355 protein-coding genes, 2 tRNA genes, 3 rRNA genes and 4 pseudogenes (2 of these 364 cut by a window edge) are annotated in these 461,373 nt (G+C 73.5%); 165 read left to right on the forward strand and 199 right to left on the reverse strand.

Translation table 11 applies throughout. From position 1 onward, the window contains the following. The 6 genes from FRAEUI1C_RS22930 to FRAEUI1C_RS22955 all read left to right on the forward strand — a co-directional run. Nucleotides 1-375, forward strand: partial view of an amidohydrolase family protein gene (locus FRAEUI1C_RS22930; protein ID WP_013425736.1) — the final stretch only. The gene continues 903 nt to the left of window position 1, outside the view; 375 of the gene's 1,278 nt are visible here — the last part of the coding sequence; its start codon lies beyond the left edge, outside the window; the stop codon is at nucleotides 373-375. A 3-nt stretch (nucleotides 376-378) separates the two neighbouring features. Next, on the forward strand, nucleotides 379-1,137 hold the full coding sequence (locus tag FRAEUI1C_RS22935) for an ABC transporter ATP-binding protein (RefSeq protein WP_013425737.1): 759 nt from the start codon (nucleotides 379-381) through the stop codon (nucleotides 1,135-1,137). Nucleotides 1,138-1,142: 5 nt separating this feature from the next. Beyond that, nucleotides 1,143-2,072 (forward strand): ABC transporter permease, encoded by a 930-nt coding sequence (locus tag FRAEUI1C_RS22940; RefSeq protein WP_013425738.1) that lies wholly within the window; start codon nucleotides 1,143-1,145, stop codon nucleotides 2,070-2,072. 121 nt (nucleotides 2,073-2,193) lie between these two features. Further along, nucleotides 2,194-3,423, forward strand: coding sequence for a hypothetical protein (locus tag FRAEUI1C_RS22945; protein ID WP_013425739.1), 1,230 nt, complete (start codon nucleotides 2,194-2,196; stop codon nucleotides 3,421-3,423). Nucleotides 3,424-3,548: 125 nt separating this feature from the next. Next, nucleotides 3,549-4,913 carry an FAD-binding oxidoreductase gene (locus FRAEUI1C_RS22950; protein ID WP_013425740.1) on the forward strand — a complete coding sequence of 455 codons (1,365 nt, stop codon included), beginning with the start codon at nucleotides 3,549-3,551 and terminating at the stop codon, nucleotides 4,911-4,913. A gap of 80 nt (nucleotides 4,914-4,993) precedes the next feature. After that, nucleotides 4,994-6,298 carry a serpin family protein gene (locus tag FRAEUI1C_RS22955; RefSeq protein WP_013425741.1) on the forward strand — a complete coding sequence of 435 codons (1,305 nt, stop codon included), beginning with the start codon at nucleotides 4,994-4,996 and terminating at the stop codon, nucleotides 6,296-6,298. A 62-nt stretch (nucleotides 6,299-6,360) separates the two neighbouring features. Here FRAEUI1C_RS22955 and FRAEUI1C_RS22960 read toward each other — a convergent pair whose 3' ends face one another. After that, nucleotides 6,361-6,750: an NUDIX hydrolase gene (locus FRAEUI1C_RS22960; RefSeq protein WP_232425090.1), complete on the reverse strand. Its 390-nt coding sequence runs from the start codon at nucleotides 6,748-6,750 to the stop codon at nucleotides 6,361-6,363. Between the two features lie 67 nt (nucleotides 6,751-6,817). Continuing rightward, nucleotides 6,818-7,567: a GntR family transcriptional regulator gene (locus tag FRAEUI1C_RS22965; RefSeq protein ID WP_013425743.1), complete on the reverse strand. Its 750-nt coding sequence runs from the start codon at nucleotides 7,565-7,567 to the stop codon at nucleotides 6,818-6,820. Nucleotides 7,568-7,998: 431 nt separating this feature from the next. On the opposite strand from FRAEUI1C_RS22965, the gene FRAEUI1C_RS22970 reads away from it, so the two are divergent. Genes FRAEUI1C_RS22970 through FRAEUI1C_RS22980 form a run of 3 tightly spaced genes read left to right on the forward strand, consistent with a single transcriptional unit; the run spans nucleotide 7,999 to nucleotide 9,805 of the window. Further along, the gene (locus tag FRAEUI1C_RS22970; protein WP_232425091.1) at nucleotides 7,999-9,057 is read left to right on the forward strand and encodes an adenosylhomocysteinase; all 1,059 of its coding nucleotides are present in this window, start codon (nucleotides 7,999-8,001) and stop codon (nucleotides 9,055-9,057) included. Next, entirely contained in the window at nucleotides 9,054-9,617 is a 564-nt protein-coding gene (locus FRAEUI1C_RS22975) for an NUDIX hydrolase (RefSeq protein WP_013425745.1), read from the forward strand. The genes FRAEUI1C_RS22970 and FRAEUI1C_RS22975 overlap by 4 nt, the downstream gene beginning before the upstream one ends. Further along, nucleotides 9,614-9,805 carry a hypothetical protein gene (locus FRAEUI1C_RS22980; RefSeq protein WP_013425746.1) on the forward strand — a complete coding sequence of 64 codons (192 nt, stop codon included), beginning with the start codon at nucleotides 9,614-9,616 and terminating at the stop codon, nucleotides 9,803-9,805. The genes FRAEUI1C_RS22975 and FRAEUI1C_RS22980 overlap by 4 nt, the downstream gene beginning before the upstream one ends. A gap of 22 nt (nucleotides 9,806-9,827) precedes the next feature. On the opposite strand, the gene FRAEUI1C_RS22985 is transcribed toward FRAEUI1C_RS22980, so the two are convergent. From FRAEUI1C_RS22985 to fabG (FRAEUI1C_RS23015), 7 genes are all read right to left on the reverse strand, one after another. Then, nucleotides 9,828-11,441 carry a phytoene desaturase family protein gene (locus tag FRAEUI1C_RS22985; protein WP_013425747.1) on the reverse strand — a complete coding sequence of 538 codons (1,614 nt, stop codon included), beginning with the start codon at nucleotides 11,439-11,441 and terminating at the stop codon, nucleotides 9,828-9,830. Beyond that, the gene (locus tag FRAEUI1C_RS22990; protein ID WP_013425748.1) at nucleotides 11,438-12,211 is read right to left on the reverse strand and encodes a creatininase family protein; all 774 of its coding nucleotides are present in this window, start codon (nucleotides 12,209-12,211) and stop codon (nucleotides 11,438-11,440) included. The genes FRAEUI1C_RS22985 and FRAEUI1C_RS22990 overlap by 4 nt, the downstream gene beginning before the upstream one ends. 196 nt (nucleotides 12,212-12,407) lie before the next feature. Next, complete coding sequence (locus FRAEUI1C_RS22995; RefSeq protein WP_013425749.1) at nucleotides 12,408-12,806, reverse strand: TIGR03618 family F420-dependent PPOX class oxidoreductase; 399 nt, start codon at nucleotides 12,804-12,806, stop codon at nucleotides 12,408-12,410. A 92-nt stretch (nucleotides 12,807-12,898) separates the two neighbouring features. Further along, on the reverse strand, nucleotides 12,899-13,381 hold the full coding sequence (locus tag FRAEUI1C_RS23000; protein ID WP_013425750.1) for a hypothetical protein: 483 nt from the start codon (nucleotides 13,379-13,381) through the stop codon (nucleotides 12,899-12,901). 56 nt (nucleotides 13,382-13,437) lie between these two features. Beyond that, nucleotides 13,438-16,872, reverse strand: coding sequence for an NAD-glutamate dehydrogenase domain-containing protein (locus FRAEUI1C_RS23005; protein WP_013425751.1), 3,435 nt, complete (start codon nucleotides 16,870-16,872; stop codon nucleotides 13,438-13,440). 126 nt (nucleotides 16,873-16,998) lie between these two features. Continuing rightward, nucleotides 16,999-18,411, reverse strand: coding sequence for a 4-aminobutyrate--2-oxoglutarate transaminase (gene gabT, locus FRAEUI1C_RS23010; RefSeq protein ID WP_013425752.1), 1,413 nt, complete (start codon nucleotides 18,409-18,411; stop codon nucleotides 16,999-17,001). A 23-nt stretch (nucleotides 18,412-18,434) separates the two neighbouring features. Continuing rightward, nucleotides 18,435-19,187 (reverse strand): 3-oxoacyl-ACP reductase FabG, encoded by a 753-nt coding sequence (gene fabG / locus FRAEUI1C_RS23015; RefSeq protein WP_013425753.1) that lies wholly within the window; start codon nucleotides 19,185-19,187, stop codon nucleotides 18,435-18,437. Nucleotides 19,188-19,512: 325 nt separating this feature from the next. On the opposite strand from fabG (FRAEUI1C_RS23015), the gene FRAEUI1C_RS23020 reads away from it, so the two are divergent. From FRAEUI1C_RS23020 to FRAEUI1C_RS36590, 5 genes are all read left to right on the forward strand, one after another. Beyond that, nucleotides 19,513-19,914, forward strand: coding sequence for a hypothetical protein (locus FRAEUI1C_RS23020; protein WP_013425754.1), 402 nt, complete (start codon nucleotides 19,513-19,515; stop codon nucleotides 19,912-19,914). A 78-nt stretch (nucleotides 19,915-19,992) separates the two neighbouring features. Further along, nucleotides 19,993-21,975: a S8 family serine peptidase gene (locus FRAEUI1C_RS23025; protein WP_157735021.1), complete on the forward strand. Its 1,983-nt coding sequence runs from the start codon at nucleotides 19,993-19,995 to the stop codon at nucleotides 21,973-21,975. Between the two features lie 51 nt (nucleotides 21,976-22,026). Then, entirely contained in the window at nucleotides 22,027-22,308 is a 282-nt protein-coding gene (locus FRAEUI1C_RS23030; RefSeq protein ID WP_013425756.1) for a hypothetical protein, read from the forward strand. After that, nucleotides 22,305-22,772 carry a hypothetical protein gene (locus FRAEUI1C_RS23035; protein ID WP_013425757.1) on the forward strand — a complete coding sequence of 156 codons (468 nt, stop codon included), beginning with the start codon at nucleotides 22,305-22,307 and terminating at the stop codon, nucleotides 22,770-22,772. The genes FRAEUI1C_RS23030 and FRAEUI1C_RS23035 overlap by 4 nt, the downstream gene beginning before the upstream one ends. A 54-nt stretch (nucleotides 22,773-22,826) precedes the next feature. Then, a complete protein-coding gene (locus FRAEUI1C_RS36590; RefSeq protein WP_013425758.1) occupies nucleotides 22,827-25,514 on the forward strand; it encodes an ATP-binding protein in 2,688 nt (895 codons plus the stop codon). Between the two features lie 6 nt (nucleotides 25,515-25,520). Here the strand turns inward: FRAEUI1C_RS36590 and FRAEUI1C_RS23045 are convergent, their stop codons facing one another. The 7 genes from FRAEUI1C_RS23045 to FRAEUI1C_RS23070 form a co-directional block, all read right to left on the reverse strand. Beyond that, complete coding sequence (locus FRAEUI1C_RS23045) at nucleotides 25,521-26,075, reverse strand: hypothetical protein (RefSeq protein ID WP_013425759.1); 555 nt, start codon at nucleotides 26,073-26,075, stop codon at nucleotides 25,521-25,523. Nucleotides 26,076-26,164: 89 nt separating this feature from the next. Next, on the reverse strand, nucleotides 26,165-28,489 hold the full coding sequence (locus FRAEUI1C_RS23050) for an FdhF/YdeP family oxidoreductase (protein WP_013425760.1): 2,325 nt from the start codon (nucleotides 28,487-28,489) through the stop codon (nucleotides 26,165-26,167). Nucleotides 28,490-28,579: 90 nt separating this feature from the next. Then, complete coding sequence (locus tag FRAEUI1C_RS23055) at nucleotides 28,580-29,425, reverse strand: GNAT family N-acetyltransferase (protein ID WP_083819621.1); 846 nt, start codon at nucleotides 29,423-29,425, stop codon at nucleotides 28,580-28,582. Nucleotides 29,426-29,815: 390 nt separating this feature from the next. Beyond that, entirely contained in the window at nucleotides 29,816-30,331 is a 516-nt protein-coding gene (locus FRAEUI1C_RS23060) for a nuclear transport factor 2 family protein (protein WP_013425762.1), read from the reverse strand. A gap of 163 nt (nucleotides 30,332-30,494) precedes the next feature. Beyond that, entirely contained in the window at nucleotides 30,495-30,677 is a 183-nt protein-coding gene (locus tag FRAEUI1C_RS41245) for a hypothetical protein (protein WP_232425092.1), read from the reverse strand. Between the two features lie 123 nt (nucleotides 30,678-30,800). After that, nucleotides 30,801-31,679: a serine hydrolase domain-containing protein gene (locus tag FRAEUI1C_RS23065; protein ID WP_232425093.1), complete on the reverse strand. Its 879-nt coding sequence runs from the start codon at nucleotides 31,677-31,679 to the stop codon at nucleotides 30,801-30,803. 156 nt (nucleotides 31,680-31,835) lie between these two features. Continuing rightward, nucleotides 31,836-32,060 (reverse strand): hypothetical protein, encoded by a 225-nt coding sequence (locus tag FRAEUI1C_RS23070; protein ID WP_041259614.1) that lies wholly within the window; start codon nucleotides 32,058-32,060, stop codon nucleotides 31,836-31,838. A 151-nt stretch (nucleotides 32,061-32,211) separates the two neighbouring features. On the opposite strand from FRAEUI1C_RS23070, the gene FRAEUI1C_RS41250 reads away from it, so the two are divergent. Continuing rightward, the gene (locus tag FRAEUI1C_RS41250; protein WP_013425764.1) at nucleotides 32,212-33,135 is read left to right on the forward strand and encodes a hypothetical protein; all 924 of its coding nucleotides are present in this window, start codon (nucleotides 32,212-32,214) and stop codon (nucleotides 33,133-33,135) included. 53 nt (nucleotides 33,136-33,188) lie between these two features. Beyond that, a complete protein-coding gene (locus tag FRAEUI1C_RS23080) occupies nucleotides 33,189-33,434 on the forward strand; it encodes a DUF2630 family protein (RefSeq protein ID WP_013425765.1) in 246 nt (81 codons plus the stop codon). A gap of 9 nt (nucleotides 33,435-33,443) precedes the next feature. Here the strand turns inward: FRAEUI1C_RS23080 and FRAEUI1C_RS23085 are convergent, their stop codons facing one another. After that, complete coding sequence (locus tag FRAEUI1C_RS23085) at nucleotides 33,444-35,021, reverse strand: sensor histidine kinase (RefSeq protein ID WP_013425766.1); 1,578 nt, start codon at nucleotides 35,019-35,021, stop codon at nucleotides 33,444-33,446. Continuing rightward, nucleotides 35,014-35,829 (reverse strand): response regulator transcription factor, encoded by an 816-nt coding sequence (locus tag FRAEUI1C_RS23090; protein WP_232425094.1) that lies wholly within the window; start codon nucleotides 35,827-35,829, stop codon nucleotides 35,014-35,016. The genes FRAEUI1C_RS23085 and FRAEUI1C_RS23090 overlap by 8 nt, the downstream gene beginning before the upstream one ends. A 122-nt stretch (nucleotides 35,830-35,951) precedes the next feature. Between FRAEUI1C_RS23090 and FRAEUI1C_RS23095 the strand changes: the two genes are divergently transcribed. Continuing rightward, on the forward strand, nucleotides 35,952-37,295 hold the full coding sequence (locus FRAEUI1C_RS23095) for a DUF1800 domain-containing protein (RefSeq protein ID WP_232425095.1): 1,344 nt from the start codon (nucleotides 35,952-35,954) through the stop codon (nucleotides 37,293-37,295). 19 nt (nucleotides 37,296-37,314) lie between these two features. After that, nucleotides 37,315-38,649: a DUF1501 domain-containing protein gene (locus FRAEUI1C_RS23100; protein WP_013425769.1), complete on the forward strand. Its 1,335-nt coding sequence runs from the start codon at nucleotides 37,315-37,317 to the stop codon at nucleotides 38,647-38,649. Between the two features lie 25 nt (nucleotides 38,650-38,674). Here the strand turns inward: FRAEUI1C_RS23100 and FRAEUI1C_RS23105 are convergent, their stop codons facing one another. Together FRAEUI1C_RS23105 and FRAEUI1C_RS23110 are read right to left on the reverse strand one after the other, a co-directional pair. Further along, a complete protein-coding gene (locus tag FRAEUI1C_RS23105; RefSeq protein WP_041259615.1) occupies nucleotides 38,675-40,591 on the reverse strand; it encodes a DUF4139 domain-containing protein in 1,917 nt (638 codons plus the stop codon). A 344-nt stretch (nucleotides 40,592-40,935) separates the two neighbouring features. After that, entirely contained in the window at nucleotides 40,936-42,063 is a 1,128-nt protein-coding gene (locus FRAEUI1C_RS23110; protein ID WP_013425771.1) for a CE1 family esterase, read from the reverse strand. A gap of 300 nt (nucleotides 42,064-42,363) precedes the next feature. Here FRAEUI1C_RS23110 and FRAEUI1C_RS23115 point away from each other — a divergent pair, with 300 nt between their 5' ends. Continuing rightward, entirely contained in the window at nucleotides 42,364-42,879 is a 516-nt protein-coding gene (locus FRAEUI1C_RS23115) for a VOC family protein (RefSeq protein WP_013425772.1), read from the forward strand. A 201-nt stretch (nucleotides 42,880-43,080) separates the two neighbouring features. Beyond that, on the forward strand, nucleotides 43,081-43,623 hold the full coding sequence (locus FRAEUI1C_RS23120; RefSeq protein WP_013425773.1) for a GNAT family N-acetyltransferase: 543 nt from the start codon (nucleotides 43,081-43,083) through the stop codon (nucleotides 43,621-43,623). On the opposite strand, the gene trxA is transcribed toward FRAEUI1C_RS23120, so the two are convergent. Both trxA and FRAEUI1C_RS23130 read right to left on the reverse strand, forming a co-directional pair. Next, complete coding sequence (gene trxA, locus FRAEUI1C_RS23125; RefSeq protein ID WP_013425774.1) at nucleotides 43,620-43,985, reverse strand: thioredoxin; 366 nt, start codon at nucleotides 43,983-43,985, stop codon at nucleotides 43,620-43,622. The genes FRAEUI1C_RS23120 and trxA overlap by 4 nt on opposite strands. Before the next feature lie 44 nt (nucleotides 43,986-44,029). Then, nucleotides 44,030-44,509, reverse strand: coding sequence for a MerR family transcriptional regulator (locus tag FRAEUI1C_RS23130; RefSeq protein WP_013425775.1), 480 nt, complete (start codon nucleotides 44,507-44,509; stop codon nucleotides 44,030-44,032). A gap of 123 nt (nucleotides 44,510-44,632) precedes the next feature. On the opposite strand from FRAEUI1C_RS23130, the gene FRAEUI1C_RS23135 reads away from it, so the two are divergent. Together FRAEUI1C_RS23135 and FRAEUI1C_RS36595 are read left to right on the forward strand one after the other, a co-directional pair. Further along, nucleotides 44,633-45,472, forward strand: coding sequence for a mycofactocin-coupled SDR family oxidoreductase (locus FRAEUI1C_RS23135; RefSeq protein WP_013425776.1), 840 nt, complete (start codon nucleotides 44,633-44,635; stop codon nucleotides 45,470-45,472). 9 nt (nucleotides 45,473-45,481) lie between these two features. Then, complete coding sequence (locus FRAEUI1C_RS36595) at nucleotides 45,482-45,973, forward strand: WapI family immunity protein (RefSeq protein WP_013425777.1); 492 nt, start codon at nucleotides 45,482-45,484, stop codon at nucleotides 45,971-45,973. Between the two features lie 196 nt (nucleotides 45,974-46,169). Here the strand turns inward: FRAEUI1C_RS36595 and FRAEUI1C_RS23145 are convergent, their stop codons facing one another. After that, on the reverse strand, nucleotides 46,170-47,054 hold the full coding sequence (locus FRAEUI1C_RS23145; protein WP_013425778.1) for an LLM class flavin-dependent oxidoreductase: 885 nt from the start codon (nucleotides 47,052-47,054) through the stop codon (nucleotides 46,170-46,172). A 155-nt stretch (nucleotides 47,055-47,209) separates the two neighbouring features. On the opposite strand from FRAEUI1C_RS23145, the gene FRAEUI1C_RS23150 reads away from it, so the two are divergent. Beyond that, a complete protein-coding gene (locus FRAEUI1C_RS23150) occupies nucleotides 47,210-48,379 on the forward strand; it encodes an epoxide hydrolase family protein (RefSeq protein WP_013425779.1) in 1,170 nt (389 codons plus the stop codon). Between the two features lie 109 nt (nucleotides 48,380-48,488). Here the strand turns inward: FRAEUI1C_RS23150 and FRAEUI1C_RS23155 are convergent, their stop codons facing one another. Continuing rightward, entirely contained in the window at nucleotides 48,489-49,400 is a 912-nt protein-coding gene (locus FRAEUI1C_RS23155; RefSeq protein WP_013425780.1) for a PAC2 family protein, read from the reverse strand. Nucleotides 49,401-49,794: 394 nt separating this feature from the next. On the opposite strand from FRAEUI1C_RS23155, the gene FRAEUI1C_RS23160 reads away from it, so the two are divergent. Both FRAEUI1C_RS23160 and FRAEUI1C_RS23165 read left to right on the forward strand, forming a co-directional pair. After that, a complete protein-coding gene (locus tag FRAEUI1C_RS23160; RefSeq protein ID WP_013425781.1) occupies nucleotides 49,795-50,490 on the forward strand; it encodes a TetR/AcrR family transcriptional regulator in 696 nt (231 codons plus the stop codon). Nucleotides 50,491-50,675: 185 nt separating this feature from the next. Further along, nucleotides 50,676-51,491, forward strand: coding sequence for a DUF4232 domain-containing protein (locus FRAEUI1C_RS23165; protein ID WP_013425782.1), 816 nt, complete (start codon nucleotides 50,676-50,678; stop codon nucleotides 51,489-51,491). 15 nt (nucleotides 51,492-51,506) lie between these two features. Here the strand turns inward: FRAEUI1C_RS23165 and mftR are convergent, their stop codons facing one another. Continuing rightward, nucleotides 51,507-52,130 (reverse strand): mycofactocin system transcriptional regulator MftR, encoded by a 624-nt coding sequence (gene mftR / locus FRAEUI1C_RS23170; protein ID WP_041261284.1) that lies wholly within the window; start codon nucleotides 52,128-52,130, stop codon nucleotides 51,507-51,509. 208 nt (nucleotides 52,131-52,338) lie between these two features. On the opposite strand from mftR, the gene FRAEUI1C_RS23175 reads away from it, so the two are divergent. The 8 genes from FRAEUI1C_RS23175 to cas6 all read left to right on the forward strand — a co-directional run bounded on the left by FRAEUI1C_RS23175 (nucleotide 52,339) and on the right by cas6 (nucleotide 62,286). Beyond that, nucleotides 52,339-54,390: a mycofactocin system FadH/OYE family oxidoreductase 1 gene (locus FRAEUI1C_RS23175; protein ID WP_013425784.1), complete on the forward strand. Its 2,052-nt coding sequence runs from the start codon at nucleotides 52,339-52,341 to the stop codon at nucleotides 54,388-54,390. Then, nucleotides 54,387-56,378 (forward strand): mycofactocin system FadH/OYE family oxidoreductase 2, encoded by a 1,992-nt coding sequence (locus FRAEUI1C_RS23180; RefSeq protein WP_013425785.1) that lies wholly within the window; start codon nucleotides 54,387-54,389, stop codon nucleotides 56,376-56,378. The genes FRAEUI1C_RS23175 and FRAEUI1C_RS23180 overlap by 4 nt, the downstream gene beginning before the upstream one ends. Before the next feature lie 226 nt (nucleotides 56,379-56,604). Further along, a complete protein-coding gene (locus FRAEUI1C_RS36600; protein ID WP_013425786.1) occupies nucleotides 56,605-57,786 on the forward strand; it encodes a mycofactocin-associated electron transfer flavoprotein alpha subunit in 1,182 nt (393 codons plus the stop codon). Between the two features lie 7 nt (nucleotides 57,787-57,793). Further along, nucleotides 57,794-59,110, forward strand: coding sequence for an FAD-dependent oxidoreductase (locus FRAEUI1C_RS23190; RefSeq protein ID WP_232425096.1), 1,317 nt, complete (start codon nucleotides 57,794-57,796; stop codon nucleotides 59,108-59,110). Further along, a complete protein-coding gene (locus FRAEUI1C_RS23195) occupies nucleotides 59,107-59,541 on the forward strand; it encodes a ferredoxin family protein (protein WP_013425788.1) in 435 nt (144 codons plus the stop codon). Before FRAEUI1C_RS23190 ends, FRAEUI1C_RS23195 begins: the two co-directional genes overlap by 4 nt. 4 nt (nucleotides 59,542-59,545) lie before the next feature. Beyond that, nucleotides 59,546-60,607: a mycofactocin-associated electron transfer flavoprotein beta subunit gene (locus FRAEUI1C_RS23200; protein ID WP_013425789.1), complete on the forward strand. Its 1,062-nt coding sequence runs from the start codon at nucleotides 59,546-59,548 to the stop codon at nucleotides 60,605-60,607. A 179-nt stretch (nucleotides 60,608-60,786) separates the two neighbouring features. Further along, the gene (locus FRAEUI1C_RS23205) at nucleotides 60,787-61,182 is read left to right on the forward strand and encodes a DUF2267 domain-containing protein (protein ID WP_013425790.1); all 396 of its coding nucleotides are present in this window, start codon (nucleotides 60,787-60,789) and stop codon (nucleotides 61,180-61,182) included. A gap of 276 nt (nucleotides 61,183-61,458) precedes the next feature. After that, nucleotides 61,459-62,286, forward strand: coding sequence for a CRISPR system precrRNA processing endoribonuclease RAMP protein Cas6 (cas6, locus tag FRAEUI1C_RS23210; protein WP_013425791.1), 828 nt, complete (start codon nucleotides 61,459-61,461; stop codon nucleotides 62,284-62,286). A gap of 12 nt (nucleotides 62,287-62,298) precedes the next feature. Here the strand turns inward: cas6 and FRAEUI1C_RS41700 are convergent, their stop codons facing one another. Then, nucleotides 62,299-65,331 (reverse strand): helix-turn-helix transcriptional regulator, encoded by a 3,033-nt coding sequence (locus tag FRAEUI1C_RS41700; RefSeq protein ID WP_041259616.1) that lies wholly within the window; start codon nucleotides 65,329-65,331, stop codon nucleotides 62,299-62,301. Between the two features lie 73 nt (nucleotides 65,332-65,404). Beyond that, nucleotides 65,405-65,629 carry a hypothetical protein gene (locus FRAEUI1C_RS23220; RefSeq protein WP_157735023.1) on the reverse strand — a complete coding sequence of 75 codons (225 nt, stop codon included), beginning with the start codon at nucleotides 65,627-65,629 and terminating at the stop codon, nucleotides 65,405-65,407. A 523-nt stretch (nucleotides 65,630-66,152) separates the two neighbouring features. Between FRAEUI1C_RS23220 and FRAEUI1C_RS23225 the strand changes: the two genes are divergently transcribed. The 3 genes from FRAEUI1C_RS23225 to FRAEUI1C_RS23235 are packed head-to-tail and all read left to right on the forward strand — an operon-like array spanning nucleotide 66,153 to nucleotide 68,857. Next, nucleotides 66,153-67,106 (forward strand): ABC transporter ATP-binding protein, encoded by a 954-nt coding sequence (locus FRAEUI1C_RS23225; protein WP_013425794.1) that lies wholly within the window; start codon nucleotides 66,153-66,155, stop codon nucleotides 67,104-67,106. Further along, a complete protein-coding gene (locus tag FRAEUI1C_RS23230; RefSeq protein ID WP_013425795.1) occupies nucleotides 67,103-67,942 on the forward strand; it encodes an ABC-2 transporter permease in 840 nt (279 codons plus the stop codon). Before FRAEUI1C_RS23225 ends, FRAEUI1C_RS23230 begins: the two co-directional genes overlap by 4 nt. Nucleotides 67,943-67,996: 54 nt before the next feature. Beyond that, entirely contained in the window at nucleotides 67,997-68,857 is an 861-nt protein-coding gene (locus FRAEUI1C_RS23235) for an ABC-2 transporter permease family protein (protein WP_013425796.1), read from the forward strand. 102 nt (nucleotides 68,858-68,959) lie between these two features. On the opposite strand, the pseudogene FRAEUI1C_RS38580 reads toward FRAEUI1C_RS23235, so the two are convergent. Continuing rightward, nucleotides 68,960-69,757, reverse strand: a pseudogene (locus FRAEUI1C_RS38580) (DMT family transporter); the annotation flags it as partial. Between the two features lie 245 nt (nucleotides 69,758-70,002). Between FRAEUI1C_RS38580 and FRAEUI1C_RS23245 the strand changes: the two are divergent. Further along, nucleotides 70,003-71,070 carry a DUF2889 domain-containing protein gene (locus FRAEUI1C_RS23245; protein ID WP_013425797.1) on the forward strand — a complete coding sequence of 356 codons (1,068 nt, stop codon included), beginning with the start codon at nucleotides 70,003-70,005 and terminating at the stop codon, nucleotides 71,068-71,070. Between the two features lie 35 nt (nucleotides 71,071-71,105). Here the strand turns inward: FRAEUI1C_RS23245 and FRAEUI1C_RS23250 are convergent, their stop codons facing one another. The 4 genes from FRAEUI1C_RS23250 to FRAEUI1C_RS23265 form a co-directional block, all read right to left on the reverse strand. Continuing rightward, nucleotides 71,106-72,062 (reverse strand): D-alanine--D-alanine ligase family protein, encoded by a 957-nt coding sequence (locus FRAEUI1C_RS23250; RefSeq protein ID WP_013425798.1) that lies wholly within the window; start codon nucleotides 72,060-72,062, stop codon nucleotides 71,106-71,108. A gap of 11 nt (nucleotides 72,063-72,073) precedes the next feature. Next, nucleotides 72,074-73,285 (reverse strand): aminotransferase-like domain-containing protein, encoded by a 1,212-nt coding sequence (locus FRAEUI1C_RS23255; RefSeq protein WP_041261289.1) that lies wholly within the window; start codon nucleotides 73,283-73,285, stop codon nucleotides 72,074-72,076. Nucleotides 73,286-73,495: 210 nt separating this feature from the next. Beyond that, nucleotides 73,496-74,260, reverse strand: a complete 765-nt coding sequence (locus tag FRAEUI1C_RS23260) for an SDR family NAD(P)-dependent oxidoreductase (RefSeq protein ID WP_013425800.1) — start codon at nucleotides 74,258-74,260, stop codon at nucleotides 73,496-73,498. A gap of 9 nt (nucleotides 74,261-74,269) precedes the next feature. Continuing rightward, on the reverse strand, nucleotides 74,270-74,962 hold the full coding sequence (locus FRAEUI1C_RS23265) for a hypothetical protein (RefSeq protein ID WP_013425801.1): 693 nt from the start codon (nucleotides 74,960-74,962) through the stop codon (nucleotides 74,270-74,272). 77 nt (nucleotides 74,963-75,039) lie between these two features. Here FRAEUI1C_RS23265 and FRAEUI1C_RS23270 point away from each other — a divergent pair, with 77 nt between their 5' ends. Beyond that, on the forward strand, nucleotides 75,040-75,555 hold the full coding sequence (locus FRAEUI1C_RS23270; protein WP_041259618.1) for a MarR family winged helix-turn-helix transcriptional regulator: 516 nt from the start codon (nucleotides 75,040-75,042) through the stop codon (nucleotides 75,553-75,555). Nucleotides 75,556-75,579: 24 nt separating this feature from the next. Here the strand turns inward: FRAEUI1C_RS23270 and FRAEUI1C_RS23275 are convergent, their stop codons facing one another. Beyond that, nucleotides 75,580-76,509, reverse strand: a complete 930-nt coding sequence (locus tag FRAEUI1C_RS23275) for a proline dehydrogenase family protein (RefSeq protein ID WP_013425803.1) — start codon at nucleotides 76,507-76,509, stop codon at nucleotides 75,580-75,582. 162 nt (nucleotides 76,510-76,671) lie between these two features. Here FRAEUI1C_RS23275 and FRAEUI1C_RS23280 point away from each other — a divergent pair, with 162 nt between their 5' ends. Next, on the forward strand, nucleotides 76,672-77,184 hold the full coding sequence (locus FRAEUI1C_RS23280) for a hypothetical protein (RefSeq protein WP_157735024.1): 513 nt from the start codon (nucleotides 76,672-76,674) through the stop codon (nucleotides 77,182-77,184). Here the strand turns inward: FRAEUI1C_RS23280 and metX are convergent. Both metX and FRAEUI1C_RS23290 read right to left on the reverse strand, forming a co-directional pair. After that, entirely contained in the window at nucleotides 77,181-78,290 is a 1,110-nt protein-coding gene (gene metX / locus FRAEUI1C_RS23285; RefSeq protein ID WP_013425805.1) for a homoserine O-acetyltransferase MetX, read from the reverse strand. The genes FRAEUI1C_RS23280 and metX overlap by 4 nt on opposite strands. Before the next feature lie 75 nt (nucleotides 78,291-78,365). Then, nucleotides 78,366-79,658: a bifunctional o-acetylhomoserine/o-acetylserine sulfhydrylase gene (locus FRAEUI1C_RS23290; RefSeq protein WP_013425806.1), complete on the reverse strand. Its 1,293-nt coding sequence runs from the start codon at nucleotides 79,656-79,658 to the stop codon at nucleotides 78,366-78,368. Between the two features lie 154 nt (nucleotides 79,659-79,812). On the opposite strand from FRAEUI1C_RS23290, the gene FRAEUI1C_RS23295 reads away from it, so the two are divergent. The 10 genes from FRAEUI1C_RS23295 (at nucleotide 79,813) to FRAEUI1C_RS23340 (ending at nucleotide 91,346) form a co-directional block, all read left to right on the forward strand. Further along, nucleotides 79,813-80,769, forward strand: coding sequence for a MurR/RpiR family transcriptional regulator (locus FRAEUI1C_RS23295; RefSeq protein ID WP_013425807.1), 957 nt, complete (start codon nucleotides 79,813-79,815; stop codon nucleotides 80,767-80,769). 178 nt (nucleotides 80,770-80,947) lie between these two features. Continuing rightward, complete coding sequence (locus tag FRAEUI1C_RS23300) at nucleotides 80,948-82,120, forward strand: ABC transporter ATP-binding protein (RefSeq protein ID WP_013425808.1); 1,173 nt, start codon at nucleotides 80,948-80,950, stop codon at nucleotides 82,118-82,120. Between the two features lie 190 nt (nucleotides 82,121-82,310). Next, nucleotides 82,311-83,696, forward strand: coding sequence for an ABC transporter substrate-binding protein (locus FRAEUI1C_RS23305; RefSeq protein WP_013425809.1), 1,386 nt, complete (start codon nucleotides 82,311-82,313; stop codon nucleotides 83,694-83,696). Between the two features lie 79 nt (nucleotides 83,697-83,775). Continuing rightward, complete coding sequence (locus FRAEUI1C_RS23310; protein ID WP_013425810.1) at nucleotides 83,776-84,741, forward strand: tyrosine-protein phosphatase; 966 nt, start codon at nucleotides 83,776-83,778, stop codon at nucleotides 84,739-84,741. 32 nt (nucleotides 84,742-84,773) lie between these two features. Continuing rightward, the gene (locus FRAEUI1C_RS23315) at nucleotides 84,774-85,679 is read left to right on the forward strand and encodes a metallophosphoesterase (protein ID WP_013425811.1); all 906 of its coding nucleotides are present in this window, start codon (nucleotides 84,774-84,776) and stop codon (nucleotides 85,677-85,679) included. A gap of 7 nt (nucleotides 85,680-85,686) precedes the next feature. After that, nucleotides 85,687-86,664, forward strand: coding sequence for a carbohydrate ABC transporter permease (locus tag FRAEUI1C_RS23320; RefSeq protein ID WP_013425812.1), 978 nt, complete (start codon nucleotides 85,687-85,689; stop codon nucleotides 86,662-86,664). Between the two features lie 10 nt (nucleotides 86,665-86,674). Next, entirely contained in the window at nucleotides 86,675-87,532 is an 858-nt protein-coding gene (locus FRAEUI1C_RS23325) for a carbohydrate ABC transporter permease (RefSeq protein ID WP_013425813.1), read from the forward strand. A 131-nt stretch (nucleotides 87,533-87,663) separates the two neighbouring features. Beyond that, a complete protein-coding gene (locus FRAEUI1C_RS23330; protein ID WP_041261293.1) occupies nucleotides 87,664-89,013 on the forward strand; it encodes an ATP-dependent 6-phosphofructokinase in 1,350 nt (449 codons plus the stop codon). A 45-nt stretch (nucleotides 89,014-89,058) separates the two neighbouring features. Beyond that, nucleotides 89,059-89,718 (forward strand): DsbA family oxidoreductase, encoded by a 660-nt coding sequence (locus tag FRAEUI1C_RS23335; protein ID WP_013425815.1) that lies wholly within the window; start codon nucleotides 89,059-89,061, stop codon nucleotides 89,716-89,718. Between the two features lie 335 nt (nucleotides 89,719-90,053). Beyond that, the gene (locus tag FRAEUI1C_RS23340; protein ID WP_232425097.1) at nucleotides 90,054-91,346 is read left to right on the forward strand and encodes an ABC transporter substrate-binding protein; all 1,293 of its coding nucleotides are present in this window, start codon (nucleotides 90,054-90,056) and stop codon (nucleotides 91,344-91,346) included. Between the two features lie 83 nt (nucleotides 91,347-91,429). Here FRAEUI1C_RS23340 and FRAEUI1C_RS23345 read toward each other — a convergent pair whose 3' ends face one another. Beyond that, nucleotides 91,430-92,482, reverse strand: a complete 1,053-nt coding sequence (locus FRAEUI1C_RS23345) for an Lrp/AsnC family transcriptional regulator (RefSeq protein WP_013425817.1) — start codon at nucleotides 92,480-92,482, stop codon at nucleotides 91,430-91,432. 124 nt (nucleotides 92,483-92,606) lie between these two features. Between FRAEUI1C_RS23345 and FRAEUI1C_RS23350 the strand changes: the two genes are divergently transcribed. Beyond that, nucleotides 92,607-94,187 carry an MFS transporter gene (locus FRAEUI1C_RS23350; protein ID WP_013425818.1) on the forward strand — a complete coding sequence of 527 codons (1,581 nt, stop codon included), beginning with the start codon at nucleotides 92,607-92,609 and terminating at the stop codon, nucleotides 94,185-94,187. A 42-nt stretch (nucleotides 94,188-94,229) separates the two neighbouring features. Here FRAEUI1C_RS23350 and FRAEUI1C_RS23355 read toward each other — a convergent pair whose 3' ends face one another. The 4 genes from FRAEUI1C_RS23355 to FRAEUI1C_RS23370 all read right to left on the reverse strand — a co-directional run bounded on the left by FRAEUI1C_RS23355 (nucleotide 94,230) and on the right by FRAEUI1C_RS23370 (nucleotide 98,378). Beyond that, on the reverse strand, nucleotides 94,230-94,994 hold the full coding sequence (locus FRAEUI1C_RS23355; protein WP_041261298.1) for a GntR family transcriptional regulator: 765 nt from the start codon (nucleotides 94,992-94,994) through the stop codon (nucleotides 94,230-94,232). A gap of 134 nt (nucleotides 94,995-95,128) precedes the next feature. Beyond that, nucleotides 95,129-95,908: a 3-oxoacyl-ACP reductase FabG gene (gene fabG, locus FRAEUI1C_RS23360; protein ID WP_013425820.1), complete on the reverse strand. Its 780-nt coding sequence runs from the start codon at nucleotides 95,906-95,908 to the stop codon at nucleotides 95,129-95,131. Next, complete coding sequence (locus tag FRAEUI1C_RS23365; protein ID WP_013425821.1) at nucleotides 95,908-97,005, reverse strand: phosphotransferase enzyme family protein; 1,098 nt, start codon at nucleotides 97,003-97,005, stop codon at nucleotides 95,908-95,910. Before FRAEUI1C_RS23365 ends, fabG (FRAEUI1C_RS23360) begins: the two co-directional genes overlap by 1 nt. Beyond that, a complete protein-coding gene (locus FRAEUI1C_RS23370) occupies nucleotides 97,002-98,378 on the reverse strand; it encodes an aminotransferase class III-fold pyridoxal phosphate-dependent enzyme (RefSeq protein WP_013425822.1) in 1,377 nt (458 codons plus the stop codon). Before FRAEUI1C_RS23370 ends, FRAEUI1C_RS23365 begins: the two co-directional genes overlap by 4 nt. A gap of 194 nt (nucleotides 98,379-98,572) precedes the next feature. Here FRAEUI1C_RS23370 and FRAEUI1C_RS23375 point away from each other — a divergent pair, with 194 nt between their 5' ends. The 4 genes from FRAEUI1C_RS23375 (at nucleotide 98,573) to FRAEUI1C_RS23390 (ending at nucleotide 104,034) form a co-directional block, all read left to right on the forward strand. Beyond that, nucleotides 98,573-100,201 (forward strand): APC family permease, encoded by a 1,629-nt coding sequence (locus FRAEUI1C_RS23375; RefSeq protein ID WP_013425823.1) that lies wholly within the window; start codon nucleotides 98,573-98,575, stop codon nucleotides 100,199-100,201. 205 nt (nucleotides 100,202-100,406) lie between these two features. Continuing rightward, nucleotides 100,407-101,858 (forward strand): ethanolamine ammonia-lyase subunit EutB, encoded by a 1,452-nt coding sequence (eutB, locus tag FRAEUI1C_RS23380; RefSeq protein ID WP_013425824.1) that lies wholly within the window; start codon nucleotides 100,407-100,409, stop codon nucleotides 101,856-101,858. Continuing rightward, nucleotides 101,855-102,709 carry an ethanolamine ammonia-lyase subunit EutC gene (eutC, locus tag FRAEUI1C_RS23385; RefSeq protein WP_013425825.1) on the forward strand — a complete coding sequence of 285 codons (855 nt, stop codon included), beginning with the start codon at nucleotides 101,855-101,857 and terminating at the stop codon, nucleotides 102,707-102,709. Before eutB ends, eutC begins: the two co-directional genes overlap by 4 nt. Before the next feature lie 527 nt (nucleotides 102,710-103,236). Beyond that, a complete protein-coding gene (locus tag FRAEUI1C_RS23390) occupies nucleotides 103,237-104,034 on the forward strand; it encodes an SAM-dependent methyltransferase (protein WP_013425826.1) in 798 nt (265 codons plus the stop codon). A gap of 23 nt (nucleotides 104,035-104,057) precedes the next feature. Here FRAEUI1C_RS23390 and FRAEUI1C_RS23395 read toward each other — a convergent pair whose 3' ends face one another. The 4 genes from FRAEUI1C_RS23395 to FRAEUI1C_RS23410 all read right to left on the reverse strand — a co-directional run bounded on the left by FRAEUI1C_RS23395 (nucleotide 104,058) and on the right by FRAEUI1C_RS23410 (nucleotide 110,079). Further along, a complete protein-coding gene (locus FRAEUI1C_RS23395) occupies nucleotides 104,058-108,122 on the reverse strand; it encodes an ABC transporter ATP-binding protein (RefSeq protein WP_013425827.1) in 4,065 nt (1,354 codons plus the stop codon). A 57-nt stretch (nucleotides 108,123-108,179) separates the two neighbouring features. Then, nucleotides 108,180-108,653, reverse strand: a complete 474-nt coding sequence (locus tag FRAEUI1C_RS23400; RefSeq protein WP_013425828.1) for a MarR family winged helix-turn-helix transcriptional regulator — start codon at nucleotides 108,651-108,653, stop codon at nucleotides 108,180-108,182. Nucleotides 108,654-108,841: 188 nt separating this feature from the next. Next, on the reverse strand, nucleotides 108,842-109,048 hold the full coding sequence (locus FRAEUI1C_RS23405; protein ID WP_013425829.1) for an antitoxin: 207 nt from the start codon (nucleotides 109,046-109,048) through the stop codon (nucleotides 108,842-108,844). Nucleotides 109,049-109,191: 143 nt separating this feature from the next. Next, the gene (locus FRAEUI1C_RS23410) at nucleotides 109,192-110,079 is read right to left on the reverse strand and encodes a LysR family transcriptional regulator (RefSeq protein WP_041259619.1); all 888 of its coding nucleotides are present in this window, start codon (nucleotides 110,077-110,079) and stop codon (nucleotides 109,192-109,194) included. Between the two features lie 89 nt (nucleotides 110,080-110,168). Between FRAEUI1C_RS23410 and FRAEUI1C_RS23415 the strand changes: the two genes are divergently transcribed. Together FRAEUI1C_RS23415 and FRAEUI1C_RS23420 are read left to right on the forward strand one after the other, a co-directional pair. Continuing rightward, nucleotides 110,169-110,963, forward strand: coding sequence for a CTP synthase C-terminal region-related (seleno)protein (locus FRAEUI1C_RS23415; RefSeq protein WP_013425831.1), 795 nt, complete (start codon nucleotides 110,169-110,171; stop codon nucleotides 110,961-110,963). Between the two features lie 57 nt (nucleotides 110,964-111,020). Continuing rightward, entirely contained in the window at nucleotides 111,021-112,493 is a 1,473-nt protein-coding gene (locus FRAEUI1C_RS23420; protein WP_013425832.1) for an amidohydrolase family protein, read from the forward strand. A 43-nt stretch (nucleotides 112,494-112,536) separates the two neighbouring features. Here FRAEUI1C_RS23420 and FRAEUI1C_RS23425 read toward each other — a convergent pair whose 3' ends face one another. The 4 genes from FRAEUI1C_RS23425 to FRAEUI1C_RS23440 form a co-directional block, all read right to left on the reverse strand. Next, complete coding sequence (locus FRAEUI1C_RS23425) at nucleotides 112,537-114,027, reverse strand: amidohydrolase family protein (protein ID WP_013425833.1); 1,491 nt, start codon at nucleotides 114,025-114,027, stop codon at nucleotides 112,537-112,539. Between the two features lie 647 nt (nucleotides 114,028-114,674). Beyond that, nucleotides 114,675-114,791 (reverse strand): 5S ribosomal RNA (gene rrf / locus FRAEUI1C_RS23430). A gap of 108 nt (nucleotides 114,792-114,899) precedes the next feature. Beyond that, nucleotides 114,900-118,010 (reverse strand): 23S ribosomal RNA (locus FRAEUI1C_RS23435). A 376-nt stretch (nucleotides 118,011-118,386) separates the two neighbouring features. Further along, nucleotides 118,387-119,892, reverse strand: a 16S ribosomal RNA gene (locus FRAEUI1C_RS23440). The 16S, 23S and 5S rRNA genes sit together here, the layout of an rRNA operon. A gap of 1,137 nt (nucleotides 119,893-121,029) precedes the next feature. Here FRAEUI1C_RS23440 and FRAEUI1C_RS23445 point away from each other — a divergent pair. Further along, on the forward strand, nucleotides 121,030-121,809 hold the full coding sequence (locus tag FRAEUI1C_RS23445; RefSeq protein WP_013425835.1) for a class I SAM-dependent methyltransferase: 780 nt from the start codon (nucleotides 121,030-121,032) through the stop codon (nucleotides 121,807-121,809). 50 nt (nucleotides 121,810-121,859) lie between these two features. On the opposite strand, the gene purU is transcribed toward FRAEUI1C_RS23445, so the two are convergent. Beyond that, the gene (gene purU, locus FRAEUI1C_RS23450; RefSeq protein WP_232425098.1) at nucleotides 121,860-122,804 is read right to left on the reverse strand and encodes a formyltetrahydrofolate deformylase; all 945 of its coding nucleotides are present in this window, start codon (nucleotides 122,802-122,804) and stop codon (nucleotides 121,860-121,862) included. Nucleotides 122,805-122,922: 118 nt separating this feature from the next. Further along, entirely contained in the window at nucleotides 122,923-123,804 is an 882-nt protein-coding gene (locus FRAEUI1C_RS23455; protein WP_232425099.1) for a thioesterase family protein, read from the reverse strand. Between the two features lie 149 nt (nucleotides 123,805-123,953). On the opposite strand from FRAEUI1C_RS23455, the gene FRAEUI1C_RS23460 reads away from it, so the two are divergent. Further along, nucleotides 123,954-124,406, forward strand: coding sequence for a universal stress protein (locus FRAEUI1C_RS23460; protein WP_013425838.1), 453 nt, complete (start codon nucleotides 123,954-123,956; stop codon nucleotides 124,404-124,406). Between the two features lie 203 nt (nucleotides 124,407-124,609). Beyond that, nucleotides 124,610-126,559, forward strand: a complete 1,950-nt coding sequence (locus FRAEUI1C_RS23465) for an Hsp70 family protein (protein WP_013425839.1) — start codon at nucleotides 124,610-124,612, stop codon at nucleotides 126,557-126,559. A 150-nt stretch (nucleotides 126,560-126,709) separates the two neighbouring features. On the opposite strand, the gene FRAEUI1C_RS23470 is transcribed toward FRAEUI1C_RS23465, so the two are convergent. Further along, nucleotides 126,710-127,306 (reverse strand): pyridoxamine 5'-phosphate oxidase family protein, encoded by a 597-nt coding sequence (locus tag FRAEUI1C_RS23470; RefSeq protein WP_013425840.1) that lies wholly within the window; start codon nucleotides 127,304-127,306, stop codon nucleotides 126,710-126,712. A gap of 213 nt (nucleotides 127,307-127,519) precedes the next feature. Between FRAEUI1C_RS23470 and FRAEUI1C_RS23475 the strand changes: the two genes are divergently transcribed. After that, nucleotides 127,520-127,852, forward strand: a complete 333-nt coding sequence (locus FRAEUI1C_RS23475) for a YkvA family protein (RefSeq protein WP_013425841.1) — start codon at nucleotides 127,520-127,522, stop codon at nucleotides 127,850-127,852. Between the two features lie 27 nt (nucleotides 127,853-127,879). Here the strand turns inward: FRAEUI1C_RS23475 and FRAEUI1C_RS41265 are convergent, their stop codons facing one another. The 4 genes from FRAEUI1C_RS41265 to FRAEUI1C_RS23495 all read right to left on the reverse strand — a co-directional run bounded on the left by FRAEUI1C_RS41265 (nucleotide 127,880) and on the right by FRAEUI1C_RS23495 (nucleotide 134,790). Continuing rightward, entirely contained in the window at nucleotides 127,880-130,183 is a 2,304-nt protein-coding gene (locus FRAEUI1C_RS41265; protein WP_013425842.1) for a bifunctional copper resistance protein CopD/cytochrome c oxidase assembly protein, read from the reverse strand. After that, nucleotides 130,173-130,832 (reverse strand): copper resistance CopC family protein, encoded by a 660-nt coding sequence (locus FRAEUI1C_RS36610; RefSeq protein WP_013425843.1) that lies wholly within the window; start codon nucleotides 130,830-130,832, stop codon nucleotides 130,173-130,175. Before FRAEUI1C_RS36610 ends, FRAEUI1C_RS41265 begins: the two co-directional genes overlap by 11 nt. Nucleotides 130,833-131,001: 169 nt before the next feature. Beyond that, nucleotides 131,002-133,086 carry a rhodanese-like domain-containing protein gene (locus FRAEUI1C_RS23490; RefSeq protein WP_013425844.1) on the reverse strand — a complete coding sequence of 695 codons (2,085 nt, stop codon included), beginning with the start codon at nucleotides 133,084-133,086 and terminating at the stop codon, nucleotides 131,002-131,004. 147 nt (nucleotides 133,087-133,233) lie between these two features. Continuing rightward, nucleotides 133,234-134,790 carry a carboxylesterase/lipase family protein gene (locus tag FRAEUI1C_RS23495; RefSeq protein WP_013425845.1) on the reverse strand — a complete coding sequence of 519 codons (1,557 nt, stop codon included), beginning with the start codon at nucleotides 134,788-134,790 and terminating at the stop codon, nucleotides 133,234-133,236. A 136-nt stretch (nucleotides 134,791-134,926) separates the two neighbouring features. On the opposite strand from FRAEUI1C_RS23495, the gene FRAEUI1C_RS36615 reads away from it, so the two are divergent. The 4 genes from FRAEUI1C_RS36615 to FRAEUI1C_RS23520 all read left to right on the forward strand — a co-directional run bounded on the left by FRAEUI1C_RS36615 (nucleotide 134,927) and on the right by FRAEUI1C_RS23520 (nucleotide 139,079). Beyond that, on the forward strand, nucleotides 134,927-135,937 hold the full coding sequence (locus FRAEUI1C_RS36615) for a hypothetical protein (protein WP_013425846.1): 1,011 nt from the start codon (nucleotides 134,927-134,929) through the stop codon (nucleotides 135,935-135,937). After that, nucleotides 135,934-136,749, forward strand: a complete 816-nt coding sequence (locus FRAEUI1C_RS23510; protein ID WP_013425847.1) for a hypothetical protein — start codon at nucleotides 135,934-135,936, stop codon at nucleotides 136,747-136,749. The genes FRAEUI1C_RS36615 and FRAEUI1C_RS23510 overlap by 4 nt, the downstream gene beginning before the upstream one ends. A 118-nt stretch (nucleotides 136,750-136,867) precedes the next feature. Next, nucleotides 136,868-138,409, forward strand: a complete 1,542-nt coding sequence (locus FRAEUI1C_RS23515) for an MFS transporter (RefSeq protein ID WP_013425848.1) — start codon at nucleotides 136,868-136,870, stop codon at nucleotides 138,407-138,409. A 25-nt stretch (nucleotides 138,410-138,434) separates the two neighbouring features. Then, the gene (locus FRAEUI1C_RS23520; protein ID WP_013425849.1) at nucleotides 138,435-139,079 is read left to right on the forward strand and encodes a TetR/AcrR family transcriptional regulator; all 645 of its coding nucleotides are present in this window, start codon (nucleotides 138,435-138,437) and stop codon (nucleotides 139,077-139,079) included. A 21-nt stretch (nucleotides 139,080-139,100) separates the two neighbouring features. Here the strand turns inward: FRAEUI1C_RS23520 and FRAEUI1C_RS23525 are convergent, their stop codons facing one another. Next, entirely contained in the window at nucleotides 139,101-139,475 is a 375-nt protein-coding gene (locus tag FRAEUI1C_RS23525; RefSeq protein ID WP_013425850.1) for a YccF domain-containing protein, read from the reverse strand. A gap of 214 nt (nucleotides 139,476-139,689) precedes the next feature. Between FRAEUI1C_RS23525 and FRAEUI1C_RS39745 the strand changes: the two genes are divergently transcribed. Further along, a complete protein-coding gene (locus FRAEUI1C_RS39745) occupies nucleotides 139,690-140,001 on the forward strand; it encodes a hypothetical protein (RefSeq protein ID WP_013425851.1) in 312 nt (103 codons plus the stop codon). Then, entirely contained in the window at nucleotides 139,998-141,290 is a 1,293-nt protein-coding gene (locus tag FRAEUI1C_RS23535) for an FAD-dependent oxidoreductase (RefSeq protein ID WP_013425852.1), read from the forward strand. The genes FRAEUI1C_RS39745 and FRAEUI1C_RS23535 overlap by 4 nt, the downstream gene beginning before the upstream one ends. A gap of 40 nt (nucleotides 141,291-141,330) precedes the next feature. On the opposite strand, the gene ligD is transcribed toward FRAEUI1C_RS23535, so the two are convergent. Continuing rightward, on the reverse strand, nucleotides 141,331-143,007 hold the full coding sequence (gene ligD / locus FRAEUI1C_RS23540; RefSeq protein WP_013425853.1) for a non-homologous end-joining DNA ligase: 1,677 nt from the start codon (nucleotides 143,005-143,007) through the stop codon (nucleotides 141,331-141,333). Between the two features lie 131 nt (nucleotides 143,008-143,138). On the opposite strand from ligD, the gene FRAEUI1C_RS23545 reads away from it, so the two are divergent. Then, the gene (locus FRAEUI1C_RS23545) at nucleotides 143,139-144,443 is read left to right on the forward strand and encodes a hypothetical protein (RefSeq protein ID WP_368411118.1); all 1,305 of its coding nucleotides are present in this window, start codon (nucleotides 143,139-143,141) and stop codon (nucleotides 144,441-144,443) included. Between the two features lie 36 nt (nucleotides 144,444-144,479). Here FRAEUI1C_RS23545 and FRAEUI1C_RS38585 read toward each other — a convergent pair whose 3' ends face one another. The 17 genes and pseudogenes from FRAEUI1C_RS38585 to FRAEUI1C_RS23630 form a co-directional block, all read right to left on the reverse strand. After that, nucleotides 144,480-145,316: a DUF429 domain-containing protein gene (locus tag FRAEUI1C_RS38585; protein ID WP_013425855.1), complete on the reverse strand. Its 837-nt coding sequence runs from the start codon at nucleotides 145,314-145,316 to the stop codon at nucleotides 144,480-144,482. 169 nt (nucleotides 145,317-145,485) lie between these two features. Further along, nucleotides 145,486-146,529, reverse strand: a complete 1,044-nt coding sequence (locus FRAEUI1C_RS23555; protein ID WP_013425856.1) for a methyltransferase — start codon at nucleotides 146,527-146,529, stop codon at nucleotides 145,486-145,488. Nucleotides 146,530-146,590: 61 nt separating this feature from the next. Further along, nucleotides 146,591-147,739: a glycosyltransferase gene (locus FRAEUI1C_RS23560; RefSeq protein ID WP_013425857.1), complete on the reverse strand. Its 1,149-nt coding sequence runs from the start codon at nucleotides 147,737-147,739 to the stop codon at nucleotides 146,591-146,593. A gap of 50 nt (nucleotides 147,740-147,789) precedes the next feature. Further along, nucleotides 147,790-148,122 (reverse strand): antibiotic biosynthesis monooxygenase family protein, encoded by a 333-nt coding sequence (locus FRAEUI1C_RS23565; protein WP_013425858.1) that lies wholly within the window; start codon nucleotides 148,120-148,122, stop codon nucleotides 147,790-147,792. Next, nucleotides 148,119-148,610, reverse strand: a complete 492-nt coding sequence (locus FRAEUI1C_RS42215; RefSeq protein ID WP_013425859.1) for an antibiotic biosynthesis monooxygenase family protein — start codon at nucleotides 148,608-148,610, stop codon at nucleotides 148,119-148,121. Before FRAEUI1C_RS42215 ends, FRAEUI1C_RS23565 begins: the two co-directional genes overlap by 4 nt. Before the next feature lie 2 nt (nucleotides 148,611-148,612). After that, nucleotides 148,613-149,350 (reverse strand): SDR family NAD(P)-dependent oxidoreductase, encoded by a 738-nt coding sequence (locus FRAEUI1C_RS23575; protein WP_013425860.1) that lies wholly within the window; start codon nucleotides 149,348-149,350, stop codon nucleotides 148,613-148,615. 50 nt (nucleotides 149,351-149,400) lie between these two features. Further along, on the reverse strand, nucleotides 149,401-150,711 hold the full coding sequence (locus tag FRAEUI1C_RS23580; RefSeq protein ID WP_013425861.1) for a beta-ketoacyl synthase N-terminal-like domain-containing protein: 1,311 nt from the start codon (nucleotides 150,709-150,711) through the stop codon (nucleotides 149,401-149,403). 73 nt (nucleotides 150,712-150,784) lie between these two features. Then, nucleotides 150,785-152,089, reverse strand: a complete 1,305-nt coding sequence (locus tag FRAEUI1C_RS23585) for a beta-ketoacyl-[acyl-carrier-protein] synthase family protein (RefSeq protein ID WP_013425862.1) — start codon at nucleotides 152,087-152,089, stop codon at nucleotides 150,785-150,787. Continuing rightward, the gene (locus FRAEUI1C_RS23590) at nucleotides 152,086-152,529 is read right to left on the reverse strand and encodes a cupin domain-containing protein (protein ID WP_013425863.1); all 444 of its coding nucleotides are present in this window, start codon (nucleotides 152,527-152,529) and stop codon (nucleotides 152,086-152,088) included. The genes FRAEUI1C_RS23585 and FRAEUI1C_RS23590 overlap by 4 nt, the downstream gene beginning before the upstream one ends. After that, nucleotides 152,526-153,005: an SRPBCC family protein gene (locus tag FRAEUI1C_RS23595; protein ID WP_013425864.1), complete on the reverse strand. Its 480-nt coding sequence runs from the start codon at nucleotides 153,003-153,005 to the stop codon at nucleotides 152,526-152,528. Before FRAEUI1C_RS23595 ends, FRAEUI1C_RS23590 begins: the two co-directional genes overlap by 4 nt. Before the next feature lie 178 nt (nucleotides 153,006-153,183). Then, nucleotides 153,184-153,429 (reverse strand): acyl carrier protein, encoded by a 246-nt coding sequence (locus tag FRAEUI1C_RS23600; RefSeq protein WP_013425865.1) that lies wholly within the window; start codon nucleotides 153,427-153,429, stop codon nucleotides 153,184-153,186. 440 nt (nucleotides 153,430-153,869) lie between these two features. Next, a complete protein-coding gene (locus tag FRAEUI1C_RS23605; RefSeq protein ID WP_013425866.1) occupies nucleotides 153,870-154,205 on the reverse strand; it encodes a TcmI family type II polyketide cyclase in 336 nt (111 codons plus the stop codon). Nucleotides 154,206-154,595: 390 nt separating this feature from the next. Continuing rightward, nucleotides 154,596-155,789: a LuxR C-terminal-related transcriptional regulator gene (locus tag FRAEUI1C_RS36625; protein ID WP_013425867.1), complete on the reverse strand. Its 1,194-nt coding sequence runs from the start codon at nucleotides 155,787-155,789 to the stop codon at nucleotides 154,596-154,598. A gap of 284 nt (nucleotides 155,790-156,073) precedes the next feature. Continuing rightward, nucleotides 156,074-156,700, reverse strand: coding sequence for a GTP-binding protein (locus FRAEUI1C_RS23615; RefSeq protein ID WP_013425868.1), 627 nt, complete (start codon nucleotides 156,698-156,700; stop codon nucleotides 156,074-156,076). Beyond that, a pseudogene (locus FRAEUI1C_RS23620) lies at nucleotides 156,681-157,053 on the reverse strand (DUF742 domain-containing protein). Before FRAEUI1C_RS23620 ends, FRAEUI1C_RS23615 begins: the two are co-directional and overlap by 20 nt. A gap of 52 nt (nucleotides 157,054-157,105) precedes the next feature. Beyond that, on the reverse strand, nucleotides 157,106-157,525 hold the full coding sequence (locus tag FRAEUI1C_RS23625; RefSeq protein ID WP_013425869.1) for a roadblock/LC7 domain-containing protein: 420 nt from the start codon (nucleotides 157,523-157,525) through the stop codon (nucleotides 157,106-157,108). Continuing rightward, nucleotides 157,525-160,416: a sensor histidine kinase gene (locus tag FRAEUI1C_RS23630; RefSeq protein ID WP_013425870.1), complete on the reverse strand. Its 2,892-nt coding sequence runs from the start codon at nucleotides 160,414-160,416 to the stop codon at nucleotides 157,525-157,527. The genes FRAEUI1C_RS23625 and FRAEUI1C_RS23630 overlap by 1 nt, the downstream gene beginning before the upstream one ends. A gap of 931 nt (nucleotides 160,417-161,347) precedes the next feature. Between FRAEUI1C_RS23630 and FRAEUI1C_RS23635 the strand changes: the two genes are divergently transcribed. The 3 genes from FRAEUI1C_RS23635 to FRAEUI1C_RS23645 all read left to right on the forward strand — a co-directional run bounded on the left by FRAEUI1C_RS23635 (nucleotide 161,348) and on the right by FRAEUI1C_RS23645 (nucleotide 165,424). Next, nucleotides 161,348-162,976 (forward strand): FadD3 family acyl-CoA ligase, encoded by a 1,629-nt coding sequence (locus tag FRAEUI1C_RS23635; protein ID WP_013425871.1) that lies wholly within the window; start codon nucleotides 161,348-161,350, stop codon nucleotides 162,974-162,976. Nucleotides 162,977-163,098: 122 nt separating this feature from the next. Then, nucleotides 163,099-164,694 carry a class I SAM-dependent methyltransferase gene (locus FRAEUI1C_RS40445; protein ID WP_013425872.1) on the forward strand — a complete coding sequence of 532 codons (1,596 nt, stop codon included), beginning with the start codon at nucleotides 163,099-163,101 and terminating at the stop codon, nucleotides 164,692-164,694. A gap of 277 nt (nucleotides 164,695-164,971) precedes the next feature. Further along, on the forward strand, nucleotides 164,972-165,424 hold the full coding sequence (locus FRAEUI1C_RS23645; protein WP_013425873.1) for a VOC family protein: 453 nt from the start codon (nucleotides 164,972-164,974) through the stop codon (nucleotides 165,422-165,424). A gap of 125 nt (nucleotides 165,425-165,549) precedes the next feature. Here the strand turns inward: FRAEUI1C_RS23645 and FRAEUI1C_RS23650 are convergent, their stop codons facing one another. Then, complete coding sequence (locus tag FRAEUI1C_RS23650; RefSeq protein WP_013425874.1) at nucleotides 165,550-168,012, reverse strand: CaiB/BaiF CoA-transferase family protein; 2,463 nt, start codon at nucleotides 168,010-168,012, stop codon at nucleotides 165,550-165,552. Between the two features lie 386 nt (nucleotides 168,013-168,398). Between FRAEUI1C_RS23650 and FRAEUI1C_RS23655 the strand changes: the two genes are divergently transcribed. The 3 genes from FRAEUI1C_RS23655 to FRAEUI1C_RS23665 all read left to right on the forward strand — a co-directional run bounded on the left by FRAEUI1C_RS23655 (nucleotide 168,399) and on the right by FRAEUI1C_RS23665 (nucleotide 171,696). Then, nucleotides 168,399-169,682 carry a sensor histidine kinase gene (locus FRAEUI1C_RS23655; RefSeq protein ID WP_013425875.1) on the forward strand — a complete coding sequence of 428 codons (1,284 nt, stop codon included), beginning with the start codon at nucleotides 168,399-168,401 and terminating at the stop codon, nucleotides 169,680-169,682. Further along, nucleotides 169,670-170,614, forward strand: a complete 945-nt coding sequence (locus tag FRAEUI1C_RS23660) for a DUF4097 family beta strand repeat-containing protein (protein WP_013425876.1) — start codon at nucleotides 169,670-169,672, stop codon at nucleotides 170,612-170,614. The genes FRAEUI1C_RS23655 and FRAEUI1C_RS23660 overlap by 13 nt, the downstream gene beginning before the upstream one ends. 353 nt (nucleotides 170,615-170,967) lie before the next feature. Continuing rightward, on the forward strand, nucleotides 170,968-171,696 hold the full coding sequence (locus FRAEUI1C_RS23665) for a hypothetical protein (protein ID WP_013425877.1): 729 nt from the start codon (nucleotides 170,968-170,970) through the stop codon (nucleotides 171,694-171,696). Nucleotides 171,697-171,708: 12 nt separating this feature from the next. On the opposite strand, the gene FRAEUI1C_RS23670 is transcribed toward FRAEUI1C_RS23665, so the two are convergent. Then, nucleotides 171,709-173,187: a hypothetical protein gene (locus FRAEUI1C_RS23670; RefSeq protein WP_013425878.1), complete on the reverse strand. Its 1,479-nt coding sequence runs from the start codon at nucleotides 173,185-173,187 to the stop codon at nucleotides 171,709-171,711. Nucleotides 173,188-173,328: 141 nt separating this feature from the next. Between FRAEUI1C_RS23670 and fdhD the strand changes: the two genes are divergently transcribed. The 4 genes from fdhD (at nucleotide 173,329) to FRAEUI1C_RS23690 (ending at nucleotide 182,150) form a co-directional block, all read left to right on the forward strand. After that, entirely contained in the window at nucleotides 173,329-174,198 is an 870-nt protein-coding gene (gene fdhD, locus FRAEUI1C_RS23675) for a formate dehydrogenase accessory sulfurtransferase FdhD (protein ID WP_071587962.1), read from the forward strand. Nucleotides 174,199-174,217: 19 nt separating this feature from the next. After that, nucleotides 174,218-174,766 carry an Ntn hydrolase family protein gene (locus FRAEUI1C_RS23680; protein WP_013425880.1) on the forward strand — a complete coding sequence of 183 codons (549 nt, stop codon included), beginning with the start codon at nucleotides 174,218-174,220 and terminating at the stop codon, nucleotides 174,764-174,766. A gap of 228 nt (nucleotides 174,767-174,994) precedes the next feature. Next, nucleotides 174,995-179,719 carry an nSTAND1 domain-containing NTPase gene (locus FRAEUI1C_RS23685; RefSeq protein WP_013425881.1) on the forward strand — a complete coding sequence of 1,575 codons (4,725 nt, stop codon included), beginning with the start codon at nucleotides 174,995-174,997 and terminating at the stop codon, nucleotides 179,717-179,719. Nucleotides 179,720-179,756: 37 nt separating this feature from the next. After that, on the forward strand, nucleotides 179,757-182,150 hold the full coding sequence (locus FRAEUI1C_RS23690) for a serine/threonine-protein kinase (RefSeq protein ID WP_013425882.1): 2,394 nt from the start codon (nucleotides 179,757-179,759) through the stop codon (nucleotides 182,148-182,150). 11 nt (nucleotides 182,151-182,161) lie between these two features. On the opposite strand, the gene FRAEUI1C_RS23695 is transcribed toward FRAEUI1C_RS23690, so the two are convergent. Continuing rightward, complete coding sequence (locus FRAEUI1C_RS23695) at nucleotides 182,162-183,166, reverse strand: aldo/keto reductase (protein ID WP_013425883.1); 1,005 nt, start codon at nucleotides 183,164-183,166, stop codon at nucleotides 182,162-182,164. Nucleotides 183,167-183,341: 175 nt separating this feature from the next. On the opposite strand from FRAEUI1C_RS23695, the gene FRAEUI1C_RS23700 reads away from it, so the two are divergent. From FRAEUI1C_RS23700 to FRAEUI1C_RS23715, 4 genes are all read left to right on the forward strand, one after another. Further along, entirely contained in the window at nucleotides 183,342-183,842 is a 501-nt protein-coding gene (locus FRAEUI1C_RS23700; RefSeq protein WP_232425100.1) for a protein-tyrosine phosphatase family protein, read from the forward strand. Nucleotides 183,843-183,913: 71 nt separating this feature from the next. Continuing rightward, a complete protein-coding gene (locus tag FRAEUI1C_RS23705) occupies nucleotides 183,914-184,816 on the forward strand; it encodes a crotonase/enoyl-CoA hydratase family protein (protein ID WP_232425101.1) in 903 nt (300 codons plus the stop codon). Nucleotides 184,817-184,999: 183 nt separating this feature from the next. Beyond that, a complete protein-coding gene (locus tag FRAEUI1C_RS23710) occupies nucleotides 185,000-185,512 on the forward strand; it encodes a hypothetical protein (RefSeq protein ID WP_013425886.1) in 513 nt (170 codons plus the stop codon). A gap of 40 nt (nucleotides 185,513-185,552) precedes the next feature. Then, nucleotides 185,553-186,737: an amidohydrolase family protein gene (locus FRAEUI1C_RS23715; RefSeq protein ID WP_013425887.1), complete on the forward strand. Its 1,185-nt coding sequence runs from the start codon at nucleotides 185,553-185,555 to the stop codon at nucleotides 186,735-186,737. A 21-nt stretch (nucleotides 186,738-186,758) separates the two neighbouring features. Here the strand turns inward: FRAEUI1C_RS23715 and FRAEUI1C_RS23720 are convergent, their stop codons facing one another. From FRAEUI1C_RS23720 to FRAEUI1C_RS23730, 3 genes are all read right to left on the reverse strand, one after another. Next, entirely contained in the window at nucleotides 186,759-187,184 is a 426-nt protein-coding gene (locus FRAEUI1C_RS23720; protein ID WP_013425888.1) for a GNAT family N-acetyltransferase, read from the reverse strand. 135 nt (nucleotides 187,185-187,319) lie between these two features. Beyond that, nucleotides 187,320-189,101 carry an N-acetylglutaminylglutamine amidotransferase gene (locus FRAEUI1C_RS23725; RefSeq protein WP_013425889.1) on the reverse strand — a complete coding sequence of 594 codons (1,782 nt, stop codon included), beginning with the start codon at nucleotides 189,099-189,101 and terminating at the stop codon, nucleotides 187,320-187,322. A gap of 102 nt (nucleotides 189,102-189,203) precedes the next feature. Beyond that, nucleotides 189,204-191,900, reverse strand: a complete 2,697-nt coding sequence (locus tag FRAEUI1C_RS23730) for a carboxylate--amine ligase/circularly permuted type 2 ATP-grasp protein (RefSeq protein WP_041261318.1) — start codon at nucleotides 191,898-191,900, stop codon at nucleotides 189,204-189,206. Nucleotides 191,901-192,281: 381 nt separating this feature from the next. Between FRAEUI1C_RS23730 and FRAEUI1C_RS23735 the strand changes: the two genes are divergently transcribed. The 4 genes from FRAEUI1C_RS23735 to FRAEUI1C_RS23750 all read left to right on the forward strand — a co-directional run bounded on the left by FRAEUI1C_RS23735 (nucleotide 192,282) and on the right by FRAEUI1C_RS23750 (nucleotide 196,938). Then, a complete protein-coding gene (locus tag FRAEUI1C_RS23735; RefSeq protein WP_013425891.1) occupies nucleotides 192,282-193,475 on the forward strand; it encodes a cation diffusion facilitator family transporter in 1,194 nt (397 codons plus the stop codon). Nucleotides 193,476-193,833: 358 nt separating this feature from the next. Further along, nucleotides 193,834-194,916 (forward strand): PaaI family thioesterase, encoded by a 1,083-nt coding sequence (locus FRAEUI1C_RS23740; protein ID WP_013425892.1) that lies wholly within the window; start codon nucleotides 193,834-193,836, stop codon nucleotides 194,914-194,916. Nucleotides 194,917-195,164: 248 nt separating this feature from the next. Further along, complete coding sequence (locus tag FRAEUI1C_RS23745) at nucleotides 195,165-196,130, forward strand: FadR/GntR family transcriptional regulator (protein ID WP_013425893.1); 966 nt, start codon at nucleotides 195,165-195,167, stop codon at nucleotides 196,128-196,130. Between the two features lie 166 nt (nucleotides 196,131-196,296). Continuing rightward, entirely contained in the window at nucleotides 196,297-196,938 is a 642-nt protein-coding gene (locus tag FRAEUI1C_RS23750) for a hypothetical protein (protein ID WP_013425894.1), read from the forward strand. Nucleotides 196,939-196,950: 12 nt separating this feature from the next. Here the strand turns inward: FRAEUI1C_RS23750 and FRAEUI1C_RS38595 are convergent, their stop codons facing one another. From FRAEUI1C_RS38595 to FRAEUI1C_RS23815, 14 genes are all read right to left on the reverse strand, one after another. Beyond that, on the reverse strand, nucleotides 196,951-197,454 hold the full coding sequence (locus FRAEUI1C_RS38595) for a hypothetical protein (RefSeq protein ID WP_013425895.1): 504 nt from the start codon (nucleotides 197,452-197,454) through the stop codon (nucleotides 196,951-196,953). Nucleotides 197,455-197,730: 276 nt separating this feature from the next. Then, nucleotides 197,731-198,957, reverse strand: a complete 1,227-nt coding sequence (locus FRAEUI1C_RS23760; RefSeq protein ID WP_232425102.1) for an alpha/beta hydrolase family protein — start codon at nucleotides 198,955-198,957, stop codon at nucleotides 197,731-197,733. 86 nt (nucleotides 198,958-199,043) lie between these two features. After that, entirely contained in the window at nucleotides 199,044-199,880 is an 837-nt protein-coding gene (locus FRAEUI1C_RS23765) for an SAM-dependent methyltransferase (protein ID WP_013425897.1), read from the reverse strand. A gap of 80 nt (nucleotides 199,881-199,960) precedes the next feature. Continuing rightward, nucleotides 199,961-200,668, reverse strand: coding sequence for an urea ABC transporter ATP-binding subunit UrtE (gene urtE / locus FRAEUI1C_RS23770; RefSeq protein ID WP_013425898.1), 708 nt, complete (start codon nucleotides 200,666-200,668; stop codon nucleotides 199,961-199,963). A gap of 70 nt (nucleotides 200,669-200,738) precedes the next feature. Beyond that, the gene (gene urtD, locus FRAEUI1C_RS23775; RefSeq protein WP_013425899.1) at nucleotides 200,739-201,599 is read right to left on the reverse strand and encodes an urea ABC transporter ATP-binding protein UrtD; all 861 of its coding nucleotides are present in this window, start codon (nucleotides 201,597-201,599) and stop codon (nucleotides 200,739-200,741) included. After that, entirely contained in the window at nucleotides 201,599-202,846 is a 1,248-nt protein-coding gene (gene urtC, locus FRAEUI1C_RS23780; RefSeq protein ID WP_013425900.1) for an urea ABC transporter permease subunit UrtC, read from the reverse strand. Before urtC ends, urtD begins: the two co-directional genes overlap by 1 nt. Next, nucleotides 202,843-203,721: an urea ABC transporter permease subunit UrtB gene (urtB, locus tag FRAEUI1C_RS23785; protein ID WP_013425901.1), complete on the reverse strand. Its 879-nt coding sequence runs from the start codon at nucleotides 203,719-203,721 to the stop codon at nucleotides 202,843-202,845. Before urtB ends, urtC begins: the two co-directional genes overlap by 4 nt. Before the next feature lie 39 nt (nucleotides 203,722-203,760). Beyond that, nucleotides 203,761-204,945, reverse strand: coding sequence for an urea ABC transporter substrate-binding protein (gene urtA, locus FRAEUI1C_RS23790; protein WP_269724366.1), 1,185 nt, complete (start codon nucleotides 204,943-204,945; stop codon nucleotides 203,761-203,763). 531 nt (nucleotides 204,946-205,476) lie between these two features. Continuing rightward, nucleotides 205,477-210,024 carry a PAS domain-containing protein gene (locus FRAEUI1C_RS23795; RefSeq protein ID WP_232425105.1) on the reverse strand — a complete coding sequence of 1,516 codons (4,548 nt, stop codon included), beginning with the start codon at nucleotides 210,022-210,024 and terminating at the stop codon, nucleotides 205,477-205,479. Nucleotides 210,025-210,228: 204 nt separating this feature from the next. Next, nucleotides 210,229-210,717: a bacterioferritin gene (gene bfr / locus FRAEUI1C_RS23800; protein WP_013425904.1), complete on the reverse strand. Its 489-nt coding sequence runs from the start codon at nucleotides 210,715-210,717 to the stop codon at nucleotides 210,229-210,231. Nucleotides 210,718-210,791: 74 nt separating this feature from the next. Then, nucleotides 210,792-210,989 carry a (2Fe-2S)-binding protein gene (locus FRAEUI1C_RS37695; protein WP_013425905.1) on the reverse strand — a complete coding sequence of 66 codons (198 nt, stop codon included), beginning with the start codon at nucleotides 210,987-210,989 and terminating at the stop codon, nucleotides 210,792-210,794. Nucleotides 210,990-211,377: 388 nt separating this feature from the next. Then, a complete protein-coding gene (locus FRAEUI1C_RS23805) occupies nucleotides 211,378-212,493 on the reverse strand; it encodes an OmpA family protein (RefSeq protein ID WP_013425906.1) in 1,116 nt (371 codons plus the stop codon). A gap of 343 nt (nucleotides 212,494-212,836) precedes the next feature. After that, entirely contained in the window at nucleotides 212,837-213,892 is a 1,056-nt protein-coding gene (locus tag FRAEUI1C_RS23810) for a phosphatase PAP2 family protein (RefSeq protein WP_232425106.1), read from the reverse strand. 244 nt (nucleotides 213,893-214,136) lie between these two features. Beyond that, a complete protein-coding gene (locus tag FRAEUI1C_RS23815) occupies nucleotides 214,137-215,492 on the reverse strand; it encodes a L,D-transpeptidase (RefSeq protein ID WP_013425908.1) in 1,356 nt (451 codons plus the stop codon). Between the two features lie 753 nt (nucleotides 215,493-216,245). Here FRAEUI1C_RS23815 and pucL point away from each other — a divergent pair. Further along, nucleotides 216,246-217,189 (forward strand): annotated as a pseudogene (gene pucL / locus FRAEUI1C_RS23820) (factor-independent urate hydroxylase). A gap of 23 nt (nucleotides 217,190-217,212) precedes the next feature. Here the strand turns inward: pucL and FRAEUI1C_RS23825 are convergent. Then, nucleotides 217,213-218,025, reverse strand: a complete 813-nt coding sequence (locus FRAEUI1C_RS23825; protein ID WP_013425910.1) for an SAM hydrolase/SAM-dependent halogenase family protein — start codon at nucleotides 218,023-218,025, stop codon at nucleotides 217,213-217,215. A 227-nt stretch (nucleotides 218,026-218,252) separates the two neighbouring features. After that, nucleotides 218,253-219,434 (reverse strand): CaiB/BaiF CoA transferase family protein, encoded by a 1,182-nt coding sequence (locus FRAEUI1C_RS23830; RefSeq protein ID WP_083819752.1) that lies wholly within the window; start codon nucleotides 219,432-219,434, stop codon nucleotides 218,253-218,255. Nucleotides 219,435-219,660: 226 nt separating this feature from the next. Here FRAEUI1C_RS23830 and FRAEUI1C_RS23835 point away from each other — a divergent pair, with 226 nt between their 5' ends. Beyond that, nucleotides 219,661-220,173, forward strand: a complete 513-nt coding sequence (locus FRAEUI1C_RS23835; protein ID WP_013425912.1) for a DUF3099 domain-containing protein — start codon at nucleotides 219,661-219,663, stop codon at nucleotides 220,171-220,173. 66 nt (nucleotides 220,174-220,239) lie between these two features. Here FRAEUI1C_RS23835 and FRAEUI1C_RS23840 read toward each other — a convergent pair whose 3' ends face one another. Then, a complete protein-coding gene (locus tag FRAEUI1C_RS23840) occupies nucleotides 220,240-221,022 on the reverse strand; it encodes a maleylpyruvate isomerase N-terminal domain-containing protein (protein ID WP_041259624.1) in 783 nt (260 codons plus the stop codon). Between the two features lie 197 nt (nucleotides 221,023-221,219). Here FRAEUI1C_RS23840 and FRAEUI1C_RS23845 point away from each other — a divergent pair, with 197 nt between their 5' ends. The 3 genes from FRAEUI1C_RS23845 to FRAEUI1C_RS23855 all read left to right on the forward strand — a co-directional run bounded on the left by FRAEUI1C_RS23845 (nucleotide 221,220) and on the right by FRAEUI1C_RS23855 (nucleotide 224,573). Beyond that, the gene (locus tag FRAEUI1C_RS23845) at nucleotides 221,220-222,374 is read left to right on the forward strand and encodes a glycosyltransferase family 4 protein (protein ID WP_198318621.1); all 1,155 of its coding nucleotides are present in this window, start codon (nucleotides 221,220-221,222) and stop codon (nucleotides 222,372-222,374) included. 67 nt (nucleotides 222,375-222,441) lie between these two features. Then, the gene (locus FRAEUI1C_RS23850) at nucleotides 222,442-223,626 is read left to right on the forward strand and encodes a glycosyltransferase (protein WP_013425915.1); all 1,185 of its coding nucleotides are present in this window, start codon (nucleotides 222,442-222,444) and stop codon (nucleotides 223,624-223,626) included. A gap of 158 nt (nucleotides 223,627-223,784) precedes the next feature. Then, the gene (locus FRAEUI1C_RS23855) at nucleotides 223,785-224,573 is read left to right on the forward strand and encodes an Rv1486c family protein (protein ID WP_013425916.1); all 789 of its coding nucleotides are present in this window, start codon (nucleotides 223,785-223,787) and stop codon (nucleotides 224,571-224,573) included. A gap of 64 nt (nucleotides 224,574-224,637) precedes the next feature. Here the strand turns inward: FRAEUI1C_RS23855 and FRAEUI1C_RS23860 are convergent, their stop codons facing one another. The 4 genes from FRAEUI1C_RS23860 to fabG (FRAEUI1C_RS23875) all read right to left on the reverse strand — a co-directional run bounded on the left by FRAEUI1C_RS23860 (nucleotide 224,638) and on the right by fabG (FRAEUI1C_RS23875) (nucleotide 228,849). Further along, complete coding sequence (locus FRAEUI1C_RS23860) at nucleotides 224,638-225,588, reverse strand: hypothetical protein (RefSeq protein ID WP_013425917.1); 951 nt, start codon at nucleotides 225,586-225,588, stop codon at nucleotides 224,638-224,640. Between the two features lie 530 nt (nucleotides 225,589-226,118). Further along, nucleotides 226,119-226,634 (reverse strand): DUF3090 family protein, encoded by a 516-nt coding sequence (locus tag FRAEUI1C_RS23865; protein ID WP_013425918.1) that lies wholly within the window; start codon nucleotides 226,632-226,634, stop codon nucleotides 226,119-226,121. A gap of 301 nt (nucleotides 226,635-226,935) precedes the next feature. Then, nucleotides 226,936-228,099 carry a ferrochelatase gene (locus tag FRAEUI1C_RS23870; protein WP_013425919.1) on the reverse strand — a complete coding sequence of 388 codons (1,164 nt, stop codon included), beginning with the start codon at nucleotides 228,097-228,099 and terminating at the stop codon, nucleotides 226,936-226,938. A 27-nt stretch (nucleotides 228,100-228,126) separates the two neighbouring features. Next, on the reverse strand, nucleotides 228,127-228,849 hold the full coding sequence (fabG, locus tag FRAEUI1C_RS23875) for a 3-oxoacyl-ACP reductase FabG (protein ID WP_041259625.1): 723 nt from the start codon (nucleotides 228,847-228,849) through the stop codon (nucleotides 228,127-228,129). Between the two features lie 268 nt (nucleotides 228,850-229,117). Between fabG (FRAEUI1C_RS23875) and FRAEUI1C_RS23880 the strand changes: the two genes are divergently transcribed. Next, nucleotides 229,118-231,913 (forward strand): hypothetical protein, encoded by a 2,796-nt coding sequence (locus FRAEUI1C_RS23880; RefSeq protein ID WP_013425921.1) that lies wholly within the window; start codon nucleotides 229,118-229,120, stop codon nucleotides 231,911-231,913. An 18-nt stretch (nucleotides 231,914-231,931) separates the two neighbouring features. Here FRAEUI1C_RS23880 and FRAEUI1C_RS23885 read toward each other — a convergent pair whose 3' ends face one another. Together FRAEUI1C_RS23885 and FRAEUI1C_RS23890 are read right to left on the reverse strand one after the other, a co-directional pair. Then, a complete protein-coding gene (locus tag FRAEUI1C_RS23885; RefSeq protein WP_013425922.1) occupies nucleotides 231,932-233,113 on the reverse strand; it encodes a tetratricopeptide repeat protein in 1,182 nt (393 codons plus the stop codon). Between the two features lie 135 nt (nucleotides 233,114-233,248). Further along, nucleotides 233,249-235,081, reverse strand: coding sequence for a glycoside hydrolase family 15 protein (locus tag FRAEUI1C_RS23890; protein ID WP_013425923.1), 1,833 nt, complete (start codon nucleotides 235,079-235,081; stop codon nucleotides 233,249-233,251). Between the two features lie 270 nt (nucleotides 235,082-235,351). On the opposite strand from FRAEUI1C_RS23890, the gene FRAEUI1C_RS23895 reads away from it, so the two are divergent. The 4 genes from FRAEUI1C_RS23895 (at nucleotide 235,352) to fabI (ending at nucleotide 238,568) form a co-directional block, all read left to right on the forward strand. Beyond that, nucleotides 235,352-235,804, forward strand: coding sequence for a hypothetical protein (locus FRAEUI1C_RS23895; RefSeq protein ID WP_232425107.1), 453 nt, complete (start codon nucleotides 235,352-235,354; stop codon nucleotides 235,802-235,804). 85 nt (nucleotides 235,805-235,889) lie between these two features. Further along, nucleotides 235,890-236,372, forward strand: coding sequence for a cation:proton antiporter regulatory subunit (locus tag FRAEUI1C_RS23900; protein ID WP_013425925.1), 483 nt, complete (start codon nucleotides 235,890-235,892; stop codon nucleotides 236,370-236,372). A 48-nt stretch (nucleotides 236,373-236,420) separates the two neighbouring features. Next, nucleotides 236,421-237,647, forward strand: a complete 1,227-nt coding sequence (locus FRAEUI1C_RS23905; RefSeq protein ID WP_013425926.1) for a cation:proton antiporter — start codon at nucleotides 236,421-236,423, stop codon at nucleotides 237,645-237,647. Nucleotides 237,648-237,794: 147 nt separating this feature from the next. After that, nucleotides 237,795-238,568 (forward strand): enoyl-ACP reductase FabI, encoded by a 774-nt coding sequence (gene fabI / locus FRAEUI1C_RS23910; RefSeq protein WP_013425927.1) that lies wholly within the window; start codon nucleotides 237,795-237,797, stop codon nucleotides 238,566-238,568. A 13-nt stretch (nucleotides 238,569-238,581) separates the two neighbouring features. Here the strand turns inward: fabI and FRAEUI1C_RS23915 are convergent, their stop codons facing one another. Beyond that, nucleotides 238,582-239,880, reverse strand: a complete 1,299-nt coding sequence (locus FRAEUI1C_RS23915; protein WP_013425928.1) for a GNAT family N-acetyltransferase — start codon at nucleotides 239,878-239,880, stop codon at nucleotides 238,582-238,584. A 265-nt stretch (nucleotides 239,881-240,145) separates the two neighbouring features. On the opposite strand from FRAEUI1C_RS23915, the gene FRAEUI1C_RS23920 reads away from it, so the two are divergent. Continuing rightward, entirely contained in the window at nucleotides 240,146-241,447 is a 1,302-nt protein-coding gene (locus FRAEUI1C_RS23920; RefSeq protein WP_013425929.1) for an L-2-hydroxyglutarate oxidase, read from the forward strand. 67 nt (nucleotides 241,448-241,514) lie between these two features. On the opposite strand, the gene FRAEUI1C_RS23925 is transcribed toward FRAEUI1C_RS23920, so the two are convergent. Both FRAEUI1C_RS23925 and FRAEUI1C_RS23930 read right to left on the reverse strand, forming a co-directional pair. Continuing rightward, the gene (locus FRAEUI1C_RS23925) at nucleotides 241,515-242,624 is read right to left on the reverse strand and encodes a 2-dehydropantoate 2-reductase (RefSeq protein WP_013425930.1); all 1,110 of its coding nucleotides are present in this window, start codon (nucleotides 242,622-242,624) and stop codon (nucleotides 241,515-241,517) included. 97 nt (nucleotides 242,625-242,721) lie between these two features. Beyond that, nucleotides 242,722-243,687 carry a quinone oxidoreductase family protein gene (locus FRAEUI1C_RS23930; RefSeq protein WP_013425931.1) on the reverse strand — a complete coding sequence of 322 codons (966 nt, stop codon included), beginning with the start codon at nucleotides 243,685-243,687 and terminating at the stop codon, nucleotides 242,722-242,724. Nucleotides 243,688-243,794: 107 nt separating this feature from the next. Here FRAEUI1C_RS23930 and FRAEUI1C_RS23935 point away from each other — a divergent pair, with 107 nt between their 5' ends. Continuing rightward, nucleotides 243,795-245,144: an aminotransferase class V-fold PLP-dependent enzyme gene (locus FRAEUI1C_RS23935; protein ID WP_013425932.1), complete on the forward strand. Its 1,350-nt coding sequence runs from the start codon at nucleotides 243,795-243,797 to the stop codon at nucleotides 245,142-245,144. A gap of 10 nt (nucleotides 245,145-245,154) precedes the next feature. Here the strand turns inward: FRAEUI1C_RS23935 and FRAEUI1C_RS23940 are convergent, their stop codons facing one another. Continuing rightward, the gene (locus tag FRAEUI1C_RS23940; protein WP_041259626.1) at nucleotides 245,155-246,285 is read right to left on the reverse strand and encodes a hypothetical protein; all 1,131 of its coding nucleotides are present in this window, start codon (nucleotides 246,283-246,285) and stop codon (nucleotides 245,155-245,157) included. 324 nt (nucleotides 246,286-246,609) lie between these two features. Here FRAEUI1C_RS23940 and FRAEUI1C_RS23945 point away from each other — a divergent pair, with 324 nt between their 5' ends. Further along, nucleotides 246,610-248,238 carry a M28 family peptidase gene (locus FRAEUI1C_RS23945; RefSeq protein ID WP_013425934.1) on the forward strand — a complete coding sequence of 543 codons (1,629 nt, stop codon included), beginning with the start codon at nucleotides 246,610-246,612 and terminating at the stop codon, nucleotides 248,236-248,238. 43 nt (nucleotides 248,239-248,281) lie between these two features. Here the strand turns inward: FRAEUI1C_RS23945 and FRAEUI1C_RS23950 are convergent, their stop codons facing one another. Continuing rightward, a complete protein-coding gene (locus FRAEUI1C_RS23950) occupies nucleotides 248,282-249,034 on the reverse strand; it encodes an MBL fold metallo-hydrolase (protein ID WP_049806984.1) in 753 nt (250 codons plus the stop codon). A gap of 284 nt (nucleotides 249,035-249,318) precedes the next feature. Here FRAEUI1C_RS23950 and FRAEUI1C_RS36635 point away from each other — a divergent pair, with 284 nt between their 5' ends. The 3 genes from FRAEUI1C_RS36635 to FRAEUI1C_RS23965 all read left to right on the forward strand — a co-directional run bounded on the left by FRAEUI1C_RS36635 (nucleotide 249,319) and on the right by FRAEUI1C_RS23965 (nucleotide 253,544). Beyond that, nucleotides 249,319-251,151 (forward strand): Hsp70 family protein, encoded by a 1,833-nt coding sequence (locus FRAEUI1C_RS36635; RefSeq protein ID WP_083819627.1) that lies wholly within the window; start codon nucleotides 249,319-249,321, stop codon nucleotides 251,149-251,151. Nucleotides 251,152-251,248: 97 nt separating this feature from the next. Continuing rightward, a complete protein-coding gene (locus tag FRAEUI1C_RS23960) occupies nucleotides 251,249-252,580 on the forward strand; it encodes a DUF5685 family protein (protein WP_013425937.1) in 1,332 nt (443 codons plus the stop codon). A 331-nt stretch (nucleotides 252,581-252,911) separates the two neighbouring features. Continuing rightward, entirely contained in the window at nucleotides 252,912-253,544 is a 633-nt protein-coding gene (locus FRAEUI1C_RS23965; protein WP_041261333.1) for a response regulator transcription factor, read from the forward strand. 318 nt (nucleotides 253,545-253,862) lie between these two features. Here FRAEUI1C_RS23965 and FRAEUI1C_RS39100 read toward each other — a convergent pair whose 3' ends face one another. The 3 genes from FRAEUI1C_RS39100 to pyk form a co-directional block, all read right to left on the reverse strand. Then, the gene (locus tag FRAEUI1C_RS39100; protein WP_013425939.1) at nucleotides 253,863-254,792 is read right to left on the reverse strand and encodes a hypothetical protein; all 930 of its coding nucleotides are present in this window, start codon (nucleotides 254,790-254,792) and stop codon (nucleotides 253,863-253,865) included. Between the two features lie 136 nt (nucleotides 254,793-254,928). Then, nucleotides 254,929-256,743, reverse strand: coding sequence for a hypothetical protein (locus FRAEUI1C_RS36645; RefSeq protein WP_013425940.1), 1,815 nt, complete (start codon nucleotides 256,741-256,743; stop codon nucleotides 254,929-254,931). 1,115 nt (nucleotides 256,744-257,858) lie between these two features. Next, entirely contained in the window at nucleotides 257,859-259,274 is a 1,416-nt protein-coding gene (pyk, locus tag FRAEUI1C_RS23985; protein ID WP_013425941.1) for a pyruvate kinase, read from the reverse strand. 353 nt (nucleotides 259,275-259,627) lie between these two features. Here pyk and FRAEUI1C_RS39760 point away from each other — a divergent pair, with 353 nt between their 5' ends. Continuing rightward, entirely contained in the window at nucleotides 259,628-259,780 is a 153-nt protein-coding gene (locus FRAEUI1C_RS39760) for a hypothetical protein (protein WP_013425942.1), read from the forward strand. Nucleotides 259,781-259,887: 107 nt separating this feature from the next. Here the strand turns inward: FRAEUI1C_RS39760 and FRAEUI1C_RS23990 are convergent, their stop codons facing one another. From FRAEUI1C_RS23990 to FRAEUI1C_RS24000, 3 genes are all read right to left on the reverse strand, one after another. After that, a complete protein-coding gene (locus FRAEUI1C_RS23990; protein WP_013425943.1) occupies nucleotides 259,888-261,789 on the reverse strand; it encodes an ABC transporter ATP-binding protein in 1,902 nt (633 codons plus the stop codon). 152 nt (nucleotides 261,790-261,941) lie between these two features. Beyond that, the gene (locus FRAEUI1C_RS23995) at nucleotides 261,942-262,757 is read right to left on the reverse strand and encodes an enoyl-CoA hydratase/isomerase family protein (RefSeq protein WP_013425944.1); all 816 of its coding nucleotides are present in this window, start codon (nucleotides 262,755-262,757) and stop codon (nucleotides 261,942-261,944) included. A 2-nt stretch (nucleotides 262,758-262,759) separates the two neighbouring features. After that, complete coding sequence (locus FRAEUI1C_RS24000) at nucleotides 262,760-263,020, reverse strand: helix-turn-helix domain-containing protein (RefSeq protein WP_013425945.1); 261 nt, start codon at nucleotides 263,018-263,020, stop codon at nucleotides 262,760-262,762. 388 nt (nucleotides 263,021-263,408) lie between these two features. Here FRAEUI1C_RS24000 and FRAEUI1C_RS24005 point away from each other — a divergent pair, with 388 nt between their 5' ends. Then, nucleotides 263,409-264,788 (forward strand): hypothetical protein, encoded by a 1,380-nt coding sequence (locus FRAEUI1C_RS24005; RefSeq protein WP_198318622.1) that lies wholly within the window; start codon nucleotides 263,409-263,411, stop codon nucleotides 264,786-264,788. 37 nt (nucleotides 264,789-264,825) lie between these two features. On the opposite strand, the gene FRAEUI1C_RS24010 is transcribed toward FRAEUI1C_RS24005, so the two are convergent. From FRAEUI1C_RS24010 to FRAEUI1C_RS24030, 5 genes are all read right to left on the reverse strand, one after another. Then, nucleotides 264,826-265,752, reverse strand: a complete 927-nt coding sequence (locus tag FRAEUI1C_RS24010; RefSeq protein WP_013425947.1) for a cation diffusion facilitator family transporter — start codon at nucleotides 265,750-265,752, stop codon at nucleotides 264,826-264,828. A 100-nt stretch (nucleotides 265,753-265,852) separates the two neighbouring features. Beyond that, entirely contained in the window at nucleotides 265,853-267,466 is a 1,614-nt protein-coding gene (locus FRAEUI1C_RS24015) for an ABC-F family ATP-binding cassette domain-containing protein (RefSeq protein WP_013425948.1), read from the reverse strand. Between the two features lie 211 nt (nucleotides 267,467-267,677). Next, the gene (locus tag FRAEUI1C_RS24020) at nucleotides 267,678-268,520 is read right to left on the reverse strand and encodes a transglutaminase family protein (protein ID WP_013425949.1); all 843 of its coding nucleotides are present in this window, start codon (nucleotides 268,518-268,520) and stop codon (nucleotides 267,678-267,680) included. Nucleotides 268,521-268,665: 145 nt separating this feature from the next. Continuing rightward, complete coding sequence (locus FRAEUI1C_RS24025) at nucleotides 268,666-269,610, reverse strand: alpha-E domain-containing protein (RefSeq protein WP_013425950.1); 945 nt, start codon at nucleotides 269,608-269,610, stop codon at nucleotides 268,666-268,668. Then, complete coding sequence (locus FRAEUI1C_RS24030; RefSeq protein WP_198318623.1) at nucleotides 269,604-271,379, reverse strand: circularly permuted type 2 ATP-grasp protein; 1,776 nt, start codon at nucleotides 271,377-271,379, stop codon at nucleotides 269,604-269,606. The genes FRAEUI1C_RS24025 and FRAEUI1C_RS24030 overlap by 7 nt, the downstream gene beginning before the upstream one ends. Nucleotides 271,380-271,595: 216 nt before the next feature. Between FRAEUI1C_RS24030 and rfbB the strand changes: the two genes are divergently transcribed. The 4 genes from rfbB (at nucleotide 271,596) to FRAEUI1C_RS24050 (ending at nucleotide 276,706) form a co-directional block, all read left to right on the forward strand. Next, entirely contained in the window at nucleotides 271,596-272,657 is a 1,062-nt protein-coding gene (gene rfbB / locus FRAEUI1C_RS24035; protein ID WP_232425109.1) for a dTDP-glucose 4,6-dehydratase, read from the forward strand. Nucleotides 272,658-272,835: 178 nt separating this feature from the next. Beyond that, on the forward strand, nucleotides 272,836-274,077 hold the full coding sequence (gene glgC, locus FRAEUI1C_RS24040; protein ID WP_041261339.1) for a glucose-1-phosphate adenylyltransferase: 1,242 nt from the start codon (nucleotides 272,836-272,838) through the stop codon (nucleotides 274,075-274,077). Between the two features lie 317 nt (nucleotides 274,078-274,394). After that, nucleotides 274,395-275,645, forward strand: coding sequence for a glycogen synthase (gene glgA, locus FRAEUI1C_RS24045; RefSeq protein ID WP_013425954.1), 1,251 nt, complete (start codon nucleotides 274,395-274,397; stop codon nucleotides 275,643-275,645). An 863-nt stretch (nucleotides 275,646-276,508) separates the two neighbouring features. Beyond that, nucleotides 276,509-276,706 carry a hypothetical protein gene (locus tag FRAEUI1C_RS24050; protein ID WP_013425955.1) on the forward strand — a complete coding sequence of 66 codons (198 nt, stop codon included), beginning with the start codon at nucleotides 276,509-276,511 and terminating at the stop codon, nucleotides 276,704-276,706. A gap of 52 nt (nucleotides 276,707-276,758) precedes the next feature. On the opposite strand, the gene FRAEUI1C_RS24055 is transcribed toward FRAEUI1C_RS24050, so the two are convergent. Genes FRAEUI1C_RS24055 through FRAEUI1C_RS24090 form a run of 8 tightly spaced genes read right to left on the reverse strand, consistent with a single transcriptional unit; the run spans nucleotide 276,759 to nucleotide 283,480 of the window. Next, nucleotides 276,759-277,232 (reverse strand): metal-sulfur cluster assembly factor, encoded by a 474-nt coding sequence (locus tag FRAEUI1C_RS24055; protein ID WP_013425956.1) that lies wholly within the window; start codon nucleotides 277,230-277,232, stop codon nucleotides 276,759-276,761. Then, nucleotides 277,229-277,726, reverse strand: a complete 498-nt coding sequence (gene sufU / locus FRAEUI1C_RS24060) for a Fe-S cluster assembly sulfur transfer protein SufU (protein WP_013425957.1) — start codon at nucleotides 277,724-277,726, stop codon at nucleotides 277,229-277,231. Before sufU ends, FRAEUI1C_RS24055 begins: the two co-directional genes overlap by 4 nt. Then, complete coding sequence (locus tag FRAEUI1C_RS24065) at nucleotides 277,723-279,039, reverse strand: cysteine desulfurase (protein WP_013425958.1); 1,317 nt, start codon at nucleotides 279,037-279,039, stop codon at nucleotides 277,723-277,725. Before FRAEUI1C_RS24065 ends, sufU begins: the two co-directional genes overlap by 4 nt. Continuing rightward, a complete protein-coding gene (gene sufC, locus FRAEUI1C_RS24070; protein ID WP_013425959.1) occupies nucleotides 279,036-279,803 on the reverse strand; it encodes a Fe-S cluster assembly ATPase SufC in 768 nt (255 codons plus the stop codon). The genes FRAEUI1C_RS24065 and sufC overlap by 4 nt, the downstream gene beginning before the upstream one ends. Nucleotides 279,804-279,814: 11 nt before the next feature. After that, entirely contained in the window at nucleotides 279,815-280,156 is a 342-nt protein-coding gene (locus FRAEUI1C_RS24075; protein WP_013425960.1) for a non-heme iron oxygenase ferredoxin subunit, read from the reverse strand. Beyond that, on the reverse strand, nucleotides 280,153-281,313 hold the full coding sequence (gene sufD / locus FRAEUI1C_RS24080) for a Fe-S cluster assembly protein SufD (protein WP_013425961.1): 1,161 nt from the start codon (nucleotides 281,311-281,313) through the stop codon (nucleotides 280,153-280,155). Before sufD ends, FRAEUI1C_RS24075 begins: the two co-directional genes overlap by 4 nt. Beyond that, a complete protein-coding gene (gene sufB, locus FRAEUI1C_RS24085; RefSeq protein WP_013425962.1) occupies nucleotides 281,313-282,725 on the reverse strand; it encodes a Fe-S cluster assembly protein SufB in 1,413 nt (470 codons plus the stop codon). The genes sufD and sufB overlap by 1 nt, the downstream gene beginning before the upstream one ends. Beyond that, a complete protein-coding gene (locus tag FRAEUI1C_RS24090) occupies nucleotides 282,725-283,480 on the reverse strand; it encodes a helix-turn-helix transcriptional regulator (RefSeq protein WP_157735028.1) in 756 nt (251 codons plus the stop codon). Before FRAEUI1C_RS24090 ends, sufB begins: the two co-directional genes overlap by 1 nt. A 198-nt stretch (nucleotides 283,481-283,678) precedes the next feature. Here FRAEUI1C_RS24090 and glpK point away from each other — a divergent pair, with 198 nt between their 5' ends. The 7 genes from glpK (at nucleotide 283,679) to FRAEUI1C_RS24125 (ending at nucleotide 289,804) form a co-directional block, all read left to right on the forward strand. Further along, nucleotides 283,679-285,184 carry a glycerol kinase GlpK gene (gene glpK / locus FRAEUI1C_RS24095; protein WP_041259629.1) on the forward strand — a complete coding sequence of 502 codons (1,506 nt, stop codon included), beginning with the start codon at nucleotides 283,679-283,681 and terminating at the stop codon, nucleotides 285,182-285,184. Between the two features lie 264 nt (nucleotides 285,185-285,448). Then, nucleotides 285,449-286,051 carry a helix-turn-helix domain-containing protein gene (locus tag FRAEUI1C_RS24100; RefSeq protein WP_013425965.1) on the forward strand — a complete coding sequence of 201 codons (603 nt, stop codon included), beginning with the start codon at nucleotides 285,449-285,451 and terminating at the stop codon, nucleotides 286,049-286,051. 61 nt (nucleotides 286,052-286,112) lie between these two features. Further along, on the forward strand, nucleotides 286,113-287,036 hold the full coding sequence (locus FRAEUI1C_RS24105) for an ABC transporter ATP-binding protein (protein ID WP_013425966.1): 924 nt from the start codon (nucleotides 286,113-286,115) through the stop codon (nucleotides 287,034-287,036). Then, nucleotides 287,033-287,845, forward strand: a complete 813-nt coding sequence (locus tag FRAEUI1C_RS24110) for an ABC transporter permease (RefSeq protein WP_013425967.1) — start codon at nucleotides 287,033-287,035, stop codon at nucleotides 287,843-287,845. The genes FRAEUI1C_RS24105 and FRAEUI1C_RS24110 overlap by 4 nt, the downstream gene beginning before the upstream one ends. Before the next feature lie 118 nt (nucleotides 287,846-287,963). Next, nucleotides 287,964-288,968, forward strand: a complete 1,005-nt coding sequence (locus FRAEUI1C_RS24115; protein WP_013425968.1) for a COX15/CtaA family protein — start codon at nucleotides 287,964-287,966, stop codon at nucleotides 288,966-288,968. Nucleotides 288,969-289,187: 219 nt separating this feature from the next. Beyond that, nucleotides 289,188-289,457 carry a DUF8778 family protein gene (locus tag FRAEUI1C_RS24120; protein ID WP_232425110.1) on the forward strand — a complete coding sequence of 90 codons (270 nt, stop codon included), beginning with the start codon at nucleotides 289,188-289,190 and terminating at the stop codon, nucleotides 289,455-289,457. After that, nucleotides 289,454-289,804 (forward strand): type II toxin-antitoxin system PemK/MazF family toxin, encoded by a 351-nt coding sequence (locus FRAEUI1C_RS24125; RefSeq protein WP_013425970.1) that lies wholly within the window; start codon nucleotides 289,454-289,456, stop codon nucleotides 289,802-289,804. The genes FRAEUI1C_RS24120 and FRAEUI1C_RS24125 overlap by 4 nt, the downstream gene beginning before the upstream one ends. Before the next feature lie 247 nt (nucleotides 289,805-290,051). Here FRAEUI1C_RS24125 and FRAEUI1C_RS24130 read toward each other — a convergent pair whose 3' ends face one another. Next, nucleotides 290,052-290,918 carry a heme o synthase gene (locus FRAEUI1C_RS24130; RefSeq protein WP_041261342.1) on the reverse strand — a complete coding sequence of 289 codons (867 nt, stop codon included), beginning with the start codon at nucleotides 290,916-290,918 and terminating at the stop codon, nucleotides 290,052-290,054. A gap of 828 nt (nucleotides 290,919-291,746) precedes the next feature. Between FRAEUI1C_RS24130 and tal the strand changes: the two genes are divergently transcribed. The 4 genes from tal to pgl all read left to right on the forward strand — a co-directional run bounded on the left by tal (nucleotide 291,747) and on the right by pgl (nucleotide 296,574). After that, nucleotides 291,747-292,850 (forward strand): transaldolase, encoded by a 1,104-nt coding sequence (gene tal / locus FRAEUI1C_RS24135; RefSeq protein WP_013425972.1) that lies wholly within the window; start codon nucleotides 291,747-291,749, stop codon nucleotides 292,848-292,850. Nucleotides 292,851-293,029: 179 nt separating this feature from the next. Next, nucleotides 293,030-294,565, forward strand: a complete 1,536-nt coding sequence (gene zwf, locus FRAEUI1C_RS24140; protein ID WP_013425973.1) for a glucose-6-phosphate dehydrogenase — start codon at nucleotides 293,030-293,032, stop codon at nucleotides 294,563-294,565. 127 nt (nucleotides 294,566-294,692) lie between these two features. Continuing rightward, complete coding sequence (locus FRAEUI1C_RS24145; RefSeq protein WP_013425974.1) at nucleotides 294,693-295,715, forward strand: glucose-6-phosphate dehydrogenase assembly protein OpcA; 1,023 nt, start codon at nucleotides 294,693-294,695, stop codon at nucleotides 295,713-295,715. A gap of 106 nt (nucleotides 295,716-295,821) precedes the next feature. Continuing rightward, nucleotides 295,822-296,574 (forward strand): 6-phosphogluconolactonase, encoded by a 753-nt coding sequence (gene pgl / locus FRAEUI1C_RS24150; RefSeq protein WP_013425975.1) that lies wholly within the window; start codon nucleotides 295,822-295,824, stop codon nucleotides 296,572-296,574. A gap of 10 nt (nucleotides 296,575-296,584) precedes the next feature. On the opposite strand, the gene FRAEUI1C_RS24155 is transcribed toward pgl, so the two are convergent. From FRAEUI1C_RS24155 to uvrC, 16 genes are all read right to left on the reverse strand, one after another. Beyond that, nucleotides 296,585-298,411 carry a serine/threonine-protein kinase gene (locus FRAEUI1C_RS24155; RefSeq protein WP_013425976.1) on the reverse strand — a complete coding sequence of 609 codons (1,827 nt, stop codon included), beginning with the start codon at nucleotides 298,409-298,411 and terminating at the stop codon, nucleotides 296,585-296,587. Nucleotides 298,412-298,636: 225 nt separating this feature from the next. Beyond that, the gene (locus FRAEUI1C_RS24160; protein ID WP_013425977.1) at nucleotides 298,637-298,975 is read right to left on the reverse strand and encodes an RNA polymerase-binding protein RbpA; all 339 of its coding nucleotides are present in this window, start codon (nucleotides 298,973-298,975) and stop codon (nucleotides 298,637-298,639) included. Between the two features lie 284 nt (nucleotides 298,976-299,259). After that, a complete protein-coding gene (locus FRAEUI1C_RS24165; RefSeq protein WP_013425978.1) occupies nucleotides 299,260-300,999 on the reverse strand; it encodes an ABC transporter substrate-binding protein in 1,740 nt (579 codons plus the stop codon). 59 nt (nucleotides 301,000-301,058) lie between these two features. Further along, nucleotides 301,059-301,289 (reverse strand): preprotein translocase subunit SecG, encoded by a 231-nt coding sequence (secG, locus tag FRAEUI1C_RS24170; RefSeq protein ID WP_013425979.1) that lies wholly within the window; start codon nucleotides 301,287-301,289, stop codon nucleotides 301,059-301,061. Then, nucleotides 301,290-302,453 (reverse strand): ABC transporter ATP-binding protein, encoded by a 1,164-nt coding sequence (locus FRAEUI1C_RS24175; RefSeq protein WP_013425980.1) that lies wholly within the window; start codon nucleotides 302,451-302,453, stop codon nucleotides 301,290-301,292. Further along, entirely contained in the window at nucleotides 302,450-303,517 is a 1,068-nt protein-coding gene (locus tag FRAEUI1C_RS24180) for an ABC transporter ATP-binding protein (protein WP_013425981.1), read from the reverse strand. Before FRAEUI1C_RS24180 ends, FRAEUI1C_RS24175 begins: the two co-directional genes overlap by 4 nt. 82 nt (nucleotides 303,518-303,599) lie before the next feature. Beyond that, a complete protein-coding gene (locus FRAEUI1C_RS24185) occupies nucleotides 303,600-304,601 on the reverse strand; it encodes an ABC transporter permease (protein WP_013425982.1) in 1,002 nt (333 codons plus the stop codon). A 160-nt stretch (nucleotides 304,602-304,761) separates the two neighbouring features. Next, a complete protein-coding gene (locus FRAEUI1C_RS24190) occupies nucleotides 304,762-306,525 on the reverse strand; it encodes an ABC transporter substrate-binding protein (protein WP_013425983.1) in 1,764 nt (587 codons plus the stop codon). Between the two features lie 117 nt (nucleotides 306,526-306,642). Then, complete coding sequence (locus FRAEUI1C_RS24195) at nucleotides 306,643-307,626, reverse strand: ABC transporter permease (RefSeq protein WP_013425984.1); 984 nt, start codon at nucleotides 307,624-307,626, stop codon at nucleotides 306,643-306,645. Nucleotides 307,627-308,133: 507 nt separating this feature from the next. Further along, complete coding sequence (tpiA, locus tag FRAEUI1C_RS24200) at nucleotides 308,134-308,976, reverse strand: triose-phosphate isomerase (RefSeq protein WP_013425985.1); 843 nt, start codon at nucleotides 308,974-308,976, stop codon at nucleotides 308,134-308,136. Nucleotides 308,977-308,980: 4 nt separating this feature from the next. Further along, a complete protein-coding gene (locus FRAEUI1C_RS24205) occupies nucleotides 308,981-310,195 on the reverse strand; it encodes a phosphoglycerate kinase (RefSeq protein ID WP_013425986.1) in 1,215 nt (404 codons plus the stop codon). Nucleotides 310,196-310,445: 250 nt separating this feature from the next. Beyond that, nucleotides 310,446-311,456, reverse strand: coding sequence for a type I glyceraldehyde-3-phosphate dehydrogenase (gene gap / locus FRAEUI1C_RS24210; protein ID WP_013425987.1), 1,011 nt, complete (start codon nucleotides 311,454-311,456; stop codon nucleotides 310,446-310,448). 141 nt (nucleotides 311,457-311,597) lie between these two features. Next, on the reverse strand, nucleotides 311,598-312,584 hold the full coding sequence (gene whiA / locus FRAEUI1C_RS24215) for a DNA-binding protein WhiA (RefSeq protein ID WP_013425988.1): 987 nt from the start codon (nucleotides 312,582-312,584) through the stop codon (nucleotides 311,598-311,600). 5 nt (nucleotides 312,585-312,589) lie between these two features. Further along, nucleotides 312,590-313,969: a uridine diphosphate-N-acetylglucosamine-binding protein YvcK gene (locus FRAEUI1C_RS24220; protein WP_013425989.1), complete on the reverse strand. Its 1,380-nt coding sequence runs from the start codon at nucleotides 313,967-313,969 to the stop codon at nucleotides 312,590-312,592. Between the two features lie 5 nt (nucleotides 313,970-313,974). Further along, a complete protein-coding gene (rapZ, locus tag FRAEUI1C_RS24225; RefSeq protein WP_013425990.1) occupies nucleotides 313,975-314,859 on the reverse strand; it encodes an RNase adapter RapZ in 885 nt (294 codons plus the stop codon). Next, nucleotides 314,856-317,363: an excinuclease ABC subunit UvrC gene (gene uvrC, locus FRAEUI1C_RS24230; RefSeq protein WP_013425991.1), complete on the reverse strand. Its 2,508-nt coding sequence runs from the start codon at nucleotides 317,361-317,363 to the stop codon at nucleotides 314,856-314,858. The genes rapZ and uvrC overlap by 4 nt, the downstream gene beginning before the upstream one ends. Nucleotides 317,364-318,202: 839 nt before the next feature. Here uvrC and FRAEUI1C_RS24235 point away from each other — a divergent pair. Both FRAEUI1C_RS24235 and FRAEUI1C_RS24240 read left to right on the forward strand, forming a co-directional pair. Then, nucleotides 318,203-318,616: an SsgA family sporulation/cell division regulator gene (locus FRAEUI1C_RS24235; RefSeq protein WP_013425992.1), complete on the forward strand. Its 414-nt coding sequence runs from the start codon at nucleotides 318,203-318,205 to the stop codon at nucleotides 318,614-318,616. Nucleotides 318,617-318,644: 28 nt separating this feature from the next. Further along, nucleotides 318,645-319,160 (forward strand): NUDIX hydrolase, encoded by a 516-nt coding sequence (locus FRAEUI1C_RS24240; protein ID WP_013425993.1) that lies wholly within the window; start codon nucleotides 318,645-318,647, stop codon nucleotides 319,158-319,160. A 17-nt stretch (nucleotides 319,161-319,177) separates the two neighbouring features. Here the strand turns inward: FRAEUI1C_RS24240 and FRAEUI1C_RS24245 are convergent, their stop codons facing one another. The 4 genes from FRAEUI1C_RS24245 to uvrA all read right to left on the reverse strand — a co-directional run bounded on the left by FRAEUI1C_RS24245 (nucleotide 319,178) and on the right by uvrA (nucleotide 326,770). Beyond that, a complete protein-coding gene (locus tag FRAEUI1C_RS24245) occupies nucleotides 319,178-320,323 on the reverse strand; it encodes an FG-GAP repeat domain-containing protein (RefSeq protein WP_013425994.1) in 1,146 nt (381 codons plus the stop codon). Between the two features lie 31 nt (nucleotides 320,324-320,354). Next, complete coding sequence (locus tag FRAEUI1C_RS24250; RefSeq protein WP_013425995.1) at nucleotides 320,355-320,648, reverse strand: hypothetical protein; 294 nt, start codon at nucleotides 320,646-320,648, stop codon at nucleotides 320,355-320,357. A gap of 98 nt (nucleotides 320,649-320,746) precedes the next feature. Then, nucleotides 320,747-323,806, reverse strand: coding sequence for a helix-turn-helix transcriptional regulator (locus tag FRAEUI1C_RS24255; protein ID WP_013425996.1), 3,060 nt, complete (start codon nucleotides 323,804-323,806; stop codon nucleotides 320,747-320,749). 60 nt (nucleotides 323,807-323,866) lie between these two features. Beyond that, complete coding sequence (gene uvrA / locus FRAEUI1C_RS24260; protein ID WP_013425997.1) at nucleotides 323,867-326,770, reverse strand: excinuclease ABC subunit UvrA; 2,904 nt, start codon at nucleotides 326,768-326,770, stop codon at nucleotides 323,867-323,869. Between the two features lie 666 nt (nucleotides 326,771-327,436). Between uvrA and FRAEUI1C_RS24265 the strand changes: the two genes are divergently transcribed. From FRAEUI1C_RS24265 to FRAEUI1C_RS24275, 3 genes are all read left to right on the forward strand, one after another. Continuing rightward, entirely contained in the window at nucleotides 327,437-328,423 is a 987-nt protein-coding gene (locus FRAEUI1C_RS24265) for a glycosyltransferase family 2 protein (RefSeq protein WP_013425998.1), read from the forward strand. 106 nt (nucleotides 328,424-328,529) lie between these two features. After that, entirely contained in the window at nucleotides 328,530-329,195 is a 666-nt protein-coding gene (locus FRAEUI1C_RS24270) for an MBL fold metallo-hydrolase (RefSeq protein ID WP_013425999.1), read from the forward strand. A 69-nt stretch (nucleotides 329,196-329,264) separates the two neighbouring features. Continuing rightward, nucleotides 329,265-329,804, forward strand: coding sequence for a helix-turn-helix transcriptional regulator (locus FRAEUI1C_RS24275; protein WP_013426000.1), 540 nt, complete (start codon nucleotides 329,265-329,267; stop codon nucleotides 329,802-329,804). Nucleotides 329,805-329,818: 14 nt separating this feature from the next. Here FRAEUI1C_RS24275 and FRAEUI1C_RS24280 read toward each other — a convergent pair whose 3' ends face one another. Continuing rightward, a complete protein-coding gene (locus FRAEUI1C_RS24280) occupies nucleotides 329,819-331,177 on the reverse strand; it encodes a zinc metalloprotease (RefSeq protein WP_013426001.1) in 1,359 nt (452 codons plus the stop codon). A 233-nt stretch (nucleotides 331,178-331,410) separates the two neighbouring features. Between FRAEUI1C_RS24280 and uvrB the strand changes: the two genes are divergently transcribed. Continuing rightward, nucleotides 331,411-333,603, forward strand: a complete 2,193-nt coding sequence (gene uvrB, locus FRAEUI1C_RS24285) for an excinuclease ABC subunit UvrB (protein WP_232425111.1) — start codon at nucleotides 331,411-331,413, stop codon at nucleotides 333,601-333,603. A 45-nt stretch (nucleotides 333,604-333,648) separates the two neighbouring features. Next, nucleotides 333,649-334,185: a Uma2 family endonuclease gene (locus FRAEUI1C_RS24290; RefSeq protein WP_013426003.1), complete on the forward strand. Its 537-nt coding sequence runs from the start codon at nucleotides 333,649-333,651 to the stop codon at nucleotides 334,183-334,185. An 86-nt stretch (nucleotides 334,186-334,271) separates the two neighbouring features. Here FRAEUI1C_RS24290 and FRAEUI1C_RS24295 read toward each other — a convergent pair whose 3' ends face one another. The 3 genes from FRAEUI1C_RS24295 to FRAEUI1C_RS24305 all read right to left on the reverse strand — a co-directional run bounded on the left by FRAEUI1C_RS24295 (nucleotide 334,272) and on the right by FRAEUI1C_RS24305 (nucleotide 336,913). Further along, nucleotides 334,272-335,657, reverse strand: coding sequence for a hypothetical protein (locus FRAEUI1C_RS24295; RefSeq protein WP_013426004.1), 1,386 nt, complete (start codon nucleotides 335,655-335,657; stop codon nucleotides 334,272-334,274). After that, complete coding sequence (locus FRAEUI1C_RS24300) at nucleotides 335,654-336,220, reverse strand: SigE family RNA polymerase sigma factor (RefSeq protein ID WP_013426005.1); 567 nt, start codon at nucleotides 336,218-336,220, stop codon at nucleotides 335,654-335,656. The genes FRAEUI1C_RS24295 and FRAEUI1C_RS24300 overlap by 4 nt, the downstream gene beginning before the upstream one ends. 84 nt (nucleotides 336,221-336,304) lie before the next feature. Then, entirely contained in the window at nucleotides 336,305-336,913 is a 609-nt protein-coding gene (locus FRAEUI1C_RS24305; protein WP_013426006.1) for a hypothetical protein, read from the reverse strand. A 277-nt stretch (nucleotides 336,914-337,190) separates the two neighbouring features. On the opposite strand from FRAEUI1C_RS24305, the gene coaE reads away from it, so the two are divergent. The 7 genes from coaE to FRAEUI1C_RS24340 all read left to right on the forward strand — a co-directional run bounded on the left by coaE (nucleotide 337,191) and on the right by FRAEUI1C_RS24340 (nucleotide 343,673). Continuing rightward, complete coding sequence (coaE, locus tag FRAEUI1C_RS24310) at nucleotides 337,191-337,784, forward strand: dephospho-CoA kinase (protein WP_013426007.1); 594 nt, start codon at nucleotides 337,191-337,193, stop codon at nucleotides 337,782-337,784. 98 nt (nucleotides 337,785-337,882) lie between these two features. After that, nucleotides 337,883-338,185, forward strand: coding sequence for a cupin domain-containing protein (locus tag FRAEUI1C_RS24315; protein ID WP_041259631.1), 303 nt, complete (start codon nucleotides 337,883-337,885; stop codon nucleotides 338,183-338,185). 248 nt (nucleotides 338,186-338,433) lie between these two features. Further along, entirely contained in the window at nucleotides 338,434-339,522 is a 1,089-nt protein-coding gene (locus FRAEUI1C_RS24320) for a M4 family metallopeptidase (RefSeq protein WP_013426009.1), read from the forward strand. A gap of 169 nt (nucleotides 339,523-339,691) precedes the next feature. Further along, nucleotides 339,692-340,009, forward strand: a complete 318-nt coding sequence (locus FRAEUI1C_RS24325) for a protealysin inhibitor emfourin (RefSeq protein ID WP_013426010.1) — start codon at nucleotides 339,692-339,694, stop codon at nucleotides 340,007-340,009. Between the two features lie 268 nt (nucleotides 340,010-340,277). Next, a complete protein-coding gene (locus tag FRAEUI1C_RS24330; RefSeq protein ID WP_013426011.1) occupies nucleotides 340,278-341,492 on the forward strand; it encodes an RtcB family protein in 1,215 nt (404 codons plus the stop codon). A 278-nt stretch (nucleotides 341,493-341,770) separates the two neighbouring features. Next, nucleotides 341,771-342,226: an STAS domain-containing protein gene (locus FRAEUI1C_RS24335; RefSeq protein ID WP_013426012.1), complete on the forward strand. Its 456-nt coding sequence runs from the start codon at nucleotides 341,771-341,773 to the stop codon at nucleotides 342,224-342,226. 52 nt (nucleotides 342,227-342,278) lie between these two features. Then, nucleotides 342,279-343,673 carry a transaminase gene (locus FRAEUI1C_RS24340; RefSeq protein WP_013426013.1) on the forward strand — a complete coding sequence of 465 codons (1,395 nt, stop codon included), beginning with the start codon at nucleotides 342,279-342,281 and terminating at the stop codon, nucleotides 343,671-343,673. Nucleotides 343,674-343,727: 54 nt separating this feature from the next. Here FRAEUI1C_RS24340 and FRAEUI1C_RS24345 read toward each other — a convergent pair whose 3' ends face one another. From FRAEUI1C_RS24345 to FRAEUI1C_RS24365, 4 genes are all read right to left on the reverse strand, one after another. Continuing rightward, a complete protein-coding gene (locus tag FRAEUI1C_RS24345; RefSeq protein WP_013426014.1) occupies nucleotides 343,728-344,087 on the reverse strand; it encodes a GlsB/YeaQ/YmgE family stress response membrane protein in 360 nt (119 codons plus the stop codon). A gap of 387 nt (nucleotides 344,088-344,474) precedes the next feature. Then, the gene (gene rpsA / locus FRAEUI1C_RS24350; protein WP_013426015.1) at nucleotides 344,475-345,956 is read right to left on the reverse strand and encodes a 30S ribosomal protein S1; all 1,482 of its coding nucleotides are present in this window, start codon (nucleotides 345,954-345,956) and stop codon (nucleotides 344,475-344,477) included. A gap of 379 nt (nucleotides 345,957-346,335) precedes the next feature. Further along, nucleotides 346,336-347,949: an acyltransferase family protein gene (locus FRAEUI1C_RS24355; protein ID WP_013426016.1), complete on the reverse strand. Its 1,614-nt coding sequence runs from the start codon at nucleotides 347,947-347,949 to the stop codon at nucleotides 346,336-346,338. Nucleotides 347,950-348,099: 150 nt separating this feature from the next. Then, on the reverse strand, nucleotides 348,100-349,656 hold the full coding sequence (locus FRAEUI1C_RS24365) for a glycosyltransferase family 39 protein (RefSeq protein WP_368411120.1): 1,557 nt from the start codon (nucleotides 349,654-349,656) through the stop codon (nucleotides 348,100-348,102). A 338-nt stretch (nucleotides 349,657-349,994) separates the two neighbouring features. On the opposite strand from FRAEUI1C_RS24365, the gene FRAEUI1C_RS24370 reads away from it, so the two are divergent. From FRAEUI1C_RS24370 to FRAEUI1C_RS24390, 5 genes are all read left to right on the forward strand, one after another. Continuing rightward, nucleotides 349,995-352,703 (forward strand): acyltransferase family protein, encoded by a 2,709-nt coding sequence (locus FRAEUI1C_RS24370; protein ID WP_013426018.1) that lies wholly within the window; start codon nucleotides 349,995-349,997, stop codon nucleotides 352,701-352,703. A 66-nt stretch (nucleotides 352,704-352,769) separates the two neighbouring features. Next, nucleotides 352,770-353,771: a GDP-mannose 4,6-dehydratase gene (locus FRAEUI1C_RS24375; protein ID WP_013426019.1), complete on the forward strand. Its 1,002-nt coding sequence runs from the start codon at nucleotides 352,770-352,772 to the stop codon at nucleotides 353,769-353,771. Nucleotides 353,772-353,983: 212 nt separating this feature from the next. After that, entirely contained in the window at nucleotides 353,984-355,351 is a 1,368-nt protein-coding gene (locus FRAEUI1C_RS24380; RefSeq protein WP_013426020.1) for a polysaccharide biosynthesis protein, read from the forward strand. After that, nucleotides 355,348-356,670, forward strand: a complete 1,323-nt coding sequence (locus FRAEUI1C_RS24385) for a glycosyltransferase family 4 protein (protein WP_013426021.1) — start codon at nucleotides 355,348-355,350, stop codon at nucleotides 356,668-356,670. Before FRAEUI1C_RS24380 ends, FRAEUI1C_RS24385 begins: the two co-directional genes overlap by 4 nt. Beyond that, the gene (locus FRAEUI1C_RS24390; protein ID WP_013426022.1) at nucleotides 356,667-361,577 is read left to right on the forward strand and encodes an alpha-(1->3)-arabinofuranosyltransferase domain-containing protein; all 4,911 of its coding nucleotides are present in this window, start codon (nucleotides 356,667-356,669) and stop codon (nucleotides 361,575-361,577) included. Before FRAEUI1C_RS24385 ends, FRAEUI1C_RS24390 begins: the two co-directional genes overlap by 4 nt. 47 nt (nucleotides 361,578-361,624) lie before the next feature. On the opposite strand, the gene FRAEUI1C_RS24395 is transcribed toward FRAEUI1C_RS24390, so the two are convergent. Both FRAEUI1C_RS24395 and polA read right to left on the reverse strand, forming a co-directional pair. Continuing rightward, on the reverse strand, nucleotides 361,625-364,966 hold the full coding sequence (locus FRAEUI1C_RS24395) for an EAL domain-containing protein (RefSeq protein WP_013426023.1): 3,342 nt from the start codon (nucleotides 364,964-364,966) through the stop codon (nucleotides 361,625-361,627). 458 nt (nucleotides 364,967-365,424) lie between these two features. Continuing rightward, entirely contained in the window at nucleotides 365,425-368,097 is a 2,673-nt protein-coding gene (gene polA / locus FRAEUI1C_RS24400; protein WP_041261356.1) for a DNA polymerase I, read from the reverse strand. 359 nt (nucleotides 368,098-368,456) lie between these two features. On the opposite strand from polA, the gene FRAEUI1C_RS24405 reads away from it, so the two are divergent. After that, nucleotides 368,457-368,933, forward strand: coding sequence for a PaaI family thioesterase (locus FRAEUI1C_RS24405; RefSeq protein WP_013426025.1), 477 nt, complete (start codon nucleotides 368,457-368,459; stop codon nucleotides 368,931-368,933). Between the two features lie 350 nt (nucleotides 368,934-369,283). Here FRAEUI1C_RS24405 and FRAEUI1C_RS38610 read toward each other — a convergent pair whose 3' ends face one another. From FRAEUI1C_RS38610 to FRAEUI1C_RS24435, 6 genes are all read right to left on the reverse strand, one after another. After that, nucleotides 369,284-370,243 (reverse strand): ABC transporter ATP-binding protein, encoded by a 960-nt coding sequence (locus tag FRAEUI1C_RS38610; protein ID WP_095522711.1) that lies wholly within the window; start codon nucleotides 370,241-370,243, stop codon nucleotides 369,284-369,286. A gap of 158 nt (nucleotides 370,244-370,401) precedes the next feature. Then, on the reverse strand, nucleotides 370,402-372,372 hold the full coding sequence (locus tag FRAEUI1C_RS42220; RefSeq protein ID WP_013426027.1) for a branched-chain amino acid ABC transporter permease: 1,971 nt from the start codon (nucleotides 372,370-372,372) through the stop codon (nucleotides 370,402-370,404). Continuing rightward, nucleotides 372,369-373,313, reverse strand: a complete 945-nt coding sequence (locus FRAEUI1C_RS24420) for a branched-chain amino acid ABC transporter permease (protein WP_013426028.1) — start codon at nucleotides 373,311-373,313, stop codon at nucleotides 372,369-372,371. Before FRAEUI1C_RS24420 ends, FRAEUI1C_RS42220 begins: the two co-directional genes overlap by 4 nt. After that, nucleotides 373,310-373,654 (reverse strand): hypothetical protein, encoded by a 345-nt coding sequence (locus tag FRAEUI1C_RS24425; RefSeq protein ID WP_013426029.1) that lies wholly within the window; start codon nucleotides 373,652-373,654, stop codon nucleotides 373,310-373,312. Before FRAEUI1C_RS24425 ends, FRAEUI1C_RS24420 begins: the two co-directional genes overlap by 4 nt. Next, nucleotides 373,651-374,832 carry a branched-chain amino acid ABC transporter substrate-binding protein gene (locus FRAEUI1C_RS24430; RefSeq protein WP_013426030.1) on the reverse strand — a complete coding sequence of 394 codons (1,182 nt, stop codon included), beginning with the start codon at nucleotides 374,830-374,832 and terminating at the stop codon, nucleotides 373,651-373,653. Before FRAEUI1C_RS24430 ends, FRAEUI1C_RS24425 begins: the two co-directional genes overlap by 4 nt. A 417-nt stretch (nucleotides 374,833-375,249) precedes the next feature. Next, nucleotides 375,250-375,325, reverse strand: a tRNA-Leu gene (locus tag FRAEUI1C_RS24435). A 413-nt stretch (nucleotides 375,326-375,738) separates the two neighbouring features. Here FRAEUI1C_RS24435 and FRAEUI1C_RS24440 point away from each other — a divergent pair. The 3 genes from FRAEUI1C_RS24440 to nhaA all read left to right on the forward strand — a co-directional run bounded on the left by FRAEUI1C_RS24440 (nucleotide 375,739) and on the right by nhaA (nucleotide 379,546). Next, complete coding sequence (locus FRAEUI1C_RS24440) at nucleotides 375,739-376,338, forward strand: ANTAR domain-containing response regulator (RefSeq protein WP_013426031.1); 600 nt, start codon at nucleotides 375,739-375,741, stop codon at nucleotides 376,336-376,338. A 67-nt stretch (nucleotides 376,339-376,405) separates the two neighbouring features. After that, the gene (locus FRAEUI1C_RS24445; RefSeq protein WP_013426032.1) at nucleotides 376,406-378,112 is read left to right on the forward strand and encodes a branched-chain amino acid ABC transporter substrate-binding protein; all 1,707 of its coding nucleotides are present in this window, start codon (nucleotides 376,406-376,408) and stop codon (nucleotides 378,110-378,112) included. Between the two features lie 21 nt (nucleotides 378,113-378,133). Further along, the gene (nhaA, locus tag FRAEUI1C_RS24450; protein WP_013426033.1) at nucleotides 378,134-379,546 is read left to right on the forward strand and encodes a Na+/H+ antiporter NhaA; all 1,413 of its coding nucleotides are present in this window, start codon (nucleotides 378,134-378,136) and stop codon (nucleotides 379,544-379,546) included. A gap of 5 nt (nucleotides 379,547-379,551) precedes the next feature. Here the strand turns inward: nhaA and FRAEUI1C_RS37230 are convergent, their stop codons facing one another. Then, nucleotides 379,552-380,640 carry a DsbA family protein gene (locus tag FRAEUI1C_RS37230; RefSeq protein ID WP_063748009.1) on the reverse strand — a complete coding sequence of 363 codons (1,089 nt, stop codon included), beginning with the start codon at nucleotides 380,638-380,640 and terminating at the stop codon, nucleotides 379,552-379,554. 188 nt (nucleotides 380,641-380,828) lie between these two features. Further along, nucleotides 380,829-382,370: an LCP family protein gene (locus tag FRAEUI1C_RS24460; RefSeq protein ID WP_013426035.1), complete on the reverse strand. Its 1,542-nt coding sequence runs from the start codon at nucleotides 382,368-382,370 to the stop codon at nucleotides 380,829-380,831. Between the two features lie 412 nt (nucleotides 382,371-382,782). Here FRAEUI1C_RS24460 and FRAEUI1C_RS36650 point away from each other — a divergent pair, with 412 nt between their 5' ends. Next, the gene (locus FRAEUI1C_RS36650) at nucleotides 382,783-384,312 is read left to right on the forward strand and encodes a PP2C family protein-serine/threonine phosphatase (RefSeq protein ID WP_013426036.1); all 1,530 of its coding nucleotides are present in this window, start codon (nucleotides 382,783-382,785) and stop codon (nucleotides 384,310-384,312) included. 531 nt (nucleotides 384,313-384,843) lie between these two features. Then, nucleotides 384,844-384,999 (forward strand): hypothetical protein, encoded by a 156-nt coding sequence (locus FRAEUI1C_RS39765; RefSeq protein ID WP_013426037.1) that lies wholly within the window; start codon nucleotides 384,844-384,846, stop codon nucleotides 384,997-384,999. Between the two features lie 128 nt (nucleotides 385,000-385,127). Here FRAEUI1C_RS39765 and FRAEUI1C_RS24470 read toward each other — a convergent pair whose 3' ends face one another. Then, complete coding sequence (locus FRAEUI1C_RS24470; protein WP_013426038.1) at nucleotides 385,128-386,126, reverse strand: hypothetical protein; 999 nt, start codon at nucleotides 386,124-386,126, stop codon at nucleotides 385,128-385,130. Between the two features lie 292 nt (nucleotides 386,127-386,418). Between FRAEUI1C_RS24470 and FRAEUI1C_RS24475 the strand changes: the two genes are divergently transcribed. The 3 genes from FRAEUI1C_RS24475 (at nucleotide 386,419) to FRAEUI1C_RS24485 (ending at nucleotide 389,860) form a co-directional block, all read left to right on the forward strand. After that, a complete protein-coding gene (locus tag FRAEUI1C_RS24475) occupies nucleotides 386,419-387,405 on the forward strand; it encodes a hypothetical protein (RefSeq protein WP_198318624.1) in 987 nt (328 codons plus the stop codon). Next, complete coding sequence (locus tag FRAEUI1C_RS24480; protein ID WP_013426040.1) at nucleotides 387,402-388,751, forward strand: hypothetical protein; 1,350 nt, start codon at nucleotides 387,402-387,404, stop codon at nucleotides 388,749-388,751. Before FRAEUI1C_RS24475 ends, FRAEUI1C_RS24480 begins: the two co-directional genes overlap by 4 nt. A gap of 161 nt (nucleotides 388,752-388,912) precedes the next feature. Next, nucleotides 388,913-389,860: an acyl-CoA thioesterase gene (locus FRAEUI1C_RS24485; protein WP_063748011.1), complete on the forward strand. Its 948-nt coding sequence runs from the start codon at nucleotides 388,913-388,915 to the stop codon at nucleotides 389,858-389,860. Nucleotides 389,861-389,908: 48 nt separating this feature from the next. Here the strand turns inward: FRAEUI1C_RS24485 and FRAEUI1C_RS24490 are convergent, their stop codons facing one another. Both FRAEUI1C_RS24490 and FRAEUI1C_RS36655 read right to left on the reverse strand, forming a co-directional pair. After that, on the reverse strand, nucleotides 389,909-391,447 hold the full coding sequence (locus FRAEUI1C_RS24490) for an NAD(P)/FAD-dependent oxidoreductase (protein WP_013426042.1): 1,539 nt from the start codon (nucleotides 391,445-391,447) through the stop codon (nucleotides 389,909-389,911). 782 nt (nucleotides 391,448-392,229) lie between these two features. Next, nucleotides 392,230-394,614 carry a glycosyltransferase gene (locus tag FRAEUI1C_RS36655; RefSeq protein ID WP_013426043.1) on the reverse strand — a complete coding sequence of 795 codons (2,385 nt, stop codon included), beginning with the start codon at nucleotides 394,612-394,614 and terminating at the stop codon, nucleotides 392,230-392,232. 508 nt (nucleotides 394,615-395,122) lie between these two features. On the opposite strand from FRAEUI1C_RS36655, the gene FRAEUI1C_RS24500 reads away from it, so the two are divergent. From FRAEUI1C_RS24500 to meaB, 9 genes are all read left to right on the forward strand, one after another. Next, on the forward strand, nucleotides 395,123-396,652 hold the full coding sequence (locus FRAEUI1C_RS24500) for a hemolysin family protein (RefSeq protein WP_013426044.1): 1,530 nt from the start codon (nucleotides 395,123-395,125) through the stop codon (nucleotides 396,650-396,652). Further along, on the forward strand, nucleotides 396,649-397,734 hold the full coding sequence (locus FRAEUI1C_RS24505) for a hemolysin family protein (protein ID WP_013426045.1): 1,086 nt from the start codon (nucleotides 396,649-396,651) through the stop codon (nucleotides 397,732-397,734). The genes FRAEUI1C_RS24500 and FRAEUI1C_RS24505 overlap by 4 nt, the downstream gene beginning before the upstream one ends. Before the next feature lie 394 nt (nucleotides 397,735-398,128). Next, a complete protein-coding gene (locus FRAEUI1C_RS24510; protein WP_013426046.1) occupies nucleotides 398,129-400,873 on the forward strand; it encodes a WD40 repeat domain-containing serine/threonine protein kinase in 2,745 nt (914 codons plus the stop codon). Nucleotides 400,874-401,036: 163 nt separating this feature from the next. Then, nucleotides 401,037-403,538 carry an Hsp70 family protein gene (locus FRAEUI1C_RS24515; RefSeq protein ID WP_013426047.1) on the forward strand — a complete coding sequence of 834 codons (2,502 nt, stop codon included), beginning with the start codon at nucleotides 401,037-401,039 and terminating at the stop codon, nucleotides 403,536-403,538. An 88-nt stretch (nucleotides 403,539-403,626) separates the two neighbouring features. Further along, nucleotides 403,627-405,108, forward strand: a complete 1,482-nt coding sequence (locus FRAEUI1C_RS24520; protein WP_232425112.1) for a phytoene desaturase family protein — start codon at nucleotides 403,627-403,629, stop codon at nucleotides 405,106-405,108. A gap of 7 nt (nucleotides 405,109-405,115) precedes the next feature. Then, on the forward strand, nucleotides 405,116-405,577 hold the full coding sequence (locus tag FRAEUI1C_RS24525) for a DUF5990 family protein (RefSeq protein WP_013426049.1): 462 nt from the start codon (nucleotides 405,116-405,118) through the stop codon (nucleotides 405,575-405,577). A 102-nt stretch (nucleotides 405,578-405,679) separates the two neighbouring features. Next, entirely contained in the window at nucleotides 405,680-407,635 is a 1,956-nt protein-coding gene (locus tag FRAEUI1C_RS24530) for a methylmalonyl-CoA mutase subunit beta (RefSeq protein ID WP_013426050.1), read from the forward strand. Further along, nucleotides 407,635-409,869, forward strand: a complete 2,235-nt coding sequence (gene scpA / locus FRAEUI1C_RS24535; protein WP_013426051.1) for a methylmalonyl-CoA mutase — start codon at nucleotides 407,635-407,637, stop codon at nucleotides 409,867-409,869. The genes FRAEUI1C_RS24530 and scpA overlap by 1 nt, the downstream gene beginning before the upstream one ends. A gap of 167 nt (nucleotides 409,870-410,036) precedes the next feature. After that, on the forward strand, nucleotides 410,037-410,996 hold the full coding sequence (gene meaB / locus FRAEUI1C_RS24540) for a methylmalonyl Co-A mutase-associated GTPase MeaB (RefSeq protein ID WP_232425546.1): 960 nt from the start codon (nucleotides 410,037-410,039) through the stop codon (nucleotides 410,994-410,996). 4 nt (nucleotides 410,997-411,000) lie between these two features. Here the strand turns inward: meaB and FRAEUI1C_RS24545 are convergent, their stop codons facing one another. After that, on the reverse strand, nucleotides 411,001-412,362 hold the full coding sequence (locus FRAEUI1C_RS24545) for a hypothetical protein (protein WP_013426053.1): 1,362 nt from the start codon (nucleotides 412,360-412,362) through the stop codon (nucleotides 411,001-411,003). A 160-nt stretch (nucleotides 412,363-412,522) separates the two neighbouring features. Here FRAEUI1C_RS24545 and FRAEUI1C_RS24550 point away from each other — a divergent pair, with 160 nt between their 5' ends. Next, nucleotides 412,523-412,843 (forward strand): HNH endonuclease, encoded by a 321-nt coding sequence (locus FRAEUI1C_RS24550; RefSeq protein ID WP_497006512.1) that lies wholly within the window; start codon nucleotides 412,523-412,525, stop codon nucleotides 412,841-412,843. A 2-nt stretch (nucleotides 412,844-412,845) separates the two neighbouring features. Here the strand turns inward: FRAEUI1C_RS24550 and FRAEUI1C_RS24555 are convergent, their stop codons facing one another. The 4 genes and pseudogenes from FRAEUI1C_RS24555 to FRAEUI1C_RS36660 form a co-directional block, all read right to left on the reverse strand. Then, on the reverse strand, nucleotides 412,846-413,619 hold the full coding sequence (locus FRAEUI1C_RS24555; protein ID WP_013426054.1) for a class I SAM-dependent DNA methyltransferase: 774 nt from the start codon (nucleotides 413,617-413,619) through the stop codon (nucleotides 412,846-412,848). Nucleotides 413,620-413,820: 201 nt separating this feature from the next. Further along, nucleotides 413,821-413,907, reverse strand: a pseudogene (locus tag FRAEUI1C_RS41985) (hypothetical protein); the annotation flags it as partial. A gap of 63 nt (nucleotides 413,908-413,970) precedes the next feature. Next, nucleotides 413,971-415,386 carry an HNH endonuclease signature motif containing protein gene (locus tag FRAEUI1C_RS24560; RefSeq protein ID WP_013426055.1) on the reverse strand — a complete coding sequence of 472 codons (1,416 nt, stop codon included), beginning with the start codon at nucleotides 415,384-415,386 and terminating at the stop codon, nucleotides 413,971-413,973. A 1,101-nt stretch (nucleotides 415,387-416,487) separates the two neighbouring features. Next, nucleotides 416,488-417,579, reverse strand: coding sequence for a hypothetical protein (locus FRAEUI1C_RS36660; RefSeq protein WP_013426056.1), 1,092 nt, complete (start codon nucleotides 417,577-417,579; stop codon nucleotides 416,488-416,490). A gap of 76 nt (nucleotides 417,580-417,655) precedes the next feature. On the opposite strand from FRAEUI1C_RS36660, the gene FRAEUI1C_RS24570 reads away from it, so the two are divergent. The 3 genes from FRAEUI1C_RS24570 (at nucleotide 417,656) to FRAEUI1C_RS24580 (ending at nucleotide 420,005) form a co-directional block, all read left to right on the forward strand. Continuing rightward, nucleotides 417,656-418,252, forward strand: a complete 597-nt coding sequence (locus FRAEUI1C_RS24570) for a sulfite oxidase-like oxidoreductase (protein WP_013426057.1) — start codon at nucleotides 417,656-417,658, stop codon at nucleotides 418,250-418,252. A gap of 176 nt (nucleotides 418,253-418,428) precedes the next feature. Beyond that, nucleotides 418,429-419,187 (forward strand): ferredoxin reductase, encoded by a 759-nt coding sequence (locus tag FRAEUI1C_RS24575; protein ID WP_013426058.1) that lies wholly within the window; start codon nucleotides 418,429-418,431, stop codon nucleotides 419,185-419,187. Between the two features lie 146 nt (nucleotides 419,188-419,333). Further along, nucleotides 419,334-420,005, forward strand: a complete 672-nt coding sequence (locus tag FRAEUI1C_RS24580; RefSeq protein WP_013426059.1) for an O-methyltransferase — start codon at nucleotides 419,334-419,336, stop codon at nucleotides 420,003-420,005. Between the two features lie 141 nt (nucleotides 420,006-420,146). Here FRAEUI1C_RS24580 and FRAEUI1C_RS24585 read toward each other — a convergent pair whose 3' ends face one another. The 4 genes from FRAEUI1C_RS24585 to FRAEUI1C_RS24600 form a co-directional block, all read right to left on the reverse strand. Beyond that, a complete protein-coding gene (locus FRAEUI1C_RS24585) occupies nucleotides 420,147-423,221 on the reverse strand; it encodes a glycine--tRNA ligase (protein WP_041261365.1) in 3,075 nt (1,024 codons plus the stop codon). 175 nt (nucleotides 423,222-423,396) lie between these two features. Then, the gene (locus FRAEUI1C_RS24590; protein ID WP_013426061.1) at nucleotides 423,397-424,845 is read right to left on the reverse strand and encodes a caspase, EACC1-associated type; all 1,449 of its coding nucleotides are present in this window, start codon (nucleotides 424,843-424,845) and stop codon (nucleotides 423,397-423,399) included. Further along, on the reverse strand, nucleotides 424,823-425,227 hold the full coding sequence (locus tag FRAEUI1C_RS24595) for an effector-associated constant component EACC1 (RefSeq protein WP_013426062.1): 405 nt from the start codon (nucleotides 425,225-425,227) through the stop codon (nucleotides 424,823-424,825). The genes FRAEUI1C_RS24590 and FRAEUI1C_RS24595 overlap by 23 nt, the downstream gene beginning before the upstream one ends. A gap of 84 nt (nucleotides 425,228-425,311) precedes the next feature. Beyond that, nucleotides 425,312-426,583 carry a sigma-54-dependent transcriptional regulator family protein gene (locus tag FRAEUI1C_RS24600; RefSeq protein ID WP_013426063.1) on the reverse strand — a complete coding sequence of 424 codons (1,272 nt, stop codon included), beginning with the start codon at nucleotides 426,581-426,583 and terminating at the stop codon, nucleotides 425,312-425,314. A gap of 300 nt (nucleotides 426,584-426,883) precedes the next feature. Between FRAEUI1C_RS24600 and adh the strand changes: the two genes are divergently transcribed. Both adh and FRAEUI1C_RS24610 read left to right on the forward strand, forming a co-directional pair. Further along, complete coding sequence (gene adh, locus FRAEUI1C_RS24605; protein WP_013426064.1) at nucleotides 426,884-428,407, forward strand: aldehyde dehydrogenase; 1,524 nt, start codon at nucleotides 426,884-426,886, stop codon at nucleotides 428,405-428,407. Between the two features lie 48 nt (nucleotides 428,408-428,455). Next, complete coding sequence (locus tag FRAEUI1C_RS24610; protein ID WP_013426065.1) at nucleotides 428,456-428,956, forward strand: DUF779 domain-containing protein; 501 nt, start codon at nucleotides 428,456-428,458, stop codon at nucleotides 428,954-428,956. A 160-nt stretch (nucleotides 428,957-429,116) separates the two neighbouring features. Here the strand turns inward: FRAEUI1C_RS24610 and FRAEUI1C_RS24615 are convergent, their stop codons facing one another. The 4 genes from FRAEUI1C_RS24615 to FRAEUI1C_RS24630 form a co-directional block, all read right to left on the reverse strand. After that, nucleotides 429,117-430,061 (reverse strand): sulfite exporter TauE/SafE family protein, encoded by a 945-nt coding sequence (locus FRAEUI1C_RS24615; protein ID WP_013426066.1) that lies wholly within the window; start codon nucleotides 430,059-430,061, stop codon nucleotides 429,117-429,119. Nucleotides 430,062-430,103: 42 nt separating this feature from the next. After that, the gene (locus tag FRAEUI1C_RS24620; protein ID WP_013426067.1) at nucleotides 430,104-431,189 is read right to left on the reverse strand and encodes a lysylphosphatidylglycerol synthase transmembrane domain-containing protein; all 1,086 of its coding nucleotides are present in this window, start codon (nucleotides 431,187-431,189) and stop codon (nucleotides 430,104-430,106) included. Between the two features lie 8 nt (nucleotides 431,190-431,197). After that, the gene (locus tag FRAEUI1C_RS24625; RefSeq protein ID WP_013426068.1) at nucleotides 431,198-432,406 is read right to left on the reverse strand and encodes a glycosyltransferase family 4 protein; all 1,209 of its coding nucleotides are present in this window, start codon (nucleotides 432,404-432,406) and stop codon (nucleotides 431,198-431,200) included. A gap of 290 nt (nucleotides 432,407-432,696) precedes the next feature. Then, the gene (locus tag FRAEUI1C_RS24630) at nucleotides 432,697-435,033 is read right to left on the reverse strand and encodes a phosphoinositide-specific phospholipase C-related protein (RefSeq protein WP_157735029.1); all 2,337 of its coding nucleotides are present in this window, start codon (nucleotides 435,031-435,033) and stop codon (nucleotides 432,697-432,699) included. 151 nt (nucleotides 435,034-435,184) lie between these two features. On the opposite strand from FRAEUI1C_RS24630, the gene FRAEUI1C_RS24635 reads away from it, so the two are divergent. Together FRAEUI1C_RS24635 and FRAEUI1C_RS39775 are read left to right on the forward strand one after the other, a co-directional pair. Beyond that, nucleotides 435,185-435,919, forward strand: coding sequence for a DUF7873 family protein (locus tag FRAEUI1C_RS24635; RefSeq protein ID WP_013426070.1), 735 nt, complete (start codon nucleotides 435,185-435,187; stop codon nucleotides 435,917-435,919). 216 nt (nucleotides 435,920-436,135) lie between these two features. Then, a tRNA-Met gene (locus tag FRAEUI1C_RS39775) sits at nucleotides 436,136-436,265 on the forward strand. Between the two features lie 397 nt (nucleotides 436,266-436,662). Here FRAEUI1C_RS39775 and FRAEUI1C_RS24640 read toward each other — a convergent pair. The 15 genes from FRAEUI1C_RS24640 to FRAEUI1C_RS24710 all read right to left on the reverse strand — a co-directional run bounded on the left by FRAEUI1C_RS24640 (nucleotide 436,663) and on the right by FRAEUI1C_RS24710 (nucleotide 456,655). Continuing rightward, nucleotides 436,663-437,859: a cytochrome P450 gene (locus FRAEUI1C_RS24640; protein ID WP_013426071.1), complete on the reverse strand. Its 1,197-nt coding sequence runs from the start codon at nucleotides 437,857-437,859 to the stop codon at nucleotides 436,663-436,665. Nucleotides 437,860-438,309: 450 nt separating this feature from the next. After that, a complete protein-coding gene (locus tag FRAEUI1C_RS38615; RefSeq protein WP_232425113.1) occupies nucleotides 438,310-439,068 on the reverse strand; it encodes an adenylate kinase family protein in 759 nt (252 codons plus the stop codon). A gap of 455 nt (nucleotides 439,069-439,523) precedes the next feature. Next, nucleotides 439,524-440,966, reverse strand: coding sequence for a glutamate synthase subunit beta (locus FRAEUI1C_RS24650; RefSeq protein ID WP_013426073.1), 1,443 nt, complete (start codon nucleotides 440,964-440,966; stop codon nucleotides 439,524-439,526). Nucleotides 440,967-441,020: 54 nt separating this feature from the next. Further along, nucleotides 441,021-445,580 carry a glutamate synthase large subunit gene (gene gltB, locus FRAEUI1C_RS24655; protein ID WP_013426074.1) on the reverse strand — a complete coding sequence of 1,520 codons (4,560 nt, stop codon included), beginning with the start codon at nucleotides 445,578-445,580 and terminating at the stop codon, nucleotides 441,021-441,023. A gap of 411 nt (nucleotides 445,581-445,991) precedes the next feature. Then, a complete protein-coding gene (locus FRAEUI1C_RS24660) occupies nucleotides 445,992-446,813 on the reverse strand; it encodes a VIT1/CCC1 transporter family protein (protein ID WP_013426075.1) in 822 nt (273 codons plus the stop codon). Then, complete coding sequence (gene lgt, locus FRAEUI1C_RS24665) at nucleotides 446,806-447,813, reverse strand: prolipoprotein diacylglyceryl transferase (protein WP_013426076.1); 1,008 nt, start codon at nucleotides 447,811-447,813, stop codon at nucleotides 446,806-446,808. Before lgt ends, FRAEUI1C_RS24660 begins: the two co-directional genes overlap by 8 nt. 137 nt (nucleotides 447,814-447,950) lie before the next feature. Further along, nucleotides 447,951-448,793 (reverse strand): tryptophan synthase subunit alpha, encoded by an 843-nt coding sequence (trpA, locus tag FRAEUI1C_RS24670; RefSeq protein WP_049806988.1) that lies wholly within the window; start codon nucleotides 448,791-448,793, stop codon nucleotides 447,951-447,953. Between the two features lie 80 nt (nucleotides 448,794-448,873). Then, a complete protein-coding gene (trpB, locus tag FRAEUI1C_RS24675; protein ID WP_013426078.1) occupies nucleotides 448,874-450,166 on the reverse strand; it encodes a tryptophan synthase subunit beta in 1,293 nt (430 codons plus the stop codon). 50 nt (nucleotides 450,167-450,216) lie between these two features. Then, entirely contained in the window at nucleotides 450,217-451,023 is an 807-nt protein-coding gene (gene trpC / locus FRAEUI1C_RS24680) for an indole-3-glycerol phosphate synthase TrpC (RefSeq protein WP_013426079.1), read from the reverse strand. 424 nt (nucleotides 451,024-451,447) lie between these two features. Continuing rightward, entirely contained in the window at nucleotides 451,448-452,122 is a 675-nt protein-coding gene (locus FRAEUI1C_RS24685; RefSeq protein ID WP_013426080.1) for a Trp biosynthesis-associated membrane protein, read from the reverse strand. Nucleotides 452,123-452,151: 29 nt separating this feature from the next. Then, entirely contained in the window at nucleotides 452,152-453,735 is a 1,584-nt protein-coding gene (locus tag FRAEUI1C_RS24690; RefSeq protein WP_013426081.1) for an anthranilate synthase component I, read from the reverse strand. Beyond that, nucleotides 453,722-454,162, reverse strand: coding sequence for a phosphoribosyl-AMP cyclohydrolase (hisI, locus tag FRAEUI1C_RS24695; protein ID WP_013426082.1), 441 nt, complete (start codon nucleotides 454,160-454,162; stop codon nucleotides 453,722-453,724). The genes FRAEUI1C_RS24690 and hisI overlap by 14 nt, the downstream gene beginning before the upstream one ends. Nucleotides 454,163-454,233: 71 nt before the next feature. Beyond that, nucleotides 454,234-454,680, reverse strand: coding sequence for a cupin domain-containing protein (locus FRAEUI1C_RS24700; RefSeq protein WP_013426083.1), 447 nt, complete (start codon nucleotides 454,678-454,680; stop codon nucleotides 454,234-454,236). After that, nucleotides 454,677-455,468, reverse strand: coding sequence for a cysteine hydrolase family protein (locus FRAEUI1C_RS24705; protein ID WP_013426084.1), 792 nt, complete (start codon nucleotides 455,466-455,468; stop codon nucleotides 454,677-454,679). The genes FRAEUI1C_RS24700 and FRAEUI1C_RS24705 overlap by 4 nt, the downstream gene beginning before the upstream one ends. Then, entirely contained in the window at nucleotides 455,465-456,655 is a 1,191-nt protein-coding gene (locus FRAEUI1C_RS24710) for an LLM class flavin-dependent oxidoreductase (RefSeq protein WP_013426085.1), read from the reverse strand. Before FRAEUI1C_RS24710 ends, FRAEUI1C_RS24705 begins: the two co-directional genes overlap by 4 nt. Nucleotides 456,656-457,073: 418 nt before the next feature. Here FRAEUI1C_RS24710 and FRAEUI1C_RS24715 point away from each other — a divergent pair, with 418 nt between their 5' ends. Next, nucleotides 457,074-458,804, forward strand: coding sequence for an amidase (locus tag FRAEUI1C_RS24715; RefSeq protein ID WP_083819630.1), 1,731 nt, complete (start codon nucleotides 457,074-457,076; stop codon nucleotides 458,802-458,804). A gap of 62 nt (nucleotides 458,805-458,866) precedes the next feature. After that, nucleotides 458,867-459,460 carry a helix-turn-helix domain-containing protein gene (locus FRAEUI1C_RS24720; protein WP_041259636.1) on the forward strand — a complete coding sequence of 198 codons (594 nt, stop codon included), beginning with the start codon at nucleotides 458,867-458,869 and terminating at the stop codon, nucleotides 459,458-459,460. A gap of 23 nt (nucleotides 459,461-459,483) precedes the next feature. On the opposite strand, the gene FRAEUI1C_RS24725 is transcribed toward FRAEUI1C_RS24720, so the two are convergent. Both FRAEUI1C_RS24725 and FRAEUI1C_RS24730 read right to left on the reverse strand, forming a co-directional pair. Further along, nucleotides 459,484-461,352: an ABC transporter ATP-binding protein gene (locus tag FRAEUI1C_RS24725; protein ID WP_013426088.1), complete on the reverse strand. Its 1,869-nt coding sequence runs from the start codon at nucleotides 461,350-461,352 to the stop codon at nucleotides 459,484-459,486. Beyond that, nucleotides 461,349-461,373 carry the final stretch of an ABC transporter ATP-binding protein gene (locus FRAEUI1C_RS24730; protein ID WP_013426089.1) on the reverse strand. Its footprint extends 2,030 nt past the window's final position, so only the last 25 of its 2,055 coding nucleotides appear in the window; its start codon lies off the right edge, out of view; the stop codon is at nucleotides 461,349-461,351. The genes FRAEUI1C_RS24725 and FRAEUI1C_RS24730 overlap by 4 nt, the downstream gene beginning before the upstream one ends.

Genomic DNA, 461,373 nt, shown 5'->3' on the forward strand with positions numbered 1-461,373 from the left:
GGCGGTGACAACCTGCGCGACCCGTTCCACCTGGTCGGCCGAGGCGACGCCCTGGAGGTCGCGGCGCTGATGGTCATCGCCGGCCATCTCGACCCGGCCCGCGCGCTGTACACGGTCACCGAGGCGCCCCGCGCGGCGCTGGGCCTGCCGGCGGTCGACCTCTCCCCCGGCGCGCCCGCCGACCTCGTCGCGATTCCGGGGGCCGACGCCCTCGACGCCCTCGGCGCCGCAGGCGTCGCCCGCACCGTCTGGCGGGACGGGCGGATCGTCGCCCACACCGTCGTGCACTCCGAGCTCGCCGTGCCGCCGACGGTCCTGGGCGGGCCGGGGCCGGCACGTTCGCTGGCGAGTGTCTCCTCCGGACCGAAGGCCTAGCCGATGACGATGACGACCGAGCCCCCACCCGCGACCACCGCGGCGCTGCGCTTCGCCGGGGTCAGCAAGAGGTTCAAGGACGGGACGGTCGCGCTCGCGGCAGCCGACCTGACCGTCGCGCCCGGCGAGTTCGTCTCCGTCGTCGGCCCGTCCGGCTGCGGCAAGTCGACCCTGCTGCGCCTGGCCAGCGGCCTGGACGACGTGACCGACGGCACGGTCGACGTCCAGTCGAAGTCCGTCGGCTACGTGTTCCAGGACGCCACCCTGCTGCCCTGGCGCAGCGTGCGGGACAACGTCCGGCTGCTCGCCGAGCTGGAGGGCCTGCCCAAGGCCGAGCGCGAGCAGCGGGTGGCCGCGGCGATCGAGCTCGTCGGGCTCGCCGGCTTCGAGAAGCACCTGCCGCACGAGCTGTCCGGTGGCATGCGGATGCGCACGTCGCTGGCCCGGTCGATGGTGCTCGCCCCGGACGTCTTCCTGTTCGACGAGCCGTTCGGCGCGCTGGACGAGATCACCCGGGAACGACTCAACGACGAGCTCCTGCGGATGTTCACCCAGCAGCGGTTCGCGGCGCTGTTCATCACCCACTCGGTGGCCGAGGCGGTGTTCATGTCCAGCCGGGTGCTGGTGATGACCGCCCGGCCGGGCCGGATCAAGGCCGAGGTCGGCGTCCCGTTCGCCTACCCGCGCGTCCCGGAGATCCGGTACAGCGCCGAGTTCGCCGCGCTCTGCGGCGAGGTCTCCCGCCATCTCAGGGACGAGTGAGGATCATGTCGCTTGACTCCGTGACGCCGGCGGGCCCCGCCGGGCCGGTCGTGACCGCCGCTCCACCGGGGCCCGATGGCCTGCTCGTGCCGCACGCGGCTGACTTCGCCGTGCTCCACGGGCAGGCGGGAGCCTTCCGGCTGCGCGGGGCGGTCGGGTTCGTCAACAGGTTCCTGCTGCCGCTTGTCGTGTTCGCGGTGTTCATCGGCGGCTGGTATCTGGTGACGTGGCTGGCGCTGACCCCGCAGCAGCGTTTCATGCTGCCGTTCCCGCACGAGGTCGTCCGGGTCGGCTTCTTCGACTGGTCGAACCTCAAGGCCATCCTGGAGGCCCTGAAGTACACCTGCATCGTCACGTTCATAGGTCTCGGGATCTCGATCGTGCTGGGTGTGCTCGCGGCGATCCTGATGAACCAGGCGAAGTGGCTGGAGAACGGGCTCTACCCGTGGGCGGTCGTCCTGCAGACGGTGCCGATCCTCGCGCTGACCCCGGTACTCAGCTTCTTCTTCGGGTTCGCGCTGACCAGCCGGACGATCGTCTGCGTCATCATCGCGTTCTTCCCGATCGTGTCGAACACGTTGTTCGGCCTGCAGTCCGTCGACCGCGGCATGCACGAGCTCTTCTCGCTGCACCGGACCGGTCGCCTGACCCGGCTGTGGAAACTGCAGCTGCCCGCCGCGATGCCGGCGATGTTTGCCGGTTTCCGGGTCGCCGCCGGCCTCTCGGTAATCGGCGCGATCGTCGGGGAGTTCTTCTTCAAGCAGGGCAATGCCGGGCTCGGCACCAACCTGTCCGTGTACAGCTCGCGGCTGGAGGGCGAGCGGCTGTGGGCGACGACCATTGTCGCCAGCCTGCTCGGGATAGCTGTCTTCGTGTTCTTCGGCTGGCTCTCCCGCCGCGTCGTCGGCCGGTGGTACCAGCCCAAGCGAGGCTGAACCCCTCGTCTTCTCGCGGCGCGAGCATTCGCGGCGCGAGAACCCGCATCACCGCACCACAGCTCCACGTCCATCAACGCCATCCCAGGCCGCAGCGCCTGAGGACGCAGGGGGAGACTCGTTGACCGTCTCATCTAGGTCCATTAGCGGGATCGCGCGCCTGGGCCGCGGCCGGCTCGTCGCGGCCACGGCGGCCGCCGCCACCGTCGCCCTGGTCGCCGCCGCCTGTGGCGGCAGCACCACCGGCGGCTCGTCCGGCACACCGGCCTCCGCCGCCGCCGGCGGCGCGGTGCCAGCCCAGTACGACCTGAAGGCAGCCGGCTGCCCGAGCACGATCGTGCTCCAGTCCGACTGGAACCCGGAGTCGGAGCACGGCGGCCAGTACCAGCTGCTCGGCCCGAACCCGTCGATCGACACCAAGAAGAAGTCCGTCACCAGCGAGCTGGTGGCCCATGGCGGCGTCGACACCGGGGTGAAGCTGCAGATCCGCGCCGGCGGCCCGGCGATCGGCTTCCAGACCGTCACCTCGCAGCTGTATGCCGACAACAGCATCACGATCGGCTACGTCTCCACCGACGAGCAGATCCAGCTGTCGAAGACCCAGCCGACCGTCGCGCTGCTGGCCGGGCTGGAGAAGAGCCCGCAGATCATCCAGTGGGACCCGGCCTCGCACCCGGACTTCAAGACCATCGCCGACATCGGCAAGACCGACACCAAGGTCCTGTACTTCCAGGGCGCCGCCTACATGGACTACTTCACCGGTGCCGGCATCCTGAAGAAGAGCCAGATCGACGGCTCCTATGACGGCACGCCGACGAACTTCGTCGCCTCCGGCGGCAAGTACGCCGTCCAGGGCTTCGCGACCTCCGAGCCGTACACCTGGTCGCACGAGGTCCGGTCCTGGGACAAGCCGCTGAAGTACCAGCTGGTCGCCGACGCGGGCTTCAACTTCTACCAGCAGGCCATCGGCGTGCGGGCCGACAAGGAAGCCGCGCTCAAGCCCTGCCTGACGAAGCTGATCCCGATCATGCAGCAGGCGATCGTCGACTTCGTGGGCAACCCGGGCGCGACCAACAAGCTCATCGTCGACCTGGTGAACAAGTACAACAACGGCTGGACGTACTCGGACGGCGTCGCGGACTACGCCGTCTCGACGATGAAGTCGCTGGGCATCATCGGCGACGGCGCCACCCCGACCCTCGGTGACTTCGACAGCGCCCGCGTCCAGCAGCTGATCGGCATTCTCACGCCGATCTACGACAAGGAAGGCAAGCCGGCCAAGGCTGGCCTCGTGCCGACCGACCTGTACGACAACTCCTTCCTCGACACGAAGATCGGCCTGACCTCCTAGGTCTGCTCGTCTTCAGGAGAAAGGCCCGGTCCCGGTGGCCGCCCCTGCCAGGGCGGCCACCGGGACCTCCCGTATCGCGCTGGACGGCCGCATCGCCGGACGGCCGCTTCGCTGGAAGGAAGGGAATGGCGGAACCCACGGTCCGCCCCCGCTTCGAACAGGCACGGCTGCCCGAGCCGACGCCGGTCGATCCGGAGGCGCTCAAGAGCCTCGACGCCGAGCTGAGCCGGATCCTCGGCGCGGACGCCGTCGCCCGGGACGACGCCGCGCGGCTGACCGCGTCGGCCGACTGGGCGCACATGAGCCCGGTGCTGGCGCCGATGCTGCCCGGCGGCGTGGCGGACCTCGTCGTCCGCCCGCCGGACGCCGACGGGATCGCGGCCGCGGTCGGCGCGGCGCACCGCCACCGGATCCCGGTGACCGTCCGCGGGCAGGGCACCGGGAACTACGGCCAGGGCATCCCGCTGTTCGGCGGGCTGGTGATCGACACGTCCCGGGCGACGAAGGTGCTCGCCGTCGAGGACGGCTGGATCACCGCCGAGGCCGGCGCGTCGTTCGTCCTGATGGAGAAGGCGGCGCTGGCCACCGGCCAGGAGCTGGCCATCATGCCGTCGACCGTGGGCTCCACGATCGGCGGCTTCATCGCGGGCGGCGCCGGCGGTACCGGCTCGATCGCGAACGGCGCCATCTGGGACGGCTACATCCGCTCGCTGCGGGTCGTGCCGTGCACCGACGACGCCATCCCGGTCGACGTCGGCTACCCGGACAACATCGCCCAGTCACACGCCTACGGCGTCAGCGGGGTCATCTCGACCGCCACCGTCGCCCTGCGCCCGGCGCGGCAGTGGACCGCGCTGTTCACCTCGTTCCCCGCGCTGGACGGCGCCGTGGCCGCCGGCCTGGAGCTGTTCGACCTGGCGCCGACGCCCCGGCTGCTGTCCCTGGACGAGGCGGGCGTCGTAGCCACCTACCGGCCGGCCGACCCGGCGATGCCGGCCGACCGCCTGTCGGTGCGCGGGATCGTCACCGAGGACAGCGTCGACGCGGCGACCGCGATCGTCGAACGCCACGGCGGCCGGGTCGAGGCCGTCCGGCCGAAGGGCCCGGCGCTGGTGACGTCGCTGTCCTACAACCACACCACCTACCGGGTCCGGAAGGTGCGCCCCGAGCTCACCCACCTGCAGTGCTCGGGTCCCGGGCTGACCGGGCGGCGCGCCGAGGTGGCCGAGATCGCCCCCGAGTCGCTGCTGCACCTGGAGGGCTTCTACCAGCCGGACACCGGCCGCCCCGACTGGGCGTCGATGCTGTTCCTGCGCTTCGACGACGTCGACACCCTCTACGACCGGATGGCCCGGCTGGCCGACGTCGAGGTCTACGTCAACGACCCGCACACCTGGATGCTGCACTACAACCTCGACCTCATCCGGGCGGCCGCGGCCCGCTTCGACCCCGACGGCCTGCTCAACCCCGGCAAGCTGCCGGCGGCCTGACTGTCGCCCCTCCCCCAGCCGGGTCGCGTTCCCGACAAGGATCGCGGAACCGGGCCGGTTGGGGCCGCGTCCAACCGGCCATGCTTGCGCGACGTGAGTTCCTGCGAGGCGCGGTCCTGGCCGCGGCCGGTCTCGGGGTGGGCACGCTGGCCACCGGATGCGGATCGAACGGCTCCCCCAGCGGGACGGTGGCGACGGCAGGGGACCGGAGCCGCGCGGCCGCGGACGGCGCCGACCTCCCCGGGGCAGCCGCCGCCGTCAGCGCCTTCAGCGCCGAGCTGTACCGGCGGCTCTCGGCGGCCGCCACGGGCAACCTGATCTGCTCGCCGTACTCGGCGGTCATGGCCCTGGCCATGGCGCGCGCCGGCGCCGTCGGACGCACGGCCACGGAGCTGGACACCGTGCTGCACGCCCCGACGGCCGGTGGCGGCGACCCGCTGGGCCCCGGGTTGAACGCGCTGGCCCTGACGCTGGACGCCCGAGCCGGCGCGCGCAAGGACATGCACGGCGCGAAGGCGACGATCACCCTCGACGTGGCGAACGCGCTCTGGGGCCAGGACGGCGAGAAGTGGGAGGCGCCGTTCCTGACCACCCTGGCCCGGCACTACGGCGCGGGCATGCGGCTCGTCGACTACCGCGCCGACTCGGCCGGCGCCGCGAAGGCGATCAACGCCTGGACCTCGCAGCAGACCAAGGGCCGCATACCCAAGATCGTCGACGGCCTGGACCCGTCCACCCGCCTGGTACTCGCCAACGCGCTCTACCTGCGTGCCCCCTGGAACTCGCCGTTCGGCGACGCCCAGCCCGCCCCGTTCACCCGCCTCGACGGCTCGGTCGTCCAGGCCCAGCTGATGAGCGTCGACGCCTACGACGCGGGTTACGCGACCGGGCCGGACTGGCAGGCGGTCGACGTCCCGTACGCCGGCGGCGAGCTGGCGATGGCGGTGATCCTGCCCGACCAGGGCCGGTTCGAGGCGGTCCGCGCCGCCCTCGACGGGACCGCGCTACGCCGCCTGCTGACCGGCCTGCAGGTGACCGGCGTCCAGCTGGACCTGCCGAAGTGGACGACGCGCACCCGCGTCCGCCTCGACGACGCGCTGGTCGCGCTGGGCATGCCGACCGCGTTCGGCGACAGCGCCGACTTCAGCGGCATGACCACCACCGAGAGGCTGTCCATCGCCTCGGTCCCACAGGAGGCCTTCGTCGCCGTAGACGAGCACGGCACCGAGGCCGCGGCCGCCACCGCCGTCGTCATGGGCGTCTCGGCGATCGTGGCACCGAGGCGCAAACTGACCGTCGACCGCCCCTACCTGTACGTCATCCACGACCGCCCCACCGGAACGCCACTCTTCCTCGGCCACGTAACCGACCCGACCGCCGTCTGAGCCCGCGGGCCGCCGAGCCTCTCGGACCTTTGCACCGCGCGCCTGCCCCGGGCTCGCTCCGCTCAGACGCCAGCGCCATGTTCGAGGTATGTGGGGCCGGCCGAGGAGCGGACAGCGATGGCGGCTAGAACACGCCGGCTGAGGCGGGGCGGCAGGACAGCCGGTATATCGGCGACGGCCGTGAAGCTCCAGCCTGTCAGTTCCTCTGCCTGGAGCGCGATGTCGCGTTGCCAGCTTCGAGCCAGGGTGCCGCCGTCGAAGAGAAAGAGGATCTTGTCACCTTCGTCCGCGGCCGGTGCCCAGTCGACGACGAGGAGTCCGCCGATGGGCGGTTCAATCCCGAGTTCTTCGCGTACTTCGCGGACGCAGGCTGCTCGGGGCGACTCGCCAGGCTCGACATAGCCGCCGGGTACCTCAAAGCCCCGTTTATAGGAGGGGTCGACAAGAAGCACCTGGCCGTCATCGTCGAAGAACAGTACTCCAGCCGCGACCCGGGGTGTCGCGATCGGCGGGGTTGCACTATTCATAGCGGTAGACCACCGGGCTTCGGTCGGAACGGATCGCGCGCCGGGTCGCTTCCAGGATGCGCTGGTCCTGGTTGTAGCAGCGGCGCCAGATCAACAGGACATGGGCGCCCCTCGAAAGACCGAGTCGCGACCGTTCGTCGGAGGTGGCTACGCGTTCGGTGACAGTATCTTCCCAGCGGAGCACGTGGCCGGCGTCTGTCATCCGCGAGTACATCCCGCCCGGACCTGTGCTGAGTTGCCGGAGGATGGGCAGTTCGCCGGTGATCTGCGGAGAAAACCACGTGGTGGCGATCTGGAGCGGCTCGCGCTGACCGTCGACCATCTGCCCCTGTGTGCGGTCGCGTTCCACAACGGTCGTGCCGATCGGCACCGCGAGCCAAGAAGCGATCTCAGCCGTGGCGCCGGTGTCGCGGATGACCGTGTCAGTGAAAGGCTCGGCCCCTGCCTCGACGACGCTGAGCAGAAAGCCTCGCCAGGCGCCCTCCTGCCGTGTGACATCGGAAGCCTGACGAGTCATGCCCGCTGACGGGCCAACGATGGCGCCCCGGCCGGGCACCAACTCGATCAGGTCGCGGTCGGCGAGCATCGCCAACGCGCGCCGCACGGTCGAGATCACAACGCCGTGTTGGGCAGCCAGGTTGGCCCACGACGGCAGCCAGGTGCCTGGCTTGAGGGTGCCATTCTCGATCTGGAGCGCGAGAGCGTCCGCGAGTTGGGTTGCCTTCGCGGGCTGGCGCGGCATGAACGGTAGTCCCTTCTGTAACCCGTGGTCGGGTCCTTGATCGCTCGTCTACAGACTACGGTTCGCCTACCCGCCTGGTGGTCCTGGCACGCCAGCTATGCATCGTAAGGGCTTGACGAGTCCCTACGATCCCCTTACGGTTGCCTAGACGGCAATCGGGATGGCGGACGGTCGGCCAGAGCCTGGCGCGTCACTCGCGGCTAGCCCCTCGCGAAGGGACGATCATGGTCGAAGCACCTGCCCATGCAGCCCAGGAGGCGTGTGCCCCCGCCATGGGCAGGGTGTCTGCCCATGGTTCCGGACTGGTGAGCCGAGAGCCCTTGCAGGGGGCCAACGCGGCGCTGAGTTCGGAGCCAGCGGCGCGGAAACGCATTGAAGGATACTTCCGTTCGGTCGGGCTACATTTCAGCGCAAGACCGGATGTGGCGGCAATGGTCGTGACGCATATGCTGCCGGACCGACCATATTTTCTCGATGGGCTGGCAGGGCTCACCAGCGTGGGAGCGGTGCTGCCGAAGCCGCGATCGTGTGATGCCGCCACAATGGAGGCCATTGCATCGCGGTACCGCTGCGATTCCTTAGATCGGGAGCGGTTCCTTGACCGGAGCCTCGTTCTCGACTATCTAGAGAGTCGCGTTGGCGGCCGAGACGTCGTTCTTCTAGACATTGGCGGCTATTTTGCTCCGACTCTCCGGTATGTGGTGGGCCGGTTCAGCGGCCACATCCTCGGTGTCGTCGAGGATACAGAGAACGGATACCAGAAGTACGTAGCGGCCGGGAAGCCTCCATGCCCGGTGGTGTCCGTGGCTCGCAGCCCTCTCAAGCTGCCGGAAGACTACCTCGTCGGCCAGTCGATTGTCTTTTCGACAGAATCGCTCCTTCGGTTGCACGGCGATATTCTTCACGGTGGCGAGACGTGCGTCATCGGCTATGGGAAGATCGGCCGTAGTGTCGCGAACACCCTGCGGGCAAAGTCTGTCCGGACGACCGTCTACGAGACTGATCCCGTACGAGCTGTGGAGGCGATGTCGCACGGCTTCTCAGTGAGCGGGTCCAAGGCGGCGGCGCTGAGGAGGGCGCACCTAGTGGTCTGCGCGACCGGGCAGCGTGCCCTGGTCGGCGACGACTTCGCTCGGCTGCGGCCAGGTGCGTACGTGGCATCGGTGACGTCGTCGGATGACGAGCTTGATCTTACAAACGTCGTCCTGTCCTATGAAGAAAGAATCCTTGGCCCGCACGTCACTCGCCTGTCGGCCGGTGGGCACTATTTCTACCTTCTGAACCACGGAAATGCCGTGAACTTCGTGCACGGCGCGGCCGTCGGCCCCTTCATCTTTCTGGTACAGGGGGAGATTCTGGCGGCGGTGGCACTGCTCACCTCGGGCCACCTGATCGAACCGGGACTACACCAAGTCAACCGACAGATCCGCGAGACCATCGCGCGGGACTGGCTCAACGCCTTCAACGGCGAAGGAGAGACCGACCAATGAACAGTCTGATCGCCGCATCGGTCCGTAACTACCTCGGGCAGTACCCTGCCGAAGAAACTGCACTCGCGCCGCTACTGGAACTGGCAGAGAAACCCGCGCCCATAGCGTCACGATCCACTACCCCCGGGCATGTCACATGCGGCGCGCTGGTCGTGAATGAAGACGGAAGGATACTCCAGATTCATCACAAGACGCTCAACCGGTGGCTCCTGCCAGGCGGTCACGTGGAGCCCGGTGACGCAACGCCACTTGTGGCGGCCATCCGGGAGCTAGCGGAGGAGACTGGGATCGATGCATCGCAGGTGATACCGATCGGCGGCGGCCCTGTCGACATCGATGCGCATGAGATACCAGCCAATCCCGGGAATGGTGAGCCCATCCACGTGCATTACGACTTCCGTTTCGCCATGAGGATCGCCGTACGCGAAGGTCTGCACCGAGTGGCCCTCCAACTCGACGAGGTAACGGACTACAGGTGGGTCGAACCCAGCGGGCTTGCCGGACGGCTCGCGGCGAAAGTCCCGACGTTCCTGGAAACACAGCACCAGGCCTGGACGTGACGACCGGTGGCGCTGCCGGCATCACGATGCTCGCCGCGCGTCAGGAGGGGCCCTACCGGCTCGTACCCCACGAGTCGGGCCTAGGGCCGGGATTCGAGGTGACCAGCCTCAACCGACTCGCCGGCGAGTTCGAAGAAGACGAGATCATCGACAGGCTGCACCGCGCTTCGCGATCACCCTCGCTGTAAGCGAAGTAGCCGGCTCAGTCTGTCAGTGCCTGCCGAGGATGGTGCGGGCGGTGTTGCGGCCGGAGGCGCCCCAGACGCCGGCGCCGGGGAAGGTGGCGCCGCCGGTGAGGTAGAGGCCGGCTACGGGGGTCTTGTAGCGGGAGAGTTCGCGGCGGCGGCCAAGCAGGGCCGACATCACGCCGTCGGGGAAACTTGGGACGTAGCCGCGGGTCAGGTAGAACTCGCGTTCGTAGTCGGGCGGGGTCATCGCGCGCCAGTCGCGGACCGAGGCCAGCAGCTCGGGGCCGTTCTCGCAGATCGAGGCGTACTGCTCCAGCCAGCCCCAGGGCAGCGCTCGGCCGCCCCAGCCGCCCGCCAGTGCCCAGGGCGTCCAGAGGATCTCCTGGCTCAGCACGTGCGCGCCGGGCCCGGGGCTCATCGTCTGGTCCAGGACCGACGGGAGGTTCAGGAAGAACATCGGCCGCTCGGCGATCAGGCCTCGTTTCAGGCCGGCGGACGCGGCGATCTGCTGGTCGGGGGTGGGGCTGACGATCGTCGTCGGGACGTGGCGCAGGGCCTCGGGCAGCACGTCCTCGGGCAGCGCCGCGACGGCGCGGGGCGTCGGCAGCGCGGTGACGACCGCGTCGAGCTTCGACTCGTAACCGTCCTCGGCCGGGGCGGCGGCCCAGCGGCGGCGCAGCCGGGCGGCGGCGTGCTCGCCGGCGAGCCAGTCGACCAGCAGGGTCCGCGGGTCGGTGGCGTTGACGATGGTGTGCGCGGTGACCCGCCGGCCGTCGGCGAGGCGCACGCCGTGGACCCGGCCACCGTTGGCGTCGAGGCCGGTCACCCGCGCGCCGGTGACGACCCGACCGCCGTGGGCCCGCACGTACCGTTCGAGGGCGGCGGGCACCGCGCCGCTGCCACCGACCGGTCGGCCGACGCCGACAAGGTGGCGGATCGCGAGGCCCAGGGCGCCGAGGCCGGTGCCCGGCGCGTCCGGGCCCAGGCCCCAGACCGCAGGGCCGACGGTGTGGGTCGCCGCGACCACCCAGGAGGGCAGGCCGAACGACGTGAGCACGTCGACCAGGCTGCGGCGTGGCCAGTCGAGCAGCACGTTCGCGCCGCGCAGCCGTTGGCGGGCGACGACGGTGGCGACGATCGACGGCGTGGTCGGCCGGCCGCCCTGTACGGCCAGCACGAGCTTCGCCGCGGGCAGCGCGACGTCCAGGTAGCGCCGGTAGGCGTCGGCCGCGGCCGGGTCGACGCGGGCGAGGCCGTCGACGGTCCGCTCGATCGAGCGCCACTGGATGAAGACGGGCTCGTCGGCCCAGCCGACGCCGATGAGCATCGGGTCGACGTCGAGATAGCGCAGGCCGTGGGCGGCGAGGTCGAGCTCCTCCACGATCCCGCTCGCCCGGATCATCGTGTGGTCGCAGTTGCAGATGTTGACGCGGGCGCCGATCGCGTCGACGGTCGACGCGCACCCGCCGGCCTGCCCGCGGGCCTCCAGGACGACGACCGAGCGCCCGGCCCGGGCCAGGTAGGCCGCGCAGGCAAGCCCGTTGTGCCCGCCGCCGATGACGACGACGTCGGCCCGAGGGGGCAGCGAGTCCGGGACCGGGAGCCGCACGCCCGCGGCCGTGACGTCGGCCGTCACCGACTGGTCTTGGGGTCGAAGCGGGCGATCTCCCGCAGCGACGCGGCCGCGGTCTCGACCATCGCCTCGTAGCGCTGCTTGCCGTGCTCGGCGGTGGCGCCGGTCGGGTCGCCGATCGTGCCGTCGGTGCCGAAGTCGTCGGACAGCCAGCCGAACGACACCGACCGGCCGAAGCCGACCCGCTCGTACGACGCCAGGTGCTCGGGTACGGACCGGGTGCCCAGCTCGAGACGGACCAGCTCGGGACGCAGGTGCATCATGACCGACGTCTCCTCGATGCCGGCATGGATGCCCATGCCCAGCTCGGTGGCCGGCGAGGTCCCGCCCTGGTCCGGTGGCACCGACGGGTGCATCACGAACGTGCGCAGGCCGTGCGCGAGCCGCAGGTCACGGCTGGCGACCTGGAGCAGGGCGCTGTTGCCGCCGTGGCCGTTGAGGAACACCAGCCGCTGGATCGGCGTCGTCGCGAGGCAGCGGCCCAGGTCGTCGAGCATCGCCAGCATCGTCGTCGCGGACAGCCACATCGTGCCAGCCGACCAGGCGTGCTCGTTGGACTTGCTGTAGGCCAGGGTCGGCAGCAGCAGCAGGTCGATCTCGTCGCCGTAGGTCGCCACGACGTCGCGGCCCAGGGTGTCGGCGACGACCAGGTCCGTCGACAGCGGGAGATGTGGGCCGTGCTGCTCCACCGAGCCGACCGGCAGGACCGCGATCGCCCCCGGCGACAGGTCCGCGATCTCGGGAGCCCTCAGGTCGGCAAAGATCCGGGTCATGCTGCCTCCAGCCGCCGAGCGCCACCGCGGCGGATGGAGGCACCCCCGCCCGCCGCCTCACCACAATGTTCGCCTGGCCAATATGTTCGCCTGGCCAACACTGCGCCTGGCCAACACTGTGGCGACCCGACATGACGAGCCCGTCAGCGCCAAATTTCCCGATCGTGAAGTCGCTGGCCGGTCGAGGACGAGCCGGTCAGCCGCTCGGCCGCACTCGGGTAGCCGCGAAGGTGACGACGACCCGCGGTTCGAGGCCGGGGGCGCCGAACTGCTCCAGCGTCCGGCCGTAGGTGGCGAGCAGGCTGGTCAGGAACGTCTTGTCGCTGTCGTCCTCGATCGTGGCCGTCGCGCGGATCTCGATGAACCGGAACGGGTTGTCCGCCGCGAGCGCGAAGACGGTCGCGGTCGGGTTCGCCAGCAGGTTCCGGTACTTCTGCCGGTTCTTCGACAGCGACGTGCGCAGCACGCCGTCCTCGCCGAGCAGGGACCAGACCGCCGACGTCTGGATCGACCCGTCGGGGTTGACCGTACTCAGCATGATCGTGGTGCCCGTGAACAGGTCCCGGTGCGACTCGGGCACCAGAAGGTCCGCCATGTCCGCAATCTCCTCAGCGTCGATCCAAGGCGTGCACCAGTTCGCAACCCAGACCAACTAACCGGGTGTTCCGCCGGACGGCGGTTATGCCCTCAGGGCATCTCCATGGTCTGGGCGACCCGCAACTCGTCGAACGTCCGTGCCAGCTCCGGGCCGAGCCGGGCGCCTAGCCGGCGCAGCAGCTCGTCGACGACGAGGGCACAGGCGATCGGGAGCGCGTCCTGGTCGAGGCTGGGCCGCGGCGCGTCGTCCGGCGGGTGCACGCCCAGCGCGCCGGCGAGCACGATCAGGACCGCGTCCGGGTCGAGTCCGCCCAGCCAGGGGGCCGCCGGCCGGGCCACCTCGCCGAACAGCGTCCGGATGTCGTCCCCGTCCAGCCCGTCCGGGTAGGCCCGTTCGACCAGGCCGAGGGTGAGCCGGTGCAGCACCTCGCGGACCAGCACCTCGTCGTGGCCCCGCAGCCGTTCGCACCCGTCCCGCAGCGCCGCCTCGTCCCGTCCCGTGACGGCCCGCGCAAGGTCGGTCACCGCCCGTTCGATGGCCCGCCCGGCCGGCGGCAGCGCGTCGGAGGTCATCGCGGCCAGCCACTCTGCACCCGGTTCATAGGCCCATAGTGGCCCGGCCGGTCCGGTCAGCGGTCACGCAGGCGGGGGCCGACCCCGGCGGGGTCGAACTGCGCGCGTTCGACCAGGACTCGCAGTTCGTGCAGGGCGACGGTCGCCGCGGCGATGTCGATCGGCCCGGTGCCAACCTGCGGCTGCGTCGCCTCGGCGGCCCGGGTCAGGCGCCGGCGGGGCTCGCCCGACGGCGGCGCGCCGGCCAGCTCGGCGAGGACCGCCCGCAATGGCCCGACGGCGGCGCGGCGGGCGTCGAGCCAGCGGGCCGTGATCGCGCGCGGCCCCTCGGCCAGCCAGTCCGCCGCGTCCTCGGTCGGCGGGTCCGACGGGTCCACCCCCGTCACGGCGTCGGCCCGGGTCGTCGCGATGACCTGCCAGTCGAGAATCGCCCACAGCTCGGTGAGCTGCGCGCGCAGCGCGGCCTTCGCGCCCAGGTTCCAGTGCGGGTCCCCGGCCACGTCGTCGAGGCGGTCGTAGAGGCCGGCGAGACCCAGCCGCTCTCCGAGTGCGGCGTGCACGCCGGCCGCGTCCTCGATCGGCCCGGGCGCGGGCGTCGGCGTGGTGACGAGCAGGTCCAGGGCCGTGCCGAGCTGCCCGAGCCCGACGATGCGGGCTATCAGGTCCTCTCCGGCGCTGACGCCGAAGGACGCGGCCAGGTCCGCGGCGCTGGCCCGCAGCCGCCGGGTGGCCGTCGCGGTGCCCTCCCGGCCGCGGGCGTGGCGCAGCAGCCACTCCGTCGCCAACTCGTGGAAGTCACGGGCAGCCCGCCGGGCCGCCAGTTCCTCGGCGGCCGGCAGGGCCCGGCCGCGCCGGTCGAGGTCGGACCACAGCTCGTCGAGCCCGAACAGCACGACCGCGGCCGCGCACGCCCGGACGGCGTCCGCTGTCGCCACGCCCACCTGCTCCTCCAGGCGGAACACGAAGCCCGGTCCCAGCCGGTTCACCAGCTCGTTCGCCAGGTGGGTCGCGATGATCTCGCGGACCAGCGGGTGGGTGCTGATCCGCCGGGCGAACCGGGACCGCACGGCCGGCGGGAAGTAGCGCTGCGCGACCACGTCGAGCGCCGGCTCGTCGGGCAGCGTCGAGTCGAGCAGCTCCTGGCGGACCAGCGTCTTCGCCTTCGCCTGGAGCACCGCGAGCTCCGGGCGGGTCAGCCCTGCCCCGGCGGCGCGCAGCTCCTCCAGCCGGGCCTCGGAGGGGAGGTGCTCCAGCGACCGGACCAGCCCGGACCGGGCCTCCAGGTTGCGCAGCAGCCGCCGGTGCCGGTCCAGGTAGAAGGACGCGTAGGTGCTCGACAGGCTCACCGCGACCGCCTGCTGCGCGCTGTCGTCGAGCACCGCGGCGGCGACGTCCGCGGTCAGCGACCGCAGCAGCTCGTCGCGGTCGGTCCTGGTCAGCTCGCCGTCGTCCACCGCGCCGGCGAGCAGGATCTTCAGGTTGACCTCGTGGTCCGAGGTGTCCACCCCGGCCGAGTTGTCCAGGAAGTCGGTGTTGATCCGCACCCCGTGGTGGGCGGCCTCGACCCGGCCGGCCTGGGTGACGCCGAGGTTCCCGCCCTCGACCACGACCTTCGCCCGCAGCTCGGCGGCGTCGACGCGGACGGGGTCGTTCGCGTGGTCGGCGGCGTCGTCCTGGCTCTCGGTGCTCGCCTTGACGTAGGTGCCGATGCCGCCGTTGTAGAGCAGGTCGACGGGAGCGCGCAGCAGGGCGCGGATCAGCTCGACCGGCGAGATCCCGCCGTCGTCGCCCGCCGTGGCCGCGGGCAGGCCGAGGACCTCGCGCGCCCGCGCGGACAGCTCGACCCGCCTGGCGTCGCGGCGGAACACGCCGCCGCCGGCCGAGAGGACCTTCGGGTCGTAGTCGGCCCAGGACGAGCCAGGCTGGTCATAGAGCCGCTGGCGCTCGGCGAACGACGCCGCCGGGTCCGGGTCGGGATCGACGAAGACGTGGCGGTGGTCGAACGCGCCCACCAGCCGCATCGAGCGCGAGCGCAGCATCCCGTTGCCGAAGACGTCGCCGGACATGTCGCCGACCCCGACGACGGTGAACGGGTCGCTCTCGGCGTCGACGCCGAGCTCACGCAGGTGCTGGCGGGCCGATTCCCAGGCGCCTCGGGCCGTGATCCCCATCGCCTTGTGGTCGTAGCCGACCGACCCGCCGGAGGCGAACGCGTCCCCCAGCCAGTAGCCGTGCTCGGCGGCGATCTCGTTCGCCAGGTCGGAGAAGGACGCGGTGCCCTTGTCCGCGGCGACGACCAGGTAGGGGTCGGGCTCGTCGTAGACGACGGTCCGCGCCGGGCCGACGGGCTTGCCTGCGACCAGGTTGTCGGTGACGTCGAGCAGCGCCGAGACGAAGGTCCGGTAGGCCGCCCGCACCCGTGCCGGGTCCGGCCGCCCACTACCGGTGGCCTGGCCGGGAAGCGCCTGGGAGTGCAGGACGAACGCGCCCTTGGCCCCGTCGGGCACGATCACCACGTTCTTGGTGACCTGCGCGCGGAACAGGCCATGGACCTCGGTCCGGTAGTCCTCGGGCCGGTCGGAGAACCGCAGGCCGCCGCGGGCGACCCGGCCGCCGCGCAGGTGCACGCCCTCGACCTCGGGTGACGTCACGAAGACCTCGACCCACGGCCGCGGCGGCGCCAGCAGCGCGAGCCGGCTGGAAGCGATCTTCAGCGCCAGCGCGCGACGAGGCGCGCCGTTCTCGTCTCGCTGGTAGAAGCTGGTGCGCACGACGGCGGCGAGCACGTCGCGCAGCCCGCGCAGAATCCGGTCCTCGTCCAGGCTGGCGATGTTCCCGAGCAGGTCGTCGAGCGTGGCCGAGGCCTGTTGGGCCGCCGGCTCTCGGCCGGCCGGATCGCGGTCCGGGTCGAACCGGGCTCGGAAGTACTCCAGCAGGGCCTGCGCGAACGCCGGGTGCGCGAGCACCGTCCGCTCCGCGTAGCCATGGCTGAGCGTGACGCCGGTCTGGTGCAGGAACCGCCAGGCGGCGCGGATGACGGCGACCTCCCGCCAGGGCAGCCCGGCCGTCAGCGCCAGCCTGGTGAAACCGTCCAGCTCCGCCTGCCCCGCCCAGACCGCCACGAACAGCTGCCCGAACGCGTCGAGGGTCCGCCGCGCCGGCCGGTCCGGATCGGCGCCGGCGACGTCGGGCAGCCGCAGCAGGTACTCGTCCCGCTCCTGGGCGGGCCCGCCCAGGCCCGAGACCGCCGGGCGGCCGTGGTCGAGCACCTCCACACCGAGGCGGCCGAACACGTCGACCACCGCGGCCAGCGGCGGGCGCCCGGAGTCCGGTGGCCAGGTCAGCACGCACCGCGTGGTGCCCGCCGCGGCCGTGTCGTCGTCGACGAACCTGACGAGCGGGGCCGCCCCGGCACCGCCGCTCCCGACGGTCCCTGCAAGGACCCCTGTATCGGCCTTCGTGACGGCCTCCGTGGCCACACTGCCACCCATGTTCACAGCTCACCGGCTCCGCGCGTAGTGCTGACGGCCCGACCGCTCCACGCCGCAGGTCGTCCGTATGCCTTCGACCGTAGAACGCCCCGCACCGCTCAGTTCCTCCCCGGGCCTCGCGGCCCGTCAACCGGCGAGGGACTCCAGGGCTGTGACGAGGACGGCGAGGCCGTCGTCCAGCAGTTCGTCGCCGATGGCGAGCGGCGGCAGCAGGCGCAGGACGTTGCCGTCGGTGCCGCAGGTGAGCACGACGACGCCCTCGGCGTGGCAGCGGCGGGCGACCGCGCCGGCCGCGGCGCCGTCGGGCCGGCCGGTGGCGGGGTCGACGATCTCGACGGCGAGCATGGCGCCCCGGCCGCGCACGTCGCCGAGGGCCGGGACCCGCGCGGCGACGGCCCGCAGCCTCGGCAGCACCCGCGCGCCGATGGCACGGGCCCGCTCGACGAGCCCGTCGCGCTCGATGGTCTCGATGGCGCCGAGGGCGGCGGCGCAGGCCAGCGGGTTGCCGCCGTAGGTCCCGCCGAGGCCGCCGGGGTGCGCCGAGTCCATGATCTCGGCCCGGCCGGTCACGGCGGACAGCGGCAGCCCGCCGGCGATGCCCTTGGCGGTGGCGATCAGGTCGGGGACGACGCCCTCGTGCTCGCAGCCGAACATCGCCCCGGTGCGGGCGAACCCGGTCTGCACCTCGTCGGCGACGAAGACCGCGCCGGCCGCCTTCGACCAGGCCGCCAGCGCGGGCAGGAAACCCTCGGCCGGGACGACGAAGCCGCCCTCGCCCTGGATCGGCTCGATGAGGACCGCCGCGACGTTGTGGGCGCCGATCTGGCTCTCGATGACGCGGATCGCCCTGGCCGCCGCCTCGGCCCCGGACAGCCCGTCGCGGTACGGGTACGACAGCGGGACGCGGTAGATCTCCGGGGCGAACGGGCCGAACCCGTTCTTGTAGGGGTGGTTCTTCGCCGTCAGGGCCATCGTCAGGTTGGTGCGGCCGTGGTAGGCGTGGTCGAACACGACGACGGCCTGCCGCCCGGTGTGGATGCGGGCGATCTTGACGGCGTTCTCGACGGCCTCGGCGCCGGAGTTGAACAGCGCGGAGCGCTTCTCGTGGTCGCCGGGCGTGAGCCGGGCCAGCTGCTCACAGACCGCGACGTAGCCCTCATAGGGCGTGATCATGAAGCAGGTGTGGGTGAACGCCTGGACCTGGCGAATCACGTTGTCGACGACGGCCGGGGCGCTGTTGCCGACGGTCGTCACGGCGATACCGGAGCCGAGGTCGATCAGCGCGTTGCCGTCGACGTCGACCAGGATGCCGCCGCCGGCCGCCACGACGAACACCGGGAAGGTGATCGAGACGCCCCGGGCGACCGCGGCCTCCCGGCGGGCCAGCAGCTCCCGGGACCGGGGCCCCGGGAGCTCGGTGACCAGCTGACGCCGCTGTGGCAGGCCCGGCCCGCCGGTCACCGCGCGCGGGCCGGGGGTCTCCCCCGTCGCGGCCAACACTGCGGAGACCGGCGTCGACGGGCCGGCGGTCGTCGTCATTCCTCTACGGTAGGCCGCCCGGCTCAGGCGCGCGGGCCGCCGGCGACGTACAGGACCTGGCCGGTGACGAAGCCGGCGCCCTCGCTGACGAAGAACGACGCCGCGTGGGCGATGTCGGCCGGCTGGCCGACCCGGGCGACCGGGATCTCCTTGGCGCGGCGGGCCTCGTAGTGCTCCCACGTCTCGCCCAGGCGCTCGGCGGTCTTGTGGGTCATCTCGGACTCGATGAGGCCCGGGGCGATCGCGTTCGCGGTCACGCCGAACTTGCCGAGCTCGACCGCGAGGGTCTTGGTGAAGCCCTGCAGGCCGGCCTTGGCCGCGGAGTAGTTGACCTGGCCGCGGTTGCCGAGCGCCGAGGTGCTGGACAGGTTGACCACCCGGCCGAACTTGGCCTCGACCATGTACTTCTGCGTCGCCTTGGTCATCAGGAACGCGCCGCGCAGGTGCACGCCCATGACCTGGTCCCAGTCGGACTCCGACATCTTGAAGATGAGGTTGTCGCGGGTGATGCCGGCGTTGTTGATCAGGACGGTCGGCGGGCCGAGCTCGGCCACCACCTTCGCGACCGCCGCCTCGACGGCCGCCGCGTCGCTCACGTCCGCGCCGACACCGATCGCCTTGCCACCGGCCGCGACGATCTGGTCGACGACCGGCTTGGTGGCCTGCTCCTCGAGGTCGAGCACCGCGACGGCCAGGCCGTCCTGCGCCAGTCGCTGGGCGATGGCCGCGCCCAGGCCACGCGCCGCCCCCGTCACGATCGCCACCCGTTCGGTCATGCTGACGTTCTCCCGTCCTCCGGCCGGCTCACGGCCACTGATGTCCAGATGATGCAGCTCATGCAGATGATGCAGCGGGTCGCGGCCGGTTCCCCCGCGGCCGGCCCGCTACGTGTCGTCGCCGTCATACTGCCGAACCCGCCGGTCCGGGGTCGCCCCGAGACGGCGGATCTCACGTGCCAGCGCGCTTGACGCGGTGGCGACAGGCGCGGCGTCCGCGGCCCCTGGCCGGTTGTGTCAGGTTCCGTAAAGGCCGGCCAGGGTGCCGGAGGGTTGATGTCAGGCGGCCGAGCGGCCGTCCGAGACAGTCCCTGGGAGGGGCCCGATGTCAACCCTGACCGACGAGATCACCACCGAGCAGGCGCACGAGCTGGTCCAGCGCGCGGCCTTCCTCATCCGCAGCCGTCCGTTCGAGGGCTCGGACCCGCTGCAGGCCGCCGGTTGGAAGCGGTCCGTCGAGGAGTTCCTGGAGGACCTGGTCTTCGAGCGCGCGATCGGGCAGGTGGGCGCCACCGCGCCGGCGGGTGCGCCGAAGGCCACCAGCGACGTGAGCGCCTTCCTCCAGGGCCTCGATCACGCCCTCGACGCCCACAAGGACAACCCGGTCGCGATCGCGATCGCGGTCATCGTCGTGACCGTCGTGGGCGGGATGATCATCTCCTACGTCGCCGGCGAGGACGCCGGTACGCCCCCGCCCCCGCCGGTCGTCGTCAACGCCGGCGGATGATCAGGATCTGAGCCGATGCCCGCTCGGCCGGGCGGCGCGAACCGCCTGGCCGCGCGGCCTGCCACCCGCGGGGGAACCATGACCGAGCCGTCGAGGCCGCTGACGGTCACTGTCAACGGCCACACCTTCGATCCCGTCGCCGGGCCACCGGCGCCTGTTCCCGACGACGCCTTCGGGGGGGCCGCCGGGGCCGGCGTACGACTGATCGTCCAGGTGCACCAGCCGTTGCGGCGAGCCGAGCGCGACCGGCTGCGCGACGAGCTCGGCCTGGCGCTGACCGACTATCTGCCCGAGCTGGCCTACGTCGAGTCGATCCCGGCCGCGTCGGTCGCGCGGGTGGCCGCGGACCCGCTGGTCCGCGCGGTGACGCCGTTCGCGCCCGCGTTCCGGCTGTCCACCGGGATCGGCACGCGGACGTTCCGCACCGACGCGGCCCGCGGCCGGACCGGGCCTCGGCTGGAGGCGGTGCTCTTCGGGGACGCGGACCCGGACACGGCGCTCGCCGCGGTGCGCGAGCACGGCGGGGGCGACGCGGTCGTCCTCGACGAACGCGCCCACGGTGGGGCGGTGAAGATCCGTTTCACCATGGCGAGCGACGACCTGGCCGCGCTGGCCACCATCGACGACATCCGCTGGCTGGACGAGGTCGGCGAGGCGAAGCACGACGCGACCGAGACGCCCGCCTTGCCCGGCCCGGCGGCCGTTCCCGTCGAGCTCGCCCGGGGCTGGGCCGCTCCCCTGTGGGACGCGGGACTGCACGGCGAGGGCCAGATCATCGGGATGATGGACAGTCCCGTCGACCTGGGCCACTGCTTCTTCGCCGACGCCGCGAACCCGGTCGGCCCGCTGCACCGCAAGGTCGTCGGGTTCCGGGACGCCGCGGGCGGCCCGCCGGGGCGGCACGGCACGTTCGTCGCCGGGATCGCGGCCGGGGACGATCCGGCGGCGCCCGGCGGGCATCCCGACCGCGGGGTGGCCTGGGCGGCGCGGCTGACCTTTGGCAACGCCGACGACATCGAGAGCACCGGGGTGCTCGGCTACCTCGGCGCGGCCGCGGCCGACGGTGCCCGCGTGCACACGAACAGCTGGCACGACGAGCCGACGCCGCAGTACAACCAGCTCGCCGCCGACCTCGACGCCTTCGCCTGGCACAACGAGGACCACCTCATCCTCGGCTCGTCCGGCAACACGGGCGAGGCGATGGGGCCGCCCGGCACGGCGAAGAACGCCCTGTCGGTGTCCGCCTCCCGGGGTGGCGCCCTGGACGGCTTCGGCGACGGCACGACCGGGCCGAGCGAGGACGGCCGGCACAAGCCGGAGCTCGTCGCGCCCGGCTGCTCGATCAGGTCCGCCGCGGTCGGCTCCGGCTGCGCCGTGAAGCTCGACCGCGTCGTGTTCGGCTCGGCCGGGCCGATCTGCGCGACGAGCTGGGCGACGCCGGCCGTCGCCGGGCTCGCCGCGCTGGCCCGGCAGTACTACGTCGACGGCTACCACCCGAGCGGGACGCCGTCGCCACCCGACGCCCTGGTGCCCTCGGGCGCCCTGCTCAAGGCGACCCTGCTGGCCGGCTGCGTCGACCTCACCAGCCCGGCCACCTACCCGAGCGACACGACGGGCTGGGGGCGGGTCCGGCTGGAGAACGTCCTGGCCCTCCCGGGGTCGGGCCGCCGGCCGCGGGTCTGGGACCGGCGCAACGCCGACGGGATCGCCACCGGGGAAAGCACCGAGCACCCGGTCGACGTGGCCGGGCCGGGCGAGCCGTTGACGATCACGCTGGTCTGGACCGAGCCGCCAGGCGCGGCCGGGGCACCGGTCGCGGCCGTCAACGTCCTGGAGCTGACGGCGCTGCCGCCGGACGGCGGGCCGGCGCTGCGGGCGAACGTGTTCGCGGGCGGCTTCTCCGTCCCCGGGGACGCCACCGACCGGCTGAACAACGTGCGCCGCGTCCTCGTGCGCGCTCCGGCCGCCGGGCGCTGGACCGTCGTCGTCTCCGGGGTCGCCGTCAACGTCGGCGACCCGGGCCAGGGCTACGCGCTCGTCGCCGCCGGCGACCTGAGCTGACCAGCGATCCACCGACGACAACCCACGATCATAAGAAGAAGGAGACTGGACATGAACGAGGCAACCGGGGTCCGGGTCGTCGTGCAGGGCGACCTTCCGGACGAGGTCATGATGAGGATCCGCGTCGGCATCCGCTCCGCCGTGCTGGCCGAGCTGGCTCAGACCGACCTCGCGCCCAGGCAGTTCCCGGTCCCGTTGGAGCCCTTCGAGCTCGACCCCGGCCTGGACCCGTCGCTCGGGCTGCAGATCCCGCAGCTGCTCGGCTGGTGGTTCAAGGAGGGCCCCGACGGCACGATCGACCCCGGGACGCCGATCCTGGCGACCGACCTGTGACCACCGACCCTGCGACCGCCGACCCTGCGACTTCCAACCCCCCGCGGCCGGCGACGTGCCCGAGCAGCTCGTGCGAGCCCGGCCATCTGTTGATCGGCATCGTGCGCCCGGACGGCACGACCGCGGGGGTCTGGCCTCCGCTGCCGATCGACGAGGCGTTCGTCGCCAGCGCGCGGGCCGCCGACCGGGTGCCTGAGGCCCGGCTGCGTTTCGCCGGCCCGTGCGTCACCTCCCAGTGTCACCAGTGGCACGGGGACCGGTGCCGGATCGGGGACCTCGTCGCCGGGCAGCCGCAGGCCGCCGTCGGGCCGGGGGCCGCGGCCGCGCCGCCGCCCTGCGCGATCCGGGCCACCTGCCGCTGGTGGTCGCAGAACGGGGTGGCCGCGTGCCGGTCCTGCCCGAAGGTCGTGCACACCCGCGCGGACCAGCCGGACGGTCGGGTGGCCGACGATCCGCGAGGGTGACGGCGGCAGCGCACCGCGTGATACTGGGATCTCCAGTACTCGGGGGAGAACCGCGTGAGTCCGTTGCCCCAGCCACCGCTTCCGCCGGGGCCGGTCGCCGACCTGTTCGGCGCGCTGCACGAGTTACACCACCGCGCCGGCTGGCCCAGCCTGCGCCGGATCGCCGCCGAGGTCGGCTGCAGCCACACGACCGTCTCGGTCGCGTTCAGCGAGCCGCGACTACCCCGCTGGGGCCTGCTGGAACTCATCGTCGAAGCGCTCGACGGCGACGTGGAGGGTTTCCGGGAGCTCTGGCTCGCCGCGAGCGCGGCGGACACCGACCTCGGACCGACCACCTCCGTGCCAGCCCCGGCGGCCTCGACGGCGTCGGGGCCGGCGCCGGCGGAGCCCGACCAGCGGGAGCGGTTCGCCGCGCCCCGTGAGCTGCCCGCGCCGATCGTCCCGGTCGTCGGCCGCGCCGCGGACCTGGCCCGCCTGGATGACGCGTTCGAGGCCGCCCAGGCCGGCACCGGGCCGGGCGTCGTGCTGATCACCGGGCCGGCGGGGGTGGGCAAGACCTGCCTCGCGGTCGCGTGGAGCCACACGGTCGCGGGCCGGCATCCGGACGGCCAGCTCTACCTGGACCTGCGCGGCTACGACGTGAGCCGGGCCAGGACGCCGGCCGCGGCGGCCGAGTCGGTGCTGCGCCGCCTCGGGGTGGCCGCCGCGGCGGTACCCCGTGAGCTGGCCGACCGCTCCGCCCTGCTGCGCTCGCTGCTGGCCGGCCGGCGCCTGCTCCTCGTCCTCGACAACGCCCACTCGGCCGACCAGGTGGCGCCGCTGCTGCCGGGGGCCGCCTCGTGCTTCGTCGTCGTCACCAGCCGCGACGGCCTCCCGTCGCTGGTCACCCGGGCGGGCGCCCAGCGGATCGGGCTGCGCCGGCTGGACGAGGACGACGCGACGACGTTGCTCGCCCAGCTCATCGGCAAGCCGGCCGCCGCGCGGCCCGACGCGGTAGCCGAGCTGGCGCGCCGGTGCGCGTACCTGCCGCTCGCGCTGCGCGTCGCCGCCGAGGTCGTCACCCGCGACCCGGACTGGGAGCTGGCCGAGCAGGTGGCCCGCTTCGAGGGCCGCGCGGCCCGGCTCGACCTGTTGGACGCCGGCGGCGACGAGCGCACCAGCGTGCGCAGCGTGTTCTCGTGGTCGCGGCGACGGCTCGGCCCGCAGGCCGGCACGTTGTTCGAGCTGCTCGGCTTCAGCCCGTCGCGGGAGCTGGAGACGGCGGCGGCCGCCGCGCTGCTTGGAGCCGGGCCGGCGGCCGGCGCGGCGGCGGTCGACGAGCTGCTGCGCGCGCATCTGGTCGAGCGGCGGGGCGACGCGATCGGGCTGCACGACCTGCTGCGCGACTACGTCGTCGAGCTCGCCGCCCGCCGGCCGGCCGCCGAGCGGCACGCCGCGCGCCAGCGGCTGTTCGACCACCACGTGCGGGCCACCGGGCGCGCAGCGGCGGCGGCTTTCGCCGACGCGGGGTCGGCCGAGGCCAGGACCTGGCTCGACCGGCACCGGCAGTCCCTGCTCGCGGTCGCCCGGTCGGCCGGCCAGGACAGCCCGTCGCACTGCCTGCGGCTGGCCGCCCTGCTGCACCCCTACCTGGAGGTGTCCGGCTACTACGGCGACGCGATCGCCCTGCAGCGCACCGCGATCCAGACCGCCCAGCGGCCCGGGGGCGACCGGGCCGAGCTCGCCGGAGCGCTGCGCCGCCTGGCCGGCGTGCTGCGCAGGTCCGGGGCGCTGGCCGAGTCGCTCGCCGCCGCCGAACGCACGATGGCGCTCTACGAGGAGCTCGACGACCGCGCCGGCATCGCGTCCGCGCTCGACGCGCTGACGGCGGTGCACGTCCGCCAGGGCCGCAACGAGCTGGCCGGCGAGGAGCTGGCGCGCGCGGTCGAGCTGCACCGGGAGCTCGGCGACGGGCCGGGTGAGGCCGCGGCGGCCAACCGGTGGGGCATCGCCCTGATGCAGCTCGGCCGGTTCGCCGACGCCCTCGCCCGCCACGAGCACGCCTACGCGCTGTACCGGACGCTCGGCCAGCGGGTCGCGCTCGGCCGCGTGGCGAACAACGTCGGTGTGGTCAGCCTGCGGCTCGGCCGCTACGAAGCCGCCCACGCGGCACTGAGCGAGGCGCTCACCATCGCCACCGAGGTGGGCAACCGGGCCGGGATGGGCGTCGCGCTGGCCAACCTGGGCGAGGTCGCCGAGCGGCGCGGGCGCTACGCGGACGCCGTCGAGAGCTACCGCCAGGGGATCGAGGTCTGCGCCCAGGTCGGCTACCTCGCCGGGCTCGCCGACGCCCGGCGCGGCCTCGGGGTCGTGCTGGCCCGCCAGGGCGCGCACGCGAAGGCGCTGGAGACCCTGCGCGCGGCGCTGGAGCTCGGCCGCGGCGCCGGCGACGCCGACGTCGAGACCGCCACGCTCAACGACATCGGGCTGGCCGAGCGGCTGGCCGGCGCGGACGGGGCCGCCAGCCACCGCGCCGCGTACGAGGCGGCGGGCGTCACCGGCGACCTGTTCCAGCGGGCCAAGGCGCTCGACGGGCTGGCCTGGGCCGCGCTGGCCGGCACCGACGTCCCGCTCGCCCGAAGCCACTGGCTGGAGGCGCTGGGCCTGTTCGACGGGCTCGGGGTGCCCGAGGCGGCCGACGTCCGGGCCGAGCTGGCGCGGCTGGGCACCGAGGCGCCCAGCACGCTGGCGCCGGTCGAGTAGCGCGGCCTAGTTCGGCCCGCGTTCCGGGTCGACCCACTCGTGCCAGGCCACCGCGGCGAGCAACGCGGCCCGGGGGCCGCCGGCGCCGGGGAGCACCGCGTCCCCGAGCACGCCCGCCAGCGCGACGACGGCTGTCTCGACCACGTTCCAGAACCCCGAAAGGCTCGGGTCGGGCAGTGTGGCCGACACCAGCTCGTACACCGACGGGATCGGCTCGCCCGCCGGGGGCACGGTGAAGGAGCCGGTCCCCACCCCGACCTGGGCGAGGTTCTCCAGCGCTCGGATCCGGGACTGCAGGTCCTCCCGCTGGTCAACCGTGATCACCCCAGCGTCCGTCAGCGCCTCGACGGACCGGACCGCGAGACCGACCACCGCCGCCGGCGGTATCTGGACCAGGACGGGAATCGCGAGCGGCCCCCAGGCCAGAATCACGCCCGGGAGCGGCGCGGCCATGTCGGGCCGGGCGAGAAGCTCGGCGACATCCTTGGGATGGACGTCCTTGGGATGGACGTCCTTGCTGTGCACATCTTTCGAGTGGACGTCCATCGAGTGCGGGCTCATGGTTGCCTCCGGCCGTTGATCCGTCAGGTACCGGATCAGCCTGCGCCCGCCGCGGGCGGGGTTTACAAAACTGGCCAGAACCCGCCGGCTCAGGGCTCGCCGCGCGGTTCGAGGCGGACGACCAGGGACTTCGACGTCGGGGTGTTGGAGCGTTCGGCGGTCGAGTCGAGCGGGACCAGGACGTTGGTCTCCGGGAAGTAGGCGGCGGCGCAGCCGGGCGCGGTGGGGTAGGCGACGACGCGGAAGCCCGGCGCGCGCCGTTCGACGCCGTCGGACCAGATGCTGACCAGGTCGACCTGGGCGCCGTCGGCGAGGCCGCGGCTGGCCAGGTCCTCGGGGTTGACCAGCACCACCCGGCGGGCGTTGCGAATGCCGCGGTAACGGTCGTCGCGGCCGTAGATCGTGGTGTTGTACTGGTCGTGCGAGCGCACCGTCTGCAGCAGCAGGTGGCCGGGCGGGACCCGCAGCACCGTCAGCTCGTTGACCGTGAGCACCGCCCGGCCGGACGGGGTGCGGAACTCGCGGGCGTCGCGCGGCGGGTGGGGCAGCAGGAACCCGCCGGGCTCGGCGATCTTCCGCTCATAGTCGTCGAAGCCAGGGACGACGTTCGCGATGTGGGCCCGGATCCGGCGGTAGTCGCCGGAGAGCCCAGCCCAGTCGACGTCCGGGTGGCCGGCGGTGGCCTGGCCGCGCCGGGACAGCGTCGCCGCCGCGAGGCCGGCGATGATCGAGGCCTCGGACCGCAGCCTCGGGCCGGCGGGCGGGAGCGTGCCCCGGGAGGCGTGCACGGAGCCCATCGAGTCCTCGACGGTGACCACCTGCGGGCCGGCGGCCTGGACGTCACGCTCGGTGCGCCCGAGGGTGGGCAGGATCAGCGCGGCCGCGCCGGTGACGGCGTGCGAGCGGTTGAGCTTGGTCGAGATCTGGACCGTGAGCCGGCAGGACCGGATCGCCGCCTCGGTCACGGCGCTGTCCGGCGTGGCGGAGACGAAGTTCCCGCCGAGGCCGACGAACACCCGCGCCCGCCCGTCGCGCATCGCCCGGATCGCGTCGACGACGTCGTACCCGTGGTGGCGCGGCGGCGCGAAGCCGAACTCGGCGCCCAGCCGGTCGAGGAAGGCGTCGGGCATCTTCTCCCAGATGCCCATCGTCCGGTCACCCTGGACGTTGGAATGCCCGCGCACCGGGCAGACGCCGGCGCCGGGCCGGCCGATGTTGCCCCGCAGCAGCAGGAAGTTGACGACCTCGCGGATGGTCGCGACGGCGTTGGCGTGCTGGGTGAGGCCCATCGCCCAGCAGACGATGATCTTCTCGGCGGCGAGCACCCGGGCGGCCAGCTCGTCGATCTCGGCGGCGGCCAGGCCCGTCGAGGCGGCGACGTCGGCCTCGTCCAGGGCCCGCAGGTGGGCGGCGAACGCGGCGAACCCGGTGGTGTGCGCGGCCAGGAAGTCATGGTCGAGCACCGTGCCCGGGGCCGCGTCCTCGGCGTCCAGCAGCCGGCGCGACAGCGCCTGGAACAGGGCGAGGTCGCCGTTGACCCGGATCCGCAGGAACTGGTCGGCCAGCGCCGTGCCGGCGCCGACGATCCCGGACGGCTTCTGCGGGTTGCGAAACCGCATCAGCGACGCCTCGGGCAGCGGGTTCACGGCGACGACCGACCCGCCGCGCCGCTTGACCTTCTCCAGTGACGTCAGCATCCGCGGGTGGTTGGTGCCCGGGTTCTGGCCGACGACGAGGACAAGGTCGGCGTTCTCCAGGTCCTCCAGGGTCACCGAGCCCTTGCCGATGCCGATCGTCTCGGTCAGCGCGCTGCCGGAGGACTCGTGGCACATGTTCGAGCAGTCCGGGAGATTGTTCGTGCCGTAGGCGCGGACGAACAGCTGGTAGAGGAACGCGGCCTCGTTGCTGGTCCGCCCGGAGGTGTAGAAGACGGCCTCATCGGGGCTGTCCAGGGCGGTCAGCTCGGCGGCGACCAGGTCGAACGCCTCGTCCCAGCCCACCGGCTCGTAGTGGTCGCTCCCGGGCCGGCGCAGCATCGGCTCGACGAGGCGGCCCTGCTGGCCGAGCCAGTAGCCGGACCGGCCGGCCAGGTCGGTCAGGCTGTGCTCGGCGAAGAACTCGGGGGTGACCCGGCGCAGCGTCGCCTCCTCGGCGACGGCCTTGGCGCCGTTCTCGCAGAACTCGGCGTGGGCGCGGTGCCCCGGGTCCGGGTCGGGCCAGGCGCAGCCGGGGCAGTCGAACCCGTCGGCCTGGTTGAGCAGGCGCAGCGTCGTCAGGCTGCGGCGCGCCCCCATCTGGGCCCAGGACTGCGCCAGCGCGTGGGCCACCCCGGGGACGCCGGCCGCCCAGGTCGCGGGCTCGTGCGCCGCCCTGGGGTCGTCCGCCGGGTCTCCGACCGGTGCCTTGCGCGCCACGGCGCACCTCCCCGCCCGGTGCGACGGTCCGGACGCCTCTCGGACGCTACGCGCCGACCCCCGCCACGGGTACCCGCCGGCCGCGGCCGGCTAGCCGCACTCGCCCCTGCGGACGAACGGCTCGTCCTCCTCGTCGTAGTCCGGTCCGTCGTCCGCCGCGGGCCGCTGCTCGGGCAGAGCGGGCGCCTGGACGAACTGGAAGTTGGTGACCGTCCGGGTGACGAAGCCGAGGTGCTCGTAGAGCCGGATGGCGTTGGTGTTCAGCGCGGAGGCGTGCAGGAACGGCGTCTCGCCCCGGCCGCGGATCCCGGCGGCGACCGCGCGCATCAGCCGGGTGGCCAGGCCCTGGCCCCGCAGGGCCGGGTCGGTGCAGACCGCGCTGATCTCGGTGTAGCCGGGCGCCCGCAGCCGCTCCCCCGCCATCGCGACGAGCGCGTCCCCCTCGAAGACGCCGAGGTAGGAGCCCAGCTCGACGGTGCGGGACCGGAACGGCCCCGGCTTGGTGCGCTCCACGAGCTCGATCATCGCGGGCACGTCGGCCGGGCCGAGCGGCCGGGCCGCGGGCTCGGGCGCGTCGGCGAAGTCCGCGGTCGCGACCATCTGGACGAGCCCGATCCGGTCCAGCACGGTCCAGCCGGCGGGCGGTGCGTCCTCGACGAAGAACAACGTCGCGACCCCACCCGGGCCGACGACGGCGGCCAGGTCGTCCCAGGCCCACGCCCCCGGCCCACCGGCCATCGCGGCGAACGGCGCGACCTCGGGCTGGAACTGACCGGCCCGCGCGACCCGCCCGGGTCGGTCGGCGAAGCCCGCCTGCCGGCTGGTCAGCGCCGTCCAGATCACGTTGTCCAGCACGTCGTCGCCGCCGGCCTGGCCGCCCTGCTGGCGCCCGTCGTCGTGCACCCGCGCCCGGGTGGCATCCGTCACCGCGCTCATCCCTCCGTCCGCCAGCCCCGTTGGCCACTCTATGGGGCGGGTTCGGCCGGGCCCAGGGCCCGCGGCCCACGGCCGGCGCCGCGCGGACGATCGCGACGCCGGCCGGTCCTCGCTACCCGGCGTCCCGCCCGGTACCCGCCCTGGAGACGGGCAGCGGGCGCTGGCCCGCGCCCGGCGCCCTGGCGGGCGGCGCGCTGGGCTGCGCGCGTGGCGCCCGCGCGGGCGGCGCGGTCGGCGTCCGCGGCTTCGGCGGGCTCGCCGCCGGGGCCCGGCGAGCGGGTCTGGCTGGTCGCGCCAGCCACGACCGCCACTGGGTCAGCGCAACCATCACCAGGTCGGCCACGTTCCCGGCGAGGGCCGCGCGCCGCCGCCCGGGCTCGCGTCGGCTGCTCACCGATCCGCGAGCTTCTCGTCGGCGCCGACCGCGCGGCTGTCGGGGATCGTGACGGCCGCCTGGTCGACGACGCCGCGCCGGACCAGCTCGTCGACCATCCCGAGCAGCCGGGTGATCCGCAGCCGGCAGATGCGCCACTGCCCGTCGTCGCACTTGCGGTATTCCTCGTGGTAATGGCCGCTTCCGGCGATCTCCAGCATTCCGTCCGCGCCGTCGAACCGCACGTAGTCGTTCATCGCCCAGATTCCGCGCGCCGTGTGCGGCCCGGTTATCTCGATTTCCGGCATGTGGGCGTGGTGAACGGTCAGCCCCGCGCCGATGGCCCGGAAGATGAACTCCATGAACTGCTCACGGGTGTGGAACCGCTCGTCCGGGACGTCCGCGATCCACGCATCGAGATCGGGCGTGAAAACGTCGGCCCACTCGTCCCATTTCTTCTCGTCGACGAGGCGCAGATAACGCGCCTTGAGCTGCTTGAGCGCCTCGATCTCACAGAGGTCCCCGATCTCCACCAGCATCCCCCTATGCCGTTTCGCGGCGCAGTCAGCCAGCCACACGCGCCGCGCGGGTGTGATACGCCGTCCCGAGAAACCAGGCCCGCCATCCGGGGGCCGGCCGGAGCGTACTGCCGCCCTTTCTCGAACGCGACGCGGCCGGTGGACCCGACTCGCGGGGCTATCCGCCGGTGGTCGCGCCCGGCGAGCCGGTGATGGCCTGGGTGACGACGCGGCTGGCCTCGCCGGGACCGAAGGTGGGCGGTTTGGGCGCGGCCTCGGGGATGCCGAGCCTGACGACCACGGTGTCGGTCGCGGGGTCGACCTGGACCACCTGGTTGCCCAGCCCGATCGCCCAGAACATGTCGTCCGGGGCGCCGGCGACGAGCCGGCCCTGCTTCGAGGTCTGGTTCCCGACCTGGGACAGGTCGGTGGCGACCAGCGGGTTGCCGACCAGCCCCTCATGGTTCAGCCACCACAGGTAGCCTTACGCGGCGTTCAGCTGGGTGGACGAGGTCCCGGTCGCGGCGCGCAGCCAGTCGGTGGAGACGATCTGCTTGCCGTGCCAGGTGCCGTGGTCGAGCGCCAGCTGCCCGAACCGGGCCAGGTCGCGGCAGGTGCTGTGCACGCCGGTGAACATCTCGGTGTTGCCCGCGCCGTCGTGGGACATCGACGTGTGGGTCATCCCGAGTGGCGTGAACAGCCGTTGCTGGGCGAACGCCGCCGGGTCCTGGCCGGTCGCGCCCCGGAGCACCTGGTCCAGGGTCTGGATCGCCGAGTTGTTGTAGGCCCAGACCTGGCCGGGCGCCTCGGCCTGGCCGAGGCCGACGGCGAACGCGGTCTTGTCCTTGGCCTTGATGAGCTGGCCGTAGTCGAGGCCGACGCTCCACTGGCGGCCGGAGTCGTTGCTCAGCAGGTCGCGGACCGTGACCGCCGCCGACGGGGTGCCCCGCCAGGCCGGGATCCACGTCGACGCCGGCTGCGTGATCGCCAGGTCGCCGTCATCCTGGGCGATGCCGGTCAGGGTGCTCGTCACCGACTTCGTCGCCGAGAAGACGTCCTGCTCGGTGTTCGCGTTCGTGCCCCGGAAGTACCACTCGCCGGCGATCTTCCCGTCGCGGACCACCAGCAGGCAGTTCGACTTGCCAGTCTCGGCGGTCTTCGCGAGGTCGGCGAGGACGCCCGGATTGAGACCGACGGACGCCGGGTCGACGGTCTCCCAGTCGGCCCCCGGCTGGTGCGGGGCCTGCCCTGGGGTGCCGGAGGCCGGGCTGCCAGAGGCTGGGGGTGGCGTGCTCGCGACCGCGCCGCCCTGGCAGGCGGCGGCGCCGAGCAGCGCTACCAGGGCGACAGCTGCCGCGACCACACCGCGCGGCCGACGGGGTAACGGAGACCTCAACGCACGCACCTCTCGACGGGTGCGCCGATCGTGGCACCCGAAGGTCAGGCGCCGGTAGGAGAAATGTTCAGCGAATGCAAGGGCTCGGGGTGCGGACGGGGCGGCTGACGGGCCGTGCCGGTCCTAGGACGCGTCGGGGCGGGCGCGGCGGGCGTCCTCGGCGCTGGCCGCCGCCGACGTGCCGTCCGGTGCCGGCGGCGCGTCGCCGCCCGTGAGCCGGCTGTGCAGCCGCTCGCGGATCTCGTCCGGGGTGTAGGACCGGCGGGCTCGTTCGGCGCGGGCGACCATCGCGCCCGTCGCCGCGACGCCGACGACTCCGGCCAGTCCGAGCACCTTCCACACGCGCATACCTCAGGCTAAGTCGAATCGGCCGGTCTTGCGGGGGCATGCCGGGACGAGTCCGGGTCCGCGGCCCAAAAGTCCGGCCAGGCGCCGTCGCCTGGCCGGGCCTTCGCCGAGTCGCCCCAGGCATCGCCCAGGTCGGCCTAGTCTGGACGTTATGTGCGCCATGCCCGTCAGCCTGGACGCGGCCGTGGAAGCGAGCCGGACCGGCGACCTGTGGCTGTTCCGGGGCCGTACCGCGGCCGACCGGGCGATCCAGACGCTCACGAACAGTCCCGTCAACCATGTCGGCATGGCCCTCGTCCTCGACGACATGCCACCGATGATCTGGCACGCCGAGCTCGGCCGGTCGCTGCCCGACCGGTGGACCGGCGGCCGCCACCGCGGGGTGCAGCTGCACGACCTGCGGGCCGCCGTCGAGCAGTGGGGCCAGCGGTACGACCAGCGGGCCTGGCTGCGCCAGCTCGAACCGGAGGTGCCCCGGGAGGCGGAGGACGCCGCACTGCGGATCGTCGCGCGGCTCGACGGCACCCCGTTCCCGTCGACCGCCCAGCTCGCCGGCCGGTGGCTGCTGGGCCGGGCGCCGATCCGGCGCCATCAGCCGGGCGCCGACGACGAGGACGCCGACCAGCTCCCGGACGAGGCCGCGGCCGAACCCTGGTTCGCCGCGTTCCCCTGGCAGCTCGGCACCGACGGCGCCAGAGCCGACGATCCCGCGCGGCCGGGCCCCGGGCCGGGTTGGCCGGACGACGCGGTTACCGCCGGGCCGGTGGGCCGGGCCGGTCGCTGGCCGCGGCGGCGCGGCCGGTCACGGCGGGTGCACGCCACCGCGCCGCCGGCCGCCGACCCGCCGGTGACCGGCCCGCCTGACACCGAGATCCTGGGCGCGGCGGGCGGCTCGTCCCTCGAGACCGCCTACTGCGCCGAGGTCGTCGCGATCACCTACCAGGCGATGGGGCTGCTGCCCGCCGGCCGCCGGCCGAACTGGTACGACCCGGGCCGGTTCTGGAGCGGCGACGACCTTCCGCTCACGCCCGGGTTCAGCCTCGGCGCCGAGATCGCCGTCGAGATCCCCGACTGAGTCGCGACGGGCCCGTCTGGCCGGCGGCCGCCGGCGCGTGCTTGGCTGAGGACATGGACGACAAAGCGATATTCACTCAGATCAACGCTCTCGTCGCCGAGGAGCATGACCTGCGCGCCAAGCGGGCGGCGGGCGCGATCGACCCGGACGAGGAGCTGGCCCGCCTCCGTCACGTCGAGGCGTCCCTGGACCAGTGCTGGGACCTGCTGCGCCGGCGGGACGCCCTGCGCGCCGCCGGGCGGGACCCCGTCGAGGCGAAGCCGGCGTCCCTCACCCAGGTCGAGGGCTACGTCCAGTAGCCCCCGCCGTCAGGGAGGCGCGTCCCGGGACGGGCCGACGGCGAGCGCCCGGCGCGGCCCGGTGGCCCGCCGGTGCACCGGGCCTTCGTCGCCGCCGAGCGGGGCGAGCGGCAGCCGGACGCTGAACGCGGCCCCGCCCTCGGCGGCGGCGCCGGCCCGGGCCGAACCACCGAGCCGCGCCGCGAGCCGCCCGACGAGCGCGAGCCCCAGGCCGGTGGAGACGGGGCGCAGGCCTCGGTAGCGCTCGTAGAGCGCCGAGCGGTCGAACGCGACGGCGCAGTCGTCCGCCGTCAGCCCCGGCCCGCCGTCCCGAACCTCCAGCACCCCGACCTCCAGCACCCCGACCAGACCCAGCGGCGACGGCTCTGCCCTGGCGGCGAGCACGATCGGCGCTCCCGTCGGCACGACCCGCAGGGCGTTCTCGGCCAGCCCGTCGAGGATCTGGCGCAGCCGGGCGGCGTCACCGACGACGACGACCGGCCGGCCCGGTGGCGGCCCCTCGACGCGCAGCGGGATGCCCTCGGCCGCGCACCGGCGCCGCCAGACGTCGGCGGCGTCGGCGAGGACCCGGCCCAGGTCGACCGGCGCGAGGTCGACCCGGAAGTCGTCGGCGTCGAGGCGGGCCAGGTCGAGCAGGTCCTGGACCAGCCGGTCCAGCCGCAGCGCCTCGTCGAGGATCACCCGGCCGGCGTGTGGGGCCTCGGGACCTGGGGTGACGCCGTCGGCGAGCGCCTCGGCGAAGCCGCGGATCGCGGTCAGCGGGGTCCGCAGCTCGTGCGAGACCGAGAGCAGGAACTCCCGCTGCCGCGCCTCGCTCGTCGCGAGCGCCGTGGCCAGGCCGGCGAGCGCGTCGGCGACGTCGGCGATCTCCACCGGTCCGCCGGTGGGCAGGGCGAGGGTGACGTCGACGTCGCGCCGACCGCTGGCCAGCCCGTGCGCGGCGCCGGCGAGCGCCCGCAGCGGCCGGGCGAGCCGGCGGGCGAGGACCAGTCCGGCGACCGTCGCCACGGTGAGGGCGACCACGAGCGCGATCAGCAGCCGGCGGCTCTCGGCCACCGTAAGCTCCCGGGCCGCGGAGACGTCCTGGATGAGCAGCAGCGTGTTCCCCCCGGACAGCTGCCGGGTGGAGACGAGGACCCGGCGGCCCGCGACGGTCCGTACCTCGGTGTTCTCGCTGGTGCCGGCCAGCCGGGCCCGGGTGCCCGCCGTCAGCACCGGCACCCGCCGGCCCTCGCCTGGGCCGACGGCGAGCGTCGCCAGGCCGTCGGGGTCGAGCATCAGCAGGCTGATCTGCTGGGCGCCCACCGCCCGGATGACGTCGGCGCGCAGCTCGGGGTCGCGGGCCTGACCGGTCAGCGCGCCCGGCCTGCGGGCCAGGTCGGCGACCAGGTCGGCCTGCCGCCCGAGCGCGCGGCGGGCCTGCGCCTCGCCGACCCGGCCGAGCTGCCCCAGGAAGATGGCCCCGGTGATGATCACGGCCAGCAGCGCCACCGCCGTCGTGACCAGCGCCGTGCGCGACCCGAGCCCACGCCCGCGCCGCGACGAGGCCTTTCGCGGCCGCCGCGAAAGGCGACCCAGGTCAGGCATCGGCGGTGTACCCGACGCCGCGGACGGTCCGGATCGGGGAGACGTCGCCGAGCTTGGCGCGGACCTGGGCGACGTGCACGTCGACGGTGCGGGTCCCGGCCGCGGCGTGGTAGCCCCACACCTGGGAGAGCAGCCGCTCCCGGGTGTAGACCAGCCCCGGGCGGGCCAGCAGCGCGGCGAGCAGGTCGAACTCGGTGGCCGTCAGCGCGACCGGCACCCCGGCGGCGGCCACCTGGCGGCGGTCGAGGTCGAGCTCGACGGCGCCGGCCCGCAGGGTCCGCGTCGCCGGCTGAGCCGCCTGCGGACCGGCGCGGCGCAGTACGGCCCGCAGCCGGGCGACCAGCTCGCGCGGGGAGAACGGCTTGACCAGGTAGTCGTCGGCGCCGAGCTCCAGGCCGAGAATCCGGTCGACCTCGTCGTCGCGCGCGGTCACGAACAGGACCGGCGTCCAGTTCTCCTCGGCGCGCAGCGCGCGCAGCACGTCGCGCCCGTCGAGGCCGGGCAGCCGGACGTCGAGGACGAGCGCGACCGGCGCGAGCTCGCGGGCCGCCGTGAGCCCGGCGGCGCCGTCCTGGCGGACCTCGACGCCGAAGCCCTCCCTGGTCAGGTACAGCCGGATCAGGTCGCTGATGTGCGGCTCGTCCTCGACCACCAGCACAAGCCCGGTCTGCTGGCGCGGCGCCGACCCCGCGACGGGCCCGGCCGGCGCGGTCTGGGCGGACGAGGTGGTCGTCGCCGCCGGTGCCGGCGGTAAGGCGGCCGTCGGCGTGGACGGCGGCTGGCCGGGAGCGGAGGGGTGGGCTGCCACGCGTCCAGTGTGCGGCCGGACCGGCCACCCGCGGAGCCCCGGTCGGTCTCGCGGGCAATCCCTTACCGTCCTCGAACATCGCGGCCACGGGCCGCTGACGGTTCGCTGGAATGGTCTGCACCGTGGCTTCTCGCTCGGACCTCGCGTTCCTCTACCGCCGTGCCGCCTTCGGCGCACGCCCGGCGGAGCTCGACGCCGCGGTCGGCCGTGGCTATGCCGCGACCGTCGACGCCCTGATCGGCGCGACGGCGACGGCGTCGCTCGAGCCGCCGCCGGCGTTCGCCCCGCTGACCCTCCCGAAAAGCGCCGACCCCGCGGCGCGGGCAACCTACGCGAAAATGGTGCGCGACCAGGCGACCACGCTCGCCGGCTGGTGGATGCGGCGCATGGTCGCGACCGACGTGCCCTTCGTCGAGAAGCTGACGTTCTTCTGGCACGGCCATTTCGCCACGTCGATCGTCAAGGTGCGCTCGGCGGCGATGATGCTGGCCCAGAACCAGATCTTCCGCGAGCAGGGCACCGGCCGGTTCGACGCGCTGGCGCTTTCCGCCGCGCACGACCCCGCGATGCTGGTCTGGCTGGACGCGGGCCAGAACCGCAAGGAGCACCCGAACGAGAACTTCGCCCGCGAGCTGATGGAGCTGTTCACCCTCGGGATCGGCAACTACACCGAGACCGACGTCCGCGAGGCCGCGCGGGCGTTCACCGGGTGGCGGGTCGACAAAGCTCGTACCGGTTTCCAGCTCGCCGCCGCGCAGCACGACGACGGGACGAAAACCGTCCTCGGGAAATCGGGCAACCTCAGCGGTGAGGATGTCATCGCCCTGGTGACGCACTCCCCCGCGTCGGCCCGGTGGGTGTGCGGCCGGCTGTTCACCCGGTTCGCCGCCCCGACGGCGCCGACGGCCAACCCGGCGGCCGCCGCCATGCTCGCCGCCTACGGGCCAACGCTCGACGTGGGCGCCGCCGCGCGGGCGATGCTGCTGTCGCCCGCGTTCCTGGCCACCCGCGGCCAGCTCGTCCCGCAGCCGGTCGAGTACGTCGTCGGGGTGCTGCGCGCCCTCGGCCTGCGGGTCGCCCCGGCCGCGGCCGACGGCTCGGGCCGCGCGACGGAGGCCGGCGCCGGCCCGGGGGCGCTGAAGCAGAAGGCGGTCCTCGCGGTCCTCTCCGGGCTCGGCCAGATCCCGTTCGACCCGCCCAGCGTCGGCGGCTGGCCGTCGAACGCGGCCTGGCTGACGACGGCGTCCACCCAGGTCCGCGCCAAGTTCGCGGCCGCGGCAGCGGCGGCGGCGGACCTGTCGGCGATCGCCGACGAGCCGGCCGCCTCCCGCGCCGACGCCGTCGCCCACCTGCTGTCCGTCGACGGCTGGACCGTCCGCACCCGCACGGCCCTCGCGGCGACGGGCGGCAACCCGGCCCGCCTCGTCGCGCTCGCCCTGCTGTCCCCCGAGTACCTGACGGTCTAGGAAAGGTAGGACAAGACCGATGCCGTTCGACCGACGCCGGTTCCTGATCGCCTCGGGCGTGACCGGCGGGCTCGCCGCCGCCGCGGGCGGCGGGGTCCTCACCTACCGGGACCTGCATCACGCGTCCACCGAGCAGCCACTCGCGGGTGGTGGCGTCCTCGTCGTCGTCACTCTCTACGGCGGCAACGACGGGCTGAACATGGTGATCCCGGCCGACGACCCGGCCTACCGGGCAGCCAGGCCCGAGCTCGCCTACTCGGCCGGCGAGGCGCTGCCACTGTCCGACGGCCTGGCGCTGCACCCGGCGCTGACCGGGCTACACGGCCTGTGGAACTCCCACCGGCTCGCGATCGTGCGCGGCGTCGGCTACCCGAAACCCGACCACAGCCACTTCCGGTCGATGGCGATCTGGCAGACCGCCTCCCCCGACACCGTCGCGACGACCGGCTGGCTCGGCCGCTGGCTCGACGCCCAGGCCAAGGCCGACCCGAAGGCCGCCAGCAGCGTCACCGCGCTGCGGGCGATCTCCATCGGGCCGACGCTCGCGCCGCTGGTCGTCGGCGCCTCGACCGCGGCGGCGGCCGTGCCGACCGGGTCGTTCAAGGCACCGGCGGGCGCGCTCGGCCAGGAGCTGAACCTGCTCTACCGCCCGGACCGGGCGGACGGTCCGCTCGCCGCCCGGGTGGCCTCCTCGGGCGCCGACCTGTTCACCGTCGCCGGCGCGCTGGCCCCGGTCCTGGGCACGAAGTCCGACCAGACGCAGGCGCCGACGGGCCAGCTGGACGCCGGCGCGGACCCTGCGGCCGGGCCGACCGCCGCCGCCGGTGCGACCGGTGCGGCCGGGAAGGGTGGCACGGCGGCGAAGGGTGATGCCGGCGAGCTCGGGGCACAGCTCGACGTCGTCGCGGCCTGCATCCGGGCCGGTGTGCCGACCAGGGTCTACTCGGTGAACCTCGGCGGCTTCGACACCCACACCGAGGAGAAGGCCACCCAGGCCAGGCTGCTCGGCCAGCTCGACGCGGCCCTCACCCGCTTCCAGAGCGCCATCGGCACCGACCCGCACGGTGCCGGAGTGACGACCCTCGTCTACTCGGAGTTCGGCCGCCGGGTCGCCGCCAACGCCAACAACGGCACCGACCACGGCACCGCCGCTCCGGTCCTCGTCCTCGGCTCACGCGTCAGGGGCGGCTTCTACGGCGACCAGCCGAGCCTCACCAACCTCGACGACGGCGACCTGAAGGCCTCCACCGACTTCCGCTCCGTCTACGCCACCGTCCTCGAACGCGTCCTGGCCAGCGAGGCCGGTCCCGTGCTCGGCTCCGGCGAGCACTTCCCCCGCCTGACCTTCGTCTGACGACCGAACCGCGCGGACTCTCCCTCTACTCGGCCCATCCGGTGAGGTCGAGGGCGCGGTTGTGCTCCAGGCGGAAGCCGAACTCGATCTTCTTCGTGCCCCCGGCGGCGAGCTCCACGGGCCAGGTCAGCTGGCCGAGCTCCGTGGTCTCGCCGGGGGCCGGGGTCGCGTGGAAGTCCTTGACCGCGACGCCCTCGTGCCGCGACACCGGGATCTGGTCGCGGACCGTCACCCTGGCCGGCCGACCGGTGTGGTTGGTCAGGGTGACCGCGTAGCCGACGTCCGTCCGGCGCAGGCTGCCGACGACCTTGCGGCTGGTCGCCCGGCTGACCAGCTCCCGCTCGACCACGAGCCGGTCATCGACGCCGAGCTGCAGCTCCACCTCGGCGCCCGGCGGGACCGGCTGGTCCAACGCGCTGGTCCCGACGTAGTCGGCACCGTGGAAGATCGCGATCGGGCCGGCGAGCAGGGTGTGCGCCGAGGCGTTCGTGACGCGTGCCCGCAGGTAGGCCTCGGGCGCGAGTTTGGGGACCGTCAGATGGTCCAGCTCGGCGGCGAGTTCCAGGATCGCGAGCGTGCTGCGGTGTGACTGGCCGTCGGCGGGCACCGGCACCGGGCGGGCCGGCCGATAGGTGGCCGCGGTTCCCGAGGTGTCCACGGACGCGACGGCATGCTCCACGGGCGCGGCGCCGGCCGGAGCGGCCGCGAGGCTCGCCGTCCTGACCGAGCCGCCCGCCAGCGTGCCCATCCCGTCCGGGGCGCTCCTGGCCGCGACCATCGGCGGCGGCAGCGGCCTCGGCCTGGCGACGTCGACGTACCAGGGGGTCAGCTCGGGTAGCCCGCTGCTGCGCGCCGGCCGCGCGGTCGACAGCGCCAGGTCGCACACCGGCCAGTCCTCACCGCTGGACTGGGTGACCATCCCGAACCAGGTCAACGTCACGGTCCCGTCGACCAGACGGGCGTCGTACCGCGCCGACCAGGAGGCGTTGAGCGAAAGGTAGGAAACCTCAAGCTCCACGTCGACGCCGGCCGGCCCGGGCCCGGCCGGCCCGCCGGTGGGCAGCTCGTCCCGGACCGGTTGGGACCCGGCTGGCTCGCGACTGGCCGGCTCGGACCCGGCCGGGCCGGGCAGGGCGGAGGTCGGTTCCAGCACCACCGTGACCTGGTAGGTCTGCTCGGGGCGGGCGCGGCCTTGACGTTTTGCCACAGCGGCCTCGGCGGCGCCGATCTCGCGCTGCAGGTCCGCCTGCTCGTCGGCGATCGTCCGCCGGCGCCCGGCGAGCTCAGCGAGCTGACCGCCCAGCGCGGCGCCGATCTCGGCGAGCCGGAGCGCCTCGGCACTCGGGGCGTCCGCGGCCGCAGCGGGCAGGCCCGCGGTCCCGCCCGGCTCGGCGGAGCCGCCCTGGGAGTTCGTTCCCCGAACCTCCGCCGGCCCGCCATGCCAGGATGGCGCTCCCCAGCTCCGAGCGATCGCCGCGGCCCCGTTGCGACCGGCCACGTCCAGGAACTTGCGGAGCGCCTGCTCGGTCTCGGCGGCATCGTCCAGCTCGCGGCCCCTGCGCCGCAGCACGCGCAGCCGCTGCTGCAGCTCGGCGAGCGTCGCGTCCGCCGTAGCCGCCCGGGTCACGAGATCGACCTCGACCCCCAGCACCCGGACCGCCCCGCGCCCGGACACCCGCACAGAGTTGGGGTCGATCTGCTGCGGCAGCCCACCGAGCGTCACCGTGAACTCGGCCGGAGCGACAGACCCCGACGACGCAGACTCGGGCCCGGACTCAGAGGGCGCGGACTCGGGCGGCGCCGACCCGGCTGCTGGCCGCGGGCCAGCCGGGGAGGGCAGCGTCACCACCCCACGCCGGGTCACGCGGGCCTGCCTCGGATAGACGACGACCGCCGTGATCGGAGCGTCCAGGGTAAGCGCCGTCGCTGCTGGATCAGCCATGGCGGTCAGCGTAACGAGGCTGTCCGACAATTCGGCACGACCCACGCGTGACCGTCACGGCCCTGTCCGGCCGCCTCCGACAACGTCCGCAAGCTCCGAACCCTCAACATGATCACCGTTTTGGCCTTCAGCTGGTTGTGACGAGACCCGATTCACGACCACCTCAGGGCGAAATCGGCGATCACTCCGGGCTGACCCTCGCGGCAGGCCAACGCCTCCCCACGGTCCCGGGGCTGTGATCTCCGCGTTCCGCGCAACGGCCGGCCCGCGTTCCGCGGGCCGGCCCGATCGTTTCGCGGAGCAGTCCGATCTCCGGGTGGCGCGTCCACCTAGGCGTTGGAGCGCTACGCCGTCCAGGACGGGCGCCGGGTCGCGGCCGGAAGGCCCGCCAGGCTGGCCGGCCGCGCCGCGTTGCCGACCGCCGACGTGGCGACCGCCGGGGTCGCCGCCGACGTTGCCGGTGTCGACGTGGCGGATACGGAGCTGGGCAGTTCGTGGGCCGAGAAGAAACTCCAGATCTCGGCGGTGGCGTTGATGGCGTCGCTGGGCTCGCCGGCCTTGGGGCGGATCTTCTGACCGCCGGGCCAGGCGTGGACGCCGCCCACGATCGTGTCCAGGACCACGTCGGTGCCAGCGGCGCAGTGACCGTAGGTCGCGCGGATCAGGCTGCCGGAATGCTGTTCGGCCGCAGGGGTCTGGCAACCGTCGTTCTTCACCCAGAATCCCACGGAGTCGGCCACCGACCGGTCGATCCGGTCTTTCTGCGACGGGAACCGTCGGCCCTCGTCGGTGCCCTTGCCCCCGGCATAGGGGACGTTCTCGTCCGCCGTGCCGTGGATGGCGAGCAGTGGCAGCGGACGGGCGGGGGCGCAGCCGTCGAAGTCCAGGGCGCCCGACACGGGGGCGATCGCGGCGATCCGGTCGGCGAGCGCGCAGCCGAGCCGGTAGGTCATCATCGCGCCGTTGGAGAAGCCGGTGAGGTAGATCCGGCGCGGGTCAACGGGATAGTGCGCTTCGAGGTCGTCGAGCATCGCGCCGATGAACGCGACGTCATCAACCTGGTTGTTCAGCGCCGACCCACAGCACCAGCCGGCGTTCCAGGTCAGCAGCCGGCCCGCCTTCTCGCCGGTGCCGTCCGGGCTCGCTACCAGGAAGTGGTCCTGGTCGGCGAGGTCGTAGAAGCCGGTCTGCTTCTCGATGTTGACGTTGTTACCCCCGCCGCCGTGCAGCTGGACGACGAGTGGAAGAGGTGCGGTGCCTGTTCCGGCCGGGACGTGGATCGCGTAGTCACGGGACCGGCCGTCGACCGTCAGCGTGTGGCTGGCCGTTCCCGGCTTCGGTGCGGTCCCGGACGACGGTGGCGCGGCCACGGGCGGCCGCCGCTCCATCGGCCCGCAGGCCGCGGCAGCCACAGCCACCACGGCCACCAGCGCCGTCACGGCCATCAGCCGTGGCATTCCGCCCCGTCGCATCAGCCCGTCCCCTCACCCGATCGCCACCGACCCGAGGGCCGTCCAACCCGAGGGCCGGACGGCCGAGGGGGCCGATCGACCCCCGCGGACAGCACGCTCGCAGAGATCACCCAACGACCCGCAAGGGTCTTGTAAGAACAAGGTCAAGGCCGGGCCCACGAACGAAAGGCCGGGCAGGAGAGCAAGCGGGGCGCATCGTCTAGCCGACACCGAGGCCGGGAACGTGTTGTATCGGCAACTAGTTCTGCCGCACGACGGCGCCGGCCCACCGGCGGGCCGGGACGGACCGAGGAGCAAGTCATGAGCAGTGAGACGACGACCGTGGGCCGCGACCTGCCGGCCCTCGAGGCGGCCCGGGCCGCCCTGCGCGCGACCTACCTGACCCCGGCCGGCGAGCGGGCCCCGTCCTCGGCCCGCGGGCTACACCACGCCGCCCTGATCAGCCAGGACGTCGAGCGGACGATCCGCTTCTACCAGGGAGTGCTGGAGTTCCCGCTCACCGAGCTGATCGAGAACCGCGACTACGCCGGCTCGTCGCACTTCTTCTTCGACATCGGCAACGGGAACCTGATCGCCTTCTTCGACTTCCCGGGCCTCGACCTCGGCCCCTACGCCGAGGTGCTCGGCGGGCTGCACCACGTCGCGATCTCGGTCGCCCCGGACCACTGGCGGCGCCTGGTCGGCAAGCTCGAGGCGGCCGGTGTCGACCACGTGGTCCACTCCGAGGTCTCCGTCTACTTCCGCGACCCCGACGGCGCCCGGCTGGAGCTGATCGCCGACCCGCTCGGCGAGATGTACGGCACGAAGGTGCTCTGACGGCCGGTCCGCGCCCTTGACGCGGCCTCGTCCGGCGGGGCGGGGAGGCCGAGCGGCGCGGGGAGTGCAGCGGATCCGGTCCCCCCGGCGCGGCGCGCGGCACGGCTCGCCGAGGGCCGGCATCGTCAGGGGCTGGCCGGCACGACGGCGTCGGTCCGCCGGTCCCGTGGCCGCCCCGCGGGCTGATCGGGGAGGGGTAGCGTGGCGATCGTGGAGCCGGTGCGAGGCGAGGTCATCACGTTCCTGGAGATGACCAGTCCTGACCAGCTCAAGCCCGGCCGGGTCGCTCCGGAGCTGGTCCTGGTCCCCACCTCGCCGGCCGACGAGGCGCTGACCCGGGCGACGATCGTGCGGGTCGGCGCGCCCTACCAGTGGCCGTCCGTGGTCTGGGGGGACGCCGCCTGGGCGGACTGGTTCGCCGACCCGCGCCGCCAGAGCTTCCTGCTGCGGACCGGTGGCGCCGACGGCGAGGTGGCCGGGGTCGTGGAGACCGAGGCGCACCCGCCGCACGACGTCGAGATCACCTCGTTCGGCCTGGTGCCCGAGTATGTCGGCACCGGGATCGGCGGCCACGCGCTGACGCTCGCGGCCAGGCTCGCCTGGACGCTCGACCACCCGGGCCTCGACGGCGTCCACCGCGTCTGGCTGCACACCTCGACGCTCGACCACCGGCGCGCGCTGGCGAACTACCGCGCCCGCGGCTTCCGCCCGTACCGCACGAAGACCCGCGGCCGCGTCGCCTAGAGGTGCTCGTCGAGGAGCTTGCGCATGGCGGCCCCGGAGCGGGCGCCGACCACGGAGGCGACCGGCTCGCCGCCGCGGAAGATCTTGAACGTCGGCATCGCCAGGACGCCGTAGGTCCGGGCGGTCTGGGGCTGCTCGTCGCAGTTGAGTGACGCGACGACGAGGCGACCGGCGTAGTCCGCCGCGATGCGGTCCAGGACCGGCGCCATCATCCGGCACGGCGGGCACCACTCGGCCCAGAAGTCGACGAGCACGGGGACCTGGCTGTCCAGCACGAGGTCGGCGAAGGACCGGTCGGTGACGGTGACGACCTGCCCGGCGGGGGCGGTGACGACGCCTGCGGGGGAAGGGGTGGACGACATGGCGAAACCTCGTCTCGCGGTAGGGGTCTCGGCGGGAAGCTGGTCTACGCCGAAGACTGGTTCTTTCCGAGGGACAGCGCGCAGGCCGGCGCGGCGTCGGGCACGGGCACCGCGCGGACGTCCTCGGGCGCGAGCCGCGGCTGCGGCCGTGCCCGGCGACCGGCGGGCGAGCGGGCGGCCAGCTCCTCGGCGAGCTGACCGACCAGCCCGGCCCGGATCTCGCCGAGCCGGGCCGTGCACGCGTCGATCTCGGCGATCTTGCGGCGGTAGACGGCGGCGGCGTCCGGGCAGGTGACCCCGCGGTCGTTGCCGGCGCGCAGGCACTCGACGAACGGCCGGGTCTCGGCCAGGGTGAACCCGATCGCCAGCAGCGACCTGATCTCGGCGACCAGCCGCAGGTCGTACTCGTCGAACTCCCGGTACCCGTTGGCCCGGCGCCGGGCGGCGAGCAGGCCCTCCTGCTCGTAGTGCCGCAGTGCCCGCGGGCTGGTCCCGGCCCGCCGCGCCAGCTCCCCGATCCGCATGAGACCGACGCTAAACCCTGCCGTCGACGTCAACGCCAGCCCGAGCCGGGACGGCCTATCGCTCGCGCTTCCCACCAGATCGTGCGACAACATCACGACGGACGGCGAGCGACGGAGGTCGACGTGGCGGGTCGGGTCGAGGGCAAGGTCGCGTTCATCACCGGGGTGGCCCGTGGCCAGGGCCGAGCCCACGCCATACGGCTCGCCGAGGAGGGCGCCGACATCATCGGCGTCGATCTCCTCGGCGAGGTCGACACCGTCGACTACCCGATGGCCACGCCCGACGACCTGGCCGAGACGACGGCCGCCGTGGCGAGGCTGGGCCGGCGGATCGTCACCGCCGTCGCCGACGTCCGCGACGAGGACGCGCTGCGGGCCGCCGTCGACACCGGGGTCGCCGAGCTGGGCCGGCTCGACATCGTCGTCGCGAACGCCGGCATCTCGGGCACGGCGGCCGCCACCGACCAGCTGAGCCTGCGCGCCTGGCAGACGGTGCTCGACATCGACCTGACCGGCTGCTTCCTGACCGCGAAGGTCGCCCTCCCGCACCTGGTCGCCGGCGGCCGCGGCGGCTCGGTCATCCTGACCAGCTCGATGCTGGGGCTGAAGGGCCAGGGCTGGATGGCCGGCTACGTCTCCGCCAAGCACGGCCTCGTCGGCCTGATGCGGTCCCTGGCGAACGAGTTCGCCCACGCGCTGATCCGAGTGAACAGCGTGCACCCCGGCAACGTGCGCACCCCGATGATCGACAACGCGTCACTGCGCGGAATGCTGCGCCCCGACCTCGAGAGCCCGACGATCGACGACGCCGCCGCCGTCCTCGGCGCGCTGCACCTCATGCCGGTCCCACTGATCGAGGCCGTCGACGTCGCCAACGCCGTGCTGTTCCTCGCCTCCGACGAGGCCCGCTACATCACCGGCGTAGCCCTCCCCATCGACGCCGGCGCCACCGCCAAGGGCTGAGCCTGACCGATGTTCCTGATGTCCGCGGACGGGTCCTACATCGACCTACGCATCGACGGCTACCAGTTCCCGGAACACAAAGCGGCCGGCAGGCAGGACTGGGAAGCGAACTGGCTCTTCATCGGGGGCACCGTGGGTGGCGGAGACGGCGAGACGTGGTCCTTCCGCGATCCCTGCCTGACGACCTGGGAGGTTCGCGACCTCGTCCAGTGGCTAAGGGAGGCAGCCGCCGGGCGAGTCGAGCCGAGCGACGGTCTCGTTGAGGACGGTCCGGCCCTCGCGTTCCTGGAACCGTGCCTCGGACTCAGTGTGGCCGAATCCGACGGCGAATCTCGCACCATCCGGGTGCACCTGCAGTGCGAATCGGCGCCGCCCTCACACGGGCTTGATCCGACGGCCCCCAGCTACGGATACAGCATCACCCTCACACTCACGCCAGCCGATCTGCGCACGGCCGCCGTGGCCTGGGAGGTGATGCTTTCGCGCTACCCCGAACGTTGAGCACCTGTGCGGTGGCCATGATCACGGGCCCGCCTCTGATGAGTCCTACCGCAGGTCGTCCGCACCCATCTTCTGGCGACCATGCGGTATGACCAGGCCTTTTGGCCTGGCCACGTCCGCCTTGTCGGGAGTCGCCTTAGCCGTTTCAAGTGATGGGTACGACGGCCAGTAGCCGAGCCTCAGCGGCCGGCCCGGCTCAGCGCAGGTCTTCGATGACCCCGGTGAAGGCCGTCAGGGTGTCGGGCTTGGCGAAGTCCGTGAACCAGGCGTAGACGCGTTCCACGCCGCGGGCGGCCAGCGCGCCGAAGTGCTCGGTCAGCTCGGCGGGCGTGCCGGTGGCCAGGCCGCCCTTGGCGAGCAGGCCGCTGAACCGGCGGTTCGCCGTCGCGGTGATCTTCTCCCGCTCGGCGGCCGTCGCGTTCGGCGGGATGACGGTGACCATCTGCTGGACCGAGACCCGAGCCGTGCCGACCCGGTCGCGCAGCTCGTCGAGCTGGCCGATCTTGTCGACCTGGACGTTCCACCAGTCCGCGTACTCGGCGACCAGCTTCAGGGTGCGCGGGCCGGTGCCGCCGATGGTGATCGGGATCGGCCTGGTCGGCACCGGCAGCGCGGCGGCCTCCGTCAGCGCGAAGTGCTCACCCCGATAGCTGACGGACTCCCCGCTCCACAGCGCCCGCAGGACGGCCAGGGTCTCGGCCAGCCGGTCGACGCGGACCCGGGCCGTCGTGTCGCCGATGCCGTAGCGCGCGAACTCGGCCGGCACCGAGCCCCAGCCGATGCCGAGTTCGAACCGGCCTTCGCTGGCATGGTCGAGCGTCACCGCCTCCTTCGCGAGCATGACCGGATGGCGGAACGTGTCGCAGAGAACCAGGTGGCCGACCGTGAGCCGTTCGGTCTTCGCGGCGATCCAGGCCGCCGTCGTCATCGCCTCGAACATCGGGGTGTCGACCGCCCCGGGCGGTGCGAGGTGATCCATCATCGCGATGCCCGCGAACCCGGCGCCCTCGGCGTTGCGGGCCCGCTCGACGATGTCCGGCATCGCCATTCTCATCTGGGGCAGGTAGAGGTGGAACTCCATTTCGCCTCCGTGGCGCGGCTCGGCCGGGTCGGTGGACCCGAACGGGCGGTGACGGGCCTGGACCGGTCCAAGACGAACAAACCACTGCCCACCCCCCGGCGCCACCGACGAAATCGCAGATCGCGTCCACGGCCGCGATGTGGTGGAGTGTCCGCATGACCGAGCCCGCAGGCGCGGAGATCACGCCGTTCAAGGTGTCTGTCCCCGACGCGGACGTCCTCGACCTGAAACGCCGTTTGACCGCCACCCGGTGGCCCGAGAAGGAGCCGGTCGGCGACTGGACCCAGGGCGTCCCGCTGGCCTGGTTGCGCGACCTCTGCGCCTACTGGGCCGACGGCTACGACTGGCGCCGCTGCGAGGCGCGCCTCAACGCCCACGACCAGTTCGTCACGACGATCGACGGCCTGGACATCCACTTCCTGCACGTGCGCTCGCCCAACCCGGACGCGCTGCCGCTGCTGCTCACGCATGGCTGGCCTGGCTCGGTGGTCGAGTTCCTGGACGTGATCGAGACGCTCACCGACCCGGAGGCGCACGGCGGCGACCAGGCGGACGCCTTCCACCTCGTCATCCCGTCGCTGCCCGGCTACGGCTTCTCGGCCCGTCCGACCGCGCCCGGCTGGGGAGTCGACCGCACTGCCGCCGCGTGGGCGACGTTGATGGCACGGCTCGGCTACGACCGGTACGCCGCCCAGGGTGGCGACTGGGGCTCCGCGGTGACGAGCGCGCTGGCTGCCCACGACAAGGAGCACCTTGTGGGCATCCACCTCAACTTCGTCGTGATCGGCCCGCCGTCCGGCGAGAAGGACTTCACCGAGGAGGAGCTCGCGTCGTTGACGGCCGGCGCCGAGCACCTGCAATGGGGCACCGGCTACTCCACGCAGCAGTCCACGAGGCCGCAGACCCTCGCCTATGGGCTGGTGGACTCACCGGTGGCCCAGTGCGCCTGGATCGCGGAGAAGTTCTGGGCGTGGTGCGACCACGACGGCGATCCCTACACGGCCCTCAGCCGCGACCAGATGCTGGACGACATCTCGCTGTACTGGTTCACCGCCACCGGCGGGTCGTCGGCGCGGATGTACTGGGAGGCGGGCCTGTCCCGGCAGGGCGGCGGCTCCGAGACGTTCCGCCGCGAGGTGGCCGTGCCGTCGGCGCTCTCGCTGTTCCCCGGCGAGATCTTCAAGCCGTCGCGGCGCTGGGTGGAACGCGCCTTCTCGGACCTGCGCTTCTACGAGCGCCCCGACCACGGCGGCCACTTCGCCGCCTTCGAACAACCCGCCATCTTCACCGACCAGCTCCGCCGAGCCTTCCGCACGATGCGTTGAGCCCTTGATCGCCGATTTCGCCCTGGGTGGTCGTGACTGGGACGTTTTCACAACCATCCCAGGGCCCAAACGGCGATCATGGCGCGGCCGGGCTGGCCGGCCGGCTCGGCTACTGGCCGTCCGGCTCGGACTGCTCGGCGAGGAAGCGCTCCAGCTCCTCGCCCAGCTCGTCCGCCGTGGGAAGGTCCTCGGGCTGGACGGTCGGGAGGCCGCCGGACTCCTTGCCGCGCTTGTAGGCGTCGTACTGCTCCTCCAGCGCGTGCACCAGCGACGCCATCTCGCCGCCCTTGGCGAGCTCCAGGTCGACCTCGCCGCGCACCGTCGCCGCCGCCGACTGCAGGCCGTCCAGCGGGAGCATCAGGCCGGTGGTCTTGGAGACCGAGGTCAGCAGGACCTCGGTGGCCGCCGGGAAGTCGGTCTGGTTGAGGTAGTGCGGGACGAGCGCCGCGAGCCCCATCGCGTCCCGGCCCTCCTTGCCGAACTCGAACTCCAGCAGGTGGCCGGCGCTGCCCGGCACCTGGACCTGGCGGACCCACGGCTCGTAGCCGGCGACGAGCTCCTTGCGGGTGCCGTGGACGATCAGCCCGGTCGGCCGGGTGTGCGGCACGGCCATCGGGATCGCGTTCAGGCCGACCGCGAGCCGCAGGTTCAGCCGGCGGGTCAGCTCCCGGATCGCGGTGGAGAACCGCTTCCACATCAGGTCGGGCTCGGGCCCGGCGAGCAGCAGGAACGGCGTGTCGGCCCGGTCGCGCAGGGCGTAGAGGGCGAGCACCGGGTCCTCGTAGTGCTCCCAGTGGTCCTCGACGAAGGTCATCGCCGGGCGCCGGGACCGGTAGTCGAGCAGCAGGTCGATGTCGAACGTCGCGACGACCTCGTGCTCCAGGCTCGTCAGCAGGTGCTCGCTGGCCAGCCGGACCGCGTTCCCGGAGTCCACCACCCCGGTCATCGCCTCGAGCATCACCGGCCGGCCCAGGTCGGGCAGGTCGCCGTGGACCTCGTAGAGCTCACTCGGGTCGAGCATGGCCGAGACCTCCCCTGTGCACCTTCACGGGCCCTGTCCATTTCGGGCCATCGACGGCGCGGCCGCGCCTACTTCGGCCAGGTTCCGGGACGGTGCTGGGTCACCGTCCCTCCATTGTCACGTCGTGGGCCGGTCGCCGTGGCTATCCTGCCGGCTAGATCCTGCCTTGCCGGCAACCTCCCGGCCGACGGTGCCCCACTCACTTGGACCAAGCGGTGGTGGCGTGGATCCATTCCTGGTTTCCTCCCTCCAGCTTCCTCTCCGGTCGCTCGGGTGTACCCGGATCGGCCCAACCCCCACGGCTGATCCGCGGAGCGGCCGCTGGCCGGCTGTCAACGTTGTTGTCTACAGTGACAGTGATCGGGTTGGCGGACGGCGGCGCGGAAGGTGCGGAATGTCGGACGAGCAGGACGGCCTGGACCTCGACGAATCGGGGCCCGGGCGGGTCACCGTCAGCGCGGCGGCCGGCCGGCGGACCCCGCGCGGCACGCTGTCGCGCCAGGTGCTGCTGGACAGCGCCCGCGAGATCGTCGACATCGGCGGGGTGACCGCGCTGTCGATGCGCGCGCTGGGCGCCCGGCTCGGCGTCGACCCGACCGCGATCTACCGCCACTTCCAGAACAAAAACGAGCTGCTCGACGCGCTCGCCGACCTGATGATCCGCGGCGAGGGCGGGCTGCCGGCCACCGGCGACCCGGTCGCCGACCTGCGGGAGAGCCTGCGCCAGCTGCGCCGCCAGCTGCTGCGCTACCCGACGCTGGCCCCGTCGGTGCTGCGCCAGCCGCCGGGCACCGGCTCGTGGTGGGACCGGATGGAGCAGGCCGTCGGCGCGCTGCGGGCGGGCGGCCGGTCCGAGGCCGAGGCGGCGGCGGTCTGGCAGACGCTGCTGTTCTTCGTGGTCGGCCACGCCCTGGTCGAGGCCCGCCACCTCGCGGAGAACCTCGCGACGGACCGGGTCGGCGCGCCGATGCCGACCGTGAACCCGCCGCGCTCCCGGTACCCGGAGCTCGCGGCCGCGGCGCCGTTCCTGCACGCCGACCTCGACGACCAGTTCGAGACGGGCCTCGACAGCATCCTGGGCAGCCGCTGAACGGACCCGACCCGCGTCCATAGCGGGCGAACCGGGCCGATGGGGCGTCGGCGGACATCCACGGCCGGTCGCGCACCCGGACGGGCGGGTCGCGTCGTGTTGGCCGGGAACGGGCCGCGTCGCGCCGAATACTCCCTGGTCAGCGGCCCCGCCCCCGGGCAGCCGCGATGCCCAGGAGGTCGCGGATGTCTCCGTTCGCCGCGCACGCCGGCCGGGCCGCCGACGGCGGCCACGCTCCGGCGGTCCCCCCAGCCGTGTTCCGCCGCGCCACCACCGCCGCCTGCGCCGCCGCGGCGCTGGTGGTGGGTGGGCTGGCCGGCTGCTCGCAACCGGCCCAGGACACGGGCTTCAACATCCAGGGCTCCCCGCCGGCCGCCGCGTCCGGACCGGCGACCACCCGGCCACCCGGTCAGCCGTCGGCGGGCGGCTCGCCCACGGCCCACAGCTCGCCGAGCGCCGACGACCTGGAGATCATGGGCACCCGGTGCACGGGCGCGAAGGTCACCGTGGAGCTGGGAACGCCGGTGGTGATGTCGCCCGCCGACCCCGAGAGCCTCCAGTTCGGCCTCGCCGTGACGTTCACCAACCACTTCTCGCTGACGTGTTCGATCTTCGGCTTCCCGGGCGTGGCGCTGGTGTCGGCCGCCGGCGACACCTACGACCTGCCCCGGCGCACGGACCAGACGGCCGACACCATGTACCTCCCGCCCGGTGGGACGGCCTCGGCCCTGCTGACCTACCTGCAGGTCCCCGCCGCCGCCACGACCGATCCGGCGCCGCTCGCCGACCTCGCGGACGACCCGGAGGCCACCGCCACACCGGCCACCATCACACCGGCCACCATCGCCACGCCGGCCGGCGACGCGTTCACCCCGCGGTACGTCCTGGTCACCCCGCCGGACGACCGCGAGGCGGTTCGGCTGGACTGGCCCGGCGGCCCGATCGTCGACCAGCGGGCCGACCCCGGGTCCGGCACCTCCATCGGCCCCGTCATCCGCTGACCGCCCGGCCCCGGTCTACAGGGTCTCGGCCAGGCCCTCGGTGAGCAGGCGCAGCGCCTGGTCGAGGATCGGCCCGAGGTCGGCGCCGGGGCGGGCGAGCCATTCCTCGTAGCCGGCGACCGCGACCCCGAGAAACGCCCAGGCGACCGCGCGCGGCTCCAGGGCGTCGGTCTGCCGGCCGGTCCGCGCGGCGACGAACTCGGCGACGACGGCGCGCCAGGCGGCGTAGCGCAGCGTCGAGTGCGCCTGGAGCGCCGGCGTGCGCAGGATCAGCGCCATCCGGCGCCGGTGCCAGTCGGCCTCGGCGACCGGGTAGGTGTTGAAGTCCAGGATCGCCCGGCGCAGCGCGGCCAGCACCGGAACCTCGGCCGGGGTCGCGGCCAGCGCGGCGCGCATGGTCTCCAGGTGGGCGTCGAACTCGCCCCAGGCGACGTCGTTCTTGGACGCGTAGTAGCGGAAGAAGGTGCGCCGGCCGATGCCGGCGACGGCCGCGATGTCGTCGACCGTCGTCGCGTCGAACCCGCGCTCCTCGAAGATCAGGAGCGCGTGCCGCTCCAGCTCGGCCGCCGTCGTCACCGGCCGCCGGCCGGCCCGGCCCGTCGAGGACCTGGGCTCCTGCGGGGGCGCGCCGTTGTGCACCACGTCACCGTACTCCCGAAGATCGTTCCTACGGAGCCTGGCGCTCGTGGCGGTATCCCTTTCCTCTGGCACCCGGTGCCAATATGCTTCGCCTCGCTCCTCCTTCTTTGGCACCGAGTGCCATAGAACGCCGGAGCACGGTCGCTCCGCCCGCCGGCGGGCGACCAACCCCATTGCGAGGCGGACGGACACACGGTATGGCCAACGTATGACCGCGATCGACGGTGAGTCCGCCGTGTCGGCGGGCTCCCCCGAGCCCGCTGGCCCGGCGCTCGCCACGCCGCTGCCGCTGCGCGGCCACATCGCGCCGTCACGGGTCCTGTTCGGTCCGCACGAGACGAACCTGGCCCGCCGCCGCGACATCTCCGACCGGCACGTCGCGTACTACGCGCGCCGGGCCGCCGGCGGCGCCGGGGTGATCGTCACCGAGACGGCGTCGGTCACCGCCGATGACTGGCCCTACGAGCGGGCGCCGCTGGCGGCCGACTGCGGGCCCGGCTGGGCAGCGCTGGCCGAGGCTGTGCGGCCGTATGGCACCGTCGTGCTGGCCGGGCTCGGCCACGCGGGCGGCCAGGGGTCGAGCGCGTACTCGCAGGCGGTGCTGTGGGCGCCGTCACCCGTCGCGGACGCGGCCAGCCGGGAGCTTCCCGCCGAGCTGGAGCAGGACGGGATCGACGCCATCGTGGCCGGCTTCGCCGCCGGCGCGTCGCTCGCGGTCGAGGCGGGCCTGGCCGGGGTGGAGATCGACGCCGGCCCGCTCGCGCTGCTGCGCCAGTTCCACTCCGGGCTGACCAACCACCGCGGCGACGGCTACGCCGACCGGCTGCGGCTCACCCGCGAGGTGCTGACGGCGGTCCGGGCCGCGATCGGCCAGGAGAAGGTGCTGGCGCTGCGGCTGAGCTGCGACGAGCTGGCGCCCTGGGCCGGGGTGACGCCCGAACACGCGGCCGAGCAGGTCGACGCGCTGGCCGGCCTCGGCCTGCTCGACCTGCTGGTCGTGGTCCGCGGCGGGCCCTACTCGACGGCCGCCTACCGGCCGACGGCGCACACCGCGCCGACGTTCAACCGCGACCTGTGCGCGGCGATCCGGGCCGCGGCGGCCGGCCGGGTCGCGGTCGCGCTGCAGGGCAGCGTCGTCGACGCCGACGACGCCGAGGCGGCACTGGCGGACGGCGTCGCCGACCTGGTGGAGATGACCCGGGCGCAGATCGCCGACCCGGAGCTGGTCACGAAGGTCCGGGCCGGCGCGGCCGAGCGGGTCCGGCCCTGCCTGCTGTGCAACCAGGCCTGCCGGGTCCGCGACAACCGCAACCCGATCGTGTCCTGCGTCGGCGAGCCGCGCAGCGGCCACGAGACCGAGGACGCGCCGGTCGACGGCACCGACCCTCGGCCGCGCGCGGTGCTGGTCGTCGGTGGCGGCCCCGCAGGGCTGGAGGCGGCCCGGGTGCTCGCCAGCCGAGGCCACACCGTCACGCTGGCCGAGGCGGGCGAGCAACTGGGTGGGACGCTGCGTACCTCGGCTGTCGGGCCGGGCCGGGAGCGGCTGGCGCGCCTCGTCGACTGGCTGGAGGCCGAGTGCGCGCGCCTGGGGGTGACTGTCGAGCTGGGCCGGACGGTGACCGCGGCCGAGCTGGACACCGCCGAGGCCGCCGGCCAGGCCGTCATCCTCGCCACCGGCTCGGTGGCCGCGGACCGGGACTACCCGGCGACGGCGGATGCCTTCGCGCCCCAGGTCGTCGACGCGCTGAGCCTGCTCGCCGCCGGTCCCGACCTGCTGGTCGCCGGGCCGGTCGTCGTGCACGACCCGGTCGGCGGGCCGGTGGCGGTCGGGATCGCCGAGTGGCTGGCCGCGGCCGGCCGGGAGGTCGCCCTCGTGGCGCCCGACCAGGTCGCCGGCACGTTGCTGTCGCTGACCGGCGACCTCGCCCCGGCGAACACCCGGCTCGCGCAGGCCGGCGTGCGCCGCGAGCTGCGCGCGCTCGTCCGCGAGATCGGCGACGGCCACGTCGTGCTGGAGGACGTCTGGACCGGCGCCCGCCGCGAGATCCCGTGCGCGGCCCTCGTCGACTGCGGCCACCGGCTGCCCGACGAGGCGCTCTACCTGGCCCGCCCCGGCACCCCGCGGGCCGGCGACTGCGTCGCCCCGCGCACCGCGCTGGAGGCGGTGCTGGAGGGCCGGCGCCGAGCGCTCGAACTCGCGCGCCGCGCCCCGGCCCGCGTGAGCCCGCTGGCCGGCGCCGGCACGGGAGGGGCCCGATGAGCGCGACCTCGCGGTACCAGTACCTGTTCAGCCCGCTGCGGATCGGGCCCCTGACGGTCCGCAACCGGGTGGTCTTCTCGGCCCACCTGACGAACTACGCCGCCGACGGGCTGCCGACCGAGCAGCACGCCGCCTACTACGCGGCCCGCGCGGCCGGTGGCGCCGGGCTGATCATCACCGAGGAGCACTCGACCCACCCGACCGACTGGCCGTACGAGAAGCTCATCCACGGCTTCAACCCGGCCGTCATCCCCGGCTACCGGCGGATCACCGACGCGGTCCACGCCCACGGCACGCCGATCCTCGCCCAGATCAACCACAACGGCGGCCAGGCGTCGTCGATGTTCTCCCGCCAGCCCGTGTGGGCGCCGAGCCCGGTGCCCGACCCGCTGTTCCGCGAGGTCCCCAAGGCGCTGGAGCCGCACGAGATCCGCGAGGTCGTCGCGGGCTACGGGCAGGTCGCCGAGCACTGCGCGGCCGGCGGGTTCGACGGGATCGAGCTGCAGTGCTCGCACTCGTCGATCGTGCGCGGGTTCCTCTCCCCCGCGACCAACCGGCGGACCGACGAGTACGGCGGCTCGCTGGCCAACCGGGCCAGGCTGCTGCTGGAGATCGTCGACGCGGTGCGCGCCGCGATCGGGCCCGAGCTGGCCCTCGGGGTCCGGATCTGCGGCGACGAGCTGATCGAGGGCGGTACCACCATCGAGGACGCGGTGGCGATCGCGACGATGGTCGAGGCGTCCGGCAAGGTCGACTACATCAACACCTCGATCGGCGTCGCCACCGCGACGCTGTACATGATCGAGGCGAGCATGCAGGTGCCGCCGGGCTACGCGATGTTCATCCCGAGCGCGATCCGGGCCGCGGTGAACCTGCCGGTGGTCGGCGTCGGCCGGTTCAAGGACCCGCTGCAGGCCGACCGGGCGCTCGCCGCCGGCCAGGCCGACCTGATCGGCATCGTGCGCGGCCAGATCGCCGACGCCGACTTCGTCGCGAAGGCCCGCGCCGGGCACGCCACCGAGATCCGCACCTGCCTGTCGTGCAACCAGGAGTGCGTCGGGCGGATGGGCCTGAACCGCTGGCTCGGCTGCATCGAGAACCCGCGCACCGGCCGGGAGGCCGTCCCGCTGCCGGCGCCGCGCCGGCGCGGGCAGCGGGTGTTCGTCGTCGGCGGCGGCCCCGGCGGCCTGCAGGCCGCGGTCAGCGCGGCCCAGCGGGGCCATCACGTCACCCTGTTCGAGCGCTCCGACCGGCTCGGCGGCCAGGTCCAGCTCGCCGCCAGCGTGCCGAGCCGGGCCGAGTTCCTCGACATCGTCCGCAACCTGATCGCCCACGCGCAGCGGGTCGGCGTCGACGTCAAGCTGTCGACCGATGTCGACGCGGACCTGCTGCTCGCCGAGAAGCCGGACGCGGTGATCCTCGCGACCGGGGCGGCGCCGAACCCGCCCTGGTGGGCCGGCGCGGCCGGGTCGGGCCCGGACCACCGGGTCGTCGACGTCCGCGACGTCCTGGAAGGCCGGGCGGCGCCGAGCGGGAAGGTCGTCGTCATCGACGAGCTGGGCTTCCACCAGGCCACCTCGGTCGCCGAGCTGCTCGCCGACCGGGGCTGCCAGGTCGAGGTCATCACCAACGGCATGGTCGTCGGCCAGGACCTGGGCGTCACCCTCGACATGGAGCAGTGGAACGTCAAGGCGGCCGCCCGCGGCGTCACCCAGGCCACCGACCTGGTGCCGATGGGCGCGGCGCCGGCCGAGAACGGCGCGGGCGTCGTGCTGAACCTGCAGCACCACCCGACCGGCACCGACCAGACGCGGGAGGTGGACTGGGTGGTCTGCGCGGTGCACCAGCGCGCCGAGGACGGCCTGTACAGGGCGCTGCGCGCGGCCGGGGCCCTGCCCTTCACCCTCCAGCGGGTCGGCGACTGCCTCTCGCCCCGGCGTGCCCACGCCGCCGTCGTCGAGGGCCAGCGCGCGGCGGTCGCACTGTGAGCGTAGGAGTGAGCGAGTGGAGTGGTCGTCCGAGGTACGAGGACGGCCGCGGAGCGAGTGAGGCGACGGAGCGAACTCGGGGCACTGTGAACCACATGATCATGATCGCCGTTTCCGCCCTCCCGTGGTTTTCTACGGGGCCGGATGACAACCACCAGAGGGCGCAAATGGCGATCAAGCCGTCCTCGGCGGCCGTTTGGCCACCGGATCAGCGCAGGCAGGTGCGATGACCGAGACGATCTCCGCGGCCACCCGGGAGCCGACCGTCCCGCCGACGACGGAACTCGACCCGGCCGCGACGGCGATCACCGGAATCACCGCGCTGGTGGTGGCACGCGGCGGGGCGGTGCCGCCGGGTGGGGCCGAGGCCGCGGCGGAGGCCGGCGGCCGGGTGCTCGTCGTCGGCTCCGGGGCCGCCGAGGCAGCCGAGGCGCTGCACCGGGCGACCGGCGGTGGGCCCGCGACCGAGGTCTGGTGGGCCGACACCGGCCCGGGACTGCGGGCTGGCACTCTGGCGGCCTCGCTCGCCCGGGCGCTCGCGGGTGCCGATCTCGTCGTGCTGCCCGCCTCCGCGGACGGGCGCGACCTCGCGCCGCGGCTGGCCGCAGCCCTCGACGTCCCCCTGCTGGCCGGCGCCGTCGCGGTGCGATCCGGCGCCGACGGCGAGCTGCGGGCCGACCTGTCCCGGATCGACGGGCGGTTGCTGGTCACGGCGACCTGCGTGGCCCCGGCGGTCGCCACGCTGCTCCCCGGCGCGCGGTCCCTGTACGACGGGCCCGTCGCGCCGCCAGCCGGCGCCGCGATCCCGGCCCAGCCGAGTGGCGGGCCCGTCGCCGTCACCCTGGCGGCCCCGCCCGCCGGCCTGGTCGACGTCGAGGTGCTGGAGGTGCTGGAGCCCGACCCGGCGACGATGGACCTCGGCGAGGCGCGCCGGGTGCTCGGCGGCGGCGCCGGGCTGGTCGCCCGGACCGGCGCGCTCGCGGCGGTCGCGCCGGCGGCGGCGTTCGAGCTGCTCGCGGGCGTCGCGGCGGCGCTCGGGGCGTCGGCCGGAGCGACCCGGGTGGTCACCGACGCCGGCTGGATGAGCTACGACCGGCAGATCGGCACCACCGGCGTCACCCTCGACCCGGAGCTGTACCTCGCGTTCGGGGTCTCCGGCGCGAGCCAGCACACCGGCGGCCTGGGCGCGCCCGGCCATGTCGTGTCGATCAACACCGACCCGAGCTGCCCGATGACGTCGATGGCCGACCTCGGCCTCGTCAGCGACGCGGGCGGCCTGCTGGTCGAGCTGGCCCGCCGGCTCGGCGTCCCCCTCCCAGCCGGCCTCGACCCTCCAGCCGGCGCAGACCTCCCAGCCGACGGAGACGCCGCCGTGCCCGAACCGCGTGGGGAGGCCACGAGTGTCTGACGAGCGAGTGTCTGACGACAGGGCGCCCGACGTCGATGTGATCGTCGTCGGCGCCGGGCCGGCCGGCGCGGCGGCGGCACTGACGGCGGCCCGCGCGGGCGCGTCGGTGGTGCTGCTGGAGCGCGGCCCGTTCCCCGGCTCGAAGAACGTCTACGGCGGGGTCATCTACGGCCGGATCCTCGACGAGGTGCTGCCGAACTGGTGGGAGGAGGTGCCGGTCGAGCGCTGGGTGGTCCGCCGCTCGACGATGATCCTCACCGAGACCCAGGCGCTCACCGTCGACTTCCGCACCCAGGCCTGGGCCGGGCCGCCCTACAACGGCATGACCGCCTACCGGGCCGACTTCGACAGCTGGCTGGCCGGCAAGGCGACCGCCGCCGGGGCCCGGCTGGTCACCTCGACGGTCGCGACCGGGCTGCTGCGTGACGCCACCGGCCGGGTCGTCGGCGTGCGCACCGACCGCGCCGACGGCGAGCTGCGGGCCAAGGTCGTCATCGCGGCGGACGGTGTGAACTCCTTCCTGGCCAAGGAGCTCGGCCTGCTGCCGAAGGCCGAGCCGACGCATCTCACGCTGGGCGTCAAGGAGGTCCTGTCGCTGGGGCGCGAGGTGATCGACGAGCGGTTCGGCCTGCGCGGCTCCGAGGGCCTCGACATCGAGATGCTCGGCAACACCCGGGGCATCCCGGGCGGCGGCTTCCTCTACACGAACAGCGACACGGTCGCCATCGGCGCGGTGCTCGCCCTGCCGGGGCTCGCCGCCGCGAAGGTGCGGCCCGAGGAGATCATCGCCGACCTGAAGGGGCACCCGGCGATCGCGCCCTACCTGCGCGGCGCGACGGTGAAGGAGTACGCGGCGCACCTGATCCCCGAGGGCGGCTACGACCACATGCCGGCGCTCGCCGCCGACGGGCTGCTCATCGCCGGCGACGCGGCCGGGATGACGCTGGCCGCCGGGATCTGGCTGGAGGGCGTGAACTTCGCCCTCGGCTCCGGGCTGGTCGCGGGCCGGGTCGCCGCCGAGGCGGCCGCGGCGGGCGACGCGTCGAAGAAGCGGCTCGGCGCCTACCGCGCCGCGCTGGAGAAGCAGTTCGTCCTGGCCGACCACAAGCGGCTGCGCGGGGCGCCGGAGATCATCCTCTCGGAACGGATCCAGCGCCGCTACCCGGGCCTGATGGCCGACCTGGTCGAGAGCCTGTTCACGGTCACGAACCCGCAGCCGAAGCCCGGCGCGCTCGCCCTGCTGCGGCGCGCGGCCAAGCGCAACGGCGTCAGCCTGCGCGAGCTCGCCAGCGACGGCGTGAAGATCGGAAAGGTGTTCCGGTGAGCCGCTTCGGCTTCCGCAAGGCCTCGGCGGCCGGCCTGGCGGCCCCGGACACGACACCCGCGGTCCCGGCACCGGCACCCCTGGCCCCGACGGCCGCGATGCCACCCGCGCCGGCGGCGTCGACCTCGACGGCGGCGGGCGAGCGGTACGGCGAGCTGGCGTTCGACGACCGGATGGCGACGGTCGACTTCCGGGTCGGCGAGCGGGCGCACATCGTCGTCGACTCCGACGTCTGCCGGTCGTGCACCACCCGGGCCTGCGTCACGGCCTGCCCGGCGGACCTGTTCGCGCCGACCTCCGACGGCGGCATCCTGTTCAACTACGAGCAGTGCTTCGAGTGCGGCACCTGCTACCAGGTCTGCAACGGCGAGGGCGCGATCACCTGGACCTATCCCGACGGCGGCCACGGCGTCGTCTTCCGCCAGGGCTGAGGGCATGAGCGTGCACACGAACGGACCGTCCCCCGTCACCCCGGCCTCCAGCAGCCCGGCCCCGCGGGCCGCGCAGCCGGCCCCCGACGACACGCCGCTCGTCGCGGTCTGCCTGCGGGTGGCCGACCTGCGGCCGCGGGTCGACCCGCTGACCGGCGCGCTGACCCAGTCCGCGCACGGGGTGGGGCTCTCGGCGGCCGACGAGGCGGCGCTCGAACGGGCGCTGACCATCGCCGAGGCCTGGTCGGGCCGGGTGCTCGCGCTCGCCGCCGGGCCGCCGATCGTCGACGGGCCGCTGCGCGCCGCCTCGGCGCTCGGCGCGCAGCCGCTACGGGTCGCCTGGCCGCCCGCCGATCCCGCGGCCCACGGCGGCCCGGGGCACGGCCACGACATTCCCGACCAGCGCGACCCCGAGCCGTTCGGCCCGGCGTCCCAGTACCTCGCGGACGTCGCCGGCGACACCCGCGCGCTGGCGGTGGCCCTGGTGGACGCGATCCGCACGGTCGGCGAGCCGGCCCTGGTGCTGTGCGGCGACCACTCCCCCGACCGCGGCACCGGCGCGCTGCCCGCACAGCTCGCCGACGCTCTCGGTGCCGCGCAGGCGCTCGGCCTCGTCGACCTGCGCGTCGAGCCCCAGCAGGTCGGCGAACCCCGGCAGGCCGGTGAGCGCAGGCTGCTTGGTGAGCGCAGGCTCGACGGGGGACGCCGGGAGCGGCTGCGGATCCCGACGCCGGCGGTGTGCTCGGCCGAGGCGGCCGGAGTCCGGCTGCGCCGCGCGTCGCTGCCGGCGCTGCTCGCCACCGGCGACGCCCCGATCCCGGCCGTCGAACCCGCCGGCGACGCGGACCTGGCCGGCGCGGTCCGGGTCGAGTCGGTCCGCGCCTACCGCCCGCGCACCCGGGTGGTCCCGCCGCCGGCCGGCGCGACGCCCCGGGACCGGCTGCTGGCGCTGACCGGCGCGCTCGTCGCCCATGAGCCTCCCATGATCGTCGGCCCGGCCAGCGCGGCCGAGGCCGCCGACGCCCTGCTGGCCTACCTCACCCGCGCCGGCTACCTGACCTCCTGACCGACCGGCCCCTGACCGACCGGCCCCTGACCGACCGGCCCCTGACCGACCGGCCTCTGACCGACCGGCACTGCCGTGGCCTGGGGTTTTGTCCCAGGCCCGACGGGGATGGCCCGGAGTTGTCGGCTCCGGGCCTGGAGACGCGGGGCCAGGTTCTCGACCTGAGAGGCGGCCCCAGCATGAAGCAGGACGAGCTTGTGTCCGCGATCCGCGCGACCGGCGGCTTCACGTCGGCAGGGCAGGCCGAGACGGCGGCCCGAGCCACCCTCACGGTCCTCGGGGAACGGCTCTCTGGCGGCGAGACCCGGGACCTCGCCGCCCAGCTGCCCGCCGCCTTCGCCGAGGCGCTCCCGCCGGTCGGCGCCGGGGAGCGGTTCGACGTGAACGAGTTCTACCGGCGGGTCGCCTCGATCGAGGGTGACTCGTGCACGGCGCCCAGGGCGCGCCGTCACGCCCGCGCGGTCGTGGCCGCTCTGAAGGCCGGCGTCTCCCCGGCGGAGTTCGAGGACGTCGCGGCCCAGCTACCGGCCGACTACGCCGACCTGCTCAGCCGCGAGCCCGTGATCCACTACTGAGCGCGGCCGAACGGTCGTCGTCGGGCCGCCGTAACGGTCCCGTCGTCACGGGTTAAATTTCCGCCTATAGCATTTCTTCGGGGCCGCCAGCCACGCACCGGACGAACAGGCCGGGGGCAAAACGGTCGTTCTCCTTTGAAAATCGGTTTCGATGTCGTGGCACGGTGACCCCAGTCACAGTGTCATCGACGCGGTCGGCTACGCTCCCCGCCTGCGGGGCGACGGATCGTAGAAGACTGGTCGCCGACCGTGCGGGACCGATGGCGGAGGCTTCGGATGCCGTCGATGCTTGTGCTCCGGTTGGCGGGCGCCATTCCGGACGTCGCCCCACGCTGGCTGCTCGGCGCGGCCAGCGCGATCTGCGAGCCGGGCGTCGGCGACGCGCCCACCCAGGCCCGGCCCTTCAGCGTGGGCGCCGTCGTGCCCGTCGTCGAGGATGCCCGGGTGCCCGTGGCGTCCTGGCGGCTGGGCTGGCTGGAGGACGACGCCCCGCCGCCGGGCTGGCCGCCGGCCGAGGTCCGGTTCGGCTCCCAGGCCCGGACCGTGCTCGCCGCCGAGCTGCACCGCCGGTCCTACGCCGCGCTCGCGCAGGGCACCCCGGCCCGTCACGTCCGGCTGACGATGACCACCCCGACCTTCTTCGCCCTGGACGGCCGCGACCTGCCGCTGCCCGACCCGGCACTGATGATCCGCGGCCTGCTGGCCCGGTGGAACGGCTACGCGCCCGGCCCGCTGCGGATCGGCGCCGACGACGCCCGGGCGCTCGTCGACGCGGTCTACCTCGACGGGATGTGGGGCGCGAGCGCCGACGTCGAGCTGGGCCACGGGCTGCGCCAGACCGGTTTCGTCGGCCAGGCCGACCTGCGGCTGCTGGCGGCCACCTCGGACTACATCGCCACGATGTTCACCGCGCTCACCCGGTTCGCGACCTACGCGGGGGTCGGCGCCCGGACCGCCTACGGGTTCGGCGCCGTCGACGTCGACATCGTCGACGTGCCCGTACCGCGGCGCCCGGCGGCCGCGGCCGCCTCCGGCGGTCCGCGACGCGCGGGAACTCTCACCTCGACGCGCCCGCCCCGGCTGGCCACCTCTCCGCTGACCTGACCCGTCCAGGCGTCACCGCGCGTTGCTGGCGGCCCGGTCGAACAGGTGCAGGCGGTGGGCGACCGCGGCCGCCTCGCCGCGGGTCGCGACGCCGAGCTTGCCGAGGATGTTGGAGACGTGCGTGCTCGCCGTCTTGCGGCTGATGAACAGTGCCGAGGCGATCTGCGGGTTCGAGCCGCCCGCGGCGACGAGCCGCAGCACCTCCAGCTCCCGGGCGGTCAGGCCGAGCGGCGGCCCGTCCTCGGCGCACGGCTCGGCGTCGCCGCCGGCCGGCCCGTCGACCGGCTCGCCCGGACCCGACAGCACGACCCGGGCGGCGACGGCGAGCTCGCCGAGTTCCCGGCGCAACAGGTGGGCGCCCAGCTCGTCGGCGATCGCCGCGGCGCCGCGCAGCTCGGCCGCGGCGGCGGCCCGGTCACCGACGGCCAGCAGCGACTCGGCCAGGCCACGCAGCGCGCAGGCGCGCTGATAGGTGACGCCGAGCGCGCCCCAGGCCTTCGCCGCGCTCGCCCAGGCGCCCGGATCCGCGCCGCCCTGCGCCCTGGCCAGCTCGCCGGCGACCATCGCCCGGAAGGCCTCACCGCTGGGGTACCGCTCGAACGGCAGCTCGGCGGCCACCGCCGCGAGCCGCCCGGCGCCGTCGAGGGCCCGGCGCAGGCCCTCGGTGTCCCGCCGGACCCGGGCCACGACCGCGGCCTCGGCGGCCGCCGCCATCCCGGCGGCCAGCAGCGGCGCCACGTAACGGACCACGTCCGGCAGGTCGAAGTGCGCCAGCGTCTCGAGCACCCGGTCGGCCACCGCGCCCGGATCGCCGCGGCGCAGCTCCAGCTCCGCCCACAGCCGGGCCGACGGCAACACGTACTGGCTGTCGACGAACCTCTTCGCCCGCAGGCTGTCGGCCGCGGCCAGCGCCGTCGCGGCCTCGTCGAGCCGGTCCCGGACCAGCGCGACCTCGCCGCGCAGCTCGCTGAGGAACATCGCGTTGATGCCGACCGGCACCAGCTCCGCGAGCTGGGCCAGCATCCGCTCGGCCTCGGTCCAGCGGCCGGAGCCGATCATGGCCTCCACCACGTTGCCAGCGATGATCATGCTGGCCCGTTCCTGACCGAGCCGCCGGGCCAGCCGCAGGCCCTCCTGACCGACGAGGATCGCCTCGTCGAACCGCCAGGCGCCCAGCCAGGTGTCGGACTCGTGGGTGTAGCTCGCGAGGATCAGGTCGTCGGCGCCCAGCTCGACGGCGATCTCCCGGCCGCGCCGTACGTCGATCGGTTCGCCCCAGACCGGGGCCAGGCAGTCGGAACTCAGCAGCGCGGACGCCTCGGCCCGGCGGGCCCCGGTCGCCCGGGCGACCGCGAGCGCCTCGTCCATCGCGGCCTGGCCGGCGGCCCGCCGCGGCACCGACGAGAACGCCTTGCCCAGGGCGACGAGCACCGCGGCGCGTGCCGGCGTCGGCGGGTCCGCCGGCACCAGCCGGACGGCCTCCTGCGCCTCGGACACTCCGTCGGAGCGGCCGAGCTTGCGCTGCAGCCTGCTCTGCTCGGTCAGCACCAGCGCGAGCCGCACCGGGTCACCGAGCCGGCTCGCCTCCACCCGCGCCCTGGCCAGCAGCTCGTCCTCGCGGCGCAGCTCGCCGGCCGTCCTGGCGGCCAGGATCGCGGCCTCCAGAATGGCCAGGCGGTCCTTGCCGGTCAGGGCACCCGGGTCCGCCACCTCGTCCCAGCTCGCGAGCGCCCGCTCGTAGTGGCGCAGCGCCTCCGCGTAGGCGTAGGAGCATTCGGCCGCCTCGGCGGCGTGCAGCAGCGCGGGCAGGGCCCGGACGTGGTCGTGGGCCGAATACCAGTGGAAGGCGACCGTCGCCGCCGCCTGCGCCGGGCCGCCGACCAGGCACGGGTCCGCCTCGACCGCCTGCGCGTAGCGGCGGTGCAGGTGCTTTCCCTCGCCCGGCAGCCCGTCGTCGTGCAGGGCGTCGCGGGTCAGCGCGTGCCGGAACGCGTAGCCGCCGGCGTCCTGGTCGACCAGCAGCACCCCGGCCGCGACGGCGGCCCGCAGCGCCTCCCACACCTGCTCGTCCGACAGGCCGGCGACGGCGGCGAGCAGCCGGTGCGCGACCCGCTGGCCGCCGGCCGCCGCGACCCGCAGCAGGTCGCGGGTCGCGGCCGGCAGCGCGTCGACCCGGGCGAGCAGCGCCTCCCGCAGGGTCGGGGTGATCACGACCCCCAGGCTGCCGTCCTGGGAGGCGGCCACGACCTCCTCGACGAAGAAGGCGTTGCCGTCCGAGCAGGCCAGGACCTCGTCGACCAGGCCGTCCGGCACGGTGGCGCCCAGGATCGCGCCGACCAGCTCCGCGACCTCGCCGCGGCCGAACCGGTGCAGCTCGACCCGTTCGACCCAGCGCGTCCGCTCCCGCCCCGAGGGGGCGGCCCAGCGCAGCCGCTCGGCCTCGGCCAGGAAGTTCCGCAGCGGGTGCCCGGGCCCGACCCCGTCGGCCCGGTAGGTGAGCACCAGCGTCACCCGGGAGCCGCGCACGTTGCGCAGCAGGAACGCGGCGAGCGCCCGGGTCGACTGGTCGGCCCAGTGCAGATCCTCGATCACGAACAGCACCGGCCGGGTCGCGGCGAGCGCCTCCAGCAGACCGAGCACCAGGTCGAACAGGCGCCCGGAGCTGTGCGCGTCCTCGCCGGCCGCGGGCGGCGCGCCGCGGCCGAGCTCCGGCAGCAGCCGGGCCAGCTCGCCGCGCCGGTCGCCGACGAGCCCGACCAGGCCGTCGGGCCCGAGCTGGCGGGCCAGGCCACGCAGCGCCTCGACCACCGGCGCCAGCGGCAGCCCATCGCCCTCCAGCTCGACGCAGCCGCCGGTCAGCACCGTGTGGCCGGCGCCGTCCGCCCGGGCGATCAGCTCCTCGACCAGCCGGGTCTTGCCGACGCCCGCCTCGCCGCCGACGATGACGGCGGCCCCCTCGCCAGCCTCGGCCCGGCGCAGCGCGTCGTCGAGCCGGCCGAGCTCGGCGGCGCGGCCCACGAACACGGGGCTCGCCAGTGGGGTCATGCCCTCCAGTCTGGCCGTCAGGTGTGACAACTCCACTCGTTTTTCCGATCGGCGAAGCCGCGGCAGGCGGAGCTCAGCCCCGGCGCCGGCTCGCCGACCGGCCCCGCCCGGCCCGGTCGGGCGCCGGTTCGTCGGGGTACACGTCGTCGGGATCGAGCGCGAGCGGCCGGCGGGGCGGCGCGTCGTCGGCCGCGCGAGCCTCCCGGGCGGCGCGGGCCGCGGTGGAGGCCCGCCGCAGGTCCTCGGTGTGCTCCCGCCCGGCCGCTTCCATGATCTGCCAGGACCACATGCTGGTCACGTCCTCTCGCGCCACCTGGCGCGTCTCTCGGTGCTGTCGTCGCATAACCCACGATCACCGTCGGATGGGGAGCCCGACATCGGGCAGCTGACCGATTCGCGCCGTCCCGCCTGTCCGATTGGCGACCGGTGCCATCCGAGCCGAAGGCTCGGACGGTCCGAGGTCGGCGGGCTGTCGAGTTCCCGACAGGGGGCGCCCGGCCGGTCCCGGGGCCGCGTGGCGGCCGTCACGGCCCGGCGCCACCCACCGGGGCGCTGACCTGTGGTGACGGCGCGATGACCCGGGCCGCACCGTGACCGGGGGCGCGGCCGGTCTGACCGGTGCCGACGCGGCGTCATCGGATGGCCATGTCATCGTCGGCATGTCGCAACCCGGCGCCGCCGGGGCCGCGGCGATGTGGTCCTAAGGTGGACGGGACGGACAACCGTTCGAACCGCTGGGCCGCTCGAAGTACTGGGCCGTTCGAAGTACTGGGCCGTTCGAACCATGATGCGTTGAGGGGACGGAAGACCGAGGTGGCCGGATGATCGAGGCGCGTGGCCTGACCAAGCGGTACGGCAGCAAGACGGCGGTGGACGACCTCACGATCACCGTCCAGCCCGGCGTCGTCACCGGATTCCTCGGCCCGAACGGTGCGGGCAAGTCCACGACGATGCGGATGGCGATCGGCCTCGACCGGCCGACGAAGGGCACGATCACCGTCAACGGCAAGGCCTACCGCGACTTCGCCGCGCCGCTGTGCGAGGTCGGCGTGCTGCTGGAGGCCAAGGCGGTGCACACCGGCCGGTCGGCCTACAAGCACCTGCTCGCGGTCGCGCAGACGCACGGCATCCCGCGCCGGCGCGTCGACGAGGTGCTCGGCCTCGTCGGGCTCACCGAGGTCGCCGGCAAGCGGGTCGGCGGCTTCTCGCTCGGCATGGGGCAGCGCCTGGGCATCGCGTCGGCGATGCTCGGCGACCCGGGCGTGCTGATCCTCGACGAGCCGGTCAACGGCCTGGACCCCGAGGGCATCCGCTGGATCCGCACCCTGCTGCAGACGCTCGCCGCCGAGGGACGGACGATCTTCGTCTCGTCCCACCTGATGAGTGAGATGGCACTGACCGCCACCCACCTGATCGTTGTCGGGCGCGGCAAGCTGATCGCGAACACCACCGTCGAGGACTTCATCCGGCAGGCCTCCGGCGACCTGGTGCACGTCCGGTCGCCCGAGGCGGCGCGGCTCGGCGAGGTGCTCGCCCGTGACGGCGTCACCGTCACCAGCAGCGGCCTCGACACCCTGGACGTCAACGGCCTGACGGCCCAGCAGATCGGCGAGGCCGCGTTCGCCGCGAGCGTCCCGGTCTTCGAGCTCACCCCGCGTCAGGTCTCGCTCGAGGACGCGTTCATGGACATCACCAAGGACGCCGTCGAGTACACCCACGGCCAGCCGCCGGGGCAGCGCGTCTCGGCCGCCACTTCGACGGGAGCCCACGCGTGACCGCCAGCACCGCCGACGCCGGCCCGGCCACCGCCCGGGGCGCCGGTTTCCACGGGACGGCCAAGGTCACCCTCCCCCGGATCCTGCGGTCCGAGTGGACGAAGCTGACCTCGCTGCGCTCGACCGTGTGGACGCTGCTGGCCGCCATCGTGGTCACGATCGGGTTCGGCCTGCTCATCAGCGCGATCACCGTCGCGGACTTCCACCACTCCGCGAACCCCGACGACCTCAAAGACCCGGTGATGACCAGCCTGGTCGGCGGGTACTTCTCGCAGATCGCCGTCGGCGTGCTGGGCGTGCTGCTGATCACCGGCGAGTACTCGACCGGGATGATCCGCACCTCGCTGGGCGCCATCCCGCACCGGGCGCCGATGCTGGCGGCCAAGGCGATCGTGTTCGGGGTGACGACCTTCGTCGTCTCGCTGGCCGCGATCCTCGTCGCGTTCTTCGGTGGTCAGGCGATCCTGAACCAGATCCACGCCGGCGTCTCGATCGGGGACCCGAGCGTCGTGCGGGTGCTGCTCGGCGGGGCGTTCTTCGTCATGACGATCGGCCTGCTCGGGATCGCGCTCGGCACGTTGATCCGCAGCACCGGCGGCTCGATCGCCGCCCTGCTCGGCCTGATCTTCGTGGTGCCGATCGTGACCAGCTTCCTGCCCGGCCGCTGGGGCGACATCCAGAAGTTCATCCCCAACAACGCGGGCGGCGCGCTCGTGACCATCGGCGATCGCGGCAGCGACCTGCTGTCCCCGCTGGGCGGCTTCATCGTCCTGCTGGTCTGGCTCGCCGTCGGCCTCGGCTCGGCCACCTTCGTGCTGCTGCGGCGCGACGCCTGACGGCTGGCCCGGCCCGCATCCGCACGCGTTCGTCATCCCGCTGGAAGGACAGGCATGACCGCCACGCCTGAGGCGTCCCCCGTCGCGGCGCCGGTCGCGGCCGACCGCGCCCCGGTTGATTTCCACCAGACGGCGCGGGTGACCATCCCGCGGGTGCTGCGGTCCGAGTGGACCAAGCTGACGTCGCTGCGCTCGACGGTCTGGACGCTGCTCGCCGCGTTCGTCGTCACCGTGGGCCTCGGCGACCTGATCTGCTGGGCCGTCGTCGCGCACTGGGACAAGGCCAGCGTGCAGGACAAGCTCACGTTCCAGCCGGTGCTGCAGAGCCTGACCGGGGCCTACTTCTCGCAGATCGCGATCGGTGTGCTCGGCGTGCTGCTGATCACCGGCGAGTATTCGACCGGGATGATCCGCACCTCGCTCGGCTCGGTCCCGCGCCGGCTGCGGGTGCTGTTCGCCAAGGCCGCGGTGTTCGCGGTGACGAGCTTCGTGGTCGCGTTCATCGCCGTGCTCGTCGCGTTCTTCACCGGGCAGGCGATCTTCGCCCACAAGCACATCGGCGTCGGCCTCGACTACCCGGGCGCGGTGCGGGTGCTGTTCGGCGCCGCGTTCTTCGTGACGGCGATCGGCCTGCTCGGCCTCGCGCTGGGGACGCTGCTACGCAGCACCGGCGGCTCGATCGCGAGCCTGCTCGGCCTGATCTTCGTGGTGCCGATCATCACGAACTTCCTGCCTGGCCACTGGTCCCGCATCCACGAGTACATCCCCGACGGCGCCGGCCAGGCCCTGGTGACCATCACCAGGGCGCCCGGCGACGACGTGCTCCCGCCGCTCGCCGGCCTGATCGTGCTGCTGATCTGGCTCGCCGTCGGCCTCGGCGCCGCGGCCTACACGCTGGTCCGCCGCGACGCCTGACCCGGCGAACAGCTCCTCCCCCAGGTGGTGGCTCGGGGGGATGCCGCGGGCGAGGCCCGCGACGCCGAGGGCCACCAGCGTGCCGGCGAGCGCCACGCCGGCCAGCCGGGGAACGCCCGTCGGCGCGGGCACGCCGTAGACGAGGACGGCCAGCACGTAGGACACCACCGGGTTGGTGATGTTCATGCCCGTGATCGCGGCGGCGAACGGCCCGGTCGCGAACGCCGTCTGGCCGGTGACCATGCCGCACAGCATCGAGGTGATCAGCGCGTAGAGGTACCAGCCGCGCAGCAGCGCGGCCGGGCCCGCGTCGACGAGCAGGCCGGCCGAGCGCTTCAGCAGCACCGCGGTCAGGGCGAAGAAGAACCCGGAGGCGACCCCGAGCAGCCCGGCCCGCGCGGCCAGCCGTCGGCCCAGTGAGGCCGAGGTGGCGACGAGCGTGGCCGCCGCCGCGACGAGCACCACGATCATGGCGAGCAGCCGCCGGTCGTCGAGCCGCTCGTCCACCGGCGGCCGGCCGTGCACGACCAGCAGGACGGCGAGCCCCGCGCACACCGCGCCCGCCGCGCACCAGGCGCCGGCCGGCATCGCCCGGCCCGACCGGCGGGTGCCGAGGGACAGGGCGAACAGCAGCTGGGTGACGACCAGCGGCTGCACGATCGACACCGAGCCCAGGTACAGCGCCGAGGCCTCGACGACGAACCCGCAGACGTTGGTTCCCCAGCCGGCCAGCCACCAGGGGTCCCGCACCAGGGCGAGCAGCAGGCCGACGCCCGGGACCGCGCGGGCGAGCGCGGACGAGCCTGGCCCGTCCTGCCGCGTCGCGGCGTGCTGCTGCAGGACGGCGGAGCAGGCGAACAGGAAGGCGGCGACGAGGCTGAGCGCGACGACGATCAACACAGCTGGGGACTCGCACCGGCGGCGGATGCCGCGCCGTCAGCGCCTCGCATGGCGGTCACGATAGGCGGGAAACGTCGCCCCCGGTCATCATTCGGGCGACCCGGACGTGAAGGTCAGCGGGCAGGCTGCCGAACGCGGCCGGGCGCGAGGTTGCTCACCCTTGGCCTCTGGACGTGGACCGCGCCGCATGCTAGAGGCCATGATCGAGGCCGGTGGCTGTCCCGGCCGCCCGATCGGAGCGTTCGATGACCGTCCAGACGCGGCAGGAGGCCACCGCCGGGCCCGACCGTCCGCTGTGGCCGGGCACCGAGGGCCCGACGTCGCGCAGCCCCGCCCGGGTGCCGGGCTCGGTGCGCCGTACGACGAGCATCGACATGCTGCGCCCCGATGGCCCGGACGGCGCGCTGCACCTGGTCGGGCGAGGCCATGACCTGCTCACCGGCCCGGACGGCGGCGCGCGGGTCCTCGACGCCGCCGGCCTGTTCGTCGCCCTCGACTACACGGGTGCCCGCCTGATCCACGAGCTGCGGACCGACCCGGCGCCGCCCGGGCTGGCGGATCTGGTCGGGCGCTCGGCCCTGTCGAAGTTCCGGCCGGCGGCCCGCGCCGCGCTCGGCGACGGGCACCTCGGCTCGGTCCTCGCCCAGCTGCTCGACGATGTTCCGGTGGCGACGATCGTGTCGGCCGCGGCGCTGGCCCGCCTCGGCGTCCACCGGGATGCCAGCTCCGGGGTCCAGCGGACCGCGCGCACCGACATCTGCGCCGGCTGGCAGGCCGACGGCGCGCTGGCCCGCCGCCGCGCGGCCGGCGCCGAGAAGGGCCCGATGCGCGACCGCGGCCCGCTCGCCGGCGACCTGGTCTCGGCCGACGGGCTGGGCTGGCACCCGATGCCGCCGCTGGAGCCGGCCGCGATGCGCCGGGTCCGCCGCCTGGACCTCGTCCCGGTCGCCGCGGCCAGCCCAGCCGCGCGGGCGGCGGTGCCCGCGGGTGCCGCGTTCCTGGCCGACGGGCTGGTCCGGGACAGCTTCCACGACCCGCGAGACGCCGAGGTGGTCGTGCACGAGTTCACGGTGCGCGCGGCCGTCGCCGCCGACGGCACCGTGCTGGACGCGTCCGCCGGGATCGGCGTCGTGCCCGGCCCGCAGTGCCCGCAGGCCCGCCCGAGCGCGGCCCGGATCGTCGGCCGCCGGGCCGGCGAGCTACGCGACGGCGTCGCCCGCGAGTTCGTCGGCATCACCACCTGCACCCACCTCAACGACACGCTGCGCACCCTGGGAGACCTGCCCCGCCTCGTCGCCGCGCTGACCGCCTGACCCAGGGGGCCCGGACCGCCGCGTGCCGTCACCGCTCACCCCGCGGCGCGCCGTGAGGCCAACGCGGCCAGGTCACGGCAGACGACCGCGAGGTCCAGGCCGGCGGCCTTCAGGGCCATCGGCCAGGTGCTGGTGGCGGTCAGGCCCGGGGCGACGTTGACCTCCAGGAACTGGGCGACGCCATCCGCGTCGATGATCAGATCGGTGCGGGACAGATCACGCAGGTCCAGGACACGGTGGGCCGCGACGGCGGCCGCCGCGGCCGCGCGCAGCACGTCCTCGTCCAGACGTGCCGGGATGTGGAAGGTGGTCGCGCCCGGGGTGTAGCGGGCCGCGTAGTCATAGACACCGGTGACCGGCTGGATCTCGACGGCCGGCAGGGTCACCGGTCCGTCGCCGGTGTCGACAACGCCGACGGCGATCTCGACACCGGCGACAGCACGTTCGATCAGCGCGCAGTCGTGGTAGCCGAAACAGGCCATCAGCGCCTCGGCGAGCTGGCCCGCGTCCTCGACGCGGCCGACACCGAACGCCGATCCGCCCGCGCGGGGCTTCACCACCAGCGGCAGGCCGAGCCGGGTCACGACCCGGTCGATCAGGGCCGCGGCGCCGAGGTCGTGAAAGGCCTCCCGAGGCAGGGTCACGGCCGGCGGCGTCGCGATGCCGGCCGCGCTGAGGGCCGCCTTCGCGGTCGCCTTGTCGAACGCGCCTCGGCAGGCGGCCGGCGTAGCGCCCACGTACGGCAGTCCGTACAGGTCGAGCACCTCGCGGATCGTGCCGTCCTCACCCGAGGTGCCGTGCAGGACGGGGATCACGACAGCGGGCGGGTCCGCGTCGAGCGCGGGCAGCGTCGAGCCGTCGACGTCACGCAGCTCGACGTCGACGCCGATGCGGTCCAGCTCGTCACACAGCCTGCGCCCGGAGCGCAAGGAGACCTCCCGCTCGGGCGAGAGGCCCCCGGCGAGGACAAGCACACGGCCCAGGTCGGTCACGATCACGTCCTTCACTGGCTGGAAGGGTCGGTGGCGGGATCGCCGGCGAACGCGCGCCGCAGGCCGATCTCGGCCCGGAGCACCTCGGCGAGCCGCTTCACGCCGTCCTGGATGCGTTCGGGGGGCGGGTAGCAGTAGGAAAGCCGCATCGCGTCGCGGCCCGACCCGTCGGCGTAGAAGCCGGTGCCGGGCACATAGGCGACCCTGGCCGCGATCGCCCTCGGGAGCATCGCCTTCGCGTCCACGCCGTCCGGTAGCGTCAGCCAGACGAAGAACCCGCCCTCGGGCCTGGTCCAGGTCGTGCCAGCCGGCATCGTGTCGGCCAGGGTCTCGAGCATCGCGTCGCGGCGGTCCCGGTACATCTCCCGGAACGTCTTGATCTGCTCCGGCCACGGCTGAGTCGCCAGGTACCGCTCGACCGCGAGCTGGGTGAACATCGAATGCGAGAGGATCGCCGACTCCGCCGCGAGCACAAGCCTCGCGGCCACCGGCTGGGGCGCGAGGGCCCAGCCGACCCGCAGGCCCGGCGCCAGCGTCTTGGAGAACGAACCCAGATAGACGACGTCATCCGGAGCATCCGCCCGCATCGCCCGGACCGGCGCACCCGTGAACGACAGCAGGCCGTATGGGTTGTCCTCCACCACCAGCACCCCGGCGCGCCGGCAGGTCTCCAGGACCTCGGCACGCCGCGGCGCCGTAAGGGTGATTCCCGCCGGGTTCTGGAAGGTGGGAACGGTGTACAGCATCTTCACCCGCGCGCCAGCGGACGCCAGCCTGGTCAGCGTCTCACGCAGCGCGTCAGGCACCAACCCGTCACCATCCATCGGGACGTGCACGACCCGGGCCTGGTAGGCGGCGAACGTGTTGATCGCCGTGACATAGGTCGGCCCCTCGGTCAACACCACGTCGCCTGGATCGATGAACACCCTGGTCAGCAGATCGAGTGCCTGCTGCGAACCAACGGTCACCACCACGTCGTCTGGACGCGCGTCGGTGATGCCCTCCATCCCCATCACGTCACAGATCCGGGCCCGCAGCTCCGGATCACCCTGTGCCGAGCCGTACTGCAACGCGACCGGACCCCGGCTGCGGACCAGATCGGCCACCGTCGACGCGACCGCCTCCAACGGCAGCGCGTCCACCGCGGGCATCCCGCCCGCCAACGACACGATCTCCGGACGGCTCGCGACCGCGAACAACGCGCGTACCTCGGAGGCGACCATCCCGGACGCGCGGGCCGCGTACGAGTCCCACCAGCGGTCCGTCGACCCCGGACCTCCCGCCCGCTGATCCCGGTCCACCCAGCCACCCCACCATCGATGCCAGCAGAAGCCGTCGCCACGCGGTCATTTCGACACCACGCACCGTGCGACAGCCAACCAGCCCGCCGTGACCACGGCCAGCCGATTTCAGCTACCGACGGGGTGAGGTCCCTACCCCGTCACCCGGCCGCCGGCGACGTCGATCGTCACGCCGGTCAGCCACGCCGCCGCGTCGGAGGCGAGGAAGAGGGCCGTCTGGGCGACGTCATCGGTGCTGCCCAGGCGGCGCAGCGGGTGGGCGGCGGCCACCTGTTCCTTGACCTCGGCTGGCATGCGCGCCTCCACCTTCTCGGTGCGGATCGAGGACGGGGCGATGCAGTTGACGCGGATGCCGTGGGGGCCGAGCTCGGTGGCCAGCTGGCGGGTCAGCATCACGAGGCCGGCGTTGGCGACGCCGTACGCGAGGTTGGCCTGGCTGGGCTGGCGGCCGGCGGCGGAGGACATGGTCAGGATGGAGCCCCGGCCGCGTTCGAGCATCCCAGGCAGGAACGCCTGGATGGTCAGGAAGGCCGAGGTCAGGTCCGAGTCGAGGATCTGGCGCCACCGCTCCTCGGAGAGCGCGGCGGAGGGGACCGGGAAGCCCTGGCCGCCCGCGAAGGCGGCCAGCACGTCGACCGGGCCGAGCCGCGCTTCGACCTCGTCGCGCACACCGGCCAGGGCGGCGGAGTCGGTGACGTCGGCGACCTCGCTGATCGCGGTGCCACCCGCGGAGGTGAGGTCGGCGACGACCGAGGCCAGGGCGTCCCGGTCGCGGCCGACGACGCAGACCTTGGCGCCCTGGCGGGCGAACGACCGCGCGGTCCGCGCGCCGATTCCGCGCGAGCCACCGGTGATGACGACGACCTGGCCGGCCAGGTCGGGGTAGCTGCCGGGCATCCGGATCTCCTACGGGTGACGGGACGGGCGGGTGCGCGGGAGCAGAGCGGCGGCCACCACCAGCCAGATCAGGCCGCCGAAGCGGACGACCGGCAACAGGTAGCCGAAGCCGGAGCCCAGCAACGTGAGGCTGGAGACCATGCCGACGGCCGCGAGGAGCAGCCCGGTCCAGGTCGCCGCCCGGGGCAGCAGCCCGGCGAGCAGGCCCGTCACCGAGACTCCGGCGATCAGCAGCGCGAACATCACCGCGTAGCCGGGGCCGCCGGCGAGGAATCCGAGATCGGCCAGCGCCCGGGCGAGCGCCGGGTCGGCGGTGGCCGGGAGCCGTCCGCCGGCCCAGCCGAACAGCGCGCTGAGCGCCAGCGCGCCGGCGGCCAGCACTCCGCCGACCAGAGTGATCGCCGAGCCCGGCGCGGTGATGCCGAGCGCCCGAAGCCGCCGGTAGAGCACCGCGGCCGTGACCGCGAGCGGCACTCCGGAGGCGAACAGCAGGAAGGCGCCGACTTTGATCGTGGTGCCGTGCAGCCCCGCGTAGTGCAGCACTTCCAGGCCGGAGGCGTCGGGGTGCGGGGTAGATCGGTTGGCGACGACGTACGCGATGGTCAGCCCGGTGAAGGCCAGCACGGGAGCCAGCAGCGGCGGACCGGACTGCGGCCGGCGGTTGGCGGTCCCAGTGACGGGTGGGGCGGCAGTGGCAGTCATGACGGCTCCTCGGTCAATCGATATACATCAGATAATGATTCCAACTTGTAACGATGTCAAGGGTGCATAATACCGCCATGGCGACGACTGACGAGGGTTCGCGCCCAGGACCGCAGGGGCCCGGCGCCGCGTTTCTGCTGGCCCAGCTCGGAGCGCACGCGACCGGGTTGTTCGCGCGGCGGGTCGCCGCCCTGGACCTGACTCCCCCGCAGGCGGGGCTACTGCGCCTGCTGGCCGTGAGCCCCGGACGCAGTCAGCGCGAGCTCGCCGACGACCTGGGGATGCCGCCGAGCCGCTTCGTCCCGTTCGCCGACGAGCTGGAGGAGCGCGGGCTGATCGAGCGCCGCAGGAACCCGACCGACCGGCGCCTCTACGCGCTGCACCTCACCGGTCGGGGCACCGAGCTGCTGGCCGAGCTGCGCACGGCGAGCGCGGCCCACGAGCAGCAGCTGGTTCAGGGGCTCGCCGCCGACGAACACCGGCAGCTGACCGCGCTGCTGAACCGGATCGCCGAGCAGCAGGGCCTCACGCCAGGTGTCCACCCCGGCTACCGCTCGCTCCCGAGCGGGAAAGCCAAGAAGCCCCACGCCTGACGGCGTCGGCCACCGCCGCGCCGCTCAGGCCTGGCTGCGCAGGGCGCGCAGGAAGAGGGCGAGGTTGGCGGGGCGCTCGGCCATCCGGCGCAGCAGGTACGGGTACCAGTCGGGCCCGTACGGCAGGTAGACCCGGACCTGGGCGCCGATGCTGGCCAGGCGCAGCTGCTCGTGCGGGCGGATCCCGTGCAGCAGCTGGTATTCGAAGCTGCTGGCCGCGCGGCCGTGCTCCTCGGCCAGCCGCTCCGCGAGCGCCAGCAGGCTCGGGTCGTGGGTCGCCACCATCGGGTAGCCGTCGCCGGCCATCAGGATCCGCAGGCAGCGGGCGTACGCCGCGTCGGCCTCGGGCCGGTGCGTCCAGGCGACGTCGCGCGGCGCGCGGTACGCGCCCTTGCACAGCCGCACCCGGGCACCGGCAACGGCGAACCGCCGGCAGTCGTCCTCGGTCCGGCGCAGGTAGGCCTGCAGCACGGCGCCGGTCGCCGGGTGGTCGCGGCGCAGGTCGGTGAGCAGCCGCAGGGCCGGCTCGATGGTCGTGTGCTCCTCGGCGTCGAGGGTGACGGTCGCGCCGACGACGGCGGCGCGCGCGCAGATCTCCGCCGCGTTGTCGTAGCAGATCTTCCAGCCGCCGCACGGGATGAGCCGGCCGAGCGCCGAGAGCTTGACCGAGACGTCGAGCCCGGCGGCCAGCCCCGCGTCCTCGGCGAGGTCGAGCAGGCCGAGGTAGGCGGTCGTCGCCTCCCGCGCGTCGGTGAGGTCGGCACCCCGTTCGCCGAGCCGGTCGACGGTCGCGAGAATCCCCTCGCCGGCCAGGCCCCGAACGACCTCCAACGCGTCGAGCGGCCGTTCACCGGCGACGAACCGGTCGACGACCCGGCGCGTCACCGGGGTGGCGACCACGAACTCGCGGGCTCGCGCGCTGCGCGAGGCCGCGAGCAGCACCCGACGGATCATCCGACGCCTCCTCTGGCGATACACAGCCAGCTTCGAGCACGTCACCCGCCGCGTCCATTCGACGAAATGATTTCTGTCTGGTTACGTCAAGACCACGTTTCGATGACGACATGCCCATTCGCCGCACCACGACATCCCATAGCGATAACTATATTACGCTCCGTGAATAAGGGGAGAACCACACCGTCCGCCACGCGCCGTCGCCGCCGGACGAGCCGCCGGGTCGCCGAGATCGCGGTGGCCACCGCCGTCGCCGCGTCCTGCGGAGCCACCGTCGGCCCGGCCACTCCGGCCCTCGCCGGCGGATCGCCCGGCCCTTACTGCGCCGGCAGCGCCCGCACCGACATCCCGGCGGACGGCCCGGCCGCGGCCAGCAGGGCCGTCCGGGTCGAGGGCGGCTTCTACGCGCAGACCGGCCTCTACTGGCCGCCGACGACGGCGATCCTGTGCCAGGAGCCCCCGAACACCCACCACCCGCTGTTCCGCGCGGGCCGGGGCGGCTGCGCCAGCGGCACCCTGCCATTCCTGATCCCGAACGACCTAGGCCCCGTCGTCGCGGGATCGCCGCCGCCGTGGGGCACGTTCCTGCCGCCCGGCTGGTACTACCTCGGCAACGACGCCCCGCCCGGCTGGTCCGACCTCTGCTGGGCCGTGACCAAGCCGGCGACCAGCTAGGCCCTCCAGCCGGCCGGCGGGGCCTGACCGTCGAGCGCCGCCGCCACCACGGCCCCGATCTGGTCGTTCTCCAGCAGGAATCCGTCGTGCCCGTACGGCGAGCGGATCACCGTCGGCCCCGCGGCGCCGGCCCAGGCGGCGAGCTGGCGTTGCAGGTAGAGCGGGTAAAGACGGTCCGAGTCGACGCCGGCGATCGTGAGCGCGACCGGGCAGCCGGCCAGCGCGGCGGCGGCCCCGCCCCGCCCCCGGCCGACGTCCTGGGTCATCATCGCCCGGGTCAGCGTCAGGTAGCTGCCCGCGTCGAAGCGGCGGGCGAGCTTGACCGCGTGGTGGTCGAGGTAGGAGGCGACGGCGAACCGGCCGTCGGGCTGGACCCGGTTGGCGAACCGGGCCGCGAGCTCCGCCTCGCTGCGGTAGCTGAGCTGTCCCAGCCGGCGGGCCAGCCCGAGCCCGGCATGGGGACCGTCGCCCGGCGCCGCCCGGTGGTAGTCGCCGCCTCGCCAGCCGGGGTCGAGCGTGATCGCGTCGAGCTGGGCGGCGTAGAGGCCGAGCTGGTCGGCGGTCGCCGTCGCCCCGCAGGCGATGACCACGGCCCGCTCGACCCGCTCCGGGAACGCCACGGCCCATTCCAGCGCCCGCATGCCACCCATCGAGCCGCCGATCACCGCCGCCCAGCGCGCGATCCCGAGATCAGCGCCGAACGCAGCCTCGACCCGAACCTGGTCGGCGATGGTGACCTCCGGCCACCGGCTCCCCCAGGGCGCGCCGTCGGGCGCCGCGGCGGCGGGGCCGGTGGTCCCCTGGCAGCCACCGAGCACGTTGGGGCACACGACGTGGAACCGGTCGGTGTCGATCGGCCGGCCGGGGCCGATCAGCGCGTCCCACCAGCCGGCCGTCGGGTGCCCGGGCCCGGCCGGCCCGGCCGCGTGGCTGTCGCCGGACAGCGCGTGCGCCACCAGCACCGCGTTCGCGATCCGGCCGGTGGCGTCCCGCCGGGCCCGGCCCCACGTCTCGTAGGCGACGGTGACCGCCGGCAGCGTCCCGCCCAGCTCCAGCTCGACGGGACGGTCGAGCACGACGAAGCGCCGGCCGCCGGCCGGGTCCACCCCGGGCCGCCAGGCGGCCGAGGCCGGGATCGCCTCGGCCGGCGCGACCCGCGCATCGTCGACGGTGACCGTGGCTCAGTCCTTGGCCGCGCGGAAACCGGCGTCGAGGTCGGCGAGGATGTCGTCGATGTGCTCGATGCCGACCGAGAGCCGGATCAGGTCCGGGGTGACGCCGGTCGCCGCCTGCTCGGCCTCGGTGAGCTGGGAGTGCGTCGTCGTCGCCGGGTGGATGATCAGTGAGCGGACGTCACCGACGTTGGCCAGGTGGCTGAACAGCTCGACGCCGTCGACGAACTTACGGCCGGCCGGCGCGCCGCCCTGGATGCCGAACGAGAGGATCGAGCCCGCGCCCCGCGGCAGCACCCGCTGGGCCCGGTCGTACCACTGCGACGACGGCAGCCCCGGGTAGTTCACCCAGCTGACCTCGTCGCGCGCCTGCAGCCACTCGGCCACCTTCTGCGCGTTCGCGACGTGCCGCTCGATCCGCAGCGACAGCGTCTCCAGGCCCTGGATCAGCAGGAAGGAGTTGAACGGCGAGATCGCGGCGCCGATGTCGCGCAGCAGCTGGACCCGCGCCTTGGCGATGTACGAGCCGTGGCCGAGGGCGTCCCAGTAGACCAGGCCGTGGTAGCTCGGGTCCGGGGTGGTGAAGTTCGGGAACCGGCCGGAGGCGCCGAAGTCGAACGTGCCGCCGTCGACGATGACGCCGCCGATCGCGGTGCCGTGGCCGCCGATGAACTTCGTCGCGGAGTGGACGACGATGTCGGCGCCGTGCTCCAGCGGCCGGTACAGGTACGGCGTGGTCAGCGTGTTGTCGACGACCACCGGGATGCCGTGGCGGTGCGCGAGCTCGGCGATGCCCTCGGTGTCGAGCACGTCGCCCTTGGGGTTGCCGACGCTCTCGCCGTAGAAGGCCTTCGTGTTCGGCTGGATGGCCGCCTCCCAGGCGGACAGGTCGTCCGGGTCCTCGACGAAGGAGACCGTGATGCCCAGCTTCGGCAGCGTGTAGTGCAGCAGGTTGTAGGTGCCGCCGTAGAGGCTCGCCGACGCGACGAGGTGGTCGCCGCTCTCGGCCAGGTTGAGGATCGCCAGCGTCTCGGCGGCCTGGCCGGAGGAGACCGCGAGCGCGCCCACACCACCTTCGAGCGCGGCGATCCGCTGCTCGAAGACGTCCTGGGTCGGGTTCATGATCCGGGTGTAGATGTTGCCCGGCTCGCCGAGGGCGAACAGCGCCGCCGCGTGGTCGGTGTCCCGGAAGACGTAGCTGGTCGTCTGGTAGATCGGGACCGCGCGGGCGCCCGTGGTCGGGTCCGGCTGGGCACCGGCATGGATCTGGCGGGTCTCGAACGACCAGCTGTCGGCGACCATGTGCTGGGTCCTCTCGGGGTTCCTGACGTGCGGCTTCTCGACCGTACCGACGAACAAAATGACCAACAAGGGCGCCGTCACGTTGCCGACATGGCGTCGCCGCAGTTCGGTAACACTCGCGACGGACGCCTGGCAGGTCAGGTAAGACGTACGCATGGTCAGCTCCGCCGCGCCTCAGCCCGCGGCCCCGACGGCCCAGCCGAGTCCCGGCAGCCTGTTCGCGACCATCCGGGCGACCCTGCCGGCACTGATCCCCAGCGAGCGCCGGGTCGCGGAGGTGTGCCTGCGGCGTGCCGACGAGGTGGCCGACTGGTCGGCGGCGCAGCTCGCGGCGGCCGCCGAGGTGTCCGCGGCGACGGTGGTCCGGGCGTGCCAGTCGATGGGGTTCCGGGGCTTCCAGCAGCTGCGGGTCGCGTTCGCCAGGGAGGCCGGCGCCTACTTCCGCGAGGCGGAGGCCGGCACCGCCGGTACTCGCGCCCCCCTGCGCGAGCCGCGGGCCGGTGACCCGCCGAACCAGATCGTCGACACCGTCTTCGAACTCGGCCGGGCCGTGCTCGCGGACTCGCTGACCGCCCTCGACCGGGACCAGGTCGCGCTGGCCGTCGACCTGCTCGACGGCGCGCGCCGGCTGCTGGTCGTCGGCAACGGCGGCTCGGCCCCGGTCGCGCAGGACGCGGCGCTGCGGTTCCTCTCGGTCGGCCGGTCGGTCGAGGCACCCGCGGACGCGCAGACCCAGCAGCTGGCCGCGGCCGGCCTGTCCGAGGCCGACGCCTGCCTCCTGATCACCGGCAGCGGTGTGAACGAGCTGACGTTCCGGGTCGCCACGATCGCGCGGGAGCGGGGCGCGTCGATCGTCCTGATGACCAGCTACGCCGCCGGCCCGGTCGCCGGGCTCGCCAGCGCCACCCTCGTCGTCGGCGTGGCGCACTGGCCGCTCGGCAGCGACACCATCGGCAGCCGGCTGCCGTCGCTACTCCTGGTGAACGCGCTCCAGCTCGCCGTCGGGCTGCGCCGGGAGGGCGCGCCGGGCACCTCGGCCGAGGAGCAGCGCAAGCTGCTCGGCACGATGATCATCGGCCCGGACGAGCCCGCCACCGCCGACGAGGACTGATCACGGTCAGTACCCGGGTTCGCCCGGCGGGAGGGTTGCCCCAGCCGTCCGCGCGGCTTCGTGGGGAGTATCCGCGCCGTTCATCTGGGTCCCCGATTCTGCCCATGTAACGGAAATTCATGGATCGCCGATCTATGGAATTCCAGTACATGAGGCACGTCACACCGGGGAGACACCTGTGGCAGGGATTCGCATCGAGGGGCTCACGAAGCAGTTCGGCGTGACCCGGGCCGTCGACGAGGTGTCCCTGGACATCGCCGACGGCGACTTCCTCGTCCTGCTGGGCCCCAGCGGCTGCGGCAAGACGACGCTGCTGCGCATGATCGCCGGCCTGATCCAGCCGAGCGGTGGGCGGGTCATGCTCGCCGACCGCGACATCACCTACCTGCCGCCCCGCGACCGCGACGTGGCGATGGTCTTCCAGAGCTACGCCCTGTACCCGCACCTGTCCGTCGAGCGCAACATCGGCTTCCCGCTGCGGGCCGCGCGCCGGCCGAAGGCCGAGATCGCCCGCCGGGTCCGCGAGGTCGCCACCCAGCTCGAGCTCGACGGGCTGCTCGCCCGCCGGCCGCGCGAGCTGTCCGGCGGGCAGCGCCAGCGGGTCGCGCTGGGCCGCGCGCTGGTCCGCGACCCCCGGGCCTTCCTGATGGACGAGCCGCTGTCCAACCTCGACGCGAAGCTGCGCACGGCCACCCGCACCGAGCTCACCGCCCTGCACCGCCGGCTGGGCTCCACCTTCATCTACGTCACCCACGACCAGATCGAGGCCATGACGATGGCGACCAGGGTCGCGCTGCTCGACCGGGGCCGCCTGGAGCAGGTCGGCACGCCGACCGAGGTCTACGACACCCCCGCGTCGGTGTTCGTCGCCGGCTTCCTCGGCTCGCCCCCGATGAACCTGCTGCCCGCGCGGGCCAGCACCCGGGACGGGCGGATCGTCGTCACCGCCGACGGCGCCGACCTCCCGCTGTGGCCCGGGACGACCGACCCGGTCGAGCTCACCCTCGGCCTCCGGCCGGAGCACCTGCGGGTGGTCCCGGCCGGCGCCCCGGCCGGGCCCGGCGAGGCCCGGCTCACCGGGACCGTGACCGGCCTGGAGAACCTCGGCAGCGAGGAGGTCGGCTGGGTGTCGCTCGGCACCGCCGACCCCGGGACCGGTCGGCCGGCAGCCGTCGCCGTGCGCGGGCCGCGCCCGCTCGGCCTGGCCATCGGCACTCCGGTCACCCTGACCACGACGCCCGAGCACGTCCACCTCTTCGGCCGGGAGTCCGGGCGCCGGCTCGCCTGGACGCCCGGCGCCGCGATCCCGAGCCCGTCCCGCCCGGTCGAGCTCACAGCCTCCCCCGCCTGACCGTCTCCCCCGCCTGACCGCCCGGTACCCGAGCACGCCACCCCACGGCCGCCCACACCCGGGCGACGCCGTTCTGAGGCGTGCCCGCCCCATGGCGGGCACGCGGATCCCGCTCTCGCGGACACGCCGTCTCGCGAACACCTCGTCTCGCGAACACAACCTCGTCTCGCGAACACAAAGGAGCCCTGACGTGGCACGTCCACGCCTCGCCCGCGCGGCCGCCGGCCTCGCGCTGCTGTCCTGTCTCGCGGCCGCCTGCGCCACCGGCGGCACGACCACGACCGGCACCGCCGCCGGCGCGACCTCCCGCGCCGGCGCCACCATTCCCGAGCTGACGGCCGACCAGAAGGTCTCGATCACGTTCGAGAGCTACAACCTGGCGAACACCGGCACCTGGAAGCCGGTCATCGAGGGCCTCATCGCGGACTTCGAGAAGCAGTACCCGAACATCACCGTCAAGGCCCAGCCGCCGACGAGCGCGACCGCCGGTGACTTCGTCGGCAGCATCAAGACCGAGGCCCTGGCCGGCAACCCGCCGGACGTCGCCCAGATCACCTTCAACGCGCTCGACTTCGCCGCGACGGCGCTGGCCGCGAAGCCGCTGGACAGCCTCGTCGGCACCGACGCCGTCAAGGCCAACTTCGCCGGCACCCACCCGTTCGCCCCGGCGGCCACCACCCTGGGCGACCTGAACGGGCACACCTACACGATGCCGTACGTGTTCTCCACGCCGGTGCTGTGGATCAACGCCTCGCTGTTCAAGGCCGCCGGGCTCGACCCGACGAAGCCGCCGACCACCTGGGACGAGGTCAGGACCGACGCCCTGGCGATCAAGCAGAAGGCCGGCAAGGACGGCGTCTACCTGGACTGCACCACGAAGGGCGCCGGCGACTGGTGCTTCCAGAGCCTGGTGCGCTCCAACGGCGGCCAGGTCATCTCCGCCGACCGCAAGTCGCTGACCTTCGACCAGCCCGCCGCCGTCGGTGCCGTCTCGATGGCCGCGGACCTGTACAAGTCCGGCGCGACCCCGAACTTCTCCCAGGCCCAGGCCATGGACGCCTTCACCAAGGGTGACCTCGGCATGATGCTGGAGACCTCGGCCCTGCAGGGCGCCTTCATCGCCGGCGCGCAGGCGGGCCACTGGGACCTGACCGCCGCCGCCGAGCCGGGCTTCGGCACCGCCCCCGCCGTCCCGACCAACTCCGGCTCCGGCCTGTCGATCTTCTCCAACGACCCGGCCAAACAGCGCGCCGGCTGGGACCTGATCAAGTTCCTGACCAGCGACCACGCGTACACCGAGATCTCCTCGAAGATCGGCTACCTGCCGCTGCGGACCAGCCTGGTCGACGACCCCGCCTACCTGAAGCCGTGGGCGGACCAGCACCCGCTGATCAAGCCGAACCTCGACCAGCTGACCCGGCTGAAGCCGTGGGTCTCGTTCCCCGGCAACGGCTACCAGCAGATCACCGACCTGATGATGTCCGCGGCCGAGAGCGCCATCTACCAGGGCAAGGACCCGAAGACGACGCTCGCCGACGCCGCCAGGCAGGGCGACAAGCTGTTGCCCGCCTCCTGACCCAGATCGTCCGACGTGCGGCGCGCGCTTGTCGACCGTGCGGCAGCGCGCGCCGCCAGGACTTGAAACCCTGAGGACCATGACACTCGACCTGGAAGACACTCCCGGCCTCGGCACGGCCGGCCTCGACAGTGCCGCCGACGCCGACCGCGTGCTGCGGCTGGCCGGCTCGCTCAACCTGCGGGACGTGGGCGACTACCGGGCCGCCGACGGCCGCCGGGTCCGGCGCCGCACCCTGCTGCGCTCGGCGGCGATGCACGGCCTCGGCGACCAGGCCCGCGCGGTGTTCGCGCAGCTCGGGGTGCGCACCGTCGTCGACCTGCGCGAGGCGCAGGAGGCCGCGCACGAGCCGGACGCGCTCGGCCGGCTGCCGATCACCACCAGGTGGATCCCGATCTTCTCCGACGGCACCGGCACGTCCAGCCTGCCGACCGTCGTCCCGGCGACCTCCGGCGACGCTCCCGCCGCCGGCGACAACGCTCCCGGGTCCGGCGCCGCGGCGGCCGAGGGCGCGCGCACGGCCCAGGCGGCCGGGGCCGGGATGACGCTGGCGTCGATCTACGACTTCATCCTCGACGGCAAGGGCGACCGGCTGACCGCCGCGGTGCTCGCGCTCGCCGAGCCCGGCGCCCTGCCCGCGATCGTGCACTGCTCGGCCGGGAAGGACCGGACCGGGCTGACGATCATGCTGGTGCTTGACCTGCTCGGCGTCCCGGACGAGGTCATCGCCCGCGACTACGCGCTGACGGCCGAGCTGCTCGGCGACGAGGCGCAGGCCGCGATCCGCCGGCTCTCGGCGTCGGCTGCCGGCGGCGACCCGGACAACCTGCCCAGCGACCTGATGAGCTCCCCGCCGGAGCTGATCCTGACGGCGCTCGCGCGGGTCCGGGCCAGCCACGGCTCGGCCCGTGGCTACCTGCTCGCCCACGGCGCCACCGACGAGGCGCTCGACGCGCTGGCCGAGGCCCTGCTGGTGACCGACAGTCCGGCCACGACCGACGGCGACGCCGCGACCGACACCCCGCTCGACCACGACCCAGCCTGACGACCCCGACCGACCACCACCGGGAGCTCTCCGTGCGCTTTCTGACCGACCCCCCGACCCCGACGCACACCGTCATCCAGCTCTCCGACACCCACATCGTGCCCGAGGGCGAGCTGTACCACGGCACGCTCGACACCCTCGCCAACGTCGCTGCCGCGTTCGACCAGATCGAGCAGTCCGGCATCGACGTGGCCGCGCTGGTGCTGTCCGGTGACCTCGCCGACGCCGGCGACCTGGCCTCCTACCGGCGGCTGCGCGCCTACGTGGAGCAGCGGGCCGGCGCGCTCGGCCTGCCGGTGCTGTACATGATGGGCAACCACGACAGCCGCGGCCCGTTCCGGGAGGGCCTGCTCGGCGCCGAGCCGACGACCGAGCCCTACGACTACGTGTTCTGGTCCGGCGACCTGCGGATCATCGCGCTCGACTCGACCGAGCCCGGCGAGGTCCTCGGCGTGCTGTCCGACGAGCAGCTGGCCTGGCTGGCCGCCGAGCTCGCCACCCCCGCGCCGGCCGGCACGATCCTCGCGCTGCACCACCCGCCGGTGCCCTCGCCGATCGGCATGCTCAACACCATGGTCCTGGAGGCGCCGGAGCGCCTCGGCCAGGTGATCGCCGGCACCGACGTGCGGATCGTGCTCGCCGGCCACGCGCACCACGGCTCGGTCGGGATCCTCGGCGGCGTGCCGGTCTGGGTCGCGGGGGCGACCGCCTACGCGGCCCGCGCGCTCGGCCCGGCCGGCGGCTACGCGGGCGTCACCGGGGGCGTGTTCACCCGGATCGACGTCTACGCCGGCCAGGCCGTCGCCACCGTCATCCCGACGACGGTCGGCGACTCCATCTACGAGCTGACCCCCGACATGCTGGCGAAGTACGCCGACGAGCTCGACCCCGACGCCGAGCTGACCCACGAGGACCTCGACAAGCTCACGAAGGCGTAGGCACCCGATGTTCGTCGAGCTCGCCGCCCCGGCGGCGCTCACCGGCGCGGGCCGGACCGTCACCGCTGTCTCCCAGCCGGTGGCGGCCCGGCCCGCGCTCGCCCGGCGGCTGCTCGCAGCGGCCCCGCCCTATCTCTACCTGCTGCCGGCCGTCGCCTGCCTGGTGCTGTGGACGTACAAGCCGCTGGTCGAGGCGGTGCAGCTGTCCTTCTACGACTGGAACCTGCTGCCGACGTCGCCGATGACGTACGTCGGGTTCCACAAGTACGCCGAGGTCTTCACCCAGCCGGGCCTGCGCCGGGCGACGCTGAACACCGTCTACTACATCCTCGGCCTGCTGCCGTTCTCGGTGGCGCTGCCGACGGTCATCGCGCTGGTCACCCGCCGGCTCGGCGGCCGCAGCCGCAACGTGTACCGGGCGATCGTCTTCCTGCCGATGCTGGTGGCGCCGGTCGCGGCCGCCGCCGTGTGGAACTGGCTGCTCGACCCGACCGGCCTGTCGAACCAGGCGCTCGGCTGGTTCGGCGTCGCCCCGCACAACTGGCTGCGCACCGAGGGGACGGCGCTGCCGGCGATCCTGGCGATCACCGCGTGGTCGATGTGCGGCTTCGCGACGCTCGTCGTCTCGGCCGGCCTGACCGGCATCAGCGCCGACTACGGCGAGGCCGCCGCGATCGACGGTGCCACCGGCTGGCAGATCCTGCGCTGGGTGACGCTGCCGCTGCTGCGCTCGACCCTGCTGTTCCTGGTGCTGATGACGGTGTTGCTGTCCGGGCAGTGGACCTTCCCGCTGCTGGACTCGCTCACCCAGGGTGGTCCGGGCGACAGCTCGTCGAACGTCTACTACCTGCTCTGGGAGCTCGGCTTCCGCAACTTCGACGCCGGTCTCGCGTCCGCGGCCGGGATCGTCTTCTTCCTGGTGTTCGGGCTCATCGCGGCCGCGCTCGTCGCGCTCGCCGACCGGTTCAGCTTCCACGACAACTAAGGAGCACCAGATGAGCGTCCAGACGGCCGGGGCCGCCCTCGCCGGGCCGCCGAAGGCGCGGCTGGCCTGGGCCGGCGCGGCCGGGCGGCACGCGGTGATGGTCGTGCTGAGCCTGCTCAGCATCGTCCCGATCTACTGGATGTACGCCGGGTCGCTGCGCCGGCCCGGCGACATCCTCAGCCAGAACCCGCTGCCGTGGCCGCTGTCGCTGCGCAACTACCACTACGTCCTGCACTCGCTGGACGTCCCGGTGCTGCTCGCCAACACCCTCGTGATCGCGGCGGCGTCGACGGTCGGGCAGCTGCTGGTCTGTCTGCTCGCCGCCTACGCGTTCGCGGCCTGGGACTTCCGCGGCAAGAACGTGCTGTTCCTGCTGTTCGTCGTCACCTGGCTCGTCCCGTTCCAGGTCACGATGATCTCCAACTACCTGGTGCTCAACAAGCTGGGCCTGCTCAACAGCCTGGCCGGCGTGGTCGTCCCGACGTTGTGCTCGGCGCTGGCCGTGCTCATGCTGCGCCAGCACATGCAGGCCTTCCCCCGGGAGCTGCTGGACGCGGCGAAGATCGACGGCCGGCGCTCCTGGTCGACGCTGTGGACGGTCGTCGTGCCGAACCTGCGCCCGGTGCTCGCGTCGCTGGCGATCCTGCTGTTCATCAGCGCCTGGAACGAGTACTTCTGGCCGGCGCTGGTGCTGCAGCGGGCGAACTCGGTGATCCAGCTCGGCATCCGCGGCTACCTCACCCAGGAGGGCAACGACTGGGGCGCCATCATGGCCGCCTCCGGGCTGGCCTGTCTGCCGATCTTCGCGCTGTACGTCGTGCTGCAGCGCCAGGTCATCGACGCCTTCGTCCGCTCCGGGCTGCGCTGAGCCGAGCACGGCCCGGCGTCGCCCTTCGGCGCCTGTAGGCTCGCAGAAAGTCCTGGAAGGGCAGGATCTTCGGGACTCTACGCAGGCAGGAACCTCGCAGGCAGGGAGAGGATCAGGGCACGGTGGCTACGCTGGGCGAACCACTGATCGTCGATCATTCGACGCTGGCGGTCCGTAGCCTCGGGCCCAGTCGGGTGACCTCGCCCCTGCTGCCCCTGTTGGGCGAGCGGCCGACCACCGAGCACTACATCGACGAGGCCGACAAGGTCCTGCTCGACGACACGCTGGCGATGGTCTCGTCGCGCAACGTCCCGCTGGCCGAGCTGCCCAGCTTCGAGGCGGCCGGCCCGCGCCGGAAGATCTACTTCGACCCGGCGAAGACCAGGGTCGGCATCGTCACCTGCGGCGGCCTGTGCCCCGGGCTGAACAACGTCATCCGGGGCCTGGTGACCGAGCTCACCACGCACTACGGCGTGACCCGCATCTTCGGCTTCCGCAACGGCTATCAGGGATTCATCGCGCGCTACGGCCACGACGTCGTCGACCTGACGGCGGAGCGGGTCGCGACGATCGGCGAGGACGGCGGCACGATTCTCGGCACGTCCCGGGGCCAGCAGGACCCGGAGGAGATCGTCGACTGCCTGTCCCGCATGAACATCAGCATTCTTTTCGTCATCGGCGGCGACGGGACGCTGCGCGGCGCCGGCGAGATCGCCCGGGTCGCCACCGAGCGGGGCGAGAAGATCGCCGTCGTCGGGATACCGAAGACGATCGACAACGACATTCCGTTCATCGACCAGAGCTTCGGCTTCCAGACCGCGTTCGCGAAGGCGAGCGAGTCGATCGCCGCCGCGCACGCGGAGGCGACGTCCGCGCCCGGCGGGCTCGGGCTCGTCCGGCTGATGGGACGGCATTCCGGCTTCATCGCCTGCTATGCCTCGCTGGCCAAGTCAGACGCCGACGTGGTGCTCATTCCCGAGGTGCCCTTCACGCTCGACGGCGAGAACGGGCTGCTGCGCTACCTGCGCCGCCGGATCGAGGAGACCGGCCACGCGGTGGTGGTCGCCGCCGAAGGCGCCGGCCAGGAGCTCTTCGACGCGCAGAGCAACGGCCTCGGGACCGGCACCGACGCCTCAGGCAACCGGCGGCTGTCGGACGTGGGCCAGTTCCTCAGCGGCCGGATCGTCGACTACTTCACCAGCGCCGGCGTCGAGATCAACCTGAAGTACATCGACCCGAGCTACGTCATCCGCAGCGTGCCGGCCAACCCGTACGACAGCGTCTACTGCATCCGGCTGGCGCACGCCGCCGTGCACGCCGCGATGGCCGGTCGCACCGAGATGGTCGTGGGCCGCTGGCGGCGCCGGTTCATCCACATCCCGATCCCGCTGGCGATCAGCCACCGCAACCAGGTCGACCCGTCGGGTGACCTGTGGATGTCGGTGCTGGAAGCCACCGGCCAGCCGCCCCGCTTTCAGTAGCGCCTTGCTTTCAGCGGCGCACCGCGCAGGAGGACCGAGGAAGCCATGCTGCAGATCGACATCTGGTCGGACGTCGCCTGCCCGTTCTGCTATATCGGGAAGCGGTCCTTCGAGGGTGCCCTGGCGACCTTCGAGCATGCCGACGAGGTCGAGGTCCGCTGGCACAGCTTCGAGCTCGACCCGCACGCGCCCAGCGTCCCGGCGAGCGGCATCTACGACCTGCTCGCGGCGAAGTACGGCGTCACCAGGGAGCAGGCCGTCGCGATGAACGAGCGGGTCGCCACGATGGCCGCGGCCGTCGGCCTGACCCTGGACTTCGACGCGATCAAGCCGACCAGCACGTTCGCCGCGCACCGCGTCCTGCAGTGCGCGGCCACCGAGGACCTGCAGGCCGCGGCCGCCGAGGAGCTGTTCGCCGCCTACTTCACCAAGGGCGCGAACCTCGCCGACCCGGACGAGCTGGCCGACGCCGTGGCCGTCCTCGGCCTGGACCGCGAGCGGCTGCGCGCGGTCGCGGCGGGCGACGAGTTCGCCGGCCAGGTCCGCGCCGACGAGGCGCGCGCCGCCGAGCTGGGCATCACCGGCGTCCCGTACTTCCTGGTCCAGTCCCGGTACGCGGTGTCCGGCGCGCAGCCCCGCGAGACCTTCGAGAAGGCCCTCTCGAAAGCCTGGGACCTGGCCACCGCGGACGCCACCGCCTCCTGAGGCGCCGTCCCGGCTCCCCCGCGGGCGTGAGGTTAGTCACCCAGAGTGGTCGATTTCACGAACCCCCCGGGCCGGCCGCCTCCGGCCGGCGCCGCGACACCGGCTCGGCGGGGCCGTCTCCCTCGCGCACCGCAGCAACCACTCCACCCGCCGCGATATGTATGGCGCATACAGAGTGATTCGTGGCCAACAGTGACACGGCGTTAGCAAAAAGTGGCCTCGCCGACCCCATCGAGGCACCGCCAGCGACCAAACGAGCCGCAATCCCCCGTTCAGACCTGGGCAATCAGCGCGCGATAGCGTGAAACCCAATGATCACGAAAGAATCACGTTCTGTGCCGAACCCCGCTGGGCGAGGCCCCACCGCGCCCGCCGGCCGCCGACGCGGCCGGATCGCCGCGGCCGCGACGGCGGCGGCCGTGCTCGCCACGCTGCCGGCCGCGCTCGCCAGCTGCGGCTCGACCCAGGAACCGGCGACCGCCGCCAGCGGCAGCTGTCCGTCACCGGGCGTGTCCGGCGACACGATCAAGATCGGTCTGATCTACCCGGACACCGGAGGCCAGATCGCCGACAGCTTCCGGGACGTCCGCAGCGCGGTGCAGGCACGCGTCGACGCGCAGAACGCGGCCGGGGGCGTGCACGGCCGGACGGTCCAGATCGTCTGGCGCGACGACCAGTCCGACCCCGGGCTGTTCCGCACGGCGGCGCAGGATCTCGTCGACAACCAGAAGGTCTTCGGCCTCATCGTCGAGTCGATCGCGGCGGGCCCGACCGCGTCCTGGCTGGAGGCCAACGGCATCCCCGCGGCGGGGGTCGCGATCGGCGCCGGCCAGCACCGCAACCTCTTCTCGTTCGGGTCGCTGTTCACCGGCCAGAACGTCAACGTCGACACCTTCGGCCGGTACGTGCGGGCCGGCGGCGGAACCAAGGCCCTCGTCGTCGTCGACCCGTCGCAACCGGCGGCGGCCGGCCTCGTCGGCGTCTTCGGCCCCAGCCTGACCAGTCAGGGCGTGCAGGTCGCCGGCCAGGAGAACTACCCCGCCGGTGCCACCACCCCGGCCCACATCGTCGACGCGCTGCGCCACGCCGGCGCCGACACGCTGATCGGCGTGCTGAAGCCGGCCGACTTCGCCGACATCTACACCGCGGCCAAGACGGCCGGGGTCAAGCTCAAGGTCGCGCTGAGCGCCGCCGGCTACGAGCAGGACCTGCTCGACCAGCGGGGCGCGGCCCTCGCCGGCATGTCGGTGATCGTCGGCTACGCCTCGTTCGAGCAGGCGTCGCCCGCGATGACGGCCTTCCACAGCGCGATGGCGACCTACTCCCCCGAGTTGCAGGACCCGAACTCGGAGGCAGCGCTCTCGGCCTACGTCTCGACCGACGAGATGCTCAAGGGCCTCGACCTCGCCGGCGCCTGCCCGACCCGGGAGGGCTTCATCACCGGCCTGCACAAGGTCACCGACTACTCGGCCGGTGGCCTGATCGCTCCCACCGACCTGAGCAACCCGACAGCCGCGACGACGTGCTTCAACTTCGTGAAGGCCAACGCGACGGGGACCAGGTTCGAGCCGGTGACGCCGCCCGCCGGCAGCTCGGACGGGTTCTGGTGTGGCAAGCCGCTGAGCTAGCCACCGCCGGGGCCACCGGTTTCGGGGCTGGGAGAAACTCTTTTTCTCCCAGCCCCGAACACTTTCCCAGCCCGAACAGCGGGTCAGGCCGGGTCGAGCAGGCGGCCGTCCTCGTCGGCCAGCCCGCCGGCCTGCTTGACGTTGCGCAGCACCGGCGAGATCTCGCACGTCTGCACGCCGTCGAGCGCGCCGATCCGGCTGGTGGTGAAGGTGTACAGCTCGGCGAGGTCGTGGCACAGGACCGTGGCGACCAGGTTGTGCGGCCCGGAGGTGGCCGCCGCGAAACAGACCTCCGGAAGCGCCGCGAGCGTCTTGCCGGTCTCGTGCAGCACGGACGGGGTGACCCGCAGGTAGACGTGGGCGGCGGCGGTGTAGCCGAACCGGCGCAGGGCCAGGTCCATGTCGATGAAGACCGTGTTGGTGGCCAGCAGCGTGGCGAGCCGGCGGGTGATCCGCCCCTCGGTGATCCCGGCGGCGGCGGCGAGCTCGGCGTAGCTCGCCCGCCCGTCCCGGGCGAGCGCCGCGATGATCGCGCGGTCGGTCGGTTCGAGGCGGACCGGCGCGGACACGTCGCGGGCCGCCGGCAGCTCGGAGATGGCGGTGAGCGCGGCGGCCTCCTCGGCCGTCACGCAGCCGCTGAGGCCGTCCCAGTCGTCGGACCGGTCGCCGATGAAGATGTGCAGCACCACGGCGGCGTCGATGTCGAGGACGTGCGCGGTGCGCGGCAGCCGGCGGGTCAGCAGCGTCTCGCGCTGCTCGGCCGACAGCGACCGCATCGAGAAGACCAGCTCGGACCCGGCGGCCGCCAGTGACAGCCAGCGGACGTCGTCCCGGCGGGCGAGCGCGGCGGCGAGCGCCTCGGCGCTGTCGGGCCGGCACCGCACCCGGACCATCCACGGGTGCTGCCCGGCCACCTTGGGGTTGACCGTGGCGAAGATCCGCAGGAAGCCGTCCCGGCGCAGCGCGCGGTAGCGGCGGGCGACGGTCCGCTCGGGGAGGCCGAGGACGGACCCGAGCCGCGCGAAGCTGGCCCGCGGCGCCACCTGCAGGGCCCGTACGACCCGCTGGTCGTCGATGTCCATCACCACAGGGTCGAGGCGCGGCATGACGCTTTCCGGCGTCTGGGTCACCACCATGGACGGAAATCTACATCCTCGCGCCGAGGGCGGGGAATCGTCGGCGGCCGTCGGCAGACTGGTGCGCACCGCCGCGAGACCCGTCGCCGACGACGCCCGCGGCACTCGCCCAGGGGAGTGGTCGATGGAACGCAAGTGGTGGACGCTGGTGGTGGTCTGCGCGGCGACGTTCATGTTGCTGCTGGACATCACGATCGTCGTGGTGGCACTGCCGGACATCCAGCGAGCCCTGAAGACCAGCTTCAGCGACGTGCAGTGGGTCATCGACGCCTACTCGCTGACCCTGGCCGCGCTGCTGCTGACGGCCGGGTCGCTGGCCGACCGGTTCGGCCGGCGCAGGCTGTTCCTGATCGGCCTTGTGGTCTTCACCGCCGGCTCGCTGCTGTGCGCCGTGGCGACGAGCCCGCTCATGCTGATCGCCTCGCGGGCCGCGCAGGGCGTGGGCGGCGCCATCCTGTTCTCGACGTCGCTGGCGCTGCTGGCGATGAACTTCCACGGCAGGGAGCGCGGCGTCGCGTTCGGCGTCTGGGGCGCGGTGACCGGGGTGTCGACCGCGCTCGGGCCCATCCTCGGCGGCCTCATCACCAGCGGCATCAGCTGGCGCGGCATCTTCTGGGTGAACCTGCCGATCGGCGTCGCGGCGGTCGCGGTCACGCTCGTGAAGGTCGACGAGTCGCGGGCCCCGCACGCGCACCGGCCGGACTGGCCCGGCTTCGGCACGCTCACCGCCGGGCTGGTCTCGCTCGTCTACGGGCTGATCAGGGCCAGCGAGACGAGCTGGAGCGACACCGGGGTGATCATCTGCCTCGCGCTGGCCGTGGTGTTCCTCGCGGCGTTCGTCGTCGTCGAGGCGCGGGTGGCACATCCGATGTTCGACCTGTCGCTGCTGCGCATCCCCACCTTCCTCGGTGGATCGGTCGCGGCGTTCGCGATGAACGGCTCGCTGTACGCGATGTTGCTCTACCTGACGATCTACCTGCAGGACGACCTGGGCTACTCGGCGCTGCAGACCGGCCTACGGATTCTGATCCTGTCCAGCGCGGCCACGGTCGTCTCCATCGCATCGGGGCGGGCCTCGGCTTTCCTGCCGGTGCGCTGGCTGATCGGCAGCGGCCTTCTCCTGGTCGGCGCCGGGCTGCTGCTGATGTCGGGGCTGTCCGCGGGGAGCGGCTGGACGCACCTGATCGCGGGGTTCCTCGTCGCCGGGGCCGGCTCCGGCCTGGTGAACCCGCCGCTGGCCTCGACCGCGGTCGGAGTCGTGCACCCGTTCCGGTCGGGCATGGCCTCCGGGGTGAACACCACGTTCCGCCAGGTCGGGATCGCCGTCGGCGTCGCGGCCTACGGCTCGATCTTCACCGCCGTGCTGGCGCACGACCTCAGCCGGCGTCTCGACGGCGTGCCGGGCCTCGCCGGGCAGGGCGACCGGATCTCCGACGCGGTCCACTCCGGGGCGGCGGGCCAGGTCATCGCCACCGCGCCCGCCGCGGTGCGCGGGGACCTGGTCGAGGCGATCCACGCCAGCTTCGCCGGCGCCCTCAACGACCTGTTCGTCACCGCCGGCATCCTCGCGCTCGCCGGTGGCGTGCTCGCCCTGGTGCTCATCCGGGCGAAGGACTTCGCGGCCGTCGCCCAGCAGGGAGGCCAGCCGGCGGGAGGCGGCGGCCAGCCGCCGGTCCGGCCCGAGGCGGCCGCGTCCGCCTCGTGACCCCGGCTCGCTGACGCCGGGCCCGCCCGGGCGGGCCCGGCGTCAGCGGGTGGTGGCGACGGTGGTGCCGGTGGAACGCACGAGGATGCGGATGCGGTCGGCGCGGAACAGGTCGTGGGAGTGCTCGAACGGCTGCCCGTCCTGGTCGCGGGTGGTCCGGTCGAGGGCGAGCAGCGGGGCGCCCACCGCCGAGCGCAGCAGGACGGCCTCCTCGTCACCCGCCAGCACCACCTCGATCTGTTCGAGCGCCTCGCCGGGGCGGATGTCGTACTCCTCGGCGAACAGTTCGTAGAGCGATCCCCCCAGCGGCAGGTTGAACAACCCGGGGAAGCGGCGGGCCGGGAAGCAGGCGTTCTCCAGCGAGATCGGGCCGCCGTCGGCGAGCCGCAGCCGCACGATCCGGGCGACCGGGTCGCCGGGCTCCAGCTCCAGGGCCTTCGCGACGGTCTCGTCGGCCGGCTCCAGCGCCGCGCTGACGACCTGCGAGCCCGCGGTGAAGCCCTGGGTGCGCAGCAGCTCGGGGACGCCGACGATCCTGGTCAGGTCCCGCTCGACCTTGCGCGGCGCGACGAACGTGCCGCCGCCGCGGCCGCGGACCCGCAGGACGACGCCCTCCCGCTCCAGCGACGTGAGCGCCTGGCGCAGGGTCTCCCTGCTCACGCCGAGTGACGCGGCGAGGTCCCGCTCGCCGCCGAGGCGTTCACCGGGACGATGGGCGCCGTCCGTCACCAGGTGGCGCAGCCGTCGGCGCACGTCAGCGGCCGTCGGCCCCAGCGGGGCCCCGGACGGGTCGAAGTCGAGCGCCATCCGTCCAGTCTGACCGACGGTGACGGGCTGCCGGTCCACGTGGGCCGGCCCACCCGGAATATCCGCGAGATCGGCGGCGAGATCGACACGGCCCGGCGGGACGACAGCCGGGGCCGGGGCCGCCGTCGGCGCCGTCAGATCTCGTCCAGCGCGGCCGGGGACTCGGGCAGGATCTGCCCGCCGTCGACGACGATCGACTGGCCGGTGATGTAGGCGGCCTCGTCGGTGGCGAGGAACAGGGCCGCGTTGCCGATGTCCTCGACGTCGCCGAGCCGGCGCATCGGGATGACCGCCTCCGTCGAGCGCAGGTAGTCCTCGCCCTGCTCGCTGAGCCCCTCGGTGAGGATGTTGCCGGGCAGCACGGCGTTGACCGTGATCCGGTGCGGCGCCAGCTCGATCGCCGCGGTCCGCATGTAGCCGAGCATCGCGGCCTTGGACGCGCCGTAGTGGGCCCAGCCCGGGTAGCCGGTGAACGGACCGGTGATCGACGATGTCAGGATCACCCGGCCGTGCCCGGAGGCCTTCAGCGCCGGCAGGAAGGCCTGGACGGTGAGCAGCGCGCCCTTCACGTTGACGCCGAGCACGAGGTCGATGTCGGCCTCGGTCATGGCGTCGAGCGAGGCGGCGGGGAAGATCCCGGCGTTCGCGCAGACGATGTCGCAGCCGCCGTGCCGGCCGAGCACCTCCTCGGCCAGCCGGCCGGTGTCCGCCGCCGACGCGACGTCCCCGGCCACGTAGGACACGGTGCCCCCGGCCTTGCCGAGCTCAGCCGCCGCGGCCTCGGCGACGGCCGGGTCCCGGCCGGTGATCACCACGTTGGCGCCGGCGGCGGCGAACACCCGGGCGATGCCCTTGCCGATCCCCCGGCTGCCGCCGGTCACGACGACGGTCCGGCCCTCGATGGGCGTGAACACTAGGCGATCCCCTCTGGCAGCAGCGTCCCGGACAGGTAGGCCTCCGCGAGCTCCAGGCTCGCCCGCGCGTGCCCGGTGACGTCGTCGACCGCGTCGGCGTGCGGGTGGGTACCCAGCCAGGCGGTGAGCTGCAGCCGTCGGGCCATGAGGAAGGTCGCGACCATGGCCAGCTCGTCGGCGGTGAGCGGGACGTGGCGCCGGTAGGCGGCGAGCCACGCGGCGACGAGGTCGGGCATCACCGGGTGATGCTCGATGAACGACAGCGCGGCGGCCAGGTCGTACAGGTACCAGCCGAAGCCGCAGTCATCGAAGTCGATCACGGTGATGGCGCCGGCGCCATCGACCATGAGGTTCGCCAGCCGCATGTCGGCGTGGATCAGCCCGTAGCGGTCCGGGCCGGCGCCGAAGGCCGCCACCCGGCTCTCCACGACGACGGCGGCCCGGGTCATCAGGTCCCGCTCGGGCGCGGGCGCGCCGTGGCGGGGCGGCAGCGCGTCGCCACCGCCGGCCAGCGCCCAGGCGAGGCCGCTGCGCCAGTCGCCCCAGCGGGCGTGCGGGCCGATGGTCTCGGCCAGGTCCCACTCGAACCGGTCGAAGCCGGCCGGTCGGGCCCAGCGGCGGGCGTGCAGCTGCATCCGGCCGGCGATCTCGCCCAGCGTGCCGAACGCGGCGACGAGGCCGGCGGTGTCCCCCGGTTCGGGCGGGTAGCCGTCGACCCAGTCGAACAGCACCGCCTGCCGGTCGCCGACGCCCGGCGGCGTGAGGGTCGTGACGGCCTCCCCCGCGCGGTTCGGGACCACCGGCGGGGTGAGCACGACCCCCTCGGCACGCAGCGCCGCGACCCAGGCCAGCTCGCCCTCGATCTCGGCCAGCGTGTGGTACCCGGGCCGGTTCAGCCGCAGCGCGTAGCGACGGCCGGTACCCGGGTCGTCGACGCGGTAGGTGGCGTTCTCGGAGAGGTTCAGCAACGCCACCTCGGCGGACCCGAGGTCGTAGGCCGCGAGGATCTCCGGGAGCAGCGCGTCGAGCGCGCGCAGGTCGCCGGTCACGACGTCGGCGGCTCCGGCGCCGCTGGCCGCCGGGCCGGTCGCGGTCACCGGGCACCCGGCCACGGGCGGGCGCCGTCCAGCGGGGCCGGCCGGGCGTCCGCGTCGGAGCGGTCGGGGGCGAGCGCGACACCGGAGCGGGCGTCCGCGGCGGCGAGCCGGATGGCGGTGGCGGTGCGGTCGAGCAGGTCGGCGGCCAGCTCGTCGGTCACCAGCAGGCCTGGCTTGTACTGGAGCACCCGTGGGTCCAGCGCGGAGAACATCGCCCAGACCCCGTGCTCGTAGAGGCGGCGGGAGACGAACCGGGCGCCCTGCGGGTGGTCGAACCGCAGGCCGATGACCAGGCCGTCCTGGCGGATCTCGACCAGCCAGTCGGGGTCGTCCTTGGCGATCTGGGTGAGGCCCTCGGTGAAGGTCGTGATCAGGGTGTCGACCCGCTCCAGGGTGGCGGGGCGCTGGGTGATCTCCAGGGTGCGCAGCCCGACCACGCAGCCGAGATCCGAGCCGCCGCAGGTCGAGATGTGCGCGAAGCCGTCCTCCTCCAGCCAGCCGGCGGCGGCCGGGCCGAGGATGGTCGCCGAGATCGGGTAGATGCCGCCGGACAGCCCCTTGCCCGTCACCAGGATGTCCGGGGTGACGCCGTGCTTGGTGATGCACCACAGCGCACCGGTGCGCCCAAGACCGGACTGCACCTCGTCGGCGATGTAGAGGGTGCCGGCGGCGGCGCACATCTTCGCGACCTCGGCGAGGTAGCCGGGCTCGGGCATCACGAAGCCGGAGGTCGCCGGGATCGTCTCCAGCAGCACGGCGGCGACGTCGTGGCCGGCCAGCGCGGCGGCCATCGCGTCGAGGTCGTTGAACGGGACGCGCAGGAACTCGTCCGGCCGGGTGGCCAGGAACCGCTCGGCGTAGCGCTCGTTGCCGGCCGCGACCGCGAGGCCGGTGTGACCGTGGAACGCGCCGACGGCCGAGATGACCTTGCGGCGGCCGGTGGCGTAGCGGGCGGACTTCAGGGCGAGGTCGACGGCCTCGCCGCCGCCCACGCCGAACACGACCTTGCCGTCGGGGATCGGCCCCGAGGTGACCAGCTCCTCGGCCAGCGCCGCGCGGCCGAGGGCCGCGAAGTGATGGTTGCCGATGTCGAGGTGCTGGAGGGCTGCCGTGAGCGTCGCGACGAGCTCCGGGTTGCGATGCCCCAGGTTGTAGGTGCCGCCGTTGAGGTGCACGTCGACGAGCGTGTTCCCGGCGAGGTCGTGCAGCAGGTAGCCCTCGCGCTCGCCGATCACCAGCGGGGTGCCGGCGTCGGTCCAGAACCTGGTCTTGCCGGGGTTCCAGTAACGCTCGCTCGCCGCGAGCACGTCGGCCTTCGGCGTCGCCAGCAGCCGGTCGACCAGGTCGTCTCTCGGAACATCAGGGATGGCCACGGCACGACCGTAGCGTGGGCCGCGAGTCTGGTCTGGTAAAGGTACGTACCGTTTGTGTTTCGGCCACGTTGTGGCCTGTTTCCGCATGTGAAATGGTCTGACCCCACCTTGTGGCCGGGTAGCCGGAGGGGCCACGATCGCCCGAACACGCGCCAGCCGCCCGAGCGGCGGCGCACAGCGGGAGGTAGCCACAGGTGAGCGTTCAGAGCGAGGCCGCGCCTCCGGTAACGGCCGACACCGCCCAGGTGCAGCGGCTGAGGCCGGGGGCCGTCGGCCTTCTGGGAGTCCTGTTCATGGTGCTGGCGAACGCCGCACCGATCACAGCCATGACCGGCAACCTGCCGATCGTCGTCGGTTACGGCAACGGCACCCACGGACCGGCGTCGTTCCTCGTCGCGACGATCGTGCTGACGATCTTCTCCGTCGGCTACGTCGCGATGGCGAAGCACATCACCGCCACCGGCGCGTTTTACGGCTTCATCTCCCACGGCCTCGGCCAGGCGGTCGGCATGGCGTCCGGCTTCCTGGCGACCATGGCCTACGTCGTGTTCGAGGCGTCGCTGGTCGGCATCTTCGCGTCGTTCGCGAAGACGACGATGGTGACGGTGTTCCACACCGGGTCGATCTCCTGGATCTGGTACGCCCTGATCGCGGTCGCCGTCGCCGCGGCGCTCGGCTACTTCAACGTCTCGATCTCCGGCAAGGTCCTCGGGGTCTTCCTCAGCATCGAGGTCCTGTTGCTGCTGGCGATGAGCTTCGGGGTGCTGTTCACCGGTGGCGGACCGGACGGCCTGATGGCCGGCTCGATCAACCCGGTCGGCGCCTTCCAGGCCGGGCCGAGCAGCAAGGACGTCACGATGGTGGCCGGCCTCGGCCTGTTCTTCGCGTTCTGGTCGTGGGTCGGTTTCGAAACCACCGCCGTCTACGGCGAGGAGTCGAAGAACCCGAAGAAGATCGTCCCCCGGGCGACCCTGATCGCCGTCATCGGCCTCGGTGTGCTGTACACGTTCGTCTCGTGGATGGCGGTCGCCTACGCGGGCAGGACCGGCGCGGTCGACGTCTCCCAGAAGGACGCGTTCTCGCTGTTCTACGCGCCGACCAAGGACATGCTCGGCGGCTTCTTCCTGGACGTCTACAAGGTCATGACCTGCACCGGGTCGTTCGCCTGCGCCCTGGCGTTCCACAACGCCGCCTCCCGGTACCTGTACGCGATCGGCCGTGAGGGCCTGTCCGACGGGCTCGGCAAGACGCTCGGCGCCTCGCACAAGAAGCACGGCTCGCCGCACGTCTCCTCGCTCGTCCAGTCCGTGATCACGCTGGCCATCGTCCTGCTGTTCTTCTGGCTGCAGAAGCCGACCGACTCCGCCCCGGACGTCGCCTACACCCAGCTCTACGGCCTGATGGCGATCCTCGGCACGATGGCGATCCTGATCGTGCAGTCGATCTCGTCGATAGCCGTCGTCGGCTACTTCCATGTCCGCAAGATGCATCCGGAGACGGCCCGCTGGTACCGGACGCTGCTGCCACCGATCCTGGGCGCGGCAGGCATGGTCTACGTCGTCTACCTGCTGTTCCAGAACCTGAAGTTCGCCGCCGGCGCCGCGTCGGGCAGCCCGGTGTTCAAGGCGACGCCGTGGATCGTGATCGGCTTCTTCGTCCTGGGCCTGGCGGTCGCGATCGGCATCCGGCTGGCGAATCCGGCCAAGTACGCGACCATCGGCCGGATCGTGATGGAGGAGAGCCACGAACGGTCGCTCGAGGAGGCCGCCGTGGCCCCCGCGGGCGCCATCCCCGCCCAGCCCACCGGCGAGGCGACCGCCTAGCCCGTTCGGCCGGCCCGGCGCCCGCCCTATCCCGCGGCGGTCGCCGGGCCGGACCGGCAAGCTGGTAGACGGACCGGCCGTGGCGCCGACTGTCGGAGCTTGATCGCCGTTTCGGCCCTCCAGTGGTTGTCAGCCGGTCCCGGCTACGACCATCGGAGGGCCGAAACGACGATCAACACGAGGAGACCTACCGAGGGGAGCGGCCGTGGCGTTCCGGGCGACGGTGCGGGGCACCGGGTACGTCTTTCCCGACCTCGCGGCACTGCTGGCGAGGGCGAACGAGGAGAAGTCCGGCGACCAGCTCGCCGGCCTCGCGGCGAGCACCGCCACCGAGCGGGTCGCGGCGAAGCTCGCGCTCGCGGACGTCCGGCTGGCCGACATCCTCGCCACCCCGCTGATCGAGGACGCCGTCACCGAGCTGATCCTGACGTCGCACGATGCCGCGACCTTCACGGGCTCGGGGCTCGCGAGCCTCACGGTCGGGGAGTTCCGGGAGCTGATCCTCTCCCCCGGGTTCCCGGTGCTCTGGGCCGAGCGCGGGCTCGCGAACGCGGTCACCCCGGAGATGGCCGCGGCCGTCGCGAAACTGATGAGCGACAAGGATCTGATCACCGGGGCGAAACCGCTGCGGACCATCACGCGTTGCCGCAACACCATGGGCGAGGCCGGAGTCCTCGGCGTCCGGGTCCAGCCGAACCACCCGACCGACGACGTGGAGGGCATTCTTCTCTCCGCCCTCGACGGAATTCTCTACGGCTGCGGCGACGCCGTTCTCGGGGTGAACCCGGTCACGGAGTCGGTCGCCGGGGTGGGCGCCGTCCTGCACGGCCTGCAGGGGCTCATCCGCCGGTTGTCCCTGCCGACTCAGACCTGCGTGCTGGCGCACATCACCACCCAGCTCGCGGCACTCGCGGCGGGCGCTCCGGTCGACCTGCTGTTCCAGTCGATCGCCGGGACGGAGGCCGCGAACCGGTCGTTCGGCATCAGCCTGGACATGCTGGCCGAGGGCCGCGCGGCGGTGCTCGGGCATCACCGGGCCCGGCCCGGTGAGTTCATCGGCGAGAACGTCATGTACTTCGAGACCGGCCAGGGCTCGGCGTTGTCGGCGGACGCGCACGGCGGCCTCGACCAGCTGACCGTCGAGGCCCGGGCCCACGGCGTCGCCCGCGTCTACGAGCCGTTCCTGGTGAACTCGGTGGTCGGGTTCATCGGGCCGGAGTACCTCGCCGACGCCCGGCAGATCACCCGGGCCGGCCTGGAGGACCATTTCGTCGGCAAGCTGCTCGGCCTGCCGATGGGGATCGACGTCTGTTACACCAACCACGTCGACGCGGACCAGAACACCAACGACGACCTGCTGGTGCTGCTCGTGGCCGCCGGCTGCAACTTCGTCATGGGTGTTCCGGGGGCGGACGACGTGATGCTCAGCTACCAGTCGACCAGCTATCACGACGCCGCGGGAATGCGCGATCTGTTCGGCCTCTCGCCCACGCCCGAATACGGCGCCTGGCTGGAGGAGCGCGGTCTGCTGCGCGCGGGCCACCTCGCGGACCCCGGTCCCGACGTCGCCGCCGGGCTGTTGGCCGGACTGGACGAGGCGGTCGCGGCGGTCCCCTCGGCCCCGTCCGTGCGCGCCGCGCTGACGAGCGGCCAGTGACCGGCCCGGAGTCCGCCAGCGGGACGACGCCGACGCAGCAGCCAGCCGCGACCAGCGCGCCAACGGGCTCCGGTGGTTCCAGCGGCGATCTGGCCGCCAGCCCGGCAAGGATCGCGCTGGAGCGGCGGGTCCGGGCCGTCACCCCCGCGCGGCTGTTCCTCGGCCGGTCGGGCACGTCCTACCGCACGGCCGACCAGCTCGCGCTGCGCGCCGACCACGCGGCGGCCCAGGACGCGGTCCACGCCGCCCTTGACCTGGAGACCGGCCCGCTGGCGCCCTTGGTCGACAGCCTCGGCCTGTTCGCCGTCGACTCGGCCGCCGCCGACCGCGCCACCTACCTGCGCCGCCCCGATCTGGGCCGCGCCCTGTCCGCCGAGGCGCGTGACGAGGTGGCCCGCCGGTGCCCGCCGGCCGCCGACCTGCAGGTCGTCATCGGCGACGGCCTGTCCGTCGCCGCCGTCGACGCCCAGGTCCCGGCCCTGCTTCCCGCGCTGCTCGACGCCGCCCGCGAGGCCGGCTGGAGCGCCGGCCAGGTCTTCGCCGTCCGCAACGCCCGCGTCGGGCTCCTCAACGAGATCGGCGAGCTGCTCGACCCCGGTGTGGTCGTCCTGCTCATCGGCGAACGCCCCGGCCTCGTCACCGCGCAGAGCCTGAGCGCCTACCTGGCCTGGCGCCCCCGCCCCGGCCACACCGACGCCGACCGCAACCTCATCTCCAACATCCACCCCCGCGGCGTCGACGCCCCCTCCGCGGTCGCCCGCGTCCTCTCCCTGGCGACGGCGATGCGCGCCGCCGGCACCTCAGGCGTCCTCGTCAAGGAAGACCTCGGCCCCGCCGCGCTGGGCAGCTAACGCAGACCGTCGCGGCGGCCCGGCCAGCGTCGCGCACCCTGATCGCTCGCAGGCCAGCCGTGGCCTCTGGGGCCGGGTCCTTTCGTGGGACGGGACGGCTGCCAGTCGACGCCAGGTCGCCCTCGTCCCGAGACCGGCAAGATCGTTGTTTTCGCCCTCGCATGGCTGTAACCGAGGCGGTTTCGTGACCACCTGAGGGCCAAAACGACGATCAAGCACGCGGGCCGACCTCACCGCCGCGCCGGATTCCACCGTCCAGCTCGGCGACCCGCCACGGCCTACGTCGGTGGGTAGCGCCGGGTCGTCCAGGACGTTCCGACGCCGTCGGATCTGGCCGGCGGGTTGAGCGGCGTGGGCGGTGTCGCGGGATGGGTACCGGTTTGAGCGCAGTGGTGTAGGGTCGCCCCACCGCTGAGACTGGGCGTGGCTGGTAGTCAGGGGCAGGCCACCTCAGGAGAGGCGCGACAAGCGACCTGGTCTCTGCCACGGCGAGGTCCGGAAATTCTGCGTTCCCTCGGAGGTCTCGGGTGGCCGAACTGCGCGTCGACGTCGCGCACTCCGCGCGGATATACGACTACGTCCTGGACGGCAAGACGAACTATCCGCCGGACCGCGAAGCCGCCGAGCTTCTCATGGCCGCTTTCCCGAACACCCGGACCGCGGCTCGGCAGAACCGGGCGTTCCTGCATCGGGCCAGCCGCTTCCTCGCCGAGCGGAAGGGCATCGACCAGTTTCTCGACATCGGCACGGGAATCCCGACGTCCCCGAACCTGCACGAGGTCGTCCAGGCGGTCCGGCCGGCGTCGCGCGTCGTCTACGTGGACAACGACCCCATTGTCCTCGCGCATGCGCGCGCCCTGCTGACCAGCTCCGCCGAGGGCCGGACCGCCTATCTCGACGCGGATCTGAACCGGCCGGCCGACATTCTGACGAGCCCGGTGCTGAGCGGCACGCTGGATCTGTCCCGCCCGGTCGCGCTGTCGCTGCTCGCGGTTCTGCATTTCCTGCCCGACGCGGCCCAGCCGGGCGCTCTCATCGAGCGGCTGATGGCGGAACTGCCGACCGGCAGTTACCTGGTGATCAGCCACGCCACCGATGACCGTTCGACCCCGGACGCCACCCAGCGCCTCGTCGACCTCTACGGCAAACAGCAGATATCGATCCAGATGCGCAGCCGCGACGAGGTCGCGGCGCTGGTCCCGGCCGGAATGGAACTCGTCGAGCCGGGAATCACCTTCCTGCACCGCTGGCACCCGGACTCCGAAGCCGACCAGTACGCCGACGACGACGCTCCCCTGTACGGCCTGATCGCCCGGAAACTCTGACCGACGAGAAACTCTGACCGACGTCAGTCGGCCGGCGTGGCCGTCGTCGCGGTGACGAGTTCGAACGCGCGCCACATGGCGGCGTAACGGCCGGCGGCGGCGAGGAGCTCGGCGTGGGTGCCGGTCTCGGCGATGCGGCCGGCGTCGAGGACGACGATCCGGTCGGCGCCGCGGGCGGTCTGCAGGCGGTGGGCGATCAGGATCGTGGTGCGGGCCCGCGAGATCCGCTGCATGGCCGCCGTCACCCGGGCCTCGGTCGCGAGGTCCAGGTTGGAGGTCGCCTCGTCGAGCAGGAGGACGGCCGGGTCGACGAGCTCCGCGCGAGCCAGGGCGATGAGCTGGCGCTGGCCGGCCGACAGCGACCGGCCGCGCTCGGCGACCTCGTGCAGGTAGCCGCCGGACAGGGTCGCGATGAACTCGTGGGCGCCGACGGCCCGGGCCGCCGCCTCGACCTCGGCGTCGGTCGCCTCCGGCCGGCCGTAGGCGATGTTGTCCCGGATGGTGCCGGTGAACAGGAACGCCTCCTGCGGCACGTAGCCGAGCTGCTGGCGGAACGCCGGGAGATCGAGCCCGCGCAGGTCCTGGCCGTCGACCCGGACCGAGCCGGCGTCGGGGTCGTAGAACCGGGCGAGCAGCTTCATGACCGTCGACTTGCCCGCGCCCGTCTCGCCGACCAGCGCGACCGTCTCGCCGGCGCGGACCCGCAGGTCGACGCCGCGCAGCGCCTCCGGCGGCCGGGCCGCCCGGGCGGCCGCGGCGGCGGCCATCGTCCGGGCGTCCTTGCCGGGGGTCCGCGCCTCGGTCCAGCCGCGCTGGCCGAGCCCGGCGGCCACGGCCGCGGACGCCGTCGAGACCGGGCCGGTCGGGTAGGCGAACCGGACGTCGTCGAGGGTCAGCTCGCCGCGCAGCCGGGCAGGGACGATCGCGTCGGGTGCCGGCGGGGTGAGCGTGCGCAGCCGCATCAGCTCGGCGATCCGGCTGACCGACACCCTGGTCTGCTGCCAGGAGTCGAACACCTGGGACAGCTGCTGGATCGGCGAGAAGAACATGTCGATGTAGAGCAGGAACGCGATGAGCCCACCGGCGGTGAGGTTCCCGTGCGCGATGAGGGCCGAGCCGAAGCCGAGCACGATCGCGTCGGCGACCGACGACAGGAACTGGACGAACGGGAAGTAGGTCGCGACGATGCGCTGCGCGGCGACCCGCGAGTCCAGGTATGCCCGGCCGAGGCCGTGGAAGTGTTCGGTGGTGCGGGCCTCGTGCACGAACGCCTGCGCCTCGCGGACCCCGGAGATGGACTCCTGGAAGTCCGCGTTGACGATCGCGATCCGTTCCCGGGACAGGTCATACAGCCTGGCCGCCCTGCTGCGGAAGGGGATGGTCGCGATGACGAGCGGGATCACCACTGTCAGGGTGAGCAGGCCCAGCTCCAGGTTCATCACGACCAGCGCGACGCCGACGCCGACGAAGGTCACCAGCGCGACCAGCGCGGCCAGCAGGCCGGTCTCGATGAGCGCCTCGAACTGGTCGACGTCGGTCGTCATCCGGGTCATGATCCGGCCGGACATCTCACGCTCGTAGTAGTCGAGCGAGAGCCGCTGCAGCTGGGCGAAGACGCGGATGCGCAGCGAGAGCATGATCCGCTCCGCGGCCCGGCCGGTCACGAACGTCTCGCCGATCTGGTCGGCCCAGTCGACCAGCGTCAGCGCCAGGAACAGCACCGAGGCGACCCACACCGCGGCCATCGAGCCCTCGGTGACACCCCGGTCGACGCCGATCTTCACGAGGGTGGGCCCGGCGAGGCCGATGACGGCGTCGACGACGACGAACAGCAGGCCGAACAGCATCGGCCGGCGGAATCGGATCAGCAGCCGGCGCAGGCTGAAGTCGGGGTCGGGCCCGCCCTCGGTGGCGAGGTCGACGGCCGCGACGTCCCCGATCGGCGGCAGCGCGTCGACCCGGGCGAGCAGTTCGGGGGTCGGCGCGAGGTTCAGCCGCCAGGTGCCCCCGGCCGCGCCGCGGGCGGCGCCGCCACCGAGCCCGGCGCCGAGCCCACCGCCGGCGAGCAGCTGGGCCCGTTTGCCCGCGGCGGTCGCGGCGCCGGCCCGGCCGGCGGACTGCTGGGCCTTGGCCGCGTCCCAGGCGTCGGCCGTCGTCGTGATCGCGGCGGTCCCGGAGATCGCCGCGAACGCCTCGACGCTGTCGCCGAGCTGGGCGGCCAGCGCCGGGTCGAGGCCGGAGAGCAGCTCGCGGTAGAGGGAGCTGCGCTCGGACAGCTCGTCGTGGGTGCCCTGGTCGACGACCCGGCCCTGGTCGAGGACCACGACCCGGTCGGCCAGGTGCAGGGTGGACACCCGGTGGGCGACCAGCACCGTGGTCCGCCCCGGCAGCACGTCCCGCAGGGCGTCGTGGATGGTCGCCTCGGTCCGGGCGTCGACGGCGCTGGTCGCGTCGTCGAGCACGAGGATCCGCGGGTCGGCAAGGATCGCCCTGGCCAGCGCGACCCGCTGGCGCTGCCCACCGGACAGCGACAGGCCGCGTTCGCCGACGACGGTGTCGTAGCCGAGCGGGAGGCCGACGATGAAGTCGTGCGCGCCGGCGGCGCGGGCCGCCGCCTCGACCTGCTCCTGGGTCACGCCCTGTTCCTGAGTGACGCCCTGTTCCTGAGTGACGCCGCCGCCGGCCCGGCCGTAGGCGATGTTGGCGCGGACCGTGTCGGAGAACAGGAAGCTCTCCTCGAACGCGAACCCGACCTGGCGGCGCAGCGAGGCGAGCCGCACGTCGCGCAGGTCGTGGCCGTCGAGCGTCACCCGGCCCGCGTCCGGGTCGTGGAACCGGCCCAGGAACGCGGCCACCGTCGACTTGCCGCTGCCGCTCGGCCCGATGATCGCGACCCGCTCGCCGGCGCCGATCCGCAGATCGAAGCCGCGCAGCACCGGCGGGCCGTCGGGGTAGGCGTACTCGACGTTCTCGAAGACGATCTCGCCACGGACCGGGCCGAGCTCCACCGCGTCCGGCCGGTCGGCGATCGAGGCCGGGAGCTCCAGCAGCTGGAAGATCCGTTCGACGCTGGCCCGGGCCTGCTGGCCCATCGTGAGGACACCGGCGAGCTGCCGGGCCGGCGAGGTGAACTGGGCGACGTAGGTCGAGAACGCGAGGAACGTGCCGATCGTGATCGAGCCGCGGACGGCCATCCAGCCGCCGAGGGCGAGGATCGCGACCTGGGCGAGCGCCGGCACCGCCTCCAGCAGCGGCCCGTACCGGGACTTCATCCGGACCGCGCGCATCCGCGAGCCGTAGAGAGTGCCGGTCGCGGCGGCGAGCCGGCGCAGCTCCCGCTCCTCCTGGCCGAACGCCTTCACCACCCGGACGCCGTTGACGTCCTCGTCGACGATCTGCGCGACGTCGCCCTCGCGCTGCTGGGCGTCCCAGCTCGCCGGGAACACCCGGGTCCGCAGCCGGTAGGAGACGGCGACCAGCGCGGGCGCGACGACCAGGCCGACGACGGCGAGGCCGGGCGCCAGGATGAACATGACGATCAGCGAGCCGAGCATCATCAGCAGGTTGCCGGACAGCAGCGGCAGGAACATCAGCAGGCCCTGGACCAGCGCCGAGTCCGAGTTCGCGCGGGCGACCAGCTGGCCGGTGGGCATCCGGCTCAGGTTGTCCTGGTCCATCGTCAGCAGATGGTCGTGCATGGCGTTGCGCAGGTCGTACTGGACGGCGAGGGCCGCCTTGCCGCCGTAGTAGCGCCGCAGGTGGGCGAAGCCGAAGCTGGTGATCGCGACGGCGATCAGGAGCAGCAGCCATGGCCACAGCGGTGCGCTGCGCTGGACGATCACCCCGTCGACGATCTGGCGCGCCACCAGCGGCACGAAGGCCTGGGACCCGCTGCCGAACACCGACCCGACCAGGGCCAGCGCGACGGCGCCCTTGTGCCGCAGCAGGCAGCCCCACAGCCGCCGGATCCAGCCGGGCCCCTGCGGCGCGGCCGGCTCGTCTAACCGGGGCGGTTCGGTGACCGGCGGCCGGGCGGCGGCTGGCCCGGCGGCGGCGAGGTACCGAGCGTCCCCAGGGTTCGTGGTCATCGACACTCCGTAGCTCGGGATTCGGTAGCTCGGGTTCGGCGGCTCGGGTTCGGCAGTTCAGGCTCGCCGTGTGAGTCCCCGAGCGGCGGCGCGGTCGGCGAGGTAGCCGTCGACGGCGCCGTCGAGTGCCCGCAGGGCGTCGAGGACGGCCGCTGGTTCGGGGGTCCGGGCGGCGAGCTCGCCGAGACGGTCGAGCATCGCCCGCTCGGCCGCGTCGAGGACGGCCCGGCCGTCGTCCGTGAGCCGCAGCGCGGCGGCGCGCTGATCGTCGTCGACGGCGGCGCGGGTCAGCAGGCCGCGTTGACGCAGCGACTCGACGGTGGCGCTGATGGTCGGCTTGCCGAGCGCGAGCCGGGCCGCGATCCGCGACGCTCGCTCGTCGCCGGCCGCGACGGAGGCCAGCACCCGGTACTGCGCCAGGCTCAGCTCCCCCGACGCCCGCTCCAGGACCCGTGCCGCGCCAACCAGCGCGCGCACGGCCGCGGCGGGCACGACCGCGGCGGGCGTTTCGACCGGCGCAGGCGTCTCCATGTCCCCGACGTTACCAAATTAGTTCGGGTAACGAACCAGATCGTCACGGGGAAAGCCTGCTGGCACCAGGTGCCGGCCCAACCTGGGCCAGGCCGGGCCGGGTTGGTGCTGGGTTGGTGCTGGGTTGGTGCTGGGCCGCGCCTGCGCGGGGTTCGGCGAAACCCCCGCGCGGCGGGCCACCGGGCCGGTCAGTCGTTCTGGTCGCCCAGCTTCTCGACGAAGTCCTGGGCCTTGTCGACCCCGGTGTCGATGTGGTCGCTGTACTTGCCGCCGGTCTTGTCGTCGACCAGGTCGCCGGCCTTCTCCAGGCCGCCCTTGATCGCGTCAGCGTGGTCGCCGGCCAGGTCCTCGGCCTTGTCCTTGAGATCGCCGAGGTTCTTCAGGTTGTCGAACATGCGTGGGCCTCTCTCCGTACGGCTGCGAACGCGGCACAAGTGAGCCTATGGAAGCCTGGCGGGCCCGATGCCCGATCCAGCGTCTGATCAGCCGGTTCACCGCGTCCCCGCAGGCACGAACGGGCGTGGGCACCCGGCCGTGGTCAGGCCCCGAGCAGGGTGGCGAGGAGCCGGCCCGCGGCACCGGTGTCGGCGGTGACCCCGGCGAGCACCTCGGCCCGGTACTCCAGCCGCGGCTCGGCGACCGGGACGGCGGCGACGTCGGCGCGGCCGGCGACCGCCCAGGCCGGCAGCAGGACGAGGCCGGCGCCGGCCGCGACGAGCGCGGCGAGGCCGGCGAGGTCGGTGCCCGCGTAGACGGCGCAGTGCGGCAGCCGTTCGGCGCCGACGGCGCGACGGACGTCGGCCGCAGAAGCCGCCGCCGCGGGCGCGTCCAGCCAGCGGGCGTCGGCGAGGTCGGCGAGCCGCAGGCCGGGGCGGCGGGCGAACGGATGGTCGGCCGGCAGGATGACGCTGACCGGGTCGACGGCGATCTCCACCGCGCGCAGCGGGCCGACGTCCGGCAGCCGCAACGGGTCGCCGGGCGTGGCGAGGCCGACGGCCAGGCCCAGCTCGCAGGCACCGCGCGCCACGTCGATCGCGACCGCGTCCAGGGCGGCCACGGTGATCGTGACGTCGAGGCGTGGCATCGAGCCCATCGCCGCGCCGAACGCGGCCGCGAGCCGGGGCATGGCGAGCGGGCAGGCGGCGACCCGCAACTGGTCGGGCGGGCCGCCGGCCGCGCGCAGCACGTCGGCGCGGGCGGCGGACGCCCGCAGCAGCAGCGGCTCGGCGTGCTCGAGCAGCCGCGCGCCGGCGGCGGTCGTGGCGACCGGCCGCCGGGTCAGCAGGGCCGCGCCGCCCAGCGACGCCTCCAGCGCGGCGATCTGCTGGGACACGGCGCTCTGGGTGTAGCCGAGCTCCCGAGCGGCCGCCGAGAACGAGCCGGAGCGGGCGACCGCGGTGAAGGTACGAAGCAGCACCAGGTCCACCAGGCCAGTCTCGCCGACATCAGCGCCGCTTATCGAGGGACCAGCGATTATCGTTGGACCTGAACCGGCCGGCTGCCCAGCATCAGGGCATGGCCTCCTCGACCAGCAGCCCCTTCACCCCCGCCGCCACGCCCGTCTCCGCCACCGCCCGGGTCGCGCTCGTCGGAGACCGGTCCGCCGACGTCGCCGCGCACGGGCGGATCCCGGCGATCCTGCGCCAGTTGCGCGACCGCGACGGCCTCGTCCTCGACGCCTACTGGGTGCCGACCCCGGACGCCGCCCAGCCGGGCCTGCTCGACGGCTTCGACGCCGTCTGGCTGCTGCCCGGGAGCCCCTACGTCGACGAGGCCGGGGCGGTCGAGGCCGCCCGGCACGCGCGCACCAACCGGGTGCCGTTCCTTGGCACCTGCGGCGGTTTCCAGCACGCGGTGGTCGAGTTCGCCCGCAACGTCGCCGGGCTCCCGGACGTCGGGCACGCCGAGGTCGACCCGGACGCGGCGGACCACGTCGTCGTGCTGCTGGCCTGCTCGCTGAAGGGGCACGAGGCGGCGGTGCGGATCGAGCGCGGCTCGCTGGCCGAGTGGGTCTTCGGCGTCGAGCGGTCGGTCGAGCGCTACCACTGTTCCTACGGTGTCTCGGCCGAGCATCTGGACCGGCTGCGGGCGGCGGGGCTGCGGTTCAGCGGCGTGGACGAGGCGGGCGACGCGCGGGTGCTGGAGCTGGCCGACCACCCGTTCTTCCTGGCGACGCTGTTCCAGCCGGAGCTGGCCTCCGACCAGCCGCGGGTCCATCCCGTGATCCGGGCCTTCGCGACCGCCGCCATCTCCCAGGCCGCCCGGCTGCGGACCGCGAAGCACGCGGCCCTCTCCGACCTGGTCGCCTGATCGGCCCGGGCCCGGCCGGATAGGTTCCCGAGAGGGCACCCGACGGGCGGGACATCGATGAGTGACGTGATAGGCCAGGCGCGTGGCCGGGCCGGCGAGTTCCTCGTCCGCGGTGCCTTTGTGCTGACGATGGCCGGGCTGCCCGGCCCGGGTTCGCGGGACCGCGCGCCGGGCGTGCGGCTCGACGGCGTGATCGCGGACGGGGCGGTGCACGTCCGGGACGGGGCGATCGCCGCCGTCGGGCCGTTCGCCGAACTGGCCACGGCGCGGCCCGGCGTGCCGGTCCACGGGGACGGGACCGGCGTGGTGCTGCCCGGCCTGGTCAGCACCCACACCCATCTGTCCGAGGCGCTCGCCACCGGGATGGGCAGCGAGCTGTCCCTGTTCGAGTGGGGGGCGGAGATCGTCGGACCGCTCGGTACTGTCCTGACCCGCGCGGACGCGGCCGAGGGCACGGCGCTGCGGGCCGTCGAGATGCTGCTGTCCGGCGTCACGACCGTCAACGACATGTTCTGCCACGCCAACATCGGCTCGCGGGCGAGCCTCGGTGTGGTCGACGGCCTGGTCCGCGCGGGCCTGCGTGGCGTCGTGTCGTACGGAGCCGAGGACACGATGGCACCGGGCGCCGAGAACCCGGAGCGGGCCGCCGAGATCATCGAGGACGTCGTCGCCGAGCAGCGGGAGCTCGCCGCCGCGGCGGCCGGCGCGCCGCTGCTGCAGTTCCGGTACGGCATCGGGACCCTGCTCGGCCAGTCCGACCCGCTGCTGGAGCGGGGCGTCGCGCTGTGCCGGGAGCACGGCTGGGCGGTGCACACCCACCTCGCCGAGGTGCGCGAGGAGGTGACGATGGCCCGGCTGCGCTGGGGCCACCGCACCGTCGAGCACGCGCACCGGCTCGGCTACCTGGAACGACCGCTGATCGCCGGGCACTGCGTGTGGCTGACCGAGGCCGACATCGCGCTGCTCGTGGCGCACGGGGTCGCGGTCGCGCACAACCCGGTGGCGAACATGATCCTCGGCTCCGGGGTCTGCCCGGTGCCTCGGCTGCGGGCCGCCGGCCTCGCGGTCGGCATCGGGACCGACGGGGCCGCGTCCAACGACAGCCAGGACATGCTGCAGGCGGTCAAGGCCGCGGCCCTGCTGCAGAAGGTGCACCATCGGGACGCCCTGGTCATCGACGCCCTCGACGTGCTGGCGATGGCGACGATCGACGGCGCCCGTGCCCTGGGCCTCGACCACCTCGTCGGCAGCCTGGAGCCGGGCAAGCGGGCCGACCTGGTGCTGCTCCAGGACACCGTCGACATCGCCGTGCTGCACGACCCGATCGGCCAGGTCGTCTACGGGGCCTCGCCGCGCTCGGTGCGCGACGTCTGGGTCGACGGACGCCAGGTCGTCGCCGACCACGCCTGTGTCACCGTCGACGAGCGGGCCCAGATCGGGCGGTGCCGTCCGCTGGCGGCCCGGCTCGCCGCCGCGGCCGGGCTCGTCGCGGCCGGCCACGCCACCGCGCCGCCGGCCCGCACCCCCTGACCTGGCCGGTCACGGCGGCCGTAGCCGATCAGGTCACGCGAGCTCATCTGCCTCCCCCCGGCCGGCCCTGGTCGACCAGATCCTCGCCGAACCCCGCCTCGGATGTCCGCCCGAGGCCGTCCGCGAGCAGCCGCGGCCGGGGCCGGAGGAAGGTCTGGCGGCCGGCCTTCCAGCCGGCGAGCGGCTGGACGCACTCGCGCAGCGCCGTGACCGGGTCGGGGGCGTCGAGCAGCACGACGTCCGCGGACGCTCCCACCTCGATCCGGCGGGCGCCGCCGACGATCGCCTCCGCCGCCGCGCTCACCATCCCGAAGACCGACCGCAGGTCGTCGTCGGTCTCCAGCTGGCCGACGATCGCGTACAGGTTCGCCATCCGCAGCAGGTCGGCGTCGCCGAACGGGGTGAACGGGTTCACGACGTTGTTCGTCGCGACCGCCATCGCCAGGCCCGGCACCTGGGTCGCGACCGCCGGGGCGACACCCCGCGGGACGAGCCGTTCGGCGTCCCGGCCGGAGAGGAACAGGTCGGTGGCGGGCAGCACGACCAGCCCGATCCCCGCGTCGGCGAGGCGGCCCGCCACCGCGAGCCGGTCCGCCGGCGCGAGCGCCGACAGTTTCGTGACATGGCCGACCGACGTCCGGCCGCCCCAGCCATGCCGCCGCGTCTCGGCGACGACCAGCGACAGGTGCTCCCAGGACGGGTCCAGGTCGAAGTCGACGTGGAAGTCGACCGGCACGTCGAACTCCACCGCGAGATCGAAGATCGCCCGGACGTGGGCGCCCGGGTCGGCGTCCGTGTACGGGCAGCCACCGACCTCGTCCGCGCCCTGCTCCAGGGCACGGCGCAGCAGGCCGAGCGTCCGCGGAGCCTGGGTCGTACCGTCCTGCGCGAACGCGGACAGCCTCAGGTCGACGGCGTGCGCGTACTCGTCCCGCAACGCCGCCAGCGCCTCGAACGAGCGCAGGCCCGCGTCCGGGTCAACCTCGACGTACGAACGCATCCGGGTGGTGCCGTTGACGATCGCCCGGCGCAGCACCCGCGCCGCGCGGTCGCGGACATCCTCGACGGTGAAGCCACGCTTGGCCGCCCGCACCTGAGCGACGGCCTGGGCGAGGCCGGCGCCGCCGCGACAGCGATCGAGGATGTGCGCCTTGTCGAGGTGGACGTGCGCGTCCACGAACCCGGGGAACGCGAACGCCCCGCCCGCGTCGAACACCGCTGGGCCGTTGGCGTCGGTGGTGCCGGTGCGGGAGTCGGGGGCGGTGCCATTGGCGGTGCCGTCGTCGGGATCGCTGGGATCGGTGGCGGTGCCGCGACCGCCGAGCCGCGGCCGGGTGTACCGGTCGCCCGGGTATCGGGTCGGCTCGATCGCGGCGATGAGGCCGTCACGCAGGATGAGGTCGACCGGCGGGCCGGCCACGCCCGCGCCGCCGGTCCGGGCGGCACCGGAACCTGCCTGAACCGCGAGCCGGACGTCACGGATGACGACCTCCGAAGGCCCCACGTCACGGCCCTGCGTGCCGAGGGTCGTCACGGGCCGTCCGGCTGCTGCGCGGCCTGTCTCCTGCCGCCCGCGCCTCGTTCGGATGCCTGGTCGCCGTGTCGCCCGGGCTCTGGTCGCCGGGTCCTTCTGGTCCCTGGTCGTTGCGTCGCTCCGTGGGCCGGTCGACGCCGTTCCCGGGAGTAGGCCAGCTCGGGCGGATCAGGCTGGCGGGACCCATGCCGGCCACCGTAGGCGAGCCCGATGACGGGCCAGTTTCGGCAGCCGTGCGGGGGCTGTTTCGCCGACCCGCTCTCCAGCGGAGCTACATCCGCACCGCGGCGGCCAGCTCGGCATGGTTCCCGCGGGCGAGCGTGCCACCGATGTCGTGCAGCTTGATCGGCGTTTCCGCCCTCTGGTGGCCACGAAACGAACCCAGTAACAACCACCGGAGGGCCGAAACGCCGATCATGGAGACGAGCCGCCGCGAGGAACGGGCTTCGGGCGCTTCCCGTCGAATCCCGACCAGGCGTCTTGCTCCACGGGGCAGTTTGCTCCACGGGGCAGTCTCTAAGCGCGACGTGCGGGTCCGAGGCCGGGCCTGGCAGGCTTCGCGGGCGGGGTGCCGAGCCGCAAAGAAAAAGAGGGTGGAAATGGGGAACGCCCCCGCACCGGTGGTGTGGGGGCGTTCCCGAAGGGTATTTCGGCGGTGTCCTACTCTCCCACCCGGTCTCCCGGGCAGTACCATCGGCGCTGGGGAACTTAGCTTCCGGGTTCGGAATGGGACCGGGCGTACCCTCCCCGCTAAAACCACCGAAAAACTGTTGAGTTATCGGCACCTCACCCCAACCACACCCCACACGTGGGGGGGTTGGGGGTGGTCTGCCGTTCCTCAGGAACCGCACAGTGGACGCGTAGCATCTTTGTAGGACAAGCCCTCGGCCTATTAGTACCAGTCAGCTCCACACCTCGCAGTGCTTCCACTTCTGGCCTATCAACCCGATCATCTCTCGGGGGCCTTACCAGGTTGACCCTGTGGGAGACCTCATCTCGAAGCGAGCTTCCCGCTTAGATGCTTTCAGCGGTTATCCCTTCCGAACGTAGCCAACCAGCCATGCTCTTGGCAGAACAGCTGGCACACCAGAGGTTCGTCCGTCCCGGTCCTCTCGTACTAGGGACAGCCCTTCTCAAGACTCCTACGCGCGCGGCGGATAGGGACCGAACTGTCTCACGACGTTCTAAACCCAGCTCGCGTACCGCTTTAATGGGCGAACAGCCCAACCCTTGGGACCTACTCCAGCCCCAGGATGCGACGAGCCGACATCGAGGTGCCAAACCTTGCCGTCGATATGGACTCTTGGGCAAGATCAGCCTGTTATCCCCGGGGTACCTTTTATCCGTTGAGCGACGGCGCTTCCACAAGCCACCGCCGGATCACTAGTCCCTGCTTTCGCACCTGCTCGACCCGTCGGTCTCACAGTCAAGCTCCCTTGTGCACTTGCACTCGACACCTGATTGCCAACCAGGCTGAGGGAACCTTTGGGCGCCTCCGTTACTCTTTAGGAGGCAACCGCCCCAGTTAAACTACCCACCTGACACTGTCCCTGACCCGGATCACGGGCCTAGGTTAGACATCCAGCACGACCAGAGTGGTATTTCAACAATGACTCCACAACCACTGGCGTGGCTGCTTCACAGTCTCCCACCTATCCTACACAAGCCGGACCGAACACCAATATCAAGCTGCAGTAAAGGTCCCGGGGTCTTTCCGTCCTGCCGCGCGTAACGAGCATCTTTACTCGTAGTGCAATTTCGCCGAGTCTGTGGTTGAGACAGCAGGAAAGTCGTTACGCCATTCGTGCAGGTCGGAACTTACCCGACAAGGAATTTCGCTACCTTAGGATGGTTATAGTTACCACCGCCGTTTACTGGCGCTTAAGTTCTGAGCTTCGCCCCGAAGAGCTAACCCGTCCCCTTAACGTTCCAGCACCGGGCAGGCGTCACTCCGTATACATCGCCTTACGGCTTCGCACGGAGCTGTGTTTTTAGTAAACAGTCGCTTTCCCCTGGTCTCTGCGGCCCACACCAGCTCCAGAAGCATGTTCTCTCACCGGTGGTGGCCCCCCTTCTCCCGAAGTTACGGGGGCATTTTGCCGAGTTCCTTAACCACAGTTCACTCGATCGCCTCGGTATTCTCTACCTGACCACCTGTGTCGGTTTCGGGTACGGGCGGCCCTGGCACTCGCTAGAGGCTTTTCTCGACAGCATGGGATCATCCACTTCGCCACAATCGGCTCGGCATCACGTCTCAGACCTATGACATGCGGATTTGCCTACACGTCGTCCTACACGCTTACCCCGGGACAACCACCGCCCGGGATGGACTACCCTCCTGCGTCACCCCATCGCTTGCCTACTACCCCCCAAGATCCCAACCACTCCGATCCCCGAAAGGACCATCGCGGGAGGTTAGTACAGGAAGATTCAGCATTGGCGCACCAGCGCCGGTACGGGAATATCAACCCGTTATCCATCGACTACGCCTGTCGGCCTCGCCTTAGGCCCCGACTCACCCTGGGCGGACGAACCTGCCCCAGGAACCCTTGGTCATCCGGCGGACGGGATTCTCACCCGTCATTCGCTACTCATGCCTGCATTCTCACTCGCGTGGCATCCACGACTCGATCACTCGGCCGCTTCACACGCCACACGACGCTCCCCTACCCATCCACACACCTGAACCACCCCACAAGGAGGCAGCTAGGCTACACGTGCGAATGCCGCAGCTTCGGCGGTACGCTTGAGCCCCGCTACATTATCGGCGCGGAATCACTTGACCAGTGAGCTATTACGCACTCTTTAAAGGGTGGCTGCTTCTAAGCCAACCTCCTGGTTGTCTGTGCGACTCCACATCCTTTTCCACTTAGCGTACGCTTAGGGGCCTTAGCTGGCGATCTGGGCTGTATCCCTCTCGACTACGAACCTTATCGCCCGCAGTCTCACTGCCGCGCTTCACGTACCGGCATTCGGAGTTTGGCTGAGTTCAGTAAGCTTGTCGGCCCCCTAGCCCATCCAGTGCTCTACCTCCGGCACGAAACACACGACGCTGCACCTAAATGCATTTCGGGGAGAACCAGCTATCACCGGGTTTGATTGGCCTTTCACCCCTACCCACAGCTCATCCCCCAGTTTTTCAACACTGGTGGGTTCGGTCCTCCACACGGTCTTACCCGCGCTTCAACCTGGCCATGGGTAGATCACCCGGCTTCGGGTCTTAGACATGCGACTCAAACGCCCTATTCGGACTCGCTTTCGCTACGGCTACCCCACAACGGGTTAACCTCGCCACACACCGCAAACTCGCAGGCTCATTCTTCAAAAGGCACGCCGTCACCAGGCCCGAAGACCCAGCTCCGACGGATTGTAGGCACACGGTTTCAGGTACTATTTCACTCCCCTCCCGGGGTACTTTTCACCTTTCCCTCACGGTACTAGTCCGCTATCGGTCACCAGGGAGTATTTAGGCTTAGCGGGTGGTCCCGCCAGATTCACACCGAATTTCACGGGCTCGGTGCTACTTGGGAAAAATTCCGAGAGACAGACTGTTTTCGCCTACAGGGCTGTTACCTTCTGTGGCGGACCATTCGCAAGTCCTTCGACTAACAACCTGTTTTATCACTCTCTGGGAAAGCGGCAGCCTTCCCCGGAAAATCCCACGACCCCTATGCCGCAACGCCTGCCGGCTATCACACGACACAGGTTTAGCCTAGATCCGCTTTCGCTCACCACTACTCGCGGAATCACGGTTGTTTTCTCTTCCTGCGGGTAATGAGATGTTTCACTTCCCCGCGTTCCCTCCAACCACCCTATATATTCAGATGGTGGTGACAGGACTTAGCATCCTGCCGGGTTCCCCCATTCGGAAATCCTCGGATCACAGCTCGGTTGACAGCTCCCCGAGGCATATCGCAGCCTCCCACGTCCTTCATCGGCTCCTGGTGCCAAGGCATCCACCGTGCGCCCTTACTAACTTGGCCACAAAGATGCTCGCGTCCACTGTGCAGTTCTCAAAGAACGGACGACCCCAACCACCAAACCCAGACCCACCCCCACCGGGGCGGTATCACAGAGTGATCGGTCCGTACCGCAGCCAGCCCCCGAACCCTCTCTCACAGAGGGCCGGGGGCTCCATGGCCACCGAAGAAGCTTCCGCTCCCTCAGGACCCAACAGCGCACCACACGACACCACCCACCAGACGACCGGCCCGTTCCACCCCCACCCCCACGGCAAACCGCAGAAACAAGGAGTACTAGCCACCAGCCACCCAGAACAGGCAGCATCTCGAAGTCAGCATTCCACGCCAGTGAGCAACCGTCCGGCATGAACATCCGGAAACGGCATGCGCTCCTTAGAAAGGAGGTGATCCAGCCGCACCTTCCGGTACGGCTACCTTGTTACGACTTCGTCCTAATCGCCGGTCCCACCTTCGACGGCTCCCTCCACAAGGGTTGGGCCACCGGCTTCGGGTGTTACCGACTTTCATGACGTGACGGGCGGTGTGTACAAGGCCCGGGAACGTATTCACCGCAGCAATGCTGATCTGCGATTACTAGCGACTCCGACTTCACGGGGTCGAGTTGCAGACCCCGATCCGAACTGAGACCGGCTTTTTGGGATTCGCTCCACCTCGCGGTATCGCAGCCCATTGTACCGGCCATTGTAGCATGTGTGCAGCCCAGGACGTAAGGGGCATGATGACTTGACGTCATCCCCACCTTCCTCCGAGTTGACCCCGGCAGTCTCCTATGAGTCCCCGGCCGAACCGCTGGCAACATAGGACAAGGGTTGCGCTCGTTGCGGGACTTAACCCAACATCTCACGACACGAGCTGACGACAGCCATGCACCACCTGTGCGGGACCCCGAAGGACCCCCCATCTCTGGAGGATTTCCCCGCATGTCAAGCCCTGGTAAGGTTCTTCGCGTTGCATCGAATTAAGCCACATGCTCCGCCGCTTGTGCGGGCCCCCGTCAATTCCTTTGAGTTTTAGCCTTGCGGCCGTACTCCCCAGGCGGGGCGCTTAATGCGTTAGCTGCGGCACGGAGGCCGTGGAAGGTCCCCCACACCTAGCACCCAACGTTTACGGCGTGGACTACCAGGGTATCTAATCCTGTTCGCTCCCCACGCTTTCGCTCCTTAGCGTCAGTTCCGGCCCAGAGACCCGCCTTCGCCACCGGTGTTCCTCCTGATATCTGCGCATTTCACCGCTACACCAGGAATTCCAGTCTCCCCTACCGGACTCTAGCCTGCCCGTATCGACTGCAGGCCCGGGGTTGAGCCCCGGGTTTTCACAGCCGACGCGACAAGCCGCCTACGAGCTCTTTACGCCCAATAATTCCGGACAACGCTTGCACCCTACGTATTACCGCGGCTGCTGGCACGTAGTTGGCCGGTGCTTCTTCTGCAGGTACCGTCACTTTCGCTTCGTCCCTGCTGAAAGAGGTTTACAACCCGAAGGCCGTCATCCCTCACGCGGCGTCGCTGCGTCAGGCTTTCGCCCATTGCGCAATATTCCCCACTGCTGCCTCCCGTAGGAGTCTGGGCCGTGTCTCAGTCCCAGTGTGGCCGGTCGCCCTCTCAGGCCGGCTACCCGTCGTCGCCTTGGTAGGCCGTCACCCCACCAACAAGCTGATAGGCCGCGGGCCCATCCCAGACCGATAAATCTTTCCACACCACCAGATGCCCGAAGATGTGAATATTCGGCATTAGCCCCGGTTTCCCGGAGTTATTCCAAAGTCTGGGGCAGGTTGCCCACGTGTTACTCACCCGTTCGCCGCTGACCCGAAGGTCCGCTCGACTTGCATGTGTTAAGCACGCCGCCAGCGTTCGTCCTGAGCCAGGATCAAACTCTCCATCGATGCTTGAACTCCCCGATGGGAGATGCCCTGACATAAAAAACGAGATCGTAGAAAATCCCGCCATATGCCAAAGGAATTACAAAACCACCTGCAGACAACACCAACCCAAACCCCCCAAAAGGAGAGCCCAGACCAGCGCCACCCACAGACGGGGTTATATGGCACTGACTTCTATGGCACGCTGTTGAGTTCTCAAGGAGCGGACGCATGAACCGGCTGGACACTCTGTCGGAGTGCTTCACCGGCGCGTTCCGGTTGTTACCGGACTCACGCTACCACTTTGCCGGCCGAGGCCGGCGAGGCGTTTTCGACTTTACCGGAACCGGTTACCCGGGCCGCTGTGTCGATCGCACCTTACGGAGCTTCGCGAGAGGCTGTCAAATCCCGCCGCTGGCTGGATTTGGTGCCGCTCTCGCCGTGTCCGAGAACTTACCAGATGGCCTTTCGCGCTGGTCTTGCGACCCGCGGCGAGCCATTTCCGGATGTGTCCTCGAAGCGAGATCCCGTGTCGGTTCTCTCCGACTTGCGTCGGTGAACCGCCACCTGCTGGACCTGAAGAACCGTACCCCATCCCCTTTTCGCCGGTCTCATCGGGGCCCGATGTCACGGTGCGCCTGCGATGTCGCCAGCCCGGTTGGCCGGGACTGATCCCGGCCGGTGAGGCGAGACGTAACGTTACACCCAGGCAAACCCGGTATGACGGGCGGCTGCTGTGACGGTCCGCACCCGCCCCGGCCGGCGTGGCCCAGCCCCTGCTCCGGGTACCCGCGCCGACTGGTCCGGGGTACGACGGCCGTGCCGGACGCCGACCCACCGCGGGGCCCGGGACGTCGCGGCAGTGCCCTCTCCGGCGGGCGACGGGCGGTGGCCGGGCCCAGAGCCAGGCGGTGGCCGGACGACCGGGCACCGCGGACCCGCCACTCGGGCGGCTGCGGCGTTTCCCGGGTACCCAGGACGGATTGGCGTGAACCGGTCGCCTAGAGTCGGGCCTCCCGGGCTCGTGACCACCGCCGACGAGCGGACCGGCCGGCTCACGCCGTGACGGCGACCTGTCCGGCGCCGTCGACGGCCGCGGCCCGGCGCTACGAGCGGTCAACGCTGACCGGATGGCGACGAGCGAACGGACCAGGATTCCCGATGAGCGACGGCGTGACTTCCTACGTACGCACCAACCGGGCGCGCTGGAACGAGATCTCCGACGACTACCAGCGTTTCAACGCGCCGCGGATACGAGGCCAGGCATTCACCGGCGACGTGGCGTGGGGCCTGTGGGGACTACCCGAGTCGGAGCTGGACATCTTCGGCGAGGTGGCCGGTCTCGACATTCTGGAGATGGGCTGCGGCGGCAGCCAGTGGTCGACGGCGCTCGCTCGCCGCGGCGCGAACGCCGTGGGTCTGGACCTGTCCGAGCGCCAGCTGACCCACAGCCGTGAGCTGCAGCAGGAGACCGGGCTGACCTTCCCGCTCGTCCAGGCGAGCGCCGAGGAGGTCCCCTTCGCGGACCGGTCCTTTCACATCGTCTTCGCCGACCACGGAGCTTTCTCCTTTGCCGACCCGACCCGGGCGATTCCCGAGGCGGCGCGCATTCTGCGGCCGGGTGGGCTGCTGGCGTTCAGCCACATCAGCCCGCTCTACGAGATCACCGTCGCGCAGGGCGGGGACCACGCGAGCCGCGGCCTGGTGCGTGACTACTTCAATCTGCGCCTTTTCACCGACGCCGACGGCCTCGTCAGCGCGAACCTCCCGTACGGCGAGTGGATCCGGCTGTTCCGGTCCTGTGGCCTGCTCGTCGAGGACCTGCTGGAGACGCGGCCGAAGGCGGACCCGAGCCTGACCGGGCGTCAACGCGCCGACAACGAGTGGGCCCGCCGCTGGCCGTCGGAGTGCATCTGGCGGCTGCGCCGGTCCGCCTTCTGACCACCGGGGACCCAACGGCCCGCCGCCGGCTTCTACAGGCCGGCGCCGACTCAGGCGAAGACGATCGTCGTGTTGCTGTGCACGATGACCCGGTCCTCCAGATGCCAGCCGACGGCCCGGGCGAGCACCGCGCGCTCCACATGACGGCCGATCCGGCGTAGATCCGCGACCTGGTGGCGATGGTCCACCCGCTCGATGTCCTGCTCGATGATCGGCCCGGCGTCCAGGTCAGCGGTCACGTAGTGCGCCGTCGCGCCGATGAGCTTCACTCCGCGTCTGGCCGCGGCGCCGTACGGGTCGGCGCCGACGAAGGCCGGCAGGAAGCTGTGGTGGATGTTGATGACCCGGTCCGGGTACGCGGCGAGGAACCGGGGCGTGAGGATCTGCATGTACCGGGCGAGCACGACCAGGTCCACCTCGCCGTCGAGCAACGCCAGAGCCCGGGACTCGGCCTCGTCGCGGGTGGTCGACGTCACCGGCACGTGGTGGAACGGGATACCCCAGTCCGTCGCGGCCGAGCGCAGGTCGTCGTGGTTGGAGACGACCATCCGGACGTCCATCGCCAGCTCGCCCGCATGGGTGCGCCAGAGCAGCTCCTGCAACGCGTGGTCGGCCTTCGACACGAAGATCGCGACCCGGTGCCGGGCGGCCGGAGTGGTCACCCGCCAGCGCATCCCGCCCCCCATCGCGGGCTCGGCGGCGATGGTGGCGAGCCCGTCCTCGATCGCGGCCAGGCCGCTCACGAGCTCCTCCCGGTGGAACTCGATCCGCAGGAAGAAGGTGCCGCCGAACGGGTCGGTCGAGTACTGCTGCAGCTCCGTGATGTTCGCGCCGTGCCGGAAGAGCAGGCCCGAGATGGCCGCGACGATCCCCGGCCGGTCCGGGCAGGTGACGAGCACCCGTCCGACGTCCCGGTACCGCTCGGCATGCGCCGCCACCGCGGCCGCCGGGACCAGAACCCGAGCCGGCCCGCGCGTGCCATCACCGTCGGTCACCGGACGATGATGTCCCGGACCGGCCCGGCGGGCGAGCCCACCACGGGCCGGCGCGTCGAGCCGACAGGCGCCCACGTCGTCCAAGGTCGTCCCGCGACCGGGGGACGACGCCGGTGGGTCAGTGCCCGGGACGCGGCGCGACGAGTAGCGACTGCGCGCCGATCGCGACCGGGCCGGATCGGTCCGAGAGCACCGAGGTCGCCAGTCCGGCGCCACCGGGAGTGATCGTGGTGGTGGCGTCGAGGCAGATCCACTCGCCGGCCGGCTCGCGGTGGATGTGCACCGTCAGCTCCGGGTTGATGAAGTACGTCGACGCGAAGTCCGTCTCACTGGAGATCCCGTTGCCGTTGTCGGCCAGGGCGAGCAGCCGCTGCACCGGGCTGAGCTCCTCGCCGGCGACGAGCGGCACGCGCAGCCGGCCCCACAGCGCGGCCGGGCCGGGGACGGTCATCCGGCCCCGGCCGGCGGACCGCCACTCGATCGCGCTCGGGAAGCCGGGGATCACGCCGGCCGGCGGGATCCGCGCCGGACCCTCAGGGAACGGAGGCGGTGCCGGGTGGCGCGGCGGGACGGCGGCGCCGGTGGCACGCCGGACCCGCCAGGCGGTGCCCCGGGCGACGTCCCGGCCGCCGGCCGTGAGCACCGCCTCGACCAGCTCGACGCTGCGCCCCGGCCTGGTGACCTCGCAGCGCAGGGTCAGCTCGCCCACGGGGACCGGGCCGAGCAGCTCGGTGGTGAACCGGGCGATCACCATCTCCGGCCGCGGGGCGGTGTGCTCGACGGCGCGTACCAGCAGCGCGCTCGGCGGCCCGCCATGCTGGGCGCTCGGGTCCCAGGGGCCGGCGGTGTGGGCGGTCGCGAGCCACCGGCCCCCGCCGAGCTCGACGTAAAGGCTCTCGGCCTGGCCGACCGGCCCGTCGGCCACCCCGTCGGGACTGTCGGCCGGTCCGCCGGGACCCTCGACGGCCTGTTCCACCGTCCGCGCACTGCTTTCGCCCACAAGCCGACCGTACACAGGCCGTTCGGCCCATGGGTCGTGAGGCGAACAGGCCGAGGTCGCGGGATCGCTGGTAGCGGTTTCGGAACCGGCTACGCGGGTTAGCTGGTTCCTGAGGGGACAGCGACGCCCCCGGACCAGGAGGATTGGCCATGAGCACTGGCGGCGAGGCGCGGCGGATTGTCGCCGGGATCGACGGGTCTGCGGGGTCGGTGGAGGCGCTGCGCTGGGCGGCCCGGGAGGCAGAGCTGCGCGGCGCCGACCTGCTGGTGGTGCTGGCGTGGCAGGTGCCGGTCGGCAGCCCCTACGTGCCGACCGTGCCGCTGGACGCGCAGACCCTGGAGGACAGCGCCAAGCAGACGCTCGAGCACGCGCTCAGCGAGGTGTTCGGCGCGAAGCTGCCGGACGGGGTGAGCGCCGAGATCCGTCAGGGGCCGGCGTCGGCCGTGCTGATCGAGGCCGGCAAGGAGGCCGACCTGCTGATCGTCGGCTCACGTGGGCACGGCGGTCTCGTCGGGGCGCTGCTGGGCTCGGTCAGCACGGCGATCGTGCACCACGCGCACTGCCCGGTGCTCGTCGTCCGCGAGCCACCCCGCGAGGGGTGATCGGTTCCGGGCCGGCCTTCCAGCGGCTGTGCCGGCCCGGCATACCCCTGGTGACCTGCGCCGTTTCGCGCCGCGGCAGCTGTGCGGCGGCGCTACCGCTCCGCTACGCCCGCCACGGTCCGGACAATCGCTGTCCCATCGCGTGGTTGGCCGATTACGGTTGCACCGTCCAGAACCGGAGATCGGCCGCGGGGTGATGGCGCATGACGTCGAACGAACAGGCCGGGCAGGGCCCGAGCACGCCGGCCGGGCCGGCGGTCGGCATCGACTTCGGCACGACGAACTCGGCCGTCGGCATCTTCCAGGACGGCCGGGTCCGGCTGGTCCCGAACGCCGAGGGCACGCTGGCCACCCCCAGCGTGGTCGCCTTCACGGCGGACGGGCCGCCCCTGATCGGCGCCGCCGCGGTGCGCCAGGCTGTCACCAACCCCGAGCACACGATCCGGTCCGTGAAGCTCAGGCTGGGCACCGACTGGTCCCACGAGCACGACGGCACCCGCTACTCGGCCGAGGAGATCGCGGCGCTGCTCCTGAAGCGGCTGCACGCGGACGTGCAGGAATACACCGGAAGCGCGATCGGCAGCGCCGTCCTGACGGTTCCGGCCTACTTCAGCCACGTGCAGCGCCGCGCGCTGGAAGAGGCCGCGCGGATGGCCGGCATCGAGGTGGCCCTGATCGTCAGCGAGCCGACCGCCACCGCCATCGCCCACGGCCTGCACCGGGCCCAGGAGGAACGCAGCCTGGTCTTCGACCTCGGCGGCGGCACGTTCGACGTCTCCCTGGTGGAGATCGGCGCCGGCGTGTGCGAGGTGAAGGCCACCGCGGGCGACAACCACCTCGGCGGCGACAACTGGGACCAGGCCCTCGTCGACCATCTCGTCGAGCGGATCCGGGACGACCACGGCGTGGACGTGAGCGGCGACCCGAAGGCGCTCGCCCGGCTGCGGGAGGCGGCCGAGACGGCCAGGATCGACCTGTCGGCCGCGACGACGGCGCACGTCTTCCTGCCCTACCTGGCCGGTGCCGGCGGCGACGCCGTGCACCTGGATCTGACGCTCGGCCGGGACGAGCTCGAGACGATCACCCAGTCGATCCTGGAGCGCTGCCGTGATCCGTTCGAGCGGGTCTTACGCGACGGCGCGATGCGGACCATCGAGATCGACCACGTGATCCTGGTGGGCGGCGCGGCCCGGATGCCGGCGGTCGGCGCCTTCGTCCAGAAACTCGCCGGGCAGCCGCCGCACCGGACCATCTCCGAAGGCGTGGTGACCGGCGCGGCCCTGCAGGCCGCCGGCCTCGTCGGACAGGTCAAGAACCTGCGGCTCCACGACGTCATCCCGGCCTCGGTCGGCGTCGAGCAGGTGGGCGGGCTCTACCTGCCGATCATCGTGCGCAACACCACCATCCCCACCCGTCGCCGCCAGATCCTGACGACGACCGTCGACAACCAGCGCTCCGTGACCGTGCTGGTCGTGGAGTCCGAGGAGGACCGGGCCGGCCGCGACGACGCCCTCGCGCTCGCCCGCCTCGACGTGACCGGCCTGGCGCCCGCACCCGCCTTCGCGCACCGGATCGACGTCCTGTTCGACGTCGACGCCGGCGGCACCCTGCGGGTCACCGCGACCGACCTGGGCACGGGGCGGACCGAGACCAGGGTCATCGACCGGGACAGCGCACGTGAGGCCGGCCGCGCACGCCGGCCGGCCGCGATCGACGGCCGCGACCTGGACGACCTCCCGATCGTCACCAGCAACGTCTCCTACCCGCTGGGCATCGAGATCTCCGGCGGCCGGTTCCACGAGATCATCACCGCGAACCAGTCCGTCCCGGTCCGCGAGTCGGTCCTCGTGACGAACGCCTCGACCGACCAGCGGGCGATCACCGTGCACGTCGTGGAGAACGGCGGCCGGTTCGTGCCCGGCGGCACCTTCCGGCGGGTCCGGCGCTTCGAGCTGACCGGCCTCGCGGCGACGGACCCCCGGACGGCCCGCGTCGAGATCGTCCTCGCCGTCGACCGGCGCCGCCAGCTCACCATCCACGCCCGCGACCTCGCCTCCGGCAGCGACCACACCGAACGCGTCGACCTCGCCCAGACCTTCCAGGACCCGGTCAGCCTCACCGGCTCAGCCCCCGGCCTCCCACTGGTCTTCTAGAGCCGCCGCCGGCGGGGACCGCCGTTCAGGCGTCCCATGATCGCCGTTTTGGCCCTCCCACGGTCGCAAATCCGCGGCGATTACAGCCACGCGAGGGCGAAAACAGCGATCTTGCCAGCCGCGGCGCGGGGCGGGGCGGGCCCAGCCTGGTCAGATGCCGCGCTGGGCGACCGGCAGCGGGGGCAATGGGAGCGGGAGGGCGGGCAGGCCGTCGATGCTCTCGCCGTTGAAGTCCTTGCGCGCGCAGTAGGCGGCGAACTCGTCGTCGCTCTTGCGGCCGAAGTACTCGGCGTGGGTCGAGCGGTCGCCGGCGTATTCCAGGTTCGGCACCTTGTACCCGCAGCTGTCGCTGACCTGCTCCGCGGCCACCACCACGACGGCCCGCACGCTCGGCTGACCGGGATTCGGGAACCGGGCCAGCAGTTCGGGGAACCGCGGGTCGTCCCGGAACACCGGCTCGCCGTGCCCGTGCACCCGCACGATCTTCGGTGGCCCGGAGAACGCGCACAACATCAGGGTGATCCGGCCGTTCTCCCGCAGGTGCGCGATCGTCTCCGCGTGGCTGCCACCGAGATCGAGATAGGCCACCGTGTGCTCGTCGAACACGGCGAACGTGTCCGCCCCGCCCTTGGGCGACAGGTTCACCCGCCCGTCGCCGCTCAGCGGCGCGGTCGCCACGAAGAACACCGGCTGCGCCTCGACGAACGCCCGCAGCCGCCCGTCGATCCCGTCATAGACCTTGCCCATGCCCCGAGTGTCCGCCGACCGGGGCGGCCGGTCACTCGGGTTTGCGCCACAGGAGCCTCGGCGCGGGACCTCCCGGCCCCGGGCGGCGCGGTGTCGGCTACGCGATGTTCGTCGGGGATCGTTTGGGGGGAAAGAGATCCTGGCGGACCGAAGTCCGTCGGGAACGCGTGGCCCGAGCGCTGACTGTCGGGTGGAGCAGGAAGGGATTCGAGCGTGGATCACAGCTTGGGCACCGTGGCACTGGTGATCCTCATCGGGCTCGGTCTTGTCGTGCTCGCGATGGTCGTCAGCGGCGCGTTCGTGCTGGTGAAGTACCGGGTGCCGCTGCGCGGAGTCGTCGCGGCGGTGGGCGCCCTCGCCTATCTGGTCTCCCCCGTCGACGCCATCCCCGAGATCATCTTCGGGCCGTTCGGCTACATCGACGACGGCGGCGTCCTGGTGGCCGTCGCCTTCTACATCTCCAAGCTGGTCGCGGCCCGCCGCGCGGCCGTCTCGGGGCATCCGGGGATCGAGGCGTCGCCCAGCCGCCGCCGGCGCCGCGGCTAGGCCGTTCTCCCGGGTCGGCCGAGGGACTCAGCGGCCGGGTCCGCCTCTGCGGCTGGCGAGGCTGGCGAGGTAGGCGTTGTACTGGTCGAACTCGTCGTCGTCGCCGCTGTCCATCCGGGCGTCCTTCGCGCGGGCCCGCCGTTCGTCGGTGCGGGCCCACTGGAAGACCAGCACGGCGATGACGGCGACGCCGGGCAGCTCGCCGAAGCTCCACGCCATGCCGCCGCCGAGGTGCTGGTCGGTCAGCGGTGAGGCTCCCCAGCTCCGGGTCAGCAGCGAGTAGTACGAGCTGCCGATCACGCTGCCGGACATCATCAGGATGATCCCGAAGAACGTGTGCACGGCCGACGCCGTGAACAGCAGGATGATCCGGGCCGGGTGGCTCGGCCGCTTCGGGCCCGGGTCGACGCCGATCAGGACCCAGAAGAACAGGTAGCCGACGACCAGGAAGTGGACCATCATCGCCAGGTGCGCGAGGTGGTTGCGCAGCACCCAGCCGAACAGCGGCGTCAGGTACAGCACGTAGAGCGACACCGAGTACAGCGCCCAGGCGACCAGCGGGTTGCCGATGAACGCCAGCCAGCGGCTGTTCACCATCCGCAGCAGCCAGGCCCTGGCGCTGCGGGTCGTCCCGGTCACGCCGGTCGGCAGCGCGCGCAGCGCCAGCGTCACGGGCGCGCCCAGGTTCAGCAGGATCGGCGCGAGCATCATCAACAGCAGGTGCTGGACCATGTGGACGCTGAACAGCACCCGGCCGTAGCGGCCCAGGCCGCTGCTCGTCGCGAACGCGATGACGGCCATCCCGCACACCCAGCTCACCGTCCGGCCGATCGGCCAGGGCGCGCCCGCGCGGCGCTGCCGGACCGCGCCGACGAGGTAGAACCAGGTACCGAGCGCGACGATCGTGCCGAAGAGCAGGTCGGGCCTGGCCTCCGTGAAGATCCGGGCGATGCTGATCGCCGGTGGCATCGGGTAGCCGAGGATCGCGACGACCGGGTTGTCCGAGGTGGCGCCGTCGGCGGCGGCCGGCGTCGGCGTGCGAGACAGGCCCGCGCCGAGCGCGATCGCGACCCCCATCAGGGTGACCTCGGCGGCGCCGAGGCGCAGGAAGGGCCGGCGCGCGTCGACCAGGGTGGCCCGATCCACCAGGGCGACCATGTCCCCCGGCGCGGCCGCGTTCCCGGGAGCAGCCGCGTTCCCGGGAGCAGCCGCGTTCCCGGGGGCGGTTCGGCTCGCCGGTGCGGCGGTTCCGGCGGCGAGCCGGCGGATCGTGAACTGGCGGTGGGCGGCGCCGCAGCCCGCGAGCAGCACCAGCGCGACCGTCTTCGCGATCACCAGGTTGCCGTACCGGCTGTCGAACAGGGCGTCGAACGCGACGACCCGCACGTAGGCGTTGACGAGGCCGCTGATCGTGACGACGACCAGGCACAGCCCCGCGATCGCGCTGTACCGGCGGACGGCGGTCAGCAGCTCGGGCCCGGCGAGGGAACGACCGCCGAGCAGCAACGCGGCGAGCCCGCCGACCCAGGCGGACACCGACAGGACGTGCAGGCCGCCGCTGACCGTCGCGAGGTCGTGGCCGCCGGAACCGTGCGCGTGCCCGGTCATCGCGACCGGCAGCAGCGCGAACAGCGCGATCGCCGTCAGCCACGCACAGGTGTCGAGCCTGCGGGCCACCCCGGCGCCGACGGCGATCGCGAACGCGATCGCGGCGACGATGAGCAGCGCCCGCGGCTGCGGCACCGCGTCGATCACGTTGCCGACGTCGTGGGCCGTGAGGGCCGCCGGCAACGGCTTGCCGATCAGGTCGGACACGGTGAAGGCGAACTGGGCCAGCGACGCGACGCACCAGACCCAGGCGGTGACGGACGCCCAGCGCAGCATCCGCCGGCCCGCCGCGCCCGGCTTGCCGCCGGCCGCGGGGAACAGGAACGCGGCGGCCAGCAGCGCGCCGACGGTGCCGACCCCGGCCGCGTCGCACAGCAGCCGGCTGACCGGCAGCCCCCACCCGGTGACCAGCCCCGGATCGGCCCCGGCCAGGTCCGCCGGCAGCCGCTTCGGCGCCGCGCCACCGAACTCCAGGACGATGATCAGAGTCGCCAGCATCGCGACGCCGCCCGCGACCACTCCGGCGACGACGGGCCACCGCCCATCGGAACCGCCGCCCGGCAGGCCCGACGCGGTGCCCTCCTGCCGCGTGGCCTGGTCCGGCACGTCCGGCGCGCCGGTGGTCGGCACCGACCCGGCCGTCGGCGGGACGACCGTCGCCGCGCCGGGCCGCACGCCGTCGACCGGCGTGGACACGACGGTCGACGCGTGGTCAGGCTCCATCGGTGCCCCCCTGCCCGCGGCGGGCCCGAAGGGCGATCACCGCACCGCTGACGACGACGAGCGCGCCGACGCCGACGGCGATACCCACCGCCAGGCCGGCGGACGACCCGCCCTTGTCCTGCGACGTCGCCCCTGTGCCGGGCAACGTGGTCCCGGGCAACGCGGCCCCGCCACTGGCCGGGGCGCCGGGCGCGGGCGGTGTGGCCGCCGCGGCCGTAGGCGACGAACCGGACCCTACGTCACCGGTCGCGGTGAACGTGACCTGCCCTGACACCGGGTGGCCGTCCGCGGAGACGATCCGGTAGGACAGGCGGTAGACCCCGGCGGGACGGTGCTCCGCGAGCCGCTGGGTGACGATCGCCCCGTCCAGGACGGCGTCCCCGACGCCCGCGTTGCTCCCACCCGGCCCCTCGACGGCCACGGCGCCCAGGCCGAGCAGGTGCTGCGCGAACGTCAGCCGGATCTGGTCGGGCGCGGTCGGGACGGTCGAGCCGTCCGCCGGACTGCTCGACAGGAGCCGGGTGTGCGCGGACGCGGGCGCAGCGGCGGCGACCAGCGCGACCAGCGCCAGGCCGAGGCCGGCCAGCCCGGCCCCGACCCGCCGGCCCAGGGCGAGGCCGGGCCGGCTGCCGTCTTTCGGTGCACGCATCGCGCGTCTCCCACCCGCCGCCAGGCACCCCCGGCGCGCGGCGGTCGGGCCGCGACGCCGCCGGTCACGCCCGGGCTCTGCTTCTCCGTGACATGGCTTCTACGTCACGTCGAAGATACTCGGACGGCGAGCCTCGCCCGACGGCCTGGCCGGCCCCGCCCGGCTCCGGTCAGCTCGGGCCGGTGGCGACCGGGCGGGTCGGGTCGGCGGACCACTCGGACCAGGAGCCCGGATAGAGGGCGGCGTCGATACCCGCCACGGCGAGGGCCGCGATCTCGTGGGCGGCGGTGACCCCGGAGCCGCAGTAGACGCCGACGACGCCGGTGCCCTCGCCCACGCCGAGGGCGGCGAAGCGTGCGCGCAGCACCCGCGGTGGCAGGAACCGGCCAGCCTCGTCGAGGTTGGCCGCGGTCGGTGCGCCGCGGGCGCCGGGGATGTGGCCGGCCTTCGGGTCGACCGGCTCGACCTCGCCGCGATAGCGCTCGCCGGCCCGGGCGTCGAGCAGCGTTCCCTCGACGGCGAGCTGGGCGGCCCCGTCGGCGTCGATCGTCGGCAGCGCGCCGCCGCGCAGGGTCACGTCGCCCGCGGGCGGGACGACGTCGCCACGTTCCAGCGGGAATCCGGCCGAGCGCCAGGCGGCCAGCGCGCCGTCGAGCAGCCGCACCTGGGTGACGCCGGCCCAGCGCAGCAGCCACCACGCCCGGGCGGCCGACTGGCCGCCGTTGTCGTCATAGACGACGACCCGGCGCCCGGCTGTCAGCCCCCACCGGCGGGCGGCGGCGGTCAGCGTGACGAGGTCCGGCAAGGGATGGCGACCGCCGGGAACGGCCGCCGGGGCCGCGAGCTCGGTCTCCAGGTCGACGTAGACGGCGCCGGGGAGGTGGCCGCCGAGGTAGTGGTCGCGGCCGTGCGGGTCGCCGAGCGCCCAGCGGACGTCGAGCAGCAGCGGCGGCCCGGCGGCGGAGAGCTCGTCGCGCAGCGCCGCCGCGCCGACGAGTACCTCACTGGCGCGCGCCGGGTCGCCGCCGCCACCTGCCCCGTCGTCGTCCACCCACTCGTCGCCGGTCCCGCCCGCCCTCGTCACGTTCGGGCTGGTCACATCGGGAGCCCGGTCGGCCGAGGCGGAGGGAACGGGTACGGGTACGGGTACGGGTACGGAGGGGACGGGACGGCCGGCGGCGGTGAGCAGGGCGGCCAGGTCGGCCGGGCCCAGACCGGCGGGGACGCCGCCCCGGCGGGCCGCGCCGGCGATCCACCGGGCGACCGCCGTGTTCACCGGGGCGGCCAGCCCGTGCAGGCGGGCGAGCAGCACGATCTCGCCGTTGAGGTAGTCGGACTCGACCGAGCCGCCGCGGGCCAGGCTCTGCCAGGTCGAGCTGCCCAGCCGGTCGTGGCCCGGGACGTCCTCGATCTTCCAGGCGGTCAGGTCGAGGCCGGGCGCGGCGATCGGCTCGGCGGCCTCGAGGCCGGCCGCGGCGAGCACGGCCCGGGCCTCCTCGACGGCGGCGGTCGCCACCGCGTCCCGCAGCGGGCCGGGCGAGGCCGCGGCGTCGAGGTTGTACGCGAGGTTGCCGAGCAGCTTGCCGGCCTTGTACCGGGCGATGTCGTCGACCACGGTGGTCGCGAACGATGCCCGGGCCAGGTCGGCGGCGATCTGGGCCGCGGCGAGGTCGACCGAGTCCGGCCCGGTGGGCTCGGCCGGTGGAACGGCGGACACGGGAGCGGCGGCGCGGCGGTCGGCGCGGCCGAGGACGAGCCCGCCGACCAGCGGCGCACCGCTCGCGACGACCTCCCCGGGCCGCAGGTGCGACGCCGGGAGGACGACCGCGCAGTCGACCACGGCCGCGAACCGCCGCAGGGCCGACCGGGCGCTGTCGATCCCGTTCTGCAGCAGCACGATGGGCAGCGCCTCGGCGGCGGCAGCCGGCGTGCCCGGTGTCGCGCCGGGTCCGGGCCGGGCGCCGGCGACGGGCCGCCACGCCCAGTCGGCGACGACGGCCTCGGTGTCCTGGGCCTTCGTCGCGAGGACCAGCACGTCGCCGGCGCGCAGGTCGAGCTCCTCGGGGCCGGCCACGGCCTCCAGCGGCACCTGGCGCGTCCCGTCCGGCCGCAGGTAGCGCAGCCCGCCGGCCCGCAGCGCGGCCAGGTTCGCGCCCCGGGCCACCACCACGACCGGCAGCCCGACCTCGACGAGCTGGGCCGCCACGGTCGCGCCCACCGCGCCAGCGCCGATGATCACATACCTGGAGCCCACCGCTGGTCCCCTCCCGTCATCGCCGGCCAACTCCGCAGGGAACACCCGCGACGCGCCGGTCATTCGCCCGACCGGCCGGTTTGGGCGCGGCTTGGGCCAAGCCTCACAATGCCGCAACGTTCCGGCAGCGAAGCCCCGAACGGCGGGCTACGGCAGGGGCAGACCGGACCAGGCGGCGTGCCGCGCGCCGCCCGGGCGCTCGACGACCGACGCGGTGGCGCCGAGCAGCAGGGTCGTGCGCAGGTCCGGGTCGTAGCGCGGCCAGGCGGGCAGCCCGCGCGTCGACGGGTCGCCGGAGCGGGCGAAGGCGACCAGGGCGTCCTGCCAGTGGGCGGCGGCGCGGCGGGCCGGGTCCTGGCTCGTCTCGTCCGCCCGGCCCCAGGTCAGCGGCAGGTCGGCGCCGTGCATGGCCGCCCGGCCGGGGGCGGCCGGGTCGAAGCGCAGGGTCCAGACCCGTCCGCCGCCGGTGTGCGCGGCGTCGGCGAGCCGGCTGGCGGGCAGCGCGAACATCGCGTCGGTGAGCAGCGCGGACCGCCCGGCGGCCGGGTCGGCGGCGGCCCTGGTGTAGAGGTCGAGCAGCGCCTGCCAGCGGGCCTCGCCGAGCGTGGCGAGCGCCCGCCGGGCCAGGCCGGCGGGCAGGACGTCGGGCGCGAGTGTCAGGAAAAGCTCGGCCTCGTCGTGGCACCAGGTCACCAGCAGTGGCACGTCCCGCGCCGACCCCGCCGCGACGGCCGCGACCGGTGCGACCGGCAGGACGGCGCCGTCCAGGGACGGCGCGAACGGGTCGAGCCCGACCTCCGCGCCGGGCAGCACCGACTCGGCGAGCAGTTCCTGCGCCGCGCGGACCAGCTCGACGGTGGAGGCCCGCGCGGGCGGACGGTCGAGCAGCTCCAGGTAGCGGCGGCGGACCCGCTCGCTGCCGGCCTCGTCCCGCAGGTGATGGGCGGTCCCGCTCTGCAGGACGGCGCGGTGGAACAGCCCGCGGGCGTCCGGCGCGCCCAGCAGCGCGCCGAGGTACATCGCCCCGGCGGACTCGCCGAACACGGTCACCAGGCCGGGATCACCGCCGAACGCCCCGGCCGCGGCCCGCACCCAGCGCAGCGCCGCGAGCTGGTCGGCCAGGGCGAGGTTGCCGGCGCCGGGCCGCCCGGCGAGGGCGAGGTGGCCCCAGGGGCCGAGCCGGTAGTTGACCGTGACGACGACGACGTCGCCACGGGCGGCCAGCCTGGCGCCGTCGAACGAGCTGCCGGCGCCGCTGACGAAGCCGCCGCCGTGGATCCAGACCAGCACCGGCCGGGGCGGCCCACCGGGCCCGGGTGACCAGACGTTCAGGTACAGGCAGTCCTCGCTGCCGCGTGGTTCCCGGCCACGGCGCGCGGGGGCGCGCAGGCCCGGCTGCCGCAGCTGCGGGCTGGTCGCGCCGAAGGCCGAGCAGTCCCGCTCCCCGGTCCAGGGCTCCGGCGGCTCCGGGGGCTGGAACCGCCGCGCGCCGACGGGAGCGGCCGCATAGGGCAGCCCACGCCACACCCGCACGTCGCCGAGATCGACTCCCCGCGCGACGCCCCACGGCAGCCGGACCGCCGTCTGGTCGCTCGCCGCCCTGGGGCCGCCAGCGGGGCCATGGGCGGGGTCCGGCCCCACGATCGCGCCCGCCGCCGGGCCCCGGTCGGTCGCGGACCGCGCAAAAGGTGGCAGATCGGACACCGGCGAAGCCTCCCTGGCACAATCGGCGACCCCGACGGGCGCCACTCGCCAGTAAAGACCCGCGTCGCGGCGGCGAACGATCAGGACGCGGCCGGCGCCGCGGCCCGAGTCCCGCCCGCCGTATGAAAGGACGTCAGTGGACCCTGCCTGGGAGACGATCGCCGTGATCGCCGCCGCGAGCTACGCGCTCATCGTGCGCGACATCCGCTGGAAGCGCAGGCTGCGCGCGGCCGCCGGACCGCCGGCAGGGCTGAGCGGGTCGGCGTCCAGTGCGTCGCCTGGCACGGCCTCGGCCACGGACGAGACCGGGCGGCGTGCCCGGTTGTTCACCGCGACGACCGCGCTGCTCGGGGTCGTGGCCGGCCTGCTCGGCCACAAGGCGTACGGGGAGCGGCTGATCGAGGCCGAGACCATCAACAACTATTTCTGCAATATCGCGCTGTCGGTGGCCGCCGTCCTGGGCGCGCTGGTCGCCCTCGCCGTGCGGCGGCGGGTCGAAGGCGCCGTACTCGTGTACGTCGCCTGCGTGCTGGTCGGCGGCGCGACCCTCACGTTCGCGATCGAGAACGCCGCGCGCAGCAGCCGGCCGGCCGTCTGGGTTCCGGGCTGCGTGAACGCGTTCGGGCTGGGCCTGCTGGTCCCGGCGGTGCTACTGGCGACCAGGCGGCGCTGGCTGGTCTGGATCGGCGCGCTGCTCGTCCTCGGCGGGTGCGCTCCCGTCGCGCTGGTCAACCTGGCCGAACAGCGCGCGCCGGACAATCCCTTCGGCGCCTGCGTGGGGCCGGCGACCGTCAGGGAGGACGTGCCGGGAGTCCGCGTCACAAGCTGCGAACGACCGGACGGCTCGACCTCCGTCGATCCCATCCCCGGGGCCAGCCTGCCGGTGACGCTGGTGCCCGGCGAGCGGCTGGAGATCTCGCTCTTCGGAGGCCTCACGCTGCTCGCCGGCCTGAGCGGCGGAGCCGACGCCGCGGGCGCCTGGGCGCCGGCTCGGCCGCCGCGCGTTTCGCGGGCGCTGACACCTGGCCCGCCGCAGCGCCCAGGCCAGCCGGCCAGCTCCGACGGCGCGGGCCCGGACGTCATCGAGGCTGACGGCCGGGCGGCCCGGCGCCGCGCCGGCGGCTTCCGGGCGGGGGCCGGCCGATGAAGGGCCTCCCGGCGCCAGGCCGGCCGGCCGGCCCGCCCGCGGCGCTCGACCCGGCCGTGGCCCGGACGGCCGCGGCGGCACCGCGGGGCCGCGGGCGTCGGCCGGTCCCCGGGCCCGCGCCGTGGCCGACCGCGACACGGGCCTCGCTGTTCACCGTCCTGCTGGTGACGCTGGGACTGGCGTGCGGCCTGGTGTGCTGGCTGGGCTTCGAGCAGTGGCTCATCGTCCGGCAGCGCGCCGCCACCCTGCAGGTCCCGCCGCTGGTCCTGCTCGCCGCCGGCCTGCTGGCCGGGCTCGCGCGAGGCCGACGCCTGGCGCGGCCAACGACTCTGATCGCCGTCGGCGGGCTGCTGACCGCGGCCTCGGCGGTCAGCCTCGCTCTGCAGTTCCTCGACGCGCCGAGCCTCACCCCACGCCTGGCCCCGGCCTGCGTGGCGTGTTTCGGCGCCGGGGTGCTGGTGACCGCAGCGGCACGGGCGACAGGCCGAGGCAGCGCGGTCGTCGTCGTCCTGCTGGCGGTCGTCCTCGCACTGGCCCTGGGCCGGCTGCTGCTGGGCCCGGCGGGGCAGCCGCCGCGAGGGCCGTCGGTAGCCGCCGATCCGGCCGGCCGGCCGTACTACACCTGGGAGCGCGCGGGCCTCGTCCCCCTCGTCGAGGAAGTCTCGCCCGACGCCGTGTTGGGTCACCAGCTCGGCGACGCCGCCGGCCCGTGCCGGCTGCTGCTCTGCGGGGTCGTCACCGGCGTGGCCGCCCTCGGCGGGACGGTCGACGCCGTGGCCACCACCCGTTCGCGGCGGCGCGCAACGGAATGAGCGTCACAGCCGGGACACAGCATTGAAGCGGAGGGAGGTTCCGGTTGTCGGTAATATGCGGAGCACGATTCCGCTTCGGCGGGAGCGCCCTCCCCCTTCTCGTCGCGATCGGAGCACCATGTCCGCCGAACCCGGCAGCGGTCCGACCGGCCCTGGCACGGCCCTGGGCAGCCAGCACCACGTGCGCGCGCCGGGGCGCGGGAACCCGACGCTGATCTTCCTCACGCTGGCGCTCGGCGCGGGTGCCTACACGGTGCTGCAGTCGATGGTGCTGCCGGCGCTGCCGACGATCCAGCGCGACGTGCACACCTCGCAGGTGACGGTCACCTGGCTGCTGACGGCGTTCCTGCTGTCCGCGTCGATCGCGACGCCGATCCTCGGCCGGCTCGGCGACCTGTTCGGCAAGCGGCTGATGCTGCTGATCGTCTTCACCGCGCTCAGCGTCGGCTCGCTGCTCGCCGGGGTCTCGAACTCCATCGGCCTGCTGATCATCGCCCGGGTCATCCAGGGCCTCGCCGGCGCGATCTTCCCGTTGTCGTACGGGATCATCCGGGACGAGTTCCCGCCCGCGCGGGTTCCGGCGGCGATCGGCCTGATGTCGGCGATGCTCGGCATCGGCAGCGGCCTGGGCATCGTGCTCTCGGGGCCGATCATCAATGCCTTCTCCTGGCACTGGCTGTTCTGGTTCCCGCTGATGGTCTCGGTGCTGGCACTGGTCGCGACGGTCTTCTTCGTGCCGGAGTCGCCGGTGCGGGCGAGCGGGACGGTGAACATCGGTGCGGCCATCGCGCTGGCGGCCTGGCTGGTCGCACTGCTGCTCGGGCTGTCCCAGGGAACCAGCTGGGGCTGGACCGCGCCGGGCACGCTGGGCCTGTTCGCCGCCGCGGTGGCGACCTTCGCGCTGTGGGCCTGGGTGGAGAACCGCTCGGCGGTGCCGCTGATCGACCTGAAGATGATGCGAATCCCGGCCGTGTGGTGGACCAACGTCGCCGCCCTGCTGCTCGGCGTCGGCATGTACGCGACGTTCATCCTGGTGCCGCCGCTGATGCAGACGCCGCGCCGCATCGGGTACGGCCTGGGCGCCTCGGTCACGCAGTCGGGCCTCTACATGCTGCCGAGCACCGCCGCGATGCTCGTCACCAGCCTCTACATCGGGCGGCTCACCAGCCGGTTCGGCGCCAAGCCGCCGCTGGTCGCCGGCTGTGCGCTGACGGCGGCGTCGTTCGGGCTGCTCATCGTCGCGCACGACCAGCCGTGGAACTTCATCGTCATGACCGCGATTCAGGGCATCGGCATCGGCCTCGCGTTCTCCTCGATGGCCAACCTGATCATCGAGGCGGTGCCGATCGAGGCGACCGGCGCGGCGACCGGTATGAACTCCAACATCCGCACCATCGGCGGCTCCATCGGCAGCGGCGTCGTCGCCAGCCTGCTGGCCTCCGGGGCGTTGCCGAGCGGGTACCCGAAGGAGTCGAGCTACAGCACCAGCATGATCGTCCTGGTCGTCGCGACCGTGGTCGCGGCGGTGGCCGCGGCCCTGGTGCCGGTCGTCCGGTCGCGGTCCGCCGGGTCGGGTCCGGCGCCCGAGGGAATCGTCGCCGAGCCCGCCGCCCCGGGGCAGCTGGCCTCCGGGCAGGTCACCGCGCCGGCAGCCAGCTGAGCGGCAGATCACCTACCCTCGTCTCATGACCACCACCGCGGAGCGGCTGCGCTGCGACGCCGCGCGCAACCGGGAGCGGGTGCTGGCCGCCGCCCTGGAGCTGTACCGGGAGCACGGTCCCGCGTTCACGGTCGAGGAGGTCGCGACCCGGGCCGGCGTCGGGATCGGCACGATCTACCGCCGGTTCCCGACGAAGAGCGCGCTGCTCGACGAGCTGGCCCGGCCGTACTTCGAGCGGCTGCTCACGACCGCGCGGGCCGCCCAGGCGCACCCGGCGCCAGCCGAGCGGCTGGAGACCTTCATCCGCGCGATGGCCGAGCAGCACGCGGTCGACGGCATCCGCTCCGGCCGGCTGTGGGACACGACCGTCGCCCGGCCGCTGCGCGACGAGTACATCCGCGCCGTCGAGGGCATCCTCGCCGACGCGCGGGCCGGTGGCCGGGTCCGCGCCGACGTCAACCCGCACGACGTCGGCGTCATCATCTGGACCGTCAGTGCCCTGATCGACGCGACCGACCGGGCCGTGGCCGAGATCTGGCGCCGCTACCTCGACCTGGTCCTCGACGGCCTGCGCCCGGGCGGCGACCAGCCGCTGACCACCCGGCCGATCACCTCGGCCGACTGGGAGAGCCTCGTCGCCTCCGGCCCGGTCCTGCGCCTCGGCACCTGAGCCAGCCGAGCGTCCCGAACGCTAGGCGGTCTCGACGATCTTCTTGCCGAGCGGCAGCAGCGAGACCGGGATCAGCTTGAAGTTGGCCAGGCCCAGCGGGATCCCGATGATCGTGAGACACAGCGCGACGCCGGTGACCAGGTGGCCGATGGCGAGCCACCAGCCCGCGAGGACGAGCCAGAGGACATTGCCGATCAGGGACGGAGCGCCGGCCGACGGGTCGTCGACCACGGTCCGGCCGAACGGCCAGAGGGCGTAGTTCGCGATCCGCAGCGAGGCGAACCCGAACGGGATCGTCACGATCAGCACGAAGCACACCAGTGCGGCCAGGGCGTACCCGATCGCCATCCACAGCCCGCACAGCACCAGCCAGATGAGGTTCAACAGCAGCCGCATCGACGTCCCCCTCGCACCCGTCCACTCTCCAGTAGACCGCCGGTCCACGCGGAGCCGCCAGTCGACCGGCGGAAAACGCGCACCACCGGCCAACCGCAGTATCCGGCCACGGACCAGGGCATCTCGTCCCGTGTCCGGCAGGCGTCAGCCGGTCAGCCCGCGGACCTGGCGGGTCTGGGCGATACGTCGGCGGCACGGCGGGTAGAGCGTGACCATGAGCCTCTCGTCCGGCTGGCGGCGCCGGCCGCGGTGGACCGCCACCCGGCTCACGACCGAGCCGCCGACGCCGCACCCACAGCGTCGCCCCGACCCTGAGGTGCCGCTGAGCCCGACCCTGCCGCCCGACCCCGTCCCACCGGACCCGCCGCACCACGACCCGCCGCGCCACGACCCGGCGGGCCACGACCCGGCGGGCCAGGACCCGCCACGCGAGGACCCGGCGGGCCGCGGGACGGTGCGCGCGACGGGCGGACGCGGCACCCGCTCGGCGCGGACCCGGTCGCGGCAGACCAGGACAGCCCGGTGACAGCCGGGCCGGGCCGGGACGCCGACGTCTGCGTGGTCGGCGCCGGGCCGGCGGGGCTGCTGCTCGGGCTGCTGCTCGCCCGCTCGGGGGTGCGGGTGACGGTGCTGGAGAAGCACCCCGACTTCCTGCGCGACTTCCGCGGCGACACGGTCCACCCGTCGACGCTCGACGTGCTCGACGCGCTGGGCCTCGCCGACCGGGTCGCCGAGCTGCCGGGCCGGCGGGTCCGCGAGCTGACCGCGTCCTACGCCGACGGCACCTTCCGGGTCGCCGACTTCACCCGGCTGCGGGTGGCCCACCCGTACGTGCTCTTCCTGCCGCAGTGGGACCTGCTGGAGATGCTCGCGGCCGCCGCCGGCGAGTACCCCGGCTTCACGCTGCTGCGCTCCCACGAGGTCACCGACCTGCTGTTCGACGCGGCGGACGGGCCGGCTCGCGGCGTCGTCGCGCGGGCCGAGGACGGCCGGCGGATCGAGGTGCGGGCCCGGCTGGTCGTCGCCGCCGACGGGCGTCGCTCGGCGGTCCGCGAGGCGCTCGTCCGGGCCGGCCGTGGCCTGCCGCTGCGGGAGTTCGGCGCGCCGATGGACGTGCTGTGGTTCCGGGTGCCGCGCTGGCCGGAGGACCCGGAGGGCCTCTCCGCCCGGATCGGCGCCGGCCGGCTGCTCATCATGATCGACCGGGGCCACTACTGGCAGACCGCGTACGTGATCCCCAAGGACGGCCGGGAGGCGATCCGCGCCGCCGGGCTCGACGCGCTGCGGGCCACGGTCATCGAGCTGGCGCCGTGGCTGCGCGGCCGGGTCGGCGCCGTCGCCGACTGGGACGACGTCAGCTTCCTGGAGGTACGGGTCGACCGGCTGCGCCGCTGGCACTCCCCCGGCGTCCTGCTGATCGGCGACGCCGCGCACGCGATGTCGCCGGTCGGCGGCGTCGGCATCAACCTCGCGGTCCAGGACGCCGTGGCCGCCGCCCGGATGCTCGCCGAACCGCTGCGCGCCGGCGCGGGCACGGCTGAGCTGACGCCCGTGCTCGCCCGGTTCCAGCGCCGGCGGATGGTCCCGACCATGGGAACGCAGCTGCTGCAGCGGTGGGCCGCCCGCGGCGTCATCGGCCCGACGCTGCGCGCGGACGTCCCGGTTCGCGCGCCGTCCGCCGTCCGTCTGATGGACCGCCTGCCGTTCCTGCGCGGCCTGCCGGCCCGCCTCGTCGGCGTCGGCCTGCTGCCGGAACGGGTGCCCCCGGCCGCCCGGCCCACGACGGCATCCCAGCGAGTGCCCACGGCTCCGTAGCGGCCGAGGCGAGCCAGGCCCGGCCCGTGGGCGGGGCGCGTCAGGTTGGTTCGGTGTCGCCGTCGACGACCGTCTCGGCGGGGGCGAGATCGTCGCGCAGCCCCTTGAACGACGGATGGCGCAGCCGGTTGTCCGCGGTCCAGTGGGCGTACGCGACCTCGGCGACCAGCTCTGGGCGGACCCAGACGGCGGCGCGGACGTGCGCGTCCGGCACGTCGGCGAAGGGCGGCTCGTCGCGCCGCAGCGGCGCCAGCAGCCGGCCGAGCAGGTCGAGGGTGGCGTCCGAGAAGCCGGTGCCCACGTGCCCGGCGTACCGGAACCTGGGCGCGCCGGGGGGCGCCTCGCCCAGGCCGGGGCGCTCGGCGACGCCGACGAGCAGGGAGCCGACCCGGTCGGCGCGTTTCCCAGCGCCGGGCTCCCAGCCGCCGATGACGACGGACTGCGTGCGAGTGTTCTTCACCTTCACCCAGTCGGAGCCGCGCCGGCCGGGCAGGTACGCCGCCGAACGCCGCTTCGCGATGACGCCCTCCAGGCCGGCCTCGGCGCTGGCCCGCAGCACGTCGGGGCCGTCGCCCGCCAGCGTCTCGGACAGCGTCAGGCCCGGCAGTCTGGCCAGCAGGGCCCGCCGCTCGTCGTAGGACCGGGCGGTCGTCGGGTGCCCGTCGAGGAACAGCAGGTCGAAGACGAGGTAGCTGACCGGGATCCGGCCGGCGAGCCGGCGCGCCGCGGCCGCGTCGGCGACGTGCATCCGGTGGGCCAGCCGGCCGAAGTCGGGTGTGCCGTCCGGGCCGAAGGCGACGATCTCGCCGTCGAGCACGGCCTGGGTCGACCCGAGCGCCAGGCCGACGGCGCGCAGCTCGGGGAACGCGGCCGTCACGTCGCGCCCGGTACGGCTGCGGGCCCGGACCCGTCCGCCGTCGACGAACGCCAGCACCCGCATGCCGTCCCACTTGACCTCGTAGGCCCAGTCGGGACCGGCCGGCAGCTCACGGCTCGCGACGGCCCGCATCGGCGCGAGCGTGGTCGGCATCGGCTCCCGGGTCGGGTCGTCGGGCGGGTCGAGCCGCCGCACCATCCAGTCGTCCGGCCCGTAGGCACGGGCGCCGGTCTGGCGAGCTGTGGTCTGGCGGGCTGTGGTCTGGCGGGCTGTGGTCTGGCGGGCTGTGGTCCGGCCGCCGCCGGCCCGGAACAGCACGTAGCGGCCCTGGACCCGGCTGCCGTGCAGCGTGACCTTGATCTTGTCGGCGGTCCAGCTCTCCAGCTCGTAGCCGCCCCGGTCCCAGATCGTCACCGTGCCGCCGCCGTACTCGCCCTTCGGGATCTCGCCGGCGAACTCGGCGTACTCCAGCGGGTGGTCCTCCGTCTGCCTGGCCAGGTGGTTCGCGGTCCGGTCGACCGGCAGGCCCCTGGGGACCGCCCACGAGACGAGCACGCCGTCCCGCTCCAGCCGGAAGTCCCAGTGCAACGCGCGGGCGTGGTGCTCCTGGATGACGAACGTGTCGCCGCGCCCGGCCTGGTCGTCGCCCGTGTGGTCGACCGGCCCGGCTTCCTGGGAGTCAACGGCGGCGGCGGGACCGGAGGCGGCGGGGTCGGAGGGGGCAGCGGGGTCGGGCCGCGGGTGCCGGGCGGGGTCGGCCTCGGGGACCGGTTCCGGGGTGCGGGCCGCGTCCCGTTTGCCGCGGTAGGCGTCGAGCCCGCGCGGGGCGTCCCCGCTCACGGGGCTCTCCGGATCATGGTCTCCCGGGTCATGCCACATCCCTACCCGATGCGCCGGGCGCCGCCACGCAGGCGACCCAGATCGGCTCGCCCCGTGCTGATCCGGTAGAAAGGCGCAGATCGTCACCGCTGGTGGCCGAGGTGAACGAGGTGGTCATGCCGGACTCCGCCGTCCTGCAGGTGCTTATCGGGCTCGCCCTGGTGTTCGCGGTCTTCAGTGTCGCGGTCTCCAGGATGAACGAGACAGTTCTGGGGTTCCTCAACTACCGCGGCCGCCAGCTGGAGGCCGAGCTGCGCCGGCTCACCTCCGAGAACGTCGAGCGGGACCCGGCCCTGCCCGTCGAGCCGGTCGCCGCACCGGCGGGGGCGGTCAGAGACCTCACCGCCGAGATGCTCGACGGGCCGCTGCGCGGCCTGCGGACCGGCGGGCGCCCGTCCGTCCCGGCCGTCGGGGCGACGGCGCTGGCCTCCGGCTGGTGGCAGCGCGTCCGGCGGGCGCAGCGGCTGAGGCTGCCGGCCTACCTGCCGTCGACGGAGTTCGCCCGCGCGGTGCTGGACCTGGTGGAACCGGCGCCGCGGGCGCTGCTGGCCCGGGTCAGCCCGCAGGACATGGCCAAGGTCTTCGACGCGACGGTGACCGACGAGCAGCGCGCGGCGTACGCGGACGCCTACCGCGCCGCCTACGCGGGCCTCACCCGGGACACGGCCCGCGCGCTGCAGGCCGCCCTGCCGGCCGGCTACGAGAGCGGCCTCGCCGTCACCACGGCGATGATCGCGCTGCTGCCGCTGGCCGGCCCGGCGGACGAACCAGCCGGCGCGACGGTACCGGCCGACGCCTCGACGGCGCCGGCGCCGATGCTCCCGCTGAGCGCGGAGATCGCGCTGCTGCCCGAGTCGTCGCTGAAGACCGCGCTGATCGGGATCGCCGCCCGCGCCGGCGCCGATCGGGACAAGCTGCTCGCCGAGCTGGCGGGGTGGTACGACTCGTCGATGGACCGGCTGTCCGGCTGGTACAAGCGACGGGTCAGCCGGTTCCTGCTGGTCTACGCGCTGGTCCTGACGGTCGTGTTCAACCTCGACACGATCAGCCTGACCCGAGCGCTCTGGCAGGACAGCGCCGTGCGCACCGCGGCCGTCGCCACGGCCGAGTCCCGGGTCTCGGCACCGAACGACCCGTCCACCGCGGGCGGCGAGGGGGCCGTCGAGGCCGTCCGGGACATCGGGGCGCTGCAGATCCCGTTCGGCTGGACCCGGTCGCACGCGGCCTCCGACCCGCGGACGCTGCCGAACGACGCCGGCGGCTGGGCGCTGAAGGTCCTCGGCTGGCTGATCGCCGTCGCCGCGCTCGCCGCCGGGGCACCGTTCTGGTTCGACCTGCTCGGCCGGCTGGTCAACATGCGCTCCACCGGGCCGAAGCCGAAGCCGGCCGACGGCTGACGTCCGCGGCCAACGGTGGGCGGCTCGCCGGGACCGTCAGTACCAGATGCCGATCGGCTCGCCCCGGTCGTCGAGCTGGGTCCCGGTGCCGTCCGGCAGGCAGCGCCCCTGGCCGGTCGCGATCCGGTGCGCGGACCAGGCGACGGCCGCGGCGTCGAGGACGTCGACCGGTGGGACGACGCCGGCCGGGCCGAGGTCGTCGGGCAGCAGGATGCCGGCGGACCGCAGCAGCGCCCGGCGGCGGGCGGCGCCGGCCCAGGTCGTCTTGGCGTGGGTGAGCGGCCGGTGCGCCGGGGCGGGCGCGACGACGTGCTGGCCACCGCCACCGCGCGCGCCGGCCGCCAGCACGTCGCCGGGCCCGACCTCGGCGGTCTCGCCGGCCGCGACGACCATCGCGAGCCACTCGTCGGCCGGGTCGGTGCGCGGGCGCGCCGCCATCGCGGCGAACGCGACCTCCGGGTGGACCTCGTAGAGGCGTCCGGGCATCCGCTCGCGCAGCACGTCGGCCTCCAGCAGCTTGGGCCGCAGGCCCCAGGTCTGCTGGGTGAGGCCGTTGCCGGTCAACGCCCGGCAGCGCGCGTTCGCCGCGGCGAAGTCGGGCAGTGCCCAGACCGCGCGCGGCGGGACGAGGAAGACGCTGGCCCGCCGCGGCCCGAGCACCGCGCGGGCGGCGTGGTCGGCGGCCCGCCAGCCCTCGGAGCGCAGCCCGAGCGGCATGTCGACGCCGATCACCCCGACCGTCGAGGTGTCCACCAGCGTCCGCAGCTCCGTGGCGAAGCTCGCCCGGGAGAACTCCCCGTCCACCAGCTCGATCGCCACCCACCCGCCGGGGCACGCGTCGACGCCGAGCACCCTGACCACACCGTCCGCCATTCTCAGCCCCCGGCCGTCGACACCCGCACCCCGCGCACGAGGCCAGTCTGAGGCGGGCGCCGCGGGCCGGCACACGGCGGCCCGGGAGCCTCGACCGTTCATGCGTCGTGGTCGCCGATTCTGCTCGGTCGGCGACCACGACGCAGGGGAAATCCCGGCCCCGAAGGGCTCAGGGGACGAGGGCCTCCGCGAGGTGCTGGGTCGGGAAGGTGCCGGGGACCGGCTTGATCCCGAGGAACTTCAGCCCGGCCTTCTCGAAGAGGATCTCGAACTCCTTCGTGTTGTGGCGGGCGCCGCCGACGTTGAGCAGCAGGAACAGGTCGACCAGCGTGGTCACCCGCAGCTCCTCGACGCTCGCGTCCATCAGCGCGTCGATGATGACGACCTTGGCGCCGGGCTTCGCGCTCTCCTTGATGTTGAGCAGCGCGCGGTCGGACTGCTGGTTCGGCGCGTCGAGGATGTTCTTGAGGATGTAGAGATCCACATCGACGGGCACCTTGTCGTACAGGTCGCCGTGCACGATGGTCGTCCGGTCGGCCAGCGCGCCGCCGGGCAGCAGCTTCGGGTCGGCGTTCGCGACGACGGTCTCCAGGTCGAACAGCGTGCCGGAGACGTGCGGGAAGCGCTCCATCAGCTCGACGAGCAGCCGGCCCTGGCCGCCGGCGATGTCCGCGACCGAGCCGACGCCGGTCAGGTCGAAGCCGTCCACGATCGGCGCCGCGGACAGCGCGGTGATCGCCGTCATCGCCTTCATGAAGTCGCCCATGCCGGCGGCGCCCTCGGCACCGAGGTAGCTGTAGAAGTCCTTGCCGTAGATGTCCGGGATGACGGCCTTCCCGGTCCTGATCGCGTCGGTGAGCCGGGGCCAGGCCTCCCAGGTCCAGGCCGCGCCCATCCACAGCACCAGGTACTTGATCGGGATCGGCGCGTCCTCGCGCAGGTAGCGGGACAGGTCGTTGTGGGTGTAGCGGCCGGGCTCGACCTCGTCGAACACGCCGTGGACGGTCAGCGCGCGCATCAGCCGGCCGAGCGTGCCCGGCTCCGCCTGGGCGCTCTTGGCCAGCTCGTCGACGGTGACGCTGCCGTCGTCGAAGGAGTCAGGTATCCCTAGTTTGATGGCGGTCTGCACGATCGCCGCGAGGCCGGCGCCGACGGCCAGCTGCTCGATCCGGCGGATGACGTCGATCTTCTCTGCGGGCACGATGGAGGCCACGAGGTAGCCCTCTCTGTGGGTCGGAACGATGGTGGGGTCGGCGAGCGCCTGGCTGGGTCCGTCAGCCCGCCGCGAGCTCGACGAGGGTGGTGACGAGCTGGGCGGGCGCCGGCATCGCGGCGACCTCGGCGGCGACGGCCCGGGCCTTCTCGCCGTAGCCCGGGGAGGCGAGCAGCTCGCCGACCTCCTTGAGCACCGCGTCCACGTCGAGCTGCTCGGGCATGAGCAGCTTCCCGGCGCCGACACCCATGACGGTGAAGGCGTTGGGGAACTGGTCGCCGATCTGCGGGCACACCAGCTGCGGGGTGCCGAAGGCCAGCGAGGTGAGGGTGCAGCCCGCGCCGCCGTGATGGATGATCACGTCGGTGGCGGCGAGCGAGAGGTTCAGCGGCTGCCAGCCGACGGAGAGCACCCCGTCGCCCAGGTCGCCGAGCTTCGTGGCGATCTCCGGGTCGCACCCGATGACGACCTCGGCGCCGAGCTTCGGCACCCCGGTCGCGATGTCGCGCAGCACCCCGACGAAGTCCCGGAACCCGATGTGCGGCACCAGGCTGCCGAAGGTGAGCAGCACCCGCGGCTTCGTCCGGGGCGCGAGCGCCCAGGCCGGCAGCACGCCCGGCCCGTTGTAGGGGACGTACCGGGAGGGCAGCGCGTCGGCGTCCTCGGCGGCCGCGACGCTCGGCGGGCAGACGTTGATGACCGCGTCGGGCTCGGGCAGCCCGTCGAGGCCGAGCTGGGCCAGCTCGCCGGCGACCTCCTCCGCGGTGAAGGGCAGGGTCTGCGGCAGCCAGGTGATCCCGTAGTTGTGCCGCACCCACGGGATGCCGAGCGCGGCCGCGTGCATCGGGGCGCTGAACTCACTCGGCTCGGAGATCACAAGGTCCGGCCGCCAGGCGTCCAGCAGGGCCTTGGTGCCGGCGAAGGAGTTGCCGGCCAGCGTGCCCCAGGCGCGGCCGGCGGCGGCGAGCCGCTCCTCCAGCGTCGTCGGCACGACCGCCGCCTCACCGGAGCTGCGGCTGATGATGACGTCCTTGAGCTCCATCGGCGGGCCGGTGACGGCGGCCGGCAGGCCGGCTCCGGTGACCGCGTCGACGAGGTTCTCCGGCACGCCGACGAGCACCTCGTGCCCGGCCGCGCGGAACGCGTGGGCGAGCGTGACCAGCGGGAACAAGTGGCCGTGCATCGGCACGGCGGAGAAGAGCACCTTCATCGGAAGATTTCCCATCGGCGATTGGGCGGAGGGGCTGGCGGGCGGAGGGGCTAGTGGGCGGCGTCGGCCAGCAGGCCGGACTCGTCGTAGGCCGCGACCTCCTCGTAGATCACCGGCCGGCGGTCCGGGTCCTGCAGCGGCCGCAGCGGTGACGTGGTCGGCTTGTGGCTGGAGCCCTGCTCCCAGGCCGCGAACTCGGCCATGGAGGTCCACTCGGAGACGACGACGAACCGGCTCGGGTCGTGGGCCGCGCGCATCAGCTGGTTGCCGAGCAGGCCGGGCGTGCCGACGAGCTGGGCGCTGATCTCGTGGTAGGCGGCCTCGACGGCCGCCGGGCCGCCGGCCGGCGCGACGGCCCAGATCATCACGCGGACCCGGCTCATCCGGCGACCGCCGCCGGCTCGGCAGGACCGCGACCGGCCGTGACAGTCGCGGCAGAACCGGCCGTGACATTCGCGGCAGAACCGGCCGTGACATTCGCGGCAGAACCGGCCGGGGCGCTCGCCGCGCCGGGCAGGAAGGCCAGCCGGGCGCCGGTGACCATCGAGCCGCTGGCCCGCAGCGGGTGCAGGATCTTGCGGTGCTCCAGGTGACCGGGGGTCTGCTCGAACGCGCGGAACAGCCGCTCGTTCACCCAGTCGCTCATGATGTAGTAGGTGCTCGGCTCGTCCGCCGACCGGACCAGCCACTGGCCGAGGTTCGCCGGGTGGCTGGTGATCTGGTCGCCGATCTCCAGCCAGGTCCGCTCGAACTCGGCCTCCAGGCCCGGGTGGACGTGCATCGTGAGCATCACCCGGAACGGCAGGTCGGCGGCGGGCTGCCCGGCGCCGGTGCCCTCGGTCATCTCGACGTCGTACTCGGTGCGGGCCACGCTCAGATCCCTCCGTCGGCCGCGAAGTTGGCGCCGTTGACGTAGCTGGAGACGTCGCTGGCGAGGAAGAGCACCACGTTGGCGATCTCCTCGGGGTTGCCGAGGCGGCCGAGCGGGATGCGGGTGGTGTACATGGCGCGGACGCCGTCCGGCATGCCGGCCGCGTGGTCGGTCTCCGTGACCCCCGGGGTGACCAGGTTGACCCGGATGCCCTTGGCGCCGAGCTCCTTGCACAGCGACCGGGTCAGGCCGATCAGGCCGGTCTTGGCCGCCGTGTAGTGCGCGCGGTTCGGCACGCCGACGACGCCCGCGCCGGAGCCGACGTTGATGACCGAGCCGGAGTCGCCCAGCAGCGGCAGCGCGCCCTGGGTGACCAGGTGGGTGGCGGTCAGGTTCGTCATGAGGACCGAGCTCCAGTCCTCGAACGACAGCTGGTCGTAGGGGACGTGGTTGATCGTGCCGACGTTGTTCACGACGATGTCGAGGCCGCCGAGGTGTGTCCCGGTGGCCTCGAGCAGTGCCGCGAGGGCCGCCGGGTCCTTGGCGTCGGCGATCATCACCAGGTGGTTGCCGCCGGTCTCCTTCAGCTCGCGGCGCAGGCTGTCCGCCGCCTCGCTCTCCTGGGAGTGGCTGACGACGACGTGGGCGCCGGCGCGGGCCAGGCCGAGGGCGGTCGCGCGGCCGATCCCGCGCGTGCCACCGGTCACCAGCGCACGCTTGCCGGCCAGGTCAGCGAACATCGGGCTCCTCATTTCGGGCGAACGGATCGGAAGGTCGGTGGGCACGTCGCTCACGCCGGCCGGCGCAGGACGAGCACGCTGTTGAAGCCGCCGAAGCCGCGGGCGACGACCATCGCCACCCGGGCGGCGCACGGCCGCGGCTCGCGGACCAGGTCCAGGCCGTAGGCCGGGTCCGGCTCGTCGAGGTTGCCGACGGCGGGCAGCACCCCGTCGCGCAGCGCGAGCAGCGCCGTGGCGGTCGAGAGCGCGGACCCGCCGGCGCACAGCCGGCCGATCAGGCCCTGGGGGGCCGTCACCGGGACCGCGCCGGCGCCGAACACGTCGCGCAGTGCCGCGGCCTCCAGCGCGTCGAGGTCCCGCGAGCCGGCGCCGTCGGCGAAGACGACGTCGACCTCGCCGGCCTCGACGCCGGCGTCCGCGAGGGCCCGGCGCATCGCTACGGCCAGCCAGAGCGGGCTCGGCGCGGCCTGGCTGTGGTGGTAGGCGTCGTGGGTGGCGGCGTAGCCGGCGATCTCGCCGTAGATCTTGGCCGCGCCGCGCTCGGCCGCCGCCGCCGGGTGCTCGACGAGCAGCGTCGCGCCGCCCTCACCGGGCAGGTAGCCGTTCGCCCGGACGTCGAACGGCTTGTAGGCGGCCTGGGCCCGAGCGGCCGTGCTGACCCGCCCGCTGGACAGGTGGCAGGTCAGCGCGTAGGGGGTGAGGCCGGACTCGGCGGCGCCGGCGAGGACGCTGGCGGTGCCGCGCCGGATCGTGCGCCGCGCCGCGGCGAGGCTGTCGACGCCGCCGGTGCCGTCCGCGACGACGACTCCCGACGGGCCCTTGAGCCCGTGGCGGATCGAGGTCTGGCCGGTGGTCGCGGCGTAGAACCAGGCGATCGACTGGTAGACGCTGACCGCGCCGCGGCCCCGGGTGTGCAGCCGGGACAGCTCCCGCTGGCCGAAGTCGTTGCCGCCGGACCCGGCGCCGAAGACGACCGACGTGTCGTAGGCGTCCCGGCTGGACGGGTCGTAGCCGGCGTCGTCGAGCGCCAGCCGGCTGGCCGCCATGCCGAACCAGGTCCAGCGGTCCGTCTGCACGATGAACCGGTTGTCGAGGTAGCGGTTCGGGTCGAAGTCGGGGACCTGCCCGGCGATCCGGGCGGCGTACCCGGAGGCGTCGAACCGGCTGATCGGCGTGATCGCGAGGTCGCCGCGCAGCGTGGCCGCCCAGTGCTCCTCGACGCCGATCCCGCTCGGCGCGACCACCCCGAGGCCGGTGACGACCGGCCTGGTCACCGGCGAGTGCCGCGCCGTCAGGTCGGGTGCCGGCCTGGTCGCTGTAGTCACCCTGGTCGCCGTGGTCACTGTGGTCGCCGTGCTCACTGGGGCTCCGTGGGTGTCATGGGGTCTGGGGGTGCCATGGGGTCGGGGGTTGCCGTGGGGTCTGGCGTGGGTGTCATGCGGCTTTCCGCGGAGCCGTCAGCACGATCGCCGACTGGAAGCCGCCGAAGCCGCTGCCGACCGACAGCGCGACGTCGACCTTGTGGTCCCGGGCGACGTTCGGCACGTAGTCGAGGTCGCATTCGGGGTCGGGTTTCGAGTAGTTCGCCGTCGGCGGGACGACGTCGTGCTCGATGGTCAGCGCGCAGGCGGCGACCTCGATGGAGCCGATCGCGCCGAGCGAGTGCCCGACCATCGACTTCAGCGAGCTGACCGGCACCTGGTAGGCGTGCGCGCCGAGCGAGCGCTTGAAGGCGGCCGTCTCATGCCGGTCGTTCTGCTTGGTGCCGGAGCCGTGCGCGTTGACGTAGTCGACCGCCGACGGGTCGACCCGGGCCTCGTCGAGGGCGAGCCGGATCGCCTCGGCCATCTCCAGCCCGTCGGGGCGCAGGCCCGTCATGTGGAAGGCGTTGGAGCGCGACGCGTACCCGCCGACCTCGGCGTAGATGTGCGCGCCCCGGGCGACGGCCCGCTCGTACTCCTCCAGGACCAGGACCGCGGAGCCCTCGCCCATGACGAAGCCGTCGCGGGTCGCGTCGAACGGCCGCGACGCGTGCTCCGGGTCGTCGTTGCGGGCGGAGGTCGCCCGGATCGCGTCGAAGCAGGCGATCGAGATCGGCGACAGCGGCGCGTCGGAGGCGCCGGCGATCATGATGTCGGCCTCGCCGTCGACGATGAGCTGGTGGGCGTACCCGAGGGCGTCGATGCCCGAGGTGCAGCCGGTCGAGACGACGAACGCGGGCCCGTGGGCGCCGAACCGGGTCGCCACCTCCGTCGCCAGGCAGCTCGGGACCAGCGCGTGGTACAGGAACTGGCTGGCGTAGCGGGGGTCGACCTCCCAGTGCCGGCCACCGTCGGAGACCGCGACGTACTCGTTCTCCAGCCGGGTGGTGGCGCCGACGGCGCTGCCGAGGCTGACCCCGACCACCGGTCCGTCCGGGTCCGGCGCCGCCCCGGTGGCCGGGCCGCCGGTCGGCCCGCCCAGCTCCAGGCCGGCGTCGGCGACCGCCTCGGCGGCCGCGACGAGGGCGAACTGGACGAACCTGTCGTTGCGGGCGATCTCGCGGGGGGTCAGGCCGGCGGCCAGCGGGTCGAAGTCGCACTCGGCCGCGACCTGGGAGCGAAACGGGGTCGGGTCGAAGAAGGACAGCCGCCGGGTCGCGGTCCGCCCCTCGGTGATCAACGACCAGAACTCCTTGCGGCTGGTGCCGCCGGGAGCCACCACGCCGACGCCGGTGACGGCCGTGCGTCTACGGCTCATGTCGTACCGACCGGTGTATGAGGTGCCGCCGCCTGGGCCGGGGAGAGCTCCTCGGTGTCCACGTGGCCCAGGTCGGGCCGGGGCGCGAGCGGGCCGGAGCAGAAGACGAAGAAGGCCGTCTCGGCGCCGTTGTTGACCAGCCGGTGGCGGGTGCCGACGGGGATCAGCACCCCGCTCTCGGCGGGCAGCCAGTGCTCCTCGCCGTTGAACCGGGCGGTGACCTCTCCGCGCACGCAGAAGAGGAACTCCTCCGAGTACGGGTGCCAGTGCTCGGTCACGATCTCGCCGGGGGCGAGCGTCAGCGTGCCCATGAAGCCCGCCTTCGCGCCGACGGTCAGCGGCGAGAGGATCGTGCGGATGTCGCCGCCCCGCCGGCGGTTGGCCGCGACGTCGTGGATGGAGACGATCTTCGGCGCCGCGGGCGCGGCCCCGGCGGTCATCGGGCGGTCCCGGCGGCGAGCGCGGCCGCGGCGGCCAGCTTCTCGACCTTTTCCTTGATGATTGCCTGCTCGCGCGGGGTGTTCGTGTTGATGCGCACCACCATGCCCGCGGTGTCGACCGGCGCGGTGGGCTTCATACGGAAGTCCTGGACCCAGCGCATACGGGTGCCCGTGCCCTCCGCCAGGTAGGTCCACTCGATGTGCATGAACTCGAAGGGGCCGGTCTCGACGCGGTAGGCGCGGACCCGGTGGTTCACCGGGTCGACGGTGCGCTCGGAGACCCAGCTCCACACCTGGCCGTTCTCGTCGGGATGCATCGTCAGGCGGAACTTGAAGGTGTTGTCGCGGGCCTCGAGAATCTCCACCGAGGCGTACTCGGTGAACAGCTGTGGCCAGGTGGCGAGGTCGTTGGTGAGCCTGAAGACGGATTCGAGGTCGGCGTCGATGTAGATCGAGTTGTCGGTGTGCCCGTTCACGGGGGTCTCCTCGGGGGGTTTCGGCGTCTCGGGCGGCGGTGTGGCAGGTGGGTGCGGGCCCGCCCATTCACCCGGTGGGCTCGGCGTTCTCGAGGTGCGTGTTGACGCGACGTCACGAGGCTCTCGACCGTCGGCTGGCCGGCTCGCGGGCGGCCAGCTGGAACGGAGAAAGCCCAGGTCAGGCGGCCAGTTCGGGATTCACGGCGGCGAGGATGTCGGCGAGGGTGTAGCCGGGCGGCGGGTCGGCCGGCAGTTCCACACCGATCGACTCGGCGACCTCCGACTGCAGTTGAAGGTAGGCCAGCGAGTCCAGTCCGATGTCCTCGAACGTGACGTCGAGCGTGGCCGGCAGGTCGTCCTCGGGAAGCCCGGCCCGCGTGACGAGGAATTCAAAGAGGGCGGCGGAGTCCCACTGCTGGGGCATGTTTTTACCTCCGGAGGGTGCGCTTGTCATAGAACTACCACTAACGCGCGGCTTGATGGGCCGGAACCCGCCCCGGATGTCACCGCAGTCACCTTCCTGCCAACCACTCTGACTGCGATCGGGAAATCCGTCGCGGTGGCCCGGCGGAAACTCTCGTCGAAACCTCGATGAAAACGGGGTGGCGACGCGGGGAGGCGGCAATTACAGGATGCCGGACGTCGACCCGACAAATGCCCGTCAACGTCCGGTAAACCGTTACCTCATTGCCACGCGATAGCCCGGGAGGCGGGTACGCGAGGAGAGGCCTTTCTCGGGCGATGGGTGCCCAAGCCTTGGCCAACGGTTCGGCGCGGGCCGAATGGCCACGCGCCGCGTGGGTGATGCGCTACGCCGGGCCCGGTTACCGGCCCCGGCCACAGGGAGGCCCCGCCCGGCCCGGCTCAGCCGGCCGGCGGCGCCGTCCAGGTGTAGAAGCTACGGGCCATCGCGTCGCGCGGGCCCTGCCAGGTCGCGGGGTCGTAGGCGGTGATGTAGCTCTCGAGCTTGGTGTTGACGTCGACGAACAGCGGGTGTTCGCGAACATTCGCCAGCGGCGCATTGATGCTGTTCTCCGCCTCGATGAGGTGGAAGTACAGACCGTGGAAGGCGAACAGCTCCCGACGCGACACCCCGACGAGGTGCGGCAGTTCACCGGCGTCGGACTCACCGAAAATCTGGGCGACTGCTTCCTCGTCCGACGGGTTCATCCGGGCCACGATCAGCGTCCGGTGGCTCACCGCGTACCTCCCGTCGGCGCCTCGCGCCGCACGGACGTGCACGGTTGGGTTCTCGGCACTGTGTCTCTCCTCACAGCATTCATCGGTCGATCCGGCCGAGCCGTGAGAACCGTCCTGCCCCGCTCCGGCGTCGGTGCCGGCGGCCGCGTTGACGCGACGGCGCGTCGACGGCTTTGGATGCGACGGTGGCGGGCGGCGGGTTCCCGGCCGCACCCGTCGGGCGACCGGCACGCCCGGACCACTGTTTCGCACCCACAGGCGGTGCGGTGTCTCGGGAGGAAGTGTGCGGCAAAAAGCCAACGCTCGTGCGCCATTCCAGTCCAACCCACCATGGCAACTAGTTGCGGTGGCATCGTCCTGCCACAATCAACAATTCGAAACACAACAGTGCTACAACCAACCCTTCCGCTGGGCCAGCAGGGCCGCCTGGAACCGGCTGCGCGCGTCGAGCCGGTGCATCAGCTCCGCGACCATCCGGCGGACCGTGCGCACCGAGACCCCCAGCGCCCTGGCCACCGCCTCGTCCTTGAGCCCGTCGGCGAGCAGCGCCAGCAGCAGCAGCTCCGCGGCCGAGAGCGCCTGCTCCGTCGCGTCGTCGGCGGCCGGCTGGTCGGGGCCGGCGGCCTCGACGCACGGCTCGACGGCCCCGGGATCGTCCGCGGCCGCCCGGGCCGACCCGTTGGCCGCGGGGGCCGCTCCGTTGGTGGCCCGCTCGGTGAGCCCGTGGGCCGGGAGGGTCGCGGCCAGCCAGTTGTCGGCCCGGTCGTCGTCCACCACCGGCTCGACCTGCCGCGCCTCGGCCCGGCCGAGGGGGTCGGCGTTCCCCCACATCTGGTCGAACATCGCGCCAGCGAGCAGGGCGACGTCCGGGGTGCGGATCACCAGCGCGCCACCGCCCGGCAGCGACGCGAACCGGACCACGCCGACCCTGCGGTCGACGACCGTGATGTCGAGCGACGGGTCGTCGGCGAGCCGGATCTCGGCGCCGGCCGCGACGATGTCGGCCAGGTGCTCCAGGCGGGGCAGCACCCAGGCGAGCCCGGCCCGCGGCCGGGCCACGACGGTCCGCACCGCGACGCCCCGGCGCAGCGCCTCCAGCTCCAGCGGGAGCAGTTCGGCGGCGATCGCGGACAGCGTCGTGCGGGTGCGGACCGAGAGCACCTCGTGCCGGGCGCCGGCGATCATCGCGGAGAGCTCGACGCGCAGGCCCTCCGTCGTGGTTGGCCGCAACAGGTCAGTCTCGCCACTCGCGAGCATCGAGCGGCTGGCCATGAACTCGGTGACCAGGGTGCCCACCTGGGCGTGCGCCCGGACGAGGTGCTCGTGCTGGCGGATCAGCTGCTCGTGCCGGTCCTGGATGAGCTGCGCCAGTGGCGCCTCGGGGTGGACGGCCAGCAGGTGACCGGGCCGGTTGACGTCCGGCACGAGCAGGGACAGGGTGATCAGCCGGTCGCGAGCGGCCGCGACCAGCGCCGTCGGCTGGCCGAGGCTGTCGCTGACTGCCTGGATGTCGAGGTCCTCGTCGCGCAGCCACAGCCGATAGGCGGCTTGGGTCACGTCGTCCAGGCCCAGCAGATCTAGCACGTGCTCCTCCGACCGGTCACCGACCGCTGGCAAGGCCGACCGGATCACCCGGCGGCCCCCACCGGCCCTGACGCCGCCCCCTTCGACGTCCAAGCCCTGCGCTCGTGGAACAGCTGCGCCTGGCGCGCGCCGGCCCGCTCATCGGGCCGCGCACGGCCGAGGGCGAGCAGGTCGGCGCTCCAGGCGGCTGGCCGGTGCCCCGCGGTGCCGCGGCCGAGGCTCCCACCTCGACCACGCCACCGCGACGGCGCCGGACCCTGCCTCGCTCAGGTGCCCTGCCTCGCTCAGGTGCCCGCGAGGTCGTGCTCCCGGTTCTCCGACGCGACCACGTCCAGCGCGTGCCGCACGAGGGCGACCAGCGTCTGGCGGACGGACTCGCGCCGCCGGGCGTCGCACATCACGACCGGCCGGTTCGACTCGAGGTCGAGGGCCTTGCGCACGTCGGCGACCTCGTACCGCTTGGCGCCGTCGAACTGGTTCAGCGCGATCAGGAACGGGATGTCCCGCTCCTCGAAATAGTCGATCGCGGGGAAGGAGTCCGCCAGCCTGCGGGTGTCGACCAGCACCACGGCGCCGATCGCGCCGAGCACCAGCTCGTCCCACATGAACCAGAAGCGGTCCTGCCCCGGCGTGCCGAACAGGTAGAGGATGACGCTGTCGAGCAGGCTGATCCGGCCGAAGTCCATGGCCACGGTGGTGGTGGTCTTGCCGCCCACGGCCGACGTGTCGTCGATGCCGATGCTGGCGGAGGTCATCGCCGCCTCCGTCGTCAGCGGGGTGATCTCGCTGACGGAGCCCACGAAGGTTGTCTTGCCCACCCCGAACCCACCGGCAATGATGATCTTTACCGGACTCGGGGATGGGGCGCCGTCATTCCTCGGCGCCCTCGCGTTAGAGGGCCTGTAGTCCATCGAGCACCTTCTCGATCAGTGCCTGGTCGGGCCGGTTCGTAGGTCGTGCTGGCCGGTGCACCGTGACGAGTCCCGCGTCGAGCATGTCTCCGACGAGGACTCTGACCACACCGACCGGAATGTTCAGCCGGGCGGAAATCTCCACAATGGACTGCAGCCGCAGGCAGAGCGCCGCGATGGCGCGCTGCTCGGGGTCGAGCGAACTTGCCGCGGCCCGGCCGTGCGACGTCGTCGTAACCAGGGCGACCAGCTCGAGCGAGCCCTTGTTGGGCCTGGTACGTCCCCCCGGTGACCGCATAGGGACGTACGACAGGCCCGGCCTCGTCGTCGAACCACTCCTCGTCTCGCGACACTCCGACTCTCCTGCCTGACAATTCCCGGTTCCTGCCTCGGATGCCTCAGCACTCAGATGGGCAGAGCGGCCTGCATCTCGGCACGCAGCTCCGGCGTGAGGAACTCGCCCACCCGGGTGACCAGGAGGGCCATCTCGTAGGCGATCAGACCGATATCCGCGCCGGGGCTCGACAGGATCGCCATGCAGGCCCCGTCACCGACGGCCGTGACGAACAGGAAGCCCTGCTCCATCTCGACGATGGTCTGCCTGACGCTCCCCCCACCGAAGAAACGCCCCGCGCCGCGGGCCAGGCTGTTGAAGCCCGACGCGACGGCGGCCAGCTGGTCCGCCGTTGCCCGGTCCATTCCCGCCGACGTGGCGAGAAGCAGACCGTCCGAGGAAAGCGCGATCGCGTAGGTGACCTCAGGCACCTTCTTCACGAGGTTGTTGAGCAGCCAGCTCATGTTCTCGGACGGCCCAACCGGGCTCATCAGGTCACCTTCCTCTGATCGTCACCGTCACTGGAACCCTGTCCGTCCGCCAGGCCCCGACCGAAGTTGGACTGGAAGGACGACATCATCGACCGGATCTCCTCCGGAGAACGGGGCCCGGCCACGACCGACGGCGGCCGGACCGGCTGCGGGCCGTCCCGGCGCAGCTCGGGCGCGAGGTTGGCCCGCCGCATCCGGCGCGGCAGGCCGACCTCGGTCGTCGGCGCCGGTGCGGCCTGGGCCGGCCGCGGGCGGGCTGGGCCGCCGGGCGCGTAGCCGGCGGCCGGGGTGACCGGCCCGAACGGTTCGGGCCGCGCCGGTGGGGCGCCGGCGCCCGGCTGCTGGTGACGCGGCGAGGTCCGGCTGGGCAGGTCCACGCCGAACCGCGACTCGGGCGAGCCGCTCAGGGGGTTCTGCGGCGGGGTCACGGGCGCGCTGTAGGCGGTGGTCGGAGAGGAATAGGGCGGCGCGGCGGCCGGGCCAGGGGCCGAGGGACCCAGCAACGGGTCGTCACCGGTGGCCGGGCCGGCGATCTGCCGGCGCGGCCGGTCCGCGATGAACCAGCTCGACCGGACGGTGGCGAACACCGGCAGGTCGTCGAGCAGCGGCTCGTCGTCACCCGGGCGGGGCGGCGTCACCCCGAACATGGCCCGGGGCCCGGTGTCCTCCAGGGCCATCGGCGGGATCGGCGGGGCAGGGTCGGTCATCCGCGGCGGGGCCGGGAGGTCGTCCGGCGACAGGGTGCCCGCCGCGGCCGGCAGCGCGAGCGTCCCCGACGGCGGGCCCGAGCGGGTGCCGAAGCCGGTCGTCGGCGGGTCGATCTCGTCGGCCAGGCCGCCACCCAGCGGGGCGCCCGGCGGCAGGGCCAGCATCGGCGCGCTGAAGTCGAGCGGCTCGGTGTCGGAGGCGACCGGCCGGCCGCCGACCGCGGCGAACTCGCGGGCGTCGTCGTGGCCGGCCGGCGTGCCCGGCACCGCGTCGATCGGGGTGTCGCCGTCGGCCACCCGCAGCAGCGGGCCCGGGATCAGGACGATCGCCATCGTGCCGCCGTACGGCGAGGTCCGCAGCCGGACCTTGATGCTGTGCCGCTCGGCCAGCCGGCCGACGACGAACAGGCCGAGCCGCTCGGAGGTGGTCAGGTCGAACGGCGGCGGGTTCTCCAGCCGGTCGTTGATGGCCTTGAACTCGGACGAGTTCATGCCCAGGCCGCGGTCCTCGATCTCGATCGCGAAGCCGTTCGAGACCTCGTGGCCGGTCACGTGCACCGGGGTGTGCGGCGGGGAGAAGGAGGTGGCGTTCTCGATCAGCTCGGCGAGCATGTGGATCACGTCACCGACGGCGTGGCCGCTGATCGCGCCGCCGCCGACCGGCAGCACCTTGACCCGGGTGTAGTCCTCGACCTCCGCGACGGCGCCGCGGATGACATCCTTGATCGGGACGGGCCGGCGCCAGCCACGGGCTGGCTTGGAGCCCGACAGCACGATGAGGTCCTCGGCGTGCCGGCGCATAAGGGTCGCCAGGTGGTCGAGGCGGAAGAGCTCCTCGAGCTCGTCCGGGTCGGTCTCCTTGCGCTCCAGCGCGTCGATGACCTTCAGCTGGCGGTGGATCAGCGCCTGGCTGCGGCGGGCGAGGTTCAGGAACGTGTCCCCGATGCTCTTGCGCATCGCGGCCTGCTCGACCGCGGTGCGCACGGCGACCTCGTGCACCGTGCCGAACGCCTCGGCGAGCTGGCCGATCTCGTCGCGGGTGGTCGCGGGGACCGGGAAGTGCTCGGCGTCGAGGTCGACGGGCTCGCCCTTGTGCAGCCGCTCGACGACCTCGGGCAGCCGGTGGTTCGCGACCTCGAGCGCGCCTTCGCGCAGCCGGCGCAGCTGGCGGATCATGGGGCTGGCGACCAGCAGCGAGATCAGGACCGACAGCAGCAGGATGAGCGCGACCGCGAGGCTGGAGACCAGCGAGTCCTTGACGGCCTTGCTGGAGATCTGGCCGGACGTGGCGATCAGGTCCTCGGAGACCTGGGTCTCGACGTCGTGCATCTTCGCGATCATCAACTGCGAGGCCGTCGTCCAGTCACCGACGGCGACGTTCGGCGTCTGCCCGCCCTGCTTGGCGGTCAGGATGTCGTCGCGCATCGAGCCGACCCGTTCGATGAGCGAGTTCGGGTTCGTCGGCAGACCGACCGCGTCCGTCAGGTACTGCTGCTGCGCCGGGGTCGCCGCCGCCGAGTACTCGTCCAGCCACGCCTGCTCCTGGCCGACCTCGATCCGGGTCTGGTCCAGCGCGCTGGAGTCGTTGAGGAAGAAGACCCGGTTGATGCCACCGGTCTGCTGGGAGAGCGCTTCCTTGGCCTGGCTGATCGCGACCAGCGCGCCCACGCCGTAGACGATGGACGTGTCCTTGCTGCCCGTCGCGACCACGCCGTCCAGACCGAGCAGCGCCGAGACCAGCGGGTCCCAGTAGGCCACGTCGCCGTTCAGGTCCATCTTCTTCTTGTCGATCGCTTCCCGGTGCGCCTTGAGCTTGCCGAGCATGCCGTCGACGTTGGTCAGCAGGCCACCGAGCGCGCCGCGAGCGCTGCCCGGCAGCTTCGCCTCGCTGATCCGGAAGGCCTTCAGCGTCGCGTCGACCTTGGGGCGGGCCGCGTCCATGACCGCGGGCGGGCCGAGATAGTTGGACGCCGTGCGGGTGTGCGAGCCGAGGCGCTCGTTCTGGATGTCGTTGATCAGGCCGTTCACCTCAACCGAGAACGCGGCCAGCGCCTTGGTCCGCTGCGCTTCCTGCACTCGGTTGACGTTCCCCCGCACCTGTATCGCGCTGAGCACGGCAAGGGCGACCAAGGGGACGATGAGAATTACCACCAGCTTCGTTCGGATGGGCCAGTTCTGGAGCATCCGGTCCTCTCGTCCGACGCCCGCGGTCAGGGCGCCTTGGCTACGGGGGTGGCCTGTAGGGCGAGTGGGCGGGTAAACGGCGGGCCGCACCGTCCGTGTATCCGCGCTCTGGCCCCACCGGGCAGCGCGAGCCGCCGAGGGGACCACGGTTTCCCCTCGGTCCCCCGTCCGCCCCCTTTGCCCGGAAGGTAGAGGGCAACTGTACTGACCCCTCGCATCCATGGGATGACGGGGGATCGGCAAGTGGCCACGGGGCGCACGGCAGTTGTCTCAATCGCATCGGTGAGACAACACCGTAGACCGGCCGTTTTGCCACCGATGACCTGTCGTCACACCGCGTAGCGCCACCACGCCGACCGACCATCCGCCATCGAGTCCACGCCGAGAGACCGCTTCGGCCACGACCAGAACGAAACAGACCCGCAGGTCGAACAACGCGTCGGAATGGCGAGCGGGCAGCTCTTCAGCCCGACATCCCGTTGGGCGATCGCCAAACCCGTCGGGCACAACAGATTCGTTTACGGAGTAATCTGCGTCACGTCGCAACGTCGATTGAGAGGCCCGATGCGCGTCGCGGTAGTGCTTTTTGGCATACGGCGGTAACCATCGGGAAACAGCGCCCTGGCGCCCCCGGCGAGATGGCCAGACGGGGCCGCCGCCCCATCCCGAACTCTCCTCGGGGCGTTTACCGCCAGACCGGATCCCGGCGCCTTTCCGCCGGCCACGCACCCGTCGGCCCCGGTCCCGCCGCCGCCGGGCGTCGCCCACCGGCCGTGGCCCGTCGGCCACCGGGCGCAGGCGGCCCGCGCCGCCCGCCGGCCGCTCCGCCGAAGACAGCGGGCCGCTCCGCCGAAGGCATTGGCCCCAGATTGCATAACGTATATTCTTCTGCCGCCCACCATCGAGCCATCGCGACGAAGCGGAGTGCAGCATGACGACCACCGATCGCACTGGCATCGACGGTTCGGCCACCAACGAGGCGCCCCCGCCGACCATCCCGGCCGTCCTGGACCGAGCCGCCCGCCGCTGGCCGGCCGACGAGGCCCTGGTCGACGGCGCCACCCGCCTCACCTTCGCCCAGCTCGCCGCGGCCGCCGACGAGGCGGCTCGCGCGCTCGTCGCCAGCGGCGTCGAGCCCGGCGACCGGGTCTCGATCTGGGCGCCGAACGGCCACCGCTGGATGGTGGCCGCGCTCGGCATCTACCGGGCCGGCGCGACCCTCGTGCCGGTGAACAGCCGGTTCAAGGCCGGCGAGGCCGCGGGCCTGCTGCGCGCGACCGGCGCGAAGATCCTGTTCACCGTGACCGACTTCCTCGCGACGGACTACGCCGCGGCGATCCACGCCGAGCCGGACCTGCCAGCCCTCGGTGAGGTCGTCGTCCTCGACGGCCCGGCCAGCCCCGCCACCACCCAGTGGGCGGACTTCGTCACCCGCGCCGCCACCGTCCCGGCCGAGGTGACCGCGGCCCGCGCGGCGGCGCTGACCGGCGACGACGTCAGCGACATCATCTTCACCTCCGGCACGACCGGGAAGCCGAAGGGCGCGATGCTCGCCCACGGCCCGTCGACCCGGCTCTACACCTCCTGGGCCGACGTCATCGGCCTCGGCCACGGGGATCGCTACCTGCTCGTCTACCCGTTCTTCCACACCGCCGGGCTGAAGGCCGGCCTGCTCGCGAGCCTGCTGGTCGGCGCGACGCTGGTCCCCTACCCGGTCTTCGACGTGCCAGCCGTGATGCGCCTGGTCGAGACCGAGAAGATCACCATGCTGCCCGGGCCCCCGGCGGTGTACCAGACGATCCTCAACAGCGACCTGACCGGCTACGACCTGTCGAGCTGGCGGCTGGCCGTCACCGGCTCGGCGGCGGTGCCGGTCGAGCTCGTCCGGCGGCTGCGGGCGGACCTGGGCCTGCGGACCGTCGTCACCGGCTACGGGCTCACGGAGACCACCGGGACCGTCGCCATGTGCCGGCACACCGACGACCCCGAGCTGGTCTCCCGCACCTCCGGCCGGGCGCTGGACGGGATCGAGGTCCGCGTCGTCGACGACGCCGGCACCGAGGTGCCCCGCGGCGAGCCCGGCGAGATCATCGTGCGCGGCTTCAACATCATGACGGGCTACCTGGACAACCCGGCCGCGACGGCCGAGACCATCGACGCCGACGGCTGGCTGAAGACCGGCGACATCGGCGTCATGGACGACGGCGGGAACATCGCGATCACCGACCGCAAGAAGGACATGTTCATCGTCGGCGGCTTCAACGCCTACCCGGCGGAGATCGAGAGCATGCTGGCCGAGCACCCGGCCATCGCCCAGGTCGCCGTCGTCGGCGTCCCGGACGAGCGGCTCGGCGAGGTCGGCATGGCCTACGTCATCCCGCGCACCGGCCAGCCGCGGCCGACCCCCGCCGAGATCATCGCGTGGTCGCGCGACCGGATGGCCAACTACAAGGCGCCCCGCTACGTCGAGGTCGTCGACGCGCTGCCGCTGAACGCCACCGGCAAGGTCGTCCGCTACGAGCTGCGCGACCGGGCGGCCGCCACCCTCCGACAGGCCTGACCCACCGGGCAGCGTGACCCGCCCGCCGGCCCGACCCGCCGGGCGGGACCGCCTCGTCCCAGGTGGCGGGACCGCCGTGGCCAGGCAGACGATGAGGTCTGCCGTGCACGGGGGGGGACGAAATGGCGGACCAGACCGGCAGGGATACGACACATACCCGCGCGACCGGGCCGCGCACGTGGCCGGCCAGCGGCCCGGGGCCCTATGGCGTCGACCGGACGGACCTCAGCGACCGCGACCCCTACCAGCGGCCGGACGGTCACCCGACGAGCCCCGAGCCCGAACCCGACGCCGCGTTGCCGGACCCCTACCCGGGCGAGCGGCCCTATCCGGCGGAGCACCCCGCCCGTCGGGAACACCCGCACCGCGCCGAGCACCCACATCTCGCGGACCACCCGCACCTCGCGGACCTGGCCGGGCGGGCGGACCGGGCCGCCGGGCGGGCCTGGTCCTGGTTCGCGAAGCTCGCCGACCAGACCACGACCCACCAGACCACGACCCACCAGACCACGACCCAGGGGCCGGCGCGGCCGTCGGAGCCGGCCGCGCCGCACCGGCCCGGCGGCGGCACGCCGGCCGGGTCCGGCTCCCGGGTCACCGAGCCGCCCGAGGGCGGCCCCGGGCGCTACGTCGACCTCGCCCCTTCGAACGGCATCACCGTCGACCGGGTCGCCCCGCCGGCAGCCGCCCCGCCGGCTCCCGTGGCAACCGCCCTGCCGCCGCCCTCGGCGCCGTCAGCCCCACCAGCCCCCCCAGCCCCACCAGCCCCTCCAACCCCGTCGGCGCCACCCGTCCCACCGGTCCCGCCTGAGGGCCTGGTCACCGGTGCGCCGCCACGCGAGGACACCGACGCCGACGGGGCCACCCCGCGGTCCGTGCGGCCGAAGGTCGGGTACGCGCTGCACGGCGGCGAGGCCGACGCGCACCGGCTGGCGGCCCAGTCGCGGGTGCTGGAGCCGGGGACGGAGGCGTTCCTGACCAGCCTCGGTGTGCGTCCAGGCTGGCGCTGCCTCGACGTCGGCTGCGGCCACGGCCAGGTCAGCATCCTGTTGGCGGGCCGGGTGCGGCCGGGCGGGCAGGTCGTCGGCATCGACGCGAGCCCGGCGTCGCTCGCCGTGGCCCGGCACAACGCGACCCGGGTCGGCGCGCGCATCGCCTGGATGAACGCCGACGCCAGCTGGTTGCCGGTCGCGCGCGGGGGCTTCGACCTGGCCTACAGCCGGCTGCTGCTCGGGCACCTGGCCGAACCCGTGGCGACGCTGCGCGCGATGGCCGCCGCGGTCCGCCCCGGCGGGGTGGTCGCCGTCGAGGACATCTACTTCGGCTATGCCGCCAACGCCGGCTCGGTCCTGGCGAACCCGGCCATCGCCGAGTTCTTCGACCTGATGGCGATGACCATCCGCGTCCACGGCGGCGACCCCATGATCGGGCCCCGGCTGCCGGCGCTGCTCACCGCCGCCGGGCTGGTGGACGTGACGGTGAACGTCAGGCGCTCGCCACTGCCGGGTGACCCGTCCGGGCGGCTGGTCGAGGAGGCGCTGGAGGCCACCCACGGCACGGCCCTGAGCGCCGGGCTCGTCACCGCCGAACGTCTCGACCAGCTCCGCGAGGCGCTGGGCGCGCTGTCGCGGGCCGAGCTCACCGAAGCGACCGGGGCGGCCCGCCTCTACCAGGTGGCCGGCCACCGCCCGGTGCACCGCCACCATCACTCCGACTGAGGGAGCCGCGCCGAGGCGGGCCCTTGCGCGCGCGAAGGACCGCGGTCAACCAGCTACCGGCGCGGATCGGACGCAGACGCCCCAGGCCCGGGCCCGGGGAGGTCCGCCCATTGGCTTGATCTCTGTCCTGGCCCTCGCATGGTCACAAAACCGGTGCGGGTACAGCCACGGGAGGGCGGAAGCAGCGATCTTGGTGGCTCGGGACGGGGTCAGCCCTTCCGGTTGCGGCACTAGGCTGCGGGGACGGGGAACACCCGATTCTGGGAGGCCTGCCCGCATGTCCAGCAGCACCAGCGCGGGCACCGCCGCCGCGCCCCCGTCCGGCGGGGTCACCGGGTTGCACCACATCCAGCTGGCGGTGCCCGCGGGCGTCGAGGACGCCTGCCGAGCGTTCTGGGTCGGCCTGGTCGGGCTGACCGAGGTGCCCAAGCCGGCGCCGATGGCGGCCCGGGGCGGGGCGTGGTTCCGCGGGCCGGGCTTCGAGCTGCACGTCGGCGTCACGGCCGACTTCACGCCCGCGACCAAGGCCCACCCGGCCATCCTGGTCGACGACATCGACGCGTTCGCCGAGCGCCTCACCGCCGCCGGTGTCCCCCTGGACTGGGCCCATGACTTCCCCGGGCACCGGCACTGCTACGTCGCCGACCCGGTCGGCAACCGGATCGAGTTCCTCATGCCCGGCCCGGCAGCCGAGGCCGCCCCAGATCGTCCGCCAACCCGGCAGCGGTAGACCTGACGCCGCCCGTCAGGCCATGATCGCCGTTTGGGCCCTGGAATGGTCACGGAAACGTCCCCGCCACGACCACGCCAGGGCCGAGACCGCGGTCAAGGCCATCGTGGCCGGCGGGATGCCGTCTAGGACCGCCGGGCGGCGGGTGGCGCGGGCGGGCCCCAGGGCTCGCCGGCCGGGACGTCGCGCAGGACGATGCCGGCGACGACCTTGGCGGCGAGCAGGGACTCGATCTCGGCTGGTGGGAAGCCGGCCTCGGCCAGGACCAGCCGGGTGTCGTGGCCGACGAGCACCGTGCGCGCCGGTGGCCGGCCGGCGTCCTGTACCCAGGTCCCGTAGCCGCGGGCGATGTGGAAGCGGCCATAGCGCGGGTCCGCCACGACATGGGTGAAGCGGTTGGCCACCAGGTGCGGGGCCTCGACGTGCTCGTCCTCCAGGGTGACCGGAACCGCAGGGATCCCACGGGCGGCGAGCGCCCCGGCCGTGTCACGCACCGACCGGTGGGCGAGTGCCGCCGCGAGGGCCGCGGCCAGCTCGTCGTCGCCGCCCTCGGCGCCGCCCGGGAGGCCGGCCGGGAGGCCGGCCGCGTCGACCAGCCCGGCGACCTGGGCGGCGGTGATGGCGGCCACCGCGAGCCAGCCGTCGGCGCACTGGTAGTAGCGGTGGCCGGCCGTCGGGCCGGGGAAGTCGGCGCGGCCACGCGGGGCCGGCGGGCGGCCCGCGTAGTCGGTGAACTCTGGCGACTGCAGGAAGGTCGCCGTGTTGGCCAGCGACAGGTAGAGCCGGTCTCCGGCGCCGTCGCGGCCGCGGGCGTAGAGCGCGGCCAGCGCCGACAGCGCGCCGAGCACACCGGTCCCCGTGTCGTTCAGCGGGATCGGGGTCAGCACCGGGTCGTCGTCGCCGCCCTGCGCGTCGGCGAGGCCCGACAGCGCCTGGAACACCGGGTCGAAGCCGGGTGCGTCGGCGTACTCGCCCGCGTGGCCGTAGGCGGAGACCGAGCAGCGCACCAGGCCCGGATTGCCGGCCAGCACCCGCTCGGGGGTGAGCCCGGCCCGTTCCATCCGGCCCGGCCGCATGTTCTCGACGAACAGGTCCGCGCCACGCAGCAGCCGCAGCAGCACGTCCGCCCCGCCGGGGGCGCCGATGTCGAGGGCGACCGACCGCTTGTGCTGGCTCGCGACCAGGACCGACATCGGGAACACCCGGAACGGGTCACCGTCCGGGGGCTCGACCTTGACGACGTCCGCGCCCCAGTCCGCGAGGATCTCCCCGATCAGCGGCCCGGCCAGGTAGGAGGACAGGTCGACGACCCGGATCCCGGACAGTGGCAGCCGTCCCGCCGACGGCGCCTCGTCGGTGGCCGGGCCGTCCTGCCCGGGCTGGGCATCGGGCCACAGCTCACCGCCGGCCGGCAGGTCCTCGGGGACCGGGAAGGCTCCGGGGACGGCCGGGGTCCGGGTGAGATCGACGGGGAACCCGGGCAGGGTGACCGGACCGACCTCCGGGTGCTCACGACGAACGAACGCGTGGTTCGCGGCGACGATGTCGCGGCCGGCCCACTCGGCCCGCCTGGCGATCGGCGCGCACGGGACGTCGTGGGCGGCGAACAGCTCCAGCCACTCGGCCAGCGGCCGGCGGCGGAACTCGGCGACCAGCTCGTCGACGACCAGCTTGCCGCCCTGCTCCCAGACCTGGAGCCGGTTCCAGTCGCCGTCGACCCCGGGCTGGACGAGGACGTCCATCCGGTCCATCGCGTCCAGCGCGCGGATGAAGATCTCCGGGACGAGCGCGGCCAGGTAGAGCCAGCGGCCGTCGGACGTCTGGTAGTTCCGCCAGTAGGGGACGCCCTTCCCGGTGGTCTTGGAGCCGCGCACCACCGGGACGTCGAGGCCGACCTGGGTCATCATCCCGAGCTGCGCCGCGGCAGCGTCGAGGCCGCTCACGGTGACGCCGTGGCCGCGGCCACCGTCCCGGCGGCGCCCGAGCAGCGCGGCGATGGCGGCCGCGGCGCCGAGCGCGCCGTGCAGGTGCGTCGTCGTGGCCGTCACCGGCGCGACGGGACAGTCCCAGGTCGCCGGGTTGCGGGCGGCGACACCGCCGAGCGCGGCGAGCAGCAGCGGGTCCTCGGCGACCTCGGCCCACTCGCCGTGCTCGCCGTAGGGCGGCAGCCAGACCGGGCACAGCCGCGGGTACCCGCTGGCCAGCTCGGCGGCGGTCAGGCCCAGCGCCGCCAGCCGGGCTGGGGTCTGGTCGACCAGCAGCACGTCGGCTCCGCCGGCCAGCCGCGCCGCGTCGGCCGGCCCCATCCGGACGATCCGCTTCCCCCGGTCCCACCAGAGGTCCTCAGGCAGGACCGGCTCTGACCCGCCCGCGTAGGCCGAGGGAGCCAGGGTGGAACCGCCGGCCGTGGGGCCGCCGGCCGTCGCCAGGTCGGCGCGGACGACCTGCGCGCCGAGGTCGGCGAGCAGCATCCCGGCGATCCGGCCCGCCCGCGTCACGGACGCCTCGAGCACCCGCACGCCGGCCAGCGCCGCGGGCCGCTCCCCCGCCGGTAACCCGTCGCCCGGGCCAGCCGCCACCGTCGCCATGCGCCACCGTCCTCGGCTTCGTGCCTGGTACAGGCTCTGTTCGCATCTGCCTGGTACAGGCTCTGTTCGTATCAACGAACGCGACGTCCGGCATCCGAATCCGCCCGGCGGGCGGCACCGCCAGGCCGGCGTGGAAGGCCGGCCGCAGGCCCGCGGGTCGGGTTATCCCCAGTAGGGATTGGTGGGTCTGCGCGATCGTCCCGGCGCGCGAACCGATCTACGGTCGACACAACGTCCCGGGCAACGGGACGCGGCGGCGCACGACGCGCCGCTCGACGGCGAGAACAGCGGGACGCGAACGAGATGACGACGCGATCAGGTCCGCGGCGGGCGAGGGCCCGCCTGGGGACACCCGCCCGGGCAGCCCGGGCCGGCAGGTGGGACCGATGAACGCGCTCGGCACGGCGCTGCGGGCGACGTTCGGGCGCCGCGCCTGGCTGGCGACGATGTTCAGCGCCCAGACGGCGCTGCTGGGGACGTTCAGCTTCGCCCTCGTGCTCACCCTCGTCGTCGCCGGCGCGTCCACCGTCTGGCTCATCCCGATCGGGCTGCCGCTGCTCTGGCTGGCGCTGGCGCTGGCGCACCAGTTCGCCCGGTTCGAGTCCTGGCGGTACGCGGCCTACCTCGGCGAGCGGCTGCCGCTGCGCCCGGTGCCGCCGGCCGCGTCGCCGGATTCCGGCCGGCTGGGCCGGGCCTGGTCGCGGATGTGGGCCCGGCTGCGTACCGGCGGCAGCTGGCTGGAGACCGTCTACGCGCTGTTCGTGCTGCCGCTGGTGGGCTGGGTGGGCGGCTGGGTGGTCGCGACGTTCTGGGGCGGCGCGGTCGCGTTCCTGCTGTTCCCCGCCTACGGGCACCGGCTCGGGGGGCCCGACGAGGTGGTCGGCGTCGACCTCGGCTACGGCGGCGCGGTGGCCGCGCACGTCGTCGCCGGGGTGCTCGCGCTGGTCGCCGCGCCGTGGCTGGCCCGGGGCCTGACCGCGTTGGAGCTCGCCATCGCCCGCCGGATGCTCTGCCCGCGCGACAGCGAGGCGCTGACCCGGCGGGTGGCGGACCTGGAGGCGAGCAGGGCCGGGATGGTCACGGCCGCCGCGGCCGAGCGCCGCCGGATCGAGCGCGACCTGCACGACGGGGCCCAGCAGCGGCTCGTCTCCGTCGCGATGACGCTGGGGCGGGCGCAGGAACGGTTCGCGGCCGACCCCGACGGCGCCCGCGGCCTGCTCGCCGAGGCGCACGCCGAGACCAAGCGTGCCCTCGTCGAGCTGCGGGACCTCGCCCGGGGCCTGCACCCGGCGGTGCTCACCGACCGCGGCCTCGACGGGGCGTTGCCCGGTCTGGCCGCGCGCTGCCCGGTACCCGTCACCCTGGACGTCGCGGTGGCGCCGCGGCCGTCCGCCGAGGTGGAGGCGGTCGCCTACTTCTTTGTCGCCGAGGCTCTGACGAACATCGCCCGCCACGCCGCGGCCGACACGGCCCGCATCGTCGCTCGCCGCGTCGGTGACCGGCTGGAGGTCGAGGTCAGCGACGACGGCACCGGCCGGGCCAGGGAGGCCGGCGGATCCGGCCTGTCCGGCCTGCGGGACCGGGCGCTGGCCGTCGACGGCTCGTTCTCCGTCACCAGCGCCCCCGGAACCGGCACGACCCTACGGCTGGACCTGCCATGCCAGAACTGACCCCGCCCACCGGTCCCGCCTCCGAGGGAGACAGCGCGATGGCCGACCTCTCGACCGCGCCGGCCACCACCGCGACGGCCCTCACCGGGCCAGACGGCGGCGGGTCTGGCGGCGACCAGCCGCCGACGGCCCGTTCGGACGCCGGTCACCCCGGGGCCCGCGTCATCCTGCTCGTCCTGGGAACCGTGCTCGCGCTGGGGTTCGCCGCGTTCGCCGGAAGCCAGGCGATGAACTGGACGACCGGTCGGGACAAGGTCGACCAGCACGCCGTCCTGCCCGCGTCGGTCACCCGGCTGGAGATCAACACATCCAGCGGGAACGTGATCCTGACCGGCGTCGCCAGCGGGCCGGCCGTCGTCGACGCGCACCTGACCAGCACGATCCGCGCGCCCCGGCTGAAGGTCGACGTCTCCGGCGGCACGGCGAAGGTGAGCGCCCACTGCGGCTGGAACTTCACGCTCAGCTGCGGCGCGACCCTGCGGATCACCGTTCCGGCCGGCGTCACCGTGGTGGCCCGCTCGTCGTCCGGCGACATCCGGGCGACCGACCTGCGCGGCCCGGTCGACCTCGCCACGTCCTCCGGCAACGTCATCACCTCCGGTGGCACCGGCACGGCCCGGCTGAGCACCTCGTCCGGCGACGTACGGGCGACCGGGCTCGCCGCCACGTCGGTGTACGCGCACTCGTCGTCGGGCGACGTCTCGCTGCGGCTGACGGCGATCCCCGACGACGTGACGGCGACGACGTCGAGCGGCGACGTACGGGTCGCCGTGCCGGACGGCCCGTCGCCCTACCTGGTGTCGGTGCACACGTCGTCCGGCGACCGGACGGTCGGGGTCCGCACCGACCCGACCGCCCGGCGCCGGATCACGGCGAGAACCAGCTCGGGCAACGCCTCCGTCGTCTACGCTCCCGCCGACCAGCGGCCGTGACCGTCGCCCCGTGCCGTTCCGATGCCGCCGGAGCACCGCGAGCGACGGGCGCCTCCCGGTGGGCCAGGCCGCCGTTCGCGGTGATCGCCGGCCCGGCGGGTGGTCGCCGTTTACGCCCGAATCGCGTTTTAGGGCCGCAGCTGTCGGATACAGGACACCAATGGGGTTCGCCGATCGGCCACTGCGGCGCACTACGATTCCCGTACCGGCGCCGGGTCGGGGGCGATACCGGAACCGGCCGCCGACATTGTGCCCACGGACATTGTGCCCACGCACGGGACGCCTGCTGGCCAGCCCGAAGGATGCGGGAAAGCCCTCCGCCTCCGGTGGCCCTGGAACGTATAGGTGGTCGGATGCCTGACGACCGCGGTTCGCAACACCAGGTAGACCCAGATCAAGCAATCCGCGCGTCGTCACGAGAGGCGCCGCGCCCATCCGACCGGTCGGCCCTGGGCCGCCGGTTCTTCCTCGCCGACCCGCGCGCCCAGACCGGGCCCGGCCGGGTCCGGCTCGCCGAGATCGCGGCCGAGCTCGTCGATCCGGACGCCGCCCGGCGGTGGTACCAGCGGCTCGACCTGGAGGTGCTGGGCGCCATCGCCACGCCGCACGGCCAGCTGACCACGCTGCTGGCCGGTGAGCCGCCCGCGGGTGGCGCCGGCCGGGGCGCCCGCCAGCGGGTCCGGGCCGTGCTGGAGGGGCGCGGTCTCGGCTGGCTGTGCGACGACGACGAGCGTGGCGAGCACGCCGAACGTGCCTGGGACGCGCTCTACGCCGCCCACTACGGGGTCGACGACGCGGTCGGCCAGGTCGAGTGCCTCACCCAGGTGCTCGCGGTGTGCCGGCTCGCGGAGCTCGCCTACTCCAGCGCCGACATCGGCTGGCGGGAGCTGGCCGACGCGGCCTCGGCCCGGCCGATGGTGCCGGCCGAGATCTACCGGCCGCAGCGCGACCGCCGGCAGCGGCCGCCCGACCAGGTCGTCCAGGCCGTCGCGATGCCGGTCGCGCGGACCGAGCTCGACCGGGTCGCCCTGGACGCCGCGCTCGACTCGGCGGCCCTGCGGTCCGGGGCCGAGGAGGCCTGAGCCGCGGTCCCGTCAGGCGGGCAGGACCGCCGCCATGCCCGCGAGCAGGGCGCGCCCGGCCGCCGGGCTGGCGGTGAGGACGCCGTCCGCCGCGGTCTCCACCGGGCCGCGCCGGCCGGTCGCCAGCAGGCAGAAGTCGACGACGTCGAGGCAGACCTCGCCACCGGGCGGCGGCTGGGAGCCGGCGGGGCCGTCGGAGGGCAGGGCCAGCGGTTCCCGGCCGGGGCCGACCAGCCAGCGGCCGACGACCACGGCGCCGCCGGGCCGGCCGGCGGCGGGCTGACCCGTCGGGTCGACCCGGGTCAGGGCCAGCGTGAGCGGTGCCGGATCGCTCCCCGCACCGTCCGGGCCGCCGGGCCAGCGCACCCGCCCGAGCGCGAGCCGGGTCGCGGCCCGCAGCTCGGTGGCGCGCAGCGCGGGTAGCCGCACCCCGGCCGCCGCGGCGATCGCGGAGCCGTCCAGCCAGGTGCCGAGCATCCGGCTGACGAGGTGATCCTCGACGGGCGCGGTCCAGCCGAACGCGTCGACCGGGGTCTTGGCCGCCTCCGGCTCACGCCCGGCCAGCCAGGCGCACAGCCCGCGGGCGCCCTCATGCCAGGTGCGCCACAGCAGCACCGGCGGCCAGAACACCGGGGGCCAGAACACGGCCGGCCAGTACGCGGCCGGCCGGACCGGTGCCGAGCCGCCCACCACCCCGTCGGGCCGGGCACCGCCACCCGTCCCCGCGCCGGCCGGCCCGGCCTGGCGACCGGCCGTGGCGCCGGAGCCGGCCTGGCGGGCCATCGCCGGGACAATCCCCTCGGCCGCCGGATCCGCGCCGGGCTGGGCGAGCGCGCCCGCGACGGGAATCCCGATCGCGGTCGCCAGGGCCGCGTCCAGGCCGGCCAGCCGGGCGACCACCTCGCGCGGGGTGCGGCCGTCATGGCCGGTCGGCCGGTCCCAGTCGAGCACGCTCAGCTCGGCGAGCACCCGGTCGACCGTCGCCGTCCAGGCCGCGAACGGCGCCGCGTAGGGCGGCGTGGCGGCGACCGCGGGGCGGTAGGCGAGCGCGGTGGCGAGCAGCTCGACCCGCGGGTCGGCGGCGTCGTCGTCCGCCGACCGGGTCGGCCCCGTCAGCGGGCCCGGGAGGCGCGGGCGGGGCCGGCGGGCCGGGCCGGGCCCGCGGACCTCGACGCGCTCGGCGCCGCGGGCCGGCTGCTCGGCGACGTACTGGCTGGTCGCGGCGTCCAGCGCGGCGGCGAGCGCGTCGTCACCCGCCGGGTAGCGCAGCGGGTGCTCCCACAGCCGGGCCAGCACGGCCCGCACCGCGGCGGCCCCGTCCGCCTGGGCGTGCCCGGCGGCGACCTCCAGCAGGCGGTCGGAGAACCGGGTGTAGGCGTCGGCGAGCGCGGTCGGGTCGCCCGCCGCGAGCCGGCCGGACAGGTCCGCCACGCCGGCCCCGCCCAGCGCCGGCGGGTCCGCCGGGACCGCCGCGCCTCGGGAGCCGGTCATCGCCACGGGCGCAGTGTCGCACGCGTGGGCGCGCCGATCCCCCAACCTTCATGATCGCGACGACCAGACCACAGCGCCGGCCTGGGGCGCGGACCCGCAGGTCGACGGACGCGCGGATCGACCGGCGCGCACAGTGGAGGCATGGGACGGGCGAGCACGCGGCGGCGGGTGGTGCGGGTGACCGTGGGGGCCGCGCCGGACCAGCGGGTCGACACGGTCGCGGGCGAGGAGCCGCTGGAGCTGCGGCTGGCGGGCAGGTCGCTCGCCGTCACCATGCGCACGCCCGGGGACGACATGGACCTCGCGGTCGGCTTCCTCGTCGGCGAGGGGCTGATCGGCTCCGGCGACGACGTGCGGGCGATGCGGTACTGCGCGGGCACCGATGACGACGGCCGCCAGACGTACAACGTGCTCGATCTGGTGCTTGACCCCGCGGTGCCCGAGCCGGACCTGGCCGCCGCTGCCCGCTCGTTCTACATGACGAGCTCGTGCGGGCTGTGCGGCAAGGCGAGCATCGAGGCGATCCGGCTGCGCTCCCGGTACGCCGTCGCCGACGACCCGCTGCGGATCGAGGCCGCGACGCTGGCCGGCCTGCCCGCGGCGCTGCGCCGGGCGCAGCGGCTGTTCGCGACGACCGGCGGGCTGCACGCCGCCGCGCTCGTGGACGAACAGGGGCGTCTCGAGCTGGTCCGGGAGGACGTCGGCCGGCACAACGCCGTCGACAAGGTCGTCGGCGCCGCCGCCAGGGCCGGGCTGCTGCCGCTGCGCGGGAGGGTGCTGCTGGTCAGCGGCCGGGCGTCGTTCGAGCTGACCCAGAAGGCGCTGCTGGCCGGGATCCCGCTGCTCGCCGCGGTGTCGGCGCCGTCGGCGCTCGCGGTGGACCTCGCGGCCGAGAGCGGGATGACGCTCGTCGGCTTCCTGCGCGGCGACTCGATGAACGTCTACGCCGGCGCCGAGCGGGTCGTCAGCGTGACCAGTCGTCCCGAAATCGGCGCACATCCCGCCAGATGAGCCGATAGAGTCCGCCAACGTGACCTGCATCGTCGGGGTGGAGTACAACGGGCGGGTCGTGATCGGCGGCGACAGCGCCGGCGTCGCCGGGTGGTCGGTGACCGTGCGGGCCGACACGAAGGTCTTCCGCAACGGCGCCTACATCATGGGCTTCACCGACTCGTTCCGGATGGGCCAGCTGCTGCGGTACAGCCTGGTCCCGCCGATGCCGCACACCTGGGACCTGGACCGGTTCATGGCGACCGAGTTCGTCGCCGCGGTGCGCGACTGCCTGCGCGACGGCGGCTACGCCCGCAACGACTCGGGCAACGAGAGCGGCGGCCAGTTCCTCGTCGGCATCCAGGGCCGGCTCTACCGGATCGACTCGGACTTCCAGATCGGCCGCAGCGTCGACGACTACCAGGCGGTCGGCGCCGGCGAGGACTTCGCGCGCGGCTCGCTGCACACCTCCGCCGACCAGCCGCCCGACTACCGGGTCCGCAAGGCGCTGGCCGCCGCGGCGCACCACTCCACCGACGTCCGGGCGCCGTTCCACCTCGTCTGGGACCCGGACCAGCCGGTCGGCTGAGCACGGTCGACGGGCCGTGGCCGCGGGCCGTGTCGGCATCCTGACAAAGGTCCGGTCGGGCCCGAAATCCCCCTAGCCAGGCGCGAAATGCTCGCCAGAATGGGATTTGCGCACTCCGTGACCGGGCCGGCACAGCGGTCCCGCGGAGCCGGGCCCGCCGCGACGGCCCCGCGCGACCACGTCATCAGACGGCCCACAGCTCATCAGACGGCCCACAGGGGGCGCGGGGTGCAGCAGCCGCTCGGTCCGACCGGCCTGCCGGCGGACTCCCAGGCACTGATCATCTGTCCGGGCCGGCCCCCGGAGCCGGGCGCGGCGCAGGTCGTCGCGACCGCCCGGCGCGGCGCCGACGCGTTGCGCCGCGGCCTCATCGGGCCGGGCGCGCTGGCCGAGAGCCGCGTGCAGCTCGTCGACGCGCCCCGCACGGCCGTCGACGTGGCGATGGCGCTCACCCTGGCGGGCACGGTCCCCCGCGACGTCCTGCTGGTGTGCTGGCTCGGCCCGGTGGCGCCGCCGGACGGTGGTGAGCCGCTGCTGGTCGTCGGCACGGGGCCCGACGCCGAGCGGTCCGGGACGCTGCGCTTCGGCCAGCTGCTGGCCCTGACCGCCGCCTCCCCGGCCCGGCGCAGGGTCGTGCTGGTGGACGGGTGGCGCCTCGGTTCCGACTCCGCGGTCACGGCCAGGCCGGACGAGGACCTGGCCGCGGGGTTCGCCGAGGTCGCCGGCCGCTACGGCGACGAGCTGGAGCTGCTGGTCGCGGTCAGCCCCGGCGGACCGGGTTTCGGCGCCGGGCCGCTCCCGCCGGCCGTCGCCTCCGTCGACCAGCTGCTGACGGCTGGCGACCCGGACGGCCCCGAGCAGCTGACCGTCGGCGGGGTGTTCGCGACGGCCCACCGGCGGCTGGCCGCGGCCGGCGTCGTCAGCGCGACCCACCTGGCCGGGCCGGCCGCCGGCGAGACCCCGCTCGCGCGCAACCTCGCCCGGGTCACCAGGACCGACGCGGGGCGGGCCGAGGCGACGGTCCTGCTCGCGGACCCGGCGCCCGCCGGGCCGGTGCCCGCCGCGGCCGAGCTGGCGCCGGTGGCCTCCCCCTACCCGGGCCTCGCCGCGTTCGACGCCGGCTCGGAGCGGTACTTCTTCGGCCGGGCGGAGACCGTCGCCGAGGTGCTCGCCGCGCTGCGGGACCGGCCGGCGGACGCGGGGCCGCTGGTGCTGGTCGGTGCCTCGGGCGCCGGGAAGTCCTCGGTGCTGCGGGCCGGCGTGCTCCCGGCGCTGCGCCGCGGCGAGCTGGGCCGCGCCGTGGCCGCCGGGCCCCAGGTGCTGTTCACCCCGACCGAGCGCCCGCTCGACGAGCTGGCCGCCCGGGTCGCCGAGGCAATCGCCCCACCAGGGCTCGCCGGGGTGATCAGAGACGCCGTGCGGACCGATCCGCGCCGGCTCGCGCAGATCGTCGTCGACCTGGTGGCCCGCGCCGCCGCTCCGTACGACCCGGCCGTGACGACGCCGCCGGGCCCGGCGGACTCGGTGGAACCCACCGCCGAGCCGCCGCGGGCCCGGCTGGTCGTCGCGGTCGACCAGTTCGAGGAGACGTTCACCCTGGCCGGCGACACCCTGGCCGGCGACACCCTGGGCGGCGACACCCTGGGCGGCGACGAGGCGCAGCGGGCCGGCTTCGTCGCGGCGCTGGCCGCGCTCGCGGCTCCGGGACCGGCCGGCGAGCCGGCGCCCGCCGTCGTGCTGCTCGCGGTGCGCGGCGACTTCTACCTGCGCTGCGTCGGCTACCCGGAGCTGGCCCACGCGCTGGCGCGCGGCCAGGTCGTCGTCGGGCCGATGCGCCGCGAGGAGATCCGCGCGGCCGTGGTCCGGCCGGCGACCGCCGTCGGGCTCACCGTCTCCCCCGCGCTCGTCGAGCTGATCCTCGACGACCTGGCGGCCGACGAGGACGCCGGCGACGCCGGTTCCGGGTCGCTGCCGCTGCTCGCGCACGCCCTGCGGGCCACCTGGGAGCGCCGCGCCGCCGGGACGCTGACCGTCGACGCCTACCGCGCGGTCGGCCGGCTCGGCGGCGCGCTCGCCAAGACCGCCGACGACTGGTTCACCGGCCTGGACGCCGCCGGCCAGGAGACAGCGCACGGCCTGCTGCTCGGCCTGGTCCGCGTCGGCGAGGTCGGCGAGGCGACCAGGCGCCCCCGGCCGCGCGCGGCGCTGCTGGCCGAGGTCTCGGCCCCCGGGGCACCCGCCGTGCTGGACGCGCTGATCCGCGGCCGGCTGGTCGAGGCCGACGAGAACCGCGTCCAGCTCACCCACGAGGCGCTGGTCCGGGCCTGGCCGCGGCTGCGGGAGTGGGTCGAGCTGGACCGGGCCGGCGCGCTGGTCCGCCAGCGCCTCGACGACGGCGGCCAGGAGTGGGAGAGCCACGGCCGCGACCCGTCCCTGCTCATCCGCGGCCAACGGCTGACCGGCGCGCGCGACTGGGTCGAGGCTGGCGGCCGGCGCCGGACCCTGGCCAGCCCGGCCGCCGAGTTCTACGACGCCTCCGTCGACCGGGAGCGCGCCGAGGCCGAGCAGGCCCGCCGGCGCACCCGGCGGCTGCGGTCCCTGGTGGCCGCGCTCACCGTGCTCGTCCTGGTCGCGACCGGCACGTCCGTGTTCGCCTTCAACCGCCGCGCCGCCGCGCGGACCGCCGAGAACGCGGCCGTGACCGCGAACGCGACCGCGCTGTCAGCGCACATCGCGGGTGTCGCCGAGACGGTGGCCGCCAACAACTCCGAGGTCGCCGCCCAGCTCGCGATCGCCGCGGACCGGACCGCCGACACGCCGGACGCGAAGACGGCGATCCTCGGCGCGTCGTCGCCGGTGCGGCTGCTGCACGCGCACGACGGCTCGATCGGCACGGTCGCCTGGAGCCCGAACGGCCGGGTGGTCGCCAGCGGGTCGGACGACGGCATGGTCAAGCTCTGGGACGTCACCCACCTGCCGGCCGTCCGCCCGCTCGGCGGCGAGCTGCGCCAGGGCGACGCCAAGAGCACCCACGCCGTGAAGTCGGTGACCTTCGACGACACCGGCCGGCTGCTCGCCGTCGGCACCGCCAACGGCGACGTCAAGATCTACACCGTCACCAACCCGGCGGCCCCAGTGCTGCGCGACACGCTGCCGACCGCGCCCCTCGACGGCGGTGGCGTGTTCGCCCTCGCCTTCGGCGCCCACGGCGACGTGCTGGCCGTCGGCGGCTACGGCGGTTCGGCGGTCCGGCTCTACGACGTCGGCGTGCCGGGCGCGCCCCGCCTGCTCAGCACGCTGAACGGCAGCGCCGAGCAGGTGCGAGCCCTGGCGTTCAACCCGGACGGCACGCTGCTGGTCACCGGCAGCGAGGACGGCTACGCCTACCTCTGGGACGTCACCGACGCGGCCAGCCCGCTCCAGCTGCAGACCCTGGCCACGCCGCCGGCCGCGACGGCGGCGACCTCGGACATCCGTGCCGTCGCCTTCAGCCCGACCGGCCGCGAGCTCGCCGTCGGTACCAGCTACGACGACGTCCTGCGGTTCACCGTCGACGGCAAGGCGGCCACCCCGGCGACGACGCTTGCTGCGAACAACACCCAGGTGTCGTCGCTGGGGTACGTCGACGGCCAGACCCTCGGGGTCGTCGAGGCCGGCGCGGGCGTCGGCCTGTCCCTCTTCCGCCCGGGCGAGTTCAGCTACCTGGTGCCGACGCCGACCAGCAAGAACGACGTCGCGGCCTTCTACACGCTGCCGCAGCCGTCGACGCCGTGGTCGTTCGCGGCCGACCCCCGCGACGACCACTGGATCGTCACCGCGGGCAGCGACGGCGCGCTGCGGTGGGCCCGCTGGAACGACGGGATCGCGGCCGGCGGCGAGGTCCCGCAGTTCCTCTTCCCCCGCTCGAACACCTCGATCGCGCTGGTGACCTCGCTGGACACGCTGGAGATCTACGACTTCGCGCCCGACCCCGGCCACCTGCCCGCTCCCACGCTGCGGACCGCGGCGGATCTCACCGCGGGCAGCGCCTATGCGCCCTTCGCGGGTGACCTCGCGGCACGGTCCGGGCTGCTCGCGGTCGCCGCCTCGGACCGGGTGACGCTCTGGGACGTCTCCGACGCCGCGATCGCCCGCTGGCCCAGCCGCACGCGCAGCGACCCGCCGGCCAAGATCGCGCCGCTGGCCAGCATCCCGCGGACCGCCGGCACCACCACGGACGTCACGCTCAGCCCCGACGGCCGGCGTCTGGCGATCGGCACACCGGGCGGCCTGGAGCTCTGGGACATCACCACGCGGACCGCGCCGAAGCTGATCGGCCGGCAGCCGGCGGCGCACAAGTCGACCGGGCTGGTGCGGGTCGCGTTCAGCCCGGACAGCAGGTGGCTCGCCTCGACGAGCAACGACAAGGTCCTCAAGATCTGGGACGTCGGGCGCGGTCTGGCCGGTGGCCCCACCGGGACGCTGACGCTGCCGGCCGGGCAGAACGCGGTGGCCTTCAGCCCGAAGGGCGCGATCGTCGCGCTCGGCGGCCAGGACAACCGGGTCCGCCTCGTCGACGTGGCCGACCCGGCCAGGCCCCGGGTCGCCGGCACGTCCACCAGCCAGGCGTTCCAGGTGCTCGCCATCATCTTCAGCCCGGACGGCCGGGCGCTGGTGGCCGGCGGCGCCGAGGACATCCGGGTCTGGGACGTGACCAACCCGGCCGACCCGCGTTGGACGCTGTCGCTCCCGGCGATCCGCGGGCTCAACTACCCGTTCACGTTCGCGTCGTTCCTCGGCGGCGGCCGGTACCTCGTGGTCGGGCGCAACTACGCCGTCGCGTCGCTCTACGACCTCGACATCGGCCAGGACCTGAACCGGCTGTGCGCGGGACTCGGGGACGTCATCACCCGGGAGGAATGGGACACCTACCTCAACGGCGTCCCCTACGCTCGCCCGTGCGGCGCCGCGTAGCGCCGCGGGGCGGGGCGCGGGTCGCGACGGGAGCACGGTGGCGTTCGAGCGTGAAGAAGCGCTGTTGCACGGGGTCTACGAGATCACCGAGGTGCTCGGCAGCGGGGCGTTCAGCGTCGTGCTCGGCGGGCGGCACCGGGACATCGGGCAGCTGGTCGCCATCAAGCGCATCGACGGGCGCAACCCGGACCTGCCGGCCGGCGCCCGCGCGGAACTCGCCGGCCGCCTGCGCGCCGAGGCCCGGCTGCTGACGAACCTGCGCCACCCGCATCTGGTCGAGGTCTACAACTTCGAGAGCGACGGCGAGCTGCACCTGCTCGTCATGGAGCGCCTGCACGAGACGCTCGGCGGCTACTTCGGCCGGGCCAGCCGCACGATCTACGACGCCTGCGCCGCCGGGGTCGCCGTCGGCGCGGCCCTCGGGGTGGCGCACGCCCGCGGCGTCGTGCACCGCGACATCAAGCCGCACAACGTGCTCGTCGCGACCGACGGCACCTTCAAGGTCGCCGACTTCGGCATCGCCAAGATCCTCGGCTCCGGCGAGGGGAGGAGCACGAACGTCGCCACCCCGTCCTACGCCCCGCCGGAGCAGCTCGACGGCGGTCAGGTCTCGCCGGCCAGCGACGTCTACGCGCTCGGCGTCACGCTGTACGAGCTGCTCACCGGGGCGCCCCCGTTCCGCGGCGACCTCGCCGAGCTGCGCCGGGCGCACCGGGAGGAACCGCCGCCGCCGCTCACCGGCCGGGTGGCGGCGCCGATCGCGGACGTCGTCCTGCGGGCGCTGCGCAAGGACCCCGCCGAGCGGCAGCGGACCGGCCGGGAGTTCGCGGCCGAGCTGTTCGCCGCGACCGCCGGCCTCTACGGCCCGGACTGGCCAGCCCGCGCGGCCGTCCCGGTCTACACCGACCCACGGCTGCGCTCTCCCGCGACGCCCGACTCGTCAGGACTGTCCCTGCCCGACCACGCTGGCACCGCCACCCGGCCGCTCGACCCGGCGGACCAGCGGACGTCGGCACCGGCGTCTCCGAGCGCGGAACTCGCCGAACCCGAGCGGCGGGCGGACCCGGACGCCGCGACGGCCACGCCGCCCGCCACCCCCGTTCCCCCGCCGAGGCGTGGCGGCTCCGGCACCGACCAGCCGGCCGGCGCGCCGTTCGTGGTCGTGCTCGCCGACGGGCGGCACGGCCCGCTCGGCGCCACCGGGACCCGCTCGCGTACCGGGCCGCGGCTGCCCGGGCGGCGTCGGGCCGCGCCGCTGCCCGTCGTCGTGCCGGGCGCGCACGGCCTCGCGGTCGGGCCGGACGGCGCGGTCTACGTCAGCGTCCCGGCCCGCCACGTCGTGCTGCGGATCGGGCCGGATGCCGGCGCGTGGCCGGTGCTCGGCACCGGCGAGGCGGGCTTCTCCGGCGACACCGGCTCCGCCAGCCGCTCCCGGATCGACACCCCGACCGGCCTCGCCGTCGGCCCGGACGGCGCGCTGTTCGTGGCCGACAGCGGCAACGGCCTGATCCGGCGGGTCGACGTCGGCGCCGACCTGGTCGAGACAGTCGCCGGCGGCGCGGCCAGGGCCCGGCCGGACGGCGCGGAGCCGCGCCGCTGGACCAGCCTCGACCCGGCGGAGCTCGTCCTGCGCGGCCCCCGTGGCCTCACCGTCGATGCCGCCGGGCGCCTCCTGATCGCCGACACCGGCAACCACCGAGTGCTGCGGATCGGCCTTCCCTTGGCCGGCGCCGCACCGGCCGCTGCCGCGCCAGCCAGTGCCCCGCCAGCCAGTGCCCCGCCAGCCAGTGCCCCGCCGGCCGGCGGGCACGCGGGCGGCGGGCGGGCCGCTGGTGGGCCGGCGGCCGATCAGGTCCGCGCCGAGTGGCTGGCCGGCGGCGGGCAGCCCGGCGACTCCGGCGACGGCGGCCCGGCGGCCAGGGCCCGGCTGCTGCGCCCGTCGGCGGTGCTCGCGACGCCGGACGGGCGGGTCCTGATCGCGGACACCGGCAACGGCCGCGTCCGCGCCGTCACCCTCGCCGGACAGCTGCTCACCGTCACCGGCGGCCGGTACCAGGCGCCGGGCGACCCGCTGACCACTTCCTGGGACGGCACCGGACCACGGCTGACGGCACCCGCCTCGCTCGCCGTGACGGCGCGGGGCCAGCTGGTCGTCGCGGACAGCGTGGCCGGCCGGCTGACAGTCCTCGCGCTGGACGGCGCGGCTGGTCAGGCGCCGGCCGGCCGCGCCGGCGGGCCGACCGCCACCCGGCCGAGGCCCGTGCCCGCCGCCGCGGCCCCGTGGCCGTCGTCCTCGGGGCCCCACGCGCTGGCGGTCTGGCCAGCCGGCGACGGAGAAACGATCCTGGCGACCGGCGCGGCGGACGGCCGGATCACGGTGCTGCGCCCGGACGGCACCGTCGGCGCGCTCGCGGCCACCGGCCCCCGCTGAGGGCCCCGCGTTCAGCGCGAGAGCTGCGGGATCCGCTGGGTGGCGATGGCGGCCCAGGCCGACGGGCCGGTGAGCGGGGTGAACCGGGCCGCCGCGTCGGTGAGCGCGGCGAACTGGTCGTCGCTGAGCGCGATCTCGGCGGCCGCGGCGTTGGCTTCGAGCTGGGCCACGCTGGAGGCGCCCGGGATCGCGATCACGCACGGGTTGTGGATCACCCAGGCCAGCGCGATCTGCGCGCAGCTCGCGTCGTGCGCCGCCGCCACCTCGCGCAGCACGTCCAGCAGCGGGGTGACCCTGGCCAGGTTCTCGGTCAGGAACAGCGGGTTGCCGATCCGGACCTTGCCGGCGGGCTGGTTCGTCACGTCGTACCGGCCGGAGAGCAGGCCCTGCGCCAGCGGGCTCCAGGCGATGATCAGCCGGCCGGCCCGCTGGGCGTACGGGATCAGGATCTCGTCCGGGGCCCGGTGCACCAGGCTGTACTCGACCTGGTTGGACAGCACCGGCCCGCCCAGCGCCGTCTCGGCCGCCTGCCAGCGGGTGAGCGAGTAGTTCGAGACGCCGACGTGGTCGATCAGCCCGACCTCGCGCAGCCCGCGCATGCCGCGCATCGCCGGGCCGTCCTTGATGACCGGGTTCGGCTGGTGCATCTGGTAGAGGTCGAGCCGGCGGACCCCGAGGCGCCGGGCGCTGGCGAGGCCGCGCTGCTCGACGACCGAGGCCACCGGGACGACCGGGAGAATCTTCGTCGCGAGGAAGGCGGTCTCGGCGAGCTCCTCGCCGGCGTCCCGCAGCGCGGCGCCGACGATCCGCTCGCTCGCGCCCATCCCGTAGATCTCCGCGGTGTCGATCACGGTGATCCCCAGCTCGAGCGCGCGCCGCAGGATCTGATGCGCCTCGCGACGGGCGTAGTCCGGGCCGTAGCCCCAGTTCCCCGACCCGAACTGCCAGGTTCCCAGCCCGATCTTCGAGATCTTCTTCGAGCTCTTGACCGCGTCAAGCCCTGTCACATACCGCATGGACACAGTCAACACAGCTCCGTGGCCCGACGCTGTCCGACGCGCGACCATGTGCGCGCGAATCGGCGCAACCAGGTCGCCCACCGGGTCGGCGCGGGCACGGATGGCGCTGCGCCCGGCCGGTGCCCGCCGGTCCGGACGAGGACGACAGATGGCCAAATTGCATACTGTGCACGTGAGCGCGCCGCTGAGCGGAGTCATCCGGCTGCCGGACGGCACCCACATCCGGGGGCGGGGCCAGCGGGACGGCCTGCCCGACGGGCCGCACCCGGAGCACGGCCTCTATCTGGGACGGGCGGGCGGGATTCCACGCCGGTCGGCGCGGCCGTCCGGCCAGCCCGAGGACGCGGCGACCGACGGCGAGGCCGAGTGGCCCGCGGTATGGCTCGACTGGCCGGACTTCCGCACCCCGCGCGACCCGCACGCCGCCGCCCAGGCGATCGGCGAGGCCTACCTGCTGGCCCGCGCCGGCCGCCGCGTCGAGGTCGCCTGCCGGGGCGGCACCGGCCGGACCGGCACCGTGCTCGCCTGCATGGCGATCCTCGCCGGTCACCCCGCCGAGGACGCGGTCGCCTGGACGCGTCGCCACTACCGGCCCCGCGCCGTCGAGACCCCCGGCCAGCGCCGCTGGGTCCGGTGGTTCGCCGCGCTCACCGAGGCCGCCCGGCCCGAGTGAGCCCGGCCCTGCCGCGTCCCGGTGATCCCCTTGTGGGCCAGGCCGCCGTCGCCTATCGTCCGACCCAGTCGGTGGAACGTGTTCTAGTTCACTGGGAGGACCCGTTGTTCGAGTCGGTCGCGGAGCCGGTGTCGCCCGCCGGGGCCACCGAGCCGGTGTCGCCCGCTGAGGCGACCGAGCCGCTGGTGCTCGTCGAGGCTGAGGGCGCCGTGCTGACGGTGACGTTGAACCGGCCGGCGAAGCGGAACGCCACCAACGCGGAGGTGCTCTGCCGGCTCTACGACGCCTGGCGCCAGCTCGACGAGGACGACTCGCTGCGGGTCGCGATCCTCACCGGGACGGGCAGCACGTTCTGTGCCGGCATGGACCTGGGCGAGATCATCCGGCTGCGCCAGGGCGTCCGGGACAACGAGTGGATCATCCGCCTGCAGGACGACCCGGGCATCTCGCTGAAGGCCTACCTGAAGCGGTACCGCCCGACGAAGCCGGTGATCCTGGCCGTCGAGGGCTTCGCCAGGGCCGGCGGCACGGAGATCCTGCAGGGCACGGACATCCGGGTCGCCGGCGAGAGCGCCGTGTTCGGGGTGACCGAGGTGCAGCGCGGGCTGTTCCCGATGGCGGGCTCGGCGGTCCGGCTGCGCCGCCAGATCGGCTACGCCGTCGCCGCGGAGATGCTGCTGACCGGCACGGACCTGACCGCGCGGCGCGCCCACGAGCTCGGCCTGATCAACCACGTCGTGCCGGACGGGCAGGCCCTGGCCAAGGCCCGCGAGATCGCCGACCGGATCGCCCGCAACGGCCCGCTGGCGGTGCGCGCCATCCTCGCGACCCTGCGCGAGACGGAGACACTGCCCGAGCCGGACGCCTTCGGCATCGAGGAGCGCCAGGGCGGCGCCGTCATGCGCTCGAAGGACGCCGTGGAGGGCCCGGTCGCCTTCCTGGAGAAGCGCGAACCCGTCTTCACTGGTACCTAGACCTGGAGAGAAGGGGTGCCCGGTCCGGCGACGCCGTCCCGCCGGCTTGATCGCCGTTTTGGCCCTCAGGTGGTCACAAAACCGCCGCGGTTACAGCCACGCGAGGGCGGAAACAGAGATCTTGCCGGTCTCCGGCGAGGGCAGCCTTGTCAGATTCGGCACTAGACCTGGAGGGGTGCCCGGATGCTGAGCGTCTTCTGTTTCGACCGGCTGGCCGTGACGGTCAGGGATCTGTACTTCGTCGATCCGGACCCGGCGCCCGGCCAGGAGGGGCCCGAGCGCGGGGTGCGCGTCGAGCTGCGGCTCGTCGAGGCCCAGCCGTGGCGGGGGTCGATCTACGCCTCGCAGCGGATCGTCGTCGACACGTCGCTGCTGCGCGTCGACCTGCTGGAGTCGGTGGAGCGCGGACCGGGCAGCCGCGACCGGGTGCACCACCACCCGGTGGTGACCGACAACGAGCCCGGCGAACGGGTCTTCGACCGCGCCCTGACCGGCGACCCGGTCTCCTGGCTGCGCGACCGGCTGGCCGACCCGATGGCACTGCTCAGCGCGGCGGGAGTCGCCGACCTGCCCGGCTACCAGGAGTCCGCCGCCGAGCTGACACACTCGCTGCCGCAGGTCGTCGACGCGGTCTCCACCAGCCTCGAACGGGTCCGCGCCGGCGAGCTGGCCCTCACCAGGACCCGGGGCACCTGAACGCGAGCGCTCGAAGTAGAACGCGTTCTACGATCGCGGGGTGGACGAGCTTGGGCACCCGGTGTGGGATGCGGACAACCACTACTACGAGGCCGTCGACGCCTTCACCCGGCATCTGGACCCGAGGGACGGGCCGCGCTGCGTGCAGTGGGCGACGATCAACGGCCGGCAGTACCACGTGCTGGGCGGCCGGGTCAGCCGGGCGGTGTCCAACGCGACGTTCGACCCGATCTCCAGGCCGGGCTGCCTCGCGGCCTACTTCCGGGGCAACCCCGACAAGGCCAACCCGCTCGACCTGATCCGCGACAGCGAGCCGGTCCGGGCCGAGTACCGCGACCCGGCCGCCCGGCTGCGGGTCCTCGACGAGCAGGGGCTGGAGGGCTGCTTCCTGTTCCCGACCCTCGGCATGATCTACGAGGAGCCGCTGCGCCACGACCCGGTGGCGGTGACGACGACGTTCCGGGCGTTCAACCGCTGGCTCGCCGAGGACTGGACCTTCGACTACCGGGGACGGGTCCTCACGGCGCCCTACCTGACGCTCGCCGACGTCGACTGGGCCGTCGAGGAGCTGGACTGGGCCATCGACCACGGCGCCCGGATGATCGTCATGAGGGCCGCGGCGCCGACGACGGCGCTCGGCCAGCGCAGCCCGTTCGACCCGATGTTCGCCCCGTTCTGGGCCCGGCTGAACGAGGCGGGGCTCGCGCTGGTCGTGCACGCCGGTGACAGCGGGGTGTCGTCCGACGGGTACGGCCCGGACAGCCACACCTTCAGCTTCTCGGGCGCCGGCTACGGCCCGACGATCGCCAGCTTCGCGATCGAGGAGGCGGTGCACAACTATCTGCTGACGATGGTGCTGTCCAACCACCTGGCCCGGTACCCGAACCTGCGGGTCGCGTCGGTGGAGAACGGCGCCGAGTTCCTGCCCGACCTGTTCCGCAAGCTGCGCTCGCAGGCGCGCAAGCTGCCCGGCTGGTTCCGCGAGGACCCGGTGGAGATCTTCCGCCGGCACGTCTGGATCAACCCGTTCTGGGAGGACGACCTGGCCTCGGTGGTCGGCTGGGTCGGCGCCGACCGGGTCCTGTTCGGCTCCGACTGGCCGCACATCGAGGGCCTGCCGACGCCGCTGGACTACGTGCCGGAGACGAAGGCGCTCACCCCGGCCGACCGAAGGCTGGTGCTGCGCGAGAACGCCGTCGCGCTCGCCACCCCGCGCCCGGTCTGACCTCCAGCGGCCACCACTCGCTCACAGGCGGCGGGTCAGCCGGAAGGACTTGATCGAGAAGCCGTTGCGGACGTACAGCCGGTGAGCGTCATACCGGTGGGTGCCGGCGTCGAGGTGCACCTGGACGCAGTGGTGGTAGCGGGCCTCGCGCTCCAGCCAGGCCAGCAGCCGGGACGCGTGGCCCTGGCCCCGGGCGGCCGGCACGGTCGACAGGTCGTCGACGACCAGCACCCGGCCGTGGGCCAGCATGTGCTGCAGCCGGAAGCCGGCCGCGGCGACGACCCGGCCCGAGGCCGCGTCCCAGGACCCGACCAGCCGGTAGCCCTGGGGCCGCTGGACCTCGTTGACGAGCCGGACGAACCCGGCCGAGGTCAGGTGCGGGCGCAACTGGCGCATCGCCTCGTACGCCTTCTCGGTCCCGTCCGCTCCCAGCTCCTCGATCTTCACAGTTCGTATTCTGCCAGTTGCAAGGCGTGATGGAGGGATTGGCCCACGCAAGGCCGCCTTGTCGCGACCCGTCCGCTCGGCCCGCGGACTGTGGTCCCGGTGGGCCTTCGGGGACCTGCCAGGCTGGCCGGCCGGTCAGATTCCGTGGGCCTGCAGCCACATCTCCAGCAGGCCGACCTGCCAGAGCGCGTTCGCGCCGAGGTTCGTGCGCTCCTCGTTGGGCGCGGCGAGCGCCGCCGTCACCCAGTCAGGCCGGTAGAGGCCTCGGCCGCGGGCCGCCGGGGCGTGCAGCGCCGCGGCCACCCGGTCGAGGATCGGGCCGGACAGGTGGCGGATCGCCGGCACCGGGAAGTAGCCCTTCGGACGGTCGATCACCTCGTCCGGCAGCAGCGTGCGGCTGATGTCCTTCAGGACGCCCTTGCCGCCGGAGGCGAGCTTGAGCTCCGGCGGGCAGGCGGCCGCGAGCTCGACCAGCTCGTGGTCGAGGAACGGCGTGCGCGCCTCCAGCCCGGCGGCCATCGTCATGTTGTCGACCCGCTTCACCGGGTCGTCGACCAGCATGATCGTGGAGTCGATCCGCAGCGCCGCGTCGACGGTCGTCTCGGCGCCCGGGTACGCGAAGTGCTCGGCGACGAAGTGCCGGCTCGCGTCGGCCTCGATCAGGTGGTCGGGCGAGACGACCGCGGCCAGGTCGGCGTGGGCCCGGTCGGCGAAGACCCGCAGGTAGTTCTCGACGGCCTGGTCTCGGGGCACGGCGGCGAGCGGCCGGTACCAGGAGTAGCCGGCGAACACCTCGTCGGCGCCCTGCCCGGACTGCACCACGGTCACGTCCTTGGCGACCTCCTGGGACAGCAGGTAGAACGCGACGCAGTCGTGGCTGACCATCGGCTCGCTCATCGCGTCGATGGCCGCGTCCACCGCGGGCGCCAGGTCCACGGTCGGCACGAGGATCTGATGATGGTCGGTGCCGAAGTGCTCGGCGACCAGGTCGGAGTAGTGGAACTCGTCGCCCGTCTCCCCGCCGGCCGCGTCGAAGCCCACGCTGAACGTCGCCAGGCCCGTCTGCCCGGCCTGGGCGAGCAGCGCGACGATCATGCTGGAGTCCAGCCCGCCGGACAGCAGCACGCCGACCGGCACGTCGGCGACCATCCGGCGGCGGACCGCGACGCGCAGCTTCTCCGCGACGGCGTCACGCCAGTCGAGCGCCGACCAGTTGGCGTGCTCGGCGCGGCGGGTGAAGTCCGGCCGCCAGTAGACCTTGTCGGTGCTGGTCCCGTCCGGCTCGATCACGCGGACCGTGGCCTGGGGCAGCTTGCGCACCCCGCGCAGGATCGTGCGCGGGGGCGGGACGATCGCGTGGAACGACAGGTAGTGGTGCAGCGCCACCAGGTCGAGCTCGGTGTCCACCCCGCCGCCGGCGAGCAGCGCGGGCAGGGTCGAGGCGAACCGGATCCGGTGGGCGTCGGCGCTGACGTAGAGCGGCTTGATGCCGAGGCGGTCTCGGGCGAGCACCAGCCGGCCGCTGTCGCGCTCGTGGACGGCGATCGCGAACATCCCGGCGAAGTGGTCGACGAAGCCGACCCCCCACCGGTGGTAGGCCTTGAGCACGACCTCGGTGTCCGAGCCGGAGAAGAACCGGTAGCCGGCGGCGGTCAGCTCGTCGCGCAGTTCCTGGTAGTTGTAGACGCACCCGTTGAACACGGCCGTGAGGCCGAGCTCGGGGTCGGTCATCGGCTGCGCGCCGCGCTCGGACAGGTCGATGATCTTCAGCCGGCGGTGGCCGAGCGCCACCGGGCCGGCCGAGAACAGGCCGACGCCGTCCGGGCCGCGCCGTTCCAGCGCCGCCGTCATCCTGGCGACCGCCGCGACGTCAGCCGGCTGGCCGTCCAGCCGTAGCTCCCCGCTCAGCCCACACATGTCCGCTCCCGATCATCGCTCGTCCGGTCGTCGACTGTCGGTCGCGCCGCTTGCCCCTTTGCTCCGTTGTGCCCCGGATCGACCGGGGCATACCGGGCCAGGTCAGCTCCGCAGCAGCCAGGTGTCCTTGCAGCCACCGCCCCGGGACGAGTTCACGACGAGGCTGCCGGCCGGGGCGACCCGGCTGAAGGCCGCCGGCGCGACCACCGTCTGCTCGCCCTGGTACACGAACGCCCGAAGATCGACGGCGCGCGGCTCGAACCGGCCCTCGCCGGCCCCGGCCGCCAGGGCCGCCGGGGACTCGTCGGCCGTGACGTCGTCGACCGACCAGGTCGGATGGGTCGACAGCGCGACCACCTCCTGCCCGATCCAGCGCCGCGGCTCGGCGAGCAGCTGCGCGCGCGCCTCCGTCAGCTCGTGCGCCTGGGCGCGCGGGCCGATCAGGACGCCGGCGCCGCCGTACCCGTCGACCGGCTTGACGACCAGCTCGTCCAGATGGGCCAGCACGTGGTCGAGCTGCGCCGGGTCGCCGCAGACGTAGGTCGGGACGTCGTCCAGCACGGGCTGCTCACCCAGGTAGTACGGGATCAGCCGGTTGACGTAGGCGTAGATCACCTTGTCGTCGGCGACGCCGTTGCCCGGAGCGTTGGCCAGGCTGACGGTCCCGGCGGTGAGCGCGGCGGCCAGTGGGGGGCCGAGCGGCGCGCCGTCGGCACCGAGGGCGGCGTACAGGTCGTCGTCGTCGATCCGCCGGTAGAGCACGTCGACCGGCCGTGGCGCGCCGCCGGCCGGGTCGAGGTAGCGGACGGCGCCGTCGTCGACGACGAGCTGGTGCGGCTCCAGCAGCGGGACGACCATCTGCTCGGCCAGGAACTGGTGCTCGAAGTAGGCGGAGTCCTCCGGCCCGCTGGTCAGCACCGCCACCGCCGGGACGCCGTGGCTGTCGCGGCCGCGGGCCCGGGTGGGCGCCGCGGCCACGAGCGCGGCGTGCAGCAGCGCCGGTACCGCGTCGAGGCCGAGGATCCCCGGCCGGACCGACAGCTCGGGCAGGGCGCCCCGGGTCAGCCAGCGGGCGGCGACCGCGTAGGCGGCACCGGAGGGAATCCGCAGGTTGTCCTCCAGCACGAGCCACCGGCCGTCGCCGCCGCGCACCAGGTCGATGCCGCTGACGGTCGCGCGGATGGCGCCCGCGGGAACGGCGTGCCCCCAGTGCCGCAGGCCCGGCGACGCCGGCACGGCCCAGGCGGGCACGATCCCGTCGGCGAGGGCGTGCCCGTCGGCGTAGACGTCCCGCAGGAAGGCCTCCAGCGCCCGGACCCGCTGGACCAGGCCGGTACCGATCAGCGCCCAGTCGGCGGCGTCGACGATCCGTGGCACCAGGTCCATCGGGAGCGGCCGGGTCTCGTCCTCGCCGGCGACGCGGAAGACCATGCCCTGGGCGGTCTGGGTGGCCCGGCGAGCCGCGGCCCGCTCCGCGAGCGCCGCCGGGCCGATTCGTTCCAGCGTGCGCAGCACCCCCCGGTAGCTCGGGCGGACCAGGCCACGGGCGTCCAGGGCCTCGTCGTAGCCGTCCGGCTGGAAGTCCGGTCGGCCCTGGTATCCGGACAGCAGCGCAGGCGCGACCCGGTCGGCCCGGGCCAGCGCGGTGGAGTCACCGGAGCCCGTGGCGGCGGCCGCCGAGCCGGTCAGGCTCGGCTCGGCCTGGCGCGTGCGGGCGAGCAGCAGGTCGGCGGCGTCCGTCAGCAGGCCGCGGCGCAGGAAGGCCCGGCGGGCCGCGGCGGCGGCGCTGCCACGCTGGATCGCCTGCTCGGCGAGCTCGGTCAGCAGCTCCCAGTCCCCCGCCGTCTCCAGCTGGGGCCGGATCTCGGCGAGCAGCCGGCCCAGCAGGTCCTCGGCCGGCACCGGCCCCGCGCCGCCGCCCGACGGCTCGACGAGGTCACCCTCCAGCCCGGAGCGGGCGGCCCGCCAGGTCGCGGCGCGCAGCAGCTCGGCGCGCGGCAGCTCGACAGGCAGCCCGGCCTCGATCGCGGCGACCGAGTGGCTGACCAGGCCGCGGAACAGGCCAGCGATCAGCACGACCGTGTCCACGTCCGGGCACGCGTCGCAGACACGGAGCTCGACCGTGGGCAGGTGGGCCGACGGCCGGATGTCGAAATACACCATGCCCGGGTCGCTGATCACCCCGGACTTGACCAGGTCGGCGACCAGCTGGTCGTACTCGGCCGCGGTCTGGAACCGGCCGGTCACCCCGGCGGTCGGCCAGCGCTGCCAGACCATCGTGCGCATGCTGGCGTAGCCGCTGTCGGCGCCCAGCCAGAACGGCGAGCTCGCCGACAGGGCCAGGAACAGCGGCAGCCAGGGGCCGACCCGGGCGATGACCGCCATGGCGGTGTCCCGGTCACCGACGTCGACATGCACGTGCGCCCCGCAGATCACCTGCTCCCGGGCCAGGATCTGGTACTCCTCGGTCATCTGCAGGTAGCGCGGGTCGCGGCTGACCTCCAGCCGGTCCGGGTCGACGATCGGGACGGTGCCGGCGGCGACCGGTCCGAGCCCGAGCGGCTCGGCGGCGGCGGCCAGCTCGTGACGCAGGTCGACCAGGTCGGCGCGCAGCGCGGCCAGATCGCGGGTCGGCGCGCTGTTCGTCTCCACGACGGACTTGAGCAACTCGGAGGTGAAACGCCCGGCTGGCAGTGCCTCCAGAATCTCCCCGGCCCGGGGGACCAGCGCCCGGGTGACCAGATCGAGGATGTGGAACTCCTCCTCGACGCCGACGGCCGGAATCGGCGTGTCGCTCATGGTCGCCACGCTACGTCTCCTCGGTTGCGGCGGCATGTGGCGGGTGTGAACCGCCCGCCCGTCAGGCGCTTCGTGCCCACCGGCGGGTCGTCTCACCCGTCGCCGGCCGCACCGGCCGCCCGGGAGCCGCCGCCGTCTGGGCAGGCAGTGGCGCCGGCGGGCGCGTCAGGCCGCCCTGCGCCCCTGCCGAACAACGGCGAGCAGCCCGGGCCGAAGGTCTCTCCGGCGTACTGTGGCGAGCATGCCCGTGAAAACCCCAACGAATGCGCCGGAAATGATTTCGGAAACCGTTTCGGCGCCTATTCCGGTGGGTGTCCCGGAAATCACTCTGAACGCACTGGACGGCCCGAGGAACGGGCCATTCCGCCACCGAGGGCATCGGTGACCGGTCCGACGGACCCCGCGGCCGACGAGCGGCGCGGTCCGCGCCCGCACGCCGGGCACGGCCCGGACCGCGCGTCCAGGACCGCCACCCCGAACGCCTCGCCGGCCGCCTCCCCGGCCGCCTCGCGGCACGAGGGACGGCCCGGCGGCGGCCACCCCGAGCCGGGTGCCGACCACGAGCACGAGCACGAGCACGACGAGCCTGGCCACGATGGTCACCACCATGGCCCAGGCGGGCACAGCCACCGGCCGTCGGCGTCGGCGGACGCCCGGCTGCTGACGGCGGCGCTGGCCCTGATCGGCGGCTTCCTGGTCGCCGAGGTGATCGTCGGCTTCGCCGTCGGCTCGGTCGCGCTGCTGTCGGACGCGGCGCACATGCTCACCGACGCGGGCTCGCTGGCGCTGGCGCTGGTCGCGATGCGCCTGGCCGCGCGCCCGGCGGGCGGCCCGCTGACCTACGGCTGGCGGCGCATCGAGATCCTCTCCGCGCAGGCGAACGGCTTCGCGCTGCTCGCGCTCGCCCTGGTGCTGGCCGTGCAGGCGATCGGCCGCCTCGTGCACCCGACCGGCGTCGCCGGCACGCCGGTGCTGGTCACGGCGCTCGTCGGGGTCGCCGTCAACATCGGGGCGACGACGCTGCTGGCCCGCGCCGACCGGCGCAGCCTGAACGTCGAGGGCGCCTTCCAGCACGTGCTCACCGACCTGTTCGCCTTCCTCGCGACGGCCGCGGCCGGCCTTGTGATCATCCTGACCGGGTTCACCCGGGCCGATCCGCTCGCCGCGCTGGTCGTCGCCGCGATGATGGTCCGCGCCGGGTACGGCCTGATCCGTGACACCGGCCGGGTCTTCATGGAGGCGGCCCCCGTCGGCGTCGACCCCGCGGAGATCGGCCGGGCGCTCGCCGCCCTCGACGAGGTGGCCGACGTGCACGACCTGCACGTCTGGGAGGTCACCTCCGGGATGGCCGCGCTGTCCGCGCACCTGCTGGTCGACCCGGCCGGGGACTGCCACCGGATCCAGGACGCGGCCCGCCAGCTGCTGCGTGAGCGCTGGCGGATCGACCACGTCACCCTGCAGGTCGACCACGCCGAGCCCACCCTGCTGACGATCACCCTCGGCCCCCGCTGGCAGTGCTCCGTCACCCCGACGCCGCCGGGCCACGACGCGGGCGCGGATGCGAGCGAGGAATAGCCGCACATCGCCGACATCGCGGTGCGCGGGGAAACGACGACGCGGGACGACGAGAACGGCCGGATGACGGGAGAACGGGGCCGGTGTCCCGGCACCGGCCCCGTTCTCGGATCCAGTGTCCGTCCGCCCACGGGCGCCGATGCCGGCGGGTCTACCCGGCGCGGCCGGCACACCACGCGCGATCGACACGCGGACATCCGCCCACCACGGGCGGACCGCGCAATTGCGACATTTATGGCTGAACGGTGAGCGTGCGGCGCGACACCGGGAACGACATTCACCCATCCCGGCGTGAGGCACGTCACGTGACCGGGACCATTTAATCGGTAATCAGCTGAAGCCTGCTAGACACAAGCACGTGATCGGGGATGAGGCGGGCATCCTGACCGCCGGCGGCGTGACCGAGGCCCCGGTGGGCACGACGCCCGCCGACGAGGCCGCCCGGACCGGCGTGCCGGTGGGCAGCCCGTTCGCCGACGCCGCCGGCGCCCGCCTGCTCACCGCCGCCGAGGGGCGCGCCACCGCCACGATGACCATTCCGGCCTGGCTCGCCGGCCCGACGCCCGGTGGCGGCCTCGGCACGGCCGCCGTCGCCGCCCTCGCGGAGATCGCGATGGGTGCCGCGGGCAACGCCGGCCTGGCCGCCGACGAGCTGACCCAGACCGCGGCTCTCCAGCTGCACACCCGCGGCCCGGCCGAGGGCTGGCCGGGTCTCGGGGCGGCCGCACCCGCGGTGTCGGTGTTCGCCCCCGCGCCGGCGGCCGCCCGGACCCGCCGGCGCCAGGTCGAGCTGCGCGCCGAGGCGCGGGTGCAGGACACCGAGGCCGACGAGGCAGGCGCGCCGCTGCGGCGGGTGACCGCGACCGTCAGCACTCCCGGGGGCCGCCCGCTGGCGACCGCGTCCGCGATCCGAGCCGTCGTCCGGTCGACGAGCGCGGACCGGGACCGCGCCGAGGATGCCGCCGGGCTGGCCCATCGTGCCGGCCCGACCGGGTGCGGCGAGGCGGACGCGGCGACGCGACAGGCACCCGACGGGCTGGTCCGCCACCGGCCGCCGTCACATCCCCTGCTCGCGGAATTGGCTGCCGACGTCGACCACGACGGCGACCAGGTGACCCTGCGGCTGGCGCCGCCGGCCTGGCTCGCCAACCGACTCGGCCGGGTGCACACGGCCGCCAGCTGCGCGCTCGTGGAGGCGGCGATCGGCACCGTGCTCGCCCGGCGGCTGCCGACCGGCTCCACGGTGCACACCCTGTCGCTCGACCTGACGGTCGTCCGCTCCCTGACGCTGGAGGCGGAGGTCACGGCGGTGGCGACCGTCCGCCACCTCGGGCGGCGACTGGCCGTGGTCGATGTCGAGGTGGGTCAGGCGGCGGCGCCACCGAGCGTGCTCGGCAGGGCGACGGTCTCCCGCACCAGCCACCGTCTGTCGCAGCCGTAGAATCCCTGGTTGAGACGCGGACCGACGGCGGCCGACGGCGCCGGAACCAGTAGTCCGTAGGCAACATACATTTACGGATCGTAATCAGGCATCTTCACAGTGTGTTACATTCTTCGTATCACACCGTGGTATTACGCGACCCGTGACCGAGTGACTACAACTCCCCCTGCAAGACTCACCGCGACATCGCGAGAGCGACCTCGCGGCCTGGGCGGCAGGCCGCCCAGCCACCCACAGGGGGACGAGTCATGGCGTTACTGCAACCGGCCACCAATCTCGACACGGCCCGCCGGAGCGCCCACCCGGTGCGCATGACCAGAGTGGGCGGCCCGATGGGCACGGCGGTGGGCGCGGCCGCGCTGGCCGGCGGAGCGGGTCGCGCCACCCCGCCGTCGTTGCTCGACGACGGGCGCGTCGGGCGCCACGTGCGGGTCCCCAAGACCGCCGAGCTGGTCGCCGCGCACCTGCGCCGCCAGATCGTGCGCGGCGAGCTGGTCGAGGGCGACGCCCTGCCTCCCGAGGCGGTCCTCATGGAGCAGTTCGGCGTCTCCAGACCGACGCTGCGCGAGGCCTTCCGCGTCCTGGAATCCGAGGCGCTGATCTCGGTCCGCCGCGGCGCGCACGGCGGCGCCCGGGTGCACCGGCCGGACGGTCACGTCGCGGCCCGCTACGCCGGGCTCGTGCTGGAGCACCGGCGCACCACGGTCGCCGACGTCCAGCACGCGCGGGCGTCCCTGGAGACGCCGGCGGTTCGGATGCTGGCCGAGGCGCCGGCCGGGCCGGTGCTGAGCCGGCTGCGGGCCGCGCTGAGCGAGTCCGCCGCGGCGATGGACGGCGGCCAGGTGACCGCCACCCCGGCGGCCAGCCAGGACGGCACCGGACCCGACCCGTGGGCGGCGCTGAACGGTTTCCACCACCTGCTCGTCGAGCTGGCCGGAAACCAGACGCTCACGGTGATCGACAACATGCTCCGGCACATCCTGCACACCGCGGCGACCGGCCAGCAGCCGGCGGCGGGCGAGCGTCCCGAGCTGTCGGGCCCCGCCGACGCGGAGGGCCGGGACGAGCTGGGCGCGCACCTGGACGTGCACCGGCGCCTGGTGGAGCTGATCGAGCTGGGCGACCCGGACGCGGCGGAGGCGCTCTGGCGCCGGCACGTGGCCGAGGCCGCCGACGAGCAGTCGGCGGCGTTGCTCGACCTGCTCGGCGGCTGAGGCCCAACCGCCCGGTCACGCCGGGGCGCGGGATCGCGGCAGCAGCCGCGGTCCCGCGCCCCGGACCGGCCCGGACGGCCTCGCGCGCACCGCGCGCACAGGTCGTCGCGCCGATTCGCCCATCCCTGTGGTGCGGGCCCCGTCCCGGGGTCTACCGTGTGGCGCCATGGCGCCTGCGGGTCTTGCCTGGCAGACGCTTCCCGAGCCAGGCGTGCTGGCGCTCGTGGACACCGTGTCCCGACGCGCAGCGGCTCTGGCGCGCCCGGATCCGGCCGACCTGCCCATCACCGAGCTCGTCACCGTCGAGCAGCAGGTGGCCCGCTGGCTGGACCCGGCCACCCGCTCCGACGCGGAGACCGTCCTCGCCGGCCGCCTCGCCGGCGACCCGATGCCCACGCTGCGCTCGGTGTGCTGGCTGATCGCCTCGTGGGCCGTCGTGCTGCACCTGCGGACCGGGGCGGCGCCGTCCGAGGTGCTCGACCGGCTCACCCTCTGCGGCATCTGGCGCGGCCCCCAGGCCCCGGAGACCGAGCGCATCTGGGAGCTGCTGACCGCGCAGGTCCGCACCGGGGCGCTCGCCGCGCTCACCGACGACGTCGGCACGGCCACGGCGTTCCGCGCGGCTGCGCACACCCGGGTCGCGGGCTACGCCGAGTGCCTCCTGCACCACAGCCTCATGCTGATGTCGAGCCTCTGGCTCACCCTGGGCGCCCACGGCCTGGAGCCGCCGGACGTCGCCGCGACGCTCGCCGTCTACACCCACGACGGGTTCGACCGCCCGCAGGGCTCGTTCCGCCCGCTCGGCTGACCGGCCCGGTTGTCAGGCCGAGCGGGTCGGGGACCGAAGGGAACGGCTGACCGCGCGGGTGGCCGGCTGGTGGGCCGCCGCGCGCGGCCCACCCCTGCTGGGGGCCGCCCGGGTGACCGCGTGGGCCGGCTCGTCGTCCAGGTCCGGCTCGGCCAGCCGCGCCTCATGCTCCACGACCTCGGCCGGGCCGGCCGCGCCCGTTCCGTGGCACGCGGGCGCCGCGGGGCTCGCCAGGAGGCCGGCCGCGTCACCGCCACCGTCGACGCCCGTGCCCGGCGCGCCGTCCCAGCTCTCCGGATCGATGTAGATGGCCCTGGTCATCCCGCCGTGGCCGTGGACGGCGAGCAGCGTGTCCATGTTCGGGTAGATCGTGGTCGACTCCAGCCCGGACGCCCACCACAGGACACAGGTGCCGTCCGGCGACTGGGCGCCGTAGGCGACGGCGCCGGTCCCCGACACCCCCGACACGTCCACGTCCCGTTCGAGCTGGAACCTGCGCACCTGCCGCGCGGACATCGGGTGGGATGACCTCCTCGTGGGGCGCGAGCGCCCCCGCGCCACCTGGCCGGGCCGCCGAGCCGCGCAGCCGGCACGGCACCAGCCGTGCGGCCCGCCTGACGACCAGGCACGGGCCAGTCTCAGCCCGGTCGGCATACGGTAACGGGTCCGGGCACGCGCGGTCATTCTTTTCGCGCGCACGGCCACCACCGGGCCCGCCCACCGTGATCGGATCCGCAGGTGGGACCGTCCCAGCCCGGCGAGCCGGGACCACAGCCGCGGCGGCGGCGGCGGTCAGGGCGCCGTGCGGACGGTGACCGGCACCGGCAGGCCGGCGGACGCGGCGGGCGTCAGGAAGCGTCCGTAACGGGTGTCGCCGCGCAGGTAACGCTCGAGGTAGGCGACCGTGTACCAGCGGGCGACCTGTTGTGCCTGGGCCGCCACGACCATCGGCGGCAGGCAGGTCACCAGCGCGCCGAGCTGCAGGCGGACCCGGATCCCCTGGGGCACGAGCCCGTTCGCGGCCAGGTAGGCCTGGTCGCACAGGTCGGTGAACGAGTTGTGCGTCCCCCGCGGGACCCGGACCTCCAGCCGGTCCGGCGCCGAGGTCAGCTCGCCGAACGTCTGGTCCGCGTTGTGCTCGATCGGGGTGAGCGGGTCGACGGTGCCCCCGATCAGCAACGTCGGCACCCGGATCCTGGCGACGACGCCGGCCGGCAGCACCTCGCTCGCCGGCGAGATCGCCACGACGACCCGCACCCTCGGGTCGCCGGGCGCGTGCAGGAACCCGACGGGCGAGACCAGCGCGGTCAGCCCGCCGAAGGAGAACCCGACGACCGCGACCTGGCCGGGGTTCAGCACCGGCCCGAACTCCTGGTCGGGGCACAGCATCCAGTCGATGACCGCGCTGACGTCCAGCGGCCGGTCGCTCGCCTCGCCGATCTGGGACTCGTCCCGGCCGGCGGCGAAGTCGGCCATCGTGTCACCCGGGTGGTCCGGCGCGGCGACGACGTAGCCGTGGCTGGCCAGCACCTCGGCCAGCGACGCGAGCTGCACCCGGTTGCCGGCGCTCCCGTGGGAGAGGACCACCAGCGGGAACCGCCCGCGTTCGACCGGCGCGTCCGCGACCGCCACCCGGGACTGGATCCCGACCCTCGGCGCGATCTCGTAGCTCGCCGGGGTCACCGACCCGCCGGCCGGTCCGGGCAGCCGGTCCTCGGACGGGTACCAGACCGCGGTGGTCAGCGTCCGGTGCCTGAAGTCGTCGACGATCGTCACGGTCTGGTAGCCGACGCCGTGACCGCCGAGCTCGTCCGGCGCGGGCAGGTCCCCGCCCGCGGTGCCAGCGGGGGCCGGCGACGTGGGCGCGGCCAGCGGGACCGCGAGCGCGGCCGGCCCGGCTGCGGGCTCACTGCCGGCCAACGCGAGCGCGGCGACCACGGCCAGCGCCGCGACGGACCCCCCGCGACGGGACGAACCGCCCCGCGCTCGCAGGTCCCCACTACCGGTCGGCGCCCCCACGCTACTGACGGTAGTCGAAATGCCGGCACGTCACGGCCCGACCACCGGGGTCGGTCCCGACCGGCCGCGCCGGAACGGCTGGCGCGCTACGACTTGCGGGCGACGGCGCCGTAGATGATGTTGCCGCCGGCGATCGCCTCCGGGGACGGCGCGAGGTCGTCCGGCCGCCACAGGTGGGTCGGGGTGAGGCCGGGAGCGACGACCTCCAGGCCGTCGAAGAAGCGCAGCGTCGCGGCGTGCGGGCGGGCGACGCAGGTCAGGCCCTGCGCGTGGTAGACGCCGACGGCCGTGTTCACCGGGCCGGGGTCGAAGTCCGCGGTCAGGCAGCTGAGCGTCAGGTAGCTGCCCGACGGCAGCGCGGCCATCAGCTGCCGGACGATGTCGTACGCGCCGTCCTCGTCGTCGACGAAGTGCAGGATCGCCACGAGCGACAGCCCGACGGGCCTGGTCAGGTCGAGCGTCTCCCGCACCTCGGGCGAGGCGAGGATGCGCGCGGGGTCGCGGACGTCCGCGTCGAGATAGGCGGTGCGGCCCTCGGGGGCGCTGGTCAGCAGGGCCCTGGCATGCGCGAGGACGATCGGGTCGTTGTCGGCGTACACGATCCGGGCCTCGGGCGCGACGCCCTGCGCGACCTCGTGCAGGTTCGGCCGGGTCGGGATGCCGGTGCCGATGTCCAGGAACTGCCGGATGCCGGCCTCACGCGCGAGGAACCGGGTCGCGCGAACCAGGAAGGCCCGGTTCTGCACGGCCGACTGCGGCACCGCTGGCAGCACCTCGCGGACCTTCTCGCCGGCCAGCCGGTCGGCCGGGAAATTGTCCTTGCCGCCGAGGTACCAGTCGTACATCCGGGCCGAATGCGCGACGTCGGTGCGCAGGTCCACCGATTGGGCCGGTTCCAGCCTCACCGGCTCCGTCACCGCCACCGACCCCCCACTGTCCGCATCACCCGGTTTCGCAATCATAATGCGGACGAAACGAAGTGGGACGGACCGATCCGGGTGTCTCAGACGGCCAGCAGGCGGACGAGGTCCGCGTTCTGGAGGTCGGCCGCGGTGCCCGCGTGAGCGACGAGCCCCGCGTCGAGGACGATGAAGCTGTCGGCGAGCTTGATCGCCGTGTCGACGTACTGCTCGACCAGCAGGATCGCGAGCCCGACCTCCTTGTGGAGGCGTTCGATGACCTCCTCGATCTCGGCGACGATCGACGGCTGGATGCCCTCGGTGGGCTCGTCGAGGATCAGCATCCGGGGGCCGGTGACCAGCGCGCGGGCCATCGCCAGCATCTGCTGCTGGCCGCCGGAGAGGAACCCGGCGCGGCGGCGCAGGAACGGCTTCAGCCTGGGGAAGACGTCGAGGGCCTCGTCGATCGCGCCCTTCTTGCCCTTCGCGGCCTCCCAGGTGACCTGCAGGTTCTCGTAGACGGAGAGCTGCGGGAACGTCTCGTGGCCCTGCGGGCAGTACCCCATCCCCCGGCGGACGCGCGAGTACGTCGGGACCTTGGTGACGTCCTTGCCGTCAAACTCGATCTTCCCGGCCGACGGGCTGAGCACGCCGAGCAGGGCGTTGAGCAGGGTCGTCTTGCCGACGCCGTTGCGGCCCATCACGCAGACCAGCGAGCCGCGCGGCACCTCCAGGTTGACGCCGAACAGCACCTGCGCCCGGCCATAGCCGACGTCGAGCGACGTCACCCTCAGCATCAGGTCGTCGGTCATGGTGTCGTGGGCTCCGTTCGCTCGTTCGTTCCCGCGGCTTCCGGCCGGCCAGCCGGGCCGGCGCTCCGGCTCATGGCGCCGCCTCCAGCTCCGCGGCCGCCGCCACGGGGCCGCCGGCCTCCTCGGACGCGCGGCCCAGGTAGACCTCCTGGACCCGCCGGTCGGCCTGGACCTCGGCCACGGTGCCCTCCATCAGCACCTTGCCCTCGTGCAGGACGGTGACCAGCCGGGCGAACCGGCGCAGGAACTCCATGTCGTGCTCGATGACGACGACCGTGTGCTCCTTGGCGATCTGCTGGAGCAGCTGGCCGGTGCGCTCCCGCTCGTCCTTGGTCATGCCGGCCACCGGCTCGTCCAGCAGCAGCAGCCGCGGGTCCTGGGCGAGCAGCATGCCGATCTCCAGCCACTGCCGCTGGCCGTGCGAGAGGATGCCGGCCTTGCGACTGGCGAGCTCGGCGAGCTGGGTCGTCTCCAGAACCTGGGCGACCCGGTCGCCGACGCCCTTGCGCCGGCGGAACAGCGCCGGGACGGGCAGGCGGAAGCTGGCCGCCAGGTCGATGTTCTCCAGGACGGTCAGCTCCTCGAACACGGTCGCGGTCTGGAACGTCCGGCCGATGCCGAGCCGGACGATCCGGTGCTCGCGCTGGCCGACCAGCTCCGTGCCGGCGAAGGTCACCGAGCCGCTCGCCGGCTTCGTCAGCCCCGTGATGACGTCGACGAGCGTCGTCTTGCCCGCGCCGTTGGGCCCGATGAGGAACCGCAGCTCGCCGCGGTTCACCGTGAAGTCGATGCCGTCGATCGCGACGAAGCCGTCGAAGACGACCCGCAGCCCGCGGACGGCGAGCAGCGCGTCGCCCGCCGGGGCGTCGGCCGTGGCGGGTGCTGGCGCGTCGGGGGCTGGCGCGTCGGGGGCTGGCGCGTCGGTGGTCATCAGGTCATTCCCTTCGCGCCGGACGTGCTCTGGTCGGGGATCAGCACCGCGCTCGGGTTGGGGGCGACGTCGAGGATGCCGGCCGGCGGGCCGGAGGTCGCGCCCGCGCGGTCCCCCGGCAGCCGCAGGCCGAGCCGCCCGGCGGCCCAGGCCGCGTTGTCCCGGATCGTCCAGAACAGCCCGGAGATGCCGCGCGGCAGGAAGGCGATGACGCCGATGAACAGCGCGCCCTGGAAGTAGGTCCACGCCGACGGGTAGTCGTCGGAGAACGTCGACTTCGCCCAGTTGACGACGATGGCGCCGACGACCGCGCCGACCAGCGAGTACCGGCCGCCGACGGCGACCGCGATGACCAGCTCGATCGACGGGACGATGTCGAGCATGCCGGGGTTGATGATGCCGATGACCGGCACGATCAGCGCGCCGCCCACCGACGCGGTGACCGCGGACATCGCGAAGGCGATCGTCTTGATGACCGTCGGGTCGTAGCCGAGGAAGCGGACCCGGTCCTCGCCGTCCCGGATCGCCAGCAGCAGCCGGCCGAACCGGCTGAGCACCACGAGGCGCAGCAGCAGGAAGATCACCAGCAGGACGCCGGCGGTGATGTAGTACAGCTCGCGGCGGCCGTTGTCGGCGTAGGTGTCGATGCCGAAGAACGAGCTGAAGTTCGTCAGGCCGTTGGTGCCGCCGGTGTAGCCCTGCTGGCCGACGAGCAGGATCACGAACGCGGCGGCCAGGGCCTGGGTGAGGATCGCGAAGTAGGCGCCGCGGACGCGCTGGCGGAAGACCAGCAGGCCGAGCAGCGTGGCGACGACAACCGGCGCGACGATCACCGCGGCCAGCGCGACCACGGGGCTGCGGAACGGCTCCCAGAACGCCGGCAGCTTCTCGACACCGCTCCAGTTCATGAAGTCCGGGACCTTGCCCGGGCCGGCGTCGTGCAGCTTGAGGTACATGCCCATCGCGTAGCCGCCGAGGCCGACGAACAGGCCCTGGCCGAGGGTCAGCATGCCGCCCTGGCCCCAGGCCAGGCCGATGCCGATCCCGATGATCGCGTAGCACAGGTACTTGGTGAACAGCGGCAGCTGGTAGGACGCGCCGAGGAAGAGCGGCGCGAGGGCCGCGACCACCAGCACGACGGCGAACGTGGACAGCCAGCCGGCCCGCGCCGTCAGCAGCTTCGAGCGCAAGCCACCGCCCGGGGCCGGGTCCACGACCGGCGCCGCGGCCTCGGTCGGGGCGCTCATGTGAGCGCCCGCGAGCGCAGCTGGAACAGGCCCTGCGGGCGGGCCTGCAGGAAGGCCACGATCACCACGAAGACGATCACCTTGGCGAGGCTCGAGTTGGTCCAGAACTCCGAGTAGCTGTTGAGCAGACCGAGCGCGAAGGCGGCGATCACCGCCCCGCGCAGCTGGCCGAGGCCGCCGACGACGACCACGAGGAACGCGTCGACGATGTAGCGCTGGCCCAGGGTCGGGCTGATCGTGCCGACCAGGGTCAGGCCGACCCCGGCGACGCCGGCGAGGCCCGAGCCGAGGAAGAAGGTCAGCTGGTCGACCCGGTCGGTGCGGACCGCGCTGCAGGCCGCGAGCTCGCGGTTCTGCATCACGGCCCGCATCCGCCGGCCGGCCGGGGTGCGGCTCATGTAGAGCCAGATCGCCGCCAGGCAGACGATCGCCAGGGCGAAGATGAACACCCGGTTGTAGGGAATCCGGACGCCGCCCCAGTCGGCGCCCCCGATGAGCCAGCCGGGGGCGACGACCTGGACGCCGCGGTTGTCGATCAGGTCCCGAACCAGCTGCTGGAGAATCAGTGAGACCCCCCAGGTGAGCAGCAGCGTGTCCAGTGGTCTCCCGTAGAACCTGCGGATCAGCGTCCGCTCCAGGATCACACCGAACAGGCCCGCCACGACGAACGCCACCGGCAGGGCGGCGAGCACCGCCTCATGCCCGGCCCAGCTCTGCAGCATGTAGGTCGTATAGGCGCCCACCATGATGAACTCGCCATGCGCCATGTTGATGACGCCCATCTGACCGAAGGTGAAGGTCAGACCGAGCGACGACATGAGCAGCACGGCCGCGATACTCAGCCCGATAGGCAGCTGGTTCAGGAACCCGTTCACGTCAACCCAACCATTTCCCTTTGTCGACCCGTCAGGTGCCTAGGAGAGCCCCGCCGCCCACGGGTAGCTCTTCAGGTACGGATCGGGTTTGATCGGGCCGGGCGACGACCAGACGGCCTTGATCTGGCCATCGGTGCCGATGAGACCGATGCGGGCGGTCTTGTAGACGTGCTGGGTGGCACCGTCGATGGTGACGTGGCCTTCCGGCAGGTCGAGAGCGATACCACCGGCGTCGGCGGCGGCCTTTACCTTCGCCACGTCGAAGGACCCGGCCTTCTCGACCGCGGCCTTCCACAGGTAGACGGCGTTGTACGCGGCCTCCATCGGGTCCGACGTCACCTTGTCCGAGCCGTACTTGGCCTTGAACGCGGCGACGAAGTCCTTGTTCGCGGGCGTGTCGGTCGTCTGGTAGTAGTTCCAGGCGACGTACTGGCCGGCCAGGTACTGCGTGCCGATCGCCTTGACCTCTTCCTCGGCGATGGACACGGACATCGTCGGGATCTGGTCCGGGCCGATGCCGGCCGACTTCAGCTGCTTGAAGAAGGCCACGTTCGAGTCGCCGTTGAGCGTGTTGAAGACGAAGTCAGGCTTGGCCTGCTGGATCTTGTTGACGATCGTCGAGACCTCGGTCGCCCCCAGCGGGAGGTACTCCTCGCCGTCGATCGTCATCCCGTTCGCCGCCGCGTAGGCCTTGATCTCCTTGTTGGCGGTACGCGGGAAGACGTAGTCGCTGCCGACCAGGAAGATCTTCTTCTTGCCCTGCTCCTTGATGTAGTCAAGCGCCGGGATGATCTGCTGGTTGGTGGTCGCGCCCGTGTAGAAGATGTACGGGCTCTGCTCGAGGCCCTCGTACTGGACCGGGTACCAGAGCAGCGCCTTGTTCTTCTCGAACACCGGCAGCATGGCCTTGCGGCTGGCCGAGGTCCAGCCACCGAAGACGGTGGCCACCTTGTCCTGCGAGATGAGTTTCTGAGCCTTCTCAGCGAAGGTCGGCCAGTCCGAGGCACCGTCCTCGACAACCGGCTCGATCTTCTTCCCGAGCACGCCGCCCTTGGCGTTGATCTGATCGATCGCGAGCATCTCGGAGTTCTTCACCGTGACTTCGGAGATGGCCATGGTGCCACTCAGCGAGTGCAGCAGGCCAACCTTGACGGTGTCCGACGACGAACCGCCGGACGATCCCCCCGACCCCCCACAGGCCGCGAGCAGAAGAGCAGGCAGCACCGCGAGCGGCGCCAACCTACGCCAGGACTTTCGAAACAATTCCGTGCCCTCCCTAGGACGCTGGTAACGATCAGTCTAGGGAGACCCGTTACCGCGGCAGCCTCGCCGAGTTAAGCGAACGTTAATCCGGCGAGAGCGGTGTTTTCCAGGCCGGTGCCACCGGCGACGCGCCGGGCGAACGACCGCACCCCCGCTGACAAGGAATGCGAGAAGAACACACATACGCTAGGGCAGAAGCCGTCGGCGTGCCTCGCGCAGGGAAGCACGTCATGAGATTGTTACGCTCAGCAGCAGGTGTTTCCGGACCATTTCTCGAACGGCCCCGAAAATCCGGCGGCGACTCCGGACTTCGTTCACCGTGTGTTACGGACTCGTTCACCGGGCCGCGCGGCCGGCGCCTGTCGGGTGGGTCACATCCCTGTCCGGGCAACGGCCTTGGACGGCACGGACCCCCACGACGAGGCCATCGGTCGCCGCCGGGGCCTCAGCCTCACGCCGCGGGCGCGGCGCGCTCCGGCGGGATCGGCCGGGCTACGGCCAGCGGTACAGCCCGTTGGACGGGCCGCCTGCCTCGCCGTTGTTCAGCGTCACGACCTGCGTCTCCGCCGCGTCGCGGACGGGCGGGCGTGGGGCGCCGCTGGCGGGCTCGCCGCCGGCCACCCGGGTCTCGTCCTCGTCCGGGCCCAGGCCGGCGGGATCCACGGCGTCCGCCGACCCGGCCGCCTCGGCCCGAGCCGCGGCCGCGGCGGCGCGGGTGTCGCCCGGCTGCCGCCGGCCCCAGGGCAGCGACCCGCCGCGGCGGGCGGGCCGGCCACCGTCGCCCCGCGCGTCCGGCTGCCGGTGCGCGCCGCGGCCGCCGGCCCGGCCCTCGTCGAGCGGTCGCGGCTCGTCCATGCCGTCGCCAGGGCCAGGGCCAGCGCCAGCGCCAGCGCCAGCGCCAGCGCCAGGAGAACGATCACCGTGGGGCTCGGGTCCGGTCCACTGACGCCTGACCGAACCGACATAGCCGTCGTACGGCCCCGGCCAGGCCGGACCATCGCCGACCGCCGGGCCACGCGCCACGTCGTCGCCGCGACCGCCAGGCTGGGCCGGGCGAACGGGTCCGTCGAGCTCGTCCGTGTCGTCGTCGGACGCGGCGGCCGCGCCACCGAAGCCGCCGAGACCGACGATGCCGCCGATGTCGAGCCCGTTGCGCGGGACGGCCGGGCCACCGTCGGCACCGCTGCCCCGTTCGGAGCCTCTGCCCTGGTCGGCGCCTCTACCCTGGTCGGAGCCTCTGCCCTGGTCGGCCCCGGAGCCGACGCCAGAGCCCAGACCGGCGCCGGAGCCCAGACCGGCGCCGGGCCCGGCCGCGACGACACCGCCGACGGACACGATGTCCCACGGGGCCGGGCCGGCGGCGCCTGGCGTGGTCCACCCGCCGGCCGGCGCGGCGGGCGCCGGGCCGGTGGCCGTCCGTTCGCCGTCCGGCACGGTGCCGCGCGGCCCGAAGAGCGGGTCACGGCCGGCCTGGCCCACCCGGTCGAGCCCGAGCGGGTCGCGGCGCGACGCGTCGTAGCCGCCGTAGCCGCCGCCCTCGTAGCCGTCGCCGCGCTGCGCACCGTGGTAGCCGCCGCGGGCGAAGCCGCCGTACCCGCCGGTGCCGTACCCTCCGCCGGTCAGATCCACCCCGGGCATCCGCAGCCCGCCGCTCGGCGGGCCGCCGAGGGCGAACCCGCCGGTCGGGGGGTAGTCGGGAACCTGGTCACTGGGAGACAGCGGGGGCGGCGGCCCCATCGACGGGTAGGCCGGCGGCGCGGGAGGCACGGTGGCGGGCCCGTCGGTCCAGCCGGTCGGGCCGGCGCCGTCGGCCGGCCGCCCGCGGTTCGCGCCGCCGGCCGGGTCCGCGGGCGGCGGCGCGGGGTGGCCCGGTCCCGGCTGCTCCCAGCCGGGTGAGCCCGTGGACCACGGCGCCGGTGGACCGGCCGTGCCACCGGGGACGAGGTCATCGAACCCTGGGTTCTCCCAGGACACCGAGCCGCGGTGTTCCGCGCGGCGGCGCTCGGCCTCGATCCGGTCGCGCCGGGCCCGGTCCCGCTCGACCCGCTCACGCTCGGCCCGCTCCAGCTCCGCGTGCTCCCGTTCGAGCCGTTCGCGCTCGGCCCGCTCGGCCTCGGCGCGTTCCCGCGCCGCCCACGCGCGCTCGGCCCGCTCGCGCTCCAGCTCCGCCCGCTCACGCTCGATCCGCTCCAGGTCCGCCCGCTCACGCTCGGCGCGCTCACGCTCGGCCCGCTCGCGCTCCGCGCGTTCCAGCTCGGCCCGTTCCAGCTCGGCCCGTTCGTACTCGGCGCGCTCCAGCTCCGCCCGCTCACGCTCGGCCCGTTCACGCTCCGCGCGTTCCAGCTCGGCCCGCTCCAGCTCCGCGCGCTCATAATCGGCACGGTCCAGCGCCGCGCGTTCGAGCTCGGCCCGCTCCAGCTCGGCGCGCTCGGACGCCGCGCGGTCCCGCTCGGCCTGCTCCCAGCCGGCGTGGTCGAACCCGGCCGCCGCCTCGTCAGCCAGCAGCCGCTCGGCCAGCAGCTCGGCGAGCGGGCGCGGCGGCCCGATGTGGAAGCCCTGCGCGTAGTCGACCCCGATGTCGGCCAGGACGCGGGCGAGGGACTCCCGGTCGACGTTCTCGGCGATCGTGTACATGCCGAGGGTGCGGGCGATACGCACCACCGCGTCGACGAGGGCCATGTCCTGCGCGTTCTCGTCCGCCTGCCGGACGAAGTCACCGTCGATCTTGACGCCGCTGAACGGCAGCGTGCGCAGGTGCACCACCGATCCCATCCCGACCCCGAAGTCGTCGAGGATGAACCGGCAGCCGGCCGCGGTGAGCTTCTCGGCCAGCCGGCGGGCCGGCTCGACGCTCACCAGGGTGGACCGCTCCGCGATCTCCAGGCCGAGCCGGGTCGGGTTGACGGCGCTGCCGCGCAACGCGTCGAGAACGAAGTCACCGAAGCCGGGGTCCTCGACCGAGCGCGCGGAGATGTTGACGTGCAGGTACAGCGACCCGTGCGGCCCGTCGGCGGCGAGGGCGGCGACCGCCTGGCCCACGACCCACCGGTCCAGCCGCAGCACCAGCTCGGTCCGCTCGACCGGTTCGAGGAACTCCCGCGGCGACAGCTCCGGCAGCAGCCCGTCCCGCAGCCGCACCAGCAGCTCGTAACCGATGACGCGACGGGCCCCGAGATCGACGAGCGGCAGCGCGTCGACGGCGAGGGTGCCGCTCTCCAGCGCGACCCGGACCCGCTGGGTGACCGACACCCGCCGTTCGGCCTGGGAGTACTGGGCATCGGTGAACAGCCGGGCCCGGTCGCGGCCGGCGTCCTTGGAGTCGTAGAGCGCGAGGTCCGCCTGGGCGAGCGCCGCGGTCTCGTTGTCGACGTGCGCGAGCGGGACCACGCCGATGCTGACCGTGACCCGCAGGGCCAGCTCGTCGACCGGGACCGGCGTCCGCGCGACCGCCTGGCAGACGCGCTCGGCGACCGCGAGGCCGGCGTCGCCGTCACCGTCGCGCAACAGCACCGCGAACTCGTCGCCGCCGAGCCGGCCGAGCACCGCGTCGGGCAGTTCCTCGCGCAGCACCTGGCTCAGGCCCCGCATGACGATGTCGCCGACGGCGTGGCCGCGCAGGTCGTTGATGTCCTTGAAGTGGTCGACGTCGATGATCAGGAGCGAGCCGGACCGGCCGGCGGGGGCCGCGGCGAGGTGGTCGCGCAGCGCCTTGTTGATCGCCCGGCGGTTGAACAGCCCGGTCAGCGCGTCCCGCTCCGCGAGGTGCGCGAGCTCCTGCTGGACGCGGTGCAGGTCGGTGATGTCGCGCGAGGTGCCCAGCACCCGGGCCGGGGTGCCGGCGTCGTCGGTGATGACCTCCCCGAAGCACTCGAAGACCCGCTCGCCCTGGCCGAACCGGTCGCGCAGCCGGTGCAGGTAGGTGAAGGTACCGGGCGTCCGGATCGCGGCCGCGACCGCGGACCGGATCGTGCGCATGTCCAGGGGCGGCAGCAGCTGCTCGATCTGGTCCAGGTCCATCTCGTCGCCGCCGCGGAAGCCCAGCAGCTTCAGCTGGTTGCGGGAGAAGCTGACCGAGCCGGCGATCAGGTCCCACTCCCAGGTGCCCGTGCGGGTGAGCTCCTCGATGCGGTCGAGACGGTCCGGGCCGGACAGCAGCAGCAGCGCGGCCCCGCTCGCGCTCGGGTTCAGCATGACCTGCTGGCCGGCCTCGGCGGCGGCTGGCGCCGAGTCGGGCTCGGCCTCACCGGGCGGCAGGACGGACGGACGCGGGACGACCGGCCGGGCCATCATGACCGTGTCGTCGGTGACCGGCGTGCCCCAGGCCGCCTGGTCCCATTCGGGCGTGCCGCGCCACGCCTCGTCGCCGCCGCCCGCCGGGGCGGCCCAGCCGGCGGCGGTGACCGCGACAGCGGGGTAGGCGTCGGTGACGTCGAAGACCTCGTAGAGCACCAGGCCGTCGGCCCAGCCGTCGCCGGGCGGGGTGAGCCGCTGGCAGCGCAGCCGTAGCCGGCGCTCGGCGCCGTCCGGCCCGATCCACGGAACGTCGACCGGACCAGCGCCGACGACCAGCCCGGACAGCGGCAGCCGCGCCTCGGCGACGGCCCGGCGCGCCAGCGCACGGGACGACTCGGGCAGCGGGTCACCCAGCCGCTCGGCGAACCGGTCGTCGGCCCGGCTGTTGCCCGCCCCGCCCGGGGTCGCGTCCGGGTCTCCCGCGGACACGCTCAGGCCGGTGGCCGCGGCGGCCGGCCGCGGGCCGGGGTTCACGGCGGCCACATCCGGGCCGGCCTTCGCTGCGGCCAGGTCCGGGCTCGGGTCTCCAGCGGCCGGGCCCGGCCCGGGCTCCCCGGCCGACACGCTCAGGCCGGTGTTCTTGGCCGGGTTCGGGCCGGTGCGTTCGCCGTCCGCGACGGCCGGTTCGCGGCCCGCCGGCGCGAGCCCGACGACCCCCGCGAGCGCCGCGTTGACCCAGACGACCCGGCCCTCGGTGTTCACCAGTAGCAGGCCCGCCGAGACGGCGTCGGCCACCAGCCCTGTCACCCCGGCGACCAACGCACCTCCCACGCAGCTGTCGGCCTGGGTCGTGCCGGGCGCCCTGCTGGATCGGCGAAGGCCGATCTGGTGGGTCGCGTCGGCGCTGGCCAGGCCCTCCGCTGCGCAGTCTAGCGGCAGTCGTCCGAGTACATTCCGTTAGGGGTTCCGGACCCTGCGGAACAGGCCGCCTGCCAGGGAGTCTCGCGTCCCCTAGTCGCCCGAGCCGTGCTCGTGGATCTGCTCGGCCAGGTACTGCGGCGCACCGAGCTGGCGGATCAGCTCCAGCTGGGCCTCCAGCCAGTCGATGTGCTCCTCCTCCTCGGAGATCAGCCACTCGAGGAGGGTGGCGGAGCCGAAGTCCGACTTGCTCCGGCTCAGGGTCACGCCCTTGCGCAGGGTCTCGACGTTCTCCAGCTCGCGGGCGTAGTCGAGCTCCAGCATCTCGGGCACGTTCTCGCCGGTGCGCAGCGGGTGCAGCCGCTGCAGGTTGGGGTGGCCGTCGAGGTAAAGAATCCGATGAATGATCTTGTCGGCGTGCTTCATCTCGTCGATCGACTCGTCGCGGTAGTGATGCCCGAGCCCGTGGAATCCCCAGTGCTCCTGGATGCGGTAGTGCAGGAAGTACTGGTTGATCGCGGTGAGCTCGTTCGTCAGCACCGCATTCAGGATCTCGACAACCTCGTCGTCACCACGAACCACCCAGGCCTCCACTCGTCGTCACGCCGCCGCGACGCTCCGCAGTGGTCGTCGCCGGTCGGCCAGGTCCGGAGCCGTCAGGCGGCCCAGGCAGCGCCAGCGACCGGCATCTCACGGAGATGACGGGAGAGCAGGTCCGCGATCTCTTCGCGGCATCCCCCGCAGCCAGTGCCGGCGTCGCAACGCTCACCGACCTCATCGGCGTCGTGCGCACCCGACTCAATGACTTTCCGTAGCGTCCGGTCGGAGACAGCAAAGCACGAGCAGACCAGCATTGCACCCTCACCACGCGGACGGGCCCGGCGATATCTTCGCGACCAGGCAAGTTCATTCGGCGCAGGACTTCCTAGCCACCAACATCGCTTAGCTAAGGCTTCCCTAAGAGCTACAGAATGCCACGTTAGGCTGCCCTAACACAAGGCGGCCTAAGTAGCGGCGCAGCTCACAGTCAGGCCCCGTCGGCATGCCCGGCGGAACGGGTGGCGGGGAAGCCAGTACGGGCCACCGACCGAGGCGCCGCGCCGGCCTCGCCCCAGGACCAGCAAGATCGCTGCTTTCGCCCTCGCCGGGCCGTAACCGCAGCGGTTTTGTGACCATTTGAAGGTCAAAACGACGATCATGCCAACGGGCCGCGGAGACGGCGCCGGCGGCGGACGGCGGGCGTCAGGAGGCGTCGGTGACGATCTCGACGCGGCGGTTGGCGGCTCGGCCGGCCGGGGTCGCGTTGTCGGCCGCTGGGCGGCTCGCGCCGTAGCCGACGGCCCGCAGCCGCCCGGCCGGCACGCCCTGGCTGACGAGGTAGCCGACCGCCGCCTGGGCCCGCCCGAGCGACAGGGCCTCGTTGAGGGACGCGGGCCCGGTGCTGTCGGTGTGACCGGCGACCAGCGCCGGGGCGGTGCCGGCCCGCAGCGCGGCGGCGACGAGGTCGAGCGCGGCCCGGTCGCGGTCGGACAGCACGGCGCTGTCGGACGCGAAGGTCACCGGGTGCCCCGAGGCGGCGGCCGCGAGCGCGGCGGCGTCGCCGCCAGGCCCCTGGGCGCCGCCCGTTCCGGCCGCCCCGGCGTCCGGGGAGCGGGGACCCGGCGCCGCGGCCGTGGCGACGACGAGCCGGTTGTCCAGGTCGATCCTGGTCCCGCCGACGCGGCCCGCGGTGAGCACGGCGGCGCCGAGGCTCGTCCGGCCGCTCTCGTTGGCGACCGTGCCGGTCAGGACGAGGTGGCCGCCGTCCAGGGTGAGGGTGTGCGTCCCCGGCGCCCGGGTCAACGCCGTGACCAGGCCGGCCAGCGCCGGGACAGCCGGCTGCGCGGCGCGCGGGTCGACGGCGATGTCGCTGGTCAGCTGCCCGCCGGTGGCGTCGACGACCGCGTCGAGCAGGGCGGTGCGCCGAGTACGGTCCGGCACGGTCGCCCGCACCGTCAGCCGGCCCTGCTCGACGGTCAGCACGACCGGCTGGGCCGGCCTGGTGGCCACGAGCGCGTCCGAGCCGAGCCGGGCCGAGCTCACCCCGTCCACCCGGGCGGCGCGCAGGGCCGCGTCGGCCGCCGCGACGCTGGCGAAGTCCCCGTGCAGGGTGGCCGCGGTGCCGGCGACCGTCACCACGACCTGGGACGCGCCGGACTGGCGCACCGCCTCGTTCGCCCGCTGGGAGAGGTCCTTCTCGATCGGCCCACGCCGCAGACCAACCGCCAGCAGGGCGAGCACCAACCAGGTCAGCAGCAGCGAGACGGCGAACGCGACCGGTCGGGGACGCTTCAGCTGCGTCACCGCGGACAGGACCATGAACCGACTCCGAGCTGGGAATCCGGATGAGCGAAGACCGGCGGGCGGCGCGCGGCCAGCGGCGACGCGGACGGGCGCGAGGCTCGGAACGCGGGCTCAGCTGGCCGCGGGACCCCCGCGACACGGGCAACTCTCGCACATCGGTACCGACCCGACGCACACGCCACTCCGACACGCCGCAACAAACCTCATCAGCGACGCAATAGCCACGGATCCGGCGTGGCGGACACCCACCGACCGTTCGACGACGGCCTGTCCGGCTCGGTCGTGGCGGGCCGCGATAGAGCGCAGGCCGGGCCGCGCGGGCAGTGCCGGCCGGCACTGCCCGCGGGCTCGGGGTCGCCTAGCTCAGGGTCGCGAATCCCCCGGCCGCGGACCGGGAGGGGTTCGTCGGGCTCGGGACCTGCGACGGGTCGCCGGGAACCGCCGTCGGCGCGGTCGCGGCCAGCGAGTCCGCGGCCACGGCGCCCGCCGCGGCGCCGGACGGCAGCGGCAGGTCAACGGGCGCGGGTGCCAGGTCGTCGGCCGGCGTCGTGGCCAGGCCCTGGCGCGGCGACCCGCGGGTGAGCGCGATCGCGGCCGCCGCCGAGACGGCCAGCACCGTCCAGCCGGCGACGGCGTCCAGGATGTAGTGGTTCGCCGTCGCCATCACCACGAACGCGGTGCAGCACGGGTACAGCACGCCGAGCACCCGCAGCCACAGCCAACGGGCGTGGCGGGCGATCAGCAGCCCGCACCACAACGCCCAGGCGCAGTGCAGCGACGGCATCGCGGCGTACAGGTTGGCGACCTTGTCGAGGCCGTGCGGCGCGGCGCTGGCGCTGGCGCTCCACCAGCCGTAGTTGCTGAACCGGGACATCGTGTCGATGAAGCCGGCGTTCGGCAGCAGCCGCGGCGGCGCCGTCGGGAACAGGAAGAACCCGAGCAGGCACAGGAGCGTGGTGAACACCAGGGTCCAGCGGGCCCGCGAGTAGCTGGCGCCGTGGCGGCGGTGCATCCAGAGGATCACCGTCGGCGTGACGATGAAGTGCAGCGTCGCGTAGTAGTAGCAGCAGATCACCGCCAGCACCGGCACCGTGTCGAGCCAGTGGTTCAGCGACAGCTCGATGTCCAGGTGCATCGCGGACTGCCAGCGCAGCAGGGTCTCACCGGTCCGGGTGGCCTCGGCGACGGAACCCTCGGCGAAACCGCGGGTTCCCGTGTAGCAGTAGTACAGCGCGAGCAGGATCAGGATCTCGACCCACCACACCGGCCGCCGGGTCTTCGGGTCGCGGAACCGCCTGCGCCATCGGTCCCCACGGGTCTCCGTGCCGACCGGCGCGCCCTCACCGCCAGCCACGCCCGCCGCCACCGCGAGGGCCACCGGCGCCGCCGCGGGCTCGGCCGGCGGCGCGGCCACCTGCCCCGTGTCAGCCGGCTGCGCCACGTGGGCGCGCGGCCTCGGGGTACCTGCCCCGTCCTGACCCGTTGCCATCCCTCTACTCAACCCGATACCTCCGACAGATCTCCTACCACCCCCACCGGACGGACCCTGGCCGTCCGAGCCAGAAACGCTGCAAGGGACCGGTTCCGCCGCCCCGAGGCGAGGCCGCGGTACCGATCCCCTGTGACCAAGCGCACGCTGTGGAACTCCCCCGCGAAGGTCAGGTGCCGGGGTGGGTGCCGGTCGCGGCCGGGCTCGCCGGCGCCGCGACCGAACCGGCGCCGACGGCACCGGACGTCGTGGTGGCGGAGGCCGGCAGGGCGCTGCCGGCGACCCAGGTGGACCACGGTATCGACCAGTCGTTGCCGAGTTGCGAGGTGTCCGGCGGCCGGCCGCTGTTGAACACGTTGACGATGTCCCCGACCTGGCTGAAGTTGAAGAACCACTCAGCGTCGGCGGGGGCCGCGTTCACACAGCCGTGCGAGACGTTGACCCGGCCCTGGTCGGCCACCGACCACGGGGCCGCGTGGACGTACTGGCCACCGCTGGTGATCTGCACGTTCCACAGGACGGTCTCGTAGTAGTAGTCCGGGTCACCCTTCGGGATGCCGACCGTCGCCGAGTCCATGATCACGGACTGGGCCTTGTCGATGACGTTGTGCGGCCCGTCCATGGTCAGCAGGGTCTGCTTGCCGCCCTTGCCACCGCTGATCGGCATGGTCTTCACCAGCTCGCCGTTGCGGTAGACCTTCATCGTGTGCGCGGCGATGTCGACCTGGCTGACCTGCGCGGCGCCGATGCTGAAGTCCATCGTCCGGTCCTTGACCCCGAGCAGCCCGTTGCCGGCGTCCAGCCCGGCCAGGTTCGCCTCGACGTGGACCTTGGTGCCGGAGGGGTAGTAGTCCTTCGGCCGCCAGCGGACAACCCGGTCGGTCAGCCAGCTCCAGGAGCCCTCGAGCGCCGGGGTCGTGGTGACGGACAGCCGGCTCTGCACGGCGGCCCGGTCGGTGGTGGCGCCGCTGAAGGTCAGGACGATCGGGGTACCGACCCCGACGACCTGGCCGTCGACCGGGTCCCAGGAGACCTTGAACTGCTTGGCCGGGGTTCCGGTGGTGAAGCCCACGTGGCTGGTCGCCGTCCCGGTGATGCCGGCGGCCGGCGAGGTCGACGCCGTGACCTGGTACTGGCTGCCCGCGAACAGCCCGCCGGTCGAGGTCCAGGTCCTGTGGTCGGCCGAGTACGCGCCCGCCAGGGTGCCGGCATCGGTCTTCTGCGAGGTGCTGGCGGCGCGGGCGACCTGGACGTCGGCGAGCGGCGCGTTGGCGGTGACCACGACCTTGTCGGTCACCGCGACGCCGGTCGCGCCATCGGTCGGGGTCACCTTGACGGCGGCCGCCGGTATCGCGGGCGTGCTCGCCCCGCCACCGCCCGCCTGGGCGGGGCCGCTGCCGCTACCGCAGGCCGCCAGGACGATCGCGAGCAGAGGTATGACCAACGCGACGAGAGACCTGGGAAAACCACCGCGAACGGCGGGCCGGCCAGGCCGATGATTGTGCTCGCTCGCGGAGAAGACCATCGTTCGCCTTCTTCCGATCTCCGGGACTGCCGATAGCACGTCCGCGCGAAAACTCTGAGCCGGACGGTACCCACCGGCTCGGTGTTCGTCGCGGCGAGCAAGCGAAATAGCCCTGTCGCCCGGGCGACCATCACCAATTGACCACGATGCCAATACGGAGAGTCGCGCTCTCCTGGCAATATTCACGAAGCCCTCCCACACCGCGCGACCGACACCTACCGCCGCACGGACCGTTCGTGATCCGACAACCTGCCCACCGCGCGAGCCACCGGCGATTTCCACCGCGCCCCGCGCCGTCGCCGACACATAGCCGCCCGCCCGGAACGCCTAACCCGGCCAGACAGCTCGCATCAACGACAAACGACGGCCACCGCGCGTGCCGGCTCCGCTCCCCCGCGGCGCCGGCCGATAACCGAACCCGCTCCAGCGTGCCCTACGAGAACCACCGGGCGCACCGTCTGCTTCCCACCGGCGACGGGACCGTGAACAACATCCGCCCGCCTCGGGTCTAGCGCGCCACTATGCGATGGAGGCAACCCGGCAATGTCACGAAGAACGCCCCATCTGAACGCGGAGAGTAAGCAGAGGCATGGGCGTCGGCTGACCGTGTGCCGCCGAATCCCGAAACATCCACCGAACAGGGCCGTGACCGGGACCGCGACCGGGCGGGCGAGGATGGCGCGGGGAGCGCGGCCACGCCCTCGGGGCGACGGCGGCCGCGGGGCCCGAAGAGTCGCAGGGACAGGAGGCGTCATGGCGATCGTTCTCGGGCCGAACCAGTTCGGGAAGGCGGAGGTGCGGCTGGTCCATGTGGACCGGTCGACCCCGGTGCACAGGATCACCGACCTCAACGTGTCGACCGCGCTGCGTGGCGACTTCGCCGCGGCGCATCTGACCGGTGACAACGCGCACATCCACACCACGGACGCGCAGAAGAACACCGTCTACGCGTTCGCGCGGGACGGCGTCGGCGAGATCGAGGAGTTCGGGCTGCGGCTGGCCCGGCATTTCACCGGAGCGTTCGGTTGGATTACCGGCAGCCGGATCGAGATCGAACAGTACGGCTGGGACCGCATCCCGGTCGGCGGCGCCGGACATGACCATGCATTCAGCCGGGCCGGCGCCGAACGGCGCACCACGGTCGTCACGGTGGACGGCGACGACGCATACATCGTTTCCGGCCTCGCCGGGCTGGTCGTGCTGAAGTCGACAGGTTCGGAGTTCTGGGGCTACGCGACCGACCGCTATACCACGCTCGCCGAGACCACCGACCGGATCCTCGCCACCGAGGTGACCGCGCGCTGGCGCCTCACCGGCGCGGACCACGACTACGGGAAGCTGTTCACCAGCATTCGGACGATCCTGCTGGAGACCTTCGCCTCGGTACACAGCCTCGCGTTGCAGCAGACGCTCTACAAGATGAGTGAGGAGGTGCTGACGGCACATCCGGAGGTGGCCGAGATCAGGATGTCGATGCCGAACAAGCACCATTTTCTGGTCGACCTGGAACCGTACGGTCTCGACAACCCGAACACCGTCTTCTACGCGGCGGACCGCCCGTACGGGAAGATCGAGGGAACGGTGACCAGGGACGACGCAGACCCGGCCGGCCCGGCGTGGCTCTGACGGCTCCAGGTCTCTGCCGGCTCCGGGGCTCTGCCGGCTCCGGGGCTCTGACGGCTCCGGGGCTCCGCTGAGCCGGGCCGGTCAGCTCGCCCGGTCAGCTGGCCCGCAGGGTCACGACGTCGCCGGGCGCCAGGCCGAGCCGGCTCGCGGCGGCGCCGTCGCGCACCGCGAAGGCCGCCATCCCGGCCGAGTCGACGTAGAGCACCAGTTCGCCCGGCCCGACGGACCCGAACGTCACCCCGACGGGCATCCGCAGCGGCGCGCCCGCGGTCGAGGTCTGGACCTCGGCCCGGCGGCCGGGCACCAGCCCTACGTCGGCGAGCAGGTCGCCGGTCGCGGCCAGCTGGACGTTGCCGAACCGGTCGACGAGCACGACCTCCGCCTCCAGCTCGGCGGCCGGGTCCTCGGCCGCCCGCACCCGGGCGAGCACCGGCGGGAGCTGGACCAGGCCGGCCGGGTCGACCCGCGCGCCGAGTGCCTCGGGGGCCGTGCCGGTGGCCAGCTCCGCCGCGGCGGGCGCGAACACGTCCCGCCCGTGGAAGGTCGCGGGCACCCCCGGCCGGGCCACCAGCGCCACGGCGGCCCGCACCCCGCCGAGCACCGCCGCGGCGGGGGCGAGCAGGCCGTTGTCCGGCCCGACCAGCATCCCGCCCGGCGTGACCAGCACGATGCCGCGCCGGCTGGTGCCGACGCCCGGGTCGACCACGGCCAGATGCACCGGGACCGGCAGGTAGCGCACCGTCTGCGCCAGCACGGCCGCGCCGCGACGCACGTCGCCCGGGTCGATCAGGTGGCTGATGTCCAGGGCCCGCACCCCACGCCGCAGCAGGACCCCGTGACACGCCGCGACGAACCCGTCGGCGAGCCCGTAGTCGGTCAGGAAGCTCACGTGCGGCACAGCGTCCATGCTCTCTCGCCACCCACCAGCCGCCAGCGGGGCCGCGCCGTCCGGCCAGCCGCCGTCCAGCCAACCGCCGTCCGGCCAGCCATCATTCAGCCAAGCATCGTCCAGCCAGGCGTCGCCCAGCCAAGCGCCGCGGCGAGCACCCGCCACGGCTCTTGATCACAAATCCTATGCCCAAACTGGACAGAAACCGGGCAACCCGCCCAGTGGCGGCCGCGTCGCCGGCCCGGTCAGATCGCGCCGTCAGCGCGCAGCCCGGACAGCTCGGCACCGTCGTAGCCGAGCTCGGTGAGGATCTTCTCGGTGTGCTCGCCGAGCCCCGGCACCGGCTCCAGCCGGGGTGGCGCGTCCGGGAACTCGACCACCGGGCGCAGCTGGCGGACGGGCCCGGCCGGCGAGTCGATCTCGACCCAGCGGTCCCGCGCGGCCAGCTGCGGGTGGGTCAGCACGTCGGCCATCTCGTTGACCCGCCCGTAGGCGATCCCGGCCGCGTCGAGGCGGGCCGTCACCTCGGCCGTCGGCAGCGCCCCGACGACGCCGGCGACCAGCGCGTCGGTACGGGCCCGGTTGCGCACCCGTTCCCGGTTGGTCGCGAACTCGGGATCCTCGCCCAGCTCCGGGCGGCGCAGCAGGCCGGCCGCCAGCCGGGCCCACTCCCGGTCGTTCTGCACCCCGATCAGCACGCTGTCGCCGTCGCCGGTGGTGAACGCCTCGTAGGGGGCGATCGACGGGTGGCCGACGCCGGCCCTGGCCGGGGCCCGGCCCGTGTGCTCGGCGAACTGGACGGCGTAGCCGTTCCACTCGGTGATCGCGTCCAGCATCGTCAGGCTGAGCGCCGCGCCCGCGCCGGTCCGCTCCCGGCGCAGCAGCGCCACCAGGACAGCCTGCGCCGCGTAGGTCCCGGCGGCGACGTCGGCCGCGGCGAACCCCGCCTTCGCCATGTGCTCGGGCGTGCCGGTCACCGACACCAGGCCGGACTCGGCCTGGATGAGCATGTCGTAGGCGCGCCGGTCGGCGTAGGGGCCACTCGGGCCGTAGCCGGACAGGTCGACGGCGACCAGGCGGGGGTAGCGCTCCAGCAGCCCGGCCGCGTCGAGGCCGAGCCGGGCCGCGGCGCCGGGAGAGAGGTTCTGCGCGACGACGTCGGCCCCGGCGACCAGCTTCTCGACGGCCGCCCGGCCGGAGGGCACCTTGATGTCGACCGCGAAGGACTCCTTCGACCGGTTCAGCCAGGAGAAGTGCGCCGACATCCGGCCGCGGACCACGTCGTCGTAGGCGCGGGCGAAGTCGCCGGCCCCAGGCCGTTCGATCTTGATCACCCGGGCCCCGTACTCGGCGAGGTGACGGGTCGCGAACGGCAGCGCGACCGCGTGTTCCAGGCTGACGACGGTCATTCCGGCAAGCGGCAGCACGTCCAGCACACTAGGGCGACGGCGACCGATGCGTCGCCCGTTCGCCCGCTCCGGGCTGGACCAGGCGTCCGCGGCGCGGAAGGCGGACAATGGTGGGTTGGCGGCAGTTTGCGGGCGGCCTGTCCGCGAGCCCCCGCCGAGCGGTGCCACCAGCGCGACCGAGGACACGGGCGCGAGCGAGACCGCGAGCCGAGCGACAGGGCGAGCCGAGAGGCAGGGAGCGGGCGTGCGTACTTGGCGGCGGCGACAGCCGGTGCTGATCACCTCAGCGGCCGACCCGCGCCATGTCGACATCCGCCGCCGCGAGGGCCAGTACCTGTTCTGGATGGCCGTGCGCGTGCTGTGCTTCGTGCTCGCGGTGCTGCTCTTTCACGGGTGGGCCAGGTTCGTCGCGATCGCGGCCGCACTGGTCATCCCGTGGGTGGCCGTCGTGGTCGCGAACGGCGGGCCGGCACCCTCGCGGCGCCGCCCGGCCGGCTACGCCGACGCCGCCCAGCCCCTCGGCGGCGGCGCGCGGCCCCTGGAGTCCGGCCGGCATCCCGTCGTCGACGCCGACGACCCGCGGGCGGAACCTGGCCCGGGCCAGCCGCCGGAGCCTCCCGTCGAGGACGACCTCACCGGCCCGTGGCCGCCCGGGGACCGGCCTCCGTTCGCCCCGCCCTACGTTCCCCCGCCGCCGCGGGGCGAGGTCGGCTTCTTCGGCCCCCGCCGACCACCGCGCGCCGACCGCCGCCGATAGGCGACGCCGGCCCCGTTCGGCAGGTCCGGACCCGCGCCCGACGGCGGCCGGCCCTCGGGGGCTGCCTCAGGTGATGCGGGCCAGCTCTCGCCACAGACCGAGCACGGCCGGGTCGCCGTCCACCGTGATTCGCTCGGTCCCGGCCCGGTTCCAGAGGAACAGGTACAGGTCGGCGGCGCGGCCCACCAGGGCGCAGTCCGCCGGCTCGACGGCCCGGACCACGGTCCGGGCGGCCGGTCCGATCCGGATCGTCCAGCCGGCCTCGGCGTCGGCGTCCGTGGCCCGGATCGAGAGGGCGACCGGCTCGGGCGAGACCAGGCCACGGTGACGCAGCGCGTAGAACCCACCGAGCAGCTCGTCGATCCCGTCCGCGGCGAAAGCCGCGGGTACGCCCGCTGGCTCCCCCGCGGCGCCGGCGCCGGCCTGGCCTGACGCGGCCAGCGCCAGCTCGGCGTCCACCCGGTGGACCGCCGTCTCATGGGCCTGCCGGCGGGCCCAGAACTCCAGCGGCGACGGCGCGCCCGGCCACAGCGTCCAGCAGGCCACCGCCGGGTCGGCGTTCGCCAGCGTCTGGACGAGCGCCGCGTGCCCGTCCCTGAACCAGTCGAGCAGCAGCTCTCCGTCCGGCATCACCAGCTCGCCGTCGCCCTCGATCGGCCGCGGCCTGCCGTGGCCGTCCGCTATGTAGGAAGCCGCCCAGCGGTGCACACAGCCGGTGTGCGTCAGCAGGGTACGCACCCGCCAGCCCGGGGCGGACGGGACCTCGGCGTCGAACCCGGCGAGCGCCGCCGCCTCGGCCAGCCGGGCGCCGTCCCGGCGCAGCGACGCGAGGTGCCCGTCGATCCCCATGGCCACGATGTCGCCTTTCCCTGGCACCGCCGTCCGTTTGGGCGACAACTCCGCGACGGACGGACATCGCGGACGTCCTACGGCACGGCTAACAAAGCCAGCCCACCGGACAAGCACTACTTAGCTGTGGCGCAACGTTCATGTTGTGGCCGACTGATGGTATTCGTCTGCGCTACCAGCCCTGTCACCGTGACGTTGTGCGCGTAGCGGTGGTCACCGAATCCTTCCTTCCCCACGTGGACGGGGTGACGAACACGGTCTGCCGCGTCCTGGAGCATTTGAAGGCCGAAGGGCACCAAGCACTGGTGGTAGCGCCGTCCCCCGGTCCGAAGGCGATCCCCGACGCGCCGCGGATCTACGCGGACGCGCCGGTGCTCTGGGCACCGTCGGCCCCGCTGCCCGGCTATCCGCAGTTCCGGTTCGCGACCCCGTGGCCCAGCCTCACCCCGACGCTGCGGGCCTTCGCCCCGGACATCGTGCATCTGGCCGCTCCCGCCGGACTCGGGGCGCAGGCCGCGTACGCGGCCCACCGGCTCGGCGTGCCGAGCGTCGCGGTCTATCAGACCGACCTGGCCGGCTTCGCCCGCCGCTACGGCCTGGCCGCGCTCGACCGCGGCATCTGGCGGTGGCTCGCGACCGTGCACCGGCTCGCCGCCCGGACGCTGGCGCCGTCGTGGGACGCCGTCGACGCGCTGGTCGACGCGGGGGTGCAGCGGGTCGCCCGCTGGCGGCGCGGGGTCGACCTGGAGCGGTTCAACCCCGGGCACCGGGACGAGCAGCTGCGCGGCCGGCTCGCGCCGGCTGGCGAGGTGCTCGTCGGCTACGTGGGGCGGCTGGCGAAGGAGAAGGGCGTCGAGCTGCTCGGCGCCGTCAGCGACCTGCCCGGCACCAGGCTGGTGGTCGTCGGCGACGGGCCGGAGCGGGCCCGCCTGGAGCGGCAGCTGCCCGGTGCCGCGTTCCTCGGCTTCCAGTCCGGGCTGGAGCTCTCCTCGGCGCTCGCGAGCCTCGACGTGTTCGTGCACACCGGCCAGTACGAGACGTTCTGCCAGGCAGCCCAGGAGGCGAAGGCCAGCGGGGTGCCGGTGGTCGGCCCGGCGGCCGGCGGCCTGCTCGACGTCGTCGAGCACGGCCGGACCGGCCTGCACTACCGGCCGGGCGACCCGTCGGCGCTGCGCGCCGAGGTCGGCCGGCTGGTCGGCGACGTCTCCAGCCGGGTCGCGATGGGCGTCGCCGCCCGCGACTCGGTGGCCGACTGCGGCTGGCGCGCGATCGGCGACGAGCTGCTCGGCCACTACCGCGACGTGCTCGGCGCCAACGTCGGTGCCGCCCGCGACGCCGACGCCTGGCGATGAACCCAGAAGTGCATCAGCCCGCCGCGCGGCGCCCGCCGGGCGCGCGGGCCGACGGAAGGTGAGCCCGATGAGGATCGCGCAGGTCGCCAACTTCGTGGCGCCGACGTCTGGCGGCATCCGCACGACGCTGCGGCACCTGGCCGCGGGCTACGTCGCCGCCGGCCACGAGGTCGTCCGGGTGCTGCCGGCCCGGCAGGACGGGGTGCGCCACGTCGACGGGGTCACCACGCTGATGGTCCGGTCCCCGCTGGTACCCGGGACCCCCTACCGCATGATCACCGAGCCGTGGCGGGTCACGGCGATGCTCGACGAGGCGCGCCCGACCCACCTCGAGGTGCACGACCGCACCACGCTGCGCAGGCTGGGCCGCTGGGCCCGGCGCAGCGGGGTGCACTCGCTGGTCGTGTCGCACGAGCGGGTCGACCGGCTGCTCGGCGCGAAGACCCCGGCGTCGCTGCGCGGCGTGCTGCCGGTACGCGCGGCAGCGGACGTCACGAACCGGACGCTGGCCGCCGGCTACGACACGGTGGTGACGACGACCCGCTGGGCCGCCGCCGAGTTCCTGCGCCTCGGGGTGAACAACCTGCGCCAGGTGCCGCTGGGCGTCGACCTGGACCGGTTCGGCACCGAGTGGGCCGACCGGTCGCTGCGCCGGGCGTTCGCCCGCGACTCGGACGTCCTGCTCGTCGCGATCAGCCGGATGGACCCGGAGAAGCGGGTCGACATCGCGATCGACGCGCTCGCCGAGCTGGTCCGCCGCAAGGTGCCGGCCCGGCTGGTGCTGGCCGGCGACGGCAGCGGGCGCAAGGAGCTGGAGCGCCGGGCCGCCGGGCTGCCGGTCGTGTTCCTCGGCTTCGTCGCCGACCGCCAGCGGCTGTCGGCGCTGCTGGCCAGCGCCGACGTCGGCCTGGCCCCCGGGCCGGTGGAGACGTTCGGCCTGGCGGCGCTGGAAGCGATGGCGAGCGCCACGCCGGTGGTGGTGCACCATGGGAGCGCGATGGCCGAGCTGATCGACCCGCGCTGCGGCCGGGTCGCCGCCGGCTGCGGCTACGGCTTCGCCGACGCCATCGAGGAGGTCCTCGCGCTCGACGAGGCCGACCGACGGGTGGCCGCCAGGGCCCGCGCCGAGATGTTCCCCTGGTCCGCCACCGTCGAGGGCTTCCTGTCCGTCCACGGCTTGGCCGTGCCGCCGGCCCAGGCCGCGTTCGCGCTGCCGCCCGCCGACGGGACCGACCTGCCCCGCGCCGCCTGACCGGAGCCGGCCCCGCCCGTCCGGGCGCCGTCTTTGCCGACCGCCAAACGGCCGGCGCGGCCCCGCACGCCGGTTACCTGGACGAATAACCCGCGGTTAGGGCACGTTCTGTTCCGGTCGGGGCCACATCTCGCGCCGGAAGTGCCTACCGTAGGCGCGTGTACCACGCACTGCTGCCCGCGCCCCGGTCTGGACTCCTGACCGGGTGGGGCAACGCCTGGCTCGCCGGGCTCGTCGGCTCCGACGACGTCCTGACGCACATCCACGGGACGCTCGGGCCCGGCCGGCACACGATCGGCGACGAGCCCCTCGTGCTCGGCCTCGGCGCGCTGCGCTCCGCGCGGGCCGAGCGGTTCCGCCTGATCCTGCCGGTGCCGGGCGACGTGTCCGGCCTGCCCGGCCCGCCGGAGGTCAACGCCGACGCGCTCGCGGCCGGTGAGGCGGTGCTGGTCCTCGGCCCCAGCCCGTCGCTGCTGCTGGTGCCCACCGTCGAGGTGCACGGGCCGGCCGTCGAGGGAGCGCTGGAGTCGGTCCACTGGCGGGTCCTGCCGGCCGCCCGGGTGCCGGCGCCACCCGCCCCGGTCCGGGCCGCCGAGTACGAGCTGGCGCAGGCGATCGCGTCGACCACGTCGGCGCTGCTGGACCTGGACATCGCCGCCGCCCGTCCCGAGGTGCTCGCGCTGCTGCGGGACCGGGCCGAGGAGGAGCCCGGACCGGGCCTCGGCCCCGGCTACCCGCCGGTCGCGCACGCCCTGCTGGCCCGGGCCGAACGGCTGCACGCGCTGCTGGACCTCGCCGCCCTCGACGACGGTGCCGCCGTCACCGCAGGCGAGATCGGCCGCCGCAGCGCCGCGCTGCGCGGCCTGTCCGCCGCCGTCCGCCGCGCCTACGAGGCCGCCTACGACGCGTTCGACCCCAACCACGCGACGTCCCCGCCGTCCCGCTGACCGGAGCCGGCTTCGGCCCGCGCGGAGCCAGCCCGCGAGGCGGCGGTGCGCCGCGACCGGGCTCTCAGCGGGCGTGGACGGCGAGCGCCTCCGGGGCTGACGCGCGGACCTGCTCGACGAGGTGGGCCGAACGCGGGTCGTCGGGCCAGCGCGACAGCACGCCCTCGATGAGCTCGCCCGCGAGGAGGCCGAGCCAGGGCAGGCAGCGGCGACTCTCCGCGAGCGCGGCGCCGACCTCGTCGCTGGCCGCGTCCAGGTCGCCGGCGCGGGCGGCGACGACACCGAGCGACACCCGGGCACCCGCGACCCGCATCGGCTTGCGCCGCTCGGGCGCGACCGTCGGGACGTCCCAGCGCGCCAGCACCTCGGCGGCGTAGTGCTCGGTCAGCCGGTCGTCACCGAGCCAGCGGTGACAGTCCAGCCGGAACGAGTCGGTCCGGCTGTCGTCGACGACGAAGAGGTGGTCGGTCTCGCGCTGGAGGGGCAGCAGGTCCAGCGCCGCCTCGCAGCGGCCGAGGGCGGCCTCACTGCGCCGGCGTTCACCGAGCCGGGCCCAGGCCCGCGCCTCCTGCCCGGCCAGCTGGACGGCGGCCGAGGTGCCGGGGGCGACCTGCTGGCCGGCGGCCGCGAGCTCGATCGCGTCCCGCCAGCGTCGCGTGGTGAGCGCGAACCAGGCGCCGAGCTCGTACGCCCAGGCGACGATCTCGGTGTGGCCGGCCTCCCGGCCGAGCCAGGCGGCGGTGCGGCGGCTGCGCTCGGCCTCGTCGGCCAGGTTCAGGTCGTTCTCCACGCAGGCCGTCAGCAGCGACGTCCAGCCGCACACGACCATCAGCTCGCGGCGCTCTGCCTCGACGGACTCCTCGCCGCGCGCGTGGGCCTGGGCGAACAGCCGGTGGCCCCGGTCGCGCAGGACGGCGGGTTCGACGGTGGCGTAGTCGCGGCACAGCTGCGCGGCGGCCTCGTGCAGCTCGTCCGTGCTCTCGCCCGCCGCCCCGTCAAGGGTGGCCCGTCCCATTGCGCCAGCTCTCCAGCCCGCCGGCCGTCCGGCCGCGCGACTCGTCCGCCGCGATCATCGTCTCGCGGAGCGTAGTCACTCTGGTCGCCAGCGCACAGGGCGGGCGGTCCCAGTGGCGCAGGACCTTGTACCGGCGGCGCGCCGAGCGGCACGCCGCCGGCAACCCCCGCCCGGCAGCAAGGTCCCCCCGGTTAAAGACCTTGCATTAGAGAACTTAGTCCCTAAGGCCTGGGGCGACTCAAGCCCTCAACCGGGTGCCGTTAGCGGTGGCATTCTTCCCAACGTTCGGGCGCCCAAAGGTGGGAATACGACGAGGCAACAGGCCAGAAGCCATGGCAGCACGCGGAAACCGACCGAGAATGGGCCGGGCGCCGCCTATCGAGGCGCCGGCGGACCGGAAACCACGCGAGACCACGCCGCCTGGGACCGATGGCCCGGCTTCCCCGATGGCGAACCACCTCGCCGCGCGGATGGGCCCGCCGCGCCGCCTCGTCGGCCGTCTGGCGGGCACTCCAGGGCTTCCGGGTGGGTCAGTTCAGGCGCGGACAGAAGTGGCCGTCCGGGCCGTCGGGACGGCCGCACAGCACGCAGGACGGCCGGCCGGCCGCGACGATGCTGCGCGCCCGCTCGATGAACGCCCGGGTCTGCTGGATCGACAGCCCGACCCGCAGCGAGTCGAGGTCCTCCTCGCTGACCGGCGCTCCGAGCTGGCTCTGCGAGAGGCCGGCGGCCTCGACGAACACCCGCCGGCCGTCCCACGAGACCGTCAGCTGGCCGAGGTGGAAGTCCTCCTCGAACGGCGCCTGCAGCGGCGCGAGGTCGACCTCGACGTCGGCGGCGGCCGGAACGGGGACACCCTGCTGCTGGCCGACCTGGCCGAGCAGCGCGGACAGGCCCTCGGCCAGCGCGGTCACCTCGGCCTTCTCCAGGCCGATGGTCACGAGCTGGCCGGACTGAGCGGCCTGAAGATAGAAGGCGCGCTCGCCCGGCTGCCCGACGGTCCCGACCACGAACCGCTCCGGCGGGTCGAACACGAATCGTTGCATGCCTGCGTACACTCCGTCAGTTCCGGCCACGGGGTCGTTCCCCGAGACGCGTCACGGCCTCCAGAAGGTCGACCGACCTTCCTCGAACAGGGTCTGTTCGGCCGGTATTCCGGCCGGGTCCACGGTATCCAGGCGGATCGCGTGGCACGCCCTGCGACCTAACGCTTGTGCCGCCTCGGCGGGCCGGCCGGACGCTCGAAAGATCCTACGTCCAGTATCCCCGCCCAACGGGCGGACCGCCCGGGCCCGGTCACCGGGGCACCGGGCTCGGCGGGGCGTGGCACTCGTCGCGAGGTCGCGTTCACGCGGGAGGCGGGCCGACGCCGGCGGCCGGCGCGCCGGCCCGGGCGAGGAGGCGGCCGCGGCCTCGGGCGTCGGCCGGGGTGCCCGCCGCGGCCGGCGCCCGGTCCTCGACCGTCGGCGCCGAGCAGCAGTCCGTCGGGCAGACCTCCGGGAACGGCCCGAGACCCGCCCAGGAGCGGCGCGGCCGGTCCGGGTCGCCTCGCTCGGCGAGCAGCTCGGCGACCATCCGGACGAACCGGGGCTCGGCCCCGACCGTCCCGGCCCGCACGGCGCTGATCCCGGCCTTCTCGGCCCGGGCCAGGGCGTCCCGGTCGAGGTCCTGGATGACCTCCATGTGGTCGCTGACGAAACCGACCGGCACGATCACCACCGCCCGGGCGCCGGCGGCCGCCAGCTGCTCGATCCGGTCGCCGACGTCGGGCTCCAGCCAGGGGACGGTGGGCGGCCCGCTGCGGCTGCAGTAGGCGACGTCCCACGGGCGCTCCCGCCCGCCCGGCCCGGCGACGGCCGCGACGATGGCCCGGCTGACGGCGGCCAGCTGGGCCGGGTAGGCGCCGCCGTCGGGCCCGCTCTCCACGGCCTGCCTCCGGGGCACGGAGTGGGCGACGAACAGGAGATGCGCCTCGTCGCGGACCGCGGCGGGCAGCCGCTCGATCCCGGCCGCGACCCGCTCGACCATCGGCTCGACGAACCCCGGGTGGTCGAAGAACACCCGCAGCTTGACCAGCTCGGGTCCGGGGCCGTCGGCCGGCAGCGCGGCGAGGCCGGCGGCCAGGTTCTCCCGGTACTGCCGGCAGGCCGAGTACGTCGCGAACACCGACGGCACGAAGACCGCGGCCCGCCGGACCCCGTCCGCGCGCATCTCGGCCAGGGCCGCGCCGAGGTAGGGCTCCCAGTTCCGGTTGCCCCAGTAGACCGGCAGCGGCGCGAGCTCGGCGCGCAGCGCGGCCAGCAGCTCGCGGCTCTGGTCGTTGATCGGGCTGCGGCCGCCGAGGCGGTGGTAGTGCTCGGCGACCTGGGCGATCCGCGCCTCCGGCACCCCCCGGCCACGGGTGACGTTACGCAGGAAGGGCAGCACGTCGTCCGGCCCGTCCGGTCCGCCGAACGTCAGCAGCAGCAGCGCGTCGATGGCGCCGTTCCCTGACGGCGACGCGGGGCCCACGGCGTCGATGACCGACCGTGACCGGTACTAGTGGCCCATGCCGACGCCGCCGTCGACCGGGAGGACCGCGCCGGTGATGTAGGACGCGCGCTCGGACGCGAGGAACGCGACCGCGGCGGCGACCTCGTCCGGCTCGCCCATCCGCCGGCCCGGGACGCTGGCGATGATCAGTTCGCGCTGGGCGTCGGTGAGGGCGTCGATCATGGCCGTGCGGATCGGGCCCGGCGAGACGACGTTCGACGTGATCCCGCGTGGCGCGAGCTCGCGGGCCAGCGAGCGGGCGAAACCGATGAGACCGGCCTTGGACGCGGCGTAGTTCGACTGCCCGGCGTGCCCGGACATGCCGACGACCGAGGAGATGAACACCAGCCGGCCGTAGCGGCGCCGCAGCATGCCGCGCGCCCCGCGCTTGGCGACCCGGTAGGCGCCGAGCAGGTTCGTGTCGACCACGTCCCGGAACGAGTCCTCGGACATCGTCAGCAGCAGCGTGTCCTTCTCGATTCCCGCGTTGGACACCACGATGTCGACCGGACCGAGCTCGGCCTCGACCTCGGCGAACGCCTTGTCGACGGACTCGACGCTCGTCACGTCCATCCGGACACCGAACAGCCCGTCCGGCGCCTGCCCGCCGCGGCTCGCCACCGCGACCCGCTGGCCGTCCGCGGCCAGTGCCGCGGCGCAGGCGGCACCGATACCCCGGTTGCCCCCGGTCACAAGCGCCACTCGACCCTGACCCGCGTTTTCTGCCATACAGCGGATCGTAGCCGTCCCCGAGCCGTCCGGACCGAAAGCCCGGGCGCCACGATCCGTGGCCGCGCGCCACCCGGGCCCACCCGCCCGGGACATGCCGCCCAGGTCCGCACACCGGCCAGCACGTACGGTTTGCGCGGGCCTGTCGTGGTCGCGGCGGGTCACCCGAGCGGACCCGCGTACCCCGCTCGGCGCGCGACGGCCAAGATTGATGCGGGGCGGCCGCAACGCACCGCCCACCCCGCGCGTCCGGACTGGAGTGGCAGGCGTGGTGTTCAGGCCCGGGATCCGCCACGTCGAGTATCGCCCGCGGGAGTGGTCCTTCGAGCCGCCCGGGCGGGCCGGCCAGCCGGTGGACGAGACCGCGGCCGCCGGCCCGGGCGACGACGTGGCGGCCGGCGACGGGCGGGCCGCGCCGCGCCGCCCGCCGCCGCGGCCGGCCGAGGTCACCGACGAGGCCGCCGACGGCTGGCCCGTCGAGCCCGCGCGGCCGCCCGGGCACCCCGCGCCCTGGCCCGGGCAGGTCGAACCGGGCACCGGACCGGCACCCCAGCCCCCGCCGGCGCCACCCGAGCCCGCTCCGGCTCCGGCCGTGGTCGTGCCCGGCGCGATCGTTCCCGGTCCGCCGGGCGGGATCCTCGACCTCGGGGCGCTCGCCGAGGTCGAGGACCGGCTGCGCCGGCTCGCGACGGCCGGCGTCGACGCCGCCGCCCTCGCCGGCGACCTAGGCCGCGGGTCGGCCGACCGGCGCCACGCGCTGACGACGGCGGGGTCGTCCGTCGCGGCCGTGCTCTGGTTCGACTCGCTGCGCGCCGCGGACCGGGTCAGCGTGACGCCGCACGCGGCGCCGCTGCTGGCCGCCGTCCACGACGTACTGGAGGCGTCACGCCCGGCCGAGCCCGGGACGGCCGACGACGGTGACGGCGTCCGGACCGGCGGCGGGCCGGTGGCACGGCTGCCGGTGCCCGCCGGCCGGTCGGCGCGGGCGTTGCGGGCGACCGGCGCCGGCACCGCCGGACCGAGCGGGACCGTCTGGGGCGCGCTGGCCCGGCGGTTCGCCGGAGCCCGGTTCGACCACGCCCAGGACGGCCGGATCGTCTGCGTCCTCGAATACCCCGAACTGCGGGACGCGGCCGTCTGGGAGGCGGTCACCGACGAGCGGACGCCCTACCTCGGCGAGCTGTTCTGGGTGGTGCTGGTCTCGGGCGCCGCGGTCGGTGCCGAGGCGGCCGGGGCCGAGCGGTCCGGCCTCGGCGGTCCAGCCGGCCCGGACCGGGCCGCGCGGATGTTCGAGGCCGCCGGCTGGCAGGTGCTGACCCTTCGCCACGGCCGGCGGCTGGCCGCGCTGTTCGGGCGCCCCGGCGGGCAGGCGCTGCGCGGTCGCCTCAGCCGGATGGGCCAGGAGGAGTACCACGAGCTGCTGACCACCCATGGGCAGGCGCTGCGCCGCCGGCTCGCCGGGCCGGGCACCGCGGGCGTCGGCATCGCCGGTCTGGTGGACACGCTGACCGACGACGAGATCCACGCGGCGCTGCGCGATCTGGGCGGCCACGACCTGGCGCTGCTGATCGACGCGTTCGACGAGGTGGTCGACGACCGGCCGACCGCGCTGTTCGCCCATGTCCACGACCAGGCGACCCGCGACCCGGCGGCCCACGAGGTCCGCCAGGGCCCGGCCCCGGCCGTCGGGATCACCTCGATCCGCCCGATGGGCCAGGGCACGGCCGGCGGCGGCCCGGTGGTCACGCCGGTGGCCGGCGGATCGGCGCTCCAGCCGCTGGCCGGCGGGCGGCCGGGCCAGGGCGGGCGCGGCGCCCGGCTGGCCGCCCACGTCGCGTCCTACCTGGACCGGGCGGCCCGCGCGGCCCCGCTCCCGCCGCCCGTCCCGACGGACCTGGCAGCCGGTGGCGACGGTCGGGGCCTCGCGTCGACCCAGTCCGCGTTCGGGGACCTGCTGCGCGGCCTGGCCGGCGCCGCGCCGGAGGCCGTCGACGCGATCGTCACGGTCTCGACGAGGGACGCCGACGGCATCGTCGCCGGGTGGCTCGAGCCCGGGGCGGACGCGGGCGCCGCGCTGGCGTCGCCGGCCGGGCGGCGCCATGTCGCCGGGGCGCTCGCCCCGGGCGCGTTCGCTGGGGTCCTGGGGAACCTGGGCGTCGCGTGGAACCGCCAGGGCCTGCCGCTGCTGCCGATCGGCGTCACCGACGAGCTCGCCGCCGGCCGGGTCGTGCCGGCCTGGGCGGCCGGCTGCGCGACCGACGCGCGCTCGGTGCTCGCGGTCACCGACACCGGCCGGTACGCGATGACAGGCGGCGGCGCCGGCCAGCGGCTCACCGGCCCGGCGGTGCCCGCCGTGACCGGCGGCGCCGGCGTGCCCGGGGTGACCCGCTACGAGCCGGCCTTCGCGCAGGACCTGGCATGGTGCCTGCTGGCGGCGCTCGGCAAGCTGGGCCGCGCCGACGGCTCGTCCAGCCTGCTGCGGCTGTCGGCGCGGCCGGTCGACCAGCGGGCGGCGGCCGTGCCCGCCGCCGGGCCGCGCCGTGACGACCGGCGGGCGGACGTGCTGGCCGGCGGCTACCGGCTGCGGTCGGGTGGGCCCGCGCCGCTGCTGACGCTGGTCGGGATGGGCGCGGTCCTCCCGGAGGTGCTGGCCGCGGCGGACGAGCTCGCCGACCGGCTGGGCGGCGGGATCGGGGTGGCCGTCGTGACGTCGGCCGACCTGCTCTTCGACGCGCTGCGCGCCGGGGACGAGCGTTCCCACGACGACGGGCCGGGCACGGGAGCCGCGGACCGTTCCCAGGTGCTGGCGCGGCTGCTCCCGGCGGGCCTGCGCAGCCCGCTGGTGACCGTCGTCGACGGGGACGCCCGTCAGCTCGGCTTCCTGGCCGGCCTCCACGGCGACCGGCTCGCCGCCGTCGGCTCCGGGCCTCCCGGTGAGGGCTCCGGTGCTGACGGCTCCGGTGCTGGCGTTCCCGTCGGGACCGACACCATCGTCGCGGCGGCGCTGCGCCTGCTCGGGGGCGACGCCGACGCACCGACGGGTCTGGACCAGACCGACCGCTGACGGCCGGTACGGGTGGGGTCAGCCGCTGACGTTGGCCTCGCGCAGCGCCAGCGCCTCGCGGCCGGCGGCGGCGGCACCGGCCGCGTCGCCGCCGATCGCGCGCACCCGGGCCACCTGTTCGAGGGCCCAGACCAGGTCGCGCAGGATCTCGGGGCGGTCGCCCACGATCTGGCGGCGGCGGCGCTCGACGTCGAGGGCCTCCTCGAAGCCGTCGGCAGCGACCGGCAGATCACCGAGGGCCTCCTTCGCCCCGGCCACCTTGTCGAGCCCGACCGACAGGTCGCGCAGGACCGTCGGGTGCTCGCCGTACTCGGTCCGCAGCCAGCGCACCAGCTTCAGCGACTCGTCGTAGGACTCGAGGGCTCCGGCGACGTCGCCCTGGTCGTAGCGCATGTTGCCGACCAGGCTCAGCGAGTGGAACAGCGCACGCGGCACGGTCGGGTCGATGTCGGTGCCGCCGGCCGAGGCGGCGTTGAGCGCCCGGCGGGCCGTCGCGACGCCCTCGTTGTAGCGGACGAGCGCGCCAGGGCTGTCGCCCCGCAGCCGCAGCATGTCGCCGACGTCGAGCAGCCCGCGGGAGATGTCGCGCAGCAGCGGGGCGACCTCGCCGTACACGGTGAGCAGCCCGCGGCGCACCTCCAGGGCCTCCGAGTACGCGTCGAGCGCGGCCTTGGTGTCGCCCTGCTGCTGACGCAGGTCCCCGATCTTCTCGAGGGTGTTGGCGAGGCGCTGGCGGGCGGTCGGCGCGGAGGCGCCGTCGGCCAGCAGCCGGTGCGCGAGCGCCAGGCACTCGGTCTGGATGTCCAGCGCGCCGACGAGGTCGCCGAGCGCGGCGCGGGCGGCACCGGCGCGTTCCAGGCTGACCCCGAGCCGGCGCTCGGACTCGGGCGTGCGGTCGGCCGTGGCCAGGTGCCGGTTGATCCGCAGCGCTTCCTCGTAGTTCTCCTGGGCGAGCGGCGCCTGGTCGTGGTCGAGCAGGGCGTCGCCGTACTCGATGAGCGCGGCGGCGAGATGCCCGAGATCGGCGACTCCGCTGGTGGCCGAGGCGACGCGTTCCCTGCTCAGGGAGACCAGCGCCTCCAGGGCGGCCAGCAGCGTGTCCGGCTCACCGCGCTCTCTGGCCAGCTTCGCCAGCCGTTCGAGGTTCTGTGGGGTCAGCTGCTGTCCGGTGGCCGCGACCTGACCTGCGTGGTCGTCCATAACCGGAAGAGTAGTAGCCCCAGGAATCCATCACACGGCCGCTTGGGAGTCCGGTTTGAGTCAGTCACGAGGTTGACCACGCCTGGCGATCCTTGTGTCGCACCTCGTCACGAGCTACCGCCGCTCACAGGCCGCTCAGCCGAAGAAGTGGCCAGGCGGGTAAGCACGGTCGATCCGGGACCGCGGCATGCCGCCCAGCGCGTCGGTCAGTGTCCGCGCGGTGTTGACCAGCGGAACGTGGCTGAACGCCTGCGGGAAGTTGCCGGTCATCCGCCCGAGCCGGGGGTCGTACTCCTCGGCGAGCAGGCCGACGTCGTTGCGCAGTGCCAGCAGCCGCTCGAACAGCTCCTGGGCCTCGCGGACCCGGCCGGACAGCGCGTAGTTGTCCGCTAGCCAGAAGGTGCAGGCCAGGAACGCCCCCTCGCCGGCGGGCAGGCCGTCGACGGCGCCGTCCTCGGCCGTCGGGTAGCGGTTGACGAAGCCGTCCTCCAGCAGCTCCCGCTCGATCGCGCTGACCGTGCCGACGACGCGCGGGTCGGTGGCCGGCAGGAAGCCGACGAGCGGCATGTAGAGTAGCGCGGCGTCCAGCTCGGTGGAGCCGTAGTACTGGGTGAAGGTGCCCCGTTCGGGGTCGAAGCCGCGCTCGCAGACCTCGTGGTGGATCTCGTCCCGAAGCGCGGCCCAGCGCTCCACCGGCCCCGGCAGGCCGGACTCGATGATGCCCTTGACCGCGCGGTCGGCCGCCACCCAGGCCATCACCTTCGAGTGGGTGAAGTGGCGGCGCGGGCCGCGGACCTCCCAGATTCCCTCGTCGGGCTTGCGCCAGCCGGTCTCCAGGAACTCCATCAGCTTGGTCTGCAGGCCCCAGGCGTCGTCCCGGCCGTCGACCTCGGTGGCCATCCTGGCGACGTGCAGCGCGTCGAGGACCTCGCCGTAGACGTCGAGCTGGAACTGGTCGACGGCCGCGTTCCCGACCCGGACCGGGGCCGAGCCCTCGTAGCCGGGCAGCCAGGAGACCTCGTACTCGGGCAGCCGCCGCTCACCGGCCACCCCGTACATGATCTGGACGCGGGACGGGTCACCGCCGACCGCGCGCAGCAGCCACTCCCGCCAGGCCAGCGCCTCGCTGGTGAACCCCGCGTCGAGCAGGGCCAGCAGGGTGATCGTGGCGTCCCGCAGCCAGCAGTAGCGATAGTCCCAGTTGCGCACGCCGCCGATGTGCTCGGGCAGCGAGGTCGTGACGGCGGCCACGATCCCACCGGTCGGGGCGAACGTCAGCGCCTTCAGCGTGATCAGCGAGCGGCGCACGGCGGACTGGTACAGGCCGTCGTAGGTGCAGCCGGCCATCCAGTCGGTCCACCACGCCTCGGTCTCGGCGATCATCTGGCGGACGGCGGGCGGCGGCGGGGTCGGCTGGTGCGACGGGTACCAGCTCAGCGAGAACGGGACGGCCTGCCCGGCGGCGACCTCGAACTCGGCGAACGTCGCCAGGTCGTGGCTCTCCATCGGCGCGGTCGTGCGCAGGGTGACGGCGTCCGGGCCGGCGATCGCGGTCACCGTGTGCTCGTCGCGGCGGCGCACCCACGGCACGATCGAGCCGTAGTCGAACCGGAACCGCGCCTCGCTGCGCATCCGGACCGTGCCGGACAGGCCCTCGACCAGCCGCAGCACGGTGTGGGCGCCGGCCCTGGGCAGCATGGCGTCGGTGATGCGGACCGTGCCGGTGACGGTGGTCATGTCCGTCTCCAGCACCAGGGTGTCGCCCCGGTAGCGGCGGACCACCGACTCGACCGGGTCGACCGGGGCGATCCGCCACCGGCCGGCGTCCTCGTCGCCGAGCAGCGCGGAGAAGCAGGCCGGCGAGTCGAAACGTGGCAGGCACAGCCAGTCGATCGAGCCGTCCCGGGAGACCAGCGCCGCCGAATGCGTGTCGCCGATCAGGGCGTAGTCCTCGATGAGCGATGCCACGGCCACTCCTAGCGGGGATGATGCGGCGTCGCCGCTGGTGCCCGCCCGGCCGGCCGCCAGCCCTGATGGGCGTGGCCGACGCCAGCCGCGAGGGCAGGCGCAACACATTACGAGCCTGTTCGCCGGGCTACGTTGGGGGTACGGCCCGACCGGGTGGTCCCCCTGTGGGCTGGATCGGACCTCTTGACCTGACCGGCTAGCCCAATCGGACGGGGATTCCCCAGAGTGACCGCAAACCCGCCGCCATCGCAACCGGCGACCGCGACGACCGTGGCATCGGAGGCCGACGCCCCGGCCGAGCCGGCCGCCCCGCGCCCCGCCCGGGCGCGGCCGCCCCAGCCCTCCCTCTGGACCCAGGCCTGGCGGTACCTGCGCGACCCGCGCCGGCGGACCTACGTCGTGCTCGGGGCGATCGCGACGCTCGGCCTGGTCGGTTTCGGGATCTACGCGATCGTCGACGGCCCGCCCCCTACCGTCGAAGGAGTCGTCTACTTCACCGGGGACGCCACCAAGGCCCAGAAGGACGCCGTCCGCGAGGCCTGTCCGACCGTCGGCGGGGCGATCCAGGAACCGCCGGACCGCAATGACCTGGACGTCACCCGCGTCTATCCGCTGCGTTACAACCTGACCAAGGCCTCCAGCGCCGACCGGGCCAAACTGTTCCACTGCGTCTCGGGCCGCCCCGGCGTCATCGGCATCAACACCGAGACACAAGGCCAGTAACGGGCCGAGACAAGGGCCAAGAGCGGGCCAGGACACAAGGCCAAGAACGGGCCCGGACCCAGGGCCAGCAAAGAAAGGCGGCGTCGTGCAGATCGAGGAGACCGCGCTGCCCGGGATCGGGTTGCGGCATGAGTTCACGACCCGGGCTGGGCGTCGGGTGGGGGTGGTGTCGCATCACAAGGGCCGCCGCGAGTTGGTGATCTATGACGCGGAGGATCCGGACGCGGTCGCGGACGCGGTGGCGTTGACGGCGGAGGAGGGCGACGTGCTCTCGGAGCTGTTGGGGGCGCCGCACATCGTGGAGAAGCTGGCGAATCTGAACAAGGTGTTCGCGGGTCTGGTCGGGGAGCGGATTCGGATCTCGGCGGATTCTCCGTACGCGGGCCGGTTGTTGGGGGACACCCAGGCCCGGACGCGTACTGGTGCGTCGATCGTGGCGGTCGTGCGTGACCAGGAGGTTCTTGCCTCGCCTCGTCCGGATTTCCGGTTCGCCCCCGACGACGTCGTGGTGGTCGTCGGGACCCCGGAGAACACCGCCGCCGTCGCGGATCTCTTCCGCACGGGCTGACGGCCTGGCGGGGCCATCCGGGCTGACGGGACAGGAGGGGGTGACGGCGTGCATGAAACAGCATCGATCTTCATCGAGCTCGGCGGAGTGCTGTTCTGCCTTGGCATCGTCGGGCACGTCGCCGCTCGAATCGGGATCTCGCCGATCCCGTTCTACCTGCTCGCCGGCCTCGCGTTCGGCCACGGCGGCCTGCTCCCGCTCGGAGCCAGCGAGACCTTCATCGAGACCGGCGCCGAGATCGGCGTCGTCCTGCTCCTGCTCACCCTCGGCCTGGAATACACCGCCGACGAACTGATCCACGGCCTGCGCCGCCAAGCCCCCGCCGGCATCCTGGACCTCGTCCTGAACGCCGCCCCCGGCGTCGCCGCCGCCCTGCTCCTCGGCTGGGGCGGCCGCGCCGCCGTCGTCCTGGGCGGCGTCACCGCGATCTCCTCCTCCGGCATCATCGCCAAGGTCCTCGGCGACCTGGGCCGCCTCGGCAACCGTGAGACGCCGGTGGTGCTCTCGGTCCTCGTGCTGGAGGACCTGGCGATGGCGGTGTACCTGCCGATCCTCACCGCGCTGCTGGCGCACCAGACGGTCGCCCGCGGCTCGCTGACGCTCGCGGTCGCGCTCGGGGCGCTGGTGGGGGTGCTGTACCTGGCGCTGCGGCACAGCGCCAAGGTCACCCTCCTGGTGTTCAACCCCAAGTCCGACCGCAACGACGAGATCCTGCTCCTGCGGGCACTCGGGCTCGCCCTGCTCGTCGCCGGCGTCGCGCAGCGCCTGGAGGTGTCGGCGGCGGTCGGCGCGTTCCTGGTGGGCATCGCGCTGTCCGGGCCGGTCGCGCGGAACGCCAGCGAGGTGCTGACTCCCCTGCGGGATCTGTTCGCCGCTGTGTTCTTCGTCTTCTTCGGACTGCGGACGGACCCGGCGGCGGTCCCGCCCGCGCTGGCCGTGGCGTCGCTGCTCGCGATCGCCGGGATCGCGACGAAGGTCCTGACCGGCTGGTGGGCGGCCCGGCGGGCGGGGATCGCGACCCTCGGCCGGTTCCGGGCCGGGGCCGCGCTGGTCGCCCGCGGCGAGTTCTCGATCGTCATCGCCGGCCTCGCCGTCGCCGCCGGGGTGAACCCGAAACTGGGGCCGCTCGCCGCCAGCTACGTGCTGCTGATGGCCGTCCTCGGCCCGCTCGCCGCCCGGTTCGTCGAGCCCGTCACCCGCGCGGTGCTGCGCCGGCGCCGCCGCAAGCCACCGACCGCGAGCTCGGGCGGCCCACCGGTCCGGGTGGCCCCCTGAGCCCGGTGGCCGGCGGCGAGGCCGCCCGATGAGGCGACACGGCCGGCCCGCGCGGCGCCCGTTGTAGGTAGGCCACAAAGACACGGCGCGCGGATCTGGCACCCCGGCTATGCGGACCTGAGCAGCGCCTTTGGCAGGATGCCATTCATGAGCGGACTTCTCGAGGGCAAGCGGGTCCTCGTCACCGGCGTGCTGACCGACGCGTCGATCGCGTTCAACGTGGCCCGGATCGCGCAGGAGCAGGGCGCCACCGTCGTGCTCACCGGCTTCGGCCGCGGGCTGTCGATCACCAGGCGGATTGCGCGGCGGCTGCCGGTCGAGGCGCCCGTGCTGGAGCTCGACATCACCGTCGAGGAGCACGTCGCGGGCCTGGCGGGCCAGCTGCTGGAGCACGTCGACGGCCTCGACGCGGTGCTGCACGCGATCGCCTTCGCGCCCGAGTCGGTGCTCGGCGGCAAGCCGTTCGTCGAGGGCGCGTGGTCCGAGGTCGGCACCGCGGTCCAGGTGTCGGCCTGGTCGCTGGCCGCGCTGACCAGGGCCGCCCTGCCGCTGTTCGGCGAGAAGGCGAGCGTCGTCGGCCTGGACTTCGACGCCTCGGTCGCCTGGCCGAGCTACGACTGGATGGGCGTCGCCAAGGCCGGCCTCGCGTCGACCGCCCGCTACCTGGCCCGCGACCTCGGCCCGCGCGGCATCCGGGTCAACCTGGTCTCGGCCGGGCCGCTGCGCACGATGGCCGCGAAGTCGATCCCGGACTTCGAGAAGTTCGAGCAGGTCTGGGACGGCCGCGCCCCGCTCGGCTGGGACGTGGCGAACACCGAGCCGGCGGCCCAGGCCTGCGTCGCCCTGATGTCCGACTGGTTCCCCGCCACCACCGGCGAGATCCTGCACGTCGACGGCGGCTTCCACGCCATCGGCGCCTGACCGCGCGGCTGGCTTAGAAGCCGGTGGCCGCGTACGGCAGCGCGGCGGTGGCGAAGAGGGTGTCGGCGGTCGCCACCGCCGCCGGGTCGCGGGACTCCACGCGGCCGGCGCTGGCCAGCTGCCACCAGCGGGTGCCGCCCAGGTAGACGGCGCCCAGCTCGGCGATCCCGGTCCTCAGGTCGGCGGGGGCGCTGGTCGACACCCGGGCCGCGCCCGCCGCGCTGATCTCGTAGACGCCGGAGTTGGCCGGCAACAGCGGGTCGTCGACCTCGACGGTCACCCGGCCCGGTCCCGAGTAGGTCCGGGCCGCGAGCGCCACGGGCACGTCCAGCAGCCGCAGCCAGGTCTCGTCCTCGGCCGAGGTGAGGCGCACCGCCCGCGCGTCCGTCAGCGCGGCCGGCAGCGGGTCGTCGAGTGACATCTCCAGGAACTCGATCCGGTCGACGAAGTCGAGCCCGGTCAGATGGCGCAGCAGCCCGGCCCTGGCCGCCGGGGTGCCGGCGACGAAGTCCGTGACCTGCACGACCCTGTGGCCGTCGACGTGCCAGTCCGGCGTCCGGACCGGCTCGTACAGGGCGAAGCCGTCCTCGGCCCCCGGCTCGCCGTGCACGACGGCGAGCTGCGCGGTGGTCGCTTCCCTGGCCCACCGCAGGCGGCGGTTCCACCAGCCGCGCGACCGGCCGATCGCGCCGGGCTGGTGCGCGGCCTCCTCATGGATCCGGGCGAACAGGTCCCAGCCGTCCAGAGGGTCGACGAGCCGTACCGGGCCGCCGGCCGGCGCCGACGGGCGCCACCGCACCCGGGACCGGGTCACCTCGAGCCTGCCGACCTGGGTGGCGACGCCGTAGCCGAACCGCTCGTAGATCGTCGCCTCGCTGGCGCGCAGCGTCGCGACGACGTCGCCGCGGCCCGCGGCGTCCTCGAGCTGGGCGCGCATCAGCCCAGTGAGCAGCCCGCGGCGGGTGTGGGTCGCGAGCACCCCGACCCCGGTGACCGCGGCGTGCGGCACCCGCCGGCCGCCGGGCACGGTCAGCCAGCTCGCGAAGGAGTCGACGCACCCGACCAGCTCGCCGTCGGCGAAGGCGCCGAAGCGCCGGTCCAGCTCGGCGAACGCGTCGCCGCCCGCCCTCTCGGCGGACTCGGCCGTCGGCAGCGGTCCGAGGAAGAGCATCGCCGCGCGGAACACCCGCCGCGCCGCGTGCCGCTCCTCGGGAGCCAGGGTCCGGATCTCGACCGCCCCGGCCTCGCGCGAGCGGGCCAGGCCGCTCCTCGACTCGTGCGCAGGGCTCGCGGTCGGGGCTGGCTCATCCACGAAAGCGCTCCTTCGGGTTCGTTGACGGCGCGAGCCATCGTCGCCGGTCCCGGTTCGGACGTCACCGGAGTTTCCGGTCACGGGGCCCCGGACGGCCGGACACGTGCCGGCGTGACCGGCGTCGGCCGGGTGTTTCGGCAGGTACGTCGCCGGGGCACCCGCAGAGGACCGGGACGCCACGGCCGATACTGGACGACGGCACGAGCGGCCGGGCAGCTGGTGAGGCCTGCTCGCGGGGGCACATCGAGGCGGGAGGCGGCATCCGGTGGCAGCACGTATCGCGGTGGTCGGCGGGGGGATCCTGGGGCTGGCGGTGGCCAGGCGTCTCGGGCAGGTCGACCCCTCGGCCACGGTCACCGTGTTCGAGAAGGAACACGACATCGCGCGCCACCAGACCGGCCGCAACAGCGGCGTCGTGCACGCGGGCCTCTACTACACGCCGGGCTCGCTGAAGGCGACGCTGTGCCGCCGCGGCGTCGGCCTGCTGCGCGAGTACGTCGACGACCGGAAGATCCGGTTCGAGGAGTGCGGCAAGGTCGTCGTCGCCGTCGATGACACCGAGCTGGACCGGCTCAAGGAGATCGCCCGCAAGGCCGAGGCGAACGGTGTCCCCGGCTGCCGCTGGGTGGACGCGGCCGAGCTGCGCGCGATCGAGCCACACGCCAGGGGCGTCGCGGCGCTGCACTCCCCCACCACCGCGATCGTCGACTACCCGGCGGTGTGCCGGGCGCTGCGCGACGACGTCCTCGACGCGGGTGGCACCGTGCGCACCGGCGCCGAGATCGTCGGGATCGAGGAGAGGACGGACGGGGTCTGGCTGCGGCTGCGTACCCGCGGCACCGCGGCGGCGCCCCCGAACGGCCACCACCCGGACGGCGCGAGCGCAGCGGCGAAGGCCGAGGTCCGCGAGGTGACCGAGCAGGCCGGCCCGTTCGACCTGCTGGTGTCCTGCGCCGGGCTGCAGTCCGACCAGGTCGCCCAGCTCACCGGCGAGGACCCGTCGCCGCGGATCATCCCGTTCCGCGGCGACTACTGGCTGCTGCGGCCGGAGCGGCGTGACCTGGTCAAGGGCCTGATCTACCCGGTGCCCGACCCGAGGTACCCGTTCCTGGGCATCCACCTCACCAAGCGGGTCGACGGCGAGATCCTCGTCGGCCCGAACGCGGTGCTCGCCACCGCCCGGGAGGGCTACACCGTCGGCACCGTGAAGGCGGCCGACCTGCGCCAGACGGTCGCCTGGCCGGGCATGCGCAAGCTCGCGCTGGCGCACTGGAAGACCGGCGCCAAGGAGATGCTGCGCACGGCCAGCAAGCGGGCTTTCGTCGCCGAGGCCCGCCGCTACGTCCCCGAACTGACCGCCGCCGACGTGGTGCGCGGCCCGGCCGGGGTGCGCGCGCAGGCCGTCGCCCGGGACGGGAGCCTCGTCGACGACTTCGTGCTCGCGCACAGCGGGCGCATCCTGCACGTGCGCAACGCGCCCTCCCCTGGCGCCACCGCGTCGCTCGCGATCGCCGAGTACATCGTGGCGAAGCTCGTCCCGCAGGCGCAGGCCGACCCGGCCACCTGAGCGCCGCGCGGCGCGGCCCGGCTGACCAGGCGGCCCACGCCGGCCTTCCGGCCGCCTGAAACGGCCGCTAGCGCGGCGCGTCGACCGCGTCGCTGATCGCGGCGAGAAGCGGCAGCACGGCCGCGCAGGTCGGGGTCGGGACGCCGCGCTCGGCGCCGATGCGGACGACGGCGCCGAGCAGCGCGTCGTGCTCCAGGCGACGGCCGGCCAGCCGGTCGTAGAGCATCGACGTGCCGGCGCCGGGCGGCTGGCCGCGCAGCCGGCGCACCGTGAACTCCGGCAGCCCGTCCGGCACCTCGGCCCCGTCGGCCCGGGCGACCGCGACGACCTCCGCCATGATCGCGAGGGCGAGCTGGGCGATGTCGTCGCGGCGCAGCACCTCCAGGCGGCGGCCGGTCAGCGCGGTCAGGGTGTTCGCGGCGCTGTTGACGCACAGCTTCGTCCAGGCGGCGGTGGCGAAGTCCTCGGTCAGCCGGACCTCCCCCGCGGTGAGCACCCGCTCGGCCAGCCGCTGCGCCAGCAGCACGTCGGGGACCTGCAGGACCCCGCCGGCCCGGTGCCGGATCAGGCCCGGCCCCTCGGCCTCCGCGTTGATGTAGACGACGGCCGGCAGCACCTGCTCGGCGGGCGCGAACGCCGCGACCCGCTCCGCGTGCCGGACCCCGTTCTGCAGCACGACGACGGCCGTGCCGGGCCCGACCGCGGCGGTCAGCCACGGCGCGACCAGCGGGACCTGGTGGGCCTTGGTCGCCAGCAGCACCCAGTCGAAGCCGTAGCCGGGCAGCCGGGCCGGGTCGATGACCACCTCGGCCGGCACCTCGGTCTCGACGTCCCCGCCGTCCGGGCCGGTCGAGACGATCCGCAGCCGGTCGAACGGCCGCCGGGCGCACAGCCACACCTCGGCACCCGCGGCCGCCGCCCTGGCCGCGAAGTAGCCGCCGACGGCGCCGACGCCGATCACGGCGACCCTGGCCGGCGGGGAGCCGGCGCGAGGCCGGTCGGGACGCACCAGGCGCCCGGTCACGAAGTCCATCTCCGGGCCCGGCGGGGCGGCCGTCGCCGACCTGGGCAGTGCCGGCCGGCCGGCAGGCCCGGGCTCCGGCCCCAACGGGAACGGCTCCGGACGGGCCGGCGACACCGAGCCGGACGTCCCGGCGGCCAGGGCGGATTCGGCCATGCCCACGAGAGTGCCCGAACCGGCCCCGCTCGGGCCACCGGGACGGCGGCCGGCCAGCGGTGTTCTGGCCCACTGCGCCCTGGCACGTCCCGATCGGCTACTCCTGGGTGGCCAGCACGACCTTGCCGAAGACCGAACGGTCGCGCAGCCGCCGGATGGCGTCCTCGAAGCGGCCCAGCGGGACGACCTCGTCGACCGGGATCCGCAGCGTCCCGGCGGCCAGTCCGGCGGCGACCGCCTGGATCGCCGTCGCGCGCCGCTCCCGCGTGACGACCAGGCCGGCGTAGCCCAGCAGGCTCAGGCCCTTGCGGTAGAACGTCCGGCCCGGCAGCGGGACGTTCTCGCCGGCGGACACGCCGAGGATGACGATCCGCCCGGAGACGGCGGCGAGTTCGACGGCCGCCGGGGTGAACGCGCCGCCCAGCGGGTCGATGACCAGCGTCGGCTGGAACTCGTCCAGCTCGGCGACCAGCCGCGCCGCGTCCGCGACGACGACCCGGTCGGCGCCGAGCGCGGCGACCGCGTCCGCCTTGGCCGGCGAGCCGACCTGGCCGACGACGGAGGCCCCCGCGAGCTTCGCGAGCTGCACCGCGAGGACCCCGACACCGCCGCCAGCGCCGAGCACCAGCACCTGGTCACCGGTCCGCAGCCCGCCGAGCACGTGCAGCGCGTCGTACGCGGTGACGGCGGCGACCCCGATCGCGCCCGCCTCAGCCGGGTCGACCCCGGCGGGCAGCTCGACGACGGCCCCGCGCGGGGCGACGACCGCGCCGGCCCAGGTGCCGTCCCGGACGAGCCCGGTACCGGCGCCGGTGACGACCACCCGGGTGTCCGTGCCGGCGAGCACGCCCGTCCCCTCGACGCCGAGCGTGCGCGGCAGCCGGGCCAGGTCGCCGACCATCCCGGTGGCCGCGTAGGTGTCGATCGGGTTGACGCCCGCGTAGTCGAGGTCGACGAGCAGCTCGCCGTCGCCCGGGGCTGGCAGCTCGACCTTCTCCACCAGCCGCGGCGGCTCCCCGGCCACCGCCAGCCGCACCGCCCTGGTCACCGCTGCGTCGCTCATCCTCGGGCTCGCCTTCCGCTCCATGCCACCCGGCGCCTGCCGCCGGAGAACCGCGCGCCGGCATGATCCCATTCCCCTCGGCGGCGTCGGTGAGGCACGCTGGCGGCATGGCCGACACAGGGAACCGACAGCCGACCGCTGGCCGCGCCGAGAGCCCCGTCGACCCTGCCGGGGAGGGGCCCGCCGGGGAAGGGCCGGCGGCGCCCGGCCAGCGGCGCCCCACGGCGGCGGCCGAGCCGGCGCTGCCGGGCGACGAGCTGGGCCAGGCGTGGCTGGCCGCGCGCGCGGGCCTCACCGTCACCCATCTGGACACGGCCGCGGCGGGCGTGCCGAGCGGCGCCGTCCGCGCGGCCCAGGCGGCGTACCTGGCCACCGAGGCGTCGGTCGGCTCCTACGTGGCGCAGTATGAGGTCGCCGCCGGCCCGCTGACCGCCGCCCGCGAGACGCTCGCCGGGCTGCTCGACCCGGCGCTGCGGGCGGCCGACGTCGCCTTCCACCACAACGCGACGTCGGGGCTCGCCGCGCTGCTGGCCGCCTGGCCGCTGCCGCCTGGCGGGCGGGTCGGGATCGTGCCCAGCGACTTCCGCTCGAACTGGCTCGCCCTACTGGACCGGGCCGCCCGCGACGGGCTGGAGCTGGTCGACCTGCCGACCCAGCCCGACGGCCGCCTCGACGTCGACCGGCTCGCCCGCGGCGACGGCCCGGCCGCGCTGGACGGCCTCGACCTGGTGATGTTCCCCGAGGTGCCCAGCCAGCGGGGAATCGTCCAGCCGACGGCGGCGGTGGCGGCCCTGTGCCGGGCCGCCGGGGTGCCGCTGCTGCTCGACGTCGCCCAGTCGCTCGGCCAGGTGGACGTGACCGCCGCCGGGGCGACCGGCGGGGTCACCGCCTACGCCGGCACCTCCCGCAAGTGGCTGTGCGGGCCGCGCGGCGTCGGCTTCGTCGCCGTACGGCCGGATTTCGCCGAACGCCTCGGCGTCGCGGCCGCCTCCGGCTACGCGGCGGGCTGGGAGCCCGCTCCGGCCGCGCCCGGGGGCAGCCGGCTCGTGCCCGCCCCCGGCATGGGTCGATTCGACGTGGGCGAGGCCCCGGTCGCCGGCTGGCTGGGCTTCGCCGCCGCGCTGGCCGAGCACGCGGACGCCGGTCCCGGCGCGGTCCGGGCCCGGATCCACGCGCTGGCCGGCGCCGCGCGTCGCCGCCTCGACGGGCTGGCCGGCTGGCGGCTCGGCGAGGACGTCGGCTCCCCCTGCGGCATCGTCGCCCTGCTGCCGCCGGCCGGCGTGGACCCGGCGACGGTCAAGGACCGGCTGGCCCGGGAGGAACGCATCCTGACCACCGCCATCGGACCGGCCCGGGCCCGCGACGCCGTCCCCGTCCTGAGGGTCAGCCCGCCCGTCCACGCCACCCTGGCCGACCTCGACCGCCTGGCCGAGGCCGTGGAGCGGCTCAGCCACTAGCGCCCAGCGGCTACGCCTCGGCCTCGTCCACCGGCCCTGGCTCCTCGGCGGCAGCCTCCGTCGACGCTGCCTCGATTGCCACTGCTTCGATCGGCACCGCGCCCGTCGACACGGCCTCTGTCGGGGCGGTGATCGCCGGGGCGGGCGCGGGATCGGCGGCCCTTGTCCGCGCCGCCACTCGGGTGGCACGGCGGGCCACAAGTGCCTTGAGCCCGCGGTTCGGCAGATCAAGCCAGAACGGCGCGAATTCCGGTGGGAAAACGGCGAGGTATTCCGTCGTGGTGCCCGTGGTGATGGAACTTGAGGTCGAGTACGAAAAGCTGCCGCCGCCGCTGGAGGAGGTCTGGCTGTAGCTCGTCCGGTAGTGAAATCGAAGAAGGCTGCCCAACCCGGATCGCAGATGCTCGGGGGAATGGTCCTCGGTCCAGCTGTCCTCGTGCCAGTAGCTCCCGTCGCCCCAGCCCTGGGTGCGGCGGGACCACCTGTGCTCGTGAATCTGGAGGATTCCGCTGCCGACACCGAAGATGACCGCCCACAGCGACCAGCACACCGCCATCGCGATCACCAGCACCACGATGTTCCAGGCGCGTGCCGCGTGCAGGGCCCGCACCGGAACCCAGAAGGCACCGACCGCCACCCCGTAGACGAGGAACCTCGCGCACACGGCCGCGGCGACGAACACGGCGGCCCGGCGCACCAACCGAGCAAGTGCCTGGCCACGGGGAACCGGGCGCGCGTCGTTCCCGAACCGCAGACCGGCCCAGCCCAGCAGCCGAGCGCACAACACGGCCACGGCCGCGCCGGCCAGCACCAGGTCGAGGCGAAACTCGTCCGGCCTGACCAGGGTGTAGAAGGCGATCGCGGCGCAGAGGAACAGCCGCGCGGCATCGAACGCGACGACCTGGACCGCCCGGCTCACCCGCTCGCGCCGGGCGGGCTCGGCGCGCTGCCAGCGCCACCGCCGCACGGTCCCGGGCCACAGGAAACTCACCGCCAGGGCGCCCCCGATCGCCGGCCCGAGCCACGGCGGAGTGTGCCGGTAGAACTGGCAGTAAAGCAGCATCACAAGCAGTGCTGACGCGCCGACCGGCAGGACCCACGAGCGCAGGGATACGACACTGCCGATCAGTCGAACCGGCATGAGAACCAACGCGCGCCATGGGCTCGGGCGGCGGTAGCGCACGTCCGGCCGCCACGGATCGCGTAATCGCGCCATCACAGCTCAAAGCCAATCACCTTGGCTGAGGTGGACCGGCCGCCTTCTGGCCATTCGGGACCTTTCGCCCGGCTGTCGGCGCCGGGGCCGTCCTCGACCGCGCGCGCCTGCCGCCGCGGAACGCCACCCTGATCGCCGCGACGCGCGAAAGGACCTGCGGCCACGTGGGTCTGGGCCCTCGGTGTGGCATTGTCCGGATCGCGACGCGGACGGGCATCCGGCCGCGCGGTCTCGAAGGGGAGGCGCGCCATGACCGGGCCGCGAGAGGGCTCCGACGACACCGCCGCGGGCCGGCCGGCCGCCGCGGGCGGTTCAGGACCGCGCGGCGGCGGGCGACGGCTCTCCCGGCCGGCTCCGGACCGGCGGGAGTTCCTCGGGACCGCGCTCGGGGCGGCGGTCGTCACCGCGGGCGCGGCGGCCGGCTGCGGGCCGGCCGGTCGCGGGTCGGTGCCGGCCACCACGGCGTCGGCGCGCGCCACGCCGCCGCCGGTCGAGGAGATGATGTCCTGGATCGAGCAGGTCGTCGCGCGCGGCGTACGCCGGCCCGGCTACGCCGCGGACGCCTGGACCGAAGGTTTCGTCGCCCAGAAGTTCCGCGACTTCGGGCTGGTCGACGTGCACACCGAGCCGGTGGCGGTGACCCGCTGGGAGCCGTCGCGGTATGCGCTCACCGCGACGCCGGCCGGCGCGCCGGCCCGTGCGTTGGAGTGCTTCCCGCTGCCCCACGCCGCGCCCGCGACCGGGCTGGAGGCGCAGCTCGCCAGCTTCGACGCGGCCAGGCCCGGCGGGGTCGCCGGCCGGGCGGCGCTGGTCGACGCCCGGCCGCTCGCGCTCCCGCCGGCGGTGCCGGCCGGGCTCGGGAGCGCGCCCAAGGACCTCTCCCGCCGGGTGTACGACCCGGACGGCACCTTCGCCGGCGAGACCCAGGTGCTCCCGCTGGCCGGCACCTCCGACGCCGTGACCGACCCGGCCGCCCAGGCCGGCGCCGTCGCGTTCATCGGCTGCCTGGTCGGCTACCCGGGCGGCGGCCACCGCTACTACTTCCCGTACAGCGGCCGGTCGACGGCGCTGCCTGGGGTCTGGATCGGCGAGGACGACGGGCGCTGGCTGCGCGACCAGCTCGCCCGCGGCCCGGTCCGGATCCGGCTCGACGTCGCGACGGCCACCGCGCCGGCGCGCAGCGACAACGTGGTCGGCGACCTTCCCGGGCCGCCCGGCGACGACGAGCTGGTGCTGGTCGGCTCCCACCACGACGGGCCGTGGGCCTCCGCGGTCGAGGACGGCAGCGGGATCGCGATGGTCCTGGCCCAGGCCAGGTACTGGTCACGGGTCCCGGCGGCCGACCGGCCGCACCGGATGCGCTTCATCCTGCAGGGCGGGCACTTCTTCGGCGGGGCCGGGCTGGTCGACTACGTGGCGAAGCACAGCGCCGAGCTCGCGAAGGTCGTCGTGGAGGTGCACCTGGAGCACGCCGCCCGTGACATCGCCGCCAGCGGCGGGCGCCTCACCGCCACCGGCCGCTGCGTGCCGCGCTGGTTCTTCACCAGCAGGATCCCGGAACTGGAGAGCACGGTCTACGACGCCCTGGTCGCCGAGCGGCTGGGACGCTCGATGCTGCTCGCCCCCGATGCCTTCGGCCCGATGCCGCTGTCCGACGGGGCGCTCTACTACCCGGCCGGCGTGCCCATCGTCCAGTTCCTCTCGGCGCCCTGGTACCTGTTCGACGAGGCGGACACCGTCGACAAGGTCGACCAGGACAGCCTGCTGCCGATCACCCGTGCCGTCATCCGGATCCTGGGCGCGACCCGGACCATGACGGCCGCGGGCCTACGGGCGGCGCGCGTCGCCGGGCCCCCTCCGAGCGGTTCCCCGTCCTGACCCCGCCCCACCACCGGAATCGGGGCCCGGCGCTGACGAGCGGTCAGCCGCCGAAGTACAGCAGCCACTGCTCGCGGGTGCGCGGGCGGTAGACCATGTTCGTCTCGGTCACGTCGGACATGGCGGCGCTGTCCCGTGGCGGCGAGTAGAAGTGGCCGGGGTAGACGACCGGGTCGTCGGGGAGCGCGGCCAGCCGCTGCAGGCTGTCGTACATCTGGGCCGGGCTGCCGCCGGGGAAGTCGGTCCGGCCGCAGCCGTCGAGGAAGAGCGTGTCACCGGCGACGAGCCGGTTGTCGACCAGGAAGCACTGGCTGCCCGGGGTGTGGCCAGGAGTGTGCAGCAGCCGGATCGGGATGGCGCCGACGTCGACGGTGTCGTCGTGGTCGTGCTCGACGAGGTCGGAGGCGGACACCTCGGTGACCCGGCGGACGAACTCGGCCTCGTTCTTGTTGACGTGCACCGGCGCCTGCACCCTGGTGAGCACGTCCCGGATCCCGGCCAGCGAGAAGCCCATCATGGTCCCGCCGACGTGGTCGGGGTGATGGTGGGTGGCCAGCATGCCGACCAGGCGCATCCCGTCGGCGCCGAGGATTCCGAGCAGCTCGTCGGCGGCGTAGGCCGGATCGACGATGACGGCCTCGCCGGTCTCCCGGTCGCCGATCAGGTAGCAGAAGTTGACCATCTGCGCCGCGATCGGGTCGCCGACGGCGAAGTCCCGGCCCGACAACAGCTGGCGGAAGTACAACCGGTCCGATCGGCTTCGCCGGTCGGACGGGGTCCCTGGACGGTCGGCCATACCGCCAGGCTAGGCCAATCCGGCCGGCGGTGGCGCGTCGCCCGCCGGCCGACGGGCGAGATCACCCCCGGCCGCGCGGCGGCCCGCCACACCGCGGCCCGGCCGCCCCGCGCGGGTGGCCCGACGGTCCGCACCGGCCTGCCTGGGAGTCGCCCCGAGGGTCGGGCGATCTTCTACACGGGAACGACATTTCGGCCGTCACCGACTAACATCGCGATCACGGGGGAGCTGGTCCAGCCGTGCCGTGGGGGAACGGCGGCCCAGTCCGGAAAGTCTGTGGGGGCATGACCGGCTGGACGCTAGCTATTGATCTGGGCACGAGCTTCGTGTGCGCCGCGACCTCGGTAGGCGGCAAGGTCGAGATCCTGGAGATCGAGAACACCCGCTACCTGCCGTCGGCCGTCCTGCTCGACCAGGACGGGAACCTGGTGACCGGCCGGGCGGCGGCCAGCCAGGGCGAGGCGTTCCCGGAGCGGCTGGAGCGGCTGCCGAAACGCGCCCTGGTCAGCTCCGATCAGGTGCTGCTGGCGGGCACGGCGGTGCCGACCGTCGACCTCGTCGCCACGCTGCTGGAGCGGGTCGCGCAGGAGGCCACCCGGCGGGTGGGGCTCGGAAGCCCGTCGACGGTCGTCCTCACGCATCCCGCCCGCTGGGGCCAGCCCGAGCGGGACCGGCTGATCGCGGCGGCGGAGAAGGCGGGCCTGAGCGGGCCGCTGCTGCTCGCGGAACCCGTCGCCGCCGCGACCTGGTACGCCCACCAGGCGGACATCCCGGTGGGCGGCACCGTCGCCGTGTTCGACCTGGGTGGCGGCACACTCGACACGGCCGTGCTACGGCGCGCCGCCGGGGGCTTCCTCGTCGCCGGCATGCCCGGTGGCGACGCGCACTTCGGCGGCGAGGACGTCGACGAACACCTTCTGGAGCTGGCGGGCGCGCACGCTCGCGAACAGGACGAGGCCGCCTGGGACCGGATCTGGACCGATCCCGGCCGCGCGGGCCGACGCAACCAGGCGTTGGTCAGGCGCGACCTCGTCGTCGCCAAGGAGTCACTCTCGGCGAGCCCGACCCACCATCTCTATCCGCCCGGCTTCGACGACGGCCTGCGGGTGACCCGGCGCGAGCTGGAGGCGGCCGTCGAGCCCCAGCTGTCGGGCGCCGTCGACGCGCTGCTGACGACGCTGGCCAGCGCCCGGGTCGAGCCCAAGGATCTCGCCGCGCTGTTCCTGACCGGCGGCGCGACCCGGATGCCCCGGGTCAGCGAGATCCTCACCGAGCGCACCGGGCTGCTCCCCCGGGTCACCGGCGACCCGAAGGCCAGCACCGTCCTCGGCGCCCTCTACGCGGTCGATTCTCCGGTCGCCACCGCCCCTCCCGCGCCCAGGCTCCCCGCGGACGGACCGCAGGCGCGTACCGGATCCGCCACCGACGGCGACCGGGCCACAGCCAACGCGCGCCAGACGGTCCGGAACGCCTCGAACACCGTGCTGCGGGACGCGCGCGCCTCGCTGCGGCGATCCACGACACCGCTGCGCCCGGGCCTCACGCGGGCCTCGTCCCTGCTGTCGTCGCTGGTCGCCGCGCGTACGATGCTGCGCCGGCTGCTGGTGCCGTGCGGCCTGGCCCTGGTGATCGCCGCGTTCCTGCTGGGGTCGACGAACGGCGCGGTCCGGTCGTACAACGTGGTCGCCTGCGTCGAGGTCCTGCTGGCCGGCCTGCTGCTTCTCCTCGCGGCCGTGCCGGATCCGGCGAGCTGGCGGGGCCGCGCGGCGCGGCTGGCCGCGCTGCTGATGACCCTGTCGACCACGGGCACGACGATCCGGCATGACGACCACACGCATGCCCTCCACTACGGCAGCGGCTTCGTCCTGCTGACCGCCGCGATCCTCGGCTGTGTCGCGCTGTGGCTGCTCGAACTGCCGTCCCGGGGGTGGCGGTCGCCGGCTCTGACGATCGCCGCGGTGGCGGGCTGGCTACTCGGCGAGATCGAGTTCCCCGAGAACCTGGCCAGGATCCCGGCGATAGTCCTCGTTCTCTCCTGGGTGGTCACCGGCGTGACGAGACTGGCGAAGTACCTGGTCCGCATCACGAGAGACAACGGCGAACCGTCCTCCGGCTGACCCTCGGCACCCCTCCGGGCCACTCCGGCCAGACCGCCGGATAGCGGGAAAAAGACACATCGGTGGCAGGTGCCCGCTGACCTGCGAGAGTGCTGCCGTGTTCGGGATTCTTCGGCCCTGCCGCCACCGGCTGGGCGACGAGCTGACGGCGACGTGGATGTCGCACCTGTGCGGGATGTGCCTGACGTTGCGCGACCGCCATGGGCACTGGGCCCGGGTGGCGACGAACGTCGACGGGCTCCTGCTGTCCGTGCTGGTCGCGGCCCAGACGGGCGAGGCCGCGACCCGCAAGGCCGGTCCGTGCGCGCTGCGCGGCCTGCGGACGGCTCGGGTCGCGTCGGCGGACGACCCCGGCACCCGGCTGGCGGCGGTGGTCTCGTTGGCGGCCGCGGCCACGAACGTCGAGGACCACGTGGCGGACGGCGACGGCGCCTTCGCCCGCCGGCCGGTCGCGGCGGTCGCGGCCCGGTTCGCGGGCGCGGCGGCCCGCGGCAGCGGTGCCAGCGGCGCCGAACTGGGCTTCGACGTCGGCGTGCTCGAACGCGCCGCCGGCCGGCAGAAGGCCGCGGAGACCGCGGCCGGCCCGGGCACGGCGCTGACCGCGGTGACCGCGCCGGCCGAGGAGGCCACCGCGGCGGCGTTCGCGCACACCGCGCTGGTCGCCGGCCAGCCCGGCAACGTCGCGCCGCTCACCGAGATCGGCCGCTACTTCGGTCGGCTCGCCCACCTGCTCGACGCGGTGGCCGACCAGCGCGAGGACGCGGCGCGCGGCGCCTGGAATCCGCTGACGGCGACCGGCGCGACCCGCGCCGACGCACGGGCGCTTTGTGACGACGCGCTGCTCGGTATCCGGCTCGCGCTGCGCGACGTCACCTTCGCGGCAGCCGACGCCGCCGCGCCAGAGCCGCGCCGATCCCGGCGGTCGGGCCGGAAGAAGGCGCGGGCCGGGAACGGCCATTCGTGCACCGTGCGGCATGACCCGGCCGAGCCGGCGGAGTCCCCCCACGCGCGGGCTCACGGCGTGGCGAGCCGCAACCCGCATGCCCGGCTCGCGCATCTGCTCCTGGTCCACGAGCTGGAACGAGCCGTCGACACGACCTTCCGGGCCGCCGAATCCCGGGTCTCGAAACCGGCGCGGACGAGCGGCTCAGGCCAGCCGGGCCCGGGCCCGGGCCAGCCGACCTACCCCGCGCCGGAGGGCCCCGACGGTCCGGATCCCGGCCGGCCGGGACCGGGCGTCACCTTCGGGACCTGCCTCGCCGCGACCGCGATGTGCTGCACCTGCCAGGCGTGCCGCGAGCACACGTCGCCCTACTCGGGCCAGCGCAGGCAGGGCATCTGCTCGAACTGCGGCGACTGCGACTGCGGAGACTGCTGCGACTGTTGTGAGTGCTGCGGCGACTGCGGGGACTGCGACTGCAACTGCTGACCGCCCGATGCGGCCCAGCGCTGAAGCCGGACTGTCCTACGGCCGGGAATTCCAGACGGGCCGGGCCATCGCCGACAGCGTTCGTTGCTCGCACAACTCGCGGGCTACAGCCGCGGGCGCCGATGGGTTGTCCGGCGTGAGCCAGGGTCGGGTCTGCTGAAATGGTGCGGTGCCTCCCCCTGACCCTCCGCTTGTCCCGGATGACGGCCCCGAGCCCGACACCTCCCCCAGTGCCGCCGCGGTGACGCCCGGATCGCCGGAGACCGAAGACCCGACGCCCGAAGGCCCCGAGCCCGACGACGGAAGACCCGCCTCCGTCACCGTCGCGGCGGTGGACGACCACCCGATCGTCCTGGAGGGCCTGGCGACCGCGCTGCGCCAACTGCCCGGTATCGACGTGATCGCGACGGCCTCGTCGGTCAAGGAGCTGCTGGCCGGGCCGGGCCGGGGCGCGGACGTCGTGCTCCTGGACCTCGGCCTGGGCGACGGCAGCAGCCCGCCCGACACGATCCGCCAGCTCATCGACCTGGGCCTGGCTGTGGCCGTCTACAGCGCCACCGCTGACCCGGCGACGGTCCGTGCGGCGATCAGGGCCGGAGCGGCGGCGTTCGTGGCGAAGACCGACCAGCTGGCGGACGTCGCCGAGGCGGTCCGCAGAACCGCCGACGGAAGCGGCTGGATCTCACCGCCGCTGGCCTTCCTGCTGCTGACCGACGACGCCCCGGACCGGCCGGCGCTGTCGCCGCAGGAGACGCAGGCGCTCCAGCTCTACGCCGCCGGGTTGTCGATGAAGGCCGTCGCCAGCCGGATGGGCATCGCCACGGAGACCGCGAAGCAGTACATCGACCGCGTCCGAAAGAAGTACCGCGACGCGGGCCGGGTGGCCGCCAGCAAGATCGACCTGCTGCGCCGGGCCATGGAGGACGGTCTGATCGATCCGTCGGGCGCCGACCCACCGGCCTAGCTCGGCGTCCGGCAGCGCCAACCCGTGGGCAAAGGCGCTGACAAAGGGTCAACGCTCGCGCCACTGAGGCACAACGCGCACTGCCGCGCCACGACGCCAATCCGGCCGGCCAAGCCGTCGGGCCGCGGGCGCGGGGAGGTGCTGGGGCGGATGCCGGCAGGCTCGCGGGCTGCCGGCATCCGCCAGATTGGCGCCAGGAGTACCCCGCGTACCCCGACGCCTACCAGCCGGCGACCCGGACGTCCTCCCCCAAGGATGGTCCCGATCTCCCCAGAACCCGGCTGGCGTCACTGATTCTGCCGGAAGCCGACAGTTCGGTCACGACCCCATAAGTCCTGCGTCCGCGTCCCCCGGGCGGGGGTCAGCCGTCCCGGTGCCCGCGTGGCCGGTCTGCCGGGTCGGGCCGTCCGGCGGCCCGTCGGCGACGGCCGCCATCCCGGGCGCGGCCCACCCGTCGGGCGCGACGGCCGGCCACGGCTGGCCTCCCGCCGGGCCGACGAACTGCCCCGCCTGGCCTACCGGCTGGCTACCCGGCCGGGCGAACAGTGCCGCGGCGAGGGCCAGCAGGCCGCCGCCCAGGACCAGCCACAGACCGGGAGCGATCGTCGTCGTGGCCTCGATGCCCGACCCCGCGAACAGGCCGCCGCCCCGCAGGTAGCCGATGTCGACCAGCGCGACCAGCGCGATCGCGAACCCGGCGACCCCGGTCACCCCGGCGAGCAGCCGGGCGGGATGACCGTGCGGCCGCGCCGCCAGGCCCAGGGCGGCGATGCCGACGACGATCCCCAGCCCGAACGTCAGCCGTCCGTGCTGCGTGGGGTCCATCCCGGACACGGAGAACTCGACCATCCCGAACGCGCGCACGGTCGCCCAGGCCAGCATCGACGCGATCATGGTCAGCACGGCCCCGGCCGCGGCGAGCACGGCCGGCAGCGCCCCGCGGGCCCGGCGGCGCGGCTCCGGCGCCCAGCCGTCGACAGCCGGCGCCTCCAGAGCGACGGCGTCGGGCGGCCAGCCGTCCGGCCAGTAGGCGAAGCCCTGCTCGGCCCCCTCGGCGGCCGCCGAGCCGGGCCGGGCCCACCGCGGATCGGCGGTGGCGGCCGAGGCCGCCCGCCAGGCGGCCCTGGCCGCCGCGACCCGCCGGTCCGTCTCCCAGATCGGGCGGGCGGGTGCCGGACCGGGACGCGTGGGCGCGACCGGCCCCCCGCCGGTACCGGCGGGGTACGGCTCGTCCGGATGCTCGACCACTGGCCGTTGTTACCACGCGCGACCGAGCGAACGCCCGTCGACCACCGCGACTCCCCGTAGCCTCCAGGGGCCGGGTCTCCGCCGGGTCCGGCCGCGGCGACGGCTGCCGGACCCGGCCGGACCGGGCCGGCCGCGGTTAGCGGCTCTGGCCGGCCCGGTGCCCGCCGCCCCGGACCGGGTCGGCCGTGGCGGCACTCTCCGGGCGCCGTGGCGACGTGCTCGTGGCCTGGGCCGCCCCGCCCCGCGCCAGCGCGAGGGCGGCGAGCAGGGCGAGCGCCCCGGCCGCGAGCGAGAGGTACAGCCCGGACTCCGGCCGTACAACGATCTTGTCGGCCGAGATCCCCTGGAAGGTCGCGAGCGTCGGCGGGCCGACCAGCAGGTCCGCGGCGGCGAGGATGACGACGAGCCCGGCCAGAAGCGGGCCAAGCAGGGCGTCGCCCGGCGCGAGGCGCCGCCGCGCCAGCCGGGCCAGGCCCAGCACCGCTAGCGCGAGCCCGAGGACCAGGGTGAGCCGTCCGTCGCCGACGGTCAGTCCGGTGAACGTGCGCCGCTCGTCGCTGGTGGCCAGCGTGCTCCAGCGCATCGTCGCCGCGACCGCGACCACCAGGCCAGAGGCGATCAGCAGGAGGGCCGACAGCGGCCGGCGCTCCGGCCGTCCGCTCGGCCGGGCCGGGACCTCGTGGAACGGCTCCCGCGCGGCCACGGGCCACGACGCCTCGGCCGGGGCAGCCGACCCGTGCCGGGGCTCGACGGCCGACGGCCACCGGCCGTCACCGTCGCCGTCCTCCCCGCCACGGTCGTCCTCGTCCTGGTCGAGGTCGTCCTGTTCGTCCTCGTCGCGGCCGTAGCGACCACGGCCGCCGGCGTCACGGCCAGCCGAGTCGCGGCGGCTGAGATCACGGCCACCGGCGTCACGTTCGTCGGCGGCACGGCGGTCGGCGCCACGGCGGTCGGGGTGACGACTGTCGGGGTGACGACTGTCGGGGTGACGGTGGTCGGCGTCGTCGCGGTCGTCGGCCCGGTCCGCGTCGTCGACGCCGTCCGGGGCCTCGTCGTGGCGGTCCGACGACTCGTGACCGGTTCGACCGGCGGACCGTCGGCCGGCGGCCGGGCCGCTCTCGCCCGCCCGGTCACCGCCCGGCCTGGGCCCCGGCCGGGCGCTGTGGAGGTGCAGCGCCGCGGTGTTCTCCCCCTCCTGGCCGGCCGGCTCGGCCGAGTAGGCCGCCGGCCGGCGGGCCTCGTCCGGCGCGCGGGCCGGCTCGGAGTGGGTGGCCGAGGTGGCCGGATCCCGGCGGGACTGGCTGGGAGGCCGGGGCGAGGCACGTCGCAGCGAGACCCACAGCGTCGGCGGCTCGCCCCCCGGCAGCCCGGACTGGGGCGAGGCCGGTTTCGACGGCGCGGGCGCGGCCGGCGTCCCCGGGCGGGGCGCCACATCCGGGGAGGCGGCCTCGAGCGGTGAGGCCGCGAGGCCCGAGCCGTCTCCGGGGGCCGCGGCGCGGGCCTCGCCCGCGGGGTTGGCCCGGGCGCCAGACCGAGTGCGGCCGGGGTCGGTGCCGCCGTCCGCGTCCGTCTCGCCGCCGGCACGCGCCGCCGGCCGGGCCGGCGCCGCGCCGGCCTTGGTGGGCTTGGCCTGGCCAGCCGCGGGCGCGGGATCGGCGTCAGGCTGACCGGAGCGGGCGAACCAGCCGCCCGCCGGTTCGGCCTCCGGTCCGCCGCCGGGGCGCCTACCCGGCGCTTCCGGGCCGCTCGCCGTCCCCGGCCGCGCGACGGGCGCCGCGCCAGCGGCCGAGCCGCCGCCCGAGCTCGGCGAGGCCGCCGACGCACTACTGGCCGGCGCGGTTCCGGTGCGTGCCGGGGTCGCGGCCGGCGCCGGGCGCCCCGCCGCCGGTGCGCCCGCGGTTCCGGTCGGCTGGCCCGGCCGGGCCGCCGCTGGACGCCCGGTCGCCGACATGCCCGCTCCGCCCACCGTCGAGGCGGGCTGGCCCGGGCGCGCGGTCGGCCCGCCTGGGCCAGCCGCTGGGCGCCCGCCGGATGCCGGCGCGCTGCCGCCTGGCGGGGAGACCTGCTTGCTGCCGCCGGCGAACACGCTCTGGCCGCGCGCCGGGGCGCCCGAACCTGAGCCCGAACCGGGCGGCCGCGCGGACGGCCCCGCCTGCGCGGCCGACCCGGGCGATCCCGAAGACGGAGACGACGCCGAGGAGCCGGCCGACCCTGACGATCCCGACGGCCTGGCCGGGCCCGAAGACCCGGACGGGCCCGACGATCCCGACGGCCTGGCGGGCGACGTACCCCCAGGGGCCGGCGGGCGGGCGGAGGAGAACGCGGTCGGCCCCCGTTGGCCGGCAGGCCCACCCGCGGCCGGACGCGGCGCCGACAAGCCCCCGGGCGCCGCCGGAGAGCCGGACGAGGCGGGTGGCAGGCGCGTGGCGCCGCCGGAGCCCCCGGACGACCCGGCCGGCGGCGGGCCGGCCGGCGGCGATCCCGGCGCACCGCCCGGGTGCCTGACCGGCGCCGGCCCGGCGTTGGCGGGACGAGACGCGCCGGGACGCGCCGTGGCCGGCCCGCCAGCGCCCGGCGCGGGACCGCCCGCTCCCGGCGGTGGCACGGGCGCACTGGCCGGACGGGCCTGTCCAGGGCCGGCGGCCGGTGCCGGCGGCCCGCTCCCGGCGGGGCGGGCGGTTCCGGACGCGCCAGGACGCGGCGAGCCGCCGTCGGTCCCGGATGGCTCGGCGTCGTCCGGGCCCGTCGCCGGTTTGCGCTGTTCGACCATCCACCGCTCCCGACGTCTGAGACCGAGAGCCGGCGAGCCCCGAACCGGGCCGGGCACGCGCGCGGTCGTCCGCGCGTCGGGGGAGGTCCGGCACGGCGTGGGAAACACCGACTGGCCCGGACCCTACCGAGAGCGCGCACGGGCGGCTACGAGCGGCGTCGCCGCCTGCCCCGGAGACGCGGAGAGCTGGGGCCGCCGTGCCTGGGCACGGCGGACCCCAGCTCGGGGCGGCACGGTCTCGGGAAGGGTGGCCCGACCAGCGGCTCAGGACCCTGAGGCTGGCCGGACGGTCAGCGTCAGACGGCCTCGCCGATCCGGTGCACCCGCATGGTGTTGGTCATGCCGGCGACGCCCGGCGGCGTGCCGGCGACGACGACCACGAGCTCGCCCGGGCTGCACCGGCCGATCTGGAGCAGCGCCTCGTCGACCTGGCGGACCATCTCGTCAGTGCTGTTCGCGAACGGGACGACGAACGTCTCGACCCCCCAGAACAGCGCCATCTGGTTGCGCATGTCCGGGATCGGGGTGAACCCGAGGATCGGCACGTACGACCGGTAGCGGGCCAGCCGGCGGGCGGTGTCTCCCGACAGCGTGTGCGCGACCAGGTAGCGGGCGCCGACCGCGGCGCCGACCTCGACCGCGGCCTGGGCGATCGCGCCGCCGAGCGTGCGCGGAGCGGTCCGCAGCGGGTGCACCCGGGACAGGTCGTGCTCGGCGGTCTCGATGATCCGGGCCATCGTGGAGACGGACTCGATCGGGTACTCGCCGACGCTGGTCTCCGCCGACAGCATGATCGCGTCGGCGCCGTCCAGGACGGCGTTGGCGCAGTCGCTGGCCTCGGCCCTGGTCGGCCGGGGGGCGCTGATCATCGACTCGAGCACCTGGGTCGCGACGATGACCGGCTTGGCCCGCTCCCGGGCGGCGCTGACCACCCGCTTCTGGACCAGCGGCACGTCCTCGAGCGGGAGCTCGACGCCCAGGTCGCCGCGGGCCACCATGAGCCCGTCGAACGCCTCGACGATGCCGTCCAGCTCGGCGACCGCCTGCGGCTTCTCGATCTTGGCGATGACCGGGACACGGATCCCGGCCTCGTCCATGATCTTGCGGACCTTCTCCGCGTCGGCGGCCGAGCGGACGAACGACAGGGCGACCATGTCGACGCCCAGTTCCAGGGCGTAGCGCAGGTCCTCCTCGTCCTTGTCCGTGAGGGCCGGGACGGTCAGGGCGGCGCTGGGGATGTTCATGCCCTTGTTGTTGCTGACCGGGCCGCCGATGACGACGGTGGTGTGGACGTCGGTGTCGGTGACCCCGTCGATCGTCAGCACCAGCCGGCCGTCGTCGACCAGGATCCGGTCGCCGGTCTTCACGTCGCCGGGCAGGCCCGGGTAGGTGGTACCGACCTGGTGCTGGTCGCCCGCGACGTCGCGCACGGTGATCGTGAACTGCTCACCGGGGACGAGGGTCACCCCACCTGAGGCGAAGGTCCCCAGCCGGATCTTCGGCCCCTGCAGGTCGGCGAGGATGCCGACCGCGCGGCCGGACTCCGCGCTGGCGTCGCGGACCTTCCGGTACACCGTCGCGTGTTGCTCATGCGTTCCATGGGAGAAGTTGAGGCGTGCGATGTCCATTCCGGCATCGACAAGGGCACGCACGCGCTCGGGGGAGTTGGTAGCCGGACCCAACGTACAGACAATCTTGGCTCTTCGTGGCACGAGTCAAAGCCTAGGAAATGATCGTCCGGGTTTGGACGGCGGGCCATCCCGAAGTGTCGGCGCGTCGCACTTCGACCGCCACCTTCGGTGGACACTGCGCGCGTTACGGACATGCCGTAACCCAGTGCGCCCCAGCGCGTGACGGCGTACGGTCGAGCGACCGGCATCCGCCGGCAGTTCCCTGTCAGATTGGCGACAGCCCCGCGCGGCGACTCGGGGGCCGGCAGCCCACCAGGGAACCCAAAGTCCCAGCACAGCAAGGGAATCCGAGCAACGGCGCCCGGCGGTCCCTGCGCTCGACGACGTGCGGAGGTAGGGATGACGCAGCGACACAGGGTCTCCCGGAGCGCGGTATGACCAACAATCCGGCGATTCACCGCCGGCCCTCGGGTGACGTCGACATTGCCGTTCCGCAGGACGAACCCGAGCAGTCGCGGGACGCGGCCGCGACGGGTTCGAAGAACGGTGCCGGCGATATTTCCGGCCCTCCGACCACAGCGGAATAACGAGACGCGACCGTCCATATATCGCGGCGACAACGCCGGGGCTCGGCGACACAGGCGGAGCTTAGGCCGCTCCCGGTGGATCTTGGCCGACGATCCACCGGAAGCGGCTAGGCCGCCGCGACGCCGGCCGGGGACTCGGCGGCGAACTGGGTCCGGTAGAGCTCGGCGTAGAGGCCGCCCCGGTCGAGCAGGGCGGCGTGCCGGCCCTCCTCGACGACCCGGCCGTCCTCGATGACGAGGATGCGGTCGGCGTCCCGGATCGTGGAGAGCCGGTGGGCGATGACGAGCGCGGTCCGCCCGGTCAACGCGGCGGCGAGCGCGCGCTGCACGGCCGCCTCCGACTCGCTGTCCAGGTGGGCGGTCGCCTCGTCGAGCACGACGACGCTCGGCTCCTTCACCAGCAGCCGGGCGATCGCCAGCCGCTGCTTCTCGCCGCCGGAGAGGCGGTAGCCGCGCTCACCCACGACCGTGTCCAGGCCGTCGGGCAGCGAGCGCACCAGCGCCCCGATCTGGGCGGCGTCGAGCGCGGCCCACATCAGCTCGTCGGTGGCGTCGGCGCGGGCGTAGCCGAGGTTCGCCCTGATCGTGTCGTGGAACATGTGCGCGTCCTGCGTGACGACGCCGACGGTCGCGCGCAGCGAGGCGATCGTGACGTCGCGCACATCCTGGCCGCCGACCCGGACCGTGCCGTCGACCGCGTCGTAGATCCGCGGCACCAGCTGGCTGATCGTCGTCTTGCCGGCGCCCGAGGGGCCGACCAGCGCGACCAGCTCGCCGGGCTCCACCCGGAACGTCACGTCGTGCAGCACCGGCGCCGGGACACGCGGGTCGAGGACGGCGACCGACTCCAGCGACGCCAGTGACACCTCGCTGGCCGCGGGGTAGCGGAACCCGACATGGTCGAACTCGATGCTCGCGCCACCGGCGGGCGGCGCGAGCGCCACGGCGCCGGGCCGGTCGGCGATCGCCGGCTCCAGGTCGAGCACCTCGAAGACCCGCTCGAACGAGACCAGTGCCGTCATCACGTCGACGTGGACGTTGGACAGCTGGGTGAGCGGCCCGTAGAGCCGGGTGAGGTACGCGGTCAGCGCCACGATCGTGCCGACCGCGATGTGGCCCTCGGCGGCGTACCGGCCGCCCAGGCCGTAGACGACCGCGGTCGCCAGCGCCGCGACCAGCGTCATCGACGCGAAGAACACCCGCCCGTACATGGCCTGGGTGACGCCGATGTCGCGGACCCGGCCCGCCTGCCGGCGGAAGGCGGTGGCCTCGCGGGCGGGGTCGCCGTAGAGCTTGGCCAGCTGCGCGCCGGCGACGTTGAACCGCTCGGTCATCGTGGTGTTCATCTCGGCGTTGAGCCCGTAGCTCTCCCGGGTCAGCGACGCGAGCCGCGGCGCCAGCTTCTTGGCCGGGACGACGAACACCGGCACCAGGATCAGCGCGATCAGCGTCACCTGCCAGGACAGCGTGAACATGGCGGCCAGCACGAACCCGACCGTGAGGATGTTCGAGAGCACGGCCGACAGCGTGTTGGTGAACGCCGACTGCGCGCCGAGCACGTCGTTGTTCAGCCGGGTGATCAGCGCTCCGGTCTGGGTCCGGCTGAAGAAGGCCAGCGGCTGGCGCTGCACGTGGTCGAACACCCGGGAGCGCATGTCGAAGATCAGGCCCTCGCCGATCCGCACCGACAGCCAGCGCGACAGCAGCGACAGGCCGGCGTCGACCAGGGCGAGCACCGCGAGGACCCCGGCGAGCACCTCGACGACACCGACCCGGCCACGGGTGATCCCGTCGTCGATGATCGCCTTGTAGATCAGCGGCAGCGTGGTGCCGAGCGCGGCGTCGAGCACCACGACCAGCAGGAACGCGAGCAGCAGCCGCCGGTAGGGCCGAGCGAAGCCGGCGATCCGCCGGATCGTCCCGGGGCGCAGCTTCTGCCGCGTGACCGACCGGTCACGTTGGAAGCTGCTCATCGTCGTCCAGGCGTTCCGACCTGCCGGGGGTGACATCCGCCGCACGTGTCCTCTCGCTGGTTGCCGTACCCGGACTGTAAGGACTGGGACGACGCACAGCATTCCCCGACTTCGGCATTCCCCGAGTTCGGCATTCCCCGGCTTCGGTCCGCGCCAGCCCGGCGCGGTGCCGGCACAGGGCCGGGGGGTCAGCCGGTGGAACGGTCGGCGAGGCAGCGGGCCAGCGCGGCGCGCTCGGCGGCGCGCCGGTCACCGTGCCGCCGGGCCCCGTTCAGCAGGGCCTTCGTCTCGACGGCCGCGGCGCGCGGGGTGGCCAGGACGGCGGCGACCAGGTCGTCCACGGCCCGGTCGAGGTCCGCGGCCGGCACGACCCGCTGAGCGATGCCCGCGGTGAGCGCCTCGGCCGCGGTGAGCCGGCGGCCGGTCAGGCACAGGTCGAGCGCGGTCGGGTAGCCGAGAAGGTCTACGAGGGTTCCGGTGACGCCCAGCCCCGGCACCAGGCCGTGGGCGGCCTCCGGGAGGGCGAGGGTGGCGTCCTCGGCCAGGACGCGCAGGTCGCAGGACAGCGCGAGCTGCAGGCCGGCGCCGCTGGCCGGGCCGGCGACGGCGGCGACGCTGATGAGGTCGGCCCGGTCGGACAGCCAGCCGAACGCGGCCTGCCACCGGGCTACCAGAGGTTCGAGTGCGACGGCCTCATCGGGTGGCCCGTCCGGCGCGTGGCGCTCGGGCCGGGCCGTCTCCTCGGGGGCGGTCTCGGTCGGTAACGACCACGCCTCACCCCGCAGGACGATCACCCTGACCTCGCCGGTCAGGGATCGCGCGATGGCCGTGAGTGCCTCGGACACGACGGTCAGCCCGGCCCCTGTCTCCAGGTGACCGCCCCGCCGGCCGCCGGCGTGTTCGGTGGTGCGACTGCTGTTCCTGAGGGTCACCGTCGCGCGAGCGCCGGTGACGGTGAGTCCAAGACCGGCCGCCGCCATCCAGGCGGCGGCCGGTGCAGGCACGATCAGGCGCTCTTCTTCTTGCTGCCCCGGGTCGCCCCGCCACGGCCCCGCAGGGTCGTTCCGGACTCGGACAGGATCCGGTGCACGAAGCCGTACGACCGGCCCGACGACTCGGCCAGGAGTCGGATGCTCTGCCCGGACTCGTACTTCTTGCGAAGCTCGGCGGCCAGCTTGTCACGCTCGGCGCCGGTGATCCGGGTTCCTTTCCTAAGCTCGGCCAACGTGGCCCCCTCCGTGTCGATGATCTGCGAACCGATCTTCACTCAGCTTCGGGAAACGCGCCACTCGAAGCACATGTGATCCATCACACGCGATCAGTGGCCCCCGGCGTGCCCGTGAGCCCGACGTTCTCCCAGTCCGCCGTCGTTCCAGGCGGTCTGGATCAACGTCACAACGTCAGTCTCCCCAATCACCGGGGTGGTTCCTAACAAGGGACCCGGCGCGTCGCGAGCCAGGCGGGACGCAACCCGGCGTGTCCGCCTCAGGTCGCACGGACCACATCGGGCCGACGGGCGGTGCCGGCCGCCCGAACCGGCGGGTCCGCCCGGCGAGACGCGGGCCACTCCGCGGTCGCTTCGCCGGTGCCGGCCGGGCGGACCAGCCCACCAGTCGTTACCGTGCTGTTGTGATCGCGGCACGGGCGTTCGCCGGATGAGCGCCGCTGACACGGCGTCACCGGCCGCGACACCGACGACGGCCGGGGGCCGGTCGTGGTGGCGGGCGCCGCCACCGGACGGGTCGTCGCCGGCCCGGCCGGTCCGGGCCGGGCGCGACCAGCTCCGCGAGCTGGCGCTCTGGATGGTGCTCGCGGCCGCGCTGGCCGGCGCGACGGCGCTGCTGGTGGCCACCGGGGTGCATTTCGCCCCGGCCGGCCACGGGGGGCGCGGCGGCCTGGCCGCGGGGACTCTGCCGCTGAGCTGGCCGCCGCGGTTGACCCCCCGCACCGCGCTGGCCCCCGCGCTGGCCGTGGGCGTGCTGCTGGCGGCCGCGCTGCTGGCCCGCCGGCCCGGCGACCGGCCGGCGCCGGCGTTCGGGGTGTCGCTGGGCCTGTCGTACCTCGTGACGGTCGCGTGGTGGCTGGCGCTGGGCGCGGCGTCGCGGCCCGGCGAGCGGGTGTCCGCGGCGCTGCTGGCGGCCGGGGATCGCGCCCCCTCGGATCTGCTGCGCACGACGGGCGGCCAGCCTCCGGGGCCGGAGCTGCTGACCTGGGTGCTGGCGCGGGCCGGGCTGCATGGCGGGCTGGCCGTCGGGCTGGCCTTCACGGCCCTCGGCGCGTCGGTCGTGCCGCTTGTCGCGCTGGCGGTGCGATCGCTGTGTCACGAGCCGGCGGCCCGGCGACTGCTGCCGGTGCTGGTGTTCGCGCCGTGGGCGCCGTTCGCCGTGGCCAGCCGGGACGCGGTGACGGCGGCGGTCGCCGCCGCCGCGCTCGCCGTCGGCGTGGTCGGGTGCGAACGGGGCCGCCGGGCGTGGTGGGCCCTGGGCGCGGGCCTTTTGCTGGGCGTGGCCGGCCTGTTCAGCTTCCCCGCGATGTGGCTCGGGGTCGCCGTGGCCGCCGCGTACTTCGTGCGCCGTCGTCCGCTCCTGAACGTGATCACCGGGGTGGGCGCGCTGCTGCCGTTATTCGTGCTGCGGCTGGCGGGCTACTCCTGGCCGGATGGGCTGGCCCGGGCCGGTACCGGCCTGTTCGACCACACGGCCCTGACCTGGCTGGTGCCCGACCTGCTGGCGGTGCTGCTGTGCTGCGGCCCGGTGCTGGTCCGGGCCGCGCGACGGATCGCGATGACACCCGGCTGGCCGTTCCTGGTCGGCGCGGTGGCGTCGGCGCTGTTCGCGCTGCTGGACGGGCTGGCGAGCGGCGGCGTGGTGACGAGCTGGCTGCCGCTGTTCCCCTGGCTGCTGGTCGCCGCGCTGGCGCCCCGGCCGCGGCCGGCCCTGCCCGGCGACACCAGCAGCGCCGGCGCCGTGCCCTACGGCCTGGTCGGCGCCGGAGCGGCGGTGGCCGTCGCCCTCGCCGCCCTGCTCACGGCCTGACCGCGGCCCCAGGACGACGCTGGCCGGCCCCGTGGCCTCAGGCCCGGGAGACGGGCGTGCGCGGGATGTCAGGCTCCAGGTAGACGCGACAGGTCGTGGGAGCGGCCGCCCGCAGCAGGCGTTCGGCCTCGTCGATCGCGGCGGCGACCTCGGCGACGGTCAGCCCGGGGTCCAGGCCGATCTTCGCGGCGACCAGCAGCTCGTCCGGGCCGAGGTGCAGGGTGCGCATGTCCAGCACGGCGGTGACCGACGGCGCGGCCGTGAGCGCGGCCCGGATCGCGGTGACGACGGCCGGCGTCGCGGCCTCGCCGACGAGCATGCCGTAGCTCTCGACCGCCACGACGACGGCGACGACGAGCAGCAGGACCCCGATGGCGAGCGTCCCGCCCGCGTCCCAGAGCGGTTCGTCGAGCAGCGAGGTGAGCCCGACGCCGACGAGCGCGAACACGAGGCCGATGAGCGCCGCGAAGTCCTCCAACAGCACCACGGGAAGCTCGGGCGCCCGGGCGTCCCGGATGAACCGCCACCAGCTCTCTCCGCCCTTGTGGTGGCGGGCCTCCGTGATCGCGGTCCGGAACGAGAACCCCTCCAGCCCGATCGCGAGTACCAGGATCACGATCGCGACCAGCGGCGACTCGAGATGGTGCGGGTGGCGGAGCTTCTCGATGCCCTCGTACACCGAGAACAGCCCACCGACGGTGAACAGCACGATGCCGACGAGGAAGCCGGCGATGTACCTGGACCGGCCGAAGCCGAACGGGTGGTCCTCGTCGGCCGGCCGGACCGACTGGCGCTGGCCGAGCAGCAGCAGCGCCTGGTTGCCCGAGTCGGCGACGGAGTGGATCGACTCCGCGAGCATCGACGACGAACGGGTGAACAGGAACGCGACGAACTTCGCCAGCGCGATCCCGAGGTTCGCCGCCAGCGCCGCCAGCACCGCCTTGGTCCCACCACCCGTGCTCACCCGGAACCGTCTCCCCTCGCCGTCGGACTGCCCCAGAGTCTGCCAACAGGGCAATACGGGCCGAGCGGCGGGTCCATCTACAAGCAAGTAGATGTGACCGTCAGGCCAGCTCGATGAGTTCCAGGAGGTCGGGCGACCAGAGGTCCTCGACGCCGTCGGGGAGCATGAGGACCTTGTCCGGGTTGAGCGCCTCGACGGCTCCCGGGTCGTGGGTGACCAGCACGACCGCGCCGGCGAACGACGCGAGCGCCGCGAGGATCTCCTCGCGCGACGCGGGGTCGAGGTTGTTCGTCGGTTCGTCGAGCAGCAGCACGTTGGCCGACGAGCACACCAGGCCGGCGAGCGCGAGGCGGGTCTTCTCGCCGCCGGACAGCGTCCCGGCCAGCTGGTCGACCGTCTCCCCGCTGAACAGGAACGCGCCGAGGATCCGGCGCAGCTCCACCTCGGAGGTGTCCGGCGCCGCGGAGCGCATGTTGTCCAGCAGCGAGCGGTCGTGGTCGAGGGTCTCGTGCTCCTGTGCGTAGTAGCCGATCCGCAGCCCGTGGCCGGGGTTCACCGTCCCGGTGTCGGCCGCCTCGACGCCGGCGAGGATCCGCAGCAGCGTCGTCTTGCCGGCCCCGTTCAGGCCGAGGATGACGACCCGGGCCCCGCGGTCGATCGCCAGGTCCACGTCGGTGAAGATCTCCAGCGACCCGTAGGACTTCGACAGGCCGTCGGCGGTCAGCGGCGTGCGCCCGCAGGGCGCCGGCGTCGGGAAGCGCAGCTTGGCGACCTTGTCGGCGACCCGGGTCGCGGCGAGGCCAGCGGCCAGCCGGTCGGCCCGCCGGTCCATCTGGTGCGCGGCCCTGGCCTTGGTCGCCTTGGCCCGCATCTTGTCGGCCTGGGTCTTCAGCGCGTCGATCTTCTTCTCGGCGTTGGCCCGCTCGCGCTTGCGCCGCTTCTCGTCCTGGTCGCGCTGGGTCAGGTAGGTCTTCCAGCCGACGTTGTAGACGTCCAGGGCGGCCCGGTTGGCGTCCAGGTGGAAGACCTTGTTGACCGACTTCTCCAGCAGGTCGACGTCGTGGCTGATGACGATCAGGCCGCCGGTGTGGGCGCGCAGGAAGTCGCGCAGCCAGCCGATGGAGTCGGCGTCGAGGTGGTTGGTCGGCTCGTCGAGCAGCAGCGTCGCGTCCGCGTTGCCGGCGCCCGCGAACAGGATCCGGGCGAGCTCGACGCGGCGGCGCTGGCCACCGGACAGCGTGCCGATCTGCTGGGCGAGCACCCGGTCGGGCAGGCCGAGCGATGAGCAGATCCGGGCCGCCTCGGCCTCGGCAGCGTAGCCACCGAGCACGCCGAACCGTTCCTCCAGCCTGCCGTACCGGCGGATGGCCTTGTCCCGGGCGGTGTCGTCGGCGAGCTCGGCCATCTCGACCTGCAGCTTGTCCAGCTCGCGCAGGATCTCGTCGAGGCCGCGGGCGGAGAGCACCCGGTCGCGGGCGGTGTCGGTGAGGTCGCCGCTGCGCGGGTCCTGTGGCAGATAGCCGACGTCGCCGCGGACGTCGATCTTGCCGGCGAACGGCAGGGTCTCGCGGGCGAGCGTCTTGAGCAGCGTGGTCTTCCCCGCGCCGTTACGCCCCACGAGGCCGATCCGGTCGCCGGGCTGGATCCGGAACGACACCGGCTCGACCAGCGTCCGGGCCCCGGCCCGCAGCTCCAGGTCGGCAGCGATGATCATGAAGAAATGGCCTCTCGAGGCAGGTGAAAGCAGGCACGACCGCCACAACGGCCGACCTCGTGGACAGGGCGAGAACGCGGACGCGATGCGTCCGCCTCACTCCAGCTGAACGAGGTGCTCCATCACAGGCCCGAGATCACTCCTCAGTCGGCACGGCCTTCCCAGGGTACGTGCCGGCCCCGGGCGAGATCGTCGCCCGGTCGGGTCCGGCTTATGCGAGGCGGGTCACGTTCACCGTCACGCCCAGCGAGGACGACGTGCCGCCGGAGTAGACGCCGCGCATCGGCGGGACATCGTCGTAGTCACGGCCGCGGGCGACGACGACGTGCCGCTCCCCCGCCGGCACGGCGTTCGTCGGGTCGAAGCCCCACCAGTCGCCGAACCAGCCCTCGACCCAGGCGTGGCTCTGCCCCTCGACGGTCTCGCCGATCGCCGCGTCCGCGAGCGGGTGCAGGTAGCCGGAGACGTAGCGGCCCGGCATGCCGGCCGCCCGCATGAGCACCAGGGCGAGGTGGGCGAAGTCCTGGCAGACACCCTCGCCGCGCTTCCAGGCCTCGGTCGCCGACGTGTGGACGTCGGTCGTCCCCGGCCGGTAGGTGAGCCGCTCGCGCACCCAGTCGCCGACGGCCAGCACGAAGTCCGCCGGGTCGTGGGCCGCGGCCAGCTCGCGGCCGGCCGCGACCAGCTCGGGATGGTCGGGCGTGAAGCGCGCCGGCCGGAGGAACTCGACATACCGGTCACCGACGTCGTCCCCGCGCAGCGCCTCCCAGCTCGGGGGCTCCGGCCGGGCCGGCTCGGCGGCGGTACGGACCAGCGACCGGCCGGTGACGACCAGCTCGGTGTGCGGCCCGTGGAGGTCGAACGCGGTGACCTGGCTGCCCCAGTAGTCCCAGTACCGGTACAGCGTCGCGGCCGGCTCGGTGCGTACCGTCGCCTCCAGCGTCACCTGCCCGCCGCCGGTCTGCGGAATGATCCGCGCCTCGTTGTAGGACGACAGCACCGGCGACGCATACCGATACCCCGTCGAATGCTCGACCCGCATCTGCCAGCTCACGTGTGTCTCCTCGTCAACGCGGGGCTCCGCCACCGGTCAGCCCGCTGGCATGATCGCCGTTTTGGCCCTCTGGTGGTCGTTCGCGGGCGACGGTTACAACCGCGAGAGGGCCGAAACAGCGATCATGACCTTGTCGGGTTCGGCATCAGGCGGGTACCTCGGTTGCCCACTCGCGGGGGACCTCGCGGGCGAAGTAGCGGGCGGTCACGCCGGCGCTGACCTCCGAGCAGGTGGTCTGCAGCGCGCGCAGCAGCTCCGGCATGTCCTCGACCAGCTCGTCGACGCCGCGGAACTCAAGCTCCGTGCGGGCGAGGCCGACCGCGCGGCGGGTGGCGTCGTGGACGGTGGTCCGCCCCCCGCGCCGGCCGCCGTCGAGCTCGGCGAGGATCTGCTCGCCCAGCGCCAGCGACCAGTAGACCGACCGGGGGAACAGCCGGTCGAGCAGCATGAACTCGGCCACCCGGGAGGCGTCGACGGCCCGCCGGTAGGTCCGCAGGTAGGCCTCGTGCGCGCCGCATGAGCGCAGCAGGCTGACCCAGCTCTGCGAGTTCGGGTCGTCGCTGATGCTGGAGGACAGCAGCCGGGCGGTCATGTCGACCCGCTCCAGGCTGCGGCCCAGCGCCAGGAACCGCCAGCCGTCGTCGCGGGCCAGCGTGGCGTCCACCAGGCCGGCGAGCATCGCGGTGCGCTCCCGGATGTACCGGAAGAACACGTGCGGGCCGAGCCGGCGGGCCAGCTGTTCGGTGTGCTCCAGCTCGATCCAGGTGGCGTTGAGGCACTCCCAGACCTCGCTGGAGACGACGACACGGGCGCTGCGGGCGTTCTCCCGGGCCGCGGTGATCGCGCCGACGATGCTGGAGGAGTCGTCCCGGGCGTAGCCGAGCAGCTCGGTGACGACCTGCGAGTCGACCGGGCCGTCGACCAGACCGGTGCCCATCACGGCGAGCAGCTCACGGCCGGCCGACGCCTCGTCCAGCCAGGGATCCTCCAGCACGCGGTGGACGTGCACGTCGAGGATGCGCGAGGTGCTCTCGGCCCGCTCGACGTAGCGGCCGATCCAGAACAGCGACTCGGCGATCCGGCTCAGCATTTTTTGGTTCGCTCCGTCCGGGCACGTCGCTCCGGCCCCTCGCTCGCTTCGCTCCCGAGGGACCTCCGCGCCGTGTCCTCCTCCGCGAACGGGCGCTGCGGCGACCTCGCTGCGGCCCGGCCCACTTCGCTTCGCTCGTGGGACGGGCCTCCGCGAGGCGCGCCTCCGCGCCTCGGGGGTGGGGGCGGTTTCTGTTGCTGTTGGTTCTGTTGTTGTTGTTGCTGTTGTTCGCCGGAGGTGTCGGGGCCTACGTCGGGGCCCTGGGCGACCAGGAACTCGCCGTTCGCCGGGCGGCCGTAGCTGGTGGGGCGCTCGCCGTCGGCCAGTTGGGGGGCGAGTACCCAGGTGTCCTTCGAGCCGCCGCCCTGGCTGGAGTTCACGACGAAGCTGCCGCGGGGTAGCGCGACCCGGGTCAGCCCGCCGGGCAGCACCCAGATCCGGCTGCCGTCGTTCACCGCGAACGGGCGCAGGTCGATGTGCCGGGGCCCGAGCCGGTCGCCTGAGAGCGTCGGCGACGTCGAGAGCCGGACCAGGCGCTGCGCGATCCAGCCGCGTGGGTCGGCGGTCACCTGGCCGCGCAGCGTCGCGAGCTCCTCGTCGGTGGCCTGCGGGCCGATGACGATGCCCTTGCCGCCGGAGCCGTCGACCGGCTTGACCACCAGTTCGTCGAGGTGGTCGAGCACGTAGGCGCGCTGGTCGGGGTCCTCCACCCGGTAGGTGTCGACGTTCGGGAGCACCGGCTCCTCGCCCAGGTAGTACCGGATCAGGTCGGGGACGTAGGTGTACATCAGCTTGTCGTCGGCGACGCCGTTGCCGACCCCGTTGGCGATCGTGACCTCGCCGGCGCGGGCGGCGTTGATCAGCCCGGCGCAGCCGACGACCGACTCGGGCCGGAAGTGCAGCGGGTCGAGCCAGTCGTCGTCGATCCGCCGGTAGATGACGTGGACCGGCTGCTCGCCCTCGGTGGTGCGCATCGTCACCTGGTTGTCGCGGACCTGCAGGTCGCGGCCCTCGACAAGCTCGACGCCCATCTGGCGGGCGAGCAGGGCGTGCTCGAAGTAGGCGGAGTTGTAGATGCCCGGGGTCAGCACGACGACCGTGGGGTCGGCGACCTCGGGCGGCGCGGCGGCCCGCAGCGCGTGCAGCAGGTGGGAGGCGTAGTCGGCGACCGGCCGGACCCGGTGGGTCGCGAACAGCTCCGGGAAGACCCGCGTCATGGCCCGGCGGTTCTCGATGACGTAGCTGACCCCGCTGGGCACCCGGACGTTGTCCTCCAGCACCCGGAACCGGCCCTGCTCGTCCCGGATCAGGTCGATCCCGGAGACGTGGCAGCGCACCCCGTTCGGCGGGTCGATCCCGTGCGCCGCGCGGTGGAAGTGCGAGCTGGACATGACCAGGCGCCGCGGCACGATCCCGTCGTCGAGGATCTCGGCCCGGCCGTAGATGTCGGCGAGGAACGCCTCCAGGGCACGCACCCGCTGGACCACGCCGCGCTCGATCGTGTCCCACTCGGAGCCGGAGAGCAGCCGGGGCACCAGGTCCAGCGGGAACGGCCGTTCCTCGCCGAACAGGATGAACGTGATCCCGGCGTCCCGGAACGCCCGGTCGAGCGCGGCCTTGCGAGCCGCCAGGTCACCACTGCTCAGTGGCTGCAACGCGTCGTAGAGAGCCGCGTAGACCTCGCGCGGGACCCCAGCCGGGTCGAACACCTCGTCCCAAGCGGCGGTGGCCTGCACCTCCGCCGGATATCCCTCGAACAGGTCCGCCACGGCCGAAGCGTAGGGCTCGCATGTTTCCAGGACATAACCAACACCCGTCACCACCCCGGTGACCGATCCCACTCCACCAGCCCATGAGAAAGCCACTGTCAGCACAGCTTCTACCGGTAGAGCGGCGCGTGGTCGGCCGGCCCCCGGGCACCCGGCGAGGTCGCGCCCGTGAGAGGCTGGGCGGCGCCCACGGCCCCTCCCGGGACCTTGACTCTGATGAACCCTGACCTTGAGCGCGAAAGGCCGATGCACGCCATGCCGACGACACTGCTGGTGACCGGGGCCGCCGGGTTCATCGGTTCGAACTTCGTGCGCTACTGGCACGCCGAGCACCCCGGAGACCGGGTCATCGGGCTGGACTCGCTGACGTACGCGGGTCTGCGGGAGAACGTCGCCGACGTGCTGGACGCGTCCGGTGGCCTCGTGACCCTGGTCCACGGGGACATCCGGGACCGGGAGCTGGTCGAGTCGCTGCTGAGCGAGCACAAGGTCGACACGATCGTGAACTTCGCGGCCGAGTCGCACAACAGCCTGGCGATCCTGCGTCCGGGCGACTTCTTCTCCACGAACGTGATGGGTGTCCAGAGCCTGCTGGAGGCGGCCCGCACGGTCGGCGTCGGCCGGTTCCACCAGATCTCCACCTGCGAGGTCTACGGCGACCTGGACCTGGACGACCCGGGCGCTTTCACCGAGGACTCGCCGTACCTGCCGCGCACCCCGTACAACGCGGCGAAGGCCGGCGGTGACCATGCGGTGCGCGCCTACGGCTACACGTATGACGTTCCGGTGACGATCACGAACTGCTCGAACAACTACGGGCCGTACCAGTTCCCGGAGAAGGTCATCCCGCTGTTCGTGACCCGGGCGCTGCAGGGCCAGGAACTGCCCCTGTACGCGTCGACGAAGAACCGGCGTGAGTGGCTGCACGTGATCGACCACTGCCGGGCCATCGAGGCGGTGCTGGAGCGTGGCCGGGTCGGGGAGACCTACCACGTCGGGTCCGGCGTCGAGGCCGACATCGAGACGATCGCCGACACGATCCTCACCGAACTCGGCCTGCCCGACTCGCTGAAGACGATCGTCCCGGACCGCCCGTCGCACGACCGCCGCTACCTGCTCGACTCCAGCAAGCTGCGCACCGAGCTCGACTGGGCCCCCCAGATCGAGTTCACCGACGGCATGCGCTCCACCATCGCCTGGTTCCGCGACAACGAGTCCTGGTGGCGCCCCCTCCTCGGCCGCTCCCCCGTCCAGGAGACGACCGCTTGGCAGAAGTAGGGACCGGGCCGGCCGGTGGGTGGTTCGTCATCCGCCGGCCCGGGGCTGGTCGTCGGCGCGAAAGCCGCCCCTAACCTGCGGGGATGTGTACCGGCGGGGGCTGGGACACTAGGCTTTGCGGTGTGCCGGAATCGCCTGCGTGGACACCGCCTGTGTGGACACCGCCCGGGTGGACGTCGTGAGAGCGGCCGGGCCCCGGGTACTGGGGCTGGTCCTGGCCGGCGGCAAGGGGACGCGGCTGGCGCCGCTGACCGATGACCGGGCCAAACCCGCGGTGCCGTTCGCCGGGCTCTACCGGCTGATCGACTTCGCGCTGTCCAACCTCGTCAACGCGGGGTACCTGCGGATCGCGGTACTCACCCAGTACAAGAGCCACAGCCTCGACCGGCACATCACCACCACGTGGCGGATGAGCACCCTGCTGGGCAACTACATCACCCCGGTGCCGGCGCAGCAGCGCCTCGGCCCGCAGTGGTTCGCCGGCAGCGCGGACGCCATCCACCAGTCGCTCAACCTGATCTACGACGACGCCCCGGACATCGTCGTCGTCTTCGGCGCCGACCACGTCTACCGGATGGACCCCCGGCAGATGGTCGAGCAGCACATCGAGACGGGTGCCGGGGTCACGGTGGCGGCGCTGCGGGTGCCGCGCTCGGAGGCGGTCGGGCTCGGCGTGATCCGCCCGGCCCGCGACGGCCGCACGATCGACGAGTTCCTGGAGAAGCCGGCCGACCCGCCCGGCCTGCCGGACAGCCCGGACGAGACGCTCGCCTCGATGGGCAACTACGTGTTCTCGACGAAGGTGCTCGTCGACGCCCTGCACGCCGACGCCGCCGACCCGGACAGCGTGCACGACATGGGCGCGAGCATCGTCCCGATGCTGGTGGCCCAGGGCGCGGCCGGCGTCTACGACTTCACCGAGAACGAGGTGCCCGGCGCCAAGGAACGCGACCGCGGCTACTGGCGCGACGTCGGGACCATCGATGCCTACTACGACGCCCACATGGACCTGTGCACGCTCGACCCGGTGTTCAACCTGTACAACCCGCACTGGCCGATCCTGACCAGCGTGCCGTCCCTGCCGCCGGCGAAGTTCGTCCGGGACCTGCCCGGCCGGACCGGCATGGCGGTGGACAGCATCGTCAGCAACGGCGTGATCGTCTCGGGTGGGTCGCTGCGCCGCTCGGTGCTCTCCCCCGGCGTCCGGGTGAACTCCTGGGCCCAGGTCGAGAACTCCGTCGTGATGAACAACGCGCTGATCGGCCGCCGGTCCGTCGTCCGCGACGCGATCCTCGACAAGAACGTCATCGTTCCGCCCGGCGCCGAGGTCGGCGTCGACAAGGAGCACGACCGCGCCCGCGGCTACACGGTCAGCCCCGACGGCATCACCGTCGTCGGCAAGGGCATCACCATCGAGTAGCCAGGGCCGCCGCCGCCGGCCGCCCACGGCCACGGCCACGGCCACGGCCACGGCCACGGCCACGGCCACGGGATGATCGCCGTCTTGGCCCTCGTGTGGTTGTTCTCCGGCCCAAATCACGACCACCGGAGGGCCAAAACGGCGATCAACGCCCGATGGTGCCGGGCTGAGAGCGCCTCCGATCGCGGGGAGGCCGGGGCACGGCCGGGCTTTCACGCGACGGCGGCGGAGACGGGCCGAGCGGCCGAGACCGTGGCCGGGCCGCGACGTCAGCAGGATCACCGACTCAGAACGAGCGAACAGCAGAAGGACCGAGGATGCGCGTCGCGTTGCTGACCAGGGAGTACCCGCCGAACGTCTATGGCGGCGCCGGCGTTCACGTCGAGTACCTGGCTCGGGAGCTGGCCCGGCTGGTCGACCTGACCGTCCACGCCGAGGGCGCCCCGAAGGACGCTCCCGGGGACGGGAGCACCGCCGAGCCCGACGGCCCCGGCTCGCCCGCGGTCCGGTGGCACCGACCGTGGCCAGCGCTCGACGGCGCGAACGACGCGTTGCGGACCTTCTCACTGGACCTCGCGATGGCGGCGGCCGCGACCACAGCCGGCGCCCCCACGAGCGCCGGCCTCGGCGACGGCGGCCCGAGCAACAGCAGTCCCGGCGGGGGCGTCGAGCTGGTCCATTCGCACACCTGGTACACGAACCTCGCCGGGCATCTGGCCGCGATGCTCGCCGGGGTGCCGCACGTCATGACATCCCACTCGCTGGAGCCCCACCGCCCGTGGAAGGCGGAGCAGCTCGGCGGTGGCTACCGGCTGTCCTCCTGGGCGGAGAGGACCGCGATCGAGGCGGCGTCCGCGGTCGTGGCCGTAAGCGCCGGCATGAGGACCGACATCCTCGACGCCTACCCGAAGGTCGACCCGGCGAAAGTGCACGTCATCCGCAACGGGATCGACACCGAGGAGTACAGCCCGGACCTCGGCACCGACGTGCTCGAACGGTACGGCGTCGACCCGGGCCGTCCCTCCGTCGTGTTCGTCGGAAGGATCACCCGGCAGAAGGGCGTGCCGGTCCTGCTGCGGGCGGCGGCCGAGCTGGACCCCCGGGCCCAGCTGGTGCTGTGCGCCGGCGCGCCGGACACCCCCGAGCTGCTGGCCGAGGTCACCGAGCTGGTCGACGGCCTGAAGGCCCGTCGCGACGGCGTGACCTGGATCTCCGGCATGCTCCAGAAGCCCGAGGTCATCCAGCTGCTCTCGCACGCCTCCCTGTTCGCCTGCCCGTCGGTGTACGAGCCGCTGGGCATCGTGAACCTTGAGGCGATGGCCTGCGGCGCCGCCGTCGTCGCCTCCCGCGTCGGCGGCATCCCCGAGGTCGTCGACGACGGCGTCACCGGCCTGCTGGTCCCGCCGGACGACCCGTCGGCGCTGGCCGCCGCCATGAACACCGTCCTCGCCGACCCGAAGCGCGCCGCCGCGCTGGGACGGGCCGGCCGCGACCGCGCGGTGACCGAGTTCGGCTGGGCCGCCATCGCCCGCCAGACCGCCGACCTGTACGAGTCCCTTCTCGGCTGACCAGCGCCGCGGACCGGGCATGAACCCCAGCGAGCCAAGAATCTTGTAACTCCGTGTTTGCCCGTCACTACCAGAGGTATCTACACGGAGCCGCTGAGGGCGATGCCGGAGCAGGACGGGGGAAAGACCGTCAGGCACCGGGAAAGTCGTTCCCGGCAGCGAAAAGCCCGGACGAAGTTCTGTCCGGGCTTTTCAGCACTCTGGCGCGGCCTGCCCGCTCCTGGGCGCGGCCCCGGACGCGATCGCGCCGTGCCCGACGCCCACCAACTCCCCTGCGCATCCGGTGATCAAGAATGCCGTGATCACCGGATGCGCAGGCAAAACGGCGTTCGATACCCCAATTTGTCGCCTCTGTCTCTGCGCAGTTCTCGATCAAGGTGCGACAGCTGGGGCGGGCAACCGGATGCTCGGCTCCTGCGCAGGGGAGTTGGCGCCTTGGATTGGGTGGGACGGCGCCGGGGGCTGGGCGCAGTGTGGACAGGCGGTCCGCCGGGCAGCTCCGGCGTTCCACGGGGAGCGGCGGGCGACCCCGGGCCACCCAGCCGACGACCTCGTCCGGGACGCTAAGAAGCCCGGACAGAACCTCGCCCGGGCTTCTTCACCGCTGGGAACGACTTTCCCGTTGCCTGACAGTCTTTCCCGTCCTGCTCCGGCATCGCTCTCAGCGGCATGGACTAGATACCTCCAGTAGCGACGACCAAACCTGCGGTCACCAGATCCTCCGACGCGCGGCGGATCCTGTCGGGTCCGAAAGAGCCCAAAGGCTCCGAGGAGGATATGCCGCACAGTCAGATGCACGTGCATACGGGCGAGCATCTGCGCGGGATATCCGACCAGTGAAGGTCGCTACCTGTGGGGGCAGCATGTCCACCGAACGCTCGGTCCACCGCCTTCGCCTCGCGCTGGGGGTCCTGATCGCGCTTGTCGTCGCGCTGGTGGCCGGCATCCTGGCTCGCGCCAACAACACGACGGTGCCGGGCGCGATCCTCTACGGCCTCGGCGCCTTCGGGGGCGCGACGAGCCTGGCGCTCGCCGTCCTGGAGTCACTGGAACGCCCCTGAGAACGGCGATGGCCCAGCCGGTTCGACTGGGCCATCCGCGAGTGGGGCGCGATCAGACGTTGAAGCCGAGGGCGCGCAGCTGCTCGCGGCCGTCTTCGGTGATCTTGTCGGGGCCCCACGGGGGAAGCCAGACCCAGTTGAGGACGATGTCGGCGACCAGACCGTCGGGGCCGTCGACGAGCGCGCTGCGGGCCTGGTCCTCGATCACGTCGGTGAGCGGGCAGGCCGCGGACGTCAGCGTCATGTCGATCGTCGCCACGTTCGCGTCCGAGACGTCGATGCCGTAGACGAGGCCGAGGTCGACGACGTTGATGCCGAGCTCGGGGTCGACGACATCACGCATCGCCTCCTCGATGTCCTCGATCGCCGCCTTCTCGACCGGCGGCGTGGTGGTCGTCGGCTGGGCGGCCGGAAGGTCGGTCGCCGGAAGGTCGGTGGCCGGCGCCGAGGCCGTCACGCTCTCGGGCAGGGCCGCGTCCTCGCCCAGGCCCGGCTCGATGGTGTCGGTCTGGATGCTGTCGGTCATGCCTGCTTCTCCTGCTCGGGAACGGAAGTGCCGGGCACGGGTGTCGCCACGGGCGCCGGACTGTCCACGACCTGGGAGGTCGCGTCCTTCCAGGCCATCCAGCTCAGCAGCGCGCATTTCACCCGGGCGGGGTATTTCGACACACCGGCGAAGGCGACCGCGTCCTCCAGGACGTCCTCGTCCGGTTCGAGCGTCCCGCGGGACTGCATGAGCGTCAGGAACTCGCGTTCGAGCGCCATCGCGTCCTCGACGCTCTTGCCGATCACCAGCTCGGCCATCACGCTCGCCGAGGCCTGGCTGATCGAACAGCCCTCGCCCTCGTACGAGACGTCCGCGACCTGGTCGTCGACGATCTTCACCCGCAGGGTCACCTCGTCGCCACACGTCGGGTTGACGTGGTGCACCTCGGCGTCGAACGGCTCACGCAGCCCGCGGTGGAGCGGGTGGCGGTAGTGGTCCAGGATGATCTCCTGGTACATGGAGTCCAGCTTCACGCTTCGAAGAACCTCCTTACCCCCGCAAGACCTTCCACCAGCGCGTCGATCTCGCCGGTGGTCGTGTAGAGGGCGAACGACGCCCGCGTGGTCGCGGGGACGCCGTAGCGCAGGCACACCGGGCGGGCGCAGTGGTGGCCGACGCGCACGGCGATGCCCTGCTCGTCGAGGACCTGGCCGACGTCGTGCGGGTGGATCGGCCGCCCGTCCTTGCCGGCCAGCAGGAACGAGATCGCCGCGCCGCGCTCGACGGCCGTCGTCGGGCCGATGATCCGCAGTCCGGGCACCTCGGCGAGCGCGCCCAGGGCGTACGACGTCAGCGCGTGCTCGTGGGCGGCGACGGCGGCCATCCCGCCGGGAAGCCCGGTCAGGTAGTCGACGGCCGCGCCGAGCCCGACCGCCTGGGCGATCATCGGGGTGCCGGCCTCGAAGCGGTGCGGCGGGACGGCGTAGGTCGTCGCCTCCATCGTGACCAGCTCGATCATCTCGCCGCCGCCGAGGAACGGCGGCATGACCTCGAGCAGCTCGTGGCGGCCCCAGAGCACGCCGATGCCGGTCGGCGCGCACATCTTGTGCCCGGTGAACGCGAGGAAGTCGACGCCGAGCGCGGTCACGTCGACCGGCAGGTGCGGGACGGACTGGGAGGCGTCGAGCACGGTCAGCGCGCCGACCTCGCGGGCCCGCGCGACGATCGCCGCGACCGGGTTGACCGTGCCGAGGATGTTCGACTGGTGGACGAACGAGACCACCCTGGTCCGGGGGTTGACGATCTCGTCGAGGTTCGACAGGTCGAGCCGGCCGTCGTCGGTGAGGCCGAGCCAGCGCAGCGTCGCCCCGGTCCGCTGGCACAGCATCTGCCAGGGCACCAGGTTCGAGTGGTGCTCCATCTCGGTGACGACGACCTCGTCGCCGGGGCCGAGCCGGAAGCGCTCGGCCTCCGCGCCGAGCGCCGCCGCGTTGCTGAACGCGTAGGCGACCAGGTTCAGCGCCTCGGTCGAGTTCTTGGTGAAGACGACCTCGTGGCGGTCCGGCGCCCCGATGAAGGCAGCGACCTTGTCCCGGGCGGCCTCGTAGAGCGCGGTCGCCTCCTCGGCGAGCACGTGGATACCGCGGTGCACGTTGGCGTTGTGCAGCTCGTAGTAGTCACGCTCGGCGTCGAGCACCGCGCGCGGCTTCTGCGAGGTGGCCGCGTTGTCCAGGTAGACGAGCGGCCTGTCGCCGTGCAGGACCCGGTCAAGGATCGGGAAGTCCTTGCGGACCAGCTCGATGTCGTAGCTGGCACCGTCGTAGCCGGCGCGGTCAGAGCTGCTCATGCGGCCTCACCGATCTTCACGTACTTGTCGTAGCCGGAGTCCTCCAGCGTCGCCGCGAGCTCCGGGCCGCCCTCGTCCACGATCCGGCCGCCGGCCATGACGTGCACGAACTCGGGCCGCACGTAGCGCAGGATCCGGGTGTAGTGGGTGATCAGCAGCGTCCCGGTCTCGCCGGTCTCGCGGACCGCGTTGATGCCGCCGGAGACGAGCCGCAGCGCGTCGACGTCGAGGCCCGAGTCGGTCTCGTCGAGGATCGCGATCTTCGGCTTGAGCAGCATCATCTGCAGGATCTCGTGGCGCTTCTTCTCGCCGCCGGAGAAGCCCTCGTTGACGCTGCGCTCGGCGAACGCCTGGTCCATCTCCAGGACGCCCATCGTCTCCTTGACCTCCTTGACCCACAGCCGCAGCTTCGGGGCCTCGCCCCGGACCGCGGTCGCGGAGGTGCGCAGGAAGTTGGAGACGGAGACGCCGGGGACCTCGACGGGGTACTGCATGGCCAGGAAGATGCCGGCCCTGGCGCGCGCGTCGACGCTCATCGCGAGGACGTCCACGCCGTCGAGGGTGATCGTCCCCTCGGTCACCTTGTACTTCGGGTGGCCGGCGATCGAGTAGGACAGCGTCGACTTGCCGGAGCCGTTCGGCCCCATGATCGCGTGTGTCTCGCCCTTGCGGACGGTCAGGTCGACGCCCCGCAGGATCTCGCGCGGGCCCTCCCCGTCGGTCTCCACCGAGACGTGCAGGTTGCGGATCTCCAAGGTCGACACCGGTCAGGTCCTCACTTCTGCTCAGCCGCGGCGAGGTCGACGTAGACGTCGCCGCTCTCGATGGTCACGGGGTAGGTCGGCACCGGGTCGATGGCCGGCAGACAGGTCGGCTTGCCGCTCTCCAGGTCGAACTGGGAGCCGTGCAGCCAACACTCGATCTTGCCGTCCTCGACCTCGCCGTCCGAGAGCCGGACGTCCTGGTGCGAGCACTCGTCCCGCAGCGCGTACACGTTTCCGCCGGTCAGCGCGACGCACACCGGCGTCGGCTCGTCCTGCCCCGGCACGTCCAGCTCGACACCCAGCGCCGAGCCTTCTCCCAGCTCCGCCAGTGCGCAGACCCGTTGGAGGGTCATGCACCCACCCCCGCGAGCTCTGCGTCCACGACGGCGGTCACCCGCTCACGCAGCGCCTCGACGCCGATCCGGTCGAGCACCTCGCCGAAGAAGCCGCGCACGACCAGTCGCCGGGCCTCGTCGGCCGGGATGCCCCGGGCCATCAGGTAGAACAGCGCCTCGTCGTCGAACCTGCCGGTCGCGCTGGCGTGGCCGGCGCCAGTGACCTCACCGGTCAGGATCTCCAGGTTCGGCACCGAGTCGGCCCGTGCCCCGTCGGTCAGGACGAGGTTGCGGTTGATCTCGTAGGTGTCGGTGCCGACCGCGCCGGCCCCGATGAGCACGTCGCCGATCCACACCGAGTGCGCGTCCGCGCCCTGCAGCGCGCCCTTGTAGGTGACGCGGCTGCGGCAGTTGCGCTCCTGGTGGGTCACCAGCAGGCGGTGCTCCTGGTGCTGGCCGGCGTCGGTGAAGAACAGGCCGGACAGCTCCGCGTCCCCACCGGGGCCGCGGTAGTCGACGGTCGGGCACAGCCGCACCAGCTGGCCGCCCAGCGTGATGTGAGTGGCACGCAGCCGGGCGTCGCGCCCGAGCGAGAACGCGTGCGCGCCGGCGTGCACCGCGTCGTCGTCCCAGTCCTGCAGCGAGACGAACGTGACGTTCGCGCCGTGGCCGACGTAGACCTCGACGTTGCCCGCGTACCTCGCGGTGCCGGTGTGGTCGAGGACCACGGTGGCCCGGGCGAACGGGCCGACCTCGACCGCCAGGTGGCCGTAACTGACCCCGCCGTCGCCGCGCAGCCGCAGCAGGACCGGCTCGTCGAGCTCGGCCTCGGCCGGGACCGTGACCACGAGCGCCCCGCCGGCCCGGACCGTCGCGAACGCGGCGACCCGGTCGACCGGCGTCAGCACCCGGCCGACCCGCGGGTCGTCGGTGCCGACGTTCTCGACCTCGACGCCGTCCGGCGCCGACACGGTGACGTCGACCTTGCCGTCGGGCTCCTGGCCGGCGATCAGCGCCTTGAGCGGACGCAGCGGGGTGAACCGCCAGGCCTCCTCGCGGCCGGTCGGAGCCGGGTGCGCCTCGGGGTCACGGGAGCGGACCGGAGCGGACGGGGCCGGGACCATCGGCGGGCGCCCCGACCCGTCGACGCGCGCCCGCGCTTCACTCAGGGCCATCAGCCGACCGACCCTTCCATCTGCAGCTCGATCAGGCGGTTGAGCTCCAGGGCGTACTCCATCGGCAGCTCACGGGCGATCGGCTCGACGAAGCCGCGCACGATCATCGCCATCGCCTCGTCCTCGGCCATGCCCCGGCTCATCAGGTAGAAGAGCTGGTCCTCGCCGACCTTGGAGACCGACGCCTCGTGGCCGATCGACGCGTCGTCCTCGCGGACGTCGACGTACGGGTACGTGTCCGACCGGCTGACCGTGTCGACGAGCAGCGCGTCGCACTTCACCGTCGACTTCGACTGGTTGGCGCCCTCGTGGATCTGGACGAGGCCGCGGTAGGAGGTCCGGCCGCCGCCGCGGGCCACCGACTTGGAGATGATCTGCGAGGACGTGCGCGGCGCGGCGTGCACCATCTTGGCGCCCGCGTCCTGGTGCTGGCCAGGGCCGGCGAACGCGATCGAGAGCACCTCGCCGCGGGCGCGCTCACCGAGCAGCCACACCGCCGGGTACTTCATCGTCACCTTGGAGCCGATGTTGCCGTCGATCCACTCCATCGTGCCGCCCTCCTGGCAGGCGGCCCGCTTGGTGACGAGGTTGTAGACGTTGTTCGACCAGTTCTGGATGGTCGTGTACCGGCAGCGCGCGTTCTTCTTGACGACGATCTCGACGACGGCCGAGTGCAGCGAGTCCGACGAGTAGACCGGCGCGGTGCAGCCCTCGACGTAGTGCACGTAGGCACCCTCGTCGACGATGATCAGCGTGCGCTCGAACTGGCCCATGTTCTCGGTGTTGATCCGGAAGTAGGCCTGCAGCGGGATCTCGACGTGCACGCCCTTCGGCACGTAGATGAACGAGCCGCCCGACCAGACGGCGGTGTTCAGCGCGGCGAACTTGTTGTCGCCGACCGGGATCACGGAGCCGAAGTACTCCTTGAAGATCTCCGGGTGCTCGCGCAGGCCGCTGTCGGTGTCGAGGAAGATGACGCCCTGCTCCTCGAGGTCCTCACGGATCTTGTGGTAGACGACCTCGGACTCGTACTGGGCCGCGACACCGGAGATGAGGCGCTGCTTCTCCGCCTCGGGGATGCCGAGCTTGTCGTAGGTGTCCTTGATGTCCGCCGGCAGGTCGTCCCAGCTCTCCGCCTGCTTCTCGGTGGAGCGGACGAAATACTTGATGTTGTCGAAGTGGATGCCGGAGAGGTCGGCACCCCAGGTCGGCATCGGCTTGCGCTCGAAGAGCTTCAGGCCCTTCATCCGCAGGTCGGTCATCCACGACGGCTCGGACTTCTTGGCCGAGATGCCGCGCACGACCGCCTCGGAAAGACCGCGCTCGACATCGTCGGCATACGCGTCGGCGTCAGCCCAGCCGAACTTGTACGAGCCCAGGCCCTCAAGGGCGGTCTCGGCAGAGGTCGTCATTATGTGATCCTCACGGGCACCGTTGTGTTGTCCGCCGGCACCGAGCCCTCGGTGTCGGCGGCGGGCTTGCCAGGAACGTGCGTCGTGCAGACACCGTCGCCGTGCGCGATGGTGGCGAGCCGTTGGACGTGCGTGTGCAGTAACCGCGACAGAGCCGCCGTCTCCGCCTCGCACAGCGCGGGGAACCGCTCGGCCACGTGCTGCACCGGGCAGTGGTGCTGGCAGATCTGGGTCCCGCTGGGCACCTCGGAGACGCTCGCCGTGTAGCCGGCCGCGGTCATCGCGGCGGCCAGGGCCGCCAGGCGCCGTTCCTCGGGCACGCCGTCGACCGCGCCGGCCAGCCGCAGCTCCAGCTCCCGGCCGCGGCTCTCGGCGAACCGGCCGATGGCGTCGGGGCCGCCCACCTCGTCGAGGAAGCGCAGCGCCCCCGCCGCCAGGTCCGAGTAGGCGGTCGGCCCGGCCTCCTCGTGGCCCGCGTCCGTCAGCGCGTAGTGCCGCGCCGGGCGCCCGCGGCCGCGCGGGCCGCGGACGTGCACGGTGGTCGGGGTGAGGATGCCGTCGGCGACCATGGCGTCCAGGTGACGGCGGATCGCGGCCGACGACAGGTCGAGCCGGTGGGCCAGCTCGGCGGCCGTGGAGGGACCCGCCTCCAGCAGGATGCGCACGACCCGGTCCCGGGTGCGGCCGTCGGCGGTCCCGACAGCCGTGCCCGCGGCCGTGCCCGTAAGGGGCCCAGGATCGTGCGCGGATTTCACAACACCAGTGTGCCCTATTTCCCTGGCCCCGTCGAACCCGGCGCCGGGCACCCGCGCCGGTGACACATATCCGACATTCCTGGCCTCGAACGCTCCGTCGCGACCGAGCCGACGCGAACCGGACGACGGCCGGCACCGGCGAGCGGCGGCGCGGAGCGTCCGAATCCCAGACGCCGCAGGGCCCGATAGCATCCGACGATGCCCGAGCCCGTGGTGGTGGCCGTCGACCAGGGAACCACTGGCACGACCGTATGCGTCCTGGACCAGTCCGCGCACGTCGTGGGCCGGGCGCAGACCGAGGTGACCGTCACCTACCCCCGGCCCGGCTGGGTCGAGCAGGACCCGGAGCAGCTGTGGGGCGGGGTCGTGGCCACGGTGTCCGCCGCGCTGAGGGCCGCCGGGCGCGCGCCGGCGGACATCGCCGCCGTCGGCATCACCAACCAGCGCGAGACGACGGTCGTCTGGGACCGGCGCACGGGCCGGCCGGTCGCCCCTGCGATCGTCTGGCAGGACCGGCGCACGTCAGGCGCCTGCGAGCGGCTCGCCGCGGCCGGCCACGGCCCCGAGGTCGCCGAGCGCACCGGGCTGGTGCTGGACCCGTACTTCTCCGGCACGAAGATCGCCTGGCTGCTGGCGGACGACCCCGAGCTGGCCCGGCGCGCCGGGCGGGGCGAGCTGGCGTTCGGCACGGTCGACACGTGGCTGATCTGGCGGCTCACCGGCGGCCGGACCCACGTGACCGATGTCACCAACGCCTCCCGCACCCTGCTGCTCGACCTGGCCGACGCGACCTGGTCCGCGCCGATGGCCGAGCTGCTCGGGGTGCCGATGGAGCTGCTGGCCGAGGTCCGGCCCAGCTCCGAGGTCTACGCCGAGACCGACCCGGCCTCGTTCCTTGGCGTCTCGGTGCCGGTCGCGGCCGCGGTCGGCGACCAGCAGGCCGCGCTGTTCGCGCAGGCCTGCTTCGCGCAGGGCCAGGCGAAGAACACCTACGGGACCGGCTCGTTCGTCCTGCTGAACACCGGCCCGACGCCGCCGCCACCCCGCGAGGACGGCGCGCTGCTGCGCACCGCCGCGTTCCAGCTGGCCGGCGAGCCGGTCCACTACGCGCTGGAGGGGGCGGTCCTCGCCACCGGCTCGGCCGTGCAGTGGCTGCGCGACGGGCTCGGCGTGGTCGGCTCCGCCGCCGAGACGGCGCAGCTCGCGGGGTCGCTGAGCGGCAACGACGGCGTCTACTTCGTCCCGGCGCTCGCCGGGCTCGGCGCGCCGCACTGGGACCCCCGGGCGCGCGGGACCCTGGTCGGGCTGACGCGAGGCACCGGCCGGGCCCATCTGGCCCGCGCCGTGCTGGAGTCCATCGCCTACCGCACCCGGGACATCGTCGAGGCGATGACCGCCGCAGGCACGCCCGTGACCGAGCTGCGCGCGGACGGCGGAGCCGCCGCCAACCCGTGGCTCATGCAGTTCCAGGCGGACGTCCTGGGCATTCCGGTGGACGTGCCGGACAACCTGGAGACGACCGCGCTCGGCTCCGGGTATCTCGCGGGCCTCGCCACCGGCGTCTTCCCCGACCGGGCCGCGCTCGCCGGCCTGCGGCGCACCGCCGCCCGCTACGAGCCGGCCCTCGCCCCGGCTACCCGCGACAGCCTCTACGCCGACTGGCTGCGCGCCCTGGACCGCTCCCGCGACTGGGCCCAGGACTGACCGACAGCCTGGTTCCGTACCGGACGGCCTGGTTCCAGGACTGACCGACGGCCGGTTCCGGCCGGCCCGAAGGGGTAGCGGGCCGGGCCGCCCGCGCCCGCCGCTTTCCGGCCGAGTCAGGCTTTCCGCCCACGAGAGCACTGGCGGACCACGCCGGCGCCTGGACGAATCTCGCCGAACCTACTGTCAGCGGAGCCGATCCCTGACACGCTGTGACGGGGGCCAGCTGGAGCTCCCGCTTCCCCTGACCCTCGGACGGAGATCGTGTCTGACACTGACTACGCCGTCGAGCTCGGCCGTCGCCTGCGCGCGGTCCGCAACCGGCGTGGCATGTCGTTGCTGGATGTACAGGAGATCACCGCCGGCCGCTGGACCGCCGGCACGCTCGGCGCCTACGAGCGGGGCAGCCGCGTCATGCGGGTGCACCGGCTGGTGGAGCTCGCCGAGCTCTATGACGTGCCGGCGACGCTGCTGGTCCCGCCGACGACCGACCGGCGGGACGTCGACAGCCTGCCTCCCCTGGTCATCGACCTGCGCCGGCTGCGCAAGCTGCCACCCACCAGGACCGGGCCGCTGCGGCGCTGGATCGCGATCGTGCAGGTGCTGCGCTCGGACAGCTCGCGCGACGTGCTGCGGCTGCGGCGCTCGGACCTGACGTCGTTGTCGCGGCTGTACTCCACGACACCGGAGCTCCTCTACGAACGCCTCGGCGCGTGGGGCGCGCTCGTCGAGCCCGGCACGGACCCGACCTCCGGCGCCGGTGCCCCTGGTGGCGCACGCCGCCGCCCGCCCGCCGGCCTCGACCGCCGCCGCCTCGGCCCGCCCGCGACCACCTCCGCCCCACCCCGCCTCGGCCCACGCCGCTGACCGAGCCGACGGCGGGCGCCGCGCCCGTTCAGGCCGCCCGCCGGCTACGTAGGATCGGCGGGTGGCGGAGATCCTGGCGGTCGAGGTCGTCGACCTCTCGAAGACGTACGGGCCGACCCGCGCGGTGGACGGGCTCTCCTTCGGTGTCCCGGTGGGAACCGTGACCGCGCTGCTCGGGCCGAACGGGGCCGGCAAGACGACGACCGTGGAGATCTGCGAGGGTTTCCGGCGCGGCGACGGCGGCCTGGTCCGGGTGCTCGGCACCGACCCGGCCGACCAGAAGCTGCGCCCCCGCGTCGGCGTGATGCTCCAGTCCGGCGGCATGTACCCGGGGGCACGCGCCGACGAGATGCTCCGGCTGGTGGCCGCGCACCACGCCCACCCGCTGGACCCGGCCGCGCTGCTGGCCAGGGTCGGCCTGACCGGCTCCGCGGCGCGCACCCCGTTCCGCCGGCTGTCCGGTGGCCAGAAGCAGCTGCTGTCGCTGGCGATGGCCGTCGTCGGGCGACCCGAGCTGGTGTTCCTGGACGAGCCGACGGCCGGGCTGGACGTCCGCGCCCGACATGAGACGTGGGACCTCGTCGAGGAGCTGCGCGCCGCCGGCGTCACCGTGCTGCTCACGACCCACGCGATGGACGAGGCGGAGCGGCTCGCCGACCAGGTCGTCATCGTCAACCGCGGCAAGGTCGTCGCCGCCGGCACGCCGGCGGAGCTGACCCGCGGCGGGGCCGAGGGGGAGCTGCGTTTCCGCGCGCCTGTCGGCCTGGACCTCGACCAATTGCTCGCCGCGCTGCCGACCGGGTCGCAGGCCGCCGAGCGGGCCGGCGGGCACTACGTCGTGCGCGGCACCGTCGACCCGGCCTTCCTGGCCGCCGTGACGGCCTGGTGCGCCGGAAACGGCGTCCTGCCCAACGACCTGCGGGTCGAGCAGCGCAGCCTGGAGGACGTCTTCGTGGATCTCACCGGCTCGGAGCTGGCGAGATGACCGCCACGCCTGACGCGGCCACGGGCCTGGCGCCGCTGGACTTCCGCCCGGCGCCCGGCTCGGCCCGCCGGTCCAGGATGCTCGGGGCGCAGACCCGGATGGAGCTGAGCCTGAACCTGCGGCACGGCGAGTCCGTGCTGCTCACCCTCATCATCCCGATCGGGCTGCTGTTGTTCTTCAGCGCGGTCGACGTGCTGCCCTCCGACGGCCAGAAGTCCGTCGACTTCCTCGTGCCGGGGGTGCTCGCGCTGGCGGTGATGTCGGCGGCCTTCACCGGGCAGGCCATCGCCACCGGGTTCGAGCGCCGGTACGGGGTGCTCAAGCGCCTCGGCGCGACGCCGCTGCCGCGCTGGGTGCTGCTCACCGGCAAGACGCTGGCCGTACTGGCGATCGAGGTCGTCCAGGCCCTGCTGCTGGTCGGCGTCGGGCTGGCGCTCGGCTGGCACCCGCACCTGCCGGGGACGGCCGCCGGCATCGGCTGGCTGGCCGTGCTGCTGGTGCTGGGCACGACGGCGTTCTCCGGCCTCGGGCTGCTGATGGCCGGCACGCTGCGCGCCGAGGCGACGCTGGCGGCGGCCAACGGCGTCTACCTGCTGCTGCTGCTGATCGGCGGGGTGGTGTTCCCGCTGTCGAAGCTGCCGGGCTGGCTGCGGGTCGTCGCCGAGGGGCTGCCGACGGCCGCCCTGTCGAACGGCCTGCGCGACGTGCTCGCCAATGCCGCGGCTCCCGGGGTCGGCCCGGTCCTCGTGCTGGCCTGCTGGGCGGTCGGGTCGGTGGCGCTGGCCGCGCGGACCTTCCGCTGGGAGTAGGTCGGGCACCGGCTCCTGGGCCGACGGACCGTGGGCGGGACCCCACGTACGATGGCCCGGGATGTCGTCTTCTACAAACCGTCGAAGCGACGCGAGAGCTGAGCACCCGGAGGCCCAGGTGGCGCGGATCGAGGCCCCGCCGGCAGAGGCCGAGGCCATGACGGACCGGCCCGGCGAGCCCGTCGTGGCGTCCGGCGTCACGACCCGTTCGTCGCGGCGGCTGCCGACCGTCAGCCCGCGGGCCTTCCAGCTCCTCACTCTCGTCGGCCTGGTGTTCCTCGGGCTGATCGTGGTGACCGGCGGGCTGGTCCGGCTGACCGGCTCGGGGCTGGGGTGCCCTACCTGGCCGCAGTGCGGCGACGGCTCCTGGGTCCCACGAAGCCAGTACGCGACCCACGGCGTCGTCGAGTTCTCCAACCGCATGGTCACCATCGTGATGAGCGTGATCATGCTGGTCACGCCGGTCGCGGCGCTCCGGCTGGCCGACCGGCGGGAACGGCGCGACCTGGTCTGGCTCTCGTTCGGCCTGTGGGCCGGGTTCGTCGCCCAGGTCGTGCTCGGCGGGATCACGGTGCTCACCGACCTGCACCCGGCCACCGTGGCCGCGCACTTCCTGCTGTCGATGGTGCTGCTGGTCAACGGCGCCGTGCTTTACCGCCGGGCCGGGCAGGGCCCTGGGCCGGTCACCGTCGCGGTCCGCCGCGAGCTGCTCTGGCTGGCCCGCGTCACCGTCGTCGCCGCGTTCGCGGTGCTCGTGCTCGGGACGGTCGTCACGGGCACCGGCCCACATGGCGGCGACGCCACCCATGCCCGCCGGTTCGGCTTCGATATCGTCACCGTCGCCCAGCTGCACGCCGACGGCGCGATGCTGCTGACCGGCCTGAGCGTGGCGCTGCTGTTCGCGGTCCGGCTCGGGAAGGCATCCCGCGAGGCCCGCCGCTGGGCCGACGCCCTGGCCGCGACGATCGTCGCCCAGGCCGCGATCGGCTTCACCCAGTACTTCCTCGGCATCCCCGCCGGCCTGGTGGCCCTCCACGTCGCCGGCGCGACCGCCATGTGGATCGCCGCCCTACGCCTCTGGCTGGCCCTGCCCGACCGTCCGGCGCGGGCCGCCGGCGCCTGACCCAGGTCTCGCCCGCGCTCCAACCACCGACACAGCCGTCACCAGAACTGTCAGGTCCGGTAGGCGTCGGCTCGATGGGCGATCGGTCAACACCGGTCACGTTCCACCGGCCGCGGACGCCGCCTTTGTCCCAGACTGTCGCCTCAGGTACTGTCTGACCAGACAGTACCTGAGCGAACATGCCTTGGAGGAGTGATGGTAGGCGTCATAATTGCTGCCGTGGCAGACACGTCGATGCAGGTGAGCTCCGCGGTGCACGACGAGCTGGTCGCGGTCGCCGCACAGGACTTCGGCGGCGCGTCGCTGAGCGAGGCCATCGAGCGCCTCCTCATGGAACACAAGATCGCCAAGATCATGGCCCGCTACGAGGAGCTGCGCGCAGATCCCGAGGAGTGGGCCAGCTACCAGGCGGAACTCCGCGAGTGGGACGCTACGGTCGGAGACGGTCTCGGGGACGCCCGCGAGGAGTACCCGGAGTACAACCCGTGACTCAACCAAATCCGTGGCAGGTCTGGCTCGTCGACCTCGGTCGCCCGGTTGGCCATGAGCAAGGTGGGCTCCGGCCAGCGATTGTGGTGGGATCCCAGACTCATTGCCAGTTCCCCATCGAGATGGCGATCGTGGTTCCGCTGACCTCGCGGGATCGCGGGCTGGATCATCACGTACGTATCGACTCGCCCGAGTCCGGCGTGAAGGAGACGAGCTGGGCGCGAACCGACGATCTCAAGGCCGTGTCCACCGAACGCTTCACACGAACCACCGCGTTTGGGACCGCATCACTCAGCGAGATCGCGGAGCTGCGCCATTGGCTACGCCAGATGGTCGCCTTCTGCTGACTTAGCCATCGCCAGAAGCCAGGTCACCCGGGCGAGGTAGCGACGACTCCCCAGGCGGCTCGGGCGGCGGCGGGTGATCGCCGTTTTGGCCCTCGCGTGGTCGTGGAACAGCAACAACTACAACCACCTGAGGGCTGAAACGGCGATCAAGCCCCGGGGCCGGAGGACGAGACCCGGAGCCGGAGGACGAGCCCTAGGCCGGCGGGTGCGGCCGGGGGCACGACCGCAGCCGAGGGTGGTGGGGCTGTCAGACCAGGGGGCTGACGGCGACGGCGATGAAGAGCAGCGTCAGGTAGGTGATGCTGTAGTGGAAGAGGCGCATCGGGCGGATCTCGGTGCCCTTGGCGATCTGGTGGGTCATCCGGTGGGCCTCGAAGAGGAACCAGGCGCCGGTGACGACCGCCGTGCCGAGGTAGACGTAGCCCGCGTCCGCGACCGGGTAGAGCGCCAGCGACGTCGCCACCATCACGTACGAGTAGATCAGGATCTTGCGCCCGACCTCGCGTAGCGGCGCGACGACCGGCAGCATCGGCACGCCGGCGGCCGCGTAGTCGTCCTTGAACTTGATCGCCAGCGCCCAGAAGTGCGGCGGGGTCCAGAAGAACACGACCCCGAACAGCACGACCGCGCCCCAGCCCACCGTGCCGGTCACGGCGGACCAGCCGATCAGCACCGGGAAGCAGCCGGCGGCGCCGCCGATGACGATGTTCGACGACGTCCGGCGCTTGAGGCCGAGCGTGTAGACGAACACGTAGAACGCGATGGCGCCGTCGGCGAGCAGCGCGGACGGCCAGTTGACCAGCAGGCCGAACAGCAGCGTCGCGACGACACCCAGCACGATGCCGAAGCGCAGCGCCTCGACGGGCGTGACGGTGGCCTTCACCAGCGGGCGGCGCTTGGTGCGAGCCATGATCTCGTCGATGTCGCGGTCGACATAACAGTTGATCGTGTTCGCGCTGCCGGCGGCGAGGGTGCCGGCGACGAGCGTGATCAGGATCAGCCAGAGCGACGGCAGGCCGCGCTTGGCGAGGATCATCACCGGGACGGTCGTGATCAGCAGCAGCTCGATGATGCGCGGCTTGGTCAGCGCGATGTACGCGCGTGTCTTCGCCAGCGCGGCGTCGAGGCGGCCCCCGGCCCCGGCCGGCCCCGCGTCGGCGTGGCCTACGCCAGCCTGGCCGGCGTCGGCCGTGGTGGGTTCGAGGACGCCGCCGGCCCCGGGCACGGAAGCCTCGGGCAGGACGGTCGCGGTGGCCAGGGTCTGGGCGACCGCGACCGCGCCGGGGACGTGATCCGCCTGGCCGCCCGCGGCGGTCAGCTGGCGGGCGCCGGGGACCGTGGCCGCGCGCTGGCGCGGAGCGGTCTGGCGGCGGCGCAGGACTGCCAGGGTGGACAGGGCGACCTCACGTTCAGCCCCCGGGAAGAGGGGCGGCACCGTTGCGCCCGCCGGGGCGGGCCGGGGTTCTACGTCGTGTCGGAGTCTAACCGCCCGTGGCGCGCAGGGGCGCGGCGACCACCGGCGGCGCAACGCGAGGCACCCACCGGAACCCCGGCCGAACCGGGTCTGGTGACCCGATCGGGCCGAAACGGCATGACCGAGGTCGCATTCGTGTTAGGACCGTGCGGCGGTGGCCCGCTGGCCGTGAGACTTCCCCACAGGTCCCGCGGTCGACGGACAGCCGCGTCGCCAGTTGTTCACGTGGCCACCCTGTTCACCTCCGTGACGTGGGTGGGCACACTAGGCCAAGGCAGGTCCGCCCGCGGCGGCCAGCACCAAGGTCGCGCCACCGTGGGATGACCCCATCCATCACCGGGTAGGGAGGCGCTGAGGGCCCGGCCCGCACCCTGCCACCGACGTCCTGGCCCGCGCCTGGCCCTGGACGCCTGGGCTGGTGCCTGGCCGTCGGGCAGTACAGCGTCTCCGCGGAGAGGAAACACGACCATGACCAACCCGCTCTCCGACCTCTCCGCCGCGGGAGTGGCGGTCTGGCTGGACGACATCAGCCGCGACCGGCTGAACTCCGGCAACCTCGCCGAGCTGGCGAGGACGCACAGCGTCGTCGGCGTCACCACGAACCCGACGATCTTCCAGAAGGCGATCACGTCGAGCAAGGCGTACGAGGAGCAGCTGCACGACCTCGCGATCCGCGGCGTCGACGTCGGCGAGGCGATCCGCCTGATCACCACCGCCGACGTCCGGGTCGCCTGTGACGTGCTGCGCCCGGCCTACGACGCCTCCGGCGGCACCGACGGGCGGGTCTCGATCGAGGTCGACCCGCGACTGGCCCACGACACCGACAAGACCCTGGCCGAGGCCCGTTCGCTGTGGTGGATGGTCGACCGGCCGAACCTGTTCATCAAGATCCCGGCGACCCTGGAGGGCCTGCCGGCCATCACCGCCACCCTCGCCGCCGGCATCAGCGTCAACGTCACACTGATCTTCGGCCTGGAGCGGTACGAGGCGGTGATGGACGCCTACATGACCGGCATCGAGCAGGCCCTCGCGAACGGCCGCGACGTCTCCCGGCTGGAGTCGGTCGCCTCCTTCTTCGTCAGCCGGGTCGACTCCGAGGTCGACAAGCGGCTGGAGAAGATCGACACCCCGGCCGCCCAGACGCTCAGGGCCAAGGCCGCCATCGCGAACGCGCGGCTGGCCTACGAGCGCTACGAGAAGGCGTTCGGGACCGAGCGCTGGGCGGCGCTGGCCGCGCGCGGCGCGAAGCCGCAGCGGCCGCTGTGGGCTTCGACGTCGACGAAGGACCCGTCGCTGCCGGACACGCTCTACGTCCACGAGCTGATCGCCCCCGGGACGGTGAACACCATGCCCGAGGCGACCCTGCTGGCCTTCGGTGACCACGGCGAGGTGCCCGGCGAGACGATCCGGCCGAACTACGCCGACGCCCACGGCGTGATGACGGCGCTGGCGAACGTCGGCGTCGACCTGGACGACGTGGTCGAGGTCCTCGAGCAGGAGGGTGTGACGAAGTTCGAGGACTCCTGGAACCAGCTGCTCGACGCGGTCCGCGGGCAGCTCGGAGCACACTGACCGCGCGTCGCCCCGCCGGCCGTCGCGGCCGGCGGGGCGCGGGCGCGAGGATTCCCAGGGACCGGCACCACAGCACGACCGAGGATCACAGCACGACCGAGGATCACGGCACGACCGAGGATCACGGCACGACCGACCAGAACCCGACGACCGACGAGCACAGACAGGGAGAACCGCAGGTGGCGCCCACGGTAGGTGGCAACCCGCTGCGCGATCCGCGAGACCGCCGGCTCCCCCGGCTTCCCGACGCCAGCGCCCTGGTGGTGTTCGGCGTCACCGGAGACCTCTCGCGCAAGAAGCTGATCCCGGCCGTGTACGACCTGGCCAACCGCGGCCTGCTGCCGCCGGGGTTCGTGCTGCTCGGGTTCGCCCGGCGCGACTGGGAGGGTCATGAGCCCTTCATCCAGTTCGCCAGGGAGTGCGCCGAGAAGGGCGCGCGCACGCCGTTCCGGGAGGAGACCTGGGACCGGCTCGCGTCGTCGATCAGGTTCGTGAAGGGCTCGTTCGACGACGACGCCGGGTTCGACCGGCTCGCCGCTGAGCTCGACAGCCTGGAGGCGAGCCACGGCATCCGGGGCAACGCCGCCTTCTACCTGTCGATCCCGCCGTCGGCCTTCCCGGTGGTCCTCAAGCAGATGGAGCGCACCGGCCTCGCCGACGAGAAGGCGGCTGGCGGCTGGCGGCGGGTCGTCGTGGAGAAGCCGTTCGGCCACGACCGGAAGTCGGCCGGTGAGCTGAACTCGCTGGTCGACGACGTGTTCGGTCCGCAGGACGTGTTCCGGATCGACCACTACCTGGGCAAGGAGACCGTCCAGAACCTGTTCGCCCTGCGGTTCGCCAACACGCTGTTCGAGCCGATCTGGAACTCCCAGTTCGTCGACTCGGTGCAGATCACGATGGCCGAGGACGTCGGCATCGGCACCCGCGCCGGCTTCTACGACGAGACCGGCGCCGCCCGCGACGTGCTGCAGAACCACCTGCTGCAGCTGCTGGCGCTGACCGCGATGGAGGAGCCGGTCAGCTTCGGCGCCGACACCATCCGCGCGGAGAAGATCAAGACCCTGCGCGCGGTGTCGCTGCCGACCGACCTGACCAGCTACGCGATCCGGGGCCAGTACGAGCAGGGCTGGCTGGCCGGCGAGCGGGTCAAGGGCTACCTCGACGAGGAGAACATCCCGGCCACGTCGACGACCGAGACCTACGCGGCCGTGCGGCTGGGCATCGAGACCCGGCGCTGGGCCGGCGTCCCGTTCTACCTGCGTACCGGCAAGCGGCTGCCCCGACGGGTGACCGAGATCGCGATCGGCTTCAAGCAGGCCCCGCACCTGCCGTTCGACGCGACCGACACCACCGAGCTGGGCCACAACCAGCTGGTCGTGCGGGTTCAGCCCGACGAGGGCGTGACGCTGAAGTTCGGCTCCAAGGTGCCTGGGACCGCGATGGAGGTCCGTGACGTCGCGATGGAGTTCCTGTTCGGCGAGGCGTTCACCGAGTCGCTGCCGGAGGCCTACGAACGGCTGATCCTGGACGCGCTGCTCGGCGACGCCATGCTCTTCCCGGACAACGCGGAGGTCGAGGAGTCCTGGCGGATCATCGACCCGCTGGAGGAGTTCTGGGCCAGCACGAAGCCGTTCACCTACCGCTCGGGCAGCTGGGGCCCGGCGGCCTCCGACGAGATGCTCGCCCGCGACGGCCGGCGGTGGCGCCGGCCATGACGATCACATTGGTTCGCTCCGTCCGGGCGGCGCGCTCCGGCCCCGTACTCGCTTCGCTCGCACGGGACCTCCGCGCGCCGTCCTCCTCCGCTCACGGGCCCGTTCTCCTCGTTGCAAGGAGCTTGGTGTGACGACGCTTTGGGACACCACTGGCTCGGCGGTCGTCAAGGCGCTGGGTGCGGAGCGGCGGGCCGCCGGCGCGCTGGCGTTCGGGTTGGCGTTGACGCTTGTCGTGGTCGTCGATGAGAAGAACGTCGCCGCGGCGGAGAGCGCCGCGACGGCCGCCGCGGCGGCGCATCCGTGCCGGCTGCTGATCGTGGTGCGCCGCCAGATCGACGCGCCGCACCCGCGGCTGGACGCCGAGGTCTCGATCGGCGGGCGGCTCGGCCCCGGCGAGGCGATCGTCATGCGGATGTACGGCCGGCTGGCGCTGCACGCCGAGTCGGTCGTGCTGCCGCTGCTCGCCTCGGACGCGCCGGTGGTCACGTGGTGGTACGACGAGCCGCCGACCCGGATCGCGTTCGACCCGCTCGGCGTGTTCGCGGACCGCCGGGTCACCGACGTCGCGGCGGCGCCCGACCCGGTGGCCGCGCTGCGGCTGCGGGCGGCCGACTTCGCGCCCGGTGACACCGACCTGGCCTGGACCCGGATCTCCGGCTGGCGCACGCTGCTGGCCGCCGCGTTCGACGGGCGCCAGGACCGGCCCACCGCGGCGAGCATCGAGGCCGACCCGGCCGACCCGAGCGCCCAGCTGTTCGCCGGCTGGCTGCGGGCCCGGCTCGGCGTTCCCGTCGAGGTGGCCGCGAGCGGCTCCCACCGTGGTGTCCACGGCCTGCACGCCGTCCACGTGACCGTCGAGGACGGCGAGATCGCCGTCACCCGCGTCGACACCCGGTCCGGGACGATCACCCGGCCGGGGGTCCCGGAGCGCCGGCTGCCACTGGCGCAGCTCGGCCTCGGCGACCTGCTCGCCGAGGAGCTACGCCGGATCGACGACGACAGCGTCTACGCCGACGCGCTCGCCACCTGGAGCGGCATCCCCGACCTGTCCGGCCGGTCCGGCCACCGCGAGCACGTCTGGCGGGACCCGATGATGGAGACGGCCCCGACGCAGGCCCCGCCCGCGGCACCGGCTCCCAGCGGAAGCTGATGTCGCGACGGATCCGTCGCGCACCAGACACACCCCAGGAAGCGCGCGCCCCACGCCCGCGCACCCCGACGCAGCCGGCGGCGAGGCCGGACCGAGGCGGTTACCGATGGAACTGATCGTCCACCCGGACGCGGGCCTGCTCGCGAAAGCGGCGAGCGCCCGGTTGATCACGACGCTCGTCGACGCGCAGGCGCGGCGCGGCGAGGCGTCGCTGGTGCTGACCGGGGGCGGGATCGGCATCGCGCTGCTGCGCGCGGTGCTCGCCAGTCCCGCGCTGGAGGCCGTCAACTGGTCGAAGGTGGACATCTGGTGGGGTGACGAACGGTTCGTACCCGCCGACTCTCCCGACCGCAACGTGCTGCAGGCCCGGGAGGCGTTGCTCGCGCACGTGCCGGTGGACGAGAAACGGGTGTTCGAGATCGGTGCGCTGGCGTCCGAGGGTGGCGCCGACGGGTACACCGAGCCCGAGCAGGCGGCCGCCGACTACGCCGCGCAGCTCGCGGCCCACGCGCCCGACGGTGCCCTGGTGCCGGCGTTCGACGTGCTGCTGCTCGGCATCGGTCCGGAGGGGCACGTGGCGTCGATCTTCCCGCACTCGCCGGCCGCGCGGGCCACGGAACCGGTGGTCGCCGTCCGCGAGTCCCCGAAGCCGCCGCCGAACCGGGTCTCCCTGACCTACCCGACGATCCAGGCCGCTCGCCAGGTCTGGGTGATCGCGGCGGGTGAGGAGAAGGCCGACGCGGTCGCCGCGGCCGCCGCCGGTGCCGGGCCCCTCGACCTCCCCGCGGCCGCCGCGACCGGCCGGGACCGGACCCTCTGGCTGATCGACCGCGCCGCGGCCTCCCGGGTCAGCGCCTGACGCTCGCCGCTCAGCCTCCGGTGGGCGGCTGGGCGGTCCTGTTCAGCGTGGCCACGCCGAAACTGGTGATCACCGTGGCGTCGTAGAAGTAGCCCAGGGTGCCGTTGGAGTTGAGGGTCAGCAGGAGCCGGAACGCCCCGGTGCACCGCTGGTTGGCCTGGGTGATGACCTCCTGCACCGTGATCGCGGAGACTCCGGCCTCCCGCAGCACCAGGTCGGAGCCGCAGCCCTCGGACGACACGGACCTCCCGACGGTCTCGCCGACCTCGCCGCCCGTGATCCGCAGCGTGACGTCGAAGGTGACGGGATTCTGGGTCACGGTGCCGAACCAGTTGCCGACCATCTCGCCCGGCACCGCGCCGGCCCGGCCCCCCAGCGGCCCGCGGCCGCCGGGAGCGGTGGCGGTCGGGCTCGCGCCACGGGTGGCGACGCGCGCGGACGGCGTCGACCTCGGCGCGCCGTCGAGGTCGGCCCCGGCGGCGACGGCGCCCCAGGCGGCGAGCCCGACCAGCGCGAGCACCACGACGACGGCGAGCGCCGCGAGCGGCGCCGGCAGCAACAGCGACACCGACAGCGGAAACGACCGGCGACGCCGGCCCGGGACGTCGACGCGACCAGGCGACGCCAGCGTGCCCAGGTCCAGCTGCCCCAGATGCACAGGCGCGGCGTCGGGCACTGGCGGGTCAGGAGCGGCGAACCCGGCTGCCTCGGCGTCGCCGGCCCGGGCCCGGCTCGTGCCGTCGGCCGGCTCGGTCGCCTCCGCCTCGACGTCGGCGAACCCGAGCGCGACCGGCTGGCCGGCGGGACCGCGCGGCGGCCGTACGTCGGCGGCGGCGGGTGGCAGGGCCGCGATGCCCGCGCCCAGCGCGCGCTGGGCGCGGGTGAGCAGCGCCGCGACACCGTCGGCGCGCAGCCTGGCGGCGGGCTCCTTGAGGAGCAGACCGGCGATCACCGGCGCGAGCGGGCCCAGGTCGCGGGACGGCTCCGGCTCGTCGAACAGGACGGCCTGCAGCGAGGCGACCACGTCGTCGCGGTGGAAGGGGGCGACGCCGTCGGCGGCGAACAGCAGCGTCGCGCCGAGCGCGAACAGGTCCGCGGTCAGCGTGGTCGGGCCGCCGCGCAGCCGCTCCGGAGCCATGTACGCGGGAGTGCCGCTCGGCAGGCCACCGTCGGGAGGCTGCGTGAGCGTCGGGTCGGTGTCGGCCGCGGCGATGCCGAAGTCGGTGAGCAGCACCCGGCCGTCGTGGGCCAGCAGGATGTTGGACGGCTTCACGTCACGGTGGACGACGCCGAGGGCCTGCGCGGCGACGAGGGCGTCGAGCACCGCCAGCCCGATCCGGGCGACGTCGGCCAGCGGCAGCGGCCCGTCCTCGTCGACCGCCTCCTGCAGGGAGCGGGCCGCGACGGCCTCCATGACGATCCAGGGGGCGCCGTCGTCGACGACGGCATCGTGGACGGTCACGACGTGCGGGTTGGCCCGTAGCCGGGCGGCGTTGCGGGCCTCACGCAGCGCCCTGGACACCCAGGCCCCGGTGGAGTCGGCCCAGCTGTCGTCCTCGTCCGACCCGGGATCGGTGCCCGGCCGGGTGAACGCGAACGGGGGACGGATCTCCTTGACCGCGACGTCCACGTCGAGCACCTCGTCGCGGGCGAGCCAGACGGCGCCCATCGCGCCCACGCCGATCAGGTCGGCGAGCCGGTACCGCCCGGCGATCAGCCGGCCGAACGGGGCCGCCACACCGGCCGTCTCCCGCTCCGACGGCTCGGCCTCACCTGTCGGCTGTGCCACCGACGGCTGGGCCAGCTCGCCGGTGTCGTCCGTGCGCTCGCTCCCCATCTCTGCCCGTCCGCCGATCCGCTCGCACGCAACGCACGGGCCAGAGCCCTCGTCAGGGGGCAGCAGGGAGCCCCCGGTGCCAGGCAGCGCCCGGCACCGGGAGAAGGGTAGTACCGCCGACGACACCCCGACGGGGAGTCACGGAAAAGTTGCCCAAAGCCGTAACACGCCGCCGAGGGCGCGCGGCCGGGCCGAGAAGACGAGGCCGGGCGCCCTGGCGGTCGGTCAGCTGCCGGCGGAGCGGAGCTTGGCGAGGGCCTCGGCGAGAATGGCCTCGCCGTCCTTCTCGTTGCGCCGCTCGCGGACATAGGCGAGGTGGGTCTTGTAGGGCTCGATCTTCGGCGGGGCCGGTGTGTTCTCCCGGTCGCGCCCCGCGGGGTAGCCGCAGCTCGGGCAGTCCCACGTGTCAGGGATAGCGGCGTCCGCGGCGAACGACGGACGCGTCTCGTGCTGGTTCGCGCACCAGAAGGAGATCCGCTGGCGAGCCGCAGTCTCCCCCCGCTCGGCTTCCCCCATGGGTCCTGCCCCGACCCGGCTCCCCCGGATGGCGTTGCCACCTGCCACGGTCCGCGTACTCCTTCGACTCAGTGCCGGTCAGGCCAGCCAGTGCCAGCCAGGTCAGACCTCGGACTCAAACCTCGGACCAGGTATAACCCGGTTCGCTCTGGGGCGAGTGTAGGACGCCGGGCCCACCACGTGACGCACCGGGGCGGGCCGGAGTGGTCGCCCCCTGGGGGACATATCCCCGCCGGCCACCAACTGGCCCCGTCAGACCCCGAAAGCGGCCCTTTCCAGCGGCCCGCGAACCGGCGTGCCAGGCCCTTCCACGGGCCGGCCGGCGCGGTGCGTCAGGCCGGGCCGAGGGCGAGGTCGGTCGGGTCCACCGTGCCCACGGACGGGACCTGGTTGAACGACAGCACCGACGAGCTGTGGAACCTCGGCTCGTAGAGGACGGCGAGCGGGATGACCGCGACGTCGCGCAGCACGGTGCTCTCCAGCACCCCCCAGGCGGCGGCGCGCGAGGCCGGGGTCGGCGCCTGCAGCGCGACCGACATCGTGTCGAGGACTTCCTTGGCGTCGTAGCCGCCGTCGACCGGACGCTGGCCGACCCAGGTCGGGTCGAACAGCGGCTGGAACACGGTTCTGCCGGCGTCGCCGTACCAGAGCGGGGTCACGGTGGTCAGCGCCAGGTCCCAGCTCTGCTGCAGCGGGCTGACGGCCGCCGTGTCGAAGTCCGCCCGCGCCTTGGCGTCGACGACGAGCTTCACCCCGACCTTGGCGAAGGTCTCCACCAGAGCGCCCGCGACGGCCGCGTCGGTGGCCGTGTCCGTGGTGAGCAGCGTCAGCTCGGTCACCGGCCCGTCAGGGGCCTTCGCGAGCCCGTCACCGCAGGTCGTCGCGTCGCCGGCGCCGTCCTGGGTGGGGAACGGGTCCAGCGGCGAGTAGCCGGTCATCGTCGGCTGCAGCAGCTGGGTCGCGGCGCTCGCGAACGGCGGGTCACCCAGCGCCTCGACGACGGCGATCCGGTCGACGCAGGTCGCGAGCGCGTCCCGGACGTCCTGGTCGCTCAGCGCCGCGCCAGCCGGCCCGTGCATCCCGACCGTGAGGAAGAGGTCGGACCCTGTCGTCGGCACGCTCAGCCGCGGGTCAGCGGCCTTGAACAGCGCCGTCGCGCGGTCCAGCGGGACAGCCGAGTCCAGCGTGATGTCCGCCTTGCCGGCCTCGATCTGGGACTGCGCGTCGGCCGCGGCGACGCCACTGGTGATCGTGATGTGGTCCGGCAGGGCCTGGCGGATCCCGTCGATCGCCCGGTTCCACTGCCCGTCCTTCCCGAGCGAGTAGACGCCGTCGGCGCTGCTGGTGACGTGGTACGGGCCGTCGGAGATCAGGTGGTTGAGGTAGTCGGGCGAGTTCGGCTGGTAGTCGTCCGCCTCGACCGGCACCGGCGCGGCCTCCGGCAGCGCGAGGAGGTCGACGAAGTCGGTGTACGGCCGGATCAGGTGGAAGGCGATGTCGGTGTTGCTGACGACCTGGATGCCGGCCGGCGACTGGTTCTCGATGAAGTCCTTGAGCTGTTCGACGGGCTTGGTGAACAGCTCGGTGCAGTAGGCGTTGAACCCGACGATCGTCGCGGCGAAGTAGCCGCGCAGCGGCGACGGGTTCGGCGGCAGGCACAGCCGCTTGAGCCCGCGGGCGACGTCGTTCGCGACGATCCGGCGCGGGGTCGGCGTGTCCCAGCGCGCCGCCGAGCTCAGCCGGACCGTGATGACCAGGCCGTTGGGGCTGCGCTGCGGCGCCGAGACCGCGAGGTCGGGCCGGGCGACCACGGCGCTGTCGACGTCCGCCGACGCGGGGTAGCTGTAGAGCGTGCGGCTCACCAGCCGGGCGAACGCCCGGTCGGCCGTGGTCACGGCCCAGCCGGGGTCGCCGGTGGGCATGGCGTCGGTGACGACCCGCAGGGTGCCGCCGGGTTTGTCGGTCGGCAGGACCGTGGCCACGCCCGCGGGCGTGGTCAAGGCCGTCGCCGCCGGCCCGGCCGAGCCGGCGCAGCCGACGAGAGCGAGCAGCGCGGCCAGTCCGGCCGCCACGGTCGAGGTCAGGAGAACGGCCCGTCGGCCCGCGGGCCGACGGACTCGACGAGGAGCGCTCAACTCTTCAGCAGCAGCCCGAGACCGATGATCGAGATGATCCACACCGCGCCGATGGCGATCGTCAGGCGGTCGAGGTTCTTCTCGACCACCGACGAGCCGCCGAGCGAGGACGAGACGCCACCGCCGAAGAGGGTGGACAGGCCGCCGCCCTTCGCCCGGTGCAACAACACCAGCAACACGAGCAACACGCTCGTGATGATGACCGCGATGGACAGCGCGATCTCCATCTAGACCAGCTCCCGCTCCTCCGGGAAGTGACAGGCGGCCAGGTGGCCCGGCTGGATCTCGACCAGCTCGGGCTCCACGGTCTTGCACACTTCCTCGGCCTTCCAGCAACGTGGGTGAAACCGGCAGCCGCTGGGCGGGTTGAGCGGAGTCGGCGGGTCGCCCCGCAGGAGGATCCGCTCCCGCCGATGCTGCTTGACCGGGTCCGGCACCGGGACGGCCGACAGGAGGGCGTGGGTGTACGGGTGCAAAGGATGCTCGTACATACCGGCCCGGTCGGCCATCTCGACGATCGTGCCAAGGTACATCACAGCGACCCGGTCGCTGATATGGCGCACCACCGACAGGTCGTGGGCGATGAACAGGTAGGTGAGGCCGAGCTCCGACTGGAGATCGCCGAGCAGGTTGACGACCTGGGCGCGCACCGAGACGTCGAGCGCGGAGACCGGCTCGTCGGCGATCACCAGCTTGGGCCCGGTCGCGAGCGCGCGGGCGATCCCGATCCGCTGCCGCTGGCCACCGGAGAACTCGTGCGGGTACCGGTTGAGATGCTCGGGGCTCAGCCCGACGAGCTCCATCAGCTCCCGGACCCGGGCCCGGACGGCGTCACCCGACATCTCCCCGGTGATCTTCAGGGGCGCGGACACGATCGAGCCGACGGTGTGCCGCGGGTTCAGCGACGTGTACGGGTCCTGGAAGATCATCTGGATGTCCCGCCGCAGCGGGCGCATCCTGCGGGCGGACAGGTGGGTGATGTCCCTGCCGTCGACCTCGACCTTGCCGCCGGTGGGCTCCAGCAGCCGGACGATGGCGCGGCCGGCGGTGGTCTTGCCGCTGCCGCTCTCCCCCACCAGGCCGAGCGTCTCACCGCGGCGCAGGCTGAAGCTCAGCCCGTCGACGGCGCGAACCGCGCCGACCTTCCGGGGGATCACGCCGCCCCGGGTGACCGGGAAGTGCACCTTCAGGTCGGTGACCGTTACCAGCACGTCGCCCTCAGGGGGCGCGGTGGCGACGGCTGATGCTGTCGCGGGCCGCTCGTCCGAGACCACGGCGGCCGGCGCCGCCGGGCTGGCGTCCTTCAGGAACGCCCTCCCGCCGTCCGGGGCGGTCCCGTCAGTGGCGCCTGAGCCGGCGGATGCGGGGCCGGTGATGTCGTTGCCGTTCACAGGCTTGGAGCCACCTCCTCACGAAAGATCCGGCTTCGGGTCTCCGGCTCCAGGTGGCAGGCGACCCGGTGGCCGGGCGTGACCGCCTCGAGCGGCGGTCGGATGGTCTGGGAGGCGCCGTTGGTCAGCGCGGCGTACTGGCAGCGCGGGTGGAACGGGCAGCCCGACGGAACGGAGATCAGGCTGGGCGGGTTGCCGCCGATCGTGCGCAACCGGTCGGACCTTGTCCGGTCCAACCGGGTGATCGAGGACAGCAGCCCCCAGGTGTAAGGGTGCTGCGGATCGCTGAAGATCGTCTGAACGGGGCCGTGCTCGATGGCGCTGCCCGCGTACATCACCAGCACGTCGTCACTGATCTCGGCGACCACGCCGAGGTCGTGGGTGATGATGACGATGGCCGATCCGAACTCCTTCTGCAGGTCGCGCAGCAGGTCGAGGATCTGCGCCTGCACCGTCACGTCGAGCGCGGTGGTCGGCTCGTCCGCGATCAGCAGCGACGGGTCGCAGGACAGCGCCATCGCGATCATCGCCCGCTGCCGCATGCCGCCGGAGAACTCGTGCGGGTAGTTGTCGACCCGCCGTTTCGGGTCAGGGATGCCGACCCGGTCGAGCATCTCGATCGCGCGGGTCCTGGCCGCCTTGCGGGACACGTCGTGGTGCACCTGGTACGCCTCGGCGATCTGGTCACCGATCGAGAAGTACGGGTGCATCGCCGAGAGCGGGTCCTGGAAGATCATCGCCATGTCCCGGCCCCGCATCCGGCGGACGCGCTCGGCACTCGCGGTGACCAGGTTCTCGCCGGCGAGAATGATCTCACCGGAGACCGTCGTGCGCTTGCCGCGCTGCAGTCCCATGATCGCCAGGCTCGCGGCGCTCTTCCCGGAGCCGGACTCCCCCACGATCCCCAGCGTCCGGCCGCGTCGCAGATCGAAGGTCAGGCCCGCGACGGCGCGCACCTCGCCGTCGTCGGTGCGGAACGAGACCCGCAGGTCGCGGACCTGCAGATGCGGCGGCTCGGCCACCGCGGTGGCCGCGCCGGCGTCGCCGTCAGGCTGCGTCGTCATCTCAGCTCCCCCATCGGACGGTCATCGCGTCGGACGTGTGTCGCCAGGTGCTTTCCGGACGGTAGGTCACCTCGGACACAGGTCACGTGGGACGCACCCGTGGGTCGAGCACCGCGTAGAGGACATCGACGATGATGTTGGCCAAGACCACGAAGAAGGCCGCGAAGACGGTTACGCCGAGGATGGTCGGCAGGTCCTGGGTGTTGATCGCCTCGATGGACATCTTTCCCAGGCCACGGAACCCGAAAGTGCTTTCGGTCAGCACCGCGCCCCCGAGCAGCGACCCGACGTCCAGGCCGAAGATGGTCAGGATCGGTGTCAGCGCCGCGCGCAGCGCGTGTTTGCCGATGACGTCCCGTTCCGGGAGGCCCTTGGCACGAGCGGTGCGGATGTAGTCCTCACCGAGGACGTCGAGCATGCTCGCCCGGGTGAGCCGGGCGTACATCGCGGCGTACAGGAACGCGAGGACGATCCAGGCCGGAAGCAGGTTCCAGGCCCAGGTGAACGGATTGTCCAGAAAGTTCGCGTAGTGGACGCCCTTGATGATGCGCCACTTGTAGCTGACCAGGTACAGCATCACCAGGCCGGTGAAGTACACCGGCATCGAGACCCCGGCGAGCGCGACGGTCATCGACGCCCGGTCGGCGAACCTGCCCCGGCGCAGCGCGGAGATGACGCCTACCGTGACGCCGCCGAGCAGGAAGAGAACGGCGGCGCCGATGGTCAGCGAGATGGTCACCGGCAGCGCCTGGGTGATCTGCTGCCACACCGGCTGGCTGTTACGGAACGAGTAGCCCAGGCAGGGCGCCGGGCAGTAGGTGACGTCCGGGCCGGAGTCGTAGTGCCGGCCGACGAAGATGCCCTCGAGGAAATGCCAGTACTGCACGACGAGCGGCTGGTCGAGCCCCAGCTTCTTCGTCACCGCGGCGACGACCGCGGGGGTCGGGCTCCGGCCGGCGAAGAGCACCGCGGGGTTCGAGCCGAACACCTTCGGCACCAGGAAGAACAGCAGGAACGTGATGACGCTGACCAGCCAGAGAATCACGATCCCACCGAGCACCCGGCGGATCACGAATCCAACCATTGTGGGTTGTTCTCCGCTTCTGTGTCAGCGACCCTGCCAGCGGCCGGCGGGCGCGGTCGGCTCGGTACGTGTGTGTGGCCGCCGGGTGGGCACGGAACCCACCCGGCGGCCAACGGTGTTACTGGATGTGCGGACCTACGGGTGACAGGACGTCACGGCATCAACGAACCACGCCGAGAGCGGCGAAGTTGATCATGTTGAAGCCGGGGGTGAAGAAGACGTTCGTCACCTTGTTGCTGTAGATGTTCACGGCCTTGTCGTAGAGCAGCGGAACGTAGGCCGCGGACTCGACGACACCCTTGTCGACCTGGGTCCAGGCGGCCTGGTCGACAGCCGGGTCGTCCGAGCCGAGGGCCTTGTCGATGCCGCCGTTGACGGTCGCGCTGTTCAGCGAGGCGTAGTTGCTGTTGCCCTGGGGCAGGATCTTCCGGCCGTCGACGATCGAGCTGAAGAAGCCGTACGGAGCCGGCCAGTCAGCACCCCAACCGGTCAGCGCCAGGCCGTAGCCCTTGGCCTGCACGTTCTTCGGGATACCGAGCACGGAGGAGAAGTACTGCGAGGCGTCGAACTTGTCGATGGTGACGGTGACGCCGATCTTCTTCAGGTCGGACTGGAGCGCCACCGCCTGCGCGACCTCGGCGGGCCGGGTGCGGGACGTCAGAATCGTCGAGAAGCCGTTCGGCTTGCCACAGGCCTTCAGCTCTTCCTTGGCCTTGGCGATGTCACCGGCGTTGTTCGGCGTCGGGAACAGGTCGAACGACTTGTAGTACTGCAGCGTCGGCGGCAGCATCGTGGTCGCCGGCTGGCCAGCGTCCGGGCCACCACGAGCGAGCGACTGGGCCTGCTTGTTGACGGCCCAGGCGACCGCGTTGCGGCAGTGGACGTTGTCGAACGGCTTCACGTCGGTGGTGATGCTCAGGTAGCGCAGGAAGCCGGACAGGTCGACCGTCTTGAAGATGGACGAGTCCGAGTGGACCTTCGCCTGGGTCGCCGACTGAACGCCGGTCTGGTCCAGGAAGACGTCCGCGTCGCCGGCGAGGATCCGGTTGTCGATGTCGGTCGCCTCGAGGCCCATGGTGATGTCGATCTCGTCCGGCAGGGCCTTGTTGACCGTGTCGGTCGACGGGTCCCACTGGTCATTGCGGACCAGCTTCATGGACTTGTTCGGCGTGTACTCGGCAATCTTGTACGGGCCGGACGCGACCGGGTGCGAGGTGTACTTGTCACCGGTGTCCTTCGCCTGCGGCACCGGGGTGGCCGTCGGGGAGGCCATGATGAAGTTCCAGTCCGGGAACTTCTTGTTCAGGTGGAAGATGATCGTCGAGTCGTCCGGCGTCTCGATCGACTTCAGCCCGAGCTTGTTCGGGTCGGTGTCCTTGTACGGGCCCGGGTACGGGTTCGCCTTGTCGTCGAGCTCGTCGATGACGTAGGTCGGACCGCCGTTGATCACGTCAGTCGCGAAGGTGCGCTCGATGCCGTACTTGATGTCCTTGGACGTGATCGGGGTCCCGTCCTCGAACTTGATCCCGGACTTCAGCGTGTAGGTCCACGTCTGGCCGCCGTCGGGCGACTTCGGGACGGACGTCGCCAGGTCACCGGTCAGCTCGGACGAGTTGGCCTTCGGCACGTAGGTCAGCAGCTGACGGGAGATCCAACGCTGCTGGTCCCAGCACGTGGCGTAGTAGGTCCGCTGCGGGTCCCAGAAGTCGCAGTCGCTGCCGGAGAGGGCTCGCAGCGTGCCGCCCTTCTTATCCGACGTGTGGAACGTCTGCGTCGTCGTGGTCGGCAGGCCGAGCGAACCGGCGGCGGCGCTGCTGTTGGACGCCGAGCCTCCCCCACCGCTGCTGCCCCCACAGGCCGCCAGGATCAAGGCGCCGGCGGCCGCGAGCACGCCGGATCTGATCCAGATCGTTCGTTTTCTCATCTGTTCCCCTCTGTATTGCGATGCTGCCCCGGGATGGGCCATGGACGGTCCTGGGTGCCCAGCCCGAGCCCGCGACGTTGAGGGCTCCGGGTAGTGACGGCTTGCGGACCGGGAGAGTCAGCCGCCGCGCGGGTCGAACGCGTCCCGCAGGGCGTCGCCGAGCAGGTTGAAGGCCAGTACGGTCAGGAAGATCGCGACGCCGGGGACGACCATGTACATGGGGTCGACGCGGTAGAAGCCGGACGCGGCCGTCGAGAGCATGTCGCCCCAGGACGCCGTCGGCGGCCGGACGCCGACGCCGAGGTACGACAGGGCCGCCTCGAAAAGGATGTTCGTCGGGATCATCAGCGTGGTGTAGACGAGGATCGGCGCGACGAGGTTCGGCAGCAGCTCGTGCGACATGATCCGAATGGGCCCGGCGCCAGTGCCCCGCGCGGCCGCGATGAAGTCCTTCTCCTTCAGGGACAGCACCTGTCCGCGCACGATCCGTCCGATGTACGGCCAGCTGAAGAATCCGATGATGAAGATCAGGATGCCCAGCCGCAGGGTCCCGCCGCTCAGGCCGAACGCGGAGTCCGGGATGACCGCGACGATCGCGATCGCGAACAGCAGCACCGGGAAAGCAAGCATCAGGTCCATCAGCCGCGCGATCAGCCCGCCGAGCCAGCCGCCGACGTAGCCGGAGACGAGGCCCAGCACGGTGCCGAGCACGACGGACAGCAGGGTCGCGAGCGTGGCGACCAGCAGCGAGACCCGGGCACCGTAGACGACCCGGGCGAGCACGTCCCGGCCGTTGGTCGGCTCGACTCCGAAGAGATGGTGCGCGCTGATCCCGCCGAAGCTGCCGGCCGGCATCGCCGTCGTCAGGTTGAGCGCGGTGTAGTCCGGGTCGTCCGGCGTCACACCGAGGATCGCGCAGATCACCGGCGCCAGGATCGCGACGAGGGCGACCAGGACGACGAAGGCGGCGCTGCCGAGCGCCACCTTGTCCTTGCGGAGCCGAGACCAGGCGATCCGCCAGAGCGAGCGGCCCGCGACCGGCTTGGTGTCCGCCGTTTCGAAGGCCCGCCCGGTGGGCTCCACCTGCAACGGGACCGCCACGAACCACCTCCAGGGCAGGCGAAAACCGCATTTCGCCTGAAGCAAGAACCTGTGGCACGGTAGCGTTCGCGCGGCCGGCTGGATAGCGGATGTTATGAAGTGCTGAGGAAACGTTGCGCGTTTGCCATACGATGACCGTTATGTAACAGATGGGTTACCTGGGCGAGAACGGCAGCCGCCGATCGCGCGCGCCGGGCGGGACAGAGCAGCCCGCTCCCGTAACAATCGGACCGCCTGGTAGCACGCCGATCTGGCCGCCGACGGGCCGCAGAGAGGGCCCTGACCAGCAGTTCCAGCGACTCCGGCGCACCAGCGAGAGGCCCGCCGTTCACATCAACAGAAACACTACAAACCTCAAGGGTATTCACCGGTCCGCGTGCCGCGGCGGACTGGAACGCGGCCGGACGATAAACGACGAAACGCCGCCCAAAGCGGGCAAAGTACCTGGAACGACGAAGGTCCGGGCCACCAGACGCGGCCCGGACCTTCGGGGATTTCTCGGTGCGCTCAGGCCGGCGGGCCGCTGCGCACGATCGCGGTGAACTCCTCCGCCACCAGGCTCGCGCCGCCGACCAGGCCGCCGTCGACGTCCGGCATGGTGAACAGCTCGCCCGCGCTCGACGCCTTGACCGAGCCGCCGTAGAGCACCCGGATGCCGGCCGCGAGCTCCGCGTCGAACAGGCCGGCCAGCCGCTCCCGGAGCGCCGCGCACATGTCCTGGGCGTCCTGGGCCGACGCGGTCCGGCCGGTGCCGATCGCCCAGACCGGCTCGTAGGCGATGACGACCGTCTTCGCCTGCGCCGGCTTCAGGCCGGCCAGCGAGCCCTCAAGCTGGGCCAGGCAGTGCTCGACGTGGTTGCCGGCCACGCGGACGTCCTCGTGCTCGCCGACGCAGACGATCGGCGTCAGGCCACTGCGGTAGGCGGCGGCGACCTTGGCCGCGACCAGCGCGTCGTCCTCGTGGTGGTCGGTCCGCCGCTCGGAGTGGCCGACGATCACGTAGCCGCAGCCGAGCTTGGCCAGCATCGGCCCGGACACGTCGCCCGTGTGCGCGCCGGAGTCGAACGGCGAGAGGTCCTGGGCGCCGTAGCCGATGGCGAGCTTGTCCCCGTCGATCGCGGTCTGCACGCTGCGCAGGTCGATGAACGGCGGGAAGATGACCGTCTCGACGGTCTCCAGCTCGGCCGGCTTCAGGTCATAGGCGATCTTCTGGACGAGGGCGATCGCCTCAAGGTGGTTGAGGTTCATCTTCCAGTTGCCGGCGACCAGCGTCTGGCGGCCGGTGCCCTTGGACTTGCGGGCGACGGCGGGCTGTTTGCCGGTCGCCGGGCCCTGGCGCAGCGGAGTCATCGGGTCAGACCTCCAACGCGGCGATGCCGGGCAGCGACTTGCCCTCGAGGAATTCCAGGCTCGCGCCGCCGCCCGTGGAGATGTGGCTGAACGACGTCTCGGGGATGCCCAGGGTGCGCACCGCCGCGGCCGAGTCACCGCCGCCGACGACCGTGAAGGCCCCGGCGCCGGTCTGGGCCGCGACCGCCTCCGCGACGCCCTTCGTGCCGGCCGCGAACGGCGCCATCTCGAACACGCCCATCGGCCCGTTCCAGAAGATCGTCCCCGCGCCCGCCAGCCGGGCGGCGAACAGCTCCGTCGACGAGGGACCGATGTCCAGGCCAAGCCAGCCGTCCCGGATCCCGGCAGCCGGCACGACGTCGGTGGCGGCGTCGGCCGCGAACCGGTCCGCGATCACCACGTCGGTCGGCAGCACGATCCGGTCGCCGCCCTCGGCGAGCAGGTCCTTGCAGGTGTCGATCATCTCGCTCTCCAGCAGCGAAGCCCCGACGCCGTGGCCCTGCGCGGCCAGGAACGTGAAGCACATACCGCCGCCGACCAGCAGCGCGTCGACCTTCGGCAGCAGCGCGCGGATCACCCCGAGCTTGTCGGAGACCTTCGAGCCGCCGAGCACCACCACGTACGGCCGGCGGGCGTCACCGGCCAGCTTGCGCAGCACCTCCAGCTCGGCGAGCACCAGCCCGCCGGCCGCGTGCGGCAGCCGCTTGGGCACGTCGGCGACGCTGGCGTGCGCCCGGTGCACCGCGCCGAAGGCGTCCCCGACGTAGAACTCCGCGAGGGCCGCGAGGTCGTCGGCGAACGCGGCCCGGACCGCGGCGTCCTTGCTGGTCTCCCCCGGGTGGAAGCGCAGGTTGTCCAGCAGCGCCACCTCGCCGTCGCCGAGCCCGGCCACGACGGCCGCGACCGCGTCACCGGCGATGTCGTTGGAACCCTCGGTGCCGGTGAACGTGACCGGCTGGCCGAGGATCTCGCTCAGCCGGGCCGCCACCGGGGCGAGCGAGTACTTCTCGTCGTACTCGCCCTTGGGCCGGCCGAGGTGCGAGCAGACCACCACCTTGGCGCCCCGCTCGGCCAGGGCCCTGATCGTGGGCGCGCTGGCCAGGACCCGGCCGTCATCGGTGATCCGCGGGCTGTCCCCGGACCGGTCCAGCGGCACGTTGAGATCGCTGCGGACCAGCACCCGGTGCCCCGCGACCTGCAGGTCGTCGATCGTCCTCATGTGTCTCCGTATCTTTGGTTCGCGGCGTCCGGGCGCGAGCCTCCGGCCCCGATCCTCGCTTCGCTCCGGTCGGGACCTCCGGCTCGCCGGGGTTCCTGCCGGATCGCGCCAGCGATCCGGCAGGTCCGCTCCGCCGCGAACGGGCTTCGGGCCGGGGTGGCTTCGGAATCGGAAAGCGGATGGAAAAGGGAAACAGAACACGAGCCGCCCGGTGCCGAGGGGCACCGGGCGGCTCGTCAAGCAGGTCTTCTTAACCCAAGCGGGAGGCGACCAGGGCCGTCAGGTCGACCAGGCGGTTGGAGTAGCCCCACTCGTTGTCGTACCAGCCGACGACCTTGACCTGGGGGCCCCAGGACATGGTCAGCAGCGAGTCGAAGGTGCAGGAGGCGGGGGTGCCGACGATGTCGGAGGAGACGATCGGGTCCTCGGTGTAGACGAGGTAGCCCTTGAGCGGGCCCTCGGCCGCCGCCCGGTAGGCCGCGTTGATCTCTTCCTTGCTGGCCGACGTCTTCAGGTTGACGACCAGGTCGGTGACCGAGCCGTCGAGCACCGGGACGCGCATCGACAGGCCGTCGAGCTTGCCCTTGAGCTGCGGCAGCACCAGCGAGGTGGCCTTCGCGGCGCCCGTGGAGGTCGGGATGATGTTCTGCGCGGCGGCGCGGGCCCGGCGCAGGTCGCTGTGCGGGAAGTCCAGGATGACCTGGTCGTTGGTGTAGGCGTGGATCGTGGTCATGAAGCCACGCTCGATACCGAACGCCTCGTCGAGGACCTTGGCCAGCGGGGCCACGCAGTTCGTCGTGCAGGACGCGTTGGACAGCACGTGCTGCGTCGCCGGGTCGTAGGCGTCGTCGTTCACACCCATGACGACGGTCAGGTCCTCGCCCTTGGCCGGGGCCGAGATGATGACCTTCTTGGCGCCGGCGGCCAGGTGCTTGGCGGCCGAGTCGCGGTCGGTGAAGCGTCCGGTCGACTCGATGACGATGTCGACGCCCAGCTCGCCCCAGGGCAGCTCGGCCGGGTCCCGCTCGGCCAGCACCTTGATCGTGGTGTCGCCCACCTGGATACCGCCGTCGGTGACGCTGACCGTCTCGGCGAGGGTGCCGAGGGTCGTGTCGTACTTCAGCAGGTGGGCCAGCGTCTTGTTGTTGGTGAGGTCGTTGACGGCGACCACCTCGAGCCCTGCCTGCTTGCTCGCCGCCAGCGCCCGCCAGAAGTTCCGGCCGATCCGACCGAAACCGTTGACTCCTACTCGCGTAGCCACGTCCGCGGACTCCCTACCTCATGTGCCGACGTCATCTTCCGTTGCAGGCACAGAGCCTAACGACTTTGGCCGCCCGCAGCCCCCTTCGGCTCGCAACGCGGCCGATTCCGTAGGGTGTCCCAGGCCACACGCGCCGTTGCCTCAGGCGTTCTCCAGGAGTTCCGGGGAGACGCTGGCCTCGGTGTTGGGGATGCCGAGGGAGTTGGCGCGCTTGTCGGCGAGGGCGAGCAGGCGGCGGATCCGGCCGGCGACGGCGTCCTTGGTCAGCGGCGGGTCGGCGAGGGCGCCCAGCTCCTCCAGCGACGCCTGCGCGTGCTGCAGCCGCAGCCGGCCCGCGGCCAGCAGGTGCTCCGGCGCGTCGTCGCCGAGGATCCTCATCGCGGCCTGCACCCGGGCTCCGGCGGCGACGGCCGCCCGCGCCGAGCGGCGCAGGTTCGCGTCGTCGAAGTTCGCCAGCCGGTTGGCGGTCGCCCGGACCTCGCGGCGCATCCGCCGCTCCTCCCAGGCCAGCAGGCTGTCGTGCGCGCCGATCCTGGTCAGCAGCGCGCTGATCGCGTCGCCGTCCCGGATCACCACCCGGTCGACGCCGCGGACGTCGCGGCTCTTGGCCTGGACGCCGAGCCGGCGCGCCGCGCCGACCAGCGCCAGCGCCGCCTCCGGGCCGGGCGACGTCACCTCCAGCGAGCAGGACCGGCCGGGCTCGGTGAGCGAGCCGTGCGCGAGGAACGCGCCCCGCCAGGCCGCCGCCGCGTCGCAGGCCGAGCCGGTCACGACCTGCGGCGGCAGGCCGCGGACCGGCCGGCCGCGCTGGTCGAGCAGGCCGGTCGACCGGGCGAGCTGCTCGCCGTCGCGCTCGACCCGCACGATGTAGCGGACCGAGCGGCGCAGGCCGCCCGCCGCGAGTACCGCGATCGTCGACGGGAAGCTGAAGACCTCGGCGATCTCCCGGCGCAGCCGGCGCGCCGTCGCCCCGGTGTCCAGCTCCGCCTCGACGACGATCCGGCCGCCGACGATGTGCAGGCCGCCGCCGAACCGCAGCAGTGCCGCCATCTCCGCGCGCCGGCAGCAGGGTTTCGCGACCCGCAGCCGGCTGAGCTCGTCTTTCACGGTGGCCGTCATCGCCGCCACGCCGATCACTCCTTGGGATCGCGGGCTGTCACCCGCGGGTCGGGGGGTCCCGGGGTACCCGCTGGACCGGCGCCGGTGCGGCCAGACCGGCGGAGCCGGTCGGGCAGTCCGGTGATCCAGGAGGTCCGCTGCGCGGCCGGGCCAGGCCCGCGGGGGGCCGGTGAGGAATCAGGGGTCAGGGTCGCCCGCGCCGCCGGCACGTCGGCCGTCTCGGCCGGCCCTGTCTCGGCCGGCCCTGTCTCGGCCGGCCCTGTCTCGGCCGGCCCTGTCTCGGCCGGCCCTGTCTCGGCCGGCCCTGTCTCGGCCGGTACTGCCTCGGCCTGGGCGGGCGGGTCCTCGCGGTAGGCCGCGAAGACGCCCTCGAAGGCCGCCGCGAGAAGCGCCGGATCGTGCGTGCCGGGTGCCTCGGGTGCGCGCACCGGCGCCAGGTGCAGCCTGGCGCCCAGCTCCGCGGCGGCCGCCGCGAGCTCCGCCGGGTCCGGGACGGCCGCCGGGTCCGCGAGCACCACGTCGACGGTCAGGCCGGGGGCGTGCCGCGCGAGCACCCGCAGGTGCGCCTCGGGGGTGAAACCCTCGGTCTCCCCCGGCTGCGCGACCAGGTTGAGCACGAGCAGCCGGCGCGCGGCGGCGCCGGTGATCGCCTTGTGCATCTCGGGGACGAGGAGATGCGGAAGCATGCTGGTGTAGAGCGAGCCCGGGCCGAGAATCAGCCAGTCCGCCGCCTCGACGGCGGCGCAGGCCGGCGCGCAGGCCCGCGGCTCGGTCGGCTCGACCCAGACCTCGCAGACCGCGCCCGCGGTGGACGCGACCGCCACCTGGCCGCGGACCAGCCTGGTCGCGGCCGGGTCGGCCGGGTCCAGGCCGGCGACCTCGGCCACGATGTCGATGCCGTCCTCCGACAGCGGCAGCACCCGGCCGTGCACCCCGAGCAGCTGGGCCGCGAGCTCCAGCGCGGCCACCGGGGAGCCGACGTGCTCGGCGAGCGCGGCCAGCACCAGGTTGCCCACGGCGTGCCCGGCCAGCGGGCCGTCCCCCGCGAAGCGGCGCTGGAACAGCTCGGTCCAGGACCGCGACCACGGGTCGGGGCCGGCCAGTGCCGCGAGCGCCATCCGCAGGTCGCCCGGCGGGAGCGCGCCCAGCTCGGCGCGCAGCCGGCCCGACGAGCCACCGTCGTCGCCGACGGTGACGACGGCGGTGAGCCGGTCGGTGAGCCGCCGCAACGCCGCCAGCGAGGCCGCGAGACCGTGCCCGCCGCCGAACGCGACGACGGCCGGGCCGGGACCGGCCGCCCCGGCGGGCACGGAGCCCGGCCATCCGGCCGCGTCGTCCCGACCGGCGGCGGGCTCACGGGCGTCGGGGCGACCGTGGTCGGCGGAGTTTGGCACCGGCGTCACTCCCGGCCCAGGTCACGGTGCACGACCTGGACACCGACGCCGGTCGCGGCCAGCCGGGCGCCGAGCTCCTCGGCGACGGCCACACTGCGGTGCCGCCCACCGGTACAGCCGACGGCCAGCGTCAGGTACCGCTTGCCCTCCCGCAGGTAGCCGTCGCCGACCAGCCGCAGCAGCTCGGCGTACCGGTCGATGAAGTCCTGAGCCCCCGGCTGGTCGAGAACGTAGTCGCGGACCTGTGGGTCACGGCCGGTGAACGGCCGCAGCGCCTCGACCCAGTGCGGGTTGGCCAGGAACCGGCAGTCGGCGACCAGGTCCGCGTCCAGCGGCAGGCCGTAGCGGTAGCCGAACGAGACGACGGTGGCGTTGAGCCGGTTACCGCCCGGCTGGCCGAACGCCGCGTCGATCTTCGAGCGCAGCTCGTGGACGTTGAGGTCGGTGGTGTCGAGCACCAGGTCGGCCTCGCCCCGCAGCTCGGCGAGCTGGGTCCGCTCCCGGCTGATCCCGTCGACGACCCGGTCCGCGCCCTGCAGCGGGTGCGGCCGCCGGACGTGGTCGAACCGGCGGATCAGCGCGTCGTCGCTCGCCTCCAGGAACAGCACCCGCGGCCGCATGCCGCCGGCGTCGAGCGCGTCGATCGCCGCCCGCAGGTCGGCGAAGAACGCCCGGCCACGGACGTCGACGACGACGGCGATCCGGCTCACGCCGCCGCCGGAGCGACGGCCGAGCTCGGCCATCGTCGAGAGCAGCGCGGGGGGCAGGTTGTCGACGACGAACCAGCCGAGGTCCTCCAGGCACTTGGCCGCGGTGCTGCGGCCGGCCCCCGACAGTCCGGTGATGATCGCGAGATCCAGCGTCGAGGCACTGGTCGCGGTGCTGGTCATGGCGTGTTCCCCCTTGTCACCGCGTGTTCTCCATTGACTCTGGAAGCCTCAGTGACTCTGGAGGCCCCGTTGACTCTGGAGGCCCCGTTGACTCTGGAGGCCCCGTCCACCGGGCCGGAACCGGCGGCCGCGTCGGCGGGCGCCGGCGCTCCCGCATCCGGAACCGACGCTCTGCTCCCCGTGGACGTTGCCTTTCCGGCCGATTTCGGCCGCCCGGCCGGAGTCGGGCGCCGCTCGGCGGGACCTCCCGGTGCCGTGGGCGGCGCCGCTCCGGACGGCGTCTCGAGGATCTCGCCGGTCAGTGGGTCGACGGCGGGTGCCGGGGCGCCGGGGGTGCCAGGCCCGCTCGTCGCCAACGCGGCCACGATCGCCGCGGCGGTCCGCGGGCCGATCCCCGGCACGGTCGAGATCTCCTCCGCGCTCGCCGCGCGCAGCTTCGCCACCGAGCCGAACGTCTTCAGCAGCGCCTTGCGCCGGGTCTCGCCGAGGCCGGGGACGCCGTCCAACAGCGACGAGGTCATCGAGGCCGACCGCTTCTGGCGGTGGAAGGTGATCGCGAACCGGTGTGCCTCGTCGCGGACCCGCTGCAGCAGGTAGAGCGCCTCGCTGGTCCGCGGCAGGATCACCGGGTCCGGGTCGTCCGGGAGCCATACCTCCTCCAGCCGCTTGGCCAGTCCGCACAGCGCGACGCCACCGGGCCCCGCGTCGATCCCCAGGTCGGCCAGTGCCCTGGCCGCCGCGGCGACCTGCGGTGGGCCGCCGTCGACGACGACGAGGTTCGGCGGGTAGGCGAACCGGCGCGGCCTGCCGTCGACGACCAGCGGCTCGGGGCCGTCCGTCCCCTCGGCCCCCGCCGCCGCGCCGGCACTGCCGTCCGCGGGCGCGTCCTGGTCGGTGCCGGGTAGCTCCCCGGTGCGGGACAGCTCGGCCAGGTACCGGGAGAACCGGCGGCTGACCGTCTCGTACATGCTCGCTGTGTCGTCCTGCTCGTTCCCGTCCCGGCGCGCGGCGCCCCGGATGGTGAACCGGCGGTACTCGGACTTGCGGGCGACGCCGTCCTCGAAGACCACCATGCTGGCGACGACGTCCTGGCCCTGGGTGTGCGAGACGTCGAAGCACTCGATCCGCAGCGGCGCCTCGGCGAGGCCGAGCGTCTCCTGCAGCTCGGCGAGCGCCAGGCTGCGGGCGGTCAGGTCACTGGCCCGCTTCGTGCGGTGCAGGACGAGTGCCTGCTTGGCGTTGCGCTCGACCGTCTCCATGAGGGTGCGCTTGTCGCCCCGCTGCGGGACCCGCACCTCGACCCGACCGCCGCGGTACCGGGCGAGCAGCTCGCCGACGGCGTCGGCGTCGGTGGGCAGCTCGGGGACGAGCACCTCGCGGGGGATGTCCGCGTGCCGGCCGCCCACGCCACGCACGGCGTCCGGCGCGGCGCCGGCCCGGGAGGGGCGGCCGCGGCGGAGCACGCCGGCGGCGTCCTCGGCGCCGGCCGTCTCGGCCGGCGCCGCCGTCGCCCCGGGACCCGGCCGGGCCGGGCTCAGGTCGCCGAGCTCGATGTCGCCCAGGTCCTTGTCGCCCAGGTACTCCTGGGTGAGGAACTGCTCGACCAGGTCGGCGGTGGTGACGTCGGCGAGCTTGTCGACGACCCAGCCGCGCTGGCCGCGGACCCGGCCGCCGCGCACGTAGAAGACCTGGACGGCCGCTTCCAGCTCGTCCTGCGCGAAGGCCACGACGTCGGCGTCGGTGCCGTCGGCCAGCACGACGGCCTGCTTCTCCATCGCCCGGCGCAGCGCGCCGGCGTCGTCGCGCAGCCGGGCCGCCCGCTCGTAGTCCTGGGCGTCGGCGGCCGCGCGCATCTCGTCTTCCAGCCGGCGCAGGAACCGGCCGGTCTGGCCCGCCATGAAGTCGCAGAAGTCGTCGACGATCTGGCGGTGCTCGTCCGGAGTCACCCGCCCGACGCAGGGCGCGCTGCAGCGGTCGATGTAGCCCAGCAGGCACGGCCGGCCGACCTGGCCGGCGCGCTTGAAGACGCCGGTGGAGCAGGTGCGCGCGGGGAAGACCCGCAGCAGCAGGTCCAGCGTCTCGCGAATCGCCCACGCGTGCGCGTACGGCCCGAAGTAACGCACGCCCTTGCGCTTCGGCCCGCGCATGACCTGGAGCCGGGGGAACTCCTCCTGCAGCGTCACCGCGAGACTCGGATAGCTCTTGTCGTCGCGGTAGCGCACGTTGAAGCGCGGGTCGTACTCCTTGATCCAGGTGTACTCCAGCGCGAGGGCCTCGACCTCGGTGGACACGACGGTCCACTCGACCGAGCTCGCCGTGGTGACCATCGTGCGGGTACGAGGGTGCAGGGCGAAGACGTCGGTGAAGTAGTTGTTGAGGCGGGCGCGCAGGTTCTTGGCCTTGCCGACGTAGAGCACGCGGCCATGGGGGTCCCGGAATCGGTACACGCCCGGGGTCTCGGGAATCGAGCCCGGCGCGGGCCGGTAGGACGCCGGATCAGCCATAGGTCGAGCCTACGGCCGTCAGCGTCACGGTCAGACAGCGCCTGCACGTAACCATTCCATCACGCAGAGCGTCGAGGCTCGTCACGGGGTGCCCCCCGAACCGAGGTACTCCGTGTCCTCACCGTGTCCCCTCGGGCGCCTGAGCGGCCCCGTGAGCCGCCCCCGCCGCGCGACCTGTTACCTGGCTGTCACAGTTGCGCGGAACCCCCGTCCCGGGGCGCGGGCAGATTCCCCAGGCAGGCGGCCCGGCCGGCCGGTCGCGACCGGTGGACGCGCCTCCGAAGACGGCGTCTCCGTGCCTGTTTTTCCCTGTCTGTTAGCGGACCCGCCCGCCCGCGAAGGCCTGTGACCCCTTAACCTTGGACGTAGCGTGCTTGCGCGAGTGCGCATCGCGCGTCCGGTCCGAACCTGCCACCGAACCGTCCGCGAACTCCGCACCACCTGCCACCAGCACCGCCTCGCGAGTCCCCACGACCTGCCACCAGCACCACCAGCGAGTCGGCACCACCAGCACCAGCCGCCACGGCGCCGTGGCCGTCGGCGCCAGGCTTTTCCGCACGACCGCGCCGCACCACGACGGCGTGCCAGGCAACAGAGCCGTTCCACGCTCTCCACCTGTTCACCGCAAGCACAGGCGGCGCACCGGAAGCAGACCGTTTCCACGCGCGCACGCAGCCGTAGCAGAAAGCACATCAGCGCCGGCAGTCGCGGGGTCTTCGACACCCCAACTGGCACCTGGGACCCGACGCTGCGACCCTCGACTCAGCAACTCGGAAACTCAGGAGCTGGGAGACAACGGCGCGCCGGCCTGGGTAGGCACACGAGGGAGGGACCCACCCGTGCAGGGTCTGGACGTCACTACCGAGTTCGTTCTCGACGACGCGTCGACGAGCGGTCGGGTCACCGTCCTCGTTGTCACCTGGCGTGCCTGCGACCCGTTGGCCGTCAGCCTCGCCCTCGTCTCCCGCCCGGACCACCCGGCCCTGCCGCAGGGCAACTGGGTAGCCCCCCGGGACTCGCTGCGCGCCGGCCTGGACGCACCGACCGGCGACGGCGACGTGCGTTTCACCCCCGCTCCCGGCAGCGCCGAGGTCACCCTTGAGCTGACCGACGGTGACCGCCACTCGACCGTCGTCCTGGAGGCCGAGTCCCTGCGCGCGTTCCTGGAGCGGACCGAGCGGCTCGTCCCGGCCGGCCAGGAGCACCCCGAGCGCGAACTCGACGCCGTCCTCGACGACCTGCTCCGCGCCTGACCCGCCCGCGGCGGCGAAGGCGGGTTGGATGACAGACACGACCGCCCAGGATGCGCACGAGGACCGTCGGCCGACGCCTCGCCGGGAGGGCGCCGGGTCCAGGCTCACCTGCCTGGGACCGTCCGCCGCCCCCGCCTTCGAGGCGGTGACCAGCGCTGCGGTGGTCGCGGTGACCGACGACGGCACGCTGCTGCTCGCGGACCTCGCCCGCGGCGTCGACCTGCCCGGCGGCCACGTCCAGCGCGGCGACGGCTCGCCCGAGCAGACCGCCCGCCGGGAGACGTGGGAGGAGGTCAGGGCCGAGCTGGCCGATCTCCTCCTCGTCGAGGTCGTCGAGTCGGACTACTTCGGACCGGACGACCTCACCTACATGCTCATCTACGCGGCCCGGGTACTGAGCCTCCAGCCCTGGACAGGCGGCCACGAGTCAGCCGGGCGTGTCCTGCTGCCTCCCGCCGACTTCCTGGCCCGCTACCAGGGAACGCACCCGGACCTCATGCGCCACCTCGTCACCACCGCCCTCGCCGCGCTGGCGGCCAGCTAGCCGTCGGGGGTGGCGGGTCAGCCGTGCCCGCAGCAGAACGTCGCCCCCATGGGGACCTGGTGATAGACGGCGAAGTAGTCGCTGCGCTGCTCCGGCGGGAGGAAGCCGACGCCCGTCGGGAACGGCGGCGCCAGGGTAACGCTGCGGGCGGTGAAGACCCGGGTGTCCGCCGTGGAATAGACGCCGGTGTACATCACCAGGTCGTCCCGGCCCGGCGCGTAGAACTTTCCGACGCCGAACAGGGCCGAGCCGAGAGCGAGGGTCGTCAGGGGTGCTCCGGGTACGAAACCGGTGCCGTCGCTGAGCATGACCGCGACGTCGGCGGAGCCGTCCGGCAACTGGCGGACGTCAGCGAAGTCGTCGCGCCCGTCGCCGTCGAAGTCGCCCACCAGGTCCGTCCGGTGGTCCGAGGTCGCCGGCTCCAGCCGATAGCGCAGGAAGGGCCCGTCGAAATACCGGACGAGGCCGGTCCGCGACGTCCAATACCACCTGCTCGGCGCCACCCACACGTTGCCGGCGACGTCGAAACCGACGAGGTCGTCCATCCCGTCGCCGTCGACGTCACCCGCCTCGATCGGCGCGCCCGGCACATAGGCGTTCCACTCCGCCGCTGCCCCGAATCCCGCGCCGGTGCTGAGCGCCACCGACGTTCCGCCCCCGAACGACCCGACATAGGCGATGTCGTCGCGGCCGTCACCGTTGAAGTCGCCGACGACGTAGTTGGAGCAGCCAAGGCTGTCGCTCCATCGCTCGGCCACGCCGAAGGTCCGGACCGCCGGCTGAAGCCTCGGCAGCCGGATGTTCAGCGCCACCCAGATCCCGCTGCCACAGGTGAAGGTGACGATGTCGTCCCGGCCGTCACCATTGAAGTCGCCGACGAGCGGTGTCTCCGTGCCGGCCGCGAAGTTGTCATGCCACTTCTCGGCCGGCCCGAACCCGCCGCCACCGTTCAGCGCGACCCACACGTCGGCCTCCGGGCCACGGGTGAAGGTGATCAGGTCGTCGAGCCCGTCACCGTTGAAGTCTCCGCTGCGTCCGGACAGCCACTGGGGCAAGTTGTCAGGTGGTGCGGCTTTCGCCGCGCCACCCGGGATGACGGCCATGGCCGCGGCCAGCAGCAGGACACCCCGGGAGATCAGAGATCGCCGCGGCCAACCACGCATGACGCCCTCCCCACCGCGCCGGCTTCGCCCGTCAGGCGACCGGCTGGCGGACGTAGGAGCGGGCGACGTCGATGCCGATGACCTCCGGCAGACCCGCCGGCTCGGGGCCAAGGGCGCGCGCGAGGGCGGGGCCGAGGGTATTCGCGAAGAACCGGTCGGCGTGCGCCTTGGAATCCCAGAGGGCGACGACGCGAATCCTGCCGTCAGCCGCCGTGCCGGCGTAACGCGCCACGAGCCCGTCGGGCATCGGGTCCTGCTGGGCGAACACCGCGTCGGCCTGCTCAAGGCTGGCGAACGGCGGCACGGCGACGGTCATCCACTGCATTTCTTTTCCTCCACATTCCCGTTCGGTCCTGAAGGCTCCGCGACCGGAGCCGACAACGGGAAGATTAGGAGGGCCAGGCCCGGCCGCCATCCGCCGAACTACTCATCGCGCATACTCACCGCGCGCACGACCCAGGTGGCGATCTGGCTGCGGGCGCTGAAGCCGAGCTTGGTCAGGATGTGCTGGACGTGGTTCTGCGCGGTGCGCTCCGAGATGACGAGCCGGGCGGCGATCTGGCGGTTGGTCAACCCGTCGGCGACCAGCCGGGCGACCTGCTCCTCCCGCGGGCTGAGCACGCGGGCGCGCAGGTCCGAGGCCCGCTCGGCACCGTCGCCGAGCTCGGCGACGAGCGCCGCCGTGCGGTCGAGGTACGCCGTCATGCCGAGGGCTCGCGCGACCCGGTCGGCGTCCCGGGCCGCTGCCGCGGCTCGCTCCCGGTCGCCGGGCGCGGCGCGGGCGCGCAGCGCGGTGGCCAGGTGGTAGCGCGCCTCGGCGGCGAAGCCGGGCGCCGCGGCCCGGTCGGCCCGATCCGCGGCGACGGCCAGGTCGTCAACGGCCGCGTCGAGCCAGCCCTCGCCAGCCCAGGCCCCGCCAGCCCAGGCCCCGTCGAGCAGGCCGAGCGCGAGCGCGCCGCGCCCGAGCGCAAGCTCCGTCGGCCCCAGGTAGGCGACCCCGCCGCCGATCACGTGCTCGCCCCGGAAGGCCGACAGCCGGCGGAGCAGCTCCGCGAGCTCGTCGGGCCGGCCGAGCCCCGCGGTGACCAGGCCGGCGGTCGCCAGCACCGCCGACACGTGCCCGGGGACGACGAAGAACGCCGGCAGCGACCACGAGTCGGGAGGGCCGGCCAGCTGGTAGGCAGCCGCCGCGTCCTCCGGGAACCCCGCGAACACGAACAGGACGGCCCGCGTGAGGGGCGCCATGGTCCGGAACCGGGGCGGGCCGTCGAACGGCTCGCGGGCGAACCGCTCGGCGTCCGCGCTCAGGCCGACGTGGCCCGCGAGCGCGCACAGCATGGCCATGTAGGCGCCGCCGGCCGGTGCCGGCTCGACAGCCCGCATCCGGTCGAACCCCCGCCGGGCGGCGGTCTGTGCCTCGCCGTAGCGCCCCTGGGTCTGGGCGACGCAGGCGGTGGCCCGGTCCAGGTGCCAGGCGCTGACGGGCCCACCCACCCGCTCGACGGCGGCGCGCAGCCCGGTGAGCTCCTCGGCCGCGGCCGAGGCGAGCCCGCTCTCCAGCAGCGCCTCGATCCGCCACAGCTCGCCCCACATCGCGGACCGGGCACCGCCTGTCCGCCTGGCCAGAGCGAGCATCTCGCTCGCGATCTCGAGGCGTTCGGCGCGGCCGGCCGGCCCGGGACAGGCCTCCTGCCGGGCGCGCAGCGCCTCGCCAAGCGCCTGGTCGTCGCCCGACGCGCGGGCCTGCGCGAGCGCCGTGGCACTCAGGTCGTCCAACCGGTCCTGCGCGCCACCGTAGAACGCCAGGTGGGCGCGCTGCGCCAGCAGCCGGGCCCGCAGTGCCGACGCCCGGCGCGCCGCCTCGTCGTCTCCGGCCCCTTCGCCGACCGGCGCCGGGGCGCCGAGGCCGGCGAGCGCCTCCTCGCAGAGCCGGTCGGCGACCGCGTTGACGCCCTGGCCCGGCGCCGCCTCCAGCACCAGTGCCGCTTCGGCGACCAGTTCCGGGCTGCCAGCCGCCCTGCCGGCCTCGGCCGCGCGCGTCGCGGCGTCGACGCAGCCCGCCAGGTCGCCGGCCAGGTACGCGGCCCTGCCGAGCGCGACCAGCAGTCGGCACCGTTCGGCGCCGGCCATCGCGCCCCGGTCGAACGCCAGCGCGGCCCGGTAGAGCCGGACGCCCTCCGCATAGGCGAGCCGGCGCACCGCCTCCTCGGCCGCGCGCGCCGACCAGGCCCGCGCCGCCGAGGCCTCCGCCGGGCCGTGCGGGGCGAGCTGTGCCCAGTGCCGCGCGATGTCGGCGAGATGGTCGGAGAGGTCGTCCGCGAACCGCTCCGCGAGCGCGGACGCGGCCGCGCGGTGCAAAGCGGCCGTCGCCGCGCCCGCGAGCGATGCCTCGACGGCGTCCCTGGTCAGCGCGTGCGTGAACTGGAACTCGCCCGCGCCCAGCCGGTCGAGCAGGCCGTGCCCGACCCCCTCGTCCGCGAACGTCAGGCACGCGTCGACGGGCTCGGCGAGCACCGAGGCGACCAGTCCGATCCCGAAACGCCGCCCGACGATGGCCGCCGCCTGCACCAGCCGCCGGCAGCCGGGGCCGACCCGTTCGAGCCGGGCGGCGACGACATCGAGCACGCTGCGCGGCGGCCGGTCCGGCCGCCAGGTCCCGTCGGCGACTGCCCGCCCGATCTCCCGCACGAACAGGGGGTTCCCGGCCGTGACCCCGAGCACCACCCGCGCCGTCTCGTCGGCACCGGGCGGCCGGTCGCCGCCAGGTTCCCGGTCGCCGGCGGGCTCGACGGGCGGACTGGGCGCGGGCGCGCCAGGCCGCCGAGGGTCGGCCATCCGCCGTAGCTGGTCCCGGACCTCGGCCAGGTCGAACCCACGCAGGTCCAGGCGCGCCGCGGCCGGCGAACGCAGCAGGTCCGGCAGCACCCTGGCCAGCACGTCGGAAGGCTCCCGGTCCCGGAACGCGGCGAAGACGACCAACTCGGCATCGGCGACCTGGTCCGCGAGATGACGAAGTACGAGCAGCGACGGCTCATCGGACCAGTGGATGTCGTCGAGGATGACCGTCAGGCCTCCCCGCGCGGCGACGGTGGCGACCGCGTCGGCCACCCCGTCGAGCACCCGGAACCGATCCTCGGGCGCCGCCTCGCCGTCTGGGCCGGCGGAACCACTGCCAAGCACCGGATCAGGGGCGATGCCGAGCGAACGCAGTACCTGCCGCCACGGCCAGAACGCCGGCGCCCCGGCGGCCTCGGCGCAACGCCCCCAGGCGACCGCGCACCCGCCGGCCAGCGCCATGCCGGCGAACTCCCGCGCCAGCCTCGTCTTCCCGATCCCCGGCTCGCCCGCGCACAGCACCAGCCGGCCGGCCCCGCCCCGCGCCTCGTCCAGCCACCCGCGCAGCGCCGCGACCTCTCGCCCGCGCCCGACCAGACCGTCGGCAGGCAGCACGCCGCCGCGCCGCGGTCCCGCCTCTCCGTCCACCCCGTCAGAATCCCGCGCCGGCCGCCACCCGGAAAGCACCACTCGCCGACCGGTGGCCGGTCAGGCCGCCCCGATGGTGGCGGTGAGGACGGCCGCGTCCGCGTGCGCCGACTTCTCGGCCCGGCCCTCGAAGATCTCGCGCAGGAAGACCCCCGTATGGCTGGCCTGGTTCGCGGCGACGGCCTCCGGCGGCCCCTCGGCGACGACCCGGCCGCCACCGCTGCCGCCCTCGGGCCCCATGTCGATGATCCAGTCGGCGGTCTTGATGACGTCGAGGTTGTGCTCGATGACGAGGATCGTGTTGCCCGCGTCGACCAGGCGCCCGAGCACGCCGAGCAGCTTGCGGATGTCCTCGAAGTGCAGGCCGGTGGTCGGCTCGTCGAGGACGTAGACGGTGCGGCCGGTGGACCGGCGCTGCAGCTCGGAGGCGAGCTTCACCCGCTGGGCCTCCCCGCCGGACAGCGTCGGCGCCGACTGGCCGAGCCGGACGTAGCCGAGCCCTACCTCGTCGAGGGTCCGCAGGTGGCGGGCGATGGCCGGGACGGCGGCGAAGAACTCCGCGGCCTCCTCGATCGGCATGTCGAGGACCTCGGCGATGCTCTTGCCCTTGTAGTGGACCTCCAGCGTCTCCCGGTTGTACCGGGCACCGGCGCAGACCTCGCAGGGCACGTAGACGTCCGGCAGGAAGTTCATCTCGATCTTGATCGTGCCGTCGCCGGAGCAGGCCTCGCAGCGGCCGCCCTTGACGTTGAACGAGAACCGGCCCGGCAGGTAGCCGCGGACCTTCGCCTCGGTGGTCTCGGCGAACAGGCGCCGGATGTGGTCGAACACGCCGGTGTAGGTCGCCGGGTTCGAGCGCGGGGTGCGCCCGATCGGCGACTGGTCGACGCGGACGACCTTGTCCAGGTGGTCGAGGCCGGAGACGGTCCGGTGCCGGCCGGGGACCTCGCGGGCGCCGTTGAGCTTGTTCGCCAGCACCGCGGCCAGGATGTCGTTGACCAGCGTCGACTTGCCCGAGCCGGACACGCCGGTCACCGCGACCAGGCAGCCGAGCGGGAACGACACGGTGACGTCGCGCAGGTTGTGCTCCCGGGCGCCGTGGACCGTGAGCATCTTGCCCTTCGTGACCGGCCGGCGGACCGCGGGCACGGCGATCGAGCGCCGCCCGGACAGGTACGCGCCGGTCAGCGACTCCTCGCTCGCCAGCAGGTCGGACACCGGCCCGGAGACGACGACCCGCCCGCCGTGCTCGCCGGCGCCGGGGCCGATGTCGACGACCCAGTCGGACGCCAGGATCGTGTCCTCGTCGTGCTCGACGACGATCAGCGTGTTGCCCAGGTCGCGCAGCCGGACCAGCGTGCGGATCAGGCGGCGGTTGTCTCGCTGGTGCAGGCCGATCGACGGCTCGTCGAGGACGTACAGCACGCCGACGAGGCCGGAGCCGATCTGGGTCGCCAGCCGGATCCGCTGCGCCTCCCCGCCGGCCAGCGTCCCGGCCGACCGGTCGAGCGAGAGGTAGTCCAGCCCTACGTCGAGCAGGAACGCGAGCCGGGCGTCGATCTCCTTGAGCACCCGGCCGGCGATCGACTGCTCTCGCTCCGTCAGCTCCAGCGTCGCGAGGAACTCGGCGCACTCGCGAATCGACAGGCCCGCGACCTCGGCGATCGAGTGCCCGCCGACGGTGACGGCGAGCGTCTCCGGCTTCAGCCGCGCGCCCCGGCACCCCGGGCAGGGCACGTCACGCATGTAGCCCTCGTAGCGCTCCCGGCTCGTGTCCGACTCGGCCTCGCGCTGCCGGCGCTCCAGGAACGGGATCACGCCCTCGAAGGCCGTGTAGTACGAGCGCTTGCGGCCGTACCGGTTGGTGTAGCCGACGTGGATCTCGGTCTCGCCGCTGCCGTGCAGCACCGCCTTGCGGGCCCGCTCGGGCAGCCCCTCCCACGGGGTGTCCATCTTGAAGTGCAGGTCCTCGGCGAGCGCGCTCAGCAGCCGCTCGAAGTACTCCTTGTTGTGCCCACCCGACCAGGGGCCGATCGCGCCCTCGGCGAGCGACAGCGTCGGGTCGGTGATGACGAGCTCCGGGTCGACCTCCTTGCGGGTGCCCAGGCCCGTGCACTCGGGGCAGGCGCCGTAAGGCGTGTTGAACGAGAACGAGCGCGGCTCCAGCTCCTCGAACGACAGGTCGTCGAACATGCAGGCGAGGTGCTCGGAGTACATCCGCTCGCGGTCCTCGTCCTTGGGGTCCCGGTCGACGAAGTCGACGAGCACCAGGCCGTTGCCCAGGCGCAGCGCGGTCTCGACCGAGTCGGTCAGCCGGCGCTTGGCCGTCTCCTTGATCGCGAGCCGGTCGACGACGACCTCGATCGTGTGCTTCTTCTGCTTCTCCAGCTTCGGCGGGTCGGTGAGCTGGATGACCGTCCCGTCGACCCGGGCCCGGGCGAAACCGGAGGTCTGGAGCTCGCCGAACAGGTCGACGTACTCGCCCTTGCGGCCGCGGATCATCGGCGCGAGCACCTGGAACCGGGTGCCCTCGGGCAGCTCCATCAGGCGGTCGACGATCTGCTGCGGGGTCTGCCTGGAGATCGGCCGGCCGCACTTGGGGCAGTGCGGCCGCCCCGCCCTCGCGAACAGCAGGCGCAGGTAGTCGTAGACCTCGGTGATCGTCCCGACCGTCGAGCGCGGGTTGCGGTTGGTCGACTTCTGGTCGATCGAGACCGCCGGGGACAGGCCCTCGATGAAGTCGACGTCGGGCTTGTCCATCTGGCCCAGGAACTGGCGCGCATAGGCCGAGAGCGACTCGACGTAGCGGCGCTGCCCCTCGGCGAAGATCGTGTCGAACGCCAGGCTGGACTTCCCGGAGCCGGACAGCCCCGTGAAGACGATCAGCCCGTCGCGCGGCAGGTCGAGGTCCACGTCCCGCAGGTTGTGCTCGCGCGCGCCCCGTACGACGAGCCGGTCCGTCATCTGGGTTTCCTCACGTCCTGTCGGTTCCGTATCGCTCCTGGCGCCGCGGTGCGGGCCCGACGGCCAGCTGGGCCTCTGGGTCGTCCCGGCCCCGTCCGCGGGCCGACGTCCGCCGGGACCCCGCGGGCACCGCCCAGACCTCGTCCCCGCCTGACCGTCGCGCGGCACACCCGTGACCGAACAACCCCTGTCCGCGCAGCGGTAGTCCCAGCGTACGGATGGGGTCTGACACTTCTCGGCCGGACGATGCGCCACCCGCTACCACTGGGCTTCGCCGAACGCTCGTTCGATAGTAGCGAGCACCGGCGACCGGTCCCGGCGAGGGGCGGCCCGGGGCCACTGGATGCCACGGCGCCGTCCCGTCACGCCCGGAGCGCGGCGTCCGCCCGGGCCAGAATCCGCCCGCGGCACCGTCCGCCCACCTTCGAGGACGCCCGCCGGCGCGACGCGGAATGACCCCCGGCGATGACCCAGGAAGGCCTTTGTGTTAACCGGCGAATTCCTCGATCATGCATGGCGGAGGGCAACACCTGTTGCGTCGCGACTCGCCGGTTCGCATTACTGGAGAACGTTCGGATCGTCTGGCTACGGTGGCCCGGGACGGCTCGTCAGCCGCCTTTATCCAGATGATGCGCGGGCCGGCCCGCGCCCCGAAGAGCGGACATCATGCACATCCTCCTCGCCGTGGTCGTCTCGCACGGCGGCTCGCCGCACCTGTCCGGGCTCCTCAGCACCCTCGCCGGCCTGGCGGGCTGCCGGGTCGCCCTGGTCGAGAACCAGCCTGGCCACTCGCACCACGACGCGCCCGATGGTGTGCGCGTCTACCAGGGCCACGGCAACATCGGCTACGGCACCGCGGTCAACCTCGCCGTCCGACACACGCTCGACGAGCCTGAACAGGTCCGACGACCGGACTGGGTCCTGGTCGTGAACAGCGACGTGACCATCCCCGATGACACCCGGGAAATGCTGCCGAAACTTCTCGCGCAGGCTCCCGCCGATGTTGATGTGCTCGGATTTGGAGTGTGCACGGATGACGGCGGTCCCGGTCGTTCGACCGCGGTGCTGCCGAACAGAAGGACCAGCGCGTTCACCGCGGTGCGCGGCGAAGCCGCGGCCATTGCGCGCTGGCCGGCGCTGCGCTATCCGGTCGGCGCGTTCTTCGCGATTCGAACCGACATGTTCCTGCGGATCGGCGGGTTCGACCCGACCTTCTGGCTCTACTACGAGGAGACCGACCTGTTCGCCCGGCTGCTCGCCGCCGGCGGCCGGATCGGCTGGTGCGACGGCGCCTGGCCGGTGTGTCACACCGGCGGCGCCACCGCCGGGCGGGCCACCGAGCTGCAGCGCGAGCTGGGCCGCGCGGCCGTGCCGTACGCCCGACGCCACCGCGGCTCCACCGGCCGTGGCTGGCTGCTGGTGCACGCGGCGCAGCTGGTCGTGCTCGTCGCGCGCAAACTGGTCACCGGACGGTGGCCAGACGCCACCCGCGGCGTCCAGATCCTGGTCGGGATGCTCCAGGGGACGCTCTGGCCAGGCTGGGAGCCGGCGGTGCGGTCACGATGGCACGCGGTCCCGGCGCCGACCCGGCGCAGGCTCGCGGCGCTGGACGCCGGGCCGGGACCTGGCGCCGGCTCCGCTTCCCTGGGCTGACCGGCGCGCCGGGCGGCGAAGTCTGCCGGGTGCTGGCACCAAGCCCCGGCCCGGCGGGAAGAATGACGGGGACGAGAACCGGGACCGGTGGGCCGGAGGGCGAACGATGAGCGTGCGCGAGTACACGGGCGACGTCACGGTGGGCGGGCCGGCCGACGTCCGGCAGCTGCCCGGTCTGACGGTCACGAAGGTCGCGGTCGGTCCGTTCGACAACAACTGCTACCTGCTGCGCTGCGCCGCGACCGGCGAGCAGCTGCTGATCGACGCCGCCAACGAGCCCGACACGCTGCTGCGGGTCATCGGCGACGCGGGCCTGGCGACCGTGGTCACGACCCACCGCCACCCGGACCACGTCCAGGCCCTGTCGGACATCGTGGCCGCGACCGGCGCCACGACCGTCGCGCACCCGGACGACGCCCCGGAGATCCCGGTCCCGACGGCGACCCTGCTCGGCGACGGCGAGGAGATCCGCGTCGGCCAGGTCACCCTGCGCGCGATCCACCTGGTCGGCCACACCCCGGGCTCGATCGCGCTGCTCCACGACGCCGACCCGGCCGCGCCCCACCTGTTCACCGGCGACTGCCTGTTCCCCGGCGGCCCCGGCAACACCCGCAACGACGCGGCCGCCTTCACCTCCCTGATGGACGGCCTGGAAGCCAAGGTCTTCGGCCCGCTCCCGGACACGACCTGGATCTACCCCGGCCATGGCAAGGACTCAACCCTGGGTCATGAGCGCCCGCACCTGGCGGAGTGGCGAGCCCGCGGCTGGTAGGTCCGGCCTCCGGCGCGACAAGTCCGCGCTTCCGGCCCTTTCTCGGCGCCGAGGTGGGAACGTGGCGGTATGAGCGCGGCCGGGTCGCGAGCGCGACCGCAGCCACCGGAGGGCCCAGCCGAGCCGCCGGCCAGTGGCCCGTCGGCGGTCGAGTTCACCGAGGACGAGGCGGCGGCCGTCGCGGTAGCCCTGGTCGCGATGCCGGACGGGCCGCTGTCCGACGCCGCGCAGGCCGCGCTGCACAAGGTGCTCAGCGCGCTCGGGCCGGCCGCGCACGAACGGGTCGTCGAGCGGGCGGCCCGGGTGTGGACCCGCCCGAACGGGCTACCCCGGTCGGCGGCGACGCCCGTCATCGAGGACGCGATGCGCGGTGGCGTCGCCGTCACGATCGACTACGTCGACGCCGCCGGGCGGCCGAGCCACCGCCAGGTCGAGCCGCACGCGTTCGCCTACGCCCGGGGCAGCTGGTACCTGCTGGCCTGGAGCCTGGACAAGGACGCGCCGCGCTGGTTCCGCTGGGACCGGATCGGCCACGCGGAGCTGACCGACCTCCCGATCCAGTGGCGCGAGGCCTTCTCCGCCTTCCCCGCCCCGAGCCCCCGCTCCTAGCGCCGCGCCCTGGGTCAGCGGCCCGGGTGGTGGTGGGGGCGGCTGAAACCCGCGACGACCGCGCGGCCGCGGGCCGGCGCGGTCTCGAGGGCGCGGCGGATCTCCAGCGGGCCGACGACGCCGACGACGCGCGGGCCGCCGGCCGGGTCGCGCTGGTCCTCGTCCAACACGAGGACGAAGCCAGCCGCCGGGCGTGCGGCCAGCCGCGGCGCGACGACGGCGAGCGGCTCGTCGGGGCGCGCGGTCGGGACCGCCGACATCGGGATCGTGACCCGGCTGACCCGGGCCAGATCCCGGTCGTCCAACGGCACCGCGGCCAGGGCTCGGGCCAGCGCCACGCCGATCAGGGCGTCGTCGACCTCATGGACCGTGAACACGGGCGCCACGAGCGCCCCCGGCCGGACCACCTCGGCGAGCGCCGCGTCGACGGTCTGCCACGACGGCAGCCTGGGGGGCGGCGGCGCCATGACGTCCCGGATGAACACACCCTCCAGCGCCGTGCCGGCCCGCTGCCGCGCCTGCTCCAGCCGGGAGGACGCGAGTGCCATCCAGCCGAGCAGCACCGCCCACAGGCCGACGAATCCGACCAGGAAGCAGGCAGCGACGCCGGCGGCGAGCAGCACCCAGCCCACGATCACCCCGGTCTGGGCGACCACCGCCGCGGCCCGGCGGGGATCGCCGCCGCGCCGCAGCACGAAGGCGGCGAGGACCCGCCCGCCCGGGGTGCGCGGCGAGGGCAGCAGGTCGACCAGCGTGATCAGCAGGGTGAACGTGCCGACCCACAGCCCGACCCTCGCCGCCAGCGCGAACGTGCCGCCGGGCGCGAAGACGCCGAGCGTGGTCAGCGCGGCGCCGAGGAGCAGGGTGGTGAGCAGCCCGGCGCGGGCGATCGCCGCGTCGGCGCGCGGGTCCAGCCCGTCGGAGCGGGGCTCACCCGGCTGCTGGGCCGGCGGGCCAGGAGCGGTGGCACCGCCGGACGGCTCCGCCGGGTACGGCTCCGCGGCACCGACGCCGGACGCGCCGACCCCCCACACCATCTCGTCGGGGCCCCGCCGGAAGCCACCACCGGGCACCGGGGGCCGGCCGAGCACGAGCCTGCTCCCGAACGCGCCGAGCTGGATCGCGTGCACGTCGACGCCCGCGCGCCGGGCGGCCAGGGCCCGCGCGAGGTCGGCCGCGACCAGGATGCCCACCAACAGCAGGGCACCGAGGAGCCCAGCGCTGAAGTAGGCGGAGCCGGTCCGGTTCGGGACCGTGACCGGGAGGGTCAGCCAGCCGAGCAGGGCGGTGACGATCGCCACCGAGACCGCCAGGCCCGGACGCACGACGATCCTGGGCAGTCGTCGTCCGCTGCCCGCGTCTTGGGTGCCCATGGTCGTCCGGCTCCTCTCGGGGACTCGCTCATCGCGTCCCTGTCCCTATCCCCCAACGACTGTCGTGCCCCTCCCCCTCCCGTCCGAACCGGGATCTTCGGCCGGCGCCCAACCATCGTGACGCCCGTCTCCGACAGGTCCGGCCAGGTTCGGTCGACCGGTCGGGGCCGTGCTGGGAGGCCGCCCGGGCGGCCCGGCGGAAACTGTCGGACGGGTGTGGTGTTCTGGTCCGTATGAGCACGACGTCCGAACGACCCGCAGCTGCACAACCCGGAGCGCTGACGCCCGTCACGGTCAAGCCGAGCATCGCCAACCGACCCACCGTGAACAACGAGCGCTCCGCCACGCCGTTCAAGGTCGTCTCCGACTACCAGCCGTCAGGTGACCAGCCGGCCGCGATCAAGGAGCTGGCGCGGCGGATCCGGGCGGGCGAGAAGGACCTCGTGCTGCTGGGCGCGACCGGGACGGGCAAGTCCGCGACGACGGCGTGGCTCATCGAGGAACTGCAGCGCCCGACGCTGGTCATGGCGCCGAACAAGACGCTGGCCGCCCAGCTCGCCAACGAGTTCCGTGAGCTGCTGCCGCACAACGCCGTCGAGTACTTCGTCTCGTACTACGACTACTACCAGCCTGAGGCGTACATCGCCCAGACGGACACCTACATCGAGAAGGACTCCTCGATCAACGAGGAGGTGGAGCGGCTGCGGCACTCGGCGACGATGAGCCTGCTCACCCGCCGGGACGTGATCGTGGTCGCCAGCGTCAGCTGCATCTACGGCCTCGGCACGCCGCAGGAGTACATCGACCGGATGGTCAAGATCTCCGTCGGCGAGGAGATCGACCGGGACCTGCTGCTGCGCCGCCTGGTGGACGTCCAGTACACCCGCAACGACCTGGCCTTCGACCGCGGCACGTTCCGGGTCCGCGGCGACACGGTCGAGGTGTTCCCGGTCTACGAGGAGCTCGCCGTCCGGATCGAGCTGTTCGGCGACGAGATCGAGCGGATCAGCTACCTGCACCCGCTGACCGGCGAGATCGTCCGGGAGGTCGACCAGGTCTTCATCTTCCCGGCCAGCCACTACGTCGCCGGCCCGGAGCGGATGGAACGGGCGATCACGGGCATCGAGGAGGAGCTGGCCACCCGGCTGGAGCAGCTGGAGGGGCAGGGCAAGCTGCTGGAGGCCCAGCGGCTGCGGATGCGGACCACCTACGACATCGAGATGATGCGCCAGGTCGGCTTCTGCTCGGGCATCGAGAACTACTCGCGCCACATCGACGGCCGCGCCGCCGGCACCGCGCCGCACACCCTGCTCGACTACTTCCCCGACGACTTCCTGATGGTCATCGACGAGTCGCACAACACGGTGCCGCAGATCGGCGGCATGTACGAGGGCGACATGTCCCGCAAGCGCAACCTCGTCGACCACGGCTTCCGGCTGCCGTCCGCGACCGACAACCGGCCCCTGCGCTGGGAGGAGTTCCTGGAGCGGGTCGGCCAGACGGTCTACCTGTCGGCGACCCCCGGGCCGTACGAGCTGGGGAAGGCCGACGGCATCGTCGAGCAGATCATCCGGCCGACCGGCCTGATCGACCCGGAGATCGTGCTGAAGCCGACGAAGGGCCAGATCGACGACCTGATCCACGAGATCCGGCTGCGCGCCGAGCGGGACGAACGGGTCCTCGTCACGACCCTGACCAAGAAGATGTCCGAGGACCTGACCGACTACCTGCTGGAGCTGGGGATCCGGGTCCGCTATCTGCACAGCGAGGTCGACACGCTGCGCCGGGTCGAGCTGCTCACCGAGCTGCGCCGCGGCGACTACGACGTCCTCGTCGGCATCAACCTGCTGCGGGAGGGCCTCGACCTGCCGGAGGTCTCGCTGGTGTCGATCCTGGACGCGGACAAGGAGGGCTTCCTGCGCTCCGAGCGGTCCCTGATCCAGACGATCGGCCGCGCGGCCCGTAACGTCGCCGGCCAGGTCCACATGTACGCCGACAAGATCACCCCGTCGATGCGGACCGCGATCGACGAGACCAACCGCCGGCGCGCGCTGCAGGTCGCCTACAACGAGAAGCACGGCCTCGACCCGCAGCCGCTACGCAAGAAGGTCATGGACATCCTCGACGACATGGTCCGGGAGAACGCCGACGGCGAGATGTACGGCGGTGGCCGGGCCCAGTCCCGCGGCAAGGCCCCAGTTCCCGGGATGAAGTCCCGCGGCGGCAAGCAGGACGCCGTGGGCCGTTACGCCGCGGAGCTGGCCGGGATGCCCCGCCACGACCTGGCCAACCTCATCCGCCAGCTCGACGACCAGATGCACGAGGCCGCCAAGGAGCTCCAGTTCGAGCTGGCCGCCCGCCTCCGCGACGAGATCGCCGAACTCAAGAAGGAGCTACGCGGCATGACCGCCGCCGGCGTCGAATGACCCGGCCTGGTGGCCGCCGACCACGGGAGCAGGGACAATCAGCTCATGAGCATGATCAGCGTTCCCGCTGACATCACCCTCGGCGATGTGGCGGCCATGGGCCAGGCCGATGAGCTGCACCGCTACGAGCTGAGTGATGAGGGAGAGCTGCGGGTCATGATGACGCCGACGCCGGAGCACTCCCGGATCGTCATGCGGCTGACAGCCTGGTTCCTGCGCAACGGCTTCGACGAGGAGCGGCTGCGCACCGATCTGGGCATCTACACCGGTGGCGGACGGCAGCCCGATCTGACGGTGTGGGCGGACACGGCGCCCGACGTCGGCGTCGCGTCGGTCTACGTCCCGGTCGACGGGCTGCAGGTCGTCATCGAGGTGGTCTCGCGCGGGTCGCGCCAGAACGATCTGGTCGACAAGGTCGGCGAGTACGCCCGCGCCGGGATCGGGCGGTACTGGACGGTCGAGCAGGGGGGCACCCAGCCGGTGACATTCCGGACCCTGGGCACTGGCGGTTACTCGTCGGCGGGGCCGCGTCCGCTGGACTGGGTCCTGAAACGGCAGCCGACGGACTTCGGGGTCAACTGACCCCGCCTCGGGCGGGTCGTCGCCGTCGATACGACGCCGGCCCTCGGCCTGGCCGGGAGGCAGGCCAGGCCGAGGGCGGACGCGGTCTAGCTGATCTTGATGCTCGCCAGGAGGGCGTCGGTAACGGTGGGGTTGCCGCCGTAGTCGAGGACGCGGAACGGGATGCGGGGCAAGTACCAGCTGCGCGGGTAGAACGTGTAGCCGTCGTCGGCGCAGTGAGCGACCCACATGTCGTAGGTGGCGGTCTGGCCGGCCAAGGTCCGGGGACCCTGCTGGATCGGCGCCCGAACATCGGTCCGGGTATCGCCCGGGGCTCCGGACACGACGGGGTCGCTGCCGTCACTGTTCGCGTTCGGCGGTCGCCGCGGGCAGCCAACGGGCCCGGCGTCGGCGCTCCAGCCGTCGTCCTGATGAGCCTGGAAGGGCTGCCCCGCTCGGCCGGTGACCGTGCCCACCTCGATGAGGATGCCGGAGCAGCTGGCATCGGAGCGGTCGGCGAAGGCCGTGCCCGGAACCAGACAGGCCCACCGGCCGTGCGGGGCCAGCGTGCCGCCGGGCAGTCTGAGGACGGCCCACAGAACCGTCCAGCCCTTGGGCGGGATCAGCGAGACGCCACCGTCGAAGAACATCCGCCGGGACTCGTCGGAACCGACCTTGATCGTGGCGAGCAGCTGGGCGTCCGCGTCCGGGTGACCGATGGGGTCGAGCACCTGGAACGGGACGTCGGGGAGATACCAGCTGCGCGGGTAGAACGTGAACCCGTTGTCGCAGTGGGCGGCCCACTTGTCGTAGGCGCCGGTGTACCCGTTCACCGTCCAGGCGCCCTGCTCGACCAGCGAGGGGCCACCCGGCGACTCGGGGTCCCCGCTGGTGGGCGCGGCTCCTGGCCAGATCTCGTTGACGGCGCCATTCGTCCCGTCGGCCGGCGGAGTCGGGCAGGGCGCCTGACCCGACCCCTGGTACCAGCCCCAGGGCTGGTGTGCCTGGAACGGCGCGCCCTCCTGGCCGACCACGCTGCCGGACTGCAGCTCGATGCCACCGTCGCAGGGCAGGCCGGCGTACTGCGAGACCGGCGGCACCAGGCAGACCTGCATGTCGCCGGAGTCTCCGGAGGCGCTGACCGTCCAGCCCTTCGGCGGGATCAGGGACACCCCGCCGAACAGGTGCACGCGTCCGTCCCGCGGGGGCGGCGCGGGCGGGGTGGTCGTCGGTGGGGCGCTCGGTGGCGTCGCCGTGCTGGTCTTGGCCGGGACGATCGTGGTGGGGCCCGTGTCGTCGCCCAGGCCGAGCCCGAACACCACCGCGACGGCGCCGGCGGCGACGGCCGCCAGGCCGGCGACCAGGACCGTCCGGCGCTGCCGGCGGCGGTGCAGCCCGGCCCTCGTCCGCACCTCCTCGGCTCGGAACGGGTTGTCGGGCATGTCGGTGGCCGCGGCCCGCAGCAGCCTGGCGAGGTCGTTCGTCTCGTTCATCGGGCCTCTCCGGTCCGGCCGTAGGCGTCCTGGGAGCTGCGCGGCCCACGCCGCGCCACGCCGTCCGGCGGCGGTCCGTCGGCCGGATCGGCCATGAGGAGACGCAGGCGGTCCAGCCCGCGGGAGGTGAGGCTCTTGACGGTCCCGACCGTGCAGCCAAGCTGCCGCGCGGTCTCCGCCTCGCTGAGGTCCTCGTAGTGGCGCAGCACGACCGCCGCCCGCTGCCGGGCCGGCAGCCGCCGCAGCGCCCCGACCAGCCGGGCCCGCTCGTCGGCCGTGTCTGTCGGCGCCATGCCCTCGCGGCTGGGCTGGTCGGGGATCGCCGCGACCGGCCGCTCGCCGGACGAACGCCGCCGCCACCAGGAGCACGACAGGTTGACCATGGTGCGCCGGGTGTACGCCTCCCAGCCGGCCGGCTCGACCTTGCCGCGACGCAGCCAGACCGCGAGCAGCGCGCTCTGGACGAGGTCCTCGGCCCGCCCGGCGTCGCCGGTCAACAGATAGGCGGTCCGCCCGAGCGCTGGGCCCCGATCGCGCACGAACCCGATGAAGTCGTCATCCACGTGGGCGTCCTTCTGCTTGCCCGGCCGAGTGTGGCCGGTGAGTGCAGTAGGGACGCGACGGCGGCGGCGAAACGTTCGAGGGTGTCAAGAACCCGACAGCCCCGCCCGGCCGGGCTCGGCCCGTCGGCGTCGGTGGCGGGCGACGAGCGCCCGCGCGGCCAGCCGCAGCAGGCCGGCGGCGAACAGCAGGAGGAGTGCCAGGCCGAGGTGGCCGTCGAGCCAGGTGACGAGCGTGCGGCCCCACGGCGACACGGCCCGGGCCGCCAGCAGGTAGACGGACGTCTGGATGGCCATGCCCGCGGTCACGAAGCTCAGGAACCGCCGCCAGGAAGCGCCGCTGCCGCCCAGGGCTGCGTCCACCGCCGGGTTGGCGTTCACCAGGCAGACGTAGAGCAGGACGCGCTCGGTGGACCGGCGCGACAGCGCGTCGACGAGGCGCCGCCCGCCCGGGCGCAGCTCCAGCAGCGAGCGCAGGTCGTTGCGGGCGATCCCGAAGTAGGCGACCCGCACGAGCGCCCGCAGCGGCACCGCGATCAGGAGCGCGGGCAGGAAGGGCACCGATCCGCCGACGAGGAGCATGACCGACCAGGTCGGCCGCAACGCGATGAGCAGCAGCGGGGCGCTCGGGGCCAGCCGGGGCAGCAACGCCAGCCCGAGGGCGCCCCCGCCGTACAGCGCGGCGAGCAGCAGCACCGGCCAGATCCGCGGGACCCAACCAACCCACCGTCGCGACGCCAGGCTCGGCTCAGCCAGCCCCGATCCACGAGGGCCCGGCTCAGGCAGGCCCGGTCCAGGCGGGCTCGGCTCAGGAGAGCCCGGTCCGGGCGGGTGCGGCCCCACCGGCTCGGGCGCCGTCCCCGGCCTCGTGCCCACCATTCGTCCAGGATGCCTGGGTCCGCCGCCGGCGACCGGACCGACCCAACAGGCGCGCCGGCGCGCGAGGTGCGGCAGACTCGGCGTCGTGGTGCGGGTGGGACTTACCGGTGGGATCGGGTCAGGGAAGAGTGCCGTGTCGAGCCGGCTGGCCGAGCACGGCGCCATCGTCATCGACGCGGACAAGCTCGCCAGGGAGGTGGTCGCGCCGGGCACCCCCGGGCTCGCGGCGGTGGCCGAGGCCTTCGGCCCGGGCATCCTGCGCCCGGACGGCAGCCTGGACCGCGAGCAGCTCGGGAAGATCGTGTTCGCCGACCCGGTGGCCCGGCGGCGGCTGGAGGGCATCACCCATCCGCTGATCCGGGACGAGACCGCCCGGCAGTTCAGCGCCCCACCCGCGGGCGCGGTCGTCGTCCATGACATCCCGCTGCTGGTCGAGGCCGGGATGGCCAAGGGCTACGACGCCGTGGTCGTCGTCGAGGCGCCCCGAGCGCTTCGGCTGGAACGGCTGGCGGCCCGCGGGCTCCCGCGCGACCAGGCCGAGGCCCGGATGGCCAACCAGGCCTCCGACGAGGACCGGCGCGCCGTCGCCGACGTCCTGCTCGACAACTCCGGATCGCTGGCCGAGCTGCACGCCCAGGTGGACGCGCTCTGGCGGGACCTCGTCGCCCGCGGGGACGCCGCCGGCTAGCGACCGGCCACGGCCGGTACGGCACCGCCTACCGCACGCACGGCCGGCCGGTCGCTGCCGCGCCGATGATTCCCGCCGCCCTGGCCTGTCTCACAGAGGTGGACACGCCAGACGCGCAGGAGCTGTCCCTCCTCGGCACCCGGCTGCCGCCGCACCTGCGGCTGCGCACGGTCGTCCTGCCGGCCGGCGACGCCGTCGCGTTCCAGCGGGCCGACTGGGTCGACACGCTCGTCGTCGTGGAGCTCGGCGAGCTCGACATCGAGTGCGACGACGGCACCCATGTGACGTTCCGGACGGGCGCGGTCCTCGTCCTCGACCTGCCGGAACCGCGGTGGCTACGCAACCCGGGTGACGGTCCGCTAGTCCTGTCCGCGCTGTCCCGCCGCCGGCCGCCGGGCTGAGCCGCGCCGCTCGCCCACCGGCGGCGGCTCGACACGCCGACGGCGGGTTTCGGCTGTCCGCACTCCGACCGCGACACAACTGGACAACGCATGGCCGACACGGAAAGGTCGGTCACGTTGTGCATCAGCCCATCGGGCCGGTGTCCGGTCGCGCCGACGTGGCTGGCCCCGGCCCACCTTGCCGCCTCAGGCCACCGGGCGCGCGAGCGGAACGCGCGCACGCCCGTCGGCCGTGTTGGGAGCCGACCGTGAACCCCCAGTCCCCGCGTACCCCAGTCCGGCACTGCGCCGTCCCGCCGAACCTGCTGGAGCGGATCATCCGCAACGGCACCGACGAGCAGCGCGACTGGGCACTGCAGACCCTCGCGCTGGACAACACGCAGCGCACCGTCCGCGTGCACAACGCGCTCGTGACCGAGTTCTGGGGCGGGCGACGCCCCCGGCCCACGCCGGCGCCGAAGCCGACCCCGACGACCAGCGGGCTGCGCCGCACGATCGACGACGAGAAGGGCAGTGAGAACCTGCCCGGCGTCACCGTGCGTACCGAGGGCCAGGCGCCGACCGCCGACGTCGAGGTCAACGAGGCCTACGACGGGCTCGGCGCGACGTACACCTTCTACTCCGAGGTGCTGTCGCGGAACTCGGTCGACGACCACGGCCTGCCGCTGATCGCGTCGGTCCACTACGGCGACCACTACGACAACGCCTTCTGGAACGGCGACCAGATGGTCTTCGGCGACGGCGACGGCGAGCTGTTCAACCGGTTCACCGTCTCCCTCGACGTGATCGGCCACGAGCTGACCCACGGCGTCACGCAGTACACCGCCGGGCTCGCCTACCTGAACCAGGCCGGGGCGCTCAACGAGTCGGTCAGCGACGTCTTCGGCTCGCTCGTCAAGCAGTACAAGCTCGGGCAGAAGGCGTCGGACGCCGACTGGCTGATCGGCGCGGGCCTGCTGGCCCCCGGCGTGCAGGGTGTGGCGCTGCGGTCGATGAAGGCGCCCGGCACGGCGTTCGACGACCCGACGCTGGGCACCGACGACCAGCCGGGCACCATGTCCGGCTACGTGCACACCGCCTCGGACAACGGTGGCGTGCACACCAACTCCGGCATTCCCAACCACGCGTTCTACCTCGCCGCCATCGCGCTCGGCGGGCACGCCTGGGAGCAGGCCGGCAAGATCTGGTACGCCACGCTGACCTCGGGGCGGGTGAAGGCGAACTCCACCTTCGCCCAGTTCGCCACGCTGACGGTCTCCGAGGCCAGGACGCTCTTCGGCAAGACCGAGGCGCAGGCCGTGCAGGACGCCTGGAAGCAGGTCGGCATCAAGGTGTGACGCGCGGCTGCCGCGGCCGTGCGGTCCGGGTTCCCGGACCGCACGGCCGGCACGCACCTGGTGACCGGCTCTCGATCGGCGGGACATCGGACAGGTCGGGCGCAATCGCCAGGACCTTGGTATGGCCGGCTGGATCGGGGGACAATGGATTCATGAGGGACAGCCGGTCATGAGTGGTGACGCACGGGTCAGGGTCGTGCTGGAACGGTCCGGCGGTTTCGCCGGCCGCACGATCCGGCGCGGGCTGGACACCGCCGCCCTGCCTGCCGGCGACGCCGACGCGCTGCGCGCGCTGGTGGCCGGCCTGCCGGTGGCGCCGTCGACCGGGCCCGAGGCCGCGACCGGCCCGGACCGGTTCACCTACGCCGTCGAGGTCGACGCCGGGAACCGCCACGACGTGCACCATTTCGCCGAGCCCGTCCCCGAGGCCGCGAAACCGCTGATCCAGCTGCTCTCCGCCGCCCCGCTGCTCCCCGCTCGGCGCTGAGGACCGCTTGGCGCTGACGCAGCCCCGGCGCTGGAGCCGCAGGGTGACCTCGCCGTGACGGACCGCGGCAGGGTAATACCGTGGACCACCGGTTCGCCCGCGACCGAGGCCGCGCCGGCCGGAAAATAGTTTGTTCGAATCCCGGATCTGCCCGATTCTGGTCGAGCCCCGCGGCATTTGCCCGGAGGATTACCGGCGAATCACGAGCCGATACGCCGGCGGTCCTCGGCTGTCCCGCCGCTCCCACCTGAAGGAGGCGTTTTCCGTCATGATGCCGCTGGCACGTCTCAGTGGGGCGCAGGCCCCGATCTGGATGTGGACCCAGCCGGAGAACGTTGAGAGCGCCGCACTCGACCAGCTGCGCGCGATTGCGAACCTTCCTTACATTCATCACCACGTGACCGTGATGCCCGACGTTCATCTCGGCAAGGGCGCCACCGTCGGTTCCGTCGTGGCGATGCGGGACGCTGTCTCGCCGGCCGCGGTCGGCGTCGACATCGGCTGTGGCATGGCGGCGCTGCGCACCAGCCTCACCGCGAACGACCTGCCGGACGACCTGGGCCCGGTCCGCTCGGCGATCGAGGAGGCGATCCCGGTCGGGCACCGCGGCCACACCGAGATCTCGACCCGGGTCCGCCGCAACGACGACCTGTGGGACGCCTTCGACCTGCTGCATCCGGCGGTGAAGGGCCGGCTGGCCCGCGCCATGGCGCAGCTGGGCACCCTCGGCTCGGGTAACCACTTCATCGAGCTGTGCCTGGACGCCGACGACGCGGTCTGGATGATGCTGCACTCCGGCTCGCGCAACATCGGCAAGGAGCTGGCCGACGTCCACATCGGGGTCGCGAAGAGCCTGGCGCACAACGTCGGGCTGCCCGACCGGGACCTGGCCGTGTTCCTCGCCGGAACGCCGGAGATGGCCGCCTACCGCCATGACCTGCACTGGGCCCAGGACTACGCGCGGCGCAACCGGGAGACCATGCTGGCCCTGTACGCCCAGACGCTGCGCCGGTTCTTCCCGGCGCTGCGGGTCCCGTGCCCACCGGCGGAGGGCCCGCACGCCGGCGACGCCGCCTACGCCAGCGTGAACTGCCACCACAACTACGTCGCCGAGGAGCATCACTACGGCGCCGACGTGCTGGTGACCCGCAAGGGCGCGATCTCGGCGCGGTCCGGCGAGTACGGCATCATTCCCGGCTCCATGGGGACGGGCTCGTACCTCGTCCGCGGCCGCGGCAACCCGGCCGCGTTCACGTCGGCCCCGCACGGGGCCGGCCGGCGGATGAGCCGGAACAAGGCGCGCAGGACGTTCACCGTCGACGACCTGATGGCCCAGACCGCCGGCGTCGAGTGCCGCACCGACCCGGGGGTGCTCGACGAGATCCCCGCGGCCTACAAGGACATCGATGAGGTCATCGGCTATAGCGACAGCCTTGTAGAAGTTGTGGCCCGGCTGCGCGCGGTTCTCTGCGTGAAGGGCTGACAACCCGCGCCGCTCGGCCGACCATGAGGTAAAGCGTCCACGACAATTCGGTTACCGATAATCACCGTTTGGGTCATCCCGCTGGTTGGCCGGCACCCCCGTGCCGGCCAACCAGGCGCGTGAGCCGCCGTTGCTGGACAAGACCACGGCCACAGTCACGACCATGGTCGTTTGACGGAGGACCTAACCCGATTTCGGATCTAACGGTGGTTCCAGACCGTTAGAACCGTTGGATAGGCGGTCCCGGCTTCCGGCGCTTAGCGGAGGGAATGACGCCCATGCCCGATGTCAGGGTGGAATCGGAGCACGACGACCTCGCGGACCCCGCGGGGGACCAGACGGATCACGACCGGCCCGACGAGGCGCTCCCGGGCTTCGACGCGGAGCGGCTGGAGATCCAGACAGGCGCGATGCGCGTGGCGGCGACCTTCGAGCCGCCCATCCTGTCGATCGACGGCGACATCGACGCCTCGGTGCTGCCCGCGCTCGTCGGCACGCTCGCGAAGGTCGCCCACCACGGGCGCGGCGACGTCCGAGTCGACCTCGGCCGGCTGCGCCGCGTGGACGTCGGCGGCCTGCGCGCGCTGGTGGCGTCCGCGGGCAACCTGCACCGCGACGGCCGTGGGCTCGTGCTGCACGCCGTCGCGCCCTGGCTGCTCGGCCTGCTGATCGTGACAGGCTGGGACGACGCGCCCGGCCTGCGCCTGGTAGCAGGGCCCGTGCCGACTGGCTGATCCTGGCGAACTCGGCTCGGCCGCGACCACGTCCTCCGTAGACTGACCGCTCATGGCGGGGGTTGACCGGGACAGGCTGGCACGGCTGCTGGACGCCGAGACGGCGCGGTTCGTCACCGCGCACCCGCAGGCCGGGAAGGCGTTCGAGCGGGCCCGCGGCTCCCAGCTCTCCGGCGTCCCGATGAACTGGATGACCCGCTGGCCCGGCAGCTACCCCGTGGTCGTCGCGGCCGCCGCCGGCAGCCGGCTCACCGACGTCGACGGGCACGGCTATGTCGACTTCTGCCTCGGCGACACCGGCGCGATGGCTGGGCACTGCCCGGCTCCGACGGTCGCCGCCGTCACCGCCCAGGCGGCGTCGGCGATCACCACCATGCTGCCGTCGGCCGACGCACCGGCTGTCTCCGAGCTGTTGCGCGACCGGTTCGGCCTGCCACTGTGGCAGTTCACCCTCACCGCCACGGACGCCAACCGGTTCGTGCTGCGGCTCGCCCGGGAGATCACCGGCCGGCCGAAGGTGCTGGTCTTCGACCACTGCTACCACGGCACCGTCGACGAGACCGCCGTGACGCTCGACGACCAGGGCGGCGTCGTCGCCCGGCCCGGCAGCCTCGGGCCGCAGGTCGACCCCGCGCGGACCACCCGGGTGGTCCAGTTCAACGACCTGGCCGCGCTGGAGCACGAGCTCGCGCATGGTGACGTCGCCTGCGTCCTCGCCGAACCGGCGTTGACGAACATCGGCATCGTGCTGCCCGACGAGGGTTTCCACGCCTCCCTGCGGGCCCTGTGCGACGAGCACGGAACGCTGCTGGTCATCGACGAGACGCACACGATCTGCGCCGGCCCCGGCGGGTACACGGCGGCCCATGGGCTTCGGCCGGATTTCCTCACCATCGGGAAGCCCATCGCGGGCGGTATTCCGATCGGTGCGTATGGAATGACGGCGGACGTGGCGGCGAAGGTGCTCGAGCACGACATTCCGCGGCTCACCGACGTCAACGGCATCGGGGGCACTCTCGCGGCGAACCCGGTGTCCTTCGCCGCCGCGCGGGCCACGCTGGCCGAGGTGCTCACCCCGGCCGCGTTCGACCGGATGATCAGCCTCGCCGAACGGTTCGAGGCCGGGACAGCCGGGGCGTTCGCCGACATCGGCCTCGGCTGGCAGACCGTGCGGCTGGGCTGCCGAGTCGAGTACATGTCCCCCGTCCGCGACACCGGCACGGCCGCGGGGACCGCGGCCGGCTGGCGGGCCGCGCGGACCGGCGCCGAGGCCTCGGCGGCGTTCGACGAGCAGCTGGACGCCTACCTGCACCTGGCCCTGTTGAACCGGGGCGTGCTGATGACCCCGTTCCACATGATGGCGCTGATGTCCCCGGCGACCACCGAGGCCGACGTCGACGCCCACACCACGGCCCTGCGGGACGCCCTCGACGCGCTGGCCGGCTAGCAGCCCGCGCCGGCCGGGACGGGCCCCGGCCGGCGCGCGACGTCTACCGGCTGACTAGCGCATGTCCATGTGCGAGCGGTCGCGGTCGCGGCTGTACTTCTGGCCACGGCCGGAGCCGGAGAACATGTGCGGCCCGGTGCCTCCGCCGCCACCACCGCGCCGGCCACGCATCACCAACGGCCCCACGAGGGCGACCAGGCCGCAGGCGACGCCGATCTGCAGAATGTGGCGGATCCAGTCGATTCCGCCCGTGTGCCGCACCCCGATGGCTCCGGCGATGGCGTTTCCGATAAGCGCGCCCAGAATACCCAGGCAGACGGTCGCCCACAGGGGGACCGACCCTCGACGCATCAGCGCACGGGCAATCAGACCAATGATCGCCCCGCCGATCACGATCCACAGGATTTGGAACACCGCAGCCTCCGACGTGCTCGACGGTAAGGCTGGGAAAATACCCTCGCCCACCCTGGAGAAACGCCGGCCCAGATCCCAGGAAAGAGATTCAGCGCAATCTACCCCGTTTACGACCCCTGGCCGGCCTTTCGCCTAATCCGCACTGATGCCGGCGTCCGGCGAGCTGGCTTGATCGTCGTTTTGGCCCTCGTATGGTTGCAAAACCGCTGTGGTTACAGCCACGCGAGGGCGAAAACAGCGATCTTGCGGGTCCCAGGACGAGGCCAACCTCGTCAGCCGAGGCACCAGCCCGGATCGCCCGGCCCCGCAACGCGGAATCGCCCCGCCGGCATTGGCCGGCGGGGCGATCAGCGTGTCTAGCTCAGAGGGCCAGGCCCCCGGGCCGGACTAGCCGCGACCGAACTGCTCGCGCAGGCGGCGCAGGGCCTCCTCGTCGATCGCCGAGGCGGCCGGCTGCTGGGACTCCGAGGAGTACGACGACGGCGCGACCGCGGCGGCCTCGGCCTCGCGGGCGGCGCGGATCTGCGCCTGGTGCGCCTCGAAGCGGGCCTGGGCCTCGGCGTACTGCCGCTCCCACTCGGCCTGCTGGGTCTCGAAGCCGGGCAGCCACTCGCCGGTCTCGGAGTCGAAGCCCTCCGGGTAGACGTAGTTGCCGGCCTCGTCGTACTTGGCTTCCATGCCGTACTGGCTCGGGTCGAAGGTCTCGCCGTCGCCGGCCAGCGCCGCGGCCTCGTTCGCCTGCTTCAGCGAGAGGCTGATCCGGCGCCGGTCGAGGTCGATGTCGATGACCTTGACCAGGATCTCGTCGCCGACGTTGACGACCTGCTCCGGGATCTCCACGTGGCGCTCGGCCAGCTCGGAGATGTGGACCAGGCCCTCGATCCCCTCGTCCACCCGGACGAAGGCGCCGAACGGCACGAGCTTGGTGACGCGCCCCGGGACGACCTGGCCGATGGCGTGCGTCCGGGCGAACTGGCGCCACGGGTCTTCCTGCGTCGCCTTCAGCGACAGCGAGACCCGCTCGCGGTCCAGGTCGACGTCGAGAACCTCGACGGTGACCTCCTGGCCGACCTCGACCACCTCGGACGGGTGGTCGATGTGCTTCCAGGACAGCTCGGACACGTGCACCAGGCCGTCGACCCCACCGAGGTCGACGAAGGCGCCGAAGTTGACGATGGAGCTGACGACACCCTTGCGGATCTGCCCCTTGGCCAGCTGCGAGAGGAACTCGGAGCGGACCTCGCTCTGCGTCTGCTCCAGCCACGCCCGGCGGGACAGAACCACGTTGTTGCGGTTCTTGTCCAGCTCGATGATCTTGGCTTCGAGCTCACGGCCGACGTAGGGCTGGAGGTCGCGGACACGGCGCATCTCGACCAGCGACGCGGGCAGGAAGCCACGCAGGCCGATGTCGAGGATCAGACCGCCCTTGACGACCTCGATGACGGTGCCCGTGACGACGCCGTCCTCTTCCTTGAGCTTCTCGATCGTGCCCCAGGCGCGCTCGTACTGGGCGCGCTTCTTGGACAGGATCAGCCGACCCTCCTTGTCCTCCTTCTGGAGGACGAGAGCCTCGACGTGGTCACCAACCGCGACGACCTCGTGCGGGTCCACGTCGTGCTTGATCGACAGCTCGCGGGACGGGATGACACCCTCGGTCTTGTAACCGATGTCCAGCAGCACCTCGTCGCGATCCACCTTGACGATGGTGCCGTCGACGATGTCACCGTCGTTGAAAAACTTGATCGTCTTGTCGACGGCGGCGAGGAAGTCCTCGGCCGAGCCGATGTCGTTGACCGCGACCTGTGGTGTGGTCGGGCTTTGCGGGCTGGTCACGGTCTCCACGGGTCGAACGTCGGTGGTGCTCGTCAAGGGGTCGGCTCCGACTAGGGGTTGACGTCAGCGCGAGAGCCGGGTCGAACCGCCGGGACGGAGGGACAGAAGACGCGCTACAACGACTTTGCGCTGACAACGACACTGTCAGAACCGATAACGACTGCTCGAGTGGATCCGCTCGGTCTGAGACCCACAGACCCTCGTGCCGACCCCAGTCTAGGGAAGCCTCTCCGGCGAGGTCAACGGGAGGCCGTGGGCAGGCTCACGCGTGCCGCGCCCCACGCCCCCGAGCGGAGCGGCCGAGGCGCCGGCCGAACGGCCCATCCGGCCCTCTGACCTGGCCACCCGACCCGTACCGACCGCCCGGTGTCGCCTCGGCCGGGTCGCCGAGCCAGCCGCCTGATGTGGCGCCGGCCTAGCCGCCCTCGCGCGTCATCTTATCCGGGGTGTCCGTCTCCGCGAGCACCGGGACGGTTGTCTGGTCGAACAGGCCCACGGAGGGGCCAGTGGCCGCGACGCCCGCCCACGGCGTGGTGCCGTCGGCCGGTCCCGCCAGGGGATTCGCCCCCGATCCGGCCGCGTGGCGCGCCCCGGACGGCCCGGTCGTGGGGGCCGCGGTCGGCCCGACCGGCTGGGCCGGCACGGCATGGTCGGGCTCGGGCTCCGGCTCGCGCGGGCGGGCCAGCCGGGCGAGACGGGTGGCCGCCACGGTGAGCGGCCGGCGCCGGGCGCGGTTCTTCCACTGCCGCGCCCAGCCCCGCGCCAGGTTCTGGCACGGACGCTCGACCAGGTAGTAGGTCAGGGTCGACAACAGCACCGTGACGACGAACACCACGGAGAACAACGGCACGAAGCCGACCTGCCAGAGCTTCCAGCCGCTGCGCTCCATCACCACGTCGATGACGGTCTGGTGCCACAGGTAGATGCCGTAGGAGATCGAGCCGAGGAACGTCATCACCCGGCTGGCGAGGAACCGGCGCACGATCCCGCGCCGCTGCGGCCCGAACACCGCGGGCAGCAGCAGGAAGAACCCGAAGAGCCCGTAGAAGAGGTGCTTGCCGAGGTCGGTCCGCACGGTCGCCTGGTAGATCGGCCAGCGCGGCAGCCCGATCTTGTTGCTCGCGATCCAGTAGCAGACGGCCGCGAGCAGCCAGCAGACCGTCCCCGAGCCCGGCAGCGTCGACCAGCGCGGGTGGCGCCCCTGCCGGCCGTACCAGGCGGAGACCACGGCCAGGAACATCCCGAGCGAGAACAGGTCCCACCAGACCGGCAGCCACGCCGGCCAGCCGGCGGTCCAGCCGTGCGCGTGGCCGATCATCCGCCAGTGCACCAGCGTGCCGACCAGGTAGAGCGCCGCGACGCCGGTCAGCTCCCGCAGCAGCTGGATCCGCGGCGAGCGCACCCGCCGGCCCAGCAGCCAGGCGAAGAGCGGGACGAACAGGTAGAAGGCGACCTCGACGTCGAGCGTCCAGGCCTGGGTCAGGCCCTGCAGGGCCCACGCCGGCTGGTAGCCCTGCAGGAACAGCAGGCACTCGGCGAGGCCCTTGACGTTGGCGACGATCATCTTGTCGGTGATGACGACCAGGCTGATCACGAAGACCAGCCAGTAGAGCGGGACGATCCGCATGAACCGGCGAATCCAGAACCCGCCCGCGTCCGGGATGTCCTGGCCGCCGCCCTGGTCGGCCAGCGCGAAGTGGCGGGCGACGGACGGCCGGTAGAGCAGGAAGCCGGAGATCAGGAAGAAGACCGCGACGCCGATCTCGGCCCTGGCGACGTACGGGCCGAACCTCGTCTGCAGCGTCAGCGTGGTCATGAAGCCGGTATGCACGATCAGCACGAGGATCGCGGCGATGGCGCGCAGGCCGTCGAAGCCGGGGAAGACCGTGGTGTCCCGGCGCGCGGGGACGCTCGGCTGGGCGGGGGCGGCCGGACCGGTCGTCGCTCCGACGACCGTGGTGCTCCCGTCGACCGCGATGGTCGTCGGGTCGTCGGAACGGGCCAGCTGGCGGATGCCCAGGCCGCTCACGGCGCGAGTCGCGGGAAGCTGCGGACCGACACGGTCGGTAAGGTACCAGGACTGTTCCGGCCCGCGCGCGGACGCCGGATCAGTCACGGCGCAGCGCCGTCGCCAGACGCATCGTGACCCGGCCGCCACCCACGCCGCCGGAGCCGACGGTCAGGGCGGACCGCCACCGTCGGCCGCGGGGCCGAGCCCGGTCGGCGTCGTCGGCGGGCCGCTGCCGGCCCCGACCGTGGGGCCCGGCGGGCCGGCACGCAGCGGCACCGTCAGCTCGCCGGGATGTGGCGGCGCCACCGTCTCCCCACTCGGGGCGAGCTCCGGCCGGGCGAGCGGAATCACCGGCCGCCGCGGGCCGCTGTGCCGGCCGCGCGGGACGAACCGGCCGCGGATCGCGGTGAACGCGACGGCGGCGAGCAGCACGACCGCCGGCTCGGCCACGGCCCGGAACCTGCTGGTCCCGTAGACCATCGTCGACGCCACCGTCAGCGCGCCCGGCAGCGCCACGAGTGGCAGCAGCAGCGCCCGGCGCCGGCGCAGGACCACCGCGCCGGCGGCGCTCGCCGCCATCAGCACCCACAGCGAGCCGAGGCCGACCTGGCTGACGCGGATCGGCCGCTGCTCGATCGTGTCGAGCCGGATCTGCTGGAACGGGTGGAACAGGCCCCAGGTCCGGCCGATCCGGGCCAGCGCCACCTTGGGCAGCTCGCGCTCGTGCTTGCCGAGGTAGCTGTAGGCCACCTTCCGGTAGAAGACGTCCCGGTCGGAGCGCTCGGTGGGTGGGTTCGGGATCGCCAGGACACAGTCGAAGTCCCAGAAGCCGAGCGCGGGCCCGGAGTAGGTCTCGTCACAGGTCGTGACCGCCAGCGTGGTGCCGAGCCCGGTGGAGAGGTACTCGGGCTGGTGGAACCTGGCCAGGTTGTAGATCGCCCAGGGCGCGATCGTCAGCACGCAGGCGGCGCCGGCGGTCACCAGCAGCGCGACGGCTCGCCGCCACGACGCCAGCCGGCCGCCCGCCTGCGCCCGCGGCCGGGCCAGCAGGATCAGCGGGGTGACGAGGAACAGCGTGAGCAGGAGCAGCTCCGCCCTGGCGAGCGCGGCCGCCGCGGCGGCGACGCCGAGCAGCGCGGCGTCCAGGTAGCCGCGGCGCTCCCAGTACCGGTAGGCCAGCCACAGCAGCACCGAGCAGGCCAGGATCCCGGTCGTCTCCGACATCACCAGCGGGTCGTTGATCCACATCCCCGGGTAGACCGCGGCGATCGCCCCCGCGACCAGGCCGGCGACCGGCCCGGCGGCCCGGCGGCCGGTCAGCGCCACGAAGAAGACCGCCAGGGTGCCGAGCAGGCACTCGAAGATCTGGTGCTCCAGGAACGTGGTCAGGCCGACCAGCGACGGCAGTGCCAGCAGCGCGCTCGTCAGCGGCGGATGCTGCGCGTCCGCCACGTACCGGTGGTTGATTTTCAGCTCGTACGGGTCCGGCCAGCCGTGCCCGCGGGCGAAGAGGTTCGCCGCCTGGTGGTAGTACAGCGGATCGCCGATGACTTGGGCGGGGTGCAGGTAGGCGAACAGGTACCACAGGCGTACACCGAGGCCGACAGCCAGGATCAGCGCGAGCAGCAGCCACCAGCGCCGGGTTGGCCGGGCCGGGCCCGGCCGCGCCGGGTCGCCGACGTCGGACATGCCCCCCAATGCTGGCACGACAGCGGCTTCGCTCACGGCGGGACGGTACCAAGCGCGGTCCCACCCCCCGAGAGCGATGGGTGTGATGATTAGGCTTCTTGTGCGGGCCCCGCGAGCCGGCATCCGCCTGTCGGCGGTGCCCTGGACTCGGGCGAGCAACTCGCCAGGGACTACCGCATACTTCGCAGAGCGGTCACCGGACACCGGGCCGCCCGTCATCACTGGCGGACGAGCGGGAGGAGGCCCGGCTGAGCCGCAAAGACGCTGACACGGTCCGGATCTCCGACGCGACCCGGTTCCGCGCGCCCGCCCCGAACCGCCCCGGCCGCTCCGACGACGAGTCCGAGGGCGGCCGCGACGAGCGGCTGGACCCCGTGGACGGGCACCCCGGCGGCCGGGACGGCGAGGCCGAAGGCGAGGACCGGTTCGCCGGCCGCGCGACTGGCCCGGCCCGCGACGAGGGCGACCCGGCCGGGCCCGACCGGCGCGGCTCGGCTGGCCTGCGCGACCGCGCCGACGGCACCGGCCCCGGCCGGGCGGCCCGCGGCCCCGGCGACCGCGCGCGCCCCGGGTACGGCCCGGCGGCCCGCACCGGTCGCGACCAGCAGGAGGAACGCGCGCGCGAGGACCGTCCCGGCCGGCGGGCGCCAGGCTGGGACGGGGAGGAGCGGCGCGACCCGCGCCGCGACGCCATCGCCCGGCCAGGCGGCGGGCGCCGCGACGACGAGTGGCCACCCGCCCGCCGTCCCGACGGCGACCGGCGACCGGTGCGCTGGTCGGACGAGCCCGAGGGCGACGACGGATTCTCGCCGCCCACGACCCCGGTGCCCCGGGGCCCCCGCTCGCGTACCGGGCCGAGCGACCGGTCCGAGGTGATCGCTCGCCGGCCGGACCCGACGTTCACCCGGCGGCCGGTCGCCGCGCTACCGCCCGGTCGCGCGGCCGTTCCGCCCGCCCGCGGCGAGGCCGCGGCCGAGGCCCGGACCGGCGGCCTGGCGCTGCTCGACCCGAAGACGGCCCCCCCGGCCAGTTACGCGATCGGGCCAGGGGACGCGGACACCACCGGCACGTTCCTCGCGCCGATCGTGCACTCCCCCGGCCTCGACGGACTGCGCGCCCTCGCGGTTCTCGCGGTGATCGCCTACCACGCCGGTATTCCGTGGGTGCGCGGCGGCCTGCTGGGCGTCGACACGTTCTTCGTGCTGTCCGGGTTCCTGATCACCGGACTGCTGGTGGCCGAGTACCGGGCGACCCGGCGCATCGACCTGAAGGACTTCTGGATCCGCCGGTTCCGACGGCTGCTGCCGGCGGTGCTGCTGCTGGTGCTCGCCGTGGCCGCGTACGCCCGCTGGCTGGCGGCGCCGAGCGACGTCCCCAAGATCCGCCTGGACATCCTGGCGACGCTGTTCTACGTGGCGAACTGGCGGTTCGCCCTGTCCGGCCAGAGCTACTTCGACCATTTCTCGGCGCCGTCGCCGCTGCTGCACACCTGGTCGCTGGCGGTCGAGGAGCAGTTCTACGTCCTCTGGCCGCTGATCGTCTTCCTGCTGATGCGCCACAGCGCCCGCACCGCGGACAAGTGGAAGCAGCAACGGCGCAAGGCCCAGTCGGCGGCGCTGTCGGTGGCGGTGCTGGGCGCCGAGGCGAGCTCGCTGATCGGCCTGGCCCTGCTGCTCGCCGGCGTCGACGCGTCGAAGATCTACTACGGCACCGAGGTACGCGTCCAGGCGCTGCTGACCGGCGCTGCGCTCGCCGTCTGGCGGGCGCAGCGCAAGGCCGGGTTCACCCCGCGGGGCAAGAAGGTCCTCGGCCACGCCGGCGGGTTGGCGCTGCTGGCCATGATCGCGCTGTGGGGGACGATCGACGGGCAGGCCCGCGGCCTGTACGCGGGCGGCTTCCTCGGCGTCGCCGTCATCGTGGGCGTGCTGGTCGCGGCGATCGTCGAGGTGCCGAACTCGCTGGTCGCGAAGGTGCTCTCGATCAAGCCGCTGACCTACATCGGCAAGATCTCCTACGGCCTCTACCTGTGGCACTGGCCGATCCTGCAGGTGCTCACCGCGTCGCGGACCGGGCTGCACGGGCCGGTCCTGCTGGCCGCCCGGATGGGGGCGACGGCCGCCTGCACGCTGCTGTCGTTCTACCTGCTCGAGAACCCGATCCGGCGCCGCCAGATCCGCTTCCCCAAGCCCAGGCTGACAGTGCCGGCGATCGTCACGGCCGTGGTGGCCGTCGCGGTGCTGGCGACCAGCACGACGGCGTCCACCGCCCGCAGCCCCGGCGACCTGGACAAGCTCGCGGCCCAGGTCGAGGGCAGCAACGGCACGGTCCCGACGGGCGCGGCGGGCGCCACCGACGAGCCCCCGCTGAAGATGCTGGTCGCCGGCGACTCACTGGCCACGACGCTGGTCGGCAGCCAGTTCACCACCGTCGCGGCGTCGATGAACGTGCAGGTCGCCGACGCGTCGATGCTCGGCTGCGGGGTCGCCCGGCTGCCGACCCGCAAGCTCAACGGCATCGCCGGGCCGACGACGACCGGCTGCGACCAGTGGCCGGCCCGCTTCACCACCCGGGTCAACCAGATCAACCCGGACGTCGCGGTGCTCCTCGTCGGCCGCTGGGAGGTCACCGACCAGCTGCTGAACGGGGTGTGGACGCACGTCGGCGAGCCGAAGTTCGACACCTACCTGGCCGGGCAGCTCGATCTGGCGATCACCACGCTGTCCGCGCGGGGCGCCAAGGTGGTCCTGTTCACCACCCCGGCGGTCGCGGCCCGCGAGGGACCGGACGGGACGCAGTTCCCGGAGACCAAGTCCGAACGAGTGGCGCAGTTCAACAAGCTGTTGCGGGAGGCCGCCGGCCGTCATCCAGGGATCGCGAGCATCGCGGATCTCAACGCGGTACTCACGCCGGGCAACCAGTTCACGGACCACATCAACGGGATCCTCACCCGGGACGACGGCGTGCACATTACCGCCGCGGGTGGACGCATCGTGGGCCAGGCGTTGCTGCCGGCGATTGTTAAGCTGGTTGGTCCGACACGCACGGATCGTACTCCCGTGGTGACAGCCACATCCCCCGGCTGACCTGCATGCTTTACCGAGCGCTAATCTCACGACCGGCGGCATGCCGACTCAGACAGGAGAGTGATCGTGCCTCGCGCGCTCATCACGGGGATCACCGGTCAGGACGGCCTGTACCTGGGCGAGCTGCTCACGACGAAGGGTTATGAGGTCTTTGGCCTGGTCCGAGGCCAGTCGAACCCGAAGGTCGCCACGGTCGAGCGGATCATTCCCGGTGTCGAGCTGCTCGAGGGCGACCTGACCGACCTGTCCTCACTGATCAGCGCGGTGGAGATCTCCCAGCCCGACGAGGTGTACAACCTCGGCGCCATCTCGTTCGTCGGACTCTCCTGGAAACAGGCCGAGCTGACCGGCGAGACGACGGGGATGGGTGTGTTGCGAATCCTCGAGGCGCTGCGGATCACGGCCGGCGCCGATGTCTCCCGGATGCGGTTCTACCAGGCCTCTTCGTCCGAGATGTTCGGGAAGGTCCGGGAGACGCCGCAACGCGAGACCACACCCTTTCACCCGCGTTCGCCCTATGGCGTCGCAAAGTGTTTCGGGCATTACCTGACGGTCAACTACCGCGAGTCGTACGGGATGTTCGCCTGCTCCGGCATGCTGTTCAACCATGAGTCGCCGCGGCGCGGAATCGAGTTCGTCACCAGGAAGGTCACCAAGGGCGTCGCCCGGATCGCGCTGGGCCTGCAGGACTCGATCACCCTGGGAAACCTCGAGTCCCGCCGGGACTGGGGCTTCGCCGGTGACTACGTCGAGGCGATGTGGCGGATGCTGCAGCAGGACTCCCCCGACGACTACGTGGTCGCCACCGGTGAGACCCACTCGATCCGCGAGCTGTTGGACGCGTCCTTCGCCCGGGTCGGGATCGCCGACTGGACGCCGTACGTCAAGCAGGACCCGCGCTTCTTCCGGCCGGCCGAGGTCGACCTCCTGGTCGGCGACCCGTCGAAGGCGATGGGCCAGCTGGGCTGGAAGCCCACCGTCACCTTCACGGACCTGGTCGACATGATGGTCGACGCGGATCTCGCGGTGGAGCGGGAGACCGCGGGGCAGGCGCTGACGGTTCGGTGACCGGTCCACCGCTGCGGCCCGGCGGGCGAGCCGCGCGCCGGGCCGACCGCCTTCCGCCGTCGGCCCGTGACCCGTCGACGGCCTACCGCGCGCCGCTCACCCGAGCTCGCCCCGCCGCGGTCGGTTCCGCCCATGCCCCTGCGAACGCCGCCGCGGACGTCCCCGTGACTGCCTCCGGGGCGCGAACGACCACGCTGCGTAACAGTAGCAGCATGCCACGGCGACAGGGTGCCACCGACGACGTGCCGCCGGCGTCCCGGCTGCGTGGCGCGCTGCGCGGCGCGACCCCGCTGGCGCTGGCCGGGATGCTGGCGAACGTCGCGAACCTCGGCGTCACCCTCGTGATCGCCCGGGCGATGAGCACCCGTTCGTACGGGGCCACCGCCGTGCTCTTCGCGCTTTTCATGGTCGTGTCCATGCCGGGCAGCGCGCTGCTCGTCGGGGTGGTCCGCAGGGTCACGACCTGGACCAGGACCGGCCGGGCCGACCTCGTCGTCGGCTGGGCGGCGCGGGTGCGTTCGGCCGGTCTGCGGACGGTGGTCGTCGTCGCCCTGCTCGCGCTCGCGGTGCGCGGGCCGCTCGCCCACGAGCTCTCGCTGCCCGGACCGGGCGGGGTCGCGCAGACGCTGACCGCCGGCGCGGCCTGGTGCCTGCTGTGCGTCGACCGGGGCCTGCTGCAGGCCACTCGCCGCTACCGGGAGCTGGCCTCGAACCTGCTGGTCGACGCCGCGGTCAAGGGGGCCGCGACGGTGGGTCTCGTGCTCGCGGGGCTGGGCCAGGCCGGCGCGGCGACCGCCGTGCTGTGTGGCGTGCTGGCCGCCCTCGTCCACGCCCGCCTCGCGCTGCGCCGGCTGGCGCCGGACGCCTCGTGCTCACCGGCCGCGCTGACCGCAGACCCGGCCCCGGCAGCCGGGGCCGGCCCGGCGGCGGCCCGGGAGCGGCGGCTGGCCGTCGAGCTGGGGGCCGCGCTGGCGGCGCTGGGGTTCCTGGCGCTGCTGCAGAACATCGACGTGCTGATCCAGGGCCGGCTCGCGCCGGCCGAGTCGGGCCAGTACGCCGCGGTCTCCGTGACCAGCAAGGTCCTGATGTTCGGGGCCGTCGTGCTGGCCGGTTTCCTGTTGCCCGAGGCGGCCGACCGGCGCCACCTCGGCGAGCACGCCCTGCACCAGCTCGGCGCGACGCTCGCGATCCTCGTGGCGCCCGCGTCCGTGCTCCTGGTGGTCGCGACCGCCGCGCCCGCCACCCTGCTGTCCCTGGCCTTCGGGCCTCGATTCACCGACGCGTCCGGCGCCCTCCTCCCGCTGGCCGGAGCGATGACCTGTCTCGGAGCAACTGTGCTGTTCACCCACTACCTGCTGGCCCTGGGCTCGCGCGCCGTGCTGGTCGCGCTCGGGATCACGGCCACGGCCGCCGCTGGGCTGATCACCCTGGCCGGTGGATCTCCGGTCGCCACCGCGCGGATGGACCTCGCGGTCCAGGCCGTGCTCGCCGTGGTCACCGGGCTGCTCGTCGTCGGCGCGGCCCGCCGCACGACCGCCGCCGCGGCCGCCGGCGCGCCCGCCACGGAGGTGACCGCATGAGCCAGGCCTTCCAGCTGGGAGCGGATTCGGCCGGATCCGCTGAAACGGGCGACGCGCAGCAGATCCAGGGCGCCAGCGGCGCGATCGGCCTCGCCGAGACGCCCCGCGCCGCGCGGATCGAGGTGCGGGAGCCGACGCTCGAGGAGCTGGTCGAGCGTTCGGGGCTGCGCCGGGTGCACATGCTCGCCTGGCGGGACCTGGACGACCCCGAGGCCGGCGGCTCCGAGCTGCACGCCGACAAGGTCGCCGCCGCCTGGGCCGCGGCTGGCGTGGACGTCAGCATGCGCACCGCGCACGCCCCGGGCCACCTGCCGCAGGCGACCCGCAACGGCTACTCGGTGGTCCGCAAGGCCGGCCGGTACGCCGTGTTCCCGCGCTCCGCGATGTCCGGCGCGCTCGGCCACGGCGGCCCCTGGGACGGCCTGGTCGAGATCTGGAACGGCATGCCGTTCTTCTCGCCGGTCTGGGCACCGTGCCCGCGGGTCGTGTTCCTGCACCACGTCCACGGCGAGATGTGGCGGATGGTGCTCAAGCCGCCGCTGTCCCAGGTCGGCGAGGCGCTGGAGAGCACGATCGCGCCGCCGTTCTACCGGCGGACCAGGGTGCTGACCCTGTCCGAGTCGTCGCGCCGCGAGATCATCGAGATGCTGCGGCTACCACCGGCGAACATCTCGGTGATCCCGCCGGGCATCGACGAGCACTACGCCCCGCTGGGCGAGCGCTCGCCGCACCCGATGGTGCTGGCCGTCGGCCGGCTCGTCCCGGTGAAGCGGTTCGACGTCCTCATCGACGCCCTGATCCGGCTGCGCCAGCAGCACCCGACGCTGGAAGCCGTCATCGTCGGCGAGGGCTACGAGCGCCCGGCGCTGGAGGCGCGGATCCGGGCCGCCGGCGCGACCGAGTGGCTGAAGCTGCCGGGCCGGGTCGACGACGAGGGGCTGCTGGCGTACTACCGCCAGGCCTGGGTGCTGACCAGCGCGTCCGCGCGCGAGGGCTGGGGCATGACGATCACCGAGGCGGCCGCCTGCGGCACGCCGTCGGTCGTGTCGAACATCGCCGGGCACACCGACGCCGTCGCCGACGGGCTGTCCGGGCTGCTCGTCGAGCCGAACGAGCTGGCCGATGCGCTCGGCCGGGTCATCGGCGACCAGGGCCTGCGCGACCGGCTCACCGCCGGCGCGCTCGCCCACGCCGCCACGTTCACCTGGGCGAACACCGCCCGGCGGACGTTCGCCGCGCTGGCCCAGGAGGCGGCGAAGCACCGCCGCCGTTCCCCGCGCCCCGGTGGCCTGGACCGGCTGCACGGGCCGCTGCGGTGACCCTGACGACCCACGGCCCGACCGGGCCCAACGGCTCGGGCACCGCGACGCTGCCGGCCGACCACCCCGCCGAGGAGACGCCGGACGCCGCCGCCGCGGACGGCGGGGCGCCGCGGCGCCGGTGGCGGCTGTGGCGGCCGAGCTGGGCCGCGCTGGTGCTCGCGGCGGTCGCCTACCTGCCGCTGCTGCGCACCTCGCCCGGCGAGATCGGCGCCGACACCAAGGCGTACCTCTACCTCGACCCGGGCCGGCTGCTGAGCCGGGCGGTGTCGATGTGGGACCCCGACGTCGGCATGGGCACGGTCACCCACCAGAACATCGGCTACCTGTTCCCGCAGGGCCTCTGGTACTTCGTGCTGCACGAACTCGGCTTCCCGATGTGGGTCGCGCAGCGGCTGTGGACCGGCAGCATCCTGTTCGCCGCGGGCGTGGGCGTGCTGTTCCTGCTGCGCTCGTTCGGCTGGCGGGACCGCTACTCGATCGTCGCGGCGTTCGGCTACATGCTCACGCCGTACTCGCTGGAGTACGAGGCGCGGATCTCGGCGATCCTGCTGCCCTACGCCGGCCTCGGCTGGTTCATCGGCATCACCGTGCGCGGCCTGCGCGAGGCCGAGCAGGGCAAGGGCAGCTGGCGCGGCGCCGAGGCGTGGCGCTGGCCCGCGGCCTTCGCCCTGGTCGTGACCGCGGTCGGCAGCATCAACGCCTCCAGCCTCATCCTGATCATGCTGGCGCCGGTGCTGTGGGTGCCGTTCGCGATCTGGGGTACCCGCGAGGCCACGCTGCGCGCCGCGATGGGGATGATCACCCGGGCGGTGATCCTCACCTTCCTGGTCAACCTCTGGTGGATCTCCGGTCTTTACACCCAGGCCGGCTACGGCCTGAACGTGCTGGCGTTCACCGAGACGGTCCAGACGGTGGCCAGCAGCTCGCAGGCCTCCGAGGTGCTGCGCGGGCTGGGGAACTGGTTCTTCTACGGCCAGGACGCGCTCGGCCCGTGGATCAGCCCCGCGTTGAGCTACACCCAGTCGCTCTGGCTGCTGGTCGTCAGCTTCCTGGTGCCGCTGATGGGCCTGTTCGCCGCGACGGTGATCAAATGGGGCCAGCGGGCGTACTTCGTCGCTCTCGTCGTGCTGGGCACCACGGTCTCGGTCGGCGTGTACCCGTACACCCATCCGTCGCCACTCGGCTACCTGTTCAAGACCTTCGCCGAGGACTCGACGGCCGGCCTCGCGCTGCGGTCGCTGCCCCGCGCGGCACCGCTGGTCGTGCTGGGCCTGGCCGTCATGCTCGCGGGAGCGCTCGGCGCGTGGACCGAGCGCCGGGTGGCCCGGGCCGCCGACGCCGACGCGGCGGCGGCCCGGGGCCAGACGCTGGCTCCCAACCGGATCGGCGGTCGCCACAGCGGCGGGCAGCGCCGGCGCCAGCTCGTCTTCAAGCCTCGGCCGGGCGCCCTGCTGCCGACGGCGGTCACCCTGGTCGTGCTCGCGCTGCTGGCGATCGACCTGGCCCCGTTGTTCCGCGGCCAGCTCATGGAGCAGAGCCTGACCCGGCCGGAGAACGTCCCCGACTACGAGGTCGCGCTCGCGAACGCGCTCGGCGCGAAGGGGAACGCCACCCGCGTCCTGGAGCTGCCCGGCGCCGACTTCGCCCACTACCGCTGGGGCACCACGCTCGACACGGTCACCACCGGGCTGACCGACCGCCCGACCGTCCAGCGCGAGCTGATCCCCTACGGCGAGGCCGGCAGCGTCGACCTGATCCGCTCGCTGGACCGCCGGCTGCAGGAGGGCGTCTTCGAGACGGCGTCCATCAACGACATCGCCAAGCTGATGGGCGTCGGCGACGTCGTGCTGCGCAACAACAACGCCTACGAGGAGTTCCGCGGGCCCCGGCCGCGCGCCGACTGGCAGCTGTTCACGTCGCCGATCCCGAACGGCCTGGGCAAGCCGACGACCTACGGGCCGCCGGTGTCCGAGGACACGAAGATCCCGTACGTCGACGAGATCGCGCTCGGCACCGACCCGACCGTGCCGGAGCCGCCGCAGCTCGCGGACTTCCCGGTCACCGACCCGACCCCGATCGTGCGCACCGCGACCACGCAGGGCCCGCTGCTCGTCAGCGGCAACGGCGAGGCGCTGGTCGACGCGGCCGCGACCGGGCTGCTCGACCCGGTCGTCGACAACAACCGGGCCGTCCTCTACACGGCGGCGCTGGCCAAGGACCCGGCCGGCCTCAAGCAGGCCCTGGACGACGGCGCCGAGCTGCTCGTCAGCGACTCCGACCAGCTGCGCGCCGAGCGCTGGACCGGCATCCGGGAGAACTTCGGCTACGTCGAGCAGCCGGGCATCGGCCCGCTGAAGAAGGACCCGAACGACAACCGGCTGCCGCTGTTCCCGGACCAGACCACCGCCGACCAGACCATCGAGGTGCTGACCGCCCCGGGCCAGACACCCCAGGTCGCCTCGGTCACCGCGTCCAGCTACGGCAACACGTTCGCCTACGGCCCGGCCGACCGCCCGGTGCACGGCATCGACGGCGACCTGACCACCGCCTGGCGGGTGGGCGCCTTCACCGATCCGGCCGGTGAGCGCTGGCAGACGACGCTCGCGGCGCCCACCACCACCGACCACGTCACGCTCACCCAGCCGCTGACGGGGCCGCGCAACCGGTGGATCACCAAGGCGACGCTGACGTTCGACGGCGGCTCGCCGGTGACCGTGGACCTCGGCGACGTCTCCCGGACGTCGGCGGGCCAGGTCGTGACCTTCCCGTCCCGGACGTTCACGACCCTGACGATCCGGATCGACGCGACGAACTACGGCCGGCTCCCGAACTACAACGGCCTGTCCGCCGTCGGCCTGGCCGACGTGAAGATCCCGATGGCGAATGGCCAGCCGGCCGTCGCGCAGGACCTGCTGCGGATGCCGACCGACCTGCTCTCCACCGCTGGCGCCGACTCGCTGGACCACCAGCTGGTGCTGACGATGACCCGGGACCGGGCCAACCCGGCCGAGCCGTTCAAGGAGGACACCGAGTCGACGATCGACCGGGTGTTCACCCTGCCGACGGCCCGGACGTTCAGCCTGACCGGCACGGCCCGGATCTCCTCCTACATCCCGGACACCACGGTCGACACGCTGCTCGGCCGGCCGGCGCAGGCGCCGGTGATCCTCTCGTCGGGCCGGCTGCCCGGTGACCTGGGCTCCCGCGCCTCGGCCGCCTTCGACGGGGACCCGAACACGGCCTGGCAGCCGGGCTTCGGCCAGCAGCAGGGCGGCTGGATCCAGCTGACCACCCAGCAGGGCCAGGCACCCGTCACGCTGTCCACCGGGCAGTTCACCTTCGTGACCGACGGGCAGCACTCGGTGCCGACCCAGCTGGGCGTCCTCGTCGACGGCCAGAAGGTCGGCGAGGTGACCGTGCCGCCGCTGGCCGACACCGCGAAGCACGGCGCCACCAGCACGGTGACCCTGCCGCTGCCGGCGGCCACCGGCCGGACCGTGCGCTTCGTCGTCGACGGCGTCCGGCAGGTGACCACCAAGGACACGATCTCCGAGGGCGTCTCGATCATGCCGGTCGGGATCGCCGAGGTCGACCTGCCCGGCGTGCTCGGGACCGGCTCCACCGCGGGCATGGCGGCGCCGCAGGGCCTCGACTCGAACAGCTGCCACACCAACCTGCTGACCGTCGACGGCCGGCCCGTCGGCCTGCGGGTCGTCGGCACGTCGAAGGACGCGGCCGACCGGCTCGGCCTCGACGTCGTCACCTGTGGCACGCCGGTCCGCCTCGGCGCCGGTGACCACGTCCTGCGGACCGCGAACGGGGCGGCCACCGGGTTCGACCTGGACCGGCTGGTACTCGCCTCCGACGTCGGCGGGACCACCTGGCCGGACGCGACCTCGTTCAACGCGCTGGACACCTCCCAGGCCCAGCGGCAGACCGACCTCGCGAGCCGGCCCGCCAGCGCCTCGGCGACGGCCGCGGGCGCCGGGGCCACGAGCGCTGGGGCCACGCCGAAGGTCCACGTCGACGTCACCAGCGCGACGACGTTCGTGCTGAGCGTCACCGGGGCCAAGCCGGGCCAGCCGTTCTGGCTCGTGCTCGGGCAGAGCCTGTCCGCCGGGTGGCACGGCAAGATCGACGACAACACCGACCTGGCGGCACCCCAGCTGATCGACGGTTACGCGAACGGCTGGCGGGTCAACCCGACGTCGGACAGCTTCAAGGTCCAGCTCACCTGGACGCCGCAGCGGGTCGTCTACGCGTCGCTGACCGTGTCCGTCGTCGCGGCGGTGCTGTGCCTGGCCCTGCTCGGGGTGACGGGCCGCCGGCGGCGCCGGGCCGGCTGGCCGCGCACACCGGCCGACCTGCCCCGGCTGGACTCGCCGCTCGCGGCCACCCAGCGGATCGGCCTCCCGCAGGTCGGGCTGCTGGTCGTCGGGATCCTGGCGGTCGGTACGTTGATCGTGAACCCGGTGGCCGGGGCGATCACCGCGGCGGTGACGCTGGTCGCCGCGCTGGCCCCACGCGGGCGGGTGCTGCTGCGGGCGGGCGCTGTCGGGGCGCTGCTGGTCAGCGTCGCCTACGTCCTGGAGGTGCAGGCCCGGTACCACCTGCCGGTGAACGGCGACTGGGTGTCGCAGTTCTCCAAGGTCGCGACGCTGTCGTGGCTCGCCGTGCTGTTCCTGGGGGCCGACGGCGCACTGGCGGTACTGCAGGGCCGCGCCGCCGGACGGCTCGCCGCGGCGACAGCTGGCGGGCCGGGCGACGCGGACGTCGCCGCCGGTACCGACCCGCCGGCACTTCTCGGCGAGCCCGACGCGGCGGCGGAGGCCGGGCCGACGGCGACCGCCACGCCACCGCAGCCACCGCCGGCAGACGGCGCGGACCCCGGAACGACCGGCTAGTCCACCCGGCCACGCGCCCAGGGCACCCAGCCGGGGCGGACGGGAACTCAGCGGGCCCGGTGCGTGGTGTCCGCTGGGCGGGGTCGGCGGGCGGGCCGGCCATCGTGGTCGCCGCCGACCCGGCCGTCGCCCCGCGTCGAGCCGAGGTGGGACCGGTCGTCGTCCCCTGGCGAGTCCGGCCCGGCCGTGCACGGCCGGGCGGACGGGCCCGACGCGCTGGCCGTGTCGGCGCGGCCGCCGAGCACGGCGGCGCTGCCCCGGCTCGAGCCACGCGGCCCGCCATGGCCGTTGGGCGAGGCGGGGCTGTCGGGAGAGGCTGGGCCGGTGTGCGGAGCGGGGCCGGCGGCCTTGCCGGCGGCGGTGAGCAGCCGTTCGAGGGTGTACCGGCCCTGCCGAGTGAAGAGTGTGACCGCGCGGAGCACGTCCGGATCGAGCCTGCGCATCGGCCTGACCCACCGAACCGCGACCAGGCCCTGCGCGCCACCCTCGCCCATCAGCGGCACCATCAACGCGGACGCGACCTCCATCTTGCGTGCCATCGACGACGAGAGCACGGTGCTCGCCTGGGCGTCCGGGACGAACACCGGCCGGCGTGATCCCGCCACCTGGCGCACGACCTCCTCGGCCTCCAGCGTGGTGCGCATCCCGACCGCCGAGACCGGCCTGGCGCCCTCGGCGACGGACAGTCCGGTCACCCGGAAGACCGACGAGCCAGGAAGGTCGGGCAGCATGACGGCCGCGGTGTCCGCGCCGCACAGCGATCGGACCGTGTCCGCGAACGCGGCGGCGGCGGCCGTCAGGTCCTGGCGGTGCCAGAACCGGTCCAGTCGGTCCAGACCGGCCTCGACCTCCTTGAGCAACAGCCGTTCCAGCCGGGCGTCCAGCAGCCGCATGGTGTGCGCGGCGAGCTCCTGGAGGGCGGCGCGCTGGGCGCTGGTGAGGCGGCGGGGCACGCGGTCGGAGACGCTCAGCGCGCCCAGGACCCGGCCCTCCGAGGTCCGGAGGGGAGCGCCGGCCACGAAGATCACATGCGCCGGCTCGATCCGGGCGAGGTGGGCATAGCGCAGGTCACGGGTGGTGTCGGCGATCTCGAGGAACTCGCCGGAGGCCACGATGTACGAGCCGGGCCCGACCCGGGCGCCGAGATCGGTCAGCTCGACGCCGTGGACGGCCTTGAACCACTCCCGGTTGACGTCGATGAAGACCAGGTAGCCGTACCGGCAGTCGGTGACCTGCGCCGCGAGGGCCGCCAACGCGTCGAACTCGGGCTCCGGCGGCGTGTCGAGGATGCGGTAGCGGTGCAGCGCCGCGAGGCGCTCGGTCTCGTCCGGCGGGTTGGGCGCGGTCATGCCCGTCTTGACCCACAGCTCGGTCGTCTCGTCGGGCACCACGAGCCGGGCCGCCTTCCGCGCCGCGGCGGCGGGGCTCTCGACCTCCTCCTCGCCGGTCGGGCGCTCCGTCTCCGGCATGGCCACCGCCGGCATGGCCACCGCCGGCATCGCCACCGCCGGCGGCGCCTCGGCCGGCGCGGTCAGGTCGGGCGCCGCCTCGGCCTCCTCGCCGGAGGCCGCGACGGGCCGGTAGCCACCCCGCAGCAGCGCGGCGAGCTCGTCGGCCGGCAGCGGCGGCGAGAGGGCGTCCCCCTGCAGCAGGTCGACGCCCAGCTCGATGAGCATCCGGGCGGACTCCTCGTCCTCGACGCCCTCGCCGACGACGCGCAGGCCGAGCCGGTGGCCGAGGTCGATGACCGAGCGGACGATCGCGACGTCCGGCAGGCTGCCTCGGGCGTCCGCGACGAAGCCCTTGTCGATCTTCATCTCGTCGAACGGGAGCGCCTTGAGGATCTCCATCGAGCTGTAGCCGGTGCCGAAGTCGTCGAGCGCGAGCTTCACCCCGGCGGTCCGCAGCTCCCCGAGCATCGTCGCGGCCCGGGCGGGCTGCGAGATGAGCGCGCTCTCGGTGATCTCCAGCGTCAGCATGTCCGGCGGCAGGTCGTAGGCCTCGAGCCGGCGGGTGATCAGCCGGGGCAGGTCGTCGACGACCAGCATGCGGGCGGACAGGTTGGCCGAGACCGGGATGTGCAGGCCTTCGCGCACCCAGGCGGCGCACTGGCCGAGCGCCTCGTCCAGCTCCCACCAGGTCAGGTCGATGATCAGGGTGGAGCGTTCGGCCATCGGCAGGAACGAGCCCGGTGGCAGCAGGCCGCGCTCCGGATGACACCAGCGGACCAGCGCCTCGACGCCGGAGACCCGGCCCGTCGCCGCGTCCTGCAACGGCTGGTAGTACAGGACCAGCTCGCGGTTGGCGATCGCCCGGCGCAGCTGGGCGTGCAGTGCCAGCTCCCAGGAGCGCACGCCGACCGTCCCGGCCATCCCGCTGGTCCACACCCCGACCCGGGCGCCGTCCCGTTTGGCGTTCGCGAGCGCGGCGTCGGCGCACGGCAGCAGCGCGGAGAGCCGGTCACCGTTGCGCGGGGCGGCCGCGAGGCCCGCCGTCGACTCGAGCTCGACGTCGATGCCACGGATGCGGACCAGGCCGTCGAGCTGGTCGAGCACCTCGCGGCCCAGGCGCCCCAGCCGGTCACGGCGTTCGTCGTCGTCCTCGGTGGTCAGCACCTTGCCGGGCAGGACCAGGACGAACTCGTCGCCGCCGAGCCGGCCGACGAACAGCGGCGTCGGGCTGACCCGCCGCAGCAGGTCGGCGAACTCCCGCAGCGCCTCGTCGCCGGCCTGGTGGCCGAGCGCGGTGTTGATCTCGCGGAAGCGGTTCACGTCGAGGACCATGAGGATCGCCGAGCGGCCGGCGAGCAACATCTCGGCGATGGCCGGCTCGGCGGCGTGCATCATGCCGGCGCGGTTCGTCAGCCCGGTCAGCGGGTCGTTGAACGCCTGGCCGCGGCCCCAGCCGAGGAAGCCGGAGGCGAAGGCCGCGGCGCCGATCGTGCTCAACAGGCACGAGACGTAGGTCAGCGGGATGGCGGTCAGGCCGCCGCGGATGGTCATGGCGACCGTGAGGGCGGCACAGATCACCCCGGTCACGGCGACCGCCGGGCCGCGCCGGGAGGAGACAAGCCCGGCATAGCTGCCCGCCCACGGGAACCAGAGCAGGAAGGCCAGTGGGGCGCGGGAGCCGTCGCCGCCGAGGATCGCGGTCGTCATGGCCGCCGTCATCGTCAGCGACACCACGAGCGCCTGGCGCCGTACGTCGTGGCGCCGGTCGAGCAGCAGGTAGGCCAGCGTGGCCGCCGAGACCACGAGGGCCGCGAAGGTCGCGGGGAGCATCTGGACGTCGGACGGCGCCACGAGCATGACGATGAGGAACAGCGTGCCGACCAGCGGGAGCGCGACAAGATAGCCGCTCCGCTGGACCGCCGCGCGCATCGCTCGCATCGCCAGCCCTCCCCGTGCCCGGACGCGCGAGTGCGGGACGCCGCCGTGGCGTCGGGGAGCATCCCTGCGCGCCGCGCGACGTGCCGCCGGCCAGGGCAACCCGTCCTTCATCGGGCGCGGTGCCGAACCGGACCGTCTCACTCCAACTACACAGCCCGTACCCAGCCAGTCACACCATCTCCCGCGCGGACCGCGGGGTAACCCGCCCCGACCACCCACCCTGCGCCCGCGCCGAATATCTGTCCACTCCTTGAATCCGCCCACTCACGCTCCGCGTCCGAGGGGGGACGAGCTGGCCGGCCCGCTCCCGCAAGATACGGAATCAACCGGACAACCGGGCGCGTTTCGACGACCCAGCCGCCACGGACGGGAAAACCGCTCGACGCGGCCTGGAAACGTCCCGCGGGCCTTCGGCCGCGCGGGCGGGCCGCCCCGGCCAGGATCCGCGGGGCAGCCCCCTAGTGGGCGGCGTCGTCCCAGGTGTGGCCGGAGCCGACCGAGACCTCCAGCGGGACGGACATGGTGTACGCGTTCGCCATCTCGGCGCGGACCAGGGCCTCGGCCCGCTCGCGCTCGCCCGGGGCGATCTCCAGGACGAGCTCGTCGTGGACCTGCAGGAGCAGGCGGGACCGCAGCCCGGCGTCGCGCAGGCCACGGTCGACGCCCAGCATCGCGATCTTGATGATGTCCGCGGCCGAGCCCTGGATCGGCGCGTTGAGGGCCATGCGCTCGGCCATCTGACGACGCTGGGAGTTGTCGCTGGTCAGGTCGGGCAGGTAGCGGCGGCGCCCGAGGATCGTCTCGGTGTAGCCGTCCTTGCGAGCCTGGTCGACGACGCCGCGCAGGAAGTCGCGCACTCCGCCGAACCGGGCGAAATAGGCCTCCATCTGGTCCCGGGCCTCGTCCGGGTGGATGCCGAGCTGGGTGGCCAGGCCGTAGGCGGACAGCCCGTAGGCCAGCCCGTACGACATCGCCTTGATCCGGCGGCGCAGCTCCGGGTCGACCTCGGCGACCGGCAGGTTGAACGCCTGGGCCGCGACGAAGGTGTGCAGGTCCTCGCCGGAGGCGAACGCCTCGATCAGGCCGGCGTCCCCGGAGAGGTGCGCCATGATCCGCATCTCGATCTGCGAGTAGTCCGCCGTCAGCAGCGTCTCGTAGCCGGGGCCGACCACGAAGGCGCGCCGGATCTGGCGGCCCTCGGCGGTCCGGATCGGGATGTTCTGCAGGTTCGGGTCGGTCGAGCTGAGCCGGCCGGTGGCCGCGATCATCTGGTTGAACGTCGTGTGGATCCGGCCCGCGTCGTCGATCATCGGCAGCAGCGACTCGACGACCGTCTTGAGCCGGGCGACGTCGCGGTGGCGCAGCAGCGTCGGGATGAGCGGGTGCTCGGAGTTGGTGGCCAGCCACGCGAGCGCGTCGGCATCCGTCGTGTAGCCGGTCTTGATCTTCTTGGTCTTGGGCAGGCCCAGCTCCTCGAACAGGATCTGCTGGAGCTGCTTGGGCGAGCCGAGGTTGAACGGCCGGCCGACGATCTCGTGGGCCGCCTCGACGACCTTGGTCACCTCGGTGCCGTACTGGGACTGCAGGTCGGCCAGGTACTCGGCGTCGGCGGCGATGCCGGCCCGCTCCATGCCGGCGAGCACGGTCAGCAGCGGCAGCTCGATGTCGCGCAGCAGCCGGGCGGCCGAGCGGCGCTCCAGGTCGCCGTCGAGCGCGTCGGCCAGTTCCCCGACGGCCCGGGCTCGGACCACGTCGACCTCGGCCTCGGCCGACTCCTCGACGCCCTCGACCTCGACGTCGAGGGTCAGCTGGCCGTCGGACGGCGCCTCGTCGGCCTTCAGCTCCCGGTGCAGGTAGCGCAGCACCAGGTCGCCCAGGTCGAACGAGCGCTGGCCCGGCAGCGCCAGGTAGGCGGCCAGCGCGGTGTCGCTCGTGACGCCGGCCAGGGTGAAGCCCAGCTCGGCCAGGGCGAGCATCGGGCCCTTGACGTCGTGGGCCGCCTTGGGCTTCGCCGGGTCGGCGAGCCAGCCGGCGAGCGCCTGCTCGTCGGCCGGGGTGAGCTGGGTCGGGTCGATCCAGGCCGCCTTGCCCTTGGGCGGGGCCAGGGCGATGCCGGCGACGGTCCCGGTGCCCCGGCCCCAGCCGCCGCGCAGGTGCAGGCCGGTGCGGGCGCCACCCGTGGTGTGCTCGGCGAGCCACTCGGTGACGTCGCCGGGCGCCAGCGCGTCGAACTCGACGGCGAAGCCACCGTCGCCGGCGGCCGGCTCGACGACCGCGAGCGCCTGGTAGAGCCGCTCGCGCAGCACCCGGAACTGCAGCGTGTCGAACAGGGTGTGCACGGCCTCCCGGTCCCACGGCACCAGGCGCAGGTCGGCAGGGTCCCGGTCGAGCGGGACGTCGCGGGCGAGCTCGGTGAGGCTCCGGTTGCGGATCACGTCGCCGAGATGGTCGCGCAGCGACTGGCCGGCCTTGCCGCTGACCTCGTCGGCCCGGTCGACCATCGCGGCCAGGCTGCCGAACTGCTGGATCCACTTGGTGGCGGTCTTCTCCCCCACCCCGGGGACCGACGGCAGGTTGTCGGACGGGTCACCGCGCAGCGCCGCGAAGTCCGGGTACTGCGCAGGGGTCAGGCCGTACTTGGCCTCGACCTCGTCCGGGGTGTACCGGACCATGTCGCTGATGCCCTTGCGCGTCATCAGGACGGTGACCTGGCCGGTGACGAGCTGGAGGGCGTCGCGGTCCCCGGTGACGATGAGGACGTCCATGCCGGCCGCCTCGCCCTGGGTCGCCAGCGTCGCGATGATGTCGTCCGCCTCGTAGCTGGCGGCCGAGAGGCTCGGCACCGCGAGCGCGTCGCAGACCTGGTGGATCAGGCTGATCTGGCCGACGAAGTCGCTCGGGGTCTCGGCCCGGCCCGCCTTGTACTCGGCGTACTGCGCGTGCCGGAAGGTCGGCGCCGGCAGGTCCCAGGCGACGGCGACGTGGGTCGGCTGCTCGTCGCGCAGCGCGTTGATCAGCATCGAGGTGAAGCCGTAGACCGCGTTCGTCGGCTGCCCCGTCGTGGTCGAGAAGTTCTCCACCGGAAGCGCGAAGAAGGCCCGGTAGGCCAGCGAGTTCCCGTCGAGCAGCAGCAGGCGGGGCACCCCCGGGGTGGGCGCGGGCCTGGCGGCCGACGCCGTCGTCCGCGCCGCCGGCCTGGCCGCTGCGCGTGAGCCCGGCGCCCGGGTGGCCCGCCGCGCGGGGGCCTTGGCCGGCGCGTCGGCGGCCGCTGGCGCCTCGTCGGCCGGCGCCGCCGGGGCGGGGGCGTCGGCGACCAGGGTCGCGTCGGCCAGGTCTGTGCTGCTTAGGTCTGTGCTGCTCGTCGAACCGGACACCCAGCGAAGTCTAGGCGCCCCTACCGACAATCCCGGACAGCGCCTGATCCCCTGGCCGAGGACACCGTGGTCCCGTCGGACGACCAGGTGGCGCCACCGCGACCTAGGCTCGGACGATGACTGTGGAGACCGGGCCGGCGGACGCCGCCGGCACGAGCGAGCCCGCCGACCTGCTCGCGCAGCTGAACGCCCACCGGGGCGAGCTCCCCCGGAAGCTGGGCATCGAGCTGCTCGAGGCCACGCCGGAACGGGTGGTCGGCCGGATGCCGGTCGAGGGCAACCGGCAGCCTTACGGGCTGCTGCACGGGGGCGCCTCCGTGGCGCTCGCCGAGACCGTCGGCTCGATCGCCGCGATGCTCAACGCGGGCCCGGGCCGGGCGGCCGTCGGCCTGGACATCAACGCCACCCACCATCGGGCGCTGACCTCGGGCACCGTCACGGCCGTGGCGACCCGGATCCACGCCGGCCGCTCGGCCGCGATGTTCGACATCCGCATCACCGACGAGCAGGGCCGCCCGGTCTGCACCAGCCGCCTGACCTGCCTGCTGCGCGACCAGCCGCCCGCCGGTGGCACGATCCCCGGCCGCGGCTGAGCCAGCCCCGCGGCCGGCAGGGGCCGTCGACCGGCCCGGCTCGGCCCCTCCGTGGGCCAGGCCGGGACCGCGACCGTCCGGCCTGGTCAGGCGCGTCAGGCTGTCGCGCCAGCGGTGACACCCGGGGACGGTCTTTGGTGCCGTCCGGACCTTCCCCGCGCCCGGACGTTTTCTACTCGTCCGACCCCCGGGTCCACCACCGGAAGAGACGGTAAGAGCGTTGAGTAACCAGGTCAACACGGCCCGCACATGTTCGCCGACTGTTGTGACTTCTCCGGCAACGCCGGCATTCCACTAGCTGATTGCGTTCCGCTGTCGACAGGCCCTCGAACCGGTCATGACGGAACCCGTCAGGACGCCGTGACCGCCGTGCCGAGATAGGCCTCCACGACGGCCGGGTTGGCCCGCACCTCGTCGGGGGTGCCGGTGGCGATCACCTTGCCGAAGGTCATCGCCAGGACCGTGTCGGCGACGGCGGCGACCAGCCGGATGTCGTGCTCGATGAGCAGGATGCTGACGCCGCGGGCCCGGATCTGGCCGATCAGCTCGACCAGGTCACGCCGCTCGGCCGCGGTGGCGCCGGCGGCCGGCTCGTCCAGCAGCAGCAGGGACGGCCGGGTGCCGAGCGCCCGGGCGATCTCGAGCCTGCGCTGGGCACCGTAGGGCAGGCTCGCCGCCGGCTGACCGGCCCGGTCGGCCAGGCCGACGAACTCCAGCAGCTCCCAGCTGGCCTCCGCGACCGCGCGGGCCTCCCGGCGCACGAACGGCAGCGGCAGCAGCGCCCGACCGGCCCCGACGCGCGCCCGTACCTCGACGCCGACCCGGACGTTGTCGAGCGCCGTCAGGTCGCCGAACAGCCGGATGTTCTGGAACGTGCGGGCGATGCCCAGCCGGGCCACCCGGTGCGCGGACCGGCCGAGCAGCTCGACCGGCTTGCGCGCGACGTCCGGCGCGGTGGCGGCCCGTCCCATGCCGGCCTCGTCCGGTCGCGGCGGGCCGCCGGGGGCCTCGCCGTTGGCCGCCGGAGCCGCGCAGGCCGGAACCGCGCCGGCCGGGGACGCCCAGGAGCCGACGCCCGGGACGCGGGTCGGCCAGAAGTGGGCGCTGCCTCGACGGGGCTTGTAGGTGCCGGTGAGGCAGTTGAACAGGGAGGTCTTGCCCGCGCCGTTCGGACCGATCACGGCCAGCACCGTCCCGCGCGGCTGGCGCAGCGAGACGTCGTCGAGGCTGGTCAGCCCGCCGAACCGGAGCGTGAGGCCGGCGACGTCGAGAATCGGCCGCGACGGGGGCTGCGAGCCCGGCGACGGCACCGTCGTCGCGTCCGGTGCCCAGCCGACCCGCGGACCGGGCCGGGCCGGCACGACCGGCGGCGGGAGGGCCGCGCGGCCGCGCGGCACCGGGATCGACCCGCCGGACCCGCCAGGCGGCTCGGGGACGGCGGGCCCGGGGACGGGCGGTTCGGAATCCGTCATGCCCTGCCTTCCCGGGGAACGGTCGGAACCTCGTCGGGCGAACCGGCCCCAACCGGTGCCCGCCGCTGGGCCGGACCGGCCGCGGCGGTGCCTGGCCCGGGCGCGGGGACCGGGCTGGCCCCGAGCGGGCGCGGCGGCAGGAGGCCCTGCGGCCGGAACACCATCATGATCATGACGATGGCGCCGAAGTAGATGAAGCGGTCGGCGGCCGGCACCCGGTCGCGCAGGAAGAACGCCAGGCCCTGCAGCACGACGGCGCCGACGACGACGCCGAGCCGGGAGCCCATCCCGCCGAAGATGACGACGGTGAGCACCAGCAGGGAGGCCTGCAGGCTGAAGGTCTGCGGATTGAAGAACTGCTTCGTGGCCAGCACCACCCCGGCGAAGCCGGACACGGACGCCCCGATCGCGAACGCCAGCAGCTTCATCCGCATGGTCCGCACCCCGGTGGCCTCGGCGGCGACCTCGTCCTGGCGGATCGCGGCCCAGGCCCGCCCGGTCCGCGACCTCTCCCAGACGCCGAGCACGGCCATCACGAGGATGACCAGGACGACCAGCAGGTAGTAGTAGGGCAGCGGTTCGAGGCCCCAGGCGTAGTGGAACCCGCCGGCGTGGACGGACAGCGGCGGCACGCCGAACACGCCGCGGGCGCCGCCGGTGATCCCGTCGGCGTTGTTCGCGAGCAGCTGCACGATCTCGCCGAAGCCCAGCGTGACGATCGCCAGGTAGTCGCCGCGCAGCCGAAGCGTCGGCGCGCCCAGCGCGATCCCGGCGAGCGCGGCGACCGCGACCGCGACGGGCATCGCGAGGAACGGGTTGATCCGCACCGGCGCGTGCCACGGCATCGCCGTCGCGGAGCACAGGTAGGCGGCCGTGTAGGCGCCGATCGCGAAGAAGGCGATGTAGCCCAGGTCCAGCAGGCCCGCGTAGCCCACGACGACGTTGAGGCCCAGCGCGAGCAGCGCGTACAGCCCGATGTCGTTGACCATCGACTGCTGCGCGGCCGTGGACACGGACAGCGGAGCGACGACGGCCGCGGCCAGCGCCACCGCGTACCCGACCGTCCGAACGCTCCGGCGGCCCCGACGTCCGCCAGCCGTCGCCGGGGCGGCCGCCGCCAGCGCCCCGCCGCCGTGGCCGCGTCCGCCCTGGGCCGGGACCGTCCATTTCGACCGGGCCGCCCAGGTCCGATGCCACGGCGCCACCTCGGGCGCCGCCGTGCGCTCGCCCGAGGCGGCGCGCGGGTCCCCTTCCTGAAGCGTCGCACCCGTGGCCTCGGCGGCCTGCCTGCTCGGTCGGGACAGCGCGTCGGCGAGCGACGGCCGGACGGGCCGGACGGCGGCCGGCCGGCCGGCCAGCCGGGCGCGCCTGCGCCGGCCCGCCAGCGGCAGTGCCAACCGCGCGCCGTGGCGGGCCGCGCCGGCCAGATCACGCGCCGCCTGGATCAGCCGTCGCAGCCGGCGGCGGTGGTGGCGGCGGCGCAGCCCCGCGCGGTCCCGGATCCCGGCGGCGCGTTCGCGGGCCCGGTCGGCGACCCGGCGCGGCGGGCCGGCGAGCCACCCGCGCAGCCAGGGCGACCAGGTGACCCCCAGCCAGGCCAGGACGGCCGCGGACAGGAAGAGCGCGCCCCGGGCGCCCGCCAGCGAGCCCCTGGCCCCGGCCAGCGGCCGGTCGCCGTCGCCGGACGGCCCGGTCGCCAGCGCCGCGATCAGGGCGAGCACCAGGCAGCCGCCCAGGCTGCGCCAACGGCTGGCACCCGTCCGGGGCTGGCCGCCCCGCGCCGGCTCCGCGGCCGCCGCGCGGCCCGAGGACGGACCGGCCTCGGACGGCGGCCAGGCCGGCGGCGGTTCGGGCGGGCGCGCCCCGCCGGAGCCCAGCCGCTCGACCAGGACCCGTACGTCCGGCAGCCCGAGGTCGCCGTCCCCGGTCTCCGGCGGCTCGCCGGCACCGGGGCTCGCCGGCGTCACGCGGGCCGTCCGAGGCGGGCGCCGAGCAGGCCGGACGGGCGCAGCAGCAGCACGCCGACCAGGACGACGAAGGCGATGACGTCCTTGTAGGAGGCCTCCAGCAGGTAGCCGCCAAAGCTCTCGACCACGCCCAGGAGCAGCCCGCCGAGCACAGCGCCGCGCACGTTGCCGATGCCGCCCAGCACCGCGGCGGTGAACGCCTTGATCCCCGGGACGAAGCCCATGGTGTACGAGGCGTTGAAGGTCATCGCGTAGAGGAAGCCGCCGGCGCCGGCCAGCAGGCCACCGAGCACGAACGTCGCCACGATCACCCGGTCGACGTCGACGCCGAGCAGGGTGGCGGTCTCGGCGTCCTCGGCGACCGCGCGGATCGACTGGCCCAGCCGGGTCGCGCGGACCAGCCGGTCGACGACGAGCAGCATCGCGAGCGCGGTCGCGCCGATCACCAGCGTGAGGGTCGAGACGGACGCGCCGGCGACCCGGAAGACCGTCCCGTCGCGGAACAGCGCGGGCACCGGCACGTTCTGGCGGCCGAACTCCTTGCCGGCCAGGTTGAACGCGAACATCGAGGCACCGATCGCGCTGATCAGGTACGCCAGCCGGGGTGCCCCGCGCCGCCGCAGCGGCCGGTAGGCGGCCCGCTCCAGCGCGAGCGCCGCGAGCGCTCCGGCGAGCCCGCCCGCGACGAGACCGACGGCGACGAGACCGACCGCGGCCAGCCCGCCGGGCGGGGCGCCCGCGCCGCCCGCTCCCCCGGGCACGAACGCGCGGGCCGCGAACAGTCCGCCGAACGCGCCCAGCATGAACACCTCGCTGTGCGCGAAGTTGATTAGTTGCAGCACCCCGTAGACGAGCGTGTACCCGAGCGCGATCACCGCGTACAGCGCGCCGACGGTCAGGCCGTCGACCGCGAGCTGCGCGATCGGCTCGCCGCTGCTCACCGGCCCACACCTGGCCCGATGTCACGGCCCGCACCTGGCCCGATGTCACGGCCCGCACCTGGCCCCAAATCACGGCCCACACCTGGCCGCAGGTCACGGCCCGGGCCCGGCCGGGCGCCACCGACGCCCCAGCGGGCCGACCGCACCCGTCCCTCCCAGCTGGAGGCCAGGTCGGCGAGTCCCGGCTCGCCCCCGGCCTCCGGGGCGGGATCGGCGGGCGCCGGCCAGGGGGAGACGACCGGCGCCCCCGCCGCGCCCGCGGGTGCGGGCGCGACGGGGGCCGGTCCGGCCGGCTGGCCGGCGACGTCGCCGGGGATCTGGGTGACGTCGGCAGTGATCACGGCTTTGTCAGCTGGTCCGTCGGGCCTAGGACGACCCGCTGTCCGTTGCGGACCTCGTAGACGTAGACCGTCGAGCCCTGGACCTCGCCCCGCCCGTCGAAGCGGATCTGCTTGGTGACGCCCGGGATGTTCACGCTCCGGAAGTCGTCCCGGACCGAGGTCCTGGTCGCCTTCGTGCCCTCGTGGGTGAGCACCGAGATGATCGCCTCGGTGGCGTCGTAGGCCTCGCCCGAGTACGTGCCGGGCTTCGCGCCGCTGTTGACGTCCTTGAACTCGGAGACGAACTTCGCCGCCTTCGGGTCGGAGTTGGCGTCGCCGCAGGCGCAGGTCAGCAGGGTTCCGTCGGCGGTGTCGGCGCCGGCCTGCCTGATGAACTGGTCGTCGTTCGCGCCGTCGCCGGCCATGATCTTGCCGGTGTAGCCCTTGCCGCGCAGCGCCTTCACCAGGAGGGCGAACTCGGCGTAGTAGCCCGAGTAGTAGACGGCGTCCGGGTGGTCGGCGATGATCTTCGTCGCCTCGGAGGTGTAGTCCTTCGTCGGGTTGATGCCGTCGTGCGTGACGGTCACCGCGTCGGCCCGCAGGCCCTTCTCCAGGGCCGTGGACAGGCCGGTGCCGTAGTCGCTGCGGTCGTCGAGCGAGAACACCCGCTTGGCCTTCAGCGCCTTCGCCAGGTAGTTCGCGGCGGCGGCGCCCTGGACGGTGTCCGGCGCGATCACCCGGTAGAAGGTCTTGAAGCCGAGGTCGGTGAGCTGCGGGTTCGTCGCGGACGGGCTGACCGACAGCAGCCCGGCCTGGCTGAACAGCGGTTCGCTGGACTTCGTCGCGCCGGAGAACACCGGCCCGACGACGGCGAGGACGTCCTTGTTGTCGACCAGCTTCTGCGCGGCCGTCGGCCCCTGCTCGGGGGTGCCCTGGTCGTCCGAGGCCACGATCCGCAGCGTGAACGGGAGCTTGGTGTTCCGGTTGGCCTCGTCGATCGCGGTCAGCACGCCGTTGTACGCGTTGATCCCCAGTTGCTGGTTCTCACCGGACAGTGGCCCCTGGAACCCGATCGCGTACTCCTTCTTCCCTCCGTTCGATGAGTTGGAGCCGTCCCCGCCGCAGCCGGCCGCGGCCGTCACAGCGGCCACCGCCGCGACGGTTCCGATGAGCCGATGCCGCCGCGTCAGACCGTCCATGGACTGTCCCTCTTTCGCCCGCGAATGCCCGCCGGTGGCGCCCCGGCCTGTCCGGGCTCACCACACGGGTCCGACGATCGCCGGACGGCCGCGAAACTAGCCGTTTGTCGCGCCATCCTAAAGCGCAGCGTGAGAGTGTCGTCACTTTTTGTAGTCTCATTGCCGAAGGCACGGCCGGTTGGCTACTCAAGGTGGCTATTGGCCGACTATTCGGGCGCGCCCGTCTGGGCCTGCGACCGGGAGCTTCGCGACCGCCCAGACCCCACCGACCACCTGCCCACGCGGGCGGCACTCTTGGGTTCCGTCTGACGGTCGACCGCGGGCGAGATTCGTCGGCGCCGGGTATGCCTCACACGGGCTCAAGGCCCGAAAATGCCGAAGATCTTGACCATGACCGAGACTCGACCAAGATCACACTGGTAGCCCGGGTGGGATTCGAACCCACACTGTCGGTGGTTTGAGCACCGTCTCTCTGCCGTTGGAGTACCGGGCCTGGCATCGATGTGGACCTGGGGAGTCTCCGGCGTGAACATCCCTCGCGGCTGCGGGGCGGATAAGGCGATGGAGGTGCTCCCCGTGACGACTCTAGCCGGGTAGGGTGCGATTCGACCTCTCGCCCCGCCCGTTTGGGGCCTGTGCGGTGTTCCGGGCCAGCCGTCGTCGGCGGCCCCCGGCGCGCCGGTAGCGGCCAGCCGCCTCGCAGCGGACGGAGCGTGGAGTCGAGACGACCGCGCTGGCAGCCGGCGCTCGCGCGACCGACCTGGTCGCCGGGCGTCACCGCCAACCATGGCGGGGGGCTGCCGCCAGCCGACCGTTGAGCGCAGCAAGGATGCGTCCAATGGACGGCAGAATGGCTACCGACGCCGACCGACCACTATCGACGCCGACCCCAGGAGATCAGACTCGATGAGCCAGCCATCCTCGACGCCGCGCCGGGTGCTGATCGCCGAGGACGAGGCGCTGATCCGTCTCGACCTGCGTGAGATGCTGCAGGAAGAGGGCTACGAGGTCGTCGGCGAGGCCGGCGACGGGGAGATGGCCGTGACGCTGGCGACGAAGCTGCGTCCGGACCTGGTCATCCTCGACGTGAAGATGCCGAAGATGGACGGCATCGAGGCCGGCGCGAAGATCGCCAAGGAGCGGATCGCCCCGGTCGTCATCCTCACCGCGTTCAGCCAGCGCGACCTGGTCGAGCGGGCCCGGGAGGCCGGCGCGATGGCCTACGTCGTCAAGCCGTTCCAGAAGAAGGACCTGCTGCCGACGATCGAGATGGCGATGAGCCGGTTCACCGAGATCGTGAGCCTGGAGGCCGAGGTCGAGGACCTGCAGGGCCGGCTGGAGGCTCGCAAGATCATCGAGCGGGCCAAGGGCGTGCTGCAGACCGAGCACAAGATGACCGAGCCGGACGCCTTCCGCTGGATTCAGCGCACCTCCATGAACCAGCGCCGGACGATGCGGGCGGTCGCCGAGGCAGTCCTGTCCGGGGAGGCCCTGCCCGGGCAGTGACCTCCCTGCTGCGACACGCCCATCCGTCCGTGGCCGCCCTGCCCATGCCGGCCGCCGCGATCCGCCGATGACGCCCGATGAGGAGCGTCCGGGCTTCGACGCGCCCGCGCCTCCCCCCGCCGAGCGAGCGAGCGCATCCTCGCTGCTGCGCAGGCTGGGCCGCTGGCTGTCCGGCGGTCCGGAGAGTGAACGCGCCGGCTCCGAACTGGTCGTCGCCGGTGGCGCCGACGGGCCGCTGGTGCCTGGCTGGGAGATCGCCGTCGCGGGCCTGCGCCGGTTCGCCGGCTGGACGGGCCGCGCGGCGCGGGCGACGGCCGGCTGGGTCGGCCGGCGCCGCGGCACCGGCCGCGGCCGGGCGTTGCTCGCCGGGCTGGTCACGCTGCTGGTGGCGATCCCGACCGGCCTGACCATCGGCCTCGTCGAGCTCGCCAGAGACCACGGTGACGGTGTGCCCGGGGCGTCCGACCCCCGGGTGCTGCGGCTCGGGGTGATGGCGCCGCTGTCCGGGGACCTCGGCAACATCGGCATCGCCGTGCGCGACGCGGTGACGCTCGCCGTCGACGACGCGAACAAGACCGACGCGATCCCCGGCTGGAAGGTCGAGCTGGTCGCCAAGGACGACCTGTCGCGCCCGGACGGCGGAGCGGCCGCCGCTGAGGCGTTCGCGGACGACTCGTCGCTGATCGGCGTCGTCGGGCCGCTCAGCTCGACCGTCGCCCGGGTGGCGCTGCCGGTGCTGGATGCCGCCGGGGTACCGGTCGTCTCACCGTCGAACAGTTCGCCCGACCTGACCGCCCAGGACGCGTCGGCGAGCACCCGCAAACGCCCCTACAGCCGCTACTTCCGGCTGTCCGGCACCGATGCGCTCCAGGCGAAGACCGGGGCCGACTACGCGGTCGACACGCTGCGCCGGTCCAGGATTCTCGTCATCGACGGCGGCCCGTCCTATGGCGAGTCGCTCGCCGAGCGGTTCACCCGGGACGCGACGGCCGCCGGGGCCGAGGTGGTGGCCAGCTACCAGGTGGACGGCGACGCCGCGGCGGCCGCCGAGGTCCAGTCGGTGGCCGACGGCATCCAGACGCTGAACCCGGACCTGATCTACACGACGACCGGCTACCTGTTCGCGAGCGCGCTGCGCAAGCGGATGGCCGCGGCGCAGCTGTCGGTCCCGTTGCTGGGTACCGACGCGATGCTCAGCGCCCGCTACCTGGACTCGGCCGGCGACACCGCCGAGGGGGACCTCGCCACCGACCTGGCGGTCCCGATCTCCAGGCTGCCGGCCGCCGGCGCCTTCGCGGCCGAGTTCCTCAAACGATGGGGCCCGGTCCTCGGTGGCCCGGAGCAGCCGGCCACCCCGGACAAGGTGCCGGACTCCTCGGCCACGCCGTCGGCGGGCACGGACGGGACGTCGTCCGAGGGTCCGCCGGCCGCCAGCGCCGCCGTGCGGCAGCCGGGGCCCGACGGGGGCGGGACCACCGGGTCCGAGCCGCCGACGCTGACCCCCCAGCGGGCCGAGATGATCCCGGCACTCGCCGCCTACGCCTACGATTCGGCCCGCGCGCTGCTGCGCGCCGCCGCCGTGGTCCTGCCGGGCCGGCTGGCCGTCGACGACGGCGCCCGCGCCGCGATCGCCGCGCAGGTGGGCCGCGGCTCGTTCGCCGGCGTGACCGGGCAGGTCTCCTTCGACGCCTTCGGCGACCGGCGCGACCCCTCGTCGGTCGTCTACGCCGTGCTGGCCGGCCGCTTCGTGCCGCTCGTCATCGGCGAGCCCTAGCTCCGGAAGGGTGACGAAACCTTGACCGCGCCACCGCGTCCCGGCCCGGCGCTGCGGGTCAGCATCCCCGCCCCGGCGCCGGCCGTCCGCGAGTTCCTCGCGACCGAGGCGGGCAGCGCCGTGCTGCTGCTCGGCGCCACGGTCGTCGCGCTGGTCTGGGCCAACTCGCCCTGGTCGTCCAGCTACGACCACCTGTGGAACACCCACGCGGCGCTGCGGGTCGGCGGCGCCTCGCTGGACCTCTCGCTGCACCACTGGGTGAACGACGGCGCCATGGCGATCTTCTTCATGGTCGTCGGCCTGGAGATCAGCCGGGAGGCGACCACCGGGGAGCTGCGTGACCGCAGGGCTGTGGCGGTGCCGGCGCTCGGCGCCCTCGGCGGCCTCGCGACCCCGGCGCTGATCTACTGGCTGCTCAACCGGTCCGGCAGCGGGGCATCCGGCTGGGGCATCGCGATGTCGACCGACACCGCGTTCGTCCTCGGCATGCTGGCGCTGTTCGGGCCGCGCTGCCCGGACCGGCTGCGGCTGTTCATGCTCACGCTCGCCATCGTCGACGACATCGGCGCCATCACCGTCGTGGCGGTCTTCTACACGAAGCACGTCAACGTCGTGGCCCTCGTACTCGCCGGGGTCGCGGTCGTCGCCATCGTCGTGCTGCGCTGGATGGGCGTCTGGCAGCTCACGCCCTACCTGGTCGCCGCGCTGCTGCTGTGGCTCGCGGTCCACGCGTCCGGCGTGCACGCCACGCTCGCGGGAGTGCTCATCGGGCTGCTGGTGCCCGCGACGCCACCCCGCCGCGAGCAGATCGAGAACGTGCCCGTGTTCGTGCGCGCGCTGCAGGAGGACTCGACGGCGTCGCGCTCGGCGCTCGCGGTGTCGGCCGCGCGGGCCGCCGTCACCCCGAACGAGCGGCTGCAGCACCTGTTGCATCCGGTCAGCGCGTTCGTCGTCGTGCCGCTGTTCGGCCTGGCGAACGCCGGCGTGAGCCTCGACGCGCACACGCTGCGGACCGCGGCGACGTCACCGGTGACCCACGGCGTCACGGCCGCGCTCGTGCTCGGCAACGCGGTCGGCATCACGGTGGCCGCGACCTGCGCCGTGCGAGGCGGCCTCGGCGTCCTGCCCGGCCGGGTCCGTTACGGGCACCTGCTCGGCGCCGCCGTGCTGGCCGGGATCGGCTTCACGATCTCGCTGTTCATCACCGAGTTGGCGTTCGACAGCGAGGAGCTGCGCGACCAGGCGAAGATCGGCATCCTGGTCGGCTCGCTGATCGCCGCGACCCTGGGCAGCCTGCTGCTGCGCTTCCTGGGCGATCGCATGCCGCTCTGCTCCCCCGAGAGCGACGGCCTTCCCCCACCGCTACCGCCCCAGCCGTGGCTCGCGCCAGGAATGCCCGTGCATCCGCTCGATGGGGCAGTGCTGCACCGGTAGGGCGGTCAGCTCCTCGACCACGGCAACCAGCGGCGATGGCCTCGGCGCGGTTCCTCCTGGGAGTCGTAGTCCAGCCTGGCGGTGTCGGCCGGAGTTAGGGCGTCGGCCGCAGGTGGGGCGTCGGCCGCAGGTGGGGGGTCGGCCGCGCTGCTCGCCGGCGCATCACCGGTCGGCTGGGAGTCATCGTCGGACAGCGGGACGCTGTCGAAATGCCCGGCACCGTTCGGGCCGTCGCCTTCGGCCACCCCGAGGACGAGGATCGGCGGCCCGTCAGGCACCGTGAGTCTGGGCAGCGGCGGGCTGGCCACGATCGCGGACGTGGCCGCCAGGTGCACCGCCCGGCGCAGCGCGGGAAGCTCCGTGCGGCCACGGTAAGCCTGGCCGTTGATGAAGATCGTCGGGGTGCCTCGCACACCGACACCGACGCCGTGCTCGTAGTCGGCCTCGACGGCGGCGCCATACGGCTGGGCCGCGGCACCGACGACAAGCTCCGGGTCCAGGCCGAGCCGCTCGGCCCGCATCCGCAGGTCGATGTCCTTCAGCCGGGACTGATAGGCGAAAAGCTGGTCATGCATCGGCCAGAACCGGTCGTGCGCGTGGGCCACCTCGGCCGCCAGCGCCGCCGTCAACGCGTACGGATGCACCTCGAACAACGGAAAGTGCCGAAAGACGTGCCGTACCAGTCCCCCGCAGGTCTCCACCAGCTCATGCAGCACCGGCGCGGCCTGCGCGCAGTACGGGCACTCGAAGTCCCCGTACTCGACGAGTACGACCGGCGCCGTCAACTCCCCCCGAGATGGCCGGTCATCCAGCCGAACCGGCGCGGCCAGCCCGTTTGCGCCGTCTCGGTCGACGGGCGCGGCAACCTCGCGGGACGTGGCGGCGACGGCCGGCGCCGGGCCCGGCGCCGGCTCGCTAGCCGCCGGCCTGGTCGCCACCTGGTCGACGGCCGGACCCGGCCGTCGCGCGTCGTCGATCGAGCACGCGGGACCGGCTTCTTCTGGATCGACCGCCTCCGTCGTCTCGGCGTCGGCACCGCCCGTCGAGCCAGGAACCGCGGGCCTGTCCACATCCGACACCGATGGCAGCTCCATACGACGAGTATCGCCTCGGCCACCCGCTCTATTCGCCGTGGAGCGGATCAGGCCTGCCTCACACCGAGACCGCCCCCGGCCCTGAGCCAGTAGCCCGAAGTGATCTCCGCGTTCCGCGGGACGCGACCGCCGGGCCGGAAGCCGGCATGGCGGGCCGGGCTCGTCACGCGCCTCGTCCGGCCGCCCTGTTAAGGCGTGCAGGACGTGTCAGCTGGCGCGGGAACGGCCGGCGGGGACGTCGAGGCCGGCGGCGGGGTCGACGGGCCCCCGGTCGCCAGGCGGGTGAACGCCCCCCCGAGGATGACGACCAGCCCATGGCGCGCGGCCGGGTCCGGGACGAGGCGGGCGCCGGGGATGAGGGCCGCCAGGGTGCGGGCAGCGGCCACACCGGCGCCGACGTCAGGGCCTGCGGAGCCGTAGTGGATCTCGGTCGTCGCCAGGGTGCCGTGCGCGTCGGCCACGGTCATCGGGCCGGTGAAGCCGCGCTCGCGCAGGTAGGCGGCGGTCTGGGCGGCCAGGCCGTTGCGGCCGGCGGCATTGCGCACCACCGCGATCGTCACCGCGCCAGGCGCCAGCGTCGGGCCGACGGCCGGCGCCGGTGTACCGGTCGCGCCGCCCGTCGTCGCGGGGTGCGCGGGCGCGCCCGACCGTCGGCCCGCGGTGGATCGCAGCGGGCCGACCAGGCGCTCGAACGCGTCCTGGTCGAGGAACAGCACCTGCTGGTGGGACGGGACCGTGCCCCGGTCGTCGATCGCCCCCTCGGCGCGGGTCGGGACGTGGGTCGGGATGGTGGTGAAGGTCAGCTTGCCGGGGCCGAGGGTGGCCAGCCGGTTCGCCAGCGCGACGAGCTGCTGCTCGCCGAGGCCCTTGTCGACGGTGAGCGAGCCGCCGACGGCGCCGAGCAGCGCGGCGAGCCGGACCGGGTTCGTCAGCACGCCGAGACCCGTCGCCTTCGCCAGTAGGCGGGCGAGGAACTGCTGCTGGCGCAGGATGCGCAGCCGCTCGTCGCCGAGCGCGTGCCGGGTCCGGACGAAGGCGAGGGCCTGCTCGCCGTTCAGTCGGTTCTCCCCCAGGTGGCCGTGCCACTGGGACCAGGCGTCGTTGAGGTTGCCGGTGCCACCGTCGGGCAGCGGCCGTACGCAGACGGTGACGCCACCGACGGCGTCCGTCATCGCCTTGAAGCCGGCGAGGTCGATGGAGATCGTGTGGTCGATCCTCAGGCCGGTCAGCGCCTGGAGGGTCGTGATCAGTCCGGGGACGCCGGCCAGGTTCAGGACGTCGGTGAGCTTCGACCTCCCGTCCGCGGGCACTCCGGCCACCCGGGGAACGACCGGCACCAGGGTGTCGCGCGGGAACGACAGCAGCGTCACCGCACCGTCCGCACCGAAGTGGGCGATGATCGTCGTGTCGGACCGGTCGCCGTCGACCTGGCCATACTCGCCGCCCGTTCCGGCCCGGCTGTCACTGCCGAGCAGCAACACGTTCATGGTGCCGGACGGGTCGCTCGCGCCGGCCAGGTTCCAGCCGTTCTCCCTGGTCAGGGCACTGTCGAAGCGGCGGTAGCCGGCCCAGCCGACCGTGCTGACGACCAGCACGGAGAACGACAGGACGGCCAGCACCACCAGCACCGGCCGCCGGAACGGGGACCGCCGGGTGCCGGGCCGGCGCGGCTCCACATCGGGCGGTGGCAGCAGCCGGCGCGGTCCCGTCCGCCCGTCTCGTTGCGCCATCCGCTCTCCGGCCCCCACTGACTCGGTCCCGCTCGCCTCGCCACGGCCGCCACGGACCGTGGCGGCGGCCCGCCTCATCCCTCGACGGGCACGGACGTCCGAAACGCTACATTTGCCCAGCGTCGCAACGGATCCACCGGTCGGCCCGCGTGGCACCGGTCGGCCGATCGACGACGCACAACCGAACGGCAAACCCGCCCGAAGCACACCCCGGGCGCCGCGAGCGAGCGGTGACGTCGGCCAAGCTGTCATCCCGCGAGCGGCACCCGGCGCCCAGGCCTGGCCGGCGATAGGGCCTGGCCGGGCCGGCAGCGGGCCACGCCGCGACCGGTCCGCGCTGGTCGGGGGCGGTTTCCCGCGGTCGGGCCGGGTACCCCGCCAGTCGGTGGAATCGACTCAACCGGGGTGTGCAGTGGGACGAGCAGCGACGAAAGTCCGCCGGGACCGGAGCAACGACGCGGATCTGCCGACCGCGACGTCGCCTGGACTGACGACGAAGCCCGATGCACGGTCCGACAAGGCCAAGAAGACGCGGGGCGGGAAGGGCGCTGGCCCGAAGGCCCCCAAGGCCGAGCTCAAGAAGTCGGGCGCGGGCAAGAGTGACAAGAAGTCCCGTGAGCCTTCGATCGAGGCCGTGGCCGGTACCCCCGCCGGGGCGACGAACAGCGTGGTGGACGCGATCATCGCGGCGGCGCTGGGCGAGGCGGTGGCGGAGTCGCTGACGGCCTCGCTGGCCGAGTCAATCAACGAGTCCTTCACGGAGATGATGGCCGGCGGCCTGGCCGGTGCCCTGGAGGAGGCGCTGGTCGAGGCGGTCTCGACGGCCGTCGCGCGCGACCTGCCCGACGCGTTCGCGAGCGTCGCCGTCGCGAGCCTGACGGGCCAGCCCGCCGTGGACCTCGACGCGCCCGGTTCCGGGGCCGGCTCCACGGCCCCGGCCGTGACACCTCCTGGCGAACCCGGCGGGAGGCCCGCCGCCGGGTCGGCCTCGTCGACACGCACCGCGCCGGGGCCGGCCCGGGCGTCGGACGGGCACGCGGTCGAGGTCGCGGCCGCCCGGTCGCTGTGGGAGGCGCTGCCCCCCAGGCGGCTGCCGGTGCTGCCGAGCCTCGACCTGGCTGCCCGCCGGCTGGCGGCGAGCGACCCGGACCGGGTCGGCGGCGACTGGTACGACGCCATCGCGCTCGACGCCGACGCGGTGGTGCTGGGCGTCGGCGACGTCGCCGGCCACGGTCCGGGCATGGCCGCCCAGATGGCGGAGCTGTGCCACGCGGCCCGCGCCTACGCGCTGCTGGACCTGCCGCCGGCCCAGATCACCGGCCGGCTCACCGAGGTGTTGCGGGCCGGTGGCCACCGCTCGCTGGCGTCGACCTGCACGGCCCGCCTCGACATCCCGACCGGCCGGTTGACCTGGTGCAACGCCGGCCATCCGCCGCCGGTCCTGATCACCGCGCAGGGCGACGTCTCGTTCCTCGGCGACGTGCACGGCCCGCTGCTGGGCGCGGCCCCGGGCGCTGGCCCCGGCACGAGCCTGGCCGGCGGGCCCGGGGTCGAGGGCGGGACCGAGTACGCGCAGAGCACCGTGACGCTGCCGTCGGGCGCGACCGTCCTGTTCTACGCCGCCGGCCTCGTCGATCAGCCGGACGCGCCGATCGCCCACCGTCTCGACGCGTTGGCCACCGCGGCGTCCAAGGCCTTCGGCACAGCCGCGAGCACCTCGGCCACGGGCAGCTCGGCCACAGACACCTCGGCCACGAGCACATCGGCCAGCGGCGGGGTCCAGCCCGGTGTCGACGTGCGTCCGCTCGCGGCGGCCTGCGACGCGCTGCTCACCGAGCTCTCGACCGCCAGGGCGGCATCCTCGGGCCAGTCCGACGCCGCCCGGCAACCCCGGCCGCGCCGCGACAGCGACTCCGTCCTGCTGGCGGCCCGTCTCCGCTGATCTGCTGACCTGCCTGGCTCTAGTTCGGCTCCATCGCGTCCCCCGATCGGTCTGGCGGCTACCGTCGCCGCAGGTGGCAGCGCCAGTAGAGCAGCGGCCGGACCCCCACATGTGGTCGAAATATGAGAGCTGCCCGATTTGGTGCGGACAGCGCCCTGATCGGGACGCTCGCCCGCACCGATGCCCGCGAGGGCCGGACCGCCCGGGGCTCCGATGCGGCGACGACAGCCGCCGTGACCTGCGGAGTGTCCACTTTCTGTCCGGCCGACAGCACTGGACACCCAGGTACCCGCCGAACGGATCTAGTTGTCCGCCGGCATGTCTCACAGGCCGGCGCGCCAAGGACGCATGCTCAGCTACGCGACCACGCGAGCCGGCCGGCGCCTGGTACGGGGAGGCGTCGGCCACAGGCTCGACGCTGGGCTCGACGGTCAGGAGCTCGCGTCCTGCCTCCGGCGGACATCCGTGGCGTGACGTTGGGAACCCGGCCGCCAGGACGTCGGTCGGACGTCGCGATCGGGGGAACGCGCAATGGCCAGAGAGGCCCAGGGCCCGAGATCAGGGGCGGCCGCCAGCGACCTGGGCGGCTGCACCGACGGGACGACCGGCGAGGACGAGGAGAAGGCCCACGCGGGGCCCGACCACCCGCCCGATACCCCACCGCGCCGCCGCATCGGTCCGGCCTGACCGACCGCGTGCGGACGCGGGCAGGGCTCGCGGATCACCTCGGCGACGCGGGGCTCCACTCCGCCGCGCTCAGGCCACGCCCGCCCGGACCGTGGCCCCGCGCCGTACCGCCGCCAGCCGGCGGCGGCTCACGACCACCGCAGGCCGTAACAGAGGCCGGAGGCCAGCCCGCTGAACCGCGCGAACGCCTCGCTGACCCCGTCGAGCGCGACCGCCGGCAGGTCGATGGCGAGGTCCTCGACGGCCCGCAACGGCAGGCCGTCCACCAGTTCGACCTTCGGGTCGGCATCCTCGGGGAACCGCACCCGCAGGTCGAGCGCGTCGCAGCGGATCGTCGGGTTGAGCGCGTACCGAGGCGCCATCGGCTGGCCGGCCGGCACCCGCCACGCGCAGCCGAAGTCGTGCCGCTCATGCCGGCCCAGCGCGCGCGGCAGCCGCAACACCGGCGAGTAGTGCGTGTCGCCCTGGCGGTCGATCCGCACCATCCGGCCGCCGAACAGCACATCGACATCGAGGTCGCGCGGGCTGGCGGGCGCGCCCGGCGGCCGCGGCAGGCTCATCGACAGCGCCAGCTCCCGCAGGCCGTCCTCCAGCGCGACGACCCGGCGCGTCTCCAGCAGCTCGGGCGTCGGCCCGTCGAGCCGCAGCACCGCCCAGACCCGTTCCACGTACCAGGCGCCGGCCGGCGGCCCGGCGAGCGCGGGCGGGGCGGGCGCGAGGCCCACGGAACGGGACCGGCCGGCCGGGACGTCGGGATCCACCGCGGCGGCCGTCTCGGCGAGCAGCCGGAACGCCTCCTCGCAGCGACGGCGGACCGTGCGCGGGTCGCGGTCGAGCTCGACCGCGAGCCAGCCGAGCCGGTCGGTCAGCAGCCGCTGGTCGGCGCGCGGGTCGAGCGCGAGCGCGAAGGCGACGACGATGCGCAGATCGGCGGGCAACACGGCGATCCGGTCGCGCAGCCAGGCGACGAGACGAGTCCGCAGCTCGATGCCGACGGACTCACCCAGCCCGGCATGCCGGCGCAGCGACGGACCGACCCGTGCGCCCAGGTTCGCGGCGCGAAGCCCACGGCTGCGCGCGAGCGATCGCAGCTCGTCATGAAGCGCCGCGGTGTCAGAAGCGTTCATTGTTCATCTCGGACGGGTCTGTCGGCCCGGCACCGTAAGGGCGGGGTATCTGAGTGTGACCGGGCGTGTCGGACAACAGTAGCGAAGCACGGCAGCGACGGCGGCGCGGAACACGACGAAGCCGGTCCGGCGGTACGCCGAGGTCGCCACCTATGGTCTGCAATTTTCATTATGCTGACGTTCGCCCGCCGCCGCGCTGGTTCGGCCGGCGGCCGGGATGCGATGATCAACCATCGCGGCCGCGAACCGGCGTCAGGGCAAGGCTGCCATGGTGGGACACGGGGGATCCATCGTGCGATTGACGGGGGAACTGGAAGAGACGGCGGTCGCCGGGTGGTACCGGTCCGCGCGTTTCCGGCCCGACCCGGCCCGGCGCGAGTCGGGTGGGCTCGTGCAGCGTCTGAACTGGCAGACCAGGACGAGGTACTACGAGACCCTGGTCGACCAGCTCCGGGCCACCGGCGGAACGACGGACGGCCTGGCGCGCGACGAGCTGGCCGCGGCGGCCGGCCAGCGCCGGCCGTCGACGCTCTACTACCTGGTAAGCCCGCGCAGCCCGGGCTCGCTGGCGGGCGCGCTGGTCGCCGCGTCGCCGCGTCGCCTCTACGAGAAGCAGCGGGGCGAACGGGTCCTCGACCTGCTGGTCGCCGAGACCAAGGTGTGGAGCTACTGGCCGCATCGGGAGGGCTGGCTGGGCGCGCTCGACGACCTGACCGTCGCCGACCGCTGGCTGGCCGCGGCGAGCCTCATCCGCGTCGTCGCGGACTGGGCGATGTGCTCCCGGTCCCTCGCCACCGCCGCCTCCTTCGCGCCACCGGTCGCCGCCGTCGAGGACCTGCTCAGGCTCGCCGACGGCGGCCAGCCCGGCGGCGCCGCTGCTGGTGACCGGCCCGGGGCCGGTGGGCCCGCCGTCCCGGCTGTGCCAGGTGCCGACCGGGCGGGCGGCCGTGAGGCGCCGCCGGCCGCCCGCCGGCCGGCCCCGCCCGTCGACCCAGGCCTGGCCGCGGTTACCGCCCTGCTCACGACGGTGGTGCGCACGGCGGTCGAGTCGAGCGGGATCGGCCCGGCCTTCGTGCTCGCCGCTGTGCATCCGAGCCTCACGAGCCTCGTCTCCGTCGCCGGGCCGGGGACCGAGAAGATCACCGCGGAGGTAGCCGACGTGATGACCCAGCTGGAGCACCAGCTGCCGCGGCTGGCCGCGGATGACCGCGTCCGGATCGCCGACGAGCTCGCCCCCCGGCTGCGCGCCGTCCTCACACTGCTGGCGGAGGGCCGATGAGCCGGCCCTCCGGTACCACCGCGGGCCCCGAGGACTGCGGTGAGCTGGCCCGCCGCCTGCGCGGCCGGGTCCAGACGATGCTCACCTACGCCGACCAGGCCGCCGACCCGCGGCCGCTCGTCGGACTGCTGGACGAGGTCACCGACCTGCTCGGGGCGGACAGCCCGCTCGCCCTCCTCGTCGAGTACACGGTCGAGGAGCTGCGCAGCCGGACCCGTTCGGTGGTCGAGTCGGCCCGGGTCTGGGACGACCTGCACGTCCGGGCCGACTCGTCGCTCGACCGCCGGGACACGACGCTGATGAGCATCAAGGCGCTGCATGCCCGGTACGTCCGGCTGTCCGGCGACCCGGTGGACCGGGACGCGGCCGTGCAGAGCTACGAGGTCGAGTGGCGCCGGCGGCTGGCCATCCTCGGCGCGCGGGCGCACCGGACGAGCACGGCGTACGCGAACCTGGCCACGGCGCTGCGTGAGCGGGGCACCTCCGACGACCTGAGCCGCGCCTGCGTGATCGCCCGGCAGGAGATCGCGCTCCGGCTGGCCGTCTGGGGCCCGGAGCACTCGTTCACCTGGATCCCGCAGATCATCCTGGCCCAGTGCCTCCTCAAGGCCGCCGAACGGGCCGTCCCGCGCCAGGCCGATGCCGCCGAGCCGGCGAATCCCGAGGCGAGCGCCCTCGGTCCGGACAACGCCCCCGGGCCGGCCGGCGCGGCCCAGGCCGGGACCGCCGCCGACAGCGTGGGCGGCGGAGCCCGTGGCGACGGGCCCGGCGGGTACCCGCGGGTCACCCGGGATGACCTGGCCAGGACGGGCGCCGCCCTGGTCGCCGAGGCACGATCCCTCGCGGAGGCGGTCGTGGCCGCGCGACAGGAGCGGTTCGGGCCGTCCTCGGGGGCGACGCTGCGGGCCCAGCTGGTGCGGGCGCACGCGCTGCTGCTGGCCGAGGAGCCCGCCGCCGCCGTGGCCGAGATCCGCTACGTCCTGGCGACCAACCGCCGGATCGGGGCGAACCTCGACCCGGGCTGGCCGGAGCTCCTGCTCGCCCGGGCGCTGCTCGCCGCCGGTCTCGCCAGCGGCGACGGCAGCCTGGACGACGCCGTGCGCCAGGCCCGTGCGGCCGTCGAGGCCCGCCTGGGCCGCTACCCGGCCGGGACCGAGCGGGTCGCCGAGGCCGAGCGGTTCGAGCGGGAGGCCAGGCGGCTGGCGAGCCAGGCGCCGCGGCCGCCCGCCACAGCCGAGGCTGAGGCCGCGCCGGGTGCCGAGACGCCCGCCGACGGCGTCGCGCAGGTCACCGACCAGGCCGACTATGGCGATGATCATAGCTTGGGTGCCGGAGGCGGCGGGTAGGTTCGCGAACCAGTACACGGAGTTCCGCGCGCCCGCTCGGCCGGTCCGGCCTGAGGCGGGCGGTGGCGCGCCGACAGGGTGCCGTCCGGCGTCCCTGCTGCTCAGGAGCGTCGAGCCCGGAGCAGGATGTGGAGCCAGGGGCGGCGCGCTGGCGCACCCAGATGACGGAGGTAGCGGTGGACACCGCGGCGACCGGCGAGGTCGGCTCGTTCCTGAGCCTGTTGACGCTTGAGCAGCCGGAGCCGGACCTCTTCCGCGGGGTCAGCCACGAGGGCGCGCCGCTGCGGGCGTTCGGCGGCCAGGTCGCCGCGCACGCGCTCGTCGCGGCCACGTCGACGGTCGAGCCGGGCCGCCCGGTCCACTCGCTGCACAGCTACTTCGTCCGCGGCGGCGACACCACGATCCCGATCGACTACCAGGTCGAGCGGATTCGCGACGGCCGGTCGTTCACCACCCGCCGGATCACGGCGATCCAGCATGACGAGGCGATCTTCGTCCTGTCGGCGTCGTTCCACCGGCACGAGGAGAGCCCGGTCAACCACCAGCGCACGGCGCCGAAGGCAGCGCCGCCGCCGGACGGCCTCGCGTTCTTCGAGGGCCGCCGGCGCGACGACGAGGGCACCGAGACCGGCCCGTCAGCGCGGGACACCCGCGACGACGACCGGCGGGAGGCCTGGGGCCGGCGGGGCTTCGAGGTGCGGGTCGTGGCCGGCTTCGGGATGGCCGGCACCGGAGCGGACGACCGGTACACCGGTGGCTCCGGGCTGACGGCGCCGGCCCGGCTGCGAGCCTGGCTGCGGGTGACCGAGAAGCTGCCGGACGACCAGCACACGCATGCCTGCGCGCTCGTGTACATGTCCGACCTGACGCTGTCGCATTCGATCATGGGACCGCACGGCGGGATGGCCGGTGGCATGGCGCTCACGTCACTCGACCACGCCGTCTGGTTCCACCGCCCGTTCCGGGCCGACGAGTGGCTGCTGTTCGACCAGGGCAGCCCGACCGCCTCGAACGGCCGCGGCCTGGCCTTCGGCGAGTTCTTCGACACCGACGGCGTCCTGGTCGCCACGGTCGTCCAGGAGGCCCTGGTCCGCCCGGTCCGGGCATGACGAACGGCCCCCGGCAGGTGCGCCGGGGGCCGCGTCGTTGGTCTACTACTACCGCGAGCCGGCCACGCGGCTGCGGGCCGCGTCGAGGACCTTGCGGGGAAGAACCGGCGCGTCCCGGCCGGTGCCCAGCGAGCCGGCCGGCTTCGCGGAGCCCGTCGAGCCGCCGTCCTTCTCCTCGTGGTACTCCTCCTCGACGTTGACCGACCAGACGTCGTGGGCGGTGCCCTTGACGATGTTCTCGGCGGTCAGCATCGCGGTGTACATCGAGTGGTCGGCGTTGTTGTAACGGAACATGCCGTTGCGGCCGACCGGGTGGACGTTGCTCGCGTAGTCGGTCAGCCAGCCCCGGATCACGTCGACGTTCGCGCCGTAGCGGTCGTCGTAGATCGGGTACGCCTTCGGCTGGCGGACGACGTAGCCGGCCTCGATGTCCTTGTAGGCGACCAGGCCGAGCTTGTCGAGTTCCTTCTTGCCCTTCTCGATGAGCTCGTCGTCGGGCGCGGTCCACTCGGAGTCGTTCTCGAACACCGTGTACTCCAGGCCCAGGACGTTACGGCCGTCCTTGACCAGGAACGGCGACCAGGACGCGAAGTTCTGGATGCGCATCGTGCGGACCGACGGGTCGTGGATGTAGATCCAGTTGTCGGTCCAGGAGACCGCGTTCGACGGCACGACCAGGGCCACGGTGAGGAAGTCGCGGTAGCGCAGGTCCTGCGCGGCCTTGAGCACCCGCGGCGGGACGGCCGGGCTCATGATCTCGATGAGCTGCGAGATCGGCATCGAGGAGATCACGTCGGTCGCCGGGTAGGCGGTGATGCCGCCGTTGGCGTCCTCGGCGACGACCTCGAAGGCCTTCCCGTCCTCGTGCCGGATCTCGACGACCTTCGTCTCCATGCGGATCTTCGAGCCCTGCGCGACGACCTTGTCGCGGCAGACCTCCCACATCATGCCGGGGCCGTACTTGGGGTACTCGAACTCCTCGATGAGCGAGGTGATCTCTTTCTGGTTCGTCTTCGGCTTGACCGCGTTGAGGATCGCGTTGCCGAGGTTAAGGCTCTTGATCCGCTGCGCGGCCCAGTCGGCCGGCATCTCGCTGACCGGGACGCCCCAGACCTTCTCGGTGTAGGTCTTGAAGAACGTCCGGTAGAGGCGCCACCCGAACCGGGCGACCAGCCAGCTCTCGTAGTCCGACTGGTCCTTCGGCGGGCTGATCCGGGCGCGCAGGTACGAGGCGATGCAGATCGCGGCCTCCTGCGGGCCGAGGTTCTGCAGCGCGTTGACCGCCTTGATCGGGTAGTCGTAGTACTTGCCCTGGTAGAAGATCCGGCTCTTGCGCGGCCGCAGCAGGAAGTCCTCCTGGGGCAGGATCTCGTGCCAGAAGTCCTCGACCCGCTGGACCTTCGAGAAGAACCGGTGGCCGCCGATGTCGAACCGCCAGCCGTCCCGCTCGACGGTGCGCGAGATGCCGCCCACCTGGGTGTCGGCCTCGAGGATCGTCGACGGGATCCCGTACCGATGCAGCTCGTAGGAGGCCGTGAGGCCCGCCGGTCCGGCGCCGATGACGACGACGTCCACGTTTTCCGACATCAAGACTCAGCCGTTCCTTGGGGTGTAAGACGAGAGCGACGACGCCGTCCGCGCCGTCGGTGCACCCGTGGGCCCCGTACCTGACACGGGGTGCGCTCCGAATGATCCATTTTGGTCACTCAACGCTACGGAACCGACGGCAGTGTCCCTCGCGGCGTACCCGGAATGCCACCGGTGGGGGCGCGTCGCCCGGTGACGGGCGATCGGCTCACGCATCGTTGGCTCCGCTTCTGGTTCCGGGGGATCGCTCGCGGGGACGGACTGGTGCGGAAGCGGCCGGGGTTATCCGCTTCGCGCACACTGTAACGGCCCGAACCGACGGCGAATCGCACGGGTCCCGCTCCCGGGCGCTCGGCCCGGTCGGCCCGGCGGGGCGCGCCGTGACCCGACCGCGGACCCCGGCACCACGCGGGTTCGGGGCCACACGCCCGGTCGGCGGCCCGCGCCGCCCCCGGCCGCCGGCCGGAGCGACCTTCGGGACCCGTCACGAAATGTGACGAAGCAGGGCCCCTGGAGGCCGGTCCACAAACCAACGGAACACCCGATTTGCCGCGTCGCTCGAACAGGTTCCAGCCCCGCCGGCCGCCGAACGGCCCTGTCGCGGCGGGTCAGCCGGCCCCGATCGCCCGACGCGCTGGGTGACCAACACCACCATCGTGCCATCAACCACGCAAGGCGTCGGAACCCGTCCAGGACGCCCTCGGTCCCTCTCGACGGCAGCCGGTCGGAGGCACCCAGGTCGGCCGAAGACGACTGCGCGTGCGGCCGAAGGTGCGGCCGGGTCAGCCGAAGGCGACGGCGAGCGCCGCGGCGATCAGGACCGCGGCGCCGATCGTCGCGCGCAGCCGGCCGCCGACGCGCACCGTCGCCGACTGCAGCGCACACGCCGCGGCGACCGCCTCCGCGGCGACGAGCAGCACGGCGCCCGCCCAGGCCAACGCGACGAGATGGCCCCGGTCCGGCCGCACGGCGGCGACGAGCACCGAGGCGGCCAGCGCCACGGCCGGCAGCGACACCACCAGCAGCGACGGTGTCCACCGGTCCGGCGTGAGCTGGCCGAGGGCCGAGCCCGGATGGGCCGTGAGCCCCGAAGGCCAGGCGGTCACCGTCCGGTTCCAGGCGCCCTTGACGAGCCCGGTCCTGCCCACCGCCGCGAGCGGTGCCCTCTTCGCGGGCCCGGCCTTGACCGGTGCGGTCCCCTGAGTGACCCGCGGGGGCACCGCCTTCGCCAGGCCGGCCGTGGGCGCGGCCTTCGCGCGCACCAGCGCCTTGGACGTCGTGGCCTTCCCCACCACGGCCGTCGTGGGCACGGCCTTGACCAGGGCGGCCTTCGACGTGGTCGCCTTCCCGGCCGCGGCTTTCCCGGCCACGGCCTTCCCCGCCACGCCTTTCCCGGCCGTGTCTTTCCCGACCACGGCCTTCTCCGCCACGCCTTTCCGCGCCGCGCTCTTCCCAGCCGTGCCCTTCCCAGCCACGGCCTTCCCAGCCACGGACTTGGCCGGCAACGACTTCCCGGGCACGGCCCTGACCTCGGTGGCCGCGGCCGGTGCGGTCGAGGTGGCCCGGACCGGGCCCTGGCCGGGAGCCGAACGCAGGGCACGCCGCGCGAGATCGGGGGCCGCGCCGGACCGGCCGCCGAGCACGACGATCCGGGCCAGCGCCAGCAGCGACAGCGGGATCGCCGCCAGCCAGCCGGCCAGCGCGGCCGCCAGCCCACGCCCGACCAGGCCGCCCTCGGTGGTGACGGCCGCCGCGAACAGCCCGGTGGCCGCCAGGTAGGGCAGGCCGAAGGCGAGCCACTGGACGGCGTCCGTCCCCGAGCTGAGCCGCCCGCCCGCGAGCACCATCAGCGCCGGGGTCAGCCAGAACCCGATCTGCGCGGCGGCGAGCAGCGGCAGGGCCGCGTCGCCGAGGTGGTGCGCCCGCTGCCGGGTGGTCAGGCCCGTCTTGGCCAGCGGGTTGTCGAACAGCAGTATCCGCAGCCGGTCGAGCGCGCGGGCGAGGGTGAGCCGCGCGGCCACCGCCGGCGGGCGGGCCGCGCGGGCGGTGACGACGTCCGGGTGGTGGACGCTGGCCCACCCGGCGGAGTGCAGCTCGTAGGAGGTCCGTGGCTCCTCGGTCGCGGCCCGGACGCCGAAACCGCCGACGGTCTCGAGCGCGACCCGGCGGTACAGCGTGCCGCTGCCCACGCCGGTGGCGGCACCGTCGCGGTCCCGGCCCGCGGCGACCATCCGGGCCAGCGCCGCCTCGGCCCGGTCGGGCAGCGGGCCCTGCCCCGACGCGGTCGGCCGCCAGGCCGACGAGACGAACCCGACCTGCGGGTCGCGCAGGTAGCCGAGCACCCGGTGGGCGGCGTCGGCGCAGACCGTGTCGCCGACGTCGAGCAGCAGCACCGCGTCACCATCGGTGACCGCCAGGGCGGCGTTGAGCAGGCCGGTGCGGCTCGGCGGCCCGTCGTCCCGGGTCAGGCAGGTGATGTCGCGCCGATCCGCCAGCGCCGCGGCGGCCCAGGCGCCACCGCGGCCACCGGGCAGCGCCGCGTCGTCGATCCGGGTGTCGACCAGCAGATAGGTGCGGTGCGGGTAGGTGATCGCCTGGGCCGTGCGCAGCGTGCGGTCGACGTCGGACAGCGGCTCACCGCGGCTGACGACGAACACGTCCAGCGTGCCGGCCGGAGCGGGCGCGCGGCGGACGAACCCGCGGTTCACCCGCGCCGCGCAGACCGCGAGGCCCACCACCACGAGGTAGAGCGCCAGCTCGGCGGCGAACGCGAGACCGCCCGTGAACCCGGTGCCCCCGAGATGGCCGGCGCGCCAGCCGAGGTAGACGGCGCCGGCGGCGCCGGCGACGAGCCCGGCGGTCGCGGTGGCCGCCGCGGCGAGCCCGGCCGAGCCCGCGACCAGGTGCCACCCCGCCCGGGCCGGCCGCGCGGTCCCCGGATCGGCCGGCAGGCCCGCGTCCGGCTCCGGCAGGCCCGCGTCCGGCTCCGGCGGGTCCGCGTCCGGCTCCGGCGGGTCCGCGTCCGGCTCCGGCGGGTCCGCCTGGGCGACGGGCCGCCGTCGCGGCGGCTGCGCCGGACCGGCTGGCTCGCCCTGCCGCGGCGCGGGTACGGCGGCACGGCGGGCGGACCCGTCTCGGCGCGATCCCCCGGACCCTCGGCCCGCCATGCCTACCCCCTCGAGCGATCAGTGCTGGATCTGTCACCGACAGTAACAGCGGCCTCGATCGACGGAAGGCATCCAGCCGCCCGCTCCCAGGCCTGGGCCTGGCCCAGGTGCGTGTGACCTCGACGCGCGGGGGGTCATATCGTGATCAAACGGCGCCGGCCCGCGGCATGGTTCGTGCCCGGAGTGGGCAATGCCGGTTCGGCCGCGCCCACGGCTCCGCCACACTGGGACCAGGGCTCCCGCGCCGCGGGCCCGGTGGCCGGGCGATCGTGCCCGCGCCGGACTCGGCGGCCGGGTGCCCAGGGCGCTCGCGCGGCACCCGACGCCACGCGCCGCCCGCCGGGTCGGCGCGCCACTGGTGGTGTGTCATGCGTTGAACCAGGCCGGCCGGGGAAGGCCCGATGCGCCGGCACAGGACGACGACGGAAGGGATCATGAACGACTCGGGCGATACCGGTTGTAGTCCGAACCGATCCGCGCGCGTGGGAGCGCCCGTGGGGGTCGACCGGTGACTCAGGCGCTCCTTCTCGTCGCGGGAGTCATCCTGCTCGCGGGCTGCGGCCTGTTCGTGGCCGCCGAGTTCGCCCTTGTCACCGTCGACCGCGCCACCGTGGAGCGCGCGGCGCGTGACGGCGACCGGGCAGCCCACGGCACCCTGCGGGCGCTGCGCACCCTGTCGACCCAGCTCTCCGGCGCCCAGCTCGGCATCACGCTGACCAACCTGGGCATCGGCTACCTGGCCCAGCCGGCGATCGCCGAGCTGCTGTCCGGCCCGCTCGGCCGGGTCGGCGCGTCCGGGCAGCTCGCGGACGACCTGGCCGTGGTGCTCGCGCTGGTGATCGCCACCGTCCTGACGATGGTGTTCGGCGAGCTGGTTCCGAAGAACGTCGCGCTCGCCCGGCCGCTCGCGACCGCGAACGGTGCCCAGCGCTTCCAGCGGGGCTTCACCGCCGCGGCCCTGCCGCTGATCCGGTTCCTCAACGGCGCGGCCAACCTGCTGCTGCGCCGGTTCGGGATCACCCCGCGCGAGGAGCTGGCCTCGGCCCGCTCGGCCCAGGAGCTGTTCTCCCTGGTCGGCCGGTCGGCGGAGCACGGCGCGCTGGCCCGGGAGACCGCGACGCTGGTCCAGCGCTCACTGCTGTTCGGGGACCGCACCGCCCAGGACGTGATGACGCCGCGGGTCCGAATGCGCTCGATCAGCGCCGACGAGCCGGTCGCCGCGGTGATCGCGCTGACGCGGCGGACCGGGCATTCGCGGTTCCCGGTGCTCGGCGAGGACAGCGACGACGTGGTGGGTCTCATCCACATCAAGCGGGCCGTCGCGGTGCCCGAGGAGGACCGCGCGACCACCCCGGTCCGCGCGGTGATGGGGCCGACGGTCACGGTCCCGTCCACGGCCCCGCTGGAGCCGCTGCTGGAGACGCTGCGCGCCGGCGGCCTGCAGATGGCGATCGTCGTCGACGAGTTCGGCGGCACCGACGGGCTGGTGACGGCCGAGGACCTGATCGAGGAGATCGTCGGCGACGTCGTCGACGAGCACGACCGGGTGAGCCCGCGCGCCGTGCGCCACCGCGACGGGAGCTGGGCGTTGTCCGGCCTGCTGCGCCCCGAGGAGGCCGAGGAGCTGACGGGCGTGCCCGTCCCGACCGACGACGCCTACCAGACGCTCGGCGGCCTGATGGCCGCGGCGCTCGGGCGCATCCCGGCCGCAGGTGACGCGGTCGAGGTGGCCGGCGTCGGCTACACCGTCGAGCGGATGGACGGCCGCCGGGTCGACCGCATCCGCCTCGACCCGCCGGCCGCCGGCCCGGCGCCCAGGCGCCACGGCAGGCGGGACGACCCCGAACACGCCCCGGAGGACGGCGGCCACGACCGTGACGACGCGGATCGCGCGGGCCAGGGCCGTCAGGGCGCGCGGCCGGGGGGCGGCTCGGAGCTGGCCGACGGCGACGTCGTCGTCGACCCGCGCCGCGCCCTGCCGCCGGCCCATCCCCCCCGTGGCAACGGCCGCGCGGCCGGCTGGGACGGCACCCGGTGAACGACGTGCTGAAGCTGGCGCTGGTCGTGGCGCTGCTGCTGGGCAACGCGCTGTTCGTCGGCGCGGAGTTCGCGCTGATCTCGGCGCGCCGCACGACGATCGAGCCACGGGCGCAGGCCGGGTCGTGGTCGGCCCGGATCACGCTGCGGGCGATGGAGCACGTGTCGCTGATGCTGGCCGGCTCGCAGCTCGGGGTCACCGTCTGCACCCTGGGGCTCGGCGCGCTCGCCGAACCGACCATCGCCCACCTCATCGAGCACCCGTTCGAGGCCGTCGGCCTGCCCGCCGCGGCGATCCACCCGATCGCGTTCGTGCTGGCCCTGGTGCTGGTCACCGTCCTGCACGTGGTGATCGGTGAGACCGTGCCGAAGAACATCGCGCTCGGCGCGCCGGACCGGGCCGCCCTGGTGCTGACCCCGCCGCTGGCCGGCCTGGTGCTGGTGCTGCGACCGGTGATCGTCGCGCTGAACTGGGTCGCGAACGCCAGCCTGCGACTGGTCCGGATCGAGCCGAAGGACGAGGTCGCGAGCGTCTTCACCCGCGACGAGGTGGCCGGCCTGGTCGACGAGTCGCGCCGCGAGGGCCTCCTGGAGGCGGACGAGCACGAGCTGGTCAGCGGCGCGCTGGCCTTCGACGAGCGGGCGGCCCGCGACGTGCTGCTGCCCCGGGAGGGCCTGGTCACCGTCCCGACGGAGATCACTCCCAGGGCGCTGGAGCAGCTGGCGGCCAGCACCGGCTACACCCGGTTCCCGGTGCACGACTTCGGTGGCCGGCTGATCGGGTATCTGCACCTGAAGGACATCCTGGAGACCCGACCGGAGCGACGGGCGTCTCCGGTGGCGGCGAAGTGGCTGCGCCCGCTGGTGCACGTGCCGGCGGACGCGACGCTGCGCCAGGCGCTGACGGTCATGCAGCGCTCCGGTGCGCACCTGGGCCAGGTGGTCGACGCCTCGGGCGAGTCCCTCGGCCTGGTCGCGCTGGAGGACATCCTCGAGGAGCTGGTCGGGGAGATCCGCGACGAGGCGGCCCGCCGGCCCGCCCGCCCGGTCGCGCCGGCCCAGCCCGCGGCCCGGCCCGTCTGACACCGGTTCGTCTGACACCGGGCCGCCTGACACCGGCTCGTCTGACACCGGGCCGCCTGATTCGGGGCCGTGTGGTTCGGGGCCACGACCGTCCCGCCGGTTCCGGTTCGGACCGGGATTGACGGCCGGAACGCCGGGCGCGGGTGCCCGGATGGGGGGTGCGCCCGGGGTTCGGTGTCGGCTGGGCGTCACTTAGGGCGATATCAACGCAATCGGCGTGCCGGGCGTCGAGCATGCGGCGTAGCGTGTGGTCCCTAGCCGGTCTGTTCCCCGGTATCGGCGCAGGCACTGGCGTGGCCTGCGCCGATAGGCAAAGTCTTTACTTGCGGACGCGGTCTCCCGTGTCAGGATCGACAATCGAAAAGCTGTAACTCGTCACGAGGGGGAGGGACCGGTGGCGGGATCGACACCACCCCCGGTATCCGGCAATGCCCCGGCCCCGCTGAACGCGGCGGATCCACGCAAGCTGGGCAAGTACGTGATCACCGGGCGGCTCGGCCAGGGCGGGATGGGAACCGTCTTCCTTGGTCACAGCCCCGACGGCGACGCCGTCGCGATCAAGGTAATCAAGCCGGAGCTCGCCGAGCGCCCGGAGTTCCGGGCCCGGTTCCGGCGGGAGGCTGAAAGCGCCCGCCGAGTCAGGCGGTTCACGACCGCCGCGGTGCTCGACGCCGACCCGGACGGCCCGTGGCCGTATCTGGTGACCGAGTACGTCGAGGGCCCGACCCTGTCGAAGATGGTCGGCCGCCGTGGCCCGCTGCGCCCGGCCGACCTGGAGCAGATGGCGCTCTCGGTCGCGACCGCCCTCTCCGCGATCCACGCCGCCGGGATCGTGCACCGGGACCTGACCCCGGCCAACGTCCTGCTGTCCCCGGTCGGCCCGAAGGTGATCGACTTCGGGCTGGCCCGCGACTTCGCGGGTTCCGGCGAGTTCTCCCGGACCGCCAAGCACGCCATCGGCACGCCGGGGTACATGGCGCCCGAGCAGATCATGGACTCGCCCGTCACGTCGGCCGCCGACGTGTTCGCGTGGGGCGCCATCACCGTCTTCGCCGCCACCGGCCGCCAGCCGTTCGGCGAGGGCCGCATCGAGGCGCTGCTCTTCCGCATCCTCTACGAGCCCGCCAACATCGACGGCGTCCCCGACGAGCTCGCGCCGCTGGTCGACGCCGCGCTGCGCAAGAACCCGGCGGAGCGCCCGACGGCCGAGGAGCTGCGGATCTCCCTGATGAGCGGCGCCGCGCTGCCCGCGGCCCGGCTGGCCGCCTCAGGGCCCACGGCGCAGGAGGCGACCTCCACCGACGGCAAGGACGGCGCCCGCCGCCGGCGCGGCCACCTGTTCGGCCGCGGTCGCCACCAGGACGGCGACGAGGCCGTGTCCGGCGCGCCGGTGTCCGGGGCCGCCACCAGCCTGCTCACCCCGGCTCCGGCGACGACGGGTGCCCCGCCGTCGCCGATCTCGGCTCCGCCGACCTCCGTCGGTCCGGCCGCCCCGGTCTCTCCGGTGCCGCGGCCGGTCCCGGCGCCGTCCGTCGCCCCCGGCGCGCCGGCCGGCCCGATCGCCCGGTCCGCCGGGCCTCGGCCGCCGTCGCTCGCGCCTCGGTCGACGACGTCCACACCGCCTCGCTCCCCCGCGCCGTCGACGCCGGCACCGCACCCCTCGGCTCCGCCGCCGGCCACTACTCCGTCCCCCGTGCCCGTCTCGCCGGCGCCGGCCGCGCCGCCTCGCCCGCAGGCGCGGCCCGCGGGCGAGCGGGCGGCCGCGGCGGTGACGGCGCAGGTCGCCCCGCCCGCCAGGCCAGCCGAGGAGGCCCGGCCGACGGGGTCCGGACGCGGTCGTCGCACCGTCGTGCTGGTCGCCGCTGGGCTGGTGCTGCTCGCCGCCGCGGTGGGTCTCCCGCTGGCGCTCACCCACGGGTCCGGCGGCAGCGGCGGCTCGTCGTCGGTGTCCCCGGCCCGGGCCGCCCAGCTGTCCGACACCCTCGCGAAGGCCGCCGACACGGCCCGGCCGACGGACCCGGCCCGCGCGGCCCGGCTCAGCCTCGCCGCGTACCGGATCTCACCGACGCAGGCCGCGGCCAGCGCCATGGTCGCGTCCTTCGCCGCCAGCTCCAAGGTCGACCTGCCGGGCTCGCCCGTCGCCTACACCGGTGTCGCCCTGACATCCGACGGCCGCCTCGGCGCGGCCACCGACGCGGCCGGACGGGTCCGGCTGTGGAACCTCGCCGCCGCGACGCCGGCCCTGCTCGCCGACATCGCCACCGGGGACGCCAGCGCTCCCACGGCCCCGGTGTTCCTGCCGACCGGCGACCTGCTGACCGGTGGCGGCATCGGGCACGCGTGGACGCTCGCCGACCCGCGCGCGCCCAGGGCGATCTCCGACGTGAAGCCGCAGGCGACCCAACCGCTGCAGCTGGCCCTCTCCGGTGACGGGCGGCTGCTGGTCACCGCGGGCCAGGACCGGATCATCGAGCTGTGGGACCTGAACAACCCGGCGAAGCCAGGCTGGCTGGGGCTGAAGGTGACCCCCGGGATCATCACCGACATCGCGCTCAGCCCGGACGGCCGCACACTGGCCGTCGCCGGCGTCGACGGCACGGTGTCCCTGTGGGACCTGAGCGACCGCCGGAACCCGGTCGAGCGAGGCTCCGCGGTCGGGCACCTCGGCCAGGTCACGGCGGTCGCGTTCCTGCCGGGCAGCAAGCGGATCGTCACCGGGGGAAGCGACAAGACGGTCCGGCTGTGGAACATCACGGACCTGGACGCCCCCCGGCAGCTCGGCGAGGTCACCCAGGGCGGCTCGCCGGTGGTGAACGTCGCGGCGCTCGACGCGAACCTGGTCGTCAGCAGTGACGCGAGCGGCAGCCTGCTCGGCTGGAGCGTCGCCGCGGCGAACCCCGCGGAGTCGTTCTCGCTGGGCCGGGGCAGCACCGGCCTCGACCTGGCCGTGGGCGGCGCCGGGAAGATGTTGCTGACCGCCCCGGCCGGAGGCTCCTCCGGTGCCGCGTCGCTCATCTCGACCGACCCGGCCCGGCTGGCGACGGTCGCGTGCGCGAATCCGGCGAACAGGATCGGCGAAACGGAATGGAAGTCCCTCATCGCCGACCTCGCGTATTCCGACCCCTGCGCCGGGCGATAAGGCATTCCAGATGGCACTCCCGCCCGCCCCGGTTCGACGGTTTCACCGTTACCGGGGCGGCGCGTCCCACACCAGGCTTGGTGCGACGGTAGTTCGGTGATCGAGAAGTCGGGCCGGCCGCGTCGCGCCCGTGTGACAGCAAAAGGGCACAGGTGACACAGCGATGGGCTACCAACTCGGAATCGACATCGGAACGGCGAACACCACGGTCGCCGTGGCGGCGGGTGACTGGCCACAGATTCTGACGGTCGCCGGCGGTCCGTCGATTCCGACGGTCCTTTACTTCCCGGCGGGCGCTCCGGTGGTGTTCGGCCGGGCCGCGGCGCGCCGAGCGCTCGCCGAGCCGTCGCGGGCGGCGCACGGGTTCCTGCGCAGGGTCGGCGACCCTGCTCCGATCATGGTCGGCGGGTCGGCGTACACGCCGGAGGGCCTGGTCACCCGGTTCCTCGACCGCGTGCTCGCGACCGTCACCGAGACCCGTGGCGAGGCGCCGGACCAGGTCGTCCTGACCTTCCCGACGAGCTGGACCTCGCGGCGCCGCGAGCTGTTCACCGAGGCGCTGGAACGCCTGGACGTGGACGTCCCGGTGCGGGCGGTGCCGGCGGCCGACGCGCTCGGCGCCGTGCTGGCCCGGCGTGCCGCGGCCCGGACTCCCGGCCGCAACGCGGACCTGATCGCGGTCTACGACTTCGGGGCCGGCGCGTGCGAGGCGGCCGTGCTGTCCGTCTCCGACTACGGAGCCGAGGTCGTCGGCACGCCGGCCGGGATGGCCGGCGTCGAGATCGACGACCTGCTGCTGGAGCACGTGCTGGCCGCCAGCGGGGTGGACGTCGCCCTGCTGGACCGGACCGAGCCGGCCACGGCCGCGGCGCTCGGCCGGCTGCGCGCCGAGGTCGTCGCGGCCAAGGAGACGCTGGCGGCCGACGACGAGGCGTCGGTCCCGGTCACGCTGCCCGGCGCGTTCGCCTGGGTGACGCTGCGCCGCGAGGACCTCGAACGGCTGGTCACGCCGGCCGTCGAGGACAGCGTCCGGGTGCTGGCCAGGACGGTCCGCTCGGTTCCGACGACCCCCGACGGGCTGTCGTCGGTGCTGCTGTACGGCGGTCTCGCGCGGATGCCGCTGGTCGGCCGGCTGGTGCGGGCCGCGCTGCCCGGCGTGCGCCGGTTCGAGGAGCCGCCGGCGGAGGACCTGGCGATCGGCGCGGCGCTGCTCGCCATCGGCCTCGCCGAGCAGGCCGAGCCGCCGGCCGGCGGCGAGACCGCGATGCTCGGCGGCGGTTTCGCGAGCGAGCCACCGGAGCTCTCCTCATTCCCCGGGGTGTCGCTGCCACCGTCGGGCTCGCTCGCCGGCGCGGGGGCGACGGTACCGATCGCCGCCGCGAGCGCACCGGACGACGCGGAGTCGACCGCTCTGATCACCGCGGCCTACGAGTCGTTCCCGGCCGCCGCCGGGGCGACGGCCGGCGCGACGGCCGGTGCCACCCAGGCGACCGGGCTCGCGGCGTGGAACCCGGCCGCGCCGGCTGGCCCGCCGGCCAGCCCCGGCGGCAGTAACGCCGGGGGCGCAGGCAGCCGGGGCGGCGGCGGCCGCAAGGCGCGGCGCGGCGGCCTCGGCGCGCTGCGGTCCGCGGGCGGGATCGCCGCGCTGGTCGCGGCCGTGGTCTTCATCGCCGGCGGCGCGACGCTCGGCGTCGTGCTCACGCAGGGCGGCGGCGGGGACGCGACCGTGGCCGGGTCGACAACGGCGCCGACGGTCGCGCCCGCGACGGTCGCGGCGCCCACCACCGCGACGGCGGTCACGCCCCCACGCAATGTGGTCCGGGTCGCGAACTCCGACGAGGTGGCCCCGATCCTGGAGAAGGCGTCCCAGGAGCTGGCGTCGAGCCAGCCGAACGTCACCGTCGCCTTCGACTCGACCGTCACCGACACCAACACGGCGTTCACCAAGCTCTGCTCCGGGGAGGCCGCGATCGCCGGCGCCTCGTTCGAGCTGGACCCGAAGTTCGCTCCCGACCCGAGCTGCAAGGACAAGGTGGTCGGGTTCGAGATCGCCCACCACACCCTGCCGATCATCGTGAACCCGGCGAACACCTGGCTGGGCTGCCTCAACCTGTCGCAGCTGAAGTCGATCTGGGCCCCCGGCTCGACGATCACCAGGTGGAACCAGATCAACAAGTCGTACCCGGACGAGCCGATCAACTTCGTCGGCCCGGCGAAGAACAGCGTCCAGGCCGAGGTCTTCAACTCCAGCATCAACGGCGACAGCACGAAGTCCCGGGACTACACCGTGAAGGACCTTGGCGGCGTAGCCTCCACCGTGCTGTCCGACCGGGACGCGATCGGCTTCCTGGACTTCCCGACGTTCGAGACGCTGGGCGCCCAGCTGCGCGGCGTGCTCGTCAACGGCGGTTCGGGCTGTGAGCCCCCGAACGCGATCACCGCCGGCACCGGGGTCTACACGCCGCTGTGCAAGCCGCTGTACGTCTACGTGCGGACCGACGCGCTGCGCGACCCGGCGACGGCGGCCTACATGAAGTTCTTCCTGGAGAACGAGCAGTCGATCGCGCAGGTCTCGCACTACGTCCCCCGCGACGACGCCACCGTCAAGGAGAACGTCGACAAGGTGAACGGTCTGACACAGGGGGTCGGACCAGTACCCGCCTGACCCCACAGCACAACCAACGACGCGAACGGCCTGACACAGGGGGTCGGACCAGTCCCGGCCTGACCGGGCCCTGAGCGCGCCGGAAGAGGTGACCGACCGGGTGGTCCAGCGCGGCGCGGAGCGGGGCCGCCCGGACGGGCTCGACGCTGTCGTCGTCGGGGCCGGGCCCAATGGGCTGGTCGCGGCGGTGACGCTCGCCGAGGCCGGCTGGCGGGTGCTGCTCGTGGAGGCGGCGGGCCGGCCGGGCGGCGGCCTGCGGACCGAGGAGCTGACGTTGCCGGGCTTCCGGCACGACGTCTGCGCCACCGTGCTGCCCCTCGCCCTCGCCTCACCCGCGCTGCGCGGGTATGGCGAGGCCGACGGGGTGCGCTGGGCGCACCCGGCGGTTCCGCTCGCCCATCCGTTGGACGCGGGCCCGGCGGCCCTGCTGCGCCGCGACCTCGCCACGACGGCCGCCGGTCTGGGCGGCACTGGCTGGCGGCGGCTGTTCGGGCCGCTCGTCGCCGCCGGCCCGCGGCTCGCGGACGGGGTGCTGTCGCTGCTCGACCTCCCGCCGGCCGCTCCGCTGGCGCTCGCCGGGTACGGCGCCGCCGGGGCCTGGCCCGCGACCTGGCTGGCCAGGGCAGCGCTGCGCGGTGATCGAGCAAGGGCACTGTTCGGTGGGCTGGCCGCGCATTCGATGCTCGACCTGGGCCGGCCGATCACCGCCGGGTACGGCCTGCTGCTCGGCGTGCTCGCGCACCAGGTGGGCTGGCCGGTGGCGGTCGGCGGCTCGGCGACGGTCGCGGACGCGCTCGTCGCCCGGCTGCGCGCGCTGGGCGGCGAGCTCGTCACCGACCACCCGGTCACGCGCCTCGCCGACCTGCCGCCGGCGCGGGCCGTGCTCCTCGATCTCACGCCCAAGCAGGTACTGCGGATCGCCGGCGACGCGCTGCCGGCCGGCTACCGGGCCGCGCTGTCCCGCTACCGGTACGGGCCGGGCGTCTTCAAGGTCGACTGGGCGCTCGACGGCCCGGTGCCCTGGCGGGACCCGGCCGTCGGCGCGGCCGGCACCGTCCACCTCGGCGGCACCCTCGCCGAGGTCACCGCGGCCGAACGCGCGGTGGCCCGGGGCCGCCATCCCGACCGGCCGTTCGTGCTGTTCGTCCAGGCCACGGTCGCCGACCCGACCAGGGCGCCGGCCGGGAAGCACACCGGCTGGGCCTACTGCCACGTCCCGCTCGGTTCGACCGTCGACCTGACCGGCGCGATCGAGGACCAGGTCGAGCGGTTCGCCCCCGGTTTCCGGGACCGCGTCCTCGCCCGGCACGTCATGGGCCCGGCCGCGCTGGAGGCGCACAACGCCAACGAGGTCGGCGGCGACATCGGCGGCGGCAGCGCCGACCTGCGCCAGCTGCTCGCCCGCCCGGTCCTGTCCCGCCGCCCCTGGGCGACCCCGCTGCCCGGCGTCTACCTGTGCTCCGCCGCGACCCCACCCGGCGCGGGCGCCCATGGCATGTCCGGCCACCACGCCGCCACCCTGGCGCTGCGCCAGGCGGACCAGCCCGGGCCGGGCCGGCCGGGCGGATGATGGGACGGTGCTGATTCGGGTGGAGGGAACCGACCTGCCGGGGCGGCGCTGCGCCGGGCCGGCCGGGTCGGCGGACTACGAGAACATCCACGTCGCCGTGCAGCGGCGCGAGCGGCCGGCCGAGTTGCTCGACCCGGTCGCGGCAGACGCCGCCACCGCGGTCTGGACGCTGGAGTGCACGGCCACGGTGACGCCCGGCGCCGTCGACCTGAAGGGCCGGTACGTCCAGGGCCGGCCGGGCGAACGGTTCATCTACCTCAACTGGGTCGCCGCCGACCCGGTGGGCGGCGGCTTCACGATGTTCCGCCGGGCCAAGCTGTGGCTGAACGCCGTCCCGGACGACGTACTCACGGCCGCGGTCCAGTCCGGCGTGCTCGTCGGACGCCTCGGCCTGACGGACGCCAAGGGCCACCCGACCTGCGCGTCGGTCCGTCCCCCGCAGATCACCTGGTCGGCGGCGACGGCCTGACCGCCTCGCCCTGTGATCTCCGCCGCGATCGCGAACCCGCAAGCGATTGTGACTGACAGTACATTGAAGGCTCCTCGGCGCGGGGGCCTCTACGATCCGGTCATGACCGTTCCCTCGGCCGATCTGGAGCTCGCCTCCCTGTTCCCGCCGGCGACGCGCGAGGCCTGGCAGAAGCTGGTGCTCGGCGTCCTGCGCAAGTCCGGAACCGCAGGTGAGCAGGCTCTCCCGGCCGACGCCGAGGCCCTCCTCTCGACCGCGAGCTACGACGGCTTCGCGATCCACCCGCTCTACACGGCGGAGGACACGCCCCCCGTCGAGGCCGGTCTGCCCGGTCACGCTCCGTTCGTCCGTGGCCGGCGGGCCGAGGGCGCGAACGTCGAGGGCTGGGATGTCCGGGCGCTGCACACCCACCCGGACGCGAAGGTGACGGCCGAGGCGATTCTCGACGACCTCGAGGGCGGGGCCACGTCGATCTGGCTGCGGCTGGCCGCCCCGTCGGCCGACTCCGGCGAGGTGCTCTCCGCCGAGGCGCTGCCGGACGTGCTGCGCGAGGTCTACCTCGACCTGGCACCCGTCGTGCTGGACACCGGTGGCGACGCGGTGACGACGACCGCCGCCGCGGACGTGCTGCTCGCGCTCGCCGGAGTGCGCGGGGTGGCGCCCTCGGCGGTGCGGGCGACGCTCGGCGCCGACCCGCTCGGCTTCGCCGCCCGCACCGGGCTCGGCGGCGACAAGCTCACGGCACACCTGGACGAGGCGTCCCGGCTGGCCCAGCGTGTCGCGGCCGACTACGCGGGCGTCCGGACCTTCGTCGTCGACGCGACGCCGTACCACGACGCGGGCGGCAGCGACGCGCAGGAGCTGGGTGCCTCGCTCGCGACCGGCGTCGCCTACCTGCGCGCGCTGACCGGGTCGTCCCGGGCGGCCGGCGAGGAGGCGGGCGCGCTCGACGTCGCCGGGGCGCTCGCGCAGCTGGAGTTCCGGTACGCGGCCACCGCCGACCAGTTCGCCACGATCGCCAAGCTGCGCGCCGCCCGGCTGCTGTGGGCCCGGGTCGCCGAGGTCTGCGGCGCGGCCGGCGCCGACCGGGCGCAGCACCAGCACGCGGTCACCTCGTCGGCGATGATGACGCGCCGCGACCCGTACGTGAACCTGCTGCGCACCACGATCGCCGCCTTCGCGGCCAGTGTGGGCGGCGCGGACGCCGTCACCGTGCTGCCGTTCGACGACCGGCTCGGGCTGCCGGACGGCACCTCGCGCCGGCTGGCCCGCAACATCCAGGCGCTGCTGCATGACGAGTCGAGCCTCGCCCGGGTGATCGACCCGGCGGGGGGCTCGTGGTTCGTCGAGTCGCTGACCGCGGAGCTGGCCGAGGCCGCGTGGGCGTTCTTCACCGAGATCGAGCGGGCCGGCGGGATGGCGGCGGCGCTCGCGAGCGGGCTGGTCGCCGAGCGGATCGACGCGACCTGGGCGCGGCGCCGGGAGGACCTGGCGCTGCGCCGGGCCCCGCTGACCGGCATCAGCGAGTTCCCCAACGTCGCCGAGACGCTGCCGGAGCGGTCCCCGGCCCCGGCGCGGGCGGCCGCGCCCGGCGGGCTGCCCGTCCGGCACTACGACGACGACTACGAGGCGCTGCGGGCCAGGTCGGACGCCCACCTGGCCGCGACCGGTGCCCGGCCGGTGGCCTTCCTCGCGACGATCGGGCCGCTGGCGACGTTCACGCCGCGGGCCACGTTCGCGGCGAACCTCTTCCAGGCCGGCGGGCTGGAGACCCCCGCCGCCGGCCCCGGCGACGACCCGGCCGCGATCGCCGCCGCCTTCACGGCGTCCGGGGCGAAGATCGCCTGCCTGTGCTCGTCGGACAAGATCTACGCGGCGAGCGCCGCGCCCGTCGCCGCCGCGCTCAAGGCGGCCGGCGCGACGCACGTCTGGCTCGCCGGCAAGCCGGGTGACCGGGCCGACTCCGACGCGGCCGCCGGCATCGACGGTTACGTAGCCACCGGCGGCGATGCCGTCGACGTCCTTCGCACCGCGCTCACGAAGGCCGAGGTCGCCTGATGCCCAGCAACCTGATCCCGGACTTCTCCGAGGTCCCGCTCGGCGGCGGCGCGGCGGCGCCGGTCGGCGTCGAGGACTGGCGGGCCGCGGTCAAGGCGTCGGTCGGCAAGGATGTCGACGAGCTCAGCTGGGACACGCCCGAGGGCGTCGAGGTCAAGCCGCTCTACACCGCGGCCGACACCGCCGGGCTTGACTTCCTGGGCACCTACCCGGGGATCGCGCCGTTCCTGCGCGGGCCGTACGCGCCCATGTACGTCACCCAGCCGTGGACGATCCGCCAGTACGCCGGCTTCTCCACCGCGGCCGACTCGAACGCCTTCTACCGGCGCAACCTGGCCGCCGGGCAGAAGGGACTGTCGGTCGCGTTCGACCTGCCGACGCACCGCGGCTACGACTCCGACCATCCGCGGGTGACCGGCGACGTCGGCATGGCGGGCGTCGCGATCGACTCGATCTACGACATGCGCCAGCTGTTCGACGGCATCCCGCTGGACCGGATGAGCGTCTCGATGACGATGAACGGCGCCGTGCTGCCGATCCTGGCGCTCTACATCGTGGCGGCCGAGGAGCAGGGCGTCGCCCCGGAGCAGCTCGCCGGGACGATCCAGAACGACATCCTCAAAGAGTTCATGGTCCGCAACACCTACATCTACCCGCCGAAGCCGTCGATGCAGGTCATCTCGGACATCTTCTCGTTCACCTCGCAGCGGATGCCGAAGTTCAACTCGATCTCGATCTCCGGCTACCACATGCAGGAGGCCGGAGCCAGCGCGGACCTGGAGCTCGCCTACACGCTGGCCGACGGCGTCGAGTACATCCGGGCCGGCCTGGACGCGGGCCTCGGCATCGACGCGTTCGCGCCGCGGCTGTCGTTCTTCTGGGCGATCGGGATGAACTTCTTCATGGAGGTCGCCAAGATGCGGGCCGCGCGCCTGCTCTGGGCGCGGCTGGTGAAGCAGTTCGAGCCCCAGAGCGAGAAGTCGCTGTCGCTGCGGACCCACTCGCAGACCTCCGGCTGGTCGCTGACCGCCCAGGACGTCTTCAACAACGTCGCCCGCACCTGCGTCGAGGCGATGGCCGCGACCCAGGGCCACACCCAGTCGCTGCACACCAACGCCCTCGACGAGGCGCTGGCGCTGCCGACCGACTTCTCGGCCCGGATCGCCCGCAACACCCAGCTGTTCCTGCAGCAGGAGTCCGGCACCACCCGGGTGATCGACCCGTGGGGCGGCTCCTACTACCTCGAGCGGCTCACCCACGACCTGGCGAAGAAGGCCTGGGGCCACATCGCCGAGGTCGAGGAGCGCGGCGGCATGGCCTCGGCCATCGACGCCGGCATCCCGAAGCTGCGGATCGAGGAGGTGGCGGCCCGCACCCAGGCCCGCATCGACTCGGGTCGCCAGCCCCTGATCGGCGTCAACAAGTACCGGCTGGCCGGCAAGGAGGACATCGACGTCCTCAAGGTCGACAACACCGCCGTGCGCGCCGAGCAGCTGGCCAAGCTGCGCCAGCTGCGCGAGGACCGCGACCCGCACGCGGTCGACGCGGCGCTGGCCGCGCTGACCCGGGCCGCCGACGAGGCGCAGGCCGGCACCCGCGCCGCCGGCCTCGACGGCAACCTGCTCAAGCTCGCCGTCGACGCGGCCAGGGCGAAGGCGACCGTCGGTGAGATCTCGGACGCCCTGGAGAAGGTCTACGGGCGGCACTCGGCCCAGATTCGTACGATCTCTGGCGTGTACCGCGACGAGGCCGGCCCCTCCCCGGAGATCGGCGAGGCGCGCCGGCTGGCCACCGCGTTCGCGGAGGCCGAGGGCCGCCGCCCGCGCATCCTGATCGCCAAGATGGGCCAGGACGGGCACGACCGCGGCCAGAAGGTCGTCGCCTCCGGCTTCGCCGACCTCGGCTTCGACGTCGACGTGGGCGCGCTGTTCCAGACCCCGGCCGAGGTGGCCCGGCAGGCCGTCGAGGCGGACGTGCAGGTCGTCGGCGTCTCGTCGCTGGCCGCCGGCCACCTGACGCTGGTGCCGGAGCTGCGCGCGGAGCTCGCGAAGCTCGACCGGGCGGACATCCTGGTGACCTGCGGCGGCGTGATCCCGCCGCAGGACTACGACGCGCTGCGCGCCGCCGGCGCCGTCGCGATCTTCACGCCGGGGACGTCCGTGGCCCAGTCGGCGATCGAGGTGCTCGGCATCCTCGCCGACCAGCTCGGCCACGACCTCGGCCCGGCCGCGTAGGCCTGGCCGCCGACCCGGCCTGACTTGGTGATCTACCGGTGACGGAGGTTCTCGCCCGCGTGCCACGGCCCGAACCTGGCCAGCCCGAAGCTGGCTCCCAGGTGCCAGCCCGCCGTCCCGTCGACGTCGACGCCTACGCCGAAGGGGTGCTGGCGAACAACAGGACCATGGTCGCGCGGGCGATCACGCTGGTCGAGTCCAGCCGGGCCGACCACCGGGCCGCGGCCCAGGCCCTGCTGGTGAAGCTGTTGCCGCACACGGGGAAGGCCCGGCGGGTCGGCATCACGGGTGTCCCCGGCGTCGGCAAGTCGACGTTCATCGACGCGCTCGGCACGATGCTGACCGGTCAGGGCCACCGCGTCGCGGTGCTCGCCGTCGACCCCTCGTCGACCCGCACCGGCGGCAGCATCCTCGGCGACAAGACCCGGATGGCCGACCTCGCGATCGACCCGAACGCCTTCATCCGGCCGTCGCCGACCGCCGGCACCCTCGGCGGCGTCGCCAAGGCCACCCGCGAGGCGATCGTCATCATGGAGGCCGCCGGCTACGACGTCGTGCTGGTCGAGACCGTCGGCGTCGGCCAGTCGGAGACGACGGTCGCCGACATGGTCGACACCTTCCTGTTCCTGACCCTCGCCCGCACCGGCGACCAGCTCCAGGGCATCAAGAAGGGCGTCCTGGAGATCGCCGATGTGATCACCGTGAACAAGGCCGACGGGCCGCACCTGATCGACGCGCAGCGGGCCGCCCGGGAGCTCGCCGGCGCGCTGCGGATGCTGCGCGCCCCCGACGACGGCTGGCGCGCCCCCGTGCTGACCTGCTCGGCGATCGAGAAGACCGGCCTGGCCGGGGTCTGGGAGCAGGTCGTCGCCCACCAGGACATGCTCGACGCCGCCGGCCTCCTCGCCGCCCGCCGCCGCCGCCAGCAGGTCGACTGGACCTGGGCGATGGTGCACGACCGGCTGCTCACCGACCTGCACACGCACGCATCGGTCCGCGCGCTCGCCCCCGACCTGGAGCGCCAGGTCCGCGACGGCACCCTCACCCCGAGCCTCGCCGCCGACGCCCTGCTCGCCGCCTACGGCACCGACGGCACCGACCGCTCGACACAGCAGGCGGCCCTTTAGCCGCTCACGCCGGCTGGTAGGTCTTGTGGAAGGCCTCGACGAGCGTGACCCAGTTGGCCGACGGCACCAGCTCGCCGGTCTGCGTGTGCTTGATACACGTGTCGCTGGCGAACGCGCGGTGCTCGTACACGGCGAGCCCTCCCTTGTCGGCGGGGAAGGCGCCCATGCCGTAGTACGTCGACTTGTCCTCGGCGCTCGTGGGGAACTCGTCCAGATGTGCGCGTTCCCGGCCTCGGATTCCCGGTGGCGGCGACGCGAGGTCCTTGGGGAGAGCCGCTCCCTTGTCGGCTGCCTGGCGCCCGTCAAGGACGCTGGCGCACCAGTCCTGGTACAAGGGGCCGCCATCAGTCAGATGCCAGTGGTCGACCTTCGTGCTGGTGTCGCGCACGCCGTCCTTCCAGCCGGTGCCCTTCCGGCTGACGGGTACCGGCTGAAGCCGGTCCTCGAGTGGGTCCGCACGGTAGGGAACGACCATCAGGATGAAGTTCCGGCTCCAGCTCAGGTCGGGCCACAGCACGTCACGCAGCACGTCCTTAGTGATCCCCGCCCGCAGCCGTTCCGGGATGAGCCGGAACATCGCGTAGAAGTCCGTGCGGTGGAGAATCTCGTACAGGGACTTGGGCGCGTCCCGGTTGACCGCGACCCGGCAGATGTCTCCGCGGCCCGTCTTCAGGGGAGCGCTCCCCTTGTATTTCAGCGAGGCGAGGTACGGGCTGTCCCACTCGAAGACCCGCCACAGGTCGTGGTCGCGGGGCAGCCCCGGGCGCCCCTCCTCGTCGACGGCATAGTACGGAATGTCGTAGACGAAAGACTTGAGGAGAAAGTAGTGGCAGGCGGCGAGGAATCCGTCCATCTCCGGGCTGCCGGCCACCTCCGGACTGATGCTGTGCTCCTTGAACCGAAGCGCGGCCATTTGGCGCAGCGACGTCAGCGTTTCCACGGTCACCAGCGCGCCGGTATTCGCCAACGCGGTGGTCAGGAAGCGGCGCATCGCCGGCAGCGCGACGCCTACCGTGACCTGCGGCTTGGCCGCGAAGTCGAGATTCTTGACGACCATTGACCCCGTTTTTACCCAGGTGCCTTTCTCGAATGTCTGCGTATCCCTGAACCTCACGACGCCCGCGTTTCCGCGGGCCTCCCTGGCGAGCGCCGTGGCCAGGATCTGGGCTGTCGCCGCCGCTTGGCGTGCCGTGTTCAGGTCCTTGCAGGGCGCCGTGACGAACTCCAGTTCCGCCCACCGGGGGTCCTCATAGGTCTCGTCACCTTCCAGGGTGACCAGACCGTCGTCCGACTTCCAGGCGACCTCACGCGGGCGCACTCCGTCGACGAAGTTGTTGCCGTTCGTCTGCAGCTCGAACCCGAACACCGCGCTCCCCCAGCCTGTCGCAGGACCCGCCGGCCGCGGGTGCCGGATGACCGTATGGCGAGCGACCGGGCGCCTGAGCCGCAACCGTCACGATGGACAACGTTCGCCCGGACGAGTCACCAGATGACCGAAATGCGCAGTCACGCCACACCGCCGCGGCGTGGACGTCTCGACGTCAAGCCGCGTGGGAGGCACCTACCTGCTGTCCGACTCGGAGTACGCCGCAGCAGTCCTCGCGGGCACGCTGCGAGTCGCGAAGCGGCTGGTCGTGGCGCCGGGGCAGCGCGACTCCCGCGCAATCCCGGCCGCTGTGAAAGCCGCCGTCTGGCAGCGCGACGGCGGCGCCTGCACTCAGTGCCGCGCGACCGAGTACCTCGAGTTCGACCACGTCATTCCGCACAGCCTCGGCGGCGCCACCAGCATCAACAACCTCCAGCTCCTGTGCCGCCGCTGCAACCAGGAAAAGGGCGCCCGTATTTAAGGTCAGGCGAGCTTGCGCCACAGGGAGATGTGGCTGCCGCTGGTGTTGGTGAAGGGCTCGCCGGACCAGGTGCCAAAGCGGGCCTCCAGCGTCAGGCCGGCGAGGGCGGCCATCAGATCGAGCTCGGCGGGGAAGGCGTAGCGCAGGTTGACCGGGTACGTCTCGATCCCGCGGGGGCTCAGGACGACGTGGTTGGCGCGGACCGTCTGGGCGTTGCGGTCATGGACCGCCGCGGTGAGGCGGGACTCGTCGCCCTCGATCCTGTCCGTGCTGAACCGGGTGCCTCGGGCGAAAAGGCTCTGGTCGGGCACGAACGCCTGGACCACGAAGGCCGCGCCGGGCGCGAGCACCTCGGAGGCTGCCGCGAACACCCGTACCTGCTCGGCCTGGGTCGGCAGCGCGAACAGCGTGTTGAACACGACGTAGACAAGGCTGACGTCGCCCGACGTGCCCGCCGCCTCGGCGAGCACGGCCGGATCGCCGAAATCCCCGAACGTCACCGGGATATCCGCGCCACCCGGCTTGGCCCACAGGCGCGCGACCATGCGCTCGGACGCGTCGACGCCAGCCACCTTGACCCCGGCCGCGGCAAGCGGCAGGGCGACGCGGCCCGTGCCTATTCCCAGCTCCAGCGCCTGCCCGCCCTTGGCCGTCTTGGCGAGTAGCTCGACGGCGGCGGGCAGTGCCTCATCCAGACCCTCGTACCAGTGGTCATACACGTCGGCGATGCGGTCGCCGTACTCGGCGGGCGCCCACCCGCCGAAAGGTTCGCCCATGCTCAGGGAGCCTGCCAGCCGCCTCCGATCACCGCACCCCATTTTCCCGCCGACCACCGCGAACGCCGCCGGCCAGACCCAGGCGATCCATCATGGCCGGCCGCCCCCCCCCGGCCGGGTTCGAGCCGTCATATGGCGCATGCGAAAGGCGCGAGGACGCCCTACCAAGGGCTCGATCGTCGATCTTCTGGCGCGCGGGCCTCAATGTGCGGCGCGGCGATACCGTCGCCGGCCCCAGTGCCCCCAGCCGAGGCTGGCGGCGGGCTGACGGTTGTGTTGCAAGTAGTGGACGAGGGCCTCGAGATAGGCGTTGCCGGTCCGGCGCGTTCCCTGGCGGGCCGGGTCGCGGGGTCAAAAGGGGCAGGGCTCGGTCGCTCGTGGTCCGGCGGTTGGCTGGCGGCTCGGACAGAAGGGCTCGGGCCTTCGCGGTCTGGCGGTTCGCGATCCGACGGACGGCGCGCGGCCCGGACTCGCCGGACTCGCCGGGGGATCTTCGGCGTGGATGTCCTTCGGGCGATGCTGTTCCCAGGGCAGCACAGCTTCTTCGTCGTTCGTGGTGGTGTCGGCGACGTAGGTGCGGCCGGAGGGGCTGGTCCAGCGGAAGGATCCGGGCGAGGGCTGATCGAGCCGCCAACCGCCAGCGACGTGCTTCGCCCGGTGATGGTGACGGCACAGCAAGCCCAGATTGTCGAGGGCCGTGCGGCCTCCCGCCGCGTGGGCCACGGTGTGATCGAGATCTGCCTGAGTCGCCGGCATCCCGCACCCCGGAAACACACATCGCCCCTGCCGATGGCGGACGAGACGGGCCAGCGCCGGGGTGGGTACTCGGCGGTGTCCGAGGTCCAGGACCGTGCCCGACTCCGGATCCGTGAGAACCCTCCGCCACTGGGCGTCCGAGGCGAGCGCGCGCCCGACGTTCGCGGGAATAGGCCCATAACCGACGAGCTCAGCCGGGTTGTCATCCAGACCCGCCAGGGTGCCGACGGGTGCGATGACCTGCAGCTCGACGGTCACGTACTCACGACGGTTACCCAGCAGCAGCGCGGCGAGGACGTCGGCGCGGCGAGCATCCAGTGGCCGGTTCTCCTCGGCCTCGCCGCCGACCCCCGTCGGCCCGGTCTGAGTGCGGCTCGCCCGAGCGAGGCTGTCGATGCGGTCGAACACGGCGCGAGCGTCCTCCGCGGCAAGAGTCGCCTGCAACAGGGCCATACCGTCGTCCAACGGCTCGATACTGACTCCCCGCCGGGCATGCGCCTCGGCGCGACGTCGAGTCAGTGCTTCAGGGGCGATCTTCGCGACGAGTCGACGGATCTTGCGCCGCCACTGTGGGGTGGACTTCAACCGGTTGCCGGCGAGCATCGTGTCCTCGACGAGGGATCGCTGCGCGTCGGACAGACCCATCGTGAGCTGCTGCAGCGCGGCCAGCCGCGGGTAGTCCAGCGTCCCGGCGGTCAATGCCGCCAGGCTCCCGGGAAGATGATGCGCGGTGTCCCAGGCCGTCGCGAGCCGTTCGGACTGCGCCCGCGGCGACTGGCCCAGCTCGGCGGCAAGCTCATCGGCTGCGAACTCCGAATACGGTTCGGCCGAGGGATCGGCCCAGTCACCAGCCGAGGGCGGGCGCAGCCGGGCCAGGTGAACCTGAGCATGGATCATCAACCCCTGCAGCCGCGCCGTCGTACGCGCGATCTCGGATACCAACGCCAACGTGTCTGCCGGATCGGACACCGCCAGCCTGGCCAGCGCAGCATCGATCGACGCATCCACCATTCCAAGCAGGCCGTCCGATCCCGGCTGCGACGCTGCGCCCAACCCCGACCACCGAGGTGGGGGCGTGTCCGCTGTCGCCGCCTTCAGCGGCTGTCGCCCCGACGGGGATAGGCCCGACGATCGGTTTCCGAGCAAGGCCCGATTCCCAAGCAAGGCCCGAGCCCCGAGCAGCGGAGTCCCGACCGACGGCCGAGTCCTGACCGTTGAAGTCCTGGCCGGCGGAGGTCCGACCGGCGGAGTCCTCGCCGGCCGAGGCCCAACCAGAGACCGAGACTCGACCGGCGGAGTCACGGCCGGCGGCCGAGATCCAACCAAAGGCCGAGGCCCGACCGCCTGGCGGGTCCTGGCCGATGGAGTCTTCAACGAGGACTGGGCCAATGGCGAAGCGTCCGACAAACGAGCGTTGGACGGCTGCGTGTTCAACGGAAGCCGGTCCAGCGGTCGAGCGTTCAACAACACGGTAGGGCCGCCGGCCCGCGTCGGGTTGTCAGCCCGCGCAGGACGGTCAATGCGCGCCTGGTCGTCGAAGCCCGTATCGAACATGCGCCCATAATAGTGCGCAGACGGCTCCCCGCAAGAGGCACTAAAATGCCAGCGTACAGCCTTCACGAACGTCGGGGACACAACTCCATTGCACCCTCCGGCCAAACTGGGAGGGCATTTAAACTGGCACCCTTGAAATTCACCACCCCCAGTCACACCGCGCCCTACCAGCGCCTACACACACGCGCGGCAGTGAAAGCCAAGTTGTGGGTCGCGATGCACGAGACGGTTCAGCGGCGGCCCGGCCGGGCAATCGCACTTCAACCGATTGGCTCCGCGCAGACACCTGCGGGCAGATCGCTTCCCTTGTGCGCCGATTATCTATCAGCTACGCCACGAGCGACTTACTCCTCACCGAACCCGTCGCAGGCGATATCCCTGGCAATAATTTCCGGGGAGGGCACCGATCATCCCGGATGGCCAGGGGTACGACCGAACCGCACCCTGCGCGACCGGCGGGCGGTCCGGCAAAGATGCCTTCCGCGCCGCCATCGCGCGTCACCTCACCGTCGCTCGACATCTCTCGGCGTCTCGCGCCGTCGCCGGCCGCGCGGGCGGTCAGGCCGGGGGGCAGGCGACATTGGCGAGCGAGAGGACAGCGCAGTAGGTGTCCCGGCCGACCTTCCAGTCCGGGTCCGCCGCGGTTCCCGCTCCGACCCGTACCGCCGTGCCGGTCCGCGGGGCGCCGCTTCCGGCGCCGGTGAAGCTGAGGGTGTACCGCACCGTGGCGTGATTGACGTCCACGAAGTCGATCTCGCCGACGACGATCCGGGACGAGCGCGCCGCGGCCGGGAAGCGCCTGATCAGCTCGGCCAGTGGGCGACGCATCGCGGGGCCGTCCTCGACCGCGGCGAGCGCCCAGCCGGCCCGGTCCGTCGGCCCGAACCCGGCGCCGCCGGGGGCGCTGGTCGTACCCGCCGGGTCGGTGCCGGTCAGCGCGCGGTCGAAGGCCGCCCGGATCGCGGCCCGGGACGACACCGCGTCCGCGGGGAGTACCTGCCCGCCGACCTGCAGGTTGTCCGGCCTCGTGGCCAGGCCGGTCGGGCCGCCGGTCTGGGCCAGGCCGGTCGGGCCTGTGCCGGGCCGGGCGGGGCCGGGCGAGATCAGGCCGGCCGCCGGATAGGCGGTGACGATCTCGGCCGCGCCGCCTGGGTCGACGTGGACGGTGACCAGCACCGGCCGCGTGGTGTCCACGGCCGAGGGCAGTCTGAGCACACTCGTCGTCGGCACGTTGTCGTCGGTGCACACCACCAACGCCTCGGACCGGGTGGGCCCGGACCGGGAGGTGGGCGCGAGCGGGGCGGCCCGGACCTCGACCGCGTGCCGGTCGACGACCGTCAGCGCGACCGGAAGGCTCGGACAGGAGCTGCTGCCCGACAGCGCGAGCTCCAGCCGGTGGTTCGGCCGGAGAAGCGCCACCGGGCCGGCACCGGCCGGGCTCGCACCGGCCGGTCCCGACAGGCCCGCACCGGCCGGCCAGCCCTGGTAATACCGCTCGACCAGCGGATTCGTGGCCTCACCCTCGTGGCAGGCAGTCACCAGCGCCAGTGTCGTCACGATCCCGGCCGCGAGCGCCCGGCCGGCCCAGCTTCGCCCGATCATGCCGATATTGACGTACTTCGGCCAGGTCCGGTTCGGTCGCGCCGGCACCGATCCACGATGTGAGTTGGCGCCGGTGGGGCCCGTGCCCGGTCACGGCCGGTGGGGACGTGAAATCCTGGGCCGCATGGGGATCGTCTCGCCGGGGTTTCACGGTCGGCGCCGGGGCAACACCATGCTTCCGCCCGGCCAGTACGAGGAAGAGGACTTTCCGGTGCTCTCGGCCGGGCCGACGCCGCGGGTCCCGACGGACCGGTGGCAGTTCACGATCACCAGCGAGACCGGCGAGCGGTACTCGTGGAGCTGGGCCGAGTTCCAGGCGCTGCCGCAGGAGACACCGACGGTCGACATCCACTGCGTCACTCGCTGGTCGAAGTTCGCCACCACCTGGAAGGGCGTCTCACTCGACACCTTGTTCGAGGACGTCGAGACGGCCGCGGACTACGCGATGATCCACTCCTACGGCGGCTACACCACGAACCTGCCGCTGGAGGATCTGCTCGACGGCCAGGCCTGGGTGGCGCACCGGTACGACGGCGAGGACCTGGACCCCGAGCACGGTGGCCCGGCCCGGCTCCTCGTCCCGCACCTGTACTTCTGGAAGTCGGCCAAGTGGGTCCGCGGGATTCAGCTCATGCCGGAGGATTCCCCCGGTTTCTGGGAGGCGGCCGGCTATCACGACCGTGGCGACCCCTGGCGGGAGGAGCGCTACCAGGGCGACTGATCGGCCGGCCCGGGCCGCGGGCAAAAGGAGCGTCTGAGAGCGGCGAGGCAGAGGCCCAGCCGAGAGTCACGCGCGACGGATGCAGCCGCGAACGAGAGCGACGAGCGACGGTCGCGGGTGAGAGTCGCAGGCCAGGATCGCGGGCGAGAGTCGCGGGTGAGAGGGGTGAGGCCGCGATGGCCGGACCGACGCGGGTCGGGGCCAGGATGGCGTGGCGGACCGGGCGGCTCGTCGCGATCGTCGACGAGACGCCGACCGCGCGCACCCTCGTCCTGGACGTGCCGGGCTGGCCGGGGCATCTGGCCGGGCAGCGGGTCGACATCCGGCTCACGGCCGAGGACGGCTACCGCGCGTCGCGCGCCTATTCGCTGGCCGCGCCCGCCGACGGTGACCGGGTCGAGGTCACCGTCCAGCGGGTGCCCGACGGCGAGGTCTCGCCCTACCTCGTCGAGGTGTTCGCGGTCGGCGACCCGGTGGAGCTGCGCGGCCCGATCGGCGGCTGGTTCGTCTGGGACCCCGCCGGCCCGCCCGATCCCGTGCTGCTGGTCGCCGGTGGCTCCGGGGTCGTCCCGCTGATGGCCATGATCCGGGCCCGGCGCGCCGCCGCGAGCCGGGTCCCGTTCCGCCTCGTCTACTCGGTGCGCGGCCCGGAGCAGGCCTACTACGCGGCCGAGCTGCGCCGCCGTCTGCCCGCCGACGGGGGCCTCGACGTCGCGTACGTCTACACCCGGACCGCCCCGGAGGGCTGGCCGGGCCCGCCACGGCGGATCACCGCGGCCGACCTCGGCGCGGCGGGCTGGCCGGCGGACCTCGCCCCACTGTGTTTCGTCTGCGGGCCGACGGGGTTCGTCGAGTCGGTCGCCGACCTGCTCGTGGCCGGCGGCCATGACCCGTCCCGCATCCGGACCGAGCGGTTCGGGCCGACCGACCGCTAGCCCGGCCTCGCGCGGCGGCGAGCGGGCACCGACCCCTGTGTGGCGGACCAGACAGGGCCGATGCGCTGGTACGAGACCGTCGGGGTCGTCAGGGTGGACTGGGCGCGGGTCGCGAGGTGGCGCCGCGGTGTGGCGAGGAGGCCTGGATGTCGTACGAGCTCTGGACGGCGGTCGACCACTACTTCGACGGCAAGCTGGTGGCGGCGGACCCGGCACTGGAGGAGGCGCTGAAGGCGACCGTGGCGGCCGGGATCCCGTCGATCCAGGTCTCCGCGACGCAGGGGAAGCTGCTGCATCTGCTGGCGCGGATCCGTGGAGCCAGCCGGATCCTGGAGGTCGGGACGCTGGGCGGCTACAGCACGATCTGGCTGGCCCGGGCCCTGCCGGCCGACGGGCGGCTCGTCACGCTGGAGGTCAGCCCGCGGCACGCCGCCGTCGCGACGGCCAACGTGGCGCGCGCCGGGCTCGCGGACGTCGTCGACATCCGGGTCGGCCCGGCGCTGGACACCCTGCCGAAGCTGGCGGCAGAGGCCGCCGGGCCGTTCGACCTGGTCTTCATCGACGCCGACAAGGTCAACAACCCGGCCTACTTCCAGTGGGCCGTGAAGCTCACGAAGCCGGGCAGTGTCATCATCGTCGACAACGTCGTCCGCGAGGGCCAGGTGGCCAACCCGGACAGCCAGGACCCGAGCGTCGTGGGCACCCGTGAGCTGCTCGACCTGATCGCCGCCGAGCCCCGGGTCAGCGCGACCGCCGTCCAGACCGTCGGCAACAAGGGCTACGACGGCTTCACCCTGGCCCTGGTCACGGGCGAATAGCCCCTGCCGGCCGCGCTGGTCAGAAGACCCGGAGCAGGCGGGCCACCGCCAGGGACGCCTCGTCGCCCGTCGCCGCCGCGCCGGACCGACTGACTGCCCGGTCCCACGCCCCCAGCTCCACCGAGGTCGTCTGGGGACGGGTCAGCCGGTGAGGGCGGACCAGTCGAGGACGCCGGCGCCCAGGTCGCGGACGGTGGCGAGAAGGCCCAGGCGGGTGGCGCGGATCTCCGGATCGGGGTCCATGACCAGGATGTCGTCGAAGAACTGGTTGACCGGAGCGACCAGGGGCGCGGTCGCGGCCGTGAACGACACCAGGTCGGGGGCGGCCCCGAGACCGGCCAGGCCGGCGCCGACCGTGGCGACGCTCTGGTGCAGGGCCAGCTCGGCCGGCTCGGTCAGGCGGGCCGGGTCGTAGCCGGCGGTGGTCGCGGCGGGGACGATGCGCCGGGCCCGGTCGAGAGCGGCGGCGACCGCGCGGAAGTCGTCACGGCCGCGCAGGTCGGCGAGCTGGCGCGCGAGGCGCTCGGCGTGGGCCGGCCGGTCGGCGTGCGGGAGGACCGCGCGGACGTGGTCGACTGGGAAGCCCTCGTCGACGAGCGTCAGCTCCAGGCGCCGGGCCAGGAAGGCCGCGGTCTCGTCCAGCAGGGCGGCGGTGACCGCGACGGGCTGGCCGGCCGCAGACGCGGCCAGCGCGTCCCGCAGTGACAGCCCGGCCAGCTCGGGGCGGGTGCGCAGGATCGCGAGCGCGCCCAGCGCGGCGCGGCGGACCGCGAACGGGTCGCTGGAGCCGGTCGGCAGGCCGACGGTCGCGGCCAGCCCGACCAGCGCGTCCAGCCGGTCGGCGAGCGCCAGCAGCGCGCCCGGGACGGTCGCCGGCAGTGGGCCGCCGGCGGAGCGGGGCAGCTCGGCCTCCAGCAGCGCGGTCGCGACGGCCGGCTGCTCGCCGGCGGCCTGCGCGTACTCGTGGGCCATCGTCCCGGCGAGGCTGGTCAGCTCGATCACCATCTGCGAGCCGAGGTCGAACTTGACCAGGTCGCTGGCCCGACGCAGCACCTCGCGGTCGGCGCCGGCCAGACCGGGGGCGAGCCGGCCGGCGAGCCCGGCGGCGAGCGTCGCGATCCGCCCGGCCCGGTCGGCCATCGAGCCGAGCTTGTCGGTGAAGGTGAGCCGGCTCAGCCGCTCGACCATCGCCGCGAGCGGGGTCTTCAGGTCGGCCCGGTAGAAGAAGGCCGCGTCCTCGAACCGGGCCCGCAGCACCGCCTCGTTGCCGGCCCGGACGGCGTCGACGTCGACGGTGCCGTTCGCGACGGCGACGAACCGCGGCAGCAGCCGGCCGGCGTCGTCCGGTCCGGCCGCGCCGGGGGCGGCGCCGGCCCGGACCGGCAGATACCGCTGGTGCTTGCGCATCACGGTGGTGAGCACGGCCTCCGGGAGCTCCAGGTAGCCGGGGTCGAAGCCGCCGAGGATCGGGGTCGGCTGCTCCACCAGGAAGCTGACCTCGTCGAGCAGGCGCGACTCGGCGGCGACGTCCACGTGCCCGCCGGCCTCGGCCGCGAGCCGGGCGGCCGCGGCGGCGATCCGCTCCCGGCGCTCGCCCGCGTCGAGGAGGATCCCGGCCCGGTCCAGCGCGGCGGTGTAGGCGTCGGCGCCGGTCAGCTCGACCGTCGCGGGGATCCCGGCCCGGCTCGGCTGGCCGGGCGCCACCCGGACCAGCGTGGTCCGCCGCCCGCTGACCAGCCCGCCGACCTCGATCGGGACCACCGACTCGCCGAGCAGGGCGACCACCCAGCGGATCGGCCGGGTGAAGCTGAGCTCCGGGTTGTTCCAGCGCATGTTCTTGCTGGCGCGCAGCTTGCGGACGACGTCGGCCAGCGCGGGCGCGAGCGCGTCGGTCGCCGGGCGGCCCCGCTCGTGGCGGACGACCGCCAGGTGCTCGACGCCGTTCTCGGTCGTCCTGGCCAGGGCCGTGACCTCGACGCCGTTGGCGCGGGCGAAGCCGGCGGCGGCCGGGGTCGGCGTCCCGTCCGGCCGGAACGCGGCGGTCACCTTGGGGCCGCGCACGACCCTGGTGGCGTCCGCCTCGCGGGACGCGACGTCGGCGACGGTGGCGACCAGCCGGCGCGGCGTGGCGGACACCGTCAGGGCGCCGTGCGCGAGCCGGCCCTCGGCGAGCTTCTTCGCCAGCAGCGACTCCACCTGGTCGCGGGCGGCGACCGCCTCGGCGGGTGGCATCTCCTCGACGCCGATCTCCAGCAGCAGCGTGCGCGAGCCAGCCGCGAACAGCGCGCCGTGGTTGGCGGCCGGGCGGGCGTCGGCCGCTGGCGCGCCGGCGGTCCCGTCACCCGCCCGTCCGGCGGCGGTGAGCAGCGGGAAGCCGGCGGTCTGACGGGTCGCGACCCAGAGCTGGGCGACGGCGCCCGACAGCCGGCGCATCCGGGCGAACTCGACCGCGCGCTCGGCGGTCGACACCGCGCCCCTGGCGTCGAGGACGTTGAACGCGTGGCTCATCTTGAGCACGTGGATGTGGGCCGGCACCGGCAGGCCGGCCTCGACGAGCCGCTCGGCCTCGGCGGCGAAGGCGTCGAGCAGGCCACGGGTGGCCGCGACGTCCGCGTCGTCGAGGTAGTACCGCGACATCTCGTACTCGGCCTGGCCGAAAAGCTCGCCGTACGACAGGCCGGGCGCGTAGGTGATGTCCTTGAAGTGGCGCACGCCCTGCAGCGCCATCAGGATGCGCTCCATGCCGTAGGTGATCTCGACCGACGGCGGGTCCAGGGGCTGGCCACCGGCCTGCTGGAAGTAGGTGAACTGGGTGATCTCCAGGCCGTCGAGCCAGACCTCCCAGCCCAGGCCCCAGGCGCCGAGCGCGGGCGAGGCCCAGTTGTCCTCGACGAAGCGGACGTCGTGCGCCTCGATGTCGATGCCGAGCGCGATCAGCGAGCCCAGGTAGAGCTCCTGGGGGTTGCCCGGCTCCGGCTTGAGGATCACCTGGTACTGGGTGTGCGTCTGCAGGCGGTTCGGGTTCTCCCCGTAGCGGGCGTCGTCGGGGCGGACCGACGGCTCGACGTAGGCGACCTTCCACGGCTCGGGGCCGAGCACCCGCAGCGCGGTCGCCGGGTTCAGCGTCCCGGCACCGACCTCGGTGTTCATCGGCTGCACGACCAGGCAGCCCTGCTCGCTCCAGTACGCGGCCAGGCGCGCGAGTGCGTCCTGCATGGTCAGCACGAGGTGGCTCCGATTTGCCCGAGGGAGAGACCGGCGGCGCCGCGCCGAGGCGACGCTGGGCGTCCCTGGCACGGCGGCGCTGACCGGCCCAGAATCCGTGACAGCGTGGTAGGCCCACTGTAGCCACGAGAGTCACGTCCGCAGGCGAGGGCCGGGCTGCCCGGTGCTAGCTCCCCACCTCGACGGTGATCAGATGGTCGCCCCGCCCCTCGGCGCTCAGGTGCGGAACACCCTCGCCGGCCAGGCGCAGAATGGTTCCGTCCCGGGTTCCGGGCGCGATCCGGATCCGCCGCGTGCCGCCCTCCAGGGTGGCGACCGACGCGATCGTGCCCTTCGAGGCCTCGCGCCGCCGGAGCCGCAGCCGGGAGCGGATGTCGTCGCCCTCACGGGTGAACGTCGGGTGCGGGGTCTCGACAGCCTCGACGTAGAGGTCGCCGGGCTGACCCGCGCCAGGTCCGACCTCGCCCTCGCCGCCCAGTCGGATGCGCATACCGTTCTCGATCCCGGCCGGGATCCTGACCGTCAGGGTGCGCACGAGCGGGCGCCGCCCGGCACCCGCGCAGGTCGCGCAGGGGTTCAGGACCAGCAGCCCGGCGCCTTCGCACTGCTCGCAGAACGCATCGTCGGCGAGCAGCGCGCCGCGGCCAAGACAGGCCTCGCACGCGACCAGCCGCGGATCTCCGACCGAGCCGACCGTCGCGCAGTCCCCGCAGGGCACCGCGGTCTCCACCCGGAGGGTCTTCTCCTTCCCGAACGCGATCTCCTCGAGGGTGAGGTTCAGCGGCAGAACGGCGTCATTGCCGCGGAGCCGTTTCGGCCAGGGAGCCCGGCCGAGCGTGGGCGCGGCGGGGTCGCCGGGCGGCTTCACCCGGTGGTGGGCGTCGGCGACGAAGATCCGGTACTCCAGCTCCGCCCACATCCGCGGTGACTGGCGCACCCGGGCCTGGCGGAGGTATTCGTAGACGTGCTCGTAGAGCTCGTCCACGGCGATCTTCCCGTCGCCGTCCCGGTCCGCGTTCCCGGTGGCCAGGCCGTTGACGATGGCGGCCGTGAAGCGGGACGGCTCGGGTTCGAGGCTGCGGGCGTTGTCGCCCTCCCAGGCGTACTCCGTCCGGCTGGTGGCGGTCAGCACGGCCCGCCCGAAGCCGGAGAGCTGGCCCTGGAGGTCGACCCCGTCGTCGCCCTTCGCGCCGGCCATGAAGGCCCCGCTGAAACAGCAGTCCAGCAGCAGGACGATCGAACGGGCGCGGCACCGCCGCATCTGCTCGTGGACGAAGGCCGCCGACATCGCGGTCGAGCCGAGGAAGTTCTTGTTCGTGTTCGTCGCGGCGAAGTAGAGCTCGCCATCGTCGTTCTTCAGGCCATGGCAGGACAGGTGGACGAGGAGCAGGTCGTCACGGTTGCGGCCGTAGAAGAACTCCTCGACGCGCTGGGCGATCTCGTACGAGCGGCCGTCGATGACCTTGGAGACGTTGAACCGGCCGATCGCCGGGTCCGCGAGCAGACGTTCGAGCTCCTGCGCGTCCCGGCTCGGCGATCGCAGCTGGGCGAGAACCGGGCTGTCGTAGCGCCCGGTCGCGATCAGCAGCGCGTCACGCGCCGGCGCGGCTGCCATCGGCCGGGGTCTCGCGCTCACGGATGCGGGTGACGAAGGCGTCGGCGAGCTGCCGCTGGATCTGCGGGGAGACCCCGTCCAGCTCGATCTCGTCGTCGCCGACGGTGAGACGGACGGACCGCGCCGACCGGCTCGTCAGCCACGCCTCGACGGTGCGGACGACCGCGTCGAGCACGAGCGGGGCGGCCGTGACGACCACGGCGCCCAGCTCAGCGGCGCCGCCAGCCTTGGCGCCGGCCGGCCCGGCCGTGCCCTGCGCCGGCACGACGTCGTCGACGTCCAGCTCCAGCAGCCGTTGGCGCAGCTGAGCGGTCAGGGTCTCGCGTTCGTCGTCGTCCTCGGCGTCCACCACGATCAGGACGCGGACCGCGTTGCTGGGCATGGTCCCCCTAGAGCCCGTTTCGGCGATCTTACCGGGATTGCCGCCGTCCCAGGGTTCGCCTTCGGGCCCTCCGCCGGATCGCCGCTAGTGGGCCGCGAGCTCGCGGTGCAGCAGGCCGACCCGGGCGGTGGCCCGGTCCCGGTCGGGGCCGGGCGGCAGGAGCCGGCGGCAGGCCTCCCAGACGTCGAGGTCGTCCTCGCCGGCCGGGCCGTCGGCCCAGCGCAGCAGCAGCGCCGGGTCGCGCCGGCGCAGCAGGCCGACCCGCACCTCGGCGCGCAGCCGGTCGCGCAGCACCGCGACCGCTGGCGCGGCCGAGCGCGGCAGCAACTGCCCGGCCCACCGGTCGAGGACGGCCGGATGGTCTCCGGCGGCGAGGAGCCGGCGCAGCTCGGCGACGTCGGTGTGCAGCGTGCCGACGAGGCGGTAGGGCCGCGACTCCACCAGACCGGGCCCGACGACGCGGCGCAGCCGGGACAGCTCGGCCCGGATGGTCACGGGGTCCAGCGCGCGCTCGTCGACCGCGGCGGCCAGCTCGCCGGCGGTCAGGCCGTCGGGATGCTCGGCCAGCAGCAGGAGCAGCTCGGCGTGGCGCGGGGTGACCGGCACCCGACGGCCGGCGACGACGAGCACCGGCGCGTCCGGGCAGGCGACCTGCAGCCGGTTGCCCGCCGGCACGTCATGGTCGGTGCCGGGGTCGGTCAGGCGCCGGATCAACAGCTCGCGCTCGGCGGCGGCGACCGTCGCGGAGATCAGCGCGAGCACCGCGGGCGACGCGGCCCGCCCGTCCCCCGTGACGTCGACGGCGCCGAGGACCCGGTGGTCGGCCGGGTCGTGCACCGGGCTCGCTGAGCAGCTCCACGGCCGGACGGTGCGGACCCAGTGCTCGGCGGCGGCGACCCGCGCCACGCCGTCGATGGCGAGCGCGAGCCCTGGGGCGTTCGTGCCGGCGTGGGCCTCGTCCCAGCCGGCACCGGCCAGGAAGCCCATCTCCTCGGCCCGGCCGCGCACCAGGTTGTCGCCCTCGACCCAGAGCAAGGTTCCGTCGGCGTCGCTGACCGCGACGATCAGCCCGTCGGCGCCGGCCCGCGCGACGAGCAGGTCACGGACCAGTGGCAGGACGGCGGCGAGGGGATGGGCCGCCCGCGCGGCCCGCAGCCGTTCCCCGGCCAGCCGCAGCGGCGGGGAGTTGCGCTCCGGGTCCACGCCGAACGACCGGGACCGGGCCCACGAGTCGACGACCGTGCGCCGGACGGCGGGGCGCGGCGGGCGCGTGGCAGCGAGGGGCAGCGGCGCGCCCGCCGCGACCGCCTCGTGTGCCTGCCGCACCAGCCGTGGCGCGGCCGCCTCTTCCGTCACGCTCGATCACCGCTTCGATCGAAGCGACTCCACCGGGAGCCATATGACGGGGATCACACTACGCCGCGGTCGTCCGCGCCGAAACCGTCCCGTCACGTGACGGGACCGGACAATGGCCCGTTCCGGTCATCGCCGGTCGCCTCGCGCCGAGGCGGCACGGCAGCCGGTCTGGCAACGGGATTGCAACGTCGGCGTGGCTAGCGTCCGGGACGCACCACGGCCCAGGGCCGCGGGACCCGGTGAGGCCCGCGCGGTCCTCGGCTGGCAGCGGCACCAGTCCTACGTCAGGAAGGACGCGCGATGGCCGTCTTCGCCCGTCCGGGGCAGCCCGGTTCTCCCGTCAGCTACGCGTCGCGCTACGACAACATCATCGGGGGCGAGTACACCCCGCCGGTCAAGGGCCGGTACTTCGAGAACCCGAGCCCGGTCACCGGGGAGACGTTCACCGAGATCGCCCGGTCCAGCGCCGAGGACATCGAGCTGGCGCTGGACGCCGCCCACGCCGCCGCGCCCGGCTGGGGCCGCACCTCCGCGGCCGACCGCGCGCTCGTGCTCAACCGGATCGCCGACCGGATGGAGCAGAACCTGGAGAAGCTCGCCGTCGCGGAGAGCTGGGACAACGGCAAGCCGGTCCGGGAGACGCTGGCCGCGGACATCCCGCTGGCCATCGACCACTTCCGCTACTTCGCCGGGGCGATCCGCGCCCAGGAGGGGTCGCTGTCGGAGATCGACGCCGACACCGTGGCCTACCACTTCCAGGAGCCGCTGGGCGTCGTCGGGCAGATCATCCCGTGGAACTTCCCGATCCTGATGGCGGTCTGGAAGCTCGCGCCCGCGCTCGCGGCCGGCAACGCCGTCGTGCTCAAGCCGGCCGAGCAGACCCCCGCCTCGATCAACATCCTGTGGGACCTCATCGCCGACCTCGTCCCGCCGGGCGTGCTGAACGTCGTCCAGGGCTTCGGCGTGGAGGCGGGCAAGCCGCTCGCGTCGTCGAGCCGGATCGCCAAGATCGCCTTCACCGGCGAGACGACGACCGGCCGGCTGATCATGCAGTACGCGAGCCAGAACCTGATCCCGGTGACGCTGGAGCTCGGCGGCAAGAGCCCGAACATCTTCTTCGCCGACGTGGCCGCGGCGGACGACGACTTCCACGACAAGGCGCTCGAGGGCTTCACCATGTTCGCCCTCAACCAGGGCGAGGTCTGCACCTGCCCGAGCCGGGCGCTCATCCAGCGCTCGATCTACGACGACTTCCTGGACAAGGCCGCCATCCGGACCAAGGCCGTCCGGCAGGGCAATCCGCTGGACACCGACACCATGATCGGCGCCCAGGCCAGCACCGACCAGCTGGAGAAGATCCTCTCCTACATCGACATCGGGAAGAAGGAGGGCGCCCGGGTGGTGCTCGGCGGCGAGCGCGCCGAGCTCGGCGGCGACCTGGCCGGCGGCTACTACGTCCAGCCCACGATCTTCTCGGGCGACAACGGGATGCGGATCTTCCAGGAGGAGATCTTCGGCCCGGTCGTCTCCGTGGCCGCGTTCGACGACTACGCCGACGCCATCAAGATTGCCAACGACACCCTCTACGGCCTCGGCGCCGGCGTGTGGACCCGCGACACGAACACCGCCTACCGGGCCGGCCGTGAGATCAAGGCGGGCCGGGTCTGGACGAACTGCTACCACCTCTACCCGGCGCACGCGGCGTTCGGCGGGTACAAGCAGTCCGGCATCGGGCGGGAGAACCATCTCGCGATGCTCGACCACTACCAGCAGACCAAGAACCTGCTGGTCTCCTACTCCCCCAAGGCGATGGGCTTCTTCTAACCCGCCCGACCAGCACCCCCGTTCGACCAGTACCCCCGGGAGGCCGTCATGGGCCAGGTTCGTCGGGTCGACGCGACGCCCGCCGCCGCGGCGATGCTCCGGTCGCTGACGGCGGCGCACGGCCCGCTGATGATCCATCAGTCCGGCGGGTGCTGTGACGGCTCCTCGCCGATGTGCTACCCGCGCGGCGAGTTCCTCGTCGGGGACGGGGACGTCCTGCTCGGCGTCCTCGACCTCGACGACACCGCGAGCCTCGCCGAGCCGGCGGCCCCGGCCAGTCCACCGGGGCGCGGCCCCGGCTCGGTGGACTGGCCGGACGACCCGGGGCCCTCCGGCGCCACCGTGCCGGTCCACATCGGCGGCGCACAGTTCGCGTACTGGTCGCATACCCGGCTCACGATCGACCTCGTCAGGGGCCGCGGCGGTGGCTTCAGCCTCGAAGCGCCGGAGGGCTACCGGTTCCTGACCCGCTCCCGCCTGTTCACCGAGGACGAGGCCGAGGCGCTGGAGGCGGCCGGCCCGCCGGCCCGCGGCCCGTTCGTCCCCTGAGGGACCGGTGCCACCTCCGACCGGCTTCGCCCGGCCCCTGCATCCCTTGATCGCCGTTTCCGCCCTCTGATGGTCGTAACCGGAACCGGTTCGTAGCCACCAGAGGGCGAAAACGGCGATCAAGGCGGGGGCAGACCTCGGGGGTCACGGAGCGACCGGATCAGGCGTAATCCCGGACGAACAGGATGACCGCGACGGCCAGGCCGAGGGTGATGACGCCCCGGCGCAGCCACAGCGGCGACAGCAGGCGGGCGACCCTGGCGCCCAGGACCCCGCCCGCGGCCGACGTGACGACGAGGATGCCCGCGTAGGCCCAGGCGACCTGGGCGCTGGCCAGGAAGACGATCACGCCGACCGCGTTGACGATGAACGACAGCAGCGTCTTGAGCGCGTTGGTGCGCTGCAGGTCGTCGACGAGCAGGATGCCCATCACCGCGAGCAGCAGGACGCCCAGGCCCGCGCCGAAGTACGAGCCGTAGGCACCGGCGACGAACACCCCGACCCGGGTCGGCCAGGTGACCGGCCGGGCTGCGCCAGCCACGGTGACGGCCGGCTGCGCCGGGGCCACCGCCGTCCCGACCGGGGCCGTCGCCGTCCCGGCGCCAGCCGGCTCCGCCGCGCCGACGGCACGTGCCGCGGGGCCCGTGTCCTGTGCCGCGGCCGGCCCCGGAGCCTGGGCAGCCGCCAGGGCCTCCTCCAAGGCCACGGCCTTGGCCGCGCGGCGGCGCGCGACGACTCCGGACAGCTTCGACTGGCTGGCCAGCAGCAGGCAGGCGATGAGGACGAGGAACGGCACCGCGGTCTTGAAGCTGTCCTTCGGCGTCACCAGCAGGATGACCGCGCCGACGATCCCGCCGAGGACCGCGGCCGGGGCGAGTGCCCGCAGCCGGGGCAGCTGCCCGGACAGCTCACGCCGGTAGCCGAGCGCGCCACCCGCGTAGCCGGTGACCAGCCCGGTCGACGAGGTGATGTTGGCGGTGACGGCTGGCAGCCCGGCGGCCAGCAGGGCCGGGAAGGCGATCAGTGTGCCTCCGCCGGCGACCGCGTTGACGGCACCGGCGGCAAGCCCCGCGCCGGCCGTCAACAGCGCGTCCATTCCGTTCACGGATTTACCCTATGCGGCGCAGTGCGGCGCGCTGGGCCGTCGTCAGAGGACGCGGGTGCGAATCAGCACGCCGCAGACAGCGGCGGACGGCGCCATCGGCAGCCAGGAGGTGAGCAGCCGGTAGCCGAGGACGGCCGCGATCGCCGTCGTCGTCGGCGCCCCGGCGCCGGTGAGCAGTGCCGTCAGCGCCGCGTCCAGGCCGCCGAAGCCACCGGGCGACGGGATGATCGCCGACAGCGCGCTGGCGACCAGATAGACCGGGATGATCTTCCCGGCACCGAGTGGCGCGTGCAGCGCCGCGGCGATGGCGCACAGGGTGGCGGCGTGCAGCATCGGGATCGCGATCGAGCCGCCCCACAGCAGCGCCGCGCGGCTGGTGCTGCCGCTGCCCGCCAGCAGGGCGCGCTGTTCGACCACGCGCCGGGCACCCCTCCGTACCAGCCGGCGGACCTTCGGCACGCAGGCGGCGGCGACCACCAGGACGCCCAGCGCCGCCAGCAGGTAGCCGGTCTGGCCGGGGATGCCCAGCTGTGGCAACGGAACGGCCCCGCACACCAGGAGGATCACGAGTACCACCGCGTGCGGCAATGCCCCGGCCGTCGCGTTGGCGGCGGTCGCGGCGACCGCCTCGGCCATCGAGAACCCGCGGCGCAGCAGGTAACGGGTCTGCAGGGCGGCGACGCCCATGCCGGCGGGTACGAGCACGTTCGGCAGGATGCCGGCGATCTGGACGGCGACGAGCTGGCCGAACGGGAGGTTCCGGGCGACCGCGCCCTTCATGCTGGCGGCCGCGGCGATGTAGGTCGCGCACGCGGCGATCACCGCGACGATGAGCCATTCGCCGTCGGCCGACTTGCAGGCCTCGAACGCCGCCACGAGCTCGTGGCGGTGGGTTCCCAGCCAGATCGCGCCGATGGCGGGCGCGACCACGCTGAGCGCCGCCATGATCCGTTTGGACCGACGCGACCGGGTGGACGCCCCGGCGGGCTGGTCCGCCGCGTCCTGCGCGGGCGGGTCCGTCGGGAGCGCCTCCACCAGCGGCTCGTCGGTCAGCGCCGCGTACGGGAGGGCGGACGGGAACGCGGCAACCAGCGCCGTCGCCGGCTGGGCCGACTCGTCAGGCTCCATCGTCGTGCCTACACGTGGTCCTGAGTCGCGGGCTCACCGACCGGCGCGGAGCCGACCAGCGGAGCCCCCGGCGCACGCGGCGGTGTGGCCTCGGCCGGCCCGGCGGCGAGCAGCGTCGCGAGGCGGGCACCGAGGTGCTCCCAGGTCCAGGCCGAGCTCATCCACGTCCGGCCGGCCGCGCCCAGCTGGCGCGCCCGGTCCGGGTCCGCGAACAGCTCGTCGACGGCGCGGGCCACCGCGGCGACATCCGTCCCGTCCACGACCACTCCGCTCTCACCAGGGATCACCACTTCGGGCGCACCCCCGTGCCGGCCGGTGATGACCGGCTTGCCGGTTGCCGCCGCTTCCAGCGACGACAGCCCGAGCCCCTCAAGGTCGAGCCCGCCCTTGCGCGGACGCGACGGCATCGCGAAGACGTCGGCCGCGTCCAGGTAGGCGGGTAGTTCCTCTTCAGCAACCGGGCCGGTGAAGACGACATTCCCGGTGACCCCGGCCGACGCCGCGATCCGGCGCAGCCGAGCGGCGTCGCGACCCTGGCCGACGACGACGAGCAGCGCGTCCGGATGGTGGCGCAGCACCGAGGGCAACCCCCTGATGAGGACGTCCTGGCCCTTGCGAGGGACCAGGCGGGCAACACACGTCACGATAGGCCGTCCGCCCCAGCCGTGCCTACGTCGCAGCTCGTCACCACCGGCGCCCGGGTGGAACCGGTCGATGTCGACCCCGCCGGTGAGCCGCTCGAACCGGGTGCCCTTCGGGGCGACCTTGCTGAGCCGGCGCAGCGTCACGTCGGTCAGATGGGTGACGACGTCGGCCTTGCCCGCCACCGACCGCACCAGCTGGTAGCCGTAGGGCAGGTGTGACCAGCCGTACTCGTGGCCGTGGGTGGACGAGACCACCCACTCGACGCCCGCCCGGCGCAGCGCCGGGGCGATCATCCCGCGCGGCGTGCCGGCCGGGAACCAGGCGGCCGTGCACCCTTCCGCCCGCGCGATCTTGCCGATGGCCGGGCCGACCCCGGGCAGCCGCAGGTTCGCCGCCGGATGCCGGACGATCTCGAAAGGCGCGTCGGCGTCGAGCTTCGGCGCGTCCGGATGCGGCGGCGCGACGACCAGGACCTTGTCCCTCGGCAGCATGGCGGCAAAGCAGTACGCGAAGGTCTGAATGCCACCCATCACCGGCGGAAACTTGTCCGCGACGATCAGCGTTCGGTGCATGGACAGTGTCTGCCGCCTTTCGGCGGACGGCGCGTCATGTCCGCGTTGGCTGATGGACGGCCGCTGGTCAGGCCCAGGAAACCGCCCGGTTGGACATACCGGAAGATACCCTGTGCCCGCTCCTGAACAGCGGCGGACGTGCCGCCGTTGTGGCCTTTTCCATCTCCGGCGGCGTCACCGCACCGGCCTTGTCACCGGACGTGCCGAGCGGCCCGCGCACCCCGCCCGCCCCTGCGCTGGGCGCTCTCGCCCGGGTCGGCTCCGGTGCCTGAGCGGTTCACTCCGCCGGGTCAGGCCCGGCCGGAACCGGGTGCCAGGCCGTTGAGGATGTCGATCGCGTGCGTCAGGTCGCCGATGTTGACGAAGTCGACGGCGACGAAGTTCGGCCGGCGGTGACGGACGTCCTCGCAGGTGCTGGCCCGGGCGACGACGGTGGCGCTGGCGTTGTCGGCGAGCGCGGCCCGCCGGCTCGGGGCGGCCGTCGTCAGCCAGTGGTTGACCAGCAGCAGCCTGGCGTCCGCCGACCCTCGCTTCACCGCGCAGCCGGTCAGGTCTGTCGCGGTGCGGGCGTCGAACGGCGTGTCCGAGCCGTAGCGGTAGAACGACCGCAGGAAGCTGCCCGGCGTGTCCTGGCTCTCGGTGAACATGACCAGCCGGTGGCCGGAGCTGATCATCTGCCCCAGCGTCGGCCAGGCGCCGCCCGGGTCGGCGGGCGGGGTGAGCACGGTCTTCCCGAGCCCCGCGGCCTCGACCGCGCCGATGATCTCGCTGGCCGGCGCCTCGTCCTGGATGATGACCGTGACGACCTCGGTCGGGTTCCGGTTGAGCCAGTCCCCGATCGCGCGCAGCTGCGCGGTGAAGTCGATCGCGCCGAGCTGGCACATGTCGTGGCAGAGCCACAGACCGGGCCGGGTGGACAGGGCCCCGCGGGTCAGCGGCTCCAGCGCCGTGCGTTCCGACGGGCTGAGCGCGGCGAGGGCCGTCTGGACCTCCGCGGGGGTCGTCCAGTGGTGCACGTCGATCAGCAGGCCGCGCACGCCGAGGTCGAGCTGGTGGACGATCGACGGGTCCTGCCCGGCGCCGAGGAACTGGTCCTCGCTGTCGGCCATCGCGTTGTGGCTGGCCGCGTAGCTGACCTCGTCGTAGTGCCGGTCGCACAGGCGGGCCGAGCCCTCGCACACCACCCGGGCGTCCGCCGCGGCGCCGGGGAACGCCGCCCAGGTGACCGCGATCAGCGTCGGGATGACCACGACGGTCGTGGCGACCACCCGGCGCCACCGGGCGTGGCGCTCCAGCCGGGCGGACAGCGCGACCAGCAGCGACACGCCGGTGATCGCGCCGCCGAGCACCAGCATCCAGATGGTCAGCCGCAGGAAGTCGCTCTCGATGCCGCGGTAGGCGGTGGCGCCGAAGTCGGTGAGCACGTGCGCGGCGCCGGGCGGCAGCTTCGAGCCGGGCTTGTCCAGCGCGGTCAGCGGGTTCGGCAGCGTCAGGCGCATCACCACGCCCAGCAGCAGCGAACCGGCCCCGGCGGCGAGCGCCGTGTAGCCGACGGCCCGGACCGGTGACCGGCCGCGGCCCCGGGCGATCGTGACCACGCCCACCAGCCCGCCGAACATCGCCAGCACGCAGGCCAGGATGATCACGGGCAGCCGCTGGGACAGGTCGTGCAGCCGCTCGACCGCCCGGATCGTCGGTTTGTGGCCCAGGTCCGACAGCGACACCCCGAGGTCGAGCACGGTCCCGTCGACCAGCTTGCCGCGCAGCTGCGCGATGGCCTGGTCGTCGCCTCGGAACAGCGGCGGCCCGAGGACCGCCAGCGCCCCGGCGACGTCACCCTGCAGCAGCAGGGCCCGGGCGGGCGCCTCGACGGTGGCCCTGGTCGCCGGGTCGAGCCGGGTGAGCACCGCGTCGAGGACCAGGTCGACGTCCTGCGGGCGCAGTCGCATCGTCGGCAGGTTCGTCGGCGGCTTGCCCGCGGCGACGGCGTCGAGCGCGGCGAGCACACCGTCGGTGAAGTCGGTGACGCTCGACACCTGGTAGGTGGCGCCCGCGCCGAGCTCGCCGGCGATGTACCGGTTGGCGAGGCCCGAGATGTTCGCGAACAGCGGGCGCAGGTCGGCGGTGAGCACGACGTTGTTCTGGTCGCCCCGCAGGTAGCCGACGATCCGGTCGATCTGCTCGTCCGTCAGGCCCTCGACCGTGGACGGCGGCAGCACCGTCCGCAGGTTCGCCGTGATCAGCGTGCGGTCGATCGGGAGGCCGGCCATCAGGTCGTCGACGGCGGGGTCGGGCAGGATCTCGGTGTAGATCCGGTCGTAGGCGTGCACCCGGGTGAGGCCCTGGGTGTAGTAGTCCGGCGACAGCACGGTGGCGCGCACGGTCAGGATCACCAGCAGCGGCAGCCACGAGAGCACCACGAGCAGGGTCAGCGCCGCCTGGGCCAGCAGCCACCAGCGGGTGTCGTCGCGGCCGGACCGGCGGGCGAGCCCGAGCCGCACCCGGCCTCCGCCGCGGACGCCGCGCCGGTCCGGGTCCTCGAGGCCGGCAGTCGGCGGCTCGCCCGCGGCCGGCGGCTCACCCGTCGACGGCGGTGCCTTTGTCCCGTTCCGTTGCCCGAGCCGCACATGCCCCAACCTACCGAGATCTCCGGCCTTCGATGATGACGTCCCGGCCAGCGCATTCGGCGAAAACCGGTTCGGACATTTCCCTACATAGCGGTAGAGTGACGCCATTCTGAAGATCGAGATCTAGCCGTTCCAGCCCGGAGACAGTGCCGTGACCAAGCTGAACCAGATCATCGCCATCGAGAAGGGCGTCAAGGCCCGCGCCGGCCGCGAGGTCACCGACCTGCAGAGCTCCACCCAGAAGGACGCGCTGCTCGCCGGCATCAGCCGCACATACCAGCCGCGCGACGAGGACGGCGACCAGCTTCCGGCCGAGGGCACGAAGGTCCAGGTCCGGGTCGAGGAGGTGCTGGCGCAGCTCTCGTCCGTGCTGGTCCGGCTGCTCGACGTGGTCGCCACCAAGGACATCGCCAACTGCGCGGCGAAGGCCGACGTCGTCGTCGACGGTGTGCCGCTGCTGCGCGACGTCCCGGTGTCCTACCTGCTCTTCCTGGAGAAGCAGCTCACCGACCTGCAGGCGTTCCTGGCGAAGCTGCCGGTGCTCGACCCGGCCGAGGACTGGTCCTGGGACGCGGCCGCCGGCGTCTACCGCACGCCGACGACGCGGACCGTGCGGTCGCGCAAGGTGCCGAAGGTGCTGGTCAAGTACGAGGCGACCGAGCACCACCCGGCGCAGACCGAGGTGTTCACGGTCGACGAGCCGGTCGGTGACTGGGCGACGGTGAAGTTCTCCGGCGCGCTGCCGGCCGAGCGGCGCACGCAGCTGCTGGACCGGGTCGTGCGGCTCGCGGAGGCCGTCAAGGTCGCCCGCGAGTCCGCGAACCTGTTCGACGTGACCGACCAGACCGTGGGCCGGCCGGTGTTCGACTACCTGTTCGCCCGATAGGCCCTGTTCACCCTGCTCGCCCGATAGGCCCGGCCGTCGGCCCGCCGCCCCGCCAGTGCCGCATCCGACAAGGCTGGCCTCGACCCGAGACCAGCAAGATCGCTGTTTTCGCCCTCGCGTGGCTGTAACCGCAGCAGTTTTGTAGCCACGTGAGGGCCAAAACGACGATCAAGCCAGCTGGCCGACCTGGCCGGACCCCGCGCTAGTCTCGGCGGCGGGCCGGTTGGCCCCTGATCTCCCGCCTGGAGCGGCGGGATGCGCCCACCATTGGGCGTGAAAGCTGAGACTCATACTCAAGATGACGACGGACGGTGTCAGTGGGGGTTCGACTCCCCCTCCCGGCTCACACCCGCCGGGATAGCCCAATGGCAGAGGCAGCCGGCCATGATTCTTAGTCTCTCGCTCCACAACTCAACACCGGGCCACCTCGCCAGACCGACCGACGGCCGGCAATCTCAGTCGAGGCCGCGGGTTCGACCCCCGCGCGGCGCTCCAACACGCGCCGCTAGCTCAATAGGCAGAGCGCGACTACTCCAGTCTGACCGGCCGCACCAACCTGGCCTGGCGTACGCATGGTGGCCACCCTCGGGGCCCAGGGAAGGGTAATCCCTGGGCTCCACCAATCTTCCCGCTCTTCGCGGGCGGGCCGGAACGCGCGGGACCCCGGCGCAGATCCGCGCCGGGGTCCCGATCCAGGTAGCTCAAGTCGTGTCGCTCACGCCACGTAGCTCACACCGGGTAGCTCAGACCGCGATGGCGGCACCCCTGGTAGCGAACGGGAGGTTGGCGGCGCCTCGGACGTTGGACGAGACCTTCATGACCGCGCGGGTCGGGTCGGCCACGAAGTCCGGGAAGCGTCGGAGGACCTCCTCCAGGGCGACCCTGACCTCCAGCCGGGCCAGGTGGGCACCGAGGCAGCGGTGGATGCCGAAGCCGAAGAACACCGTCGACGGCTCGTCCCGGCGGTCCAGGTCGAACACGTCCGGATTCTCGTAGACCCGCTCGTCACGCAGCGCCGAACCGGTGATCAGCATGACCCGGTCACCGGCCGGGATCGTGACGCCGTGCAGGTCGACGTCCCGTTTCGTGGTCCGGCCCTGGAGCTGCGACGGCGCGTCGAAACGGAGCGTCTCGCCGGCCGCCCGGTCGTAACGGCTCGGATCCGCCAGCAGCAGGCGGCGCTGCTCGGGGAACCGGGTCAACGCCATCAGCCCGTTCGGGATGGCCTTGGCGACCGTCTCATGGCCGGCCACGCTCAGCTCGATGAACCGGAAGGCGATCTCGTCGTCGTCCATCGCCCGGGTGGCGCCGTCCTCGTCGTCGGCGACCTCGGTCTCGATCAGCAGGCTGATCGGGTCGCCGGTCGGCTTCTTGCGCCGCTCGGCCACCAGCGAGAGGTAGAGGTTGAGCAGCGTCCCCGCGCTCTCGGCGAAGACCTGCTCGTCGTCGGCGCCGTCGCCGCGCGACAGCATCGCGTCGGCGGCCTCGTTGACGGTCGCGCGGTGCTCCTCGGGGATGCCGAGCAGCTCGCTGATCACGTCCAGCGGGAGGGTGACCGAGAACTCACGGACGATGTCGAACTCGTCGGAGTCGGCGAAACGGTCGAGCAGTTCGCCGGCCCGACGGCGGATGTAGGGCTCCAGGTCCAGCATCCGGCGCGGCGTGAACACCTTGCCGACGATCTTGCGGTGCCACCGGTGTTCCGGCGGATCCCGGAGAATGATCATCGGCGAGCCGGCCTCGGTGCCCTCGATCGTGACGCCACCGGCGCTGGAGTACGTGTCCCAGTCGTTGTGGGCGGCCAGCACGTCGGCGTGCCGGGACAGCGCCCAGAACTTCAGGTCAGGGTTGTGGAAGACGGGCGCCTCGTCCCGCAGCGCGCGGTACACCGGGTAAGGGTCGCGATACGTCGCAAGGTCGTACGGGTTGAACTCGACCATCCGCGCTCCCGAACAGATACCGGGCCACGCGGCGCTACGACCCGACGCACGCCCGGACGAGAAGGAGACCGCGCACCGCGGCCGCGGTGTCGCGCCAGGGCCCGAACTCGACCCTAATGAGCATAAAGTATCCAATCTTCGATCCCAGAGCAAGGCCCAAGCCCCTCGGGAGCGCCCAAAACGCCACGGATCCGGGCGACAGGACCGCACGACGCCCAGCTCCCGAGCGGCCAACCCGCGAAGGTCAGCACGGCACAGTGATCGCCGTTTCCGCCCTCGGACGGTCGTGAAGCGGGCCTGGTCGCAACCGCTTGAGAGCCAAACTCGCAATCCTGATCAAGAGACCGACCGCCGGGATCGTCGCAGCGGGAGGCCAGGAGATCAGACTGCCCGGCTCACAGATCGGCAACGGCCCACAGGCCGAACGGCCCGGTCCGGCTGCCTGGTGCGTCAGGCCAGGGAGGCGAGGACGGACTCAATGCGGGCTGCCACGTCGTCGGGGGTGCCTGAGCCGTCGATGGTGCGCAGGAGGCCGGCGCGGGCGTAGTAGGCGCGCAAGGGGGCCGTTCGTTCGGCGAAGACCTTGAGGCGGCGCTTGGCCGTCTCCTCGTTGTCGTCGAGGCGGTCCTCCGTGCTGGAGCGGTGGCTGATCCGGCGCAGCACGGTCGACTCGTCGACGTCGAGGTCGAGGACGACGTCCACGGCGCGGGCCGTCCCGGCGCAGTCGACCGGGGGCAGCCGAAGCTCCTGCGTCGTCTCGCGGTACGCCTCCAGGGCGGCGCCGAACCGGGCGTCGAACGCCTCGGCCTGGGCGACCGTCCGGGGGAAGCCGTCGAGCAGGAAGCCGCGGCACACGTCGGCGGCGACCGGCACCGGGGCGTACGCGCCCGGCCCGGCCAGGGCGGACAGCGGCACGGCGGCGGCGACCGGGGTGCTGGCGGCCAGGGCGGCCACGGGCTCGTGGTCGAGCACGGCGGCGGCGGACGAGCCGAACAGGCGGTCCGCGACCAGGTCGAGCACGAGCTCGTCGGGAACCAGCTCGCCGGAGCGGACGAACTCCTCGGCGCGACGGCCGAGTGGTGAACCAGCGGCGATCTCCGCGTCGAGCAGCCGGCCCGTGGAGATCGCCGGGATGCCGTGGCGGGAGCTGATCCGTGCGGCCTGCGTGCCTTTTCCTGAGCCCGGGGGTCCGAGCAGCACGACTCTCACCGAATGGACGCTACCGCGCACCAATCCCCCACATAGCTGGATGACCTGTAAGAAATATGACCTGACTTCGCGGGAACAACGGCCGGAATCGCCCAGACTCACGCGCCTAAAGGAGACGGCTAACCCAACTCGTCTCAGGCGTCTGGCGGTCCCGCCCAGGGGCACGGCCCAGGTCCGCACCGACGGCGTCCGCCGGCATGGTCGACTGCCTGCCGCGGCCCGCGCAGCCTATCGGTCAGCGTCGTCATACGTCCACCCGGAACTGACGCGGAACCGAGATCAATGCCCCCGGGCGGCGCCGAGCCGAGATCCACACAGGTCACCCACGCGGCCCGCCGACGATGCGCGCCAGCCTGGAAATCCCATTCTCGGATCTGCATGGCGCGCTCCGTAAAAGACCAGTGGCCGGTATGCCGTGTCGGAGAACACGCATACCGGCCACCCGCCGGGATCGTTTATCGCCGAGTAGGAGTGATCGGCTCCGGGAGGTCGGTCGCGCCGCTGAGGTACCGGTCGACCGCGGCGGCGGCCGAACGGCCCTCGGCGATCGCCCAGACGATCAGCGACTGGCCCCGGCCCATGTCGCCGGCGACGAAGACACCGGGGACGGACGACTGCCACCCCGCGTCGCGGGCCACGTTGCCCCTGGCGTCCAGCTCGACCCCGAGGCCCTCGACCAGGCCCTCGCGCTGCGGGCCGACGAAGCCCATCGCCAGCAGCGCCAGCTCACAGGGCAGCTCCGTCTCGCTGCCCTCGACCTTCTGGAACTTCCCGTCGACCGACTGGACCTCGTACATGCGCAGCGCGCGCAGCCGGCCCTCCTCGTCGCCGAGGAAGGACTCGGTGGAGACGGCGTAGACCCGCTCGCCGCCCTCCTCGTGCGCCGAGGTCACCCGGTAGAGCATCGGGTAGGTCGGCCACGGGTTCGCCACCGGCCGCGTCTCCGGCGGGCGCGGCATGATCTCCAGCTGGTGCACGGAGACGGCGCCCTGGCGGTGCGAGGTGCCGAGGCAGTCGGCCCCGGTGTCGCCGCCGCCGATGACGACGACGCGCTTGCCCTTGGCGCTGATCTCCGGCTCGGCGAGGTCGCCCTCCTGCACCCGGTTGGCCAGCGGCAGGAACTCCATCGCGAAGTGGACGCCGTTGAGCTCCCGGCCCGGCACCGGCAGGTCCCGGCCGATCGTGGAGCCGCCGGCCAGCACGACCGCGTCGAACGTGGCGCGCAGCTCCTCGACGGAGAGGTCGACGCCGACGTCACAGGAGGTGACGAACGTGGTCCCCTCGGCGGCCATCTGCTCGAGGCGCCGGTCGAGGACGGCCTTCTCCATCTTGAACTCGGGGATGCCGTAGCGCAGCAGGCCACCGATCCGGTCGGCCCGCTCGAAGACCGTCACGTCGTGGCCGGCGCGGGTGAGCTGCTGCGCGGCGGCGAGCCCGGCGGGGCCGGAGCCGACGACGGCGACCTTCCGGCCGGTCCGCACCGACGGCGGCACCGGGACGACCCGGCCCTCCGCCAGCGCCCGGTCGATGATCGAGACCTCGATCTGCTTGATGGTCACCGGGTCGTCGGAGATGCCGAGCACGCAGGCGGCCTCGCACGGCGCCGGGCACAGCCGCCCGGTGAACTCCGGGAAGTTGTTCGTCGCGTGCAGCCGGTCGATGGCCTCCTGCCACTCGTCCCGGCGGGCGAGGTCGTTCCACTCCGGGATCAGGTTGCCCAGCGGGCAGCCGTTGTGGCAGAACGGGATGCCGCAGTCCATGCAGCGTGAGGCCTGCGCGGTCAGCGACGGCGCCGGGAAGTCCTGGTAGACCTCCCGCCAGTCCTGGATCCGCACGTCGACGGGCCGGCGCGCCGGTAGCTCCCGGTGGTGCCGGAGAAACCCAGTCGGGTCAGCCATCCCTCTTCCTATCTCTGTGTTCGTGGCGGAGGGCGCGCTTGCGCGTGGGGCTGGTCAGGCTCGGGCCGCGGCCATGATCAGGTCGTCGGCGGGGACGCCCTGCTCCTTGGCCTGCGCCATCACGGTCAGTACCCGCTTGTAGTCGCGGGGCATGACCTTGACGAACTTGGCCTGCTCGTCCTCCCAGCTCGCGAGCAGGCCGGCGGCGACCGTGGAGCCGGTCTCGCGCCGGTGACGGGTCAGCAGGGAGACGAGCTGCGCCCGGTCCTCCGCGTCGAGTGGCTCGATGTCGACCATCTCGCCGTTGATCCGCTCCACGACCGGGTCGTACAGGTAGGCGACGCCGCCGCTCATGCCGGCGGCGAAGTTACGCCCGATCTGGCCGAGCACGACGACGGTGCCGCCGGTCATGTACTCGCAGCCGTGGTCGCCGACGCCCTCCACGATCGCGGTCGCGCCCGAGTTGCGGACGCAGAACCGCTCACCGACGGCGCCCCGGAAGTACGCCTCGCCCGCGGTCGCGCCGTAGAGCAGCACGTTGCCGGCGATCGTGTTCTCCTCGGCGCGCAGCGGCGCCTCCTTCGGCGGGAAGACGATGATCCGCCCGCCGGACAGGCCCTTGCCGGTGTAGTCGTTGACGTCGCCCTCCAGGGTGAGGGTGATGCCGCGCGGGACGAACGCGCCGAAGCTCTGGCCGGCGGAGCCGGTGAACCGCAGCGAGATCGTGTCGTCCGGCAGGCCGACAGCGCCGTAGCGCCGGGTGACCTCGTAGCCGAGCATCGTGCCGACGGTGCGGTTGACGTTGCGGATCGGCATCTCCAGCCACACCGGGCGCCCGTCCTCCAGGGCGCCCTCGCACAGCTGGATCAGCGAGTTGTCCAGCGCCTTGTCGAGGCCGTGGTCCTGGCTCGCGGCGTTGGACAGCGAGCCGCCGAACGGCGTCTCCGGGGTGTGCAGCAGCGGGCTGATGTCCAGCCCGGCGGCCTTCCAGTGCTCGACGGCGAAGGTCGCGTCCAGGATGTCGACCCGGCCGACGGCCTCCTTCAGCGTCCGGAAGCCCAGCTGCGCCAGGTACTCCCGGACCTCCTCCGCGATGAAGGTGAAGAAGTTCTCGACGAACTCCGGCTTGCCGGTGAACCGCGCGCGCAGCTCCGGGTTCTGGGTCGCGACGCCGACGGGGCAGGTGTCGAGGTGACAGACCCGCATCATCACGCAGCCGGCGACCACCAGCGGCGCCGTCGCGAAGCCGAACTCCTCGGCGCCGAGCAGCGCGCCGATGACGACGTCGCGGCCGGTCTTGATCTGGCCGTCGACCTGCACCACGATCCGGTCGCGCAGGCCGTTGAGCAGCAGGGTCTGCTGCGTCTCGGCCAGGCCCAGCTCCCAGGGCGCGCCGGCGTGCTTGAGCGACGTCAGCGGCGACGCCCCCGTGCCGCCGTCATGGCCGGAGATCAGCACCACGTCGGCGTGCGCCTTCGACACGCCGGCCGCGACGGTGCCGACGCCGACCTCGGCGACGAGCTTGACGTGTACCCGCGCCGCCGGGTTGGCGTTCTTCAGGTCGTGGATGAGCTGGGCGAGGTCCTCGATCGAGTAGATGTCGTGGTGCGGCGGCGGCGAGATCAGGCCGACGCCCGGCGTCGAGTGCCGGGTCCGCGCGATCCACGGGTAGACCTTGTGGGCGGGCAGCTGGCCGCCCTCCCCCGGCTTCGCGCCCTGCGCCATCTTGATCTGCAGGTCGTCGGCGTTGACGAGGTACTCGCTGGTCACGCCGAACCGGCCGGACGCCACCTGCTTGACCGCGGAACGGCGCAGGTCGCCGTTGGCGTCGGGCACGAAGCGCTCCGCGTCCTCGCCGCCCTCGCCGGTGTTCGACTTGCCGCCGAGGCGGTTCATCGCGATGGCCAGGGTCTCGTGCGCCTCCGCGCTGATCGAGCCGTAGGACATCGCGCCGGTGGCGAACCGCTTGACGATCTCGGAGACCGGCTCCACCTGCTCGATCGGGATCGGCCGGCGCAGGCCCGGGCGCAGCTCGAACAGGCCCCGCAGGGTCGCGTTGCGCTTCGAGAGGTCGTCGACCTTGGCCGTGTACTCCTTGAAGACCTCGTACTGGCGGGTCCGGGTCGCGTGCTGCAGGAGGAAGACCGTCTCCGGGTTGAACAGGTGCAGCTCGCCGTCGCGGCGCCACTGGTACTCGCCGCCGGTCTCCAGTGGCCGGTGCGTGAGCTCGGTGGCCACCCGCGGGTGGGCCCGGCCGTGGCGCGCGGCGACCTCGGCGGCGAGCACGTCGATGCCGACGCCGTCGATCCGGGACGCGGTGCCGGTGAAGTACCGCTCGATCACGTCGGAGCGCAGGCCGATCGCCTCGAAGACCTGGGCACCGGTGTAGCTGGCGATGGTGGAGATGCCCATCTTGGACATCACCTTCAGGACGCCCTTGCCGAACGCCTTGACGATGTTCTTCTCGGCCTGCTCCGGGGTGACGCCCGTGATCTCGCCGCGGCGGATCAGGTCCTCGACGGACTCGAACGCCAGGTACGGGTTGACCGCGGCGGCTCCGAAGCCGTTCAGCAGCGCGACGTGGTGCACCTCGCGGGCGTCGCCGCTCTCGACGATCAGGCCGACCTTGGTCCGGGTCTTCTCCCGGATCAGGTGGTGGTGCACCGCGGCGGTGAGCAGCAGCGACGGGATCGGCGCGAGCCGCGCGTCGGAGTCCCGGTCGGACAGCACGACGATCCGGGCGCCGTCGGCGATGGCCGCGCTCACGCCGGCACAGATCTCGTCGATCCGGGCCACCAGCGCCGCGCCGCCGCCGGCGACCTCGTAGAGGCCGCGTACGGTGACGGCCGCGAAGCCGGGCATGTCACCGTCGTCGTTGATGCCGATGATCTTCGCCAGCTCGGTGTTGCTGATCACCGGGTAGGGGATCTCCACGACGCGGCACGTCGCCGCGCCGGCGTCGAGCAGGTTGCCCTCCGGCCCGAGGTAGTGGCCCAGGCTGGTGACCAGCTCCTCGCGGATCGCGTCCAGCGGCGGGTTGGTGACCTGCGCGAACAGCTGCTGGAAGTAGTCGAACAGCAGCCGGGGCCGCTCGGAGAGCACCGCGACCGGGGTGTCGGTGCCCATCGAGCCGATCGGCTCCGCGCCGGACCGCGCCATCGGCGCGACGATGACCCGCAGCTCCTCCTCGGTGTAGCCGAAGACCTGCTGGCGGCGGGTCACCGACTCGTGGCTGTAGACGACGCGCTCGCGCTCCGGCAGGTCGGACAGCGCGATGACGCCCGCGTGCAGCCACTCGTCGTACGGCGCGGCGGAGGCCAGCTCGGACTTGATCTCGTCGTCGCTGACGATCCGGCCCTTGGCCGTGTCGATCAGGAACATCCGGCCCGGCTGCAGCCGGCCCTTCTGGATGACCCGGTGCGGCGGGATGTCCAGGACGCCGACCTCGGAGGCCATGACGACCAGGCCGTCGTCGGTGACCCAGTACCGCGACGGGCGCAGGCCGTTGCGGTCGAGGACCGCGCCGATCATCGTGCCGTCGGTGAAGGCGATCGACGCCGGCCCGTCCCACGGCTCCATCAGGGTCGCGTGGAACTGGTAGAAGGCGCGGCGCTTCGGGTCCATCTCGGCGTGGTTCTCCCACGCCTCCGGGATCATCATCAGGACGGCATGCGGCAGGCTGCGGCCGCCCAGGTGCAGCAGCTCCAGCACCTCGTCGAAGCTGGCCGAGTCGCTGGCGCCGTCGGCGCAGATCGGGAAGAGCCGGGCCAGGTCGCCGGGGATCAGGTCGCTTTCCAGCAGCGCCTCGCGGGCGCGCATCCAGTTCCGGTTGCCGCGGACGGTGTTGATCTCACCGTTGTGCGCGATCAGGCGATAGGGATGCGCCAGCGGCCAGCTCGGGAAGGTGTTCGTCGAGAAGCGGCTGTGCACGAGAGCGATAGCACTCGCGAACCGAGGGTCGTCCAGGTCCGGGAAATAGGCGGACAGCTGGTGCGTTGTCAGCATTCCCTTGTAGACGATGGTGCGCGCCGACAACGACGGGAAATAGACGCCCGTCTCCCGCTGAATCCGCTTACGCAGGCAGAACGCGCGGCGCTCCAGCTCAAGCTGGTCGAACGGGGCGTCGTCGTCGATGGGCGCGCCGACCGCCGCGCTGACCGCGGTGCCCGGCAGCGTCACGAACAGCTGACGCATCCGGGGCTCGACCTCGCGGGCCGCGTGCCCGACGATGTGGCTGACGACGGGCAGCTCACGCCAGCCGAGAACCCGCAGGCGCTCCTGCCGGGCCAGCCGGCCGATGGTGCGGACGGCCTCGTCACGGTCACCCGCCACCTGGGGGAGGAAGCCGATGCCGACGGCGTACCGGCCGGCCGCGGGGAGCGGGAAACCCGCCACGTCACGCAGGAACACGTCCGGGACCTGGACGAGAATGCCCGCGCCGTCACCCGTGTCCGGGTCGCTGCCGGAGGCGCCACGATGGTCAAGGTTGCGCAGTACTGTCAGGCCCTGGTCGACCAGTTCGTGGCTGCGGCGGCCGTGCACGTCGACGACGAAGCCGACACCACAGGCGTCGTGCTCGTACGAGGGGTCGTAGAGACCTTGCTTAGTCGGCATCCGGCGTGTCCTGTCCGTCTTCAGTGCCTGAAGGGTGCGGACGACGCTGTCCGGGAGCGCATCGACGACGACCAGGCGGCACCGGCGCCGCGCACCGGAGCCGTGACCCCAGGACGCCCCGGTTAGCCGGCGCTCGGGCGTTTCGGGAGCCCGGGTGCCGGGCGACCGGGTCCGCGCGGCCAGAGCCGAGACAGCTGGGACAGGGCGCGGTGAGCCAGCCGCGTCTTGCGCTCCACCGAGTGTGCCATGTCGCCGCCCGATTCGCTGAGATCGTCAGTGTCCGGCAGGTCACATGAATGTGACGGTTGTGTTCCAAGCGGGCGAGCCTTACCTTTGCTAACCTTCTTGTCCGCCGAGGTTAGAGCTGTTCTCACCTCGGGCTTAGGCCCGTCGCGGCGCCGGTGCCTCCGGCTAGTTGACGACGCCGCCGACGAGGGCGCCGACCAGGTACGTGGCGGCGGCGGCCAGCGCGCCGAGCAGGAGCTGGCGGCCTCCGGACAGCCACGGTGAGCGGCCGGTGAACCGGCTGACGGCCACCCCGACCCCGAACAGCGCGCAGGCGGCCAGCACCGCGCTCGCGAGGAACGTGTAGCCGCCCAGGACCCAGTGCGCGACCAGGTAGGGCAGCACCGGTACCAGCGCCCCGAGGGCGAACGCCGTGAACGACGAGAAGGCGGCCAGCAGCGCGCTCGGCAGCCGGCCCGGGGTCACCCCCAGCTCCTCCTGGCTGTGCACCGCCAGCGCGACCTCGGGGTCGTCGTGCAGCTGGCCGGCGACGGCCTCGGCCAGCGCGGGGTCGACACCCTTGCGGGCATAGGTCGCGGCCAGCTCGGCCCGCTCGTCGACCGGGAACTGCGTCAGCGCCTGCCGCTCGACCTCGATCTCCGCGGCCATCGCCTCGTTCTGCGACCGAACCGAGGTGTACTCCCCGGTCGCCATCGAGAACGCCCCGGCCGCCACCCCGGCGAGGCCGGCCAGCACCGCCGTCGAGTGGGACGCGTTGCTGCCGGCGAACCCGGACAGCAGTGCGACGTTGCTCACCAGCCCGTCCATCACGCCGAACACCGCCGGGCGCAGCCAGCCGCCGGAGACGTCACGGTGGGCGTCATGGTGGTGCTGGTGCATCCCGGGCCGGTAGGCGGCCTCGGACCGCGCGCCGGCCGGGCGAGCGGCCCGGGGGCCCTCCGAGCTCCCGTCGGCCGAGCTCCCGTCGGCCCGGCGTTCGTCAGCCATCGCCGCGGCCAGGCACGGCCGATTCGTCACCGCCGTCCACGGCGGGAGGCGCGGTCACGCCGGCTGGCTTCTCCGTGGCGATCCGGCCGCTCACGGCGGCGGCGGTGACAGGGGCGCCGTCCTCGTCGCCCGTGTCGTCGGCAGCGGGAGCCACGGCGATCTCGGCGGGCTCGGCCGCGGTGGCGTCGGCCGGGCTGACGTCCCGGTCGACGGGCTTGCGGATCAGCAGGTACATCGCCACGGCGCCCAGGAAGACGACGATGCTGGTCCAGTCGTTGAGGCGCAGGCCGAGGAAGTGCTCGGCGTCGTCGATCCGCAACGCCTCGATCAGGCCGCGGCCGACCGTGTACATCATGATGTAGAGCGCGAGCAGCCGGCCGCGGCCCAGGCGGGCCCGACGGTCGATGACCAGCAGCGTCACGCCGACCGCCACGTCCCAGATCGACTCGTACAGGAACGTCGGGTGGAAGGTCGCGTACTGCTCGTAGCCGATGGGCCGGTGCGCCGGGTCGATCTTCAGTCCCCACGGCAGCGTGGTGGGCCGGCCGAAGAGCTCCTGGTTGAAGTAGTTGCCCCAGCGGCCGATCGCCTGCGCGAAGATCAGGCCAGGCGCGGCGGCGTCGGAGAACAACAGGAACGGCACGCCGGCCCGGCGGCAGGCGAGCCACACTCCGAGCGCGCCGCCCGCGACCGCCCCCCAGATCCCGAGCCCGCCGTTCCACACGTACAGGACGTGGACCAGGTCGCCGTTCTTGCCGAAGTAGGCCTGCGGGCTGGTGAGGACGTGGTAGACCCGGGCGCCGATGATGCCGAGCAGCACCGCCCCCACGCCCGCGTCGCTGGCGAAGTTCGGGTCGACGCCCCGCGCCTGCAGCCGGCGGCCGGTGAGCCAGACGGCGACGATGACGCCAATGATGATCATAAAGGCGTAGGCGCGCAGCGGCAGGGGCCCGAGGTGCAGGACACCTCGAGAGGGGCTAGGGATCGCGGCTAGGACCACGGCGCAAGGCTACCTAGCGAGGACCCACTGTCGTCTACCCGTCCTGGAACAAAGGTTGACAACTCCGGCCAGTGTGGACGCCGCCGTGGCCAACCTCGCCCCGGGAGGGACCGCCGACCGGGCCGGTCAAGCCCAGGTCAGGAACCGGCGCGGACGCCGGCCGCGAGGTCGGCGGTGAGCTTGCGGACCGCGGCGATGCCAGCCTCGCGGCCGGCGCCGGAGCGTTCCGCGTCGACCAGGCAGCCGACCAGCGCGGTGCCGACGATCACTCCGTCGGCGAAGCCCGCCACGGTCGCCGCCTGGGCCCCGTCCCGGACCCCCAGACCGACCGCCACCGGCAGGTCGGTGACGCCGCGCACCCGGTTGACCAGGCCCTCGGCCGCGGCGCCGACCGACTCCCGGACGCCGGTGACGCCCATCAGCGACGCGGCGTAGACGAAGCCGCTGGCGATGCCGGTCACTCGTCGCAGCCGGGCGTCCGAAGAGCTGGGCGCGACCAGGAACACCGAGTCGAGCCCGTGCCGGCCGGCGGCCTCCAGCCACGGGCCGGCCTCCTCGGGCGGCAGGTCCGGCGTGATCGTGCCGGCGCCCCCGGCGGCGGCGAGGTCGGCGGCGAACCGCTCGACACCGTGCCGCTCGATCGGGTTCCAGTAGGTCATCACGAGCGTCGGCGCGCCGGTCGCGGCGACGGCCTCGACGGTGCGCAGCACGTCGGCGGTGGTCACACCGCCCCGCAGCGCCGCGTCCACGGCCTCCTGGATGACCGGCCCGTCGATCGTCGGGTCCGAGTACGGCAGCCCGAGCTCGACGATGTCGACCCCGGCCTCGACCATCGCGCGCAACGCGTCGATCGCGCCGTCCACCGACGGGTAGCCCGCCGGCAGGTAGCCGACGAGGACCGCGCGGCCTTCCTTGCGGGCCGCCGCGAAAACATCCGCGACCCGCCCCGGTGTGCCCTGTCCCACCACGTGGTTGTCCATCTCCCGGCCGGCTGGCCCGGCCGACCTCTGCGAGCCCGGTGTGCCCGGGCGCTGGCCGTTGTGCTGTCTGGCTGGCGCGGTCAGCCGTTGGTGGCCGGGCCGTCGGCGCCGTCGAGCAGGTCGAACCAGCGGGCGGCGGTGTCGACGTCCTTGTCGCCCCGGCCTGAGCAGCTCACGAGGACGGTCGCGTCCGGGCCCAGCTCACGGGCGACGTCGAAGGCCCCGGCGAACGCGTGCGCGCTCTCGATCGCGACCAGGATGCCCTCGGTCTTCGCGACCAGGCCTAGAGCGTCCATCGCGGCGGTGTCGTCGACGACCCGGTAGGAGGCCCGGCCGGTGTCGTGCAGCCAGGCGTGCTCGGGCCCGATGCCGGGATAGTCCAGGCCGGCGGAGATCGAGTGCGAGACCTGGGTCTGGCCGTCCTCGTCCTGCAGGAAGTACGAGCGCATCCCGTGCAGGACGCCGGACCCGCCACCGGCGATCGCTGCGGCGTGCCGGCCGGTCGCCAGGCCGTCGCCGCCCGCCTCGCAGCCGATCAGCGCGACCGAGGTGTCCGGGATGAACCGGTGGAAGATCCCCATCGCGTTCGAGCCGCCGCCGACGCAGGCGACGACCGCGTCCGGCAGCCGTCCGGTGATCTCGAGCACCTGCTCGCGCGCCTCGACGCCGATGATCCGCTGGAAGTCGCGGACGAGCATCGGGAACGGGTGGGGGCCCATCACCGAGCCGATGCAGTAGTGGGTGTGCTCGACGGTGGCGACCCAGTCCCGCAGCGCCTCGTTGATGGCGTCCTTGAGGGTGCGGCTGCCGGAGGTGACGGGGACGACGGTGGCGCCGAGCAGCCGCATCCGGGCGACGTTCAGCGCCTGGCGCTGGGTGTCCTCCTCGCCCATGTAGACGACGCACTCGAGGCCGAGCAGGGCGCAGGCGGTCGCGGTGGCGACGCCGTGCTGGCCCGCGCCGGTCTCGGCGATCACCCGGGTCTTGCCCATCCGCTTGGTCAGCAGGCACTGACCGAGGACGTTGTTGATCTTGTGAGAGCCGGTGTGCGCGAGGTCCTCGCGCTTGAGCAGCAGCCGGGCGCCGCCGATCCGCTCGGTGAGCCGCTGGGCCACGGTGACGGGGGTCGGCCGGCCGGCGTAGCTGGCCAGCAGGCCGTCCAGCTCGGCGACGAACGCCGGGTCCTGGCGGGCCTCGTCGTAGGCCGCGGTCAGCTCGTCGAGCGCCGCCATGAGCGCCTCCGGCACGAACCGCCCACCGAACGGCCCGAAGTGGCCCAGCCCGTCCGGGACGCTGGCCCACTCCCCCGCGCCCAGGTCAGCGGCGGCAGGCGAAGCGGCAAGACCGGTCGACCCGGCACTGGAAGCACTCACGGCCCCGACTCTATCGGCCACCGCCAACCGATTTTCTGGACGCGAGCCGGTTAACGGCCGACCTTGGTGGCGGGGTGGGCGCCGGCGGCGACGAGGTCGGCGACGGTCTGGCGTGGGTCGGGCCCGCTGACGGCGGCCTCGCCGACGAGCACCGCGTCGGCGCCCGCCTCCGCGTAGCCGAGCAGGTCACGCGGGCCGCGGATGCCGGACTCGGCGACCTTCAGGATGCCGGGCGGCACCAGGGGCGCCAGCCGCGCGAAGGTGTCCCGCCGGATCTCCAGCGTCTTGAGGTCACGGGCGTTGACGCCGATCAGCCGGGCGCCGGCGTCCAGCGCGCGGTGGGTCTCCTCCTCGTCGTGGACCTCGACGAGGGCGGTCATCCCGAGCGACTCGATCCGCTCCAGCAGGCCGACGAGGCGCGGCTGGTCGAGCGCAGCGACGATCAGCAGCACGAGGTCGGCGCCGTGCGCCCGCGCCTCCCAGATCTGGTACGGCGCGACGATGAAGTCCTTGCGCAGCACGGGCACGTCGACCGCCACCCGGACGGCGTCCAGGTCGGCGAGCGAGCCGCCGAACCGGTGCTTCTCGGTCAGCACGCTGACGGCCGCGGCGCCGGCGGTCTCGTAGATGCCGGCCAGCTTCCCCGGGTCGGGAATGTTGGCCAGGTCACCCTTCGACGGGCTGCGCCGCTTGACCTCGGCGATCACGGCGACCCGGCGGGCGCGCAGCACCGCCAGCGCGTCGCGCGGGTCCGGAACCTTCTCGACGCGCTGTTTGAGCACGTCAAGCGGGGTCTGGGACTCGCGTTCGGCCAAGTCGGCGCGGACGCCGGCGATGATCTCGTCGAGGACGGTCACAGCCGGGCTCCGGTGGCTCTCGCTGCCATGGCGCCGATGGTAGGCCCCCAGCCGGACATCGCACATCGCCCCCCACGCGCGCATCAACCCACTGACGGTCCGTAGTTGCCCACCGATTGTCCGGGCCGGAACCGTCGGGCCGATCAACCGCCAAACAGCCCATACCCAGCAGGGGGCGTACCCGAACCGGTCACGTAGCGTGGTTGTCCCCTTGTTGCCCAGCACACGGGCCCGGCGACAGCACGCGACGGGATTGCCACGGGGTGACGTTCGTGTCTAGCGCGCCACTTCCGGCGAAGCGGGCGCGGCGGCCGGCGCGCCGTTCGGCGTGTCGCCCGGCCATCCTCCGGCCGCCCCTCGGCCATCCTCCGGCCACCTCCTGGCGGGCTACCGGAGGCGGGCCGGGCTGCCCCCGGGCAGGCCGTCAGTCCGCCGAGACGGTCGGGTCCTGGCCACGCTCGATGGCCTCCCAGGCGTCCAGCGGGCGCGCCGACCTGGTCTGGTACCGGCCGCCCATCGCCGGCCAGGCCCGGCCGAAGGCGACGGCCAGCAGGCCGGCGCCGAGCAGCGCCACCCCGCCGACCAGCGCGAGCCAGGGCGCGGCCGACACCCGGATCGGGCCGACGCTCGGGTGACCGCTGGGAGCGAGGGCGATGACCGGCTGCGCGGACCGCACGACCGGGCCCGGGTCGAGGCCGACCCGGGCCGCGTAGATGATCACTCCGACGCCGGCCGCGGCCACGAGCAGCCCGACGACGCGCCTGGCCACCCCGCGGGTCGCGACCAGCGCGACCGCCGTCGCCAGGCCCAGCAGCCCGAAGGCGCCGATCGCCGGGGCCAGGTCGCCGCCGCCCAGCTTCACCGCCAGCGGCGCCGCCGTCGCCCCGCTGCCGGCCGTCGCCGCGTCCCGCACCCCCGTGTGGACCCAGGTGGCCGACGCGGCCAGCAGCGCCGCCGCCGCGCCCAGCAGACAGCCGATGACCGCCGCCCCCAGCCCGGACCGCCCGGCCAGCCGGCGGGCGGGCGAGCCGCCCCCCGCGCGCGTCGCCGGGTCGGTCGCGGGCACGGTCGAGGTGGCCTGTTCGGTGTCTGCGCTCATGCCTGTGGTCCCGTCGGTTGCGATGGTGGTCAGCCCGGCGCGCGCAGGGTCTCGGCGATCTCGATCGCACGCAGCACGGCGGCGGCCTTGGTCCGGCTCTCGTGATCCTCCGCGTCGGGCACCGAGTCGGCGACGATGCCGGCGCCGGCCTGGACGTACGCGCGGCCGTCCCGGACCAGGGCCGTGCGGATCGCGATCGCGGTGTCGAGGTCGCCGCCGAAGTCGAGGTAGCCGACGACCCCGCCGTACAGGCCGCGCCGGGTCGGCTCCAGCTCGTCGATGACCTCCATCGCCCGCACCTTCGGCGCGCCGGACAGCGTCCCGGCGGGGAAGGTCGCGGCGAGCACGTCGATCGCGGTGTGCTCGGGCGAGACCTGGCCGATCACGGTGGACACGATGTGGGTGATGTGCGAGTAGCGCTCGATCGTGGCGAACTCGACCACCCGCACGGTACCCGGGACGCAGACCCGGCCCAGGTCGTTGCGGACCAGGTCGACGAGCATGACGTGCTCGGCCCGCTCCTTCGGGTCGGCGAGCAGCTCGGCGGCCAGCGCCGCGTCCTCCTCCGGGGTCCGCCCGCGCGGCCGGCTGCCGGCGATCGGGTGCAGCAGGGCCCGGTCACCGGTGACCTTGACGTGCGCCTCGGGCGACGTGCCGACGACGTCGAAGTCCCCGAAGCGCAGCAGGTACATGTACGGGCTCGGGTTGGACGCGCGCAGCACCCGGTAGATGTCGAGGGCGTCGGCGGTGGTGGCCCGCTCGAAGCGCTGCGACACCACGATCTGGAAGCACTCGCCGGCGCGGATCTCCTCGATCGAGCGCTCGACGGCCTGCTGGAACTGGCCGGGCGCCATGGCGGAGGTGAACTGGCTGAGGTCCAGGGGCGCGACCTCGCGGGTGGCCGCGACGGTCGGTTCGGTCCATTTGTGCAGCTCGGCCGTCATCAGCTCCAGCCGGCCGACCGCGTCGTCGTAGGCGGCGTCGAGCGCTGCCTCGTCGAGCGGGACCGTCGCGGGCAGCCCGTCGGGCCCGGGCGGCGCGGCGGCGTGGGTGAACACGTTGGCGACCAGCAGGCAGGAGCCGTCGGCGTGGTCGAGGACCGCGAGGTCCATGCAGAGCAGCAGGCGCAGCTCGGGCACGCGCAGGTCGTCGACGGCATGCTCGGGCAGCCGCTCGATCCGGCGGACGAAGTCGTAGGACAGGTAGCCGACGAGGCCACCCATCAGCGGCGGCATCCCCGAGGTGCCTGCGCCCGGCCACACCTCGTCCAGCCGGGGCGCGCGCAGCGACCGCTCGACGGCGCGCAGCGCGGTCAGCGGGCTGCCGCCGGTCGGCACGCCGGGCGGGGCCTCGCCACCGGTCCAGCGGGCCTCGCCGTCGACCTCGGTGAGGGTGGCCGCCGCCCGGACCCCGACGATCGAGTAGCGCGACCGCATCCCGCTGTGCTCGGCCGACTCCAGCAGGAAGGTCCCGGGGCCGCCGCCGAGCTTGCGGTACATGCCGACCGGGGTCTCGCCGTCGGCGAGGAGCCGGCGCGCCACCGGGACGACGGTGTACTCGGCGGCCAGCGCCCGGAACTCGGCGCGGGTCGGGCTGATCTCACCGGTCGTCATGCTGGTCTCCCGCGGTCGGGTCCACGGCGGGGGCCGCGGCGGTCGGAGGCGTCGGCCCGGCGCGCGAACCGACGGCCGCGATCAGGTCACGGCCGTCGAAACAGGTCGACGTCCCGGTGTGGCAGGCCGGGCCGACCTGGTCGACCTGGACGAGCAGGGCGTCGCCGTCGCAGTCGAGCGCGACCGAGCGCACCCACTGGACGTGTCCGGACGTGTCTCCCTTGACCCAGTACTCCCGGCGGCTACGGCTCCAGTAGGTGGCCCGGCCGGTGGTCAGCGTCCGGTGCAGCGCCTCGTCGTCCATCCAGCCGACCATCAGCACCTTCCCCGTGTCGTACTGCTGGACGACGGCCGCGACCAGCCCGGCGGCGTCCCGCTTCAGCCGGCCGGCGACGGCGGGATCAAGCCCGGGGGACGTGGTACTCACGGTGCCATTGTGCCGGCCCGACGGGATACTGCCTCCCCCGCCCGGCGGGGCGGCACCTGGCTGCGCGGAGCTCAGCTGGTGGCGGCGTTCAGGATCGCGAGGTCCTCGGGGTCCAGGGCGGCCACTGGGCCGCGTTCGATGAGGGCCGCGAAGCCGTCGTCGGGGGCCAGGACCGTGAGCGTGTAGAGCCGGTCGGTGGCCGACGGGTTGACGATCCGGTGTACCGAGCCGGGCGGGAGCACGAGGACGTCGCCCGGCCCGATCTCCTGGGTGTGCCCGTCGCTGTGCGCCACGCCGTGCCCGGCGAGCACGACGAACGTCTCGGTCGAGGCCGGGTGCGAGTTCGGCGGCTGGGCACCGGCGGGCTCCCACACCTCGAACACCACGGTGGCCGGCGAGCCCTGCGCCGGCCCGGACAGCACGGCGAGCCGGACCGTGTCGCCGGGCGAGATCCGGTGCGCCGTCACCTCGGCCAGCGGCCGCACCAGCTGCGGCCCGGCGCGCCTCGCCTCGCTCACCCGAGCGGCTGGAGCGCGTCGGTGAGGTCGGCCGCCGTCAGGGTGAAGCCGAAGCACTGGCGGACGTTGTACACCGTCGCCCGCGCGCAGAACTCCGGCGAGGTCGTGCCGACGGCGTCCTCGACCAGCACCACGTCGTAGCCGAGGCAGGCGGCGTCGGTCAGCGTCGCGAGCACGCACTGGTCCGCGTTGACGCCGGCGAACAGCAGCGTGTCGACCCGGAGGTTGCGCAGCACGGTGTCCAGCGGGGTGTCCCAGAAGCCGCTCATCCGGTACTTCGACACGCGGAGGTCGCCGGGCTCGACCACCAGCTCGTCCACGACGGCCGCCGCCCAGGAGCCCTCGGTGAGCACCGGCGCGCCGTTCGGCAGCGGATCGCCGATGCCGGTACCGGAGCCGTCACCGTCGTAGACGTGCAGCACGCCCGGGGGCAGGTTGGCGCGGTCGGCCCGGTTGCCCCAGTTGAGCCAGACGACCGGGACGCCGGCCGCGCGCAGCGCCGGGAGCAGCGCGGCGAGCACCGGGATCGGCGCCCGGGCCCCGCTGATGTCGACGCCGAGGCCGGCGAGCCAGCCGTCGGGGTGACAGAAGTCGTTCTGCATGTCGACCACGACGATCGCGGACCGGGCGAGGTCGAACGTGAGCCGCTGCGGCAGCGCGGCCACCGTGACGGCGCGGTCGGGACGGGCCGGGCGGCGCAGGTCGACCGCCCCCGGCCCGACCAGCCAGCTGTTGACGGCGGTCGGGCCGAGGCGGACGGCCGGTCGCGGCCGGTCCTGGTCCGTCACCGGACGAGGACCTCGGCCGCGGCGTCGAGCAGCGGGCGGACGTCGCGGGCGAACCGGCGCAGCTGCTCCTCGGTGGCGTCGTAGCTCTCCCCCGGACCGGTCGGGAAGATCGTCAGGTCGGCCAGGCCACCGAGGTCGTCGCGCAGCCGCAGGATCGCGGCGGCGACCTCCTCGGCGGTGCCGACCGCCCAGACGCCCTGCTCGACCGAGTCCTCCAGGGTCGGCACCCAGCCGGCGGGCGGTGGGCCGCCGTCCGGGCCGAGGTAGGCCCTGGTCCAGCCGTAGGGGCCTAGGAAGCGCCAGAACTCGTCGTGGCCCGGCCTGGCCCGCTCCATCGCGTCCTCGTGGGTGTCGCCCACGTAGGTGTTGAGCACGACCATCCGCTTCTCGCCGGGCTCGGGAGCGCCGCCGTGGGCCGCCGCGTACACCTCGGCGTAGCGCTCCCACCGGGCCTGCAGCAGCGAACGGCTCACCAGCCAGAACACCCCGCCGAAGCCCCGGGTCGGCACCTCGGCCAGCGAGCCGGGGCTGCTGATCGCCTGCCAGATGTCGTACGGGTACACCGGCCGCGGGATGAGCGTGAGCTCCTCGACCTCGCCGCCCCGGTCGGGGATGCCGGGTGGCGGGGCCTGGAAGTACTGGCCCCGGTGGGCGAACGTCTCGTTGTCCAGGGCGGTCAGCAGCAGGTCGACCGCCTCGGCGGTGACCTGGCGGTTGACGGTGTCCGCGGCCCGCGCGTCCGGGTTGTCGGTGGAACCGATCGACACCCGGCCGAGCGACAGCGGCTCGATCTCGCGCGGCACCGTGCCCCGGCCGAGCCCCAGCACCGCCCGGCCGCCGGAGAGGTTGTGCAGCATGGCGAAGTCCTCGGCCAGGCGCAGCGGGTGCCACTGGCCGACGACGTTGAACATCGTGCCGATCCGGATGCGGCTGGTCCGCTCGGCGAGGAAGGCGCCGAACATCAGGCCGTTGGGCACGACCTCGTAGCCCTCGTGCTGGAAGTGGTGCTCGGTCAGCCAGAAGGAGTCGTAGCCGAGCTCGTCGGCGAGCGTCCCGGTGTCCAGGAGGCGCCGCATCGCCCGGAGCACCTCCGGCTGCCCGTAGCGGCGCGACGTCGGTTCGGTGCCGCCGGCGCCGAGCGTGTCGCCCATCTCGACGGCCCCGAAAAGAAAGACGCCGACGCGCATCGCGCTCCCCTCAGTCCGGGTGGGGCCGCGGCCTCGTGCTCGCCGCGCGGCCGGCGCCCGGGCCGGCCTGGGCCGGCAGGCGGTTGATTGTTGGTGTCATCAACACTGCCGGCCACGTATTTCAGCGCCGTCAAGCACCCGTAACAGCGCCGGACGGAGACCTTCCTCGGCGGCGCCGGCCGCGGCCCGCGGCCCACTGTCTCGGGACCTAGGCCTCTGGTCGCCGGACGCTGTTTCACCCTCCAAACCGCTGGTCAGCGCGCTCCGGGGCCGAACAGCGCCAGGATGCCAGCTGGTCCGCAGGACCGCGGCCCGCTCGTGCCGTCGCGCGACCTGAACTGTCATCCCGCGGTGGTCTACTGGGGCCGCCGGCCTCCGGGTACCAGGGGAGGCAGCCTGTCCCGGGTGCCTAAGGAGCATGTCTGTGTCCACCGAGGTCCGCTACTACGCGGTCGGCCAGCCCGGCGGCCCGACGGCGGCCGCCCCCGCCGACGACCCCGCCTGGCGCGCGGGTCTCGAGGCCGCGTTCTGGCGGTACGAGCACGCGCTGCTCGCGAACGACCTGGACGTCCTGGACGAGCTGTTCCTCGACGACCCGGCGACGCTGCGCGCCGACGGCGCCGGGGTCCTCGTCGGACACGCCCAGATCAGCCTGTTCCGACGGTCCAGGGGCGCGGGGGGCCGGCTGCCCGCGGCCCGGACCGTCGAGCGGCTGCACGTCCAGGTACACGGTCCCGCGGCGGCGCTGCTGGTCGCCGAGGTGCTGCGCGAGGAGGACGGGGGCCGCGGCCTGCAGACCCAGCTGTGGACCGCCGTCGCCACCGACGGCGGCGAGGCCCGGTGGCGCGTGGTGGCGGCCCATGTCAGCGCCGCCCCGGCGGCGTCCTCGTCGGCCGGCTCCGCGTCGTCAGCCGGCCCACGCTCGGCGGCCGGCTCGGCGCCTGACGAGACGAGCGCGGTGTGGCGCGTGCGTGGAGGTCCGCTGGTCGCGGGCGTGGGTGAGGGCCCGCTGCGTGGGCTCACGGTCGCCGTCAAGGACCTGTTCGCCGTCCAGGGCCACCGGACCGGGGCCGGGAACCCGACCTGGCTCGCCGAGGCCGCCCCGGAGCCGCGGCACGCGCCGGCCGTCGCCGCGCTGCTCGCCGCCGGCGCCGACGTGGCCGGCATCGCGCAGACCGACGAGCTGGCCTACAGCCTGTCCGGGACGAACGTCCACTACGGCACCCCGCCCAACCCGACCGCCCCCGGCGTCGTCCCCGGCGGCTCCACCAGCGGGCCGGCGAGTGCCGTCGCGCTCGGCCTGGTCGACGTCGGCCTCGGGACCGACACGGGCGGCTCGGTGCGGGTACCGGCGTCCTACTGCGGCCTGTTCGGGATTCGCCCGACCCACGGCGCCGTGTCGGCCGCCGGGGTCGTCCCGCTCGCGCCCAGCTTCGACACCGTCGGCTGGCTGACCCGGGACGCGGACACGCTCGCCCAGGTGGGCGCGGTGCTGCTGCCGGCGGACCCGGCGGCGGGAGCACCGACGCGGCTGCTGGTGGCCGACGACCTGGTGGCCGCCGCCGAGCCGGAGGTCGGGGCCGCGCTGGCCGCGGTGCTGCCCGCGCTGGCCGCGGCGGTGGGGCTGCCGACGCGGCACGTCCCCCGGGTGGCCGGCGGCCGGCTCGACGACTGGGTCACCGCGTTCCGCCAGAACCAGGGCTGGGAGGCCAACGCGACGCACGGCGCGTGGGTCGCGGCGCACCCGGGCACGCTCGGGCCCGGGGTGGCCGCCCGGTTCGCCGCCGCCGCGGCGGTCACCGAGGGGCAGCTCAGGACCGCCCAGCGGGTCCGGACCCAGGTCCGCGACATCCTCGGCGCCGCGCTGGCCGGCGGGACCGTGCTGGTCGCGCCGGCGAGCAGCAGCCCGGCGCCGCGGATGGACCTCGCCGTCGACGTGAAGGACCGGGTCCGGGCCGCCACGCTCACCCTGACCTCGGGCGCCGGGCTCGCGGGCCTGCCCGTGGTGGTGCTGCCGATGCTGCGCGTCCGCGACCGCCCGGTCGGCGTCGCCCTGATCGGCGCCGCCGGAACGGACCGCGCCCTGCTCGCCCTCGCCACCCGCGCGGCCGCGGCCTGCCCGCCCCAACAGGCCCACACCGCCGACTAGGGCAGGCCGGGCGGCCGGCGGCGAGCGCGCCCGCCGCCGGTGGTGATGGGACCATGAGCGGTATGGCAATCGACGCCGGAGCCGCCGGGGAGGACCTGAGCACCCGGATCGGGCGGTCGATCCGGGTGCTGCGCCGGCAACAGGGGCTGACTCTCGTCCAGCTCGCGACGAAGGCCGAGCTGTCGCACCCGTTCCTCAGCCAGCTGGAGCGTGGCCTCGCCCGGCCCAGCATGGCGTCGCTGCACCGGCTCGCGCAGGCCCTGGGCACCACCCAGCCGGCGCTGATGTCGATGGCGGCCGACGACGGTGCCGCGCTGTCCGCGGACGGGCGGGTCAGCCTGGTCACGGCGGGCAGCGGCGTGCCCGTCGACAACCCCGGCGGGGTCGCGAGGTCCCTCGTCGCCGGGGCCCGGGCGATCTACCCGGTTCTCTTCGACGGCGCCCCGGCCGAGTTCGGCCAGGCCTACACCCACCCCGGCGACGAGTTCGTCCACGTCATCGCCGGCACGATCGAGGTGGAGGTCCAGGGCGAGGGCCTGTTCGTCGTCGGCCCCGGCGACACCCTCTACTACCCCGGCGTCCTGCCCCACCGCTGGCGGCAGCTCGCCGGCCCCACCAGCCGCATCCTGCTGGTCCAGGACGCCCGCGCCCACTGACCCGGGGGCGTCTCGCGGCCCGGTCAGAGCGCGGCGACGCCCGCCGACCAGGAGGCGTGCAGGCGCTGGTAGACACCGGGGCGGTCGACCAGCTCCGCGTGCGTGCCCTGCTGGACGATCCGGCCGGCGTCGACGACGACGACCAGGTCGGCGGTCTCGGCGGTCGACAGGCGGTGGGCGATCGTCACGGCGGTGCGCTCGCGGGTGAGCTCCAGCAGCGCGGCGCCGAGGCGGACCTCGGTGGCCGGGTCGACGGCGGAGGTCGCCTCGTCGAGCACGAGCAGATCCGGGTCGGCGAGCTCGGCGCGGGCCAGCGCGATGAGCTGGCGCTCGCCGGCCGAGAGCAGCCCGCCGGACTCGCCGACCTGGGTCAGCACCCCGGCCGGAGTGCGCGCGAGCCAGTCGGCCAGCCCGAGGCGGGTGAAGGCCGCGACGATCTCCTCGTCGGTCGCGGTTGGCCGGCCGTAGCGGACGTTGTCGGCGATCGTCGCGTCGAACAGGAAGCCGTCCTGCGGGACCATCACGACCCGGCCGCGCAGCGACGAGAAGCGCACCTCGGTCAGCGGCACCCCGCCGATCAGGATCCGGCCCTCGGTCGGGTCCATCAGCCGGGTCAGCAGCTTCGCGATCGTCGTCTTGCCCGAACCGGTCTCGCCGACGACCGCGACCCGGGCGCGGGCCGGGACGCGCAGGTCGACGCCATGCAGGACGGGCGGGCCGGTCGGATAACGGAACGTCACCCGTTCGAAGGTCACGTCGAGGGAGCCGGGTGCCAGGTCGCGGCCGCCGGGCGTGCCGTCGGGGCCGCGCAGGGCCTCGGCGGGGTCGCGGATGTCGCTGGGGGTGTCGAGGATGTCGAGCACCCGGCGCAGGCCGGCGAGCGCGTTCGCGCCGTCGTTGAGCACCTCGGTGAGGGTCTGGACCGGCATGACGAACAGCGTCATCAGGAACAGGAAGGCCACCAGCCGGCCGGTCGACAGGTGCCCGCCGACGCCCAGGGCCACGCCGAGCAGGACGACACCGGCCAGCGCCGCCGCCGAGACCAGCTCGGCGGTCGAGAACACGACGGCGACCAGGACCTGGGCCCTGGTCTGCGCCGAGCGGTGGGCCTCGACGGTCTGGTCGATCCGGGCGGCGGTGCGGCCCTGCGAGCCGTACGCCCGGACCACCTGCGCGCCGACGACCGCCTCCGACACCGCGCCGAGCAGCTCCCCGACGCGGCGGCGCACGATCGCGTACCGGACCGCCAGCTTGCGCTGGAAGCCCCGGGTGGCGAGCACCATCGGGACGAAGCAGACGTAGACCAGCAGGGTCAGCGGCCAGGAGAAGACCAGCATCAGGCAGGTCGCGACGATCATCTGACCGACCGAGACGACCAGCATCACGCCGCCGAGCTGCAGGAACTGCGACATCTGGTCGACGTCGGTGGTGACCCGGGCGGTCAGCCCGCCGCGGGCCTGGGTCGCCTGGGTGAGCATCGCCAGGTCGTGGATGTGCCGGAAGGCGCGGACCCGCAGCGCCGCGAGCGCGCCCTCGGACATCCGGTACATCCGGACGTTCATCAGGTACGTCGCGGCCGCCGTCAGGACGATCGTGCCGGCGGCGATCTCGACGGCCGTGCGCACGAGGCCCAGGTCGACGCCGTGCGGCCCGGAGATGCCCCGGTCGAGCGTCTGCTGGACGGTCAGCGGGATGACGACCTTGCCGACGGTGGCGACGAGCGCCAGCAGCAGGGTGACCGACAGGCCGCGGGTCGCCTCGGGGGCGAGCCGGTGCAGCCGGCGGCCTGTGCCCAGCAGCCCCTCCCGGCGCCCGGCCCGGTCCCGTTCCTCGATCGCGGCGGCCGGCGGCGCCGAGCCGCGCTGCGGGGGGATCGCGGCGTCAGCCGTCATGACAGCACCCCCTCGTCGGCG

Source organism: Pseudofrankia inefficax, from assembly GCF_000166135.1.
Lineage (GTDB): Bacteria > Actinomycetota > Actinomycetes > Frankiales > Frankiaceae > Pseudofrankia > Pseudofrankia inefficax.

Coding starts and splice junctions, on each gene's coding strand:
- FRAEUI1C_RS23865 (WP_013425918.1), bottom strand. CDS start 226,634: ATGCAACGATTCGTGTTCGACCCGCCGGAGCGGTTCGTGGTCGGGACC.
- FRAEUI1C_RS23145 (WP_013425778.1), bottom strand. CDS start 47,054: ATGGAGTTCCACCTCTACCTGCCCCAGATGAGAATGGCGATGCCGGAC.
- FRAEUI1C_RS36655 (WP_013426043.1), bottom strand. CDS start 394,614: ATGGCGGGCCGAGGGTCCGGGGGATCGCGCCGAGACGGGTCCGCCCGC.
- FRAEUI1C_RS23885 (WP_013425922.1), bottom strand. CDS start 233,113: ATGGACGACCACGCAGGTCAGGTCGCGGCCACCGGACAGCAGCTGACC.
- FRAEUI1C_RS23150 (WP_013425779.1), top strand. CDS start 47,210: ATGACCGAGCCCGCAGGCGCGGAGATCACGCCGTTCAAGGTGTCTGTC.
- FRAEUI1C_RS24180 (WP_013425981.1), bottom strand. CDS start 303,517: ATGACGACGCAGCCTGACGGCGACGCCGGCGCGGCCACCGCGGTGGCC.
- FRAEUI1C_RS41250 (WP_013425764.1), top strand. CDS start 32,212: ATGTGCGCCATGCCCGTCAGCCTGGACGCGGCCGTGGAAGCGAGCCGG.
- FRAEUI1C_RS24430 (WP_013426030.1), bottom strand. CDS start 374,832: ATGGACGGTCTGACGCGGCGGCATCGGCTCATCGGAACCGTCGCGGCG.
- FRAEUI1C_RS23840 (WP_041259624.1), bottom strand. CDS start 221,022: ATGGGGATCGACGGGCACCTCGCGTCGCTGCGCCGGGACGGCGCCCGG.
- FRAEUI1C_RS24480 (WP_013426040.1), top strand. CDS start 387,402: ATGAGCCGGCCCTCCGGTACCACCGCGGGCCCCGAGGACTGCGGTGAG.
- FRAEUI1C_RS24290 (WP_013426003.1), top strand. CDS start 333,649: ATGAGCATGATCAGCGTTCCCGCTGACATCACCCTCGGCGATGTGGCG.
- FRAEUI1C_RS23415 (WP_013425831.1), top strand. CDS start 110,169: ATGGCCTCCTCGACCAGCAGCCCCTTCACCCCCGCCGCCACGCCCGTC.
- FRAEUI1C_RS24055 (WP_013425956.1), bottom strand. CDS start 277,232: ATGACCGACAGCATCCAGACCGACACCATCGAGCCGGGCCTGGGCGAG.
- FRAEUI1C_RS24585 (WP_041261365.1), bottom strand. CDS start 423,221: ATGCAGGACGCACTCGCGCGCCTGGCCGCGTACTGGAGCGAGCAGGGC.
- fabG (WP_013425753.1), bottom strand. CDS start 19,187: ATGACCGAACGGGTGGCGATCGTGACGGGGGCGGCGCGTGGCCTGGGC.
- FRAEUI1C_RS23525 (WP_013425850.1), bottom strand. CDS start 139,475: ATGCGGCTGCTGTTGAACCTCATCTGGCTGGTGCTGTGCGGGCTGTGG.
- FRAEUI1C_RS23325 (WP_013425813.1), top strand. CDS start 86,675: ATGAGCGTCCAGACGGCCGGGGCCGCCCTCGCCGGGCCGCCGAAGGCG.
- FRAEUI1C_RS23470 (WP_013425840.1), bottom strand. CDS start 127,306: ATGGGCAAGGTCTATGACGGGATCGACGGGCGGCTGCGGGCGTTCGTC.
- FRAEUI1C_RS23935 (WP_013425932.1), top strand. CDS start 243,795: ATGGCCGACACAGGGAACCGACAGCCGACCGCTGGCCGCGCCGAGAGC.
- FRAEUI1C_RS24250 (WP_013425995.1), bottom strand. CDS start 320,648: ATGCAGTGGATGACCGTCGCCGTGCCGCCGTTCGCCAGCCTTGAGCAG.
- FRAEUI1C_RS24325 (WP_013426010.1), top strand. CDS start 339,692: ATGAGTGGTGACGCACGGGTCAGGGTCGTGCTGGAACGGTCCGGCGGT.
- FRAEUI1C_RS24560 (WP_013426055.1), bottom strand. CDS start 415,386: ATGGTGGATGCGTCGATCGATGCTGCGCTGGCCAGGCTGGCGGTGTCC.
- FRAEUI1C_RS36645 (WP_013425940.1), bottom strand. CDS start 256,743: ATGTCGGCGACCGGGCGTCCAGCGGCGGCCCGGCCGGGCCAGCCGACC.
- FRAEUI1C_RS22955 (WP_013425741.1), top strand. CDS start 4,994: ATGCTTGCGCGACGTGAGTTCCTGCGAGGCGCGGTCCTGGCCGCGGCC.
- rfbB (WP_232425109.1), top strand. CDS start 271,596: ATGAACCCTGACCTTGAGCGCGAAAGGCCGATGCACGCCATGCCGACG.
- FRAEUI1C_RS23245 (WP_013425797.1), top strand. CDS start 70,003: ATGACCGTCCAGACGCGGCAGGAGGCCACCGCCGGGCCCGACCGTCCG.
- FRAEUI1C_RS24340 (WP_013426013.1), top strand. CDS start 342,279: ATGGCGGGGGTTGACCGGGACAGGCTGGCACGGCTGCTGGACGCCGAG.
- FRAEUI1C_RS23945 (WP_013425934.1), top strand. CDS start 246,610: ATGACCGGGCCGCGAGAGGGCTCCGACGACACCGCCGCGGGCCGGCCG.
- FRAEUI1C_RS24275 (WP_013426000.1), top strand. CDS start 329,265: ATGAGCGCGGCCGGGTCGCGAGCGCGACCGCAGCCACCGGAGGGCCCA.
- FRAEUI1C_RS24395 (WP_013426023.1), bottom strand. CDS start 364,966: ATGCGAGCGATGCGCGCGGCGGTCCAGCGGAGCGGCTATCTTGTCGCG.
- rapZ (WP_013425990.1), bottom strand. CDS start 314,859: ATGACCAGCACCGCGACCAGTGCCTCGACGCTGGATCTCGCGATCATC.
- FRAEUI1C_RS23645 (WP_013425873.1), top strand. CDS start 164,972: ATGTCCAGCAGCACCAGCGCGGGCACCGCCGCCGCGCCCCCGTCCGGC.
- FRAEUI1C_RS37230 (WP_063748009.1), bottom strand. CDS start 380,640: ATGGAGCTGCCATCGGTGTCGGATGTGGACAGGCCCGCGGTTCCTGGC.
- FRAEUI1C_RS23200 (WP_013425789.1), top strand. CDS start 59,546: ATGAGCGTGCACACGAACGGACCGTCCCCCGTCACCCCGGCCTCCAGC.
- FRAEUI1C_RS24530 (WP_013426050.1), top strand. CDS start 405,680: ATGACCGTTCCCTCGGCCGATCTGGAGCTCGCCTCCCTGTTCCCGCCG.
- FRAEUI1C_RS23730 (WP_041261318.1), bottom strand. CDS start 191,900: ATGAGCGACACGCCGATTCCGGCCGTCGGCGTCGAGGAGGAGTTCCAC.
- sufD (WP_013425961.1), bottom strand. CDS start 281,313: ATGGCCCTGAGTGAAGCGCGGGCGCGCGTCGACGGGTCGGGGCGCCCG.
- FRAEUI1C_RS23815 (WP_013425908.1), bottom strand. CDS start 215,492: ATGGTCTTCTCCGCGAGCGAGCACAATCATCGGCCTGGCCGGCCCGCC.
- FRAEUI1C_RS24380 (WP_013426020.1), top strand. CDS start 353,984: ATGCCACGGCGACAGGGTGCCACCGACGACGTGCCGCCGGCGTCCCGG.
- FRAEUI1C_RS22965 (WP_013425743.1), bottom strand. CDS start 7,567: ATGCCGCGCCAGCCCGCGAAGGCAACCCAACTCGCGGACGCTCTCGCG.
- FRAEUI1C_RS23395 (WP_013425827.1), bottom strand. CDS start 108,122: ATGACCACGAACCCTGGGGACGCTCGGTACCTCGCCGCCGCCGGGCCA.
- FRAEUI1C_RS23350 (WP_013425818.1), top strand. CDS start 92,607: ATGGAACGCAAGTGGTGGACGCTGGTGGTGGTCTGCGCGGCGACGTTC.
- trxA (WP_013425774.1), bottom strand. CDS start 43,985: ATGTCGTCCACCCCTTCCCCCGCAGGCGTCGTCACCGCCCCCGCCGGG.
- FRAEUI1C_RS23660 (WP_013425876.1), top strand. CDS start 169,670: ATGCCAGAACTGACCCCGCCCACCGGTCCCGCCTCCGAGGGAGACAGC.
- FRAEUI1C_RS24660 (WP_013426075.1), bottom strand. CDS start 446,813: ATGGCTGACGAACGCCGGGCCGACGGGAGCTCGGCCGACGGGAGCTCG.
- glpK (WP_041259629.1), top strand. CDS start 283,679: ATGCCCGAGCCCGTGGTGGTGGCCGTCGACCAGGGAACCACTGGCACG.
- FRAEUI1C_RS23710 (WP_013425886.1), top strand. CDS start 185,000: ATGCTGAGCGTCTTCTGTTTCGACCGGCTGGCCGTGACGGTCAGGGAT.
- FRAEUI1C_RS23105 (WP_041259615.1), bottom strand. CDS start 40,591: ATGGCTGATCCAGCAGCGACGGCGCTTACCCTGGACGCTCCGATCACG.
- FRAEUI1C_RS40445 (WP_013425872.1), top strand. CDS start 163,099: ATGGCGGACCAGACCGGCAGGGATACGACACATACCCGCGCGACCGGG.
- gabT (WP_013425752.1), bottom strand. CDS start 18,411: ATGACGACGACCGCCGGCCCGTCGACGCCGGTCTCCGCAGTGTTGGCC.
- FRAEUI1C_RS24330 (WP_013426011.1), top strand. CDS start 340,278: ATGATGCCGCTGGCACGTCTCAGTGGGGCGCAGGCCCCGATCTGGATG.
- FRAEUI1C_RS23175 (WP_013425784.1), top strand. CDS start 52,339: ATGACCGCGATCGACGGTGAGTCCGCCGTGTCGGCGGGCTCCCCCGAG.
- FRAEUI1C_RS23260 (WP_013425800.1), bottom strand. CDS start 74,260: ATGCCCGGCAGCTACCCCGACCTGGCCGGCCAGGTCGTCGTCATCACC.
- FRAEUI1C_RS23005 (WP_013425751.1), bottom strand. CDS start 16,872: ATGGGTGGCAGTGTGGCCACGGAGGCCGTCACGAAGGCCGATACAGGG.
- FRAEUI1C_RS24065 (WP_013425958.1), bottom strand. CDS start 279,039: ATGAGCAGCTCTGACCGCGCCGGCTACGACGGTGCCAGCTACGACATC.
- FRAEUI1C_RS24625 (WP_013426068.1), bottom strand. CDS start 432,406: ATGCACCGAACGCTGATCGTCGCGGACAAGTTTCCGCCGGTGATGGGT.
- FRAEUI1C_RS23635 (WP_013425871.1), top strand. CDS start 161,348: ATGACGACCACCGATCGCACTGGCATCGACGGTTCGGCCACCAACGAG.
- uvrA (WP_013425997.1), bottom strand. CDS start 326,770: ATGACGGACCGGCTCGTCGTACGGGGCGCGCGCGAGCACAACCTGCGG.
- FRAEUI1C_RS24575 (WP_013426058.1), top strand. CDS start 418,429: ATGGCCGGACCGACGCGGGTCGGGGCCAGGATGGCGTGGCGGACCGGG.
- FRAEUI1C_RS24470 (WP_013426038.1), bottom strand. CDS start 386,126: ATGAACGCTTCTGACACCGCGGCGCTTCATGACGAGCTGCGATCGCTC.
- fabI (WP_013425927.1), top strand. CDS start 237,795: ATGAGCGGACTTCTCGAGGGCAAGCGGGTCCTCGTCACCGGCGTGCTG.
- pgl (WP_013425975.1), top strand. CDS start 295,822: ATGGAACTGATCGTCCACCCGGACGCGGGCCTGCTCGCGAAAGCGGCG.
- meaB (WP_232425546.1), top strand. CDS start 410,037: ATGGTCGCGCGGGCGATCACGCTGGTCGAGTCCAGCCGGGCCGACCAC.
- FRAEUI1C_RS24110 (WP_013425967.1), top strand. CDS start 287,033: ATGACCGCCACGCCTGACGCGGCCACGGGCCTGGCGCCGCTGGACTTC.
- fabG (WP_041259625.1), bottom strand. CDS start 228,849: ATGGCAGAAAACGCGGGTCAGGGTCGAGTGGCGCTTGTGACCGGGGGC.
- FRAEUI1C_RS23560 (WP_013425857.1), bottom strand. CDS start 147,739: ATGAAGGTGCTCTTCTCCGCCGTGCCGATGCACGGCCACTTGTTCCCG.
- FRAEUI1C_RS23405 (WP_013425829.1), bottom strand. CDS start 109,048: ATGTTCGACAACCTGAAGAACCTCGGCGATCTCAAGGACAAGGCCGAG.
- FRAEUI1C_RS23335 (WP_013425815.1), top strand. CDS start 89,059: ATGCTGCAGATCGACATCTGGTCGGACGTCGCCTGCCCGTTCTGCTAT.
- FRAEUI1C_RS23085 (WP_013425766.1), bottom strand. CDS start 35,021: ATGCCTGACCTGGGTCGCCTTTCGCGGCGGCCGCGAAAGGCCTCGTCG.
- FRAEUI1C_RS23020 (WP_013425754.1), top strand. CDS start 19,513: ATGTCAACCCTGACCGACGAGATCACCACCGAGCAGGCGCACGAGCTG.
- FRAEUI1C_RS24590 (WP_013426061.1), bottom strand. CDS start 424,845: ATGGCAGCCGCGCCGGCGCGTGACGCGCTGCTGATCGCGACCGGGCGC.
- FRAEUI1C_RS24005 (WP_198318622.1), top strand. CDS start 263,409: ATGAGCGCCGCTGACACGGCGTCACCGGCCGCGACACCGACGACGGCC.
- FRAEUI1C_RS24295 (WP_013426004.1), bottom strand. CDS start 335,657: ATGAACGAGACGAACGACCTCGCCAGGCTGCTGCGGGCCGCGGCCACC.
- FRAEUI1C_RS23745 (WP_013425893.1), top strand. CDS start 195,165: ATGGCGTTACTGCAACCGGCCACCAATCTCGACACGGCCCGCCGGAGC.
- FRAEUI1C_RS23650 (WP_013425874.1), bottom strand. CDS start 168,012: ATGGCGACGGTGGCGGCTGGCCCGGGCGACGGGTTACCGGCGGGGGAG.
- FRAEUI1C_RS24335 (WP_013426012.1), top strand. CDS start 341,771: ATGCCCGATGTCAGGGTGGAATCGGAGCACGACGACCTCGCGGACCCC.
- FRAEUI1C_RS23725 (WP_013425889.1), bottom strand. CDS start 189,101: ATGTGTGGGCTGAGCGGGGAGCTACGGCTGGACGGCCAGCCGGCTGAC.
- FRAEUI1C_RS24515 (WP_013426047.1), top strand. CDS start 401,037: ATGGGCTACCAACTCGGAATCGACATCGGAACGGCGAACACCACGGTC.
- FRAEUI1C_RS24025 (WP_013425950.1), bottom strand. CDS start 269,610: ATGCTGAGCCGGATCGCCGAGTCGCTGTTCTGGATCGGCCGCTACGTC.
- FRAEUI1C_RS24580 (WP_013426059.1), top strand. CDS start 419,334: ATGTCGTACGAGCTCTGGACGGCGGTCGACCACTACTTCGACGGCAAG.
- FRAEUI1C_RS23940 (WP_041259626.1), bottom strand. CDS start 246,285: ATGCCGGTTCGACTGATCGGCAGTGTCGTATCCCTGCGCTCGTGGGTC.
- FRAEUI1C_RS23950 (WP_049806984.1), bottom strand. CDS start 249,034: ATGGCCGACCGTCCAGGGACCCCGTCCGACCGGCGAAGCCGATCGGAC.
- FRAEUI1C_RS23100 (WP_013425769.1), top strand. CDS start 37,315: ATGCCGTTCGACCGACGCCGGTTCCTGATCGCCTCGGGCGTGACCGGC.
- FRAEUI1C_RS23565 (WP_013425858.1), bottom strand. CDS start 148,122: ATGAGCCGGGTCCGCGTGATGATCTGGGCCGTCGCGCCGGCCGGCGGC.
- FRAEUI1C_RS39765 (WP_013426037.1), top strand. CDS start 384,844: ATGGCCAGAGAGGCCCAGGGCCCGAGATCAGGGGCGGCCGCCAGCGAC.
- trpA (WP_049806988.1), bottom strand. CDS start 448,793: ATGGACAACCACGTGGTGGGACAGGGCACACCGGGGCGGGTCGCGGAT.
- scpA (WP_013426051.1), top strand. CDS start 407,635: ATGCCCAGCAACCTGATCCCGGACTTCTCCGAGGTCCCGCTCGGCGGC.
- FRAEUI1C_RS23355 (WP_041261298.1), bottom strand. CDS start 94,994: ATGGCGCTCGACTTCGACCCGTCCGGGGCCCCGCTGGGGCCGACGGCC.
- FRAEUI1C_RS39760 (WP_013425942.1), top strand. CDS start 259,628: ATGACCAACAATCCGGCGATTCACCGCCGGCCCTCGGGTGACGTCGAC.
- FRAEUI1C_RS24595 (WP_013426062.1), bottom strand. CDS start 425,227: ATGCCCAGCAACGCGGTCCGCGTCCTGATCGTGGTGGACGCCGAGGAC.
- FRAEUI1C_RS24240 (WP_013425993.1), top strand. CDS start 318,645: ATGACAGACACGACCGCCCAGGATGCGCACGAGGACCGTCGGCCGACG.
- FRAEUI1C_RS24385 (WP_013426021.1), top strand. CDS start 355,348: ATGAGCCAGGCCTTCCAGCTGGGAGCGGATTCGGCCGGATCCGCTGAA.
- FRAEUI1C_RS41245 (WP_232425092.1), bottom strand. CDS start 30,677: ATGTTCTGGGCGATCGGGCTGGGCAACCAGGTGGTCCAGGTCGACCCC.
- FRAEUI1C_RS24685 (WP_013426080.1), bottom strand. CDS start 452,122: ATGAGCGCAGACACCGAACAGGCCACCTCGACCGTGCCCGCGACCGAC.
- FRAEUI1C_RS23110 (WP_013425771.1), bottom strand. CDS start 42,063: ATGCGACGGGGCGGAATGCCACGGCTGATGGCCGTGACGGCGCTGGTG.
- FRAEUI1C_RS23465 (WP_013425839.1), top strand. CDS start 124,610: ATGACGTCGAACGAACAGGCCGGGCAGGGCCCGAGCACGCCGGCCGGG.
- FRAEUI1C_RS23590 (WP_013425863.1), bottom strand. CDS start 152,529: ATGACCGCCGGGGCCGCGCCCGCGGCGCCGAAGATCGTCTCCATCCAC.
- FRAEUI1C_RS23345 (WP_013425817.1), bottom strand. CDS start 92,482: ATGGTGGTGACCCAGACGCCGGAAAGCGTCATGCCGCGCCTCGACCCT.
- FRAEUI1C_RS23600 (WP_013425865.1), bottom strand. CDS start 153,429: ATGCCCCAGCAGTGGGACTCCGCCGCCCTCTTTGAATTCCTCGTCACG.
- FRAEUI1C_RS24190 (WP_013425983.1), bottom strand. CDS start 306,525: ATGAGAAAACGAACGATCTGGATCAGATCCGGCGTGCTCGCGGCCGCC.
- FRAEUI1C_RS22975 (WP_013425745.1), top strand. CDS start 9,054: ATGAACAGTCTGATCGCCGCATCGGTCCGTAACTACCTCGGGCAGTAC.
- FRAEUI1C_RS23460 (WP_013425838.1), top strand. CDS start 123,954: ATGAGCACTGGCGGCGAGGCGCGGCGGATTGTCGCCGGGATCGACGGG.
- FRAEUI1C_RS24245 (WP_013425994.1), bottom strand. CDS start 320,323: ATGCGTGGTTGGCCGCGGCGATCTCTGATCTCCCGGGGTGTCCTGCTG.
- FRAEUI1C_RS23045 (WP_013425759.1), bottom strand. CDS start 26,075: ATGAGCCCGCACTCGATGGACGTCCACTCGAAAGATGTGCACAGCAAG.
- FRAEUI1C_RS24720 (WP_041259636.1), top strand. CDS start 458,867: ATGGCAATCGACGCCGGAGCCGCCGGGGAGGACCTGAGCACCCGGATC.
- FRAEUI1C_RS24555 (WP_013426054.1), bottom strand. CDS start 413,619: ATGGGCGAACCTTTCGGCGGGTGGGCGCCCGCCGAGTACGGCGACCGC.
- FRAEUI1C_RS24265 (WP_013425998.1), top strand. CDS start 327,437: ATGCACATCCTCCTCGCCGTGGTCGTCTCGCACGGCGGCTCGCCGCAC.
- FRAEUI1C_RS23115 (WP_013425772.1), top strand. CDS start 42,364: ATGAGCAGTGAGACGACGACCGTGGGCCGCGACCTGCCGGCCCTCGAG.
- FRAEUI1C_RS22995 (WP_013425749.1), bottom strand. CDS start 12,806: ATGGCGGACCTTCTGGTGCCCGAGTCGCACCGGGACCTGTTCACGGGC.
- FRAEUI1C_RS23310 (WP_013425810.1), top strand. CDS start 83,776: ATGACACTCGACCTGGAAGACACTCCCGGCCTCGGCACGGCCGGCCTC.
- FRAEUI1C_RS23295 (WP_013425807.1), top strand. CDS start 79,813: ATGGTCAGCTCCGCCGCGCCTCAGCCCGCGGCCCCGACGGCCCAGCCG.
- FRAEUI1C_RS23275 (WP_013425803.1), bottom strand. CDS start 76,509: ATGATCCGTCGGGTGCTGCTCGCGGCCTCGCGCAGCGCGCGAGCCCGC.
- FRAEUI1C_RS24610 (WP_013426065.1), top strand. CDS start 428,456: ATGGGCCAGGTTCGTCGGGTCGACGCGACGCCCGCCGCCGCGGCGATG.
- FRAEUI1C_RS24650 (WP_013426073.1), bottom strand. CDS start 440,966: ATGGCTGACCCGACTGGGTTTCTCCGGCACCACCGGGAGCTACCGGCG.
- FRAEUI1C_RS24185 (WP_013425982.1), bottom strand. CDS start 304,601: ATGGTTGGATTCGTGATCCGCCGGGTGCTCGGTGGGATCGTGATTCTC.
- cas6 (WP_013425791.1), top strand. CDS start 61,459: ATGCCGTCGATGCTTGTGCTCCGGTTGGCGGGCGCCATTCCGGACGTC.
- FRAEUI1C_RS23320 (WP_013425812.1), top strand. CDS start 85,687: ATGTTCGTCGAGCTCGCCGCCCCGGCGGCGCTCACCGGCGCGGGCCGG.
- FRAEUI1C_RS23625 (WP_013425869.1), bottom strand. CDS start 157,525: ATGAGCCCGGTTGGGCCGTCCGAGAACATGAGCTGGCTGCTCAACAAC.
- FRAEUI1C_RS23585 (WP_013425862.1), bottom strand. CDS start 152,089: ATGAGCCGTAGACGCACGGCCGTCACCGGCGTCGGCGTGGTGGCTCCC.
- FRAEUI1C_RS23235 (WP_013425796.1), top strand. CDS start 67,997: ATGACCGCCACGCCTGAGGCGTCCCCCGTCGCGGCGCCGGTCGCGGCC.
- FRAEUI1C_RS38595 (WP_013425895.1), bottom strand. CDS start 197,454: ATGTCCGCGCGGCAGGTGCGCAGGTTCCAGCTCGAACGGGACGTGGAC.
- FRAEUI1C_RS23445 (WP_013425835.1), top strand. CDS start 121,030: ATGAGCGACGGCGTGACTTCCTACGTACGCACCAACCGGGCGCGCTGG.
- uvrC (WP_013425991.1), bottom strand. CDS start 317,363: ATGGCTGATCCGGCGTCCTACCGGCCCGCGCCGGGCTCGATTCCCGAG.
- FRAEUI1C_RS24440 (WP_013426031.1), top strand. CDS start 375,739: ATGAGCCAGCCATCCTCGACGCCGCGCCGGGTGCTGATCGCCGAGGAC.
- tal (WP_013425972.1), top strand. CDS start 291,747: ATGACCAACCCGCTCTCCGACCTCTCCGCCGCGGGAGTGGCGGTCTGG.
- FRAEUI1C_RS23630 (WP_013425870.1), bottom strand. CDS start 160,416: ATGCTCCAGAACTGGCCCATCCGAACGAAGCTGGTGGTAATTCTCATC.
- FRAEUI1C_RS36635 (WP_083819627.1), top strand. CDS start 249,319: ATGACCGGCTGGACGCTAGCTATTGATCTGGGCACGAGCTTCGTGTGC.
- FRAEUI1C_RS24460 (WP_013426035.1), bottom strand. CDS start 382,370: ATGGCGCAACGAGACGGGCGGACGGGACCGCGCCGGCTGCTGCCACCG.
- FRAEUI1C_RS23225 (WP_013425794.1), top strand. CDS start 66,153: ATGATCGAGGCGCGTGGCCTGACCAAGCGGTACGGCAGCAAGACGGCG.
- FRAEUI1C_RS23070 (WP_041259614.1), bottom strand. CDS start 32,060: ATGCGCGTGTGGAAGGTGCTCGGACTGGCCGGAGTCGTCGGCGTCGCG.
- FRAEUI1C_RS22950 (WP_013425740.1), top strand. CDS start 3,549: ATGGCGGAACCCACGGTCCGCCCCCGCTTCGAACAGGCACGGCTGCCC.
- FRAEUI1C_RS39745 (WP_013425851.1), top strand. CDS start 139,690: ATGAGCCTCTCGTCCGGCTGGCGGCGCCGGCCGCGGTGGACCGCCACC.
- FRAEUI1C_RS23055 (WP_083819621.1), bottom strand. CDS start 29,425: ATGAGCGCGGTGACGGATGCCACCCGGGCGCGGGTGCACGACGACGGG.
- FRAEUI1C_RS24690 (WP_013426081.1), bottom strand. CDS start 453,735: ATGACGACCGGTGAGATCAGCCCGACCCGCGCCGAGTTCCGGGCGCTG.
- FRAEUI1C_RS23520 (WP_013425849.1), top strand. CDS start 138,435: ATGACCACCACCGCGGAGCGGCTGCGCTGCGACGCCGCGCGCAACCGG.
- adh (WP_013426064.1), top strand. CDS start 426,884: ATGGCCGTCTTCGCCCGTCCGGGGCAGCCCGGTTCTCCCGTCAGCTAC.
- FRAEUI1C_RS23750 (WP_013425894.1), top strand. CDS start 196,297: ATGGCGCCTGCGGGTCTTGCCTGGCAGACGCTTCCCGAGCCAGGCGTG.
- FRAEUI1C_RS23420 (WP_013425832.1), top strand. CDS start 111,021: ATGAGTGACGTGATAGGCCAGGCGCGTGGCCGGGCCGGCGAGTTCCTC.
- urtD (WP_013425899.1), bottom strand. CDS start 201,599: ATGACCACCGACGCGCCAGCCCCCGACGCGCCAGCCCCCGACGCGCCA.
- FRAEUI1C_RS23400 (WP_013425828.1), bottom strand. CDS start 108,653: ATGGAGACGCCTGCGCCGGTCGAAACGCCCGCCGCGGTCGTGCCCGCC.
- FRAEUI1C_RS24620 (WP_013426067.1), bottom strand. CDS start 431,189: ATGGAGCCTGACGAGTCGGCCCAGCCGGCGACGGCGCTGGTTGCCGCG.
- FRAEUI1C_RS23615 (WP_013425868.1), bottom strand. CDS start 156,700: ATGGACTACAGGCCCTCTAACGCGAGGGCGCCGAGGAATGACGGCGCC.
- FRAEUI1C_RS23000 (WP_013425750.1), bottom strand. CDS start 13,381: ATGACCTCCGACGCGCTGCCGCCGGCCGGGCGGGCCATCGAACGGGCG.
- FRAEUI1C_RS24715 (WP_083819630.1), top strand. CDS start 457,074: ATGTCTGTGTCCACCGAGGTCCGCTACTACGCGGTCGGCCAGCCCGGC.
- fdhD (WP_071587962.1), top strand. CDS start 173,329: ATGGGACGGGCGAGCACGCGGCGGCGGGTGGTGCGGGTGACCGTGGGG.
- FRAEUI1C_RS24710 (WP_013426085.1), bottom strand. CDS start 456,655: ATGCGCGTCGGCGTCTTTCTTTTCGGGGCCGTCGAGATGGGCGACACG.
- FRAEUI1C_RS23665 (WP_013425877.1), top strand. CDS start 170,968: ATGCCTGACGACCGCGGTTCGCAACACCAGGTAGACCCAGATCAAGCA.
- FRAEUI1C_RS23510 (WP_013425847.1), top strand. CDS start 135,934: ATGAAGGGCCTCCCGGCGCCAGGCCGGCCGGCCGGCCCGCCCGCGGCG.
- FRAEUI1C_RS36595 (WP_013425777.1), top strand. CDS start 45,482: ATGTTCCTGATGTCCGCGGACGGGTCCTACATCGACCTACGCATCGAC.
- FRAEUI1C_RS23290 (WP_013425806.1), bottom strand. CDS start 79,658: ATGGTCGCCGACAGCTGGTCGTTCGAGACCCGCCAGATCCATGCCGGT.
- FRAEUI1C_RS36600 (WP_013425786.1), top strand. CDS start 56,605: ATGACCGAGACGATCTCCGCGGCCACCCGGGAGCCGACCGTCCCGCCG.
- FRAEUI1C_RS24270 (WP_013425999.1), top strand. CDS start 328,530: ATGAGCGTGCGCGAGTACACGGGCGACGTCACGGTGGGCGGGCCGGCC.
- FRAEUI1C_RS23515 (WP_013425848.1), top strand. CDS start 136,868: ATGTCCGCCGAACCCGGCAGCGGTCCGACCGGCCCTGGCACGGCCCTG.
- FRAEUI1C_RS23670 (WP_013425878.1), bottom strand. CDS start 173,187: ATGACCGGCTCCCGAGGCGCGGCGGTCCCGGCGGACCCGCCGGCGCTG.
- FRAEUI1C_RS24205 (WP_013425986.1), bottom strand. CDS start 310,195: ATGAGGACGATCGACGACCTGCAGGTCGCGGGGCACCGGGTGCTGGTC.
- glgA (WP_013425954.1), top strand. CDS start 274,395: ATGCGCGTCGCGTTGCTGACCAGGGAGTACCCGCCGAACGTCTATGGC.
- FRAEUI1C_RS24050 (WP_013425955.1), top strand. CDS start 276,509: ATGTCCACCGAACGCTCGGTCCACCGCCTTCGCCTCGCGCTGGGGGTC.
- secG (WP_013425979.1), bottom strand. CDS start 301,289: ATGGAGATCGCGCTGTCCATCGCGGTCATCATCACGAGCGTGTTGCTC.
- FRAEUI1C_RS23805 (WP_013425906.1), bottom strand. CDS start 212,493: ATGGTCCTGTCCGCGGTGACGCAGCTGAAGCGTCCCCGACCGGTCGCG.
- FRAEUI1C_RS24490 (WP_013426042.1), bottom strand. CDS start 391,447: ATGTCGGAAAACGTGGACGTCGTCGTCATCGGCGCCGGACCGGCGGGC.
- FRAEUI1C_RS23155 (WP_013425780.1), bottom strand. CDS start 49,400: ATGCTCGACCCGAGTGAGCTCTACGAGGTCCACGGCGACCTGCCCGAC.
- FRAEUI1C_RS23265 (WP_013425801.1), bottom strand. CDS start 74,962: ATGACTGCCACTGCCGCCCCACCCGTCACTGGGACCGCCAACCGCCGG.
- FRAEUI1C_RS23825 (WP_013425910.1), bottom strand. CDS start 218,025: ATGGACGCTGTGCCGCACGTGAGCTTCCTGACCGACTACGGGCTCGCC.
- FRAEUI1C_RS23860 (WP_013425917.1), bottom strand. CDS start 225,588: ATGGGACGGGCCACCCTTGACGGGGCGGCGGGCGAGAGCACGGACGAG.
- FRAEUI1C_RS24405 (WP_013426025.1), top strand. CDS start 368,457: ATGACTGTGGAGACCGGGCCGGCGGACGCCGCCGGCACGAGCGAGCCC.
- FRAEUI1C_RS23160 (WP_013425781.1), top strand. CDS start 49,795: ATGTCGGACGAGCAGGACGGCCTGGACCTCGACGAATCGGGGCCCGGG.
- FRAEUI1C_RS36610 (WP_013425843.1), bottom strand. CDS start 130,832: ATGCGTGCACCGAAAGACGGCAGCCGGCCCGGCCTCGCCCTGGGCCGG.
- FRAEUI1C_RS23130 (WP_013425775.1), bottom strand. CDS start 44,509: ATGCGGATCGGGGAGCTGGCGCGGCGGGCCGGGACCAGCCCGCGGGCA.
- FRAEUI1C_RS23165 (WP_013425782.1), top strand. CDS start 50,676: ATGTCTCCGTTCGCCGCGCACGCCGGCCGGGCCGCCGACGGCGGCCAC.
- FRAEUI1C_RS37695 (WP_013425905.1), bottom strand. CDS start 210,989: ATGCTGGTCTGCTCGTGCTTTGCTGTCTCCGACCGGACGCTACGGAAA.
- FRAEUI1C_RS24725 (WP_013426088.1), bottom strand. CDS start 461,352: ATGACGGCTGACGCCGCGATCCCCCCGCAGCGCGGCTCGGCGCCGCCG.
- FRAEUI1C_RS24570 (WP_013426057.1), top strand. CDS start 417,656: ATGGGGATCGTCTCGCCGGGGTTTCACGGTCGGCGCCGGGGCAACACC.
- sufB (WP_013425962.1), bottom strand. CDS start 282,725: ATGACGACCTCTGCCGAGACCGCCCTTGAGGGCCTGGGCTCGTACAAG.
- FRAEUI1C_RS23925 (WP_013425930.1), bottom strand. CDS start 242,624: ATGGCCGAATCCGCCCTGGCCGCCGGGACGTCCGGCTCGGTGTCGCCG.
- FRAEUI1C_RS22935 (WP_013425737.1), top strand. CDS start 379: ATGACGATGACGACCGAGCCCCCACCCGCGACCACCGCGGCGCTGCGC.
- FRAEUI1C_RS23255 (WP_041261289.1), bottom strand. CDS start 73,285: ATGGTCGCCTCCGAGGTACGCGCGTTGTTCGCGGTCGCGAGCCGTCCG.
- FRAEUI1C_RS23990 (WP_013425943.1), bottom strand. CDS start 261,789: ATGTCACCCCCGGCAGGTCGGAACGCCTGGACGACGATGAGCAGCTTC.
- tpiA (WP_013425985.1), bottom strand. CDS start 308,976: ATGACTCCGCTGCGCCAGGGCCCGGCGACCGGCAAACAGCCCGCCGTC.
- FRAEUI1C_RS23030 (WP_013425756.1), top strand. CDS start 22,027: ATGAACGAGGCAACCGGGGTCCGGGTCGTCGTGCAGGGCGACCTTCCG.
- FRAEUI1C_RS22990 (WP_013425748.1), bottom strand. CDS start 12,211: ATGACCCGGATCTTTGCCGACCTGAGGGCTCCCGAGATCGCGGACCTG.
- urtE (WP_013425898.1), bottom strand. CDS start 200,668: ATGACCGACGACCTGATGCTGAGGGTGACGTCGCTCGACGTCGGCTAT.
- FRAEUI1C_RS23080 (WP_013425765.1), top strand. CDS start 33,189: ATGGACGACAAAGCGATATTCACTCAGATCAACGCTCTCGTCGCCGAG.
- FRAEUI1C_RS23180 (WP_013425785.1), top strand. CDS start 54,387: ATGAGCGCGACCTCGCGGTACCAGTACCTGTTCAGCCCGCTGCGGATC.
- FRAEUI1C_RS23270 (WP_041259618.1), top strand. CDS start 75,040: ATGGCGACGACTGACGAGGGTTCGCGCCCAGGACCGCAGGGGCCCGGC.
- FRAEUI1C_RS23695 (WP_013425883.1), bottom strand. CDS start 183,166: ATGCGGTATGTGACAGGGCTTGACGCGGTCAAGAGCTCGAAGAAGATC.
- FRAEUI1C_RS23850 (WP_013425915.1), top strand. CDS start 222,442: ATGAGGATCGCGCAGGTCGCCAACTTCGTGGCGCCGACGTCTGGCGGC.
- gltB (WP_013426074.1), bottom strand. CDS start 445,580: ATGCCGACTAAGCAAGGTCTCTACGACCCCTCGTACGAGCACGACGCC.
- FRAEUI1C_RS24640 (WP_013426071.1), bottom strand. CDS start 437,859: ATGGTCGAGTTCAACCCGTACGACCTTGCGACGTATCGCGACCCTTAC.
- FRAEUI1C_RS41265 (WP_013425842.1), bottom strand. CDS start 130,183: ATGGAGCCTGACCACGCGTCGACCGTCGTGTCCACGCCGGTCGACGGC.
- uvrB (WP_232425111.1), top strand. CDS start 331,411: ATGAGCACGACGTCCGAACGACCCGCAGCTGCACAACCCGGAGCGCTG.
- FRAEUI1C_RS24075 (WP_013425960.1), bottom strand. CDS start 280,156: ATGACCCTCCAACGGGTCTGCGCACTGGCGGAGCTGGGAGAAGGCTCG.
- FRAEUI1C_RS24445 (WP_013426032.1), top strand. CDS start 376,406: ATGACGCCCGATGAGGAGCGTCCGGGCTTCGACGCGCCCGCGCCTCCC.
- FRAEUI1C_RS41700 (WP_041259616.1), bottom strand. CDS start 65,331: ATGACCCCACTGGCGAGCCCCGTGTTCGTGGGCCGCGCCGCCGAGCTC.
- urtC (WP_013425900.1), bottom strand. CDS start 202,846: ATGAGCGCCCCGACCGAGGCCGCGGCGCCGGTCGTGGACCCGGCCCCG.
- FRAEUI1C_RS24155 (WP_013425976.1), bottom strand. CDS start 298,411: ATGGGGAGCGAGCGCACGGACGACACCGGCGAGCTGGCCCAGCCGTCG.
- FRAEUI1C_RS23025 (WP_157735021.1), top strand. CDS start 19,993: ATGACCGAGCCGTCGAGGCCGCTGACGGTCACTGTCAACGGCCACACC.
- FRAEUI1C_RS23930 (WP_013425931.1), bottom strand. CDS start 243,687: ATGAGCGACGCAGCGGTGACCAGGGCGGTGCGGCTGGCGGTGGCCGGG.
- FRAEUI1C_RS38585 (WP_013425855.1), bottom strand. CDS start 145,316: ATGGCGGACGGTGTGGTCAGGGTGCTCGGCGTCGACGCGTGCCCCGGC.
- FRAEUI1C_RS22970 (WP_232425091.1), top strand. CDS start 7,999: ATGGTCGTGACGCATATGCTGCCGGACCGACCATATTTTCTCGATGGG.
- FRAEUI1C_RS23575 (WP_013425860.1), bottom strand. CDS start 149,350: ATGTTCGCTGACCTGGCCGGCAAGCGTGCGCTGGTGACCGGTGGCACG.
- FRAEUI1C_RS23655 (WP_013425875.1), top strand. CDS start 168,399: ATGAACGCGCTCGGCACGGCGCTGCGGGCGACGTTCGGGCGCCGCGCC.
- FRAEUI1C_RS23205 (WP_013425790.1), top strand. CDS start 60,787: ATGAAGCAGGACGAGCTTGTGTCCGCGATCCGCGCGACCGGCGGCTTC.
- FRAEUI1C_RS24485 (WP_063748011.1), top strand. CDS start 388,913: ATGACGGAGGTAGCGGTGGACACCGCGGCGACCGGCGAGGTCGGCTCG.
- FRAEUI1C_RS24015 (WP_013425948.1), bottom strand. CDS start 267,466: ATGATCATCGCTGCCGACCTGGAGCTGCGGGCCGGGGCCCGGACGCTG.
- FRAEUI1C_RS24280 (WP_013426001.1), bottom strand. CDS start 331,177: ATGGGCACCCAAGACGCGGGCAGCGGACGACGACTGCCCAGGATCGTC.
- FRAEUI1C_RS22940 (WP_013425738.1), top strand. CDS start 1,143: ATGTCGCTTGACTCCGTGACGCCGGCGGGCCCCGCCGGGCCGGTCGTG.